Below are 326,480 nucleotides of genomic sequence, written 5' to 3'. Positions count from 1 at the left end.
GGACAAACGGGTCGGGCCCGGACAGCGGGCCGGGGGGGGGGGGCCCCCCCCCGCCACCGGGGAAGCCGAGACTCAGCCCGGGGTCAGTTGAAGGGGTCCAGGATCAGCGACGCCTGCTGCGGGCTGCCGTCGTGGACCAGCGACTCGTGGTTGCCGACGTCGTCGAAGGCGAAGGCGTAGGCGTTGCCGTCGGCCATCTGCGCGTGGATCGCCTTGGCGTAGTAGTTGGTCACCGCGTCCTGGTAGAAGTTCGCGGTGCCGCTGTCCGGCTGGTTGGGGTTCGTCAGCAGGGTGGAGCGGTTGTAACCGGCGCACAGGGTCCGCGAGATCGGGCCGCGGACCAGGTCGTTGGGGGCGTCGAGCAGCTTGTAGCAGCCGAACACGCTGTCCGCGTCGGGCTTCTGGAAGCTGGTGACCACCGCGCCGGAACTGTCGGTGAAGTTCATCGTGTTGCCCGAGACCCGGCCGAAGTACTTGGTGTTGGGCTGGTCGCCGAAGGGCGTGACGGTGAGCGTGGCGCTGCTGTACTTCTGCCAGACCCGGTTGATGTAGTCGTCCAGGACCGTGGTGGGCAGCGCGCCGGCCTCGATGCCGTGGCCGGGGGCGAGCGCGCGCAGCACCGAGCCGTCCGGCGCGGTCTGGATCAGCCCGCCCCAGCCGCCCGCCTGCCCGCGCAGCGCGTTCAGCACCGCGTTGTAGCCGCCGGCCTTGAGGTGCCCGGTGGTCTGCGAGGCGCCGGTGGTGGACGTCACGCCGACCGCGTAGGGAGCGGAGAACATGTCCACCTGCGTGCTGTTGATCCACAGGCCGGAGTCGTTGAGCGTGTACTCCGACCAGTTGAAGAGGATGTTGTGGTTCGGGTCGCTGGGGTTCTGCACGGCCGGCTGCACCAGGCCGCCGGTGGCGAGCTTGAAGACCAGCTTCTGGCCGTAGGAGAAGTACACCCGGCCGGAGAACTTCGGGATGCGGATGGTGGCCGACTGCCCGGCCGCCGGGCCGGGGATCGAGGCGTCGGGTGCGGGGGCCGGCGGGTTGGCGCCGGCCGGCCAGGCGTGGAAGGTGCCGTTCGCGTCCGCCCAGCCCTGCTGGCCGGTGGACAGCAGGGTGCCCAGGTCGTAGAGGTAGACGCTGCCCGAGCGGCCGGAGTTGTTGGTGACGGTCAGCGGGATCGTGGCGGGCACCGGTCCGCCACCGCCGCCGCCCGTGGTCCCGCCGGTCGTGGTGCCGCCGGTGACCGTCCCGCCGCTGCCCTGGGTGTACGTGAAGTGCGGCGTGTCGTACTGCGGGCCGTTCTTCTCGTACGTGAACCAGTACGTCAGCACGGCGCCGGTGGTCAGGCCGCCGACCGTCTGGGTCCAGGTGCCGCCGCTGTTCGTCATCCGGAAGTTCTGCTGGTTCGCGGAGTTGATCAGGTAGTGGATGTCGACGTAGGCGGCGGGCGTGGTGGGGGTGAAGGAGACCTTGGCCTGGTCGGTGCCGACCGGGACGACGGTCTGGGAGTAGTCGGAGGAGTCGGCGGCGGCGCTGCCGGGCAGCGCGGCCAGGCCGAACAGGCCCGCCACCACCAGGGCCGCGGCGCACAGCACGGCGGTCAGGGTACGGCGGGGACGAAGCGGGTCGCGGCGCGGGTGACGGTGCGTCACCGGCGCCGGGGGGTCGGTCTGAACGCGGAACTCACGCGGGGAACGGCGCATCGACTGCGGTGTCCCTTCTTCGGTGGGGGGCGAAAGGAATACCGGTCCGGGCGACGGGGGTCCCGGGGCGCGTGGGCGAGAGCGCTCTCACCGTCAGAGGGAGTCTTCAACTTCGGACGCGTTCACGTCAAGTCACCGCGTGAGATCCCGGCCGGGGGCCGGGGCCGACAGGAACGGCGGCGTCAGTCCTGAGGGTCGGCCGGGTCGACCGCCGTCAGGGTCACGGTGCCGTCGGGCGCCACCGACCAGCCGGGGTTGTGGCACACCTCCCAGCGGTGGCCGTCGGGGTCGGCGAAGTAGGCGTGGTAGCCGCCGAACGCCGCGCGCTGCGGCTCCTTGAGGACGGCGGCTCCCGCCCCGCGGGCCCGCTCGACGGCCGCGTCCACGGCGGCCGGTGCGTCGAGGTTCTGGGCCAGGGTGAACGACGTGCCGGCCGTCGCCGGGTGTCCCGTGTCGGCGCCGAGGTCGGCGAGCGGGAACAGGGCCAGGGCCAGCCCCTTGCCGACCTGGTAGAAGACGATCTCCGCCAGGTCGAGCAGCGGCGTCCAGCCCAGACCGTCGCTGTAGAAGCGCCGGCTGGCGTCCAGGTCCGCCACGCCCAGTGTCACCAGGTTCACCTGCTGGTCCATGCATCGCCCCATGTGCCGTTCCGCGTTCGCCGTCCGGCCGCAACGCTACCCGTACGACGACGCGCACGGCGTGGGTGCGGCTTCGGGCCCTGTATACGCGCCGACAGGGCAGTTGTACGCTGCGTCAGTGGGATGGTATGTCCCGCCGCCCAGGCTCCGGCACCGTCGGCCCCGCCCGGGCGGCCTGCGGCGGCGGCTGTGGTGGCATCGCGCGTGGGGGACCTGCGCGGTACTCCTCGGCGCTGCCGCGTTGCTGGGGTCGGTCGTCCTTCTCACCACCGTGCCCGGGGATGTGACGGAGGAACGGGCGTACGCCGCGGCCGTCCCGTGCGCCGCGCCCGTCCCGGAGCGGCCGGACTGCCTGCGCACCGTACCGGCCACCGTCGTCAAAGCGACGATTCGGCAGTCCGGCAGGACGAAGGTGCACGACCTCGAACTCTCGGGCCCCGCACCGGCGTCCGGCACGATCGACATGGGCTCCGCCGGCCCCCTCCTGAAGCGACTGCGCCCGGGCGACCGGGTGACCGTCACCGTATGGCGGCACTACGCGATCTCCGTCAGCCGGGACGGCATCACCCAGAAGACCGAGGACAACCCCGTCGGCCACTCGGACGCCGCCACCGCTGTGGCGCTGGCCGTGCTCGTCGGCGGAACGTATCTGCTGTGGGCGGGCGGTGGCACCCTGTGGGTGGCGCGCAGTGCCGCCGCGCAGGGGTTGCCCCCTGTCCTGGCCCGGTGGGGCAAGGCGGCGGTGGGCGCGGCGGTGGCGGCGCTGCCGGCCGGCTTCGCCGGTGTCGCATGGGGCGGGCCGCCGATGGTCGCCGCGGTCTGGCTGGCGCTCTGCGCGATCGTGTGGAGGGTCGTACGCCGCCCCCGGATCGGCAGGAGCGTTTTCCGGGTGTGACGGCCGCCGCTCCCCGTCCGGGCGCGCCTGGCCGCCTCGGCGCCCGCTCTGACGAGACGGCCCGCCTCCCGGTCGCCGCGTCGTGGGCCGGGAGTCCCGTCGGTTCGTGGCCACGGCCACGGGCCCGGGAGGTTCACTCAAGGGGTCGCACGGGCCGTTACCTCCTCGGCCCGGGATGGCGCCGGATGACATCCACCGGCAGCATGACCAGTGCGGTGGTGCCGCCGGAGTCCGACGGGCGGAGCTGGATGCGGATGCCGTGCCGCAGGGACAGCCGGCCGACCACGAACAGGCCCATGCGGCGGGAGACCGAGACGTCCACCGTCGGCGGGTTGGCCAGCCGCTCGTTGATGTCGGCCAGGTCCTCCGGGGACAGGCCGATGCCGGTGTCGTGGATCTCGATGAGCACCCGGCCGTCGGGCAGCGAGTGACCGGTGACCCGGACCTTGGTCTGCCGCGAGGAGAACGAGGTGGCGTTCTCCAGCAGCTCGGCGAGCAGGTGCACGAGGTCGTTGACGATGCGGCCGGTGACCTCGGAGGAGGGCACCGACGTCAGTTCGATCCGCTCGTACTGCTCCACCTCGGAGGCCGCGGCGCGCAGCACGTCGACCAGCGGCACCGGGCGGGTCCACCGGCGGCCCGGCTCCTCACCGGCGAGAACCAGCAGGTTCTCACCGTTGCGGCGCATGCGGGTGGCGAGGTGGTCGAGCTTGAACAGCGAGGAGAGCTGGTCCGGGTCGGCCTCGCGCGACTCCAGTTCGGAGATGAGCGAGAGCTGGCGCTGGATGAGGCCCTGGCTGCGGCGCGAGAGGTTGGTGAACATCGCGTTGACGTTGCCCCGCAGCAGGGCCTGCTCGGCGGCCAGCCGCACAGCCACCCGGTAGACCTCGTCGAACGCGCGGGCCACAGCGTCCACTTCGGGCTGGGCGAAAGTGCCCACGGTCTCGTCCCGCAGTTCCACGTCCTCCTGGTCGGGCCGGGACAGCAGGGCCACCGCTTCGGGAAGCCGGCGCCGGACAAAGTCGTCGGCCGCCTCCTGCAGCCTGCCCAGCGCGAGGTCGGTGGTGTCCGCACCGGGGAACTCGGTCAGCCACGCCCGCGCCTCCTCCGCGAGGTCGGCCGCCCTCTCATCCGCAGCGGTGAGAGCACTCCTCATGGCGAGCAGGCCCTCCAGGGTCTGCTCGCCCGCGGGCGCGGCCCCTTCCGAGAACACCGGACGCTCCCCCGCGCTCTCGTACCCGGATCCCACTTCCGCCCAGAGCCGCTGTGCGTACTCGTCGACGTCGGCCGCGGCCTGACGGATCTTCCCGAGCAGGAACCCCGCCTCGTCCGCCGCCTGGTGCCGGACCTTTGCGGCGTACTGGTGGGCGCTGCTCCGGACCGATTCCGCCTCCGCGTGCGCCGCAGTGACGAGGGCTCCGGTGGAGTGACGTATGCGGTACCACGCCTGCTGTGCTGCCCGCCGGCGGCGATTCACCTCTCTCCAGCGGTCCTTCCAGTCCGCCAGGCTGTTGGCGCAGTCCCCGGCGGTCGGTGCGGGGTCCGTCGACGCCGGCGGACGGGGGCCCAGGGCACGGACGATCCCGACCACCACGTCGATCGAGGGGACGACCGTGCCGGACAACGCGTCGTCGACGTCCGCCTCCGTGACCGCGGAATCCGGGCACGCGGCGATGACCGCACCGACCGGCAGCGGGCCTTGTCCTCCGTACAGGCTGCGCAGGGCAGCGGCGAATTCCGCCAGCGCTTGGTCGTACGCCTCGAGGATCTCGAAGTCGTCACCGCTGACGCCGGCTGCGTGACGCGCCACTCTCACTCCGACCATTGTCTGTGTCTGCTGTTCTTCCACCCGTCCGACCGCCCCCCGATCTCATGCCGGCCGGCGGGACACCGGACCCGAGCGGGCAGGGTGCCCGTACCAGCGGATCGTGACGAGTCCCTCGGGGCCGGCGACCGCCAGATCCCGTCCGGCGCAAACGATCGCTTGAGCGGTCACACCGAGAGGCAGCGTCCATGACGCGGAGGCGGCGGGATCCCAGATCCGCACGGTGCCGTCCGCGCCGCCCGTGGCGAGAAGGGATCCGGTTCCGCCGTCCGCCCGTAACGCGACCATGCCGGTCACGGAGCCCTTGTGGGCGCCAGGGAGGTGGCTGACGGCCCGTCCGGTCAGGGGGTCCCAGATCCGGACCGAGCTGTCGTTGCCCGCGGTCGCCAGCAGGATCCGACCGTCCGGGTTGGTGAACGTTTCGAGGGCCCGCACCCAGCTCCGGTGGCCGCTCATCGGTGGCCCGGCAGGGTGTTGCGTCTCCAGGTCCCAGACGCGAACAGTCAGGTCGTTGCCGGTGGTGGCCAGCAGCCGCCGGCCGTCGGGGGCGATGAGCACTCTCATGGCGCGGACCCAGTCGCCGTGCCCGGTCATCGGCTGCCCGAGAGCGTCGCCGGTGAGTGCGTCCCAGATCCGGATCTCGCCCCGCGCCGTCCCGGTGACCAGCAGCGGGCGCCCTCCGGCAGTCGTGCCGACAGCCAGCGACATGACGTCGGATCCATAAGAGGTCAGTGGCTGTCCCACGTTTTCTCCGGTGAGCGCGTCCCGGACGTAGACGGTGTGCCCGTCGACTACCAGTGCGAGAAGAGGACGCCCGTCGGGCGCCCGGAACGCCGTCAGGACCCCGATCATGCCCTCGTCGTCGATGCCGTGTTGGCCGACGATCCGTCCGGTGTCCAGCTCCCACAGGCGCACGCTCCCCGAATAGTGACCGGTTGCCAGCAGGGTGCCCCCGCCGGGGCCGTTGAACGCCGTCATCGAGAGCACGTCGCTGCCGTGGCCGGCGGCAGGCTCCACGATCGGCTGGTCGGCCTGCGGATCCCACACCCGTACCGTACGGTCCTCGCTTCCCGTCGCCAGCAGGGGACGCCCGTCGGGGGCCGCAAACACGGCCACGGCGCCCACGGCCCCGGAGTGGCCGGTCAGCGGCCATCCGGCGTCGCCGCTGCCCAGCGGGTCCGCGACCCGTACCCTGCCGGTACTGCCCCCCGCAGCAAGCAGGGGGCGGCCGTCGGCGACGGAGAAGGCCGCCACGGACAGCACCCCGGCCTCGTGACCGGTGAGCGGATCCCCCACGGCTTCGCCGGTGAACGGGTCCCATACCCGCACGGTGCGGTCCTCGCTCCCGCTGGCGAGGAGCCGTCGGCCGTCCCGGTCGTGGAACGGCACCAGGGCCCAGATCCGGTGATCGTGGCCGGTGACGGCCTTCCCGACGGGGGTTCCCAGCAGGGCGTCCCAGACCCGGATCTGGCCGTCGCTGCTCCCGGACGCCAGCAGCGGCCGTCCGTCGGTACCGGTGAAAGCCGCCACGGACAGCACCCCGGCCTCGTGACCGGTGAGCGAATCCCCGACGGCTCGTCCGGTCATCGGGTCGAGAAGGCGTACGGTGCGGTCGTCGGACGCGGTCGCCAGCAGCGTCCGGCCGTCGGGCGTGGTGAAGGCGGCCACGGCCGTCACGGCGCCCGCGTGCCCCGACCCGTGCTCGGCGGCCGGTCCGCCGGTGATCGGATCCCACACGTGCACGGTTCCCGAATCGCCCGCCGACGCGAGCAGCACCCGGCCGTCGGGCGCCCCGAACGCGACCACGGCTGCCACGAGGGCCTCGTGGTGTATCGGCTGCCCGATGGCCTGCCCGGTGAGGGGATCCCAGAGACGTACGGTGCGGTCGTCGGCTGCGGTGGCGAGCCGCAGACGGCCGTCCGGCGCGGTGAAGGGGACGACTGCCCACACCCCGCCTTCGTGGCCGTGCACGGTCAGATGCAGAGGCTGGGGCAGGAGGTCCGACCACCGCACCGACCAGGACATGAAGCCGTCCCGACGACCGGTTCCGGCTCCTCTCCCCGTCGCGGCCGGGCGGTAGTCGCCGGCCGTCCGTGCCATGCCCAACTCCCGCAGGCCGGCCCGGTCCGCGGAAGGAGAGGTCACGGCGTGGTGCTGAGTGGCGATCGTCCCGGCGACGGCCAGGGGTACGTCGATACGCCCGAAGGCGTGCAGCATGAACTCCGAGACGAGGGAGACCACGTCCGTGCGGTCCAGGACGTGCGGGCTGCCGGCCAGTTCTCCCCATGCCTGCTGACCGGCCAGGGCCACGTGGGCGGCGAGGTGGTCGACGAGGTAGGGGTTGAGCGCCGTGTCGGCCGGCTGGGCGTCGGCCGTGGCGATGAGCGCCTTCGCGATGGCGAGGTGCGGCTCCTCGTGCCCCGGAACCTCGGCGGTCAGGAATTCGGTGAAGGTGCGGTGGGCCAGCCGGTACACGGTCTGTCCTGCCTCGCTGTCCAGGACGAGGTAGGGCGCGGCGGCCTCGGTGAGTGCGTGGATGGCCGCGTCGGAGATGCCGGCGGAGGGTGCGCCGAGTGCGCCGGCGACGGTAGCCCAGACACCGTCCCGGACGGGCAGGCCCCGGCCCTGGGCAAAGGCCAGGGCCCGCAGCAGTGGGCCGAAGGCGGGCGAGCGGTCGGTGAGCCGCCGGATGGCGCTCGCGAACAAGTCGCGGTGTGTGCTCTTGCGCAGGACCGCGAGGTCGTGCACCTGAGCCGGATCGTGCAGGATCTCGTGGACCGCCAGGCGCGCGTGGAGGAACTCCTGTCCGCTGTGGCCGATGTCGACGGCCGCGCGCTCGATCTGCCAGGGTTGGAGGGACAGATCACCGCGTCCGGTCGCGTGGGCGAGTCTGCGGCGGATGTAACGGGACATCGCGTGGGGATCACGGCTGACGACCAAGGCCGTACGTGCGTAGGGTCCGTCGCCGGCGGCGGGCGGCGCAAGGGCGTCGAGGATATCGGTGCGCGCCGGACCGGGCAGGTCGGGGCCTTCTCCGGTGGATCTGCGGGTGCCCACGACGACGCGCACTCGGGGCAGTTCCGCGAGGGGACGGATCAGCCGGCCCGCCAGCACCAGCGGCTCGGCGGCCTCGTCCAGCGCGTCGAGCAGAAGGGTGAGGCCGCCGGACCGGCGGGAGATACGGTCGAGGAGCCAGCCGATTCTTTCGCTGACGGACAGTTCGCCCGGCGGCCCGCCGAGTCCGGCGGCCTCGGCGAGGCGGTCCACGGTCTGGCGTGCCGTGGCCCCGGCGAGATGGAGCACCGCGTCGAACGGGTCGTCCGGGCACGGCACTCCGGGCGGAAGCGGGCTGAGGTGGCCCCCACGCAGGAGCAGTTCCCGCAGGTGTGGGCGGGTGTGCAGCAGCACGTGCCCCAAAAGCGCGGACTTCCCGGCCCCGGGCGCACCGGTGACGGTCAGCAGGCCCTGTTCGGCGGTGTCAAGCCAGCGCAGGACCGTGTCACGCTCGTCCTCCCGCCCCTCAAAGTGCCAGGACTGCTCGCCCAGATCGGCGCCGGCCGCCTTGGGGACGAAGTGGCGCTGTTCATCGGGCGGAAGCCGGTCGATGACAGCCTGGATCTCGGTGAGGAGATCCAGGGTCGTGGTGATGGTGCCAGCGGCGGTGGGCACGGCCCGCCGCAACAGCGCGCGTCCGGTTGAGGTATGGGGCAGCACCGGGCAGTCGCGGAGGTTGCGGCCGAGCTCCGTGGCCAGATCGCGGAGGTCGATGACGCTGTCGGCGGCGAACGTGGAGTTCAGCACGGTGTGCAGGGCACGGCTGAAGGCGCCCAGGTCGGCGGTGGACCGGGTGGACGTGGCCACCAGGAGGAAGTTGTGCGGGCGCTCGGACGACAGGTAGGCCGAGGCGCTGAGCAGTTCGACGAATCGGTCCGAGCGACAGGCGTCGATGACGACGACGGCCCAGCGGTCCCGGCTGTCGGGATGGTTCTGCCGGGCGGTGATGTAGGCCAGCATCTGTTCGGGGGTGACACCGCTGTGCACCAATGGGCTCGGGCTTGCGGCGTGCGCGAGCAGGGCCTTGTCATCGTTGCTCTCACCGTGGCCGACCCAGTACAGGAAGGTGTTGGCCGGGTGGGCCGGGTGCGCCCACTGGGTCAGGCGTTGCTCGACCGCACCGGCGTCCCGCTCGGCCGCCGGAGCCCGCCACGGCACCGTGTACGGCGCAAATGGTGCCAGGGCAGCGGCGACCGCGGCGACCTCGGTGGCAGTGTCGAGGTTGTCGTGATGTCGGTACGAACCGATGTCGACGGGGAAGAACTCCAGCCCGTCCGCCGATAATTCGTCAGGGGCCACGCCGGTGCTTCACCCCGTGGTGTTTTCCGGCACGCGGGCCAGGACAAGTTGGGTCAGCGGGGCGATGCCGCCGGCCGCGACCACGACACGGAACAGCCCGGGAACGGGCGCGGTGACGGTGGCGGCCAGGCCGTCACCGTGAGCGGCGAGCCGTGCACGGGCCACCTGGCGGCCGGACTCCGCGTCGACGAGCACGCAGCTCACTCCCGCGGGTGCGGTCCGGCCCGACACGTGCACCGTCCAGGGCTCTCCGGCGGTCACGCCTTCGTCCGGGACGGTCAGACCGAGTTCGCCCTGTCCCAGCGGCGGGCCGGTCGAGTCGTCATATTCCGTCAGCACGGCGTGCACGTACTTGAGCACCGAGGCGTTCCCGGCCAGGGCTCCGTGCTGGACCGGGAAGTAGACGGGTCGGGCGGGGCCGGTGTGCGCGGCGTCGCGGTGGACGGTGCCGTCCCCCTGCCGGTTCCTGCGTTCCGGAATGCCGTGGGCGTCCCGGCGCAGCCGGCCGTCGGCATGGGCGAGGAAGGACTCGTACTGCCCCGTGGCCACCGCGTCGGTCATCCGGATGCTCTGTACGGTCTCCTGTGCGATCCCGACCACCGCCCGGTGGTCCGGCACGCGTACGGCGCCGGGCGAACGCATTCTGGCCTGACGGGTGATCGTGGCGGCGGCGAGTTCCTCGTCACCGCCCAGCGCCCGCACGGTCGGCGGGTCCAGGCGCACGACTTCCAGTCCGGTGTCGACGCAGCGGAAGTCCGGCAGGAGGTCGTGAACCCCGGGCAGCGTGGCGGCCAGGGCCTGGAAGCGCTGCAGGAGCCGGTCCGGGAGGCGGCTGCGGCGGTCACCGTTCAGTACCAGGACAGCCTTGGGGGAACCGAGGAACGGCGTGCCGAGGGTGATGGCCGTCCGCACGTCCGGCACCAGGCCCGGGTCGTGCTCCAGAGCCGCCCAGGTGACCAGTCCGCCCATGGAGTGGGCCAGGAACACCAGACGAGGCGCCCGCTCCAGGGATCCGCGCAGCGCGGGATCGGCCTCGACCGCGGCCAGCCAGGAATCCAGGTGCCGCCGGGCGGCCTGGGCGAGCAGGCTGCCGTTGTGCTCCACCGGGAGCCGCCAGTCGTAGGGGAAGGCCAGCACCGCGCGGGGATCGGCGACCGCGTCACCCGCTGTCCTGAGCAGTGCGCCGTAGGGCTCCAGGCCCTGGAGAACAGGGGCCCAGGCCGGGACCCGGAGCAGGGCCGTGGCCCGGACGCGTCCGACGTTCCCGGTGCGCTCCTCCGGTGTCAGGTGCAGGTGCCGCAGGGCCGAAGGGTCGCGCCACACCTGTTCGAGCAAGCGCGGGCTGAGCCCCCACAGCAGGCGGCCGTCGGCGGCGTCCCGCAACTCGCTGCCCATGAGGCCCGGCACGACGACGACGGCGTCGTACGTGATGTCCGGATGCAGCGGCGGGCGTTCACGCCATGGCCGCCCGGCGTCCCGGCGCCCGCCGGGCGTCCCCCCACTTCCCATGCCCGTACATTACCGGCCGGTCGTGCCGCCATCCCGCACGTCCGCGCGCGGGGAATGCCGGGGGCGGCGACAGCCGGCGCAACAGCCCTGCGCCACACGTCGATTGACGCCTCGTCCGGCTGACGGACCGCGCCCGGGGCGGCCGCCCCGGGGGGTGGCGCACAGCTCGCCCATGGCCGGAATTTACGCCTGTCCGGCTCATTGACGTTGCCAGGTCCCGATGATTCACTTTCGTTCCTGAGAGCGCTCTCTGGCGGTTGAGGACCCAGCCGCAAGCATCCTCCACCCGACACTTCAGGGAGAGCCGTGTCCGTCATACCCAATCGCCGTGCCGTGCTCCGCGGCGCCGCAGTCGCCGCCGCGGTGCCCATGGTCGGCGGCATCGCCGCCGGATCGGCCTTTGCCTCGCCGGAGGCCCGGGGCGGCCACAGAGCCACCGATCTCGGCCCCAACGTCCTGGTCTTCGACCCGTCCATGGGCGACGCGGCGATCCAGGCGAAGGTCGACGCCGTCTTCGCCACTCAGCAGTCGAACCAGTTCGGCAGCGAGCGGTACGCGCTTGCTTTCATGCCCGGCACCTACAACGTCGACATCAACGTCGGCTTCTACACCCATGTGCTCGGTCTCGGGGACAGCCCGGACGACGTGGTGATCAACGGGCACGTCACGGTCGACGCCCAGTGGCTGGACGGCAACGGCACGCAGAACTTCTGGCGGGCCGCGGAGAACCTGTGCATCATGCCGACCGACGGCCTGGAGCGCTGGGCCGTCGCCCAGGCCGGCCCGATGCGGCGCGTCCACGTCATGGGCGACATGACCCTTTGGCCCAGCCCGCCCGGCAACCGCTGGTCCAGCGGCGGCTTCCTGGCCGACAGCGTGGTGGACGGCCAGGTCGACTCCGGTTCGCAGCAGCAGTGGCTGTCGCGCAACGACACCTTCGGCAGCTGGACCGGCTCCAACTGGAACATGGTCTTCGTCGGCACCCAGGGCGCTCCCGCCCAGCACTTCCCCAACCCGGCCTGGACCGTGGTCGACCGGTCCCCGGTGGTCCGCGAGAAGCCGTTCCTGACCGTGGCCCGCGACGGCTCGTACCGGGTCTTCGTACCCGCCCTGCGGCACGACAGCACCGGCACCACCTGGGCGAACGGGCCCGCCCGCGGCCACAGCATTCCGATGTCCCGCTTCCACGTGGCCCGGCCGGGCGAGTCCGCCGCGTCGCTGAACCACGCCCTGGACCAGGGCCTGAACATCCTGTTCACGCCGGGCGTCTACCCGCTGTCCGCGCCGATCCGGGTCTCCCGCCCGGGCACGGTCCTGCTGGGCCTGGGCCTGGCCACCCTCCAGGCCACGCACGGCAACTCGCTCGTGGAGGTCGGCGACATCGGCGGCGTCACCGTCGCGGGCCTGCTCCTGGAGGCCGCGTCGGCCTGGTCCCCGGTGCTGCTGCGGGTCGGCCACGGCCGCAGCCGGATCCGGCACACCGAGGACCCCACCGTCCTCTTCGACGTCTACGCCCGCATCGGCGGCTCGGTGCCGGGCAGCGCGACGGTCAGCGTCCAGGTCGACAGCAACGACGTGATCTGCGACAACCTGTGGCTGTGGCGCGCCGACCACGGCAACGACGGCTCGGTCGGCTGGTCGGTCAACCCGGCCGACACCGGCATCGTCGTCAACGGCGACCACGTCACCGCCTACGCGCTGGCCGTCGAGCACTACCAGAAGTACGAGGTGCTCTGGAACGGCAACCACGGCCGCACGTACTTCTTCCAGAACGAGCACCCCTACGACGTGCCCACCCAGAGCGCCTGGGTGCACGGCTCCACCAAGGGGTACGCCGCCTACAAGGTGGCCGACTCGGTCACCGACCACCAGGCCTGGGGACTGGGCAGCTACTGCTTCTTCAACCTCAACGCCGAGATCTTCACCGACCGGGCCTACGAGGTCCCCGACACCCCGGGCGTCGTCTTCACCGACCTGATGGTCGTCTGCCTCAACGGCTCCGGTGGCGGCGGCATCCTGCACTGCATCAACAACAGCGGTGACCCGGTGCAGGAGGGTTTCGGCACCTACTACATGAACACTTACGCGAACGGCGTCGCGACCGCCTGATCGCGATTCCCCGGGCGCATCGCGCCCTCGGGCCTTGAGCCCTGAGCCCTGAGCCCTGAGCCGGCCGGCCGCCCGTGCGTCTTCGGGTGGCCGGCCGGTGCGTGTCCGGGGTCCCGACGGACATGAGTACGGGGCGAGCCGGCTCCCCGCGCCGGCCCGCGCCCGCACTCGGTGGGCCGAGCGGCCCCCGGTCCAATCGGGCCGCTCGGCCCTGCCCCGCGCCCCGGGGACCTGTCGAGACCCGGGACGGGGGCGGTCACTCGGCCACTTCCAACGCTTAGCACTGGAAGCAAGCATTAGAACGATGACACGAGTAGACCCTGGCCGTCAACGGTTGAATGAGCCTTCAAGCGTTAGACGGAGGGCGGGTCCTCGCTCGGCAGCAGGAAACGGGCGCCGGGGCCGCGGCCGGCGGCGGTGTCGGCCGGGTTGTAGAGCGCGCACCGGGTCAGCGAGAGGCAGCCGCAGCCGACACAGCCGGTGAGCTTGGACTTCAGGCGTTCCAAATCGGCGATCCGGGCGTCGATGCGACGCTGCCAGGCGGTGGCCACCGTCTCCCATTCCGCCGCGTTCGGCACATGGTCGGCCGGCAGATCGGCGAGGCAGTCGCGGATCTCGTCCAGGGACAGCCCGATCGTCTGCGCCACCCGGATGAACGCCAGGCGCCGCAGCGTGGCCCGCCGGTAACGGCGCCGGCCACCGGAAGTGCGCTCGGAGCGGATGAGACCCAATTCCTCGTAATAGCGCAGCGCCGAGGGCGCGATGCCGCTGCGGGCCGACAGCTCGCCGATCGCCAGCCGGTCACGGGAGGAGAGCGTCATACCGCCAGGCTAGCGCTTGACCTCAAGTGCACTTGACATTGCACATTCGTGGGCATGACCGCTTCCACCGCTTCCCCGGGGACCGCCGACCGGCCCGCCACCGCCACCCGTGTGCCGGGCACGTACCAGGACCTGCTGCCGCTGATGTCCCGCATGACCGGCGACGAGAAGCACGGCCCGGCCGCCACCTCGACCCTCGACGTGCTGTGGGTGCTGTACGACCGGGTGCTGCGGGTCTCCCCCGAGCGCCCCGACGATCCGGAACGGGACCGGTTCCTGCTGTCCAAGGGCCACGGGCCGATGGCGTACTACGCGGTGCTCGCCGCCAAGGGCTTCGTCCCGCTCGAGTGGCTGAGCGGCTTCGGCGGGTACGACTCCCCGCTCGGCCACCACCCGGACCGCACGCTGGTGCCGGGCGTGGAGATCGGGTCCGGCTCGCTCGGGCACGGCCTGGGCCTCGGCGTCGGCACCGCGCTCGGGCTGCGGGCCCAGGGACTCACCGGCCCGGCCGTCTGGGTCCTGGTCGGGGACGCCGAGCTGGACGAGGGCAGCAATCACGAGGCCGTCCGGTACGCCGCTGCCGCCGCGCTCGACCGGCTGCACGTCGTGGTCGTGGACAACGCCTCGGCGACCTACCGCCGGCCCGGCGGCCTGGCCTCGCTGTTCGCCGCCGAGGGCTGGTCGGCGACCACCGTCGACGGCCGCGACCACAGTGCCCTCCACGACGCCTTCACCGCCCCGCACCCGGGCCGGCCGCAGGCCGTGATCGCCCGGGTCGAACCGAAGAACTGACCACGGCCGGACGGCTGCCGCCTCCCCCGTCCCGGGAGCACGCCGTCTCTCCCACCCCCCGAACCTGCGGCCGCACCTTCGCCCGGTCTGCGGCCGCAGCCTCCCCGCCGGAAAACCGAACCCCGGAGCCGTCATGGACACCATGCGCGACCGTTTCGCGACCGTCACCACCGAACTGCTCGACGACGACCCCCGCCTGGCCCTGGTCCTGGCGGTGATCTCGGCGGAACGGTTCACCGGCGCGGCACGGGCGCACCCGGACCGGGTGATCGACGTCGGCATCCGCGAGCAGCTCGTGATCGGCGTGGCTGGCGGCCTCGCGCTGACCGGGCTGCGGCCGATCGCGCACACCTTCGCCCCGTTCCTGATCGAGCGGGCCTTCGAGCAGGTCAAGCTGGACCTCGGCCACCAGGACGCGGGCGCGGTGCTGGTCAGCTCCGGCGCCTCGTACGACATCGCGGCCGGCGGCCGCACCCACCAGGCCCCCGGCGACGTGGCCCTCCTCGACACCCTCGGCGACTGGATCATCCACGTCCCCGGCCACCCCGACGAAGCCGAGGCCCTCCTCCGCCACGCCGCCGCGGACGGCGACCGCCGCGTCTACGTACGCCTCAGCGAACAGACCAACACCGCCCCCCTGCCGACCCAACCCGGCCGTTTCCAACGCGTACGCGACGGCCGCGCCGGCGTCGTCCTCGCCGTCGGCCCCATGCTCGACGCCGTCCTCGAAGCCACCAGCGGCCGCGACGTCACCGTCCTCTACGCCTCGACCATCCGCCCCTTCGACGCCGCCACAATCCACCAAGCAGTCGCCCGCGCGACCACCCCCGCCCTCATCCTCGTCGAGCCCTACCTCACCGGCACCTCGGCTTCTCCCGCCTCCGAAGCCCTCGCCGACCTCCCCCACCGCCTCCTCCCCCTGGGCACTCGCCCTTCGGAACTCCGCCACTACGGCACCTGGCACGACCACGTCACCGCCCACGGCCTGGACCCGGCCGGCCTGCGCGAGCGGATCGACGCTTTCTTGGGCATGTAAGGCGCGCCCGGTCCGGGCGCCCGCGTGAGTGCGAGGGTGCCCTTGATATGCGGCTGACGCCGTGGGCGCCGGGCAAAAGGCAGCACGGTGCCGACCGGCGGGCGGGGGCGCCCGCCCAGGGGCACGGGCTGCATCCCGTACGGGGCTGGCGCCGCGCGGCCGCGAGCCACAACAACCAGGCGAGGAATCCCGCGAACCACGGCACGGCGCAACCGACCCACCGAACGGGAAGACGCCCACCCAAGGGGCGCGGGGCTGCAGTCGATTTGCGGCTGACGCCGCACGGCCGCGAGCCACAACAACCAGGCCAGGAATCCCGCCAACCGCGGCACGGCGCAACCGACCCACCGGACGGAAGGACGCCCACCCAGGGGCGCGAGGAACTGCGCGACAAGCCACAACGCGCCGGAGGATCCGGCGAACGACAGAACAGGGCACCCCGGACGGACGCCGGAAGCACCCGCACCGCTATAGAAGCGCGAGGCTGCACTCGATATGCGCTGCCACCGGGCGGGCCGGAGCAGCAACAATCGGGGGAAGGGCCCGGCGAACCGCGCCAGCCTGCAACCGGGCCCAGCGGGCGGAAGCAGGGCCCCACCAGGGGCGCGGGGAACTGCGCGACAAGCCACAACGCGCCGGAAGATCCGGCGAACCGCCGCAAGGGGCATCCCGGGCGGCGGCCCGGAGGACGCCCGCCTCAGCTCTTCCCGCTCCCCCCAGCTGCCTCGCCGTCCTTGCCCTTCCCGCCGGCAGGCGGGGCCGCGGGCGCTGACGGCGGGTCGGAGGGCTGCGGCCCGGACGACGCGGGCTGGGCGGACGGCTGAGGCTCGGCGACCGCCACCGCGGTGGCGCCCGGCACCGAGGCGGCCACAACGTGACCGGCCGCCGCGCCAGCGGCACCCTTGCCCGCCGCAGGCGCAGGCGCGGACCCCGACTTGGCAGCCGGACGCGCGGCGTGCCGTCGCGCGTCCTCCGCACTGTTTTGGGCGCCCAGCGACCCGAAGTAGAAACCGGCCACCGTGGCCAGCACGGTCATCAGGGAGGTCACGATGGTCTTGCGGAGGTCACCGGAATCGGCCCCCGAGGACAGCATGGCCACCGCGAGGGCGAAGGCGACCAACGCCAGGATGAGGATGGCGATGACGGTGCGGGTGAGCCCGCGCACGCCGCGCGGCTCGCGCAGGTCGCGCAGGAAGTCGCGGACCTCGGGGTCGGTGCCGGCCCGGTCGATCAGCTGATCGGTGAGCTGCTGGCGCCAGGCGGTGGCCCGCCGGACATCCATGATCAGCGGGATCACCGCGACGGCGGCGACCACCACGACCACGCCGGCGATCAGGACGAAGGCGGACGCGCCCTTGAGCCCGGGTATCGGCTCGGCGGCGACGACAGTGGCGACGGCGGCGGCATGCGCCATGACGGGTTCCCCCTCGGGTCGGGGCGGGATGCTCGCAGCGCGCCGCCCGCCCGGTCAAGTGTCAAGTGCGCCACGCCGTACGGTACTTGGGTCCGCCGACGACCGAGCAGGCGCGGTCCCCGGCGAGCCCCCGCCCCTGCCGCCACCAAGAATCCCGCGCCCCCACCGCGCTCCGATTGCGTGATCGGTACATCTGGCGTCCGCGCCGCCGCCTCAGCAGAATCGATCCCGCATATTCACGGCGCACGTACGTCCGTACCGCCCGCACACCCGTGACCACCTGCGGCCCGAGGCGTAAAGGCGCCGCCGGTCCGTACCGCTCGATCCGAGGAGCAGCACCATGCACGAGCCCCCGTCGTCCGGGACGCTCCCCTACTACGAGGACGTGACACCGAGCACCGGGGCGCTGCCACCACGGGCCTGGTGGGCGGTGTCGGACGCGCGCCGGGTGAACCTGGGCGGCGAATGGCGGTTCCGGCTGTCGCCGCGCGCGGACGCGGAGGACGAGTCCTTCGCCCGGCCCGGTTACGACGCCTCCCACTGGGACCTGCTGCCGGTGCCCTCGCACTGGCCGCTCCAGGGGCACGGCAAGCCGGCCTACACCAACGTCCGTTACCCCTTCCCGGTCGATCCGCCCCGGGTGCCGACCGAGAATCCGACCGGGGACCACCTGCGCACCTTCGACCTGCCCGACGACTGGCCGGGCGGCGCGGCCGTGCTGCGCTTCGACGGGGTGGACTCCTGCGCGCGGGTCTGGCTCAACGGCCACGAGCTGGGCACCTTCATGGGCAGCCGGCTGCCGGTCGAGTACGAGGTGGGCGGGCTGCTGCGGCCGCGCGGCAATGTGCTGGCGGTGCGGGTCCACCAATGGTCGGCGGGCAGCTACCTGGAGGACCAGGACATGTGGTGGCTGCCGGGCATCTTCCGGGACGTGACGCTGATCGAGCGGCCCGAGGGCGCGGTCACCGACTTCTTCGTCACGTGCGGCTACGACCACGCCACGGGCCTGGGCACGCTGCGGGTGGACTGCGAGCCCGCCGGCACGGTCACCGTGCCCGAACTGGGCCTGGACATCCCGACCGGCGAGCCGGTGATCGTACCGGTGGAGCCCTGGTCGGCCGAGGAGCCGCGGCTGTACGACGCGGAGCTGGCGACCGAGGGCGAGCGGATCCCGCTGCGGATCGGCTTCCGCACGGTCGCCGTCGAGGACGGGGTGCTGAAGGTCAACGGCCGCCGGATCCAGTTCCGCGGCGTGAACCGGCACGAGTTCGACCCGGACCACGGCCGGGTGGTGGACCCGGAGACGATGCGCCAGGACCTGCTGCTGATGAAGCGGCACAACATCAACGCGGTGCGCACCAGCCACTATCCGCCGCATCCGGCCTTCCTGGACCTGTGCGACGAGCTGGGGCTGTGGGTGGTCGACGAGTGCGACCTGGAGACGCACGGCTTCCAGATGGTCGGCTGGCGCGGCAACCCGGTGGACGACGAACGGTGGACGCCGGCCCTGCTGGACCGGGCGGCGCGGATGGTCGAGCGGGACAAGAACCACCCGTCGGTGATCATGTGGTCGCTGGGCAACGAGTGCGGCACCGGCCGCGGCCTGTCCGCGATGGCCACCTGGATCCGCGAGCGCGACCCGGTCCGCCCGATCCACTACGAGGGCGACCGCAGTTGCGCCGACACCGACGTGTACTCGCGGATGTACGCCGACCACGCCGAGTCGGAGCTGATCGGCCGGCGCGAGGAACCGGCGCTGGAGGACGCCGAGTTGGACAAGCGGCGGCGCGCGATGCCGTACGTGCTGTGCGAGTACGCGCATGCGATGGGCAACGGCCCGGGCGGCCTGAGCGAGTACCAGCGGATCTTCGAGACGTACGAGCGCTGCCAGGGCGGGTTCGTCTGGGAGTGGATCGACCACGGGCTGCGCCGCCGGACCCCGGACGGCGCGGAGTACTTCGCGTACGGCGGGGACTTCGGCGAGGAGCTGCACGACGGGAACTTCGTCTGCGACGGCCTGGTGTTCCCCGACCGCACGCCCTCGCCGGGCCTGATCGAGTACAAGAAGGTCGTCGAGCCGGTGCGGATCGAGGGCGACGCGGAGCGGGGCACCGTCACCGTGACCAACCGGTACGACACCTCGGGCCTGTCCGGGCTCGCCTTCCGGTGGGTGTACGAGGTGGAGGGCGAGCACAGTGACTCCGGGCGGCTGGCGGTGCCGGATCTGGGGCCCGGGCAGAGCGCGGAGGTCGAACTGCCGCGGATGCCGCGGATCGTACGGGCCGGCGAGGCGTTCTGGACGGTGCGGGCGGTGCTGGCCGAGGACACCGCGTGGGCGCCGTCCGGACACGAGGTGGCCTGGACCCAGTTCGCGGCGGCGCAGGCTCCGCGGGGGCAACGCGTCCACCGGGGCCGCCCGCACAGCCCGCGGCGGGTGGAGGGCGGGCTGATCGTGCTGGGCCCGGGCACCTTCGACGCGGCGAGCGGCGCACTGCGCTGCCTGGGCGCCAGTGGTGTGCGGGGCCCGGCGCTGGACGTGTGGCGGGCGCCGGTCGACAACGACCGCGGCATGGCCCGCGCCCCCGAGGACCAACTCGACCGCAGGTGGCGGCAGGCGGGCCTGCACCGGATGCGGCACCGGGTCGACGGGGTCACGCTCGCCGGGGACGTCCTGACGGTGGCGACCCGGGTGGCGCCGGCCGCCTCGGACATCGGCCTGCGCGCGGTCTACTCGTGGCGGGCCACGGGCGACCGGCTGCGGCTGGACGTCGAGGTGACGCCCGAGGGCGAGTGGCCGGTGCCGCTGCCGCGGCTGGGCGTCCGGATGGGCGTCAACCCCGGCGTGTCCGAGGTGCGTTGGTACGGCGGCGGGCCCGGCGAGGCGTATCCGGACACGCGGGCGGCCGCGCGGATCGGCCGGTGGACCGCGACCGTCGACGAGCTGCGGACGCCGTACGTACGCCCGCAGGAGAACGGCGCGCGGGCCGATGTGCGCTGGGCCGAACTGCGCCGGGAGAACGGCGCGGGGCTGCGGCTGGAGGGCGAGCCGGCCTTCTGGTTCACCGCCCGGCCGTGGACCACCGAGGCGCTGGACGCGGCCGAGCACACCCATGAACTGACCGCGTCACCCGTCCTGTGGCTGCACCTGGACCACGCCCTGCACGGCATCGGCAGCGCCTCGTGCGGCCCGGGCGTGCTGCCCGAGTACCACCTGACGCCCGCTCCGGCCGCCTTCTCCTTCACCTTCACCGCCCTGCCGGAGGACGCCTCGCGGTAAGGCACCACAGGGGACATCACGGCGGGTCGGCCGGGCGAGCGGTGCCCGGTCGGCCCGCCTTCTGTCATGCCCTGCTTCATATACGTGTTGCATCATCGATGTCATGTGATGCATGATGGGACATCAATAACGGAACATCGATGTCCCGACAGGGACGAGCTGAGCCCCTCCCCCACTGCTTTCGCCCGAGGGCAACGGTTCGATCCAGGAGCAGATCATGAAGCAACTGATCAACATCTCGGTACAACGGCCGAAGGCGGTGATCGCCGCCTGGCTGCTGCTGATCGTGGTGGCCGCACCGTTCGCCCTCAAGCTCGAAGGGGCCCTGAAGGCCGGCGGGTTCTCCAATCCGCGCGGCGCTTCCGTGCACGCCCAGCACACGCTGGAGCAGGCGTTCCACGAGGCCCCGAACTCGCTGCTGGTCGTCCTGCACGACAAGACCGGTTCGGTGGCCGACGCCGTGGACGAGGCCGGCAAGGCCTCCCGGCGCGCGGGGGTCATCGGGATCACCGACGACAGGACCCACCCGGAGTGGCTGTCCAAGGACGGCCGGACGACCTTCCTCCAGGTCGGCTTCAGCAGTGACAACACCACCGTGCAGAACCTCGTGCCGGACCTTCAGCGCGATGTGCGCGCGGCCGTCGGCAAGAGCGTCGAGGCGGACGTCACGGGCAGCCCCGCCCTGGACTACGCGCTCAACAAGCACTCGAAGGAGGACGTCACCCGGGCGGAGATGATCGCCTTCCCGGTGCTGTTCGTCGTCCTGCTGCTGGTCTTCCGCTCCGTGGTGGCCATGATGGTGCCGCTGCTGATGGCCGGTGGCACCCTGGTGCTCACTCAGGCCATCGGCTATGTGATGGCCAAGACCACCGACGTCAACAGCCTGTTCACCAACATCGTCTCCATGGTCGGCCTGGCGGTCGCCGTGGACTACTCGCTGTTCATCGTCAAACGCTTCCGCGAGGAACTGGCCGCCGGCCAGGACGCGACCGGCGCGGTCGACCGTTCCATGCGGACCGTCGGGCACTCGGTGCTCTTCAGCGGCATGGCGGTGGTGGTCGCGCTGTCCGCGCTGTTCATCCCCCGGTCCATGTCGTTCACCAGCATCGCGCTGGGCGGTGTGGCGGTCGCGGTCGTGGCCGTGCTGCTGACGATGACTCTGCTGCCGGCCGTGCTGAAGCTGCTGGGCCACCGCATCAACGCCGGCGCCCTGCGCCGGCGCGGGAAGGCCGCGGCGCCCGCTTCCGCCGCCACCACCGAGGCCGCGCCCGCGTCACGTCTGGGCGGCCTGGTCTCCAAGCGCCCGGTCATGATCCTGGCCGTGCTGCTCGTCGGCTTCGTCGCCCTGGCCTGGCCGGCCACCCAGCTGAACCTGCGGGTCCCGGTGGCCAGCGCGAACATCCTGCCCTCCTCCGACAGCGCCCGGGTCGGCATCGAGCGCGTCAAGCAGGACATCGGCGTGCGCAGCCTGTTCCCGGTGGAGGTCGTGCTGACGGCCGACGCCAAGAACTCCGCCGCGCTGCTCACCAGCGCCACCGACATCGCCGGCTACGCGAAGACCGCGCCCGGCGTCGAGGGCGTCCAGGGCGTCAGCACGCTGGGCGTGCCCGCCGCGGCACTGCCGCAGGCACTGTCCGACGGCACCGGACTGGACCCGGCCGGCAAGGCCGCCGCCGCGCAGTTCTGGACCCGGGTCGGCGGCAACCTCGTCACCCGCGTCCTCGTCGTCCCCAAGGCCGACCCGGACAGCGCCTCCGCGCACCAGGTGGTCGGCGACCTGCGCTCGCACCTGAAGCGCGACACCGTCACCGGCGTGAAGGCCGAGCTCGCCGGGGCCACCGCCACCGGCTCGGACTTCGACAAGCTGGTCACGGACTCCATCCCGCTGGTCGTCCTGGCCGTGGCGCTGCTCAGCTACCTGATCCTGTTCGTCGCTTTCCGCTCCACGGTCCTGCCGCTGCTGGCGCTGGCCTTCAACGGCCTCGTGGTCAGCGCGAGTCTGGGCTTCCTGACCCTGGTGGCCAGCAGCGCCGACCACACCATCAACAGCGTCACCCCGCCGATGCTCTTCGCCGTCATGTTCGGCCTGAGCATGGACTACATGGTGATCATGATCGCCCGCATGCGCGAGATGTACCGGGAGGGCGCCTCGCACCGCGACGCGGTCCTCGGCGGCCTGTCCCGCACCGCCGGGCTGGTCAACGGCGCCGCCGCGATCATGGTCGCCGTCTTCGTGTCCTTCGTCAGCGCCCAGATCAGCATCGTGCGCGAGCTGGGCGTGAGCCTGGCCGCCGCGGTGATCCTGGACGCCATCGTGATCCGGCGGCTGGTCATGCCGGCCACGCTCCTCCTCCTGGGCGACCGGATCTGGGGCCGGACCAGCCGTACCGCCCGCACCGCCGGTCCGGCCGCGGGCTCCGCGGACCCGGCCCCGGCCGGATCCGCGGCCGGCACCGTCACCGCCACGGACGTCCCGGCCCCCGCACCCAACGGGCTGTGAGCCGGACGGCCGAGTTCCGTTCAACCCGACGCCACCGTCCGGGACCAGACTTCCTCCTGACCGGGCGCATCCGATCCGACCGCATCCGATCCGACCGACCGTGAGCCGAGATCGACAGAACGCCCCCGCTCGAGTTCCGCTGCCCGGACCGCGACCCGGTCCGGGCAGCGGAACAGCCCTGTGCGCGCCGGTCCCGTGGCCGCGCCGGGCGGCGGGGGCGGCAGCACGACCGGCGGACCGCTCCCGCGGACCGCAGACGTTCGCCGATTCCTTTCACCCTCGACCGAGAAACGAGTGGACGATCATGACCACGACCACACCCGCTCCGGTGCTCCCGCCGCATCCGGCCGCCGACGCCACCGCGTCCCCCACGGGCGGCATCTTCCGGCGCAGCGCCGCACTGATCGCGGAACGCGGCTGGTGCCACGGAGCCGGGCTGTACTACATCGGATCCCCGCACCGGCCCGAGGCCGCCAGCCTGGTGGGCGCCCTGCTGTGGGCCGCCACCGGACACGCCGGCACCCACGACCCGTCCGCCGGGCACGCCCTGTCCGAACTGCGCGGCCGGATCGACCCGCACCGCACGGCCGCGTTCGACGACTGGGAGCTGCTGTGCGCCTGGAACGACGTGCCGAACCGCACCCGGGCCCAGGCCATCGCCCTGCTGATGGCGGCGGAGCGCGGCGGCGACTTCCACGGCCCCCAGGCCGACACGATCGCGGGGACCGTACCGAGCCCGGCCCCCGGCACTCTCCGGGCCGCTGTCCCGGCTGCGTGACGAACCACCCGGGCTCGACGGCCACACCCTTGAACTGACCGAAGAGCATGCGCGACGCCGGCGCACTGCCTTCCGGTGCGCCGGCCGCCGCGTTCCCGGCGCCTCGCCGAGCGCGGCCGGGCTCAGCGATGGAAGCTCAGCGGTGGAAGCTCAGCCGTGGAAGCGGGTGGCCAGGGCGGCGCCGCTCACCGTGCCGTCCAGCATCCGGCGCAGCCCCCGGATCATCACCTGCTTCTCGTCCGAGCTGAGCCGGAAGGCGGCCGCCGCGTCCACGGCCGCGTCGATCTCCTGGAGCTTGGGCACCAGTTCCTGGCCCTGCTCGGTCAGTCCCAGGTAGACCACCCGGCGGTCCACCTGGCCCGGGGTCCGGCTGACCATCCCCCGCTTGACGAGCGTGTCCACGATCCGGCTGGGGCTGTTGCTCTCGCACACGATCAGCCGGCCCAGCTCTGCCAGGGTCAGCGGCTCGCGCTGCGCGAGCACCAGAATGATCTCCGCCTGGGCCGGGGTCAGGTTCAGCGCCCTGAGCTGCCCGGACATGTAGCGGGCGCCCTCACGCTGCGCGGCGAGCAGCAGATACCGCAGCTCGGTGTCCTCCTGCGTGGTCGCCCCTGCGGGGAGCTGCTCCTCCGGGGACACGCCGACGACAGTGTTGGCGGCTGGCATAGGACACCTCACTCGGATCGCACGGCCGTACGGCGCTCATTGCTGACGTGACATTAATGAGCATCTCAGATCAATGATACGCCATGGATAGGCCAGAACAACCCCGCGCCGACCAGTTCCTGAATCCCGGACACCTTAAGTTTACGAAACCGGTGTTGCAGCACCGATGCCATGACATGCATGATGAGTCATCGGTTACAGGACATCGATGTTGCAGCACCTGATGTTGCCGCACTTGATGCTGGAGCATCGATGTCCCGAGTGATTCGCCCAGACGACCGCACCACCCGAGCAAAGGAAACTCGAATGACCGTGCAGGCCCTGGACGCCGAACCGTTCGTCCTCGACGACGCCGAGGCGGCCGTCGCCGCCATCGCGCGCGGCGAACTGATCATCGTCGTGGACGACGAGGACAGGGAGAACGAGGGCGACCTGATCGTGGCCGCCGAGTTCGCGGACGCCAACGCGATCAACTACATGATCACTCACGGCCGAGGGCTGGTCTGCCTGTCCATCACGCAGGAGCGGGCCGCGCAGCTCGACCTGCCCCCGATGGTCGAGCGCAACGAGGACCACCACGGCACCGCCTTCACCGTCAGCGTGGACGGTGGCCCCGAGCACGGCGTGACGACCGGCATCTCCGCCCCGGACCGCGCCAAGACCATCGAGCTGGTACTCAACGGCACGGGCTCGGACCTGCGCCGCCCCGGCCACATCTTCCCGCTGATCGCCCGCCCGGGCGGCGTGCTGGAGCGCCCCGGCCACACCGAGGCCGCCGTCGACCTGGCCCGCTTCGCGGGTCTCGCCCCGGCCGGCGTGATCGTCGAGATCATCCTGGAGGACGGCACCATGGCCCGCCTCCCGCACCTGGTGGAGTTCGCCAAGCGCGAGGGCATGGTCCTGACCAGCATCGAGAAGCTGCGGGAGTACGCCGCCCTGCGGAACGCGCAGGCCAAGTGAGCCGGCTCGACCGGCTGATATACGGTGCCACGACTGCCGTCTCCCGGCCGGCAGTCGTGCACCGGTACCTCGCCGGTGTCGAAGGCGCGCACCATGTGCCGGCCAGCGGCCCCATGGTGCTGGTGCCCAACCACAGCAGCTTCGCCGACCACTTCGTGCTCGACGCCCTGCTGGCCGTCCTGCGGGACGACCCCTCGTTCTACTTCCTGACCAAGGCCGAGGCCTTCGTCAACCCGGTACGCCGCCGGTGGACCACGGCCGTCGGCGGCATCCCGGTGGACCGGGACCAGCCCGGCCGCGAGCTGCTGGCCGCGGTCGAGCGGGTGTTCTCCTCGGGCAGCACGCTGGTGGTCTACCCCGAGGGCACCCGCGGCCCCGGCTGGCCGCTGCTGCCCTTCAAGGACGGCGCCTTCCGGTTCGCCGTCCGCTCCGGGGTCCCGGTGGTCCCGGTGGGCATGTGGGGCGTCCAGGACGTCCTGCCCAAGGGGGCCAACCGGCCGGTGCGCGGCGCCACCGCGCGCGTCGTGTTCGGCCCGCCGCTGGAGATCGACCCCGCCCTGCCGCGGCCGAAGAAGGTCGCGGCCCTGGGCGAGGCGGCCCGTACCGCGCTGGAGTCGCTGGTCGACCAGGCCCGCAACCCCACGCCGGAGCGCGACCGGCTGGCCGCCCAGGAACTGGCCGAGCAGGCCGAGGCGGTCATCGAGACCATGCTCAGCCGCACCGACACCCTGCCCGCCGAGCAGCGGATGCGACAGGCCCGGCTGTTGCTGGACCTGGCCGACGTCGCCGAGGCCGGCAACGTCGACGCGCTCGCCATGCGGGCCCGGCTGGCGGGGCTGAAGATGCTGGAGGTCTCGCTGCCCCGGCGGCTGACGATGATGTCGAAGCTGCGGCAGGACACGCAGCGGGTGCTGGACGCCGACCCGGACCACCTGATGGGCAATTACCTGATGGGCCGGTGGCACCTGGCGGCGCCCAAGCAGTTCGGCGGCCGCCGCGAGGTGGGCCTGTCGCACATGCGGCACGTGGCCAGGATCGGCGCGCACGACACCCGCTACCCGATGGCCTATGCCGAGGCGCTGCTGAAGACCGGCGACCGGGCGGGCGCCGCCGAGCAGTTCCGCGCCGTCATGGACGCGCCGGCCCCGGACGCGCGCACGCAGGACCGCCGCCGCCGGGCCGCGGACCACTACGCCGCACTCACCGCCGACGGCGTGCCTACCTCGACCTCCGTGGGGTGAATGAGCCGATGAGTCTGTCACCGACGCTGCACCACGACGACATACTGGTGGTCTTCGACGGGCCCCGGCGGCTGCTGTGGTCCTCCCCGGCCCCCGGGACGTACGCCCCGGCCGCGTTGTGGCCGGACCCCGTGCAGGTCGCCGACGTGCTGGACCACCTCGGCGCCGGCGGCAACGTCCTGGTCCTGCTGGACCAGGAGGACATCACCATCCCGCTGTACGCCGACGAGGCCGCGAGCATCCCGCCGGAGCTGCGCCGCTCCCTGACGGTCACCACGGACGGCGTGCTCACCGAGGTGCACCTGACCGCCCTGGACTGGCTGCCGGAGCACTTCCGGCAGCGGGGGCTGCGGTTCCTGCGGTACACCGAGCAGCTCCTGGCGCGGCGGCACGACCTGCTGCTGCCACCGCTGCTGGTCGAGGCGCCCGGCTCCGAGCCGGCCAACCTGCGCTTCGCCCGGCTGCGCACCCCCCGTCCCTTCGACGAGAGCCACATCGGCGCGCTCGGCGACTGGCTGTTCGCCGGCGCCACGGCCACGTCGAAGGACCCGCTCCCCGCGTTGGAGGTCTCCCCATGAGCATCGGCCCCGACCGGGCCCCGGCGGCCACCGCCCCCGGCACCCTGGAGGGACGCGTCGCCGTCCTCACCGGTGCCGGGCGCGGGCTCGGCCTGCTGATCACCCAGGCCCTGCTGGAGCAGGGCGCGCTGGTGGTGGCCAACCACCGCTCGCCGTCGGAGGAACTGACCCGGCTCGCCGACAAGTACGGCGACCGGATCCGTACGGTGGCCGGCGACGTCGGCGAGGAGGAGACCGCGGCCGCGCTGGTCGCCGAGTCCAAGGAGTTCGGCCGGATCAGCGTGCTGATCCACAACGCGGCCGTGACCAAGGACCAGCCGCTGGTCCGGATGCCGGTGGAGGACTGGGACGAGGTGCACCGGGTCAATCTGCGGGGCGCCTTCCTCACCACCAAGCACGCCCTGCGCAGCATGATGCGCGGCCGTTACGGACGCATCATCTACGTCTCCTCGATCGCGGCGGTGCTCGGCAACCAGGGCCAGGCGGCCTACGCCTCGTCCAAGGCGGGGCTGCAGGGGCTGGCGCTGTCCGTCGCCCAGGAGTACGCCTCGTACAACGTCCGCACCGCGGTGGTCGCGCCGGGCATCCTGGACACCGGCCTCAGCGCGAGCGTGCCGCCGGACCAGCTCGGCCGCATGATCGACAACTCGCTGCTGGGCCTCGGCAACGGCCGCCAGATCGCGGACACCATCGCTTTCCTGTCCGGCCCCGCCGCCGACTACATCAACGGTACCGTCATTCAGGTCGACGGAGGAATGAGGTACTGACCGATGACCGTTCGCAGTTCACAGGTGTCGGTCGACGCCTCCCCCGCGGTGGTCCGCCGGATCCTGCTGGAGGCTTCGGCCCTGGCCGAATGGAATCCCGCTTTCCTGTCCATCCAGGCGCCGGAGACGGCCGCCGCCGGACAGCGGTATCCCATCCGGACCAGGGGCGGCCTCAGCGGATACCTGGAGTACCGCGACATCGCCGACGAGCGGATCGTGGGCCACTGGGAGGTACCCGGCCTGTCCGAGGACCACGTCTGGGAACTGCGGGCCGCAGGCGGCCGCACCGAGGTACGGCACTCCTTCGAGCACCGCGGTCTGCTGGCCGCGGTGCTCCGCCCGGCGTTCGCCGATGTCGCGCAGATGCGGCTGGACCGGCTGGCGCAGCGGGCCGCGGCCCGTGCCCACGGGTCGCGGAACGGGCGCGGTACGGCCTGACCCCCGTACCGGACTGACCGCCGCACCGGGCCACGGCCCGGCCGTACCACCTCGTGCACCGCTTGCCGTACCGCTCGTCCGATTGCTGTTGGTACCGACCGCACCGCTCGCAACGAAGCGCACCGCACGAAGCCGTGCCCACCATGTGACAGGACGTCACCGAAGGCGTACGGCTGTCGTCCTTCCCGCGCCTTGTCTGTTCCCGACATCCGGAGAACCCACATGTCCGCCCCTGTACCCGTGCTTCGCTCATCGTCAGGACCGGCACATGCACGCATCCTCGCGGTAGGCGGTTACCGCCCCAGCCGAGTGGTGTCCAACGACGAAGTGGCAGAACCGATCAACTCCAGCGACAAGTGGATCCGCGAGCGGTCGGGAATCGCCGAACGCCGCTGGGCGGACCCGCACGAGACGATCACGGCCATGGGTGTCGCCGCGGCCGGCAAGGCCCTGGCCGGCGCCGGCATCGCGGCTGACCGGATCGGCTGCGTGATCGTCGCGACCTCCACGCACTTCCGCCAGCTCCCGGCCGCCGCGGCCGAGATCGCCCACAAGGTCGGTGCCCACAAGGCGTCCGCCTTCGACATCTCGGCGGCGTGCGCCGGCTTCACCCACGGCCTCGCGCTGGCCGGCGACATGGTCCGGTCCGGCAGCGCGGAGTACGTCCTGCTCGTCGGCACCGAGCGCATGTCGGACCTCATCGACCGGGAGGACCGGGGCACCGCCTTCCTCTTCGGCGACGGGGCCGGCGCGGTGGTGGTCGGGCCCTCGGCCACCGCGGGCATCGGTCCCGTGGTGTGGGGCGCCGACGGTTCGCAGACCGCGGCCATCGACCAGTCCGCGTCGTGGCTCGACCTGCGCGACAACCCGCCGGAGCGGTTCCCCGCGCTGACCATGCAGGGGCAGACCGTCTTCCGCTGGGCCGTCTACCAGATGGCGGAGGCGGCTGGGCAGGCGCTCGACGCGTCCGGCCTGACGGCGGACCAGCTCACCGCCTTCATCCCGCACCAGGCCAATCTGCGGATCGTCGACGCGCTCACCAAGGCGCTCAAGCTGCCCGCCCACGTGGCGGTGGCGCAGGACGTGGTGCACAGCGGCAACACCTCCGCCGCCTCGATCCCCTTGGCCATGGAGAAGGTGCTGGAACTCGGGCAGGCACGCAGCGGCGGCTTCGCCCTCACCCTGGGCTTCGGCGCGGGCCTGTCCTACGCCGGTCAGGTGGTGGCGCTGCCCTGACGACCCGTCAGGACCTTTTCCCACGATCCTCGGTGCCCCCCGGCCGTCCCTGACGGCCGGGCCGGCTCGGGGTGGCGCGGACGGTCCCGGGCGCACCCCCGGCGCCTGTCCCCGTCCGCGCGCTCCGTCAGGCCCGTTCGCCTCCCGCGACCGCTTCCCCGCTACGGCGGCGGGTGACACGGGCCCCGCCCGCCGCGGTGGGACGGCCGTCCAGGCCGGCACCGGCGCGGCGGCGCCGGAGCACCGCGAGCTCGGCGGAGTCGGCCCGCAGGATCCAGCGGTACGGCGGATGGGTCTCCTTGCGGACCGTGGTGACCCAGCCGCGGCGCACCCAGCTGTAAAGGGTGCTGGTGGGCATGGCGAGTTGGGTCGCCAGGTCCGGCAGCCACCACTCGTCGGTACCCGGGGCCTCGCCCGGCGCGGGGCGCGGCCGGGTGCGCACCGGGGCAGGGGTGGCGGTGGGCACGCCCTCGCGCAGCAGCCGCCGTACCGCGGTCAGGCTGATCCGCTCCGGCCGGCCGGGCGCCTGGGTGAACCCCTCCTCGCCCAGGCGGCGCGTGATGTCGGCGGCGCGTAAGCCCTGCCGGGCCAGCTGGCGCATGCGTTCCACCAGCAGTTCGGAGTAGCTGGGCTGGTCGGCGGGCAGCGGGGTGCGGCACGGTGGCTCGGTGAGCCCGGAGTACACCACGCTCAGGCCGGAGTCGGCGGCCAGGGCCTCGATGGCGCCGGCGGCCTCGCCGTGCCGCGGGTGCACGGCCAGGGCCTCGCCCAGCGGGTCCAGGATGTCGTCGAGCCCGTCGGTGCGTCTCTCGCCGTTCCCCGCGTCGGGTTCGGCCAGGACGTACCAGCGGGGGGCGGTAGTGGTCTGGCGGCGGGCGTGGGATACGAGCCAGTGCGCCAGGTGCTGACCGGTGTCGGGGGCGCCTTGCGGCCAGAACGGGCCGGGCGCGGGGTCTGCGGTCTCGGCGAGCGGGCCGGACTCGGTCACGCTGCGCACCCCGCCGCTGGCCAGGAGCCAGCCGTCGGGGGCGGAACGGCCGGGCGCCGTGTCGGCGGCGCGAACCGGGACCGGAACGTCACCGGACTCGGCGGTGTGCCGCTCGTGCACGGTCACGGCGCACAACAGCGCCGGTGGCAGCCCGGAACGGAACACGGATACCTCTAGCAGGCACATGCTGCGTCCTCTTCGAAGAGCCTCGGTAAAGGTTGGATCTCCCCGCGTACGCGGTACCGGCGCGGCCTCATGGTGGTTCGCCGTGCGTACGGCGAACCACGCCGCCTTTGCCGGCGGGCACGCGGAACATGTCCGGCAGGCATGCGGAACGCCGAACTCGGCGGGCAATCACAGCGGTCGGCCGACGCGCTACGCGCGTCACATAGTCCTTGCCCCTGACCGCGGCGATTACCCCGACGAAATTCGGCCGACGCGTGCCGGTGGCCGCATCACCTCAGCTGGTGCGACGCATCACCCTGGACGCGAGAGAACCCGGCACATGTTGCTGGACACGAGCAACCCGGGAACATGGAAGACACCTTCTCTGTCGCCACTGCGCAATTCCTTTGTGCGGTACGCGTGCACCGGAAGGGTTCGGTGCGGCCATTGATCGCGAGCATGTGGGGGATGTGCATCTGGGTCAGGCACCCGGACCGGGGTCGACCGGCCATGGATGCCCAACGGACGGGAAGATGTATGACTCTGCGAACGGCCGGGGCGCCCGGCGCATGGGCCGCCCGCCCCGTGACTCCTGCACATGGTGACACACATCGAGCCGGAACTGATGGTCGTGTGTGACAGCACACAGCCGCAGGTGGGAGACCGGTTTCGGCCAACCGACGGTAACAACCGGAACCGGCACAACACGTCTCCGGCGGTTTCCGACGGGTCGTCGGATTCTTTGCGTTCGGGGCCTGTTGGCGGCGGCGGGTGCGCCGTGTCCACCGGTCGTGTCGGTCACATCGGGTCAGGTCGCACCAGGTCGGGACGGGTCGGACGGACCCGGCGGCGACGGTCCGGCCGGGCGTCCCGTCATCCGTTCGTCCCAGCCGAACCCCGCAACACACATGGTCACACGAGGCACATGTGTCTCGCCGCGCCTACGCCGAACGGCCACCGCCCGTGGCCTACCGGCTGATGCCCCGTCAGGTCCGGCGGGCAGGCGGAACATCCGAGGTCGGCCGCCGGCTGGCCGGATCTCCCGGGCCCGGACCCCCGTACACGGTTACCGACGGCACTCCGCGAAACACGTCGATCCGAGGCATTCGGTGTCGCCGGACCGCCCGGGTTGTGCGCCCGGGCGCACGGCGCAGCATTGACCGCCGCCCGCGCTGCCGTCAATGCTGCCGTCCGTGCTGCCGCCGGTGCCTCCTTCGGTGCCTCCGCTCAGGCCTCGGCGGCGATGTCCTCCCGGGCCGGGGCCAGCGGCGGCCAGGGCGCCCAGCCGCGGGAGGGGGTGACGGCTATCTCGCGCCACCAGGGGTAGGCCGGCGGGGTGGCGGCGGGCTCGAAGGGCTCCCCCACGCGCGGGGTGGCGCAGGTCTGGCCGGCGTCGTGGGCGGCGAGCATGGTGCGCTCGCCGGGCTCGGCCCAGGGGTGGAAGGCGAGGTTGAAGGTCCCCCAGTGGATCGGCAGCAGCACGCCGCCCGGCGTGCCGCCCTGGAGGTCGAGGTGCGCCCGCAGGCCCTCGTCGGGGGTCATGTGGATGTCCGGCCAGGCGCCGGGATCGGGCACGCAGTCGCAGGGCTGCCCGGGCGGGCAGTCGGCGTGGGCGTCCGGCCACTTCTCGGAGTAGGCGCCGATCTGGATCATGGTGGCGTCGAAGGGACCGTGGTCGGCGCCGATCGCGGCGAAGCCCGGGAAGTAGCCGGTGTCGCCGCTGTGGAAGACGCGGTGGGTGCCGTCGGTGACCGCCCAGGACGCCCACAGGGTCTGCTGCCGCCCGCGCAGGCCGCGCCCGCAGAAGTGGCGGGCCGGGGTGGCGGTCAGGGTGAGGCCGCCCACCTCGGTGGACTCGTGCCAGTCCAGCTCGCGCAGCCGGTCCGCCGGCACCCCCCAGTGCTCCAGGTGCGCGCCGACGCCCAGCGGCACGGCGAACACCGCGTCGCTGCGGACCAGTTCCATGATGCTGGGCATGTCCAGGTGGTCGTAGTGGTCGTGCGAGATGACCACCGCGTCCAGCCCGGCGGCCAGGGCGGACAGCGGCACCGGCGCGGGGTGCATACGGCGCGGGCCGGCGAAGGCGAACGGGGAGCACCGCTCGCCCCAGACCGGGTCGAACAGCACGCGCCGTCCGCCTATCTCGGCCAGCACCGACGAGTGCCCCAGCCAGGTCAGCCGCAGCCCGGACGCGGCCGGCCGGGCGAGGTCGGCGAGCGTCGTGGGGTGGACCGGAATCGGCCGGGCGGGTTTTCGGGGCAGCCGGGCGTCCTTGCGGAGATTGGCCGGCAGGGACCTGATCAGGTCGCCACTGGCGGCGACCCCGGCACCGACCGGGTTGACGAACGCGCCGTCACGGTAGTTGGGCGAAGCGAGGATGCGCTCCAGGCGCGCACCCACGGGGTCCGCGCCGAACGCGGCGGGGCGCAGCTTCACGAGGCGGGACGTTGGTCGGCCGGCGCCGGTCACGGGTCCTCCAGGCGGGGTCGTCACGCGACGGGGTCCCGTCGCGCCTCCATTATGCTGCGGAGATCTCTCCGCCACCCGCCCCGGCGCCGTCCCCTGTGGAAAACCCCGCACCCCGCAGAATCCGCTCGGCGAAGTCGCCCACCGGAACGTACCCCAGCTTCCGGTACAGCCCATTGCTCACCGGGTTCGCGAGATCGGTGAACAGCACCACCTCCCCCGCCCCGGCCGCCAGCGCGGCCCGGCTGACCGCCCCGACCACCGCACCCGCATAGCCGCGCCCGCGCCGCCCGGACGGGGTGTAGACGGCGACGACCCGCGAGGTGCCGTCCGCGGGCGGGGTCCAGCCGGCCATCGACACCGGTTCCCCGCCGGGCAGTTCCCACAGCACGCGCCCGCCGCGGCTCAGCGCGTCGTCCACCGCGCCCTGGCCGCCCGGCGTCTGCGCTCCGACGTCCCGGGCGAACTCCGCCTCCCAGCGCAGCACCAGGGCCCGGTCGGCCGGCCCGGCGGTCCGGGCGGCTCCCGGGGGCGTCATGGGCCGCGGAATCAGCTCCGCCAGCCGGTACAGCCGGGTGTCCCGCCCCGCCACGACCTGCCCGCCGGTCCGCTGCCGCCACGCCTCGGCGAAGGCGAGGACGGCCTGCCGCTCCCCCCGTACCGCCTCCTGCGCCCCGGCCGGTCCGGCGGCCAGCGCCCGGGCCGACTCGGGAGTGCCGCCGGTGAGCAGCAGCGGATGCGGCGGCGTCCGCAGGAAGGCCGCCTCGACCGCGCCGCCGCTCCCCCGCCACCACCCGAACACCGGCGGCAGCGGCCCGTACGCGCCCGGCCCCCGCCGCCGCAGCGCCGCGCAGACGCTCAGCAGCACCGTGTTCCGCGCGGGGTCCGCGCCCAGGAAACCGCCCGCCTCGGCCTCGAACCGGTCGAGCGAGTCGGTGATCGTCCACTCCACCGGCCCATGGTCCCCGCCGGACCCCCGGTGCCGCACCGGATTTACGCCGCGTCCGGATTCCCACCGGTGCCGGAGAGGACTACGTCGGCTGCGTCAACCCCCGCCGTTCCAGCAACGGTTCGATGCGGGGCGGGCGGCCGCGGAAAGCGGCGAAGGCGGTCATCGGGTCGACGCTGCCGCCGCGGGAGAGCAGCGCGCGGCGGAAGGTGTCGCCGCTGGCACGGCGCAGGCCGCCGTTCTCGGTGAACCACTGGACCGTGTCGGCGTCCAGCACCTCGCTCCAGATGTAGGAGTAGTAGCCCGCGCTGTAGTGGCCGCTGAAGACGTGGGTGAAGTAGGCGGTGCGGTAGCGCGGCGGGACGGCGGGCAGGTCCAGGCCGGCCGCGTGCAGGGCCGCGGCCTCGAAGGCGGCCGGGTCGCCGGGGTCGGCGCCGGCGGGCAGGGTGTGCCAGGCCCAGTCCAGCACGGTGGCGGCCAGGTACTCCACGGTGGCGAAGCCCTGCCCGAAGCGCACGGCCTCCCTCATCCGGGCGGCGGTGTCGGCGGGCATCGGGGCGCCGGTCTCCACGTGGGTGGCGTAGCGGGCGAGGACGTCCGGCCACAGCGCCCACATCTCGTTCACCTGGGAGGGGTATTCCACGAAGTCCGAGGGCACGGCGGTGCCGGAGAAGTACGGGTGGCGCACGTCGGAGAACAGCCCGTGCAGCGCGTGCCCGAACTCGTGGAAGAGCGTGCCGACCTGCCAGAACGTCAGCAGCGCGGGCTCGCCCGGCGCGGGCTTGGCGATGTTGTGGTTGTTGACCACCACCGGCCGCCGGCCGAGCAGCCGCGACTGGTCGACCAGGGCGTTCATCCACGCGCCGCCCCGCTTGGTGGGCCGGGCGAAGAAGTCGGCCAGGAACAGGCCCAGTCCGCTGCCGTCGGCGTCGAACACCTCGAAGACCCGTACGTCGGGGTGGTAGCCGGACAGGTCGGGACGCTCGGTGAGCGTGATCCCGTACAGCTCGCCGGCCGCGCGGAACACCCCGTCGCGCAGCACCTTGTCCAGCTCGAAGTACGGGCGCAGCGCGGCCTCGTCGATGTCGTGCCGCTGCTTGCGCAGCTTGTCCGACCAGTACGCCCAGTCCCACGCCTCGACCGGTCCGCCGGCGAGCTCGGCCAGGGCGTCGGCCTCGCGGCGGGCGTTGGCGACGGCGGGCGGCACGAGCCGGGCCAGCAGATCGGTGACGGCCTGCGTGCTGCCCGCGGTGCGGTCGGCGACCACGTACGCCGCGTGGCTGTCGTAGCCGAGCAGGGCCGCGCGTTCGGCGCGCAGGGTGGCCAGGGCGACGGCGAGCGGGCCGTTGGTGTCCTGGGCGCGGCTCAGTGAGGCGGTGAGCAGCCGCCTGCGGACGTCCCGGTCCTCCAGGCGGGCCAGTTCGAGCTGGTTGGAGAAGTTGCGCAGCGGCAGCACCCAGCGGTCGGTGAGGCCGCGGTCCCGTGCGTCGCGCGCCGCTGCGGCGATCGCGTCGGCGGACAGCCCGGCGAGCTGCGCGGGGTCGTCCAGGACGAGCGCGCTCTCCTCGGCCGCGCTCAGCGCGTTCTGCCCGAAGGCGGTCGAGGCGGCCGCGATCTCCGCGTTGAGCTCGCGCAGCCGCCACCTGCCGTCCTCCGACAGCGCGGCCCCCGCCCGTACGAACCGGGTGTGGTACCGCTCCAGCAGCCGCAACTCCTCCGGGCCGAGGCCGAGCGCCTCCCGCCTCTCGTACAGCGCCCGGATCCGCCCGAACAGCGCCGGGTTCAGGTGGATGGCGTCGCTGTGCGCGGCCAGCATCGGGTTGACCTTCGCCTCGATCTCCCGTACGCCCGCGGTCGCGTCCGCCGAGGCCGCGTTCCCGAACACCGCCCGCACCCGCTCCAGCAGCGCCCCCGACCGCTCCAGCGCGACCACCGTGTTCTCGAACGTCGCCGGCGCCGGATCCCCCGCGATCCCCTCGACCTGCGCCAGCTGCTCGGCCAGCCCCAGCTCGAAGGCCGGCAGATAATGCTCCTCGCGGATCTCCGCGAACGGCGGCAGCTCGTACGGCAACGTGCTCGCACGCATCAGCGGATTCGTCGTCACCGTCCCGACCCTACGCCGGACCTGCCCGTTCCGCGCCCGGGTGTCGGTGACGCGCAGGAGTCCGCTCCCCCGGTTGCCGCGGGGCCCGCCCGCGGCAACCGGGAACGTACCGCGAGCGCGGCTATCCGCTCTTGCGGCGGAATTCGCGGGGACCGCCGGCGCGGCCCTGAGCGCCGTGGATCTTGGAAGGGTCGTGCGGGCCGGCGGCACCCGAGCCGCGGCGGCCGCCCTGTTTGCGGGCCAGGGCCTCGCGGAATTTGCGTTTGACGTCGTTCGCGCCCTCCTCGGGGGCGTCGGCGGCCTCGGCCGGAGCGTCGGCCGGGGAGGAGTGGGGCTCCGCGGGGTCCGGGAGGGCGGAATCCGCGGCGGCCGGGGAGACGGGGGCCGTCGCCGTGGCGGCGGCCTCGTGTTCGGGGTCGGTCATGGCACCAGCGTGGCATGCCGGACCGCCCGCGCCCACCCGATAACGCGCCGTCGGACAGCGCGTGTACGGTTCCGGTCATCCCGCCGATGAGGAGCTGCACACCGATGACCTGGCTGCTGTACGGCGCCACCGGCTACGCCGGCCGCCTGATCGCCCGCCGCGCCACCGCTCAGGGCCTGCGTCCGGTGCTGGCCGGGCGCAGCTCCGCCAAGCTGGTTCCGCTTGCCGCCGAACTCGGCCTGGAGCACCGGGTGTTCCCGCTCGACGACCCGGCGGCCGTGCGCCGCGGGCTCAAGGGCGTGACGGCGGTGGCGCACTGCGCCGGGCCGTTCACCCGTACCGCGGTGCCGATGGCGACCGCCTGCATCGACACCGGCACGCACTACCTGGACATCACCGGTGAGATCGATGTCTTCGAGGCGCTGCACGCGCTCGGCGGGCGGGCCCGGCAGGCCGGCATCACCCTGCTGCCCGGTGCGGGCTTCGACGTGGTGGCCACCGACTGCCTGGCCGCGCTGCTGGCCGAGCGGCTGCCCGACGCCACCCAGCTCGACCTGGCGTTCCTGGCCGGCGGCGGGGCCAGCCCCGGGTCGGCGCGCACCGCGCTGGAGGGCGCCTCCGAGGGGCGGATCCGGGCCGGCGGGGAGATCCGCACCGTGCCGGTGGGCTCGCGCCGGGTCCGGGCGGCGTTCCCCTCGGGCGCGCGGACCGTCGTGTCGGTGCCGTGGGGCGACGTGAGCACCGCGTACCACTCGACGGGGATCCCGGACATCACCACGTACACCGCGCTGCCCGCTCCAGCGGTCGCCGCGAGCCGGGTGCTGCGGGTCGGGCCGCTGCGCGGGGCGCTGTCGGGGGCGGCGGGCAAGCTGGTGCGGGGGCCCGGCGAGCGGACCCTGAACGCCTCCCGGTGCGAGGTGTGGGGGCGGGCCCGGGACGCGGCGGGCAACACGGTGACGGCGACCCTCACCGGCCCCAACCCGTACCGCCTGACGGCGGATTCGGTGCTGCGGATCGTGGAGCGGCTGCCGGAGCTGCCGGCGGGCTTCCAGACGCCCTCGCTGGCCCTGGGCGCGCGGTTCGCGGGTACCCTCGACGAGGTGACGGTGACCATGGCGGCGCTGCGGTGAGCGGGCCCGGGCGGCCGCGGCTGCGGGCCGGGCTGCCGCGCGAGGCCGCGGAGCTGAGCGCGCTGGCCCTGCGGTCCAAGGGGCACTGGGGGTACGACGAGAAGTTCCTCGCCGACTGCCGGGACGAACTCACCCTGGCCGAGCACGAGATCACCGCCCGCCGCACGGTGGTGGCCGAACTCGACGGCCGCCCGGTGGGGTTCGCCACCCTGGAGGGCGAACCGCCGGACGGCGCACTGGGGATGCTCTTCGTGGACCCGGGCCTGATCGGCCGCGGCACCGGCCGCCTGCTGTACGAGCACGTGCTGACGGCCGCCGCGGCGATCGGCTTCACCCGGCTGTCGGTCGACGCGGATCCCAACGCCGAGCCCTTCTACCGGGCGATGGGAGCCGTCACGGTCGGCCGGGTGCCGTCCGGTTCGATCCCGGGCCGCACGCTGCCGCTGATGGAGGTACGGGTGGGGCCGGCCTCCGACTGAGGCCGGCCCCTTCGACGTACGGTGCCGGGACCGGCCCCGGCGGCGGTCAGGGCTTGCGGGCGACCGCCCCGTAGAAGCCCACCCGACGAACCTCCTCGGGGGTGGGACCCTCGCCCTCCGGCCGCCAGGCGGGCACCTGGACCAGGCCGGGCTCCAGCATCTCGAAGCCGTCGAAGAGGGTCAGCACCTCCTGGTACGGCCGGGTGTTGAGGGTCGCCGTCGCCCGCTGGTACACCTTGAAGACCTCCGGCAGGAGTTCGCCGTGGAAGTCCGCGGTGGCGTGCGAGAGCACCAGGTGGCTGCCGGACGGCAGGGCGTCGCGCAGGGTCGCGACGATCCGCGCCGGTCCTTCGTCGTCGGTGACGAAGTGGAGTACGGCCACCAGCATGAGCCCCACCGGCTGGTCGAAGTCGATCAGCTTGCCGATGGTGGGGTGTTCCAGGATGCTCGCCGGGTCGCGGACGTCGCCCAGGAAGAAGCCGGTCTGCCCGGCCCCGATGAGCTTGGCGCCGGCGTGCGCCGAGACGATCGGGTCGTTGTCGATGTAGGCGACCCGGACGTCCGGGGAGACGGACTGGGCGATCTCGTGGGTGTTCGGCGAGGTCGGGATGCCGGTGCCGATGTCGATGAACTGCCGGATCCCGGTGCCGGCCAGGTACCGGACCGCGCGGCCCAGGAAGTCGCGGTTGGCCCGGGCCGCCGGGATGATGTCCGGCAGCACGTCCACGACCCGCTGGGCGGCCTCCCGGTCGACCTCGTAGTTGTCCCAGCCGCCGAGGTAGAAGTCGTACATCCGGGCCGGGTGCGGCTTGCTGGTGTCGATCTGCTCGGGGCTGAAGCTCTGGTCGGTCATGCCGTGCCCTCTGCCCCGGCCAGCCGGCCGATGCCGCCGTACACGCCGACCTTGCGCAGGTACTCCTCGGAGGGCGCCGGGCCGTCCGGGCGCCACAGCGGCACCTGGACCAGCCCGGGTTCCACCAGTTCGAAGCCGTCGAAGAGGGCCAGCACCTCGGCGTGGGTGCGGGCGGTCAGGCTCGCGGTGGCCTTCTTGTAGACCTCCAGGACGTCAGCGGCCACGTCCTGGTGGAAGTCGGCGGTGGCGTGCGAGAGCACCAGGAGGCTGCCGGCCGGCAGGGCGTCCCGGTAGGCGGCGATCATGCCCGCCGGGTCCTCGTCGTCCGGCACGAAGTGCAGCACCGACACCAGGAGCAGCGCGATCGGCTCCTTCACGTCGATCAGCCGGTCGATGGTGGGGTGCTCCAGGATGCTGCTCGGGTCGCGCATGTCGCCGAGGAAGAAGCCCGTGTTGCCGGTGCCGAGCAGCCGCGCGTCGGCGTGCCGGGCCACGATCGGGTCGTTGTCGATGTAGGCGACCCGGACGTCGCGCGAGACCTCGTGGGCGATCTCGTGGGTGTTCGGCGATGTCGGGATGCCCGTGCCGATGTCGATGATCTGGCGGATCCCGCTGTGCGCGAGGTAACGCACCGCCCGGCGCAGGAACTCCCGGTTGGCCCGGGCCCCGTCCACCACGTCGGGCACGACCTCCAACACCCGATGGGCGGCCTCGCGGTCGACCTCGTAGTTGTCGCGGCCGCCCAGGAAATAGTCGTACATGCGAGCCGGATGCGGCCGGCTCGTGTCTATCTCCTCCGCGGGGAATCCCTGGTCGGTCACGCGGTCCTCTTCTCAGCGGAAACATCGTTCTGCGGTGGTACGGGGCGGTGCGTTCGTGTGCCGTGCATTCGTGCGCCGTGCATTCGTGCGGGGTCCGGTCGTGCGTGGTGCGGTCGTGCGTGGTACATGGAGCAGATCACGTTCATCCGAGCAGGAAGTCCGCCTGGCCCGCCTTGGCGCCCTCGATGAACGTGGTGATCTCGTGGTTGGTGTAGATCAGCGCGGGGCCGTCGGGATCGGTGGACTGACGCAGCGCCACCCGCCCGTCGTTGAGCTTCTTGGCCTCGACGCACGAGCCGCCGTTGCCACCGCTCCACGGCTTCCGCCAGCCGTCCGCCCCGAGTTCGGCGGCCGGCATCCCATTGTAAATACCGTCGAAGGGTGGGTCGTAACGCTGTTCGTAGCCGTAAATGTCCGCGTATATCTCGTCGTTGCCGATGCGATCCATGGTTCAGATCTCCTTGCGCATGCCATCGAGGATGGCCTTGGTGCTCTGTGCGGGCGATGCCTGCGCGCTCATCCGGTCGAGCGCTTCGAGGAACGCCGACACGTCGTCCCGGTCGTCGAAGTAGGCGCCTCCGACCAGGCTTTCGGTGTAGGCGATGTCCGGGAGTTCCTGGAGCTGGAACCGGAAGATGTGGAACGGCCCGTACATCGCCGGGTGCGGGCCGGCGGCGAAGGGCATCACCTGCAGCCGCACGTTGGGGCGCTCGGTGGCCTCCATCAGGGCGGTGATCTGCTCGTGCATGACCTCGCGGCCGCCGATCGGGCGGCGCAGCACGGTCTCGTCGACCACGACCCACAGCAGCGGCGAGGCGTCGCGGTCGAGGAGTGCCTGTCGTTCGGTGCGCAGGTCCACCAGCCGCTCGATCTCCTCGGCCGGGGCATTGGGCTGCCCGGCGCGCAGCACGGCGTGCGCGTACGCCGGGGTCTGCAGCAGACCTGGTACGTAGTGCGGTTCGTAGGCGCGGATGATGGCGGCCTCGCCCTCCAGGCTCACAAAGGCGCTGAACCAGTCGGGGAGCACGTCACGGAAGCTGTGCCACCATCCGGGACGGTTGGCTTCCCGGGCGAGGGCGAGGAAACCTCCGATCTCTTCCGGAGCGGTGATCCCGTAGGTGTTGAGCAGCTTCTCGACGTAGGGGAGCTTGAGGCCCACTTCGGCCCGCTCCATACGCCGGATCGTGGCGTGCGTCACATCGAGCGCACGACCGGCCTCCTCATAGCTGAGTCCGGCTCGCTCGCGGAGATCTTGGAGGCGTTTTCCCAGCACCATGCGCAGGACGGTCGGAGCTCCGCCCGGCCGGGGGTCCATCACGTCGACTCATCCTCCAACCACTGTGACTGGTACGAAGTGTGGCATGCCCTCAGCGACTGCGACAGCGTGTACCTGCTGATTCTGTAAATTACAGATCGGACCTTGCCTCGTGTCAGGTACAGGCCTCATGATGACAGCGTGGCTCTTTCACCTGGCGCCCTCCTCAGACACGAGTGCTGTGCCGGCGTCGGCGACCCCTGCCGCCGCGACGAGTTCCGGCTGCCCGCGCTGAGCGCGTCCGTGGCCGACGCCCGCGGGCGGGTCCGCGCGCGCCTCGGGGAATGGGGCGTCGACCCGGAACTGCGGGACGACGCGGGTCTGGTGGTGACGGAGCTGTTCACGAACGCGGTCCGGCACACGGACAGCGAGAAGATCACCTGCGTCGTGCACGACAGCGGTACGGTCGTGCGGCTCGAGGTCACCGACCAGGGCCGTGGCACGGGGGTCCCCGTACCGTGTGCCGCCGAGGCCGATGAGGAAGGCGGCAGAGGGCTGCTCCTGGTGAGCGTGCTCTCGGTGGCCTGGGGTTCGGATCCGGCCGACGACGGCACGGGGCGCGTGGTGTGGGCCGAACTGGCCGTGCACCGCGCGCCCCATTGATTTTCCGGGGCTCCCGCTTCCGGCGCACCGGCTTCCAAGCCCCGTGCTAGGACGCCGACTTCTCCAGCGGCAGCAGCTCCGGCCGCTTCGGCAGGACGTGATCGCCCGACGACTCGCCGCGCAGCCGCCGGCCGATCCAGGGCACCAGGTATTCGCGGGCCCAGTGGATGTTGTCCCGGCGCACCTGCGCCGGCGCCTTGCGGATCAACGGCGGCCAGGCCGGCTCCCCCTCCCCGCCGACCTCCAGGCCCAGCACCTGGGCGGCCCGCAGCGCGACCCGGGCGTGGCCGTCGGGCGACAGGTGCAGCCGGTCCTCGCCCCAGGCCCGCGGGTCCTGTACGGCACGCAGTGACCACAGGTCGAGCACGGGACAGTCGTACTGGTCGGCGATGGCCCGTACGTGGGCGGTGTACGTGGCGATCCGGCCGCGCAGGTGACGCAGGACGGGCACTCCGCGGGTGTCGAAACCGGTGCACACCAGAACGGTACCCACCGCGGCGCTGAGTTCGGCGACCGCGGCCTCGAACCGCCGTGCGATCGCGTCGGGGTCGCTGCCCGGGCGCAGGATGTCGTTGCCGCCGGCGCAGAAGGTCACCAGGTCGGGAGCGAGTTCGACGGCCCGCGGCACCTGCTCGGCCACGATCCGGTCCAGCAGCCGGCCGCGGACGGCGAGGTTGGCGTAGCGGAACCCGCCGCCGGCCCGGGCCTGCCGGTCGGCCAGCAGGGCCGCCAGCCGGTCCGCCCAGCCCAGGAAGGCCCCGTCCGGACCCGGATCCCCGACACCCTCGGTGAAGCTGTCCCCCACGGCGATGTACGAGGCGTACGCCCCTGGTGCGGGCGGCACGGGCCGGAGGTGCGGGGCGAGCCCCGGGCCCGTCAGGAGCGCGCTGTCGTCGGCGGCTTCGTCGCGCCCGTTTCCGCCCTGCCGCCTGCCGTGTCGAGAGTCGTCAGCCACATCGGACCATTGTTCTCCTCGCCCCCCGACCTACGCGACCGTAGGGAGGTGTCGCCGCGGCGTGATTCATCCCACCGGATCACACGGCGGTCGGGCGGAGCGGTCCGAGCGCCGGTACGGCGACCTGGCCTGCCGTATCGTCGGCAGTGCCCGGCGACGGGCCCGACGCGCCCCGGAACCTGCGTGGATTCCGGGGGCCGATGCGAACGAGGAGCGCAGGTGACGCAGGAAGTGCGGGCGGCCGATGCCGCCGGGTCCGAGCCGGAGCTGACAGGTGTGCGCAACTTCCGTGACGTCGGAGGGCTGCCGACGACGGACGGGCGCCGGGTGCGGTACGGGGTGCTGTTCCGCAGCGGGCACCTGGCCCACGCCACCGACGAGGACACCGCCGTCCTGGGGGGCTTGCGCCTGCACACGGTCTTCGACTTCCGCAACTCCGACGACATAGCCCTGGAGGGCCCGGACCCGCAACTGCCGGGCACCCGCCACCTCAACCTGCCGCTGAGCGACCCCGCCCAGGGCGACGGGTTCTGGCGGACCGTCCGGGACGGCGACGTGGCGACGCTGCGCGGGCTGCTCGGCGACGGCAAGGGCGAGGCCCGGATGACCGAGGCGTACCGGCGGATGATCCTGGAGCGCAACGAGGAGCACGCCCGGATGATGGCGGAGCTGACCGACCCGGCCGACCCGGCGGTGCCGGCCCTGATGCACTGCGCGGCCGGCAAGGACCGGGCCGGCACCTCCATCGCCCTGGTGCTGACGGCGGTCGGCGTGGAGCGGTCGGCGATCGAGGCGGACTACCTGGAGAGCAACGCCCGGCACCGCCGCTACCGGGTGGTGCGCGGCGACGGCAGCACCGGCGTGGCGATCGACCCGGAGATCCGCGAGCTGCTGAGCCCGCTGTTCGAGGCCCGCATCGCCTACCTGCGGACGGCCTTCGCCACCATCGAGGACAAGTGGGGCTCCACCGACCGCTACCTCGAACAGGCGCTCGACCTGACCCCGGCCCGCCGCGAAGTGCTGCGCGAGCGGCTGCTCACCGACTGACCGGCGTACAGACCACCGGCGTACAGACCACCGGCGTACGCGCCACCGGCCGCCGTACGCGCCCCGGACCGGGCCGCAGACCTCCGGACCCGGCGGGGCGTACGGCGACCGTCAGCTGCCGGCCGCCGGCCGTCACTTGTTGGCGACCGCCTGCTTGACCAGGGTCTTGCCGAAGTCCCACATCAGCCCGCCGCCGTTGTGCGCGTCGTCCATGACGTCGATGAAGGCGGTCACGAAGCGGTCCACGTCGGCCTCGTCCACGACCAGCGGCGGGATGAGCTTGATGACCTCCACGTGGTCGCCGGAGACCTGGGTGAGGATGTGGTGCTTCTGCAGCAGCGGCACCACCACCATCTGGGCGAACAGGCCCTTGCGGGCGGCCTGGAGCATGGTCCACCGGCTGCGCAGGCCGAGCGATTTGGGGCGGCCGAACTCGATGCCGACCATCAGGCCCCGGCCGCGCACGTCCTTCAGCAGTTCGTAGCGGTCGGTGAGCGCGGCCAGCCGGGTGCGCAGCAGGTCGCCGACCCGGCGGGAGTTCTCGACGATCCCCTCGTCCTCCATCACCGAGAGGGTGGCCAGGCCCGCCGCCATGGCCTGGGCGTTGGAGCCGAAGCTGGCCGAGTGCACCAGCACCCGGTCCATCGAGGAGTAGACCTTCTTGAAGATCCAGTCCTTGCCCAGGGTGGCGCTCACCGGCACGTAGCCGCCGGACAGCGCCTTGGAGACGGTCACCAGGTCGGGTTCGACGCCCTCCTCCTGCTGGTAGGCGTAGAAGCTGCCGGTGCGGCCGAGGCCGGTCTGCACCTCGTCGCAGATCAGCAGCGCCTTGTGCTTGTGCAGCAGTTCCTGGGCGGCGCGCAGCCAGCCGGGCGGGGTGATCCAGACGCCGTGTCCCTGGATCGGCTCGACGATGAGGGCCGCCACGTCGCCGCGCTTGAGTTCGCGGGCCAGCGCGTCCAGGTCGCCCATCTCGATGGCGGTGTCGGGCAGCAGCGGGGCGAAGCCGTCCTTGAAGCCGGTCTCGCCGTTGACCGACAGCGAGCCGGTGGTCAGGCCGTGGAAGGAGCGGGTGCAGTACAGGATCCTGGGCCGGCCGGTGGCGTAGCGGGCGAATTTGAGCGCGGTCTCCACCGCCTCGGTGCCGCTGTTGCCGAAGAACACCCGGTCCAGGTGCGGCGAGTGGGCCAGCAGCTTCTCGGCGAGCAGGCCGGGCAGCGGCTGGCAGTCGAAGCGGGTCAGGTCCGCCAGTCCCGCGTCCAGCACGTCGTGCAGCGCCTTGCGGACCACCGGGTGGTGCCGGCCCACGCCCATCACGCCGAAGCCGGCCAGCATGTCCAGGTAGTCGTTGCCCTCGGCGTCCCAGAAGTGGGCGCCCTCGGCCCGCTCGTAGAACTTGTCGAAGCCGATGGTGTGCAGCATGCGCGGCAACTGGTGGTTCATGTGCTTGGTGTACAGCTCGTACCGCTCGCCGCCGCGCTCGGCGAGCAGCGTGGCCAGGTCGAAGCCCTTGGGCCGGGCCTGGCCGGCGGGCGTGGTGAGCTGCGGGGCGGGGGCGTCCCCGGCGCCCTCCGCGGTGCCGCCTTCGGCGGCCGGCCCGGACGTGGGATCAGCGGACGTCATCGGTTCAGTGCTCCTTGGCTGGACGGGTACGGTCCGCTGGTCGTGCGGGCGCGCTGGGGGCCGGGACCGCGGGCAGGGCGGTGCCCTGCCGGTCGGCGGGCCGGGCCTGCGGGGTGCCGGGGGCGTGGGAGGCGTCGATACGGGTCAGCGCCGCGCCGATCCGGCCGGCGATCTCGGCGGGGGTCAGGCCTATGTCGGCGAGCAGCTCGCCGCGCTTGGCGTGGCCGAGGAACTGCTGGGGGATGCCGTAGTCCCGCAGGGGGACGTCGGTGCCGGCGTCGCGCAGTGCCTGGGCGACCGCGGAGCCGACGCCGCCCGCCCGGCCGTTGTCCTCGACGACGGCGACCAGGCGGTGCCGGGCGGCCAGGCCCGGCAGTTCGGGGTCGACCGGCTTGACCCAGCGCGGGTCGACCACGGTGACGCCGATGCCGCGCTCGGCGAGCAGGGCGGCGGCGGACAGGCAGGTGGCGCCGAGCGCGCCGACGGAGACCAGCAGGACGTCCTGGTGCTGTCCGGGGCCGGGCCGGCTCAGCACGTCCATGCCGCCGATCCGGTCCAGGGCCGGCAGGTCGGCGCCGGCGGTCTCCTTGGGGAAGCGGATCACGGTGGGGGCGTCGGCCACGTCCAGGGCCTCGCGGAGCTGGGCGCGCAGCTGGGCGGCGTCGCGCGGGGCGGCGATCCGCAGGCCCGGGACGACCTGAAGGATCGACATGTCCCACATGCCGTTGTGCGAAGCGCCGTCCGGGCCGGTCACCCCGGCCCGGTCGAGGACGAAGGTGACGCCGCACTTGTGCAGCGCCACGTCCATCAGCACTTGGTCGAAGGCCCGGTTGAGGAAGGTGGCGTAGACCGCGACCACCGGATGCAGCCCGCCGGTGGCCAGGCCGGCCGCCGAGGTGGCCGCGTGCTGCTCGGCGATGCCGACGTCGAAGACGCGGTGCGGGTAGGCCTTGGCGAAGGGTTCCAGGCCGACCGGCTGGAGCATGGCGGCGGTGACGGCGACCACGTCGGGCCGCTCGTCGCCGATGTTCAGCATCTCCTCGCCGAACACCGAGGTCCACGAGGGGCCGCCGGAGGGGGCCAGCGGGCGGCAGGTGAGCGGGTCCATGGCGCCGACGGTGTGGAAGCGGTCGGCCTCGTCCTGCTCGGCGGCGGCGTAGCCACGGCCCTTCTCGGTGAGGCAGTGCACCAGCACCGGGCCGCTGAAGCGGCGGGCGCGGCGCAGCGCGGACTCCATCGCGGTGATGTCGTGGCCGTCGATCGGGCCGACGTACTTCAGGCCCAGGTCCTCGAACATGCCCTGCGGGGCGAAGGCGTCCTTGAAGCCCTTCTTCGCGCCGTGCAGCGACTCGTAGAGCGGCTGGCCGATCACCGGGGTCTGCTGGAGCAGTTGCTTGCCCCAGGACAGGAAGCGCTCGTAGCCGTCGGTGGTGCGCAGGGTGGCCAGGTGGTTGGCGAGGCCGCCGATGGTGGGGGCGTAGGAGCGCTCGTTGTCGTTGACGACGATGATCAGCGGGCGGTCCCTGGCGGCGGCGATGTTGTTCAGCGCCTCCCAGGCCATGCCGCCGGTGAGCGCCCCGTCGCCGATGACGGCGACCACGTGGTCGCTCAGGCCCCGCAGTTCGTTGGCCTTGGCCAGGCCGTCGGCCCAGCCCAGCACGGTGGAGGCGTGACTGTTCTCGATCACGTCGTGCTCGGACTCGGCCCGGGAGGGGTAGCCGGACAGTCCGCCTTTGCTGCGCAGCTTGGAGAAGTCCTGACGGCCGGTGAGCAGCTTGTGCACGTAGCTCTGATGGCCGGTGTCCCACAGGATCCGGTCCCGGGGCGAGTCGAAGACCCGGTGCAGGGCGATGGTCAGTTCCACCACGCCCAGGTTGGGGCCGAGGTGACCGCCGGTCCTGGCGACCGCGTCGACGAGGAACTGCCGGATGTCGGCGGCCAGCTCGTCCAGGCGGCCTTCGGGCATCGCCTTCAGGTCGCGGGGGCCTTTGATGTTCTCCAGCAACGACATGTGGGACCTCTTTTCCCTGCGCTGTTCCCGTGCGCTTACCCCTGCTGCCCCGCGGGCTCTCCTGCTGTCGCCTGTCCGGCGGCACGAGGATCACTTCGAGGCGCGGTTGGAGGCCACGGTCTCCCGGGCGGCGCGCAGCGACTCCTTCAGCGAACCCATGGTGGCGAGCACCGCGGTGGGCTCGTACCCGCAGTGGGCCATGCAGTTGTCGCAGCGGTCGTCGCGGCCGCGGCCGTACTTGTCCCAGTCCGTCTTCTCGACGAGCTCCTGGTAGGTGGGCACGTACCCGTCCGCCATCAGGTAGCAGGGGCGCTGCCAGCCGAAGAGGGAGTAGTTCGGGATGGCCCAGGCGGTGCAGGGGAAGTCCGCCTTGCCCTCGAGGAAGTCCAGGAAGAGCGGGCTGTGGTTCAGCCGCCACCGGCGCCGGTTGCCGTCGCCGAAGGCCTTCTTGAACAGCTCACGGGTCTGCTCCACGCCCAGGAAGTGCTCCTGGTCGGGCGCCTTCTCGTAGGCGTAGGCGGGCGACAGCATCATCTCGTCGACCTGCAGGTCGTCGTTGAGGAAGTTGAGCACCTCGACGATGGTCTGCGGGGTGTCGGTGTTGAAGAAGGTGGAGTTGGTGGTCACCCGGAATCCGCGGCGCTTGGCCTCCTTGATGGCCGCCACCGCCTCGTCGAAGGTGCCTTCCTTGGCCACCGATTCGTCGTGACGTTCCCGCATGCCGTCGATGTGCACCGTAAACGCGAAATACGGAGAAGGAGTGAATTTGTCGAGCTTCTTGCGCAGCAGAAGCGCATTCGTGCACAAGAACACGTACTTCTTGCGCGCGACGAGCTGCCGGACGATCTCGTCGATCTGGGGGTGCATCAACGGTTCGCCGCCGGCGATCGACACCATCGGCGCACCCGACTCAAGGACCGCGCCGACGGCCTGTGCCACCGGCATGCGCTGCTTGAGCACACCGGCCGGGTGCTGGATCTTGCCACATCCCTCGCATTTGAGGTTGCAGGCGAAGAGCGGTTCGAGTTCCACGATCAGCGGGAACTTTTCGCGGCGCCGGACCATTTTCTGTTCGAAGAGGTACGACGCGACGCGGACGGTCTGGCGAAGCGGCATGGCCATCTAGCTCACCTCCAGGGGAGCACGGTAGTGCGGTGCCAATCGAGAAAGGCAGGAACAAGATCTCTGAGCACCCGGAATGCGATGATCCCGGTGCGAAGCGTGCCGACCCGCACGAGTTCGTACTCGGGCGTGTCGACGACGACTCGGGCCGCGGCGACGTGCCGCGCCCCTTCGGCGAGCGCGGCGCGGCGCATCGCCCCCGACTCCATGTCCACGGCGATGGCACCGGTCGCCGCGACAGCGGCGCGCTCGGCGCCGCGTACGACATGGTCGGACTCCGCCAGAGTGCCGGTGTGCACGGTGAAGCCGGCGGTTTTGAGCGCGGCGGCCAGCGCCGCGCTCTCGTGGCCGTCGTCGGCGACCACGACGTCCCCCGGCCGCATGCCGGTGGCGAGCCCGGCGCAGAAGCCGGTGGTGAGCACGGCGGCGTCCGCCAGCTCCGGCTCGTGCAGGGCCTCACGGACGGCCCGGTCCGCGTTCCGGGGTCCCATGCCGGTGCGCAGCACCGTCACCCCTTGCGCGGCGGACCTGCGGGCACCCCTGCGCAGAGCGAACCGCTCGATCGGCAGGGCGCACACCACCAGCAGCGGCGGTCGGGTATGGCCCACGAACTAGGCCCCCTTTCCCGTGGCGGCCGTACTCGTCTCCCCGTGGTGCGCAGCGGCCTCTCCGTGGTGCGCGGGGGTGTGGTGCGCGGTGCCGAACGGCTCGTCGCGCACGTACCGGCCCAGCGCCGTCAGCGGGAAGACCATCCGGTACAGGTGGTAGTTGATCGAGAAGTCGCGCGGGAAGCCGGTGCCCGTGAAGTAGGGCTCGTCCCAGGAACCGTCGTCCAGCTGCGTCTCGGTCAGCCAGCGCACCCCGCGGGCGACGGCCTCACTGTCCCTGCGCCCGGCGGACAGCAGGGCCATCAGCGCCCAGGCGGTCTGCGAGGCGGTGGAGTGGCCGCGGCCTGCCCATTCGGGGTCGGAGTACGACCGCAGGTCCTCGCCCCAGCCTCCGTCGGTGTTCTGCACCGACTCCAGCCAGGTGACGGCGCGCCGGATCGCCGGGTGGTCGCCGGTCAGGCCGGCCGCGGTGAGCGCGGGCACGACGGACCCGGTGCCGTAGATGTAGTTGACCCCCCAGCGGCCGAACCAGGCGCCGTTGTCCTCCTGCTCCGCGAGCAGCCAGTCGATGCCGCGCCGGGTGTGCGGGTCGTTCTCCAGGCCGAGCGCGGCCATCATCTCCACCACGTGGGCGGTGACGTCGGCCGACGGCGGGTCGATGACCTCGCCGAAGTCGGCGAAGGGCAGCCGGTTGGGGAACGGGCTGGTGTTGTCGGCGTCGAAGGCGCCCCAGGCGCCGTTGCGGGACTGCATGCCGACGTTCCAGCGCACCGCCCGGTCCACCGAGGAGTCCAGCCGGGCCTGGTCCGGATGGGCGACCCGGCGCAGGGCGAGGACGACCTCGGCGGTGTCGTCGGTGTCGGGGTAGTTGTCGTTGTGGAACTCGAAGGCCCAGCCGCCCGGGGCGAGCTGCGGCCGCTGCACCGCCCAGTCGCCCGGACGGGTGATCTGTTCGCTGAGCATCCAGTCGGCGGCCTTGACCAGCGCGGGGTGGTCGGCGGCCAGGCCGGCGTCGGCCAGCGCGATGGTGGCCAGGCAGGTGTCCCAGACCGGGGACTGGCATGCCTCGATCATCCGGATGCCGTCCTCGGGCCACACGGCGAAACGATCCAGCGAGTCCAGTCCGGCCTTGACCACCGGGTGGTCCAGGCCGTAGCCGAGCAGGTGCAGGGCCATGACGGAGTAGACGGCGGGCGGCTGGATGCCGCCCCAGCAGCCGTCGGCCTCCTGACGCTCGATGATCCAGCGGGCGCAGGCGTTCATCGCGGCGCGCCGGACCGTCCGCGGCCGTACCCGGTGGTAGGCGTGCAGTACCTGGTCCAGCCGCTGGAAGATGCCGTCCCACGTGGTGACCGGGGCCTTGCGCTGCTTCGGGTTCGGCGTGTCGGGGTTGACATGCAGTTCGTCGATGCCGAAGGGCGCCGGGCGGACCGGGCGGTGTGCGCCCACAATGGTGAGCGGCACGATGGTCTGCCGGGCCCAGCAGCCGAAGGAGTAGATGTTCAGCGGCATCCATTTGGGCAGGTAAATGATCTCCGGCGGCAACTCCGGCAGGTCGTCCCAGCTCCACCAGCCGAACAGGGCGAGCCAGATCCGGGTGAAGACCCGGCTGGCCGCGACCCCGCCCTCGGCCCGGGACCACTTGGCGGCCAGTGCCATGTGGGCCTCGTCCGGCGCGTCACCGGCCAGCCGCAGCGCCACGTACGCCTCCACGGTGGCCGACACGTCGCCGGGCCCGCCGTGGAAGGTCGGCCAGGCGCCGTCCTCCCGCTGCTGGGAGCGGATCCACCGGGCCGAGGCCGCGGTGGTGCGCTCGTCCCGGATGCCGAGGAATTCCCGCAGCAGCAGGTCCTCGGCATCCATGGTCACATTGGTTTCGAGGTCGCCCTTCCACCATCCGTCAGGGTGCTGCCGTGCCAGAAGGTGGTCTGCGGCGCGCTGCACGGCACGCTGCGCCGCGGCCTCGGCGCCGGCTGGAACGGGATCCGGCTCCGAGGTGCTGGCCGAGGGTGTCCGAGGGGTTGGTGACCCTGGACTGCCATCGGTCGTCGCTGTCATGGCTTCCCCTTTGCAGTTGAGACTTCTGCGGTGTTGGGGGCGGCCGTCGGCCGTCACCCGAAAGGGACCGGCGACGTCGTGCGCTCCACGGTAGGGCGTTACTACTTCTCGCGGACCACCACAAAATCCGCCAGACCTACGAGCTTACGTTTAATTTGTTCGGGCATGTCCATTTTGTCCAGCGCGGCGATCGCGGTCGCGTACTGCCTGCGGGCCTCCTGAGAGGTCCATTCCCGGCCGCCGGCTTCTTCGATCAACGCCGCGCGCAACGCGAACTCTTCCTCGCTGAACGTATCGTTTTCGGGATTCTTCGCGTCGGCGGCCAGCAATTCGCCCAGCCGCTCCGACGCGGGCCCGCCGGCCGCCAGCGCGGCGACCACGGGCAGCGACTTCTTGCGCTGCCGCAGGTCGCTCCAGGTCTGCTTGCCGGTGGTGGCCGGGTCTCCCCAGATGCCCAGCAGGTCGTCGATCGCCTGGAAGGCCAGCCCCAGGTGGTAGCCGTACTCCTCCAGCGCGTCGGCGTCGGCCTCCGAGGCCCCGCCGAGCACCGCTCCGATGGAGGACGCGCAGGCCAGCAGGGCGCCGGTCTTGTTGCCCTCCATCTCCAGGCACTCCGCCACGGTGACCCGCTCGCGGTGCTCGAAGGAGATGTCCTGGGCCTGACCGTCGATCAGCTTGCGGGTCGCGGTGGTCAGCCGGCGGGTGGCCCGGCCGGCGTCCGGCGTGCCCTGCTCCAGCAGCACCTCGTTGGCCAGCGCGAACAGCGCGTCGCCGACCAGGATGGCCTGCGCCGGGCCGTGCACCTTCCACACCGTGTCCCGGTGCCGCCGCTGCTCGTCGCCGTCCATCAGGTCGTCGTGCAGCAGCGAGAAATTGTGCACGAGCTCCACCGCGACCGCGCCGGGGACACCGGTCTCGGCCGGCGCGCCCGCTGCCTGCGCGGACAGCAGCGCGAGCGCCGGGCGCACCGCCTTGCCGCCGTCGCCGTCCGCGGGCCGGCCCGCCTCGTCGATCCAGCCGAAGTGGTACGACGCGACGGTGTCCATCGGCGGGGCCAGGCGTGCCACGGCGGCGCGGAGCACTGGGGTGGTCAGGATGCGGCCGTTGTCCAGCAGCGCGATGACGCCGTCCGCGGTCACGTTCTCTCCTCTGGTTGCACCAATAGCACTCATGCCGCCTCCAGCACGCCGTTGTCGAATGGCAGTCCGAGCGCGGCCAGCGCCGCGCGGGAGGCACTCAGGCCACTGCGTACGGCGCTCTCCATCGTCGCGGGCCAGCCGGTGGCGGTCCACGCTCCGGCCAGGAACACGCCGGAGGCGCGGGTCCCCGGCCCCGGCCGCAGGGCGGCCACACCGGGGGTCGGGGCGAAGGTGGCGGTTTTCTCGCGGGTGACGAAGAAGTCGCGGATCTCCGCGTCCCGAGTGGCGGGCAGCAGCCGCCGCAGCTCGGGCAGGTAACGCTCCCGCAGGTCGGCGACCGGCAGGTCGATCTCGTCCGCCACGGCCGACTGGGAGAGCGCCAGGTACTGCCCACCGCCGGTCAGGCCGGAGCTCTTGGTGCGGTCGAAGATCCACTGGACCGGGGTGCCGAGCGCGGCGAGGAACGGCCGGTCGAGCACCTGCCTGTCGTAGATCACATGAACATTGAGGATCGGTGCGGTGCCGATGCGCAAGAGCTTTTCCGCATCCGGAACCGCACCGTCCGGCAGCAGTGCGTGCGCCTCGCGCTGCGGCACCGCCAAGACGACGGTCGCGGCATCCAGTTGCTCGCCGCGGCCCGGTCCGGTCTCGACGGCCACCTGCCAGCCGCCGTCCGGCCCGCCGGTCAGCGCGACGGCCCGGGTGCGGGTGAGCACCCGTACCCCGGCGGCGCTCAGCGCGGCGCGGGCCCGGCCGTCGTGCAGGTCGCCCAGCGGGGCGGTGGCCCAGCCGATGTCGGCGGCGCCCGGGTCGGAGAGCAGGCCGGTCTTGAACACCTTGGCGGCCAGGCCCAGCGACGCCTGGTCGGCGGTGGCGTTGAGGGTGGCCACGCCCACCAGGTCCCACAGCGCCTCGATGGTCCGCGGCGACTGGCCGCGGGCGGCCAGCCAGCTGGCGAAGTCGGTCCGGTCCAGCGCGGGATCGGCGAGGTCCAGGCCGCGCAGGGCGAGCGCGGCCCGGCCCACCGAGGCGCGCTCCTTCAGCGACAGGTGCGGGTAGCGGGCCAGACTGGCGCTCAGGTGCAGCGGCACCGGCAGCGCGGTGCGCCCGATCCGGCCGATCCGGCCGGTGGCCGCGTCCAGCACCGGCACGTCCAGCCGGCGCTGCACGCTGACCAGGTCGCGGGCCCCGATCCGGTCCAGGAACCACAGGTAGCCGGTGCAGCAGCGCAGGAAGACGTGCTGGCCGTTGTCGACGTTCAGCTCGCCGCGCCGGAAGGAGAAGGCGAGGCCGCCCAGCCGGGGCCGGGCCTCGGTGAGGGTGACGTCCAGGCCCGCGTCGGCCAGCGCGAGGGCGGCGGTGATGCCGGCCAGTCCCCCGCCGACGACCACGGCGGTACGACGGCCCGGCCCGGTGCCGGTGTGCGCCGTCGTCGGTGCGGTGGTCATGCGTCCTCCCCTCGGACCGTACCGCAGCTGGTGCGGCGGGCTGTCGCGGAAAGTGACGCGGTGGGCGTCGCCCGGGTTGCTCGGTCGTTCGCGTGCCGTGCTGGACCCGCGCCGTCGCGGGTAGTGCTCACTCGTCCCCCCGGGGCAGGACTCGGGCCGAGCGGCGGGCGTCGACGCCGGCCAGGCCGCGGACCGCGACGTAGGCCTTCTCGTGCCCGGGCAGGGAGACCCGGCCGCGCAGCACCGCCTCGGGGTCGGCCGCGATCCGGTCCAGCAGCCGGCGGTAGATGCCGGCCATGGCCGCCACGCAGGCGCCGCTGCGCCGGTCGAGCATCGGCAGCAGCCGATAACCGGTGGCGAACAGCGAGCGGGCGCGGCGTACTTCGAATTCGACCAGGCCGGCGAAGTCCGAGCCGGCCGGCGGTACGTCGCTGTGGAAACCGTCCGCGCAGCCGAACTTGGCGAGGTCCTGGGCGGGCAGGTAGGTCCGTCCGTTGGCGGCGTCCTCGCGCAGGTCGCGCAGGATGTTGGTGAGTTGCAGAGCGAGGCCGAGGGTGTCGGCGTATTCGGCGGCACGTGCGTGATCGTGCCCATTCACGGTGCCGAAAACGCCCAGCGAGAGCCTTCCGATGGCACCGGCTACACACCGGCAGTAAATCGCCAGATCATCCCACGTTTCGTAATGTTCTCCCCGAACATCCATCTGAACGCCGTCGATGAGTTCGTCCAGCCCTTCGAGGGGCAGGGGGAAGACCGAGGAGGCGTGCGCGAGTGCGACGGCCACCGGGTCGGTGTCGTCCTCGGCGACCGCGCCCTCGCGGACCCGGGCGAGCAGCGCGCGGGTGGCCTCGAGCCGGCGGATCTTCTCCTCGGACGGCAGGTCGCCGTCGCCGATGTCGTCCACCCGGCGGGAGAACGCGTAGAGCGCCGACATGGCCTGCCGCTTGGGAGTGGGCAGCAGGCGGATTCCGTACGCGAAGTTACGGGCCTCGTGGCCGGTGACGGTCTCGCAGTAACGGTATGCCGCGAGCACCAGTCCGGACGTCTGGGCGGAACCGTTCACGGTCCGGCTCACCCCTCTCTTCGCAATGTCGAACCCACCGCGCGCAGCAGGCCGGGCTTGGTGGCCTTGGGCGAACCGGCCAGTACGTCGTATTCCGCGCCGCGCACCGCGGCGAGCGCGGCCCGGCCGCCGCCGACGAAACCGGCGAGCAGCAGCCGAAGCCTGCCCCGCACGCTACCGACCAGGGGGGCGCCCTCGTCCAGCAGGTCCCCCGCGCGGTCGGCCTCGAAGGCGACAAGGGCGCGGACCTGCGCTCCGGCGCTCGGCGCGGCGAGGTCGCCCTCGTCCACCGAGAAGCGTTTCATGTCCTCGGCCGGCAGGTAGATCCGGTCCCGGCCCAGGTCCTCGGCCACGTCCTGGAGGTGCTCCACGATCTGCAGCGCGGTGCAGATCTCGTCCGAGCGGCGGACCCGCTCGGGGGTGGAGGTGCCGGTGATGGACAGCACCAGGCGGCCGACGGGGTTGGCGGACAGTTCGCAGTAGGCCAGCAGGTCGCCGTAGCTCGCGTACCGCCGGACCCGCTGGTCCTGGCGGTTGGCCTCGATCAGGCCGAGGAAGGGCTCGGGGGTCAGCCGGTGGCGGCGGACGGTGGGCCGCAGTGCGAGCAGCAGCGGGTGCCGGGGGGTGCCGTCGAACACCCGGCGCAGGTCGGCCTCGAAGGCGTCGAGCATGGTGAGCCGGTCGTCGGCGGCCTGCGGGTCCAGGCCCAGCCGGACCGCGTCCTCGCGTCCGCCGCCGGCCAGGTCGCCGTCACCGATGTCGTCGACGAGCCGGGCGTATCCGTAGACGGCCATCAGGTCCTGGCGCCAGGCGCGCGGCAGGAAGACCGGTGCCACCGGGAAGTTCTCGCGCGCTGCCTTGTCCAGGACGGCCCGTGAGGAGTCGTCCCCGGTCACCGCGGCGTTCCCGGCACACAGGCGGCGGAGGTGCCCCGGAGCAGGATGGTCCCCTTCGTCATGGCCGCCACATCCCCCGTTCTACACCGCCCGGTCGAATCTTCCCATTTCGGACACGCCGCACCGACCTCCGCTCGCCGGTGGTGACGATCATGACAGGCTCCCAGCACCGGTACAGCTTACGTCCGGCCACCACCCCGCGTACGCCGGGGTCGTGACATGACAGGACAACACACGACCCCCGCCGGATCATCCAGCGGGGGCCGATCGATCAGGTTGCGATCCGATCACTTCCCTGTGTGCGGATCGTGCATGCCGGACCCGGGCGGGCCTTACCTGCCCGTGCCCACGTGCCCGGGCCTACTTGCCGGTGTGCTTTTCGTAGGCCTTGATCACCTCGTCGGTGGGGCCGTCCATCAGCAACTCGCCCTTCTCCAGCCACACCACCCGGTCGCAGGTGTCGCGGATGGAGTTGTTGTTGTGGCTGACCAGGAAGACCGTACCGGCTTCCTTGCGCAGTTCCTTGATGCGGTTCTCCGAGCGCTTCTGGAACGCCCGGTCACCGGTGGCCAGCGCCTCGTCGATCATCAGCACGTCGTGGTTCTTGGCCGCCGCGATGGAGAAGCGCAGCCGGGCCGCCATGCCGGAGGAGTACGTGCGCATCGGCAGCGAGATGAAGTCGCCCTTCTCGTTGATGCCCGAGAACTCGACGATCCCCTGATAGCGCTGCCGGACCTCCTCCTGGGACATGCCCATCGCCAGGCCGCCGAGGATCACGTTGCGCTCGCCGGTCAGGTCGTTCATCAGCGCCGCGTTGACGCCCAGCAGGGAGGGCTGGCCGTCGGTGTAGATCTTGCCGCTCTCCGGCGGCAGCAGGCCCGCGATGGCCCGCAGGATGGTGGACTTGCCCGAGCCGTTGGAGCCGATGATGCCGATCGCCTCGCCGCGGTAGGCGGTGAAGGTCACCCCGCGCACCGCGTGCACCCGGCGGACGTTGGGCGAGCTCTTGCGCATGACCAGCCGGGCCAGTGCGGCGGTGGCGCTGCCCTTGCCGGTGCCGGCGCCGTGCACCGTGTAGACGATGTGCACGTCGTCCACGATGACCGTGGGCACCCGGGTACCGGTCCGCGCCGCGGGGGGCAGGACGGAGTCCTGCGGGGTGTGCTGCTCAGCCACGGCCATACTGTTCCTCCGCCTTCCAGAAGTACACGTAGCCGCCGACGCCGACGACCACGGCCCAGCCCACGGCGCTCGCCCACACGTGCGGCGGGAGCTGCGAGGAGGTCACGCTGTCGATGAGGGCGAAGCGCACCAGATCGATGTAGACCGCCGCGGGGTTGGTGTCCAGCAGGATCCGGACGTAGTGGGGGGCGGTCGCGGTCAGCTTGTCGATGCTGTACATCACGCCGGACATGTACATCCAGGTGCGGAGTATGAACGGCATGAGCTGTGCGAGGTCGGTCATCTTGCTGCCCAGGCGGGCCATGATCAGGGCCAGGCCGGTGTTGAACACCCACTGGGTCAGCAGCGCCGGGATGAGCAGCAGCCAGGCGGCGTTGGGCACCTCGCCGGTCATCAGCACGATGGCGATCAGCACGAACATCGACATCAGCAGCTGCTGGAGCTGCATCAGCGTCAGGGCGATCGGCATCGAGGCCCGGGGGAAGTGCAGGGCCCGGATCAGGCCGAGGTTGCCGGCCACCGCGCGCACGCCGGCGAGCACCGAGGACTGCGTGAAGGTGAAGATGAAGACGCCGGTGACCAGGAAGGCGATGAAGTTGTCGATGCCCTTGCTGGTGCCGATCAGCAGGCCGAAGATCAGGTAGTAGACCGCCGCGTTCAGCAGCGGGGTCATGACCTGCCAGAGCTGGCCGAGGCGGGCCTGGGTGTACTGGGCCTGGGTGCGTGCCTTGGCGAACTCGTTGATGAAATGTCGACGGCCCCAGAGCTGCCGGGTGTATTCGCTCAGACCCGGTCGTGCGCCGCTGACGGACAGGCCGTACTTGGCGGCAAGCTGGGCGGGGCTGAGGCCGTCGTCGGCCGAGGGGGCCGGGGGGGCACCGACGGCGACCGCACCATTGTGCGTTGTCTCGCTCACAGTTGACACTTTCGTCCTCAAGGTGCGCGCCGGGGCAGGGGACTCCCGGGCTGCGCCTGATGCTCTCAGGTCTGAGCTTGTCAGATGATCGGCGGTCGGCCCAGTCGGGTCAACCGCCACACCGTACGCCACCGCATGGGACGCCTGGGCCCGCACGCGGTGGTCCACCCTTCCGCGAACCCACCGAGCCAGGCGCGCAGCGCGGGCCGGGACGGCCGCCGCAGGATGGTGACCACGAACCATACGCCCAGATACACCGGGACCAGTGCCCAGGGCAGGTTGCGACGGGCCAGCCACACGCGGTTACGGGCCACCATACGGTGATAGACCGCGTGCCGGGCCGGCGAGGTCGTCGGATGGTGCAGTACGAGGTCGGAGCGGTACTCGATCTGCCAGCCCGCGTCAAGAGCGCGCCAGGCCAGATCCGTTTCCTCGTGAGCGTAGAAGAACTCGGCCGGCAGCGCGCCGACCTCCTGGATCACGCGGGTGCGCACCGCGCAGGCGCCGCCGAGGAACGTGGTGACGCGGGAGTTGCGCAGCGGGTCGGAGGCGCGCAGCCGCGGGACGTGCCGGCGCTGGGTGCCGCCGGTGACCGGGTCGGCGATCCGGAAGCTGATGATGCCCAGCTCCGGGTCGGCCTCGAAGGCGGCCCGGACCAGTTCGCCGGTGTCGGCCGAGGGCAGCATGCCGTCGTCGTCCAGGAACAGCACCACGTCGACGTCGCGCCCGCCGGGCCCGAACAGTTCCACGCCCACGTTGCGGCCGCCGGGGATGCCGAGGTTCTCGGTGAGTTCGGCGGTGCGCAGGTCACCGGACAGCGGGGGCAGCGGGGAGCCGTTGCCGACCACGGCCACCTCGATGGCCGGGCCGTGCTGCTTGGCCACCGATTCCAGCAGTTCCTGCAGTTCGGCCGGCCGGTTGCCCATGGTGATGACCACCGCGCCGAGCCGCAGCGGCCTGCTCTGCGGCGGGTCCGGCGCCGTGCCGTGCGGGGCGTCGGCCGGGCTGCCGTGCCGGGTGCTCACTTGAGCCTGCTCGACGCGAGGATGCTCACCAGGTGCAGCAGCGTCTGCAGTACGGCGACGGCCGCCAGCAGCACCACGGCGATCCTGGTGAACAGCAGGTCGCCGTGCACGAAATCGGCCACCGCCGCCACCAGCATCAGCAGCGACGCCTCGACCCCGCCGACCAGCCGGTGGAACTTCAGCGCGGAGGCCGCCCGGCGGGCCAGCGCCATCCCCGACGAGCGCGGCACGTTGGCCGACTCCTGTACGGCGGCCAGCCCGCGCCGGATCCGGGCGACGTCCACCAGGTCGGTCTCCGCCTTGATGAGGATCGCGCCGAGCGCGGCGAGGGTGCCCAGGAACGCCCACTGCCACTGGGTGGTGGGCCCGTCCCGGTGGAACACGTCGGCGGCCCGCACGCCGAAGCCGACCAGCAGCGTGGCCTCGGACAGGTAGTGCCCGACCCGGTCGAGGTACACGCCGACGGTGGAGGTCTGCCGGCGCCAGCGGGCGAGTTCGCCGTCCACGCAGTCCAGCAGCAGGTAGAGCTGGATCAGCAGGGCCGCGAGTATGCCGCCGGCCAGGCCCGGCACGAGCAGCACGGCACCGGCCGCCATCCCGGCCACGATCATCAGATACGTGTACTGGTTGGGGCTCAGCGGGGAGTTCAGCAGGACCCGTGTGCAGCGCAGCGAGATCTCGCGCATGTAGAGGCGCCCGGCCCAGTGCTCGCCGTTCTTCCGGTCCTTGATCCCGCCGGGGTGAACGACCGGGCGAAGTTCAGCTACTGATGGTTTTGGCATAGTCGGCGTAGGCGTCCCTGATCTCGGTGGCGGAGAGGTCCAGGTGTTCCAGGATCGTGTAGCGGCCGGGCCGGGTCTGCGGCGCGAAACGTACCGCCTCCACGAACTCCGGCTCGGTGAAACCGATCTCCTCGGGGAGCACCGGCAGCCCGTGGTGGCGCAGTACCTCGGCGATGGTCCCGGCCCGGTCGCGTTCACCGCGCAGGTGCATGGCGAAGGCGGCGCCGAGGCCGACCTGCTCGCCGTGGGCGGCGGCGCGCTTCGGGTACAGCAGGTCGAAGGCGTGGCTGATCTCGTGGCAGGCGCCGGAGGACGGGCGGGTGTCACCGCTGATCGTCATGGCGATGCCGGAGAGCACCAGCCCCTCGGACAGCACGGTCAGGAAGTCGTCGTCGCCGATGCCGCCGGGGTGGCGCAAAACCGCCTCGCCGGCGCTGCGGGCCATCGCCGCGGCAAGGCCGTCGATCGGCTCCCCGTTCTCGCGGTGCGACAGCTCCCAGTCGGCCAGCGCCGACAGGTTGGACACCGCGTCGCCGATGCCGGCCCGGACGTAGCGGGCCGGGGCCTCGCGGATCACGTCCAGGTCGACGACCAGCGCTATCGGCGTGGGAACGCCGTAGGAGCCGCGGCCGTTGTCGTTGTCCAGGGTGGACACCGGCGAGCAGATGCCGTCGTGCGAGAGGTTGGTGGCGACCGCGACCATCGGCAGCCCGACCCGCGCGGCGGCGTACTTGGTGACGTCGATGATCTTGCCGCCGCCCAGGCCCACCACCGCGTCGTAGCGCTTGCCGCGCATGGAGTCGGCGAGCCGGACGGCGGCGTCGATGGTGCCGCCCTCGACGGGATACCAGTCGGCGCCGGGCAGTTCGGGGGCCAGCCGGTCGCGCAGCTTCACGCCGGAGCCCTCGCTGACCGCGACGGCCAGCCGGCCGGAGCTGGAGATCCGCTGGTCGGCGAGGAGCTGGGACAGGTCGGCGAGCGCCCCGCCGTTGATGTCGACGACGACCGGCGAAGGGATCAGCCGGGTCAGTACTGGCACGCGATCTCCCGGCCCTTGGCGAGATCCTCGTGGTTGTCGATCTCGACCCACGGCACCTCGCCGATCGGGGCGACGTCCAGGGTGAAGCCGCGGTCGACCAGTTCCTGGTAGCCGTCCTCGTAGTACAGGCCGGGGTCGCGCTCGAACGTCGTCTTCAGGGCGTCGGCCAGGATGCCGGCGGCGTCGCCCTCGATGAGGGTGACGCCGATGTACTCGCCGGTGGCGTCCGCGGGGTCCATCAGCTTGGTGATCCGGCGCACCCCGCGGCCCGGCTCGGCGACGACCTTCATCTCCTCGTCGGCGAGCTTCTTGACCGTGTCCAGGGCCAGCACGATGCCGCTGCCCTGTCCGCGCGCGGCCAGCAGGGTCTTCTCCACCGACACCGGGTGCACGGTGTCGCCGTTGGCCAGAATCACACCCCGCGCGATGACGTCACGGGCGCACCACAGGGAGTAGGCGTTGTTCCACTCCTCGGCCCGGTCGTTGTCGATCAGGGTGAGGGCGATGCCGTACTTCTCCTCCAGCGCGGCCTTGCGCGCGTAGACCGCCTCCTTGCGGTACCCGACGACGACGGCGGCCTCGGTCAGCCCGACCTCGGCGAAGTTGCCCAGGGTCAGGTCGAGGACGGTGCGGCCGTCCTCGTCGCCTTCGGGCCCGACCGGCACCAGTGCCTTGGGCAGGGTGTCGGTGTAGGGGCGCAGTCGCCGTCCGGCGCCGGCCGCCAGCACAAGGCCGATCATGCGGGTTCTCCTGTTTCGTCGTGTACGGCCGGGGCCGACGAGGACACCCAGAAGCGGATGCTCTCGGCGAGGACCAGCAGCGCGAGGCAGACGGCGAGCACCGTCAGCGCGACCGCGAACCCCGAGTGGTGCCCGCAGGCGGCCGCGAGGACCGCCACGACCAGTGCCCGGCCTTCGTGCCCGCCCGCGGCCCGCACCAGGGCCCGCGGCGGCGCCCCGGTGCCGCCGCGGATGCGGTACACCGTGTCGTAATGATGGTAGGCGACAGCCGCCACCAGCCCGAAAGCGGCAGGCAACGCTCCGTTCACCTGTGAGACGGCCGCGAGTGCAAGGACGGTTCCGTATTCGGCGGCCCTGAACAGCGGCGGCACCAGCCAGTCCAACGGGCCCTTCAGCGGGCGGGAGACGGCCGCGGCGGAGGTGAACACGTATACGAGCGCCGCGAGCGGCACCCCCCAGCTGCCCCGCGGGGCGAGGGCGGCGGTGGCGGTCAGCACGGCGCCGCCGGCCAGGGCGAGTGCGGGCGGGGCGAAGACGGGGAGGGCGCGGGTGAAGCGGGCGAGCGGCCGGGCGGCGGCCTCGGCGAGCGGGCCGCTGTCGCACAGCTCGTCCAGGGCGCGGGCGGCGCGGTCGGTGCGCCGGGCCTTGCGGGTCAGGGAGCGCAGTACCCGGCCGGCGGTGGTGTAGCAGGCGGCCAGCCCGCAGCCGATCAGCAGGACCACGAACGTGGTGCGGGGCGTGGTGGCGGCGGTGAGCACGGCTATGAGTGCCCAGCGTTCGCCGATGGGCAGGACTATCATCCGGCGCGCCCAGACCGTCCAGCCGACGCTGTCCAGCCGGCCGGAGAGCGCGGCGGTGGGGCTGGTGTTGGCGCTCGCGTCGTGGTTGGCCTCGTTGAAGGCGAAGTCCACCACGTGCCGGCAGGTCTGGAGCACCATCGCGCCCAGGGCCAGCGCCCACACGTCGTCCCCGCCGCGGGCGGCGCCGAGCGCCAGACCCGCGTAGTAGGCGTACTCCTTGACCCGGTCGAAGGTGGCGTCCAGCCAGGCGCCCAGCGTGGAGTACTGCAGGGAGTAGCGGGCGAGCTGGCCGTCGGTGCAGTCCAGCACGAAGGACGCCAGCAGCAGCACTCCGGCCGCGACGAAACCGCCCCGGGTGCCGGTGGCCGCGCAGCCCGCCGCGATCAGCGCGACCAGCAGCGAGGCGGTCGTGACCTGGTTCGGCGTCAGCCCGCGCCGGGCGCACCAGCGGGCGATGTAGCGGGAGTACGGGCTGATGAAGTGGGTGGTGAAGAAGCCGTCGCGGGACTTGACCGCGCTGCGCAGCCGTATGGACTCCTCGTCCACCGCGGCGATCGCCTCGGCCGCGGCCTGCCGGGCGGTCTCGTCGGTCGGCACGGTGGCGACCAGGACGCCCAGCTCGGGGCGGTGCGGCTCGGCGCCGGCCGGGCCCAGGGCGTCGGCGAGGGCGTCGGGCAGCGGAATGTCGGCCGCGGCGGTACGGGTGGCGGAGCGGACCACGCGGGACCGGTCCAGCCCGGCGCGGCCGCCGGCCGACGGGATGTGCGGGTCGGGCAGCTCGTCCAGGCCGGCGCCGCCCACCCGGGTCGGCGCGGGCAGCGAGGTGGCGCCGCCGGACGGGGCCGGCCGGGCGCCGGACACCGCGGCCAGGGCGCGCAGCAGCGCGGGCCGGCCCGCCGCGGTCGCGGACAGCGCGCCGGGGATCGCGGCGGTGTCGAAGCGCGGGTCGGTCAGGGCCAGCCGCAGCGCGTGCCGGTGGCCGAGGAAACGGCGGTCGACCAGGGCGACCCGCTCGGCCGGCGGCACCTGGGCCAGCCGGGCCGCGACGGCCTCCGGGGTGTCCGCCTCGGCCACGTCGAAGCCCAGCGCCCGCAGATCGGCGGCGAGCGTCGAGGCCGGGCCGGCGGCGGACGGCCCGGTGAGAACAGCGGTCGACAGCGGAACCCACTCCCTGAAAATGTCCCGGATGGTTGCGGATAGTCCTGGCGGTTGTCACGGTCCTGATGGCATGCGCACGAATGCCCGCGGCGTCCAGCGGCTCAGCCGGGCCAGGCACGACGGCAGAGGCTATCGGATCGAGACGGCCGCCGTTCACCGTGTGTTTTCCTGGACTTGGTAAACCAGGCGTCAAAATCGTCGCACTCGAGGCCATTGCGGCGGAAGCCGTACGTGTGATCCGTGCGGGTGAGCCAGCGCACGCCCGCGGATGACGGCCGCCGGGCACGCTTCCGGACGCCGGTGCGCTTGCCCGGTGCGCGCGCGGGCGCGGGCCCGGAGTGAGGCAGACTAAGGTCTTGTCGTCGACAGCGAAGGATGGAAATGCCAACCAGTCCTGCCACCGGCCGACCCGGCGCCCACGCGGTCCTGCCCTCCCCGAACGGCACCGCGAGCCGCCCGACCGAGGTCGCAGAACCGATCATGCTCGAACTCGTCGACGAGAACGGTGTGACGATCGGCACGGCGGAGAAGCTGTCGGCGCACGTGGCGCCGGGGCGGCTGCACCGGGCGTTCTCGGTGTTCCTCTTCGACGACGCGGGCCGGATGCTGCTGCAGCGCAGGGCGCTGACCAAATACCACTCCCCCGGCGTGTGGTCCAACACCTGCTGCGGCCACCCCTACCCCGGTGAGCAGCCCTTCGTCGCGGCCAGCCGGCGCACCGCGGAGGAGCTGGGAGTCGCGCCGGTGCTGCTGCGCGCGGCCGGCACGGTCCGCTACAACCACCCGGACCCGGCGTCGGGCCTGGTGGAGCAGGAGTACAACCACCTGTTCGTCGGCCTGGTGCGCAACCCGCTGGTGCCGGACCCGGACGAGATCGGCGAGACCGCCTTCACCACCCCGGCCGAGCTGGCCCGGCTGCGCGAGAGCGGCCCGTTCTCCGCGTGGTTCCAGACCGTGCTGGACGCCGCGGCGCCCACGATCCGCGAGGTCACCGGGGACACGGCGGGCTGGTGACGGTTCGGCCGCGAGGCACGGCGGCCGGACGACAGCGGGCCGCGCGCGGTACGTGCGGCGGTACGGGACGACCGCCGGGCACCGGTTACGGCAGCAGCCGCGTCCCCAGCGGCAGGACCGCCCGGATCACCTTGCCCCCGCCCGGCGTCTGGGCGACGACGCAGCTTCCGCCCGCCTCGGCGGCGATCGTGCCGACCAGCAGCAGGCCGCGTCCGCCGGTCCGCGCGTGGTCGGTCTCCAGGGCCTTGGGCCGGTAGGGGTGGTTGTCCTCAACGGCGACCGCGATCCGGTCCGCACCGACCGCGACCTCGACCGTGATCTCCGGCGAGAGCACCGCTGCGTGCAGTACCGCGTTGGTGACCAGCTCCGAGAGGATCACCAGCACTCCGTGCCGCAGGTCGTCGTCGAGCGGCACGCCTTCGCCGGCGAGCAGGTCGCGCACCGTGTGGCGTACCCACGGCACCGAGGCGTCGAGGGCCGGGACGGTGAGCCGCCAGACCTCCTCGTACGGTCCCGGGACCGTTGCCGGAGCGGTTCCGTGGGCCGCAGCCCGACCTGGCGGGACACTCCCGCGTAACTCCATGACCGCACCACCGTCGCCTTCGCCTTGACGTGTCCCCGCGGAACCCGCCGGCCACCGCCGTGGTGCCCGCCTCACGGGGTCAGAGTGTCGTGGACCACTCCCTCCGCACGAGCGGGACATGTGAAATCCGCACCTTTCTGCGATTTCCGACCGGTCCGGACCGGCTGCGGACGTCAGGTGACCGGTTGGGGGCGCAAGCGGGCCGGGGGCCTTCCTGCGGGGCGTTACGGGTCGGGTGCCGTGGGCTGCGGGGCGGGCGGTACGGGTCGGGCGGTACGGGCCGGGTCCCGTGGGCCCAGGGCCGTGACCGGATCCGTGGGCCGGATCCGTGCGCCCGGTCCTGTGGGCCGGGCGGGAGCGGCGGGGTGGGCCCTGGATAGGATCGCCCGGCGCCCGCCCGTCCGGACTCGAAGGAGCCTGCCCCATGTCGATCCACGGTCCCGGGCTGCTGGTGAGCACCCAGGACGGCACCGCCACGGTGACCATCGGCAATCCGGCCCGGCGCAACGCGATGACGCTCGGCATGTGGCGGGCGCTGCCCGGCCTGCTGGCGGGCCTGGCCGCCGAGCCCTCGGTGCGGGTGCTGGTGCTCACCGGCGAGGGCGACACCTTCTGCTCAGGCGCCGACATCAACGACCTGGCCGGCCCGGACGGGCCGCGCACCGCGCAGGACGCGGCGGTGGCCGCCGAGGAGGCGCTCGCGGCCTTCCCCAAGCCGACGCTGGCGATGATCCGCGGGGCCTGCGTGGGCGGCGGCTGCCAGCTCGCGGCGGCCTGTGACCTGCGGTTCGCCGCACAAGGGGCACGGTTCGGGATCACCCCGGCCCGGCTGGGCATCGTCTACGGTGCCGCCTCCACCCGCCGCCTGGTCGAGCTGGTCGGCCCGGCCACCGCGAAATATCTGCTCTTCTCCGGCGAGCTGATCGACCACGAGCGGGCCCTGGCCACCGGCCTGGTGGACGAGGTGCTGCCGCCGGACACCCTGGAGAAGCGGGTCCAGTCGTTCACCGAGGTGCTGCGAGCGCGGTCCCAGCTCACCCAGGTCGCGGTCAAGGAATTCGCCACGGCCGAACCGTCGGCCGACCGGCTCGCCCACTGGGCCGCCCAGGCTGCCGCCAGCGGTGACCCCGCGGAGGGCCGCGCTGCTTTCCTTGAACGCCGCGAGCCCCGTTTCACCTGGTCCCCGCCCGTGGAGTGACCCAATAGGGCTCACGCGATGGGGTGCGGGTTCGCCGGGAGTAGTCAGGGGCGCGGGGAACTGCGCGCTCAGCCACATCCGGGGCGCGGGTCGCCACCGCCCCAAAAGGGCAATTGCTGCCGTCTCCGGACCACCGGCCGGTGGCCGGTTGCTCGCGCAGTTCCCCGCGCCCCCGGTTTTCCCGGCGAACCGCCCGACGCCAGGCGAAGGCCCTCAAGGGTCGACTTGCGCCGGGACCTGGTTGCGGTCCGGGATACCGGGAGGCATCGCCGGGTGGCGGCCGAGGAGGACGACGCCGATGACGATCGCGGAGAGGCCGGCCGTTTCCCAGGCGAGGGCGCCGGGGGTGACGCGGAGGCGGTCGCCGAGGAAGCCTATGCCGCAGGCGATGCCGGCCAGGGGCTGGGCGGCGGTCAGGGAGGGCAGGGACATGCGCAGGGGGGCCGTTTCGAAGGCGCTCTGCACCAGGACCAGGCCTGTGACGCCGAGCACACCGACGCCGTAGGGCTGCCAGTGGGTGAAGAGGGGGGCCACCCCCTGGTGCGTGACGATCTCCCCGCACACCCGGGTGAGCGAATCCTGCAGGCCGTAGAGCAGGCCGGCGGCCAGCGCGAGCAGGGCGGCCTCGCCGGAGGCGGGCAGGCGGCGGGCCCGGACGGTGAGCAGCAGGGCGAGCCCGGCGACGGTGCCGAAGACGAGCCAGTGCCGCAGGGCATCCGCCTCGTTCGCGCTGCCGCGCGGCTGCCCGGCGACGATGAACGCGGTGACGCCGAGCGCCAGCATGGCCACGCCGCCCCAGCCCGACCAGCCCAGCCGCTGTCCGGTGAACCGGCGGGAGAGGGCCATCGCGAACAGCAGGTTGGTCGCGGTCAGTGGCTCGACCAGCGAGATCTCGCCATAGGCGAGGGCGACCGCGCCGAGCACCTGGCCCATGACCATGAACACGACGCCCAGCAGCCAGTCCGGCATCCGGGCCAGGTCGAGCAGCAGCCGCAGCGACAGGAAGTCCGCCAGCGGAGCACGCGCGGCCGCGCGCTGCTGCAGCACGAATCCCAGACCGAGACAGCACGCGGCACCGACTCCGAGCAGGAACACGGCCACGCGGTCACTTTAACCCGGGTCCCTGTGACCTCGTGGTGATGTGCACCATTGGGGACGCATGCCGGACTTGCCGCAGGGGTCACCGATTTGTCATGCCCTCAAACCGGTTCGGGCCCCTGACACCTCCGCCGGACAGGCCCCCTCACACCTCGACCGGATCCGTGTCGTCCGGAGCCGGCCGCGCGCCGGGCACGGTCTGCGCGCCGTCCCAGACGGTCTGGAAGGCCAGCCGCAGGCACGCGGCGAGCGCCGGGTGCTCGATGTAGAGCGCGGTGGTGGCACCGGTTCCGGCCACTGGGTCGGGCATGTCGCACAGCACGAGGTTCGCGTCGGCGACCACCAGCTTCAGCGGCAGGTCGGCGGCGAACCGGGACTCCTCCCCCGCCGCGCCGAACCGCCGTACGCTCTCCAGCACCTCCGCGTCGTCCAGCGCCTCGTGCGTGTAGATGGCCCGCACCGAGCCGCCCGAACGGCGCAGTCGCCGCACCACCTTCATCCCGGGCGGGTTGAGCATGGGCGCGACGAAGGGCGGCTTGCAGAAGCTCAGCAGCTCGTGCCGGGCCTGGTGCTGGATGTCGGTGAAGGCCTCGGCTATGGACTTGGGGTCGCGCAGGATCTCTATGTAGTCCAGCCGGTCGGTCTGCGAGCGGCCGTCGCTCCACACCGGCACCAGGGCCGCGGTCAGCACGGCGGACACCCGGTCGAGCCGCTCCAGCGCCTCGCGCTGCAAGGCCATCAGCCGGGCCACCGCGAGTTCGGGGTCGACCGCGGAGAAGGTGGCGACCCGGCCGGGGTGGGCGGTCGCCAGCCGGCGCCTGACCAGCGCGTCGAGCACGTCGTACACCCGCTGCCTGGGTACGTCCGCGGCGCGGGCGACCTCCGCCGCCGTGTACGACTCGCGCCGCACGAGCGCGAGGTAGACCCGGGCCTCGTAGCGGGCGAGCCCCAGTGCGACCAGGTCGTTGACCGGTCCTTCCGCGGTGTCCATGGCGCCACAAGGTATACGGCCGGGTTCGCCCGGCGGAAGGTGCGTCAGGTTCCCGCCGTACCGAGGCCTAAACAATCCTTTACCAAGACCCGGTGGTCCCTTGACCCCGCTCTCACTACCTTCAACTGCGGCCACCACTCAACGGGGTGGCAGTGAGCAGCAGTTGGCAGAAGTCGTCTGCCGGACCACCAGTGAACGTGCGCCACACGAATGTCCCGGGCGACGCCGCCGACCTGCTGTTGTCATGTTCTTGACAATGACTTTCACAGGCCGGAGCCTCGCCCTCGCATCGGATCCCCCCATGGAGGGCAGTTCTTTGCACACCTCACCTCCCGGCCGGTTCACCCGAGCCGTCCGCCGCGCCGCCCTCGCGGTGGTCGCCGCGGGCGCGCTGGTCACCGGCGGTCTGGTGGCCACCGCCGCCCCGTCGGTCGCCGCCGCCCCGGCCGCCGCCACCGGTGGCGCGGCCGCCTCGCCGGTGCAGACCAAGGCGCTGTGCGACACCCCGGCGCAGCCGGGGTACATGGCCTGTCTCGCGCTGGCCCGCACCGACGTCGTGCACCACTTCGGCGTGACCCCGAACGCCACCCCCTCCGGCTACGGCCCGACCGACCTGCGCAGCGCCTACGCCCTGCCGTCCTCGGCCGGCGCCGGCGCGACCGTGGCCATCGTGGACGCCCAGGACGACCCGAGCGCCGAGGCCGACCTGGGCACGTACCGCAGCCAGTACGGCCTGCCCGCCTGCACCACCGCCAACGGCTGCTTCAAGAAGGTCGACCAGAACGGCGGCACCAGCTACCCGTCCGCCGACTCCGGCTGGGCCGGTGAGATCTCGCTCGACCTCGACATGGTCAGCGCGATCTGCCCGCAGTGCCACATCCTCCTGGTCGAGGCCACCAGCGCCAGCATGAGCGACCTGGGCACCTCGGTGAACCGCGCGGTGACCATGGGCGCGAAGTACGTGTCCAACAGCTACGGCGGTTCCGAGTCGTCCTCGGACACCTCGTACGACAGCTCCTACTTCAACCACCCCGGCGTCGCGATCACCGTCTCCTCCGGTGACAGCGGCTACGGCACGGAGTACCCGGCCGCCTCCAAGTACGTCACCGCGGTCGGCGGCACCTCGCTCAGCCGCTCCAGCAACACCCGCGGCTGGACCGAGTCCGTGTGGGGCTCCAGTTCGGGCGGCGAAGGCGCCGGCTCGGGCTGCTCGTCGTACGACGCCAAGCAGAGCTGGCAGACCGACACCGGCTGCACCAAGCGCACCGTCGCCGACGTCTCCGCGGTCGCCGACCCGGCCACCGGCCTGGCCGTCTACGACAGCTACCAGGCCAGCGGCTGGCAGGTGTACGGCGGCACCAGCGCCTCCTCCCCGATCATCGCGTCGGTCTACGCGCTGGCCGGCACCCCGGCGGCCGGCACCGTCCCGGCCTCCTACCCGTACGCGCACACCGCTGCCCTCAACGACGTGACCAGCGGCGCGAACGGCTCCTGCAGCAGCAGCTACCTGTGCACCGCCAAGGCCGGCTACGACGGCCCGACGGGTCTGGGCACGCCGAACGGCGTCACCGCCTTCACCAGCGGCAGCGGCGGCGGCAGCAACACGGTGACCGTGACGAACCCGGGCAGCAAGACGGGTACGGTCGGCACCGCGACCTCGCTGCAGATCTCGGCCTCGGACTCCGCCTCCGGCCAGACCCTGACCTACTCCGCCAGCGGTCTGCCCACCGGCCTGTCCATCAACTCCTCCACCGGCCTGATCTCCGGCACCCCGTCGGCGGCCGGCACCTTCAGCGTCACCGTCTCGGCGCAGGACACCACCGGCTCGACCGGTTCGGCGTCCTTCACCTGGACGATCTCGGGCACGGGCGGCGGTGGCTGCACCCCGGCGCAGCTGCTCGGCAACCCGGGCTTCGAGACCGGCAGCGCCTCCCCGTGGACCGCGTCCTCCGGCGTGATCGACAACAGCACCGGTGAGCCCGCGCACTCCGGCTCCTGGAAGGCGTGGCTGAACGGCTACGGCACCACCCACACCGACACCCTGTCCCAGACGGTGACGGTGCCTGCCGGTTGCTCCGCGACCTTCACCTTCTACCTGCACGTGGACACGGCCGAGACCACCACGAGCACCCAGTACGACAAGCTCACCGTGGCCGCCGGCTCCACCACCCTGGCCACCTACTCCAACCTCAACGCGGCCAGCGGCTACGTGCAGAAGTCGATCAACCTGTCGTCGTACGCCGGCCAGAGCGTGACCCTGAAGTTCACCGGCACCGAGGACTCCAGCCTCCAGACGTCGTTCGTCATCGACGACACCGCCGTCAACGTGAGCTGACTGCGCAGCAGAACTGATCCCGTGTGACCCAGCGTGATCCGACGGGCCCGGGCCGGCCCCCACTGCCGGCCGGGGCCCGTCGGCCTTCCTCTCGCGGTCACCGCACGTCCACAGTGACCTTCCACCCGGCGACGGCCTGGCAGGCGGCCCCGCCGGGCGGTGCGCTCGGGCAGAGCCGCCGGAAGCCGCTCAGCTCGGCGGCGCCCGCCCTCGCGCCGCGGTAGACGCCCGGGGAGACCTCGGTCAGCGCACCGCCGCTCGGCGCCGGTGCCGGCTCGCCCTGCCCGAGCTGGAGCCGCAGCGTGCTCCCCACGCTCAGGCACACCTCGCGCCCGCTCTCCGGGCTGCCCGGGGTGACCACGATGTCGCCGCACACCGGCGGGGTGGGCCCGCTGTCCGGCGGCCCCACCCGGGCACCGCTCGCCGAGCCGCAGCCCGCCACCGCCGTCAGCACGACGACGGCAACGGCCGAGACCGCCGTCCGAGCGCGCATCCGTGTCCTCCTCGTCCGTCCCCTGCCGGTACGGCCGCCGGGACCCGCCCGCCCCGTACGCGATCGGTACGCGGCCGCCGCCACGCCGTCCCGCCCGCGGATTCGGGCACCTTTCCCACTTCTGAACACCCCTGCGTCCGTACGGAGATGGGACGCAGCCCGCGCCGATCGGGTTCCCCCGGGACGGGGGTGCGGGCACGGCTCGCCCGATGGGGGGCAGCGCTCGGAGATCAGCGCTCGGAGATCCGGCCCGCCTCGACCTCGATACGGCGGGTGGTGCGGACGGCCTCCAGCATCCGCCGGTCGTGGGTGACCAGCAGCAGGGTGCCCGGATACGTGGCCAGGGCCGATTCCAGTTGCTCGATCGCCGGCAGGTCGAGGTGGTTGGTGGGCTCGTCGAGCACCAGCAGGTTGACGCCACGGGCCTGGAGCAGGGCCAGGGCGGCGCGGGTGCGCTCGCCCGGGGACAGGGTGGCGGCCGGCCGCAGCACGTGGTCGGCCTTGAGCCCGAACTTGGCGAGCAGGGTGCGGATGTCGGCGGGGTCGAGGTCCGGCGCGGGCGCGCGGAAGGCGTCGAGCAGGGTCTCGGGGCCGCGGAAGAGCGCCCGCGCCTGGTCCACCTCGCCGACCTGCACGCCGGGGCCGAGCGACGCCTCTCCCCGGTCCAGCGGGAGCCGGCCGAGCAGGGCGGCCAGCAGGGTGGACTTGCCCGAGCCGTTGGCGCCGGTGATCGCCACCCGGTCGGCCCAGTCGATCCGCAGGTCAACCGGGCCGAACGCGAAGTCGCCGCGCCGCACGGCCGCACCGCGCAGGGTGGCCACGACCGCGCCCGAGCGGGGGGCCGCGGCGATCTCCATCCGCAGCTCCCACTCCTTGCGCGGCTCGGCGACCACCTCCAGGCGCTCGATCATCCTGTCGGTCTGCCGGGCCTTGGCCGCCTGCTTCTCGCTGGACTCGCCGCGCGCCTTGCGGGCGATCTTGTCGTTGTCGGGCGCCTTGCGCATCGCGTTGCGCACGCCCTTGTCCATCCAGCCCCGCTGCATCCGGGCCCGGGCCTCCAGCCCCGCCTTGGTGTCGGCGTACTCCTCGTACTCCTCGCGGGCGTGCCGGCGGGCGGTGGCCCGCTCCTCCAGGTAGGACTCGTAGCCGCCGCCGTAGGAGGCCACCTGGTGCTGGGCGAGGTCGAGTTCGACCACGCGGTTGACGGTGCGGGCCAGGAACTCGCGGTCGTGGCTGACCAGGACGGTGCCGGCGCGCAGTCCGGTGACGAATTTCTCCAGCCGCTCCAGGCCGTCGAGGTCGAGGTCGTTGGTCGGCTCGTCGAGCAGGAACACGTCGTAGCGGCTGAGCAGCAGCGAGGCGAGCCCGGCGCGGGCCGCCTGGCCGCCGGACAGCGCGCCCATCGCCAGGTCCAGCCCGACCCCGAGGCCGAGCGAGGCGGCGGCCTCCTCGGCGCGCTCGTCCAGGTCCGCGCCGCCCAGCGCCAGCCAGCGCTCCAGGCTCGTCGCATACGCGTCGTCGGCCCCGGGCGCGCCGTCCACCAGCGCCTGCGTCGCGGCGTCGAGCGCGACCTGCGCGGCGCTCACCCCGGTCCGGCGGCCCAGGAACTCCCGTACCGTCTCGGCGGCCCGCGCCCCGTCCCGGGGCTCCTGCGGCAGATAGCCGACGGTCGCGGTCGCCGGGCTCAGCCGCAGCGACCCGTCCTCGGGCGTCCCGAGCCCGGCCAGCAGCCGCAGCAGCGTCGACTTGCCCGCGCCGTTCACCCCGACCAGCCCGACCACGTCCCCGGGCGCGACGACCAGGTCCATGCCGGAGAAGAGGAGGCGGTCGCCGTGACCCGCGGCGAGATTCCTGGCAACAAGGGTGGCACTCATCAGGGTCCGGATTTTATCGCGTGGCGAGCGGTGCCGTTTTGCGAGTCGGGTTCGCCCGGAATACCCAGGGGCGCTCCCGGCGAACCGGCCCGCCGCCAGGCGGGCCCAGGGGTACTCCGGGCGAACCGGCCCGCCGCCAGGTGGGCCACGTGCCGGCAAAAAACATGCATGCGCGCTTGATTGTTTCGCGGGCCGCTGCCACGCTCGTGGCGATCCGGCCGGAGGGGTGAGCGGTGGGCGTCGACACGCGCGGGGCGGAGTTCGGGCAGCGGCGTGCGGTCATGCTGGAGCGGCTGGCGGAGGTGGCCGCGGCGCACGAGGAGGCGCTGGCGGGCGGCGGGCCGGAGTACCGGCGGCGGCACAAGGCGCGGGGCAAGCTGACCGCACGGGAGCGGATCGAGCTGCTGCTGGACGCGGACACCCCGTTCCTGGAGCTGTCGCCGCTGGCCGGCTGGGGCAACGACGTGACCACCGGCGCCTCGATCGTCACCGGCATCGGCGTGGTCGAGGGCACCGAGTGCGTGATCACCGCGAACGACCCGACGGTCCGTGGCGGGGCGAGCAACCCGTGGACGCTGCGCAAGGCACTGCGGGCCGACGAGATCGCCTTCGCCAACCGGCTGCCGGTGGTGAGCCTGGTGGAGTCCGGCGGCGCGGACCTGACCGGGCAGAGTGAGATCTTCATCCCCGGCGGGGCGCTGTTCCGCGACCTGACCCGGCTGTCGGCGGCCGGCATCCCCACGGTGGCGGTGGTGTTCGGCAACTCCACGGCCGGCGGCGCGTACGTCCCCGGCATGTCGGACCACGTGATCATGGTCAAGGAGCGCGCCAAGGTGTTCCTGGGCGGGCCGCCGCTGGTGAAGGTGGCCACCGGGGAGGACGCCGACGACGAGTCGCTGGGCGGCGCTGACATGCACGCGAGCGTCTCCGGGCTCGCCGACTACTTCGCGCTGGACGAGCCGGACGCGCTGCGCACCGCGCGCCGGGTGGTGGCGCGGCTGGGCTGGCGCAAGGCGGGCCCGGCGCCGCGGCCCCACCCGGCACCCCCGCTGTTCGACGCCGAGGACCTGCTCGGCCTGGTGCCCGGCGACCTGCGCACCCCGTTCGACCCGCGCGAGGTGATCGTCCGGGTCGCCGACGGCTCGGCCTTCGACGAGTTCAAGCCGCGCTACGGGCCGAGCCTGGCGACCTGCTGGGCCGAGGTGCACGGCTACCCGGTGGGCATCCTGGCCAACGCGCAGGGCGTGCTGTTCAGCGCCGAGTCGCAGAAGGCCGCCCAGTTCATCCAGCTCGCCAACCAGCGCGACATCCCGCTGGTGTTCCTGCACAACACCACCGGCTACATGGTGGGCCGGGAGTACGAGCAGGGCGGCATCATCAAGCACGGCGCCATGATGATCAACGCGGTCGCCAACTCCCGGGTCCCGCACATCTCGGTGCTGATGGGCGCGAGTTACGGCGCCGGGCACTACGGCATGTGCGGCCGCGCCTTCGAGCCGCGGTTCCTCTTCGCCTGGCCGAGCGCGAAGTCCGCGGTGATGGGCCCGGCCCAGCTCGCCGGGGTGCTGTCGATCGTGGCCCGCCAGTCGGCCGCGGCCAAGGGACGGCCGTACGACGAGGAGGCCGACGCGGCGCTGCGGGCTGCGGTGGAGCGGCAGATCGAGGCCGAGTCGCTGCCGATGTTCCTGTCCGGGCGGCTCTACGACGACGGGGTGATCGACCCGCGCGACACCCGTACGGTGCTGGGCCTGTGCCTGTCGGCGGTGCACAGCGCGCCGGTCGAGGGCGTGCGCGGCGGCTTCGGCGTCTTCCGGATGTGAGGCGGGGTCGACAGGTGGAGGGGATCGGGTGATGAGTGCGACATCCGCGGCCGGCGACCGGGCCGGCGCGGAGGAACGTCCGCTGCGTTCGGTGCTGGTGGCCAACCGGGGCGAGATCGCCCGGCGGATCCTGCGCACCTGCCGGGACCTGGGCCTGGCGACGGTCGCCGTGCACTCGGACGCCGACGCGGGAGCGGCGCACGTACGGGAGGCGGACGCGGCGGTGCGGCTGCCGGGCAACGCGCCCGCGGACACGTATCTGCGCGGCGACCTGCTGGTGGCGGCGGCCCTGGCGGCGGGCGCCGACGCGGTGCACCCGGGCTACGGCTTCCTGTCGGAGAACGCGGACTTCGCACGGGCGGTGACAGAAGCCGGTCTGGTGTGGATCGGGCCGCCCGCCGCCGCGGTCGAGGCGATGGGCTCCAAGACCCGGGCCAAGGAGCTGATGGCGGCGGCCGGGGTGCCGCTGCTCGCCGCGCTGGACCCGGCCGCGGTGACGGCCGCCGATCTGCCGGTGCTGGTCAAGGCGGCGGCCGGCGGGGGTGGCCGCGGCATGCGGGTGGTGCGTGAACTGGACGCGCTGGAAGGGGCGTTGGCGGCGGCCCGGGCGGAGGCGGCGGCGGCCTTCGGGGACGGCGAGGTGTTCGTCGAGCCGTACGCGCAGGGCGCCCGGCACATCGAGGTGCAGGTGCTGGCCGACGGGCACGGCACGGTGTGGGTGCTCGGCGAGCGGGACTGCTCGGTGCAGCGCCGCCACCAGAAGGTGATCGAGGAGACGCCGGCGCCCGGGCTGGACCCGGCGGTGCGGGCCGCGCTGCACGAGGCGGCGAAGCGGGCGGCCGGCGCGATCGGCTACACCGGCGCGGGCACCGTGGAGTTCCTGGTGGCGTGGGACGGCCGGCCGGCCTTTCTGGAGATGAACACCCGGCTCCAGGTCGAGCACCCGGTGACCGAGTGCGTGCACGGGCTGGACCTGGTGGCCTGGCAGATCCGGATCGCCGAGGGAGCGCCGCTGCCCGCGCCCGACCCGCCGCTGCCGCGCGGGCACGCGGTGGAGGCCCGGCTGTACGCGGAGGACCCGGCCCGCGACTGGGCCCCGCAGCCGGGCCCGCTGCACCGGCTGGAGGTGCCGGGCGTGACCGCCGCCTTCGCGGTGCCGCCCGGCGCGGACACCGGCCTGCGGCTGGACGCGGGCGTGACCGGCGGCGACACGGTCTCCGTGCACTACGACCCGATGCTGGCCAAGGTGATCGCCTGGGCACCGACCCGCGCCGAGGCCGTACGGCGCCTCGCGCACGCCCTGGAACGGGCCCGGCTGCACGGCCCGATCACCAACCGGGACCTGCTGGTCGGCGTGCTGCGGCACCCGGCCTTCACGGCCGCCCGGCTGGACACCGGCTTCCTGGAACGGCACGCCGGCGAGCTGACGGCCACCGGGGACGGCGAGCGGGAGCGGACCGCCGTGCTCGCGGCGGCGCTGGCGGACGCGGCCCGGCGCACGGCGGCGGGCGCAGGCACACCGGGGGCATCGGTGCCGGCCGGGATCGGCGGCTGGCGGAATCTTCCGTCGCAGCCGCAGGTGAAGCGGTTCCGCGCCGAACCGCACGGCCGGGAGCACGAGATCGCCTACCGCTGGGACCGGGCCGGCCTGGCCGCGCAGGACGTGCCCGGCACCGTCGTGGTGGCCGCCGCGCCGGACCGGGTGGTGCTCGAAGTCGCAGGTGTGCGGCGGGAGTTCGCAGTCGCCGCCTACGGCGAGCGGGTGTTCGTCGACTCCGCGCTCGGCTCGTACGCGCTGACCGCCCTGCCGCCCTGGCCGGACCCGGAACAGCACGTCGCGGCCGGCTCGCTGCGGGCGCCGATGCCCGGCACGGTCGTGCGGATCGGTGCCTTCGCGCCGGGTGACCGGGTCGAGGCCGGGCGGCCGCTGCTGTGGCTGGAGGCGATGAAGATGGAGCACGTGATCACCGCCCCGGTCACCGGGACGCTCACCGAACTCGCCGCCGAGGTGGGCCGGCCGGTCGAACTCGGCGCCGTACTCGCCGTCGTCAAGGAGGACGTCGCCGAGGCTGTCGTCAAAAGGGGCGGCGTCAAGGAGGGCATGGGACCATGAGCACCGTCGGGGACACCTTCGACAACGCGCTGCTGGAGAGCGAGGAGCGGCGGGCGCTGCGCCGCGCGGTGGGCGAACTCGGCCGCCGCTACGGCCGGGACTACTTCCTGGCGGCCGTGCGCGAGGACCGGCAGACCGACGAACTGTGGCAGGAGGCCGGCCGGCTCGGCTACCTCGGGGTGAACCTGCCGGAGGAATACGGCGGCGGGGGCGGCGGCCTGGCGGAGCTGTCCATCGTGCTGGAGGAACTGGGCGCGGCCGGCTGCCCGCTGCTGCTGCTCGTGGTCTCCCCCGCCATCTGCGGCACGGTGATCGCCCGCTTCGGCACCAGGAAGCAGAAGGAGCGCTGGCTGCCCGGGCTGGCCGACGGCTCCCTGCGGATGGCGTTCGGCATCACCGAGCCGGACGCGGGCTCCAACTCGCACCGGATCACCACCACCGCCCGCCGCGACCCGGACACCGGCGGCTGGCTGCTGACCGGCCGCAAGGTGTTCATCTCCGGGGTGGACATCGCCGACGCCACCTTGATCGTGGGCCGCACCGAAGACGCCCGCACCGGCCGGCTCAAGCCGTGCCTGTTCGTGGTCGAGCGGAACACGCCCGGCTTCGACTACCGGCGGATCGAGATGGAGGTGGCGGCGCCGGAGAAGCAGTTCCAGCTGTTCCTGGACGACGTGGCGCTGCCGGCCGACGCGCTGATCGGCGACGAGGACGCCGGGCTGCTCCAGCTGTTCGCCGGGCTCAACCCCGAGCGGGTGATGACCGCCGCCTTCTCCATCGGCCTGGGCCGCTTCGCGCTGGAGCGCGCCGTGGCCTACGCCCGCACCCGGCAGGTGTGGCAGACCCCGATCGGCGCCCACCAGGCCGTCGCCCACCCGCTGGCCCAGGCCCGGATCGACCTGGAACTGGCCCGGCTGATGATGCAGAAGGCCGCGTTCCTCTACGACGCGGGCGACGACGAGGCCGCGGGCGAGGCGGCGAACATGGCCAAGTACGCGGCCGGGGAAGCGGTCGCCAAGGCGGTGGACCAGGCCATCCACACCCTCGGCGGCAACGGGCTGACCAGCGAGTACGGCCTCGCGTCCCTGCTCACCGCGTCCCGGGTGAGCCGTATCGCCCCGGTCAGCCGCGAGATGGTGCTCAACTTCGTCGCCCAGCACACGCTGGGCCTGCCCAAGTCCTACTGAGCGCCCGCCGAGCGCCGCTCGTCCCGACCCGCCCGTGGGGCCGTGCGCCGGACGCGCCGCGCGGACCGTACGATCCGCATGGCCGCTACACGTTCCGCACGCCTGCGGTTCGCGCAGGCCCGCAGTTCCCGCAGACACCATCGCGTACGACAGGAGTCCGCCCGTGACCACCACCGCGCCCTTGGTGCGCCGGGACACCGACCGGGGCATCGCCGTCCTCACCCTCGACTCGCCGCACAACCGCAACGCGCTGTCGGCCGCGCTGGTCGGCGAGCTGATCGCGGCGCTCGACACGGCGGCCGGCGAGGACGGCGTACGGGCGGTGCTGCTCACCCACACCGGGACCACCTTCTCGGCCGGCGCGGACCTGAAGGCCGACGGGCCGGAGCGCGGCCCGGTGGTGCTGGTGGAGCTGATGCGGCAGATCGCGGAGCTGCCCAAGCCGGTCGTGGCGCGGGCGGCCGGGCACGTACGGGCCGGCGGGCTCGGGCTGCTCGCGGCCTGCGACATCAGCGTGGCCGGCGAGAGCGCGACCTTCGCCTTCAGCGAGTCCCGGCTGGGACTGGCCCCCGCGGTGGCCTCGGTGCCGGTGCTGGTGCGCGGCGACGAGCGGGCGGCGGCCCGCTGGTTCCTGACCGGGGAGACCTTCGGCACCGCCGAGGCAGTGCGGATCGGGCTGGTGACCGCCCCCGAGGACGCGCTCGACGGCATCCTCGCCGGGCTGCGCGCCGCCTCCCCGCAGGGCCTGGCCGCCACCAAGGAGCTGACCGTCGCGCCGCTGCTCCGGCGGCTGGCCGCCGACGGCCCGGACCTGGCCGCCCGCAGCGCCCGGCTGTTCGCCTCCGCGGAGGCCGCCGAGGGCGTACGGGCGCTGCTGGAGCGGCGGCAGCCGCCATGGGCGCTGTGACCGGCCACGTGACGGACCACGTGACCGAGCGCGCCCCCAAGCAGGACCGCAGCCGGGCGACCCGGCAGCGCATACTGGCCGCCGCGGTGGCCTGCCTGGCCGAACACGGCTGGTCGGGCAGCACCGTGGCAGTGGTGTGCACCCGGGCCGGAGTGTCCAGGGGCGCCGCCCAGCACCACTTCCGCACCCGCGAGGAACTCTTCACCGCCGCCATCGCGCACATGGCCGAACAGTGGCTGACCACCGTCCGCGAACGGGCCCGCGCCCTGCCCCGCGAGGGCCCGGACCGTACGTACGCGGTGGTCGACATGCTGGTCTCCGTCTACACCGGACCGCTGTTCCGCGCCGCCCTGCACCTGTGGGTGGCGGCCGGCGAACAGGAGGCACTGCGGCCCGGGGTGACCGCCCTGGAAGCGCACATGGGCCGGGAGGCCCACCGGCTGGCGGTGGAGTTCCTGGGCGCCGACGAGTCGCGCCCCGGCGTGCGGGAGACCGTCCAGGGCACCCTGGACATGGCCCGCGGCCTGGGCCTGGCCAACCTGCTCAGCGACGACTCGGCCCGGCGGGCCGGGATCGTCGGCCAGTGGTCGCGGCTGCTGGACGGGGTGCTGCGCGAGGCGGGGTGAGCGGCGGCGCCACGGGGATCCGTACGGGCTCAGTGCAGCGAGGTGTCGGCCGGGCCGGTGGACAGGCGGGTGAAGCGCACCCGCAGGCCCGCGCGGCTGGGCGCGCAGCAGTAGAGGCCGGCCGTGGCCTCGGCCGCCGGGTCCAGGTGGGCGAGCCGAACCGTGCGCCAGGGCTGGTCGGCGCACCGGGCGCGGACCGTCACCGCGTCACCGGACCGGCTGACCCGTACCGTGACGTCACGGCCCGCCCACTCCGGCACCGGCGCGAGCGACCAGTCGGAGGCACCGTGCGTGACCACCGCGCCGAGCTGCAGCTCGCCGTCGGAGAACTCCACGCCCGCCTTGATCCAGGTCTGCGGGCTCACCCGGACCAGGACACCGGCCTGGTCGAACGACTCGGTGAAGCCGGCGGTGAAGGCCACCTCGACCGCGGTGCCGGCCGGGAACGGGGTGAGCAGGGCGTGACCGTCGTCGCGGACGAAGCCGTAACCGGTGGTGCGCCAGAAGTCGCTGCCCTCACGGGCGTCGACCAGCAGGGCGGCGCCGTCCTCGGTGGCGGCGGCCGGCGGGTTCAGCCAGCTCCCCTCGGACCAGGCGAGGTCACGCGTGGCCGGCGGCACCGGGGACGCCGGCGGTGCCGAGGCCGTCGGACCGGAAGGGGTGGAGGGGCTGGACGAGCTCACGGATGTACCGCCGTTCCGATCCGCAGGGGTGATAGCCGAGCCAGAGGTTGATGGCCAGCATGGGGGCGTTGCCGTCGTCGTTGCCGGTGTACGCGGTGCGGCAGCCGGCCGCCCGGGCCAGGTGCAGCGAGTGTGCCTTCGCCGCCTTGGCCAGGCCCATACCGCGGAAGGCGCGGCGGGTGCCGGTGCCGCCGGACCAGTAGCGTCCCGCGCCGTCGGTCTGCACCAGGACCAGCGCGGCGACCTCGCCGCCGACCACCGCCACGGTGCTCAGTGCCGGGTCGAAGTCCGGCCGGTCCCAGGTGAGCGCCCGCCAGTCCGCGTAGCCGATCCCGTCGTAGTCCACGTCGCCGGGCTCGTCCCGGAAGCTCTCCACGTCCGCCCGGTACAGCGGCCACGGGTCGGCCGCCCAGCGCGCGGCCGGCAGCAGGTCGGCGCCGCCGGGCACGGTGGGCACGGGCGGCTCGGGCAGCGGGCTGCCGGAGCCGAGGTCGAGCCGCAGGTAGGTGGCGGCGCGGCCGGTGCGGTAGCCGCGGTGGGCGGCGAAGGCCTGCACGGCGGGGGTGTCGGCGCCCCACGCGTAGACGCTGGCCGCGCCGGCCGCCGCCAGGTGCCGTTCGGCCGCCGCGAGCAGCGCGCCGCCCACCCCGCGGCCGCGGGCCTGCGGCGCGACGGTCAGGTTGGCGAAGGCCGCGCCCTCCTGGCTCGCGTCCGCGAACAGGCCGGTCCGGACGCAGCCGAGCAGCCGCCCGTCCTCCGCCTCGGCCAGCAGCAGCCGATACCGCTGCCGGGCCGGCGCCCCCGCCACCTGCGCCTGCACCCCGTGCGCGCTCGTCACGAAATACGGCAGCACCTCGCCCAGCAGTCCCGCCACCCGCTCCGCGTCCGCCGCCCGGTAGTCCCGCACACCCGTCCCCACGCCGCCGCACCCTACGCGCCCCCTCGCCACCCCGCCCCTGCTTTTCCCGCTTCGCCGCGCCTCGGGCGCCATGAATCCCCCTCTCCCCGGAAAAGGGACGAAGGAGGGATGCTGGGAGTAGGAGATGAGCGCGATGCGCAGGACCGGATACGAACCGACACAGGCACGCAGCCCGCTGCGGCTGCGGCTCGGGCTGGCGTTGTGCGGCCTGGTGTGGGGCATCGCGGCGGCCGTCGGCTTCGCGGCGTTCCACCAGCCGGGATGGGCGGCGGTGTGCGCCGTGATCGCGGCGCTGGCCGCCTTGGACGCGGCGCTGGTGATCCGGCACATCCGGCAGGGCCCGCACTACCAGCCGGGACGCTCCATCCCGCCGTACCGCCCGGTCGACTCCGAACGGCGCGGCCGGCGCCACCGGGTGGGCCAGGGCCCGCAGGGGCCGTACGACCGCCGCTCGAGATAGCGGGGAGCCGTGCGGACGGCGCGGGCAGCCGTACCGGACACGGTCGGGACAGCCGAAGGGCCCGGCACATCAGTGCCGGGCCCTTCGTTTCGTAGCGGGGACAGGATTTGAACCTGCGACCTCTGGGTTATGAGCCCAGCGAGCTACCGAGCTGCTCCACCCCGCGTCGGTGAACACCACCTTACGGGGTGCTTCCCGTCCATGCCAAATCCATTGCTGCCCGGCCTTCAGGACGGCGTCGAAGCCCAGGCCGCGCCGAGGCCGACAGGTTTGACGGGGCCCACCCCGCGCCAGGGACAAACCATGAGCCCTGACGTACGCATCGCGCTGTCCGAGGAGGTCGCGGACGCGCTGGCGCGCCGCGCGCCCGTGGTCGCCCTGGAGTCCACGATCATCGCCCACGGCCTGCCGCGGCCCCGTAATCTCCAGGTCGCCCGGGAACTGGAGGAGCTCGTCCGGGCGGGCGGCGCGGTGCCGGCGACCGTGGCCGTCCTCGACGGGGTGCCGCGGGTCGGGCTGGACAAGGACCAGGTGGAGCGGATCGCGCAGGACCCGGACCTGCGCAAGCTGGGGTTCCGCGACCTGGCGCCGGCGCTGGCCGCGGGCGTGAGCGGGGCGACGACCGTGTCGGGCACGGCCTTCCTGGCGGCCCGCGCGGGCCTGCGCGTGTTCGGTACGGGCGGGCTCGGCGGGGTGCACCGGGACTGGGTGACCGTGCAGGACGAGTCGGCGGACCTGGGGCTGCTGGCCCGGACCCGGATCACGGTGGTGTGCGCGGGCGTGAAGTCGATCCTGGACGTGCCGGCCACCTTGCAGCGGCTGGAGACGCTCGGGGTCGGCGTCCTGGGCTACGGCACCGACCGCTTCCCCGGCTTCTACCTCACCGACTCCGGTGAGCCGGTCGACTGGACGGTGGACTCCCCCGCGCAGGTCGCCGAGGTGATGGCCGCGCAGGACGGGCTCGGCGGACTCGAATCCGCGCTGATCGTGGCCAATCCGGTGCCTCGTGAGCGGCAGCTCGACCCGGAACTGCACGACCGGGTGCTCGCCGAGGCGCTGGCCGCCGCCGAGCGGGAGGGCGTGACCGGCCAGGCCATCACGCCCTTCCTGCTGGCCTACCTCACCGACCGGACCGGCGGCGCCTCCCTGGAGGCCAACCTGGCGGCGGTGCGCGGCAATGTCGCGCTGGCGGCCGGGATCGCGGTCGCGTGGACGGAGCGCGGCCGGCCGTGACGGCGGCCGCTGACCCGGGCCCGGCGGGGGCCCTGCTGGTGGTCGGCGACGTGGTCACCGACGTGGTGGCCCGGCACCGCGAACCGCTGGCCCCGGACACCGACACGGCCGCGGCCATCGCGCTGCGGCCGGGCGGCGCGGGCGCGAACGTCGCCTGCTGGGCCGCGCGGGGCGGGGCGCGGGCCCGGCTGCTCGGACGGGCGGGCACGGACCTGGCGGCCTGGCACGAGCGGGAGCTGCGGGCGGCCGGGGTCGAGCCCTTCCTGCGGGTGGACCCGACCGCCCCGACCGCCGTCGTGATAGCCCTCGTGGACGCGGCGGCCGAACGCACCCTGGTCACCGACAGCGGCGCCGCGCTGCGGCTGGGCCCGGCCGACTGGGACGAGGCGCTGCTCGACGGCGTCGCCCACGTGCACCTCTCCGGCTACCTCTTCTTCGCCGCGCCCGGCCGTGAACTGGCCGCGCTGGTCACCCGTTCGGCGCGGGCCCGCGGCCTGCCGGTGAGCGTCGACCCGGCCTCTGAGGGCTTCCTGCACGGCCTGGGCCCGGACCGCTTCCTGGCCGCCGCCGCGGGTACGGATGTGCTCCTCCCCAATGCGGCGGAGGCGGCCCTGCTCTCAGGGCACCCCGAACCGGCCCGCGCCGCCGAGGAGTTGAGCCGCCGCACCGGCGGCACGGTGGTGGTCACCCTCGGACCGGCCGGAGCCCTCGCCGCCGAGGCCGGCCGGCTGACCGCCCGCGCCCCGGGCCTGCCCCGCCACGCCCTGGACTCCACAGGCGCGGGCGACGCCTTCACCGGCGCCTTCCTGGCGGCCCGCCTGACCGGCGCCGACCTGACCGCGGCCCTGACCGCCGGATGCACGGCGGGCGCCGAAGCGGTAACCCTGGTGGGCGCCCGCCCGCCACGCGACCCGCACGTGGCGGACGACGCCCCGGGAGACGTCCTGCTGGCGCCGGGCGGCTGAGCGGGCGCTGGGTCCGGCGCCGGACGGCCGTCCTCCCGACGAGCCGCACTTGGTCAGCGCTGGACGCCTTCGTCGTGCCTGGCCGAGGGCCCGCCCTGGCTTCGCCTGCGTGCCCACGGCCATGTGGCGCCGCAGCGAGGCCAGGCCCCACGCCGCGGCCTCGTACAGCCCGCCGCCCCTGGCCAGGAGCGCGCCCGTCTGTCAGCGGCCGCACGCCGTAACCCGCCCAGGAGTTACCGGCGCGCCCTCGGCCACCGTGCCGTACCGGTCAGATCGCGTCCCACGGCGCGGCCTCGTACAGCGTGGCGACCCTCGCGAGGAGGGGGCCGTCGGTCGGCAGCGGCACGCCGTCGATCTCCGCGACCCGGGCGATGCCGCGGGAGTTGGTGAGGAAGGCGCCGCGGTAGGTGGGGACGTCGGGGAGCAGGATGTGGCGGGGTTCCTGGGAGATGCCGGCGGCGGTGAGGGCGGCGTGCAGGATCTGCTGGGTGATGCCGGACAGGTGCGGGGCGTCCGGCCAGACGATCGTGCCGCCGTCGATGAAGCCGATGTTGGTGATGGCGCCTTCCGCGATCTCGCCGCCGGGGCCGACGAGCAGGGCCTCGCCGTAGCCGTCGGCGGCCACCCGGCGTCCCCAGTAGGCCTGCCCGAAGCCGCCGACGTGCTTGAGGTGGGCGGCAGGGCGCAGGTACGGGACGGACTTGACGCGTTGCGGGCCTTGCGGCATCTCGCCGGGTTCGCGCACGGTGACGACGGTGACCGGGCGGCCGGGGCCCTCGGCGGGCTGGTAGACGTTGACCCGGACCGAGGCGTCGGCGCTGCCGCGGGCGGCGAGGGCGTGCCGGATCCGGTCGCGCACCAGGTCCCCGTCCAGCCCGGCGCCGAACAGTTCGCGGGTGGCCTCGTCCAGCCGCCGCAGGTGGAAGGCGAGCCCGCGCACCCGGCCGCCGCGGACCTGCATCGCGGTGAAGTGGCCGTATCCGCTGAGTGCGGGGGCCAGCGACTGCGCGGTGGCCGGCGTGCCGTCGACCTCGATCAGCGGTTCGTCGGTCATGCGCCCCACCCTTTCACGCCCCCGGACGGTCCGGGCGGCGGGTGAGGTGCAGGGTGAGGCCGGCCGGCATCAGGGTGAGGCGTTCGCCGACGCGCAGCCGGTAGCCGGGGTCGGGGTGCAGGTCGTAGCGGCGCAGCAGCAGGCCGAGCACCAGGACGGCCTCGTGCAGGGCGAATTGGCGGCCGATGCAGGCGCGGGCGCCGGTGCCGAACGGCTTGAAGACGTGCGCAGGGCGGGCGCGTACCGCCTCGGGCAGGAAGCGGTCGGGGTCGAAGTCGTCGGCGCGGTCGCCCCACACGGCGGGGTCGCGGTGCAGCATCAGGGTCAGCACCAGCGCCCAGCCGCCGCGGCGCACCAGGTGGCCGCCGGCCAGTTCGGTGTCCGCGAGGGCCTCGCGGGAAAAGGCTGGGGCGGTGGGCCACAGCCGCAGGGACTCGTCCAGCACCCGGCGCAGGTAGCGCGCCTTGGCCACCTGCTCGTAGGACGGCTCCGCGCCGTCGGGCCAGATCCGGTCGGCCTCGGCGCGGGCGCGGGCGGCGATGTCGGGGTGCAGGGCGAGGTAGTGGAGCGCGAAGGACAGCGCGCCGGAGGTGGTCTCGTGGCCGGCCACGAGGAAGGTGATGACCTGGCGGCGGATGTTCTCGTCGGACAGCCCCTCGCCGGTGACCGGGTGGGCGGTGGCCAGCATCCGGTCCAGCAGGTCGCCGTCCCCGTCGCTGTTCCCGTCACCGGCCACGCCGGCCGCGCGCCGGGCCCGTACCACCTCGTCCACGGTCCGTTCCAGGTACGCGATGTCCGCGGCGTTGCGGCGCGCGGCCCGGGGCAGCACCAGCGGGAGCAGCGGAGGCGGCACGACGTTGCGGCGCTGCGCGAAGGTGAGGCTGCCGACCATGGCGGTCACGAAGGGGTGCGGCCGGTCCCGTTCGAAGGAGCCGAAGTCGTGGCCGAACCCGGTGCGGGCGATGGTCTCCAGGGTGAGCCTGGTCATGTCGCCGGGCACGTCCACCGCCTCGCCGGCCCGCTCGCTCGCGTCCCAGCGCTCGACGAGCCGCCGGGCCACGCCGAGCATGAGGGGGTGGTACGCCGCCATCGCCGTACGGCCGAAGGCGGGCGCCAGGATGTCGTGCGCCAGTTGCCAGTTGGGCTCGTGGTTGTACGCGGTGAACAGGCCGTCGCCGGCCACCGGCCGCAGATTGGCGACGCCCAGGCCGACGTGCTTGGCGAACCGCGACTCGTCGCACAGGTCGGCCACCACGTCGGCGCCCCAGGCGAAGACGATCTCCTTGCCGAGCACCTTGCGGCGGAAGACCGGTCCGAGCCGGCGGCCGATGGCCATCGAGTCCTGGACCGGGGTGCGCACGCTCACGCCGAGGACATCGCCGAGCCAGGGCACGCGGCGCGGCGGGTGGGGTATGCGGTCCAGCCGCGGCCAGCCGAGTTCCGCGCTGCGGAAGCCGCGGGGCGGCGGCCCGGGCGGCGGCGTGGGGGCGGCCGGTGCGGCGTCGTCCACTGGTACTGCCATCCGCCGTGCACCGCCTGTCGTCCGCGTCCGAAGCCCCCCGGAGCCCCCTGTTCGAGGCGGTCCAAGTGTTACCCGGGGTATGCGACGCGTCAACCGCCGTTCTCCGCACGGCCCGTCGTACACACGTCGCAATTCCCGGACCGGATACGGAATCGGTCCGTCCGAATTTCCCGGCCCGAGTCAGCGCCGATAGCGCGGGAGCGCTCTCATAGCGTGTTTTTGCCGCGCCGTAACCCTTGCGTATGTGGCAGGAAGCTGCCGATGGCACGGGGTGCCAGCCCATGCGGCCACGCGTCAACGGGACTTCCGTCAGAATTCCTTACGGGCCGCGGACCGTCGCGACCGTAACGTTGTCCGGGTCCGGTTCAACCGCCCGTACGGGCACACATCGATTTCTACGGGGGAAATCTCACATGGTCAACAGTGCGAATCAACACGTCGTGGCCTGGCCACCGTTCGCCGCCGGCCGGGCGCAGTCGTCCGGCGCCACCGCCGTCACCGAGTGGGACTGAGGCTCGGGGAGCCGACCGAATCCGCCCGGGCGGGGAGCGCATCCCCGCCCGGGCGGACCCGTGTGCGGTTCCGGTACGTCCGGTCAGGCGGACAGGCTCGGCACCGCGGGATCGGGGGCCTTGTCCGTGCCGCCGCCCGTCGTGCCGTCCCCGGCCTCGGTGACGTCGGCGTCGTCGTCGACCTCCGGCGGGATCAGGGACAGCGCGCTGGAGTGCAGGTCCTTGGTGCGCAGCATGAAGAAGGCGATCGCGGCCGAGGCCAGCGCCAGGATGCCGCAGAGCGTCATCGCGCTGTGGAAACCGCTGAGGAACGCCTCCCGGCCGGCGGTGACGACCTGGTCGTGCAGCGCGCCGGCGCCCTTGGCGACGGTGTCGAGCGATCCGGCGGTGATGCCGGTGGCGGCCTGTTCGGCGGCGCCGTGCCCGAGCTGCCGGCCCACCTGCGAGGCGGTGAAGTCACCGGCCACCCGGTTCTGGAACAGCGCGCCGACCCCGGCGATGCCGACCGCGATGCCGACCTGCTGGAAGGTCTCGTTGATACCGGAGGCCACCCCGGACTTGGCCGGTTCCGCCACCCCGATGGCCAGCGCCGCCCGGGTCGGGTTGAAGCTGCCCATGCCGATGCCGGTGATGATCAGGCTCGGGATGAGCGCCGTCCAGGACGAGTTGGCGTCCGCGAGGTGGGTGAGCAGCAGGCCGGTGCCGAGGAACAGGCAGGAGGCGCCCATGAGCAGCCGGAAGGAGACCTTGCCGGTCAGCGTGCCCGCCACCGCGCCGGCCACGAACAGCGCGCAGGTCAGCGGCAGGAAGCGCAGGCCGGCGCCCCAGGCGTCCACGTGCAGCATGTTCTCCACGTAGTTGGTCTCGATGAAGACCGAGGGCAGGCCGGCCGCGTTGGCGACGAAGGACACCGCGGAGATGCCCACGAAGGTCGGGTTGCGGAAGAACGCCAGGTCGATCATGGCGCGTTCGCCGAGCGACCGCTCGATGCCGAGGAAGACCAGCAGGAAGACCGCGCTCACCGCGAACAGCGTGAGGATCAGGGCGCTGGACCAGCCCTCCTCGGTGCCGCGGATGATGGCGAAGACCAGCGCGCCGAGCGTGACGCTCAGGCTGATCACGCCGCCCCAGTCGACGCGGTGGGCACGGCGGTTGAAGGACTCCGGGACCCGGGCGGCCGCGACGACCAGGGCCACCAGGCCGACCGGCACGTTGACGAAGAAGATCCACCGCCAGGACAGCGAACTGGTCAGCGCGCCGCCGATGAGCGGCCCGGTGGCCACGGCGAGGCCCGCGGCGGCGCCGAAACCGCTGAAGGCCGCGGCCCGCTCCTTGCCGTGGAACTCGTGGCCGAGCAGCGCGGGGCCGACCGCGAACATGATGGCCGCGCCGATCCCCTGGACGCCGCGGAAGAGGCTCAGCGTGCCGGCCCCACCGGCCAGGCCGCAGGCCAGCGAGGCGGCGGTGAACAGCGCGAAGCCGGCCTGGAAGACCTTCTTGCGGCCGAGCCGGTCGGCGAACGACCCGGCGGTGACCAGGAAGATCGCGAGGGTCAGGGCGTAGGCGTCGACCACCCACTGCAGGTCGCTGAAGCTGCTGTGCAGGGAGGTGTGGATCTGGGGCAGTGCGATGGCGACCACGCTCAGATCGAGCATCAGCATGAACGTGCCCAGCGCGACGATCCCGAGTGTCCACCACCTCGTGGGCGAGGGTGCGCGTTCCGCGGACATGGTCGTCCTCTCTGCGATTCTCGGCGTTCTCAATGATAGAAAAGTTAGATGATTGGAAAACCGACCGTCAATGACAGTGGCCCGGGCGGGTGACATCCGGTCAGGTGACGTGTCGGCTGCCACCGGACGGACCTCGCCCGGGCGGCCCGAGCCCACGGCCGGGGCCCGCCCGGGGTCGATGGCGGACGGCGTGTCAGTAGCGGATCGCGTAGCGCAGCCGGCGGGCGAGGGAGACGTCCTGGTGGGCGGCGATCTGCCGCTCGGCCACCATCTCCTTGCTCTTGCGGATGCGTTCGGCCGCCAGCTCCACGGCCTCGTCCACCGGGACCACCGTGGGCAGGTCGAACAGCTCGATGATCCGGGCCACCCGCTCGGGCACGGTGCCGCCGACCACGTGGTAGGGCATCTCCAGCTCCTCGAGCGTCTCGATCAGGAGCTCGTCGGAGAGCACCCGGTACTTCTCGGAGACCGGGCGGTGGCCGTCGGCCGCCATGGAGAACTCGATGGGCAGATGGACGAAGGCGTCGTAGATCCGGCGGGTGCGGGCCTTGACCACCACGCCGTACGCGTCCATGTAGCGCTGCATGAACGGCTTGGACGGGATGCCCACCACCCGCTTGACGGCCCGTTGCAGCAGGGGCGCGCCGGGGTTGATGCCGATCCGCATCCGGACCTCGCCGTAGATCCACTCGTGCAGCACCGAGCCGTCGGAGACGAAGGAGCCGGTCTGCGCGGCCTCGGTGTGGATCCGCTCCTCCAGCCGGCGCAGGCCCAGCATCAGCAGTTCGGAGGCGTTGAGCTGCTGGAAGGACTTGCCCGGGACGAGGTCGACGACGATCTCCCGGGCGGTCAGCGCGTCGGTACGGGCGATGCCCGCGGCGATCGACAGCGCCTCGGTGGTGGTGGTCTTGCCGCTGGAGTAGGTGCCGGACACCGCCAGCCGCAGCGGACGTTCCTGCATGGTCGGGATCTCCTGTCAGAGGTGGGTCGGGCTGGCCGGATTCGGGGCCGGGTTCAAGGTCGGGGCAGCGGTCACGACCGCCCCGCCAGGGCGGTGAAGCGGGCGGGCAGCCGGTGCGCGAGCGAGCCGCGCACGTTGAAGCCGAGCAGGTCGCCGGCCACGTCGGTCATCCGCCACACGCCGTCGCCGCGCCGGAGCTGCTTGGTCCGCACGATCCGCAGGGTGGCCACGAAGGAGTACGGCATCGGCTGGTACGGGGTGGCGCTGTCCATGTCGACCGAGCGCATCCACAACGTCTCGCTCTCCGCCCGGTCCACGCCGTCCTGCTGGTAGATCAGCACCTGGGCGAGCTGGGCGAGCACGGTGATGGCGTCCACCACGCTCAGCGAGGGCTGGTAGAGGCCGCCGAAGCCGTCGCGGGGCAGGCGGTCGGTGTCGTCGGTGACGGAGACCGAGGCACGCACCAGGCTGCCGTCGGGCTCCACGCGGACGTCCCGCAGGTATTGCGAGCGGTGCCGGTAGCCGCCGCAGAAGTAGCGGGACTCGTCCGGGCCGAGCAGGTCGGACTCCGCCCCGTAGTGGCCGGGCACGGTGGTGGGTTCGCCGACCGGGTGGTCGACCTCGGCCGACATGCGCAGGCTGCCGCAGGTGGTGTGCACGGTGCTGAGGTGGCCGCCCAGGGTGCCGGCCGCCGGGACGGCGGGCTGCGCGCGCAGGCCCAGCCGGAAGGCGTCCAGGTCCTCCTGCGGCCGGGCGCCGGCCCGCATGCCGAACGAACGCAGCCACATCCGGCGGCGCTCGCCCGCGTCCGCCCCGAAGGTGTGGCCGAGGTACGCCTCGCTCATCCGGATGCCCAGCAGCAGGGTGTCGATGGTGCTCAGGTGCGGGCGCAGGTCCATGCGGTGGGCCTTGGTGGACCAGTCGCCCGGGTAGCGCAGGCTCGCGGCGGCGGTGGCCCAGCCGCCTCCCTCGGCGGCGGCCCCGGGCACGCCGTCCGGCGCCGGGGCGGCGGCACCGGGCGGCGCCACCGTCAGATCGGTGACGCGGTGCCGGATCCGCTTGTATCCCTCGCCGAAGAACCGGCCGTTGCGGTCGCCCAGCGTGGCGTCGATGTCCTCGTACCGCACCCCGGTCGCTTCAGTGATCATCAGAAAAATCCCCCGTTCTTCCGATCATCGAGATTCCAGATGATCGGCTCTTTCGACTGTCGGGACCATAGGCGGAGCGTCACGCGAGCGGCAACCCGGAACCGGTGCCACCGCGCCCGCCGGACGCCGGATCGCCCTGCGTACGGGCGCAACGGCGCAGGTCAGCGGCATCGGCTTCGGAGGTGGCGGGCGGTCTGGCGTGAAGCTGCCCCGGCAGCTTGGTGACAGCCGGTTTCCCTGACGCGGCCGCGCGCGTGGGAGATCCTGGAGGGGTCCGCGACGCGACAGGGGGCGCGGCGCCGGGCGGGCCGTCGGTCCCGGATCGTTCCGGGGGCCCGCGCGAGCGCGCCGGACGACACGGGGCGGCAGCCCCGGCACACGGAGGGAGCCACTGTGCACAGCCACGACCAGGAGCAGCCCGGAAGCCCGAGACCGCCCGCCCGTACGCTGTGCCCGCCGGTCGGTTACGGGGACGGCGATCCGTCCGCCGCGGCGGCGTGGGACTGCGCGTGGTTCCCGCTGGACCGCGGTGCCACGGTGACACGGCCCGCGTCGCCGGTCCGCGGCTGGCTGGTCGCCCTGGCCGGGCGCTGCGTGCTGCGGATCGGCGAGGACACGGTGCTGGCCCGCCCGGGTGACACCTTCGAGATCCCGGCGGACACCGCGTGCGAGCTGAGCGCTCCGGGGGCGGTGCCGGCCCAGTTGCTGGACGTCGTGGAGGCGCCGGGCGGCGCGGCGGCGCGCGGGCCGCATTCGTAAAGGGCGTCGCTGAAGGCGCCCCCGAACACGTCCTGTAGCGCACACCCTCGGCTGTGCCCTCGAAGGCGCCCTCAACGGCCCGCGGAGTACGGGCGCCGGCTCAGGCGGTGCAGACCGAGGCCGGCCAGCGGCCTTCCATCAGGCGGCCGAGCATGCCGCGCAGGGCCTCGCGCTCGTCGTCGGCGAGCCCGCCGAAGAAGGCCGACTCGGCCTCGGTGACCACCCGGTCCGCCTCGGCCAGCGCCTCGCGGCCGGACTCGGTGAGGATCAGGTTGTAGCGCCGCCGGTCGGCCGGATTACGCCGCCGCTCGACGTGCTGGTTGCGCTCCATCTCGTCGACCAGCGCCACGACCGTGGTCGGGTCGAGGCTGAGCAGCCGGCTCAGGTCCTGCTGGGACAGGTCGGGCCCGCCGGCCAGGGAGGCCAGCACGAAGAAGTAGCGGCTGCGCATGCCGATGCCGTCCAGGGCCTGCTCCACGTCCTCCAGCAGCAGCAGCGCCGCCTTGTGCAGGAGGTAGCCGGAACGCCCGGCCAGCGGGAAGTCCGCCCGCGGCGTCAGGGGTGCCTGCGCACCCGCTTGCTCGGCGGTGCCGCTGCGCGCCATGAGCCGACTCCCTCTCGCCCGAAACCCAATCCGTTCGTGGTATCCATCATCGAAGATATCAACGTTCAACGAGTGGGGACACCGCCCCCCGAACGCTCGTGAACTGCTCGCGGGCCGCCCTCGGATCGCCCGCGGCCGACCTCGTAAGCACCGCGGAACGGCCCGCGGTCACAGCCAGTTGCGGGCCCTGGCGCGTACGCCGGCCTGGAAGCGGCTGCGGGCGTCGAGGCGGGCCATCAGGTCGGACATCATGCGGCGGGCCGTACGTAACGAGACACCCATCGTGCGGGCCGCGACCTCGTCGGTGACGCCTTCCCCGAGCAGCCGCAGCAGCGCCCGCTCCGAGTCGCTCACGTTGGCCTTGGCCGGTTCGCGGGCGCAGCCGAAGGGGCTGCCCATCGCCCAGGTCTGCTCGAACAGCGCGGTCAGGGCGGTCAGCGTGCCCCGCCCGCTGAGCACCACCGCGCCGGCCGCGGTCTCCTCGGGGTCCACCGGCAGCACCGCGAAGCGGCGGTCGAAGATCACCATCCGCAGCGGGAGGGTGGGCAGGGTGCGGATCTCGCCGCCGGCGGTGGCCACCCACTGCGCGTACCGGCGGGTCGCGGGATGGTTGTTGACGCTGTCCAGGTACATCCCGCGCAGCGCGACCCCGCGGCGGATCGCCCGTTCGTCCACCGGCCGGGAGGCGGCGAGGGCCTCCTCGCGCTGCGCCCCCATGCAGAAGGCGGCGATCTCCACCTCGGCGGAGGCGGCCAGCTCCTCGATCCGGCTGCGCACCTCGTCCACGCCGGTGAGCCGTTCCAGCTCGACGGACTTCTGGTCGGAGTAGAGCGCGCTGTACTCGGCCATCAGCTCCTGCGCCGCGGCCCTGCTGCGGGCCAGCTCGCGCTGCCGGTTCAGCACCTCGTCCTCCTGCTCGGCGACCAGCGCCTGCAGGCCGATCTCGGGGCTGATCGGCAGCAGCCGGTCGGGATCCTGCCAGGAGGTGCGCACCAGGCGCAGTTCCGTCAGCCGGCTCACGCAGTCCCGTACGTGCTGCGGTGCCAGCCGGGTCTCCGTGACGAGCTGCTGCTCGGTGCGCCGCGGCGCGCGCAGCAGTGCGCGGTAGACCGTTTCCGTATCGGCATCGAGTCCCAGTCGCTCCAACACCACGCCCCCGTGTATCAGAACCTTCCCGCCCCGCTGGAGCAGTGAGGCATTCTACCGAGCGCGCAACCCCGAAAGAGGCCCAAAAGGGCCCAGAAAAGCAGAAAACCCCTGCTCAGAGGGGTTTTCCGGTGGTGTCCGAGGGGGGACTTGAACCCCCACGCCCTGTAAAGGGCACTAGCACCTCAAGCTAGCGCGTCTGCCATTCCGCCACCCGGACTCGGGTAGACGCCGCCGCTGTGTGATCGGTCGCGGCGACGACCCCCACGATACCAAGGATTGGCGGTGCTCCTCACCTGCGTTTGACTGGGGCGCCGGTCCAGGTCGGGCCCAGGTCGGACGGGGTGGACCGGGCCGGCCGGACGGGCCGACGGACGGGTCAGGCGCGGGGGCGGGCGGCGATGGCGCGGTGGTGGCGGACCACCTCGTCGATGATGAAGGTGAGGAACTTCTCCGCGAAGGCCGGGTCGAGCTTGGCCTCGGTGGCCAGCCGGCGCAGCCGGGCGATCTGGTCGGCCTCGCGGGCCGGGTCGGCGGGCGGCAGGTCGTGCGCGGCCTTGAGCTCGCCGACCTGCTGAGTGCACTTGAAGCGCTCCGCGAGCAGATGGACGAGCGCCGCGTCCAGGTTGTCGATGCTGCCGCGCAGCTCGCGCAGCCGTTCACGTGCCTGCTCGTCGCCCGCGAGAGTGTGGTCCGCGGTCGGCTGGTCATTCATGGGGTATGCCATCCCTGATGGGTCCGTGCTGCTCCACTGCGAAGTCGCGTTCACCCTATGGCACGCTGCATGGTGGGGGTTCGGGTTCGGCCGCGGGCACGTTTCGGCAGTGCGTACGGCGCCCCGCACAGCCCCGCGCGTACGGCGTCATCCGCACGCGGACCCGGCACCCGGGCCCGCGAGACACGACGGGACCGGTAGGACATGGGACGAGTCACCGAACGGCGACGGGTACTGCGGATCCGGGCCGGCGCCCAGGATCACCGGGCCGACACCCTGGTGGCGGAGGAGCCGCTGGAGATACGGCTCAACGGCCGCCCGCTCGCGATCACCATGCGCACGCCCGGCGACGACTTCGCGCTCGCCATCGGCTTCCTGGTCAGCGAGGGCGTGGTGGCCCGCGCGGACGAGGTCGCCTCGGTGGTGTACTGCGCGGGGGCCACGGTGGACGGCTCGAACACCTACAACGTGGTGGACGTGGCCCTCGCGCCCGGCGTGCCGGTCCCGGACATCACCCTGGAACGCAACGTCTACACGAGTTCCTCCTGCGGGCTGTGCGGCAAGGCCAGCCTGGACGCGGTCCGCACCGCGACCCGGCTGCCGATCGACCCGGACGCGGGGCCGCGGCCGACCCCGGAACTGCTCGCCTCGCTGCCGGACCGGCTGCGCGCGGGTCAGGCCGTCTTCGACCGGACCGGCGGCCTGCACGCCGCCGCGCTGTTCGACGCGGAGGGCGAACTCCTCGACGTCCGCGAGGACGTGGGCCGGCACAACGCGGTGGACAAGCTCGTCGGACGCGCGCTGCGAGCGGGCGAACTGCCGCTGGCCGACCGCATCCTGATGGTGTCGGGCCGGGCCTCCTTCGAGCTGGCCCAGAAGGCGGTGATGGCCGGCATCCCGGTCCTGGCCGCCGTGTCCGCGCCGTCCTCCCTCGCGGTGGACCTCGCCGCCGAGTCGGGGCTGACCCTGGTCGGCTTCCTGCGCGGCGACTCCATGAACGTCTACGCCGGCGAGGACCGTATCGATCTCTCCTCCCGCACGAACGCCGTCTCGGGAGCCGTCCGGTAGGCGCCCGGCAACCGCTGGGCGGGCGCCCGTGAGCCGCCCGGCGCCCCCGGTACAGCCCAACCGCCGGAGCCCGGAACGGCGTTGTGACGGGTGAGTCGGGCGGGAGCCGAGAGGGTGGAGCGGCCGTGACCGGGCCGGGCAGATTTGGTGGAGATCGGCCCTCCTCGCGGGCCCGGCCGAACTCACGGCATGATGCAAACACCCTTGGCACGACCGGGTTTGCGTACCCCACCAGCACAAACGTCCGAAAAACCGGCGTCACTCACGCCCCTCCCGTTCCTGCGGGGGATCGGGTAGCTTACGGGCCCGCACCGAGCGGTCCTAGGAGAGCACCCGTTGCGTCAGTTCACCGTCCCTCCACTGGCCACTTCACCCCAGGCGGGCGGCTTGGCGGATGCCGTGTACGGCAACGCTCAGCACAGCCCGGACGTCGTGGTGCTCGGCCGGTCGGACGGGCAGGGCGGCTGGCTCGACGTCACCGCCGCGCAGTTCCGCGACGAAGTGCTCGCGGTCGCCAAGGGTCTGCTCGCCGAGGGCATCCGGTTCGGCGACCGCGTGGCGATCATGTCCCGTACCCGCTACGAGTGGACGCTGTTCGACTTCGCGTTGTGGTCGATCGGCGCGCAGTCGGTGCCGGTCTACCCGACGTCCTCCTCCGAGCAGGTGCGCTGGATGCTGCACGACTCGGGCGCGGTCGCGGCGATCGTGGAGCACGAGGACCACGCGATGACGATCGGCGCGACGGTGGACGAACTGCCGCTGCTCTCCCGGCTGTGGCAGCTCGACGCGGACTGCGTGGCCGAACTGTCCGCGGCCGGCCGCCACATCACCGACGACGTGGTGGAACGGCACCGGCTGGCGGTCACCCCCGACGCCATCGCCACCGTCATCTACACCTCGGGCACCACCGGCCGGCCCAAGGGCTGCGTCATCACGCACGGCAACTTCATGGCCGAGACGGACAACGTGGTGGCCCGCTGGGAGCCGGTGTTCGCCAGCAAGCCCGGCGAGGAGCCGTCCACCCTGCTGTTCCTGCCGCTGGCGCACGTCTTCGGCCGGATGGTCGAAGTGGCGGCCGTCCGGCACCGGATCCGGCTGGGCCACGAGCCGAGCATGGCCGCGGCCGACCTGATCCCCTCCTTCGCGTCCTTCCGGCCCACCTTCGTCCTCGCCGTGCCCTACGTCTTCGAGAAGGTGTTCCAGGCCGCCCGCCGCAAGGCCGAACGCGGCGGCAGGCTCGGCCCGTTCGACAAGGCGGTGGAGATCGCGGTGCGCCACGCCGAGGCGATGGAGGCCAAGGCGTTCGGCACCGGTCCCGGTCCCGGCACCAGCCTGCGGATGCAGCACCAGCTCTACGACAAGCTCGTCTACAGCAAGGTGCGCGACGCGCTGGGCGGCCGGGTCCGGCACGGCATATCCGGCGGCTCGGCGATGGAACGCCGGCTCGGCCTGTTCTTCTGCGGCGCGGGCGTGACCATCTACGAGGGCTACGGCCTGACCGAGTCCACGGCCGCGGCCGTCGCGAACCCGCCGGAGCAGACCAGGTTCGGCACGGTGGGGCTGCCCGTACCCGGCACCACGGTGGCGCTGGCCGAGGACGGCGAGATCTGGCTCAGGGGCGGGCAGATCTTCGAGGGCTACCTCAACAACGAGAAGGCCACGGCCGAGGTACTCCGCGAGGGCTGGCTGGCCACCGGCGACCTCGGCGCCCTTGACGAGGACGGCTACCTGACGATCACCGGCCGCAAGAAGGAGATCCTGGTCACCAGCGGCGGCAAGAGCGTTTCGCCGATCCCCCTCGAGGACCGCGTCCGCGCCCACCCGCTGGTCGCCCAGTGCGTGTGCGTCGGCAACAACCGCCCCTTCGTCGCCGCCCTGGTCACCCTCGACCCGGAGGCCGTCCAGCACTGGCTCACCATCCGCGAGAAGCCCCTGCTCGGCCCGGCCGAACTCGTCCGCGATCCCGACCTCGAGACCGAGATCCGCCGCGCCGTGGTGGCCGCCAACACGCTTGTCTCCCAGGCCGAGTCGATCCGAACGTTCCGCATTCTGGCGACCCAGTTCTCCGAGGAGCGCGGCACGCTCACGCCTTCCATGAAGCTCAAGCGGCGGGCTATCGAGACCACTTACGCTCGCGAGATCGAGGCCCTCTACCACGCCTGAGGCCCGCCCGGCGGCGGGCCGGTTCGCCCGGAGTATCCTGCGCCCGCCTGGCGGCGGGCGGTTCGCCGGGAGTAGTCAGGGGCGCGGGGCTGTAGCCGATATGCGGCTGGCGCCGCGCGGGCGCGAGCAACCCTCCCCCAGAGCCTTCGGCCTGGGAGGCACCCCCACCGTGGCGGGGGTGGCCACCGACCCGAAGGGGCAGTTGCTGTCGTGTTCGGACCTCCCCCAGAGCCTTCGGCCTGGGAGGTGCCCCCAGCCGTCAGTGGCTGAGCGCGCAGTTCCCCGCGCCCCTGGGTGTTCCGGGCGAATTCAGTCCGCGCAGAGCGCCGAGAGGTCGAGTTCCTCGGCCGCGCCCGGGCGGAAGGCGAATTCGGGCTCGGGGGTCCACTGACCCCCGTCCAAGCGGACCGTGCGGACGGCGAGCGTATGGCGGGCGCCTTCCCGGAAGAGGAACACCTCGTTGTAGCCGTTGCGTTCCTCCGTCTCGCTGCTGGCCAACGCCGGGGCCCCGGCGATACGTACGGTCCAGGGCCGCCCGGCGCCGAGCAGACGTTCGGCGGCGCCGAAGGCGAGATGGGTGTGGCCGTGGAGGACAAGTGCGGTGGCGGAGCCGGAAAGCGCCCGTTTGGCCCGGCCAGCGTTGACCACCCCGGAGTAGGGCGCGACCTCCACCGTCGGGACCGGGGAGAGGGGGTGGTGCAGCGCAGCCACGGTCACCCAGCCCTCCTGCGCCGCGAGGCGATCCAGCACGGCGCTGTTGACGACGCCCGGGTCGAGCCGTTCGAAGTCGTGGACGATCGCGGCGACCGCGTCCTCGTCGGCGGCGCGGCCGGCCGCCAGGTACGCCTCGTGGACGGCGCGCAGCCGGTCGCGGTCGGTGTCGCGGGCCACCTCGCCGCCGGATTCGGCGCTGCCGAGCAGGGCGAAGCGCAGCCCCACCCGGGGATAGGCCACGTAGAGCCGGCGGTCGGCCGGGTCGGGCAGGTGCAGGTCGGGGTGCGGGTAGTCGGCGAAGACGTCGGCGAACCACTGGTGGCGGGCCTGCGGCGACGGGTCGAGGGCGAGTTCCCAGGACACGTCGTGATTGCCGCCGACCAGGACGATCGTGGGTTCGCCGCGCAGGTCGCGGTGCGGGGCGAGCAGTCCGGCCAGCTCGCGCAGCCACTCCCGGGCGGACTGCCCGTACGCGTCCTGCGGCCGGTTGACGACGTCGCCGGTGACCACGATGAGGTGCGGGGCGCGGCCCTGGGCGCGGAGTTGGCGGACGTGGTCGAGGTAGCCGTCCATGGGGGTGCCGGCGCCGGCCAGCGTGGCGATCTTCTGGCCGGCCTGCGAGCCGTCCTTGGCGTCCACGGTGTCGCGCAGCCGCCCGCCGTGGTGCAGGTCGGAGATGTGGTGGACGCGCAGCACCTCGGGCAGGTGCCGGGTCAGCACCGGGTCGGCGGCGAGCTCGCGGTCGGGCTGCCCGAGGGTGCCGGGCGGGGTCAGCCCGGCGGCGCGCCAGCGTGCGGCCCGCAGCGCGGCGCGGTGCCCGGGCGCCAGGCCCTGCTGGAACCACTGCTCGATGTAGGCGTGCTGGTCCTCGGCCGTCTCGACCGCCGCGGCGGCCAGCGCTTCCGGGTCCGCGCGCAGGCCCGGGTGGTCCTCGCCGGTGCGCAGGGCGAGTTCGAGCAGGAAGGGGGTGTGCAGCCAGGCCGGCTCCGCCTGCCGCAGCCGGGCGGCCAGGTCCGGGGCCCAGCCGGGGGCGCGGCCGGTCATCCGGGCGCACTCCTCGTCGGTGAGGGCCGGCGGGCGGATCACGTCCTTCCAGGCGTCGGCGCTCAGGTGCGGCAGCAGCAGGGCGCTCTCGGCCGGGGTGAGCAGGACCAGCGGCACCGCCCCGGTGCGGCGCACCCGGCCCAGTCCCTCGGCGAGCACCGCCGGGTCCAGGGCGCCCGGGCCGAGCGCGGGCTCGTCGACCACGACCAGGGTGCCCGGGCCGACCGGCGGGGCGGCGCGGCCGCCGGTGAGCACGCCGAGCCGGCTGCGCCTGACGTCGGCGGCCTTCCTGAGGTCGACCACGACCGTGGTGCGTGGGTCCCGTAGCTGCGCCAGGCCGTGGGCCAGCCAGGTCTTGCCGGCCCGGCGGCCCAGCACGACCAGCCAGGTCTCGCTGTTGGGGGCGCCGGCCTCGGCGAGCGGCCGCACCCAGCCGGGCACCGGCCACCCGGCGGCGGTGCCTGCGGCCGGCCCGGGCAACCGGATGTCCAGCGCGGGCTCGTAGGAGCGGCTGGGCCGGAAGACGCTCATCCTGACTCCCCGTCGCGCAACGAGATGGAGTTCCTGGCGATCCAGCCGAGGAACGGGCGGTCGTCGAGCCACTGCTCCCCCGGCCGCAGCAGGCCCACCTCACGCAGGTCCTGGCGCTGGGCGAGCGAGGCGTCGGTGGGCATGGTGCCGGGCGCGGTCAGCAGCGCGGCCCGCCCGGCCGGGCCGATCTCCGCCCAGCGGGCCGCGAAGTGATGCGTCCAGTCGTCCAGCAGCCGCTGGTCGAGCAGGGACTGCAGCGCGTCGGTGCCGGTGAGCGGGCCCAGGTCGTTGCCCTGCACGGACCGCACGACCGCGTCGCCGGCGACCTGGAGGTAGAACGGCCAGGTGCCGACGTGGTCCACGATCCGCGCGGCGGTGGTGTCCCGGCCGAGGTTGACGCCGAGGTTGGCGGCGGTGCCGGACAGGAAGTCCACGGCCGCGTCGGTGTCCAGCGGGCCGAGCGGGCGGGCGTTGACGTCGTTGCCGAAACTGGAGCCGGGCAGGGTCAGCGCGTGCCGGACCACGGCCCGCCAGTCCTTCTCGGTGCCGGTGTAGACCAGCCAGGCGCCGGCCTGGCCGAGGTCGCGCAGCCAGGAGACGGCGGCCGGGCCGTAGCCGGCCAGCCGGCCCACCTCGTCCAGCAGGAACATCAGCCGCGCCGAGCCGGTGCCGGCCGCGGCCTTGTCGAGCAGCGCCTCGGCCGGGGAGGCGGCCTCGCGCACCTCCCGGTCCAGGATCGCGGCAAGGGCGTCGGGACTGTCGACAGCGCCGCCTGCCTGCGGCACCACCAGGGCGTGCACCGCGCGGAAGCCGTCGGCGACCATCCGCCGGGACAGCTCCTCCAGCACCCAGGTCTTGCCGGCCCGGCGCGGGCCGAGCAGCGCGGCGGACGCGCCGGTGGCGTGCCGGTCGCGCAGCCAGGCCAGCACGTCCTCCCGGCCCACCGGGCGGCCCCGGCCGGCTCCGACGTGGAACTGGTCCGCGGCCCTGGGCGTGTCCTCGATCCGGAACGGCCGCCGGGTCTCGGGCACATCGGCGTCCCGGGCCCGTACCTCGACGGCGAGGCGGTCCAGGGCGTCGGTCTGGCCGCGGGTGGTGGGCACCCCGTCCAGCAGCGCGATCTGGACCTCCGCGGCGGAGAACGGGCGCAACGCCCGGCCCGGGTTCAGCCGGACCGGGGCCGTCGCCCGGCCGAGGGCGAGACCGGCCCAGTCCTCCCTGCGGGAGCCGAGGTCGAGCAGCAGCCGGTCGCCGACCAGGGACGCGAACCGGGAGTTGGTCAGCAGCCGGACCTCCCCCGTCACGATCACCCGGACCCCGGCCGAGGGCCCCTCCCGCAGCAGCCGGGTCATCTCGTCCACCATCGATCCGCCGTCCCATTCCTCGGCGCAGGCGACGAACTCCTCCCAGCGGTCGATCAGCAGCACCAGATACGGCAGCCGGCGGGCGACCGGCACGGCCTGGCGCTGGCTGGTGACGTCGGCGAAGCCGCCGGCCGCCAGCAGTTCGCGGCGCGAGTAGACGGTGGCGGTCAGCCTGCCGATCAGCCGGGCCAGCCGCTCGGGCCGGTAGCGGTTCACCACAGCCCCGCAGTGCGGCAGTTCGGCCAGCGCCTGGAGCGCGCCGTCCCCGGCGTCGACCGCGAACAGGTGCACGTCGGCGGTGCTGTGCCGGCGCGCGACGGAGGCGGCGAAGGTGCGCAGGAACTGCGAGCGGCCGCTGCGCGGGGCACCGACCACGGCCAGCGCGGAGTCGGAGACCAGGTCGAACACCGCGGTCCGCCGGTCGAGTTCGTCGGGCACGTCCTCCAGCCCGTACGGCACCGGCGCCAGGTCGCGGCCGGTGGTCGGGAGCGGCGGCAGGTCGCCGAGGGTGATCGAGGGCGGCAGCGGCGGCGGCAGCGGCCCGGGCACCTGCGGTACGTCCAGCAGGTCCGCGGCCCGCGTGACCGCCTCGGCGAGCCGGTCCAGGTCGGTGGGGGTGTCGTACGGGAGCGGGAGCGGATCCGCGGGCGGGGGCGTCGCGCCGGCCGCGTCCAGCTCCCGTACGAGGACCGCGGTGTCCTCGGCGGTGATCCCGCCGGCCCAGGCGGTCTGGATCTCGACGAGGTCGGCGGTTCCGGTACGGACGAACGCCCGGCCGGGAGCGCTGCGGGGGATGTGCCCGGCGTCCGGCGCGTCGATCACGTCGACGCTCTCGGCGCTGTCCACGACCCGGAGCGCCACCCGCAAATTGGTGAGCGCCCGCAGGTCGGTGGAGACGACGCCTGCCGGCCGCTGGGTGGCCAGCACCAGGTGGACGCCGAGCGACCTGCCGCGCTGGGCGAGGTTCGCCAGGCCGGCCACCAGCTCGGGGAACTCCCGTACCAGGGAGGCGAATTCCTCCACCACGACGACCAGCCTGGGCAGCGCCGGCAGGGCCGGGTCGCGCTCGCGCAGGTATTGGTAGTCCTCCAGGTCCTTGGCCCGGGCGGCGACCAGTCGGCTCTCACGCTCGCGCAGGGCAGCCGCCAGCCGGGTCAGGATCCGGTTCGCCGCGACGCTGTCCAGGTCGGTCAGCAGGGTGGTGACGTGCGGCAGTTCGGCGAGCGGGCCGAAGGCGGCGCCGCCCTTGTAGTCGATGAGGACGAACTGCAGCTCGTCGGGCCGGTTCGCGACCGCGAGCGAGGCCACCCAGGCGCGCAGGAACTCCGTCTTGCCCGAGCCGGTGGCACCGGTCACCAGGGCGTGCGGGCCGTGCCGGCGCAGGTCGAGCTCGAACGCCCCGCCTTCGCCTCGCCCGACGGCGGCCGAGGTGGACCGGGGCCTGGTCTGCCAGCGGGCGGCGATCACGGCCGGGTCGGGCGGCTCCAGGTCCAGCAGTTCCAGCAGCGGACCGGTCCGCAGGTCCCGGGCCCGCCGCTCGGTCTCCGCGTCCCGTATCGGCGCCAGCGCCCGGGCGACCTCGTCGAACCAGGACCGGGGCGGCAGGTCGGGCAGGATCCGTACGGGGCGCCCGCGGGCCGCGGTGTACAGCGGCCGGTCCGTCAGTGTGATGTCCGCGCCGCACTGCGGCGGCAGTTCCGGCGCTCGCGCCGCGGTACAGATCACGTACACGCCCGCCGAGGGTCCCCGCTCGATGAGCTGGCGGATCCCCGGCACGGTCCACAGGGCCCGCACCCCGTCCAGGATCAGCAGGACGGCCGGGCGGCTTCCGGCGTCCGGGGAGTACGGACCCTGCTGTCGGGGACCGCCGGGGTCCGCGGGCCCGGCACCGGACCCGTATCCGCCGGGTTCACGCAGCAGGGCGAGCAGTTCGGGCATCTGAGCCGCGACGCTCTCCCGGCCGGCGTACACGCGCGGCCGGTCGTCCCGGTCGAACTCGGTGCCGGACCGCGGCAGCCAGCGCAGCCAACGCCAGTCCGCGGCGGCCTGCTCGTCGGCGGCCAGCACCCGCAGCACCACGTCCTGCGGGCGGTGCAGGACGGCGGTTTGAGCGGCGAGCCAGGCGGCGGCGCGGTGCACCCGGTCGTCACTGCCGGCGAGACCGATGACACCGTGACGGGTCAGGTCGACGGCCCTGGCCTCGGGATCCCGGCCCACCGGGGCCGGCAGCGGATCCGGCGGATCCGTGGGGCCGGACACTGCGGACTCCTGTCGTGCCGACTCACCGACCGCGGTGTCGGACAGGAGCAGGCCGCAGCGCAGACGCAGGAAGTCCTTGTCGACCGGCCGGCGTTCCCACATCAAGCGGCCGCCGACCGCCCGGCGGATCTCCACCGGGCCGGGCAGCGTCCGGCGGCGGGCGGTCGGTTCGCCGGCCGGCGGCTCGGGGCGGCGTCGGCCGGGCAGCCGCAGGCCGGATCTCAGGGGGCGCCTGCCGGGGCGGGTCTCCTCGTCCACCGGGACGGCGGTGACGCGTAACCGGCGAGGCGGTCGGTTGAACCACCTGGTACCGCCCGGGCCGACCTCGGCGTACCCCTCGGGCTCCCCGTCCTGCACCGCGGGTCCGAACTCCAGGCAACGGTCGTGGATGGTCAGCAGGGCGCCGGAGGGCCATGGGTACGCCTTCCCGCCCTCGATCGCGAGGCCGGGGTTGCGCTGCCGGAAGCCGGTCGGGCGCAGGAGCTGACCGTCCAGCGCCATCGGTCCGCCGTGGATGGCCGCGACGTCCAAGCGATCACCACCGTTCATGTGCAGCACGAACGTGGCCGAGCGGTGGCGCGTGTCCGGGACGCCCCCCATCGGGATCACGACCAGCTCCCGCTGCGTGCTCCGTGAGATGCGTACGACCCGTCCCGCGTCCGTGCCGGCCACCACGCGCAGCTCGAACTCGCCGTCCGGCACCACGCCCCGCTCGTCCGGCGCCCCGAACCCCACCCGCACGCCGTCGCGCAGCGGGGACCGGCCGAGCGTCAGGTCCGGGTCCAGGGCCAGACGCCCGGCGTACAACCGGCCCTGCTCGACCGGTTCGCCGACGGCCTTCGACCCGTCGAAGACAAAGCGGAACGTCCGGGGGGCCGTCCCGTCCTCCGGCGGCTCCCCCCACCGCACGGCGAACCGCCGGTACACCTCCGCGATCGGCGTGGAGTCCGGCGCCGTGAGTGCGATGTCGTGTTCCGTGCCGTCGTGGAGGACGACGGTGAGCAGGCGGCGCATCACGCCCCCGGGACTCCCGGGGCGCCGGGCAGGCGGTCGGCGCCGGCCGGGAGGGCGCCCTGTTCGTTGAGCTGGCGGGTGCGGGAGCGGAATTCGGTCTGCCAGTCGGCGGTCTCGGTGTCGATCTGCTGGCGCACGGCGTTGACCAGGCGGGCGATGAGGGTGAGTTGGCGTTCGACCTCGGAGGGCTGGAGCCATTCGCCGGGGCGGGCGGAGGCGCGGCCGGCCCGCAGCACGTCGGTGGCCCATTCCAGGCGGACCGCGTTGAGTTCGGCGCGGATCGCGTGGGCCACGGCGATGTCCCGCATCCAGCTCGACGAGAGCCCGAAGAAGTGGTCGAAGCCCTTGCAGCCGGCGGCCAGCGCCAGCAGGACGTATCCCCAGCCCTGGCCGGAGCCGCCGGCCGCGGCGGTGCCCAGCGGGATCGCGGTGCCGGCCACGGCGAAGGCGATGGCCAGGCCCTGGAGCAGCCGGGAGCCGGTGCGCTTGCGCTTCTTGTCCCGCAGATACCAGTCGATGGCGTCCTCGGCGCCCTGCTCGGCCCAGGTCCGCAGCGCGGCGAGGGCCTCGCGCTGGGAGTGCCAGTCGTCCGACTCGACCTCGGGGAAGGGCCGCAGTTGCAGGTCGCGGGGCCGGCGGGCGGGCAGGAGCCGACGACGGGTGCGGCGGCGGGACGCGGTGGCGGGGGCGTCGCTCGCCCCGCTCGTGGCCAGTGCGCCCGTGCCGGCCGCCGTGACGGCGGCGCCCGCGCTCTCGCTCCCGAGCGTCATCGCGCTGCTTCCCCCTTCGGCCCGGCCCGGCACCGAAAGGCACCGGATCCGTAACGAACTCCGATTCCGTGAGCGTATCGGCTGCGGTCGCGGCGCGTACACGGATATGCGGACCAGGTGAGCGGTGGGGCCGCGCAGGCCCGCGCGGGGTGCGTATACGGCGGCCGGCGGGGACGTGCCGGGTGGGACCTGTGGGAAGTGTGAGGAATTGTACGGCGTGCCGTAACACGCGCCCCGTGGTGTAACCGGTACGCAAGGTGCGGGGTGAACTGCTGTTCATCTGTGGTGCCTAGCATGTCCCGCATGCTGGACTACGACGTCGAGGCGGCGCGTTACGACGCGACCCGCGGGGGTGTGCCGCGCGCGCAGTCCGCGGCCCGCGCGATCCTCGCGCTGGTCCCGGAGCGGGCCCGCACCCTGCTGGACGTGGGGTGCGGAACCGGTCTGGTCACCGAGCGGCTGGTGCGACCCGGGCTGCGGGTGTTCGGGACGGACGCGGCGCCCGGCATGCTGGCGGTGGCGGCCGAACGGGTGGGCCCCGCGCTGGTGCTCGGCGACTGCCAGAAGCTGCCGTTCGCCGACGGGTGCCTGGACGCGGTGTGCGCGGTGTGGCTGCTGCATCTGCTGCCGGACGCGCCCGCGGTGGTCGCGGAGTGCGCGCGGGTGCTGCGGCCCGGCGGGGTGTTCGTGACGACGGTGGACAAGGTCGCCGGTCACGACGTGGACAGTGACGTGGACGCGCTGCTGGCGCCGTACCGGGTGCGGCGGGCGTACGACGCGGCGCCGCGGGTCATGGCGGTGGCCTCGGAGCACGGGCTGCGGCGGGCCGGCGAGGCCCGGTTCACCGGGCACGGCCAGGGGCGTTCGCCGGCCCGGACGGCGAGTGACGTGGCCCGCGGCCATTTCGCCTCGGCGCTGGCCCTGGACGAGGAGGAGTCCGGGACGCTGGTCCGGCGGCTGGAGCGGCTGCCGGATCCCGATGTGCCGCGGGCCGATCCGGTGTACCGGTTGCTGGCGTTGCGCAAGGAGGGGTGAGGCGCCGTCCGTTCCGGACGGGCGTCGGTGGCGGGGCCCGGGCTCAGCCGGTGAGGTCGGCGAGCATGGCGAGGACGGTCTGTTCGGTGTTCTCGTGGGTGATGCCGAGAGCGATGAGGGCGCGGGCGGCGGGTTCCTGGTCGTCGCTGAGGACGCCGAGCAGGATGTGTTCGGTGCCGATGTAGTTGTGGCCCAGCCTCAGTGCCTCGCGCAGCACGAGCTGGAGCACCTTCTTGGTGGCCGCGCCGACCGGCAGGTGCCCGTCGGCCGGGCGCTTGCGGTCGCCGGGGGTGGCGACCGCGGCCCTGACGGCGTCGGGCGTGACGCCGGCCGCTTCGAAGATCTTGGCGGCGATGGCGCCGCGCTCGTGCAGCAGGCCGAGCACGAGGTGCTCGGGTTCGATGGTGGCGTGCAGGGCGGTGCGGGCTTCTTCCTGGGCGGCCTGGACGACGTTGCGGGCCCGCGGGGTGAAGCGGCCGAAGCTGGCGGCGTCGGACAGGTCGACGTCCTCGGGCACCTTGGGCACGAACCGCTTCTGGGCGGCCTGCTTGCTCACGCCCATGTGCTGGCCGATCTCGGTCCAGGACGCGCCGGCCCGGCGGGCCTGGTCCACGAAGTGGCCGATGAGGTGGTCGGCGACGTCACCGAGGTGGGTCGCGACGGTGACGGCGTGCTCCAGGTCCTGGAGCGGGTCGCTGCCGGGGTGGCTGTCCTTGACGAAGTCGATGAGGTCGTCGAGGCGTACGGGGTGACGGGAGGATTCGCTCATGCGTCAACTTTAGGTTGACGATCTGCGGGCGTCAACCCCGAGTTGACGACAGGGGCCCGTGAGGCGGCGAGCCAGCCGCGGAAGAGGGTGTGCAGCGTCTCGGCGCCGACCAACGGCTCGTCAGGAAGCGGGAGTTCGGCCGGGGCCAGCAGAAAGGGGCGGGACTGGGGTCCGCCCAGGCCCCCGTGCGAGCCGGCCTGCTCCTCGAAGGCGAGCACCGCGCCGGTGTCCGGGTCGAGCGCCGAATTGATCATGAGGTCGGCGGTGTGGGCGAACCCGTCCGTCCGCAGCACCGCGGCGGCCGCCCGCTCCCCGAACGGGCCCAGCGGGTCGGTGCCGTCGACGCACCCGGTGGCCAGTTCGCGCTCCCCGTCCCGGCCGAGCACCAGCGGGCCGCGCTCGGCGCTGCGCACCAGGACGAAGCCGATCCCCGGGTGCGCGCGCAGCGCCGGTACGAGCTCCGGAAAGCGCCGGTCCAGCTCCTCCAGGGTGGCCCGCCCCTCGATGTCGGGAAAGGCGACCAGCCCCAGGTTGCCCGAGGCCAGCACGACCGGTTCGGACGCCGGCCCCGCGTACACCCGCTCCTCCCGCGCCCGGCGCCCGCGTTCCGGCCAGGGCAGCACGGTACGAGCCGCGTCGCGCGCCTCGGCCCCGCCCCGCCGCCGTACCACCGGCCCGTGACCGGTGCTGAGCCCGCAGCCGGCCCGTACCACGTCCCGCAGATCCGCCCCGTGGGCGTTCTCGAAGGTGTCGCCGGCGCTCTGCCCGTGGTCGGACAGCAGCACGATCCGGTACGGCCGCGGCGCGTACCGCACCGCCTGCGCGATCAGGCACACCGAACGGTCCAGGCGGGCCAGCACCTTGCGGGCGTCCCTGCTGTACGGGCCGGAGTGGTGCGCCACTTCGTCGTAGGCGACCAGGTCGGCGTAGACCGCGGTGCGCCCGGCGAGCACGTCGCCGATGACGGCCGCGACGGCGACATCGCGTTCCACCACCGTGGCGAAGGCCCGTACCAGCGGGTACAGGCCCAGCCGCTTGATCCGCGGCCGGTCGCCGCGCAGCCGGGCCGCGGTGGACTCCCGCAGTTCGCGCCCGACTTCGGCGATGAACGACCAAGCGGTGCGCACCGCGTTGGCCGGGTCGGAGAAATAGGCGAAGTAGCCGCTGCGCGGCCGCCGGAAGCTGCCCGCCCGGCCGGCCACCGACATCACCAGCGCGGACTGCTCGGCGCCGCCGCTGAACAGATTGCCGCGGCTGGCCCCGTCCGCGGCGAGCAGCCCGCGCGACCCGGTACGGGCCACCGCCCGGCGCTCCAGTTCGGCCGCGCTCGCGGGGCGGTTGCACACCATCACGTGCCCGTGTTCCTTCTCGTACCAGCGGAAGGCGGGCACGTCCTCGTTGCTGCCGTGCAGGATGGCGAGCTGGCTGGCGCCGGTCTGGCTGCTCCAGTCGGTGTACCAGGGCACCAGGCGGTGGGTGCTGCCGAGCCAGCCGGCGAGCGTGGGCATGGCCGGCTTCGCGCCGGTCAGCGCCTCGCGCAGCACGTCGTGGCCGACGCCGTCGAGCTGGACGAAAACGGTGCCGGGGGTGGTGGGCGGCGGCGGGTCGCCGGCGTGCGCGCGGCGGCGGCCGGCCAGCCGGGCCAGCCGGCGGCCGTAGGCGGCGTCGTCACGCATCGTCAGCGCGGTGCCGGTGGCCGAGGAGGTGAAGGACATCACCGCGGCGATCACCACCGCGCTGGACGCGGTCACGTCACCGCGGCCCTCGGGCGCGAGGCGCAGGGCGATCAGCAGCAGCGAGCCGTTGAGGAAGAACACCAGGGTGCCCAGCACCAGCGCGGGCACCAGCAGCAACGCCCGTACCAGCAGCGGCCACACCAGCGCGCTCAGCAGGCCGAAGGCGCCCGCGCCGGCCGCGGCCGTGACCGCGATCCGGGTCGGGCTGTCGCCACCGGGCGCCTCGATGCTGAAATCGGGCAGCACCGCGGCGAGTACGGCGAGGGTGGCGCTGGCCACCGCCCATACGGCCAGCACCCGCCCGGCGGCCCGCAGCACGGCGAGTCCCGCGGCCCGTCTCCTGGTCACTCCCGGCTGAGGCACCCTCCCACCCTGCCACACCCCCGACCTGGCATTGTGTGTCGGAGGGCATAGTCTCGGGGACACGGGCGAGGTGCCCAACGGCAGGGCTGAAGCGGGGCGACGTCCGGGTGACGGGCCGGGGAAGGGTGACGCGCGCGGTGACGGTGGAGATCACGTGGTGGGGTCACGCCACGGTGACCGTGCGGGACTCGGGCGTACGCGTACTGACCGACCCGCTGTTCGCCCGGCGGCTGGCCCATCTGCGGCGCCGGCGCGGCGCGGTGCCCCCACCGGAGGCGGCCCGCGCGGACCTGGTGCTGGTCTCCCATCTGCACGCCGACCACCTGCACCTGGGCTCGCTGGCCCGGCTGGCCCCGGGCACGCCGGTGGTGCTGCCGCGCGGGGCGCAGGCGGCGGTGCCGGGACTGCGCCGGCTGCGGTCCCGGCTGCGGCTGATCGAGACCACGGCCGGACAGACGCATGAATTCGGCGCCGTGACCGTACGGGCGGTGCCGGCCGCGCACGACGGGCGGCGGCTGCCGTACGGGCGGCAGCGGGTGGCGGCGCTGGGCTACGTCGTGACCGGCGAGGCCCGCACCTACTTCGCCGGCGACACCGGGCTGTTCGACGGCATGGCCGAGGCGGTCGGGCCGTGCGACATCGCGCTGCTGCCGGTCGGCGGCTGGGGGCCGTTCCTCGGCCACGGCCATCTGAACGCCGACCGCGCGGCACGGGCACTCGCCGACCTGGCGCCGGGGGCGGCGGTGCCGGTGCACTACGGCACGTACTGGCCGATCGGCATGGACGGCATCCGGCCGCACGAATTCCTCACGCCGGGCCAGGACTTCGTACGGCTGGCCGAGCGCACCGCACCCGCCGTACGGGTGCACCGGCTGGAGCACGGGCAGAGCGTCACGGTGACGGGCGCGGGGCGGGAGAGCGCCGGGTGACGGGTCTGCTCGTGTCGGCCGCCACCAATCCGCCGCCCTCCGCGGGCACCCAGCAGGCGATCGGCTATCCCACGTTGTTCGTGCTGGTGATGCTCGGCTCGCTGATACCCGTGGTGCCGACCGGCGCGCTGGTCTCCGGCGCGGCGGTGGTCGCCTTCCACCGGGACCCGGTGATGCTCGCGGTGGTCTTCGGGGTGGCGTCCTTCGCGGCCTTCCTCGGCGACGCGGGCCTGTACTGGCTGGGGCTGCGCGGCGTGCATTCGCGCGGCGGATCGCGCTGGCTGCACCGGCTGCAGTCCCGGGTGGACACCGACACGCTCGGCCGGGCCGAGCGGCAACTAGAACAGCACGGCGCCGCGGTACTGATCCTCTCCCGCCTCGTGCCCGCCGGGCGGCTCCCGGTGATGGTGGCCTGCCTGCTGGCGGAGATGCCGCTGCGCCGCTTCCTCCACGGCGACATCGCGGCCTGCCTGGCCTGGGCGGCGGCCTACCAGGTCATCGGCATCGTCGGCGGCTCCCTCTTCCCCGAGCCCTGGCAGGGCGTGGCCCTGGCGGTGGGGCTGACGTTCCTGATCGCGGCGTATCCGACGGTGCGCAAGCGGCTGCGGAAGTCGTGAGCGGGTGATTCCGGGGCCGGTGCTGGTCCTGGGGTGGTCCTGGCCCTGTTTTAGGGGGCCAGCACCTTCGAGCCGCCCACCGGCAGGTCCCACAGCGCGTCGCGGCGCAGGCCCGCCGCCCGCCAGGCGGCCCGCAGCCGGGTGATCGGCTCCAGCGGCGGCTCGCCGGAGAGCAGGAAGGTCCCCCAGTGCATGGGGGCCATCGCCGCCGCGCCCACGTCGAGGAAGGCGCGTACGGCTTCCTCCGGGTCGGTGTGCACCGGGCTGAGCATGCGGCGCGGCGAATACGCCCCGATCGGCAGCAGGGCCAGGTCGATGCCGGGGTGGGCGCGGCCGATCCGGTCGAAGAAGGGACCGTAGCCGGTGTCGCCGGCGAAGTAGACGCGCCGCCCGTACCGGTCGGACAGCACCCAGCCACCCCACAACGTGCGGCAGGCGTCGGTCAGGGAGCGCCGGCTCCAGTGGTGGGCCGGCACGCAGTCGAACCGCACGCCGGACAGTTCGGCCGCCTCCCACCAGTCGAGTTCGGTGACCGTGGTGAAGGCGCGGCGCCGGCACCACTCGCCGAGCCCGGCGGGCACGAACAGCGCGGTGTCGCGCGGCAGGCGCCGCAGCGTGGGCGCGTCCAGGTGGTCGTAATGGTTGTGGCTGATCACCACGGCGTCCACCGGCGGCAGTTCGCCCCACGGCACGCCCACCGGGGTGACCCGGGCGGGCGTGGCCGGGATCCGGCGGGACCAGACCGGGTCGGTGAGCACGGTCAGCCCGCCGATCCGGATCACCCAGCTCGCGTGACCGGCCCAGGTGACGCTCACGGTCGTGGCCGACGCGTCGGGCACGGGCCCCGGCGCGACCGGCAGCGAGCCCACCTCCCCCAGCGTCTCGGCCGGCGGGCGCACCGCGACCTCGCGGATCACCCGGGCCAGCGCCCGCGCTCCGGGCAGCGGATCGGTCAGCCGGTCGGCGAACGACTTCGGCCACGTCCGCCGCTCCCCCAGCGGGCGGACGGCGACGAAGGGACGGGCGGGGGCGGTTTCGGGAGCGGTGGGCGTGGCGGCCCGGTCCTTCTGGTCGGTCATCGGGTCTCCCTTCGCCCTCCGGAACTGCGCCCGCCGGAGCCTCGCCGGGGCCTCGCCCGTCGGTACGGCAGCGGACCGGACCGGCACCGGCACGGGCTGCCCGGTTCCGGTGACCGTATGTCAGGCGCCGCCTCCCCGCGATCGGGTGCCGGCGCCGTCGGGGACCGGGTCCGGCTCCGAGATTTCGGCAAGGGCCGAGGTCAGGGCGGTGAGGGCGGCGGCGATGTGGGGGACGGTGAGGGGATCGGCGGCGGCGAGGGCGGTACGCCGTTCGGTCTCGGTGGCGCCGTGCAGCGCACCCGTGTCGATCCGGACCCGCGGCTCCAGCGGGTCGTCGCCGAACACGTGCCCGCCGAGCACCGGACGGCCGAGGGCTTCGGTGAGCCGCTGCTGCGCGCCGGCCGCGTCCAGGTCGTGGGCGGACAGCGTCGGGTAGAGCTGGAAGCCGGCCTTCGGCGGGCGGCACAGCGCCCCGGCGGCGGTGACCGCCCGGTACGCGGCGGCGGCCACCCGCGCGTGCAGCCGGTTCGCGGCGGCGGTGCGGTCGGTGACCTCGGCCGGCTCGCCCAGGACATAGGCGGCGGCGTCGGCGACCGGGCCGGGCAGCACCGCGCGCAGGGCGGCCAGGGCCGCGGCGGTCCGCTCCCGCCAGGACAGGCCGTGGCCGCTGGCCGGGAAACGCGCCAGCGCGCACGGCACGGTCGCCGGCACCAGGGTCGCCCCGAGGTCGGTGAGCACCACCGTGTGGTCGGGCAGCATCTCGGCCGGGCTGAGCAGCACCGTCTCGTGGTGGTGCAGGGTGTCGCTGTACGTCTCGTCGGAGACGATCACCAGCCCGGCCTCGGCGGCGGCCTCGCAGGTCTCGTGCAGCAACTCGGGCGCGGTCACCGTGCCGCTGGGGTCGTCCACCGCGGAGAGCAGCAGCAGACGCGGCGTGCCGCCGTCCGCGCGGGCCCGCCGTACGGTCTCCAGCAGCGCGAACGGGTCGGGCACGCCGCCACCCTCCGCGGGCGCGGGCGAGGTGTGCACGCGGCGGCCGAGCAGCGCGGCGACCGGCGCCTGCCAGGCCGCGGCCGGACGGGCGATCACCAGGTCCCCGTCCACGGCCGCCAGCAGCGCGGCGAGCAGCACCTCCGCGCCGGGCGCGACCGCCAGATGCGGCGCGTCGGTGGGCAGCCCCCGCCGCGCCCAGTAACCGGCCGCGGCCTCCAGCACCGCCCGGCCGCCGCCGGCCGGCTCCGCCCCCGTCCTGCTGCTCAGGTTCGCATCCCAATACGCCGGCACCGGCAGCCCCGGATCGGGCCTCAGATCGTACGGCGGATCCGCCCGCATCACGCACCTCCACTGGATCGGTGTCCCCTGTGTCCCGGTGTCCCCTGTTCCCCTTGAAAGCCCTCACCGCTCACGATCCCCCCACTCGCCCCGTCCCGCACCATTGGCAGGCCGAATCGGTAGCGGGCGGCTGGGGGCCGGCTTGGATGTACGGGTCGTGGCGTCTGCGGGACGCGCAGGGCAGCCGAGGCGCCGTCAGGAACCGTGCGGCGGCTGTCGGCGGTTTCGTCCTTCGGACGCGCGGGGACCCGGGCCGCGGCGGGGGTCGGCCGGGGGTCTGCCGAGGGACACTCGGGTGGCGGAACGGGGCGGCGTGTGCGGGGGCGCGCAGGGTAACCGAGCGAGCATGACGTATCCGTGGAAGGAGTGGGACCGGGCGTTGTTCGCCCAGGTCGCCGGGCGGCACTGGCCGGGGGCCGAGCCGGTGCTGCCGAAGTTGAGCCGGGCGGCGAATCACGGCCGGCTGTGGTTCGCGGTGGCAGCGGGAATGGCGGTGGTCGGCGGGCGGGAGGGGCGGCGCGCGGCGCTGCGCGGAGTGGGTTCGCTGGCGCTGGCGTCACTGACCGTGAACACCGTGGGGAAGGGTGCGGTCCGCCGGGCCCGGCCGGTGCTGGACGCGGTGCCGGTGATACGGCGCCTGCACCACCAGCCGGTGACCTCGTCCTTCCCCTCGGGACACGCCGCTTCGGCGGCCGCTTTCGCCGCGGGCGCGGCCGCCGAGTCCGGCGCGTGGGGCACGGCGCTGGCGCCGGTGGCGGCGAGTGTGGCGTTCTCCCGGATCTACACCGGCGTGCACTATCCGAGTGATGTGCTGGTGGGCAGCGCGCTGGGCGTGGGCGCGGCCCTGGCGCTGCGGGCCGCGGTGCCGCCCGTGGCCCGGCAGCCCCAGCCGGGCCCGGCCGCGTCGGTGCCCGAGCTGCGCGGCGGCGCGGGCCTGCACGTGGTGGTCAACGCCGCCTCCGGCCCGCCGCCCCTGCTGTCGCCGCCGCTGGACCGGATCCGCCAGGCACTGCCGATGGCCGAGGTCGTGGAGCGCACCGAGGACGACGACCTGGCCGAACTGCTGGAGAAGGCCGGCCGGGCCGCCGCGGAGGAGGGCGGGGCGCTGGGCGTGTGCGGCGGCGACGGCACGGTCTGCCTGGCCGCGGAGATCGCGCTGCGCTGCAAGGTGCCGCTGGCGGTCTTCCCCGGCGGCACCCGCAACCACTTCGCCCTGGACCTCGGGCTGAACTCGGTGGAGGACACCGCGATGGCGGTGGCCGCCGGACGGGCGGCCGTGGTGGACGTGGCCCGCCGCACCGACCCGAGCGACGGCACCTGGTCGCCCTTTCTCAACACCTTCAGCATCGGCTCCTACCCGGAGCTGGTCCGGGTCCGGGAACGCTGGTCGCGCCGGATCGGGAGCTGGCCGGCCAGTGTGCTGGCGGCCGTGCACGTCCTGCGCACCAGCGAGCCGCTGACCGTCGAGGTGAACGGGCGCCCGCGCTCGGTGTGGCTGCTGTTCGCCGGGAACTGCCGCTACTCCAGCTGGGGCCCGGCGCCGGTACGGCGGCGCGATCTGTCCGACGGCCTGCTGGACGTACGCATCGTGGACGGCGGACCCTTCGCCCGCTCCCGGCTGCTCGGGGCGGCGCTGACCGGGGTCCTCACCGGCTCGCCGGTCTACGCCACCGCGTCCGTACGGCGCCTGCGGCTGCGGGTGCCGGGCAGCGGGGTCCACCTCGCCTACGACGGCGAGGTCGCGCCCGCGCCGCGCGAGCTGGTGCTCGACAAGGTCCCCGGCGGGCTGACGGTGTACCGGGGCCCGTCTCCGTCACGGCCCCGGCAGGGCGCACCCGACTGAGGGCGAGGACTGCGGGGGCTGCGGGCGGGCGTCCCGTACCGTACGGCGGTACTCCGGACCGTACGGTACGGGTCGCGCCCGGTCAGTTGCCGCCGACCAGGCCGGCGAGCGCGCGGACGCCCTCCCCGGAGATGCTGAGCGCATCCGGGCTGCCGGTGTCGATGGACAGGATCAGTTCGTCCGACGGCCAGGCGCCGCTGAGGGCGGCGAGCTGGATCAGCCGGTAACGACGGGTGGTGGGGAGCGCCTCGGCCATCCGGGTCTCGGAGGTGAAGACCGGGACGAGCTGCCGGCCGTCCTCCTGCTCGTAGACCGGAAGCTGGATCTCCCGCGGCAGCTCGGCTCCGCTGCCCATGCTCTCGGGGTACTCGTCGACCCCCGGCACGGGCAGCAGCACCTCGCTGACCGCGAGTGTGCTCAGCGCGACGACGTTCTCGCTGCCGTGGGCGATCTCGTGGAGTGCGCGCTGCGCGGGGGGCAGGGCGCCGTCGGGGTTGATGTCGGTCATCGCCTCTGGTTCCTCTCGCGGGGTCCGGACTGTGCACTGGCTGAAACCCGCGCGTACCCCAGGTGGGGCCGAGCATGCGGCTCGGCGCTCAGATTGGCGGGTACCTTGCGGGTTCTTTTACGTGGCCGCACCGTCCCGATGGGGCGGTTTCGGTCGGTTTCCGGACCTTCCCTCGGTGGTCGGTTGCTCGCGCAGTTCCCCGCGCCGCTGGCGGGGCGGCCTCGTCCTTGGCGGGCCTTACCGGCCCGGTGGGGTGGTGCCCGTCGTTGCCGGACCTTCCCGCCGTCGTCGGTTGCTCGCGCAGTTCCCCGCGCCCCTGACGGGGCATGCCTGACCAGGCCGGTTACGAGAGGGCCGGGTCGGGGCGCATGCGGAAGTCGTAGGGGGGTGGGAGGGGGTGGGTGGTACGGGCCTGGGTGCGGAGGGTGTCGTCGGGTGGGGTGTGGGGGGAGAGGAGGGCCTCGGCGATGGCGAACCAGGTGTCGCTGAGGGATTCGGCGCCCTCGCGGAGGTCGGCGACTTCGAAGCCATGGTCGAAGATGGCGCGGGCGCGGGTGGGGTCGTTCTGGGCGAGGGCGGTGCGGGCGCGCAGGAGGCGGAGGTGGCCGTCGTCGAGGGGGGTGTCGCGGCCGGCGGCGGGGTGGTCGAGGAGGCGGGCGGCGTCGGCGGGGCGGGCGGCCTCGAGGAGCACGGGGACGGCCTCGACGGTGAGGGCGCGCTGGACGGTGCGGGCGGTCGCGGCGGCGTCCTCGGTCCAGCGGTCGCGGTCGAGGAAGCCGGCGCGCAGGCTGTCGTACGCCTCGACGTAGCGCTGCGCCGCGCGGGCGGTCTCGCCCTCGGCGGCCTCGGCGACGGCGAGGGCGCGCAGCGCCCAGGGCGAGGGGTGGGCGGCGAGTGAACGCTGCCAACTGCGCACCGCCTGGGCCCGGTCGCCCGCCGCCCACTGGGCGATGCCGAGGTGGTAGTCACGGAACCACTCGTTGCCGGGGTAGGTGTCGGCGCTCTCCAGCAGTTCGCGCCACTCGGGCGAGACCGGGCAGGGGCCGGGCGGGGCGTCGGCGGCGGGGCGCGGGAAGACGCCGGCCACCAGCAGTTCCAGCCAGGGCTTCTGGAGCTCGCCGAGGGTGTCGGCGGGGAACGGCGTGCCCGGCAGGTGGTGGTGGCCGCGCTCGGCCTCCAGGGCGCCCCAGCCGGAGCCGGTGGCCAGGACGTCCTTGGGGTCGCTGTCGGCGTGGGCGAGCCAGGTCTCGTAGGCCGCCTCGACGGTGGCCCGGGGCAGGGCCGTCTCCAGGCGGCCGGCGGCCTCGGCGCGGGCGGCGGACCAGTCGGGGCCGTGGACGGCGGCGGGATCGGCGGCGAGCGGGCCGTACGCCTCCAGCCAGGAGAACTCCGACTCGGCCGGCATCGGGATGTGTTCGAGCTGGGTACGGGCCAGCCCGGCCTGGATCTCCAGGTAGCCGCCGGTGCCGGGCTCGGTCAGCCACTCCTGCCAGCGGCGCCCGCCCGGGCCCCGGCCCCACAGGAACAGCTTGCGGCCGCGCAGTGTGTCAGTGGAGGTGTGGACCAGGCCCCGGCCGTCGCCGTCGAGCGCGGCGATCCAGCGGCGGTCGTCGCCGCGGATGTCGAAGAAGTAGTCGGCGGCGTGCTCGGCGCGGGTGGTGTAGGTGACGTCGGTCCCGTCTGCGGCGTGCGGGACCGGCACGTGGCCGAGCGTGGCGGTGTAGCCGAAGTGCCAGGCGGCGTCGGCGGGGGCCAGCACCCGGGTGTCGGGGGTCTCGGGCACGGCGATGTTGGACCACCAGTAGGCCGGTACCGTACGGTCGTGCGGGTTGCGCACCCGCACCCCGACGTAGAGGAAGTCGGAGTCGGCGGGCAGCCACAGGTCCACCTGGAAGGGCAGGTCGCGCAGCCGCTCCCATTCCCACAGGCGCAGCATCTCGCCGCCGTCCGGGGCGGGCACCCGGGCGGCATGCAACGGCGCGCAGGTGTGCGCCGCGTGACCGGTGGCGCCGAGGTTCCACTCCACGCCGCCGGAGAACCACGCCCCGGCCAGCCCGAACGCCGCCGGTTGGAACACCGGGTTCCGGTACAGCAGTTCGCGGCCGGTGGGCTTGTGCACCAGTGAGTACAGCCGGCCACCCAGGCCCGGCAGGACGGTGGCCCGGACCCGTTCGTTCTCGATGACCAGGGCGTCCAGCGCGGTCGGGACGCGCTCCCGCCGGTAGCCGTCGAGGACGCGCACGGGCAGTACGGTGCGCAGCGGCGCGTAGCCGATCTGCCGGGCCATGTCGGCGGGCAGGTCCGTGCGGTCGGCCGGATCCAGCCGGTGCACCTCGTCCATCGGACGCAGCGCGGGCAGCGGGTTCTCCGGTCCGAGGGGGGCGGCGGGGATCTGCACAACGGTATGTCGCACGGTCGTAGCCAAGGCCACCTCATCTGGCGCGCGGGGCCGCCTCTCCCACGGCGGCGCTGTGTTGACCATCGAACATCCTTCGGCCCGCCGTGACCAGGGGGCAGCCCAGGTACGGCAAGGGAACAGAGGTACGGGTGGGTACGGATGAGCACGGACGGGCACGGGCGCATACGCGTGGGACAGGCGGGCCGGGTCAAGGTCGGGGCCGTTGTCGGTGGGCGCTGGTACAACGGTCAACATGACCTCCTCGTCCTCTGCGCCCCCCGCGCAGCCCGCCGGCCCGGGCCCGGAGTTCGCCGAGCGGCTGGAACTGATCGAGGAGCGCTCCGCCGCCCTCCGCCTCGCGGCCGGTTCGGCGGACCCGCTCGCCCGGGTGCCGGGGTGCCCGGACTGGACCGTACGGGACCTGGTCGCACACATGGCGCGCGTCCAGCGGTTCTGGGCCGCGTCGGTGACCGCCGGCCCGGCGTCCCGGCCACCGGCGGACGAGGCCGGCGACCCCCCGCCGCCCGGCGAGCTGATGGCCTGGTCGGCCCGGTGCACGCAGGCGCTGATCGAGGCACTGCGCTTGGCCGGCCCGGACGCCAACTGCTGGACCTGGTGGGCCGATTGGGGCCACCCCTCCACCGCGGGAGCGGTGGCCCGGCACCAGGTGCAGGAAGCGGCCGTGCACGCCCGCGACGCCCAGGAGGCCGCGGGCACCCCCGAACCCCTGCCGCCCGCCCTCGCGGTGGACGCCGTCGACCAACTCCTGCACGTCGGGTTCGCCGCCATGGACGGCTGGCCCAACTCCCCCGCCCGCGTCGCCCTGATCGCGGACGAGGGCGTCACCTGGACCCTCGTCCTTGACGACACCGGTGCCTCGGCGCACCGCGGCGCACCCGGTGGCGGCCCGCAGCCGGGTGCCACCCTGTCCGGCCCGGCCGGTGAACTCCTCCTCGCTCTCTACCGCCGCATCCCCTGGGACAGCGGCGCCCTGCGCGTGTCGGGTGATGTCGATCTCGTCCGCCAATTGGTGGTCTGGCCGCCGCTCGGCTGAGGACGTACCGTCCTTGCCAGAGGGGTGATGCCCATGTCTGGTCGAGGGTGGCGCGCGGCTGGTGTGACGGGTGGGGCACTGGCATTGCTCACCGGATGCACTCTCGGCACCCATTCGAGCGTCTCCGCCACCGCTCCCGCCTACTCCGCCCCCGCACCCCCACCCGTGGGCAGCATCGAGCACCCCCGCCCGGTCGACTGCGTCGACGGCCTCACCTTCGGCGGGGACCTCCCCCCGTCCCCACCGGCGACCTCCGCCCCGGCAACCACCCGCCCGCCGACCCCGCCCGGCCAGACCGACAAGACTCCCGGCTCCGATACCACCTCCGGCACAGGCTCCACCACCGGCGCGGCCACCGACACCGGATCAGGCACCGACACCGGCACCGGAGCGCCGCCCGGCACCGTCTCCGGCTGGGCGGCCGGCGGCGGACCGCACGGCTCGCCCTCACCCACGCTGCCCAAGCTGCCCTCGGGGCCGAGGACCGATGTGACCGTCGGCCCGCTGACCTGGAAGGGCCTGCGGGCGCTGGCCACGGCCGACCAGCGGGTGTACGGCACCCACAACTCAGACGGCTGGCACTACCGGATCGGCCCCGACGTCCACGCCCACTCCACGGTCACCGTCACCGTCGGCGTCCAGCAGCGGGCCCGGGCCGGCCTGGAGTACGGCGGCGGCTACGGCACCACCCCCGCTCCCGCGGTCACCTTCAACAGCTGCCCCACCGCCACCACCACCTTTCCCGGGGGCTTCTTCATCGCCGGGGACGGCCGGGCCTGCCTGCCCCTGGACGTGCGGGTCGGCAACGGTCCCGCGAAGCGTGTCGTGATCTCCTTCTTCAACGGACGCTGCTCTGCTTAGGCTGGACTCATGACCGAGTCCACGCCCGATCCCGCAGCCGCCGGCGAGCCCGCCCACGACCCCGAGGTCCTCGAACTGGCCGCCCAGGTCTTCGACCTCGCCCGGCAGGGCGACACCGCCAAGCTCGCCGCCTACGTCGACGCCGGTGTGCCCGTCAACCTCACCAACGCCCGCGGCGACACCCTCCTCATGCTCGCCGCCTACCACAGTCACGCCGACGCCGTCCGCGCCCTCCTGGACCGCGGCGCCGAGCCGGACCGCGGCAACGACCGGGGCCAGACGCCGCTGGCCGGCGCGGTCTTCAAGGGCTCCCAGGACGTCATCGACGCCCTCCTCGAAGCCGGCGCGGACCCCGCCGCCGGTGCCCCCAGCGCCATCGACACCGCCGTCATGTTCGGCAAGGAGGACCTGCTCAAGCAGTTCGGCGTCGAGTGACCGGACCCCACCCGCACCGGGCGGCCCACCTGCCGCCCGGTCCGACCGCCACGGGATCCGCCGCTGGACCCGTCTTGGGCGGATCTGCCGCCAGACCCGCGGCCAGACCTGCCACCGGAACCGCCGTCAGGAGAGCGCGGCCGTGCGCTCGGCCAGCCGGTGCGCGCCGGCCTCGGTGAGAGAGCCGTGCAGCCGCAGCCGCGATATGCCGCCGTCGGGAAATATCTCCAGCCGCGCGTGGGTGGCCTGCGTGGGTGCGGTCAGGAAGCGGTGGAGGGTGTCCGGCTGGAGCCGGGTCCGCGGTATCAGCTCGGTCCACTCACCCGCGGAGCCGTCGCGTATCCACAAAGCGGCCCAGCCCGCCGCGTTCCCCTTCAGATAGGCCGTGTCGATCTCGACAGCCCGGATCACTCCCTGCTCGGCCAGGCGGTAGCGGATCCAGTCGTGACCGGTGTCGCGGCGGCGCCGCGTCTCCCAGCCGTCGTCCATCTGCCGGGAGCGGCCGGGCAGGATGGTGTGCGCCGGCGGTGAGTAGAAGCGGTCCGAGGCGTCCTCGACGGTGCCGCCGTGTTCCAGGGCGACCAGGTCGAAGGTGCCCAGCGCCGCCAGCCAGCCGGGGTCGGGGACAACCTCGCCGCGCACCCGCAGCCGGGCGATCCCCCCGTCGGGGTGCTGGCGGACCCGCAGGTGGGTGAAGCGCCGCCCGGCCCGGATCAGGAAGGCGTTCTCTGCGTGCCCGCCGATCTCGGTGCGCGGCACCAACTCGGTCCAGGTCACCTCTGGGGCCAGCAGTTCCTCCGGGGCGGCCGAGGGCGAGGCCGCGGTGGCCGCTATCGAGACCGCCCGCGGGTAGTTGCCGCGGAAGTGGGCGGTGTCCAACACGATGCCGCGGATCAGTCCGGGCACGCCGAGCCGTACCAGCGCCCAGTCGTGGTCGTCGGCGGCCGGGTGCGGGACCTGTGCCGAGGCGCCGCGCCGCCGGCGGGTCTCCCAGCCGTCCATGATCTTGCCCTTGTGCCCGAAGCGCTCGGGGTCGAAGACCGCGGGTCCCGGCAGCAGCAGGTTCTCCCGCTGGGCGAAGAACTCGTCATTGGCCGCGATCACCCCGGCGCCCAGTCTCCGGTCGGCCAGGTCCACGGTCCCGGCGAACGGCAGGTCCCCGCGGCGGTAGTCGGCGTACGGATCCCCACCCGCGTACGGCGGCGCGTCCCCCGTGAAGGAGGTCAGCGCGGTGAAGCCCGTCTGTCCGGTCGTCGTCATGACGTCGTCCCCCATTCCTGCCGGGCCCCGCGCGGAAGCCCGCCCGCAGCCCATCGGTCCCTGTCGGACGGCCCGGCCCGGTCCGCCCCCTTCGTGATGTCTCCACTCTCACCTCCCCGCACCCTTCACGTCCATCGAATCTTTCTGAAGCGACCTTTCAGTCCACCTGCACGAAGGGGTCGAGCTGTGCCGCCTGCCGCAGCGCCCCCATCACCCGCCGCACCAGCGGCGCGTCCTCCGATCCGCCCCGCACCGCCGCCACCACGCGGCGGCGCGGCCGGTCGGCCTCCAGCCCCCGGATCGCGACCTCCTCCCGCAGCCCCGTCCCGGTCGCCATGCGCGGCACCAGCGCGACCCCCATCCCGGCGCTGACCAGCGAGAAGATGGCCGGCCAGTCGGCGGCGGCATGGGCCTGCGCGGGCACGAACCCGGCGTCCGCGCAGGCGGTGAGGGTGATGTCGCGCCACGGGCCCCGGCTGCCGAAGATCCACGGCTCGCCGGCGAGCTGGGCCAGCCGCAGACCCGGCGCGGCGGCCAGCGCGTGGCCGAGCGGCAGGGCGATGTCCAGCGGGTCGGTGAGCAGCGGGAAGAGCACGAACCGCGGATCCCCGCTGGTCGGCGCGCCCACCGCGAGCGACACCGCGAGGTCCACCTCGCCGGCCGCCAGCAGGTCGTACGCCTCGGCCGCCTCGGCCTCACGGACCGCGACGGTGAGGCCCGGCGCGGTGCGGCGCAGCAGGGCGGCCGCCGGCACGACCAGGCGCGCGATGCCGGTGGCGATGGTGCCGACCCGGATCTCGCCCGAGTCGCCCCGGGCGTAGCCGTCCAGTTCCGCGCCGGCCCGCTCCAACTGCGCGAACACGATCTCGGCGTGCCGCAGCAGCACATGCGCGGCGCCGGTCAGCCGTACCCCGCGCCCCCGGGCCTCGATCACCGGCGCGCCTATCTGCTTGGACAGCGCCGACAGTTGCTGGGACACCGCCGACGGCGTCATGCGCAGGGCCGCGGCGGCGGCAGTGACCGTCCCCGTGTCGTACAGCGCCCGGAGAATCTGGAGCTTCCTGAGGTCCCAGTCCTTCATTCAGCCAGGCTAAACGATTGCCGCCGACGCGAGTTACGGTTCGCCCGCCGACGAGCCCCGACCAGGCCCGGCCGGGCCCTCGTCGAAGGAGCCGTGCCGGCCCGCGCCCGAGGCGAACCGGGCCGCTCCCTCCGCCGCTTCGGCCAGCGAGACACGGCCGTGCGCCAGCTCGACCGCCAGAGCCGCGGCTTCGTCCAGGCCTTCCTGCTCGAGGAGGGAGAGGCGGTCGTGGCGCACGCAGGTCTGCGGGAAAGCGGCGATCTCGGCGGCCAGTCGCTCGGCCGCGGCGCGCGCGGTGCCGCGCGGGACGACCCGGTCGACCAGGCCGATGGCCAACGCTTCGGCCGCGTCGACCGGCCGTCCGGTGAGGATCAGGTCCATGGCCCGGCCCGCGCCGATCAGCCGCGGCAGCCGTACCGTCCCGCCGTCGATCAGCGGCACTCCCCACCGGCGGCAGAAGACGCCGAGCACCACGTCCTCCTCGACCACCCGCAGGTCGCACCACAGCGCCAGCTCCAAGCCGCCGGCCACCGCGTGACCGGAGATCGCGGCGATCACCGGCTTGCCCAGCCGCACCCGGGTCGGCCCCATCGGCCCGTCGCCGTCCTCCGCCACCCGGTTGCCCCGCTCCGTGCCGATCGCCTTGAGATCGGCGCCGGCGCAGAACGTCCCGCCCTCCCCCCACAGCACCCCGACCGTCGCCGACGCGTCGGCGTCGAACGCCCGGAAGGCGTCGGCCAGCGCCGCCGCCGTGGGCCCGTCCACCGCGTTGCGGACCGCGGGCCGGGACAGGACGACGGTGATCACGTCCCCGTTCCGCTCGGTGCGTACGGCGCCGGACTCCGGTACGGCCGCCCCGGCCGCGGGCTCGGCAGGTGGTACGGATGCGCTCACTGGTGCTCCGACAGCAGTACGGCGGTGGTGTCCGGCTCCAGCGCGCGGAATATGTGCGGCAGGTCGCCGGGGTACGACACGTAGTCGCCGGGGGCGAGTTCGACCGGCTCGTCGGTGATGCCGACCAGGGCGCGGCCGGTACTCAGGACGACGTGTTCGATCAGGCCCGGCGAGTGCGGGTCGGACGCGCGGACCGTGCCCGGCTGGGACGAGACGAGGTAGACGTCACGGCGGGCGCCCGGCGGGCAGGAGGCGAGCAACGTGGCCACGTAGTCGGAGCGCTCGGCAGTGAAGGTCGGCCCCTCGCCGGCCTTGATCACCTGGACCCGCGGCCGCGGCGGCTCCACGAGCTGGGCAAACGGCACGTCGAGGGTGACGCTCAGCGCCCAGAGCGTCTCCACACTGGGGTTTCCGGTGCCGGACTCCAGTTGGGACAGCGTCGACTTGGCGATACCGGCACGGCGCGCGACCTCGGCGAGGGAGAGGCCGACGCGGCGGCGCTCGCGCTGCAAGGAGGCGGCGATGGCGGCGAGCGGGGCGCCGCTGCTCTCGGAGGGGGCCATGGGGAGCTTCCCGGGTCTCGGCTCTGGGTGGTCGGATTCTCGCACTTCGCCTGCGTGTCGTACGAGCGTCACCCACGTACGGCGGATTCGTTCGGCATATCAATCCGCTCGTTCGGTTTGACGAACGACCGTTCTTGTGTTCATTCTAGACGGCGATGCGTTCGATATGGCGAACTCCGGAAAAGGATCTGGCGCGGGACATCGCGCTGGTATGCGCTGCCGACGGACTGGTCGGCGCGTCGTTCGGGGCGATCTCGGTCGGGCTCGGGCTGCCGCTGTGGCTGCCCTCGCTACTGTCGGTGGTGGTCTTCGCCGGGGCGTCGCAGTTCCTGTTCATCGGGCTGGTCGGGGCCGGCGGGAATCCGGTCGCCGCGGTCGCGGCCGGGCTGCTGATCAACGTCCGGCACGTCCCGTTCGGATTCACCGTCGGGGACGTCCTGGGCACGCGGTGGGTACGCCGGCTGATCGGGACCCACCTGATGGTGGACGAGACGGTGGCCTTCACCCTCGCCGAGGAGGAGCCGCGACGGCGCCGGGCCGCGTACTGGACCTGCGGCCTCGGGCTCTTCGCCGCCTGGAACCTCGGAGTGGTGGCCGGCGCCTTCGGGGGCCGCGCGATCGGCAACACCGACTCCTTCGGCCTGGACGCCGCCCTGCCGGCCGTCCTGCTCGCCCTCCTCCTGCCCTCCCTGAACACGGCCGCGACCCGCTCGGCAGCGGCCGCCGGAGCCGCCATCGCACTGGCCGCCACCCCCTTCCTGCCGGCCGGCCTGCCCGTCCTGCTGGCCCTGGCGGGCATGCTCGCCGCCCTGCGCCCAGGCGTCGCCCAGGCGACTCCCGCGCAACCTACGGCCGAGGGCGCCGCCAAGGACGCCACCCCGCACGACGTACGGGCCACCGCCGGGCCCACCGCGTCCGCCGACCCGGCCGAGCCCACTGAATCCACCGAATCCACCGAATCCGCTGAATCCACCGAACCCGCTCGACCCAGGTGACCCCATGACCAGTTCCCCGACCCTCGTCCTGGCCACCGCTGTTCTGGGCGCGGGCACCTTCGCCTTCCGGCTGGCCGGCCCGGTGCTGCGCACCCGCGTCACCCTGTCCCCGCGGGTGGAGCGGCTGATGGCCACCGCCGTGGTCGTCCTGCTGGCCGCCCTGGTCGCGACCTCCTCGCTCACCGAGTCGCACTCCTTCACCGGGCCCGCGCGCCCGGCCGGGGTGGCCGTGGCCGCCCTGTGTGCCTGGCGCAAGGCCCCCTTCGTGGTGGTCGTCGTCGCGGCGGCCGCCACCACCGCGCTGTTGAGGCTGGCCGGCGTGAGCTGACGTACGGTCACCGGCCCGCGGCCCTTCCGGCACCAGGCGCCGCGCCCGACCCGTAGCCGTACTCCCCCGCGCCGCCGCAACCGGAACCGCAACCGGAACCGGCCGAGATCGCGGTCCACCGCCGCGCACCCCTGCCCGTACGATGTCCCGCCCCGGCCCGGCGTCCCCGCCGCACCCTCCCGACCTCGGACAACCATGCCCCGACGGATCACCGGTCCCGAGCGCCGGCACCCCGCACGTATCGGGATCCCCCGCGGGCGGCCCGGCCGACTCCTCCCGTCCTCGTCCCACTTGCCCGGTGGCCGCGCACCGCGTCCGGTGACCGAATAGCGCGGCGGACCGGTACAGAGGACCTGACAGGAGGAATCCAGATCGTGTTACGTGTCATGTCTCCGTCGATTCATGAGCGGCCGTCACCGTCCTGGACGGAGAGCCACCCCCCACTGGAGGACAAGTGACCGGTCAGTCGAACCGCCGGGTTTCTGCCACTCTGCGCACGGCCCTGCTGGGTACGCTCACCGCGTGCCTGGCGTTCACCGTCGCCGGGGCCGGCAGCGGCTCCGCCGCCGCGAGCGCCGCCGGGACGGACACGCTTCCGCTTTCGGGCGCCACCACGTCGGGCCTGCACAACACGTACGACCCCGCCTCCTTCAGCTACCTCGCGCAGGGCCTCGACACGGGGACCTCGATGATCGAACTCGATGTCTGGGACGACTTCTTCACCCAGGAGTGGAAGGTCAGCCACGACAGCCTGACCAGCAACGGCAACAACTGCGTCAACGCGTCCACGCCGGCCGACCTCTACACCGGCGGCGCCAACAAGGACCTGGAGAGCTGCCTGGACGACGTGCGGGTCTGGCTCGGCGCGCACCCCGGCCACGGCCCGCTGTTCCTGAAGATCGAGCTGAAGGCCGGCTTCCAGGCGAACCTCGGGATGAGCCCGGCGAAGCTGGACCAGTCGATCAGCGCCCACCTCGGCAACCTGGTGTTCAAGCCGAACGACCTGCTCAACAAGCCCGGCGGCGGCCAGTACGCCACCCTGGACGACGCGGCCAACGCGGGCAACTGGCCGACCCGGCAGCAGCTCGCCGGCAAGGTGGTCATCGAGATCATCCCCGGCACGGTCGAGGAGAACAACCCGACCGACTCGCTGTGGACCGACAAGGAGTACGCGACCTACCTGCGCGACCTGCACAGCCAGGGCAAGACCGCACAGGCCAACATCTTCCCCTCGGTGCACAACGCGCAGTCCGGCGACCCGCGCACCCGCTACTCCGACACCTCGCTGCGCCCCTGGTTCGTGGCTTTCGACGGTGACGCGGCCACGTACCTCAACGGCTCGATCGACACGAGCTGGTACGACACCCACCACTACCTGCTCTTCATGACGGACTCGCAGAACGTGCCGCCCACCCTGGACGACACCAACCCGTCCGTCGCCGACGCGCAGGCCCGCGTCGCCCAGCTCGCCAAGGCGCACGCCACGGTGGCGTCCAACGACTGGCGCGGGCTGCCCGACGTCCAGTCGATGGTGGTACCGCGCGGCTGACCCGACATCCGGGCGCGGTTGCTCGGTTGCACGACCGTTCACGACGTCCCCCGGCGATTCGCTGACCGCCGGGGGACGGTCATGTCGCGAGCGCGGCGGAGTCGCCCATCACGATGACGGGGTGGTCGGCCGGGCGCAGGGTGCGCAGCAACTGCACCATGTGGGCGGCCGAGATGCTGACGCAGCCGTGGGTGGGGCCGCCGTGGTCGACGTGCACCCAGATGCCGCCGCCGCGCGAGGGGCCGAGCGGCTGGGTGCCGTCCAGCGGCGAGGTGCCGGGCACCCGGTTGTAGTCGATGGCGATGACGTAGTCGAAGGCCTCGTCCAGCGGTTCGCCGTCGAAGCCGACCCCGCCCGCCCGGAACTTCGAGGAGTGGTGGTACGGCAGCGCCGAGCCGGGATCGCTCTCGAAGCCGCCCGCGTCGCTGAGGGTGAACACGCCGATGGGACTGTGCAGGTCACCGGCCTGGTGATCACGGGTCCAGCCGTGCAGGGCGTTGTGCGCCGGCCACGCCTGGCCCGCCTTCCAGTGGCCGTCGTCGGTACGGGACCACAGGGTGACGGTGGTCAGCGAGGAGTTCGCGGACCGGCCGGAGGCGACCAGCACCTGACGGGTGGTGGCGGGGATGGCGGCCAGCGTCTTGGGGCCGATGCCCGGTATCACCGTGGGCAGCGCGTCGTTCGTGTGCGCCGGGGCCGGCTGCGCGACGGACGCGGCGTGGCTCGCCTGATCCGGCGGCGTGTGCTCGGCGTCCTTGGCCGATGCCGCGTCGCCGGAGTGCCGGCCGGCCACCGCGTACCCGGCCCCGAGAGCGACCAGGCCGAGGGCACCGGCCGCCGCGAAGGCAGCGGTCCGCCGCCGGGTACGGCGGGGGCGCCGGTGCCGTCCGCGGCCGTTCGGATCGTCGGCTTCGTCGCGGACCTCGCGATCGTCACCACCGTCACGGTCGTCGTCGTCACGTGGCTCGGTGAGCACCTTGTCGGGCAGAGCAGCAGCAGTCATCGCGTCGATCCTCGCAAACAGCAGCCCCGCCCGCCTCAACCAGCCCCCATTGGAGTCCGTTTCGCCCCACACGCCGGATTCGTGTACGGCCATTCGGGTAAGGCGGTCTCGCCCCATGTCCGCAGTCCTGTCTCCGCAGTTCTGTTCTCACGGCCGTACTCCGGGGAGCCGACACCTCGTCAGCCTGTCCTCCGCGTACCGCGGCAGACTGTGGCGTGTCGCACGCCCGTACGATGTCCCGGCGCGCCGCCGTGAGCCGGAGCGCGTCAGGCCGCCCGGAGCAGTGCCTCCGTCAGTTCGGCCGGCCGGCTGAGCGCCACCAGGTGCCCGCCGGGCAGTTCCTCGACGTCCAGGCCGAGCCGGTCCCGCACCACGCGGCGCTGGAACTCCAGCGGGAAGAACCGGTCGTCCCGCCCCTGGAGCACACGGGTGGGCACGTCCGGCCACTTCTCCAGCGGCCAGGGCGGTCCCCAGACGCCGGCCGGCGGCCCGCCGGGCTCGGGCCCGGAGAGTATCCGCTCGGTGATTTCGGCGGGCACGTCGTGGAAGAAGTCGGTGCGCACGTCGAACTCCGCGGCGGCGCCGTGCCGGCCGCTCTCCTCTGCGTGGCGCAGCCGGGCCTCGGCCTGCCCGGTGTCGGCCCACCAGTCTCCGGCGCTCTCCCCGGGCCTGGGCACCATCGGGTTGACCAGCACGAGCCCGTCCACCGCCAGCCGGGCGCACACCAGGGGCGCGGAGAAGCCGCCGAGCGACTGCCCGACCACGACCAGCGGCCGTATCAGGCCGGGCAGCGCCAGGATCGCCGCGGTGATCGCGTCCGCGAAGTCGTCGAAGGTCGCGGTGTCCTGGCCGGGCAGGTCGAGGGTGACCACCTCGTGGCCCCGGTCGCGCAGCCGGGGCGCCACCAGATCCCAGTACGAGGCGGCGCCGTCGGCCCCGGGCACGAGTACGTAGGTCGCCATGCCGCACACCCTAGTAAGGGGGTACGACAACGGGCCCGCGCCGCCACCGCGCGGGCCCCGGCCGTCACCCGCTCAGTCCGAAGGTGATCCGATAGCCTGCCTCACCGTTACTGGTGAACGTGCTGGTCGCGTCGTCGTCCACGTAGGAGTACGCGAACGGCTCGGCCTTCTTGAACAGCGCCGCGTAGTTCACCGGCCACTGATCCGGACGGCACTCCGAACGCGGCGCCCACTGCGCACGGCAGCAGTACTGGTCGGTGCCGAACACCCCGCACGGCGACTCGCAGCCCACCGTGCCCCCGCCGGCGTGGACCTGAAGCTCCTTCGGGCAGTCCACGAGGTGGGTGCAGCCGGCCGCGGAGCAGCCGTTCGCGCTGATCGGGTCCTTTGTGGTGCCGCCGACGGTGTTGATCCACATCGGCAGGTTGGAGCCGTCGACCAGGCTCACGTCGTAGAAGTCCAGCCCGTTCCAGGAATTGAGGTTGAACTCCGCGAGGGTGGCGGGGATGGTGCCGTAGCCGGGGCACTGGAAGCGGCCGGCGCAGTCGCCGGTCTCGCAGTGGCCGCGGCCGGCGGCGTCGAAGGAGCAGCCGGTGCGACCCCAGAACCGCCCGTTCCAGTGATCGGGCACCCGGACGCTGATGGACTGGCCGGGCCGCAGCACCCATCCGGTGGTACTCAGGGCCGGCTGTGGGGTCTGCTCCCCCGCACCTACCCAGATGGTCCGGCCCACCCGGTTCACCAGGGTGAACACCCGCCATCCGGCGCGCGGCGCGAGCGGTGCGGAGCCGGCGGCGGGCGCCTTCGCGGAGGAGGGGGCCGCCGGGGACGGCGTGGCGGTGCGGTGCGCGGACGCGGTGGGGTGAGCGGTCGGCCGCCGTGACGGCGACGGGGTGGCGGTGGTCCGCCGGGGCGAGGGCGTGACGGTACGGCCGGCCGGCGCCGGCCCGGAGGTGGTGACGGCGGTGACCGCGGCCGGGTTCGCGCCCGCGGCGGCCGGTCCCCCGCGACCGCCCGGGCCGTGTCCCGCCACCGCGTACACGGCCAGGCACGCCACGGCCACGACCAGGGCCGCCACCCCTGCGACCGTGCCCCGCTGCCCGTACCGTCGTCGTGCCCTGTGCCCCATCGCCTGGCTCCCGCCTTCCGTTCCCGTGCCGCCGACCGGCCGCAAAGGAGACGTACGGGTGCCGGCGGGGATAACGGAAACGGGCGCCGGGCCTCACGCGTAGACCGTGTCGAGCCACTCCCGCCAAGCGCTCTCGGTGCGCTCGGCGTCGGCGCCGGGGGCGAAGTCGTGCACCGCGACGCCGACCACGGCGCCGAAGTGGTTGCGGCCGAAGATCCGGTACATGGCGCTGTCGGTGCGCAGGCCGATGAAGTACGGGTTGCGGTAGTCGAGCACCGCGTCCACCGGTTCGTCCGCGACAATGGCGCCGGGAATCCGTACCCGCAGCCGCGCCCCCTGTGCCGCGTCCGCCGGAATCCCGAGCGCCCGGGCGGCGGTCTCCACGGCGTCGGGCGCGCCCGCTGCCCGCGGCCCGTCCAGCGTGGTGAAGGCGGCCCGGCGGCCGGTGAAGTGCAGCAGGTACTGGCCCAGGGTGTGCAGGTAGAAGTCGGTGTGCTTGTTGGCGCCGTCGTACTGGTTGTCCCAGTCCTCGACGAAGATGCCGCTGTGCACGTACCGCACCCAGGAGCCGCCCTCGCGCGGCTCGATGAGGTGGTCGAGCTGATTGAGCGTCTGCCGGGTCATGCCCTCGACGTCCTCGGTACGGGCGGTCAGCCGGTGCGGCGGATCCCAGGCGACGACGGTGCCGCCGAAGGGAGCCGCGCCGCCCTCCTTGGGTTCGTACTCGACCGGCCACAGCCAGCCCGACGTGCCCTCGGTGATGGCGTCCCACACCTGCTCCGGGGACGCCTCGACCCCGAACTCCCGGACGATCTCGAATTCCTTGCCCATGGCGGGTCACTGCTCCTTCGCTGTGCTGTCGCCGTTGTGGTCGCCGTCGTATTGGCTGTCACCGTCGACGTCGGGGCCGACGTGGTCGCCGCTGTCGTCGTTCCGTGTGCGCGGCTCCGCGCCGGCGGTCACGGCCCCGACGGTCACGGCGTTTTCCGGCGCCATGGCGTCGGGCGTCACGGTTTCGGCCGCCGCCACTGCGTCGGCCGCGGCAATTGCGCCGGGTTCCTGCTTGAGCGCCGGGTGCAGGGCGACCACGATCCGGTGCGGCCGCCCACCTTCGGCGTGCTCGTCGTGGTATTTGGCGACCAGCGCGCCGATCCCCCGGGTGAGCTCGTCCACGAACGCGGCGCGGTCGGCCGCCGAGGCGAACCGCACCTCTCCGTCCAGCGCATAGGTCGCCACCCTCTGCCGGGCCCGGTCCGCGCCCGTGATCAGGGCGCCGACGTCCCGGACCAGCCGGGCGGCCAGGGCCAGCAGCCAGCGCGCGGAGAGCTGGTCGCGGAAGCGAGAAGGATCGGGCTGGACGGCCGCCAGCGCCGTCGGGGAGATCACGTACGACGCAGCGGTGGCCCGCATCAGCCGCTCGGTGACATTCCCCTTCCTGCGCTCGCCGGCCAGCTCCACCAGGCCGTGCTTCTCCAGCGCCTTCAGGTGGTAGTTGACCTTCTGCCGGGGCAGCCCGATCCGCGCCGCCAGCATCGTGGCAGACGCCGGCCCCGCGGCCAGCTCCGCCAGCAGCCGTGCCCGTATCGGATCCAGCGAGACGGCAGCCGCCTCCGAGTCCTCGATCACGCTCACGTCCAACATGGCTCCACCCTCGCACCGAAAACTTTTATTGTCCAGGGCGGCAGAATTTTCGGTGGGCAGGCGCGACGGACCGGGCGACGGTGAGCCGGCGCCCATGGACGCGGATGACGCGCGGCCCCGGCCGAAAGGCGCGGTCAGGCCGGCGGTTCGGCGGCGATCTCGCGCAGGGCGTTGGTGACCAGGGCGTCGAGGCGGGCGTGGTGCGCGCCCTTCCAGTAGACGCGGCCGCAGGCGGTGCACTGGGCGAACACGTCGTAGGAAGCGCGGGTGCCGTGCTGGAGGTGGTCGCTGACCGCCTCCTTGGTGGCCTCGGTGAGCGGGCCGTTGCAGGCGACGCAGCGGGTCCAGGGCGCCAGGTCGGGGGCGAAGCGGTTGAGCACGTACGGAAGCTGCTCCTCGGGGCGGTCGCTGTAGACGTACGCTCCGGCCCACAGTTCGCGCCGCCGCAGCAGCCCGCGGTCTCGGGTGAGCATCACCCGCCGCTCGGCCGCCGAGAGCGCGGCCAGCGCGGGGTCGCCGATGTCCTGGCTCTCGTAGGCCGCGTCGACGCCGAGCAGCCGCAGCCGCCGGGCCAGAGTGCCGAGGTGCACGTCGAGCAGGAAGCGCAGCGGCGCGCCGGGCAGGCGCTGCGGGCGTTCCACGGCGTGCACCGCCACGTCCTCACCGGTCGCCGGCACGTGCGCCGCGGCCACCTGCCGACCGTCCACCGACAGCCCCCCGACCTCGGTGAGCGGCACCCCGAGCGACTCGATCACGTGCCCGAGCGAGGACGCGCCGTCGGTCGCCACGTCGACGACCTCGCCGCGGCGGTCCGCGGCCAGGAAAACGCGCAGCTCGGCGGGGACCCTCACAGTGATACTCGGTCGGCTCACGCGCCCAGCATGCCACCGGCCCGGCCCGGACGGCCATGGCTTTCCGGCCGCCGGAACGGCCCCCTCGGCGAGCGCCTGCGCGCCGGAAAAACCACAGCCTGATCCGTCGTCAGTAAAGGTGCCGTGCCCGCCGCCTTGTGTCGCGCGGCAATACGCGACACAAGGCGACGGGTACGGACGAAGCGCACGGGAGGGCGGCCCGTACGACGCACGTGACCGTCCACGCGTCGCGGCCGTCGCCCTGCGTCCTCAAAACGTCAATACGTCGTCCTAGACGTCGTAGGTGACGGTCACCGGCGCGTGGTCGGACCAGCGCAGGTCGTAGGAGGCCGCGCGTTCGACCACCGCTGTGACGGCGGTCTTGGCCAGGCCGGGGGTGGCGACGTGGTAGTCGATGCGCCAGCCGCTGTCGGCGTCGAAGGCCCGGCCGCGATAGGACCACCAGGTGTAGGGGCCGGTGGTGTCCGGGTGCAGCGCGCGGACCACGTCGGTCCAGGTGTCGAAGGTCTCGGTGAGCCAGGCGCGTTCCTCGGGCAGGAAACCGGCCGCCTTCTGGTTGGCCCGCCAGTTCTTCAGGTCGGCCTCGGTGTGGGCGATGTTCCAGTCGCCGGTGACCAGGGCGTGGGTACCGTCGGCGGCGGCGCGCGCGTGGAGGGCGGCCAGATGGGCCGCCAGGCCGGTCATGAAGCGGTACTTCTCGTCCTGGCGCGGGGTGCCGGCCTCGCCGGAGGGCAGGTAGAGGCTGCCGACGGTGATGCCCGGGCCCGGGAAGGGCAGGTCGACCTCCAGATAGCGGCCCGCGGCGTCGAACTCGGGCGCCCCGATGCCGACCCGGACCGCGGAGGGCTTGCGCCGGGTGTACACGGACACGCCCGCGCGGCCCTTCGTGGCAGCCGGGGCGTGGTAGGCGTGCCAGCCGTCGGGATCGCGCAGTTCCGCCGGGAGCTGGTCGGGCTCGGCGCGCACCTCCTGGAGGCACACCACGTCGGCGGATGTCTCGGCCAGCCAGCGCGGGAAGCCCTTCTTCGCGGCGGCCCGCAGCCCGTTGACGTTGACGGAAGTGACGGTGAGCATCCCTGGACCCTACCCGCGCGAGGTGGACGGCCTGTGCCCGGGGCGGCGGGACGGACCTCCGCTCCCGCAGACGCAGACGGACCCGCGGACGTACAAACGTACGAAATGAGCATCGTACGATGGGGCCCGTGGACATCCGGACAACGCGGTACGACGCCCCCGACGCGGTGCGGCTCAACGACCTGGTGCAGCTCGAATACGTGCAGCGGTACGGCGACGGGGACCTGACCCATATGGACGCGGCCCACTTCGAACCGCCGCACGGCCTGTACCTGCTGATCTACGACACCGACGGCACCCCGGTGGCCAGCGGCGGCTGGCGGTCGCGGGGGGCTTCCCCGGAGGGCTTCCAGGACGGCGACGCGGAGATCAAGCGGATGTTCGTCGTCGCGCAGGCGCGCGGACAGGGCCTGGCCCGCCGGCTGCTGGCCGAGCTGGAGGCGAGCGCGACCGCCGCGGGCCGGACCCGGATGGTGCTGGAGACCGGCCTGAAGCAGCCGGAGGCGATCGGGTTGTACGAGTCGTGCGGCTACCTGCCGGTGCCGAAGTTCGGCTACTACCGCCACGACGAGCTCAGCGTCTGCCTCGGCAAGGACCTGAAGCCCGCTCCGGTCGCGGACGCCGCCGGGCGCTAGACCGCGGTCATCTGCGCCTGCGGCGACGGCGGGCCCAGGCGGTGTAGCCGCCCACCAGGATGCCCGCTACGAAGGCGGCCAGCAGGGCGCCCCACAGCGGCATGGTGACCTCGGGCACGATCACCCGGACCCGCACCCTGCGGGTGTTCTCGAAGATGAAGATCAGGGCGAGGACGAACAGCACCAGCACGACGACCCTGCCAAAGGTGAGCCTGTCCCGCAGTCCGCGTCGGCCGGTGTCGGTAGTCGTCATGGGACCACGATCGCGGCAGCGGGCACGGCAGAGGCGCTGGAGCGGTCCGTACGGGTGAGGGCACGTCGCAGGAGGGTGACGTACGACGGGCGGGCGGCCGCGTCAGGCGCACAACTCCTCGTACACCGCGAGGACGCTGCGGGCCTGCTGTTCGACCTGGTCGGCGACCGGGACCCAGCGGGGGCGGTAGGCGCGCTCGTACGCGGCGCACCATTCGTCGACCAGCCGGGTGGCGGGCGGGACCGCCGCGATGCGGCGCAGCATGGCGGCGGCCCGCAGCGGGATGCGCTGGGCGTACACCTCGAGGCTGGTGACCCGGGCGGTGGTCATGGGCGGCAGCGGCGCGGCGTCCGGCGGGCGGACGGCCGGGTCCCATTCGGCGGTCAGCCGGGGGCCGAGGGAGACCAGTTCGCGGACGGTACGCAGCAGCGCGCAGTCATTGCCGACGACTTCGGCGGGCATGGCGTCCAGCATCCGCGCCACGGTGGGCAGGTCACGGCGCAGAGCGGCGCCGGCGGCGCGCAGCGCGTGGTCGGGGTCGGGGTGCGGGGTGACGTCGGCGGTACGGTCGCAGGCCCACATGGGCACCTCGACGATCGCGGTGACCCCGTCGTAGCGCTGCGCGCGCGCCCAGGTGGAGTGGGCGCCGTCGCCGGCGGCGGGGTCGGACGCGGGCGGCATCACGTACACCCCGGGGCCGGGGCTGGGCCACTGGAAGGCGTCGGAGGAACCGGTCTCCAGCGGGATGTCGAGTTCGGCCGCGGACTTGCCGATCCGCTCCGGCACACCGGGGATGTCGCTGGTCAGCTGGACGAAGCTGCCGCCGACGTCGATGCCGTGCAGCGAGAACTGCAGCACCGGGCGCAGCTCGTCCAGCACTCCGAGCAGGGCGCGGGTCTCGGGCAGGGCGGCGTCCTGGGCGTATCCCTTGCTGGGCAGCCATTCGGGCTGTTCGGCGGCGCAGGGCCGGAAGAAGTGCTCGTAGTGGCCGCGCAGCGTGTACGGGCCGGGCAGCCAGGGCTCGTTGAGCGCGGCGCCGTCGGGGTCGATGCACAGCAGGAAGTGCCAGGTGCTTCCGTCGTCCCGGCCGCGCTCGCGGTCGGCGGCGATCTGGCCGGCCAGCCGCAGTACGGTGGCGCCGCCCACCGCGGCCTCGTTCGCGTGCGGTCCGGCCACCACCAGGACGTTGCGCGGGCCGTCGCCCACCGTCAGCATCAGCAGCGGCCGTCCGGCCCTCGATCTGCCGACCACCCCCAGCCGCGCGACAGCCGCGTGTCTCAGCGCAATCGCGCGCGCACCCTCGGTAACCTCGGCCGTCGTCGGATATCGATCTCTCGTCACCGCAATTCCCCCTGAAGCCGGTGCCCCCATGACGCCGACTGCACTCCCGTGACATCGAGTGGATCCCGTTAGTAGTTCACGGCCCCGGGCGGGTGTCAACGGTGGTATCGCGGCGAAAGGCGCACGGTTTCCCGGCAATCGTGTCGCGTCAGGATGCCTCTCCAGCCGCCGTCTCCTCGCCCGCGCGGGCGGTGCCGCGGGGGCTCTTCGACCGCCCGCGCGGCCCGCGGTCCGGACCCGGGAGTCCGCTCCGCGCCCACTCGGCTGCTCGGGCCGCGCGGCGGCGGGTTCCGGTGGCCGGGCCACCGCCGGGCAGAGGTCTACACCTCTGGCGCCACCCCTCCCGCGGACCCGGCCGCCCGATCCGGGCCGTGCTCGCACCTCGCCGCCGAAACGTACGCCACAGATACGCGGGGTCGATGACGGCGTGAGCCGCAGGACCGGTACGCAGCGGCGGCGCGGCCCGCTGTCCGCGGGTCCGCTGATCGGCTCCGGTGAATCGCTTCAGTGGACGGCGGTGCGGGGCCGACGTCGGACAGTGAGCACGGGTTCCTGACGAATCACGGGTCCTTACGGAATGGGGACGGCCGGGGGTGCGGGGCGGCCGGGGCGGGACGGTCCCGCCGGGCGGGTGTCAGACTCGGGGCATGAGCAGCGCGACCGTGCCCGTACCGCCGTCGTCGCAGGCCCCGGGGCCGCGGCGGCGGGTTCTCGTGGTGGACGACGACCCGACCGTGGCCGAGGTGGTCGCCGGATACCTGGACCGGGCGGGGTTCGCGGTGGACCGGGTCGCGGACGGGCCGTCGGCGGTGTCGCGGGCGGCGGAGGTGCGGCCGGACCTGGTGGTGCTGGACCTGATGCTGCCCGGGATGGACGGGCTGGAGGTGTGCCGGCGGATCCGCGAGGCCGGCCCGCTGCCGGTGGTGATGCTCACCGCGCGGGGCGACGAGGACGACCGGATCCTGGGCCTGGAGGTGGGCGCGGACGACTACGTGACCAAGCCGTTCAGCCCGCGTGAGCTGGTGCTTCGGGTGGAGTCGGTACTGCGCCGGGCCGGCAGCGCGCCCGCGCCGGGGCCGTGGCTGCGCTCGGGGTCGCTGGCCCTGGACCCGGCGGCGCGGCGGGCGCTGCGGCACGGCGCGGAGCTGGCACTGACCATGCGGGAATTCGATCTGCTCGTCTTCTTCCTGCGCAATCCGGGCCGGGTGCTGGGTCGCGAGGAGCTGATGCGGCGGGTGTGGGGCTGGGAATTCGGGGATCTGTCGACAGTGACGGTCCACGTGCGGCGGCTGCGGGAGAAGATCGAGCAGGACCCGGCCCGGCCGAAGCTGATCAGCACGGTGTGGGGGGTGGGGTACCGCTTCGACCCGGAACCGGGGACCGGGGTGGGGGCTCTGTCCCGGGAAGGGGCCGGCGCGGGTGAGGGCCCCGGGGCCGGGCCGGCGGACGGTGCCGGCGCGTGACGAACCTGTTGTTCATCGCGGCCTACGCGGCCGTGGGCGCGGCGGCGGCCGGGCTCGCGGGGGCCGTCGCGCTGCGGCTGCTGCGGCACCGCTCGCTGACTCTGTCCCTCGCGGTGGTCGCGGTCGTCACTGTGGCGGCGATGCTGGCCGGGACCCTGTCGGTGGCGTGGGCGATGTTCCTGTCCGACCACGACCTGGGCGTGGTGACCACGGTGTGCGGGATCGCCGCCGTCGTCTCGCTGGGCGTGACCTTCCTGCTGGGCCGCCAGGTCGTGGCGGGCAGCCGGGCGCTGGCCGCGGCGACCCGGGCCTTCGGGGACGGCGACACCTTCGCGCCGCCCGACGGCGCGCCGACCGCAGAGCTGGCCGAACTGGGCCGGGAACTGGCCGCGACCAGCGCCAAGCTCACCGCCTCCCGGGAACGCGAGCGCGCCCTGGAGGCGTCCCGGCGCGAACTGGTCGCCTGGATCTCGCACGACCTGCGCACCCCACTGGCCGGCCTTCGGGCCATGGCCGAGGCGCTTGAGGACGGCATCGTCGACGACCCGGCCCGCTACCACAAGCAGATGCGGACCGAGGTGGACCGGATGAGCGTCATGGTGGGCGACCTGTTCGAGCTCTCCCGCATCCAGGCGGGCGTGCTCGCCCTGTCGCCGACCCGGATGTCGGTGTACGACCTGGTCGGCGACGCCATCGCCGGTGCCAACGCGCTCGCCGCCGAGCACGGTGTGCGCCTGGTCGGCGACGGCGTCGAGCCGGTGCCGGTCGAGGTGGACGGCCGTGAAATGACCCGGGTGCTGGCCAATCTGCTCACCAACGCGATCCACCGCACCCCGGCCGACGGCACTGTCGCGGTCTCGGCCCGGCACGACGCCGCCTCGGGCTCGGTCGTCCTGTCGGTCACCGACGGCTGCGGCGGCATACCCGCGGACGACCTGCCCCGCGTCTTCGACACCGGCTGGCGCGGCACCGGCGCCCGTACCCCGCCGGCCGGCGCGGGTCTGGGGCTGGCCATCGTCCGTGGCATCGTGGAGGCCCACCGCGGCCACGCGAGCGTCCGCAACGTCCCCGGCGGCTGCCGCTTCGACGTCGTCCTCCCGGCCGCGGCGAACTGAGCCGCTCCGACGAACCGGCGCAGACCGGTCCGGCCCCAAACCTGCCCCGCACGGCCCATCGCCCGGCCCGGCCCGGTCCGTCCGTGCCGGGGCCGCCGGTACGCGCAGAAGCGCCGCGGTACACACCGCCGCCCCGGATCACACCGCCGCCCCGGATCACACCGCCGCCCCGGATCACACCGGCGCGCCGGATCACACCGACATGCCGGATCACACCAGCGCCGGCACCTCCAGCGTGAGCGTCCCCGCGTCCGCGTCGAGGACCGCGGGCACCCCGAGCGGCATGGTGAGCGTCGAGGAGCAGTGACCGAAGCCGAACTCCTCGACGACGGGTATGCCGAGCGGACCGAACCGGTCCAGCATCAGCGCGCGGACCTCCTCGTACGGACCGCAGTCCCGCCAGGAGCCGAGAACGACGCCGGACACTCCGTCCAGCCAGGAGGCCCGCAGGAGCTGGGTGAGGATGCGGTCGAGGCGGTACGGCTCCTCGCCGACGTCCTCCAGCAGCAGGATGCCGCCCGCGGCGCCCGGGCGGGCGTACGGGGTGCCGAGGTCGGCGGCGAGCAGACTGACGCAGCCGCCGAGGGTGACGCCCCGGGTCCGGCCGGGGACGAGGGTGCGGGCGGTGGGCGAGGTGATGTGCACGGTGTCCTGCGGCGCGAACAGGGTGCGGCGCAGGTGCTCCTGGGTGGCCGGGTCGGTGAGAAACGTCTCGGTGGCGGTCATCGGGCCGTGCAGGGTGGCCACGGCCAGCCGGGCGGCGAACGCCTCGTGCAGCGCGGTGATGTCGCTGTAGCCGATGAACGCCTTGGGCGTCGCGCGCGCCATCGCCGTCCAGTCCAGCAGGTCCACCATGCGCTGCACCCCGTAGCCGCCGCGGGCGCACATCACCGCCGCCAGCGTCGGGTCGCACCAGGCGGCCTGGAGGTCGGCGGCCCGGTCCCGGTCGGCGCCCGCCAGGTATCCGGAGGGGTGGTCGTCCAGGACGTGCGGGGCCACCACGGGTTCCAGTTCCCAGCTCCGCAGGATGTCCAGGCCGGCGTCCAGCCGCTGCTTCGGCACGGCGCCGCTGGGCGCGACGATGCCGACCCGGTCGCCGGGCGCCAGCCGCGGCGGCCTGGTGAGCGCGGGGACGGCCGGCCTGGCGGGCGCGTTCTGGCCGGTGGAAGGCGCGGTCATACGGTCAGCTCCAACTCCGGCACCCCTGCCGCGGTGAAGCCGAACACCTGGGCGTAGAGGGAGAGTTCGGCTTCGAGGCAGGTGACCAGGGTGTCCAGGCGGCGGAAGCCGTGGCCCTCGCCCTCGAAGGCACGGTAGGCGTGCGGGATGCCGCGCCCGGCGAGCGCCGCCAGGAAGCGGTCGCACTGCACCGGCGGGCAGATCACGTCGTCCAGTCCCTGGAGCAGCAGGAAGGGCACCGAGACCCCGTCGGCCCGGGTGACCGGCGACCGGTCCCGGTACCGCTCGGGCACCTCGGCCAGCGGTCCGATCAGCGACTCCAGATACTGCGACTCGAAGTCGTGGGTCTCGCCGCCCTCGGGGGACCAGGCGGTCAGGTCGAGGATGGGGTAGAGCACGGTGCCGCAGGCGTAGGTGTCGGTGCCGGTCAGGGCCGCCGCGCTGGTCCAGCCGCCGGCGCTGCCGCCGCGGATCGCCAGCCGGGCGGGGTCGGCGGCGCCCTCGGCGACCAGGCCGGCCGCGACCGCCGCGCAGTCCTCGACGTCGACCACGCCCCACTGCTCGCGCAGCCGGTTGCGGTAGGCGCGGCCGTATCCGGCGGAGCCGCCGTAGTTGACCTCGGCCACACCGATGCCGCGCGAGGTGAAGTAGGCGACCTCCAGGTCGAGCACCATGCCGGCGCGGCCGGTGGGGCCGCCGTGCACCCATACCGCCCAGGGCGCGGGACCGTCGCCGGTGGCCTGCGGATTGCGCGGCGGGTAGACGTTGGCGTGCACCTCGCGGCCGTCCGGGCCGGGGAAGGTGCGGTGGACGGCCTCGGGCAGGTAGGCGGGATCCACGGTGTCGTGGTGGGCGCCGCCGATCACGCGGGTGCGGCCGGTGACCGTGTCGAGTTCCACGATCTCGTGGGAGGTACGGGCGCCGGCGGCGATGCCGACGACCCGTCCGCCGGTGGCCGCCAGCGACGGGCTCCACTCGGTCCAGGGGCCGGTGGCCGCGGTCACCTCGCCGGTGGCGGGGTCGAGCAGGCCGAGCCGCTGGCCGCCGACGCCGTGCAGCACCGCGATCAGCCCGTGCTGGAGGGGCGCGAACCAGCGGTAGCCGAGCTTCCACATCGGCCCGCCGAACTCCTCCTCGCGCGGGCACAGGTTGACCGCCTCGCCGGTGTCCGGGTCCACCCGGTGCACGTTCCACCAGCCGGTGCGGTCGGTGGCGGCGAGCAGGCTGCCGTCGGCGGCCCAGTCGGTCTGGGCCACGGACTCCTCGGGGCCGCCCATCAGGGTCCGGGCCCCGGTCAGCAGGCCGTCGCCGGTCACGTCGGCGACGCGCAGTTCGGTGCCGTCCCAGGGCATCCGCGGGTGGTCCCAGGCGATCCAGGCGGCCCGCCGGCCGTCCGGGGACAGCCGTGGGCCGGTGACGAACCGGTGCGTGGCGGCGGTCAGTTCGCGCACCGCCTGCCGGTCCTCGGCGGCCGAGCCGTCGAGCGGCACCGCGACCGGCACCCGGCGCACGTCGGAGGGGCCCGGGCCGGTGAACTCCTCCAGCACGCCCCAGACCTCACCGCGCCCGGGGTGCAGGGTCAGGTCCGCCCAGCGCAGTCCGCCGCCCACCGGGGACAGCGGGGTGAGCGGGCGCGGCCCGGCGCCCGGCTCGTCCGGCCGGAAGAGGTAGATCCGCTGGTCGGGGAAGTGAACGAAGACGATCACCGGGGAGCCGTCGGCGACCGCGCCGGCCCACGGCGTGCCGCCGTATTCGATGACGCGGCTGCGGACGTTCCAGGGCGCGGGCAACGGGCACTCCTCGGTGCCGTCGGCCCGGCGGCGGATCAGGGCACGCCGGCCGCCCTCGGCGGGGCGGGGCGCGGTCCACCACACCTCCTCGCCGACCACGCCCACGAACTCCGGGCTGCCGTCGTGCGCCGCGGCGGTGGCCGCGTCGATCGGCGACGGCCAGCTGCCGTACGCCATGGTCTCCTGCTCCAGCGCGGTCATGCGCCGATCCCCTGACTGTGCGTCAACTCGTCCGCCATCGCCTGATCGCCGGCCGCCCCGCGCAGGAAGCGGTCCAGCACCCGCACGCCGAAGTGCAGGGCGTCCACCGGCACCCGTTCGTCCACGCCGTGGAAGAGCGCCTGGTAGTCGAAGCCGGGCGGCAGCCGCAGCGGCGAGAACCCGTAGCCGGTGATGCCGAGCCGGGAGAACTGCTTGGCGTCGGTGCCGCCCGACATGCAGTACGGCACCACGTGCGCCGCCGGGTCGAAGTGCAGCAGCGCCTCGCGCATGGCGGCGAAGGTGGGCGAGTCCACCGGGGCCTGGAGCGGGACTTCCCGGTGGTGGTACTCCCAGTCCACGTGCGGGCCGGTGAGTTCGTCCATGGTGGCGGTGAACTCGGCCTCACCGCCGGGCAGGACCCGTCCGTCGACGTGCGCGGTGGCCGAGCCGGGGATCACGTTGAGCTTGTAACCGGCCTGGAGCATGGTGGGGTTGGCGCTGTTGCGGACGGTGGCCCGCACCAGGGAGGCCGACGGGCCGAGCCGGTCCAGGGTGGCGTCCACGTCGTCGAGGTCGGCGGGCACGCCGTGCAGGGCGGCGAGTTCGGTGAGCGCGGCCCGAACGGTCTCGGTCAGCCGTACCGGCCAGCGGTGGGCGCCGATCCGGGCGACGGCCGCGGCGAGGTGGCTGACCGCGTTGTCGTGGTTGACCTTGGAGCCGTGGCCGGCGGTGCCGCGCGCGGTGAGCTTCAGCCAGGCGGTGCCGCGCTCGCCGGCCGCCACCGGGTAGATCCGCAGGTCGTCGCCTGCGTGGAAGGTGTAGGCGCCGGATTCGCTGATGCCCTCGGTGCAGCCCTCGAACAGCTCGGGGTGCCGGTCGGCGAGGAAGCCGGAGCCGTAGACGGCGCTGTCCTCCTCGTCGGCGGTGAAGGCGAGCACGATGTCGCGGGCGGGGCGGGTGCCGGAGCGGGCCCAGGCGCGGACGGCGGCGAGCACCATCGCATCCATGTTCTTCATGTCGATGGCGCCGCGGCCCCACACGACGCCGTCCCGGACGTCGCCGGAGAAGGGCGGCACGCTCCAGTCGGCGGCTTCTGCCGGGACCACGTCGAGGTGGCCGTGGACCAGCAGGGCCGCGGCGGACGGGTCGGTGCCGGGGATGCGGGCCACCACGTTGGCGCGGTGCGGCGCGGACTCCAGGATCACCGGCTCGATCCCGGCGTCGGCCAGGTGCCCGGCGACGTATTCGGCGGCGGGCCGCTCGTTGCCGTCGCCGCCACCACGGTTGGTGGTGTCGATCCGGATCAGGTCGGAAGTGAAGCGGACCACTTCCTCCAGCGCCAGGTCGTCGACGACGGGGGCGGTGCGCACGGTCTGCTCAGCCATACTGCTCCTCCACGGCCTGCGAGACGAGGGTGGTGACGGCCTTGAAGGCCCTGATCGCCTCGTACATGGTCGGCAGGGTGTACGACACCCGGCGGTCGGCGGTGCGCTCGACTCCGGGCACCACGGTGGCGGCGCCCGCCAAGTGGACCGCGTCGAACTCCAGTTCCACGGTGAAGGGGCCGGCCTGCACCGGCTCGTGCCGCACGGCGAGGGCCGCGCCCTCCTTGGCGGCGGCCCTGATGTCGGCGGCGGTGCGCGCGGGCGGGCGGCACACCGCGGCGTACCGCGACACGTAGTCCTTCACGGCGACGGTACGGGCGGCGGGCGCGTACCCCGCCGCGTCCTCGCCGGTGCGGTCGTCGCCGGTGACGAGGACCACCGGCACCCCGTACTCGGCGACGACCAGCGAGTTGAGCCTGCCCTCGCTGGCCTGCTCGCCGTTGACCCACACTCCGGTGATGGAGTTGGCGAGGTAGGTGTGGGCGAGCACGCCCTCGGTGCCGGCGCCGGTGTGGTAGCCGACGAACGCGATGCCGTCGACGTCCCCGTGCTGGACGCCCTCGACCATGGACAGGTCCTTGTGCCGGCCGGTGAGCATCTCGGCCCGCTCGTCCAGCTTCTCCAGCAGCAGGTTGCGCATCGACCAGTGGGCCTCGTTGATGAGCACCTCGTCGGCGCCGCCGTCGAAGAAGCCGGCCACGGCGGCGTTGACGTCCGAGGTGAACATGTGGCGGCAGCGCTGCCACTGCTCGCTGCCGGGCAGCACGTCGGCCGGCCAGGTCACACCGGTCGCGCCCTCCATGTCCGCGGAGATGAGGATCTTCATGGCCAGCACGTTACGCGGCGGCGGGAGCGGCCTGCCAGAGCCTTCTGCCGCCCTGTGGAAAACTTCTGTGGTCCAGACCTCTTGAGACCCGCCGCCGCGTACCGTGACCAGCGGATTCCGCGCGCACACCAGTGACTTGCCGCCGGAAGTGAACTCGGTCGCCGCCAGCCGGAGTTCACCGGCCGTGCGTACGGCCGGAAGGAGAGGGCGGACAGTCGGGCGCGGCCGCCACGGCGACCTCGGCCGAAATTATGCCCAGGGCGAAACCGGCCGTCCCCCGGCCGGCAGCCGAAACGTCCATCGATAGGGCGAGTTCACACCGTTCGAGGCGGTTCATCCCCATTGATCCCGCACGCATCATCTCGTCACCCGAACGGCCCAACAGTCCGCCCGCATTCGCACCTCCGTACGATCACCTGCGGGTTCATGATCTGCGACGCCGCCACCATCGTGCGCGCGCGGTAGTACAACACGGGAAGCGGGGCAGGAATCCGGGCGTACGCCCGCGGACAGGCAACCAAACCAGCCGTGCTAGCGTCCAATCTCTCTGCTCGAACCCTGATCCGAGGCACCCTGGGAGAAGGGTCCGTGTCCGGCCGGACAGGACCCGGCCGGACGGAAGTACGTCACTCGCGATCGGAAGAGGGCACGTGACCACGGCGCACACCGCACGCATGGCCGGCACGGGATGGCGGCCGACCGCGCTGCTGCGGCGGTTCGACCCCAGGCGTCCGGTCGTCGTCGCCACGGCAGCCGCGGCGCTCCTGCACCTGCTGTGGGCGATCTTCCTGGCCCGCGACTCCGGTGACATGGCCGCCCAGTACGCCTGGACGGACTTCATAAAGGCCCACCCGTCCGCCACGTACAACCTGTCGTGGTACGGCGGCCTGCACCCCGCCTCGTACAGCATCCTGTCGCCCTACATCATGGCCGTGCTCGGTGTGCGCACCACCGCGGTGATAGCCGGCACCTTGTCCGCGACCGTCGCGGCCGCCCTGCTGATGCGGGCCAAGGTGGAACGCCCGCTCATCCCGGTGATGTGGACGACCTTCGCTCTTTGGTGTGACGTCGTCTCCGGGCGCGTCACCTTCGCGCTGGGCATGCTCTTCGCGCTGGTGGCCACCGTACTTCTGTTCCCGCCGGAGCGCGCGGTGCGCGGCAGGCCGCACCGGCTGGCCATGGCCACCGCCCTGACCGCGCTCGCCACCATGTGCAGCCCCGTCGCGGGCCTGTTCATGCTGGTGGTCGCCGCCGCGATGTTCCTGACCGGGCGGCGCAACGAGTCCTACCCGCTGTTCGTGGCCCCGCCGGTGGTGGTGGGCGCGACCTCGCTGCTGTTCCCGTTCTACGGCGTGCAGCCCTTCGCCTGGTACTTCGCCATCATCCCGTTCGCGGTCGCCGTGACCTGCTCCTTGATAATGCCCAAGCGGTGGCGCTCCATGCGGGCCGGCGCCTGGGTGTACGGGTTCGGTGTGGTGCTCACCTGGATCATTCCGTCGCCCATCGGGAGCAACGTCGAACGCCTGGCGCTGCTGTTCGGCGGCACCGCGGTGCTGATAGTGGCGCGCGGCAACACCATCGGCGGGCGCCGAACCGTCGCCCTGTGGCTGGCGTTCACGGGCGTCGCCGTGTGGCAGATCACCAAGCCGATCGTCGACCAGGTCAGCACCTCCGCGGCGTCCGCGACGATCAAGCACGCGGCCCCGCTGATCACCGAGTTGCGGCACGTCAGGGCGGACCTCGGGCGGGTGGAAGTGGTGCCGCTGCGCTCGCACTGGGAGGCGTCGGGCCTGTCCCCGTACGTCAACCTGGCCCGCGGCTGGAACCGGCAGGCGGACGTGGAGCGCAACGCGCTGTTCTACGACGGCACCCTGACCCCCGGCACCTACCGGGACTGGCTGCACCGCTGGAGTGTCAACTACGTGGTGCTGCCCTCGGACGAGCCGGACGTGGCGGCGGTCCGGGAGGCGAAGATCGTGGCCGCCGGGCAGCCGTGGCTGCGGCCGGTGTGGCACGACCAGAACTGGAAGGTCTTCCGGGTCGCCGGGTCGGAGCCACTGGCCGACCCGCCGGCCGTGGTGGACGAGGCGGGCCCGGCGGAACTCACCGTCACCATGCCGGTGGCCGGCAACACCCTGGTCCGTATCCCCTGGTCGCCGGTGCTCGGCATCGAGGGCGCCTCGGACAACAAACACGGCTGCCTGATCCAGGACGGCGACTGGACCCGGCTGTACGCGCCGGCGCCGGGCAAGTACCGGATCGGCGGGAGCTTCGGCCAGATCCGCGGCACCCAGTGCAGCAAGAAGGACCTGCCGGCCGTCGGAGGCTGAGGCCGCCCGCACGGGGACCCGCCGAACGGACCCGCCAGGCGGAAGCCCGCAGGCGAGGACCGAGGGCCGGAGTACGGACGAGGGGGCGCGCACGGTGCCGCGCAGCACCGCGCCGCCGGCAAGTTCCACGTCCTGCCGGGTCTCCCGGGAGGCCTGCACCGAGACCGGGAGCGCGGCCGGGCGGAAGGCGGGGGCACTGGCGGCCAGGGTGTACTCCCCCGCGACCAGGTCGGTCAGCGTGTAACCGCCCTCGCGACCGCTGCGGGAGGTGGCCACCACGTCCCCGCGGACGTCGGTGAGGGTGACCACCGCCTCGCGTACCGGGGTGCCGTCGGCGGTGTGCACGATGCCGGCCAGCCGCCCGGCGCCGCCCAGCACCACGTCCAGTTCGACCGGGTGATCGGCCACGGTGACGCTGACCGCCTGCGGCTGGTGACCGCCGGCCGCGGCGATCAGCACGTACGCGCCCCCGCCGGGCGTGCTCAGCGCGTAGCGGCCGTCCTCGGCGGTGGCGCCGCGGCCGACCTGGCGCCCGGCGCCGTCGATGAGGGTGAGCGCGGCGCGGCCGACCGAGCTGCCGTCGGAGTGCCGCACGGTGCCGCACACCGGCACTCCCCCGTTGTGCGCCCGCCGCGCGCCCGGCACCTGGGCGTCGGGCGCGCCGAGGTGCGCCGCGGAGTACGCGACGGTGTACGCGTCGGGCGGGGAGTCGGGGGCGTCGTGCGTCATCGGATGCGCGGCCGGGGCGGCGGAGGCGTGCTGGGTCACCAAAGGTTTCTCCTTGAGCAGGAAGGCGAAGAGGAAGCCGAGCACGAGCACCGGCACCAGGTACAGGAAGATCCGCGGCATGGCGTCGGTGTACGCCCGGATGTAGCCGTCGCGGACCGGTGGCGGGAACGCCCGGACCAGTTGCGGGGTGACGGACTGCGGGTCGGGCAGCCGCACCCCGTGCGGGAGCTCGGCGGCCAGGCGCTTGGCGAGCCGGTCGGCGAACAGGGTGCCGAAGATCGCGGCGCCGACCGAGCCGCCGATCTGCCGGAAGTAGTTGTTGGCGCTGGTGGCCGAACCGATGTCGGCGGGCCGCACCGAGTTCTGCACGGCCAGCACGAGCACCGGCAGGGTCAGCCCGATGCCGAGGCCGAGCACGGCCATCCAGACGCTGTACGTCGCCCGTGGGGTGTCGGCGTCCAGGTACGACAGCAGCCACATGCCGACCGCCGAGAGGGCGCCGCCGAGCAGGGGATAGATCCGGTAGCGGCCGGTGCGGCTGATGAGCTGGCCGCCGACGATGGAGGCGACCACCACGCCGAGCATCATCGGCAGCATGAGCAGTCCCGAGTCGGTGGCGCTGGCGCCGTCGACCATCTGCAGGAAGGTCGGCAGGTAGCTGGCCGCGCCGAACAGGGCGATGCCGACCACAGCGCCGATGACCGCGGTGACGTTGAAGACGCCGTCGCGGAACAGTCGCAGCGGGATGATCGGCTCGACGGCGAAATGCTCGACCAGCACGAACAGGACGGCGCACAGCAGGGCGCCGCCGCCCAGGCCCAGGATCTCCCGGGACCGCCAGGGGTAGGTGGAGCCGCCCCAGGTGGTCAGCAGCACCAGGCAGGTGGAGCCGCCGGCCAGCAGCAGGGCGCCGAGCACGTCCAGGCGGGGGCGGGCGGTGGGCTTGGGGAGCTTGAGGACGAGGGTCACCACGGCGAGGGTGACGAGGCCGAACGGCACGTTGATCAGGAAGCACCAGCGCCAGGAGGCGTGGTCGGTGAAGAAGCCGCCGAGCAGCGGGCCCGCCACCGAGGCGAGCCCGAAGGCGGCGCCGATCAGTCCCATGTAGCGGCCGCGCTGCCGCGGCGGGACGATGTCGGCCATGATCGCCTGCACGCCGATCATCAGTCCGCCGCCGCCCACGCCCTGGACGGCACGGAAGGCGATGAGCTCGTTCATGCTGCGCGACCAGGCGGCGAGCGCCGAGCCGGCGACAAAGGTGAGGATGGCGAACTGGAAGACGCCCTTGCGGCCGAACAGGTCGCCGAGCTTGCCGTAGACCGGCAGGCCGATGGTGGAGGCCAGCAGGTAGGCGGTGACCACCCAGGACATCCGGTCCAGGCCGTGCAACTCGCCGACGATCCGGGGCAGCGCGGTGGCCACGATCATCTGGTCCAGGGCGGCCAGCAGCAGGGCCAGCATCAACCCGGTGAAGACCAGGCGGACCCGGCGCGGGGTGAGTCCGGCCACCGGCGGGTCGACCGCGCCGCCGGCCGGGTCCCGCGTGCCGCCGCCGGCCGGGTCCTGTGCGTCGCCGCCGTCCGGCTCGGCGGCGGAGTCCGCCGGCCGTCCCGGGGCCGGCGGTTCCGGCCGGGCGCCCGGTGCCGGGTCCGGGCCGCCCGGGAGCGGCCCGCCCGCCGCCGCGGTGCCGCCCCCGCCCGGCGGCGCGCCGGCCTCGCCGGGCCCCGCAGCCGTACGCTCGATCACCGTGCCGCCACTCACTGCCACTCCCCTTCGTCGCGCCTGCGTCGCCGCCGTTGTCAGCGGATCCCGCGGTATCCGCTGACGCGACAACGAGAGGCAGCGCCAACGATTGCCAAGAAGGTGGCAAAACCACCCTTTTTGGTGAACGGGCGCCGAAACCCGCAGAGGCGGGCCGAAGGGGTGCGACCGGGGTGACGGTCAGGCGGCCGGCTTCTCGACCTCCGCCGCGAAGGAGGCGAGCACCGCGTCGTAGATCCGGTTCAGGCCCTTGGGCGCGAAGGTGCGCTCGAAGAAGCCGCCAACACCGGTGGCGCCCTGCCAGGCGCTGCCGACCACGACCTTGCTGCGGCCCTCGCCGGCCGGGGTGACGGTCCAGGTGGTGACGAGCGAGGAGTTGCGGTCGCTCTCCACGAGCTGGCCGGGCGTGGGCGCGGTGACGTCGAACAGGCAGTCGCGGACCCGCTTGCTGGTGGCCTGGAGCCGCCAGTGCACGACGGTGCCGGCGCCCTGGCCACCGTCCCTGACCTCGTACTCGCTGAACTGCTCGGGCAGCACCCGGCCGCGCGTGCCCGCGTAGTCGGCGAGCGCGTCGTAGACCCGCTCCGGGGCCGCCGCGACGATCCGCTCGGTGGTGGCCTCGACCAGCGCCATGGCTTGTCTCCTCGTTCGCTGTGCGTACGACCCGGTGGCCGTACGTGTTCTTCACGTGACGCCCAAGCCAACCACACCCGCTTTTCGAATCTGTGTTCTATTGTGGACAGCCGAACGACCGAAGGAGGGTGTCATGCGCTGGGACCGGCTGGGCCACGACGACGCCGCGGGCGCGCTCTTCGGCGCGGACGCGGTGACCTCCAGGACCTTCGACACCCCCGAGTTCCGGGGCATCACCTTCCACGAGATACGGGCCCGGACCATCCTCAACCGGGTGCCGGGCGCGTCCCGGATGCCGTTCGAGTGGACGATCAACCCCTACCGCGGCTGCACCCACGCCTGCGTCTACTGCTTCGCCCGCAAGACGCACAGCTACCTCGACCTGGACACCGGGCGCGACTTCGACAGCCAGATCGTGGTGAAGATCAACGCGCCCGAACTGCTGCGCCGCGAGCTGGCCTCGCCGCGCTGGGCCGGGGAACACGTCGCCATGGGCACCAACGTGGACTGCTACCAGCGGGCCGAGGGCCGTTACCGGCTGATGCCCGGCATCATCGCGGCGTTGCGCGACCGGGCGAACCCGTTCTCCATCCTCACCAAGGGCTCGCTGATCCTGCGCGACCTCGAACTGCTGCGGCAGGCCGCGCGCGTCACCGACGTGTCGATCGCGCTGTCCGTCGGCTTCACCGACGGCGAGATGTGGCGCAGCGTGGAACCGGGCACGCCGTCCCCCGAGACGCGGCTGGCGGTCTGCCGCACCCTTGCCGCGAACGACATCCCCACCGCGGTGCTGATGGCGCCGGTGCTGCCCTTCCTCACCGACACCCCGGAGCAGCTGCGGGCGACGGTACGCGCCATAGCCGCGGCCGGCGCGACCTCGATCACCCCGCTCGTCCTGCACCTGCGCCCGGGAGCGCGCGAGTGGTACATGGCCTGGCTGGCCCGCAACCACCCGCACCTGGTGCGGCGTTACGAGGCGCTATACGCGGGCGGCGCCTATGCGCCCACCTGGTACCAGCGCCGTGTCACCCGCCATGTGCACGAGTTCGCCGCCGAGTTCGGCTGCGGCCCGGCCGGCGGGCGCGGCCGTTCGCGCGGACTTGCCGCCGACGACGGGCAGCCGGACGGCGACGAGCCCGGGACCGTACCGGACGCACAGGCGCCGGGCACCCCCGAGCCGACCCAGCTCACCCTGATGTGACCGCCGGGCCACGAGGCCCGGCACGCGGCCAATGGCGCTCATCTGAATGCCGTCCACATCACATGCGCACAGGACTGGCGCGGAAGTTACCCGCCGGTTAATATCGGAGCAGGCGCACGGAAGGCCGGTGACGCGGCCGTCGTGGCGCCCGTACGACCCTGTACGACGCCCGTGCCGGAACACCCGGCGCGAACAGCACCACGGGCACGACGTGCACGACCTGTGCACCGCCCGGGCACGACCAGGTGCCGGCCCCAGCGCCGGTGACCACATCGTCGGTTCGGCATCATCGCGGCGCGGCCCCGGGACAGGGCCCGCCACCCTCTCCACCACCCTCAGCCGTGCGCGCACGCCGTGCGCCGCGATCGCACCGCACCCGCACCCCGGTCCGCCCGGTGCCGCTTCGGCGGCGCCCGCCGACGGAACCGGGCACTTCCCCGGTGCGCCCGGTCACGAGCACGCGCGGACCCCCGTCACTGGAGTCACGCGATGGACCGTCCGTCCCCGACCACCACGCAGTCCCGCGCCCCGCGGCAGTCACGCGCCGCGCAGGCCCCCGCCCTCGCCGCGCCCGCGCCTACGCACCAGGGCGTCCCACAAGCCCGTACCGCCGTCCCCGCACCGGCCGGCACCCCGGTCCCCCGCGTCATCGCCGTCGTGGGCCTGGGCACGATGGGTACGGGCATCGCCGACGTGCTCACCCGCGCCGGGCACGAAGTCGTCGGCATCGACCTGAGCGAGGCCGCCGGCCGCCGCGCGGTGGCCGTGCTGGAGGAGTCCACCGCCCGTGCCGTCGAACGCGGCCGGCTCACCGCCGGTGAGCGCGCCGACGCGCTCTCCCGGTTCCGCGCCTTCGCCGACCTGCGGGCAGCCGCGGACGCGGACCTGGTCGTCGAGGTGGTGGACGAGCGCTGGGAGACCAAGCGCGAGGTGTTCACCGCCCTGGACCGGATCGCGCGGCCGGACGCGATCCTCGCCACCGGCACCAACGCCCTGTCGGTGACGCGCCTGGCCGCCGAGACCGCCCGCCCGGACCGGGTTCTCGGCCTGCACTTCTTCGCGCCCGCCCAGGCGATGAAGCTGGTCGAGGTGGTCTCCACCGTGCTGACCTCACCGGAGGCCACCCGCGTGGTCACCGCCCTGGTGCGGGGCCTGGGCAAGGAGCCGGTGCCGGTCGGCGACCGCCCCGGCTTCATCGCCGACGGGCTGCTGTTCGGCTACCTCAACCAGGCCGCCGCCATGTACGAGTCCCGGTACGCCACCCGCGAGGACATCGACGCGGCCATGCGGCTGGGCTGCGGCCTGCCGATGGGCCCCCTGGCGCTGCTCGACCTGATCGGCGTCGACACCGCCACCACCGTCCTCCAGGCGATGTACGAGGCCACCCGGGACCGGCTGCACGCCCCGGCGCCGGTGCTCAAGCAGCTCACCGCCGCCGGGCTGCTGGGCCGCAAGTCCGGCCGCGGCTTCTACACCTACCGGGCGCCCGGCAGCGCGGTCGTCGTGCCCGACGCGCAGACACCCGAAACGCAGACGCCCGACGCTCAGCCGGCGGACCCGAGGCCGGCGGACCGGCGCGAAGGGGCCGTCGCCGGCCGCCCGGTGCGCCTGGTGGGCGTCGCCGGATCCGGCACCATGGCGACGGGTATCGCCGAGGTGTTCGCCAAGGCCGGGTACGACGTGGTGCTCGCCGCCCGCACTCCGGACAAGGGCGAGGCGGCGGTGGCCCGGCTCGCCACGTCCCTGGACAAGTCGGTGGCCAAGGGGCGGCTCACCCGGGAGCAGCGGGACGAGGCCGTGGCGCGGGTGCGGCCGGCCGCGTCCTACGACGCGCTCGCCGACGCCGACCTGGTGGTCGAGGCGGTCGTCGAAGACCTGTTCGTCAAGCAGGAGCTGTTCACAGTGCTGGACAAGGTGTGCCGGCCGGGCGCGGTGCTGGCCACCACCACCTCCTCGCTGCCGGTGGTGGCGATCGCGCGGGCCACCGGGCGCCCCCAGGACGTGGTCGGCATGCACTTCTTCAACCCGGCGCCCGCGATGAAGCTGGTCGAGGTGGTGCGCACCGTACTGACCGCGCCGGACGCGCACGCCACCGTGCGCCGGGTGTGCCAGGCCGTCGGCAGACACCCGGTGGACTGCGGCGACCGGGCCGGCTTCATCGTCAACGCGCTGCTGTTCCCGTACCTCAACAACGCCGTGAAGATGGTGCAGGACCATTACGCCGGGGTCGACGCCATCGACGCGGCCATGAAGCTCGGCGGCGGCTACCCCATGGGGCCGTTCGAGCTGCTGGACGTGGTGGGCCTGGACGTGTCGCTGGCCATCGAGAAAGTGCTGCACGAGGAATTCCGCGATCCGGGCCTGGCCCCCGCCCCGCTGCTCGAGCACCTGGTGTCGGCGGGGTGCCTCGGCCGCAAGACCGGCCGCGGCTTCCGCGAGTATGCCCGGCGCTGAGCGGCGCAAGGGCTCCCGTCCGGTGAGCTGGGGCGGGTTTCCGCCAGCCGCCGGGCGGGACGCCCGGGCGTGTTACGTTCCCCACATGTCCCAGTCCGTCAAAACCGACGTCCCCGAGACCGCGAACGGCCGCCGTGCCGCCGCCCAGCGACGGCGCGTACGGCAGGACATCGCCTCGGCCGCCATGCATCTGTTCGCCACCCAGGGCTACGAGGCCACGACCGTCGACGAGATCGCGGCGACCGCGGGCGTGGCCCGGCGCACCTTCTTCCGGCATTTCCGCTCCAAGGAAGAGGCGATCTTTCCCGATCACGACGACACCTTGGTGCGGGTCCAGGCAGTGCTCGACTCCGCCGACCCGCGCGAGCATCCGCTCGACACCGTGTGCCGGGGGATCACCGAGGTGCTGCGGATGTACGCGTACATGCCCGCGGTGTCCGTCGAGCGGTATCGGCTGACGCGGGAGGTGCCGACGCTGCGGGAGCGGGAGATTGCTTCCGTGGCCCGGTACGAGCGGCTCTTCACGCGGTATCTGCTGGGTCACTTCGACGAGGGGGCGCAGCGGGACGGCGACGACGATCCGCTGCTCGCCGAGGTGGCGGCGTCCGCCGTGGTGGCCGCGCACAATCATGTGCTGCGGAGGTGGCTGCGGGCGGACGGTAAGGGCGACGTGGAGGCACAGCTCAACCATGCGTTCGACGTCATCAAGGCGACGTTCGGGACCGGGATAGGGGCAGCGCGGATACCGCGACGGGCCGCCGTCGAACCGCGGGCGACCGTGTCGCGGCAGGGCGAGGTGGTTGTTGCCGTGGCGCGTACGGATGCCTCGCCGGCGCAGATTCTGCGGAGCATCGAGGACGCGTTGCGCAAGGCTTAGGTCTTCCCGGGGGCGGGCTGGGCTTCTTTTCCGTAGGGGTCGGTGCCTGCGGGACGGGGGTCCGAAATCTCATATTTACGGGCCTGGCGGCCCACAAATATAAGTCAGCATTTCGGACCCCCATCCCTCCGGCCCCTCCCGGGCGTCCGGGGGTGCCGGTTCCGGTTCCGGTTCCGTTTCCTGCCGTCCGACGGTGCCGGTCTCGGGGTGCGTTGTCCGGCAGCACCGATCCCGGTTGCTGCCCGTCCGACGGTGCCGGTCCTGGGCCGCTGCCGTCCGGCCGCGCCGGTCCTGGGCCGCTGCCATCGGGCGGCACCGGTCCCGGTTGCTGCCGTCCTGCGGTGCCCGTCCGGGGGTACCTCCGTCGGGCGGCTTCCGGCTGTCTGCGGCCTGTCTGCGGCCGCGCGTCGGTCGTCTGCCGCACCCGCCGAGCGTCTGGTTGCTCATGTGGGCGGGTGGGGTGACACTTGAGAGAAATTGTTGGCACGCAGTGTCTTTACGAGTGGCACGCGGTGCCATACGGTGTTCGTCATCCGGGCTGGCGGTGTGCGGTCATGGGCCGTGCGCCGGCTGTTCCCCTGGGCCCGGAGAAAGGTCTGCGTCACCAGACCTGGCCGCGGGATTCCGCGGTCGTGAGCGCGGCTTCGTGAGGAGCGCGCTGAACGTCAGCTCTGCCGAACCGACGACGGCCCCATTCGATCCGACCCGTGCGTTCCGCGGCCGGTCCGCAGGACGGACGCTTCGCCGGAGGCGAGTTCCATGACGAGTGACACCAAGGAAATTCTGGACGCGATTCTGGAGCCGGAGACATCGGCCGCCGACTTCGCGGGCATGGCGCTGCCCGGCTCGTACCGGGCGGTGACCGTGCACAAGGACGAGGCGGAGATGTTCGCCGGGCTGGCCGGGCGGGACAAGGACCCGCGCAAGTCGCTGCACGTGGAGGACGTGCCCGTGCCCGAACTGGGGCCCGGGGAGGCGCTGGTGGCCGTGATGGCCAGTTCGGTGAACTACAACTCGGTGTGGACGTCGATCTTCGAGCCGGTGTCCACGTTCGGCTTCCTGGAGCGGTACGGAAGGGTGTCGCCGCTGGCCAAGCGGCACGACCTGCCGTATCACGTGATCGGGTCGGACCTGGCGGGCGTGGTGCTGCGGACCGGGGCCGGGGTCAACCGGTGGCACCCCGGGGACCGGGTGGTGGCGCACTGCCTGAGTGTGGAGCTGGAGTCCGCGGACGGGCACGACGACACGATGCTCGACCCGGAGCAGCGGATCTGGGGCTTCGAGACCAACTTCGGCGGGCTGGCCGAGCTGGCGCTGGTCAAGGCGAATCAGCTGATGCCGAAGCCGGAGCACCTGACGTGGGAGGAGGCCGCGTCGCCGGGGCTGGTCAACTCGACCGCGTACCGGCAGCTCGTCTCGCGCAACGGCGCCGGGATGAAGCAGGGCGACAATGTGCTGGTCTGGGGCGCGAGCGGCGGCCTGGGCTCGTACGCCACGCAGTTCGTGCTGGCCGGCGGGGCCACGCCCATCTGCGTGGTGTCCAGCCCGCAGAAGGCGGAGGTGTGCCGGCGGATGGGCGCGGAGGCGATCATCGACCGGACCGCCGAGGGCTACCGGTTCTGGAAGGACGAGCACACCCAGGACCCGCGGGAGTGGAAGCGGTTCGGCGCCCGGATCCGGGAGTTGACCGGCGGCGAGGACGTGGACATCGTCTTCGAGCACCCGGGCCGGGACACGTTCGGGGCGAGCGTGTACGTGGCGCGCCGCGGCGGCACGGTGGTCACCTGCGCCTCCACCTCCGGCTACCGGCACGAGTACGACAACCGGTACCTGTGGATGAGCCTGAAGCGCATCGTCGGCTCGCACTTCGCCAACTACCGGGAGGCGTGGGAGGCCAACCGGCTGATCGCCAAGGGCCGGATCCACCCCACGCTGTCACGCGTGTACCCGCTGGAGGAGACCGGCCAGGCCGCGTACGACGTCCACCGCAACCTGCACCAGGGCAAGGTGGGCGTGCTCGCGCTGGCGCCGCGGGAGGGCCTGGGCGTGACCGACCCTGAGCTGCGCGCCAAGCACCTGCCGGCCATCAACCTCTTCCGCGGCGCGTGAGGCGGCCATGACCATCGAAGAGACCAGGCGCGGACAGGCCGGGCGCGGGCAGAGCGGGCGCGGGCAGAGCGGACGCGAACAGACCGGGAACCAGGCCGGGCGGGAGGACGCCGGCCGCAAGGACGCGGGGCGCGACCGGCCGTGGCTGATGCGCACCTACGCCGGGCACTCCACGGCCGAGGCGTCCAACGAGCTCTACCGCCGCAATCTGGCCAAGGGCCAGACCGGGCTGTCGGTGGCGTTCGACCTGCCGACGCAGACCGGTTACGACCCGGACCACGTGCTGGCCCGCGGCGAGGTGGGCCGGGTCGGAGTGCCGGTGGCCCATCTCGGCGACATGCGGCGGCTGTTCCGGGACATCCCGCTGGAGCGGATGAACACCTCGATGACCATCAACGCCACCGCCATGTGGCTGCTGGCGCTGCTCCAGGTGGTCGCCGAGGAACAGGGCGCCGACATCGCGGCCCTGCAGGGCACCACGCAGAACGACATCGTCAAGGAGTACCTGTCCCGGGGCACGCACGTCTTCCCGCCCGGCCCGTCGCTGCGGCTGACCACGGACCTGATCACGTACGCCGTGCACCGCATGCCCCGGTGGAACCCGATCAACATCTGCAGCTACCACCTCCAGGAGGCCGGGGCGACCCCGGTGCAGGAGATCGCGTACGCCATGTCCACCGCGACCGCCGTACTGGACGCGGTGTTCGCCTCCGGGCAGGTGCCGGAGGAACGCCGGGGCGAGGTCGTCGGGCGGATCTCGTTCTTCGTCAACGCCGGGGTGCGGTTCGTCGAGGAGATGTGCAAGATGCGCGCCTTCGGCCGGATCTGGAACACCGTCACCCGGGAGCGGTACGGGATCCAGGACCCGCGGCACCGCCGGTTCCGCTACGGCGTCCAGGTCAACTCGCTCGGCCTGACCGAGGCGCAGCCGGAGAACAACGTCCAGCGGATCGTGCTGGAGATGCTGGCGGTCACCCTGTCCAAGGACGCCCGGGCCCGCGCGGTGCAGCTCCCGGCCTGGAACGAGGCGCTGGGCCTGCCCCGCCCCTGGGACCAGCAGTGGTCGCTGCGCATCCAGCAGGTGCTGGCCTACGAGAGCGACCTGCTGGAGTACGACGACATCTTCGCCGGCAGCCGGGTGATCGAGGCCAAGGTGGCCGAGCTGACCGAGGCGGCCACCGCGGAGATGGCGCACATCGAGGAGCTGGGCGGGGTGATGGCCGCGGTGGAGTCCGGGTACCTGAAGTCCCGGCTGGTGGCCTCGCACGCGCGGCGCCGAGCCCGGATCGAGTCCGGCGAGGAGAAGATCGTCGGGGTCAACGTGCACGACACCACCGAGCCCAGCCCGCTCACCGCGGACCTGGACACCGCGGTGATGACCGTGGACCCGGCGGGCGAGGCCCGGGTGCTGGCGGGGCTGGAGCGGTGGCGATCCGGCCGGGACGAGCAGCGGGCCCGCGCCGCCCTGGACACGCTGCGCGACGCCGCGGCCGGGACCGCGAACCTGATGGCGCCCACCCTGGAATGCGCCCGCGCGGGCGTGACCACCGGCGAGTGGGCGGGGGCGCTGCGCGAGGTGTTCGGCGAGTTCCGGGCGCCGACCGGGGTGACGTCCGCGCCGGTCGCGGTGGCCGCCGAGGACGCCGGCCCGCTGGCCGAGGTGCGCCGCAGGGTGGCGGCCACCGCGGCGGAGCTGGGTGGCGGGCGGCTGCGGCTGCTGGTCGGCAAGCCCGGTCTGGACGGCCACTCCAACGGCGCCGAGCAGATCGCGGTGCGCGCCAGGGACGCCGGCTTCGAGGTGGTCTACCAGGGCATCCGGCTGACCCCCGAGCAGATCGTGGCGGCCGCGGTCGCCGAGGACGTGCACTGCGTGGGCCTGTCCATCCTGTCCGGCTCGCACAGCGCGCTGGTGCCGGACGTCCTGGACCGGCTGCGCCGGGCCGGGGCCGGCGACGTGCCGGTGGTGGTGGGCGGCATCATCCCGGCCGCCGACGCCAAGGAGTTGCGCGCCGCGGGCGTGGCGGCGGTCTTCACGCCCAGGGACTTCGGTATCACCGGGATCGTCGACCGGATCGTGGACGAGATCCGCCTGGCCAACAAGCTGGAGGTATGACGTGCAATTCGGCCGCACCTACGAGGAGTTCGAGGTCGGTGCCACCTACAAGCACTGGCCGGGGAAGACGGTCACGGAATACGACGACCATCTCTTCTGCCTCCTCACCATGAACCACCACCCGCTCCATCTGGACGCCAACTACGCGGAGCAAAGCACCGACTTCGGCCGGAACGTGGTGGTCGGCAACTACGTGTACTCACTGCTGCTGGGCATGTCGGTGCCCGACGTGTCCGGCAAGGCGATCGCCAACCTGGAGGTCGAGTCGCTGCGGCACGTCGCCCCGACCTTCCACGGCGACACCGTCTACGGCGAGACCACGGTGCTGGACAAGTGGCCCTCGAAGTCCAAGGACGACCGCGGCATCGTCCAGGTCGAGACCCGGGGCTACACGCAAGGCGGGACGCTGGTGTGCGTCTTCCGCCGCAAGGTGATGGTGCCCACCGCCCGCTACGTCAAGGAACGCGGCGGAGAACAGCCCGGTCGCCCGGAGCCGGCGGCCGGCGCCCGAGGAGAGGACCGCTGATGAGCCGGCTTGCGCGGACCGACGGCCTGACCGACGTGCAGCAGGAGATCCTGGCCACCGTACGGTCCTTCGTCGACAAGGAGATCCTGCCGGTCGCGACCGACCTGGAGCACCGCGACGAATATCCCACGGCCATCGTCGAGGGCCTGAAGGACCTCGGCATTTTCGGCCTGATGATCCCGGAGGAATACGGCGGTCTCGGCGAGTCGCTGCTGACGTACGCGCTGACCGTGGAGGAACTGTCCCGCGGCTGGATGAGCGTGTCGGGAATCGTCAACACGCACTTCATCGTCGCCTACATGCTCAAGCAGCACGGCACGCAGGAACAGAAGGACTACTTCCTGCCGCGGATGGCCGCCGGCGAGGTGCGCGGCGCCTTCTCGATGTCGGAGCCGGGCCTGGGCTCGGACGTCTCGGCGATCCGCACCAAGGCGGTACGCGAGGGCGACGCCTATGTGATCAACGGGCAGAAGATGTGGCTGACCAACGGCGGCACCTCCAGCCTGGTCGCGGTGCTGTGCCGGACCGACGAGGGGCAGCCGGCGGACGCGCCGCCGCACCGGTCGATGACCACCTTCCTGATCGAGAAGGAGCCGGGCTTCGGCCCGAACGCCAAGGTCTCCGGGCTGACCGTGCCCGGGAAGATCGAGAAGATGGGGTACAAGGGCGTCGACACCACGGAGTTGATCCTGGAGGACGTGCGGGTGCCGGCCGACCGGGTGCTGGGCGGGGTGGGCGGCCGCGGCTTCTACCAGATGATGGACGGCGTCGAGGTGGGCCGGGTCAATGTGGCCGCGCGCGGCTGCGGGGTGGCCCGGCGGGCCTTCGAGCTGGGCATCTCCTACGCCCAGCAGCGGCACACCTTCGGCCGGCCGATCGCCGAGCACCAGGCGATCCAGTTCAAGCTCGCCGAGATGGCCACCAAGGTGGAGGCCGCGCATCAGCTCATGGTGAACGCGGCCCGCACCAAGGACTCCGGGCAGCGCAACGACCTGGAGGCGGGCATGGCCAAGTACCTGGCCGCCGAGTACTGCAAGGAAGTCGTCGAGGACGCGTTCCGGATCCACGGCGGCTACGGCTTCTCCAAGGAGTACGAGATCGAGCGGCTGTACCGCGAGGCACCCATGCTCCTGATCGGCGAGGGGACCGCAGAGATCCAGAAAATGATCATCGGACGGCGACTGCTGGAGGAGTACCGGATCCAGGGCTGATTGTCCGGTGAATATCCCGACAATACGGGCGGAAAACCGAGGGGAAGGTCACAATCCGTGAGCGGGCGGGCCGCTGGAACCGGCCATCGACTCGCCTTCGAGCTTGCCGAGTTGCCCATGTCAGCCGATACCATCGAGCAAAGCCGCCGTCCCCCGAAGCATTTCGCGGCACCCTCCGCTACGAAGGTCTTCCATGCCCCACAGCCATTCCCCTGCTCCACGCGACCGGGTCCGTCTCGCGCGCGGAGCGACGCCGTGGCTCGCCCCGACCGTGGTCACCGCCGCGGTCACGGCCGGTCTCGCCGGAGCCCGCCGCTCCGGACGCTGGGCGGCCGTGGCCGTCCCCGCCTCCGCGCTCGCGGCGGGCATGCTGTGGTTCTTCCGGGACCCCGAGCGCAGGATCACCGACGCCCGGGTGGTCAGCCCGGCCGACGGGGTGGTGCAGAGCGTCATGCCCTGGAAGGACGGCCGGACCCGCGTCGCGATCTTCATGAGCCCGTTGAACGTCCACGTGAACCGTGCCCCGCTGGCGGGCACGGTCACCTCCGTCGAGCACATCCCCGGCGGGTTCGTACCGGCGTTCAACAAGGAGAGCGAGCACAACGAGCGGGTGGTGTGGCACTTCGACACCGAGATGGGTGACGTCGAGGTGGTACAGATCGCCGGCGCGGTGGCCCGGCGAATCGTTCCGTACGTGCCACGCGGCTGCAAGCTCGAGCAGGGCGAGCGGATCGGGCTGATCCGGTTCGGCTCGCGGGTCGACGTCTACCTGCCGGCGGGCGTCGAGGCCGGTGTCGAGGTCGGGGACACCACCACGGCTGGGGTGACACGCCTTGACCGTGACTGACCCCGATACCGAGCGGGCCACCGGGCCGTCGAACTGGGTGTCCGAACTGGAGGACGAGGTCGACGACCTGCCGTTGTCCACCCGGCTGTCCATCGCCGACGCGCTCACCCTGGGCAACGCGATCTGCGGCTTCATGGCGGTGTACTTCACCACCACCGGGGTGCTGGTGCCGCACCTGATGGGCAACGGCAACGGCGGGATGTCCAAGCACAGCGCGGCCAACGCGGTCACGCTGATGCTGCTGGCCTCCGTGTTCGACCTCTTCGACGGCCTGGTCGCCCGCAAGCTGCGCAGTTCCGCCATGGGGGCGGAACTGGACAACCTGTCGGACCTGATCAGCTTCGGCCTCGCGCCCGCCTACTTCGTGATCGTCTGGGGCATCGTCTCCGACGACGGGCACGGCAAGCTGGCCGCGGCCGCCGCAGTCCTGGTGCTGCTCGCGGTGGTGCTGCGGCTGGCCCGGTTCTCCTGCACCACCCTGCCGGGCGGCGTCTTCCAGGGCATGCCCAGCCCGTTCGGCGCGATGACGGTCGTGTCGCTGGTGCTGCTGGAACTGCCGTTCGTGCCGACGATCCTGGCGATCGTAGGGGTGGCCTGGCTGATGGTGAGCCGGGTCGAGTACCCCAAGCCGCGCGGCCGGCTCGCCCTGGTCACCTTCTGCTGGACCCTGGTCAGCATGGGCTGCCTGGCCGCCTGGTCCCTGGGCGTCCCCGGCGGCCACCAGCTCCTCCAGGCCGGCTGCGCCCTCCAGTGCGCGGCGGCGGCGTGCATTCCGTGCTTCGCCACCACCCGCCGGGTGCACGACTTCCGTGCCAGCCGCCGGGAGGCCCGGGCGACGGCCCGGTAGGCGCTTCTGCTTCTTCTTCGACTGCTACGGCGCGGCCCGCGACCCCGGTGACGGTGGTCGCGGGCCGCGGTCGTTGTACAGGTACGGCGGTACCGGCGACCGCGGCCGCTGTCGTATCGGGGTACGGGCCGCCGCCCCGCCCGTGCCCGGCGGGTGTCGGACAGGGGTGCGGGTCAGGACGCGGGGCCGAGGACGTCAGGTGCCGGGCAGGCGGCGGCCTCCGCCAGCAGCGGGCCGGGCCAGGAGCATGGAGGGGCAAAAGTCGCAGGTCAGGATGCGGGGCCGAGGAGGTCCCGGGCCGGGTGGGCAGCGGCCTCCGCCAGGAGCATGGAGGGGCAAAAGTCGCAGGTCAGGACGCGGGGCCCAGGACGTCACGGGCCAGTTGGGCGGCGGCTTGCTCCAGGAGGGGGCCGGCCAGGGACATGGAGCGGGCCGGGTCGGGTTCGAGGTCGGCGAGGGCGTAGGCGCGGCGGATGCCGGCGGCGGCCAGTTGGGCGGGGGTGAGGGCGAGCCGCCCGCAGACGGCGACGACGTCCAGGCCGCGGGCGCGGGCCGCCCGGGCCACGCCCGCCGGGGCCTTGCCGTGCAGGGTCTGCTCGTCCAGCGAGCCCTCGCCGGTGACGACCAGGTCGGCGCGCTCCAGGGCGGCGGCGAAGCCGAGTACGTCGAGCATCACCTCGATCCCGGGCCGGAAGGCGGCGCCGAGCGCGGCCAGTGCGCCGTAGCCCATGCCGCCGGCGGCTCCGGCGCCGGGCGCCTCGGCGGCCCGGGCCGCCTCCGGGCCGAGGGCGGCGGCCAGCGCCCGCGCGTACCGGCCGAGGGCCGCGTCCAGGACGGCGACGTCCGCCGGGCTCGCGCCCTTCTGCGGGCCGTACACCGCCGCCGCGCCCTTCGGCCCGAGCAGCGGATTGTCCACGTCGCCGGCCAGTACGATCCGGGCGGCGGCCAGCCGCGGGTCCAGGCCGGTGACATCGGCCTCGGCGAGGTCGGCGAGGGCCGCGCCGCCGGGCGCGAGCGGCACCCCGGCCCGGTCCAGCAGCCGGACCCCGAGGGCGCTGAGCATCCCCGCGCCGCCGTCGGTGGTGGCGCTGCCGCCGACCCCCAGGACCACGGTGCGGGCGCCCGCGTCGAGCGCGGCCCGCAGCAGTTCGCCGGTGCCGTACGTGGTGGCGGTCAGCGGCGCGAACACGCCCGGCGGCAGGTACCGCAGCCCGGACGCCTCGGCCATCTCCACCACCGCGGTGGCGCCGCGCAGCGCGTACGCCGCCTCGACCGGCTCCCCCAGCGGCCCGGTGACGCGTACCGTACGGCGCCCGAAGCCCGCGGCGACAGCCGCGTCCACTGTGCCGTCGCCGCCGTCCGCGACGGGCAGCGACTCGACGGCGAGATCCGGCGCCACCGCGCGCAGACCGGCGGTGACGTGCGCGGCCACCTGGACCGCGGTGAGCGAGCCCTTGAACTTGTCGGCCGCGATCAGGACGCGCGGCGCCGGTCGGTCGTCAGCTTCGGACACGGTGTACTCCCCAGCCGGGTACGGATCGTCACGCCGCCTCGGACCCTATCCGGCGCGCGGCGGCCTGCCCATGCCGGAGGCGGAAGGCCCGCACGGTACGGGTCGGGCTTCCCCGCACGCGGCCCCGCCGGTCACGCGCACCCCGTAGGTTGGGCGGCATGACCACGGACTTCGCCACGTACCTCGCGGGCCTGCCCCGGATCCTGGCCGGCGCCAACACGCTTTTCCGCGCCCAGGACGGCCGCCTCCTGATCGTCGAGCCCAACTACCGCCAGGACGGCACCTGGACGCTGCCCGGCGGCACCATCGAGTCCGACCAGGGCGAGACGCCCCGGCAGGCGGCCCACCGGGAGACGCTGGAGGAGATCGGGCTGGACGTGGTGCCGGGCGCGCTGATCGCCGTGGACTGGGTGATGGGCCCGGGCCGGCCGCCGCTGGCCACCTACCTCTACGACGGCGGAGTCCTCACCGAGGACCGGCTCGCCGCGATCCGGCTCCAGGAGGAGGAACTCGACTCCTGGCGCCTGGTCTCCGCGGAGGAGCTCGGCGACTTCCTCAGCCCCGGCGCCGCCCGCCGCGTCCTTGCGGGCCTGGCCGCCCTCCTGGCCGGCACGGGCCCGGCTGAACTCGTCAACGGCCGCCCCGCCGACGCGCTGCCCACGCAGTGATCCGTACGCCACTCGGCGGGGCCCCCGACGTGCACGCGATGGCCGACGCCCTGTGCACCGTGCCCGGTGTGGTGGCCGTCCTGCTCGGTGGCAGCCGGGCGCGCGGCGCCCACCGGCCGGACTCCGACTGGGACCTGGGGGTGTACTACCGCGAGCCGCTGGACGTGGAGCGGCTGGCAGCGCTCGCCCGGGAGTTCACCGGCCGCGTGGTCGAAGTGGCCGGGCCCGGCGGGTGGGGGCCCTGGGTGAACGGCGGTGCCTGGCTCAGCGTGGACGGCGCCGCCGTCGACTGGATTCTGCGCGACCTGGACCGGGTCCGGGCAGTGTGGGCGGATTGCCGCCGGGGCCGCTACGAGGTGGGGGCCCAGCCCGGGCATCCGCTGGGCTTCTGGTCGCCCTGCTACGCCGGCGAGGTGGCCCTCGGCCGGGTCCTGGCCGATCCGGACCGTGAACTGACCGCCCTTCAGCAGCAGACCGAGGTCTACCCCGAGCCGCTGCGCGCCGCACTTGCCGAAGCGGCCTGGGAGGCGGAGTTCACCGTGTCGGCGGCGGCCAAGTCCGCCCGCCAGAGCGACGTCCTGCACGTCGCCCTGTGCCTGACGCGCGCCTTCGGCATCCTGGCCCAGTCCCTGCACGCCCACCACCGCCGCTGGTGCCTGAACGAAAAGGGCGCGCTGGCCGCGGTCGCGGCGCTGCCCGGAACCCCACCCGGGTTCGCCGACCGAGCCGAGGCGGTACTGGCCGCACCCGGGCGCGAGCCGGCGGAGCTGCTGCGCAGTATCGCAGCGGCAGCGGAACTGGTCGCCGAGGTGCGGGCCGTACTCGACGGCGGGGCGGGCTGAGGCGACCGGCCCCGCCGGGCCGCACAATCCGGCGCCGAACGCCGTGCCGGTCGCGGAAGTGCGCGGCACACTCGCCGGGCAGGCAGCGAAGGCCGGCCTGCGCAAAATCTGACCGCCGCCCCAGGCGCCGCCGTGCGGCGCAGTTGGTCACCGACGTACGCGGCGCGGTCACCGGCCCGCCGGGGAACCCCGCAGGCCGAGGCATCCAGCCCCACCGAGCCGCACCATCCGGTGTGCCGAACACCGAAGTACGCAGCGCCGGGCAGACGGCGAAGGCGAGCCCGACGTTCAGACCGCCGCCCTCGGCGACGTGCGGCGGAGGTGGCGCAGGACGGCCTTGGCCGCGTTGTGGCCGCTCATGCCGTGGACGCCGGGGCCGGGGGGGGTGGCGGAGGAGCAGAGGAAGACGCCGGGGCGGGGGGTGGCGTAGGGGATCGCGGCCAGGCGGGGGCGCAGGACGGTCTGGAAGCCGGCGAAGGCGCCGCAGGCGATGTCGCCGCCCACGTAGTTGGCGTTGCGGGCGGCGAGTTCGGCGGGGCCGCTGATCGCGCGGGCCAGCACCAGGTCGCGGAATCCCGGGGCGAAGCGTTCGATCTGCCGCTCGACGACGTCGGTGGCGTCGCCGTGCCAGCCGTTGGGGACGTGGCCGTAGGCCCAGAAGACGTGCTTGCCGGCGGGCGCGCGGGAGGGGTCCACGACGCCGGGCTGCGCGGTGATCAGGAACGGGGTGTGCGGCGGACGGCCGGTGACCGCGCGGGTGAGCGCGTCGCCGATCTCGGCGTAGGTGGGGCCGATGTGCACGGTGCCGGCCCGTCGGGCGGCCTCGGCGGTCCACGGCACCGGGCCGTCCAGTGCGTAGTCGATCTTGAAGACGGAGGCACCGTAGCGGTAGCCGCGGTAGGCGTCGCCGAGGGCGGCGATCCTGGCCAGCGCGGTGGGCGAGGTGTCGAAGACGTAGGCACGGGCCGGCGGCAGCTCGTCCAGCTTGCGCACGGTGACCCCGGTGCGGATCTCGCCGCCGAGTTCGCGCAGGTACGAGCCGAGGGCGTCGGCGATGGCCTGGGAGCCGCCGCGGGCCACCGGCCAGCCGCGTTCGTGCGCGGCCAGCGCGAACATCATCGCGGTGGCGCCGGTCAGCGGTCCGGTGAGCCGGGAGATCGCGTGCGCGGCCAGCCCCGCCAGCATGCCGCCGGCCTTGGGGTCGTGGAAGCGGCGCCGGAGCACGGCGACCGGCGGCAGCCCGGTCAGGCCGAAGCGGGCGAAGCGGTAGGGGTCCCGGGGCAGCCCGGCCCAGGGCGGGCGCAGGAAGTCCGCGGCGATCGTGTCCCAGTGCCCGGTGTACGGGGCCAGCAGCTTGCGGTACACGGGCGCGTCGCGCGGGCCGAGCGAGGCGGCGGTCTCCCCCACGGTGCGGCCGAGCACGGCGGCGGTGCCGTCGGGGAAGGGGTGCGCCATGGGCACCTCGGGCTGGAGCCATTCCAGGCCGTGGTCGGCCAGCGGCAGGGTACGGAAGACGGGCGAGCCGATGCCGAAGGGGTGCACGGCGGAGCAGGTGTCGTGCCGGAAGCCGGGCAGGGTCAGCTCCTCGGTGCGGGAGCCGCCGCCGATGGTGTCCGCGGCCTCGTAGAGCTGTACGGACAGGCCCGCCCGGGCGAGTTCGACGGCCGCGGTCAGCCCGTTGGGGCCCGCGCCGACGACCACGGCGTCGGCCACGACGGCCCGGCTCACCGCCCGTCCGCCTTCGTCCCGGGGGCCGCGGGGCCGTCGTCCCGGCCCGTGTCGTCCGGACCCGTACCCGTGCGAGGGCCCGTACCGGAGTCCGGGTCGGCCAGCAGCCCGATCACCCGGCGGACGGTGTCCTCGTCGCGGGCCACGGTGAACGGCAGGGTGTTGCCGCCGGCGACGTCGAAGGGGCGGCCGGCCGCGGTCAGGCTCGCGCCGCCGGCCTCGGTGACCAGCAGCAGGCCGGCCGCGTGGTCCCAGGGCGCCTCCCAGAAGAAGAGCACCCCGTCGGACCGGCCCCGGGCGACGTCCAGGTAGGCCAGGCCCGCACTGGCCCGCAAGGGGGTGGCTTCGACGCCTGCGGCCGCCATCCGGTCCAGCAGGACGCGGCCGCGGGGGTGCCGGAAGACCGGGTTGGAGGTCCATATCCGCAGCGGTTCCGCGGTGGTCCGGGTGCGCATCGGCCGGCCGTCCATGCGGGCGCCGTCGCCGAGCCGGGCGGTGGCGAACAGGCCGAGCCGGGGGCCGTACGTCCAGGAGGCGAGCGGGCTGCCGTGCTGGACCAGGGTGACCAGGGTGGAGAAGTCGTCCTCGCCGCGGACGAAGGAGGCGGTGCCGTCGATCGGGTCGACCACCCACACCGGGTCCGGGCCGTGCAGCAGCCCGAGCCGCGCCGGGTCGGCGCTCACCGCCTCCTCCCCGACCACCACGGAGCCGGGCAGGAGTGCGGTGAGCCGCTCGGTCAGTACGTCCTCGGCCCGCCGGTCGGCGGTGGTCACCAGGTCGTGCGGGCCGGACTTGTGGGCTATGTCGCGGTCGGTCAGCGCCCGCCAGCGCGGCATGACCTCGGCGGCGACCACGGCCCGTACGGTGTCCTCGACGGCGGCGAGCAGGTCGTCGCCGACGCCGGGCGCGGCACCACCGGTGTAGGCCCTCCCGCTGTTCGCGCCTGCGACTTCATAGCCCATACCGCCATCCAATCAGACGGCCGCCCGGCGTGGCGGGGCGACGGCCGTGAAGAGGGTGTACAGCAGCAGCGAGGTGCCCAGCCCCACCGCCCAGCCGTAGTCGGCCAGGGGTTTGAGGAACGGGATCACGCCGTCGTGCGGGTAGGGTCCCTGGCCGGGCGCGGAGTAGGAGCCGCCGACCGCGAGCACCCCGCCGACCAGGAAGGCCGCCACGGCCCGCCAGTTCCAGCCGGCGTCGTACCAGTAGCGGCCGGCCGGGTCGTACAGCTCGCTCAGGTGCAGTTCGGCCCGGCGCACGATCCAGTAGTCGGCGATGAGGATGCCGGCCACGGTGCCCAGCACCCCGCCGACGAAGCCGAGCCAGGTGTAGATGTAGAGCTGCGGGGTCGACAGCAGCTTCCAGGGGAACATGAGCACGCCCACCACGCCGGTGATCAGCGCCCCGGTACGGAAGCCGATGACCTTCGGGGCCAGGTGGGACAGGTCGTACGCCGGGGAGACCACATTGGCGGCGATGTTGACGGAGATGGTCGCCACCAGCACGGTCAGCAGGGCGTAGAGCAGACCGATGGTGTTGTGGGACTTGGCGGTCAGCGCGATCGGGTCCCACAAGGTGGTGTCCTTGGTGCCGTAGACGGCCTGGGCGCCGGAGGTGACCAGGACCGACAGCAGCGCGAAGGCGGTCATCGTGGTGGGCAGGCCCAGCGACTGGCCCCATGCCTGGGCACGCTGGCCGGCGCCGAAGCGGGTGAAGTCGGGGATGTTCAGCGCCAGGGTGGACCAGAAGCCGATCATGCCCATGAGGGCGGGGAAGAACACCTTCCAGAAGCGGCTCCCCCAGCCGAGCTGCGAGGGCTGGTGCAGCAGCGGGCCGAAGCCGCCGGCCTTGACCGCGATCCAGATCAGCAGCACCACCGCGCCGGCCAGGACGAAGGGCGCGGCCCAGTTCTCGAAGCGGCGCAGGGTCTGCATGCCGCGGGCGATGATGGCCAGTTCCAGCGCCCAGAACAGCACGAAGCACAGCCACAGCGGCCAGGGGTAGCCGGCCAGGTGGCGGGCGCCGGCCCAGTCGCCGGGCAGGATCCGGTCCAGCAGCACGAAGATGCCCTGGCCGCCGATCCAGGTCTGGATGCCGAACCATGCGCAGGCGACGGCGGCGCGCACCAGCGCGGGCAGGTTGGCGCCGCGCAGCCCGAAGGAGGCGCGGGCCAGCACCGGGAAGGGGATGCCGTACTTGGGTCCGGCGTGGCCGGTGAGCAGCATCGGCACCAGCACGATCACATTGGCCAGCGCGATGGTGAGCACGGCCTGTTTCCAGTCCATGCCGAGCGCGACCAGGCCGGAGGCAAGAGTCCAGGAGGGGATGTTGTGGGCCATGCCGACCCACAGGGCGCTGAAGTTGTACGTGGTCCAGGTGCGCTGTGCGACGGGGACGGGCAGCAGGTCGGCGTTGGCGTAGTGGCCGGAAGGGGCGACCGCGCCGGCGGGGAGGTCGGCGCGGTCGTCGGTCGGTGCGGCTAGGGCCATGGGCACCTCGTCGGTTTCAGCGGAAGGCGGGGATGACGTGCTCGCCGTAGGCGTCGACGACCGACTCCTTGGCGTCGTGCATGTCGTAGACCGCGAACTGGTCGACGCCCAGGTCGCGCAGCGCCGCCAGCTTGGCCGTGTGGGCCTCGGGCGGGCCGATCACGCAGAAGCGGTCCACGATGTCGTCGGGCACGAAGGCGGTGTCGGGGTTGCCGGCCCGGCCGTGGTGCGCGTAGTCGTAGCCTTGGCGGCGCTCGATGTACGCGGTCAGGTCGTCGGGGACCGCGGCGGAGTGCGCGCCGTAGCGGCCGACCAGGTCGGCGACGTGGTTGCCGACCATGCCGCCGAACCAGCGGCACTGCTCGCGGGCGTGTGCCAGGGCCTGCGGGGAGTCGTCCTCGGTGACGTACGCGGGCGCGGCCACGCACACGGTGATCGCGGACGGGTCGCGGCCGGCCTTCTCGGCGGCCTCGCGGACCGCCTTGACCATCCATTCGGTGAGGTAGAGGTCGGCGAGCTGGAGGATGAAGCCGTCGGCCTTCTCGCCGGCCAGGGCCAGCGCCTTGGGGCCGTAGGCGGCCATCCACACCGGCAGCCTGCCGTCGCGCACCCACGGCAGCCGCACCGCGGTGCCGTCCACCACGGCCTCGCGGCCCTCGGCGAGGTCGCGGATGACGGTGATGGCCTCGCCGAGCCGGGCCAGGGAGTCGGGTTTGCGGCCGGCCACCCGCACCGCGGAGTCGCCGCGGCCGATGCCGCAGACGGTGCGGTTGCCGTACATGGAGTTGAGGGTGGCGAAGGTGGAGGCGGTCACCTCCCAGGTGCGGGTGCGCGGGTTGGTGACCATGGTGCCGACCACGAGCCGTTCGGTGTGCTCCAGGATCCGGCTGTGGATGACGAACGGTTCCTGCCACAGCACGGCGGAGTCGAAGGTCCAGCCGTGGGTGAAGCCGTTGCGCTCGGCGCGGCGCATCAGGGCGACGACGTCCGAGGCGGGCGGGTCGGTCTGCAGGACGAGGCCGAAGTCCATGCGGCGCTCCTTCGGGGATCAGTCGAGGTAGCCGGTCAGGCCGCGCGGGGTGTACCGGCCGTGCCCGGCCCGGCCGACGAAGGACCGGTCCCGGATCACGGGCACGCCCCGGGAGAGCACGGTCTCCACCCGGCCGGTGATCCGCTTGCCCTCGTAGGCGCTGTAGTCGACGTTCATGTGGTGGGTCTGCGCGGAGAGCACCTGCTGGGCGTGCGGGTCGTAGACCACCAGGTCGGCGTCGGCGCCGGGGGCGATCGTGCCCTTGCGCGGGTAGAGGCCGAACATCCGGGCCGGTGTGGCGCAGGCGATCTCGATCCAGCGGCGGCGGCTGATGTGGCCGTCCAGCACGGCCTGGTGCAGCAGGTCCATCCGGTTCTCCACGCCGGGCAGGCCGTTGGGGATCTTCGAGAAGTCGCCGCGGCCCATGTCCTTCTGGCCGGTGAAGCAGAACGGGCAGTGGTCGGTGGAGACCACCTGGAGGTCGTTGGTGCGCAGGCCCTGCCACAGCGCCGCCTGGTGCTCGGCGGGCCGCAGCGGGGTGCTGCACACGTACTTGGCACCCTCGAAGTCCGGCTCGGCGAGGTTGTCGGTGGACAGGAACAGATACTGCGGGCAGGTCTCGCCGAAAACCGGCAGGCCCTGGTCGCGGGCGGCGGCGAGTTCGGCGACCGCCTGCTGGGCGGAGACGTGCACCACGTACAGCGGGGCGCCGGCCACCCGGGCGAGCTGGATGGCGCGGTGGGTGGCCTCGGCCTCCAGCAGGGCGTGCCGGACCTCGCCGTGGAAGCGCGGGTCGGTCTTCCCGGCGGCGAGCGCCTGCTGGACCAGGACGTCGATGGCGATGCCGTTCTCGGCGTGCATCATGATCAGCCCGCCGTTGCCGGCGGCCCGCTGCATGGCCCGCAGGATCTTCCCGTCGTCGCTGTAGAAGACCCCGGGATAGGCCATGAACATCTTGAAGCTGGTGACGCCCTCCTCGACCAGGACGTCCATCTCCTTGAGGGAGTTCTCGTCCACGTCGGAGACGATCATGTGGAAGCCGTAGTCGATGGCGCACTTGCCGTCGGCCTTGGCGTGCCAGGCGTCCAGGCCGGCCCGCAGCGAGTGCCCGACGCCCTGGATCGCGAAGTCGACGATGGTGGTGGTGCCGCCCCAGGCCGCGGCGCGGGTGCCGGTCTCGAAGGTGTCGGAGGCGGTGGTGCCGCCGAACGGCATCTCCATGTGGGTGTGGGCGTCCACGCCGCCGGGGAGGACGTACTTCCCGGTGGCGTCGATGACGGTGTCGGCCTGCCAACTCGCCGCCAGGCCGCTGTCCCGGTCGGCGAGCGCGACGATCCTGCCGTTCTCGATCAGGACGTCGGCGTACGTCTCGTCGGCGGCGGTGACGACCAGGCCGCCGCTGACCACGGTGCGGGCGCTCATGCCGGGGTGCCTCCTTGCGCGGCGGAGTCGGCGCCCCCGGCCCCGGCCGATTCCAGGGCGGCCTGCGCCTCCTTCAGAGCCGCGCCGAGGGCGGTCGCGCCCTCCTCGGCCTCGGCGACGGTCAGCGACAGCGGCGGCGCGATGCGCAGGGCGTTGCCGGCCCGGCCGCCCTTGCCGATGAGCAGGCCGTGTTCCCGGGCCGCCTCCAGGACCAGGCCCGCGGCGGTCGCGGACGGGATGTCGGTGCCGGGCTCGACGAGTTCGACGCCCAGCATCAGGCCGCGGCCGCGCACCTCGCGGACGATGCTCAGGCTTGCGGCCAGCGATTCCAGCCGGGACCTGAGCAGGCCGCCGACGCGGCGGGCGTTGCCCTGAAGGTCGTGGTCGAGCAGGTGGCCGAGGTTGGCGAGGGCGGCGGCGGTGGTGATCGGGCTGCCGCCGAAGGTGGAGATGGAGTTCGCGGTCAGGCAGTTCATCACCTCGGCGCGGGCCACCACGCCGCCCATGGACATGCCGTTGCCGATGCCCTTGGCGAAGGTGAGGATGTCCGGCGGGCCGGCCTGGCCGTGCGCCTGCCAGCCCCAGAAGTGGTCGCCGGTGCGGCCCCAGCCGGCCTGCACCTCGTCGGTGATCCACAGGATGCCGTGCCGGTCCAGCACTTCCTTGAAGGCGGCCAGCAGTCCGTCCGGGCCGGAGGTGAAGCCGCCGACGCCCTGCACGGGTTCGGCGATCAGCGCGGCGACCTGGCCGCCGGCCTGGCCGAGCACGTCCTCCAGGTCGGCCACGCACGCGGCAATGAACTCGGCGTCGCTCAGGTGCGCGTACGGGCCGCGGGTGCGCACGCCGCCGTGCACGTAGAGCGTCTGGAGCGGGGAGAGGCTGGTCGGGGACCAGGACGCGTTGCCGGTGATGCCGATCGCGCTGAAGGAGCGGCCGTGGTAGCTGTTGCGCAGCGCCAGCACCTGGTTGGAGCGGCGGTAGGAGGTGGCCAGCAGCAACGCGGTGTCGTTGGCCTCGGTACCGGAGGTGGTGAAGAAGACCCGGGCGTCGGGGATGCCGGACAGGCGGGCAATGCGCTCGGCGAGTTCAACCGCCTGGCGGCTGAGGTAGAGGGTCGAGCTGTGCAGGATCTTCCCGGCCTGCTCGGTGATCGCTGCGGTGACCTCGGGCAGCGCGTGGGCGGTCATGGTGGTGAGGATGCCGCCGAAGAAGTCCAGGTAGCGGTTGCCCTCGGCGTCCCAGACGTGCCGGCCGGCGCCGTGCGTCAGCTCGATGGGCTTCGCGTAGTACGTGGCCAGCCAGTCGGGCAGCACCGCGCGGTGCCGGGCGAGCAGGGCGGCGTGCTGGTTCTCGGTCACGGTGGCCATCGCTCACGCCTCCGTCAGGGTGCCGTAGGCGTCCGGGCGGCGGTCGCGGTAGAACGCCCAGGTCTGGCGTACCTCGTCGATCAGCCCGAAGTCCAGGTCGCGGACCACGAGTTCCTCCTTGGTGTCGGAGGCGGCGTCGCCGACGAGCTGACCGCGCGGGTCCACGAAGTAACTGGTGCCGTAGAAGTCGTTGTCACCGTACGGCTCCTGGCCGACCCGGTTGATCGCGGCGATGAAGTACTCGTTGGCCACGGCCGCGGCGGGCTGCTCCAGTTGCCACAGGTACGCGGACAGGCCGCGGCTGGTGGCGCTGGGGTTGTAGACCAGCTGGGCGCCGGCCAGGCCCAGGGCGCGCCAGCCCTCGGGGAAGTGGCGGTCGTAGCAGATGTAGACGCCGATGCGGCCGACGGCGGTGTCGAAGACCGGCCAGCCGAGATTGCCGGGCTTGAAGTAGTACTTCTCCCAGAAGCCCTTGACCTGCGGGATGTGGTGCTTGCGGTACTTGCCGAGGTACGTGCCGTCGGCGTCGATCACGGCGGCGGTGTTGTAGTAGAAGCCGGACTGCTCGATCTCGAAGACCGGGACGACCATGACCATGCCCGTCTCGCGGGCCAGGGCCTGCATCCGGGTGACCGTGGGGCCGTCCGGGACGGGTTCGGCCCACTGATAGTGCTCGGCCTCCTGGACCTGGCAGAAGTAAGGGCTGTTGAACACCTCCTGGAAGCCGATCACCTTGGCGCCCTGGGCGGCGGCCGCCCGCGCGTGTTCCTCGTGCTTGGCGATCATCGACTCGGTGTCACCGGTCCAGGTGGCCTGGACCAGTGCGGCACGCACGACATTGCTCATGGCAAGCTCCTCTGACGTGACGTCACGCCGGTTCTACGCACGTAGATCCCGCCGTGGGGACGAACGTAGAAGCGCACCGCCCACTGTGGCAAGACCGCTGCCGTTACCGCAGGAAGACGTTTGCATTTCGCTGCCCGCTGACCCGTTCGGGTGTCCGCCGGACGGGGTCTGCCGCCCGGTGGTGCGGGTGGACATGGCTCAGGGGGCGGGCAGGCCGGCCCGGCGCAGGGCCGCGGCGATGTCCCGGCGGCGTGAGGTGGACACGCGGGCCGAGGCCGTCAGCAGGGCGGCGGCCAGGGCGGGGCGGGCACGGACCACGGCGGCGGCGTCCTCGGTGGACCGGGTACGCGCGAGGGTCGCCAGGAGTTCGGCCGCCTCGTCGTGGTGGCCGGCGCCGGTGAGGGCATCGGCCACCAGCGCGATGTCGGCCGGCGGCCGGGCCGCGGCCTGGTGGAGCAGGGTGCGGCAGTCCTCGCCCCGGCCCTCGGCGGACAGGGCCGCGGCGGCTGCGGCCAGCGGCGCCGGGGGCAGGGCCGCGGACTCCCACAGCAAGGTCGCCGCGTCGGCGCCGAGCCCGGCGTGCTCCAGGGCGCGTACGAGGTAGGGCAGCCGCTGGGCCGGGCCCTCTGCGGCTTCGCACAGGGCCACGTAGGCGGCCCCGCTCTGCCCGGCCCGGCGCAGGTCGCCGAGCCGGGTCGCGTACGCCTGCGCCTCCGCCGTCCAGCGCGGGTCGGCCAACTGCGGCCTGGAGGGTGCGGCGGCGGCCTCGGGCGCGCCCGCGAACCGGGCCCCGCGCGGGGTCGCGACCGCAGGCTCTGCGGTGGTCACGGGCACGGCTTCGGTACGCCCCTGCGCCGCGGTGGGCGCTCCGGCGAACCGCGCGCCGCGCGGCGCGGGCTCGGGGGTCACCGGCACGACCGGCACCACGGGCGTGTCCTCGCCCGCCTCCTCGTACGCCCCGGCGAACCGCGCCCCACGCGGCCGGGTGCCCCGCCCGCCGCCCCGCTTCCGTCCTGCCCCGCCGGCCCAGGACGCGACCCGCCCGGGCCGTGCGGACCTGGCCGCCGGCTCCTCCGGCTCGGGGCCGGTGCCCTCGTCGGGACCGGCCTGGTGGGGTAGGGGTACCCGAGCACCGGCTGAGCCGGGAATCCGGCCCGGGTCGGCGCTCTCGTCGGACCCGGCGTCATGCGGTGCGGGTATCCCGCTCGTCGGCCCGGCTCGGTGCGGTACGGCGCCCGGGTTCGACGCGGCCGCCGCCGGTCGTCGCGGCGCCGGCGCGTGGTCCTGGCCTGCGACGTACTCCGCGGCGGCCGCCGGGTGCGGCAATGCGCTCTGTGCCGGGACACCCGGCCCGAACCGTTCCCACGCCCCGGCCGGACCCCGCGGAACCGAGCCGCCCGCCGCGCCCCCGGACGGCGACGCAGCCGTCTGCGGCGCCGGCGCTTGGTCCTGGCCCGCGACGTACTCCGGTACGGGACCCGGTCCGCGCCGCTCCCCCGCGAATGCCGCGCCGGCCGGTACGTACTCCCCCGCGGCCGCCGGGTGCGGCGATCCGCCCTGCGCCGGGACACCCGGCCCGAAGCGTTCCCACGCCCCGGCCCGACCCGGCGGGACCGACCCGCCCGCCGCTCCTCCGGACGGCGGCGGCGCCGTCTCGTCGCGGAAGAGGGGGCGGCCGTCGGTCGGGGGCGGGGTCAGGGCGGCCAGGCGGCGGGTGAGTTCGTCGTAGCGGGCGACCGCGCGTTCGCGGTCGTCGCGGGCCCAGGCCAGGGCGTTGGCGAGGCGGGCGGTGGCGGGGTTGCCGGGGTGGCGGGCGGCCTGGTCGCGGGCGCGGGTCGCCTCGCGCTCACGCAGGACGGCCGCGTCGCGGACCCGTACGGCCGCGGTCATGCGGGCGCGCAGGGCCCGGTCGGCGCCGGGGACGGCGTCCCAGACGGTGACGGCGGCCTGGTGGAGGGCGCGGGCCCGGGCCAGTTCGGCGTCCTGCGGCGGGCCGCCGCGCGCCGCCGCCAGGTCGTGCAGCAGGGCGCGCACCACGTCCCACGGCGGCAGGTCCGTACCGCCCTCGAACGCGGCCGCCGCGCCCGGCTCCCGCGCGGCGAACACCCCGTACCAGCCCGGCCGGTCGCCGAGGGCGGCGACCAGGGATCGGAACCAGTACGTGAAGTCCGTCGCCGCACCCGCCAGTTCCGTCGCCATCACATCCTCGGCCGTCAACCGCGTCGAATCCGATTCCCGCGGATCCGCTCCTTCGCGTCCTTCGAATCCGGTCGGCCATTGCACACCCGGCGCGTTACGGCCCTGCTACGGACAGTTTTCCGGCAGCGACGCGATTCGACAGGCAAACTTGCAAGTTTTCCTGTCGAAGCTCTACGCTGGGATTATGCCGAACCAGGACCAGGCCCGCATCGCCGACGAGCTGACGACACTTGTCTCGCAGCTCCAGCGGCGGCTGCGCGTGGCCTCCGCGGAGGGGGCGCTGACCCCGTCGCAGACGTCCGCGATGGCCCGGCTGGACCAGGAAGGCCCGGCGACCACCGCCGACCTGGCCCGCGCCGAGCTGGTGCGGCCGCAGTCGATGCGGATGACGCTCGCCGCCCTGGAGGAGCGCGGCCTGGTGGCCCGCGCCCCGCATCCGACCGACGGCCGCCAGGTGGTCTTCTCGCTCACCGAAGCCGGCGTCGAGCTGCGCGGGTCGGGCCGCAGGGCCCGGCGCGGCTGGCTGGCCGAGGCGATCGGCGCCGGGCTGACGGCGGACGAGCAGGACACGCTCGACGCCGCCCTGCCGCTGTTGCGCAAGCTGGTGCAGCAGTGACCGCAGGGCTCGGTCACCGGCACTCCGCGCTTCCCGCCGTCACCGGCGGCAAGCCGGCGTCCCCCGGGCGGGCCTTCGGCGCGCGCCTGGTCACGCCCCTCATGCTCGGCTCGGTGCTCAACCCGGTGAACTCCACGATGATCGCCACCGCCCTGGTGGCCATCGGCCACAGCTTCCACGCCGGGGCCGCGCAGACCGCCTGGCTGGTGTCGAGCCTGTATCTGGCCAGCGCCGTCGCCCAGCCCGCGATGGGCAGGCTGGCCGACCGGCTCGGGGCGCGCCGGGTGTTCCTGGCCGGGCTGCTGATCGTGGCCGCGGCCGGCGCGGTGGGCATGCTGGCACCGGCCCTGAGCTGGCTGATCGTCTCGCGGGTGCTGCTCGGCGTCGGCACCTCGGCGGCGTATCCGGCGGCGATGGCCCTGCTGCGGGCGCACTCCGAGGAGGTGGGCGTCCCGACCCCGCGCCCCGTGCTGGGGCTGCTGTCCCTGGCCGGCCTGTCCAGCGCGGCGATCGGCCCGGTGCTGGGCGGAGTGCTGTCGGCCACCCTGGGCTGGCGGGCCGTCTTCGCCGTCAACATCCCGCTGGCCGGACTCGCCTTCGTACTGGCCGCGGCCTGGCTGCCGGTGTCGCGCCCGCGCCCGGCCGGCTCCCGCGCCGCCGGCACGGAAGGGGCTCGCGCGGCCGGTACGGAACGCTCCCTCGACCCGCTCGGCATCACCCTCTTCGCCGCGGTCCTGACCGTCCTGCTGTTCTTCCTGATGAAGCTGGACGCGCCCCAGTGGCCGCTGCTCGCCCTGGCCGTCGTGCTGGCCGCGGCCCTGGCCGGCTGGGAGCTGCGCCGCAAGGCCCCCTTCCTGGACCTGCGCATGCTGGCCCGCAACCGGCCGCTGAGCGTCACCTATCTGCGGCACGGCATGACGTACCTGGTCATCTACTGCGTGATGTACGGGTACGCGCAGTGGCTGGAGGAGGCGCACGGCTACTCCTCCGCCCGGGCCGGGCTGCTGGTACTGCCCATGTCGGCGGCCGCGATGGTGACATCGCTGCTGGGCGCGCGCACCAGGAGCATCCGCGCGCCGCTCGGCCTGGCGGCGGTGCTGCTGGTGGCCGGCAGCGCGGTGCTGCTGCTGGCCGGGCACACCTGGCCGGCACTGGCCCTGGGCGCGGCGGGCGCGCTGTTCGGCCTGCCGCAGGGGCTGAGCTCGACCGGCAACCAGGCCGCGGTGTACGCGCAGGCGCCCGCCGGCGAGATCGGCGCCGCGGCCGGACTCCAGCGCACCGCGCAGTACGTGGGCGCGATCACCGCGGCCAGCCTGATCGGCCTGTTCTACGGGCAGCGCGCCACCGACTCCGGCCTGCACGCGATGGCGGCGACCGCCGCCGTCCTGAGCCTGGCCGTCCTGCTGCTCACCCTGCTGGACCGAGCGCTTCGGGGGCGGCAGGGTGCGTGACCGCTCCTTCGTGGGCTCCGGCCCTTCCCCTGCGCCCGGGGGCACGCACCCGTCTGCCGCCACCCGTGGTACCCGGGCTCTCGCCCGGCGTTGGGCCGGTCGCGCCCACGCGGCGCCATCCGCAGATCAGAGGCAGCCCCGCGCCCCTTGGTACTCCGGGCTCGCCGCTGGCACTCCGGGTTCGCCGCCCGGATCCCGGACCGTCCGCGCGTCGATCACCCGTCGCCCATGAACCACCGCACACCCATGACGACCCGCACCACCGAGGAGAACCACCGCATGACCGCCACCACACTCGACCCCCGTACCGCGCTCGTCGTGATCGACCTCCAGCAGGGCATCGTCGGGCTGCCCACCGCGCACCCGGCGAAGGAGGTCGTGGCCCGCAGCGCGGAGCTGGCCGCGGCCTTCCGGGAGCGCGGCCTGCCTGTCGTCCTGGTGAACGTCTCGGGCATGGCCCCGGGCCGCACCGAGTCCCCGATGCGCGGCTCGCTGCCGGAGGGCTGGGACCTGCTGGTCCCGGAGCTGAACCGGCAGCCCGGCGACATCGCGGTCACCAAGCTCCAGTGGGGCGCCTTCCACGGCACCGCCCTCGACCTGGAGCTGCGCCGCCGCGGGGTCACCCAGATCGTGCTCACCGGCATCTCCACCAGCATCGGTGTGGAGTCCACGGCACGCTCCGCGTACGAGCACGGCTACAACGTCACCGTCGTCACCGACGCGGTGACCGACACCGACGCCGAGGCGCACGCCAACTCGGTGGCCAAGATCTTCCCCCGGCTCGGTGAGACGGGCAGCGCCGCGGACGTCCTCGCGCTGCTGCCCGCCGCGACCGCCTGAACGCGGGAGCAGTCGGTCCGGCCCGGCGGCCGGGGCGTGGGCCCTGGCCGCCGGGCCGGCCTGTCCGCGTCGGCCTGTCCGCGTCGGCCTGTCCGGGCCGGGTCAGTGGGCCGGACTGACCACCATCGCCGAGCCGCCGCCGCGGCGTACCGGCTCGGCCGCGGCCAGCCACCGGCCGTCCGGCAGCCGCTGCACGCCGGTGGCCGCGCCGATCTCCGGGTTCTGCGTGAACTGGTGGCCGATCCGTTCCAGGTCGGCCTTGAGCGGGCTGTTCCACAGGGCCGGCTCCAGCTCGGTGGTCGCCGCGTTGCGCTGGCTGGCCCGGGGCGCGGCGATCGCGTCCACCAGCGGCAGGCCGCGGTCAATGTGCTCGGTGAGCACCTGGAGCACCGTGGTGATGATGGTCGCGCCGCCCGGCGAGCCCGTCGCGAAGTCGAGCCGGCCGTCCTTGAGCACGATGGTCGGCGAGATCGACGAGCGCGGGCGTTTGCCCGGGCCGGGCAGGTTCGGGTCGTGCACACTCGGGCTGGCCGGCACGAAGGAGAAGTCGGTCAGCTCGTTGTTGAGCAGGAAGCCGCGGCCCGGCACCGTGATGGCGCTGCCGCCGGTCTGCTCGATGGTGAGCGTGTAGGCGACGACGTCGCCCCACTTGTCGGCGACCGTGAGGTGCGTGGTGTTGTCGCCCTCGTACGTGGTGGGCGCCGCGGTGCCGGTGCCGCCGCAGGGCACGGGATGCGCGGGGTCGCCCGGCGCGAGCGGGCTGGTGAGCACCGCGTCGTCCTTGATCAGGCAGGCCCGGGAGGCCGCGAAGGACTTCGAGGTCAGACCCGCGGTGGGCACCTGCTCGAAGGCCGGGTCGCCGACCCAGCGGCCGCGGTCGGCGAACGCGATCCGGCTGGCCTCGAGGAAGTGGTGCAGGTACTGCGTCTGCGAGGCGTGCGCCAGGTCGGTGTGCTCCAGGATGTTGAGCGCCTCGGCCACCGTGGTGCCGCCGGAGGACGACGGCGCGGGACCGTAGACGTCCAGGCCGCGGTAGGTGGTGTGGGTGGGCGGCTGCTTCCTGGTGGCGTACGCGGCCAGGTCCGCGGTGGTCATGTCGCCGGTGCGCACCACGCGGGTGGCGGCCGGGTCGACCGGGGGCTTGCGGACCGTCGACACGATGTCGGCGCCGATGTCGCCGTGGTAGATCGCGCCGATGCCTTTGGCGCCCAGTTCCTGGTAGGTGCGGGCGAGGTCGGGGTTGCGCAGGGTGGTGCCGACCGCGGGCGGCTGACCGCCGGGCAGGAAGATCGCGGCGGTGGCCGGGAAGTCCTTGAACCGGTCCTGGTTCGCCGCGGTCTGGGAGTTGAAGGTGGCGTCCACCGTGAAGCCGTCGCGGGCGATCCGCTCGGCCGGCCGCAGCACGTCGCCCAGCGAGCGGGTGCCCCAGGAGTCCAGGGCGGTCTGCCAGGTGGCGGCCGTGCCGGGCACGCCCACGCTGCGGCCGCTGGTGACCGCGTCGGCGAAGGCCAGCGGCTTGCCGTTCTCCACGAAGAGCTGGTCGGTGGCGCTGGCCGGGGCGGTCTCGCGGCCGTCGATGGTGAACACCTGGTGCCGGCGGGCGTCGTAGTACAGGAAGTAGCCGCCCCCGCCGATGCCGGAGGAGTACGGCTCGGTGACGCCGAGGGCGGCGGCGGTGGCCACCGCGGCGTCCACCGCGTTCCCGCCCTTGCGCAGCACCTCGATGCCGGCCGCCGACGCGTCGGCGTCCACGCTGGCCACGGCCCCTCCGTAGCCGACCGCCAGCGGGCTCTTGGCCGGCGGCGGCGCGGGATCGTGGGGGGCCGGGGCCGCGGCGGTGATCGCCCCCACGGCGGCGGTGACGGCGAGAACGGCGACGCCCCGCAGACCGGGTCTGCGGGGCTTCGTGCGGTGTGCGGGAGTGTGCGATTGATCACGGCGGTTGCGCCGCAAGTGCCGAGTCATGTGGAACCCTCCACTCAACGAGCGTCCCGGCAGCGTAACTTCACCTCAACCGTCCCGTCAGGAGGGCGTAGCGGCGAGGAGACTCGAACACCGCTACGATGCCGCGCCATGAGCGACGACCTGCGCAACCTCGTCCTGGTCCTGGCGGCCCTGGTGATCGGTCTGGTGGCCGGCTGGCTGGTCCGCGGCGTCATGTGGCGCCGAAGACTGCAGCGCAAACAGCGGTTCTTCGGGCTGCCCAAGGAGTCGGAGTGCCTGCTGGTGGTGCCGCGCGACCAGGGCGCGAGGGGCTGGAGCCTGGCCCGGCACGACGCCTTCGCGCTGCTGGAACTGGCCGCGGTGGTCCAGGAGTGCGGCGCGCACGCCGAGATACTGGCGCACGACACGTCCTGGCAGGGCTTCGGGGCGCGGACCGAGTTCTGCATCGGCAGCCCGGCGACGAACATACGGCTGGCGGCGCACCTGCGTTCGATGCTGCCGGGCATCGAGGTGAACGTGGACCCCGCGCCGAGCCCGGACCAGGGCGCGATCACCGTCGGCAAGGACGTCTACCGGCTGGAGAAGGGGGCGGTGGAGCACGTCCTGCTGGCCCGGCTGGCCGCGGCCGGCGACTCGGGCAACGACCGGCCGGTGTTCCTGTCGTCGGGCCAGCGCGGCATCGCCGACCAGGCCGCGACCCGCTACCTGGCCCGCAACCACGCCCGGCTGGCCCGCAAGTACGGGGTGGACGGCACCTTCTGCCTGCTGCTGCGGGTGGTGAACTCCCAGGCGTACGGCTCCGACGTGGTGGAGATGGTCGCCGACGTCACCAAGGCGGCGACGTCGACCGGGCGGGTCAGTCGGCAAGACCGATCACCAGCCACATGAGGCCGGCGCCGAGGACCGTGCACAGCAGGGTGGAGCTGGACGGGTGCGGGCTGTGCGCCTCGGGGAGGATGTCGGAGGTCGCCAGGTAGAGCAGGAAGCCGGCGAAGAAGCCGAGGTAGAGGCCGAGCGCGCCGGACGGGATGGTGAAGGCGAGGGTGACCGCGGCGCCCACCACCGGCGCGAGGGCGTCTGCGGTGAGCAGGGCGAGCGCCCGGCGGCGGCCGTTCCCGTACAGCCGGGTGATCGTGTAGGTGTTGAAGCCGTCGGCGAAGTCGTGGCTGACCACGGCGATGGCCACCACGATGCCGACGGTGTTCCCGGCCTGGAAGGCGGCGCCGATGGCGAAGCCGTCCATCACACTGTGCCCCACCAGCGCGGCCGCGGCGGCCAGGCCGATGCCCTGGACCGGGTCGTGGGCGTGCCCGTGACCATGGGTGTGGCGGGCGTACTCCACCCCTTCGTGGGCGCGGTGGATGGCCACCGAGCGCTCCACGATGTGCAGGGCGAGGAAGCCGCACACGAACATCAGCAGGGCCGCGGGCACGCCGAAGATGTGCCGCGGCTGGGTGTCCAGCGCTTCGGGCAGCAGGTCGAAGCCGACCACGCCGAGCATCAGGCCGGCGGCCAGCCCCAGCACCAGATGCCGGCGGTCGCCGATGCGCTGCGCGACAAGACCGCCCACCAGGGTCATGGCGAAGGCGCAGGTGGCTATGAGGACCGGCATGCAGAAATGATCCATGACTGGCGGCGGCTTTGCGACTCAGGGTGCCCTTACCTGGCAGGGGCCGGGGGGATGGGTGCGGCTGCGTCCGGGCTTGTGCCCTCAATCGCCGGGCGGGCTCGGTTTTGGTGCCGGTCGGACAGGGTCAGGATTTTGTGCGGGCTCAGGATCGGTACCGGCAGGCCCGGCATTTGGTGCTGGTCAGGTGCGTTCGTGGGCGGAGTCGGTGATGTCGAGGAAGACGCGGTCGGCGGTGGGCCAGTGGTGGTGGATGGTGGTGCGGATGCGGAGGCTGACGAGTTCGACCTGTTCGCTGTCGAGGCCGGGGAGGAGGTCGATGCGGGCGGCGACGAGGACGGAGTCGAGGCCGAGGGACATGGTGAGGAGTTCCTCCACCGTGTCGATTTCGGGTTGGGCGGCCAGCAGCTCCTTTATCTGGGTGCGGAGCCTGGGGTCGACGGCGGCGCCGATGAGCTGGCGGTGGGCGGTGCGGCCGAGGCCGGAGGCGACGACCATCAGGAGGACGCCGATGGCCATGGAGGCGGCCGCCTCGCCGACCGGGCTGCCGGTGACCATGTGGGCGATGATGCCGGCGGCGGCGAAGAGGACACCGATCACGGCGGTGCCGTCCTCTGCGAGGACGGTGCGCAGCGCGGGGTCCCCGGCGCCGCCGGCCGTACGGGCCTGGCGGGCCGCCTTGAGCAGGGAGGCGCCCTCGGAGACCAGGGCGACCAGCAGGACGGCCAGGCCCGCGAGGTAGCCGGACCGGCTCTCGTGGCCGTGGTCGTTCAGGGCGTGCAGGCCCTGGTAGAAGGAGAAGCAGCCGCCCAGTACGAAGATCCCGACGGCGGCCAGCAGCGACCAGAAGTAGCGCTCCTTGCCGTAGCCGAAGGGGTGCTCGTCGTCCGGGGCGCGGCGGCTGCGGCGCAGCGAGGTGAGCAGGAACACCTCGTTGAGGCTGTCGGCGACCGAGTGCGCGGCCTCGGAGAGCAGCGCCGGTGAGTGGGCGAACACGCCGGCCGCGCACTTGGCGGCGGCGATCAGCAGGTTGGCGGCGAGGGCCACCAGCACGGCGCCCTTGGTCCCCTCGTCGCGGGACGCCCCCGCGGACGGCCCGCCGTCGGCGTGCTGCGGCCTGCTGCCGGGCTCCGCCGTACGGGACGGCCCCTCTCCCCCGGCCCCCTCGGCCCCCTCGGCCCCCTCGGCCCCCTCGGCCCCCTCGGCCCCCTCGATCCTTTCGACGGTGCCGCTCGCGCCACCGGTCGTCCCTACCTGCTTGCGGCCGTCACCCTCGCCCTGGCCGGGCCCTGCCATGCGTCCTCCCTCGGAGATCCCGCGGCGAGCCCCTTGCACCGCCCCGAAATCCCCCCGGAACCGCGCAGAGCACCCCATTCGGGTGCATGATGTGAGCATCTGGACTTCGCTCGCCGCACATGTGTCGTGTTCCCTGCGGAATCCAGGGCATCCGCACCTGTAGAGGGAGGTGCTGAGTATGTCCGGTCTCGACCAGCACACCGTCCACCTGGCATCGAACGGCTACTGGGTGGGCCTCGGGCCGATGATCATCGGGGTGGGCGTCGTCGCTGTGCTGATCCTCGCGGTGTGGGTCGGCATGCGTCGCCGTGAGCCGGCCCCGCCGAAGGGCGACCGGCCCAGGCAGGGCGCGTGGCAGACCCGTCAGGAGCACGAGACCGGGCCGGCGGCCGAGGACCACGGTCCCGGCCACCAGGACAGCGGGCCGCGCACCCACGAGTCGCGCCAGCCGCGCCCGGACGAGATGCCGCGGGACGGCCGCCGCAGGCTCCCGCACGAGATCTCGCCGTCCGGCGTCCGCCAGGGCAGGGTGCGTACGACACCGCGCAGGCACAGCGGCCCGAACGTGGACTGAGGTCTCCTTCTCCGGCAGAACGCCGGGGCCCCGGACGGCATCCGGGGCCCCGGCGTTCTGCGCTTCCGAGCACTGGCGTGCGGCTCCCAGGCGCTACCGCGCGCATTGCGGAGCCTTGCGGTTCCGGGCGCCACCGGCCGGGGCCCCGCGGACCCGGGCGCGTACGGCGGAGGACGGCATCCGAAATCCATGCCGAGGGCCCGTTGCCCCGGTCCCACCGGACCGGGGCCACGGGCCCTCCCGCGTACCCACGAACGGACGCGCTCAGCGCGGGGTGGCGACCAGCTTGCGGGCGGCGGCGGCGATCGCGTCCGCGTCGATACCGGCGGCGTGGAGCTGCTCGTCGGGGGTGGCCGAGCCGGGCATCGTGTGGACGGCCAGCCGGGTGAGCAGCGGCATCGGGTGGCCGTTGCCGAAGGACTCCAGGACGGCGTCGGCGAGGCCGCCCTCCGGGTGGTGGTCCTCGACGGTGACGAAGCGGCCGGTGGCCTCGGCGGCGTCACGCAGCGTCTGGGCGTCGACCGGCTTGACCGAGTAGAGGTCGATCACCCGGGCCGCCACGCCCTCGCGGGCCAGGATCTCGGCGGCCGCGACAGCGCGGTGCAGGGTGACGCCGGCGCCGATCAGGGTGACCTGGTCCTCCGGGCCGGAGCGCACCAGCTTGCTGCCGCCGATGGGGAAGTCCTCACCGGAGGCGTAGATCACCGGGGTGTCGCCGCGCGTGGTGCGCAGGTAGGTGATCCCGGGCCGGTCGGCCATGGCGACGACGAGCTTGGCGGCCTGGTTGGCGTCGCACGGGTAGAGCACGGTGCTGCCGTGCAGGGACCGCATCATCGCCAGGTCCTCCAGCGCCATCTGGGACGGGCCGTCCTCGCCGATGGAGACACCGGCGTGCGAGCCGACGACGTTGAGGTCGGCGCGGCTGATGGTGGCCATCCGCAGGAAGTCGTGGGCGCGGGTGAGGAAGGCGGCGAAGGTCGAGGCGTACGGCTTCCAGCCGGCCACGCCGACGCCGACCGAGGCGGCGACGAGCTGCTGCTCGGCGATGTAGCACTCCAGGTAGCGCTCGGGGTGCTCCTTGGCGAAGAGCTGTGCCTTGGTGGAGTCGCCGACCTCGCCGTCGAGGACGACCACGTCACCGCGGCGCGAGCCGAGCACGGTCAGCGCCTCGCCGAAGGCGGTGCGAGTGGCCACCGAGTCGCCGATGTCGTAGTGCGGCAGGGGCGTGCGCGGGTCGCCGACGGGCTGGCTCGGCTCGGCCTCGGCCGGGCCGCGGACGTGCACGTGCAGGTCGCGCAGGCCGCCGAGCTCGCGGATCGCCTCGTCCGGGTGCGGCAGCGGCTTGCCGTGGAAGCCGTTCTTGTCCTCGACCTCGGCCACTCCACGGCCCTTGTGGGTACGGGCGATGACCGCGGTCGGCACGCCCCGGGTGGTGCGCGCGGTGGCCAGCGCCTCGTCGACGGCGTCGATGTCGTGGCCGTCGATCTCCACGGTGTTCCAGCCGAAGGCGCGGATCCGGCGGGCGTAGGCGTCCAGGTCCCACTGGTGCCGGGTGGGGCCGCGCTGGCCGAGCCGGTTGATGTCGAGGATCGCGGTGAGGTTGTCCAGCCCCTCGGCGCCCGCGGCCTCGAACGCCTCCCACACCGAGCCCTCGGCCAGCTCGCTGTCCCCGCACAGCACCCAGGTGCGGTACGGCAGATCGGCCAGCCGCTTGCCGGCCAGCGCGACCCCCACGCCGATGGGCAGGCCCTGGCCGAGCGATCCGGTGGCCACGTCCACCCAGGGCAGCCGCGGGGTCGGGTGGCCCTCCAGGCGGCTGCCGAGGGTGCGGAAGGTGAGGAGTTCGTCGTCGGTGATGGCGCCGGCCGCCTTGAACATCGCGTACAGCAGCGGCGAGGCGTGGCCCTTGGACAGGATGAAGTGGTCGTTGCCCGGGAGTTCGGGGTGGTCGAAGTCGTAGCGCAGGTGGCGGGCGAGCAGCACCGCGCCGATCTCGGCGGCCGACATCGACGAGGTGGGATGGCCCGAGCCGGCCGCCGCGGCGGCGCGCACCGCGTCCACGCGCAGTTGCTGGGCGAGGTCGGCGAGCTGGGCGTCGTCGAGGGCGGGTTCCTTGGTTGCGGGACGGGTCATGAGGGTGGATCTCCTTTCGGGGGATGGGGGCCGGCCGGGTGCGGGGCGACCTGCGCGGGCCGGCGCGGAAGTTCGGGAGCGGCGGTGTCCAGCGGGACCGCCCAGGAGCGGACCAGGCCGAGCTGCACCGACTGGCGGGGCAGTACCGCGTCCAGCAGCCAGTCGGCGGTGACCCGGATCCGGTTGCCCGCGCCGGGCAGTGCCAGCAGGTGGTAGCCGCGGGTGACCGCGCCCGCGGCGGGCCCGGACAGCGGCATGCCCAGCGGGTTCGCGGCGGCCTTGACCCCGCCGAGGTCCACGGCGAAGCCCAGGTCGTGGTGGCGGTAGGCGGCGGCCTCGCCGAAGCCGTACGAGGCGGCGATGTTGCGGGCGGCGGTCTTCCCCTGACGGGAGGCGTGCTGGGCGGTCATCGGGGTGTACGCGCCGGGCCGGGTCAGGTCCGGTACGGCCGCGGCGTCACCGGCCGCGTACACGTCGGGGTGGTCGGGGACCATCAGGTCGGGGCCGACCACCAGGCGGCCCCGCTCCTCCGGCAGCCCGACCGCGGAGACCAGCGGGTCGGGGCGTACGCCCACGCACCACACCAGGGTGCGGGTGGGCACGGACTCGCCGGTGTCGAGCAGCACCCCGTCCCGGGTCGCCTCCTTGACCGAGTGCCCGGTGCGTACGTCCACGCCGCGCTGCCGCAGCACGCGGTCGGCGGTGCGGGACAGCCGCGGGTCCAGTTCGGGCAGCACCCGGTCGGCGATGTCGAGCAGGAGCCAGCGCGGGAGGTCGCGGTGGCGCAGGACGGGGTGCCGGCGGGCGAGGACGTCGGTGTAGAGCTTGCCGTGCGCGGCCACCTCGGTGCCGGTGTAGCCGGCGCCCACCACCACGAAGGCGCAGCGCGCGGCGCACTCCTCGGGGTCGTCGGTGCCGGCGGCCAGCTCTATCTGCCGGGTGATGTGGTCGCGCAGGTACAGCGCCTCGGGCAGGCCCCGGAAGCCGTGCGCGTGCTCGGCGACGCCCGGGACCGGGAGCAGCTTGTTGACGCTGCCCACGGTGAGCAGCAGCCGGTCGTAGCCCATGGTGCCCCGGTCCCCCTCGGGGCCGGTGTACGTCACCGAGCGCCGCTCCAGGTCCACCCCGTCGACCTCGCCGAGCACCAGCCGGACCCCGGGCAGGGTGGCCAGGAGCGAGACGGAGACCCGGCGCGGTTCCAGCAGACCGGCCGCGACCTGCGGCAGCAGGGGGAGGTACAGGAAGTAGTCGGTGGGGTTGATCAGGACGATCTCGGTCTCCTCGCGCATCGCGCGGTGCCGGATCAGCCCGCGGGCGGCCTGATACCCGGCGAAACCGGCGCCCACGATCACGACTCGGGATCGGGTCATGGGAGCTCCTTCCTCCCCGACCGGCTGCCCGACCGCGCCCGCCCCAAACGGAACGCACTGCTCCGCGGGTTTCCGGCAGCGTGGACGGGCCTTCCGCCCGCGGACCCGCGTCCGAGCGGGCCTCAGTGCCGCAGGATCTTGGCCAGGAAGTCGCGGGCGCGGTCGGTCGCGGGGGACGTGAAGAACTGCTCGGGCGGCTGATCTTCGAGTATGCGGCCGTCGGCCATGAAGATCACGCGGTCCGCGGCCGATCGGGCGAAGCCCATTTCGTGGGTGACGACCAGCATGGTCATGCCGCCGGCGGCGAGGTCGCGCATGACCTCGAGCACCTCGTTGATCATCTCGGGGTCGAGCGCGGAAGTGGGCTCGTCGAAGAGCAGCGCTTTGGGGTCCATGGCCAGGGCCCGGGCGATGGCGACGCGCTGCTGCTGGCCGCCGGAGAGCTGCCGCGGGTACTTCTCGTCCTGGCCGGTGACGCCGACCCGGGCCAGCAGTTCCCGGGCGCGGCGCTCGGCCTCGGCCTTGTCCCGGCCGCGCACCCTGATCGGGGCGAGGGTGACGTTCTCCAGCACGGTGCGATGCGAGAAGAGGTTGAAGGACTGGAAGACCATGCCGACGTCGGCGCGCAGCTCGGCCAGCTCGGGGCCGCCGGCCGGCAGCGGCCTGCCGTCCACGGCGACGGTCCCGGAGTCCACCGGCTCCAGCCGGTTGATGGTCCGGCACAGCGTGGACTTGCCCGAGCCGGACGGGCCGAGGACGGTCACCACCTCGCCGCGCCGCACGGTCAGGTCGATGTCCCGCAGCACGTGCAGGTCACCGAAGTACTTGTTGACGCCGCTGAGGACGATCAGTGGTTCCACGCTCTCCCGTCCGTCCCGCCCGGCCGGCGCCTGCCGGGTGCGGCGGCCGGCCGGCGCACCCGGGGGTGCGGTCAGCCCAGCACCCGGCTGACCAGCGTATCCCGCTCGGTCTGCGGGATCGCGGTCCACCGCATGCCCCGCAGCGCGCCTTCCAGCGCCAGCAGGGTGTGGGTGCGGGCGTCCTCGGGCAGCTCGGGCCGGATCTTCTCGAAGGCCCGGCCCGAGCCCAGGCGGCGCAGTTCGCCCGCGTCGCCCACGCCGGCGCGGCGCAGCCGGTCGGCGAGCACGGCCCCGATGTTCGGAAGCTGCTGAAGGGAGTCCACGTCGTGCCTCCGGTGCGAAGCTGGTGGATGAGGGAGCGTCAGGGTGTGGTGGGTATCCCCGTGGCGCCATCATGCACCGGGCGCGGGGCGGCGCCGCCCGTTCCGGGCTGACACGCCCGTGGCGGTCCCCCGCCGTGGTGAGGACGGTTCACCCCGCCAGGTCCCCGGCCCGCTCCGGGTCCACCTCCAGGTCCACCACCACCGGGGCGTGGTCCGAGGCGCCCTTGCCCTTGCGCTCCTCGCGGTCCACGTACGCGTCACCGACCGCCTTGGCGAAGGTCTCGTTGCCGTAGACGAGGTCGATGCGCATGCCCTTGTTCTTGGGGAAGCTGAGCTGGCGGTAGTCCCAGTAGGTGTACGGCCGGTCGTACTTCAGCGGGCGCGGCACCACGTCGCTCAGGCCGGTCCCGCGCAGCGCGGCCAGCGCCTCCCGCTCGGCGGGGGTGACGTGGGTCTGCCCCTCGAAGAACGCCGGGTCGAAGACGTCCTCGTCGGTGGGTGCCACGTTGTAGTCGCCGAGGATCGCGAAGGGGCGCGGGCCGGCCGCGTCCGCGGACACCGCCGCGGTCAGCGCCTCGAACCAGGCGAGCTTGTAGCTGTAGTGCGCGTGGCCGATCTCGCGGCCGTTGGGCACGTACACCGACCAGACGCGGACCGGGCCGCAGGTGGCGGAGACCGCCCGCGGCTCGGTGGCGCCCTCGTAGCCCGGGTCGCCGGGCAGGCCGAGGACCACCTCGTCCAGGCCCACCCGGGATATCACCGCCACCCCGTTCCACCGCCCGTCGGCGTTGACCGCCGCCTCGTACCCCAGCTCGCGCAGCTCCGCGGCCGGGAACTGCTCGGCGGTGCACTTGGTCTCCTGGACGCACAGCACGTCGGTGCCGCTGCTCTCCAGCCAGGCCAGCAGCCGGGGCAGGCGGGCGGTGATGGAGTTGATGTTCCAGGTGGCGATCCGCATGTCCACCAACCTAGCGGTTGGGTCCGACAATCCCGGTTCAGGTCCCGGTTCAGGTCCGTTTCAGGACCCGGTTCGGGCCCGTTTCGGAGCCCGGTTCGGGTCCCCTTCCGGGTCCGGGCTCAGGCCTCGTCCGGGAGCTGCTCGCCGGGGGCCAGGCGGACGTGCTCGGCGCCGCCCAGGGCGCCGATCTGCATGTCGTAGATGGGCCGGGCCAGCTCGGTGAGCAGGGAGTCGTGCACGTCGACGGCGCGCCGCGGGTTGACCGCGCGGACGTAGTCGATCACCTCGGCGATCTTGTTCCAGGGCGCGTGCACGGGCAGCAGCAGGGTGTCGATCCGCTGCCCGGGCACGGTCAGCGCGTCGCCGGGGTGGAAGACGGAGCCGTCGACCAGGTAGCCGACGTTGGTGATCCGCGGGATGTCGGGGTGGATGACGGCGTGCAGCTGCCCGTACACCTGGACCTCGAAGCCGGCCGCGGTGAAGGCGTCGCCCTCGCCGACGGTGTGCACCCGGCCCGGGAAGGCGGCCGAGACCTGGTCGGCGACGCTGGCCAGGGTCCACAGCTCGGCGGCCGGATTGGCCTCCAGGCCGGCCCGCAGCCGGTCCTCGTTGAAGTGGTCCAGGTGCTCGTGGGTGACGAGGACGGCGTCGGCGCCGACCGCCGCGTCCTCCTCGCTGAAGGTGCCCGGGTCGATGACCAGGGTGCGTCCGTCCTTCTCCAGCCGCACGCAGGAGTGCCGTTTCTTGGTCAGCTTCATGGCGCCCATCCTGCCCCCCGCCGTCCCGCCGGTCCTCACGCCCCTCCGGTCTCCTCCTCGATCGCGGTCCGCGCGGCCGCCAGCGCGGCCCGGGCGGCGGGCAGACCGCAGTAGAGGGCTGTATGCAGCAACGTTTCCTCGATCTCGGCCGGGGTCAGGCCGCTGCGCAGTGCGGCCCGGGTGTGGCCGGCCACCTCGGCGAGCTGCCCGCTCGCGGTCAGCGCGGTCAGCGCGACCAGGCTGCGGGCCTTGCGGTCCAGGCCCGGGCGGGACCAGGTCTCGCCCCACGCCCAGCGGGTGGCGAACTGCTCGAAGTCCCCGCCGAACCCGCCGCCCGCGGAGGCGGCCGCCGCCGCGTCCGCCTCGCCCAGCAGGTCCCGGCGCAGCCGCAGCCCCTCCTCGTACCGGTCCGGTACGGGGACCGCGGCCGGCGGCGGGACGGCCGGGCGCGGCGGCACCGGCGGCGGCGCCGGGGCGAAGGGGACGGGCGGGGTGCGCTCGGCCCAGGCGCTCTCGAAGTGCCGCAGCAGCAGGTCGCCGACCGCGCTCGGCTCCTCCACCGGCGCCAGGTGCCCGGTGGCGGGCACCACCGCCAGGCGCGCGTCGGGGATGCCGGCCACCAGCAGCCGGGCGTCGGCCGGCGGCGTCTCGGTGTCGTCGGCGCCGGCCACCACCAGGGTCGGCACGCTGATGCTGCCCAGCGAGTCGCGGATGTCGAAGGCGGCCAGGGCCTCGCAGGCGGCCACGTAGCAGGCCGCGTCCGTGGTGCGGACCATCTGCACGGTCCACTCCACGATGGCCGGCTGGGTGGCCAGGAACGCCTCGGTGAACCACCGCCCGGGGGTGGCGGTGGCGGTACGGTCCAGCCCGCCCGCCCGGACCACCACGCCGCGCTGCCGCCAGGTGTCGGAGCTGCCGTACCGAGCGGCGGCCGAGACCAGGGCGAGCGCGGCGACCCGGTCCGGCCGCAGCAGGGCCAGCCGGGCGCCCACGGCCGCGCCCAGTCCGCAACCGGCGTAGCCGAAGGTGTCGATGCCCTCGTCGTCGAGCACGGCCAGCAGCCGCCGGGCCAGGTCGTCGACCGAGGAGGCGGCTTCGGCCGGGGCACCGCCGTGCCCGGGCAGTTCGTACCGCAGGAGCCGCCAGGTGTCGCCCAGCACGGGCAACTGGCGGTCCCACATGTGCCAGGTGGCGCCCAGCGCCGGTCCGAGCACCAGCACGGGTGCGTCGTCCGGGCCGTCGAACCGGTACTGCAGCGGCGGCTGCAGCAGGTCCTCGTACGCGTCGTCGTACCCGGTGTCGAACCCGGTCTCTTCGGTTGCCTCGCTCATCGCCTCACGCTATCGAGTGAACCGGCCGTGGCGTCAGCCGCCCTCGAAGCCGTGCTGGAAGTTGACAGTGGACACCACATACACGACCGGGGCCTCGGGGTTGTTCAGGTCCACGGTGATGTCGTGGTCGGGTTTGTCGCCGACCTGGTGCAGGTGTTCCCCGGCGAAGGCCCGGCCGGCCGGGAAGCTCCAGCCGGCGGCGCGGGCCTGGGCGGCCGAGATCGCGACCTCGCCGTCGGTCAGCGCGGAGCGGCTGGTGCCGATCTGGGCGAGGAAGGTGTCCAGGCCGCCGGCGCTGGTGGTGAACTGGCAGTAGAAGGAGCTGCGGTCCCAGCTGTTGGTCTCCATGTACGCGTCGCCGACCGTGCCGTCGGGGATCGGCACCTGGTAGATGCGGCGCAGCAACTGGCTGGGCACCTCCGGGAGCATGTGCTTGGCGGCGGCCAGCGCCTCCTGCTCGGCGCCGCCGTCCCGGCTCTGGTCGGCGGAGATGAGCACGTAGCCGAGCGGGACCAGGATCAGCAGCGGCACCACGATCCAGCGCACCCAGCGCGGCGGGGTGCGCGGCGGCGGGTCGGTGTCGGTGGTCGCGTCCGGCGCGGTGGGGTCGCCCGGCCCGGCCGGGGGCGCGGCGGCGGGTGGTTCGCCGCCGGAGGAGTCGTCGCCTCCCCTGTCGTCGTCGGTGGGACCGCCGGTACCGAGGTCGTCGGCGGTGACATCAGGGGCGACGTCGGGGGTGAGGGTCTCGGTGCCGAGGTCGTCGGCGCGGTGCGGGGTCGTCGTCACGAGTCGGCCGCCTGGCGTCCGTAGGCCCAGCCGTAGCGCTCGTAGCGCTCCACGCGGCGCCGGTTGGCGCGGCGGAACCTGCGGGCCACCAGCCGGGCCAGGTCCGCGGCGCCGACCATGCCGGCCTCCGGGCCGAGTTCGGCGCGCACTATCCGGGCCTCGGGCCGGTAGCCGCGGCCGGTCAGGGTGCGCCGGAAGGCGTCCCGGGCCGGGGCGATCAGCAGGTCGTCGGCCGCGCTGACACCGCCGCCGATGACGAAGCAGGACGGGTCCAGGGCGGCGGCCAGGTTGGCGATGCCGACGCCCAGCCACTGGCCGATGTCCTGGAACAGCTCCACGCACATCGCGTCGCCCTGCCGGGCCAGTTCGGTGATCAGCGGCCCGGTGATGTCGCGGATGCTGCCGCCGACCCGGTCGATGATCCCGTACGCCACCGGGGAGTCGGCGGCGGCCAGTTCGCGGGCCTCGCGCACCAGGGCGTTGCCCGAGCTGTACTGCTCCCAGCAGCCGCGGTTGCCGCACGGGCAGCGGTGGCCGCCGGGCACCACCTGCATGTGGCCGAACTCACCCGCCACCCCGAAGCGGCCGCGCTTGACCCGGCCGTCCTCCAGTATGGCGCCGCCGATGCCGGTGCCGAGGGTGATCATCACCAGGTCGGGCTCGCCGCGGGCCGCGCCGAACCGCCACTCCGCCCAGGCGGCGGTGTTCGCGTCGTTGTCGACCATGACCGGGACCAGCAGCCGCTCGGCGAGCCGGTCGCGCAGCGGCTCGTCCCGCCAGGCCAGGTGCGGGGCGAACAGCACCCGGGAGCGGTCGGCGTCCACCCAGCCGGCGGCGCCGATGCCCACCGCGTGCACGTCGTGCCGCTCGGACAGGTCCAGCACCAGCTCCACGATGGTGTCCTCGACCACCTTGGGGCTCTTGGACTTGTCCGGGGTCTCGGTGCGCAGCTTCTCCAGGATGTTGCCGTCGGCGTCCACCACGCCGGCCATCACCTTGGTGCCGCCGATGTCGATGCCGACGGTGGGGACGCGGGGGGCGGACAGGTGCGAACGGCGCTCACGGCGGTCCGTGCCGCGGGCGGCGTTGAGGTTCCGCCACACCGTCGCCCTGGCGGCACTGGTGCGGTAGACACGTTCACGATTGGCACTCAAGCGGTGGTCTCCGGGTCGGTGGCGGCCACGGGTCCGGTGGCGGCCGGCGTGCGGCTCAGCTCATGGGTCAGTTCGTCCAGCTCGCTGCCCCCGGACATCTGCCGGGTCAGCGCGTCCAGCGTAATGTCCTTCTTCAGGTGGCTGCCCGCCATGGCGCCGCGCTTGAGGAGGACGAATCGGTCTCCGACCAGGTAGGCGTGGTGCGGATTGTGCGTGATCAGCACCACGCCGAGCCCCGCGTCGCGCGCGGCGGCCACGTACCGCAGCACCATTCCGGACTGCCGTACGCCCAGCGCCGCGGTGGGTTCGTCCAGCACCAGCACTTGGGCGCCGAAGTGGACGGCCCGCGCGATGGCCACGCACTGCCGCTCGCCGCCGGACAGGGTGCCGATCGGCTGGTCCACGTCGCGCAGGTCGATGCCGAACCGCAGCAGCGCGGTGCGGGTGGTGGCGCGCATGGTGGCCACGTCCAGGCGGCGCAGCGGCCCGCGGCCCTTGACCGGCTCGGAGCCGAGGAAGAAGTTCCGCCACACCGGCATCAGCGGCACCACCGCGAGGTCCTGGTGGACGGTGGCGATGCCGTGGTCCAGGGCCTCGCGCGGCGAGGCGTGCCGCACCGGGGTGCCCGCGACGGTGTAGGTGCCGGAGTCGTGCGGATGCACCCCGGCGATGATCTTGATCAGGGTGGATTTCCCCGCGCCGTTGTCGCCGAGGACACAGGTGACCTCTCCGGCATGCACGTCCAGGGATACGTCCCGCAGCGCCAGGACGTTCCCGTACGCCTTGGACACGCCGCTGAGCGCGACGAGGGGTCCTTGTGGTTCCTCGGGCGTGTTCTGATCTTGAGCAGTCATCGGCCGGCCTCCGCGCGGCGGCGTACGAACGTGTTGAGGAGGGTCGCGAGCAGCAGCATGGCGCCGAGGAAGAACGTGAACCAGTCCGGGTTCCACTGCGCGTAGACGATGCCCTTGCTGGTGACGCCGAAGATGAACGCGCCGACCGCCGAGCCGACCGCGCTGCCGTAGCCGCCGGTCATCAGGCAGCCGCCGATGACGGCCGCGATGATGTACAGGAACTCGTTGCCGACGCCCTCGCCGGACTGCACCACGTCGAAGGAGAACAGCAGGTGCTGCCCGGAGATCCAGGCGCAGAAGGCGACGGCCGTGTAGAGCCCCACCTTGGTGCGCGCCACCGGGACGCCGACCGCGCGGGCCGCCTCCGGGTTGCCGCCGGCGGCGAAGATCCAGTTGCCGGCCCGGGTGCGCAGCAGCACCCAGGTGGCGACCACCACCAGGCCGAGCCACCACAGGATGGTGACCTGGAGGTCGACCGAGCCGATGGTCCAGTGCGAGGCGAACAGGTCCCGGCAGGTGGGAAAGCCCTGCATGTCGCCGATGTGCTTGGTCGACACCGTGCCGCTGATCAGCTTGGTCAGGCCCAGGTTCAGGCCACTGAGCATCAGGAAGGTGCCCAGCGTGATGATGAAGCTGGGCAGCTTCGTGCGCACCAGGAGGATGCCGTTGAACGCGCCGAGCGCCAGGGTGACCAGCAGCGAGACGCCGACGCCCACCCAGGTGTTCGCCGTCATCTGGTAGCTGAACATCGAGGACACCAGCGCGGAACTCGTCACCATGACGCCGGCCGACAGGTCGAACTCGCCGCCGATCATCAGCAGCGCCACCGGCACCGCCATGATCCCGATGGTGGAGGAGGCGTAGAGCACCGTGCCGAGGCTCGCCGCCCGCAGGAAGGGGTCGGCGACCACCGAGAAGAACACGAAGACGGCCGCGGCGCCGGCCACCGCGCCGAGTTCGGGCCGCCGCAGCAGCCGGCGGGCCAGGGACTGCGCGGCCGTCGGTTCGACGTCCGCGGTCAGGGCGGTCACCGGGTGCCCCGCTGGGTGTACGAGAGCAGGGCCGCGGCGTCGTCCTTGGTGACGATCTGCGGGCCGGTGAGGACCGGCTGCCCGCCGCCGAGCATGTCGCCGTTGTAGCGGTACAGCCACAGCAGGTCGACCGCCTCGTAGCCCTGGAGGTACGGCTGCTGGTCGACGGCGAAGCCGATGGTGCCGTCCTTGAGGGACGCGGCGACCTGGGCGTTGAGGTCGAAGGTGTCGATCTCGGCGTGCGAGCCGGCCTGTTGCTTGGCCTTGGCGGCGGTGGCGGCGAAGGGCGCGCCCAGGGTGACCACGGCGTCGATGGACGGGTCGGCCTGGAGCTTGGCCTCGAGGGCGGACTGCACGTCGGGCATGTTCGTGCCGTTGACGTAGAGGTCGTCCATCCGGCCGGAGAAGGCGGACTTCGCGCCCGCGCAGCGCTGTTCGTGGCCGACGTTGCCCTGCTCGTGCAGCACGCACAGGGCGTGCTTGCGGCCGCGCCGGGTGAGTTCGTCGCCGACCGCCTTGCCCGCGACCGTCTCGTCCTGGCCGATGTGGGCGAGCGCCCCGAAGCTCTTGGACTGCTCGGACCCGGAGTTGATGGTGATCACCGGGATGCCGGCCTTCTCCGCCCGGCCGACCACGTCCTTCATCGCGTCGGGCTTGGCGAGGGTGACGATCAGGCCGTCCACATGGCTGTCGATCGCGGCCTGCACGAGCTGGGCCTGCTGGTCGGCCTGGTCGCTGTTGGAGTACACGAACTTGATGTTGTCCTTGGCCGCGGCCTGCTTCGCGCCGCTCTGCACGATGTCCCAGAAGGTGTCGCCGGCGCCGGAGTGGGTGACCATGGCGAAGGTCCAGTGCGGGGTGTTCACGGCAGAGCCGTTCGCGGCCAGCCGCTTCGCCCGGTCCTCGGCCCGCTTGCCGCCGGTGCTGCTGCACCCCGCGAGGGCCGTGGCGCCGAGCGCCACGGCCAGCACCGCGCCGAGCAACCGGGCCGGCCTGCCCGGCCCCGTCCGCCGCTTCCTGAATCCGGATCCGCCCGCCCCTGGTTTCGCCACTGGCCCCGCCTCTCCGTGCCGTCCGCCGTGCCTGACTGCCGGCGCTGATGTGCCGATGTGCTGGTGTGCTGGTGTGCTGTCGATGTGCTGGCGTTGCTCCCGGGAAGGGTGTGCAACGAGGTGTAGCGCACCCTCTCGGCGGCCCACGGCATCCGTCAAGGGGGCGTGTGTGTCGACGGCGCGTGATCGACCTCGAGTGCAGCGAACGCTTGTTCGGTGACGGAGACCGTGGCACCGTGACGGACCATGACGGCGGCGGACTTCCCCCAACAGCTCGTCCGGACCCGGCGGTTCGCACTGGGGGTGCCGGGCGGGTTCACCGTCACCGGGGACGGCCGGGCCGTGCTCTTCGTGCGCGAACGGGGCGGGGACGACCCGGTGGGGTGCCTGTGGCGACTGGACCTGGCGTCGGGGCGGGAGCGGGTACTGGCCGATCCCCGGCGGTTGGGCGAGGCGGCGGGCCGGGGGATCACGGGCTACGCCACCGACCGGGACGGCCGACTGGCCGTATTCGCGCTGGGCGGCGCGGTGTGGGCGGTGGACGTGGATACGGATGTGGATGCGGCTCCGGACGCGGCCGGCGGGTGGCCCCGGCGGCTCACCGCGGCCGAGGGCGCGGCGGACCCGCGGCCCGACCCGGCCGGGCGGCGGATCGCGTACACCTGCCGGGGTCAGCTGCGGGTGCTGGACACCGAGGGGTCCGCGGGAAACGGCCGGGCGCTCGCGGTGCCGGACGGCGACGCGGTGTGCTGGGGCATCGCCCCGGACGCCCCGCGCGGGCACTGGTGGGCGCCGGACGGCAGCGGGCTGCTGGCCGCCCGTACGGACGCGGCGGCGGTCGCCCTGTGGCACCTCGCCGAGCCGGCCGGGCCCGGCACTCCCCCGCGCACGGTGCGGTACGCGGCGGTCGGCGGCGCGCTGCCCGCCGTGACGCTGTGGCGTCTCGGCCTCGACGGCATCCGGGTCGAGGCCCGCTGGGACCGGGACGCGTTCCCGTACCTCCCGGACGCCGGCTGGGACGCGCACGGCCCCTACGCGCTCGTGCAGTCCCGCGACCAGCGCGTGGTACGCCTGCTCACCATCGGGCCGGACGGCGGCACGGCGGTGGCGGCCGAGCTGCGCGACGAGCGGTGGGTTCACCTGGTGCCGGGGCTGCCGGCGCGCACCGCGGCGGGGGCGCTGGTCTGGCACGTCGACCGGGCCGGCACCCGGTACCTGACCGTGGCCGGAACCGCCGTCACCCCGCCGGGGCTGCACCTGCGCGAAGTGCTCGGTGTCGAGGGCGAGGACGTACTGTTCACGGCCACCGACAGGCGGGAGCCGCGCGAGACGCACCTGTGGACGTACGCCCCCGGCCGCGGCTCGCGGCGGCTGAGCGTGGAGCCCGGGGTGCACACGGGGGTGCGCCGCGGCACGACCCTGGTGCACACCGCCACGGGTGCGGACCGGCCGGGCGGGCGGACCGTGGTGCGGCGCCCGGGCGGGCGGCCCGTGCCGGTACGGTCGTCGGCCGAGGAGCCGCTGCTGCGGGTGCGGGCCACGGATCTGGTGCTCGGGCCGCGTGAGCTGCGCACGGCGCTGCACCTGCCGTCCTGGTACGGCCCCGGCGACGGCCCGCTGCCGGTGCTCGCCGACCCCTACGGCGGCCCCGGGCGACAGCGGGTCACCGCCGGGCCCGACTGGCGATCACTGGTCTCGCAATGGTTCGCCGAGCACGGCTTCGCGGTCCTGGTGGCCGACGGGCGGGGCACCCCGGGGCGTGGGCCCGAGTGGGAACGGGCCGTGCACGGCGACCTGTTGGGGCCGGCCCTGGAGGACCAGGTGACCGCCGTGCGCGAGGCCGCCCGGCTGCGCCCCGAGCTGGACCCGGGCCGGGTCGGTATCCGCGGCTGGTCGTTCGGCGGATCGCTGGCGGCCTGGGCGGTGCTGCGCCGCCCCGACGTCTTCCACGCGGCGGTGGCCGGCGCGGGCGTCACCGACCAGCGCCTCTACCACGCCCGCTGGCGCGAGCGCTTCCTCGGCGATCCCGACGAGTACCCGGAGCGCTACGAGGCCGCCTCCCTGCTCCGGGCCGCCCCGGCCCTGACCCGCCCGCTGCTGCTGGTCCACGGCCTGTCCGACGACCGGGTCCATCCCGCCCACACCCTGCGCCTGTCCGCCGCCCTCCTCGCCGCCGGCCGCCCCCACGAAGTCCTGCTCCTCCCGGGCGCCGGCCACCAAGCCCTCGGCACCCCGGCCGCCGAACACGTCCTGACCCACCAACTCCACTTCCTGCGCCGCCACCTGGGCACCGCGGCACCGTAATCCGACGCCCGGGTCCACCCCGCACGCACCCTGCGGCTCTCCGCCGCCCAGCTCACCGCCGGCCGCCAGGCCCTGGGCACCCCGGCCGCCGAACACGTCCTGACCCACCAACTCCACTTCCTGCGCCGCCACCTGAGCACCACGGCACCGTAGAAGGACCCGGCACCCGCACCCCTCCCGCGCCGCGGCGCCGTAACGCGACCCGGAACCCGTAGAACGACCCAAGACGCGCGCTGCCGTACCGTCCCAGCGGCGACTCCATCGAGGACCCAGGACCGCAGACGCAGGACCCGCGGCCGATGACACGCTGAGCCCTGATCGGGGATAAAGGACGTATGGATTCCGCCCTGGTCGACGCCTATCTGAAGCACCTCGGGGCCGAGCGGCCCGCCGTCGCGGACGAGGGGGCGCTGCGCGCACTGCACGAGCGGCACCAGATCGTCGTGCCGTTCGAGAACCTGTCGATCCATCTCGGGCAGGACATCGTGCTGGAGGAATCGGCGCTCGCCGCGAAGATCACCGGCGGGCGGGGCGGCTTCTGCTACGAGCTCAACGGGGCCTTCGGCGGGCTGCTGGGGGCCCTGGGGTACGGGGTGTCGCTGCTGGCGGCGCGGGTGTTCGGGGACGGCGGGCGGCTCGGGCCGCCGTACGACCACATGGCGCTGCGGGTGACCGGCGCGGACGGCGGCGGCCCGTGGCTGGCCGACGTGGGGTTCGGCCGGCACAGCCGGCATCCGCTGCGGTACGACGAGCGGGGCGACCAGCACGACCCGGCCGGGGTGTTCCGGATCGAGGAGACCGACGCGGGCGACCTGCGGGTGCTCAGGGACGGCGCGCCGCAGTACCTGCTGGAGCAGCGCCCCCGCGAGCCGGCCGACTTCGAGGCGACCTGCTGGTGGCAGCGGACCTCGCCGGCCTCCCACTTCCGCCGCTCCCTGGTGTGCTCCCGGCTGACCGAGGACGGCCGCGTGACGCTCGGCGGCCGCACCCTGGTGATCACCGACAGCCAGGGACGCGAGGAACGCACCCTCGCCCCGGACGAGGTGCTGCCGGCCTACCGCGACTACTTCGGGATCGCCCTGGAGCGCGAACCGGTCGTGGCGCCGCTCGACGGCTGACCCGCTACACGCCCCACTGCTCGCGCACCGAGGCGAAGAAGCCGTGGAAGCCGGGGAAGGTCTTCTTCACGCAGCCCGGGTCGTCCAGGGTGGTGCCGGGGGTGCGCAGGGCGGCCACGGAGAAGCTCATGGCGATGCGGTGGTCGCCGTGGCAGGCGATCTCGGCGGGGACCGGGGTGCCCGGGCGGATCTCGATCCAGTCGCGGCCGGTGGCCACGTCGATGCCCTGGCGGCGCAGGTTCTGCGCGCACGCCTCCAGCCGGTCGCACTCCTTCACCCGGGTGTTGTAGACGTCCTCGATGCGGACCGGGCCGTCGGCGAAGGGCGCGATCGCGGCCAGCGTCGGCATGGTGTCCGAGATGTCGCGCATGTTCACGGTGAGGCCGGACAGCCGGCCGGTGCCGGTGACCGTGGTGGCGTCCGCGCCGACCTGCACCTCGGCTCCCATCCGGCGCAGCACGTCCACGAAGGCGAGGTCGCCCTGGAGGGCGTCCGCGCCCAGGCCCGGGACGGTGGCGGTGCGGCCGGTCAGCGCGGCGGCGGCGAAGAAGTAGCTGGCGGTGGAGGCGTCCGGCTCGATGGGGTAGTCGGTGGCGGTGTAGCCGCCGGGCGGCACCGTGAAGCCGTCCGCCTCGCGGATCACCTCCACCCCGAAGCGGCGCATCATCGCCAGGGTGATCTCCACGTAGGGCACGGAGACGATGCCGGTAACGCGGATCCGCAGGCCCTCGGCCATCAGCGGGCCGGCCAGCAGCAGCGCGGTGAGGAACTGCGAGGACAGGCTGGCGTCCAGGTCGACGGTGCCGCCCTTGATGCCGCCTGCCCGGACGGTCAGCGGCAGGTGGCCGTCGGCGTCCTCGTACGTCAGGTCCACGCCGAGCGCGCGCAGGGCGTCGCCGAGCGGGCCGACCGGGCGGCGGCGCATCTGGGCGGAGGCGTCGAAGCGGTACGTGCCGGTGCCGGCGGCGGCCAGCGCGGGCAGGAAGCGCGCGGTGGTGGCCGCGTCGCGGCAGTAGACGTCGGCCTGCGGGTGCGCCGGGCCCTGCGGGCGGCCGTGCACGGTCCACGCCTCCGGCTCGCGCTCGACCCCGTAGCCGAGCGCGGTCAGTGCCTCGGCGAAGCCCTCGGTGTCGTCGGAGACCAGCGGCCGGCGCAGTACGGTCGCGCCGTCGGCTGCCGCCGCGAGGAACAGCGCCCGGGCGGTCACGGACTTGGAGCCGGGTACGGCCACGATCACTGGTTCCTCCGCCGGTGCTGGTTCGGTTCTCCGGCGGAGTCTACGGGGATCGCGCAAGCGGCGATCTCAGAAGCTCACGGGCAGCGTGTGGACGCCGCGCATCAGCGGCCCGGGGCGCCAGCGCAGGTCCCGCGGGGGCACCGCGAGGGACAGGTCCGGGAAGCGGGTGAGCAGGGCGGCGAAGGCCACTTTGGCCTCCAGGCGGGCCAGCGGGGCGCCGAGGCAGTAGTGGATGCCGTGGCCGAAGGCGAGGTGGCCGCCGGGCGGGCGGCGGATGTCGAAGGTGTCGGCTTGCGGATAGCGGCCGGGGTCGCGGTCGGCCGCGGCCAGGACGACGCCGACGACCTGGTGGGGCGGAATCACGGTGCCGCCGATCTCCACCGGAGCGGGCGTGAAGCGCCAGGTGGCGGTCTCGACCGGGCCGTCGTAGCGCAGCATCTCCTCCACCGCGCCGTCCAGCAGGGACAGGTCGGCGCGCAGCGCGGCGAGTTGTTCGGGGTGGCGGAAGAGGGCGAGCAGGCCGTTGCCGATGAGGTTGACGGTGGTCTCGTGGCCGGCGACCAGCAGCAGGAAGGCCATGCCGATGAGTTCGCCCGCCGAGAGCCGGTCGCCGTCCTCGTGGCGGGTGCGGATGAGGGCGCTGAGCAGGTCGTCGGCGGGGCCGGCGCACCGCTTGTCCTCGATGAGGTCGGACAGGTAGGCGTGCATCGCGGAGGCCGCGTCGCCCTCCTCTTCGGCGCCGGCCGCGCCGCCGACGACGGCCTGGGACCAGCGGCGGAAGCGGGCCCGGTCCAGGTCCGGGACGCCCAGCAGGTCGCAGATGACGGTCATCGGCAGCGGGAAGGCGAACTCCTCGATCAGGTCGGCGGTGCCGTGCTCGGGCAGCGCGGCCAGCAGGTCCGCGGTGACCCGCTCGACGCGCGGCCGCATGGCCTCCACCCGGCGGGCGGTGAACTCCCGGGCGACCAGCTTGCGCAGCCGGGTGTGCACGGGCGGGTCGCTGTCCAGCATGTTCGCGGAGAGCGGGTAGTCCTGCGAGCCGGCGAGCACGGACTGCCAGTCCTTGCGCAGCCGCGGGTCGGCCAGCGCGGCGCGGGCCTCGGCGTACCCCACGACCAGCCAGACGTCGCCGGTGTACGGCGTGCGCACCCAGTGCACCGGCCCCTGCTCGCGCAGCGCCGCGTAGAAGGGGTACGGGTCGGCGGTGAAGTCCTCGGCGTGGGCGGTGAGGTCCACGGGCGGGCTCATGGGCACGGTGTCCTCCTCGGTCGTGCTGCGGCCCGGACCGGGCCGGAGGGTGCCGGCCGGGGTGCGGCTCAGGCGATGTCCGCCAGCCGGCCCAGGAGTTCGGTCAGCCGCTTGGTCACCGTCTCACGGTCGCCGTCGGTGAGCGCGGAGCCCATGCCGACCGCGACCGCGCCGGCGGCCACCCAGTCGGGGGCGGCGGACAGCGTGATGCCGCCGATGGGCAGGACGGCGGCCTGCGGGATGATCGCCTTCACGTCGGCGACCCAGCCGGGGGCGTAGGCGGTGGCCGGGTAGAGGGTCAGGGCGTCGGCGCCGAGTTCCATGGCCCGTACGGCCTCGGTGGGGGTGGCGACGCCGGGGAAGACCGGCACGCCGTAGCGGTGGCCGGTGCGCAGCACCTGTTCGTCCAGGTTGGGCGAGAGCAGGAACCGCGCGCCGGCCTCTATCGCGAGGCGCGCGGAGACCCCGTCCAGTACGGTGCCGGCGCCGATCACCGCGTCGTCGCCGACCTCGCGTACCAGGGTGGTGACCGCCTCCAGCGCGAACGGCGTGGTCAGCGATATCTCCAGGGTGGTCAGCCCGGCCGACAGCAGGGTGTCGGCGGTGGCGGCGGCCTGGTCGTAGCTGTGGCTGCGGATGGTGGCGAAAACCCGCTGGGCCAGTGCGGCCCGGGTGATCTCCCAGCGGTACACGGCGGTGCGCCACCTTCCGGTCGGTCCTGTGCACGGGTCGTGCTCCGCCGAAAAGTCGTGCGGGCGGCGATGCACGGGATGAGCACGCTACCGGCAGCGTCTGCCGGTAACGGTCCAGGACGCCACAGCTGTAGCCGCACCGTGACATGAGAGGAGCATGAGACCCGGGGCCGCCGGGAGAGCCCCCGGCCGCTGGATGCTGCTTACCCCATGTTCGAGGAGAACAGGCCACCGGTCGGGCCCTGTTTGTCGCCGCCCTGGTGCTTCTTGAGCGCGTTGGACAGGCCCTCGATGGTCATGGACTGGAGGATCACCCGGCCGTTGCCCTCCAGGGTGGCCAGCGACAGGCCCTCGCCGCCGAAGACGGCGTTCATGATGCCCTGCCGGTTGAGGCCGCCGATGCGCTGCACGCCGTACTGGATGCCCTCCTCGAAGGCGACGATGCAGCCGGTGTCGACCTCGATGCGGCCGCCGAACTCGGCGGGGTTGAGGTCGATGAAGTTGCCGGCGCCGGCGATGATCACGGTGCCGTGGCCGGTGAACTTCTCCAGGATGAAGCCCTCGCCGCCGCTCATGCCCTGCCGGCCGCCGGCGAAGGCGATGCCGAACTGCACGGTGTCCTCGGCCGCGACGAAGGCGTCCTTCTCGGCGAACCAGGCGCGCGAGCCGGACAGCTCCAGGGCGCGCATCTCGCCGGGGAGCACGCCGGCGAAGCCGACGGTGCCCTCGCCGCCGGAGGCGGTGAAGTACTGGAAGGCCAGCGACTCGCCGGCCAGGGCGCGCTGGCCGACCTGCATCGCGGTGCCCATGGCCTGGCGCAGGAAGCCGCCCATGCCGCTGCCCTGCTGGCCGGGGCCGGCGGCGCCGCCGGCCCGCGGGGCGCCGCCGAGCCGGGTCTCCATGGTCACGTTGGAGGTCTTGAAGAGGAACTTGCCCGCCTCGCAGTACACCGTCTGGCCGGGCTGGAGGGTGCAGACGGCCATCTGCATGGCGTTGCCGACGATCTGCTGCTGCAGGGTCACCGCAGGACTCCTAGGTGAGGTTGTGCCAGGCCGTGAACGGCGCGCGGTCCCGGTGTGCGGGACGCGCCGCCTGTGTCAACGTACCGCCCGTGCCACACGGTTCCGAACGGTGTCCGGATTGTCGCGTCCGTCGCCGTCCGGGGACGGCGCGGGGAGCCGTACCACCCGCTCGCCGCCGGTCTCCAGGAAGCGGGCCAGCGGGAGGGTCGCGGCGCCCACGGTGACCGCGTCGGGGCCGAGCCGGCCCAGTTCGATGGAGGTCTGGGCGCAGGGGTGGCGCAGCGCGTAGGCGGCGGCGACCTCGCGGACGGTGGGCAGCAGGCGGGGGCCGAGCAGCAGTCCGGCCCAGCCGCCGATCACGATCCGCTGCGGGTTGAACAGGTTGATCAGGTCGGCGATGCCGGCGCCGAGGTATTCGGCGGCCTCGGCGAGCAGGGAGGTGGCGGCCGGGTCCTGGTCGGCGGCGGCCAGGAGCGCGGCCAGGCCCGCCTCCTCGCTCTGCCCGTGCGGCGCGGCCGGCCAGCGGGCCAGCAGCGCCTCGGCGCCCACGTACGCCTCCAGGCAGCCGCGCGACCCGCACCGGCAGGTGCGCCCGCCGACCCGCAGGGTGGTGTGGCCCCACTCGCCGGCGCTGCTGGTGGCGCCGTGGAAGGGGCTGCCGTCGGCGACCACCGCGGCGCCGACGCCCGAACCGATCAGGGCGATGACGACATTCCGGGCGCCGCGCCCGCCGCCGAACCACATCTCGGCCTGGCCGAGCGTCTTGGCACCGTTGTCGATGTAGAGCGGCAGCGCGGTGCCGGCCCGCAGCAGCCGCCCGAACGGGACCGCGTCCCAGCCGATGGTCTGGCCGTGCACGACCACGCCGTCGCCCTCGCCGGGCACGCAGTCGCCCTGCTCGACGATGCCGGGCACGCCGACGCCGACGCCCAGCACCTCGCGGTCGTCGATGCCGGCCTCGCGCACCACCGACTCGATGCCCTCGAGGGCGAGCCGCACCACGTGATCCACGTCGTGGCCGCTGTCGGACAACGGCAGGTCGTCCGACGCGAGTTCGGTCAGCGCGAGGTCGAACAGCTCGACCCGGACCCGGGTCTCGCCGACGTCCACGCCGACCACGTAGCCGTAGCCGGGCGCGACTTGCAGCAGGGTGCGCGGCCGTCCGCCGTCGGACTCGACGGCACCGGCCTCCTCCACCATGCCGTCGGCGATGAGCTCGCCGACCACGTTGCTGATCGAGCCGGCGCTCAGCCCGGTGTCCCGGCCGAGCTCCTGGCGGCTGAGGGGGCCTTCGAAATACAAATGACGCAGAAGCGATGCCCGGTTGCCGCGCCGCAGGTCACGCACGGTCCGCTTGCCCCGCTCAGCCATCGCTGCTCCCTCCCAGCCCGTCCCGCGTGAATCTAGCGCTGCACAAGGTCTTGACGCCACCTTTTCTCACAAGTTAAATCACGGCCTGAATTAAGCACAGGCGCTGTTCAACTCCTGAAGCGACCCGAGCGACCACCCCACAGCGATCCCACCCCCTGAGAGGGAACCGGCATGCGCAACTCCAGCACATCGAGCAGACTCCTCGCGGCCACCGCCCTCGTGGCCGCGCTCGGTCTGACCGTCGCGGGCTGCAGCAGCAGCAGCGACAGCGGCAAGAGCAGCGGCGGCAAGAGCAGCTCCAGCAGCGGCAGCCTCGCGGGCACCACCATCACCTACTGGGCCTCCAACCAGGGCACCAGCCTGGACAACGACAAGCAGGTGCTGACCCCGGAGCTGAACAAGTTCACCCAGCAGACCGGCATCAAGGTCAAGCTGGAGGTCATCGGCTGGGCCGACCTGCTGAACCGCATCCTGGCGGCCACCACCTCCGGTGAGGGCCCCGATGTGCTGAACATCGGCAACACCTGGTCCGCCTCCCTCCAGGCGACCGGTGCACTCATGCCGTGGGACGACGCCGCGTTCACCAAGATCGGCGGCAAGAGCCGCTGGGCCCCCGCCTCGATCGCCGCTGCCGGTGCGGCCGGGCAGGACCCCGCCGCGGTGCCGCTGTACTCGATGGCGTACGGGCTCTACTACAACAAGAAGATGTTCGCGGACGCCGGGATCGCGAACCCGCCCAAGACCTGGGACGAGCTGGTCGCCGACGGCAAGAAGCTGACCAAGAACGGCCACTACGGCCTGGCGGTCGAGGGCGGCAACGGCTCGGAGAACATCCACCACGCCTTCGTGCTGGCCAAGCAGCGGGGTTCGGACTGGTTCGACTCCTCCGGCAAGGCCACCTTCACCACCCCGGCCAACGTCGCCGCGGTCAAGCAGTACGTGGACTTCGTCGGCGCCAACGGGATCGCCGCCAAGGGTGACGCGGAGTACGCGCAGAACCAGACCATCACCGACTTCGCCACCGGCAAGGCCGCGATGATGATGTGGCAGTCCGCCGCGACCTCCATCAAGGCGCACGGCATGACGCCCGACCAGTACGGCGTGGTGCCGGTGCCGACCCAGACCGCCAACCCGACCGGAGACGCCGCGGTGACCTCCATGGTGGCCGGCATCAACCTGGCGGTGTTCAAGAACACCAAGCACCAGGACGCGGCCGTCCAGCTGGTGAAGTTCCTGACCAGCACGCCCGAGCAGAAGATCCTCAACGGCACCTACGGCTCGCTGCCGCCGGTCACGGAGGCGCAGAGCGACCCGGCCTTCCAGACGCCGGACCTGAAGGTGCTCGGTCAGGTGCTGTCCACCTCGGCGGCCCCGCTGCCCCAGGTGCCCAACGAGAGCCAGTTCGAGACGCTCGTCGGCACCGCGGTCAAGAACCTGTTCGCCGACGCGGCGGCCGGCAAGGACGTGTCGACGGACACCGTCAAGGCCGAGCTCGACAAGGCGCAGCAGCAGATGCCCGCCTCCTGATGAGGATCGTCTGAATGACTGCCACTGCGCCTCCCCGCAGCGCCCCCGAGGCCGGCCCCTCCGGCGGCAAGTCCGCCGGCGGGGGCCGGCTCCGGCTGCGTGTGCCCACGAAACTGCGCCAGATCGGGCTGCCGTACCTCCTGCTGCTGCCCGCCCTCGCGCTCGAACTGCTGATCCACATCGTGCCGATGGTCTTCGGCATCGTGATCAGCTTCAAGAAGCTGACCCTCTTCTACATCAGCCACTGGAACCAGGCGCCCTGGGCCAACTTCGACAACTACCACACGGCGATCAAGTTCAATCAGCCCGTCGGCCAGGCCCTGCTGCACTCGTTCTGGGTGACCTGCGCCTTCACCGTGCTGTCGGTGGGACTTTCCTGGCTGATCGGCACCGCCGCGGCGATCCTGATGCAGGACTCCTTCCGCGGCCGTGCCCTGCTCCGCGCGATCTTCCTGGTGCCGTACGCGCTGCCGGTCTACGCGGCCGTCATCACCTGGACGTTCATGTTCCAGCAGGACACCGGCCTGGTGAACCACGTGCTGCACGACCAGTTGCACCTGACGTCGAACAAGCCGTTCTGGCTGATCGGCGACAACAGCTTCTGGGCGCTGCTGACCGTGTCGGTGTGGAAGTCCTGGCCGTTCGCGTTCCTGGCCCTGATGGCCGGCCTGCAGAACATCCCGCGTGAGCTCTACGAGGCCGCGGCGATGGACGGCGCCGGCATCTGGCAGCAGATCAGGCGGATCACCATGCCCTCGCTGCGGCCGGTGAACCAGGTCCTGGTGCTGGTGCTGTTCCTGTGGACGTTCAACGACTTCAACACCCCGTACGTGATGTTCGGGCAGTCCGCGCCGAAGCAGGCCGACCTGATCTCCATCCACATCTACCAGTCCTCCTTCGTCACCTGGAACTTCGGCTCGGGCTCGGCCATGTCCGTGCTCCTGCTGCTGTTCCTGCTGGTGGTGACGGCGGTGTACCTGCTGCTGACATCGAGGAGGCGCAGCGATGCCGATGCTTAGGACCCCCGAGCAGGCCTCGCCGATGGCGTCGCCGAAGTCCTTCATCTGGACCCGGCGGATCGTGCTGACGCTGCTGCTGCTCTTCGTGCTCACACCGGTGTACGTGATGCTCAGCTCGTCCCTGAAGAGCCTCCAGGACGTGCAGGGCTCCTTCAAGTGGATACCGAGCAGCTTCAGCTACCACCCGTACATCGACATCTGGAAGACCGTCCCGCTCGCCCACTACTTCCTCAACTCGCTGATCGTGTCGGTCAGCGCGACGGTGTTCTCGGTGGCCGTGGCGATCTTCGCCGCGTACGGCGTCAGCCGCTACCGGTTCCCGGGCCGGCGGATCTTCACCGTGACGGTGCTGTCCACCCAGATGTTCCCCGGCATCCTCTTCCTGCTGCCGCTGTACCTGATCTTCGTCAACATCGGCAACAACACCGGGATCCACCTCCAGGGCAGCCGGCTGGGCCTGATCATCACCTACCTGACCTTCTCGCTGCCCTTCTCCATCTGGATGCTGGTCGGTTACTTCGACTCGATCCCGCGCGACCTCGACGAGGCCGCGAAGGTCGACGGCTGCGGCCCGTTCGGGGCGCTGTTCCGGGTCGTGGTACCGGCCGCCGTGCCCGGCATCGTGGCCGTGTGCGTGTACGCGTTCATGACCGCGTGGGGCGAAGTGCTCTTCGCCTCCGTCATGACGAACTCCAGCACCCGAACACTCGCTGTCGGCCTGCGGGAGTACGCCACCCAGAACGACGTGTACTGGAACCAGGTCATGGCCGCATCGCTCGTGGTGAGCGTGCCGGTGGTCGCCGGATTCCTGCTTCTCCAGCGTTACCTCGTCGCCGGGCTGACCGCCGGCGCCGTCAAGTAACCCCACCGAAAGGTAACTTGTGAACGACCTGAGCGCTCTTCCCGCCGATTTCGCCTGGGGTGCGGCTACCGCCGCCTACCAGATCGAGGGCGCGGTGGACGAGGACGGCCGGGCCCCGTCCATCTGGGACACCTTCTCCCACACTCCCGGCAAGGTTGTAGGCGGCGACACCGGCGACGTCGCCTGCGACCACTACCACCGCTGGCCCGAGGACCTGGACCTGATGAAGGCCCTCAACCTGGACACGTACCGGTTCTCCATTGCCTGGCCCCGGATCGTGCCCCAGGGGGCGGGTGCCGTAAACGCATCCGGACTGGCCTTCTACGACCGGCTGGTGGACGCACTGCTGGAGGCGGGCATCACGCCCAACGCCACGCTCTACCACTGGGACCTCCCCCAGGCACAGCAGGACCGCGGCGGCTGGCCCGAGCGGGAGACCGCCGAGCGGTTCGGCGAGTACGCGGCCGTGGTCGCCCAGCACCTGGGCGACCGGGTCAAGGACTGGGCGACCCTCAACGAGCCGCTGTGCTCGGCGTGGATCGGCCACCTCGAAGGCACCATGGCGCCGGGCTGGACCGACCTGACGGCCGCGGTCCGCGCCTCCTTCCACCTGCACCTCGGCCACGGCCTGGCGGTGCAGGCCCTGCGGGCGGCCCACTCCGACCTGCGGATCGGCATCGTCAACAACCTCAGCCCGTGCGAGCCGGCCACCGACCGCGAGGCCGACGTCGCCGCGGCCCGGCGGGCCGACGGCCACACCAACCGCTGGTGGCTGGACCCGATCCACGGCCGCGGCTACCCGCAGGACATGGTCGAGCTGTACGGCGTCGACATGCCGATCCGGGACGGCGACCTGGAGCTGATCTCCGCGCCGCTGGACTGGCTGGGCCTGAACTACTACTTCCGGCAGGTCATCACCGACGACCCGACCGGCCCGGCGCCGTACGCCAAGATGGTGTACGTGCCGGGCGTGCGCCGCACCGCGATGGACTGGGAGGTCAGCGCGGACGGCCTGGAGCAGCTGCTGGTCCGGCTGCACGAGGAGTACAACGTCCCGAAGATCTTCGTCACCGAGAACGGCTCGGCGTACGCGGACACCGTGGGCCCCGACGGCCAGGTGGACGACCCGGAGCGGGTGCAGTACCTGGAGGAGCACCTGGCCGCCTGCGCCCGCGCGGTCAAGCAGGGTGTGCCGCTGGCCGGTTACTACGCCTGGTCGCTGCTGGACAACTTCGAGTGGGCGTACGGCTACGACAAGCGGTTCGGCCTGGTGCACGTGGACTACACGACCCAGAAGCGCACCGTGAAGGGCAGTGGCCGCAAGTACGCGGACATCATCGCGGCTCACCGCCGCCGGGCGCGCCGCGCGGCCTGACCCGCCTGCGCCTGTGCCTCCTGCGCCCGGGCGCCGATTCAGCTCCCGCCGGCCGGCCGTTCCACGAGCCGGCCGGCGGGCTGTTTCATGACGGCGCCGTGCTCGGCGACCGGCCGGCCGCGCAGGTAGGTGGCGCGGACCACGCCGTGCAGGGTGCGTCCGGCGTAGGCGGTGACCGGGTTGCGGTGGTGCAGCGCGGCCGGGTCCACGGTGAAGGTCTCCTCCGGCGCGAACACCGCGAAGTCGGCGTCCCGGCCCGGCGCGATGGCGCCCTTGCGGTCCAGGCCGGCCAGCCGGGCCGGGCCGGCGGACATCCAGCGGGCCACGTCGGCCGGGGTGTGACCGCGGCGGCGGGCCTGCGTCCACACCGCCGGCAGGCCGAGCTGGAGCGAGGAGATGCCGCCCCAGGCGGCGGCGAAGTCGCCGGTGTCCTTGTGCTTGAGGTCGATGGTGGACGGCGAGTGGTCGGAGACCACGCAGTCCAGGGTGCCGTCGGCCAGTGCCTGCCACAGCAGGTCCTGGTTGGCTGCCTCGCGGATCGGCGGGCAGCACTTGAACTCCGTGGCGCCGTCCGGGACTTCCTCCGCGGTCAGGGTCAGGAAGTGCGGGCAGGTCTCCGCGGTGACCGGCACCCCCTCGGCCCGGGCCCGGCGGATCAGCGGCAGGGCGCTCGCCGAGGACAGGTGCAGGATGTGGGTCCGCGCGCCCAGCCGCCGGGCCAGGTCGATCACCTGGGCCACCGCGGTGTCCTCGGCGGCCGGCGGGCGCGAGGCGAGGAAGTCGGCGTAGGCGGGACCGGCCTTCTGCGGGGCCGCGTCGATGACTCCCGGGTCCTCGGCGTGCACGATCAGCAGCCCGCCGAAGGACGCCAACTCGGTCATGGCCGCCGCGAGTTCGTCCCGGCCGAGCGGCGGGAACTCGTCCACGCCGGACGGCAGCAGGAAGCACTTGAAGCCGAAGACGCCCGCCTCGTGCAGCGGGCGCAGGTCGGCGAGGTTGCCGGGCACCGCGCCGCCCCAGAAGCCGACGTCGGTGTGAACGCGGCCGCGGGCGGCGTCCCGCTTGACCGCGAGGTGGGCCGCGGTGGTGGTGGGCGGGACGCTGTTGAGCGGCATGTCGATCAGGGTGGTGATGCCGCCGGCCGCGGCCGCCGCGGTGGCCGTGGCGAAGCCCTCCCAGTGCGCGCGCCCGGGGTCGTTGACGTGGACGTGGGTGTCGACCAGGCCGGGCAGCAGGACGTCGTCGCCGAGTTCGGTGAGCACGGCGCCGGGCGGGACCGGGGCGTCGTGCGGCAGGACCGCGCGGATCGTCCCGCCGCCGACGGCCACGCAGGCCGGCCGTTCCCCCTCGGGGGTCACCACCCGGGTCGAGCGCAGCACCAGGTCCGTCACGGCGTCCGGCACGGGCGAACCTCCAGCGTCGTGGCGCCTCGGGTCGCGCCGGTTTCGCGCGTCGCGGCACCTTCCGGGGGCATGTTCAACGGTCTGTTGAAGGACATGGTGGATAGGGTTCCCCCGGGCGTCAAGAGCGGTAGACTTCCACCAAGCGAAAAGCGCATTCCGCGCCGATCGCCGTCACCATCGTCACAGGGGGAGCGCAGGTGTCCAGTGACCGCGCCGGCGGCGTCCAGTCGCTCGAACGAGCCTTCGACCTCCTGGAGCGGATGGCCGACGCGGGCGGCGAGGTGGGCCTGAGCGAGCTGTCGGCCAGCAGCGGACTGCCCCTGCCCACCATCCACCGGCTGGTGCGCACCCTGGTCGCCGCCGGGTACGTACGCCAGCAGCCCAACCGCCGCTACGCGCTCGGCCCGCGGCTGATCCGGCTCGGCGAGAGCGCCTCCCGGCTGCTCGGCACCTGGGCGCGGCCGTATCTGGCGGAGCTGGTGGAGGCCACCGGCGAGACCGCGAACATGGCGCTGCTCGACGGCGACGAGGCGGTGTACGTGGCGCAGGTGCCCTCCCGCCACTCGATGCGGATGTTCACCGAGGTCGGCCGGCGGGTGCTGCCGCACTCCACCGGGGTCGGCAAGGCGCTGCTGGCCCTGCTGCCGCCGCAGGAGGTACGGGCGCTGCTGCTGCGCACCGGCATGCCGGCCGCCACCGAGCGCACCATCACCGACCCGGACCGCTTCCTGGCCGAACTCGACCGGGTCCGGGAGCTCGGCTACGCCATGGACGACAACGAGCAGGAGATCGGCGTGCGTTGCCTGGCCGTCCCCGTGCCCGACTCCCCCACCGCGGCGGCCATCTCGATCTCCGGCCCGGCCGGCCGGGTCACCGAGGCGGCCACCGACAAGATCGTCCCAATTCTGCACACGGTCGCGCACAATCTGTCGCGTGCGCTGGCCGGTGCCGGGGCGCAGGCCTGATCGGCGCGCAGGCCTGATCCGGCGCTCGTACGAGGCCGGTCACGCCCCGGGTCGGCTTTCTCCCGGTGCCGCCGGGACCATGTCCCCCTTGTCCCCCTCATCCCGTGGGCGTCAGGTCCTCCACCTCGCGGCGCACCGCGTCCAGCGGTTTCGCCAGGGCGCTCACCGAGCCGAGCGCGGCCACCAGCAGGAGCAGCGAGGTACGCAGCGCGTCCATGTCCAGCAGGACCGGGGAGAGCTGAGCCACCCTCGCCTGGCCGGCCAGCGCCGCCAACTCGTCCTCCGCGACCGCCCGATCGGGTAACGTCGGCCGGTATTCCGCCAGTTCGGCGCTCAACCGGGCCACCGCCCTCGCCAATGCCGATCCCGCGCCCCCCGCAACACCTTCCTGCGCCGCCGCCCGAGCGGCGGCACCGCTGCGCTCGTCGTCGAGCACTCGCGTCTCCCCCACCACGTACTCCTGCCTCGCCCTTCCCGCCGGCACCCCGGAAGACCGTCGGCCGCGCCGTCCGGGGGCGATCAGTAAACGCGCTTCCACGCCTGTGCGCCACAATCTTGTGCGAAATTGCGAAGAAATCCCAGCGGGCCGCGCACGAGTGATGAACAGGAATCTTTACTGATTGTTTTCTGCGGTCAGCCCGGTCACCCGCCAGACCGTCACATCCATGGTCGCGTACGGGTTCGGCGCCCCTGGCGGGGTGAGTTGACGGAACGTCACCAGCGCGGTCGTGCCGTCCGCGGTACGCACGCACATCCGGGTGCCGCTGGTCACCATCCGCCGGGGCACGCTGGTCACCCGGGTGCCGCCGGCGCACGCGGCCGGGGTGCCGGGGCCCGCCGGGGCCAGCAGCGACAGGCTCGCCTGCCGCGCGTCGGTGGCGAACGCGTCCCCCTGGTCGGTGTAGCCGAAGGAGCCGGCCAGCGCGCCCTGCCGTACCTCCAGCGGGTCCTGCTGGAGCAACAGGCTGTAGCCGGCCGGCACTTCGACACCGAGGTAGGCCGTACCGGCGTCGGCGCCGGGCGTGCCGGTCGCCCCGGGAGCGGGCGCGCCCGGGGCCGGAGCGGTGGTCGGCGTCCCGGGTACGGGGCCGCTCTGCGGCGGAAGTGCGGTCGCGGAGGCGGCGCCGGTGGGGGCCGCCGCTCCCGCCGGGCCCACGGCGGCATGGTCGCCGCCGTCGAATCCGCCGGCCAGCGCGACGCCCGCGACCACCGCGACCGCCAAGCCCGCGACCGCGGCGAACGCGCCCGCCGCCCGGCTGCCGCGGCGGTGCGGCAACGGCAGGTGCGTCAGGTCCGGGCGCGGCCAGTGGTTCGGGTGCCAGGTGAGGCCCGGCGGATGGGCGGGCGGCCCCGGCACCGGGGCCGCGGTGGGCAGCGGCGGGGCCGGCGGCGGCATCGCGGGCACCATCGCGGCGGTCAGCACCGGCGGCAGCCACGGGTCGCTGCGCGGCCGGGTCGACTCCGGGGCCGCCTGCCCGCACATGGCGATGATCTGCGCGGGCGACGGCCGCAGCGCCGGGTCCTTGATCAGGCACCGCGTCACGATCTCCCGCAGCTCGCCCGGGAGTTCGGACAGATCCGGCTCCCCCTGCGGCACCCGCGCCGCCACCTCGGCGACGCCCCCCTCCCCGAACGGCGCGCTCCCGATCGACGCGTACGCGGCGAGCTGCCCGAGCGCGAACACATCCGTCGCGGGCCCCGCCGCCCGCCCCGCGACCTGCTCGGGCGCGAGAAAGGGGGCCGAGATGCCGCTGGGCACGGGGGGCCGCTGGGCGGAGGGGGAAGGGTGCGGGTCCACGGCGTGGCGCGGGTCCGTGACGGAGTGCGGGTCCGCTGACGGATGCGGGTCCGAGGCCGGGTGCGACTGCACGACCAAATGCGGGTCCGCGCCAGGGCGCGGGTCCGCTGACCGGTGCGGGTCCGAGGCCGGGTACCGGTCCGCAGCCGGGTACGGCTCCACGACCAAGTGCGGGTCCCCGGACGAGTGCGGGTCCACCTGCGCGTGCGGCTCCGCTGCCGGCCCGGACGGAGACGCCCCGCCCGTCGGGGGCGCCGGCGCGACGCCTGTCCCGTGGCCGCCCGCGCTCGTCGGTCCCGTCCCGTGCCCGCCCGCCGGCGACGGCTCCGGCGCGGCGCCCGTCCCGTGGCCGCCCGCGCTCGTCGGTCCCGTCCCGTGCCCGCCCGCCGGCGACGGCGCCGGCGCTGCGCCCGTCCCGTGGCCACCCCCGGTCGTCGGTCCCGTCCCGTGGCCGCCCACAGGCGACGGCTCCGGCGCGGCGCCCGTCCCGTAGGCGCCCGCGCTCGTCAGTCCCGTCCCGTGCCCGCCCACAGGCGACGGCTCCGGCTGGTCTGCGCTCTTCTCCGCTACGCACGCGGCGATTTCGACGTACGCGGGCTCGTGCTCCCGGCCTCCGGCAGGTTGTTCTTGCGTCGGGGACGGTTCGGGCGTCTCGGCGGCGGGGCGGGGTGGGATGCCCGGGGGGCGGGCGATGCCGTAATCGCGGATGCGGGGGCCGTCGGCGGACAGCAGGATCTGGGAGGGGCGCAGGTCGCCGTGGACGATGCCGGCGTGGTGGATGTCCTGGAGGCCGCGGGCGATACCGGCGACCATTCGCAGGACGGTGACCGTGGGCAGCGGGCCGCCCGAGGCGACCGCCGCGCCGAGGGTGAGAGCGGGCACGTAGTCGGAGGCGATCCAGAACCGGGGGCCTTCCTTGCCGCTGCCGGTGACCGGCACCGTCCACGGCCCGCGCACCCGGCCTGCGGCCTGCGCGTCGTGGTGGAAGCGGGCAGCGAAGTCTGCGCCTTCCGCGGCCTCGGGCCGCAGCACCGTGAGGGCGACCGGCCGGCCGCCGGGCGCATGGGCGTAGTAGACCGGGCCGAGCGCTCCGTCGCCGAGCCGCGCACTGATCCGGTGGCCCGACACCGTCGCCGGATCGCCGTCCCGGAGCGGCTCGAAGGCCGGTCCCCGGAAGACCGGACCGGAGTGCGACACGCCCATCTGACCCCGTTTCTTCCCTGGCGCCGCCCCTGCCGGGACACGGCCCGACGATACCGGACCGCACCGGGGGTCAGGCGCGGCTCCCGCGGTCGTTCCCGTGTCCCCGCACACGCGGTATGCAGGACGTATGGAAAGCAAGAGCGAGGTGGCCGGGCTGCTGCTGGCGGCCGGCGGGGGGCGCCGACTGGGGGGCAGGCCGAAGGCGCTGCTGCCGTTCCGGGGACGGCCGCTGGTGGAGCACGCGGTGGAGATGCTGCGCGCGGGGGGCTGCGGCCCGGTGCACGTGGTGCTGGGGGCGGCGGCCGCGCAGGTGCGCGAGCAGGCGGACCTGACGGGCTGCGTGCTCGTGGAGAACCCGCACTGGGAGAGCGGGATGGGCTCCTCGCTGCGGGCCGGGCTGGCCTCGCTGGCCGGCGCGGCGCCGCACCCGCCGGCGGCCGTGATCGGCCTGGTCGACCAGCCGGGGGTGGGCGCGCAGACCGTGGCGCGGGTGCTGGCGGCGGCGTACGCGCGCGGCGACCTGGTCTCGGCGCTGGTCTCGGCGATGTACGAGGGCCGGCGCGGGCATCCGGTGCTGATCGGGGCGAGCCGCTGGGCGGGCGTGGCGGCCGGCGCGGGCGAGGACCGGGGGGCGCGGACGTACCTGCGGGCGCACGCCGAGCAGACGGTTCTGGTGGAGTGCGGCGACGTCGGCGACCCGGCGGACATCGACACCCCCGGCGACCTGCGGCTTCTCGCGGCGGCCGCGGAGCGTGCCACAAAACGTTGAAGTTCCGCACTGCGAAAACTATGATCCACCTTGCAGAACCGGCCGAGCGGCCGACTGTGCGTCATCCCGTGCCGCCGCGGCGCGGCCGCGGCCGTCAGGCAACCCGTGGAGGAGTGACCCGCATGTCCGCTAGCGCGCCGTCCCCGGCCGTCGTCGCCCCGGACGCCCGGCCCGTCCCGCGCGGCGAGGAGGTGCTGACCCCGCAGGCGCTGGACTTCCTGGCCGAACTGCACCGCCGGTTCACCCCGCGCCGCGACGGGCTGCTGGTGCTGCGCCGCGAGCGCCGGGAGGAGATCGCCCGCACCGCCACGCTGGACTTCCTGCCCGGCACCGGGCACATCCGCGACGGCGAGTGGCAGGTGGCGCCCGCACCGCCGGCCCTCCAGGACCGCCGGGTGGAGATCACCGGCCCGACCGACCGCAAGATGACCGTCAACGCCCTGAACTCCGGGGCGAAGATCTGGCTCGCCGACTTCGAGGACGCCTCCGCGCCCACCTGGGAGAACGTCGTCGGCGGCCAGCTGAACCTGATCGACGCCTACGAGCGGCGCATCGACTTCACCTCACCCGAGGGCAAGACCTACGCGCTCAAGGACGCGGCCGAGCTGGCCACGGTGGTGATGCGGCCGCGCGGCTGGCACCTGAGCGAGCGGCACCTGACCGTGGACGGGCAGCAGGTGCCCGGCGCCCTGGTCGACTTCGGGCTGTACTTCTTCCACAACGCGCGGCGGCTGCTCGACCTCGGCAAGGGCCCGTACTTCTACCTGCCCAAGACCGAGTCGCACCTCGAAGCGCGGCTGTGGAACGACGTGTTCGTCTTTGCGCAGGACTACGTGGGGGTCCCGCAGGGCACGATCCGCGCCACCGTGCTGATCGAGACGATCACCGCCGCGTACGAGATGGAGGAGATCCTCTACGAGCTGCGCGACCACGCCTCCGGGCTCAACGCGGGGCGCTGGGACTACCTGTTCTCGATCGTGAAGAACTTCCGTGACGCGGGCGAGCGGTTCGTGCTGCCGGACCGCAACGCGGTGACGATGACCGCCCCCTTCATGCGCGCCTACACCGAACTGCTGGTGCGCACCTGCCACAAGCGCGGGGCGCACGCGATCGGCGGGATGGCGGCCTTCATCCCGTCCCGGCGTGATCCGCAGGTCAACGAGATGGCGTTCGCCAAGGTCAAGATGGACAAGGACCGGGAGGCCGGGGACGGCTTCGACGGCTCCTGGGTGGCCCACCCGGACCTGGTGCCGGTCGCCCGGGCCTCCTTCGACGCGGTGCTCGGCGAACGCCCGCACCAGAAGGACCGGTTGCGCGAGGACGTCCAGGTCGCCGCGGCCCAGCTGATCGACATCGCCTCGCTCGACGCCCGCCCCACCTTCGACGGCCTGCGCAACGCCGTCCAGGTCGGCATCCGCTACATCGAGGCCTGGCTGCGCGGCTCCGGCGCGGTGGCCATCTTCAACCTCATGGAGGACGCGGCCACCGCCGAGATCTCCCGCTCCCAGATCTGGCAGTGGACCCACCTCGGCGTCGTCCTCGAAGGCGGCGAGAAGGCCACGCCCGAACTGGTCCGCCAGGTCGCCGCCGACGAACTCCTCGCCATCCGCGACGAGGTCGGCGAGGACGCCTACGCCACCGGCAAGTGGACCCAGGCGTACGAACTCCTGCTCCGCACCGCCCTGGACACCGACTACGCGGAATTCCTCACCCTGCCGGCGTACGAGCAGCTGGAGGGCTGACCTCTTCCCCGTTCGGCGGGCGGAGCCGGTGAGGGACCGTACGGCAACGCTTCAGGACGGGCCGGAAGCGGCTATTCGCTTTGCGCCCCGCTCCGCCCGCCGGTCATGCTGGCGGCCATGCCCACGCCCCTGCTGATCCGTGACGTGGTCCCCGGTGACTGGCCGGGGATCTGGCCGTTCCTGCGCCGCATCTGCGCCGAGGGGGAGACCTTCGGCTACCCGACCGACATCACCGAGTCCCAGGCCCGCGGGATCTGGCTGCTCGCCCCGCCCGCCCGCACCGTGGTGGCGGTCGACGACACCGGCGCCGTCCTGGGCAGCGCCAAGATGAACCCCAACCAGATGGGCAACGCCGCCCACATCGCCAGCGCCAGCTTCATGGTCGACCCGGACCGGGCCGGCCAGGGCGTGGGCCGCGCCCTGTGCGAGGAAGCACTGCGCTGGGCCCGCGCCGAGGGCTTCCGGGCCATGCAGTTCAACGCGGTGGTCGAGTCCAACACCCGTGCCGTGTCCCTCTACCGCGCCCTCGGCTTCCACATCCTCGGCACGGTCCCGGACGGCTTCCGCCACCCCCGCCTCGGCTACGTGGGCCTCCACATCATGCACCGCCCGCTGTGAGCCCGGCCGTGGGCGCAAGGGTGAATTGCCGGTCGGGCGGCAAGTACGTCCGTCTCGCGGGGTTCGGGTCACCTGATACGTAGTGCGCCGATATGGTCGGTCGCTCCCCCGTCAGGCAGGAAGGACCCGGACTGTGTACGCCGCGCGAACCCCCGTACCACCGCCGCCACCGATACCGCCCGCCGCGGAACGGTGGTGGCGGCGGACTTGGGTGGTCATCGCCTTCCTGGTGCTGCTGCCGCCGGTCGGTGTCGTGCTGGCCGTGCTGGGGCGGTGGGCGCCGCGGACCAAGGCGGTGGCCTCGGTGCTGTCGCTGATCTGGTTCGTCGTGGCCCTGGTCAGCCCGGGTTCGTCCGGGTCCACCGGGCCGGCGACGGCGGACGCCGCGAGGGTGGCCACCACGACCTCGGCCCCGGCGCCGACCACCACGCCGCCCACGACCACGCCCGCGCCGTCGCCCACCGCGACCACTCCGTCACCTGCCCCGACCACTCCCGAGCCCACCACGCCGGCGCCGACCACGACCAAACCCGTGCGGGCGACTGCGTCGCCGTCGCAGAGCGAGGGCGGGTCCGGGTCGGCCTCGGGTTCCGACACGGGCGGCGACACCTACTACGCCAACTGCACCGAGGCCCGCGCCGCAGGAGCGGCACCCATCTACGCCGGCCAGCCCGGCTACTCCCGCCGGCTCGACCGCGACGGCGACGGCATCGCCTGCGAGACCGGCGGCGGGTCGTCCTCCTCGTCGTCCTCGTCCACCTCCGGCGGCTCGTCGAGCTCGTCCGGTGGCTCCGATTCCTCGGGCGACACGTATTACGCCAACTGCACCGAGGCCCGCGCCGCCGGAGCGGCACCCATCTACGCCGGCCAGCCCGGCTATTCGCGCCGGCTGGACCGGGACGGCGACGGGGTGGCCTGCGAATAGCGGGGGAACGACTCAGGCCAGGCCCGCGATCGAGGCCAGGCGGCGGGCTTCGGTGCGGGTGAGGTGGGCGACGGTGTGCTCGTCGGTGCGGGTGAGGGTGCCGTGTTCGACGACGGGGACGCCGCCGACCAGGGAGAGGGTGACGGGGGCGGGGGCGCCGAGGACGAGGGCGGCGATCGGGTCGGCGATGGTGGAGTGGGCGAGGCCGTCGATCTTCCAGAGCACCAGGTCGGCGAGTTTGCCCGGTTCGAGGGAGCCGATCTCGGCTGCGCGGCCGAGGACCTCGGCGCCGCCGTACGTGCCCAGGCGCAGCGCCTGACGGACGGTGAGGGCCTTCTCGCCGGCGCGCAGGCGGGCCACCAGGAGGGCGTTGCGCAACTCGGTGCGCAGCTCGCCGGACTCGTTGGAGGCGGTGCCGTCCACGCCGAGGCCGACCGGGACACCCGCGGCGAGCAGGTCCGGCACCCGGGCGATCCCGGCGGCGAGCCGGGCGTTGGAGGACGGGCAGTGCGCCACCCCGGTGCCGGTCCCGCCGAAGGCCGCCACATCGGCGTCGCTCATGTGCACGCAGTGCGCCATCCACACATCCGGGCCGAGCCAGCCGGTGGACTCGAAGTAGTCGGTCGGGCCCATCCCGAACAGCTCGTGGCAGAACTTCTCCTCCTCCACCGTCTCGCTGCCGTGCGTGTGCAGCCGCACCCCCAGCCGGCGGGCCAACTCCGCGGACCGGCGCATGAGTTCGGTGGAGACCGAGAAGGGCGAGCAGGGCGCGACCGCGATCTGCAGCATCGAGCCGAAGGACGGGTCGTGATGGGTGGCGACCGCCTCCTCGGTGGCCGCCAGCGCCTCGTCGGTGGTCTCCACCGCGAAGTCCGGCGGCAGCCCGCCCTGGCTGCGGCCGCGGTCCATCGAGCCGCGGGCGGCGGTGAACCGCACCCCGATCTCGGCCGCGGCCCTGATCTCGGCGCCGAGCAGGTCGCCCGCGCCGCGCGGGAAGACGTAGTGGTGGTCCATCGCGGTGGTGACCCCGCCGCGCACCATCATGGCCAGCGAGCCGGCGGCGGCCGCGTACACCATCGGCTCGTCGATCCGCGCCCAGGTGGGATACAGCTCGACCAGCCAGTCGAAGAGGTTGCTGTCCTGGGCCAGGCCCCGGGTGAGCCACTGGTAGAAGTGGTGGTGGGTGTTGACCAGGCCGGGCGTGACGAGGTGTCCGGTGCCGTCGACCCGCCGCCGTACCCCTGTCAGGCCGGCCGGCGCGGGGCCGGGGCCGACCGCCTCGATCAGGTTGCCGGCCACCACCACGTGCCCGCTCGCGTACTCCGTGCCGGCCGCGTCCACGGTGGCGACGGCGGCGTTCTCGATGACGATGCGCTCGGCCGAAGGGCCTGAAGTGCCTGAAGTGCCTGGGGAGCCCGCGGTGTCCGCGCTGCCCACGGTGCCTGCCACGTGCGCCTCCTCAGTCCGTCACCGCAATGGCGGCCTCGGCGCCCTCCCGCAGCACGGTGCCCTCGATGAGGCCGTACGGGCGGTCGGCGGCGAAGTACACCTCGTTGTCGTTCTTCAGGCCGAAGGGTTCGAGGTCGACCAGGAAGTGGTGCTTGTTGGGCAGCGAGAGCCGGATCTCGGCCACGTCGGGGAGCTGTTCGATCACCCTGGCGCCCATGGCGTAGAGGGTCTGCTGGAGCGAGAGGGAGTACGTGCCCGCGAACGCCGCCAGCAGCTCCGCGCGGGCCCGCGCCCAGGAGTCGTCCCAGTCCGGGGCGTCCTGCGCGTCACCGGTCCAGTCGTGCCGCCAGCGCGCGGTGACCTCGGTGGCCAGGATGCGGTCGCGGGTCTCCTTGAGCGTGGTGTACGGGTCCTTGGCGAAGCCCCAGAACTCCGAGTCGGTGGTGTTCATGACCACCAGGTCCTTCAGGCCGGAGATCACCTGCCAGGCGGTGCCGTCGAAGGTGACCTCGGTGGTACGGGTCTCCCGGCCGGTGCGGGCGAAGGAGTGCCGCTTGTCATCAGAGGCGGGGGCAGGGGCAGGGGCGGTGCCCGGACCCCCCGGCTCGGCGGAGGGCGCGGCTATGCGCTCCCAGGCGTACTCCTCCATCCGTATCCTCGCCCGCTCGATGGACGGCGCGCTGCCGACGAAGTGGCGGGCCAGGTGGACGGCGAACGCCTCGGGCGAGGCCACGCCGTGCTCCTTGGCGAAGGCGTAGACCGTGTTCTTGGTGGTGTCGGTGGTCAGGACGGCGGAGTTGTCGCCGGAGTAGTGCACGGCGTCCATGGCGCCGGACAGGGCGACGGACACGTTGAGGTCCCGGATGTGGTGGGTGGCGCCGTCCCGGACGACGCGGACCAGGCGGGTCTCGGCCTTGCCGTACTGGTTCTGCCCGAGGCGCGTGGTGCGCGCGGGGCCGGGCGGCCGGGCGCCGGCCGGGGAAGAGGCGGTCATGGGTGCTAACTCCCTCGGTATACGGAGTAGCCGAACGGGCTGAGCAGCAGCGGTACGTGATGGTGCTCGCCCGGACGGACGGCGAAGACGACCGTGACCTCCGGGAAGAACGCGGGGCCGGTCCCGTACGGTCCGGGGGCCGCGGTGCCGGGGGCGGCGGATCCGGCGCGCCACCCCTGCACGTCGAAGCTCAGCATGACGTGCGCGGTGCCGGGCGGCAGCGCGGGCAGGCCGGCGCAGCGGCCGTCGGCGTCGGTCACGGACCGGGCGTGGGGCGTCCAGGGGTCCTGCGGGCCGGGGCGCACCGACACCTCGACGGGCACGCCCGTGCCGGGGCGGCCGGCGGCGGTGTCCAGTACGTGGGTGGACACGGTGGCGGTTCCGGGAGCTGCCTCGGATGTGCTGGTCACGCGGCATCCTCCGGCTTCTCGGCGAGCCGGGTCAGCCGGACCCGGTTGATCTTTCCCAGCTCGGTGCGGACGATCCCGCGCTCGGTGCCGGCGTCGTTGCCGATCCGCTGCTCGAGCGCGGCGAGCATCTCCTCACCCGTACGGCCGGTGGCGCAGATCAGGAAGACATGGCCGTGCGCCTCCTGGTAGGCCAGGTTGAGCCGCAGCAGCTCCTCCCGCTCGCCCTCGCCCACCCCGCTCTGCTCCCGCGCGGACCTCGCGTCCCCCGGCGCGGGCCGCCCGATCGGCGGATGGCCGGCCACGGCCTCCGCCAGGTCGTCCTCGGTGAGCCCGGCGCTCGCCGCGTCACTCGCCGCCAGCAGATCGTCGAGCCCGCCGTACGGCCGCCCCCGTACCACCGCGTCGACCCACGCTCCACTTGCGCACACCTCGCGCAACAGCTCCGCCGCGCTCTCGGCGGCGGCCTCGTTCAGCCGGCTCAGCCCCGGCGGCACGCTGGTCGTCACAGTCGCAACGTAGGAGCCGCCGAGGAGCGACGTCAACACTTTGTTGAAAAAGGTCCTCCCCGCGCGTCCGTCAGGGAGTGTCGCGCCCGGCGTTCTCCCTGTTCAGGTAGTTGTAGACGGTGAAGCGGGAGACACCGAGGGCGGAGGCGACGGTCTCGACGCCGTGGCGCAGGGCGAAGGCGCCGCGTTCCTCCAGATGGCGGACGAGTTGCTGCTTGTCCTTGCGGCCGAGGCCGGCCAAGGGGCCGTGGCGGCGTTCGAGGTCGGCCAGCAGATGGTCGAGGGAGTCGGCCAGAGGGGGCAGGCGGACCGCGACCACGGCCTGCCCTTCCCAGGTCAGCACCACGTCGTCGTCGCCGGCCTCGCCGGGCGGAAGCATTTCCGCGCCCATGGCGTCGACCAGGGGCCGGACCGCCTCCGCGAAGGGATGGGCCGCGCCGCCGCCGCTCATCGCCCGCCTCCTTCCGGGAGGGCGTTGACCTGGAGCGAGACCCGGGTGGCACCGGCCGCGAGCGTACGCCGCAGCAGCTCGCCGACCGCCTCGATCACGGCATCCGCCGGCCCCTCCCCCGACGTCCCGAACGGCCCGACGTCCACCGCCTCCAGCGCCCGCTCGGCGACCTCCCGCGCCGCCACGGCATGCCCCGGCGGCACGTCCAGGTCGAACGGCTCGGTCGTGAACTCCAGCCTCAGTCTCACAAGGGGCCCCCACGGATACGGTGCCTCAGCCCTCCCCGCCGGAGGGCGGCCGGGAGGCGACCTTAACCGACCCGGGCGGCGGTGCGAGGTGGGCGCGGGCCGCGACGGCCAGCGCGGCGGTTCCGGTTTCCAGGGTGAGGCGGACGTGCGGGGCGAAGTGCGGGGAGTGGTTGCCGGGGAGGGCGGCGAGGCGTTCGGCGGGGCTCGGGCCGGGCGCGGCCTTCGCGGCGCCGGGGCGGGCGTCGGGCGTACGACGGTCCGCGCCGCCCGCCGTCACACCACCCGCGCCCTTTCGCGCGCCGCCCGCCGTACGGCCTGCGCCGCCACCGTCCGCGCCGCCACCACCGAGCGCCGCCGCCCATTGGCGCGGGCCGACCGCGCCGAGCATCCAGTAGCCGGTTCTGATGCCGTGATGGCCGTGGAGGTGGGCGCCGCAGGAGCCGAGGAGGGGGAAGTCCTCGGTGGCGGGCGAGGGTTGCCAGCGGGTGACGCGGTGGGGGCCGAACTCCCGTTCGTGGGCGCGGCGCAGGGTCTCGGTGACGTCCGGGTGGCTCGCGGTCACCGTGGAGCGGGACAGCACGCGGATGCCGGGGGGCCGTTCCTCGCCGGAGGCGGCGGACTCGGCGGTGACGATGCGGCGTACGGCGGCCAGGGCGCGGTCCAGCGAGGGGTCGGAGAAGGCGCGTACGGTCACTTCCAGGGTGGCGCGGTCGGGGATGACGTTGCCCGGGCCGCCGGCGTGCACCGCGCCGACCGTGACCACCACGGGGTCGCCGGGGGCGCTCTCCCGGGACACCACGGTCTGCAGCCGCAGGATGGTGGCGGCCGCGGTGACCACCGGGTCCACCGCCAGGTGGGGCGCGCCCGCGTGACCGCCGCGCCCGTGCAGGACGACTTCCAGGGTGGTGCCGGCGGCCAGTGCGGGGCCGTCGGCGTGCGCGACCATGCCGGCGGGCAGCGGCACGGTGTGCTGGGCCAGCGCGATGTCGGGGACGGGCACGGCGTCGTAGAGCCCGTCGGTGAGCATCGCCTCGGCCCCGCTGAGCGTCTCCTCGGCGGGCTGGCCGACCACCACAAGCGTGCCCCGCCACCGGTCCGCGCCCGCGGCCAGCAGCCGGGCGGCCCCGGCGGCGCACGCCAGGTGGGCGTCGTGGCCGCAGGCGTGCATCACCCCGGGCACCGTGCTGGCGTACGGCAGCCCGGTATCCTCCGTCACCGGCAGGGCGTCGAGTTCGGCCCGCACCAGCACCACCGGGCCGGGCCCGTTCCGCAGCACCCCGGCCACCCCGTGGCCACCGATCCCGCGCCGCACCTCGTACCCGGCCGCCCCCAGCCAGTCCGCGAACCGCCCGGCCGTGCGCTCCTCCCGCCCGGACAGTTCGGGATGGCGGTGGACGTCGAGGTAGAAGGCGGCGATCGCCGGCAGCAGGCCTGCCGTGTCCGCGGCGAACCCCTGACGGTCCGTCACCGCTTCTTCCGGCTCCGAGCCCGTTGCGTAGCCCACCCGGGTCCGTCCGGGCGCGCCGTCACCGATCGAGGTCAACGAATTCCCCTTCCCAGGAAGTACCGCCGGGCCGCGCCGGCTGCCGGCCCCGGGGGATGACAGCGACATGCCAGCGGGCGGCACCCGGATGTGACAGCGGACGCGCGTAGAAAAGTGCTGCGGCCCCCTGCGGTGCCGCCCGCCCTTTGCCGTCGGGAACACAAGGAGTCACCATGGCCGACATCAAGATGGACGCGCCGCTCGCCTCCCTCGCCCAGGAGATCCTGGAGCTGGAGTCCGAGACCTTCGAGATCACCGACTACTCCGACGCGAGCGAGGTCATGCTGGGCTCCTCGACGAGCTGCTCGTCGACCAGCACCTGCTCCAGCACCACCAGCACCACCAGCTGCACCGCCTGACCGCCGGGTCGGTGAGAGCGCCGCGCGGCCGGTCGGTCCGGCCGCGCGGCCATCTGCCGTTTCCGGCGGGCGATCGGCCCAAAGCCGGACGGCCAACGGGCCACCGACCGGCGGGCGATCGGCCGGCAGCCCGCCGACCGCCCGCCCGGAGAACCCCTCGCCCAACCCGAACACCCGCTCACGGAAAGGGATGCGGCACCCGCCGGATCTCGTGCTCGGCCAGATCCGCGGGGCGCAGCCCGGCCCGCCGCTGGGCGGTGCGCAGCCGCGGCATGGTCAGCGCCCGCTGCCGGGTCCAGCCGAAGTCGATCGGCAGCAGCCCGGGCACGATCGTGCACACCGTGGTGAGCCCGTACCGCCGCTGCTCCGGGGTGGTCTGGTCGACCACGATCACGTCGAATCCGGCGCCGGCCAGCACGTCCCGCAGCCAGAGGACGTCTTCCCGCAGGTCGGTGCCGCGCGGCCGGTCCTGCTGCCAGGAACGGTAGACCTCGGCCAGCGGGCGGACCGCGGCGGGTTCCAGGTAGCCGCGCACGTGCCGCTTCATCCGGGGCAGCCCGAACAGCGCCGCGTGGTCCGCCAGTCGCCGCACCCTCGTGAAGTCCCCAGCCATGGCCTCGAGTTCGGCGGGGCGCTCGCCGACCTGGCGGGGCAGGTGCGGCAAGTAGGTGAGGATCTCGGAGACCGCGGCGGCCACGGCCGTCTCCGGGTCGAAGGCGGCGCCGGCGGCGAAGGCGAGGGTGCCCGGGCCGTCGTCGCGGCGCACCGCGAGCCCGGTCACCACCGGCACCGGCAGGTCGATCCGGTTGTCGTAGACGTGCACGTCGTATCCGCACAGCGCGGCCCGGTCGGCCATCGCGCGGATCTCCGGGGCGGCGCAGGAGGCCAGGTCGATCTCGGTCAGCGGCGCGTCGCCGTACCAGCCGAGCAGGAAGGCGTCCCGTTCGATCAGCTCCAGCAGGCCGAACAGCACGGCCTCCTCAAGGCTGCCGCCGATGGCACAGCCGTTGGAGCACTCGAAGACGAAGTTGTCGGCCGGCGTGCCGGCGCTGTAGTACGCCAGCCGGGCCGGCACCCACACCGGCCGGTCGTCGCGCAGCGAGTGGCCGCGTACCCAGGGAATCGGGCGGGCCGGGTCGAAGGGCGCCACCATGTCGTCGTCGCGGTAGGTCTCGGGCGCGTAGAGCCCGCAGTCGCGCGGGTCGAGGGCGGTGGCGCCCAGGCTCTCGTACGACGCCACGAGCGGCGGTTCGGCGTCGCGCCGGTGGGTCCCGGCGTAGCGTTCCAGGCCCTCCAGGAAGGCCAGGTCGCGGCTGGCGGCGAAGGAGTTGGCCTGGCCGCTCCAGGTGACGTCGGTGAGCCCGGCGTAGCCGCGCATGAAGACGCTGCCGGCCACCGGGGCGGTGGTCGGCGAGGTGACGTCGAGCCAGGTCCCGGCGCCGAGGACGCCGCACACCGGGTTGGCGAGCGCGGCGGTGGGCAGCGCGTACGAGGCGGGCGCGCGCAGCCGGTAGCGGTCGGGGCCGGGCTTGGGCCGCGCGGTGAGCCGGGGCGGCTCGGCGAAAGGAGCGGCGGAGGCGGCCGGGCGCAAGTGACCCTCGCACAGCGGCTCGGCGAGCAGCGGCACCGTGCCGACCCGGCCGGTCTCCAGGTCGTAGCGGGTGACCCGGGGCAGCCCGCCGGTCCGCGCGGCCTGCCCGGCCGTCCACTCATGCAGCGCCCACACCGCGTCGGCGGTCCAGTCCGGCAGCACCGGCCAGGCGCCGGCGGCGGCCACGTCGAGCCCGGTCTCCAGCGCCTCGCGTTCGGTACGGGTGCGCAGCCGCTGCCAGCGCACGGCCAGGCAGCCGCCGCAGGCCGGTTCGCTTCCGTCGCCGCCCCAGGGGCCGATGAGCACCGCGTCGGGCGTGAGGTGGACGGCGGCCGCGGCGCGGTGGGCGGCGGCAGCGTCCGGTTCGGGGCGCAGCACGTCGTGGTCGCCGAGGACGGCGACGGCCGGGGCGGGACGGCCGGCCCGGGCGGCGTGCGCGGCCAGCTTGGCGGCCAGGTCGCGGCCGGCGGCGGCCAGCGGGCCGGCGCCGGCCGGGGCCTCGGCGTCCGGCCCGGCGAGGGGGGTGAGGGTCATGTCCGGTTGCTCCAGCGGAAGGTGCGGGTGGCAACGATGCCGAACAGGGCGGTGAAGGCGGCCAGTCCCAGGCAGTCCAGGCCCAGTGGGCCGAGCCCGCCGCGGCCGGCCAGCACATTGGTCAGGCCGTGGTCGAGGTAGCGCAGCGGCAGCGCCCAGGACAGGGTGCGGATCCAGCCCGGCAGCAGGTCGGCGGGGTAGAAGGCGCCGGACAGGAACGCCATCGGCACCATCACGCAGTTGGCGATGGCGGCGACCGCCTCCGGGGTGTCGGCGAGGCTGCCCACCACCAGGCCGAGGGCCAGGAAGGCGGCGACACCGAGCACCAGCAGCGGCAGCGCGAGCGGCCAGGTGCCGGGCAGGTGCAGGCCGAAGGCGGGCAGCAGGGCGACCGCGGTGAACAGCACGGCCTGCGCCAGGCCCACCCCGACCGCGACGGCGAACCGGGAGGCGAGCACGGTGGGCAGCGGGGTGGGGGTGCGCCACACCAGGCGCAGGATGTCGTCGCGCCGCCAGTGCATCATGGCGAACGCCGGGCCGAACAGCGCCGCGTTGCCCACGCCCCAGGCCAGCACGCCGGGGGCGGTGTAGTTGATGTACGGAAGGCCGCCGTCGACCGACTGGCCGCGGAAGAGCAGCCCGAAGACCAGCAGGAACACCAGCGGGAAGGCGAAGGTGAAGAAGACGGTGGTGCGGTCGCGCACCGAGGCCAGCCAGGCGGCCCGGGTCAGCGCGGCATAGGCGGTGGTGGTCATCGGCTGCTGTGCTCCGTTCCGGTCAGCCGCAGGTAGGCGTCCTCCAGCGTGGCGGTGCGGGTCCGGATCTCCGACATGTCGACAAAGGCGCCGACGGCGACCAGCACCCGGTTGGCGGCCCTGGTCTCGATGACGACCTCGCCGCCCTCCACCAGCACCCGGTCCACGCCCTCGATGGCCCGCGCCTGGTCGGGGGTGATCCGGTCGGCCGGCACGAACAGCCGGGCGGGCGCGGCGAGCCCCCGTACCAGCGCGGACGGGGTGTCCAGGGCGACCAGCCTGCCGCGGGCGATGATCGCCACCCGGTCGCACAGCGCCTCGGCCTCGTCCAGGTAGTGCGTGGTGAGGACGATGGTGCGGCCCTCGGTGCGCAGGCGGCGCAGCACCGCCCACAGCGAGCGGCGGGCCTCCGGGTCGAGGGCGGCCGTGGGCTCGTCCAGGAAGATCAGGTCCGGCTCGTGGATCAGCGCGGTGGCCAGCGCCAGCCGCTGCCGCTGGCCGCCGGAGAGGTTGTCGACCCGGCTGCGGGCCTTGTCGGTCAGGCCCACGGTCTCCAGGGCCCGCCCGGCCGTCGTCCGCTCCAGGCCGTGCAGCGCGGCCACGGTCTCCAGGTGCTCGATCGCGGTGAGCCGGGTGAAGAACGCCGAGGTCTGGGTCTGCACCCCGATCCGCCGCAGCAGTTCGAGGTTGCGCGGCCACGGCGCGGAGCCGAGCACCGTGACGCTCCCCGAATCCGCCTGCCGCATCCCCTCGACGATCTCCACCAGGGTGGTCTTCCCCGCGCCGTTGGGCCCGAGGATCCCGAAGAACTCGCCCCGGGTGACATCGAACGACACCCCGTCCAGGGCGCGCACCTCGCCGTAGCTCTTGGTCACGCCGTCGAGCACGACGGCCGGCTCCGACGCCAGGTCGGGTGTGGTCATGGCGCTCTTCTCCTGCGGATCGGGCGGGACGGGACCGGCAGCGGGCGGCGGCTCGGTGGCGTGGGTCGCAGTGGCGGTCGCCGGTGGCACGGGTACGCCGCCGGCGGTGGTGGTACGGGCGGCGCGCGCGCCGGGTGCCGCCGGACCGTCCGTGCCGTCCGGCTGCGTACGGCGCATCGCGCGCAGCCGCAGGCCCGCGGTGCGCAGCAGCAGCGCGGCCAGCACGGCCGCCACCGGCAGGTACGGGCTGACCTGGTGCCAGCCCGCGGGCAGGGCAGCCCGGCAGGCCAGGCCCGCGGCGAGCAGGACGGCGGCGGCCAGGGCCACGCACAGGACGGCGTAACCTCCGAGGATCCACCGGGTGGCCCGGGCGTAGCGGGCGGCCCGCGCCCGGTCCTCGGGGGTACGGCGCAGTGCGGCGCGGGCGGCGAGCCGGGCCCAGCCGCGGCTCTCGGAGGCCAGCCGCAGGGTGCCGAGCGCGTAGCCGAGCGCCTTGTAGCCGTCGAGCGGCGGCAGCGGGATCAGGTTGGCCAGGCCGGTGGCGGTGCCCAGCAGGAGCAGGCCGCCGAAGAAGGGCTCGGCCTGCGCGTGGTCCGGCAGCAGCGCCCACACCGGCCAGAAGGGCAGCAGGAAGACGAGGTTGGCCACCACCCCGGCGCACGCCACCGCCACCTGGCGGCCGCGCCGGCCGAGGAACTGCACGTCGGTGACCTCGCAATAGAGGTACGTCATCACCCCCGCGACCCGGCGCAGCGCGATCTCGCCGACCTCCAGCCCGTACGTCCTCGCCACCAGCCCGTGGGCGAGTTCGTGCAGAGCCAGCGACACCCACAGCACGGCGCCGGCGGCCAGCAGGGTCACCGGCTCGTGCCACAGCCGCCGTGTGTCGTGGGCGAGTTGCCCGAACTGCACCGCCTCGGTCACCAACAGCGCGGCGCACAGCGCGAACAGCGGCCCGAGCACGGCGGGGCGGCGGGCCCAGGCGGTCGCTTCGTGCAGCCGGTCCATCAGCGCGGGCGCGTCGGCGACCAGCTTGGTCCGCCCGCCCAGCCAACTCCCTTGCGGGGCCGAGCCGTTCGGCCGCTCGGAAACCGCCGGCGGGGGCTGCCGCGCATCTGCGCCGCCGACTCCGCCCGTCCCTCGGCCCGTACGCACTCCCGTCGGCGTGAACGCTCCCTCCGGCCCTCCGGAAGCCGACGGGTGCGGCCGAGCGACCGCGCCCGTACCCTGGCCCGCGCCCGTACCCACTCCCGCCAGCAGCCCGCGGACCGACAGCAGCCGCAGCAACTGCTGCCACTGGGCCTCGCCGAGCCGGGCCCCGAACGCGGTGGCGTACTCCTGGCCGATCTCGGCCAGCGGGCGGGTGCCGTCGAGTCGGCTGACGATGAAGTGCTCCTTGGCGCCGAGCTCCATCCGGGCGCCGCTGACCGGGTCCTTGACCAGGTGGACCGGGGTGGGCCCGCGCATCAGGCGCGGGCCGACGATCAGGTCGGTACGGACCCGCGGCCGCATGGCGAGCAGGTCGCCGGCGGTGGTCACGCCGCCGCCGGGGGCTGTGGCTCGCGCAGCGCGCGGCCGAGGACGTAGGACAGGTACGCCTCGTCGCGCACGCTCACCGACAGCCGGTTGTTGGTCATGTGCATGTACGGCGAGAGCAGCATGGGCAGCGCCTGCTCCGGGTCGCCGACCGGCAGGTCACCGGTGCCGTCCCAGGAGCGGAACACCAGGTCGCCGCCGCGGGCCAGGTCCGTGATCCGGTCCCGCAGGTCCAGGCAGTGCTCGGCCCAGCCGCGCAGGAAGCCGGGCAGCTTCTCGGGCGCGGGCTCGGCCACCGCCCGCCGGATGTCGGTGAAGCGGCGGGTCAGCGAGGCGTCCATGGCGCCGTACGCCCGGTCGTAGCCGTCCCGCGCGGTGAAGTTGGTGCCGGCGAACGCCTGGTTCCAGAAGGCGTGGTAGCGGTCGAGGAAGTGCAGCAGCGCCTCCTCGTCCGGGACCAGGCAGCCGGACATGGTCATCATCAGCTGGGCGGCGACCCCGAGCAGGACCGTGCGCAGGTGCAGGTTCATGGTCGCCGCGGCCTGCACGACCAGTTCGCTGGAGCGCTGGAAGTGCCACTCGGCCAGCTCCACCCCGGCCGGGCCGCCGTACTTGCCGTACTCCGGCTCGTACGGTTCGGGGCTGAAGGAGTTGTTGGGGCGCAGCCGCATGTGGCCGCTGTCGTCCACGTACGGGTCGCGTTCCGCGCCGGGGAACTCCAGCTCGAACAGGGTGTTGTAGAGGTCGGCGAGGAAGCCGCCCTTGACCTCGTACAGTGCGGGGCGGCGGCGCAGGAAGTCGGCGACGGCCCGCTCGGCGTGCTCGCGGACCGCGGCGGCGGCTTCGGGGGACGCCGGGCGCAACCGGAGCCGGATGTGCGGGCCCTCCAGCCAGTAGTTGATGAAGAACCAGCCGGCCAGCAGGCCGTCCCGGTCGAGTTCGGCGACCAGCGGGCGGGCGCATTCGAGCAGGAAGGGGCGGGTGCTGGCGGCGTAGAAGACGTGGTAGGCCTGCCAGTCGCCGCGGGTGTCGGGGGCGGGGGCGGGGGCGGGGGCGGATTGTGCGGTGCCGGTGGCGGTCCCGGTCGGCGGCGCGGGGCGGCGGCCGGCCGGGTCCGGCTGCTCCGGGGGGCGGAGGGTGGTCGTCATGCGGGGCTGTCCTGCCTTCCGGGACCGGGGACGATCTCCACGGCGAGTTCGGCGACGTGATGGCCGCGCGCAGAGCGCACGTGCAGGTCGCTGCGCGCGGGCAGCATCTCCTCGAAGACGGTGCGGGAGCGGCCGCCGCCGGTCAGGGCGTCGAGGGCGAGCAGCGACAGGGGGCTGTCGAAGTCGACGTATTGCGGCTTGGCGTTACCGAAGGCGGGCGCATCGTCGTCGTGGACGGTGGCGAACACCTGGTCCGGCAGGCCGTGCCGGTGCCGCCACTCCTGCCAGGCCAGGTAGTGGGCCGCGTCGTCCGTGCCCGGCTCGCGCACCGGCAGGGCGCCGGGGGCGGCGGTCCAGCTCCGGCGGTGCACGACCAGGCTGCGGTAGCGGATCCGCGGGCGGGTGGTCACCCCGGCCACGGCCGGTGCCTCGGGCACCCCGCGCCACATCTCCGGGTGGGCCCGGGAGGTGGGCGAGAACAGCAGCAGGGTGCGCGGCACTTCGGGCAGCACCATGGGCACCAGGTAGCCGAGGTAGAGCGGGATCACCTCGGCGCCCAGCCGGCGCGAGCGCAGCACCAGGCGGTCGGCGGCCGCGTCGTGCTCGGCGTAGAGGTCGTCCAGGTCCAGCCGGGCCGCGGCGGGCGCGGTGCTGGTCTCGCCGGGGCAGACGATCTCGTGGTCCGTCAGGCGGCTGTGCAGGTTGAGGTTGGTCGTCGCCGAGCCCGCGGTGATCTCGGCGAAGACCGCGCCGGGCGGCTGGAGGGAGCGCAGGGTGGCGCGCAACTCGGCGGTGAGCGGGCCGGAGTCCCCGGGCTGGGTGCCGGCGGACTCCGCGGTGCCGGTCCCGTCGGCCGGGTCGTCGTCGAAGCAGTGGGTGAACCGGGTGAAGGGGAAACTCAGGCCGCCGTAGGAGTTGTTGAGCACCACCAGCGGGTCGTCCGGGCGGGCGGCGAGCTGCACGAAGTGGCTGTGCGGCGCGAAGGTGCCGCGTACGGGAGCGAGTTCGGCGGCGACCGCCTCGATCGTGGCCTCGTCGAGGCGCAGTTCGGGCGCGCCGGCCGGGTGGCCGTCCCACAGGTCGCGCAGCCGCCCGGTGAACTCGGCCCGGGCCCGGTCCAGCGCGGTCACCTCGGGCATGCCGAGCCAGTTCTCCTCCTGGGCGTGGCTGCCGTCGGCGGCCCACCGCGGCTTGGTCGCGGTGAAGCTCAGGTACTGGCCGAAGATGTCCTCGTGGAAGTCGTGCACCAGCCGCAGCAGGTCGTCGCAGCGGCCGCCGCGGCCGTACCGGGCGAGGAAGAAGCCCTTGAGGGTCAGCCGCTGCGGCAGGGCCACGTCGAAGGCGGGCAGGATGCCGGTGAGGGCGGCCAGCGGCTCGGCCGCCAGCGCCGTCCACTGCTCCAGGCCGGCGCCGACCTCCTCCTCGCGTACGTCCTCGTAGAGCAGCGTCTGCGGCAGCACGGGCGTCTCGGCGCCCAACTCGGCGAAGAGGGCGAGCAGTTCGCGGCGCAGGCCGGCCAGCAGCGCCCGCCGCTCGCCGGACCCGGCGGCTCTCCACGCGGCCACGCATCCCGCCACGGCCTCCAGCCGGCCGGCCGCCGCGTCCGCCCAGTCCCGGTCCAGCCCGCGCAGCGCGTCCTGGAAGGCGCGCACCGGGTCGGGCGCGTGCACGTCCGTCTCCAGCCCGGTCATCTGCAGGATGCCCAGCTCCAGCAGGGTCGCCGGATATCGCGCGGCCTCCGCCCGGCTCGCCCCGGTCTCGGCGGCGAGCCACGCCTCCAGGTCGCCCCAGCGCAGGGTCCCTCCGGGGGTAGGTCCGGACCGGGGGCGGCCGTTCCCGAAGCGAATGCTCGCAGCGCTGTCGCCCCGGACCCGGCCGTCCGGGGAGCCTTCCACGAAATCGTCCCCCGGAACAGGGTCGCTCGCAGAGGCACTGCCCGGGAAACCGGTAGCACGGGAGCCGTCGGCCCGGCCGCCCTCCTCCGGGAAGCCGCCGTCTCCGGAGCCCTCGGCAGTCGGACCACGGCCCCGCACTTGGCCCGCCTGAACACTCCGACCGCCTGCGAAGCCTGCGCCTGTAGGGGAGGGGCCCGCCGGCGGGGCACCGTTCCCCGGGCCGCCCACCGAAAGAACTCCGCTCCTCGAGCCACCGGCGGCGGAGCCACCGCCCGGCACTTCACCCGCCTCATCACCCCCGCCGGCGGGGCCGGCACCCGCACGGGAGGCGAACACCGGGTCACCGCCCTGAAAAAGCGCGAGCATGCGCTCAAGGGTGCCGCTGCGGCGCAGGAAGAAGAGCCGGTCGTGGGCGGCGTCGAAGCTGACCGCCGCGGAGTCGTCGCCCGCGGTCACCGAGCGGCGGACGTAGCGGACCCGGTCCTCGTCCAGGTCCCAGCCGGCCGAGAGGGCGACGGGCAGGTCGGCGCGCCGTCGCGGGTCGGCGGCGACGAGTTCGGCGAGCCGGGCCAGCACCACGACGTTCAGCCGCGGGTGGCTGGTCCAGCGGGTGCCGAGGTGCACCTCGTGGTGCTCGGCGGCGCGTGGGTCAGGAGCGTCGGGCCGGTCGGCAGAGGGGCGTCCGGCGGCGGGCACGAACCGGCCGGCCGCGACCGCGGTGAACGTGCTGAAGGGGCTGGTCTTGCAGGCCGTGCGGTAGAGGTACGCCAGCAGCGACCGTTCCTTCTTTCGGGCCCGCTTGTCCGGCACCGGCGCGGTGTCGGCCACGAAGGCGTCCAGCTGCCCGTCGAGCGTGGGCGAGGCGAGTGCCAGGCCGAGCCGGAGCCGGTCCTCCCCGGCCAGCGCCCGCAGTTCGGCCCGGGTCCGGGCCAGCGCCTCGGCCAGCACCGGCTCACCGCCGCCGAGCAGCGCGGCCAGTTCCTCCTGGACGGCCAGCCACCGGGTGAGCAGGTCCCCGGCCGCACCGCCCGACCGCAGCGCCAACTCCCGTACGGCGCCGGGGTCGCGCGGCAGCCGACCGTTGAACACCGCGCGCCGCAGGGCCAGTACGTCCCGGCGTTCGCGGTCGTCCTCGGTCGCCTTGACCAGGACGGTCAGCGGGTCGTTCAGCTCCTCGGCCAGCAGCCGGGCGCTCCCCCGGGCGGCCAGGACGCGGTCGGCCCACTCCCGAGCCTCCGGCGCCCGCAGCCGCTCGACGGCCTCGATCGGCAGTCCGCCCACCCGCAGCACGAACCGGCGGTGCAACCGCCAGTCCCGGGGCGGCAGTCGGTCCGGCCCGGCGGCGTCCGCCAGGGCCGCGCGCGTGGTGCTCGCGTCGAGCGTGTCCTCCATGGTCTCGCCCCTCACACGATCTCGTGGCGGAAGTCGGCCGGGTGGGGGCGCTCCTCGCCGATCATCATGGTCAGCAGCGGGAGTTCACCGGTGTCGTCCAGGCCCAGTTCCTCGGTGTACGAGATCGCGTCGAAGCCCAGGGCGACACCGCAGGCCAGTCCGGCGGCCGCGCACGCGGTGTAGACGGCCTGGGAGATGCCGCCGACGACCGCGTTGACCAGCCGGTAGCCGCGGTCGCCGACCGCGTCGAGCACTGCGGGCGTGCGGGCGGCGGGCACCAGGACGGCCGCGGCCTGTTCCAGGTTGTAGTTGGCCAGGAAGTAGTTGGCCTGGAGGAAGGCACCGGGGTCGCCGGCGTTCAGCGGCTTGAGCGAGCGGCTGTCCCGGTCGTACGCGTACGCGCCCGGCGCCACGTCCGCCACGTGGTTGACGAACACGTACAGCCGGGTGAGCGGGGGCGCGCCGGGGGTCTCGGTGTCGCTGCCGAGCGAGCCGGCCGCGTCGGCCGCCGCGAGGACGGTGGCGAGGTCGGTCGCGGGCAGCGGCCGGGTCGACTGGAACCGGCCGAAGCTGCTGCGCCGGGCCCGCAGCGCGTCGCGGACCGGTGTGCCGAGCGGCATCGGCGCGGGCAGCACGGTCCGGTCGCCGTCCGCGGGCAGCGGCTGCGCGAGGGCGCCCGTCAGCGCGCCCGGCGCGGGCCGGTCGGCGGCCCCCTCCAGGGTGGCGGCGTGCATCCGCTCCACCGTCTCGAAGGTGAACAGCCGCGTGGACCGCTCCTGGTCGGCGTACCGGACCCGGGGGGCCGGGAGAGCCCGGTCGGTACCGGGGCCCTCGTCCGTCCCCTGCACCGGATCGCCCGCCCAGCGCAGCGGGACCACCGCGAAGACGCCCTCCTCCATGGGCTCGAGCCCGAGCAGGCGGCCGAGTCGGTCCTCGTCGAACCAGAAGGCGGGGCCGAGCGACAGGCCGTGCGCGCGGGCCCAGATCCGCCAGGTCTGGAGCAGGGCGCCGGTGTCCATGGTCACCACGTGGTAGGCGAAGCTGTTGTACTTGAAGGAGTTCTGCCAGAAGCGCACGCCCAGCACGAGGAACTGCCGGTGTCCGGCGGCCGGTTCGCCGACCGCGGCGCGCACCTGCGGGGTGACGTCGCCGGTCAGCAGCCGGCGCAGTTCGTGGTGGCGGGTGTCGTAGTAGTGGACGCCGGGCGTGAGCGGGCCGCCGGGGCCGGTGATCCAGTGGACACCGACCGGGTAGAGGCCGCCGCCCGAGGCGCTGCCGCGCGACCAGTTGGCCTGGCTGTACATCGGCAGCGTGCCCAGGTCGGAGTTGGCCTGCACGGCGAGCCGGCGCCCGACCAGGCCGTAGGAGTTGCGCAGCATCGCGGCCAGGTGCGGCAGCGTGAACTCCCCCGCGCCCTCCGGCCCGTACAGCCCGCGCTGCACGGTGGCGGCCGGGTCGGCGCCGGGAGTGTCCGGCAGCGGGAAGGCGTCGGCCGCCGGGAAGTGCTTGCCCTTGCGCGGCCGGTCGACCCAGTCGGGCTCCCAGTCGACGGGCTCCATGGGATAGCGGCCCCGCCGGACGATGGCGGTCGCGTATTCATGGGCGAATCCCACGGTGGTCCCTTCTGCTCGGGTCGTGACCTCGGGTCGTGAGGAGTGAGTGGCCGGTTCGGGCGGTGGTGGCGGGGCGGTCGAGGGCCCCCGGGCCGTCGAGGGCGTCGGGGCCGTCAAAGGCGTCAAGGGAACGGATGCGGTGCCGGGTTGAGGTCGGCCGGGCCGAGTGATCCCGGGCGCAGGCCGGCCTCGGCGAGTGCGGTGCGCATCCGCGGCATGTGCCGGGCCCGCTGCCGCCGCCAGCCGAAGTCGATGGGGAGCAGGCCGGGCACGATGACGCCCGCGGTGTGGAAGCCGAGCCGCCGCTGCTCGGGCATGGTCTGGTCGACCACCACCACGTCGAAGCCGGCCCGGCTGACGGCGGCCACGCACGCGGTCACGTCGTCGCCCGTGTCGGCGCCGGGGGTGATGGTGTCGCGGGCGAGCGCGGCCGGCGTGACCATGCGGGGCCGGTCCTGCCGCAGCAGGAAGTCCGCGTAAGGGGCCATCTCCGGCAGCCCGTACAGCAGCGGGTGGTCGTGCAGCACCTGCACCCCGGAGAAGTCCGCGGCCATCGCGCGCAGCCGGTCCTGTTCGCGCAGGGTGCGGCGGCGCAGGTTGACCGCGTCGGTCGCGATCTCGCACAGCCCGGCGGAGAGCGCCGCCTCCGGGTCCAGGCTCGCGCCCGCGCCGAAGCACAGCCGGCCCGGTCCGCCGTCCTCGCGCTCGGCGACCGCGGTGACCACCGGCACCGGGAAGGTGACGCGGGTGTCGAAGAAGCGGGCCCGGTAGCCGTACATCGCCAGCCGGTCGATCATCGCCCGGGTCTCGGGACCGGTGCTCGCGCCGGCGTCGATCTCGGTGAGCGGCGCCTGCCCGTACCAGGCGAGCAGGAAGGCGTCCCGCTCGATGACCTCCATCAGGCCGAAATAGACGGCCTCGGCGAGAGTGCCGCCGGAGGCACACCCGTTGGAGCTCTCCTGTACGAAGCGGTGGGCGAGTCCGCCGAGGGCGTGGTAGTACGCGGTGATCTCCGGGACCAGCAGCGGCCGTTGGTCGCGCAGCGACCAGCCCCACACCCAGGGGATGGGCCGGGCGGGGTCGAACGGCCGGACGTGCGGCTCCGACCGGTGGAACTCGTCGTCGTAGAGCCCGCAGATCCGCGGGTCGAGCGCGGTGTCGCGGACGTCGTCGTACGCGGCGGTGACGGCGGTGCGCTTGCCGCGCGGGCGCATCCCGGCGAAGCGTTCCAGGCCCTCCAGGACGCCGACCCGGACGCTGGAGCGGTAGCGCGGGGTGTGGCCGCCCCAGAAGCACTCGCGCAGGTAGTCGCCGGAGCGCAGGAAGAACGAGCCGACGGTGGACGAGGTGGAGCCGGAGACCAGGTCGGGCACCACGGACGGGCCGAGCATCCCGGCCGCCGGGTTGACGTACGCCTCGAGCGGCACCGCGTAGTCGTCGGCCGGCCGCACCCGGAACGCGCCCGGCGCGGTCTTGGGCGAGTCGTCCAGCACGATCCGGGCGCCCTCCGCGCTGTCGGCCGGCCGCACCCCGCACGCCGGGCACTCCGCGTCGGGCACCACCGCGAACCGCGTGACGGCCAGCGTCTCCAGGTCCACCAGGAAGGCGTACGGAAACCCGTCCGCCGCCGGCCCCGGCCCACCCGGACCGGCGTTCGCGGCGACCACCGCCGCCAGAGCGTCGGCCACAAAGGGCACCGCCCACGGCGCCGTCCCGGCCGCCGCGGTGTCCGCCCCGAGCTCGATCGCCTCGCGCAGCCCCCGCGTCCGCACCGCCTGCCACCGCCGCACCAGACACCGCCCGCACCCCGCCCCGCCACCCGCCTCGTACGGCCCGACCAGCGCGTGATGCCCGTACACGTACACCCCGGCCTCCTGGCCGGCGGCCACGCCCAACTCGTCCCGCACGCCGAGGGGGGCGACGAGGGGTTGGCCGAGTACGGGGTCGGTGTCGGCAATGCGGACCGCGTCCACGCCGGTGCCCGCCGCATCCGGTACGGCGCCTGCGGCCCTGGGCCCGGAGCCGGCAGTGCCCGATTCAGGACTGGGGCCCAGCACCGTGGATACCCGCGCTACGTCGCCGGACGCCACCCGTGTCGAAGCAGCATCCGCCACCCGCAGCCCGGGAGCCCCTGGCGCCACGCCCCCGGGTGCGTCACCGGGGCCGGCAGTGCGGACCGCCGCATCCGGTACGGCACCCGCGGCCGTCGGCCCGGGGACGGGAGTGCCCGATGCGGTACCAGGGCCCGGCACCGCGGATACCCGCGCTACGTCGCCGGACGCCACCCGTGTCGAAGCAGCATCCGCCACCCGCAGCCCGGGAGCCCCTGGCGCCACGCCCCCGGGTGCGTCACCGGAGCCGGCAGTACGGACCGCCGCATCCGGTACGGCACCCGCGGCCGTCGGCCCGGGGACGGGAGTGCCCGATGCGGTACCAGGGCCCGGCCCCCCGGACGCCCACGCTGCGGCACCGGACGTCTCCCCTGCCGAACCGGCATCCGCCGCCGGACCACGGTCCGGCGCCGAGTCCCGCACGACGCCCGCCAATGGAAAGTGGCCCGCCAGGGCCGCGGCGATGGCGGCGGCCAGGTCCGTCGTGGGCTCCGGGTTCGCCGCGGGGTCGGCGGCAGGGCGGGGCCGCAGGTCAGTGGGCATTGGGGGTGCCGTCCTCGGTGAGCAGGACTCGGGTGACGTAGAGGCGGCCGGCGGCGAGGTCGGGGGCGGGGATCGGGGCGGCGAGCAGGTCGCGGCCTGCGGCGCGCAGTCGGTCGGCGACGGCCGGCCAGACGTCTGTGGGGCGGCGTACCGGGCCGGTGGCGGGCACGGCGGCGCCCGGCAAAGGCTCGGGCAGCAGATCGGCGGCGGAAAGGGTGGCCTGCGGGACCAGGGTGGCGGGCTCGAAGTCCTTGAGCAGCGGGTCGCCGAGGTCGGGGGCGGCCGGGGACTGCGGGTCGGCGGCGAACTGGCAGGCGCCGAGCAGGTCGCGGACCGCTTCCAGGGCGGCGTCCCGCCAGGACGGTCCGGCGGCGACGGCCCACCGCGGGGCGCCCGCGGCCGGGCCGCCGGTGTCCGGCCCGGCCGCGCGGGCCAGTACCACCGGCAGGACGCGCTGCTCATCGGTGCCGAGGTCAAGGATCTCCAGCGGCACACCCAGGCCGGCGGCGGACCGTACCAGGAAGGTAAGTTCGGGGTCGCCCGCGGCCTCCACGCCGGCCGGGTCCACTGCGGCCACCCGTACCCGGCCGTGCAGCGCGCCGCGCAGGGTGTCGTGGGCGAGAGCGGTGAGTACGGCGCGCTCGGTCGCCTCGGCGGGGGTGCCGCCCGCGCCGAGGCCGGCCGCGGTGGGCTCGACGGCACGCTGGTGGTTGTCCGGGCCGAACGGGCGCAGGGCGGCGGCCGGTACGAGCACGGTCCGGCCGTCGAGCAGTGAGGTGGCGGTGCTCCAGGTGGGCAGGTCCTGCTCGCCGGTGCCGGAGGAGGTGCTCAGCGCGGCGGGGTCGACCGCGGGCCGGTGGTCGCGGGCGCCGGTCAGGACGGCCCCGGTCAGCGGCTGGGGCAGGGGCACCACGTGCTCGGCGTAGACCTCGGCGGCCCGGTGCAGGGCGCGCAGCCGGGCGCCGGCCACGTGGTGGACGTCGAAGGCGGTGATCGCGCGGGGGGCGCCGTGCCCGGTGCTGACCTCGACCGTGCTGACCTTGAGCGGGGTCTGCGCCCACGCCTCGTCGGCGAACCGCTGGAAGACCCCGGCGGTGGGCTGGACCAGCACCGACCGGTCGGTGATCTCGGCGAGGGCGGCCTGCGCCAGGTCCTCCTCTGCCTCGGAAGCTTCGACGGCCGGCTGTTCGGTGCTCAGCGCGGCCAGCGGAATCACCGCGGGGGCCGGAGCTTCCGGAGCGGCCCGGGGGGCGCAGTGCGGGCAGCGCGGGTGCGGCAGCAGCGGTTCGACGACCGTGTCGAGGGAGTCGATCTCCTGGACGACGACCTGCCCCTCGGTCTCGGGGGTGAGCGCTCCGGTGGTGAGCCGGAACACCTCGTAACCGAGCAGGTTGCCGACCATGGCGGCCAGCGGGCCGCTCAGCGCCCGGTTCCGGCCGACCGCGCCGCCGGAAGCGCCGTCGGAGCCGCCGGTGGCCAGGTCGCGCCACAGGTCGGCGGCGTGCGCCGGGTCCCCGTTGGCGCCCAGCCGCAGGGCCGCGCAGGTCCAGCAGCCGGTGGTGCCGGAGCGCATGAGCGGGCCGACGACGACGGAGCCGCCGAAGGTCCAGGCGGGCACCAGCATCCGGCCGGCCGGGACGTCCGGGGCCAGCGCCGCGGTCTGCGCGGCGGCGTGCTCGCCGGTGACCAGCACCACGTCGTAGCCGCCCAGGTCGGCCCAGCCGTAGCCGCCGGGCGCCGGGGGCGGCGCCAGCAGGTCGAGGTCGACCGGGCAGTCCTGCTCGCGCAGCGCCCGCGCCTCGTCGGCGACCTCGGCGAACCGGTTGGCGGGTACGTCGATGCCGGCCGGGACGGCGACGGCCGCGCTGCCGTTGCGGATCAGCGACAGGGCGGCCCAGCGGGCGAGCCGGTCCTCGCCGAGCACGGCGACCCTGGCGGTGCGGAACCGCAGGAAACGGGCGGCGGCGTCGTCCGCGTAATGGTCCACGTAGGCGATCTGCGCGGCGAACCGCTCGGCGACGGCCGGTTCGGGCACCTCGGAGCCGGGCGCGGGCGGCAGGGCGTCCCGGGCGAAGCCACGCGCGTAGAGAGTGCTGACGAGCCGGGCGACCATCGCGCGCTGCTTGTCGCCGAGTCCGACGCACAGTTCGGCGACGGTGTGGTCGCCGGTCAAGTGCGGCACGATCAGCGAGGCGAAGCGGTAGGCGGAGGGCATCACCACGCTGAAGCCGCCGCGGGCGTTGTGGAAGTGCACGCCGGTCGGGGTCCTCGTGTAGAGCACGTCCCGCCGGATCCGCGGCCGGGTGCCGGCGATGGTCCGGTACGTCTCGGTCTCGCCGTCCGTGGCCGCCTGCTGCTCGGCCGGTGACACCAGGTCAGTCACGCTCACGCCTCCGTCGGGTGCAGTTCCACGGCGCCGGGCCGCAGGGGTCGGTTGGTGGGGTGGTCGCCGGACGCGGCGCGGGCACCGACGCCGTCGGCGGCCGCGGCGCGGGTGAACACCCGCAGCAGTTCGTGCATGCGGTAGTGGCCGTGCGGGCCTTCCTGGAGCAGGCCGGCGCCGACCAGGCGGTCCAGGACCAGCGCGGCGGGCAGCAGGGCGGTGTCGGCCGGGTCCTCGCCGGTGGCGTCGTCCGTTGCGCCGCCGGTGCCGGCCCGGGCCCGCGCGGCGGCCGTGGCCGCCGCCGCGGGACCGGCGGCCGGGTCCCGGTCGGTACGGTCCCGGGCGGCGTAGGCGTCGGCTCCGGGGTGCGGGGCCGGGTCCGCGGGACGCGGTTCACGGCGGGACGCCGTGGCCTGGGCGGGTGCGGGCGGGGCCGCCGGGAGCGCGGTGGCGGCCGGCACGGGACCGTCGTCGGCCTCGCCGCGCAGGATGGCCAGTTCGAGGCGCTGCAGGGCGGGGCCGGGGTCGACGCCGAGCTGTTCGGCCAGCAGCGTCTTGAACCTGCGGTATTCCGCGAGCGCTTCGGCGCGGCGGCCGGTGCGGTACAGGGCCGTCATGAGCTGGCCGGTGAAGCGTTCGTTGAGCGGGTGGTCCCGGGTGGCGGGCCAGATCTCGCCCAGCGCGTCGCCGGGCCGGCCGCAGACGAGTTCCAGGTCGAAAACGCGCTGAATCGCCCGCAGCCATTCCTCGTGCAGCCGCGGAACCTCGTCGCGGTGCAGGAGATCGGACGGCACGTTCGTCAGCAGCGGCGGTTTCCAGAGCGCGAGTGCCGCCCGCAGCAGGCCGAGTTCCTTTTCCGGTTCGTCGGCCGGCCGGGAATACGCCCGGTCCAGCAGTTCGCGGAATTCCACCAGATCCAGGGTGTGCGCGTCCGCGGTGAACCGATAACCGCCGGGCATCGCCTCGATCGGATTGCCGGCCACCCCGTACTTGCCGAACAGCCGGCGCAGCCGCAGCACGCAACTGTGCAGCGCGGATTTCGCCCGGTCCGGGGGAACATCACCCCAGATGACACGCTGCAGGAATTCCGCCGACACCACGGAATTCGCGTTGAGCAGCAGTGCGGCGAGCAGCGCGGCGGGCCGGGAGGGCTGCAGGACCACCGTTTCCCGGCCGTCGGCCAGGGTCAGCAGCCCCAGCACGGTAAACCGGGTACGTCTGCTCCCGGCGGCCTGCTCATCGGCATCCGCCGAGGTCAACCCGGCATCGTCGGTATCGCCTGACATGTTTGTGAGCGCACCGGACCACACCACCCACTTCACCGTCCCCGTAGCCCCATAATGACGGCCGACAGCTCGGTGATGGTGCACCGAGCGGAGCGATAGGCCTGGTCATGGCCTCGCTTATCGGCGATCGCGAACGACAGTACGACAAGCCCTTTACCCTGTCCAGAGGAAACCGGGGCTCTTTTGTCCGGCCTCGGCAATTTCAACGGTCAACGTCCCGCAAATGCGGCCCGTACTCCCCCAAGCGGGACACACCGGACGGCACACTCGGTACTCGACGGCAGTCAATCGGACAAACTTCGCAGTATTACGGCCGCATGAATGTCGATTTTCAGCGGGCCGCTCGTGACTGGTCAATTACCTGGTTGCCCGAGTCAAGGGGGCGGCACCAGGGCATTTCCCGGAGGCGCCGAGCAGTGGTCCAGTCCATTGCCGGACAGGACGCCCGATCCCGGAACAGGCGAGGGGCGGACCGGAGCCGCCGCCGGCCGCACCGGCACCGCGGCGAGGCCGGCCGGCACCCTTGACAGCCGCAGGGAAGCTGCTTGACTTGCTTCCACAGATCAGAAACTCACTTCCGACATACGGAAGGGACGGGCGGCCCCCGTGAGCTTCGCCGACGAGCGCTTCGACGTGAACCTCTCGATCCTGTTCACCGAACTGCCGCTGCTGGACCGCCCGGCCGCGGCCGCCGCGGCGGGGTTCGACGCGGTCGAGCTGTGGTGGCCGTGGGTGGACGACCCGACCCCGGACCGGCGTGAACTGGACGCGCTGCGCTCCGCGCTGGAGTCGGCGGGCACCCGCCTGGTGGGGCTCAACTTCTACGCCGGGCGCCTGCCCGGGCCGGACCGGGGAGCGCTTTCGCTGCCCGGCGAGGAATCGGCGCGGTTTCGGGCGAACGTGGAAGTGGCCGCGGAATTCGCCGCGTCGGTGGGGTGCGGAGCGCTCAATGCCCTCTACGGCAACCGGCTGCCCGGGGTGGCCCCGGAAAAGCAGGACGACCTCGCCCTGGAGAACCTGGTCCGCGCCGCACGGGCCGCGCACGAGGCCGGGGCCGTACTGCTCGTCGAGGCGCTCAACTCGGCCGAGTCGCCCCAATATCCGCTGCTGACCGCTCAGGACGCGGTGGCCCTGGCCGACCGGGTGAACGAGGCGAGCGGGCTCGGCAACGCCCAATTCCTGCTCGACCTCTACCACTTGTCGATGAACGGCGCCGACCTCCCCTCTGTCGTCAGCCACTTCACCGCGCGCACCGGGCACGTCCAGATCGCCGACAACCCCGGGCGCGGCGCTCCCGGCACCGGTTCCCTTCCCCTCGAATCCCTGCTCACCGCGCTGCGTTCGGCCGGCTATCAGGGATTCGTCGGCCTCGAGTACAAACCGGCTCCCGCCGGGAGCGCGGCGAGTTTCTCCTGGCTCCGATAGCGGGTCCGGCACGAAGAAGCGCGCCGCGCAAAGAGGTTCAGCGCACAAAGAAGCCCGGCACACACCGGACGCACGACCGACACCGTGGAGGAGAGATGGGGAATTCGGCGCTGCCGAAAGTGGGCTGGATCGGGCTCGGGGTGATGGGCTCGCCGATGGCGGAGAACCTGGTGCGGGCGGGGTATGCGGTGACCGGGTACACGCTGGAGCCGGAGAAACTGGCACGGCTGGAAAAATGCGGGGGGACACCGGCCGGGTCGGTGGCGGAGGCGGTGCGGGACGCGGACGTGGTGTTCGCCATGGTGCCGGCTTCGCCCCAGGTGGAGGAGGTGGCATACGGGGAGGACGGCATCCTGGAAAACGCGCGGCCCGGGACCTTGCTGATCGACACCTCGTCCATTACGCCGCGGACATCGGTGGAATTGGCCAACGCTGCGGCGGCAAAGGGGATTCGCGTACTGGACGCGCCGGTGTCGGGGGGCGAGGCGGGCGCGGTCGAGGGCATCCTGTCCATCATGGTGGGCGGCGAGCGCGCCGACTTCGAGCGGGCGCGGCCGATGCTGGAGACGCTGGGCTCGACCGTGGTGCTGTGCGGCCCGCACGGCGCGGGGCAGACGGTGAAGGCCGCCAATCAACTCATCGTCGCCGCGAACATCCAGGCGTGCGCGGAGGCCGTGGTGTTCCTGGAGAAGTCGGGCGTGGACCTGGCCCCCGCCCTGGAGGTGCTGAACGGCGGGCTGGCCGGGTCGACCGTGCTCACCCGGAAGAAGGACAACTTCCTGCGCCGGGAATTCGCCCCGGGCTTCCGGATCGACCTGCACCACAAGGACATGGGGATCGTGACGGACGCGGCCCGCGCGGTCGGCGCCGCCCTGCCGCTGGGCTCGGTGGTGGCGAACCTGGTGGCGAACCTGCGCGCGCAGGGCGACGGCGGCCTGGACCACTCGGCGCTGCTGCGCGGTGTGGAGCGGCTGTCCGGCCTGCCGGTACGGGACTGATCCGGGCCGCCGGGGCGGCGCACCGCGGGCGGGACGAGCCGCGCCATCCGGGACATTCGGCACCCGGCCGGTGTGACGCGTGTTACCCGGCGTCACCCCGACCGGTCACAGGGAGGCGGACTTCCTGCACTATGGGTCAGGACGACATATTCGCCTGACACCACGGCGGCACCGCGCCGCCTGGCCGGGAGTTCGAGTCATGGCAGAGAGCGTGCTGGTGTCCTGTCCGGCCTGCGGCCGCAAGCACGGCTACACCGCCCCGACGTTTCCGTGCGCGTGCGGCACTCCGCTGTCCCCGCCGGTGCAGCCGGACGGGCGCGGGGTGGAGATACGGCACCGGACGTGGGCGGACTGCTGGGTACGGCTGCGCTGCCCGGACTGCGGGCGGACCGACGACTGGCCGCAGCCGGAGTTCGACTGCGTCTGCGGCGCGCTGGTCCGGCTGCCGGTGGCCGGCGAGGCCGCGGACGAGGCGGGCCCGCCGGTGCCGTCGCGACCGGTCGCCCCGGAGCCCGCCGGGCAGGCGCCGCCCCCGCCCACGCCGCGGCCCCCGTTCCACCCGGTCACCATCCGCACCGCGCGGGACGCACTGACCGCGGCGGCCCAGTACCTGAAGTGGCTCGGCTTCGCCGGGGTACGGCTGGCCGGCGACCGCACCGCCAGCGGCATCGACCTTCGCGGCGACGGCCTGGTGGCCCAGGTGGACCCCACCACGCAGTCCACGCCGGTGCGCGAGGTGGAGTGCCTGTGGCTCAACTGCGCCCACGAGGACGCCACTGGCGCCTTCTTCTCGCTGGCCGGGTACGCGCACGACGCCCGGCTGCGCGCCGATCAGCTCGGCGTGCCGCTGTTCGTGCTGGACCTGACCGGTACCCCGCAGCCGGTCAACGACGCCGCCGACGAGCTGATCCGCTCCGGCCCGGTGGTCAACCTCTGAACTCCCGTATCCCGTAAGCCTTTTCGCCACGGCGCCCGGCCCACCGGCCGGGCGCCGCCGCGTTGTGCGACCACACCCGCCGTACGCGTCGTACGTCCCCCGCCCCTTGACGCCCGCCGGGCCCGGGCCTACATTCCGTTCCGTAGAACAGAATTGAAATTCCATCATACGGAATAACCCGAAGAACGGCACGGGACGCCACGCACCCGCCCACGGAAGGAAGAGGAAGCCGCATGCCTCGTATGACCGCCGCCCGCGCGGCCGTGGAGATCCTCCGGCTGGAGGGCGTCGACACCGCGTTCGGCGTGCCCGGCGCCGCGATCAACCCCTTCTACGCGGCGCTGAAAGCCTCCGGCGGGATCCGGCACGTGCTGGCCCGGCACGTCGAGGGGGCCTCCCACATGGCCGAGGGCCACACGCGGGCCCGGGCCGGCAACATCGGTGTGTGCGTGGGGACTTCGGGGCCGGCCGGCACCGACATGATCACCGGGCTGTACTCGGCGAGCGGCGACTCGGTCCCCATCCTGTGCGTCACCGGGCAGGCCCCGACGGCGGTGCTCCACAAGGAGGACTTCCAGGCGGTGGACATCGCGGCGATCGCGGCGCCGGTCACCAAGGCGGCCACCACCGTGATGGCCGCGGCCCAGGTGCCCGGGGTGTTCCAGCAGGCCTTCCACCTGATGCGCTCCGGGCGGCCGGGGCCGGTGCTGATCGACCTCCCGCTGGACGTGCAGCTCACCGAGATCGAGTTCGACCCGGAGACGTACGTGCCGCTGCCGGTGTACAAGCCGGTGGCGTCGCCCGCGCAGATCCGCAAGGCGCTGGCGATGCTGAACGCCGCCCGGCGGCCGCTGATCGTGGCCGGCGGTGGGGTGATCAACGCCGACGCGTCCGCGCCGCTGGTGGAGTTCGCCGAGCTGACCGGGGTGCCCGTGGTGCCGACCCTGATGGGCTGGGGCACGATCCCCGACGACCACCCGCTGAACGCGGGCATGGTGGGCCTGCAGACCGCGCACCGCTACGGCAACGCGACCTTCCTGGCCTCGGACTTCGTGCTCGGCATCGGCAACCGCTGGGCCAACCGGCACACCGGGCGGCTGGACGTCTACACCGAGGGCCGCACCTTCGTGCACATCGACGTCGAACCCACCCAGCTCGGCCGGATCTTCGCCCCGGACTACGGCATCGCTTCCGACGCCGGCGCCGCGCTGGAACTGCTGGTCCAAGGCGCCCGCGAGGCGGCCGCGGCGGGCCGGCTGCCGGACCGTACCGAATGGGCCGCGACCGCCCGCCGGCACAAGGCGACGCTGCACCGCCGTACCCACTTCGACGACGTGCCGGTCAAGCCGCAGCGGGTGTTCGAGGAGATGAACCGGGCGTTCGGCCCGCGGACCCGGTACGTCAGCACCATCGGCCTGACCCAGATCGCCGGCGCCCAGATGCTGCACGTGTACCGGCCGCGGCACTGGATCAACTGCGGGCAGGCCGGGCCGCTGGGCTGGACCGTGCCGGCCGCGCTCGGGGTAGCGGCCGCCGACCCGGACGGGCAGGTGGTGGGGCTGTCCGGGGACTACGACTTCCAGTTCCTGGTCGAGGAACTGGCGGTCGGCGCCCAGCACCGGATCCCGTACGTGCACGTGCTGCTGAACAACTCCTACCTGGGCCTGATCCGGCAGGCCCAGCGCGCCTTCGCCATGGACTTCCAGGTGAACCTGGAGTTCGAGAACGTCAACTCCCCCGAGGTCGGCGGCTACGGGGTGGACCACGTCAAGGTGGTGGAGGGGCTCGGCTGCAAGGCGCTGCGGGTGACCGAACCCGGCGAGCTGGGCGCGGCCTTCGAGCAGGCGGGCAAGCTCGCTGCCGAGCACCGGGTGCCGGTGGTGGTCGAGGTGATCGTGGAGCGGATCACCGACATCGCGATGAGCACCACCGCCGACATCGGAAACGTGGTGGAGTTCGAGGACGTGGCCACCGAGCCCGGTCACGCCCCCACCGAGATCATCCCGCTGCGCTGACCGCCCCGCTGACCGCCCCGGCCGACGCCGCGAACTGCTCGCGCAGCTCCACCTTGCGGACCTTGCCGCTGACCGTCATCGGGAAGCCGGACAGGATCCGCAGGTGGCGCGGAATCTTGTAGTGGGCGAGCCGGTCCCGGCAGAAGGCGTCGATCTCCTCCAGTGTGGGCGGGTCGGCCGGGTCGCGCGGGATCACGCAGGCCAGGATCTCCTCGCCGTAACGCTCGTCGGGCACCCCGACCACCTGCACGTCGGAGACCTTGGGGTGGGTGTACAGGAACTCCTCGATCTCGCGCGGGTAGACGTTCTCGCCACCGCGGATGATCATGTCCTTGATGCGGCCGACGATGGCCAGGTACCCGTCCTCGCGCATCACCGCGAGGTCGCCGGTGTGCATCCAGCGCCCCTCGTCGACGACTTCCGCGGTCCGGTCCGGCTCGTCCCAGTAGCCCAGCATCACCGAGTAACCGCGGGTGCACAGTTCACCCGCGGTGCCGCGTGCCACGGTGACGCCTGTCGTAGGGTCCACGACCTTCACCTCCAGGTGCGGCAGCACCCGGCCGACCGTTTCGGTGCGGGCCTCCAGGTCGTCGTCGCGCCGGGTCTGGGTGGACACCGGTGAGGTCTCGGTCATTCCGTAGGCGATGGACACCTCGGCCATGTGCATCTCGCCCATCACCCGCTTCATCACCTCGACCGGGCACGGCGAGCCGGCCATGATCCCGGTGCGCAGCGAGGTGAGGTCGTAGGAGGCGAAGTCGGGCAGGCCGAGTTCGGCGATGAACATCGTCGGCACCCCGTACAGCGAGGTGCAGCGCTCCTGCTGGACCGCGTGCAGCGTGGCGCCCGGGTCGAAGACGGGCGCGGGGATCACGATGCAGGCGCCGTGCGAGGTGGCGCCGAGGTTGCCCATCACCATGCCGAAGCAGTGGTAGAAGGGCACCGGCAGGCACACCCGGTCCTGCTCGGTGTATCCGACCGTGCCGCCCACGAAGTAGCCGTTGTTGAGGATGTTGTGGTGCGAGAGGGTGGCGCCCTTGGGGAAGCCGGTGGTGCCGGAGGTGTACTGGATGTTCACCGGCTCGTCGCAGCTCAGCTCGGCCTCGCGGGCGGTCAGGTAACCGGCGTCCAGCGCGGCCCCGTCGGCGGCGAGCCGGTCCCACTCCGGGTCGCCGATGTGCACCACCTCGCGCAACCGCGGGCAGTCGGCGCGGGCCTCGGCGGCCATCGCCCGGTAGTCGCTGCTGCGGTACTCGGTGGAGGCGATCAGCATCTCGACGCCCGACTGGCGCAGCACGTAGGCCAGTTCGTGCAGCCGGTAGGCGGGGTTGATGTTCACCATGATCGCGCCGAGCCGGGCGGTGGCGTACTGGACCAGCACCCACTCGGGACAGTTGACCGCCCAGATGCCGACCCGGTCGCCCTTGCGCACCCCGTGCGCGGCCAGGCCCAGCGCCACTTCGTCGACCGCCCGGCCGAACTCGGCGTACGTCCAGCGGCGGCCGCTGGGCACGTCGACCAGCGCCTCGCGGTCGGGGTGGGCGGCGATGGCCCGGTCCAGGTTGCGGCCGATGGTGTCGCCGAGCAGGGCGGTGGCCCCGGTGCCGTGCGCGTACGACGGCTCCTGCTGCTCGGGTATGCGGGGTGTCTCCGCCGTCACCGGTAGTCCTCCTCGTGGAATTCCGCGCTTCCGTCGTGCATCGTCCGCTCGCGCAGCTCGATCCGGCGGATCTTGCCCGACACGGTCTTGGGCAGCTCGCCGAACTCCAGCCGGCGGATGCGCTTGTACGGTGCCAGGACCGCCCGGGAGTGGGCGAAGATCGCCTTGGCCGTCTCGCCGTCCGGCGCCCAGCCCTCGGCGAGCACCACGTACGCCTTCGGGATGGCCAGCCGCACCTCGTCGGGCGCGGGCACCACGGCCGCCTCGGCGACCGCCTCGTGCTCCAGCAGCGCGCTTTCCAGCTCAAATGGTGAGATCTTGTAGTCCGAGCTCTTGAATACGTCGTCACTCCGGCCGACGTAGGTGATGTACCCGTCGGCGTCCCGGCGGCCGATGTCGCCGGTGCGGTAGTAGCCGCCGCCCATGGCCTCCTCGGTGAGCTCCGGCGCCCCCGCGTACCCCGTCATCAGGCCCACCGGGCGCTCGCCGGTCAGGTCCAGGCAGATCTCGCCCTCCTCGGCGGGCGTACCGGTGACCGGATCGAGCAGGGCGACCGTGTAGCCGGGAGTGGGGCGGCCCATCGAGCCGGCCTTGACGGGCTGACCGGGCGGGTTGGCGACCTGCACGGCGGTCTCGGTCTGCCCGAAACCGTCCCGGATGGTCAGCCCCCACACTCGCTTGACGTGCTCGATCACCTCGGGGTTCAGCGGCTCGCCGGCCGCGACCGCCTCGCGCGGCGGGTGGGCCAGCCCGCTCAGGTCGGCCTGGATCAGCATCCGCCACACGGTCGGCGGGGCGCAGAAGGTGGTCACCCCGCAGCGGTCCATCTCGGCCAGCAGCCGGACCGGGTCGAACCGGGTGTAGTTGTGCACGAACACCGTCGCCTCGGCGTTCCACGGCGCGAACAGGCTGGACCAGGCGTGCTTGGCCCAGCCGGGCGAGGAGATGTTCAGGTGCACGTCGCCGGGGCGCAGGCCGATCCAGTACATGGTCGCCAGGTGCCCGGCCGGGTACGACAGGTGGCTGTGCTCGACCAGCTTGGGCCGGGCGGTGGTGCCGGAGGTGAAGTAGAGCATCAGCGGGTCCTCGGCGCGGGTCACGCCGTCGGGGACGAAGGCGGGCGCCGCCTCGTACCCCTGCGCGAAGTCCTGCCAGCCGGGGACCGGCCCGCCGACCGCGATCCGGGTCCACTCCCCCGGGACCCCGGCGAACTTGTCCGTGTCGGCGGCCCGCACGATCGCGTGCCGGACCTGCCCGCGCTCGATCCGGTCGCGCAGGTCGGCCGGCCCGAGCAGCGGGGTGGCGGGCACCACCACGGCCCGCAGCCGCATCGCGGCCAGCGCGGTCTCCCACAGCTCGACCTGGTTGCCGAGCATCACCAGCACCCGGTCGCCGGCGCGCACCCCGCGCTCGCGCAGCCAGTTCGCCACCCGGGAGGAGCGCTCGGCCATCTCCCGGAAGGACCGTCTGGTCTCGGTCCCGTCCTCCTCGACGATCCACAGGGCGGGCCGGTCGTTGTCCCGGGCGATCACGTCGAACCAGTCGAGTGCCCAGTTGAACTCCGCCGGCCGCGGCCAGCGGAAACCGTCCCTGGCGGTCGCGTAGTCCGCCCGGTGTTCCAGCAGGAAGTCGCGGGCGGCCCGGAAAGCACCGGTCGCGTCCGAACCCGCCATGTGTCCTCCTCGTCGATGGACTCTGAGTAGCATCGTGCGGGAGTGACCTGGGTCTCACTACCCCCGGACGGGGGTGAGGAGGTACGGCGGTGGACGGCGCGCGCGGCGATGCCATCGAAATGCGGGCGGCTTTGCTGCGGATGCGCAGATCAGGGCTGCTGCCGGTGGCCTTCGGCGGGCTGGTGCCGAGCCCGGCGGCGCCCCCGGCGCGCCTTTTCCGGATCACCGAGCTGTCCGGCACCGACACCGAGTCGCTGCGCGGGCTGGCGATCAGCACCGGCAACGGTCTGGGCGGCAAGGCACTGGCCAGCGCCCGGCCCTGCACGGTGACCGACTACCGCTCCTCCCGGGTGATCAGCCACGAGTACGACCCCGCGGTCGCCTCCGAGGGGCTGCGCTCGGTGCTGGCGGTGCCGATCGTGGTGCACCGCCGGGTGCGGGGGGTGCTCTACGGGGCGCTGCGGGTGCCGTACGCGATAGGCGACCGCCCGCTGAACGTGGCGCTGGACGCCGCCCGCGAGCTGGAGCAGGCACTCGCCGTGCGGGACGAGGCGCATCGGCTGCTGTCCTTCGCGCAGGCACCGGTCGCCGCGGACCCGCGGGCCTGGGAGGAGGTGCGCGAGGCGCACACCGAGCTGCGCTCCCTGGCCGGCCGGATCGGCGATGTCCACCTGCGGCAGCAACTGCTGTCCGCCTGCGCCAAGCTGGCCGCCGCCGCGGCCCCGCCGGAGCAGCCCGCGCCGGCCCCGGCGGTGCCGCCGCCCCACCTGACCGCCCGCGAACTGGACGTGCTGGCCGCGATCGCCTCGGGCGCGACCAACGCGGCGGCGGCGACCCGGCTGCGGCTGCGCCCGGAGACGGTCAAGAGCTACCTGCGTTCGGCCATGCGCAAGCTCGGCGCCCACACCCGGCTGGAGGCGGTCGTCGCCGCCCGCCGCTCCGGGCTGCTGCCCTGACAGTGCCCTGAGCCCTGAAGCCTCCGGCCCCGCCCGGGAAAATCCGGCGCTGCCGGCCACTCCCTCGCCCTACTCTCCTGCCACGACAACCACCAGGGGAACGTGGCGGAAGGGAAGGAGGCCGGGGTGTCGGTCGATCGAGTGCTGGGATTCGCGGCGATATCACTGGTACTGGTGCTGATTCCGGGGCCGAGCGTGCTGTTCGTGCTGGGCCGGGCGCTGGCGCACGGGCGGCGGACCGCGCTGGGCAGTGTGCTGGGCAATGCGACGGGGGCCTACGTGCTGGCCGCGCTGGTGTCGCTGGGACTCGGCGAGATCGTGTCGCGGTCGGTCGTGGTGTTCACCGCGCTGAAGCTGGCCGGGGCGGCGTATCTGGTGTTCCTCGGGGTCAGGACGTGGCGGCACCGCAGGGCGCTGGGCGTCACGGGGACGGCCGAGGGGCCCGCGCCCGCCCGCGGTGACCTGCGGGTGCTGTGGGAGGGGTTCGTGGTGGGCGTGACCAACCCCAAGACGATGGTGTTCTTCGCGGCGGTGCTGCCGCAGTTCGTGGACCGGGGGGCCGGCCGGGTCCACGAGCAGATGCTGCTGCTGGCGCTGGTCTTCACGGTGCTCGCGCTGATCTGCGACAGCATGTGGGCGGTCGGGGCCTCGGCGGCCCGCGCCTGGTTCGCCAGGTCGCCGCGCCGGCTGGCCGCGGTGGGCGGTACGGGCGGGCTGGCCATGATCGGCCTGGGCGTCGTGGTGGCCGTCACCGGCCGCGCGGACTCCTAGCGCACCCCCGAAGACCCGCCGGAGCATCAGCCGAGGCGCCTTCGGCGCGGGCAGTGTGCCGGGTTGTGAGCAGTCACACACCCCGGCACACTGCGAAACGTTTGCGTTTCGATAGGGGCGGTCGTACGGTCAGTGGAGTACGAAACCGTTTCGTTCAAGGAGCGGAACGCCGTACCCGTCCCATGTCAGGAGCGCGTCCATGTCACAGTCCAGCACCGATCAGCGCGTCGGTGATTCCGTCCCCGGCCTGCCGGACCACCCACTGGGCAAGGAGCGGGAGGCCGGCGCCGAAAAGCCGAGCCACCGCTGGTGGGTCCTCGGCGTCATCGCTCTGGCCCAGCTCATGGTCGTGCTCGACGCGACCGTGGTGAACATCGCCCTGCCCTCCGCGCAGAAGGCCCTCGGCTTCAGCGACGGCAACCGGCAGTGGATCGTCACCGCCTACTCACTGGCCTTCGGCAGCCTGCTGCTGCTGGGCGGCCGGCTGGCCGACCTGATCGGCCGCAAGGTCGTCTTCCTGGTCGGCGTCGTGGGCTTCGCCGGCGCCTCGGCCCTCGCGGGCGCCGCACAGAACTTCCAGGTGCTGGTCGCCGGCCGCGCCCTGCAGGGCCTGTTCGGCGCCCTGCTCGCCCCGGCCGCGCTGTCGCTGCTCAACGTGACCTTCACCGACGCCAAGGAACGCGCCAAGGCGTTCGGCATCTACGGCGCCATCGCCGGTGCCGGCGGCGGCCTCGGCCTGCTGCTCGGCGGTGTCCTCACCCAGCACCTGAGCTGGCGCTGGACCCTCTACGTGAACCTGGTCTTCGCCGTCATCGCCTTCTTCGGCGGCATGACCCTGCTGCGCCGCGGCGCCCCGACGGCGCGGCCCAAGCTGGACGTGCCCGGCACGATCCTGGTCACCGCGGGCCTGTTCGGCATCGTCTACGGCTTCTCCAACGCCGAGACCCACCACTGGGGCTCCCCGATGACCTGGGGCTTCCTGGTCCTGGGCGTCGCCCTGGTGGCCGGCTTCAGCTGGTGGCAGACCCGCGCGGAGCACCCGCTGCTGCCGCTGCGCGTCCTGCTCGACCGCAACCGCGGCGCGTCGTTCCTCCTGCTGGGGATCGCCGGTGCGGGCATGTTCGGCGTCTTCCTCTTCCTGACCTACTACCTGCAGCTCACCCTGCACTACAGCCCGATCAAGACCGGCCTGGGCTTCCTGCCGATGATCGGCGCCCTGATGGTCGCGGCCCAGCTCGCCACCAACGTGCTCACGCCGCGGTTCGGCCCCCGGCCGGTCGCCCCGCTGGGCATGGCGCTGGCCGCCGGCGGCCTGGCCTGGCTGACCTGGCTCGGCGCGAACAGCTCCTACGCGTCCCACGTGCTGCCGCCGCTGCTGGTCACCGGCATCGGCATCGGCCTGGCGATGCCCACCGCGATGAGCGTGGCCACCGACAAGGTCGCCCCGAACGACGCGGGCGCCGCCTCCGCCGCGGTCAACACCATGCAGCAGGTGGGCGGTTCCATCGGCACCGCGCTGCTGAACACCCTGGCCGCCAGCGCCGCGACCCACTACCTGGCCGGCAAGCCGCACACCGCCTCGGTCCTCGGCCAGGCCCAGCTGCACAGCTACTCCACCGCCTACTGGTGGTCGGCCGGCCTGTTCGCGGTCGGCGCGATCGTGGCCCTGTTCCTCTACCGCAGCGGCCGGATCGAGCCCGCCGAGGACGCCGTGCAGGCCGTGCACATGTAGCCGCACGGCCCACCGAGCGCCCCGGTGTCGCGTGGAGCGGACAGCGCCCGGGGTCATGGGGGCCGGTCGCCGGGTCATCGTGGGGACGGGACACCCGGCAGCAACCGGCCCCCACCAACCAACTGCCCCGCAGGTGCGCGACCCCCGTGCGCACCGGCGGGGCAGTTGGCGTCGTACGACCGGCGCAGCGCTCGTACGCCGTGTCCGCGCCGCCTCCCCCGCGCCGCCTCCCCCGCGCCGCGTGACCCCGCCCGGACGGACCTTGACACCGCCGAAGGCCGTGAGCGACCGTGAGATTCAGGTCAGCCCCTCACCCGTGCACGACTGCTCAGCGCGCTCCCGGCCACCTTCGGGCCTGGGCCGGGCGGGTCCCCACCGGACACGTACACGGAGGCCGGACATGCCGTCCGACAGCACCGACGCCGCCCCGTTCAGCGCGCGCTTCGCCGTGCCCGACGGCTGGGGCCCGCACCTGATGCCGGACCTGACCGGCCGGCTGGCGGTGGTGACCGGCGGCAACGCGGGACTGGGCCTGAGCACGGCGCGGGAACTGGCCCGGGCCGGGGCCGATGTGGTGCTCGCGGTACGCAGCACCGCGCGGGGCGCCGCGGCGGCCGCCTCGATCCGGGCGGCGGCGCCGCGCTCGCGGGTGGACGTACGCCGGCTGGACCTGGCGGACCTGTCCTCCGTCCGCGACTTCGCCGGCCGCTTCCTCGACGACTACCCGGCGCTGGACCTGCTGATCAACAACGCCGGGGTGATGGCGCCGCCGTACCGCAGCACGGCCGACGGCTTCGAGCTGCAGTTCGGCACCAACCACCTGGGGCACTTCGCGCTGACCGGACGGCTGCTGCCCGCGCTCGGCGCCGCCCTGGCCGCCCGCGTGGTGACCGTCGGCAGCGACCTGCACCAACTGGGCCGTCTGGACTTCCGCGACCTCCAGTCCCGCCGGCACTACTCGCGGCTGCGCGCGTACGCCACCTCCAAACTGGCCAATCTGCTGTTCACCGCCGAACTCGACCGCCGGGCCCGGGCGGCCGGGCTGGGCCTGCGGGCGTACGCGGTGCATCCCGGCTACGCGGCGACCTCGCTGGCCCTCACCGGCCGGCCGGTGCTGGTCCAGCATCTGATGGCGCTGTCCCAGGCGCTGTTCGCGGTCAGCCCGCTGCGCGGCTCGTACCCCACGCTGTGCGCGGCGACCCTGCCCGGCCTGCCCGGCGGCGTGTTCCTCGGCCCGCGCGGCCGCGGCGCCCTGCGCGGCTCCCCCGCCGTGCGCGTCCCCGGCGAGCGGGCCCGCCACCGCCCCACCGCGGTCCGGCTGTGGGAGGTCTCCCAGGTGCTCACCTCGGTCCGGTACGACTTCACCCCGCGGCGGATGAGCTCCCTGTGACGGCCGGGGTCTCGTGGGGCCCTTCGCTCACCCGTTCGGGGGTACGGGTCCGGTGCCGATCCCCGGTGCCGGCCGCCCGGAGCGGCGGCGATGCGGCCCGAACGCGCCGTACCGGGCCGGACCGGCCCGGGTTACCGTGGGCGCATGCACCTGAGCGAGCCTCAGCCGGCCGCCGACGAACCGGCCGCCGACGCGCCCGAAGGGGACGAGCCGCTTCCGGCCGCCGACGCGATACGCGTCCGGTCGCTGTACGTGCCGGTCCGGCGCGGACCCGCGGGCCCGGTGCTGCGGCTGTGGCGCACCCCCTTCGGCACCCGCACGGTCGTCGCCTTCACCAGCGACCGCCGGCTGCGGTCGGTGCTCGGCCCCTGCCAGCCCTGGATCCGGCTGTCCGAGCAGGCGCTGCGCCGGATGGCCGAACCGCTGGGCACCCGGCACCTGACCGTCGACCCGCTGCTCACCGCCCGGCCCCCCGCGTCCTGGTCCGCGCCCGACGAGCCGTGCACGCAGCCGCAGTGACCCCGGCCCTCCCGTAACGGGGGTCCCTCCCTCGTCGGCCCGAGCGGCCGGAAGCGGCTCCGGAAAAGTCGCCAGCAATTTCCGCGGCCCGTCCCACTTTTCTGTTATCCGCAGGTCATGGCACCGTCTCCTGTTCGAGGGCAGCAACGCGGCACGCCCGTGCGGGCGGCATGCCGGACGAGATGGGACACGTGATGCGCGCAGGCGATCGGGTCGGGCCCGACCCCGCGGTGGTGACCGCGGCGCGGGAGGGGGATCAGCGGGCACTGGACCTGCTGATCGCGGAGTGCCTGCCGCTGGTCTACAACATCGTCGGACGGGCCCTGGACGGCCACGACGACGTGGACGACGTGGTGCAGGAGACCATGCTGCGGGTCGTGCGGGGCCTGGGCGAACTGCGCGAGCCGACCGCCTTCCGGTCCTGGCTGGTGGCCATCGCGGTACGCCAGATCCGCGACCGGGAACAGGCCCGCAAGGCGTCCTGGCACCGGCAGACCGCGCTGGACGCGGCCGAACTCATCGCCGACCCGGCCTCGGACTTCGCCTCGGTGACCATCCTGCGGCTCGGCCTGACCGACCAGCGCCGGGAGATCGCCGAGGCGACCCGCTGGCTGGACCCGTCCGACCGGACCCTGCTGGCCCTGTGGTGGCTGGAGGAGACCGGCGACATCGGCCGTACCGAACTCGCCGAGGCGCTGGGCCTGAGCCGGCAGCACGCGGCGGTGAAGGTCCAGCGGATGAAGGAACAGCTCGAGACCTCCCGCAGTGTGGTGCGGGCGCTGGGCGCCTCGCCGGAGTGCACCGACCTGCGCCGGCTGACCACCGGCTGGGACGGGGTGCCGAGCCCGCTGTGGCGCAAGCGGTTCGCCCGCCATGTGCGCGGCTGCGAGACCTGCCTGCGCCCGGGCGGCGCGCTGCTGCCGATGGACCGGCTGCTCAGCGGGCTGCCGCTGCTCCCGGTGCCGCCGAGCACGCCCTTCGCCCACCACCTCGGCGCGGCCGCCGCGCCCCACACCGGGGCGTACACCGGCGCCCACGCCACCACCCCGGGGCACGCCTTCGCGGCCCCTTCCGGACCACCCTCCCCGGCCGCTTCCCCCGTCGCGGCCCCGCGCACCGCTCCGTCCTCCCCCCATCCCCCACGGCGGAGCGGTGCGCACTCCTCACGGCACGGACGGCCGCGGCTGCGGACCCGGCTGCCGCACGGCCCGCTGGGCGCGCCAGCGGCGGCCGTCGGCGCGGTCGCGGCGGTGGCCGCCGGCGCGCTGCTCGCCGCCCACCTGGCCTCCGGCTCCACCAAGCCGACCGCGGCCACCGTGCCGCCGAGCCCGGCCCCGACCACCAAGGCCGCCGCTCCCGCGCCGACCACGCCCTCCCCCACGCACACCACCGCGCGGCCCACCCCGACTCCCACCCGCACCACGGCCAGGCCGGCCCCGCGCCCGGCCCGGCGCACCACGCCGCCCCCGCCGCCGGTGGCCGCCCCGCCCGCGCCGCCGGCGACCTCGGCCCGCAAGGGGGTCGGCGTCTGGACGTTCAACGGGGTGAACACCGCCCTCGGCCGCTCCGGCGCGCAGTGGTACTACACGTGGTCCACCACCCACAGCGGCATCTCCGGGCCCGGCTTCGTCCCCATGATCTGGGGCGCCAAGAGCGTCACCGCCGACTCCCTCGCTGAAGTCCAGCAGGCCGGGCCGTACCTGCTGGGCTTCAACGAGCCGGACATGGCCCAGCAGTCGAACATGACGGTGGACCAGGCGCTGTCGCTGTGGCCGCAGTTGGAGGCCACCGGGAAGGTGCTGGGCAGCCCGGCGGTCGCGTACGGCGGGGACACCCCCGGCGGCTGGCTGGACCGCTTCATGACCGGCGCCGCGCAGAAGGGCTACCGGGTCGACTTCATCACGCTGCACTGGTACGGCGGGGACTTCACCACTCCCGACGCCGTCGCGCAGCTCCAGTCGTACCTCCAGGCGGTGCACAACCGCTACCACAAGCCGATCTGGCTCACCGAGTTCGCGCTCACCGACTTCTCCAACGGCACCCGTTACCCGACCGACCAGCAGCAGGCGGCGTTCGTGACCGCTGCCACCAAGATGCTCGACGGGTTGCCGTGGCTCCAGCGCTACGCCTGGTTCGGGCTGCCGGCCAAGGACGACGGTCCCAGCACGGGCCTGTTCCACAGCGGCCCCGTCGAGACGCCGGCCGGCCGGGCCTTCGAGGCGGCCCGCTGAGCGCACTTCGCTCGAAGGACCCCATGCGGCCGGGCCCGTGATCCCCTGCGCGGGATCACGGGCCCGACCGTCGTACGGCGTGCGCCCCTCGGACCGGCCCAGACCGCCTCAGACCGCCTCAGACCGCCTCAGACCGCCTCAGACCGCCTCAGACCGCCTCGGCGACGATCAGCGACTTCGCCCCGGACAGCCCGTCGTGAGCGACGAACCGCCAGCCGGTCGCGGCCAGCCAGTCGCGGCCTTCGTCGAGGCTGTACACGTCGCCGTGCTCGATGTTGACCGCGTACTCCCCGGCCATCAGCGCCGCGATGGGCGGGTCGGTGTGGGTCGGGTCCATCCAGTGGTCCACCAGCAGCAGCCGCGCCCCCGGCTCGACCGCGCGGCGGGCCTTGGCCAGCAACGCCTGGTTCTCCTCCGGCGAGAAGCAGTGGATCACGTTCGCCAGCAGGGCGCTGTCGTGGCCGGTGGGCAGTTCGACGGCCAGCAGGTCGCCGCCGACCACGCCGATCCGGTCCGACAGGCCCTGCTCCGCAATCCGTTGCTCGGCGATGCCGACGACCTGCGGCAGCTCGAACACCGTTGCGGCCAGCTCCGGTTGGGCCCGCACCAGCGCGATCGACCAGGAGCCGGTGCCGCCGCCGATGTCGAGCAGCCGGCGGCGGCCGGCGAAGCGGTCGGTCGCGGCCAGCGCCTCGGCCGGTCCGGCGTTCAGCGCCTCGACCCCTTCGGAGAAGATCTTCTGCGACTCCGGGTCCAGGCCGGTGATCTGGGCCTTGGGGCCGCTCCGAAGGGCCTCCGCGAGGTCGGTCCAGGCCGGGTAGCTGAACCGGTCCGAGAACCGCAGGAACGGGCGCAGGTCCCCGGGCCCGGTGCCGGTCAGATACGCGGCCGCGGCCTCGCTGTTGCGGTAGGTGTCGCCCTCGCGCACCAGCATGCCCAGCGACACCATGGCGTCCGCGCAGATCCGGGCCGCCCTGCGGGTCAGCCCGGTGCGCGCGGCGAGGGCGTCGAGGTCCGCCGGGGCGTCGGCCAGCGCCTCGAAGAGGCCGAGTTCACTGGCCGCCATCAGGAACTTGGCGGCCCGGAACCCGCTGACGAGATCGAGGATCGGTGCCGGGGAGACGATCTCGGCGGTGGCTGCGGCCGAACCGGTGGGGTGGTTCTCCACCGATGTCATCGCGTTTCCTCCTGTGTCGAGGCGGTCTGGGTGAGGGGGTGTGGGGGGTGCTCGGGCGGTGTCGCGGGCTGTCTCCCGGGCGGCGGCCCGGACCGTGTTCGTACCGGTGCCGGCGCGTGCCGACAGGCGTCGGCGGCGGTCGGCAGGTGCCGGCGGTCGTCGGCAGGGTCCGGTGGTCTCAGACGTCCCGCAGCAGTTCGGCCACCCGCTCGCCGATCATGATGGTCGTCAGGCCGATGTTGGCCCGGACCATGGTGGGCATGATCGACGCGTCGGACACGTAGAGGCCGTCGACCCCGTGGACCGCGCAGCGCTGGTCGACGACCGCCAGGGGGTCGTCGGCGGCGCCCATCCGGGTGGTGCCGACGGGGTTGTAGGCGGGGTCCACCGTGGTCCTGACGTAGTCGCGCACGGCCTCGTCGTCGTCGATGAGCGAGTTGTTCAGGACCACGACCCGCTCGGCCAGGTCGCGCAGCTTGGAGGACTGGGAGAGCTCCCAGCCGACCCGCACCCCGTCCACGAGCAGTTGCTGGTCCCGTTCGGTGGCGAGGAAGTTGAGGTCGATGCGCGGCGCGACCCGCGGGTCGGTCGACGCCAGGGTGACGCTGCCGCGGGAGCTGGGTTCCCGGGCCACCACGAGCACGCTGAACACCCGGCCCGCGCCGGCGGCCTCCCGCATGTGCGGGAACTGGGTGGCCAGGTCGAAGTGGTTGACCAGGGCGTAGTACATGTCGTTCTCGCGCCCGGTGCTGGGCGCCGCGGTGCGCACCACGACCTGGCCCATGGCCGCGCCGAAGTTCTCGGCGCCGGGCTTGGGCACCAGGAAGACGGCGGTGCGGGTCTGGTCGTGCAGGCCCGCGCCGACACCGGGCAGGTCCCGTACGACATCGATGCCGAGCCGGCGCAGGTCGTCCTTGGGCCCGATGCCGGACCGCAGCATGATCGCCGGCGAGCCGATGGCGCCGGCGGCCAGGATCACCCGGCGGGCGCGCAGTTCCTGGGTGCCGGATCCGGACAGCACCTCGACGCCCCGCACACCTTCGCCGTCGACGAGCAGCCGGCTCACCGATGTGTCGGCGATGATCGTCAGGTTCTCCCGGGACCGGATCGGCGGCAGGTACGCCGACGCGGTCGACACCCGTCCGCGGACGTCCCGGCGGTTGGACGGGGCCGCGCCGACGCCTGTCGCGGATGGGTGGTTGTGGTCGTCAATGAGTGGAATTCCGGCGGCCAGACAGCCCTCGAAGAACATCGCCTGGGCAGGCGTCAGTTCCTCGGGCCGCCAGCGGCGGATGGGTATCGGGCCGTCGTGGCCGTGGAATTCGCCGCCGAAGTCCAGGTCGTTCTCCAGGGCCATGAAATGGGGCAGCACCTTCGACCAGGACCATTCGGTGTTGCCGAGTGCGGCCCATTCGTCGAAGTCGCCCGGCAGCGCCCGCAGTGCGATGGTGTTCCCGACCGCGGACGCGCCACCGGCGACCTTTCCCTGGTAATACCTGGTGGTGCGGTCCGGACGTATGCCGGCGGTGAATTTCCAGTCGTGCTCGACCAGCGACATCTGGTTGCCGTCCAGCAGGTCACCGGGCGTTTCGGCCGGTGTGGGGTAGTCCGGGCCGGCCTCGATCAGGGCGACCCGCCGGGTCGGGTCGGCGCTCAGCCGCGCGGCCAGGGGAATCCCCGCGCTGCCGGCCCCGACAATGATGTCATCGAATGTGTCCAGCGCCTTCATCGGCGTCTCCGCGTCCTCGAGGTGCATTCGGGTGGGATTTCGGGCTGTCACGATTCGCGTAACGTGTCGTGCCCCGGCGGAAGCCCCGCCCCGGTCCGGACGTCGGCCCCCTGTCCGGGCATATCGGCACCGCAGGGCTCCGCCCGATCGAGCCCGGGCGTGAAAAGCACTGCGCCTGTTCCCGACATGCCAGAAATACCCCGAGCGCATGGAGCCGCTGCGGCAGGTGTTCCCAGTGTTGCCCGGTTTCCCGCGTGGCGTCCAGCCCCTTCGGTCACAGATGTTGACTGGTGTTCACATCGCTCCTCCGGGCCGCCGCCGGGTCGGCCGGGACCGCCCGCGCCGGGCCGCAACCGTACGGCGCCCGCCGTCGTCACCAGATGCGGTGCGGTGGCCGGAATCGCCGTGGTGGCAGGGGCCGTTGGACGGTCGCGGCCGGCCGCGGGCACCTGTCCGGCGCGGGGCCGGGGCAGGCTTCGGCTGACGTCACGGCGTGAGGGGGCGGTACGGCTGAACCGACTCAGGCGGATGCTGCGCGCGGACTTCCCGCGTCCTGACCCCGAGTACTCCGCGCCTCGTTACGAGCCGCTCGCGCCGCTGGGGATGAACCGGCGGCTGGTCGCGGCGGCCCGCGCGGACGAACGCGAGGCCCCGCACGAGCCGTTCGGGCCGGGCGGGGACCCTGCGGTCTGCCCGGCGCCGCACTCCGCCGCGGTGATCGCCGCGCTGACCGAGGAACAGCGCCGCCACGTGGTCCGGGAACTCCAGAGGCGGCGGGAGGGCTTCCTGCGCCGCGACCGGGAATGGTGGGCCGTCAAGGCGCTGGCCGACGTCCGCTGCGGCTGGTCGCCGCACGAGGCGGCCGGACTCCTCAGGTCGGCCGTCTCCGAGTTCGGCCACGGGCAGCCCGCGCGCTGGGGCCCGGACAGCGAGCACTGCCTGCACCTGCCGCTGGCGGCGGTCGCGGAACTCGCGCCGCAGGACCGCGGACCGACCCTGCCGTACCTGCGCCGGACGCTGGCGCTGTGCACGGACCCGCACGGCACCGAGCCGCCGGCCCCGGACCGCGAGCGGTGCGCGCGGCGGCTGACGGACACGCTCGCCCTGCCCTTCCCGGTGGACCCGCTGCTGCCGCGCGAGGACGCCTACGCCGCCGCCGTCCGCTGCCACCTCGGCCCGGAGCTGTACCACCCCGACGTCGTGGAACTGCTGCGGCTGTGCGCCGGGGCGGACGGCATCCGGCCTGATTACGCCTGGCTGGGCTCGGTCCGCGAGCACCTGGAGCGCTCCTCCGTCGCGCGGGACGCGCTCCGGCCGCTGCTGTTGCCGTACCAGGGCGAGGAGTACGCGTGCCGGGCCGGCCGGGGGCTCCACTCGGGCGTGCCCGGCCCGATCGGCGGGCGGCTGCTGGGCGCGCTCGCCTGGGCCGCCTGCCTGTCCGGGCAGCCGGGGACGGTGGACACGCTGGCCACCGCGCTGCGGCGGCACTCGCGGCTGCGCAGCGACGAACTCCCGCCCGGCTCGGCGCTGTTCTTCCGCGCGGGCCTGGCGGCGCTGGACGCGCTGGCGGGCGAACCGGGGGCCGGCGTCCACCAGCGGCTGCTGCCCGACCCGGGCCAGGCCCTGCGCGGGCTCGCCCGGCGCCAAGTCAACCGGCTCCGGCAGCAGCCCGCGAACTGGGCCCCCACGGCGCTGCGTTACGTGATCGGCGACTACACCGCGCAGCTCACCGTCGACTCGGACGGCACGGTCTCGCTCGGCTTCCGCAACGCGCACGGCCGCGCGCTGACCGGGGTGCCCCAGCGGGTACGGTCCCGGGACCCCCTGCGGTACGCCGCGCTGCGCACCCGCCTCACCGAAGTACGCGCCCAGGTCGCCACCCACCTGGGCACCCTCGCCGAGCGCCGCATCGCCGATCCGGGCACCCCCGCCGCCACCTGGACCGCCGCCTACCTCGACGAACCCGCCCTCCAGCCCCTCACCCGCGCCCTGATCTGGCAGGCCGACACCCCCCGCGGCCCCGTCCTCGGCCTGCCCGTACGCCGCCGCCGCTCCACCCACTGGATGCTCCGCGACCTCACCGGCGCCGTCCACGAACTCACCGACGACACCCCCGTCCGCCTCTGGAACCCGGACCGAGCCGACGCTGATGTCGTCCGCGCCTGGCGTGAAGTGCTCAAGCGCCAGCGGGTGCGGCAGCCGGTGCGGCAAATCCCGGAGTGAGGGTGGGCGGGTGGACCCGCACCCCGGGGCAGGTGGGGGCGAGCGTCAACGTTCCCGTTTCCTGGCAGGCGTTGGGGGTCGGCGTGCCCAATGCCCCTTTTTTTGCCGCCGCCTCGCCTCCGGGCGCTTAAATCCGGTGTCGACGGTCGATCGTGCCCGGTCCCTCGTTCCTCGGGACACTGCGCGCGTTCTCCCTTTCGACACCAGCGCGCCCTTTGGCTCGACGGCTACACGGCGAACCCGGGGGAAGACGGCTCAACTCCCCACCCGGGCCGCGCCCTCCCGGTGGATCGGGCGGCCCGCGCCCCGCAAGGGGCGACCCGTACCCCCGTAGCGGAGGGCGACGATTTCGGCTGTGATGGACAGGGCCGTCTCCTCCGGGGTGCGGGCGCCGAGGTCGAGGCCGATCGGGGAGCGCAGGCGGGAGAGGTCGGGGGTGGTGAGGCCGGCGTCGCGGAGGCGGTCGAGGCGGTCGAGGTGGGTGCGGCGGGAGCCCATCGCGCCGACGTAGCCGAGGGGGAGGCGCAGGGCGCGTTCCAGGAGGGGGACGTCGAACTTGGTGTCGTGGGTGAGGACGCAGACCGCGGTGCGCCCGTCGAGGCGGCCGGCCGCGGCCTCGCGCTCCAGGTGCCGGTGCGGCCAGTCCACGAGCACTTCGTCGGCCGCGGGGAAGCGGGCCGGGGTGGCGAAGACGGGGCGGGCGTCGCAGACGGTGACCCGGTAGCCGATGAAGGCGGCGGCCCGGGTGAGGGCCGCGGCGAAGTCCACCGCGCCGTACACGAGCATCCGCGGCGGCGGGACGCTGGACTCGACCAGGAGGGTGAGCGGGACCCCGCAGCGGCTGCCGTCGGCGCCGATGACGAGGGTGCCGGTGCGCCCGGCGGCGAGCATCGCGGCGGTCTCCGCGGCAGCGGTGGCGTCCCGTTCGCGGTCGCCGAGCGTGCCCTCGTACCCGCCGTCCGGCCGGACCAGCAGGGCGAGGCCGAGCAGGTCGGCCGGCCCGGCGGTGATCCGGGCGACCGCCGCCGCCTGGTGGGTCGCGGCGGCGGCCAGCGCCCGGGCGAGTTCGGGCCGCCGGGCGGGGTCGATCCGCTGGACCAGCACCTCGATCTCGCCGCCGCAGGTCAGGCCCACCGCGAAGGCGTCGTCGGCGGACCAGCCGAAGCGCTCCACGGCGACCGCCGGGCCGTCGCCGGACAGCGCGTCGCGGCACAGCTCGTACACCGCGCCTTCGACGCAGCCGCCGGAGACGCTGCCGACGGCCCGGCCCTCGCCGTCCACGGCGAGCGCGGCGCCGGGCTGCCGGGGCGCGCTGCCGCCGACGGCCGTCACGGTGGCGACGGCGAACGGCCGGCCCTGCCCGCACCAGCGGTGCAGGTCCTCGGCGATGTCCAGCATGTCGGTTCAGCTCCTCCGGCGGTCGGTCCGGCGGCCCGGCGGTACGGCGCCGGGCCGGCCCTGGTTCGGACAACACCCCCCGCGCGGCACGGTCACGGTCCGGTCAGGTGCTCGGGGCGGACCGGGACCCGGTTCAGTGCGCGGCCGGTGGCCTGCCGGATCGCGGCGAGGACGGCCGGGGTGGCGGACAGGGTGGGCGCCTCGCCTGCGCCGCGCAGGCCGTAGGGGGCGTGGTGGTCGGCGAGTTCGAGGATGTCCACCGGGATGGTGGGCGTGTCGAGGATGGTGGGGATGAGGTAGTCGGTGAAGGACGGGTTGCGGACCTTGGCCGTGAGCGGGTCGACCACGATCTCCTCCATGACGGCGATGCCCAGGCCCTGGGTGGTGCCGCCCTGGATCTGGCCCTGGACGGACAGCGGGTTGAGCGCCTTGCCGACGTCCTGGGCGCAGGCCAGCTCGATCACCTTGACCAGGCCGAGTTCGGTGTCGACCTCGACCACGGCCCGGTGCGCGGCGAAGCTGTACTGCACGTGGCCGTTGCCCTGGCCGGTGCGCAGGTCGAAGGGCTCGGTGGGGCGGTGCCGGAACTCGAGCTCGACGTCGACCGCCTCGTCGCCCAGCACGTCGGCGAGGGCGGCCAGCGCCTCGCCGCCGTCGGTGACCACCTTGCCGTCCTCCAGCACCAGTTCGGCGGTGGCCCAGGCGGGGTGGTGGCTGCCGAACCTCCGGCGGCCGAGTGCCAGCACCCGTTCGCGGACCGCTTCGCAGGCCTGCTTGACGGCGCCGCCGGTCAGGTAGGTCTGCCGGGAGGCGGAGGTGGATCCGGCGGAGCCGACGCGGGTGTCGGCGGGCTGGATGGTGACGGCGGTGACGCCGAGTTCGGTACGGGCGATCTGCGCGTGGACGGTGACGCCGCCCTGCCCGACCTCGGCCATCGCGGTGTGCACGGTCACCACCGGCTCGCCGCCGATGACCTCCATGCGCACCCGGGCGGTGGAGTAGTCGTCGAAGCCCTCGGAGAAGCCGACGTTCTTGATGCCGACCGCGTAGCCGACGCCGCGGACCACGCCCTCGCCGTGGGTGGTGTTGGACAGGCCGCCGGGCAGGGCGCGTACGTCGGGGCCCTCGCTGGTCTCCCACTGCCGTTCGGGCGGCAGCGGGCGGGCCTTGACCCGGCGCAGCAGTTCGGCGACCGGCGCGGGCGCGTCCACCACCTGGCCGGTGGGCATGACCGAGCCCTGCTCCATGGCGTTGCGCTGCCGGAACTCCACCGGGTCCAGGCCGAGTTCGGCGGCGAGCCGGTCCATCTGCGCCTCGTAGGCGAAGCACGCCTGGACCGCGCCGAAGCCGCGCATGGCGCCGCAGGGCGGGTTGTTGGTGTAGAGGGCGAGCGCCTCGACGTCGACGTCGTGCACCACGTACGGGCCCACGCCCAGGGAGGCGGCGTTGCCGACCACGGCCGGCGAGGAGGAGGCGTAGGCGCCGCCGTCCAGCACGATCCTGGCCCGTACGTGGGTGAGCTTCCCGTCCTTGGTGGCGCCGTGTTCGTACCAGAGCCTGGCCGGGTGGCGGTGGACGTGGCCGAAGAAGGACTCGAACCGGTTGTAGACGATCTTCACCGGTTTGCCGGTGCGCAGTGCCAGCAGGCAGCCGTGGATCTGCATGGACAGGTCCTCCCGGCCGCCGAAGGCGCCGCCGACGCCGGACAGTGTCATGCGCACCTTGTCCTCGGGCAGGCCGAGGACGGGCGCGATCTGCCGCAGGTCGGAGTGCAGCCACTGGGTGGCCACGTACAGGTCCACCCCGCCGTCCTCGGCCGGCACCGCGAGTCCGGACTCGGGGCCGAGGAACGCCTGGTCCTGCATGCCGAACACGTACTCGCCGGTGACGATCGCGTCGGCCCGCGCGGCCGCCGCGTCGGCGTCGCCGCGGATGACGGGCTGGCGGTGCAGGACGTTGGGGTGCGGTACGTGGCCGGCGTAGTGGTCGGTGCGGTGCTCGTGCACCAGGGCCGCGCCGGGGCCGGTGGCGGACGCCTCGTCGGTGATGACGGGCAGCTCCTCGTACTCCACCTGGATCTTCGCGGCGGCCCGGCGGGCGGTCTCCGGGTGGTCGGCGGCCACCAGGGCGACGGGCTCGCCGTGGTGGCGGACCTTGCCGTGGGCGAGGACGGGGGTGTCGCGGATCTCCAGGCCGTAGTGCTTCGCCTCGGCGGGCAGGTCGTCGTAGGTGAGCACCGCGTACACCCCGGGGGTGGCGAGCGCCTGGGAGGTGTCCACGGACACGATCCTGGCGTGCGCGACCGGGCTGCGCAGGGTGTACCCCCACAGCATGTCCTCGTGCCACAGGTCGGAGGCGTACGCGAACTCGCCGGTGACCTTCAGGACGCCGTCCGGGCGCAGGGTGGACTCGCCGATGCCGCCCTTGGTGGCGCCGGCGCCCTGGGTGAGGCCGGCCGGGGTGAGGCCGGTGGAGCCGGTACCGGGTTCGGTACGGTCGCGCGCCGCGCCGGCGCCGGGCCGAGGGGGCGTCACGCGTCCACCGTCCCCGCGGTGCGCGCCGCTGCCAGCCGGACCGCGTCGAGGATCTTCTCGTAGCCCGTGCAGCGGCACAGGTTTCCGGACAGGGCCTCGCGGATGTCGCCGTCGCTCGGCGAGGGGTTGCGGGCCAGCAGGTCGTCGGCGGCGACCAGCAGGCCGGGGGTGCAGAAGCCGCACTGCACGGCGCCGGCGTCGACGAACGCCCGCTGGACCGGGGACAGCGTGCCGTCCTCGGCGGCCAGGCCCTCCACGGTCCGCACGTCGCGGCCCTCGGCCTGCCCGGCGGCCACCAGGCAGGAGCAGACCAGGTCGCCGTCAAGGCGGACCGTGCAGGAGCCGCACTCGCCCTGCTCGCAGGCGTTCTTGGAGCCGGGCAGGCCCAGCCGCTCGCGCAGCACGTACAGCAGGCTCTCGCCCTCCCAGACGTCGTCGGCCTCCTGGCGGCGGCCGTTGACGGTGAAGGTCACGCGCATGTCGGGGTCCTCTCCTCGCCTCGGTACTGCTCCCAGGTCCAGGTCAGCGTCCGGCGGGCCAGGACGCCCAGCGCGTGCCTGCGGTAGGCGGCGGTGCCGCGCACGTCGTCCACCGGGTTGGCGGCGCCGGCCACCAGGCCCGCGAAGTGCCGCAGCAGCGCCGGCGGCAGCGGGCCGCGGCGGTCCCAGTGCCCGCCGTCGGCGAGCTCCGCGGCCAGGAACTCCTCGGCGGCGGTGGCGCGGATCGGGGTGGGCGCGGCGGAGCCGATGCCGGTACGCACGCCCCGCACGTCGGGGTGCAGGGCGATGCCGAAGGCGCACACCGCGATCACCATGGCGTTGCGCGTGCCGACCTTGGCGAACTGCTGCGGGCCGGTCGCCTTCTTCAGCCGGACCGCCCGGATCAGCTCGTCCGGGGCCAGCGCGTTGCGCTTGACGCCGGTGTAGAAGGCGTCGATCGGGATCAGCCGGGTGCCGCGCACCGAGACCGCCTCGACCTCGGCGCCGCCGGCCAGCAGCGCGGGGTGGGCGTCACCGGCCGGGGAGGCGGTGCCGAGGTTGCCGCCGACGCCGCCGCGGTTGCGGATCTGCGGCGACGCCACGGTGCGGCCGGCCAGCGCCAGCCCGGGCAGGTCGCCGGCCAGTTCCTCGACGATCCGGGTGTACGGCACGGCCGCGCCCAGCCGCACGGTGTCGCCGTCGCCGTCCCACTCCCGCAGTTCGGTGATCCGGCCGAGGTCCAGCAGGTGCTCGGGCCTGCGGTGGTCGAAGTTGATCTCGACCATCACGTCGGTGCCGCCCGCGATCGGGACGGCCGCGGGGTGCTCGGCCTTGGCGGCGAGCGCTTCTGGCCAGCTGGCCGGGCGCAGGAAGTCCATGCGGTCGTCTCTTCTCGGGTGCCGAGGTGCCGAAGGGGTGCCGAAGGGGTGCCGAACGTTGCCGAAGGTGCCGAGGGGTGGTCGGCCGTGCGGTGCCGGGTCCGGTCCGGGGGCCGGGTCCGGCGGTGGGCCGGCGCGCGGTGCGGGGGGCGCTCGGCGGCGCGTCCGGGTCCCGCGCGCCGGGCTCCCGGAATGAGCCATGCACACGACGTAGGCCCAGTACACGGCCGGTCACCCGGACGGGTGCAGTCACCGAAACCATGAAGGGCTTCGCCGGCCGCCTGCGGGGTCTTGTAGATTCCTCTGAAAAGGGTGTCCGCGAAACCCGGTGGCATCCCACCGGCAACCCGGCCGGAACCCGCCCGACACGCAGGAATCCGTACGGCCCGACCACCCGACGGCCCCTGACCCCCACCGACCGAACCTGACCGAACGCGACCGACTGTGACGTACGCCGACCGATCCCGACCAGATCCCGGCCTTTCGTGATTCCGTCACCACCCATCACGACCGGCCAAGGGGGCGCCCCGCCCCGCCGGTCGCCCCGGGCTTCCCCCACCCCCTACCCGCCCACGACGACTCCCGACGACCTTCACCACGACTTTGACCACGATCTTCACCACGAGGCGAAACGATGCGGCTGCGCGCACTGCTGGACACCGAAGCGCTGGGCCTGCGGCTGCTGGGCGGCGCGGACGAGCTGGACCGTACCGTGCGCGGGGTCATGACCACCGACCTGCGCGACCCCAGCCGCTATCTGACCGGCGGCGAGCTGGTGCTGACCGGGCTGGCCTGGCGGCGCGGCCCGCGTGACTCCGAGCCGTTCGTACGGATCCTGGCCGGGGCCGGGGTGGCGGCGCTCGCGGCCGGCGAGGCGGAGCTCGGCACGGTCCCGGCGGACCTGGTGGCAGCCTGCGCCCGGCACCGGCTGCCGCTGTTCGCGGTGGACGAGCGGGTCGCGTTCGCGACCGTCACGGAGTACGTGGTGCGGCAGGTCTCCGGCGAGCGGGCCGGCGACCTGGCGGCGGTGGTGGACCGGCACCGGCGGCTGATGGCGCCCGGCCCGGGCGGCGGCGGCCCGGACGCGGTGCTGGACCTGCTCGGCAGCGACCTGGACCTGCGGGCGTGGGTGCTGTCGTCCACCGGCCGGGAGATCGGCGGCTCCGGCTACCCGCTGCCGCACGCGCTGCGCGCCGAGCTGGCCGGTGCCCAGCAGGCCGCCGTGCGCACCGGCCGGCCCGCGCCGCACCGGGTGGCGGCCCCCGGCGGCCGGACGTTCTCGCTGTTCCCGGTCCGCGCCGGCGAGGGCGGCGAGGACGTACGGGCCGGCGTCCTGTCCGACTGGTTCCTGGCGGTGGCCGCCGACGCCGGGGAGTGGCCGGCCGAACGGCTGGACCTGCTGCACGGGGTGACCCAGCTGATCGCGGTCGAACGCGACCGGCGCGAGGCGGCCCGCCGGATCCGCCGCCGGCTGGCCGCGGAGGTGTTCGAGCTGGTGCGGGGCGGGGCGCCGCCCGCCGAGATCGGGGCGCGGCTGCGGGCGGCTGCGCCGGTACTGCTGCCGGGTACGTCCGCCGCGCCGTCCTGGCAGGTCGTGGTGGCCCGGGTGGACTGGGCGGGCGGAGAGGTGCCGCCGGGCCCGGCCGCGCAGCCCCTGCTGGAGGAGGCGCTGGCCGACCCCGCCGAGTCCGGCCCCGACGCGGCCGAACGGGTCGCCGTGGCGCACGCGGAGGACACCGCGATCGCCCTCGTCCCGCTGCCCGCCCCGGCCGGCGGCGGCGCCCCCGAACCCCTGCACGCCGAAGCGCTGTTGGCGGTGGTACGCGGCCCCGTGGGCCGGGGGCTGGCCGACGACGGGCGCCTCACGATCGGGGTCAGCGCGGCCGTCCACTCCCCCGAAGGGCTGCGCGGCGCCCTCGAAGAGGCCCGCCACGCCCGCCGCGTCGCCGCCGCCCGCCCCGGCCGGGTCTGCGTCGCCGGCCACGAAGAGCTGGCCTCCCACGTCCTGCTCCTCCCCTTCGTCCCCGACGACGTCCGCCGCGCCTTCACCGCCCGCCTCCTCGACCCCCTCCGCGCCTACGACCAGCGCCACCGTGCCGATCTCATCCCCACGCTCGAGGCTTTCCTCGAATGCGACGGTTCCTGGACCCGGTGTGCCACTCGCCTCCACCTCCACGTCAATACGCTGCGCTATCGCATCGGCCGCATCGAGCAACTCACCGGCCGCGATCTCTCCCGCCTCGAGGACAAGCTCGACTTCTTCCTGGCGTTGCGCATGAGCTGACCCGGAAGTGGGCCCGCCCGGCGGCGGGCGGTTCGCCCGGAACAGCCCCCCGGGCGGGGGCACCGCCTGGCGGGGGCGGTTCGCCGGGTAAACCAGGGGCGCGGGGAACTGCGCGCTCAGCCGGCCACCGGCTGGTGGTCCGGACACGACAGCAATTGCCCCTTTGGGGCGGTGGCGACCCGCGGCCCGGTAGTGGGCTGGTCGCGCAGTTCCCCGCGCCCCTGACTACTCCCGGCGAACCGGACTCAGTGGACGGGACGCAGCGCGTCAGGGGTCAGGGCGGCGAGGGTGGGGTAACCGTCGACGGCCATCAAGAGGTCCGCCTCGGCGAGGAGGGTGCGCAGGACGTGGACGATGCCGTCGGTGCCGCCCAGGGCGAGCGCATAGGCGTAGGGGCGGCCGATACCGACTGCGGTGGCGCCGAGGGCGAGAGCTTTGACGATGTCGGTGCCGCTGCGGACGCCGGAGTCGAAGAGGACGGGGAGGCCGTCGGCGGCCTGGACGACACCGGGGAGGCAGTCAAGGGCGGGCAGGCCACCGTTGGCCTGGCGCCCTCCGTGGTTGGAGCAATAGATCGCGTCCACGCCACCGTCCTTGGCGCGGCGCGCGTCCTCGGGGTGGCAGATGCCCTTGACGATCAACGGGAGGTTGGTGAGGGACCGCAGCCAGGGGAGGTCGTCCCAGGTCAGGGGGTTGCCGAAGACCTGGACCCAGTGCAGGACGGTGGCCTGGGGGTCCTCCTCCGGCGGGCGGGCGAGGGCGGCCCGGAAGACGGGGTCGGTGGTGTAGTTGGCGAGGCAGTGCCCGCGAAGCTGGGGGAAGTTCGCGGTGGCCAGGTCGCGGGGGCGCCAGCCGGTGACCCAGGTGTCCAGGGTGACGACGATGCCCGTGTAGCCGGCCTTCTCCGCCCGGTCCACCAGGCTGGCCGCAAGGTCGCGGTCGGCCGGCGGGTAGAGCTGGAAGAAGCCGGGCGTGCCGCCGAGTTCCCCGGCGACCTGCTCCAGCGGGTCGACGGACAGCGTGGAGGCGACCATGGGCACGCCCGTACGGGCCGCCGCGCGCGCCGTCGCCAGGTCACCGTGGCCGTCCTGGGCGCACAGGCCGATCACCCCGATCGGGGCCAGGAACACCGGCGCCGGCCAGATCCGGCCGAACAGCTCCACGCTCAGGTCCCGCTCGGCCGCGCCCACGAACATCCGCGGGATCAGCCCCCAGCGGTCGAAGGCGGTGACGTTGGCCCGCTGGGTCCGCTCGTCCCCCGCGCCGCCGGCCACGTACGACCACACCGAGGGCGGCAGCGCGGCCCGCGCCCGCTCCTCGAGCTCCGCGTGCGCCATGGGCAGCTCCGGCAGCACACCGCCCAGGCCGTTGAGGTAGATCTCGTTCTGGTAGTTCCCGAACGTCATGACCCGGGCTCACCCTCTCTTCCGTCGGCGAACACGGCCGAAGCGCTGGATTCTCCCACCGCGGCGCGGCACCGCACAGGGGCCCGCCACCCGTACGGCGCAGGGCCCGTATCCGCACCGGGACCCGGACCTAGTGAAAGTGATCCCGTTCACAAGAACTGATCGCCTACCCCTTGGCGTACGGGCCTTCCGCGTGCTGGACTTCCGCCACTGGACACCGGCGGCAAGCCGCCGGACACCTGGCGGACAACTTCACAGGCACACGCAACTGCTCACTTTGGCTCGACGACGCGCTTGGGGGAGATGCTGTGGCGGACACCGTCCTGTCGGAATCGGTGGTCGGCGTACCGGACGTCTGGCGGCTGCGGGCCCGCGGCTGCTGGGCCGAGGCGGCCAGACTGCTGGCGCCTTTCTGCGAGGACGACGCCCGAGCCGCACTGCGCAGGGCGGAACTGCTGATCGAGAGTGTGTTCTTCCAGATGGACGGCTGGGCGGAGGCGGAGGACGCGCTGCGCGTGGCCGAGGCGCTGGCCGCCACCGACGAGGAGCGCGGGGCCGCGGCCTCCGAGCGCGGCTTCCTGGCGTACGCCGCCACGGTGTTCTCGGTACGCGACCGCTCCGACGAGGCCCGCGCCGCCTTCGGGCGCAGCACCGCGCTGCTCATGCCCGGTTCCCCCGGCCGCCCCCTGCTGGACTTCCGGCGCGGCCTGGTCGCCGAGAACATCGCGGCCAACCCGACCGCCGCGCGTGCGGCCTACCGCCGGGCCCACGCCGGCGCCGTGGCCCACGGCGACACCTTCCTGACCTCCTACACCTGGCGCCACCTCGCCGGCCTCGCCGCCGCCGAGGGCGACGTCGCCGAGGCCCGGCACGGCTTCGCCGAGTCCTTGCGGATTCGTGTCTCCCTCGGCCACCTCGTCGGCACGGCCCCTGCGATGCTCGCCCTGGCCGAGGTTTCCCCGGACGACGAGGCCACCTCTTTGCGCCGGGAAGCGGCTCGCCTCTACGAACTCCTCGGCGGCGTCCCCGCCTGGCTCGCAGAGGCCTTCACGGTGTGACCTCGCATATCGGCGGTGCGGTTCGCCCGGAGCAGCCCGGGGGGTACCGCCCGCCGCCGGGCGGGCCAAAAGGCATTCCCGGGTGCGGGCCGGAGGTCCGGTCAGCGCCGCGCGGGCGAGACGTGTTCGCGGGCGAGGGATTCGACCGTGCGGAGGTCGCCGGCGATCAAAGCCTCGAGCAGGACGTTGTGCTCGGCCGCGTCAGCGAGGAGGGCGGCCGGGCGGAGGGGAAGGGGAGCGTCGGCGGCCGGCCATTGGGCGCGGCGGTGCAGGTCTTCCGCGACAGCGACGAGCTGAAGGTTGCCGGAGAGGCCGAGCAGCGCCCGGTGAAAAGCACGATCGGACTCGGCGTAGGCCGCCCGGTCGCCGCGGGCGGCGACGGCCACCGTCTCCTCGGCCAGAGGAAGGAGCTCGGCCCAGCGGCCGGCGGGCAGGGCGCGGGCCAGGGCGAGGAGGACGGGCACTTCGAGGAGGGCCCGTACTTCGGCGAGCTCGGCGAGGTCACGAGCTGAGCGTTCGGTGATCCGGAAGCCGCGGTTGGGCAGTACGTCCACCGCGCCCTCCCGGGCCAGCGCCTGCATGGCCTCGCGGACGGGGGTGGCGGACACGCCGTAGCGCGCGGCCAGGGCGGGCCCGGAGTGCACCGAGCCGGGGGCCAGCTCGCCGGTGACGATCGCCTCGCGCAGCGCGTCGAGCACCTGATCCCGTACGGACAGCCGCTCGGGCAGCCGTACGGGTACGGCCCGCCCGCCGCCGGACTCCTCGGCCTCCACGGGCCCCAACCCTTCGTCGCGCTGCTCCGGCCGGGCGCCCACGTCACCCGGACGGCGTACAGCCGTTAGGTTAAACCCGAGATGGCGTGCCTAAGGTAAGGCTTACCATGCCAGCGCTCACCTCCTCCTACGCCCGCCTGACCGCCGTCCACCCCGCACTGCGGGTGATCACCGGGCCGGCGCGCTCGGGCGCGGGCTGGACGGCCGCGCACGACCTGGCGGCCGGGGGCGCCGCGGTGGCCGGCTTCGTGGCGCGGGAGGCGGGGCGGCTGGCCACCGAGCACGGCCGCCCGCCGCGGCCCGAGGTCGCCGCCACCCTCGCGCTGCACCGCTACCTGTGGCCGGCCTGTCTGCTGTTCACGGTGCCGTGGTTCCTGCGCCGCCGGGTGCCGCTGCTGCCGGTGGACGCGGTGTCCCTGCACCGGGCGAGCGGCACCATGACGGTCCGCCCGCGCGGCATCGTCTGCCTGCCCGGCGACAGCGCGGCCCGGCTGCCCGGCGCGCGCGTCGTACCCACCCAGGAGGCGCTGCGCGGGGAACTGCGCGCGGCGCTGGCCGAGCACGTCTCCCCGCTGCTCGCCGCATTCCGGCCAATGCTGCGCCGCGGGCCGCACGCCCTGTGGGGCATGGCGACCGACGAGGTGACCGAGGGGCTGTGGTACGTCGCCACACTACTGGGCGAGGCCGAGGAGCGGCGGGCGCGCGCCGACCTGGCCGCCCTCCTGCCCGGCGGCACTCCGCCCTTCGCGGGGGCCGCGGGTTTCCACCGCCCGCCTCGTACCGGACCTGACGTACCCTCAGTGATCCCTCCAGCGGCGGAAGTCGACGATCGGGAGCACCGACCCGCCTGCTCCCGTACCCGGCTGACGTGCTGTCTGTTCTACACTCTCAGCCCGGACGACTCCTGTTCCGGGTGCCCGCGCACCTGCGGTCCGGCCAGGAACCGTCGCCCCGCGTATGCGGCCTAGCGGATGGCGCTACGATCTCGCACAACTCCGCAGTTGTGGCACGGAAGTTCGAGCGCGGGCCCGGCAATGGGTCTGCGTCAGCGTGCTCTTGTGCCATAACGTCCGCACGTATCCGCGCTCTTCGCAAGGATGTCGTCGTAAGCCGTCCCGCGGCTCGAGCGCGACGGATAGCGACACAAGGAATCGCACATGAGACAGATAACGCTGGACTGGACACTCATAGGTGTCGTCGGCTTGGTCGTTCTCGCGGCCTGCGTCGTCGTGTTCCGCAACCGCCGCCGGAGCGAGGAGAAAACGCAGAGCGGCGACTCGTGGGAGCGCATGGAGGAGCGCCGCCGCAAGAAGGAGGCGATCTACGGCAGCGCTTCGTACCTGCTGCTGTTCGGCTGTGCCTCGGTGGCCGCCGCGCTCTCCTTCCACGGCCTGGTCGGTTTCGGCCAGCAGAACCTCGGGCTGACGGGCGGCTGGGAGTACCTGGTGCCGTTCGGCCTGGACGGCGCCGCCATGTTCTGCTCGGTACTCGCGGTGCGCGAGGCCAGCCACGGTGACGCGGCGCTCGGCTCGCGCATGCTGGTGTGGCTGTTCGCCGGCGCGTCGGCCTGGTTCAACTGGGTGCACGCGCCGCGCGGCGACGCCCACGCGGGTGCCCCGCAGTTCTTCGCCGGCATGTCGCTCTCGGCCGCGGTGCTCTTCGACCGGGCGCTGAAGCAGACCCGCCGTGCCGCGCTGCGCGAGCAGGGCCTGGTGCCGCGCCCGCTGCCGCAGATCCGCATGGTCCGCTGGCTGCGGGCCCCCCGCGAGACCTACGGCGCCTGGTCGCTGATGCTGCTGGAGGGCGTCCGTTCGCTGGACGAGGCCGTCGAGGAGGTCCGCGAGGACCGGCGGCAGAGCGAGCAGAAGCAGCGGCGGCGCCGCGAGGCCGACCGCCTCGAGAAGGCCCGCCTCAAGGCGCTCAGCCGCTCCCACCGCACCTGGCCGCGCGGCGGGGGCCGCGGTGGCCGCCAGGTCGAGCTCCCGCCGGCCCCGAGCGCGGCCGGCCAGCCCGCATCGGAGCCTGCCATAGCCGCTTCCTCCGCCGACCTCCCCGTCCGCGCCCGCCCGGCCCTCCAGCCGGTCCGCGACGAGGCCAAGCTCGAAACCTCCGACAGCAAGTCCCTCCTCGACCTCACCGCCGAGGACGACACCCTTACGCTGCCGCGGCTCGACTCCCTGGAACGCAAGCTCCAGGATCTTGAACGGCAGTGGGGCTGAACCTTCGCCCGTTGAATGAACCTTCGCCGCGGGGCCCGCACACCATGTGCGGGCCCCGCGGCTTTTTGCTCCAGCAGGAAGGAGCGGAGGGTGTGAGGGCCGGTTGTTACGGGGGGCGTTGGGCTGGGGGCGCGTTCCGCGCTGCGGCGCCATCGGAGTACCCAGGGGCGCGGGGAACTGCGCGAGCAACCCACGCGGGCGTCCAGCCCGCAAACAGGCTCAACCACCCCGAAAGAATCCCGGCACCGACCAGCGCCGGGAAAGAGCCCGCCCCTCCCCCGCCGCTCAGCTCTCCCGGGCCCGAGCCGGAAAGAGGCGCACCCTACTTCCGGGGGTCACTGAGCTCGAACCAGACCACCTTCCCGCTGTCCCACGCGGTGACCCCCCACGCATCGGCGAGCGTCTCGACCAGGAAGAGGCCGCGCCCGGACGTGCCCTGGTGGTCCTCGGGGAGGGCGACGACCCGGGCCCGGGGCCGGCGGGCCACGGAATCCTGCACCTCGACCCGAAGCCGGGGCCCGGGCCCCGGCGAGAGCGTGGCGACGAGGACGGCGCCCCCGGTGGTGTGCTGAAGCGCGTTGGTGACGAGTTCGCTGGTGAGCAGTTCCGCCGTGTCCACCATGGCCGGAACGCCCCACAGTCGCAGGTGGTCCCGTAGCAGCCGACGTGTCTCGGCCACGGCGGGCAGGTCGGCCCGCCGTACCGCGTGCCGCAGCCTGTGCCCCGTGATGTCCGTCGGATTCCCCCGTTCCGATCTGCTGCCAAGCCCCTGCGGGTAGGCATGCCCAGCTCACGCGCGGCCAGTCCTACCGGGCGTAAGTCGTCGTCAACTCGCGACCAACCTCCTTGATACGTCCGATGTATAGCAGGATCTCGGCCGGATTGCCTCCTGTTGCGGCCCTTGACAGCGGCGATCACCGCGGCCACTCTGTGGCCGACTCATCCCATGCGTCTCTCGGATGCGCGCCGCCGCCCTGTGTCGTAGTCCCGTCGCCTCGGGAGGGGCCGTGCCTTCAACGCTGCATGCATTCCGGCGTCACCGATTGATCCGACCACCAGCCCTGGTCGCCACCGCTGTTCTCGCGGCCGGGCTGCTGGTGCCCGCCGTGTCGCCGCCGTCTGCCGTGGCGGCCACCGGAACCACCGCCTGGCAGAACGGGTCGTTCCATGTGGACACCCCCAATGTGGTGCGGCGTTCCGACATCGTGCTCGGCAAGCCGAACTCGGCGGCCGCGCAGTCGCTGCCGCTGGGCAACGGCTCGCTGGGCGTGGCCGCGTGGGCGGCGGGCGGCTTCACCGCCCAGCTCAACCGGGCCGACACCCTGCCGGGCCGCAAGTCGCCCGGCCAGGTGACCATTCCGGGCCTGAGCACGCTCACCAACGCCTCGGACTTCAAGGGCTCGCTCGACCTGTACACCGGCGTGCTGAACGAGTCCGGCGGCGGCATGACGCTGAAGGCGTGGGTGTCGGCCACCAAGGACGAGCTGATCGTGGACGTCACCGGCGCCGACCCCAACGCCCAGCAGAGCGCGACGGTCAGCCTGTGGTCGGGCCGCAGCCCGCAGGCGGCGGTCTCCGGCAGCATCGGCACCCTCGCCGAGACCTGGGTCGACAACCAGGAGGCCGGCTACTCCGGCCGTACCTTCGGCTCGCTGGCCGCGCTGTCGGCCGGCGGCCGCAATGTGGCGACCTCGGTGGTCAACTCCACGTCGGTGAAGGTGGCCTTCAACGCCAACACCGACGGCAGTTACCGCGTGATCGTCGGCGCCCCGACCTGGACCGGCGGCAACGCGGCGAGCACCGCGTCGAGCCTGCTGGGCTCGGACGCGACCGCGGCGGAGTCCTCGCTGCTGTCCTCGCAGCAGTCCTGGTGGGCCAACTACTGGGCCAACTCCGGTCTGCTGGAGGCCAATTCGGCGGACGGGTCGGCGCAGTACATGGAGACGCTGCGCACGATCTACCTGTTCATGGAGGCCGCCTCGATGCGCGGCACCATCCCGGGCAGCCAGGCCGGGGTCGCCGACATGTTCAACTTCGGCCAGGACCACCAGAACTGGACGCCGTCCGCGACCTGGCTGTGGAACCTGCGCACCCAGATCTCGGCGAACATGAGCACCGGGAACTTCGCGCTGAACATCCCGATCTTCAACCTGTACCAGAACAACCTGTCGGCCATCGAGGCGTGGACCAAGCAGCAGATGGGCGGCCTGGCCGGGGCGTGCGTCCCGGAGGTCATGCGGTTCAACGGCAACGGCGGCGACCCCAGCCCCGGCGCCAACGCCGCGTGCAGCGAGCCGGGCAGCCCCAACTGGAACGCCCTGGACATCACTTCGGGCGCCGAGATCGGGCTGTACGTGTGGCAGCAGTACCAGGACACCGGTGACCTGAACTTCCTGCGTACGTACTACCCGTTGATGCGGGAGTCCGCGGTCTTCCTGCTCGCGTACCAGAAGGTCGGCAGCGACGGGAAGCTGCACGCGGTGGCCAACGCGCACGAGACCCAGTGGGCGGTGCAGGACCCCACCACCGATCTGGCGGCCGACTCGGCGCTGTTCCCGGTCGTGGTCCAGGCGGCCCAGCTGCTGGGCACCGACAGCTCGCTGGTCTCCCAGCTCACCACCGCCGAGGGCCAGATCCCGCCGTGGGCGCGCACCGACTTCGGTCACACCCAGGTGCTCCAGCCGTCCGCGGACTCCTCCGGCAACGATGTGATCGCCTGGTCGTACCAGCCGACGGCGACCACCAGGAACGGCGAGAACATCGACCTGGAGCCGGTGTGGCCGTACAACCTGATCACCGATGACGCGGGCTCGCTGCACGACCTGGCCGTGCGCACGTACAACCACCGGGTGTTCACCGGCGGCAACGACTGGAGCATGGACGCGATCGACGCGGCGCGCCTGGGCATGGCCAGTGAGGTGGCGGCGAAGCTGGTGTCGATCACGCAGAGCCACCAGGTGTACATCAACGGCCTGGCGGACCTGGGCAACACGGTCGGCACGGAGGCGTACATCGAGCAGGTCTCCGGGGTGGCCACCGCGCTCAATGAGGCGCTGGTGCAGGACTACGACGGCACGCTGCGGATCGCGCCGGCCTGGCCGGCCGGCTGGGACGTCAGCGGCACGGTCTCGGTCCAGGGCAACACCAAGGTCGACGTGCAGGTGCAGGGCGGCACCCCGGTGACCGTCGCCATCCAGGCCGGCTCGTCCACCACCATGCGGGTGCGCAACCCGTGGCCCGGCCAGTCGGTGCAGGTGGTGAACGGCTCGTCCAACGCGACCGTGGTCTCCCCGACCACCGCCTCGGTGCTGAACGTGCCGGTGTCCTCGGGCCAGTCGTACCTGGTCGAGCCGGTGGGCAACCTGACCACCTCGCTGCCGTACGCGCAGGTGTCGGGCTCGCCGGCGACCGCCGCCAAGCACCTGGGCAACGTCCAGGTCGGCCTGGACGGCGGTACGTCCACCGGCGGCGGCACCCAGGTGATCAGCCTGCGCGCGCACGCCAACGGCGACTACGTCTGCGCCGACAACGCCGGTGCCGATCCGCTGATCGCCAACCGCACGGCCATCGGGCCGTGGGAGACCTTCGACCTGGTCGACCAGGGCGGCGGCTACGTCGCTCTGAAGGCGCACGCCAACGGCCTGTGGGTCACCGCGGACAACGCCGGCGCCGCGCCGCTGCTGGCCAAGGTGACCGCGGTCGGCACCTGGGAGCAGTTCCAGCTGATCCACAACGGTGACGGCAGCGTGAGCTTCAAGGCCAGGGTCAACAACGACTACGTGACGGCCGAGTCGGCCGGCGCGCAGCCGCTGATCGCCAACCGCACCTCGATCGGGCCGTGGGAGGAGTTCGACCTGATCAACGACTGACACCCGTGGATCGGGGTCCCGGCCGCGCACACCCGCGCGACCGGGACCCCTCCTCGTGGGCGCGGCGGGCGCGGTCAGCGTGGCGCGGGTACTAGGGCCGGGGGATGTTGCGCAGGTTGGACCGGGCGAGCTGGACCATCTTGCCGACGCCGCCGTCCAGCACCATCTTGCCCATCGACAGGGCGAAGCCGCCGATCTGCTCGCCGGTGATCCGCGGCGGGATGGACAGCGCGTGCGGGTCGGTGACCACGTCCACCAGTGCCGGGCCCTTGTGCCGGAAGGCGTCCCGCAGCGCGTCGCGCAGCTGCTTGGGCTTCTCCACCCGCACCCCGTAGGCGCCGGCCGCCCGCGCCAGGGCCGCGAAGTCCGGGTTGTGGTTGGTGGTGCCGTACGCCGGCAGGCCCTCGACCAGCATCTCCAGTTCGACCATGCCCAGCGCGGAGTTGTCGAACAGCACCACCTTCACCGGCAGGTCGTACTGCACCAGGGTCAGGAAGTCGCCCATCAGCATGGCGAATCCGCCGTCGCCGGACATCGACACCACCTGGCGGCCGCGATCCAGGAACTGCGCGCCGATCGCCTGCGGCAGGGCGTTGGCCATCGAGCCGTGCGAGAAGGAGCCGATCACCCGGCGTCTGCCGTTCGGAGTGAGGTAACGCGCGGCCCACACGTTGCACATGCCGGTGTCGACCGTGAACACCGCGTCGTCGGCCGCCACTTCGTCCAGCACCGAGGCCACGTACTCCGGGTGGATCGGCACGTGCCGGTCCACCTTGCGGGTGTACGCCTTCACCACCCCCTCCAGCGCCTCCGCGTGCTTGCGCAGCATCCGGTCCAGGAACTTCCGGTCGGTCCTGGCCCGCACCTTCGGGGTGAGGCAGCGCAGCGTCTCGCCGACGTCCCCCCACACCGCCAGGTCCAGCTTGGACCGCCGGCCCAGGTGCTCGGGCCGCACGTCGACCTGCACGATCGTCACGTCGTCTGGCAGGAAGGCGTTGTACGGGAAGTCGGTGCCGAGCAGCATCAGCAGGTCGCACTCGTGCATGGCCTCGTAGGCGGCGCCGTAGCCGAGCAGGCCGCTCATGCCGACGTCGTACGGGTTGTCGAACTGGATCCACTCCTTGCCGCGCAGGGCGTGCCCGACCGGGGCCTTCACCCGTTCGGCGAAGGCCATCACCTCGTGGTGCGCGCCGGCCGTGCCGCTGCCGCAGAACAGGGTGACCCGGCGGGCGGCGTCCACCAGCCGGGCCAGCTCGTCGATCTCCCCGTCACCGGGCCGGACCGTGGGACGGCGGGTGACCAGGGCGTGCTCGACGCTGCGCTGCGGCGCGTCGTGGGCGGCGATGTCGCCCGGCAGGGCGATCACCGAAACGCCGCCGCGGCCCACCGCGTGCTGGATCGCGGTCTGGAGCACCCGCGGCATCTGCCGGGCGTTGGAGATCAGTTCGCTGTAGTGGCTGCACTCCTGGAAGAGCTGGTCCGGGTGGGTCTCCTGGAAGTAGCCGGTGCCGATCTCGCTGCTGGGGATGTGCGAGGCCAGGGCGAGCACGGGGGCCATCGAGCGGTGGGCGTCGAACAGGCCGTTGATCAGGTGCAGGTTGCCGGGCCCGCAGGACCCGGCGCACGCGGCGAGCCGCCCGGTGAGCTGCGCCTCGGCGCCGGCCGCGAAGGCGGCGGTCTCCTCGTGCCGGACGTGCACCCAGTCGATGTCCCGGTTGCGGCGCACCGCGTCCACCACCGGGTTGAGGCTGTCGCCCACCACCCCGTACAGGCGGCGCACCCCCGCCCGTACCAGGATGTCGATGAACTGCTCGGCCACGGTCTGCTTCGCCATGTACTCATCTGCGCACAAGGCGCGCCGGTCCGCATCCGTACGTCCCCCGGGCAGGCGGCCTTCGACCCCGGCCCCGGGCGGCGGGTCAGGCGTCCCAGACGGTCACCGCCGTACGGTCGTCGGCGTAGCCCTTGACCCGGGTCTGGACGTCGGCGAGGTAGGCGGCCAGCCCCGGGACGTTGCCGTCGCCCCAGCGCCGGGCCAGGTGCGCGGCCAGTTCCGGTTCGCCGCGCAACGGCTCGGCCAGGCCGCCGCTGCACATCACCAGCGCGTCACCCGGCCGGGCGACGGCGGCGCGGAACCGGAACGGCGCGGACGCGTCCGAGTCGTCCGGCTCGGGGTCCAGGTCCCGCCAGGCCCCGTCCCGGATCCGGAACAGCCCGCCGTCCCCGACCCCGAAGAACAGCCGCATCTCGCAGGCCGGGTCGGCCGGCAGCAGCAGGCAGCGCAGCGAGGCGGTGTACGTGCCCTCGCCCAGGCCCAGGTCCTCGCCGCGGGCCCGCAGCCGCCCGTAGCAGCGGTCGGTCAGCCGGTGCAGCCCCGACTTCAGCGAGGCGCGCCGGTCGGCCCGCATGTCCTCCGCCAGCCGGGCCCTGCTGCGCCCGATGGCACCGGCGATCCACCGCACGGCGTCCTGCGCGGCCCGGTGCGCGTCGTCCGCCGCCCGCGCGCCGCTGGCCATCGCGACCAGCAGCAGCGCGTCGTCCCCCGACCCGAACCGCGCGGTCAGCAGCGCGTCCCGGCGCGGCTGCCCCCGGTACCGGGCCGAGTCCCCGCGCATCGCCACCGTACGCAGCGTCAGCCGCCCGTACCGCGCCCCGTCCAGCACGGTGTCGGGCACCAGCCCGCCCAGCGCCTCCGGGTCCGCCTCCGGCCACGAGGTCGGCTCCGCCCCGTACGTCGGCGGCCCACCCCCCACCACCTCGGGCCCCTCGATCTCCTCCGCCCCCACCGCCGCCACCCACCCCGGCGGCAACTCCGGCGCCCACGTCACGTCCCCCTCCCCGAACACGGTCGCCGTCGCCCCGGCCCCGGGCGTGCCGGGCAGTGTGGGCGTGCGTGCGGGTTCTCCCTGGTGTGCGGCGTCCGGACCCGGCGGTACGTCCCGGGTGGGCGCGGGAATGCCCCACGCAGGGGTGAACGGGGACGCGGACTCGGCCGGAGCGTCTGTCCGCGGTACGGCTGCGGACGAGGGCTCCCCGCCCCCGGCGGGCGGAACGGCACGGGGGTCCGCCGACACTTCCGACGGAGCTTCTGTGGGCGGTACGGCATCGTCCGACGGCTCCGGATCCGCAGCGGACGGAAGGGCGCGCGGGTCCTCCCGAACGGAGTCCGGGACTGCAGGCTGGGGCTTGGCTGACGGCAGTTCCGCGGGGAGCGCGGGAAGGAGGTCCGCGGACGGTTCCGCCGGAGCTTCTCCCGGCGGTACGGCATCCTCGGGCAGCGGGTCGGGCCCCGGCGCTACGGGCTCCGCGGCGCTCCCCGGCCCGTCCGGCTCGTCTCCGGCAGTCGCAGGTTCGGGCTCCGCCGGCACGTTCCGGGTCGGGGCCGGGATGCCCCACGACGCGGTGAGCGGCGACGCGGTCCGGGCGTCGGCGGTGTCCGAGGTCGGCGCGGGGCCGATCGAGGGAGGCTGTGCGGGCGGGGCGGGAAGTTGCCGAGTCGGCTCGGTACGGCTCCACGGCGTGAGCGGATCCTGCTCGGGCGCCTGCTCCAGGGCCGGAGGCACGGCGTCATCGCCAGCCGGAGCGACGGGCTGCTGGGTCGACTCCGTACGGCCCCACGGGCCAACTGGCTCCCGCTGGGGCGCCGGCTCGGGAGCCGGCGGCACGGCGACGTCGCCGGTCGAGGCAGCGGCCTGCTGGGAGGGCTCAGCGCGGCCATCTGGGGTGAGCGGGGCATCCTCAGCCGCCGGCAGCGCAGGGCCATCGCCGGCCGAGGCGGGAGACTCCTGCGACTCCACAACGCCCTCCGGGCTGACCGACCCCCACTGGGGCGCCGACGCAGAAGCCGGAGGCACAGAGACATCGCCAGCCGGAGCGGCGGGCTGCTGCGGCGACTCCGTACGGCCCCACGGGATGAGCGGATCCTGCTCGGGGGCCGGGGGCGCGGGGACGTGGCGGGTCGGGGCGGGGATGCCCCACAGTTCGGCGCGGGGCGGGACGCGACGGCCGCTCGGCGGGTCCGCCGCCGGGCGCACCGTACGTTCCGGCTCCTGAGCGGAGGTTGAGGATTCGTCCGACGTATCCCGTACGGGCGCCTCGTCGTCTGCCCGGGGCTGAGCCGCCGGAGGCGGGGCCTCCCACCACCGCTGCGGCTCGGGGTCGGGCTCGACCGCCGGTGCGGGTTCCGGTTCCGGTTCGGCAACGGCGGGGGTGCCCCACTGTTCGGCGGACGGCGGGGCGGTCGGGGCGTCCGCGGGCTTCGGCGGAGGCGGGGACGTCTGCGGACGCGGGGTCACCCAGGCGTCCCAGGGACGGGCAGGAGGAGCCGGTGGGGCAGCCGGCTCCGCCGGTGAGACACCGTCAGCCGCCGCACTCTCGGCCGCGGCTCGCCTCTCCTCAGCCGGGGCGGGCGGTGTGCTCCCGGCCGGACCTGCGCTCCCGGCGGCACGATCCGTCTCCGGCCACCCATCCGCGGAACCGCGCCCACGCTCCTCCTCAGGCACAAGCTCATCCGCCGACGCCGCACCGTCAGTCCGGACAGCGTCACCCGGGCCTACTCGTTCCTCCGCAGACGCGGGCTCATCCGCCGGCAGCCCACTCTCGGCGCGGCCGGCTTCCGCCGGGTTTACGTACCCGGCGGCGCGGTCCGTCGACCGCCACATATCCGGCGAGCCGCTCTCAGGCTCCTCATCAGCCCGCGCACCGTCCCCCGGGCCTACGTTGCCGGCAGCGCCTTCCGCCCCCGGCAACACATCCGCGGAACCGCGGCCGCGCTCCTCCGCAGGCGCACCCTCACCCCTCCCACCGTCGTCCCCCGGGCGTACCGTCCCAGCGGCCCCCTCGTCACCGCTCGCAGGGTCCTGCATCCCTTCCGGCACGGGCAGACCCTGCGGCTCGGCGAAGGTCGGTTCCGCGTTCCAGGGGTCCCATGAGGCCTGGTCGGTGGGAGGGGGGTCGGGGAGGCGGGTCGGGCGGGGCCAGGAAGGAGGGGGCGGTGGGGGCGTGGGGCGGCGCAGCTTCAGCGTTTCGGTGCGCGGCGGAGGGGGCGGCGACATCGCGTGCAGGGCCGAGTCGAAGTGCGCGTCGAGCGAGTCCCCGGACGCCGGGCCGCCCGGCCTGCGCCCCTGCCCCTGCCCCTGCCCCTGCCCCTGCCCCTGCCCGGATGTGGCCGCACCCTGCGCCCCGCCGGGCCGCGCGGGGCCCCGCTCCGGCGCACTGTGCGTACCCCCGGTGCTCCCGGAAGCGGAGCCGGCAGCAGGCTCATCGCCGTACAACTGCCGCCACCAGTCGTCCTCTTGGCTCGGGCGTGAGTCCCCCTGCTGGCTCATGCCCTTATTGTCCACCGCCTGATGGGGCGGAAAACACCAAAGCCGGGGCCCCGGTGCGGGCTTGGGCGGCCGGCGCGGCAACCGCGGGCCCCGGACCCCCGGGAGACGGCCCCGAGACGCGGTTCGGGCAGCAAAAAACGATCGTGGCGGAAATCCGCCGTGGCTCTTTCCCGCCACCGCACACGCGTACGATGCCGGGCAAACGTGCACAGGGCGCGTACGGAATGCGTACCGCGCCCGCACCCCGCGCGCACGGCGAGCGACGCGCGGGTGAATCGTACGGTCACCGTACGGCCACCGCGGAAGGACACAGGGGGGCTCGTTGCTCGGCGCGATCGGTCTGGACGACGTACAGGAGGCGGCCTACCGCGCCCTGGTGGGGCTCGGGGCGGCGGAGGTGGGGGATCTGTCGCACCGGCTCGGGCTGCCGGAGGAGGACGCCGGGCGGGTGCTGCGGCGGCTGGAGGGGCACGGCCTGGTCGCGCAGTCCTCCGCACGGCCGGGGCGGTGGGTCGCCGCGCCGCCGGCGATCGCGCTGTCCGCGCTTCTGACCCGCCGTCGGCACGACCTGGAGCAGGCGGAGGTCGCCGCGGCCGTGCTCGCCGCCGAGTTCCGGGCCCGGGCCGCCGAGCCCGCCGTGCACGATCTGGTCGAGGTCGTCACCGGGGCCGGGGCGGTGGCCCAGCGCTTCCACCAGCTGCGGTTCAGCGCGCAGCGGGAGGTCTGCTCGCTCGTCACCGACCGGCCGGGGCCCGTGGCCGGCGACGGGAGCGGCGCAGACGAGGAGAGCGGCGCGCGCGGGGTGGCGTACCGGGTGGTGCTGGAGCGGGCCGTGCTCACCGGGGCGGACGGGCTGGCGGGGCTGGCCGCCACGCTCGGGCGGGGGGAGCGGGTGCGGGTGGTGGACCGGGTGCCGACGAGGCTCGTCGTGGTGGACCGGGGGCTCGCCATGGTGCCGTTGACCGGGCGGGGGGCCGAGCCGGCGGCCCTGGTGGTGCACGCGAGCGGGTTGCTGGAGTCGTTGCTCGGGCTCTTCGAGGAGGTCTGGCGGCAGGGCATGCCGGTGCGGCTGGACGATCACGGGGTGGTCGCGGAGGAGGGGGTGGGCGGGCCGGACGCGACGGACCTGCAGATCCTCTCGCTGCTGCTGGCCGGACTCACCGACGCGTCGGCCGCCAAGCAGCTCGACCTGGGGTTGCGGACCGTGCAGCGGCGGGTGAAGCGGCTGATGGAGCTGGCCGGGGTGACGACCCGGTTGCAGCTGGGGTGGCACGCGTACGAACGCGGGTGGGTGGCGCGGGCGGAGTAGGCGGCGCCGGGGCCCGGCCTCTTCCCGTACAGCCCGGCTTCCTCCCGTACGGCCCGGCACCCGCCGGACCCCGTTCAGCCGGCGAACACCGCCGAGATCCACCCCGCCGTGACGAACAGGCATGCCATGAGCTCGACGAGGACGGAATTGCCGACGGCGCGCATGGCGGTGCGGGTGGCGGTCCAGGCGGTGCGGTGGCCGCCGCCCAGGCGGACGCGTTCGGTGACGTAGAGGGTGCCGGTGAAGCCGAGGATCGCACCGAGGACGGGGACGAGGAAGAAGCCGGCGATGGCGACCGCGCCGGCGTTCATGATCGTGCGCCAGGTGACGCCGGAGTCGCGGATGCGGCGGTTCGGCAGCAGCCAGACGACGACTTGGGCGACGGCCAGCAAGCCGGTGGCGCCGGCGAGAACGCCCCAGGTCAGGCTGGTGTGCTCGGACGTCGCCCACCAGAGTACGGCCCCCCAGCACAGCAGGGTCCCCGGTACGCCGGGGGCCGGCACGCTGACGAGGCCGAGCAGTATCACCGCGCCGATCAGGCACAACTGTGCGGTCCCCATGGCCCCACCCTGCCCGAATCACGCGGGGTCCGCCGCCCGGCCGGGATCATCGCAGCCGGGGCGTTATACGAGGGGCGGGGGACAAGGGGGACGCAAGGGACTACGTCTGCGTACCGGGGGGCCGTTCGGTCCCGCGGCCGATGCGAGGGGCGGGCGGCGGTGTGAGGGTGGAGGTATGGCGAAGCGAACGGAACTGACCGACGCCGAGGTGGCGTACTTGCGGGGGCAGCGGCTGGGGCGGCTGGCCACGGTGGACGCGCAGGGGCGGCCGCAGAACAACCCGGTGGGGTACTTCCTGCGGGAGGACGGGGGCGTGGACATCGGCGGCTGGGCCATGGCGACCACCCGGAAGTGGCGGAACGTGGCGGCCGATCCGTATGTGTCGCTGGTGGTGGACGACATCGCCTCGGTGGACCCGTGGAAGGTGCGCGGGGTGGAGATCCGCGGGGTGGCCGAGCAGGTGACGGGGCCGCACGCGTACGGGAGGCACCTCAGCGGGGAGCTGATCAGGATCCGGCCGTACAAGATCTTCGGGTGGGGGCTGGACGACTGAGCCGGGGAGTCGGGAGGATCACCCGGAAGGATGCGGAGAGCGCTCTCACGCGGGCGGCGGGGACCCGATACGCTGTGCTTACGTTTTCGTAGGCATATTTTTTGTTATCCGTGCGCGAAGGAGCCCTCCGTTGTCCGAGCCAGGCTTCGCGCCCCGCCCCACGCTCGAAGCCGTGGCGGCGCGGGCCGGAGTGTCCCGGGCCACCGCCTCCCGGGTGGTCAACGGCAGCGAGGGGGTGCGCGCGCCGCTGGTGGAGCGGGTGCGGCGGGCGGTCGACGAACTCGGGTACGTGCCCAATCAGGCCGCGCGGACCCTGGTGACCCGGCGCAACGACGCGATCGCGGTGGTGGTCGCCGAGCCGGAGACCCGATTCTTCACCGACCCCTTCTTCGCCCAGCAGGTGCGCGGCATCAGCCGTGAACTGACCGCGCACGACAACCAGTTGGTACTGCTGCTGACCGAGGGCACGGCGGACTACCAGCGGGTGGGCCGCTATCTGGCCGGCGGGCACGTGGACGGCGCGCTCATCTTCTCGCTGCACGCGGAGGACGAACTGCCGGCGCTGGCCCGGCGGGCCGGGGTGCCCACGGTGATCGGCGGGCGGCCGGGCTGGTCGGACGACCGGACGCTGTACGTGGACTGCGACAACCGGGGCGGCGCGCGGGACGCGGTGCGGTATCTGCTGGGGCTGGGCCGCCGTCAGGTCGCGCACATCGCCGGGCCGCTGGACCAGACGGCGTCGGTGGACCGGCTGGACGGGTTCCGGGACGTGCTGCCGGACGCCGATCCGCGGCTGATCGTCGAGGGCGACTTCACTCCCGAGGGCGGGGCCCGGGCGATGACCGCGCTGCTGGAGCGGGTGCCGGACCTGGACGCGGTGTTCGTCGCCTCCGACGTGATGGCCTCGGGCGCGCTGCGGGTGCTGCGTACGGTGGGGCGGCGGGTGCCGGAGGACGTGGCGGTGGTCGGCTTCGACGACATGGTGTCGGTCGCCGAGTGGACCGACCCGCCGCTGACCACGGTTCACCAGGACATAGAGGAGATGGGCCGGCTGATGGCCGGTCTGCTGCTGCGCACGCTGGAACCGCCGGCCCAGGGCGGCGCCGAGCCGGTCCGGGCCGCCTCCATCGTCACCCCGACCCGGCTGGTCGTACGCGCCTCCGCCTGAGCGCTTCCCCTGGTGCGCCCGGGCCCCCGGAAGATCGATCCGGCGGGCCCGCGAGCCCGGGTCAACTCGGTTCCGCTTCGGCACGGTTGGAAACCTCGGGCAACGGGAAGGTCACGATCAGGCAGCGAACGTGACGGTGCGGTGAAGAAGGCCGCACCCCCGGCAGCGAGGAGGGCTCCACATGGCCTACAGCGTGGTTATCGGGATCATCATCGTCGCACTCGTGATCGCCGGTGTCATCGGATCGTTCTGGAGCGCGGGCTCCCCCATCGCGGTGCGCCGCCGTCACGGGCGTGGCGGTGGCGCGGGATGACGGGTCGCCAGGTGGCGTGAGTACGTCGCCCGGGCGCTCGGCCCAGGCGTTCAGTACGCGCGGCCGTGCCGGTGGCCGCCGCCGCGCTTGCGCTCGTACATCTCCCGGCCGGCGGCCGAGCGCTGCTTCCATTCGCGGCGCAGTTCGGCACGCAGCCGCTGGTCGGTGCGGGAGGCGATCCAGGCGTTCTCCCGCAGCAGCTTGCGGTAGCTGTCCAGCCGCCGTTCGGGCAGGCTGCCGTCCTCGATCGCGGCCAGCACCGCGCAGCCCGGCTCCGACTGGTGCGAGCAGTCGTGGAAGCGGCAGTCGCGGGCCAGTTCCTCGATCTCGGCGAAGACCTGGGTGAGCCCGGACTCCGCGTCCCACAACCCCACTCCGCGCAGGCCCGGGGTGTCGATCAGCACGCCGCCGCCGGGCAGCGGCAGCAGGTCGCGGGTGGTCGTGGTGTGCCGGCCCTTGCCGTCGGCGTCGCGGGTGGCCCGTACCTGCTGCACGTCGGCCCCCAGCAGGGCGTTGGCCAGCGTGGACTTGCCCGCACCGGACTGGCCGAGCAGCACCGCGCTGCTCCCGCCGAGGAGCGCGGCCAGCACGTCCACGCCTTCGCCCTCGGCCGCGCTGACCACCAGCACCTCGGCGCCGGGAGCCGCCGCCTGCGCGTCGGCCAGCAGGAAGGAGGTGTCGGGCACCAGGTCGGCCTTGGTCAGCACCACCACCGGCTGCGCCCCGCTCTGCCAGGCCAGGGACAGGAACCGCTCCAGCCGGCCGAGGTCGAGTTCCGCCGCCAGCGACAGGCACACCACGATGTGGTCGACGTTGGCGGCCAGCACCTGGCCCTCGGAGCGCTTGGAGGAGGTCGAGCGGACGATCCGGGTGCGCCGCGGCAGCAACTCCCGGACCAGCCGCGGGTCGGTGCCCTCGGGGTCGAGCGCGCCCCAGTCGCCGGTGCACACGATCTGCATCGGGTCCGGCGGCATGACCAGCGCGGTGTCCGCCCGTACGGTGCCTTGGGCGGTCACCACGTCGCACATGTTGCGGTCCACCCGCACCACCCGCCCGGGCACCAGGCCCCGGGCGGCGTACGGCTGGAACTCCGCCTCCCACACGTCGTCCCATCCGTAGGGGACGAGAGTGTGCGAGGAGGCGTCACGAAAAGAGAAAGACAAGGGGAAACCCTTCGCATGGGCAGTCCCCGGCGCACGTCGCCGCACCGCCGCGAGGCGGTACGGGCGAACGGAATACGGGTCGGTCGGTCAGCCGGAGACCACGGGGGTGAACGGAACGGCCTTCTGGGTGCGCGCAGCACTCATCACCTGGACAGCCATCGGGTCACACCTCCCTGGACATGCTCAACGGCTCCACCGACGGCCCACCTCAACCGGGCGGGCCCGTCGCCGACATCCCGGACGCTAGCGCGTCACCGTCTCCCCCGCCACCGAATTTCCGCGCCCGCCGGTCTCCCGCGTTTCCCCCGGCCGGACGCCGCGTCCCGTCACGAGGCCGCCTGGGTGAGGGCGGCACGGGCCTGGCGGGCGGTCACGGCTGCGGCGAACGTGGTGGCCGCGGTGCTCATCACGGCCTCGACCAGGTCGGGGGGCGAGGGGTGCTCGCGCAGCACGATGTCGGCCGCCGCCCGGGCGGCGACCGCGGGGTCGAGGTCGGTGCCGGGATCGTTGAAGTGACGCACCAGGAGCAGCCAGTGCGAGGTCATCTCACCACTCCTCGGGGATCGGCACGCCGAGGGTGCCCAGGGTGAGCCGGGCCAGTTCGCGGGCGAGGAGGGCGGGCGGCACGCTCCGCGCCTGCCGGCTCCAGTGCGCCAGCACCTCGTTGACGGCGCCGATCAGGGCGACGATCGCCAAGGAGTAGTCGCGGTCGACGGCCTCGCCGAGCTTGACGGCCCGGCCCATCTCGGCGACGAAGAAGTCGGTCCACAGCGAGCGCCACATGAGGCGGTGCTCCTCGACCTCCCTCCCGGCCGCGAGGACTTCGACGTAGGCGACCTTGGCGCCCTGCACGTCCTGGGTGACGGCTTCCGCGAAAGCCCCGAACAGCCGGCCGATGCGTTCGGCGGTGGGGACGGAGTCGATATCGGGCGCGCGCATTACCGCGGCGACGGCCTCCATGCCGGCCGCGGTGACTTTTTCGTGCACCGCGAGGAGGAGTGCCTGCTTGCTGTCGAACTCCTCGTAGAACGCCCGCATGGAGACCTTCGCGGACGAGCACACTTGTCCGATGGTCGTCCTGTCATACCCATGGCCTGCGAAGAGGTCGCGCCCCGCGGTCATCAGCCGGGCCCGGCGTTCGTCCCTGCGCCGGGCGCGCAATCCGGCTACGCTCTCGCTTTGCACCTCGGCACACCCTCCACGCGACTGCGGTAAGCCTGCTTACCCAGTCTGGCAGAGGGCACCGCGGGTGCGGGCCGAATGAGCCAATTCCGGTGCGCGGTCCGGGCGTCGTCCGCGTCTCATGCGCAGCCCGGAGCGGCGGCCCGCGGCCGGCCGGACCGCGGACCGCTTCGGGCGAGGTATTGCCTGCTAACCGGCCGTCTTGACCCATTCGTCGACGGTCAGCACCTCGGCCTGCCGCGGGAAGACCTTCTCGGTGAGCACGCGGTGCACCTCGGGGTCCGGGTCGAGGCAGCCGTCGGCCAGGACGGTGATCCGGTAGTCGAGGTCGGCGGCCTGACGCAGCGTGGAGAGCACCACACCACTGGTCGCGATCCCGGCCAGCACCAAGTGGTCGATGCCGCCCGAGCGCAGCACAACCTCCAGGTCGGAGCCGGTGAAGGCGCTCACCCGCTTCTTGGTGATCACCGTCTCGCCGGGCCGCGGCGCCACCGCGGGGTGGATCGCGGCGCCCGGGTCGTCCGCGGTGAACGCGCCCGGCGGCAGGGCCGCGAACGCCCGGTTCCGCCCGCTGTTCTCCGGGTGCCCGGCGCGGAAGCCGATGACCACGTGGAGAACCGGAATGCCGCCGTCGCGTGCGGCGTCGAGCGCGCGGGCCAGCCGCGGCAGGTAGTCGGGGCCGTGCTCGGCGCGACCGACAATGGCCTGCTGCACGTCCATCACGAGCAGGGCGGTGGTGGTCATGGGTTACTCGGCTTCCTGTGCTGGGGAGTTGGGGAGCACCGCCGCAAGGGCGGTGGGTCGATGCCGGGCCGGCTCCGTACGCGGTTGGCGCAAAGGAGTTGGTCCGGGCTGTTCCGCCGGTGATACGGCGCCGGTCGGGCGCCGGCTCATCGGACCGGGTCCGGCTCGCGGGTCCGTCCGAGGGACCGGTCGGCCGCGGTGACGGCCAGGAAGAGCGCGGCGATCGCCAGCAGGAACCACACCAGGTGGTGCAGGCCGGCGGTGTCCGCGCGGTGCGGGAAGAAGGCGCCGTTGGCGGCGGAGGCGATGATCGCGCCCAAGTAGCCGAAGGTGCGCAGCAGTCCGGCCGAGGACCCCATCCGCTCCGGCTCCGCCTGCCGGTAGACGGAATTCTGCAGGGCCAGGGAGTTGAGCCCCTGGGGCACGCCCATGACGAGGGCGATCGCCACCAGCAGCCACACCCCGCTGTGCGGCCCGAGCGGCAGCAGCAGCGCGCACGCGGCGAGTTGTCCGACCGCGCCGGCCATCAGCTTGCCGCGCACCTGCCGGCTGCGCCCGGTGGTGGTGGACACCGCGATCGCCACGGCGAACAGCGGCAGTTGGGCGAGCCCGGTGCGCGACGCGCTCAGCCCGCGGCCGTCCTCCAGCCACTGCGTATAGCCGTAGACGAAGGCGTACGAGACGGTGTACGCGAGCAGGCTGCGGATGTACGTGAGCAGCAGCGGCGGGTTGCCGCCGAGCACCCGCAGGTCGATGAACGGCCCCTCGGTGCGCAGTTCGCGGGCCACGAGGGCGGCGGCGGCAAGGACGGTCATCAGCGGCAGGTACCAGTTGTGAACCCGCGGCGACATCAGGAACAGCAGCAGCGTGAGCAGCATGGCGGCGAACAGCCCCATGCCCGGCAGGTCCAGGCGGGGGCGGCCGGACGCGGCCGGCGGACGGGTCGTGGGCAGCCGCCGGCTGCCGAGCAGCAGGCAGGCCGCGGACAGCGGGAGGTTCAGGGCCAGGGTGCTGCGCCAGCCGCCCGCGCCGATCAGCAGGCCGCCGAGGGAGGGGCCGATGACCGCGATGGTCTGGTTGGCGACGGCCAGCGCGGTCAGCACACCGGCCGGGCTCTCCGCGCCGGTGCGCCGGGCCTCGCTGCGGATCAGGTACATCGAGGCCGGGTAGCCCGCGCAGGTGCCGAAGCCGAGCAGCACCCGGGCCGCGATCAGCACGCCCAGGCTCGGCGCGAAGGTGCCGAGCAGCCCCGCGATCCCGGTGAGCGCGGTGCTGGTCAGGTACAGGCGGCGCGGGCCGTACAGGTCGATCAGCCGGCCCACGACCGGCTGGCCTATCGCGGTCGCCAGGTAGAGGGCGGAGATCAGCCAGGCGGTACGCGAGGGCGGTGCGCCGAAGGCCGCGCCGATCGGCACCAGCGAGACCGAGAGCACCGAGGAGTTCACCGGATTGAGCACCGAGCCCAGGATCATCGGCGCGAGCAGGCGCCGGTCGAAGGCCATGGGCGTACGGGGGCGGGTTCCGGTCGTGGGCATGACCCCCACGGTAATTCCTTCAGCTAAAACTGTCCAGTCTGGACTGGCTACCTGGAGGAGGTGGAGCCCGGTGCGGCCCGGACCGGTCGGCGGGGCCGGGCCCGGTGCGGTATCTCGCCGAGGCGGACGAATCGGTGGCCGCCGGCCAGCAGGCGCGGCAGGGCGGCGGCGAAGCCCTTCGCCGTACCGCCCTCCGGGTGGTTCATGTGCCCGATCACCACCGAACCGGGCGGCGCGGCCTCGACGGACGCCCTGACCTGCGCAGGGGTGAAGGTGGCGCCCGCGTCGCCGTTGACGGAGAAGGTCACCGGGCGCTCCCCCAGATCGGTGACGATCCGCGCGGCCACGTCGTCGAGGTAGGCGGTGCCGGAGCGGAAGAAGCGTGGCGGCTCGCCCAGCAGCCGGGTGAGCTTCAGGTGGTTGCCGGACACCTCGTCGTACACCTGGCCCGCGTCGCGCGTGCCCGGGATGCCGTACGCCGAGCGGCCCGCCACCGACAGCGGGCGGTGCCGGGTGCCGTGGTTGGCGATCTCGAACAGCGGCTCGCGGGCCAGCGCCCGGAAAGCGGCCGGATTGGCGTCGATCCAGCGGGAGTTGAGGAACAGCGTGGCCGGCACCTCGTGCCGGCGCAGCAGTGCGATCAGCGCCCGGTCGTAGCCGCTGCCACCCCGGCCGCCGCAGGCGTCGAAGGTCAGCGCGAGGATCCGCTCCCCTTCCGGTGCCGGCACCGTCCGTACGACGCCGGGCGCGTCGAAGCCCCAGGCGTGCGGCCGGCGATGGCCGTAACGGGCCACGATCTCGGCCCGGCTCACCGTCGGCGCTCCCGGCCCCGGCCGGGTGCCGCCGGCCGCCTCCGGCGCCCCGTTCGCCGCCGTCGGTGCCGGCGTCGGTGTGCTGCGCGCGGGGTGCGCCGCGGGTGGGGCGCAGCCGGCCAGCAGCCCTCCCCCGAGCGCTGCCAGCAGGGCCCTGCGGCTGGGCGTCATGAGCCTCTCCCGGAACACGGTCGGTGCGGTGCGAAGTGCCGTCCGGGAAGAGGGCGCCGCGGGCCCTCGCGTTCCCGGCCGCCGGGTGCGGGTGTCGTACGGCTCAGGCTTCCGGGAGGCGCAGGGCCAGAAGGGCGACGTCGTCGTCCGCGCCGGAGCCGAGGGCGGCCAGGAGCCCGTCGCACAGGGCGTCCAGCGGTTCGCCGACCAGTCCGGCGGCCTGGCGGCGCAGCCGCACCATGCCCTGGTCGAGCGATTCGGTGCGGCGTTCGATCAGGCCATCGGTGTAGAGCAGCAGGGTGGCGCCGGGCGGCAGCGACTCGATCACGCTGCCGCGCTCGCGCTCGGGGCTCGCGCCCAGCAGTACGCCCCGGCCGCCCGTCAGGTAGCGGCTGTCGCCGTCGGCGGTGATCAGCAGCGGCGGCGGGTGGCCGGCCGAGGCGTGGTGGAACTGCCAGGGGCCGCCCGGCGGGCCTTCCAGCAGGCCGTACAGGCAGGTGGCGGTGTCCTCCGGGAGCAGGTTGCTGTGCGCGATGTCCAGCCGGCGCAGGATCGCGCCCGGCGGTTCCTCCCGGTCGCAGGCGATGCCGCGCAGCATGTTGCGCAGGTGGCTCATGGCGATCGCGGCGTGCAGGTCGTGCCCGGTGACGTCGCCGATGATCAGTGCGGTGGCGCCGCCGGGCAGGACGAAGCTGTCGTACCAGTCGCCGCCGACCTCCGCGGCGTCCGGCGAGGGGACGTAGCGCGCGGCGAGCCGCAACGCGTCCGGGCGCGGCAGGTCGGGCAGCAGCGAGCGCTGGAGGAGTTCCGCGACGTGGCGGGCCTGCTGGTGGAGGCGGGCGTTGTCCACGGCCAGCGCGACCCGGTGGGTGAGGTCGGCGACCAGCGCCACGTCGTCGCCGAGCAGCGGGGCGCGGGGGTCCGGGCGGGCCACCGTGAGCGCGCCCATGATCTCGCCGCGGGAGCGCAGCGGGGCGATGACCGCGGAGTCGGCGAGCGGGCCCCGCAGCGGGCCGGGCCGGCCGGTGTCCACCGGTTCGCCGTGCGCACGGGCCGCGGCCAGCGCGTCGCGGTCCAGCAGGAGCGGGCCGGCGCCGTCCAGGACCCTGCGCAGCGGGCCCGGCTCCCGGCCGCGGGGCGGCAGCGGTGGCAAATGCCCTTCCCACGGGCGGTCACCCGTCTCGCCGTGATCGCCGTGCACCACGCACACCCGGTGGATCCGGCCGTCCTCCTCGACCACGTCCACCGCGCACCACCCGCCCAGCCGCTGCGCCACGATCCTGCACACCCTGCGGAGCGCTTCCCGCAATTCCAATGTGCTGGCCAGGGCGGAGCCCGCGTCCACCAGCAGCGTCAATCGGTCCAACGCGTGCTGGGTGGCTTCGTCGAGGTCGTACTCATCCATGTCTCACCCTATGTCCGTACGTCCACCCTTTTCTCAATCTTCGTCCCGGCCTCGGCTTGAGGTGGTTCGGCTTCCCCCTGCGGGGCAGCTCCTCGCCAAACGGTCCTGGGGTGCGCTGCCGGGTGCCGGTGCGCTGTGGCTGATCGCGCCCACGCGGCGCCAGCCGCACATCAGATACAGCCCCGCGCCCCTGATTGCTGCGGCTGCCCCCGCACGGCCACCTCCGCCTTGCACGCCGGGTGCTCGCGACTGGTTGCACCCACCCGGACCACCAGCAGCGCACCGAACACAGCCCCACGCGCCGAAAGGGGTGCGGCTACTCCCACGTCCCGCCACCGACCACCGCGTCCACCCCACGCCGCCAGGCGCACGGCCGCGCGGCGCCGGCCGCGGATGTAGGCGCCCCACCCCTCAAAGAGCCGCACATATGGGCCCGGGCAACCGATGAGGGCTCAGCTTCGTGCGGAGGGCCGGGATTTACCGGATGGACGTGTCATGGGCACTGCGAGATGGGGTGGTGGGGGTAGGGAGGGGGCGGAAACGTCCCACCGAGAACACAGGGAGCACTAATGCGCAGGCGTACCTGGTCGAGGATGGCTGGGCGGGGAGCGGTGGCCGCGGTGGCGGCCGGGATGTTGGTGGCGGCAGCGGGGGTGGCGGCGACGGCGCATGCGGTTGGGGGGTGGACGCAGACCGGGAGCAGCCTGCAGAGCACGTTGGGGGCGGGCGAAGGGGTCACCACCGTGCAGCAGGCGGGCGGGGGCGACAGCGTGGTGTACCGGGGCGTCGGCTCGATCCCGCTGGGCACCCGGATCGAGGGGTGGTCGCACATCGGGGACCCGGACTCGGTGAACGGGTATGTGTTCGACGCCTATCAGAGCGGGGCGTCGGCGCCCACGTCGAAGATGTTCCGGGTGACGACGCCCTCGGGAAGCGCGTACGAGTACACGCACCCGCTGGTGGCGGGCGAGATGTACAACAACTCCTTCGACGCGGTGTCACCCGACGGGCAGTGGATGGTGGCCGGCGAGTGGGGCACGATGGACCACCTGCAGATCTACCCGACGCCGATCCTGAACCCGGCGACCGCGCCGAAGGGCGGCTCGCTGGCGCTGTCCGGGCTGATCCACCTGGACGTGCCGGTCAACAACGTGCAGGGCTGCGACTTCACCGGGCCGACCCAGCTGATCTGCGCCTCGGACGACTCCTCGAAGACCCTGTTCCCGGACGACAAGCCGCTGCTCCAGGTGGACCTGACGCAGCCGCTGACCGGCGGTGACGTGACCGGGCACGTCACCGACCTGGGCGCGATCCCGCAGGACAGCGTCTGCTCGGGCACCTCGGAGTCGGAGGGCGTGGACTACGAGGCGGCCACCGGCGTGCTGCGGGTGGAGATGATCCAGCCGTCGGTGTGCGGCGCGGTGACGACCGTCTACACGTACACCCGCGGATGAGCTGACCAGGGGGCCGGGGCGCCGATCCCGCGCTCCGGCCCCCTGGTGCCGCGGAACGGAACGGAAAGCGGGGGGCTGCCCGGGCGGAACCGGAGGCGGACGGTGATAATGGCCGGGAACCGCCGCCGACGCAGGAGACCGGGTGTGACATCGGATTCTGGTTCCGGGGCCGAGCCGCAGGGCGTGCTCGGGCCGCTGACCTCCGCAGCGATTTTCCTGGTGCTCACCGTGGACCCCGGGGGCGAGGAGCGGGTCCGGGACCTGCTGGCCGACCTGCCGGGGCTGCGCCGTTCGGTCGGATTCGGCGTGCCCGGCGGGCAGCTGAGTTCCGTGGTGGGCATCGGCTCCCAGGCGTGGGACCGGCTGTTCGACTACCCGCGGCCCGCGCAGCTGCACCCCTTCCGTGAGCTGACGGGTCCGCGGCACCACGCCCCGGCCACCCCGGGCGACCTGCTGTTCCACCTGCGGGCCACCCGCCTGGACCTGTGCTTCCTGCTGGCCTCGCACATCATGGACCGGCTGCGCGGCGCGGTGACGCTCGAGGACGAGGTGCAGGGCTTCAAGTTCCAGGACGTGCGCGACCTGCTCGGCTTCGTGGACGGCACCGAGAACCCGGAGGGCGCGGCGGCCAAGGCGGCGGCGCTCATCGGCGACGAGGACCCGGACCACACCGGGGGCAGCTACGTCATCGTGCAGAAGTACCTGCACGACCTGGACGCCTGGAACACGCTGCCGGTCGAGGCCCAGGAGAAGATCATCGGCCGCCGCAAGGCCAGCAACGTGGAGCTGGACGAGGACGCCTCGCACGTCGCCCTGAACACCATCACCGGCCCGGACGGCGAGGAGCGGCAGATCCTGCGGGACAACATGCCCTTCGGCAGCCCCGGCCGCGGCGAGTTCGGCACGTACTTCATCGGCTACGCCGGCACGCCCGAGGTGACCGAGCAGATGCTCGACACCATGTTCTGCGGCAACGGGTCGGCCCCGTACGACCGGATCCTGGACTTCTCCACCGCCGTCACCGGCACCCTCTTCTACGTACCGTCGGCCGATTTCCTCGACGACCTGCCTCCGCTGCCCTTCGGCGGGCAGGCGGCCGTCATCCCGTCCGCGCCGGGCGAGCCGGAGCCCGGTGTCCTCGCGCCGGCCCCGTCGTCCGGCGGCAGCCTCGGCATCGGCAACCTGAACAGGAGCACGACCCCGTGAACAACCTGCACCGAGAACTGGCTCCGATATCGGCCGCGGCCTGGGCCGACCTGGAGGCCGAGGCGTCGCGCACCTTCAAGCGGCACATCGCGGCCCGCCGGATCGTGGACGTGCCCGACCCCGCCGGGGCGGAGCTGGCCGCGGTGGCGACCGGGCACCTGGACGCGCTGACCCCGCCGGCCGAGGGGGTGCGGGCCCACCTGCGCCGGTCCCAGCCGGTGGTCGAGCTGCGGGTGCCGTTCACCGTGGACCGCCGCCAGGTGGACGACGTGGAGCGCGGCGCGAAGGACGCGGACTGGCAGCCGGTCAAGGACGCGGCCAAGCAGCTCGCCTTCGCCGAGGACCGCGCGGTCTTCGAGGGCTACCAGGCGGCCGGCATCACCGGCATCCGGGCGAGCTCGGCCAACCGCGAGCTGCTGCTGCCCGCGGACGTGCGGGACTTCCCCGACGCCGTCGCCCAGGCCGTCACCGCGCTGCGGCTGGCCGGCGTGGACGGCGCGTACACGCTGGCGCTGAGCGCCGAGGCGTACACCGCGGTGAGCGAGACCTCCGACCACGGCTACCCGATCCACGAGCACATCGCCCGCCTGCTGGACGGCGAGATCATCTGGGCCCCGGCCATCGACGGCGCCTTCCTGCTGTCCACCCGCGGCGGCGACTTCGAGCTGCGGCTGGGTCAGGACGTGTCGATCGGCTACCTGTCCCACGACGCCACCAGCATCGAGCTGTACTTCCAGGAGACTTTCACCTTCCTGGTGCACACCGCCGAGGCGAGCGTCGCCCTGCGGGCCACCGAAGCCGCCGTGTAGCGCGCGCCTTCGTCACGCGCCACCGCCGTACCCCGTGCGCCCCCGCGGCGCGCGGACCGGTGGCCGGGAAAGACCGCCGGAGCGCCGCCCCGGGGCCGTACCCTCGTCGGGGACGCCCGGGGCGGCTGCGTCAAGGGCGCCGTGGGGCGTCATCCGATGGGTACGAGGCGCGAGGAGGCCGGTGGGATGCGGTTCGGGCGGGCGCCGGGGAGCCGGCCGCTGCTGGGGCACTTCCTTCAACTGCAGCGCAGGCCGCTGGAGTTCCTGGAGTCGCTGCCCGCGCACGGCGACCTGGTGGAGATCCGGCTCGGCCCCCGGCGGGCGTTCGTGGCCTGCCACCCGGAAGTGGCGCACCAGGTCCTCACCGACTTCCGCGGCTTCGACCGGACCGGCCCGGTGTACGACAAGGTGCGCCAGGCCATGGGCGCGGGGCTGGCCACCGCCCCGTACCAGGACCACCGCAGGCAGCGGCTGGTGATGCAGCCGGCCTTCCGGCACGAGCATCTGCGTGGCTACGTCGACGTGATGCGGCAGGAGATCGACGGCGCCATGGCCGGCTGGCGGGACGGCCAGGAGCTGGACATGGTCGAGGCGATGTTCGGGCTGACCACCACGGTCGCGCTCAAGGCACTCTTCTCCGCCCGGATCCGCCCGGACGAGGCGGCGGAACTGCGGGCGGCCTTCGACGTGTTCCTGCGCGGCTTCTACGCCCGTGCCGTACTGCCGGCGGCCGGCAGGCTGCCGACACCGGGCAACCGGCGCTACGACCGGGCGCTCGCCCGCTGGCACGAGCAGGTCGAACGCCTCATCGAGGACTACCGGCAGGCGGGGGCCGACCGCGGCGACCTGATGTCCCGGCTGCTGGCCGCGCGCGACGACGAAGGCCACGCCATGTCGCCGCAGGAGCTGTCCGACCAGGTCGCGGTGCTGCTGCTGGCCGGCGGCGAGACCACGTCCTCGGCCGTGGTGTGGGCAATGCACGTGCTGGCCGGGCACCCTGACATACGGGACGCGCTGCACGCCGAGGCGGACGCCGTGCTCGGCGGCGCCACCGCCGGCTTCGAGCACCTGTCCCGGCTGGACCTGACCGGCAGGGTGGTACGGGAGGCGCTGCGCCTCTACCCGCCGGCCTGGCTCGCGCTGCGCACGGCGACCCGCGACACCACGCTGGCCGGGCACCCCCTGCCGGCCGGCAGCATGGTGGTGATCAGCCCGTACATCCTCCACCGGCTGCCGGACTTCCACGCGGCCCCCGGCGACTTCGACCCGGACCGCTGGCGGGAGAGCCGTGACGCGCGGGAGGGCCGGCCGGCGCACCGCGGCGCCTACCTGCCCTTCGGCGCCGGGGCCACCAAGTGCCTGGGCGAGGAATTCGGCGAGGCGGAGGCCACGGTGATCCTGGCGTCGATCGCCGCACGCTGGCAGCTGACCCCGGTGGGCGGCCCGGTCGCCCCCTCCACCCGCCTGGTGCTGGTGCCCAAGGAGTACCGGGTCCGCCTGGCCGACCGCGGCGGCCGCCCGCAGTCCCGCGAGCCGGTCCCGGCAGGCGGGCGGCCGACGGCGGGCTGAGGCAGGCCGGGTGCGACAGGTTGCCCTCCGCTGAGGCACGATCTACCGGTACGGCTTCAGCGCGGGTCCGATGCGGGGCGGGGTGGTGGCGGGTGCGTGCCGTGGTGGTCGAACGGTTCGCGGAGGTGCCCGGGGTACGGGAGGTCGCCGATCCGGCGCCCGGGCCCGGCGCAGTGGTGGTCCGGGTGGAGGCGACCGGGCTGTGCCGCAGCGACTGGCACGGCTGGCTGGGCCACGACCCGGACATCGTCCTGCCGCACGTGCCGGGGCACGAGTTCGCCGGCGTGGTGGAGGCGGTGGGCGCGGGCGTGACGCGGCTTCGGCCGGGCGACCGGGTGACCGTGCCGTTCGTGGTCGCCTGCGGCAGTTGCCCGGCGTGCGCCCGCGGCGACCAGCAGGTGTGCGAGCGTCAGGAACAGCCGGGCTTCACCTACTGGGGCTCGTGGGCGCAGTACGTTGCGGTGCCGCACGCCGACGCGAACGCGGTGCTGCTGCCCGAGGGGATGTCCTTCACCACGGCCGCCTCCCTCGGCTGCCGGTTCGCCACCGCCTACCGCGCCGTGACCGCCCAGGGCCGGGTCCGGTCCGGCGAGTGGGTGGCCGTGCACGGCTGCGGCGGGGTGGGGCTGTCCGCGGTGATGATCGCGGTCGCGGCCGGCGCCCAAGTGGTGGCCGTCGACCCGTCCCCGCGGGCCCTGGAACGGGCCGCCGCGCTGGGTGCGGCCGTGTGCCTGACCCCGGACGCGGACGCCGCCGCCACGGGCACGGCCGTACGCGAAGCCACCGGGGGCGGCGCGCACCTGTCCCTGGACGCGCTGGGCTCCCCGGCGGCGTGTACGGCCTCGGTCTCCGGCCTGCGGGCGCGCGGCCGCCACGTCCAGGTGGGCCTGCTCCCGGGCGGCGCCACCCCGGTGCCGATGGACCGCGTCGTCGGCCTCGAACTGGAACTCCTGGGCAGCCACGGCATGCCGGCCCATGCCTACCCCGAACTCCTCGCACAGGTCGCCGCCGGATCCCTGCGCCCGGACCTCCTCCTGGGCGCCACCATCCCGCTGGCCGCGGCCCCCGCGGCCCTCGCCGCCCTCACCGACGGCTCCCCCGCGGGCATCACGGTGATACGGCCTCAGGAGCGTTGACACCGTCCCCAGGGGGACCACTTCCGGTACGACAATCCGACGCGCGAGCCGTTGCGGCCCGTTGACGCCGGGGTCATAATCCGTTTCTCGTAGGTCAAGTATCGAACCATGCCCTGTGTCGGCATCTGGGGCGATGTTCCGGACATGCCGGGATCGGCAGCCGGCGGCGGGGCGGGGCGGCACGAGGACGTGCGGGCGGGGGTCGGGTTGGCATGGGCGGAATCGATGTGCGCCTGGTCCTCAGCACCCTGGAAGGCGTCGGCCGGTGGCGGCTGCGCGACGACCGTGCCTGGTGGGAGGTGTCCACCGCCCTCGACGAACTGCGTGCGGCTGTCGACCGCGACGATCGCGATGCCCTGCGGGCGGCTCATCGCGCACTCTCCTACCTCACTCCGGGAAGAGCCCGGGCCGAGCCCGGACCCGTACCCATGCCTTCAGCTCTGCGAGCTCAGCGCGATCTCCTCCTCCGCGACCTCTCCGCCGCCTTGGCGCAGGACGAGTCCGCCGGGGAGAGGTAAGGGGCGCGGGAAACGGCGCGAGCAACCACATCCGCCCAAGCCCCCGGACGGTGCCGGAATATTACGATCCAGTTTCGATGCCCAGGCCAACGAAACCCTAAGAAGCGGACATATCGCCGCCCAAAGAGCACACCTTTCACCGCCGGACCCCTCGGGTCCACAGGGGCACCCCGACCCCGCCGCATCCCTGCCCCGACATGGCCCTCCGCCACACCCACCCCACCCGTGACCGGGCACGGAACATCACGCACCGCATCCACACCCGTGCGCAGCGCGATCGGGCCAGGCGAGGTGGCCCGGCGCCACGCGGTCCCGTTAGTTTCGCAGCGATCCAATGCGCGGCGGTTCCCGGAAGGGTGCGGTCCGCGCGCCCATCGCGCGCCGTGTCCGGCCGCAGGATCCGTCCTGTCCCCCCACCCCGAGAGGTGCCCGTGACCAAGCTGGCCGCTGAGCACGTGTTCAAGATCTTCGGCCGACGCCCCAAGGAGGGCGTCCGCCGGCTCCAGGAGGGCGCCGACCGCGACCGGTTGCGCGAAGACGGCACGACCGCCGCCGTGATCGACGCCTCCTTCACCGTCCAGGAAGGGGAGATCTTCGTGATCATGGGCTTGTCCGGCTCGGGCAAGTCCACGCTGCTGCGGATGCTGAACGGTCTGCTGGAGCCCACCTCGGGCAGGGTGTTGTTCGACGGCCAGGACCTCACCGCCCTGTCCGCGAAGGCCCTGCGCGACATGCGCTCCCGCAAGATCAGCATGGTGTTCCAGCACTTCGCGCTGTTCCCGCACCGCAGCGTCCTGGAGAACGCCGCCTACGGCCTGGAGGTCCAGGGCGTGCCCCGCGCGGAGCGGGAGAAGCGCGCGGCCGAGGCGCTCGACCTGGTCGGCCTGGACGGCTGGGGCCCGCACTGGCCGGACGAGCTGTCCGGCGGCATGCAGCAGCGCGTGGGCCTGGCCCGCGCGCTGGCCACCGACGCCGACCTGCTGCTGATGGACGAGTCCTTCTCCGCCCTGGACCCGCTGATCCGCCGCGACATGCAGGACCAGCTGCTGGACCTCCAGCAGCGGCTGCGCAAGACCATCGTCTTCATCACGCACGACCTCAACGAGGCCATGCGGCTGGGCGACCGCATCGCCGTCATGCGCGACGGCCGGATCGTGCAGATCGGCGCCGCCGCCGACATCCTGTCCCACCCGGCCGACGACTACGTGGCCGGCTTCGTCCAGGACGTCGACCGCTCCCGCGTCCTGACCGCCGCCTCGATCATGGAGCGGCCGCGGGTGATCGTGAGCACCGACGACCAGCCCGACGCCGTCGTACGCGCGCTGCGTACGGACAAGGCGTCCGCCGCCTTCGTCGTCTCGCCCGCGCCCGCCCTGCGGCTGGTCGGCACCGTCACCGAGGCGCAGGCCGCCGCGGCCGCGGACGGCGAGGGAACGGTGGGCGAGCTGATGCGCGCCGCGACCGTCACCGCGCAGCCCGACGCGCCGCTGGCCGACCTGCTCGCCCCCGCCTCCCGCAGCGACCTGCCGCTGCCGGTCGTGGACGGGGACGGCCGGCTGGCCGGGGTCGTACCCCAGCTCCGCCTGCTCGCCGCGCTCGGCGACCGCCCGACTCCGGCCGACCGGGCCGACCGGTCCGACGGAAGCGACACGGCCGGAAGGGCCGACCAGAGCATCCGCGAGGAGGCCGCCAGTGCCTAGGCTCCATCTCGGCACCTGGGCCGAGTCCACCGTCAACTGGCTGACCCACCACTTCTCCTGGCTGTTCGACGCGATCAGCTCGGTCGTCAACCACATGTACAACGGCGTGGAGTGGGTGCTCGGCGGCCCGTCCCCGCTGCTCATGGCCGGCATCCTCGCGCTCGTCGCCTTCTGGCTGCGCGGCGTGCTCGCGGGCGTGCTGTCCTTCGCCGGTTTCGCGCTGATCGACTCGATCGCCCAGTGGGACCAGGCCATGCAGTCGCTGTCGCTGGTCGTCGTGTCCGCCGCGGTCGCCGTCGTGCTGGCGGTGCCGCTGGGCATCTGGGCCGCCCGCAGCCGCTCGGCGAGCATGCTCGTACGGCCGGTGCTGGACGTCATGCAGACGCTGCCCGCCTTCGTCTACCTGATCCCCGCGATCATCTTCTTCAGCCTGGGTACGGTCCCGGCCGTCATCGCCACCATCGTCTTCGCCATGCCGGTCGGCGTGCGCATGACGGAACTCGGCATCAGGCAGGTCGACGCCGAACTGGTCGAGGCCGCCGACGCGTTCGGCACCAGCCCGCTGAAGACGCTGCTGCGCGTGCAGCTCCCGCTCGCGCTGCCCACCGTCATGGCGGGCGTCAACCAGGTGATCATGCTCGCCCTGTCGATGGTCGTCATCGGCGGCATGGTGGGCGCCGCGGGCCTGGGCGCGACCGTGTTCGGCGCGATCAGCCAGGTGAACATCGGCCTCGGCTTCGAGGGCGGCGTCGCCGTCGTCATCCTGGCCATCTACCTCGACCGCGTGACCGGCGCCCTGGGCGACCAGGTCTCCCCGCTCGGCCGCCGCGCCCTGGCCAGGATGCGCGCCTCGGCCCACGGCCTGAGCTTCGCCCACTACCGGCCGCGCCCGGTCGTCGGCCTGTCCGCCGTCGTCACCCTGGCGCTGGTCGCCTGCGGTACGGGCGTGTTCTCCGGCTCACCGTCCTCGCCCACCGCGTCCGGCGGACCCGGCCACGGCCAGGCCGTCCACATCGGCGACTTCGACTGGGACGAGTCGGTCGCCTCCGCCAACCTGTGGCAGCAGGTCCTGAGCGACCGCGGCTACAAGGCCACCGTCAACACGTACGACCCGGGCGCCGCCTACACCGGCCTGGCCAGCGGCTCCCTCGACTACGTCACCGACACCTGGCTGCCCACGACGCACGCCGCGTACATCAAGCAGTACGGCAAGAACTTCACCGACCTCGGGTCCTGGTACGGCCACACCTCCCTGGAGATCGCCGTCCCGTCCTACGTCAAGGACGTCCACTCCATGGCCGATCTCAAGGGCAGGGCCGGCGAGTTCGGCGGCCGTATCGTCGGCATCGAGCCGGGCGCGGGCGAGATGAAGCTCCTCCAGTCCAAGGTGCTGCCCGGCTACGGCCTCGACAAGGAGTACCAGCTGGTCGCCAGCTCCACCGCCGGCATGCTGGCGGAGCTGAAGCGGGACTACGCGGCCGAGAAGCCGGTCGCCGTCGTCCTGTGGTCGCCGCACTGGGCGTACTCCACCTATCAGTTGACCAAGCTGACCGACCCGAAGGGGCTGTGGGGCGCGAGCGACTCCATCCACACCGAGGCGAACCGCTCCAGCGCGGCACGTCTCCCCCACGTCACGTCCTGGATGCGGAAGTTCCACATGACCGAGGCCCAGCTCGGCTCGCTGGAGGCGGCCATCCAGGCGGCGGGCCAGGGGCACGTCACGCAAGGGGTCAAGGCGTGGCTCGCCAAGAACCCGGGCGTGGAGAACGCGATGGCGCCGGTGGTCGCCGGTTCGGGTTCGGGCCCGGGTTCCGGGAAGAACTGAGGTCTACGGCTCCACGGTTCGCCGGGACACGTCAGGCGTGCAGCCCCCTGACCTGTCCCGGCGAACCGCCTTTCCGTCGAGGCCCCGTCAGGGGATGAGGACAGCCGCGCCGTTCACCCGGTCGGCGGCGAGGTCGGCGAGGGCTCGGGGAGCCTCGGCCAGGGGATAAGGCGTGACCGTCGCGCGCATGCCGATACGGGCGGCCGTCGCCAGGAACTGCTCGCCGTCGTCGCGGGTGTTGGCGGTGACGCTGCGCAGGTCGCGCTCCTGGAAGAGGTGCTGCTCGTAGGTGAGCACGGGAATGTCCGTGAGATGGATGCCGGCGATCGCAAGGGTGCCGCCGCGGTCGAGGGCGGCGAGGGCGACGGGGACGATGTCGCCGACGGGGGCGAACAGAATCGCCGAGTCGAGGGGCTCGGGCGGGGCGTCGTAGGCGCCGCGGGCTGACGCGGCACCGAGGGACAGGGCGAGGTCTCGGGCGGTGGCGGACCGGGTGAGGACGTGGACGGTCGCCCCCTCGGCGACGGCGACCTGCGCGGCCAGATGGGCCGAGGCACCGTAGCCGTAGATGCCCAGGCGTCCGCCGGGCGGCAGCGCGCTGCGGCGCAGGGCCCGGAAGCCGATGATCCCCGCGCACAGCAGGGGCGCGAGCTGCGCCGGCTCGGCGTCCTCGGGCAGCGGGTAGGCGTAGTCGGCGGGCAGCAGGGCGATATCGGCGAAGCCGCCGTCCGCGTCCCAGCCGGTGTACAGGGAATTCGGGCACAGGTTCTCCCGCCCGGCGCGGCAGTAGCGGCACACCCCACAGGTGTGGCGCAGCCAGGCACCGCCCACCCGGTCGCCGGCCGAGAAACGGGTGACGCCCGCGCCCGCGGCGATCACCCGGCCCACGATCTCGTGCCCGGGCACGGTCCGCGGCCGGTGCGGCGGCAGATCCCCCTCGGCCAGGTGCAGGTCGGTACGGCACACCCCGCACGCCTCGATGCGTACCAGCAGCTCACCGGGCCCGGGATCCGGTACCACCCGCTCGACCGCCACCAGCGGCCCGCCCGCGGCCGGACCCGGCTCGCCCACCGCCCAGCCCCGCATCACCCGCGCCGCGTCGCCGGGAGCCCCGGAAACCTCGGGAGCCCCGGTCCGGGAAGCACCGCCCGCACCGCCGTCCATGCCTCCAGGATGAGCCCCGCGCCGGCGCCCCGCACGGCGAACCGGCCGCCCGGCCGCCGGCCGACTCCGCCGTCGGCCGGACCCGGCCGCCCACCACTTCATCTCCAACCCACTGCCCTCACACAGGGATTGCACAGGGATTGACAGTGATCAGGGGGTGCACGAAACTCCGGGAGAGCGCTCTCCCACAGCTCTGACGGGCGGTCCCCGACATCGCGCCCGTCCCGACGACCCCCACTCGAGGAGATGCCCATGAGCCTTTTGTCCCGCGTGCTGCAAGCCGCCAGAAGGCGCAGACCACTGGTGGCCGCCGCACTGTGCCTGAGCCTGGCGACGGCGGGGGCGGTCGCCACGACCGCCGGGACCGCGCACGCCGCGAGCACCCTGCTCTCCCAGGGCAAGACGGCCACCGCCTCGTCCATCGAGGGGGCCGGCACCCCCGCCTCCGCCGCGGTGGACGGCGACACCACCACGCGCTGGTCCAGCACCGCCGCCGACCCGCAGTGGCTCCAGGTGGACCTCGGCGCCTCGGCCCAGATCAGCTCCGTCACCCTCAACTGGGAGACGGCGTACGGCAAGGCGTTCAAGATCCAGACCTCGGACGACGCCACCACCTGGACCGACATCTACTCGACCACGACCGGCACGGGCGGCGTGCAACAGCTCACCGTAAACGGTTCCGGGCGTTATGTCCGGATGTACGGCACCGCCCGCGGTACCGGTTACGGCTACTCCCTGTGGGAGTTCCAGGTCTACGGCACCTCCAGCGCCGTCGGCAGTTGCGGCACCACGAACTCCGCGCTGAACCGGCCCGCGACCGCCTCGTCCACCGAGAACGCGGGCACCCCCGCCTCCGCCGCGGTCGACGGCAACACCGGCACCCGCTGGTCGAGTGCCGCCGCCGACCCGCAGTGGCTCCAGGTGGACCTCGGCGCGGCCGCCTCGGTCTGCCAGGTGGTGCTGAACTGGGAGACCGCGTACGCGACGGGCTTCAGGATCCAGGTCTCGAACGACGCACAGACCTGGACGGACGTGTACTCCACCACGACCGGCACCGGCGGCACCCAGACCCTGGCGGTCAACGGCTCCGGCCGGTACGTGCGGATGTACGGCACCGCGCGGGCAACCGGCTACGGCTACTCGCTGTGGGAGTTCGCGGTCTACACGACCACCGGCGGTGGCGGCACGACGCCTCCCCCGACCGGCGGCGGCGGTGACTTCTCCGGCACGGTGATCTCGGCCTTCAAGCCGGTCAAGGCGTCCTCCTACGAGGGCGGCAACGCCCCGGCCGCGGCGCTGGACGGCCGCACCACCACCCGCTGGTCCAGCCAGTACACGGACAACGAGTGGCTCCAGGTGGACCTGGGCGGCGCGGCCTCGATCAGCGGTGTGGTGCTCAACTGGGAGTCGGCGTACGGAAGCGGTTACCGCATCGAGGTGTCGGACAACGCCACCTCCTGGACGCCGATCTACACGACGACCACCGGCAAGGGCGGCATCGAGAAGCTGCCCGTGACGGGCAAGGGCCGGTACGTGCGCTTCTACGGCACCGCCCGCGCCACCGGCTACGGCTACTCCCTGTGGGAGTTCCAGGTCTGGGGCACCGTGGACACCTCGACCGCGACCCCGCCGCTGCTGTCCGGGCCGACCAAGGCCCCCGCCACCACCGGCCAGTTCACGCTGGCCGCGCCGGCGAACAAGGCCATGGTCACCACCACCCGGCGGCCCCCGCTGTCCTGGTCGGCCGTGGCCGGCACCGCGCACTACGAGGTGTGGCTCAACCTCAGCCGCACCGACTACGACTGGACCGCCTCCGGCAACCTGCTCGACCTGTACACGAAGGTCGCCGAGGTGACCGGCACCGGCTACACGCCGAGCTGGGACATCACCGACCGCTGGACGTACAAGTGGTTCGTGGTGGCGGTCAGCGGCTCCGGGGCGCGCACGACCTCCGAGATCCGCCAGTTCAGCGTCTACCTGCCGGACGTGGAGCAGGTCGACGACGGGGTGAACGTCATCAACGGCGCCCGGGACCTCAACAAGGACGGCACCATCGAGCCGTACGAGGACTGGCGGCAGCCGGTGGACACCCGGGTCAACGACCTGCTCGGCCGCATGACGCCGGACGAGAAGGCGTATCAGATGTTCTACAACGTCCAGCAGTACCCGATGTCCGGCTGGCACTTCGGGCCGGCCCAGCCCGCCGACCTGAACAACGTGCTGCTGTCCACCGCGGCCACCCGGCTGGGCATCCCGCCGGTCTCGGCCGGTGACACCACGGCCGGCTACCAGACCACGTACCCGCTGCAGTCCACGCTGGCGGCCGGCAAGGACTACCCGCTGGACTACCAGCTGGGCAACATGCAGCGGCAGGAGGAGCTGGAGGTCGGCGCCCGCGGCACGCTGTCGCCGCTGGCGGAGGTCGGCACCAAGGTGCTGTACCCGCGCATCCAGGAAGGCGGGGGCGAGAACGCCGACGTGGCCGCGGCGCAACTGCGCGCGCTGGTCGCCGGGTTGCAGGGCGGCCCGGAGCTCAACCCCGGCTCGGTGCTGGCCACGGTCAAGCACTGGCCCGGCGAGGGCGCCGGCGGCGAGGCCGGCATCGTCTACGACGGGGTGACGATCAAGTACCACATGATCCCGTTCCGGGCGGCGATGGAGGCCGGCGCGGTCAACATCATGCCGGGCTACGCGGGCAGCTCGTACCTGGACCCGGGCGGCCCGGGCGCGGGCGACAGCGCGAAGATCCTCACCTACCTGCGGCAGAACATGGGCTACACCGGGCTGATCACCACCGACTGGCTGCCGTCGGGCGCGTGGGTGAACGCGGCCAACGCCGGCTCGGACGTGATGGGCGGCGCCGACCCGGGCGCGACCGGCTTCACCATGGCCGGCTTCGAGCAGCAGGTCCCGCTGGCCCGGATCAACGACGCGGTGTCCCGGATCCTGAAGCTCAAGTTCGAACTGGGCATCTTCGACCACCCGTACGGCGACCCGGTCAACGGCCCCTACCGGTTCCACCAGCCGGGCTACGTGCAGCTCGCCAACCAGGCGGCCCGCGAGTCCGACACCCTGCTCAAGAACAACGGGGTGCTGCCGGTGAAGCTCAACGCCGGCGACAACATCGTGGTCGCCGGTCCGCGGGCCACCGACGGCGCGTCCTGCTGCATCTGGTCGAGCTACTTCCACCCGGACTACGGCTCGCTGGACATGCTGGACGCGATCAAGGCGCGGGCCGCGACCGCGGGCGTGAACGTCTACCAGGACACCGGGCCCTCGCCCAAGCTGGCGATCGTCAACGTCGGCGAGCCGTCCTACACCCACGCCACCTCGTGGCCGGACACCCAGCCGTACCTGCCGGCCGACCAGCTGGCGATCATCCAGAACTTCAAGAACCAGGGCATCCCGGTGGTGGTCGTGCTGACGCTGCCGCGGCCCATCGTGATGAGCGACTGGAACACCCTGGCCGACGCCATCGTGGTGACCTACCGCGGCGGTGAAGAGGTCGGCCCGGCCACCGCAAGCCTGCTGTTCGGCGACTACACCCCGCACGGCCACCTGCCCTGGCAGATGCCGCGCAGCCTGGACCAGGTCCTCAAGCCGGGCGGCGGCGACACCCCGGCGGACGCCAACGAGGCGTGGGACCTGCCCTACGACCTCGGCGCCACCGACGCCGAGCGGGCCGACATCCGCGCCAAGATCGACGCGGGGCAGACCGTCCCGCCGACCTACGGCAACCCGCTCTACCAGTACGGGGCGGGCATGACGAGCTGGAACTGACCGCCGGGCGCACCTCGCCCTCGATCAGGTGAGACGAACGAGCCGGCCGGGGCCTCGGGTCCCGGCCGGCTCCGTCGGGTGCGGGCACCCCGGCCGGTCGCGTGTCGGCCTCCCTGTGTCACGGGCCGGGCCGACGTACGATCGCAGACGTCGAACGACTGCCGGCCCGAGCAGCCCGAGGAGGGCGTCATGGCGGAAGCCGTATCTGTCGCGGCCAGTCACTTCCCCGCACCGATCACCCCCGCCGGCCATGTGGAGCCCGTCCCGCGGCGGATCCGGGCCTTCCTGGACGGGCGGCCGGTGCTGGACACCCGGCGGGCCCACTACGTGTGGGAACACCCGCACTATCCGCAGTACAGCGTGCCTGCGGCGGACATCTCCGCGACGCTGGAGGACGAGGGACACCAGGAGAAGCGGGCGCCGGGCACGGTACGACGGCACGCGTTGCGGGCGGGCGACCGGGTGGTGCCGGGCGCGGCCTGGGTGTGGGGCGAGGACGCCCCCGCGGAGCTGCGCGGCACGGTCCGCTTCGAGTGGGGCGCGCTGGAGGCGTGGTTCGAGGAGGACGAGCAGGTCTTCGTCCACCCCAGGAGCCCGTACACCCGGGTGGACGCGCTGCGCTCGGGCACCGCCGTCAAGGTGATGCTCGACGGGATGGTGCTGGCCGACGCGCCCTCCTGCGTCATGGTCTTCGAGACCGGGCTGCCCACCCGCTACTACGTGGACCGGGTACACCTGAATCTGCCCGGTCTCGCCCCGAGCGACACCGTGACCGCGTGCCCGTACAAGGGCACGACCAGCGGTTACTGGTCGGCGCACACCTCGCGCGGCACCCACCGGGACATCGCCTGGGCGTACGACTTCCCGACTCGGCAACTGCTGCCGATCACGGGCCTGGTCGCCTTCTACAACGAGCGGGTCGACCTGTACCTGGACGGCGAGCTCCAGCCGCGGCCGCCGCGGGGCTGACCGCTCTACCCGCACGGACCGCCCGGACCGTGCGGCGATCGCAGAAGCGAGGCAAGATCGGCTGATCGTTCGGAATCTGCAATATTTGGGGGGCCTTCCGGCTCGCACATGCGGCACTATGATCGCCGCATGGAGAGAGGGAGGTCCCCTGTGACCACACGTTCCGGCCCACGCCGGGTCCTGGGTCTCGCGGCATTCGGCGCCGCGTCCCTGCTGGCACTCACCGCCTGTTCCTCCTCGTCCGACGGGGGCTCGTCCGCGTCGGACACCCCATCGGCCTCGGCGTCCTCGGGGTCCGCGGCCTCCGCGCCGGCGTCGAGCGACAGCGCCTCGGCGCAGGTCAACGGCACCGTGACAGTGTTCGCGGCCGCGTCGCTGAAGGAGAGCTTCACCACGCTCGGCAAGGACTTCGAGAGCGCGCACCCGGGCACCAAGGTGGTGTTCAACTTCGGCGGCAGCGACACACTGGCGGCGAGCATCACCAGCGGCGCCCCCGCGGACGTGTTCGCCGCGGCGAGCCCGAAGACCATGAAGACCGTCACCGACGCCGGGGACGCGACCGGCATGCCGGTCACCTTCGCCCGCAACCAGCTCGAGATCGCCACCCTGCCGGGCAACCCGCACCACATAGCCTCCCTGAAGGACCTCACCGGCTCCGGCCTCAAGGTCGCCCTGTGCGCCAAGACGGTCCCGTGCGGGTCCGCCGCGCAGACGGCCCTCACCGCCGCCCACCTGTCCCTCACCCCCGTCTCGTACGAGCAGGACGTGAAGTCCGCCCTCACCAAGGTGGAGCTCAAGGAGGTCGACGCCTCCGTGGTCTACAAGACCGACGTCAAAGCGGCCGGCGGTAAGGTCGACGGCGTGGACTTCCCCGAGTCGGCCGGTGCGATCAACGCCTACCCGGTAGCCGCGCTCAAGGGCGCGCCCAACACGGCCGGCGCGCAGGCCTTCATCGCCCTGGTGACGTCAGCTCAGGGGCAGCAGGTGCTCCAGCAGGCTGGTTTCCTTCACCCGTGAGGATGCCTCCGGCGGTGAGCCGTGGATGGGCGCGCGCTGCGCGCGCACGGCTCGCCGGGGGCACCCCGAAGGGGCGTGGGGCTGCACCTGATATGCGGCCGGCGCCGCGTGGGCGCGAGCAACCCGATTCCGGGTCGCGGGTCGCCACCGGCCCAACGGGGCAGTTGCTGTCGCATCCGGACCACCGGCCGTCACCGGTTGCTCGCGCAGTTCCTCGCGGCCCTTCGGGGCACTCCCGGCGAACCCCAAGCGTTCCGCTCGCGCTGCTGGCGCCGGCCCTGCTCGGAGTGACGTTCCTGCTCCTACCACTCGTAGCCCTCCTCATCCGCGCACCCTGGAGGAGCCTCCCGCATCAGCTCGCCAGCGCAGCGGTGTGGCAGGCGCTGCGGCTGTCGCTGCAGACGGCGACCCTGGCGACGGCGGTCGCCTTGGTGCTGGGAGTGCCGCTCGCGTGGGTGCTGGCACGTACGGCGTTCCCGGGACGGCGGCTGGTGCGGGCGCTGGTGACGCTGCCGCTGGTGCTGCCGCCGGTGGTGGGCGGGGTGGCGCTGCTGCTGGCGCTGGGCCGTAACGGCGTGGTGGGCCGCTGGCTGGACTCGGCGTTCGGGATCACGCTGCCGTTCACCACGGCCGGGGTGGTGGTCGCCGAGGCGTTCGTGGCCATGCCGTTCCTGGTGATCAGCGTCGAGGGGACGCTGCGGACCTCCGACGTGCGGTACGAGGAGGCCGCCGCCACGCTCGGGGCGTCCCGCTTCACCGCGTTCCGCCGGGTGACGCTGCCGATGATCGCGCCGGGGGTGGCGGCCGGGGCGGTGCTGGCCTGGGCGCGGGCGCTGGGCGAGTTCGGGGCGACCATCACCTTCGCGGGCAGCTTCCCGGGCCGCACCCAGACGATGCCGCTGGCGGTGTACCTGGCGCTGCAGGACGACCCGGCGGCGGCGATCGCCCTCAGCCTGGTGCTGCTGGCGGTGTCGGTCACCGTGCTGGTGGCGCTGCGGGACCGCTGGACGGGGGCGGCATGACGCAGAAGGCGGTCGCCGTCGAGGAGACCGTGCCTGCGGGTGCGTCCGGCCTGGACGCGCACCTAGTGGTGGACCGGGGCACCTTCGCGCTGGACGTGGCGCTGACGGCGGCGCCCGGCGAGGTGCTGGGGCTGCTCGGGCCGAACGGGGCGGGCAAGACCACCGCGCTGCGGACGCTGGCCGGGCTGACCCCGCTGGCCGACGGGCACTTGCGGCTGGACGGCCGCACCCTGGAGGAGCCGGCCCGGCGCACCCGGGTGACCCCCGACCGGCGGCCGGTCGGCGTGATCTTCCAGGACTATCTGCTCTTCCCGCACCTGAGCGCGCTGGACAACGTGGCCTTCGGGCCGCGCTGCCACGGCATGTCCAAGGCCGCGGCCCGGGCGCTGGCCGCGGAACTGCTGGACCGGATGGGCCTGGCCGACCACGCGCACGTCAAGCCGCGCAGGCTGTCCGGCGGGCAGGCCCAGCGGGTGGCGCTGGCCCGGGCGCTGGCCACCCGGCCGCGGCTGCTGCTGCTCGACGAGCCGCTGGCGGCCCTGGACGCGCTGGCCCGGCTGGAGGTACGGGCCGAACTGCGCCGCCGGCTGGCCGCCTTCGAGGCGGTGGCGGTCCTGGTCACGCACGACCCGCTGGACGCGATGGTGCTCGCCGACCGGCTGGTGGTGATCGAGCACGGCCGGATCGTGCAGGAGGGCGACCCGGCGGAGATCGCCCGCCGCCCCCGTACGGACTACATCGCCCGCCTGGTCGGCCTGAACCTCTACCAGGGCAGCGCGGAGGGGCACGCGGTCCGTATCGGGCCCGGCTTCGCCTTCACCACCACCGAGGAGCTGACCGGCCCGGCCTTCGTGGCCTTCGCCCCGAGCGCCGTCACCCTGCACCGCGACCACCCGGCCTCCAGCGCCCGCAACGCCTTCCGCGCCCAGGTCACCGGCCTGGAGTCGCACGGCGACCAGATCCGCGTCGCCCTGACCGCCGCCGGCTTCCCGCTGACCGCCGACCTCACCACGATCGCCGTCGCCGAACTCGATCTCCATCCCGGCGCCGACGTCTGGGCCGCGGTGAAGGCGACCCAGACCCACGCCTATCCGGCGTGACCGCCGGCCGGATCACGGCTGGGGCCGCCTGCACCTGGGGACCCGAACTACTCGACGGGCGGGGAGACCGGCCCCGGCCCCTGCCGACTGAGAGACGGTCACCCCGGCGGGGCTCCGGCGCACCCGTGCAGCGGGATGTCGGCCCAGACGACCTTGGCGCCCCCGTACACGGCGGTGACTCCCCAGCGGGAGCTGAGGGCTTCGACCAGTAGCAGGCCCCGGCCCCCTTCCGCGTCGTCGTCCGGGGTACGCGAGGCCGGTCGGTCGGTGCTGTCGTCCTCGACGGCGACGCGCAGCGCCCAAGCGCAGGCCCGCAGTTCGACACCGACCACGGTCGGCGCAGGACCGGCGAGTCTGCCTGTCGCCGGCTCCGGGACCATCGCTCTCAGCGCGTTGGTGACCAACTCGCTGCTGACGAGTTCGGCGTTGTCCACCACGGTGAGCAGGTCCCAGGCCCGCAGGGTGGTCCGGACGAATGCCCTGGCGTCTCCGGGCGCGGCGGCGGTCGCGGCGAAAGCGGTTCGGGCGATCAGGGCGACCCCGGCCGACTCACCGTGCACGGCCTGCCGCCCTCGTGAGAGTGGGGCTGGTGTCGCCTTCCGGCGCGTCGGCCAGCCACACCCTGCCCCCGATCTTCTCGGCCAGATCCTGCTGCAAGAAGGCCGCCAGCCCGGGCATGGCGTTGAAGTGCTGGGCGCTCGGTACGACGACATCGGTGACGCCCTCGTTGCGGCAGCTCTCGATGAGGCCACTCCAGACGCGCACCCGCTGCCCGGGCCTGCGCTCGTAGTGCACACCGGCAAGCGCGAGCCCCTCCCGCGCGGTGAAGGCGGCTAATTCCTTGAGCACTTGCTCGACGGCCTCCCCTTCCATGCCGGGAAGCCGGCGCACGTAGGCGAAGACGGCACGGGGTTCAGCGTTCACGGAATTCTCCCATCGGTATGCCCTGCCCCTGTCACCCGTTCGGGTGGCCGGTTTCTCACGGTCCGTGCTCATGCGGCATGCTCAATGCCCACAAGCTCCGTACCGGATCGCTCCGTGCAGGGCTGCATAAAACAAGCATGCATCAAAGAGGCGTGCACGCGAAAGCGGGAGGGGAACTTTGCTGCCGAACGGTCAGAACCCGGTGCGCAGGCGTCAGTTGGTCGCAGAGCTGAAACGGCTCCGCGAGGCGGCGCAGATGACCCAGGAGGAGGTCGCCGACCGGCTGGACTGGCATCACACCAAGGTCTTCCGGATCGAGACCGGGCGTACGGGGCCGCATCCCAACGACGTGCGGGTGATGCTGGACGTCTACGGCGTGAGCGACAGCGAGCAGCGGGAGGCACTGGTCCAACTGGCCAAGGAGGCACGCAAGCGCGGCTGGTGGTACTCGTACCGCGACGTCCTGCCCAGCCGGTACGAGTTCTTCATCGGCCTGGAGCAGGAGGCGGCGTCAATCCGGACCTTCGAACTGGCCGTTGTGCCGGGCTTGCTGCAGACCGAGAACTACGCACGTGCCCTGGTGCGCGGCGGCCCGCTGGAACTCACCGCCGAGGACGTGCAACGCCGCGTCGAGGTGCGGATGAGCCGCCAGCAGATCCTCACCACGGCAAACCGCCCGCAGCTCTGGGTGATCCTCGACGAGGCCGCGATTCGCCGCACCGTGGGCGGTCCCGACGTCATGCGGGAACAGCTCGAGAAGCTGATCGACGCGAGCGAGCAGGCGCGGACCACGATCCAGGTGGTGCCGTACAGCGTCGGCGCACACCCGGGCACGGCCGGCTCCTTCATCGTCGTCGGTTTCGCCGAGCCCGGGGAAATCGACGTGGTCTACATGGAGACGATCGGCGGGAACCTGTCCGTCGACAAGACGGAGGAAGTCCAGCACTACGCAACGGCGTTCGACCACCTCCGCGCCGTGGCGCTCAGCCCCGACGACAGCCGGGCTATGCTTTTTGAAGCGGCGAACATGCTGCGGTGACGAAGGGGGGCGGGATGAGCACACCGGATCTGGCCGGATCGGCCTGGCGCAAGAGCACGTACAGCCAGCAAGACGGCGCCTGCGTCGAGGTGGCCGGCAATCTGCAGGGCATCGTGGCCGTACGTGACTCCAAGGATCCTGCCGGGCCCGCCCTCGTCTTCTCCCGCCCCGAATTTGCCGAGTTCATACGCTGCCTGGCGGCGGACGACCTCACGGCGCTGTCGTAGCGAAGCCATGTGACGTACGGCCCCGCTCCACGAGGAGCGGGGCCGTCGCTTCAGGTGATCAACTGGGCAGCGTCCAGCTCTGGTTGGCCGCTCCCGTGCAGGTCCAGATCTGCAGCCGGGTGCCGTTGGCCGAGCTCGGACCGGTCGCGTCCAGGCACTTGCCCGACTGCGGGTTGACCAAGGAACCGTTCGCACCCGGCTGCCACACCTGGGAGCCGGTGCCGTTGCAGTCGTAGAGCTGCACCTTCGTGCCGTTCGCGGTGCCCGCGGCCGTCACGTCCATGCACTTGCCCAGGGCCCGCAGGGTGTTGTCCGTGCCCACGGTCCAGTTCTGGGCGGAGGTCCCGTTGCAGTCGTAGAGCTGGATCGCCGTGCCGTTGGCGGTGCTCGCCGCGGCCACGTCCACGCACTTGCCGCCGTAACCGTGGATCGGGCCGGTCGCGGTGGTCGGCGGCGGGGTGACGGGGCCGGACTGGCCGCCGAGCCAGCGCAGGCCCTGGATGAGGAGCTGGTTCTGCTGGGGGCTGGCGAAGGTGGAGGACAGCGTGGTGTTGGTGGCGTAGTCCATCGCGTTGTGGCCGAAGTTGGCGTAGATCATCTTGTAGTTGCGGTTGGACCAGACGATCGGGTAATAGCCGCTGTACCAGGTCTGGTTGGGGTCGGTGCCGACCGGGAACGTCGACGGGTCCATCGAGGCCAGGATGTCGATGGCCGGATTCTGCCGCAGGTCGTTCTGCCAGCTGTACCACTCGCTGACCGACGAGGTGATGGTGGCCGGCAGGCCCGCGGTCGCCGGGTGGTTCGGGTCCTCGATCCGCAGCGTCTCCGAGGTCGGGCCCCAGGAGTTGGTCTGGAAGGTGCCCGTGCCGAGGAAGGTGTTGTGGTACCAGGGCCAGTCGCTGGTGTCCGTGTTGAAAGCGGAGACGTGGAAGCCCATCCAGCCGCCGCCGTTGTTCATGTACGTCTGGAACGCCTGCTGCTGGGCCGCGGTGTGGGGGTAGTTGTCCAGGAAGAGCACCACCTGGTAGTTGGCCAGATTGGCGGTGTTGAGCTGGCTCCAGTCGTTGGTCGAGGTGTACGAGAAGCCGTACTGCTGCGCGGCCTGCGGGAACCAGGCGTTGGCCTCGTGGACGAAGCTGATGTGCGCCGCGTCGTAGGTGCCGTCGTAGAAGGCGATCACCTTGAACGCGGGGGTGGCGCTGTGCGCCGGGGCGGCCTGGAGGCCGAAGACCACGGCGAGCAGCGCGAACAGCCGCAACAGCGCCTGCGGCCAGCGGGTTCTGGAGCGAGGTCGGTACATGTGGGGGCCTTCCTCGTGGGCGACGGATGGGGCGTGCGCCTGTCGGGCCGCATTCAATGGTCTGGACGATGTTCATGTCAATGACCTATGGTCCAAACCAACCCGCCGCCCTCGGCGCACAGTTGCCCGCGACCCGCTGTTCCAGGAGTCCCCCCATGCGCAACTTCCTCCACAGCACACCCCCCACCCGTCGTAGTAACCGGTTTCGCACCGCCGCCGTCCTGACCGCCGCGGCCGCTGCCCTCGCGGCCGTCGCGGCGACCCTGACCGGCAGCACGGCCAGCGCCGCACCCGTGCGTGTCCCCGCCGCCGTCGCGGCACCCGCCGTGGCCGCCGCGCCGACCACGTTCACCCACCCCGGAGTCCTGGTCAGCCGCTCCCAACTGGACTTCGTCCGCGCCAAGGTGCAGGCCGGCGCGCAGCCCTGGGCGGCGGCGAACGCCCAGATGATGGCCAGCTCCTACGCCTCCCTGTCGCGGACCCCCAAGCCGCGCGCGACCGTCGAGTGCGGCCCGTACTCCGACCCCAATTACGGCTGCACCGACGAGCGCCAGGACGCGATCGCCGCGTACACCGACGCGCTGGCCTGGTACATCACCCAGGACAGCCGGTACGCGCAGAAGTCGATCGAGCTGATGAACGCCTGGGCGCGGACCATCACCGGGCACACCAACAGCAACGCCCCGCTGCAGACCGGCTGGGCGGGCTCGGTGTGGCCGCGCGCCGCCGAGATCATCCGCTACACCTACACCGGCTGGGCCCCGGCGGACGTCACCGCGTTCTCGAACATGCTGCGCAACGTCTACCTGCCCGAGGTCATCAACGGCTCCAACAGCAACGGCAACTGGGAGCTGACGATGATGGAGGCCGCGGTCGGCATCTCCGTCTTCCTCAACGACTCGGCCGACTACGACCGCGCGATCACCCGCTACCTCAACCGGGTGCCCGCGTACATCTACCTGTCCTCCGACGGCGCGCTGCCCAAGACCGTGCCCGGCAGCGGCCTGGACACCTCCGCGAAGATCATCTCGTACTGGCAGGGCCAGTCCACCTTCGTCACCGGGCTCACTCAGGAGACCTGCCGGGACTTCACCCACACCGGCTACGGCATCGCGTCGATCTCCGACGTCGCCGAGACCGCGGCCATCCAAGGCCAGGACCTGTACCCGCAGGTCGGCGAGCGGCTGCGACAGGCGCTGGGCTTCCAGTCCACGTACGAACTGGGCGCGGCGGTGCCGTCCTGGCTGTGCGGCGGCACCCTGAACCGCGGCCTCGGCCCGGTCACCGAGGTCGGCTTCAACGCGCTGCACAATCGCCTCGGTTACGCGATGTCCAACACCCAGACGCTCACCGAGTCCAAGCGCCCGGCCGGCAGCAACGACCTGTTCGTCGCCTGGGAGACGCTGACCAACGCCGACAACCCCGACGTGATCCCGGGCGGCGGCACCACCCCGCCCACCACTGCGCCGCCCACCACTGCGCCACCCGCCGCGCCCACCGGCCCGATCCAGGGTTACGGCGGCAAATGCGTCGACATCGCCGGAGCGAACGCGGCGAACGGCACGGCGGTGCAGCTCTACGACTGCAACGGGACCAGCGCCCAGAACTGGACCGTGGGCACCGACAGCACCCTGCGCTCGCTCGGCAAGTGCATGGACGTGGCCGCGGCCGGCACCGCCAACGGCACGCAGATCCAGCTCTACGACTGCAACGGCACCGGCTCCCAGATGTGGCAGCCGGGTGCGAACGGTTCCTTGGTCAACCCGCAGTCGGGCAAGTGCCTGGACGCGACCGGTCCGAGCTCGGCCAACGGCACCCGGCTGCAGATCTGGACCTGCACGGGAGCCGCCAACCAGAACTGGACGCTGCCCAGTTGATCCGGTTGAAGGACTGAGCCCGGGACCGGCTGTCGGGGCCGGTCACGGGCTCGGGCGGTCCGGCCCTCTGCGGTGGGGCCGGACCGCCGCACGTCGCCATGACGCCAGGCGTTCGCCGTACGGCCCGGTCAGCCCGGGGAGAGCCGCCAGGACGCCCCCTTTGGCTCGCGGTACCACACGCACTGGTCGTCGGGAGTGATGGTGATGCCGAAGTCTTCTCGTCGGGGGGCCTCCGGGAAGAGACCGGACAGGTTTTCGACGGTGTCCCAGAGCCGCCGGGGGCCGGTCTGCCGAACATGCCCGTTCACGTGAGTGGCGACCGTGGATCCGTCCTCGGTCCACAGCCCGATGCCAGTCAGAGCTCCATCGTTGTTGCGCCAGGTACAGGAGTTGAATCCGGGCAGGGCGAGCGACAGCGGGAACCTCAGCCGGTCCAGCACCTCGGACACGGGTACGGACGTGCTCTCGGGGTCCTGCTCCCGGACGGTCTCGAAGTCCGGAGTTCTGCCAGGCCTGCGGCGAGGCATGAAGAACGCGGGGGTTGCCAGGAACCTTCCCGAGGCGTGGTGCGGCGCTGTCACAATGACCCGGGCGATGCCGAACCCGATCGGAGCAACGATCACGGTCCCGACCCTCGCTTGTCCGAGCAGGGCCGGGTGGATGGTGCGCAGAGCCGCAGTGGCGATGATCCGGTCGAACGGCGCCCGCTCAGGACAGCCGAGCGCTCCGTCGCCGACGGTCACATGCGGCAGCGAACCGTACTCGGTCAGCCGACGGGTGGCGAGGCTCACAAGTTCGGGGTCCACGTCCACGCTCGTGACCCGGTCCGCGCCGAGACGGTATGACATCAGTGCCGCGTTGTACCCCGTGCCTGTGCCCAGTTCGAACACCGTGTGCCCAATATCGGCGCTGAGCGCGTCGAGCATGGTGAGCATCGTGCTCGGCTCACTCGACGACGACGTCGGGACACCGGTCTCGTCCAGTTGAGTCATCAGGGCGGGTCCGAATAAATGGTTCCCATGTAGCCGTCGTCCGACTCGGTCACCTGGGCCCACTTGCCGGGCTCGTCCTGCCGAAAGAACGACGGGACGAAGAGGTGGCGTGGCACGTCGGCGAACGCCGCCCGCCAGGGACTCGGGTGTCCCTCTCCGATGCTTGCCGCGAACCTCGCGCGCGGACCGGCCGTCGGGTCGGTGATCATGTGGCACGTCCCTGAAGGTAATCGGCGTGTGCAGCGGCGATCGGCAGTCCGGTGCGGTTCTCGACCCACGCCCACGTGCCCGCCGGGTTGCACTCGAAGAACACCCAGTCGCCGTCTGGGGTCACGGCGAAGTCAAAAGCGCCGAACGTGATTCCGTAGGACGCCATGAACCGGCGAAGGGCCGCGGCCACCCGTCCAGGGGTCCGTGTGATGGAGAAGCCGAGCGCGTCAGGGTCCGTACGCCAGTCCGTGCGTGCCTTTTCCGAGTCCGCCTGGATCCTGGCCGCGAACATCTCGCCGTCCACAACAATGAGGCGTACCTCGTACTGCTTGGGGACGGCTTCCTGAATGTAGTGCGCCGTCAGCCGCAGGCTGTCGTCGATGTCGTCGGGGCCGAGGATGTGGGTGGCCACCATCAGTTTCCGTCCCGAGCCAATGTCCAGCCGCCCGCCGATGATCGGTTTGCAGATCAGCGGGCCCGCAACGTACTTCGCAAACCGCCGCGCCTCTTCGGGGATGTTGGTGACGATGCTGCGAGGCACCTGCAGTCCCGCGCGGGTGGCCGCTACAAGTTGCTGCGGCTTGTGGGACGCCAGCCGGTCGTGGTGAGGGTTGTTGATCCAGCGCGCAGGCAAGGCGGAGACGACGTTCAGCAGAGCGGTGTCCGCCTGGTGCTGCGCCCAGGCCGCGTACGGTCCGGCCACCGTCTTTGCGATGACCGGGCGTCCGGGCCGCCTGTAGTAGACGGCCCGCACGTCCTCCAGCCGCACCGATCGATGTCCGTCGTCCAGTACGCCTCTCCAGCCCGCCTCGGCCGCCTCATGCGTGGCGGAAAGGGAGATGCTCTGCGGGAAGCCGGCGGCGTCGTACCGCATCACCGGAACACCCCGCTGGTTGAGCTGGTCCACGACCATGTCCGCGGATGCGTCGAGGCGCTCGGCGACGACGACCACCGGCCGGGCGGCAGCCATCAGGTGGCGGGGGCGAAGTAGGGATCGTCCACGTCGTCGCCCTTGCCGTCCTGATTGGTGTCGGTGCAGGACGCGGCTTGCGGAGTGGTGTGCCAGGGCGTTCCGTCCAGCTGGACGTTGATCTGCTTTTCGTCGTCCCAGGTGACTCCTTGGACTGAGGTGACGGCCAGGGGCGGTTCTGCGGCAGCACGCGCTGCCAACGGAATGGCGGCAGTAGTCATGACCAGCAAGCTAGGAATGAACGAAGTCGGCGGTCCACTCGGTTGCACGCGGTTGCACGAGATCACCCCAAGGTGTCAATGGCGCGCGTGATCCGGACCCGCGCCTCCGGGCCGCGCACGGCGAGCCGGGACAGTTGACCGAAGGCCCGCAGGTACGTCCGGATCTCGCCGGGACTGGTCACGTTGATCTCTGCCGTCAGCGTCTCGACCGCAACTTGCGTTCCGTCGAAAGCGTAGAACGCCTCCAGAGGCCATACGGTTCGCCGAGCCTCGAAGGGAATGATCCCGAGGGACACGTTCGGCCGCTTCATCACCGATAGGAGTGAGCCGAGTTGAGCGGCCATCGCCGTTTCGTCGCAGACCCGGTAGTACAGCACCGTCTCCTCGAGAAGCAGCGCGAATGTGTGGTCGCCCTCCACGACCACGCGAGAGCGGGCGAGACGAGCGGCCACGGCCTCCTCGATGTCGTCGGGAGTGTGCTGGAAAGCCGTGATGGACCGGAGGAGACCCGTGGCGTACTCCCCGGTCTGAAGCAGTCCGGGTACAAGATTCGAGGCATAGACACGGAAGTTGCGCGTTCTCCGGTAGAGCGGGGTGGTCTTTTCGTGGACGCGACGCATCCCGTCACGGTGGAGCCGCTGCCATTCCACGTACATCGCATCGGCACTCCGTGACGCCGCTATCAGGTCGGCGGCCAATTCCGGTACGCCACAGGCATCGCACCACGCACGGATGTCCGAGTCGGAAGGCGGTGTGATCCCCCGCGCGATACGCGAGGACTTCGACTTGCTCCACCCGCAGCGGTCAGCCAGGTCCAGCCCTGTCAGACCGGCGTCGCGCATCGCTTCGGTCAGACGCTCGGCGATGGCAGCACGGGCGCTCCTCGCCGACGAGAGCGGAGATGCAGACATGATCCGGCTGACCGTTTTCCGTCAGACGGCGTACTTCTCGTGGGGGGTCGCGCGCTCCCATACCCTGTGGAACGCCATCGCGCACAAGGTGGCGGCAGACGGATCGTCGGTCTGCTCGGTCCGCAGCCAGCGGCCCTCGTCGTCGAAGACGTTGAACTGGACGAGGCGGCTGTCGAACAACCAGAAGTCGTGCTCAGGGAGCACAATGCCCGAGGTGTCGTTCCTGGGCAGCCAGCGGATGTCCTCGCCTGCCGCGATGTTGGTGAAGGAGAACGAGTGCTCGTAGCGGATGTACTCGCTCGGGGGCTCCGAGATCACACGGGCCCGCCGCACGACGACGCCTCGGCCGGTGACCTCCTGTACCAGGTCGAGCCAAGGACGCCACCAGGACCCACGGTCGGCCGGATCCAGCCGATGCCCCTGCTTCCAGGCATCGAAGCCGGCGGTTTCGTTCTCCATCACGTAGGTGTCACGCAGTTCCAGGTGCACCGCCGAATGATCCACTGACCGGAGCAGGTCACCGAAGCTGTTCAGGCTCTGCGACATTCAGCGCCTCCCTGAGAAGTGGAATCATCCGCCTCGGGACTCGGACGATCCCCTCGTGCGCGGGCATCGCGACGTCCTGGTTGCAGATCTGCTCCGTATCGCTGTCCACCTTCACCCCCTGGAACAGCAGTTCGCCGGTGCCGTCGTCGACCCAGACGGCAGGCGAGCCGTGATCCCCGGATTCCGGGTCCTTCCCGATGAACCGTAATGCCATCATGACCTCCGATGCCGAGCCGGCGTGTGCGCCGGGATGTCACCGCCCCGCGCCGGGGTCCTCGTTCGGCCAGTAGTCGGGCGGCGGGGCCGGCGGGCCTGGGGGGAGCGGGGGCGGTGTGGTGG

The 326,480-nt window shown here is 73.4% G+C and carries 264 protein-coding genes, 2 tRNA genes and 3 pseudogenes; 110 read left to right on the top strand and 159 right to left on the bottom strand.

Annotation, left to right across the window (positions count from 1 at the left end; all coding sequences use genetic code 11):
• Positions 1-83 precede the first annotated feature (83 nt).
• Both ITX44_RS22035 and ITX44_RS22030 read right to left on the bottom strand, forming a co-directional pair.
• Entirely contained in the window at positions 84-1,586 is a 1,503-nt protein-coding gene (locus ITX44_RS22035) for a beta-1,3-glucanase family protein (RefSeq protein ID WP_307795423.1), read from the bottom strand.
• Between the two features lie 290 nt (positions 1,587-1,876).
• Positions 1,877-2,323 carry a VOC family protein gene (locus ITX44_RS22030; protein WP_205359008.1) on the bottom strand — a complete coding sequence of 149 codons (447 nt, stop codon included), beginning with the start codon at positions 2,321-2,323 and terminating at the stop codon, positions 1,877-1,879.
• A 292-nt stretch (positions 2,324-2,615) separates the two neighbouring features.
• Between ITX44_RS22030 and ITX44_RS22025 the strand changes: the two genes are divergently transcribed.
• On the top strand, positions 2,616-3,227 hold the full coding sequence (locus ITX44_RS22025) for a hypothetical protein (protein ID WP_205359007.1): 612 nt from the start codon (positions 2,616-2,618) through the stop codon (positions 3,225-3,227).
• Between the two features lie 157 nt (positions 3,228-3,384).
• Here ITX44_RS22025 and ITX44_RS42720 read toward each other — a convergent pair whose 3' ends face one another.
• Genes ITX44_RS42720 through ITX44_RS22010 form a run of 3 tightly spaced genes read right to left on the bottom strand, consistent with a single transcriptional unit; the run spans position 3,385 to position 10,914 of the window.
• The gene (locus ITX44_RS42720) at positions 3,385-5,043 is read right to left on the bottom strand and encodes a sensor histidine kinase (protein WP_307795422.1); all 1,659 of its coding nucleotides are present in this window, start codon (positions 5,041-5,043) and stop codon (positions 3,385-3,387) included.
• A gap of 54 nt (positions 5,044-5,097) precedes the next feature.
• On the bottom strand, positions 5,098-9,405 hold the full coding sequence (locus ITX44_RS42715; protein WP_205359006.1) for a WD40 repeat domain-containing protein: 4,308 nt from the start codon (positions 9,403-9,405) through the stop codon (positions 5,098-5,100).
• 9 nt (positions 9,406-9,414) lie between these two features.
• Entirely contained in the window at positions 9,415-10,914 is a 1,500-nt protein-coding gene (locus ITX44_RS22010; protein ID WP_205359005.1) for a lipase/acyltransferase domain-containing protein, read from the bottom strand.
• Positions 10,915-11,283: 369 nt separating this feature from the next.
• Here ITX44_RS22010 and ITX44_RS22005 point away from each other — a divergent pair, with 369 nt between their 5' ends.
• Positions 11,284-13,023, top strand: a complete 1,740-nt coding sequence (locus ITX44_RS22005) for a pectate lyase-like domain-containing protein (protein WP_265934276.1) — start codon at positions 11,284-11,286, stop codon at positions 13,021-13,023.
• Between the two features lie 353 nt (positions 13,024-13,376).
• Here the strand turns inward: ITX44_RS22005 and soxR are convergent, their stop codons facing one another.
• Entirely contained in the window at positions 13,377-13,844 is a 468-nt protein-coding gene (gene soxR / locus ITX44_RS22000) for a redox-sensitive transcriptional activator SoxR (RefSeq protein WP_205359004.1), read from the bottom strand.
• A 144-nt stretch (positions 13,845-13,988) separates the two neighbouring features.
• On the opposite strand from soxR, the gene ITX44_RS21995 reads away from it, so the two are divergent.
• Positions 13,989-14,636, top strand: a complete 648-nt coding sequence (locus tag ITX44_RS21995) for a thiamine pyrophosphate-binding protein (RefSeq protein ID WP_236061286.1) — start codon at positions 13,989-13,991, stop codon at positions 14,634-14,636.
• Between the two features lie 133 nt (positions 14,637-14,769).
• Positions 14,770-15,672, top strand: coding sequence for a transketolase family protein (locus ITX44_RS21990; protein ID WP_205359002.1), 903 nt, complete (start codon positions 14,770-14,772; stop codon positions 15,670-15,672).
• Positions 15,673-16,369: 697 nt separating this feature from the next.
• On the opposite strand, the gene ITX44_RS21985 is transcribed toward ITX44_RS21990, so the two are convergent.
• Positions 16,370-17,086, bottom strand: coding sequence for a hypothetical protein (locus ITX44_RS21985; RefSeq protein WP_205359001.1), 717 nt, complete (start codon positions 17,084-17,086; stop codon positions 16,370-16,372).
• A 340-nt stretch (positions 17,087-17,426) separates the two neighbouring features.
• Between ITX44_RS21985 and ITX44_RS21980 the strand changes: the two genes are divergently transcribed.
• From ITX44_RS21980 to ITX44_RS21970, 3 genes are all read left to right on the top strand, one after another.
• Entirely contained in the window at positions 17,427-20,363 is a 2,937-nt protein-coding gene (locus tag ITX44_RS21980; RefSeq protein WP_205359000.1) for a glycoside hydrolase family 2 TIM barrel-domain containing protein, read from the top strand.
• A 217-nt stretch (positions 20,364-20,580) separates the two neighbouring features.
• Positions 20,581-22,863, top strand: coding sequence for an MMPL family transporter (locus ITX44_RS21975; protein WP_205358999.1), 2,283 nt, complete (start codon positions 20,581-20,583; stop codon positions 22,861-22,863).
• Between the two features lie 304 nt (positions 22,864-23,167).
• Positions 23,168-23,641, top strand: coding sequence for a DUF6197 family protein (locus ITX44_RS21970; protein WP_205358998.1), 474 nt, complete (start codon positions 23,168-23,170; stop codon positions 23,639-23,641).
• Positions 23,642-23,791: 150 nt separating this feature from the next.
• Here the strand turns inward: ITX44_RS21970 and ITX44_RS21965 are convergent, their stop codons facing one another.
• The gene (locus tag ITX44_RS21965) at positions 23,792-24,307 is read right to left on the bottom strand and encodes a MarR family winged helix-turn-helix transcriptional regulator (protein ID WP_205358997.1); all 516 of its coding nucleotides are present in this window, start codon (positions 24,305-24,307) and stop codon (positions 23,792-23,794) included.
• 306 nt (positions 24,308-24,613) lie between these two features.
• Here ITX44_RS21965 and ribB point away from each other — a divergent pair, with 306 nt between their 5' ends.
• From ribB to ITX44_RS21935, 6 genes are all read left to right on the top strand, one after another.
• On the top strand, positions 24,614-25,267 hold the full coding sequence (ribB, locus tag ITX44_RS21960) for a 3,4-dihydroxy-2-butanone-4-phosphate synthase (RefSeq protein ID WP_205358996.1): 654 nt from the start codon (positions 24,614-24,616) through the stop codon (positions 25,265-25,267).
• Entirely contained in the window at positions 25,264-26,508 is a 1,245-nt protein-coding gene (locus ITX44_RS21955; RefSeq protein WP_205358995.1) for a lysophospholipid acyltransferase family protein, read from the top strand. Before ribB ends, ITX44_RS21955 begins: the two co-directional genes overlap by 4 nt.
• Positions 26,509-26,516: 8 nt before the next feature.
• Positions 26,517-27,086 carry a hypothetical protein gene (locus tag ITX44_RS21950; protein ID WP_205358994.1) on the top strand — a complete coding sequence of 190 codons (570 nt, stop codon included), beginning with the start codon at positions 26,517-26,519 and terminating at the stop codon, positions 27,084-27,086.
• Entirely contained in the window at positions 27,083-27,853 is a 771-nt protein-coding gene (locus tag ITX44_RS21945) for an SDR family oxidoreductase (RefSeq protein ID WP_205358993.1), read from the top strand. Before ITX44_RS21950 ends, ITX44_RS21945 begins: the two co-directional genes overlap by 4 nt.
• 3 nt (positions 27,854-27,856) lie before the next feature.
• The gene (locus ITX44_RS21940) at positions 27,857-28,291 is read left to right on the top strand and encodes an SRPBCC family protein (protein WP_205358992.1); all 435 of its coding nucleotides are present in this window, start codon (positions 27,857-27,859) and stop codon (positions 28,289-28,291) included.
• Between the two features lie 222 nt (positions 28,292-28,513).
• A complete protein-coding gene (locus ITX44_RS21935; protein WP_205358991.1) occupies positions 28,514-29,527 on the top strand; it encodes a beta-ketoacyl-ACP synthase III in 1,014 nt (337 codons plus the stop codon).
• A gap of 127 nt (positions 29,528-29,654) precedes the next feature.
• Here the strand turns inward: ITX44_RS21935 and ITX44_RS21930 are convergent, their stop codons facing one another.
• The 5 genes from ITX44_RS21930 to ITX44_RS21910 all read right to left on the bottom strand — a co-directional run bounded on the left by ITX44_RS21930 (position 29,655) and on the right by ITX44_RS21910 (position 36,623).
• Positions 29,655-30,701 (bottom strand): hypothetical protein, encoded by a 1,047-nt coding sequence (locus ITX44_RS21930; protein WP_205358990.1) that lies wholly within the window; start codon positions 30,699-30,701, stop codon positions 29,655-29,657.
• 1,206 nt (positions 30,702-31,907) lie between these two features.
• Positions 31,908-33,149: an MBL fold metallo-hydrolase gene (locus ITX44_RS21925; RefSeq protein WP_307795421.1), complete on the bottom strand. Its 1,242-nt coding sequence runs from the start codon at positions 33,147-33,149 to the stop codon at positions 31,908-31,910.
• A 49-nt stretch (positions 33,150-33,198) separates the two neighbouring features.
• Positions 33,199-34,098, bottom strand: coding sequence for a GNAT family N-acetyltransferase (locus ITX44_RS21920; protein WP_205358989.1), 900 nt, complete (start codon positions 34,096-34,098; stop codon positions 33,199-33,201).
• 79 nt (positions 34,099-34,177) lie between these two features.
• The gene (locus ITX44_RS21915; protein ID WP_307795420.1) at positions 34,178-36,199 is read right to left on the bottom strand and encodes a M3 family metallopeptidase; all 2,022 of its coding nucleotides are present in this window, start codon (positions 36,197-36,199) and stop codon (positions 34,178-34,180) included.
• A 121-nt stretch (positions 36,200-36,320) separates the two neighbouring features.
• Positions 36,321-36,623, bottom strand: a complete 303-nt coding sequence (locus ITX44_RS21910; protein WP_205358988.1) for a DUF5302 domain-containing protein — start codon at positions 36,621-36,623, stop codon at positions 36,321-36,323.
• Positions 36,624-36,727: 104 nt separating this feature from the next.
• Here ITX44_RS21910 and ITX44_RS21905 point away from each other — a divergent pair, with 104 nt between their 5' ends.
• Together ITX44_RS21905 and ITX44_RS21900 are read left to right on the top strand one after the other, a co-directional pair.
• A complete protein-coding gene (locus ITX44_RS21905; protein ID WP_205358987.1) occupies positions 36,728-37,753 on the top strand; it encodes a saccharopine dehydrogenase family protein in 1,026 nt (341 codons plus the stop codon).
• On the top strand, positions 37,750-38,232 hold the full coding sequence (locus ITX44_RS21900) for a GNAT family N-acetyltransferase (protein ID WP_205358986.1): 483 nt from the start codon (positions 37,750-37,752) through the stop codon (positions 38,230-38,232). The genes ITX44_RS21905 and ITX44_RS21900 overlap by 4 nt, the downstream gene beginning before the upstream one ends.
• 46 nt (positions 38,233-38,278) lie before the next feature.
• On the opposite strand, the gene ITX44_RS21895 is transcribed toward ITX44_RS21900, so the two are convergent.
• The 4 genes from ITX44_RS21895 to ITX44_RS21880 form a co-directional block, all read right to left on the bottom strand.
• A complete protein-coding gene (locus ITX44_RS21895) occupies positions 38,279-39,085 on the bottom strand; it encodes an SAM-dependent methyltransferase (protein WP_205358985.1) in 807 nt (268 codons plus the stop codon).
• Positions 39,082-39,906 (bottom strand): SAM-dependent methyltransferase, encoded by an 825-nt coding sequence (locus ITX44_RS21890; protein WP_205358984.1) that lies wholly within the window; start codon positions 39,904-39,906, stop codon positions 39,082-39,084. The genes ITX44_RS21895 and ITX44_RS21890 overlap by 4 nt, the downstream gene beginning before the upstream one ends.
• Positions 39,907-40,048: 142 nt before the next feature.
• Complete coding sequence (locus tag ITX44_RS21885; RefSeq protein WP_236061279.1) at positions 40,049-40,264, bottom strand: DUF397 domain-containing protein; 216 nt, start codon at positions 40,262-40,264, stop codon at positions 40,049-40,051.
• 93 nt (positions 40,265-40,357) lie between these two features.
• Positions 40,358-41,224, bottom strand: coding sequence for a Sco1979 family transcriptional regulator (locus ITX44_RS21880; protein WP_307795419.1), 867 nt, complete (start codon positions 41,222-41,224; stop codon positions 40,358-40,360).
• Between the two features lie 138 nt (positions 41,225-41,362).
• On the opposite strand from ITX44_RS21880, the gene ITX44_RS21875 reads away from it, so the two are divergent.
• On the top strand, positions 41,363-41,824 hold the full coding sequence (locus tag ITX44_RS21875; protein WP_307795418.1) for an ATP-binding protein: 462 nt from the start codon (positions 41,363-41,365) through the stop codon (positions 41,822-41,824).
• A 46-nt stretch (positions 41,825-41,870) separates the two neighbouring features.
• Here ITX44_RS21875 and ITX44_RS21870 read toward each other — a convergent pair whose 3' ends face one another.
• Positions 41,871-42,668 carry an SGNH/GDSL hydrolase family protein gene (locus tag ITX44_RS21870; RefSeq protein WP_205359039.1) on the bottom strand — a complete coding sequence of 266 codons (798 nt, stop codon included), beginning with the start codon at positions 42,666-42,668 and terminating at the stop codon, positions 41,871-41,873.
• Positions 42,669-42,998: 330 nt separating this feature from the next.
• Here ITX44_RS21870 and ITX44_RS21865 point away from each other — a divergent pair, with 330 nt between their 5' ends.
• On the top strand, positions 42,999-43,826 hold the full coding sequence (locus tag ITX44_RS21865) for a tyrosine-protein phosphatase (RefSeq protein ID WP_205358981.1): 828 nt from the start codon (positions 42,999-43,001) through the stop codon (positions 43,824-43,826).
• 132 nt (positions 43,827-43,958) lie between these two features.
• Here ITX44_RS21865 and ITX44_RS21860 read toward each other — a convergent pair whose 3' ends face one another.
• The 16 genes from ITX44_RS21860 to ITX44_RS21785 all read right to left on the bottom strand — a co-directional run bounded on the left by ITX44_RS21860 (position 43,959) and on the right by ITX44_RS21785 (position 63,352).
• Positions 43,959-45,449, bottom strand: coding sequence for an aspartate aminotransferase family protein (locus ITX44_RS21860; protein WP_205358980.1), 1,491 nt, complete (start codon positions 45,447-45,449; stop codon positions 43,959-43,961).
• A gap of 4 nt (positions 45,450-45,453) precedes the next feature.
• Entirely contained in the window at positions 45,454-47,460 is a 2,007-nt protein-coding gene (dxs, locus tag ITX44_RS21855) for a 1-deoxy-D-xylulose-5-phosphate synthase (protein WP_205358979.1), read from the bottom strand.
• Between the two features lie 90 nt (positions 47,461-47,550).
• The gene (gene hpnH, locus ITX44_RS21850; RefSeq protein ID WP_205358978.1) at positions 47,551-48,582 is read right to left on the bottom strand and encodes an adenosyl-hopene transferase HpnH; all 1,032 of its coding nucleotides are present in this window, start codon (positions 48,580-48,582) and stop codon (positions 47,551-47,553) included.
• A 5-nt stretch (positions 48,583-48,587) separates the two neighbouring features.
• Entirely contained in the window at positions 48,588-49,190 is a 603-nt protein-coding gene (locus tag ITX44_RS21845) for a phosphorylase family protein (RefSeq protein WP_205358977.1), read from the bottom strand.
• Between the two features lie 3 nt (positions 49,191-49,193).
• The gene (gene shc / locus ITX44_RS21840; RefSeq protein WP_205358976.1) at positions 49,194-51,248 is read right to left on the bottom strand and encodes a squalene--hopene cyclase; all 2,055 of its coding nucleotides are present in this window, start codon (positions 51,246-51,248) and stop codon (positions 49,194-49,196) included.
• Positions 51,249-51,349: 101 nt separating this feature from the next.
• Positions 51,350-52,420: a polyprenyl synthetase family protein gene (locus ITX44_RS21835; protein WP_205358975.1), complete on the bottom strand. Its 1,071-nt coding sequence runs from the start codon at positions 52,418-52,420 to the stop codon at positions 51,350-51,352.
• Complete coding sequence (gene hpnE / locus ITX44_RS21830) at positions 52,417-53,835, bottom strand: hydroxysqualene dehydroxylase HpnE (protein ID WP_205358974.1); 1,419 nt, start codon at positions 53,833-53,835, stop codon at positions 52,417-52,419. The genes ITX44_RS21835 and hpnE overlap by 4 nt, the downstream gene beginning before the upstream one ends.
• A 127-nt stretch (positions 53,836-53,962) precedes the next feature.
• On the bottom strand, positions 53,963-54,910 hold the full coding sequence (hpnD, locus tag ITX44_RS21825; RefSeq protein WP_205358973.1) for a presqualene diphosphate synthase HpnD: 948 nt from the start codon (positions 54,908-54,910) through the stop codon (positions 53,963-53,965).
• On the bottom strand, positions 54,907-55,794 hold the full coding sequence (gene hpnC, locus ITX44_RS21820; RefSeq protein WP_205358972.1) for a squalene synthase HpnC: 888 nt from the start codon (positions 55,792-55,794) through the stop codon (positions 54,907-54,909). The genes hpnD and hpnC overlap by 4 nt, the downstream gene beginning before the upstream one ends.
• 360 nt (positions 55,795-56,154) lie before the next feature.
• On the bottom strand, positions 56,155-56,976 hold the full coding sequence (locus ITX44_RS21815) for an ABC transporter ATP-binding protein (RefSeq protein ID WP_205358971.1): 822 nt from the start codon (positions 56,974-56,976) through the stop codon (positions 56,155-56,157).
• On the bottom strand, positions 56,963-57,892 hold the full coding sequence (locus tag ITX44_RS21810) for an ABC transporter permease (RefSeq protein WP_205358970.1): 930 nt from the start codon (positions 57,890-57,892) through the stop codon (positions 56,963-56,965). The genes ITX44_RS21815 and ITX44_RS21810 overlap by 14 nt, the downstream gene beginning before the upstream one ends.
• Before the next feature lie 80 nt (positions 57,893-57,972).
• Positions 57,973-58,818 (bottom strand): glycosyltransferase family 2 protein, encoded by an 846-nt coding sequence (locus ITX44_RS21805; protein WP_205359038.1) that lies wholly within the window; start codon positions 58,816-58,818, stop codon positions 57,973-57,975.
• A 95-nt stretch (positions 58,819-58,913) separates the two neighbouring features.
• Positions 58,914-59,699 carry a CDP-alcohol phosphatidyltransferase family protein gene (locus ITX44_RS21800; protein ID WP_205358969.1) on the bottom strand — a complete coding sequence of 262 codons (786 nt, stop codon included), beginning with the start codon at positions 59,697-59,699 and terminating at the stop codon, positions 58,914-58,916.
• A complete protein-coding gene (locus ITX44_RS21795) occupies positions 59,677-60,738 on the bottom strand; it encodes an iron-containing alcohol dehydrogenase family protein (protein WP_205358968.1) in 1,062 nt (353 codons plus the stop codon). The genes ITX44_RS21800 and ITX44_RS21795 overlap by 23 nt, the downstream gene beginning before the upstream one ends.
• Positions 60,726-61,478 carry a phosphocholine cytidylyltransferase family protein gene (locus ITX44_RS21790; RefSeq protein WP_205358967.1) on the bottom strand — a complete coding sequence of 251 codons (753 nt, stop codon included), beginning with the start codon at positions 61,476-61,478 and terminating at the stop codon, positions 60,726-60,728. Before ITX44_RS21790 ends, ITX44_RS21795 begins: the two co-directional genes overlap by 13 nt.
• Entirely contained in the window at positions 61,475-63,352 is a 1,878-nt protein-coding gene (locus tag ITX44_RS21785; RefSeq protein WP_307795417.1) for a DUF5941 domain-containing protein, read from the bottom strand. Before ITX44_RS21785 ends, ITX44_RS21790 begins: the two co-directional genes overlap by 4 nt.
• 465 nt (positions 63,353-63,817) lie before the next feature.
• Between ITX44_RS21785 and idi the strand changes: the two genes are divergently transcribed.
• Entirely contained in the window at positions 63,818-64,450 is a 633-nt protein-coding gene (gene idi / locus ITX44_RS21780) for an isopentenyl-diphosphate Delta-isomerase (protein ID WP_205358966.1), read from the top strand.
• Positions 64,451-64,535: 85 nt separating this feature from the next.
• Here idi and ITX44_RS21775 read toward each other — a convergent pair whose 3' ends face one another.
• Positions 64,536-65,033: an ATP-binding protein gene (locus tag ITX44_RS21775; RefSeq protein ID WP_205358965.1), complete on the bottom strand. Its 498-nt coding sequence runs from the start codon at positions 65,031-65,033 to the stop codon at positions 64,536-64,538.
• A gap of 424 nt (positions 65,034-65,457) precedes the next feature.
• On the opposite strand from ITX44_RS21775, the gene ITX44_RS21770 reads away from it, so the two are divergent.
• Entirely contained in the window at positions 65,458-66,231 is a 774-nt protein-coding gene (locus tag ITX44_RS21770; protein ID WP_205358964.1) for an enoyl-CoA hydratase/isomerase family protein, read from the top strand.
• Positions 66,232-66,444: 213 nt separating this feature from the next.
• Here ITX44_RS21770 and ITX44_RS21765 read toward each other — a convergent pair whose 3' ends face one another.
• Together ITX44_RS21765 and ITX44_RS21760 are read right to left on the bottom strand one after the other, a co-directional pair.
• The gene (locus tag ITX44_RS21765; RefSeq protein ID WP_205358963.1) at positions 66,445-67,332 is read right to left on the bottom strand and encodes a DMT family transporter; all 888 of its coding nucleotides are present in this window, start codon (positions 67,330-67,332) and stop codon (positions 66,445-66,447) included.
• Positions 67,333-67,474: 142 nt separating this feature from the next.
• Positions 67,475-68,320: a TrmB family transcriptional regulator gene (locus tag ITX44_RS21760; protein ID WP_205358962.1), complete on the bottom strand. Its 846-nt coding sequence runs from the start codon at positions 68,318-68,320 to the stop codon at positions 67,475-67,477.
• Positions 68,321-68,621: 301 nt separating this feature from the next.
• Between ITX44_RS21760 and ITX44_RS21755 the strand changes: the two genes are divergently transcribed.
• Positions 68,622-70,655 (top strand): putative Ig domain-containing protein, encoded by a 2,034-nt coding sequence (locus ITX44_RS21755; RefSeq protein ID WP_205358961.1) that lies wholly within the window; start codon positions 68,622-68,624, stop codon positions 70,653-70,655.
• A gap of 97 nt (positions 70,656-70,752) precedes the next feature.
• Here ITX44_RS21755 and ITX44_RS21750 read toward each other — a convergent pair whose 3' ends face one another.
• Positions 70,753-71,148: a hypothetical protein gene (locus ITX44_RS21750; RefSeq protein ID WP_205358960.1), complete on the bottom strand. Its 396-nt coding sequence runs from the start codon at positions 71,146-71,148 to the stop codon at positions 70,753-70,755.
• Positions 71,149-71,378: 230 nt separating this feature from the next.
• On the bottom strand, positions 71,379-73,022 hold the full coding sequence (locus tag ITX44_RS21745) for an ABC-F family ATP-binding cassette domain-containing protein (RefSeq protein WP_205358959.1): 1,644 nt from the start codon (positions 73,020-73,022) through the stop codon (positions 71,379-71,381).
• A 281-nt stretch (positions 73,023-73,303) separates the two neighbouring features.
• Between ITX44_RS21745 and ITX44_RS21740 the strand changes: the two genes are divergently transcribed.
• From ITX44_RS21740 to ITX44_RS21720, 5 genes are all read left to right on the top strand, one after another.
• Positions 73,304-74,842, top strand: coding sequence for an acyl-CoA carboxylase subunit beta (locus ITX44_RS21740; RefSeq protein WP_205359036.1), 1,539 nt, complete (start codon positions 73,304-73,306; stop codon positions 74,840-74,842).
• Positions 74,843-74,873: 31 nt separating this feature from the next.
• Entirely contained in the window at positions 74,874-76,955 is a 2,082-nt protein-coding gene (locus tag ITX44_RS21735) for an ATP-binding protein (protein WP_205358958.1), read from the top strand.
• The gene (locus ITX44_RS21730) at positions 76,952-78,142 is read left to right on the top strand and encodes an acyl-CoA dehydrogenase family protein (RefSeq protein WP_205358957.1); all 1,191 of its coding nucleotides are present in this window, start codon (positions 76,952-76,954) and stop codon (positions 78,140-78,142) included. Before ITX44_RS21735 ends, ITX44_RS21730 begins: the two co-directional genes overlap by 4 nt.
• A gap of 163 nt (positions 78,143-78,305) precedes the next feature.
• Complete coding sequence (locus tag ITX44_RS21725) at positions 78,306-79,049, top strand: enoyl-CoA hydratase family protein (protein ID WP_205358956.1); 744 nt, start codon at positions 78,306-78,308, stop codon at positions 79,047-79,049.
• Entirely contained in the window at positions 79,037-79,675 is a 639-nt protein-coding gene (locus tag ITX44_RS21720; RefSeq protein ID WP_205358955.1) for a TetR/AcrR family transcriptional regulator, read from the top strand. The genes ITX44_RS21725 and ITX44_RS21720 overlap by 13 nt, the downstream gene beginning before the upstream one ends.
• Positions 79,676-79,704: 29 nt before the next feature.
• Here the strand turns inward: ITX44_RS21720 and ITX44_RS21715 are convergent, their stop codons facing one another.
• Complete coding sequence (locus tag ITX44_RS21715) at positions 79,705-80,295, bottom strand: DUF1349 domain-containing protein (RefSeq protein WP_205358954.1); 591 nt, start codon at positions 80,293-80,295, stop codon at positions 79,705-79,707.
• Complete coding sequence (locus ITX44_RS21710) at positions 80,276-81,277, bottom strand: GNAT family N-acetyltransferase (protein WP_307795416.1); 1,002 nt, start codon at positions 81,275-81,277, stop codon at positions 80,276-80,278. Before ITX44_RS21710 ends, ITX44_RS21715 begins: the two co-directional genes overlap by 20 nt.
• Before the next feature lie 133 nt (positions 81,278-81,410).
• On the opposite strand from ITX44_RS21710, the gene ITX44_RS21705 reads away from it, so the two are divergent.
• Entirely contained in the window at positions 81,411-81,737 is a 327-nt protein-coding gene (locus ITX44_RS21705) for a DUF6343 family protein (RefSeq protein WP_307795415.1), read from the top strand.
• A gap of 92 nt (positions 81,738-81,829) precedes the next feature.
• Here ITX44_RS21705 and ITX44_RS21700 read toward each other — a convergent pair.
• Positions 81,830-81,903, bottom strand: a tRNA-Met gene (locus ITX44_RS21700).
• Positions 81,904-82,040: 137 nt separating this feature from the next.
• On the opposite strand from ITX44_RS21700, the gene ITX44_RS21695 reads away from it, so the two are divergent.
• Both ITX44_RS21695 and ITX44_RS21690 read left to right on the top strand, forming a co-directional pair.
• Positions 82,041-82,970, top strand: coding sequence for a pseudouridine-5'-phosphate glycosidase (locus tag ITX44_RS21695; protein ID WP_205358952.1), 930 nt, complete (start codon positions 82,041-82,043; stop codon positions 82,968-82,970).
• The gene (locus tag ITX44_RS21690; protein ID WP_307795414.1) at positions 82,967-83,935 is read left to right on the top strand and encodes a carbohydrate kinase family protein; all 969 of its coding nucleotides are present in this window, start codon (positions 82,967-82,969) and stop codon (positions 83,933-83,935) included. Before ITX44_RS21695 ends, ITX44_RS21690 begins: the two co-directional genes overlap by 4 nt.
• Positions 83,936-84,203: 268 nt before the next feature.
• Here the strand turns inward: ITX44_RS21690 and ITX44_RS21685 are convergent, their stop codons facing one another.
• The 5 genes from ITX44_RS21685 to ITX44_RS21665 all read right to left on the bottom strand — a co-directional run bounded on the left by ITX44_RS21685 (position 84,204) and on the right by ITX44_RS21665 (position 90,862).
• Positions 84,204-84,989, bottom strand: coding sequence for an aminotransferase class IV (locus tag ITX44_RS21685; protein ID WP_205358950.1), 786 nt, complete (start codon positions 84,987-84,989; stop codon positions 84,204-84,206).
• Between the two features lie 13 nt (positions 84,990-85,002).
• Entirely contained in the window at positions 85,003-86,511 is a 1,509-nt protein-coding gene (locus ITX44_RS21680) for a cytochrome P450 (RefSeq protein WP_205358949.1), read from the bottom strand.
• Between the two features lie 595 nt (positions 86,512-87,106).
• A complete protein-coding gene (locus ITX44_RS21675; protein ID WP_205358948.1) occupies positions 87,107-88,753 on the bottom strand; it encodes an MFS transporter in 1,647 nt (548 codons plus the stop codon).
• Positions 88,754-88,946: 193 nt separating this feature from the next.
• On the bottom strand, positions 88,947-89,714 hold the full coding sequence (locus ITX44_RS21670) for an AAA family ATPase (RefSeq protein WP_205358947.1): 768 nt from the start codon (positions 89,712-89,714) through the stop codon (positions 88,947-88,949).
• Between the two features lie 71 nt (positions 89,715-89,785).
• Complete coding sequence (locus tag ITX44_RS21665) at positions 89,786-90,862, bottom strand: AvrD family protein (RefSeq protein ID WP_205358946.1); 1,077 nt, start codon at positions 90,860-90,862, stop codon at positions 89,786-89,788.
• A 393-nt stretch (positions 90,863-91,255) separates the two neighbouring features.
• On the opposite strand from ITX44_RS21665, the gene ITX44_RS21660 reads away from it, so the two are divergent.
• Positions 91,256-91,621, top strand: a complete 366-nt coding sequence (locus ITX44_RS21660; RefSeq protein WP_205358945.1) for a cupin domain-containing protein — start codon at positions 91,256-91,258, stop codon at positions 91,619-91,621.
• 100 nt (positions 91,622-91,721) lie between these two features.
• On the opposite strand, the gene ITX44_RS21655 is transcribed toward ITX44_RS21660, so the two are convergent.
• The 4 genes from ITX44_RS21655 to ITX44_RS21640 all read right to left on the bottom strand — a co-directional run bounded on the left by ITX44_RS21655 (position 91,722) and on the right by ITX44_RS21640 (position 94,086).
• Complete coding sequence (locus ITX44_RS21655; RefSeq protein WP_205358944.1) at positions 91,722-92,225, bottom strand: MarR family winged helix-turn-helix transcriptional regulator; 504 nt, start codon at positions 92,223-92,225, stop codon at positions 91,722-91,724.
• 168 nt (positions 92,226-92,393) lie between these two features.
• A complete protein-coding gene (locus tag ITX44_RS21650; RefSeq protein ID WP_205358943.1) occupies positions 92,394-93,377 on the bottom strand; it encodes a hypothetical protein in 984 nt (327 codons plus the stop codon).
• A 126-nt stretch (positions 93,378-93,503) separates the two neighbouring features.
• Positions 93,504-93,591, bottom strand: a tRNA-Leu gene (locus ITX44_RS21645).
• 159 nt (positions 93,592-93,750) lie between these two features.
• Positions 93,751-94,086: a chorismate mutase gene (locus ITX44_RS21640; protein ID WP_205358942.1), complete on the bottom strand. Its 336-nt coding sequence runs from the start codon at positions 94,084-94,086 to the stop codon at positions 93,751-93,753.
• 204 nt (positions 94,087-94,290) lie between these two features.
• Here ITX44_RS21640 and fdhD point away from each other — a divergent pair, with 204 nt between their 5' ends.
• Both fdhD and ITX44_RS21630 read left to right on the top strand, forming a co-directional pair.
• Complete coding sequence (gene fdhD, locus ITX44_RS21635; RefSeq protein WP_205358941.1) at positions 94,291-95,154, top strand: formate dehydrogenase accessory sulfurtransferase FdhD; 864 nt, start codon at positions 94,291-94,293, stop codon at positions 95,152-95,154.
• Between the two features lie 336 nt (positions 95,155-95,490).
• Positions 95,491-97,317, top strand: a complete 1,827-nt coding sequence (locus ITX44_RS21630; RefSeq protein ID WP_205358940.1) for an AMP-dependent synthetase/ligase — start codon at positions 95,491-95,493, stop codon at positions 97,315-97,317.
• 309 nt (positions 97,318-97,626) lie between these two features.
• Here the strand turns inward: ITX44_RS21630 and ITX44_RS21625 are convergent, their stop codons facing one another.
• From ITX44_RS21625 to ITX44_RS21615, 3 genes are read right to left on the bottom strand one after another with little or no spacing between them, the layout of a single operon-like run.
• The gene (locus ITX44_RS21625; protein ID WP_205358939.1) at positions 97,627-99,606 is read right to left on the bottom strand and encodes a metallophosphoesterase family protein; all 1,980 of its coding nucleotides are present in this window, start codon (positions 99,604-99,606) and stop codon (positions 97,627-97,629) included.
• Positions 99,603-104,243: an FtsK/SpoIIIE domain-containing protein gene (locus ITX44_RS21620; RefSeq protein WP_236061260.1), complete on the bottom strand. Its 4,641-nt coding sequence runs from the start codon at positions 104,241-104,243 to the stop codon at positions 99,603-99,605. The genes ITX44_RS21625 and ITX44_RS21620 overlap by 4 nt, the downstream gene beginning before the upstream one ends.
• Positions 104,243-105,013 carry an SLATT domain-containing protein gene (locus ITX44_RS21615; protein WP_205358937.1) on the bottom strand — a complete coding sequence of 257 codons (771 nt, stop codon included), beginning with the start codon at positions 105,011-105,013 and terminating at the stop codon, positions 104,243-104,245. The genes ITX44_RS21620 and ITX44_RS21615 overlap by 1 nt, the downstream gene beginning before the upstream one ends.
• Before the next feature lie 303 nt (positions 105,014-105,316).
• Between ITX44_RS21615 and ITX44_RS21610 the strand changes: the two genes are divergently transcribed.
• Entirely contained in the window at positions 105,317-106,048 is a 732-nt protein-coding gene (locus tag ITX44_RS21610; protein WP_205358936.1) for a class I SAM-dependent methyltransferase, read from the top strand.
• A 43-nt stretch (positions 106,049-106,091) separates the two neighbouring features.
• On the opposite strand, the gene ITX44_RS21605 is transcribed toward ITX44_RS21610, so the two are convergent.
• Positions 106,092-106,817 carry a Clp protease N-terminal domain-containing protein gene (locus tag ITX44_RS21605; RefSeq protein WP_205358935.1) on the bottom strand — a complete coding sequence of 242 codons (726 nt, stop codon included), beginning with the start codon at positions 106,815-106,817 and terminating at the stop codon, positions 106,092-106,094.
• A complete protein-coding gene (locus ITX44_RS21600) occupies positions 106,814-108,901 on the bottom strand; it encodes a phage holin family protein (protein WP_205358934.1) in 2,088 nt (695 codons plus the stop codon). Before ITX44_RS21600 ends, ITX44_RS21605 begins: the two co-directional genes overlap by 4 nt.
• Before the next feature lie 152 nt (positions 108,902-109,053).
• On the opposite strand from ITX44_RS21600, the gene ITX44_RS21595 reads away from it, so the two are divergent.
• Positions 109,054-109,845 (top strand): MBL fold metallo-hydrolase, encoded by a 792-nt coding sequence (locus tag ITX44_RS21595; RefSeq protein ID WP_205358933.1) that lies wholly within the window; start codon positions 109,054-109,056, stop codon positions 109,843-109,845.
• Entirely contained in the window at positions 109,842-110,462 is a 621-nt protein-coding gene (locus tag ITX44_RS21590) for a DedA family protein (RefSeq protein WP_307795413.1), read from the top strand. The genes ITX44_RS21595 and ITX44_RS21590 overlap by 4 nt, the downstream gene beginning before the upstream one ends.
• 50 nt (positions 110,463-110,512) lie before the next feature.
• Here ITX44_RS21590 and ITX44_RS21585 read toward each other — a convergent pair whose 3' ends face one another.
• Positions 110,513-111,541 (bottom strand): MBL fold metallo-hydrolase, encoded by a 1,029-nt coding sequence (locus tag ITX44_RS21585; protein WP_205358932.1) that lies wholly within the window; start codon positions 111,539-111,541, stop codon positions 110,513-110,515.
• 120 nt (positions 111,542-111,661) lie between these two features.
• Positions 111,662-112,873 (bottom strand): aminotransferase class I/II-fold pyridoxal phosphate-dependent enzyme, encoded by a 1,212-nt coding sequence (locus ITX44_RS21580; protein WP_205358931.1) that lies wholly within the window; start codon positions 112,871-112,873, stop codon positions 111,662-111,664.
• Positions 112,874-113,219: 346 nt separating this feature from the next.
• Here ITX44_RS21580 and ITX44_RS21575 point away from each other — a divergent pair, with 346 nt between their 5' ends.
• A complete protein-coding gene (locus tag ITX44_RS21575) occupies positions 113,220-114,716 on the top strand; it encodes a bifunctional phosphatase PAP2/diacylglycerol kinase family protein (RefSeq protein ID WP_205358930.1) in 1,497 nt (498 codons plus the stop codon).
• Between the two features lie 82 nt (positions 114,717-114,798).
• Here ITX44_RS21575 and ITX44_RS21570 read toward each other — a convergent pair whose 3' ends face one another.
• Together ITX44_RS21570 and ITX44_RS21565 are read right to left on the bottom strand one after the other, a co-directional pair.
• Complete coding sequence (locus ITX44_RS21570; RefSeq protein ID WP_205358929.1) at positions 114,799-115,224, bottom strand: SseB family protein; 426 nt, start codon at positions 115,222-115,224, stop codon at positions 114,799-114,801.
• A 343-nt stretch (positions 115,225-115,567) separates the two neighbouring features.
• Positions 115,568-117,649 (bottom strand): DUF5107 domain-containing protein, encoded by a 2,082-nt coding sequence (locus ITX44_RS21565; protein WP_205358928.1) that lies wholly within the window; start codon positions 117,647-117,649, stop codon positions 115,568-115,570.
• 226 nt (positions 117,650-117,875) lie between these two features.
• Here ITX44_RS21565 and ITX44_RS21560 point away from each other — a divergent pair, with 226 nt between their 5' ends.
• From ITX44_RS21560 to ITX44_RS21550, 3 genes are all read left to right on the top strand, one after another.
• Positions 117,876-118,676: a maleylpyruvate isomerase family mycothiol-dependent enzyme gene (locus ITX44_RS21560; RefSeq protein ID WP_205358927.1), complete on the top strand. Its 801-nt coding sequence runs from the start codon at positions 117,876-117,878 to the stop codon at positions 118,674-118,676.
• A gap of 63 nt (positions 118,677-118,739) precedes the next feature.
• Positions 118,740-119,537, top strand: a complete 798-nt coding sequence (locus ITX44_RS21555; RefSeq protein WP_205358926.1) for a hypothetical protein — start codon at positions 118,740-118,742, stop codon at positions 119,535-119,537.
• Positions 119,538-119,546: 9 nt separating this feature from the next.
• Positions 119,547-119,972 (top strand): ankyrin repeat domain-containing protein, encoded by a 426-nt coding sequence (locus tag ITX44_RS21550; RefSeq protein ID WP_205358925.1) that lies wholly within the window; start codon positions 119,547-119,549, stop codon positions 119,970-119,972.
• Positions 119,973-120,098: 126 nt separating this feature from the next.
• Here the strand turns inward: ITX44_RS21550 and alc are convergent, their stop codons facing one another.
• The 4 genes from alc to ITX44_RS21530 form a co-directional block, all read right to left on the bottom strand.
• Positions 120,099-121,232, bottom strand: coding sequence for an allantoicase (gene alc / locus ITX44_RS21545; RefSeq protein ID WP_205358924.1), 1,134 nt, complete (start codon positions 121,230-121,232; stop codon positions 120,099-120,101).
• Positions 121,233-121,389: 157 nt separating this feature from the next.
• Positions 121,390-122,313, bottom strand: coding sequence for a LysR family transcriptional regulator (locus ITX44_RS21540; RefSeq protein ID WP_205358923.1), 924 nt, complete (start codon positions 122,311-122,313; stop codon positions 121,390-121,392).
• Positions 122,314-122,346: 33 nt separating this feature from the next.
• The gene (locus tag ITX44_RS21535; RefSeq protein WP_205358922.1) at positions 122,347-123,207 is read right to left on the bottom strand and encodes a crotonase/enoyl-CoA hydratase family protein; all 861 of its coding nucleotides are present in this window, start codon (positions 123,205-123,207) and stop codon (positions 122,347-122,349) included.
• The gene (locus tag ITX44_RS21530) at positions 123,204-123,770 is read right to left on the bottom strand and encodes a helix-turn-helix domain-containing protein (protein ID WP_205358921.1); all 567 of its coding nucleotides are present in this window, start codon (positions 123,768-123,770) and stop codon (positions 123,204-123,206) included. The genes ITX44_RS21535 and ITX44_RS21530 overlap by 4 nt, the downstream gene beginning before the upstream one ends.
• A gap of 155 nt (positions 123,771-123,925) precedes the next feature.
• On the opposite strand from ITX44_RS21530, the gene ITX44_RS21525 reads away from it, so the two are divergent.
• The 3 genes from ITX44_RS21525 (at position 123,926) to ITX44_RS21515 (ending at position 126,642) form a co-directional block, all read left to right on the top strand.
• On the top strand, positions 123,926-124,765 hold the full coding sequence (locus ITX44_RS21525) for an AzlC family ABC transporter permease (protein WP_205358920.1): 840 nt from the start codon (positions 123,926-123,928) through the stop codon (positions 124,763-124,765).
• A 4-nt stretch (positions 124,766-124,769) separates the two neighbouring features.
• Entirely contained in the window at positions 124,770-125,093 is a 324-nt protein-coding gene (locus ITX44_RS21520; RefSeq protein ID WP_205358919.1) for an AzlD domain-containing protein, read from the top strand.
• Between the two features lie 454 nt (positions 125,094-125,547).
• Entirely contained in the window at positions 125,548-126,642 is a 1,095-nt protein-coding gene (locus tag ITX44_RS21515; protein WP_307795412.1) for a phosphatidylinositol-specific phospholipase C domain-containing protein, read from the top strand.
• 79 nt (positions 126,643-126,721) lie between these two features.
• On the opposite strand, the gene ITX44_RS21510 is transcribed toward ITX44_RS21515, so the two are convergent.
• From ITX44_RS21510 to ITX44_RS21480, 7 genes and pseudogenes are all read right to left on the bottom strand, one after another.
• A complete protein-coding gene (locus tag ITX44_RS21510; protein WP_236061191.1) occupies positions 126,722-127,645 on the bottom strand; it encodes a L,D-transpeptidase family protein in 924 nt (307 codons plus the stop codon).
• A gap of 266 nt (positions 127,646-127,911) precedes the next feature.
• Entirely contained in the window at positions 127,912-128,607 is a 696-nt protein-coding gene (locus ITX44_RS21505) for an alpha/beta fold hydrolase (RefSeq protein ID WP_205358918.1), read from the bottom strand.
• Positions 128,608-128,671: 64 nt separating this feature from the next.
• A complete protein-coding gene (locus ITX44_RS21500; protein WP_205358917.1) occupies positions 128,672-129,685 on the bottom strand; it encodes a thaumatin family protein in 1,014 nt (337 codons plus the stop codon).
• 144 nt (positions 129,686-129,829) lie between these two features.
• Positions 129,830-130,567: an SRPBCC family protein gene (locus tag ITX44_RS21495; protein ID WP_205358916.1), complete on the bottom strand. Its 738-nt coding sequence runs from the start codon at positions 130,565-130,567 to the stop codon at positions 129,830-129,832.
• A 228-nt stretch (positions 130,568-130,795) separates the two neighbouring features.
• Positions 130,796-131,377, bottom strand: a pseudogene (locus ITX44_RS21490) (helix-turn-helix domain-containing protein); the annotation flags it as partial.
• Between the two features lie 134 nt (positions 131,378-131,511).
• Positions 131,512-132,249: a Mut7-C RNAse domain-containing protein gene (locus ITX44_RS21485; RefSeq protein WP_205358915.1), complete on the bottom strand. Its 738-nt coding sequence runs from the start codon at positions 132,247-132,249 to the stop codon at positions 131,512-131,514.
• A gap of 270 nt (positions 132,250-132,519) precedes the next feature.
• Positions 132,520-133,323: an exodeoxyribonuclease III gene (locus ITX44_RS21480; RefSeq protein ID WP_205358914.1), complete on the bottom strand. Its 804-nt coding sequence runs from the start codon at positions 133,321-133,323 to the stop codon at positions 132,520-132,522.
• Positions 133,324-133,442: 119 nt separating this feature from the next.
• On the opposite strand from ITX44_RS21480, the gene ITX44_RS21475 reads away from it, so the two are divergent.
• Positions 133,443-133,958, top strand: a complete 516-nt coding sequence (locus ITX44_RS21475; RefSeq protein WP_205358913.1) for a GNAT family N-acetyltransferase — start codon at positions 133,443-133,445, stop codon at positions 133,956-133,958.
• A 7-nt stretch (positions 133,959-133,965) separates the two neighbouring features.
• Here ITX44_RS21475 and ITX44_RS21470 read toward each other — a convergent pair whose 3' ends face one another.
• Both ITX44_RS21470 and ITX44_RS21465 read right to left on the bottom strand, forming a co-directional pair.
• Positions 133,966-134,211: a lipopolysaccharide assembly protein LapA domain-containing protein gene (locus tag ITX44_RS21470; RefSeq protein WP_205358912.1), complete on the bottom strand. Its 246-nt coding sequence runs from the start codon at positions 134,209-134,211 to the stop codon at positions 133,966-133,968.
• A gap of 102 nt (positions 134,212-134,313) precedes the next feature.
• Positions 134,314-135,582: a M14 family zinc carboxypeptidase gene (locus tag ITX44_RS21465; protein ID WP_205358911.1), complete on the bottom strand. Its 1,269-nt coding sequence runs from the start codon at positions 135,580-135,582 to the stop codon at positions 134,314-134,316.
• A gap of 617 nt (positions 135,583-136,199) precedes the next feature.
• Here ITX44_RS21465 and ITX44_RS21460 point away from each other — a divergent pair.
• Both ITX44_RS21460 and ITX44_RS21455 read left to right on the top strand, forming a co-directional pair.
• Positions 136,200-137,015 carry a response regulator transcription factor gene (locus tag ITX44_RS21460; RefSeq protein ID WP_205358910.1) on the top strand — a complete coding sequence of 272 codons (816 nt, stop codon included), beginning with the start codon at positions 136,200-136,202 and terminating at the stop codon, positions 137,013-137,015.
• Complete coding sequence (locus ITX44_RS21455) at positions 137,012-138,130, top strand: sensor histidine kinase (RefSeq protein WP_205358909.1); 1,119 nt, start codon at positions 137,012-137,014, stop codon at positions 138,128-138,130. Before ITX44_RS21460 ends, ITX44_RS21455 begins: the two co-directional genes overlap by 4 nt.
• Positions 138,131-138,340: 210 nt before the next feature.
• Here the strand turns inward: ITX44_RS21455 and ITX44_RS21450 are convergent, their stop codons facing one another.
• Genes ITX44_RS21450 through ITX44_RS21435 form a run of 4 tightly spaced genes read right to left on the bottom strand, consistent with a single transcriptional unit; the run spans position 138,341 to position 143,511 of the window.
• Positions 138,341-139,309: a S66 peptidase family protein gene (locus tag ITX44_RS21450; protein WP_205358908.1), complete on the bottom strand. Its 969-nt coding sequence runs from the start codon at positions 139,307-139,309 to the stop codon at positions 138,341-138,343.
• Positions 139,306-141,300 carry a dipeptidyl-peptidase 5 gene (locus ITX44_RS21445; RefSeq protein ID WP_205358907.1) on the bottom strand — a complete coding sequence of 665 codons (1,995 nt, stop codon included), beginning with the start codon at positions 141,298-141,300 and terminating at the stop codon, positions 139,306-139,308. Before ITX44_RS21445 ends, ITX44_RS21450 begins: the two co-directional genes overlap by 4 nt.
• Entirely contained in the window at positions 141,297-142,685 is a 1,389-nt protein-coding gene (locus ITX44_RS21440; protein WP_205358906.1) for a M20/M25/M40 family metallo-hydrolase, read from the bottom strand. The genes ITX44_RS21445 and ITX44_RS21440 overlap by 4 nt, the downstream gene beginning before the upstream one ends.
• Positions 142,678-143,511 carry a M55 family metallopeptidase gene (locus ITX44_RS21435; RefSeq protein ID WP_205358905.1) on the bottom strand — a complete coding sequence of 278 codons (834 nt, stop codon included), beginning with the start codon at positions 143,509-143,511 and terminating at the stop codon, positions 142,678-142,680. Before ITX44_RS21435 ends, ITX44_RS21440 begins: the two co-directional genes overlap by 8 nt.
• 650 nt (positions 143,512-144,161) lie before the next feature.
• Here ITX44_RS21435 and ITX44_RS21430 point away from each other — a divergent pair.
• Positions 144,162-145,841 (top strand): DUF8823 domain-containing protein, encoded by a 1,680-nt coding sequence (locus ITX44_RS21430; protein WP_307795411.1) that lies wholly within the window; start codon positions 144,162-144,164, stop codon positions 145,839-145,841.
• Between the two features lie 84 nt (positions 145,842-145,925).
• Here the strand turns inward: ITX44_RS21430 and ITX44_RS21425 are convergent.
• Both ITX44_RS21425 and ITX44_RS21420 read right to left on the bottom strand, forming a co-directional pair.
• Positions 145,926-148,031: pseudogene (locus ITX44_RS21425) on the bottom strand (DHA2 family efflux MFS transporter permease subunit); the annotation flags it as partial.
• A gap of 480 nt (positions 148,032-148,511) precedes the next feature.
• Entirely contained in the window at positions 148,512-148,964 is a 453-nt protein-coding gene (locus ITX44_RS21420; RefSeq protein ID WP_205358904.1) for an SRPBCC family protein, read from the bottom strand.
• A 133-nt stretch (positions 148,965-149,097) separates the two neighbouring features.
• Here ITX44_RS21420 and ITX44_RS21415 point away from each other — a divergent pair, with 133 nt between their 5' ends.
• The 9 genes from ITX44_RS21415 (at position 149,098) to pssA (ending at position 161,149) form a co-directional block, all read left to right on the top strand.
• Positions 149,098-150,165, top strand: a complete 1,068-nt coding sequence (locus ITX44_RS21415; RefSeq protein ID WP_205358903.1) for an Rv2578c family radical SAM protein — start codon at positions 149,098-149,100, stop codon at positions 150,163-150,165.
• 672 nt (positions 150,166-150,837) lie between these two features.
• A complete protein-coding gene (locus tag ITX44_RS21410) occupies positions 150,838-152,619 on the top strand; it encodes a 3-hydroxyacyl-CoA dehydrogenase family protein (RefSeq protein WP_236061245.1) in 1,782 nt (593 codons plus the stop codon).
• An 85-nt stretch (positions 152,620-152,704) separates the two neighbouring features.
• Complete coding sequence (locus tag ITX44_RS21405) at positions 152,705-153,496, top strand: TetR family transcriptional regulator (protein ID WP_205358901.1); 792 nt, start codon at positions 152,705-152,707, stop codon at positions 153,494-153,496.
• Between the two features lie 759 nt (positions 153,497-154,255).
• On the top strand, positions 154,256-155,605 hold the full coding sequence (gene ccrA / locus ITX44_RS21400; protein WP_205358900.1) for a crotonyl-CoA carboxylase/reductase: 1,350 nt from the start codon (positions 154,256-154,258) through the stop codon (positions 155,603-155,605).
• Positions 155,606-155,753: 148 nt separating this feature from the next.
• Positions 155,754-157,718 carry an ethylmalonyl-CoA mutase gene (locus ITX44_RS21395; protein ID WP_236061244.1) on the top strand — a complete coding sequence of 655 codons (1,965 nt, stop codon included), beginning with the start codon at positions 155,754-155,756 and terminating at the stop codon, positions 157,716-157,718.
• A 1-nt stretch (position 157,719) separates the two neighbouring features.
• On the top strand, positions 157,720-158,244 hold the full coding sequence (locus ITX44_RS21390) for a MaoC family dehydratase (RefSeq protein ID WP_205358898.1): 525 nt from the start codon (positions 157,720-157,722) through the stop codon (positions 158,242-158,244).
• Positions 158,244-159,455, top strand: a complete 1,212-nt coding sequence (locus ITX44_RS21385) for an acyl-CoA dehydrogenase family protein (protein ID WP_205358897.1) — start codon at positions 158,244-158,246, stop codon at positions 159,453-159,455. The genes ITX44_RS21390 and ITX44_RS21385 overlap by 1 nt, the downstream gene beginning before the upstream one ends.
• A gap of 193 nt (positions 159,456-159,648) precedes the next feature.
• On the top strand, positions 159,649-160,302 hold the full coding sequence (locus ITX44_RS21380; protein ID WP_205358896.1) for a phosphatidylserine decarboxylase: 654 nt from the start codon (positions 159,649-159,651) through the stop codon (positions 160,300-160,302).
• Positions 160,289-161,149 carry a CDP-diacylglycerol--serine O-phosphatidyltransferase gene (gene pssA / locus ITX44_RS21375; protein ID WP_205358895.1) on the top strand — a complete coding sequence of 287 codons (861 nt, stop codon included), beginning with the start codon at positions 160,289-160,291 and terminating at the stop codon, positions 161,147-161,149. The genes ITX44_RS21380 and pssA overlap by 14 nt, the downstream gene beginning before the upstream one ends.
• Positions 161,150-161,498: 349 nt before the next feature.
• Here the strand turns inward: pssA and ITX44_RS21370 are convergent, their stop codons facing one another.
• Complete coding sequence (locus ITX44_RS21370; RefSeq protein ID WP_205358894.1) at positions 161,499-162,662, bottom strand: glycerate kinase; 1,164 nt, start codon at positions 162,660-162,662, stop codon at positions 161,499-161,501.
• A 158-nt stretch (positions 162,663-162,820) separates the two neighbouring features.
• Between ITX44_RS21370 and ITX44_RS21365 the strand changes: the two genes are divergently transcribed.
• Both ITX44_RS21365 and ITX44_RS21360 read left to right on the top strand, forming a co-directional pair.
• Complete coding sequence (locus ITX44_RS21365; protein ID WP_205358893.1) at positions 162,821-163,330, top strand: NUDIX domain-containing protein; 510 nt, start codon at positions 162,821-162,823, stop codon at positions 163,328-163,330.
• 38 nt (positions 163,331-163,368) lie between these two features.
• The gene (locus tag ITX44_RS21360; protein ID WP_205358892.1) at positions 163,369-164,172 is read left to right on the top strand and encodes a nucleotidyltransferase family protein; all 804 of its coding nucleotides are present in this window, start codon (positions 163,369-163,371) and stop codon (positions 164,170-164,172) included.
• A gap of 288 nt (positions 164,173-164,460) precedes the next feature.
• On the opposite strand, the gene ITX44_RS21355 is transcribed toward ITX44_RS21360, so the two are convergent.
• The 8 genes from ITX44_RS21355 to ITX44_RS21320 form a co-directional block, all read right to left on the bottom strand.
• A complete protein-coding gene (locus tag ITX44_RS21355; protein WP_205359030.1) occupies positions 164,461-165,885 on the bottom strand; it encodes a phytoene desaturase family protein in 1,425 nt (474 codons plus the stop codon).
• Positions 165,886-165,896: 11 nt separating this feature from the next.
• The gene (locus ITX44_RS21350) at positions 165,897-166,862 is read right to left on the bottom strand and encodes an inositol monophosphatase family protein (protein ID WP_205358891.1); all 966 of its coding nucleotides are present in this window, start codon (positions 166,860-166,862) and stop codon (positions 165,897-165,899) included.
• Positions 166,863-166,874: 12 nt separating this feature from the next.
• The gene (locus tag ITX44_RS21345; RefSeq protein WP_205358890.1) at positions 166,875-168,389 is read right to left on the bottom strand and encodes an NCS1 family nucleobase:cation symporter-1; all 1,515 of its coding nucleotides are present in this window, start codon (positions 168,387-168,389) and stop codon (positions 166,875-166,877) included.
• A gap of 16 nt (positions 168,390-168,405) precedes the next feature.
• Positions 168,406-169,419, bottom strand: a complete 1,014-nt coding sequence (locus ITX44_RS21340; RefSeq protein ID WP_205358889.1) for a TIGR03842 family LLM class F420-dependent oxidoreductase — start codon at positions 169,417-169,419, stop codon at positions 168,406-168,408.
• A gap of 18 nt (positions 169,420-169,437) precedes the next feature.
• Positions 169,438-170,841, bottom strand: a complete 1,404-nt coding sequence (gene hydA, locus ITX44_RS21335; RefSeq protein WP_205358888.1) for a dihydropyrimidinase — start codon at positions 170,839-170,841, stop codon at positions 169,438-169,440.
• Positions 170,838-172,208, bottom strand: a complete 1,371-nt coding sequence (locus ITX44_RS21330; RefSeq protein ID WP_205358887.1) for an aspartate aminotransferase family protein — start codon at positions 172,206-172,208, stop codon at positions 170,838-170,840. The genes hydA and ITX44_RS21330 overlap by 4 nt, the downstream gene beginning before the upstream one ends.
• A gap of 3 nt (positions 172,209-172,211) precedes the next feature.
• Positions 172,212-173,054 carry a nitrilase-related carbon-nitrogen hydrolase gene (locus tag ITX44_RS21325; protein ID WP_205358886.1) on the bottom strand — a complete coding sequence of 281 codons (843 nt, stop codon included), beginning with the start codon at positions 173,052-173,054 and terminating at the stop codon, positions 172,212-172,214.
• A gap of 198 nt (positions 173,055-173,252) precedes the next feature.
• Positions 173,253-175,253 (bottom strand): hypothetical protein, encoded by a 2,001-nt coding sequence (locus tag ITX44_RS21320; RefSeq protein ID WP_205358885.1) that lies wholly within the window; start codon positions 175,251-175,253, stop codon positions 173,253-173,255.
• Positions 175,254-175,437: 184 nt separating this feature from the next.
• Here ITX44_RS21320 and ITX44_RS21315 point away from each other — a divergent pair, with 184 nt between their 5' ends.
• From ITX44_RS21315 to ITX44_RS21305, 3 genes are all read left to right on the top strand, one after another.
• On the top strand, positions 175,438-175,869 hold the full coding sequence (locus ITX44_RS21315; RefSeq protein WP_205358884.1) for a MarR family winged helix-turn-helix transcriptional regulator: 432 nt from the start codon (positions 175,438-175,440) through the stop codon (positions 175,867-175,869).
• Positions 175,866-177,320 (top strand): MFS transporter, encoded by a 1,455-nt coding sequence (locus ITX44_RS21310; RefSeq protein WP_307795409.1) that lies wholly within the window; start codon positions 175,866-175,868, stop codon positions 177,318-177,320. The genes ITX44_RS21315 and ITX44_RS21310 overlap by 4 nt, the downstream gene beginning before the upstream one ends.
• Before the next feature lie 279 nt (positions 177,321-177,599).
• Positions 177,600-178,160, top strand: coding sequence for an isochorismatase family protein (locus tag ITX44_RS21305; protein ID WP_205359028.1), 561 nt, complete (start codon positions 177,600-177,602; stop codon positions 178,158-178,160).
• 102 nt (positions 178,161-178,262) lie between these two features.
• Here the strand turns inward: ITX44_RS21305 and ggt are convergent, their stop codons facing one another.
• On the bottom strand, positions 178,263-180,125 hold the full coding sequence (gene ggt, locus ITX44_RS21300; protein ID WP_205358883.1) for a gamma-glutamyltransferase: 1,863 nt from the start codon (positions 180,123-180,125) through the stop codon (positions 178,263-178,265).
• 108 nt (positions 180,126-180,233) lie between these two features.
• Between ggt and ITX44_RS21295 the strand changes: the two genes are divergently transcribed.
• Positions 180,234-180,992 carry a hypothetical protein gene (locus ITX44_RS21295; protein WP_205358882.1) on the top strand — a complete coding sequence of 253 codons (759 nt, stop codon included), beginning with the start codon at positions 180,234-180,236 and terminating at the stop codon, positions 180,990-180,992.
• On the opposite strand, the gene ITX44_RS21290 is transcribed toward ITX44_RS21295, so the two are convergent.
• Together ITX44_RS21290 and ITX44_RS21285 are read right to left on the bottom strand one after the other, a co-directional pair.
• Positions 180,961-181,716 (bottom strand): ZIP family metal transporter, encoded by a 756-nt coding sequence (locus tag ITX44_RS21290; RefSeq protein ID WP_205358881.1) that lies wholly within the window; start codon positions 181,714-181,716, stop codon positions 180,961-180,963. The genes ITX44_RS21295 and ITX44_RS21290 overlap by 32 nt on opposite strands.
• Positions 181,717-181,914: 198 nt before the next feature.
• Positions 181,915-183,027 carry a cation diffusion facilitator family transporter gene (locus ITX44_RS21285; RefSeq protein ID WP_205358880.1) on the bottom strand — a complete coding sequence of 371 codons (1,113 nt, stop codon included), beginning with the start codon at positions 183,025-183,027 and terminating at the stop codon, positions 181,915-181,917.
• A gap of 178 nt (positions 183,028-183,205) precedes the next feature.
• Here ITX44_RS21285 and ITX44_RS21280 point away from each other — a divergent pair, with 178 nt between their 5' ends.
• Complete coding sequence (locus tag ITX44_RS21280) at positions 183,206-183,601, top strand: DUF6479 family protein (protein ID WP_205358879.1); 396 nt, start codon at positions 183,206-183,208, stop codon at positions 183,599-183,601.
• A 264-nt stretch (positions 183,602-183,865) separates the two neighbouring features.
• Here the strand turns inward: ITX44_RS21280 and ITX44_RS21275 are convergent, their stop codons facing one another.
• The 12 genes from ITX44_RS21275 to ITX44_RS21220 form a co-directional block, all read right to left on the bottom strand.
• Complete coding sequence (locus tag ITX44_RS21275; RefSeq protein WP_205358878.1) at positions 183,866-185,734, bottom strand: transketolase; 1,869 nt, start codon at positions 185,732-185,734, stop codon at positions 183,866-183,868.
• A complete protein-coding gene (locus ITX44_RS21270) occupies positions 185,731-187,104 on the bottom strand; it encodes an NAD(P)/FAD-dependent oxidoreductase (RefSeq protein WP_205358877.1) in 1,374 nt (457 codons plus the stop codon). The genes ITX44_RS21275 and ITX44_RS21270 overlap by 4 nt, the downstream gene beginning before the upstream one ends.
• A gap of 122 nt (positions 187,105-187,226) precedes the next feature.
• Positions 187,227-187,964 (bottom strand): amino acid ABC transporter ATP-binding protein, encoded by a 738-nt coding sequence (locus tag ITX44_RS21265; protein WP_307795408.1) that lies wholly within the window; start codon positions 187,962-187,964, stop codon positions 187,227-187,229.
• Positions 187,965-188,035: 71 nt separating this feature from the next.
• Entirely contained in the window at positions 188,036-188,287 is a 252-nt protein-coding gene (locus tag ITX44_RS21260) for a TfoX/Sxy family DNA transformation protein (RefSeq protein ID WP_205358876.1), read from the bottom strand.
• Between the two features lie 148 nt (positions 188,288-188,435).
• Positions 188,436-189,245, bottom strand: a complete 810-nt coding sequence (locus ITX44_RS21255) for an exodeoxyribonuclease III (RefSeq protein WP_205358875.1) — start codon at positions 189,243-189,245, stop codon at positions 188,436-188,438.
• A gap of 119 nt (positions 189,246-189,364) precedes the next feature.
• Positions 189,365-190,003 (bottom strand): MBL fold metallo-hydrolase, encoded by a 639-nt coding sequence (locus tag ITX44_RS21250; RefSeq protein WP_205358874.1) that lies wholly within the window; start codon positions 190,001-190,003, stop codon positions 189,365-189,367.
• Positions 190,004-190,038: 35 nt separating this feature from the next.
• Positions 190,039-191,334: a bifunctional 3-oxoadipate enol-lactonase/4-carboxymuconolactone decarboxylase PcaDC gene (gene pcaDC, locus ITX44_RS21245; protein WP_205358873.1), complete on the bottom strand. Its 1,296-nt coding sequence runs from the start codon at positions 191,332-191,334 to the stop codon at positions 190,039-190,041.
• 33 nt (positions 191,335-191,367) lie between these two features.
• On the bottom strand, positions 191,368-192,120 hold the full coding sequence (locus ITX44_RS21240) for a hypothetical protein (RefSeq protein ID WP_236061190.1): 753 nt from the start codon (positions 192,118-192,120) through the stop codon (positions 191,368-191,370).
• Positions 192,117-193,274 carry an ROK family glucokinase gene (locus ITX44_RS21235; RefSeq protein ID WP_205358872.1) on the bottom strand — a complete coding sequence of 386 codons (1,158 nt, stop codon included), beginning with the start codon at positions 193,272-193,274 and terminating at the stop codon, positions 192,117-192,119. The genes ITX44_RS21240 and ITX44_RS21235 overlap by 4 nt, the downstream gene beginning before the upstream one ends.
• The gene (locus ITX44_RS21230) at positions 193,271-194,128 is read right to left on the bottom strand and encodes an ATP-binding cassette domain-containing protein (protein WP_205358871.1); all 858 of its coding nucleotides are present in this window, start codon (positions 194,126-194,128) and stop codon (positions 193,271-193,273) included. The genes ITX44_RS21235 and ITX44_RS21230 overlap by 4 nt, the downstream gene beginning before the upstream one ends.
• A complete protein-coding gene (locus ITX44_RS21225; protein WP_205358870.1) occupies positions 194,125-195,159 on the bottom strand; it encodes an ABC transporter permease in 1,035 nt (344 codons plus the stop codon). The genes ITX44_RS21230 and ITX44_RS21225 overlap by 4 nt, the downstream gene beginning before the upstream one ends.
• Positions 195,156-196,142, bottom strand: a complete 987-nt coding sequence (locus tag ITX44_RS21220; RefSeq protein WP_205358869.1) for a sugar ABC transporter substrate-binding protein — start codon at positions 196,140-196,142, stop codon at positions 195,156-195,158. The genes ITX44_RS21225 and ITX44_RS21220 overlap by 4 nt, the downstream gene beginning before the upstream one ends.
• Before the next feature lie 315 nt (positions 196,143-196,457).
• On the opposite strand from ITX44_RS21220, the gene ITX44_RS21215 reads away from it, so the two are divergent.
• Positions 196,458-198,515, top strand: a complete 2,058-nt coding sequence (locus tag ITX44_RS21215) for a S9 family peptidase (RefSeq protein ID WP_205358868.1) — start codon at positions 196,458-196,460, stop codon at positions 198,513-198,515.
• A 335-nt stretch (positions 198,516-198,850) separates the two neighbouring features.
• Positions 198,851-199,633, top strand: coding sequence for an arylamine N-acetyltransferase family protein (locus ITX44_RS21210; protein WP_205358867.1), 783 nt, complete (start codon positions 198,851-198,853; stop codon positions 199,631-199,633).
• Positions 199,634-199,637: 4 nt separating this feature from the next.
• On the opposite strand, the gene aroA is transcribed toward ITX44_RS21210, so the two are convergent.
• From aroA to ITX44_RS21185, 5 genes are all read right to left on the bottom strand, one after another.
• Positions 199,638-200,867: a 3-phosphoshikimate 1-carboxyvinyltransferase gene (gene aroA, locus ITX44_RS21205; RefSeq protein ID WP_372440964.1), complete on the bottom strand. Its 1,230-nt coding sequence runs from the start codon at positions 200,865-200,867 to the stop codon at positions 199,638-199,640.
• A gap of 69 nt (positions 200,868-200,936) precedes the next feature.
• Entirely contained in the window at positions 200,937-202,118 is a 1,182-nt protein-coding gene (locus tag ITX44_RS21200) for a cytochrome P450 family protein (protein ID WP_205358865.1), read from the bottom strand.
• Positions 202,119-202,186: 68 nt separating this feature from the next.
• Positions 202,187-202,810, bottom strand: a complete 624-nt coding sequence (locus ITX44_RS21195; protein WP_205358864.1) for a bifunctional 4-hydroxy-2-oxoglutarate aldolase/2-dehydro-3-deoxy-phosphogluconate aldolase — start codon at positions 202,808-202,810, stop codon at positions 202,187-202,189.
• A gap of 203 nt (positions 202,811-203,013) precedes the next feature.
• Positions 203,014-203,832: an AIM24 family protein gene (locus ITX44_RS21190; RefSeq protein ID WP_205358863.1), complete on the bottom strand. Its 819-nt coding sequence runs from the start codon at positions 203,830-203,832 to the stop codon at positions 203,014-203,016.
• Positions 203,833-203,907: 75 nt separating this feature from the next.
• Positions 203,908-205,203, bottom strand: a complete 1,296-nt coding sequence (locus ITX44_RS21185; RefSeq protein WP_205358862.1) for an ROK family transcriptional regulator — start codon at positions 205,201-205,203, stop codon at positions 203,908-203,910.
• A gap of 171 nt (positions 205,204-205,374) precedes the next feature.
• Between ITX44_RS21185 and ITX44_RS21180 the strand changes: the two genes are divergently transcribed.
• The 4 genes from ITX44_RS21180 to ITX44_RS21165 are packed head-to-tail and all read left to right on the top strand — an operon-like array spanning position 205,375 to position 209,986.
• Complete coding sequence (locus ITX44_RS21180) at positions 205,375-206,730, top strand: ABC transporter substrate-binding protein (protein WP_205358861.1); 1,356 nt, start codon at positions 205,375-205,377, stop codon at positions 206,728-206,730.
• A 14-nt stretch (positions 206,731-206,744) separates the two neighbouring features.
• A complete protein-coding gene (locus ITX44_RS21175) occupies positions 206,745-207,749 on the top strand; it encodes a carbohydrate ABC transporter permease (protein WP_205358860.1) in 1,005 nt (334 codons plus the stop codon).
• Entirely contained in the window at positions 207,736-208,611 is an 876-nt protein-coding gene (locus tag ITX44_RS21170) for a carbohydrate ABC transporter permease (RefSeq protein ID WP_236061189.1), read from the top strand. Before ITX44_RS21175 ends, ITX44_RS21170 begins: the two co-directional genes overlap by 14 nt.
• A gap of 19 nt (positions 208,612-208,630) precedes the next feature.
• Positions 208,631-209,986 carry a GH1 family beta-glucosidase gene (locus tag ITX44_RS21165; protein ID WP_205358859.1) on the top strand — a complete coding sequence of 452 codons (1,356 nt, stop codon included), beginning with the start codon at positions 208,631-208,633 and terminating at the stop codon, positions 209,984-209,986.
• 38 nt (positions 209,987-210,024) lie between these two features.
• Here ITX44_RS21165 and allB read toward each other — a convergent pair whose 3' ends face one another.
• Positions 210,025-211,389 (bottom strand): allantoinase AllB, encoded by a 1,365-nt coding sequence (gene allB, locus ITX44_RS21160; RefSeq protein WP_205358858.1) that lies wholly within the window; start codon positions 211,387-211,389, stop codon positions 210,025-210,027.
• A 197-nt stretch (positions 211,390-211,586) separates the two neighbouring features.
• Here allB and ITX44_RS21155 point away from each other — a divergent pair, with 197 nt between their 5' ends.
• Positions 211,587-212,354: an IclR family transcriptional regulator gene (locus ITX44_RS21155; protein WP_372440959.1), complete on the top strand. Its 768-nt coding sequence runs from the start codon at positions 211,587-211,589 to the stop codon at positions 212,352-212,354.
• Positions 212,355-212,451: 97 nt separating this feature from the next.
• On the opposite strand, the gene ITX44_RS21150 is transcribed toward ITX44_RS21155, so the two are convergent.
• Both ITX44_RS21150 and ITX44_RS21145 read right to left on the bottom strand, forming a co-directional pair.
• The gene (locus tag ITX44_RS21150; protein ID WP_307795407.1) at positions 212,452-212,805 is read right to left on the bottom strand and encodes a DUF5955 family protein; all 354 of its coding nucleotides are present in this window, start codon (positions 212,803-212,805) and stop codon (positions 212,452-212,454) included.
• Between the two features lie 162 nt (positions 212,806-212,967).
• On the bottom strand, positions 212,968-215,355 hold the full coding sequence (locus ITX44_RS21145) for a protein kinase domain-containing protein (RefSeq protein WP_205358857.1): 2,388 nt from the start codon (positions 215,353-215,355) through the stop codon (positions 212,968-212,970).
• 127 nt (positions 215,356-215,482) lie between these two features.
• On the opposite strand from ITX44_RS21145, the gene ITX44_RS21140 reads away from it, so the two are divergent.
• The 4 genes from ITX44_RS21140 to ITX44_RS21125 all read left to right on the top strand — a co-directional run bounded on the left by ITX44_RS21140 (position 215,483) and on the right by ITX44_RS21125 (position 219,409).
• Positions 215,483-216,124: a nucleotidyltransferase family protein gene (locus ITX44_RS21140; protein ID WP_205358856.1), complete on the top strand. Its 642-nt coding sequence runs from the start codon at positions 215,483-215,485 to the stop codon at positions 216,122-216,124.
• A gap of 122 nt (positions 216,125-216,246) precedes the next feature.
• A complete protein-coding gene (gene aceB / locus ITX44_RS21135; protein ID WP_205358855.1) occupies positions 216,247-217,866 on the top strand; it encodes a malate synthase A in 1,620 nt (539 codons plus the stop codon).
• A 129-nt stretch (positions 217,867-217,995) separates the two neighbouring features.
• The gene (locus tag ITX44_RS21130) at positions 217,996-218,484 is read left to right on the top strand and encodes a GNAT family N-acetyltransferase (RefSeq protein WP_205359022.1); all 489 of its coding nucleotides are present in this window, start codon (positions 217,996-217,998) and stop codon (positions 218,482-218,484) included.
• Positions 218,485-218,695: 211 nt separating this feature from the next.
• Positions 218,696-219,409 carry an excalibur calcium-binding domain-containing protein gene (locus tag ITX44_RS21125; RefSeq protein ID WP_307795406.1) on the top strand — a complete coding sequence of 238 codons (714 nt, stop codon included), beginning with the start codon at positions 218,696-218,698 and terminating at the stop codon, positions 219,407-219,409.
• A 12-nt stretch (positions 219,410-219,421) separates the two neighbouring features.
• Here the strand turns inward: ITX44_RS21125 and ITX44_RS21120 are convergent, their stop codons facing one another.
• The 7 genes from ITX44_RS21120 to ITX44_RS21090 form a co-directional block, all read right to left on the bottom strand.
• Positions 219,422-220,780 (bottom strand): 8-oxoguanine deaminase, encoded by a 1,359-nt coding sequence (locus tag ITX44_RS21120; protein WP_307795427.1) that lies wholly within the window; start codon positions 220,778-220,780, stop codon positions 219,422-219,424.
• 88 nt (positions 220,781-220,868) lie between these two features.
• Entirely contained in the window at positions 220,869-221,852 is a 984-nt protein-coding gene (gene pucL / locus ITX44_RS21115; RefSeq protein ID WP_205358854.1) for a factor-independent urate hydroxylase, read from the bottom strand.
• A gap of 5 nt (positions 221,853-221,857) precedes the next feature.
• Complete coding sequence (gene uraH, locus ITX44_RS21110; protein ID WP_205358853.1) at positions 221,858-222,262, bottom strand: hydroxyisourate hydrolase; 405 nt, start codon at positions 222,260-222,262, stop codon at positions 221,858-221,860.
• Positions 222,259-222,768 (bottom strand): 2-oxo-4-hydroxy-4-carboxy-5-ureidoimidazoline decarboxylase, encoded by a 510-nt coding sequence (uraD, locus tag ITX44_RS21105; protein WP_205358852.1) that lies wholly within the window; start codon positions 222,766-222,768, stop codon positions 222,259-222,261. The genes uraH and uraD overlap by 4 nt, the downstream gene beginning before the upstream one ends.
• Before the next feature lie 70 nt (positions 222,769-222,838).
• The gene (locus ITX44_RS21100; RefSeq protein WP_205358851.1) at positions 222,839-223,219 is read right to left on the bottom strand and encodes a helix-turn-helix domain-containing protein; all 381 of its coding nucleotides are present in this window, start codon (positions 223,217-223,219) and stop codon (positions 222,839-222,841) included.
• Positions 223,216-223,467, bottom strand: coding sequence for a YkoF family thiamine-binding protein (locus ITX44_RS21095; protein ID WP_205358850.1), 252 nt, complete (start codon positions 223,465-223,467; stop codon positions 223,216-223,218). The genes ITX44_RS21100 and ITX44_RS21095 overlap by 4 nt, the downstream gene beginning before the upstream one ends.
• 25 nt (positions 223,468-223,492) lie before the next feature.
• Positions 223,493-224,935 (bottom strand): amidohydrolase, encoded by a 1,443-nt coding sequence (locus ITX44_RS21090; RefSeq protein WP_372440958.1) that lies wholly within the window; start codon positions 224,933-224,935, stop codon positions 223,493-223,495.
• A gap of 248 nt (positions 224,936-225,183) precedes the next feature.
• Here ITX44_RS21090 and ITX44_RS21085 point away from each other — a divergent pair, with 248 nt between their 5' ends.
• Positions 225,184-225,369, top strand: coding sequence for a thiazolylpeptide-type bacteriocin (locus ITX44_RS21085; RefSeq protein ID WP_372440957.1), 186 nt, complete (start codon positions 225,184-225,186; stop codon positions 225,367-225,369).
• Between the two features lie 178 nt (positions 225,370-225,547).
• Here the strand turns inward: ITX44_RS21085 and ITX44_RS21080 are convergent, their stop codons facing one another.
• The 9 genes from ITX44_RS21080 to ITX44_RS43070 all read right to left on the bottom strand — a co-directional run bounded on the left by ITX44_RS21080 (position 225,548) and on the right by ITX44_RS43070 (position 242,995).
• The gene (locus ITX44_RS21080) at positions 225,548-227,494 is read right to left on the bottom strand and encodes a TOMM precursor leader peptide-binding protein (RefSeq protein WP_205358848.1); all 1,947 of its coding nucleotides are present in this window, start codon (positions 227,492-227,494) and stop codon (positions 225,548-225,550) included.
• Positions 227,491-228,249: an ABC transporter permease gene (locus tag ITX44_RS21075; protein WP_205358847.1), complete on the bottom strand. Its 759-nt coding sequence runs from the start codon at positions 228,247-228,249 to the stop codon at positions 227,491-227,493. The genes ITX44_RS21080 and ITX44_RS21075 overlap by 4 nt, the downstream gene beginning before the upstream one ends.
• Complete coding sequence (locus ITX44_RS43075) at positions 228,246-230,711, bottom strand: ATP-binding cassette domain-containing protein (protein ID WP_372440956.1); 2,466 nt, start codon at positions 230,709-230,711, stop codon at positions 228,246-228,248. Before ITX44_RS43075 ends, ITX44_RS21075 begins: the two co-directional genes overlap by 4 nt.
• Positions 230,708-231,856, bottom strand: coding sequence for a lantibiotic dehydratase C-terminal domain-containing protein (locus ITX44_RS21065; protein WP_205358846.1), 1,149 nt, complete (start codon positions 231,854-231,856; stop codon positions 230,708-230,710). The genes ITX44_RS43075 and ITX44_RS21065 overlap by 4 nt, the downstream gene beginning before the upstream one ends.
• Positions 231,853-235,143: a lantibiotic dehydratase gene (locus ITX44_RS21060; RefSeq protein WP_236061188.1), complete on the bottom strand. Its 3,291-nt coding sequence runs from the start codon at positions 235,141-235,143 to the stop codon at positions 231,853-231,855. Before ITX44_RS21060 ends, ITX44_RS21065 begins: the two co-directional genes overlap by 4 nt.
• 11 nt (positions 235,144-235,154) lie before the next feature.
• Positions 235,155-236,756: a nitroreductase family protein gene (locus tag ITX44_RS21050; protein WP_205358845.1), complete on the bottom strand. Its 1,602-nt coding sequence runs from the start codon at positions 236,754-236,756 to the stop codon at positions 235,155-235,157.
• Positions 236,757-236,878: 122 nt separating this feature from the next.
• Positions 236,879-238,729, bottom strand: coding sequence for a TOMM precursor leader peptide-binding protein (locus tag ITX44_RS21045; RefSeq protein WP_307795405.1), 1,851 nt, complete (start codon positions 238,727-238,729; stop codon positions 236,879-236,881).
• 670 nt (positions 238,730-239,399) lie between these two features.
• The gene (locus ITX44_RS21040; protein ID WP_307795404.1) at positions 239,400-241,793 is read right to left on the bottom strand and encodes a TOMM precursor leader peptide-binding protein; all 2,394 of its coding nucleotides are present in this window, start codon (positions 241,791-241,793) and stop codon (positions 239,400-239,402) included.
• Positions 241,794-241,795: 2 nt separating this feature from the next.
• Positions 241,796-242,995 (bottom strand): AfsR/SARP family transcriptional regulator, encoded by a 1,200-nt coding sequence (locus ITX44_RS43070; RefSeq protein WP_372440955.1) that lies wholly within the window; start codon positions 242,993-242,995, stop codon positions 241,796-241,798.
• A gap of 690 nt (positions 242,996-243,685) precedes the next feature.
• Between ITX44_RS43070 and ITX44_RS21030 the strand changes: the two genes are divergently transcribed.
• From ITX44_RS21030 to gcl, 4 genes are all read left to right on the top strand, one after another.
• Positions 243,686-244,504, top strand: coding sequence for a TIM barrel protein (locus tag ITX44_RS21030; RefSeq protein WP_205358842.1), 819 nt, complete (start codon positions 243,686-243,688; stop codon positions 244,502-244,504).
• A gap of 95 nt (positions 244,505-244,599) precedes the next feature.
• Positions 244,600-245,502 carry a 2-hydroxy-3-oxopropionate reductase gene (locus ITX44_RS21025; RefSeq protein ID WP_205358841.1) on the top strand — a complete coding sequence of 301 codons (903 nt, stop codon included), beginning with the start codon at positions 244,600-244,602 and terminating at the stop codon, positions 245,500-245,502.
• A 199-nt stretch (positions 245,503-245,701) separates the two neighbouring features.
• Positions 245,702-246,439 (top strand): hypothetical protein, encoded by a 738-nt coding sequence (locus ITX44_RS21020; RefSeq protein WP_205358840.1) that lies wholly within the window; start codon positions 245,702-245,704, stop codon positions 246,437-246,439.
• Between the two features lie 233 nt (positions 246,440-246,672).
• Positions 246,673-248,454, top strand: coding sequence for a glyoxylate carboligase (gcl, locus tag ITX44_RS21015; RefSeq protein ID WP_205358839.1), 1,782 nt, complete (start codon positions 246,673-246,675; stop codon positions 248,452-248,454).
• Here gcl and ITX44_RS21010 read toward each other — a convergent pair.
• Entirely contained in the window at positions 248,438-250,114 is a 1,677-nt protein-coding gene (locus ITX44_RS21010) for an AMP-binding protein (protein ID WP_307795403.1), read from the bottom strand. The genes gcl and ITX44_RS21010 overlap by 17 nt on opposite strands.
• On the bottom strand, positions 250,111-251,787 hold the full coding sequence (locus ITX44_RS21005) for an AMP-binding protein (protein WP_205358838.1): 1,677 nt from the start codon (positions 251,785-251,787) through the stop codon (positions 250,111-250,113). Before ITX44_RS21005 ends, ITX44_RS21010 begins: the two co-directional genes overlap by 4 nt.
• Positions 251,788-251,906: 119 nt before the next feature.
• Between ITX44_RS21005 and ITX44_RS21000 the strand changes: the two genes are divergently transcribed.
• From ITX44_RS21000 to ITX44_RS20975, 6 genes are all read left to right on the top strand, one after another.
• Positions 251,907-252,743 (top strand): LuxR C-terminal-related transcriptional regulator, encoded by an 837-nt coding sequence (locus tag ITX44_RS21000; protein WP_205359014.1) that lies wholly within the window; start codon positions 251,907-251,909, stop codon positions 252,741-252,743.
• A 126-nt stretch (positions 252,744-252,869) separates the two neighbouring features.
• Positions 252,870-253,514: a LysE family translocator gene (locus tag ITX44_RS20995; protein ID WP_205358837.1), complete on the top strand. Its 645-nt coding sequence runs from the start codon at positions 252,870-252,872 to the stop codon at positions 253,512-253,514.
• Between the two features lie 199 nt (positions 253,515-253,713).
• On the top strand, positions 253,714-255,246 hold the full coding sequence (locus tag ITX44_RS20990) for an MFS transporter (protein ID WP_205358836.1): 1,533 nt from the start codon (positions 253,714-253,716) through the stop codon (positions 255,244-255,246).
• A 400-nt stretch (positions 255,247-255,646) separates the two neighbouring features.
• Entirely contained in the window at positions 255,647-256,636 is a 990-nt protein-coding gene (locus ITX44_RS20985; RefSeq protein WP_205358835.1) for an oxidoreductase, read from the top strand.
• A gap of 144 nt (positions 256,637-256,780) precedes the next feature.
• Positions 256,781-257,155, top strand: coding sequence for an SAV_915 family protein (locus ITX44_RS20980; RefSeq protein ID WP_205358834.1), 375 nt, complete (start codon positions 256,781-256,783; stop codon positions 257,153-257,155).
• Between the two features lie 194 nt (positions 257,156-257,349).
• Positions 257,350-259,386, top strand: a complete 2,037-nt coding sequence (locus tag ITX44_RS20975; protein ID WP_205358833.1) for a sigma-70 family RNA polymerase sigma factor — start codon at positions 257,350-257,352, stop codon at positions 259,384-259,386.
• 148 nt (positions 259,387-259,534) lie between these two features.
• On the opposite strand, the gene ITX44_RS20970 is transcribed toward ITX44_RS20975, so the two are convergent.
• Positions 259,535-260,563: a methyltransferase gene (locus ITX44_RS20970; RefSeq protein ID WP_205358832.1), complete on the bottom strand. Its 1,029-nt coding sequence runs from the start codon at positions 260,561-260,563 to the stop codon at positions 259,535-259,537.
• A 178-nt stretch (positions 260,564-260,741) separates the two neighbouring features.
• Positions 260,742-262,319, bottom strand: coding sequence for a GMC family oxidoreductase (locus ITX44_RS20965; protein ID WP_236061187.1), 1,578 nt, complete (start codon positions 262,317-262,319; stop codon positions 260,742-260,744).
• Between the two features lie 501 nt (positions 262,320-262,820).
• Between ITX44_RS20965 and ITX44_RS20960 the strand changes: the two genes are divergently transcribed.
• Positions 262,821-264,515 (top strand): DUF4132 domain-containing protein, encoded by a 1,695-nt coding sequence (locus tag ITX44_RS20960; protein WP_205358831.1) that lies wholly within the window; start codon positions 262,821-262,823, stop codon positions 264,513-264,515.
• 255 nt (positions 264,516-264,770) lie between these two features.
• Here the strand turns inward: ITX44_RS20960 and ITX44_RS20955 are convergent, their stop codons facing one another.
• The 4 genes from ITX44_RS20955 to ITX44_RS20940 form a co-directional block, all read right to left on the bottom strand.
• The gene (locus ITX44_RS20955) at positions 264,771-265,913 is read right to left on the bottom strand and encodes an XdhC family protein (protein WP_205358830.1); all 1,143 of its coding nucleotides are present in this window, start codon (positions 265,911-265,913) and stop codon (positions 264,771-264,773) included.
• A gap of 92 nt (positions 265,914-266,005) precedes the next feature.
• Positions 266,006-268,330, bottom strand: a complete 2,325-nt coding sequence (pucD, locus tag ITX44_RS20950) for a xanthine dehydrogenase subunit D (protein WP_307795426.1) — start codon at positions 268,328-268,330, stop codon at positions 266,006-266,008.
• Positions 268,331-268,443: 113 nt separating this feature from the next.
• On the bottom strand, positions 268,444-268,926 hold the full coding sequence (locus tag ITX44_RS20945) for a (2Fe-2S)-binding protein (RefSeq protein WP_205358828.1): 483 nt from the start codon (positions 268,924-268,926) through the stop codon (positions 268,444-268,446).
• Positions 268,917-269,804 carry an FAD binding domain-containing protein gene (locus ITX44_RS20940; protein WP_205358827.1) on the bottom strand — a complete coding sequence of 296 codons (888 nt, stop codon included), beginning with the start codon at positions 269,802-269,804 and terminating at the stop codon, positions 268,917-268,919. The genes ITX44_RS20945 and ITX44_RS20940 overlap by 10 nt, the downstream gene beginning before the upstream one ends.
• A gap of 634 nt (positions 269,805-270,438) precedes the next feature.
• On the opposite strand from ITX44_RS20940, the gene ITX44_RS20935 reads away from it, so the two are divergent.
• Positions 270,439-272,088, top strand: coding sequence for a PucR family transcriptional regulator (locus ITX44_RS20935; RefSeq protein WP_205358826.1), 1,650 nt, complete (start codon positions 270,439-270,441; stop codon positions 272,086-272,088).
• Positions 272,089-272,333: 245 nt separating this feature from the next.
• On the opposite strand, the gene ITX44_RS20930 is transcribed toward ITX44_RS20935, so the two are convergent.
• Entirely contained in the window at positions 272,334-273,494 is a 1,161-nt protein-coding gene (locus ITX44_RS20930) for an alpha-hydroxy-acid oxidizing protein (RefSeq protein WP_205358825.1), read from the bottom strand.
• Positions 273,495-273,802: 308 nt separating this feature from the next.
• Between ITX44_RS20930 and ITX44_RS20925 the strand changes: the two genes are divergently transcribed.
• On the top strand, positions 273,803-274,552 hold the full coding sequence (locus ITX44_RS20925; protein WP_205358824.1) for a hypothetical protein: 750 nt from the start codon (positions 273,803-273,805) through the stop codon (positions 274,550-274,552).
• 101 nt (positions 274,553-274,653) lie between these two features.
• On the opposite strand, the gene ITX44_RS20920 is transcribed toward ITX44_RS20925, so the two are convergent.
• Positions 274,654-275,334, bottom strand: a complete 681-nt coding sequence (locus ITX44_RS20920) for a GntR family transcriptional regulator (protein WP_236061210.1) — start codon at positions 275,332-275,334, stop codon at positions 274,654-274,656.
• Positions 275,335-275,432: 98 nt separating this feature from the next.
• Between ITX44_RS20920 and ITX44_RS20915 the strand changes: the two genes are divergently transcribed.
• Positions 275,433-276,293, top strand: coding sequence for a (2Fe-2S)-binding protein (locus tag ITX44_RS20915; RefSeq protein WP_205358822.1), 861 nt, complete (start codon positions 275,433-275,435; stop codon positions 276,291-276,293).
• Positions 276,294-276,482: 189 nt separating this feature from the next.
• Positions 276,483-277,544 carry a DUF2637 domain-containing protein gene (locus tag ITX44_RS20910; protein WP_205358821.1) on the top strand — a complete coding sequence of 354 codons (1,062 nt, stop codon included), beginning with the start codon at positions 276,483-276,485 and terminating at the stop codon, positions 277,542-277,544.
• Positions 277,545-277,866: 322 nt separating this feature from the next.
• On the opposite strand, the gene ITX44_RS20905 is transcribed toward ITX44_RS20910, so the two are convergent.
• Positions 277,867-278,259 carry an ATP-binding protein gene (locus ITX44_RS20905; protein ID WP_236061209.1) on the bottom strand — a complete coding sequence of 131 codons (393 nt, stop codon included), beginning with the start codon at positions 278,257-278,259 and terminating at the stop codon, positions 277,867-277,869.
• 328 nt (positions 278,260-278,587) lie between these two features.
• Between ITX44_RS20905 and ITX44_RS20900 the strand changes: the two genes are divergently transcribed.
• On the top strand, positions 278,588-281,413 hold the full coding sequence (locus ITX44_RS20900; RefSeq protein ID WP_205358820.1) for a fascin domain-containing protein: 2,826 nt from the start codon (positions 278,588-278,590) through the stop codon (positions 281,411-281,413).
• A gap of 91 nt (positions 281,414-281,504) precedes the next feature.
• Here the strand turns inward: ITX44_RS20900 and ITX44_RS20895 are convergent, their stop codons facing one another.
• Both ITX44_RS20895 and ITX44_RS41320 read right to left on the bottom strand, forming a co-directional pair.
• Positions 281,505-283,247, bottom strand: coding sequence for a pyruvate dehydrogenase (locus ITX44_RS20895; protein ID WP_205358819.1), 1,743 nt, complete (start codon positions 283,245-283,247; stop codon positions 281,505-281,507).
• Positions 283,248-283,332: 85 nt separating this feature from the next.
• Positions 283,333-284,241, bottom strand: a complete 909-nt coding sequence (locus ITX44_RS41320; protein WP_307795401.1) for a protein phosphatase 2C domain-containing protein — start codon at positions 284,239-284,241, stop codon at positions 283,333-283,335.
• Between the two features lie 2,821 nt (positions 284,242-287,062).
• On the opposite strand from ITX44_RS41320, the gene ITX44_RS20885 reads away from it, so the two are divergent.
• Positions 287,063-288,049: a helix-turn-helix domain-containing protein gene (locus ITX44_RS20885; RefSeq protein WP_205358817.1), complete on the top strand. Its 987-nt coding sequence runs from the start codon at positions 287,063-287,065 to the stop codon at positions 288,047-288,049.
• Between the two features lie 74 nt (positions 288,050-288,123).
• On the opposite strand, the gene ITX44_RS20880 is transcribed toward ITX44_RS20885, so the two are convergent.
• Positions 288,124-288,609 (bottom strand): DUF456 domain-containing protein, encoded by a 486-nt coding sequence (locus ITX44_RS20880; RefSeq protein WP_205358816.1) that lies wholly within the window; start codon positions 288,607-288,609, stop codon positions 288,124-288,126.
• Between the two features lie 175 nt (positions 288,610-288,784).
• Here ITX44_RS20880 and ITX44_RS20875 point away from each other — a divergent pair, with 175 nt between their 5' ends.
• From ITX44_RS20875 to ITX44_RS42265, 3 genes are all read left to right on the top strand, one after another.
• Positions 288,785-289,162, top strand: coding sequence for a PPOX class F420-dependent oxidoreductase (locus tag ITX44_RS20875; protein WP_205358815.1), 378 nt, complete (start codon positions 288,785-288,787; stop codon positions 289,160-289,162).
• Between the two features lie 130 nt (positions 289,163-289,292).
• Positions 289,293-290,330 (top strand): LacI family DNA-binding transcriptional regulator, encoded by a 1,038-nt coding sequence (locus tag ITX44_RS20870; RefSeq protein ID WP_205358814.1) that lies wholly within the window; start codon positions 289,293-289,295, stop codon positions 290,328-290,330.
• Between the two features lie 181 nt (positions 290,331-290,511).
• On the top strand, positions 290,512-290,643 hold the full coding sequence (locus ITX44_RS42265; protein ID WP_265934271.1) for a hypothetical protein: 132 nt from the start codon (positions 290,512-290,514) through the stop codon (positions 290,641-290,643).
• A gap of 50 nt (positions 290,644-290,693) precedes the next feature.
• On the opposite strand, the gene rsgA is transcribed toward ITX44_RS42265, so the two are convergent.
• From rsgA to ITX44_RS20835, 7 genes are all read right to left on the bottom strand, one after another.
• Complete coding sequence (rsgA, locus tag ITX44_RS20865) at positions 290,694-291,806, bottom strand: ribosome small subunit-dependent GTPase A (RefSeq protein ID WP_205358813.1); 1,113 nt, start codon at positions 291,804-291,806, stop codon at positions 290,694-290,696.
• Positions 291,807-292,132: 326 nt separating this feature from the next.
• A complete protein-coding gene (locus ITX44_RS20860) occupies positions 292,133-292,351 on the bottom strand; it encodes a hypothetical protein (RefSeq protein WP_205358812.1) in 219 nt (72 codons plus the stop codon).
• Between the two features lies 1 nt (position 292,352).
• Entirely contained in the window at positions 292,353-292,928 is a 576-nt protein-coding gene (locus tag ITX44_RS20855; RefSeq protein WP_236061206.1) for a TetR/AcrR family transcriptional regulator, read from the bottom strand.
• Positions 292,929-293,177: 249 nt separating this feature from the next.
• A complete protein-coding gene (locus ITX44_RS20850; protein ID WP_205358810.1) occupies positions 293,178-293,732 on the bottom strand; it encodes a cysteine hydrolase family protein in 555 nt (184 codons plus the stop codon).
• Positions 293,733-293,878: 146 nt separating this feature from the next.
• The gene (locus ITX44_RS20845; protein ID WP_236061186.1) at positions 293,879-295,267 is read right to left on the bottom strand and encodes an MFS transporter; all 1,389 of its coding nucleotides are present in this window, start codon (positions 295,265-295,267) and stop codon (positions 293,879-293,881) included.
• A 47-nt stretch (positions 295,268-295,314) separates the two neighbouring features.
• Complete coding sequence (locus tag ITX44_RS20840) at positions 295,315-296,250, bottom strand: polysaccharide deacetylase family protein (protein ID WP_205358809.1); 936 nt, start codon at positions 296,248-296,250, stop codon at positions 295,315-295,317.
• A 103-nt stretch (positions 296,251-296,353) separates the two neighbouring features.
• A complete protein-coding gene (locus tag ITX44_RS20835) occupies positions 296,354-297,655 on the bottom strand; it encodes a PP2C family protein-serine/threonine phosphatase (protein ID WP_205358808.1) in 1,302 nt (433 codons plus the stop codon).
• 593 nt (positions 297,656-298,248) lie between these two features.
• Between ITX44_RS20835 and ITX44_RS20830 the strand changes: the two genes are divergently transcribed.
• The 8 genes from ITX44_RS20830 (at position 298,249) to ITX44_RS20795 (ending at position 307,872) form a co-directional block, all read left to right on the top strand.
• Positions 298,249-299,109, top strand: coding sequence for a hypothetical protein (locus tag ITX44_RS20830; protein ID WP_236061185.1), 861 nt, complete (start codon positions 298,249-298,251; stop codon positions 299,107-299,109).
• 144 nt (positions 299,110-299,253) lie between these two features.
• Complete coding sequence (locus tag ITX44_RS20825) at positions 299,254-300,315, top strand: Dyp-type peroxidase (RefSeq protein WP_307795400.1); 1,062 nt, start codon at positions 299,254-299,256, stop codon at positions 300,313-300,315.
• A complete protein-coding gene (locus ITX44_RS20820; RefSeq protein ID WP_205358806.1) occupies positions 300,312-301,124 on the top strand; it encodes a family 1 encapsulin nanocompartment shell protein in 813 nt (270 codons plus the stop codon). The genes ITX44_RS20825 and ITX44_RS20820 overlap by 4 nt, the downstream gene beginning before the upstream one ends.
• 186 nt (positions 301,125-301,310) lie before the next feature.
• Positions 301,311-302,693, top strand: a complete 1,383-nt coding sequence (locus ITX44_RS20815) for a cytochrome P450 (RefSeq protein ID WP_205358805.1) — start codon at positions 301,311-301,313, stop codon at positions 302,691-302,693.
• 92 nt (positions 302,694-302,785) lie between these two features.
• On the top strand, positions 302,786-303,829 hold the full coding sequence (locus ITX44_RS20810; protein ID WP_205358804.1) for an alcohol dehydrogenase catalytic domain-containing protein: 1,044 nt from the start codon (positions 302,786-302,788) through the stop codon (positions 303,827-303,829).
• A 212-nt stretch (positions 303,830-304,041) separates the two neighbouring features.
• Positions 304,042-304,347, top strand: coding sequence for a CATRA system-associated protein (locus tag ITX44_RS20805; protein WP_205358803.1), 306 nt, complete (start codon positions 304,042-304,044; stop codon positions 304,345-304,347).
• A 431-nt stretch (positions 304,348-304,778) separates the two neighbouring features.
• Positions 304,779-306,047: a quaternary amine ABC transporter ATP-binding protein gene (locus tag ITX44_RS20800; RefSeq protein WP_205358802.1), complete on the top strand. Its 1,269-nt coding sequence runs from the start codon at positions 304,779-304,781 to the stop codon at positions 306,045-306,047.
• Positions 306,040-307,872 carry an ABC transporter permease/substrate binding protein gene (locus tag ITX44_RS20795; RefSeq protein ID WP_205358801.1) on the top strand — a complete coding sequence of 611 codons (1,833 nt, stop codon included), beginning with the start codon at positions 306,040-306,042 and terminating at the stop codon, positions 307,870-307,872. The genes ITX44_RS20800 and ITX44_RS20795 overlap by 8 nt, the downstream gene beginning before the upstream one ends.
• A gap of 87 nt (positions 307,873-307,959) precedes the next feature.
• On the opposite strand, the gene ITX44_RS20790 is transcribed toward ITX44_RS20795, so the two are convergent.
• Complete coding sequence (locus tag ITX44_RS20790) at positions 307,960-308,958, bottom strand: zinc-dependent alcohol dehydrogenase family protein (protein ID WP_205359009.1); 999 nt, start codon at positions 308,956-308,958, stop codon at positions 307,960-307,962.
• A gap of 330 nt (positions 308,959-309,288) precedes the next feature.
• Between ITX44_RS20790 and ITX44_RS42710 the strand changes: the two genes are divergently transcribed.
• From ITX44_RS42710 to ITX44_RS20765, 5 genes are all read left to right on the top strand, one after another.
• Complete coding sequence (locus ITX44_RS42710) at positions 309,289-312,816, top strand: discoidin domain-containing protein (RefSeq protein WP_205358800.1); 3,528 nt, start codon at positions 309,289-309,291, stop codon at positions 312,814-312,816.
• Positions 312,817-313,005: 189 nt separating this feature from the next.
• Complete coding sequence (locus ITX44_RS20780; RefSeq protein WP_205358799.1) at positions 313,006-313,785, top strand: DUF427 domain-containing protein; 780 nt, start codon at positions 313,006-313,008, stop codon at positions 313,783-313,785.
• Positions 313,786-313,935: 150 nt separating this feature from the next.
• Positions 313,936-314,802 (top strand): molybdate ABC transporter substrate-binding protein, encoded by an 867-nt coding sequence (modA, locus tag ITX44_RS20775; RefSeq protein WP_307795399.1) that lies wholly within the window; start codon positions 313,936-313,938, stop codon positions 314,800-314,802.
• Positions 314,803-314,894: 92 nt separating this feature from the next.
• Positions 314,895-315,824, top strand: a complete 930-nt coding sequence (locus tag ITX44_RS20770) for an ABC transporter permease (protein WP_205358797.1) — start codon at positions 314,895-314,897, stop codon at positions 315,822-315,824.
• On the top strand, positions 315,821-316,924 hold the full coding sequence (locus ITX44_RS20765) for an ABC transporter ATP-binding protein (protein ID WP_205358796.1): 1,104 nt from the start codon (positions 315,821-315,823) through the stop codon (positions 316,922-316,924). The genes ITX44_RS20770 and ITX44_RS20765 overlap by 4 nt, the downstream gene beginning before the upstream one ends.
• Positions 316,925-317,022: 98 nt before the next feature.
• Here ITX44_RS20765 and ITX44_RS20760 read toward each other — a convergent pair whose 3' ends face one another.
• Entirely contained in the window at positions 317,023-317,484 is a 462-nt protein-coding gene (locus ITX44_RS20760) for an ATP-binding protein (RefSeq protein WP_205358795.1), read from the bottom strand.
• The gene (locus ITX44_RS20755) at positions 317,474-317,848 is read right to left on the bottom strand and encodes a hypothetical protein (protein ID WP_205358794.1); all 375 of its coding nucleotides are present in this window, start codon (positions 317,846-317,848) and stop codon (positions 317,474-317,476) included. The genes ITX44_RS20760 and ITX44_RS20755 overlap by 11 nt, the downstream gene beginning before the upstream one ends.
• Before the next feature lie 202 nt (positions 317,849-318,050).
• On the opposite strand from ITX44_RS20755, the gene ITX44_RS20750 reads away from it, so the two are divergent.
• Together ITX44_RS20750 and ITX44_RS20745 are read left to right on the top strand one after the other, a co-directional pair.
• Positions 318,051-318,887 (top strand): helix-turn-helix domain-containing protein, encoded by an 837-nt coding sequence (locus ITX44_RS20750; protein WP_307795425.1) that lies wholly within the window; start codon positions 318,051-318,053, stop codon positions 318,885-318,887.
• Positions 318,888-318,901: 14 nt separating this feature from the next.
• Positions 318,902-319,114, top strand: a complete 213-nt coding sequence (locus ITX44_RS20745; RefSeq protein WP_205358792.1) for a DUF397 domain-containing protein — start codon at positions 318,902-318,904, stop codon at positions 319,112-319,114.
• A gap of 58 nt (positions 319,115-319,172) precedes the next feature.
• Here the strand turns inward: ITX44_RS20745 and ITX44_RS20740 are convergent, their stop codons facing one another.
• Complete coding sequence (locus ITX44_RS20740) at positions 319,173-320,414, bottom strand: ThuA domain-containing protein (protein WP_205358791.1); 1,242 nt, start codon at positions 320,412-320,414, stop codon at positions 319,173-319,175.
• Between the two features lie 155 nt (positions 320,415-320,569).
• Between ITX44_RS20740 and ITX44_RS20735 the strand changes: the two are divergent.
• A pseudogene (locus tag ITX44_RS20735) lies at positions 320,570-321,838 on the top strand (alginate lyase family protein); the annotation flags it as partial.
• Positions 321,839-321,841: 3 nt separating this feature from the next.
• Complete coding sequence (locus tag ITX44_RS41305) at positions 321,842-322,291, top strand: ricin-type beta-trefoil lectin domain protein (protein ID WP_307795424.1); 450 nt, start codon at positions 321,842-321,844, stop codon at positions 322,289-322,291.
• A gap of 128 nt (positions 322,292-322,419) precedes the next feature.
• On the opposite strand, the gene ITX44_RS20730 is transcribed toward ITX44_RS41305, so the two are convergent.
• The 7 genes from ITX44_RS20730 to ITX44_RS20705 form a co-directional block, all read right to left on the bottom strand.
• Positions 322,420-323,217: a methyltransferase domain-containing protein gene (locus tag ITX44_RS20730; protein ID WP_236061183.1), complete on the bottom strand. Its 798-nt coding sequence runs from the start codon at positions 323,215-323,217 to the stop codon at positions 322,420-322,422.
• A 65-nt stretch (positions 323,218-323,282) separates the two neighbouring features.
• Entirely contained in the window at positions 323,283-323,492 is a 210-nt protein-coding gene (locus ITX44_RS41300) for a hypothetical protein (protein WP_236061181.1), read from the bottom strand.
• Positions 323,489-324,445 carry an ATP-grasp ribosomal peptide maturase gene (gene tgmB, locus ITX44_RS20725; protein ID WP_205358789.1) on the bottom strand — a complete coding sequence of 319 codons (957 nt, stop codon included), beginning with the start codon at positions 324,443-324,445 and terminating at the stop codon, positions 323,489-323,491. The genes ITX44_RS41300 and tgmB overlap by 4 nt, the downstream gene beginning before the upstream one ends.
• 17 nt (positions 324,446-324,462) lie before the next feature.
• Positions 324,463-324,684 (bottom strand): hypothetical protein, encoded by a 222-nt coding sequence (locus ITX44_RS20720; protein WP_205358788.1) that lies wholly within the window; start codon positions 324,682-324,684, stop codon positions 324,463-324,465.
• 62 nt (positions 324,685-324,746) lie between these two features.
• Positions 324,747-325,595 (bottom strand): helix-turn-helix domain-containing protein, encoded by an 849-nt coding sequence (locus tag ITX44_RS20715; protein WP_205358787.1) that lies wholly within the window; start codon positions 325,593-325,595, stop codon positions 324,747-324,749.
• 21 nt (positions 325,596-325,616) lie between these two features.
• Positions 325,617-326,141: a DUF6879 family protein gene (locus ITX44_RS20710; protein ID WP_205358786.1), complete on the bottom strand. Its 525-nt coding sequence runs from the start codon at positions 326,139-326,141 to the stop codon at positions 325,617-325,619.
• The gene (locus ITX44_RS20705; protein ID WP_205358785.1) at positions 326,113-326,355 is read right to left on the bottom strand and encodes a hypothetical protein; all 243 of its coding nucleotides are present in this window, start codon (positions 326,353-326,355) and stop codon (positions 326,113-326,115) included. Before ITX44_RS20705 ends, ITX44_RS20710 begins: the two co-directional genes overlap by 29 nt.
• Positions 326,356-326,480: the final 125 nt, after the last annotated feature.

The sequence above is a fragment of the Actinacidiphila acididurans genome, from assembly GCF_016918855.1.
Taxonomy (GTDB): domain Bacteria; phylum Actinomycetota; class Actinomycetes; order Streptomycetales; family Streptomycetaceae; genus Actinacidiphila; species Actinacidiphila acididurans.
The sequence above is the reverse complement of the archived record's forward strand: the minus strand, read 5'-3'. Positions and strand labels throughout refer to the sequence as shown.

What these genes read in the sequence shown, in the direction of transcription:
- ITX44_RS22030 (WP_205359008.1), bottom strand. Translation starts at nt 2,323, where the DNA reads ATGGACCAGCAGGTGAACCTGGTGACACTGGGCGTGGCGGACCTGGAC.
- ITX44_RS22010 (WP_205359005.1), bottom strand. Translation starts at nt 10,914, where the DNA reads ATGGGAAGTGGGGGGACGCCCGGCGGGCGCCGGGACGCCGGGCGGCCA.
- ITX44_RS22005 (WP_265934276.1), top strand. Translation starts at nt 11,284, where the DNA reads ATGGTCGGCGGCATCGCCGCCGGATCGGCCTTTGCCTCGCCGGAGGCC.
- soxR (WP_205359004.1), bottom strand. Translation starts at nt 13,844, where the DNA reads ATGACGCTCTCCTCCCGTGACCGGCTGGCGATCGGCGAGCTGTCGGCC.
- ITX44_RS21995 (WP_236061286.1), top strand. Translation starts at nt 13,989, where the DNA reads ATGTCCCGCATGACCGGCGACGAGAAGCACGGCCCGGCCGCCACCTCG.
- ITX44_RS21990 (WP_205359002.1), top strand. Translation starts at nt 14,770, where the DNA reads ATGGACACCATGCGCGACCGTTTCGCGACCGTCACCACCGAACTGCTC.
- ITX44_RS21985 (WP_205359001.1), bottom strand. Translation starts at nt 17,086, where the DNA reads ATGGCGCATGCCGCCGCCGTCGCCACTGTCGTCGCCGCCGAGCCGATA.
- ITX44_RS21980 (WP_205359000.1), top strand. Translation starts at nt 17,427, where the DNA reads ATGCACGAGCCCCCGTCGTCCGGGACGCTCCCCTACTACGAGGACGTG.
- ITX44_RS21975 (WP_205358999.1), top strand. Translation starts at nt 20,581, where the DNA reads ATGAAGCAACTGATCAACATCTCGGTACAACGGCCGAAGGCGGTGATC.
- ITX44_RS21970 (WP_205358998.1), top strand. Translation starts at nt 23,168, where the DNA reads ATGACCACGACCACACCCGCTCCGGTGCTCCCGCCGCATCCGGCCGCC.
- ITX44_RS21965 (WP_205358997.1), bottom strand. Translation starts at nt 24,307, where the DNA reads ATGCCAGCCGCCAACACTGTCGTCGGCGTGTCCCCGGAGGAGCAGCTC.
- ribB (WP_205358996.1), top strand. Translation starts at nt 24,614, where the DNA reads ATGACCGTGCAGGCCCTGGACGCCGAACCGTTCGTCCTCGACGACGCC.
- ITX44_RS21950 (WP_205358994.1), top strand. Translation starts at nt 26,517, where the DNA reads ATGAGTCTGTCACCGACGCTGCACCACGACGACATACTGGTGGTCTTC.
- ITX44_RS21945 (WP_205358993.1), top strand. Translation starts at nt 27,083, where the DNA reads ATGAGCATCGGCCCCGACCGGGCCCCGGCGGCCACCGCCCCCGGCACC.
- ITX44_RS21940 (WP_205358992.1), top strand. Translation starts at nt 27,857, where the DNA reads ATGACCGTTCGCAGTTCACAGGTGTCGGTCGACGCCTCCCCCGCGGTG.
- ITX44_RS21935 (WP_205358991.1), top strand. Translation starts at nt 28,514, where the DNA reads ATGTCCGCCCCTGTACCCGTGCTTCGCTCATCGTCAGGACCGGCACAT.
- ITX44_RS21930 (WP_205358990.1), bottom strand. Translation starts at nt 30,701, where the DNA reads ATGTGCCTGCTAGAGGTATCCGTGTTCCGTTCCGGGCTGCCACCGGCG.
- ITX44_RS21910 (WP_205358988.1), bottom strand. Translation starts at nt 36,623, where the DNA reads ATGACCGACCCCGAACACGAGGCCGCCGCCACGGCGACGGCCCCCGTC.
- ITX44_RS21905 (WP_205358987.1), top strand. Translation starts at nt 36,728, where the DNA reads ATGACCTGGCTGCTGTACGGCGCCACCGGCTACGCCGGCCGCCTGATC.
- ITX44_RS21895 (WP_205358985.1), bottom strand. Translation starts at nt 39,085, where the DNA reads ATGACCGACCAGAGCTTCAGCCCCGAGCAGATCGACACCAGCAAGCCG.
- ITX44_RS21885 (WP_236061279.1), bottom strand. Translation starts at nt 40,264, where the DNA reads ATGCCGGCCGCCGAACTCGGGGCGGACGGCTGGCGGAAGCCGTGGAGC.
- ITX44_RS21860 (WP_205358980.1), bottom strand. Translation starts at nt 45,449, where the DNA reads ATGACGTCCGCTGATCCCACGTCCGGGCCGGCCGCCGAAGGCGGCACC.
- dxs (WP_205358979.1), bottom strand. Translation starts at nt 47,460, where the DNA reads ATGTCGTTGCTGGAGAACATCAAAGGCCCCCGCGACCTGAAGGCGATG.
- hpnH (WP_205358978.1), bottom strand. Translation starts at nt 48,582, where the DNA reads ATGGCCATGCCGCTTCGCCAGACCGTCCGCGTCGCGTCGTACCTCTTC.
- shc (WP_205358976.1), bottom strand. Translation starts at nt 51,248, where the DNA reads ATGACAGCGACGACCGATGGCAGTCCAGGGTCACCAACCCCTCGGACA.
- ITX44_RS21835 (WP_205358975.1), bottom strand. Translation starts at nt 52,420, where the DNA reads ATGAGTGCTATTGGTGCAACCAGAGGAGAGAACGTGACCGCGGACGGC.
- hpnE (WP_205358974.1), bottom strand. Translation starts at nt 53,835, where the DNA reads ATGACCACCGCACCGACGACGGCGCACACCGGCACCGGGCCGGGCCGT.
- ITX44_RS21815 (WP_205358971.1), bottom strand. Translation starts at nt 56,976, where the DNA reads ATGGCCGTGGCTGAGCAGCACACCCCGCAGGACTCCGTCCTGCCCCCC.
- ITX44_RS21805 (WP_205359038.1), bottom strand. Translation starts at nt 58,818, where the DNA reads ATGGGCAACCGGCCGGCCGAACTGCAGGAACTGCTGGAATCGGTGGCC.
- ITX44_RS21800 (WP_205358969.1), bottom strand. Translation starts at nt 59,699, where the DNA reads ATGCCAAAACCATCAGTAGCTGAACTTCGCCCGGTCGTTCACCCCGGC.
- ITX44_RS21790 (WP_205358967.1), bottom strand. Translation starts at nt 61,478, where the DNA reads ATGATCGGCCTTGTGCTGGCGGCCGGCGCCGGACGGCGACTGCGCCCC.
- idi (WP_205358966.1), top strand. Translation starts at nt 63,818, where the DNA reads ATGCCAACCAGTCCTGCCACCGGCCGACCCGGCGCCCACGCGGTCCTG.
- ITX44_RS21775 (WP_205358965.1), bottom strand. Translation starts at nt 65,033, where the DNA reads ATGGAGTTACGCGGGAGTGTCCCGCCAGGTCGGGCTGCGGCCCACGGA.
- ITX44_RS21770 (WP_205358964.1), top strand. Translation starts at nt 65,458, where the DNA reads ATGTCGATCCACGGTCCCGGGCTGCTGGTGAGCACCCAGGACGGCACC.
- ITX44_RS21760 (WP_205358962.1), bottom strand. Translation starts at nt 68,320, where the DNA reads ATGGACACCGCGGAAGGACCGGTCAACGACCTGGTCGCACTGGGGCTC.
- ITX44_RS21755 (WP_205358961.1), top strand. Translation starts at nt 68,622, where the DNA reads ATGGAGGGCAGTTCTTTGCACACCTCACCTCCCGGCCGGTTCACCCGA.
- ITX44_RS21750 (WP_205358960.1), bottom strand. Translation starts at nt 71,148, where the DNA reads ATGCGCGCTCGGACGGCGGTCTCGGCCGTTGCCGTCGTCGTGCTGACG.
- ITX44_RS21745 (WP_205358959.1), bottom strand. Translation starts at nt 73,022, where the DNA reads ATGAGTGCCACCCTTGTTGCCAGGAATCTCGCCGCGGGTCACGGCGAC.
- ITX44_RS21740 (WP_205359036.1), top strand. Translation starts at nt 73,304, where the DNA reads ATGCTGGAGCGGCTGGCGGAGGTGGCCGCGGCGCACGAGGAGGCGCTG.
- ITX44_RS21735 (WP_205358958.1), top strand. Translation starts at nt 74,874, where the DNA reads ATGAGTGCGACATCCGCGGCCGGCGACCGGGCCGGCGCGGAGGAACGT.
- ITX44_RS21730 (WP_205358957.1), top strand. Translation starts at nt 76,952, where the DNA reads ATGAGCACCGTCGGGGACACCTTCGACAACGCGCTGCTGGAGAGCGAG.
- ITX44_RS21720 (WP_205358955.1), top strand. Translation starts at nt 79,037, where the DNA reads ATGGGCGCTGTGACCGGCCACGTGACGGACCACGTGACCGAGCGCGCC.
- ITX44_RS21705 (WP_307795415.1), top strand. Translation starts at nt 81,411, where the DNA reads ATGCGCAGGACCGGATACGAACCGACACAGGCACGCAGCCCGCTGCGG.
- ITX44_RS21695 (WP_205358952.1), top strand. Translation starts at nt 82,041, where the DNA reads ATGAGCCCTGACGTACGCATCGCGCTGTCCGAGGAGGTCGCGGACGCG.
- ITX44_RS21685 (WP_205358950.1), bottom strand. Translation starts at nt 84,989, where the DNA reads ATGACCGACGAACCGCTGATCGAGGTCGACGGCACGCCGGCCACCGCG.
- ITX44_RS21680 (WP_205358949.1), bottom strand. Translation starts at nt 86,511, where the DNA reads ATGGCAGTACCAGTGGACGACGCCGCACCGGCCGCCCCCACGCCGCCG.
- ITX44_RS21675 (WP_205358948.1), bottom strand. Translation starts at nt 88,753, where the DNA reads ATGTCCGCGGAACGCGCACCCTCGCCCACGAGGTGGTGGACACTCGGG.
- ITX44_RS21670 (WP_205358947.1), bottom strand. Translation starts at nt 89,714, where the DNA reads ATGCAGGAACGTCCGCTGCGGCTGGCGGTGTCCGGCACCTACTCCAGC.
- ITX44_RS21665 (WP_205358946.1), bottom strand. Translation starts at nt 90,862, where the DNA reads ATGATCACTGAAGCGACCGGGGTGCGGTACGAGGACATCGACGCCACG.
- ITX44_RS21655 (WP_205358944.1), bottom strand. Translation starts at nt 92,225, where the DNA reads ATGGCGCGCAGCGGCACCGCCGAGCAAGCGGGTGCGCAGGCACCCCTG.
- ITX44_RS21640 (WP_205358942.1), bottom strand. Translation starts at nt 94,086, where the DNA reads ATGAATGACCAGCCGACCGCGGACCACACTCTCGCGGGCGACGAGCAG.
- fdhD (WP_205358941.1), top strand. Translation starts at nt 94,291, where the DNA reads ATGGGACGAGTCACCGAACGGCGACGGGTACTGCGGATCCGGGCCGGC.
- ITX44_RS21625 (WP_205358939.1), bottom strand. Translation starts at nt 99,606, where the DNA reads ATGAGCGTCTTCCGGCCCAGCCGCTCCTACGAGCCCGCGCTGGACATC.
- ITX44_RS21620 (WP_236061260.1), bottom strand. Translation starts at nt 104,243, where the DNA reads ATGCGCCGCCTGCTCACCGTCGTCCTCCACGACGGCACGGAACACGAC.
- ITX44_RS21615 (WP_205358937.1), bottom strand. Translation starts at nt 105,013, where the DNA reads ATGACGCTCGGGAGCGAGAGCGCGGGCGCCGCCGTCACGGCGGCCGGC.
- ITX44_RS21610 (WP_205358936.1), top strand. Translation starts at nt 105,317, where the DNA reads ATGCTGGACTACGACGTCGAGGCGGCGCGTTACGACGCGACCCGCGGG.
- ITX44_RS21605 (WP_205358935.1), bottom strand. Translation starts at nt 106,817, where the DNA reads ATGAGCGAATCCTCCCGTCACCCCGTACGCCTCGACGACCTCATCGAC.
- ITX44_RS21585 (WP_205358932.1), bottom strand. Translation starts at nt 111,541, where the DNA reads ATGACCGACCAGAAGGACCGGGCCGCCACGCCCACCGCTCCCGAAACC.
- ITX44_RS21580 (WP_205358931.1), bottom strand. Translation starts at nt 112,873, where the DNA reads ATGCGGGCGGATCCGCCGTACGATCTGAGGCCCGATCCGGGGCTGCCG.
- ITX44_RS21575 (WP_205358930.1), top strand. Translation starts at nt 113,220, where the DNA reads ATGACGTATCCGTGGAAGGAGTGGGACCGGGCGTTGTTCGCCCAGGTC.
- ITX44_RS21570 (WP_205358929.1), bottom strand. Translation starts at nt 115,224, where the DNA reads ATGACCGACATCAACCCCGACGGCGCCCTGCCCCCCGCGCAGCGCGCA.
- ITX44_RS21560 (WP_205358927.1), top strand. Translation starts at nt 117,876, where the DNA reads ATGACCTCCTCGTCCTCTGCGCCCCCCGCGCAGCCCGCCGGCCCGGGC.
- ITX44_RS21550 (WP_205358925.1), top strand. Translation starts at nt 119,547, where the DNA reads ATGACCGAGTCCACGCCCGATCCCGCAGCCGCCGGCGAGCCCGCCCAC.
- alc (WP_205358924.1), bottom strand. Translation starts at nt 121,232, where the DNA reads ATGACGACGACCGGACAGACGGGCTTCACCGCGCTGACCTCCTTCACG.
- ITX44_RS21540 (WP_205358923.1), bottom strand. Translation starts at nt 122,313, where the DNA reads ATGAAGGACTGGGACCTCAGGAAGCTCCAGATTCTCCGGGCGCTGTAC.
- ITX44_RS21530 (WP_205358921.1), bottom strand. Translation starts at nt 123,770, where the DNA reads ATGGCCCCCTCCGAGAGCAGCGGCGCCCCGCTCGCCGCCATCGCCGCC.
- ITX44_RS21525 (WP_205358920.1), top strand. Translation starts at nt 123,926, where the DNA reads ATGCGTTCGATATGGCGAACTCCGGAAAAGGATCTGGCGCGGGACATC.
- ITX44_RS21520 (WP_205358919.1), top strand. Translation starts at nt 124,770, where the DNA reads ATGACCAGTTCCCCGACCCTCGTCCTGGCCACCGCTGTTCTGGGCGCG.
- ITX44_RS21510 (WP_236061191.1), bottom strand. Translation starts at nt 127,645, where the DNA reads ATGACTGCTGCTGCTCTGCCCGACAAGGTGCTCACCGAGCCACGTGAC.
- ITX44_RS21505 (WP_205358918.1), bottom strand. Translation starts at nt 128,607, where the DNA reads ATGGCGACCTACGTACTCGTGCCCGGGGCCGACGGCGCCGCCTCGTAC.
- ITX44_RS21495 (WP_205358916.1), bottom strand. Translation starts at nt 130,567, where the DNA reads ATGGGCAAGGAATTCGAGATCGTCCGGGAGTTCGGGGTCGAGGCGTCC.
- ITX44_RS21480 (WP_205358914.1), bottom strand. Translation starts at nt 133,323, where the DNA reads ATGCTCACCGTCACTTCCGTCAACGTCAACGGGCTGCGGGCCGCCGCG.
- ITX44_RS21475 (WP_205358913.1), top strand. Translation starts at nt 133,443, where the DNA reads ATGGGGCCCGTGGACATCCGGACAACGCGGTACGACGCCCCCGACGCG.
- ITX44_RS21470 (WP_205358912.1), bottom strand. Translation starts at nt 134,211, where the DNA reads ATGACGACTACCGACACCGGCCGACGCGGACTGCGGGACAGGCTCACC.
- ITX44_RS21465 (WP_205358911.1), bottom strand. Translation starts at nt 135,582, where the DNA reads ATGGGGGCACCGGCTTCAGGGGGAATTGCGGTGACGAGAGATCGATAT.
- ITX44_RS21460 (WP_205358910.1), top strand. Translation starts at nt 136,200, where the DNA reads ATGAGCAGCGCGACCGTGCCCGTACCGCCGTCGTCGCAGGCCCCGGGG.
- ITX44_RS21450 (WP_205358908.1), bottom strand. Translation starts at nt 139,309, where the DNA reads ATGACCGCGCCTTCCACCGGCCAGAACGCGCCCGCCAGGCCGGCCGTC.
- ITX44_RS21445 (WP_205358907.1), bottom strand. Translation starts at nt 141,300, where the DNA reads ATGACCGCGCTGGAGCAGGAGACCATGGCGTACGGCAGCTGGCCGTCG.
- ITX44_RS21440 (WP_205358906.1), bottom strand. Translation starts at nt 142,685, where the DNA reads ATGGCTGAGCAGACCGTGCGCACCGCCCCCGTCGTCGACGACCTGGCG.
- ITX44_RS21435 (WP_205358905.1), bottom strand. Translation starts at nt 143,511, where the DNA reads ATGAAGATCCTCATCTCCGCGGACATGGAGGGCGCGACCGGTGTGACC.
- ITX44_RS21420 (WP_205358904.1), bottom strand. Translation starts at nt 148,964, where the DNA reads ATGGCGCTGGTCGAGGCCACCACCGAGCGGATCGTCGCGGCGGCCCCG.
- ITX44_RS21415 (WP_205358903.1), top strand. Translation starts at nt 149,098, where the DNA reads ATGCGCTGGGACCGGCTGGGCCACGACGACGCCGCGGGCGCGCTCTTC.
- ITX44_RS21410 (WP_236061245.1), top strand. Translation starts at nt 150,838, where the DNA reads ATGGGTACGGGCATCGCCGACGTGCTCACCCGCGCCGGGCACGAAGTC.
- ITX44_RS21405 (WP_205358901.1), top strand. Translation starts at nt 152,705, where the DNA reads ATGTCCCAGTCCGTCAAAACCGACGTCCCCGAGACCGCGAACGGCCGC.
- ccrA (WP_205358900.1), top strand. Translation starts at nt 154,256, where the DNA reads ATGACGAGTGACACCAAGGAAATTCTGGACGCGATTCTGGAGCCGGAG.
- ITX44_RS21395 (WP_236061244.1), top strand. Translation starts at nt 155,754, where the DNA reads ATGCGCACCTACGCCGGGCACTCCACGGCCGAGGCGTCCAACGAGCTC.
- ITX44_RS21385 (WP_205358897.1), top strand. Translation starts at nt 158,244, where the DNA reads ATGAGCCGGCTTGCGCGGACCGACGGCCTGACCGACGTGCAGCAGGAG.
- ITX44_RS21380 (WP_205358896.1), top strand. Translation starts at nt 159,649, where the DNA reads ATGCCCCACAGCCATTCCCCTGCTCCACGCGACCGGGTCCGTCTCGCG.
- ITX44_RS21365 (WP_205358893.1), top strand. Translation starts at nt 162,821, where the DNA reads ATGACCACGGACTTCGCCACGTACCTCGCGGGCCTGCCCCGGATCCTG.
- ITX44_RS21360 (WP_205358892.1), top strand. Translation starts at nt 163,369, where the DNA reads ATGGCCGACGCCCTGTGCACCGTGCCCGGTGTGGTGGCCGTCCTGCTC.
- ITX44_RS21350 (WP_205358891.1), bottom strand. Translation starts at nt 166,862, where the DNA reads ATGGGCTATGAAGTCGCAGGCGCGAACAGCGGGAGGGCCTACACCGGT.
- ITX44_RS21345 (WP_205358890.1), bottom strand. Translation starts at nt 168,389, where the DNA reads ATGGCCCTAGCCGCACCGACCGACGACCGCGCCGACCTCCCCGCCGGC.
- ITX44_RS21340 (WP_205358889.1), bottom strand. Translation starts at nt 169,419, where the DNA reads ATGGACTTCGGCCTCGTCCTGCAGACCGACCCGCCCGCCTCGGACGTC.
- hydA (WP_205358888.1), bottom strand. Translation starts at nt 170,841, where the DNA reads ATGAGCGCCCGCACCGTGGTCAGCGGCGGCCTGGTCGTCACCGCCGCC.
- ITX44_RS21330 (WP_205358887.1), bottom strand. Translation starts at nt 172,208, where the DNA reads ATGGCCACCGTGACCGAGAACCAGCACGCCGCCCTGCTCGCCCGGCAC.
- ITX44_RS21325 (WP_205358886.1), bottom strand. Translation starts at nt 173,054, where the DNA reads ATGAGCAATGTCGTGCGTGCCGCACTGGTCCAGGCCACCTGGACCGGT.
- ITX44_RS21320 (WP_205358885.1), bottom strand. Translation starts at nt 175,253, where the DNA reads ATGGCGACGGAACTGGCGGGTGCGGCGACGGACTTCACGTACTGGTTC.
- ITX44_RS21315 (WP_205358884.1), top strand. Translation starts at nt 175,438, where the DNA reads ATGCCGAACCAGGACCAGGCCCGCATCGCCGACGAGCTGACGACACTT.
- ITX44_RS21305 (WP_205359028.1), top strand. Translation starts at nt 177,600, where the DNA reads ATGACCGCCACCACACTCGACCCCCGTACCGCGCTCGTCGTGATCGAC.
- ggt (WP_205358883.1), bottom strand. Translation starts at nt 180,125, where the DNA reads ATGACTCGGCACTTGCGGCGCAACCGCCGTGATCAATCGCACACTCCC.
- ITX44_RS21295 (WP_205358882.1), top strand. Translation starts at nt 180,234, where the DNA reads ATGAGCGACGACCTGCGCAACCTCGTCCTGGTCCTGGCGGCCCTGGTG.
- ITX44_RS21290 (WP_205358881.1), bottom strand. Translation starts at nt 181,716, where the DNA reads ATGCCGGTCCTCATAGCCACCTGCGCCTTCGCCATGACCCTGGTGGGC.
- ITX44_RS21285 (WP_205358880.1), bottom strand. Translation starts at nt 183,027, where the DNA reads ATGGCAGGGCCCGGCCAGGGCGAGGGTGACGGCCGCAAGCAGGTAGGG.
- ITX44_RS21280 (WP_205358879.1), top strand. Translation starts at nt 183,206, where the DNA reads ATGTCCGGTCTCGACCAGCACACCGTCCACCTGGCATCGAACGGCTAC.
- ITX44_RS21275 (WP_205358878.1), bottom strand. Translation starts at nt 185,734, where the DNA reads ATGACCCGTCCCGCAACCAAGGAACCCGCCCTCGACGACGCCCAGCTC.
- ITX44_RS21270 (WP_205358877.1), bottom strand. Translation starts at nt 187,104, where the DNA reads ATGACCCGATCCCGAGTCGTGATCGTGGGCGCCGGTTTCGCCGGGTAT.
- ITX44_RS21255 (WP_205358875.1), bottom strand. Translation starts at nt 189,245, where the DNA reads ATGCGGATCGCCACCTGGAACATCAACTCCATCACCGCCCGCCTGCCC.
- ITX44_RS21250 (WP_205358874.1), bottom strand. Translation starts at nt 190,003, where the DNA reads ATGAAGCTGACCAAGAAACGGCACTCCTGCGTGCGGCTGGAGAAGGAC.
- pcaDC (WP_205358873.1), bottom strand. Translation starts at nt 191,334, where the DNA reads ATGAGCGAGGCAACCGAAGAGACCGGGTTCGACACCGGGTACGACGAC.
- ITX44_RS21230 (WP_205358871.1), bottom strand. Translation starts at nt 194,128, where the DNA reads ATGACTGCTCAAGATCAGAACACGCCCGAGGAACCACAAGGACCCCTC.
- ITX44_RS21215 (WP_205358868.1), top strand. Translation starts at nt 196,458, where the DNA reads ATGACGGCGGCGGACTTCCCCCAACAGCTCGTCCGGACCCGGCGGTTC.
- ITX44_RS21210 (WP_205358867.1), top strand. Translation starts at nt 198,851, where the DNA reads ATGGATTCCGCCCTGGTCGACGCCTATCTGAAGCACCTCGGGGCCGAG.
- ITX44_RS21200 (WP_205358865.1), bottom strand. Translation starts at nt 202,118, where the DNA reads ATGAGCCCGCCCGTGGACCTCACCGCCCACGCCGAGGACTTCACCGCC.
- ITX44_RS21185 (WP_205358862.1), bottom strand. Translation starts at nt 205,203, where the DNA reads ATGGCTGAGCGGGGCAAGCGGACCGTGCGTGACCTGCGGCGCGGCAAC.
- ITX44_RS21180 (WP_205358861.1), top strand. Translation starts at nt 205,375, where the DNA reads ATGCGCAACTCCAGCACATCGAGCAGACTCCTCGCGGCCACCGCCCTC.
- ITX44_RS21175 (WP_205358860.1), top strand. Translation starts at nt 206,745, where the DNA reads ATGACTGCCACTGCGCCTCCCCGCAGCGCCCCCGAGGCCGGCCCCTCC.
- ITX44_RS21170 (WP_236061189.1), top strand. Translation starts at nt 207,736, where the DNA reads ATGCCGATGCTTAGGACCCCCGAGCAGGCCTCGCCGATGGCGTCGCCG.
- ITX44_RS21145 (WP_205358857.1), bottom strand. Translation starts at nt 215,355, where the DNA reads ATGGGCGTGTCGCACTCCGGTCCGGTCTTCCGGGGACCGGCCTTCGAG.
- ITX44_RS21140 (WP_205358856.1), top strand. Translation starts at nt 215,483, where the DNA reads ATGGAAAGCAAGAGCGAGGTGGCCGGGCTGCTGCTGGCGGCCGGCGGG.
- aceB (WP_205358855.1), top strand. Translation starts at nt 216,247, where the DNA reads ATGTCCGCTAGCGCGCCGTCCCCGGCCGTCGTCGCCCCGGACGCCCGG.
- pucL (WP_205358854.1), bottom strand. Translation starts at nt 221,852, where the DNA reads ATGACCGCCTCTTCCCCGGCCGGCGCCCGGCCGCCCGGCCCCGCGCGC.
- ITX44_RS21100 (WP_205358851.1), bottom strand. Translation starts at nt 223,219, where the DNA reads ATGAGCGGCGGCGGCGCGGCCCATCCCTTCGCGGAGGCGGTCCGGCCC.
- ITX44_RS21085 (WP_372440957.1), top strand. Translation starts at nt 225,184, where the DNA reads ATGGCCGACATCAAGATGGACGCGCCGCTCGCCTCCCTCGCCCAGGAG.
- ITX44_RS21080 (WP_205358848.1), bottom strand. Translation starts at nt 227,494, where the DNA reads ATGACCCTCACCCCCCTCGCCGGGCCGGACGCCGAGGCCCCGGCCGGC.
- ITX44_RS21075 (WP_205358847.1), bottom strand. Translation starts at nt 228,249, where the DNA reads ATGACCACCACCGCCTATGCCGCGCTGACCCGGGCCGCCTGGCTGGCC.
- ITX44_RS21065 (WP_205358846.1), bottom strand. Translation starts at nt 231,856, where the DNA reads ATGACGACCACCCTCCGCCCCCCGGAGCAGCCGGACCCGGCCGGCCGC.
- ITX44_RS21060 (WP_236061188.1), bottom strand. Translation starts at nt 235,143, where the DNA reads ATGGAGGACACGCTCGACGCGAGCACCACGCGCGCGGCCCTGGCGGAC.
- ITX44_RS21025 (WP_205358841.1), top strand. Translation starts at nt 244,600, where the DNA reads ATGGGGAATTCGGCGCTGCCGAAAGTGGGCTGGATCGGGCTCGGGGTG.
- ITX44_RS21020 (WP_205358840.1), top strand. Translation starts at nt 245,702, where the DNA reads ATGGCAGAGAGCGTGCTGGTGTCCTGTCCGGCCTGCGGCCGCAAGCAC.
- gcl (WP_205358839.1), top strand. Translation starts at nt 246,673, where the DNA reads ATGCCTCGTATGACCGCCGCCCGCGCGGCCGTGGAGATCCTCCGGCTG.
- ITX44_RS21005 (WP_205358838.1), bottom strand. Translation starts at nt 251,787, where the DNA reads ATGGCGGGTTCGGACGCGACCGGTGCTTTCCGGGCCGCCCGCGACTTC.
- ITX44_RS21000 (WP_205359014.1), top strand. Translation starts at nt 251,907, where the DNA reads ATGCGGGCGGCTTTGCTGCGGATGCGCAGATCAGGGCTGCTGCCGGTG.
- ITX44_RS20990 (WP_205358836.1), top strand. Translation starts at nt 253,714, where the DNA reads ATGTCACAGTCCAGCACCGATCAGCGCGTCGGTGATTCCGTCCCCGGC.
- ITX44_RS20985 (WP_205358835.1), top strand. Translation starts at nt 255,647, where the DNA reads ATGCCGTCCGACAGCACCGACGCCGCCCCGTTCAGCGCGCGCTTCGCC.
- ITX44_RS20980 (WP_205358834.1), top strand. Translation starts at nt 256,781, where the DNA reads ATGCACCTGAGCGAGCCTCAGCCGGCCGCCGACGAACCGGCCGCCGAC.
- ITX44_RS20975 (WP_205358833.1), top strand. Translation starts at nt 257,350, where the DNA reads ATGCGCGCAGGCGATCGGGTCGGGCCCGACCCCGCGGTGGTGACCGCG.
- ITX44_RS20970 (WP_205358832.1), bottom strand. Translation starts at nt 260,563, where the DNA reads ATGACATCGGTGGAGAACCACCCCACCGGTTCGGCCGCAGCCACCGCC.
- ITX44_RS20965 (WP_236061187.1), bottom strand. Translation starts at nt 262,319, where the DNA reads ATGCACCTCGAGGACGCGGAGACGCCGATGAAGGCGCTGGACACATTC.
- ITX44_RS20960 (WP_205358831.1), top strand. Translation starts at nt 262,821, where the DNA reads ATGCTGCGCGCGGACTTCCCGCGTCCTGACCCCGAGTACTCCGCGCCT.
- ITX44_RS20955 (WP_205358830.1), bottom strand. Translation starts at nt 265,913, where the DNA reads ATGCTGGACATCGCCGAGGACCTGCACCGCTGGTGCGGGCAGGGCCGG.
- ITX44_RS20945 (WP_205358828.1), bottom strand. Translation starts at nt 268,926, where the DNA reads ATGCGCGTGACCTTCACCGTCAACGGCCGCCGCCAGGAGGCCGACGAC.
- ITX44_RS20940 (WP_205358827.1), bottom strand. Translation starts at nt 269,804, where the DNA reads ATGGACTTCCTGCGCCCGGCCAGCTGGCCAGAAGCGCTCGCCGCCAAG.
- ITX44_RS20935 (WP_205358826.1), top strand. Translation starts at nt 270,439, where the DNA reads ATGCGGCTGCGCGCACTGCTGGACACCGAAGCGCTGGGCCTGCGGCTG.
- ITX44_RS20930 (WP_205358825.1), bottom strand. Translation starts at nt 273,494, where the DNA reads ATGACGTTCGGGAACTACCAGAACGAGATCTACCTCAACGGCCTGGGC.
- ITX44_RS20915 (WP_205358822.1), top strand. Translation starts at nt 275,433, where the DNA reads ATGCCAGCGCTCACCTCCTCCTACGCCCGCCTGACCGCCGTCCACCCC.
- ITX44_RS20910 (WP_205358821.1), top strand. Translation starts at nt 276,483, where the DNA reads ATGAGACAGATAACGCTGGACTGGACACTCATAGGTGTCGTCGGCTTG.
- ITX44_RS20895 (WP_205358819.1), bottom strand. Translation starts at nt 283,247, where the DNA reads ATGGCGAAGCAGACCGTGGCCGAGCAGTTCATCGACATCCTGGTACGG.
- ITX44_RS20880 (WP_205358816.1), bottom strand. Translation starts at nt 288,609, where the DNA reads ATGGGGACCGCACAGTTGTGCCTGATCGGCGCGGTGATACTGCTCGGC.
- ITX44_RS20875 (WP_205358815.1), top strand. Translation starts at nt 288,785, where the DNA reads ATGGCGAAGCGAACGGAACTGACCGACGCCGAGGTGGCGTACTTGCGG.
- ITX44_RS42265 (WP_265934271.1), top strand. Translation starts at nt 290,512, where the DNA reads ATGGCCTACAGCGTGGTTATCGGGATCATCATCGTCGCACTCGTGATC.
- ITX44_RS20860 (WP_205358812.1), bottom strand. Translation starts at nt 292,351, where the DNA reads ATGACCTCGCACTGGCTGCTCCTGGTGCGTCACTTCAACGATCCCGGC.
- ITX44_RS20855 (WP_236061206.1), bottom strand. Translation starts at nt 292,928, where the DNA reads ATGACCGCGGGGCGCGACCTCTTCGCAGGCCATGGGTATGACAGGACG.
- ITX44_RS20850 (WP_205358810.1), bottom strand. Translation starts at nt 293,732, where the DNA reads ATGACCACCACCGCCCTGCTCGTGATGGACGTGCAGCAGGCCATTGTC.
- ITX44_RS20845 (WP_236061186.1), bottom strand. Translation starts at nt 295,267, where the DNA reads ATGCCCACGACCGGAACCCGCCCCCGTACGCCCATGGCCTTCGACCGG.
- ITX44_RS20840 (WP_205358809.1), bottom strand. Translation starts at nt 296,250, where the DNA reads ATGACGCCCAGCCGCAGGGCCCTGCTGGCAGCGCTCGGGGGAGGGCTG.
- ITX44_RS20835 (WP_205358808.1), bottom strand. Translation starts at nt 297,655, where the DNA reads ATGGATGAGTACGACCTCGACGAAGCCACCCAGCACGCGTTGGACCGA.
- ITX44_RS20830 (WP_236061185.1), top strand. Translation starts at nt 298,249, where the DNA reads ATGGCTGGGCGGGGAGCGGTGGCCGCGGTGGCGGCCGGGATGTTGGTG.
- ITX44_RS20815 (WP_205358805.1), top strand. Translation starts at nt 301,311, where the DNA reads ATGCGGTTCGGGCGGGCGCCGGGGAGCCGGCCGCTGCTGGGGCACTTC.
- ITX44_RS20805 (WP_205358803.1), top strand. Translation starts at nt 304,042, where the DNA reads ATGGGCGGAATCGATGTGCGCCTGGTCCTCAGCACCCTGGAAGGCGTC.
- ITX44_RS20790 (WP_205359009.1), bottom strand. Translation starts at nt 308,958, where the DNA reads ATGCGGGGCTGGGCGGTGGGCGAGCCGGGTCCGGCCGCGGGCGGGCCG.
- ITX44_RS42710 (WP_205358800.1), top strand. Translation starts at nt 309,289, where the DNA reads ATGAGCCTTTTGTCCCGCGTGCTGCAAGCCGCCAGAAGGCGCAGACCA.
- ITX44_RS20780 (WP_205358799.1), top strand. Translation starts at nt 313,006, where the DNA reads ATGGCGGAAGCCGTATCTGTCGCGGCCAGTCACTTCCCCGCACCGATC.
- ITX44_RS20770 (WP_205358797.1), top strand. Translation starts at nt 314,895, where the DNA reads ATGCGGCCGGCGCCGCGTGGGCGCGAGCAACCCGATTCCGGGTCGCGG.
- ITX44_RS20765 (WP_205358796.1), top strand. Translation starts at nt 315,821, where the DNA reads ATGACGCAGAAGGCGGTCGCCGTCGAGGAGACCGTGCCTGCGGGTGCG.
- ITX44_RS20745 (WP_205358792.1), top strand. Translation starts at nt 318,902, where the DNA reads ATGAGCACACCGGATCTGGCCGGATCGGCCTGGCGCAAGAGCACGTAC.
- ITX44_RS20740 (WP_205358791.1), bottom strand. Translation starts at nt 320,414, where the DNA reads ATGTACCGACCTCGCTCCAGAACCCGCTGGCCGCAGGCGCTGTTGCGG.
- ITX44_RS20730 (WP_236061183.1), bottom strand. Translation starts at nt 323,217, where the DNA reads ATGCTCGACGCGCTCAGCGCCGATATTGGGCACACGGTGTTCGAACTG.
- ITX44_RS41300 (WP_236061181.1), bottom strand. Translation starts at nt 323,492, where the DNA reads ATGATCACCGACCCGACGGCCGGTCCGCGCGCGAGGTTCGCGGCAAGC.
- ITX44_RS20720 (WP_205358788.1), bottom strand. Translation starts at nt 324,684, where the DNA reads ATGACTACTGCCGCCATTCCGTTGGCAGCGCGTGCTGCCGCAGAACCG.
- ITX44_RS20715 (WP_205358787.1), bottom strand. Translation starts at nt 325,595, where the DNA reads ATGTCTGCATCTCCGCTCTCGTCGGCGAGGAGCGCCCGTGCTGCCATC.
- ITX44_RS20710 (WP_205358786.1), bottom strand. Translation starts at nt 326,141, where the DNA reads ATGTCGCAGAGCCTGAACAGCTTCGGTGACCTGCTCCGGTCAGTGGAT.
- ITX44_RS20705 (WP_205358785.1), bottom strand. Translation starts at nt 326,355, where the DNA reads ATGGCATTACGGTTCATCGGGAAGGACCCGGAATCCGGGGATCACGGC.